The sequence below is a fragment of the Streptomyces sp. Z26 genome, from assembly GCF_003665095.1.
GTDB classification, from domain to species: Bacteria; Actinomycetota; Actinomycetes; order Streptomycetales; family Streptomycetaceae; genus Streptomyces; species Streptomyces phytohabitans.
The window spans coordinates 6,077,574-6,432,500 of sequence record NZ_RCHV01000002.1; the positions used below are offsets into that span (position 1 = coordinate 6,077,574).

Genomic DNA, 354,927 nt, shown 5'->3' on the forward strand with positions numbered 1-354,927 from the left:
GGCGCGGCCTTCGCGATGCACCTGCGGGGCGCGCACGAGGAGGCCGGGGTCATCGCGGAAGTCCTGCGGCGGCACGGCCTGCCCGTGCTGTCCACCGAGATCGGCTTCGACGCGGACGAGTTCGTCGCCGCCGTCGAGTACGCGCCGCAGACCCGCCCGGGGCGCTACACGATCCTCGAGCACCTCGACCTGTCAGCCGACCAGATCAGGGACGCGTACGCCGAATATGCACAAGCCATCGGTAGCTGAACTCCGGCCGGTCGTCCACCCCGACGGGGTGAAGGACCGCCGCAGCGGTGAGCACTGGGCCGGGCGCCTGTACATGCGGGAGATCTCGCTGCGCTGCGACCCGTACCTGGTGAACACCCGCATCACGCCCAACCAGCTGACGTACCTGATGGTCGTCGCGGGCGTCCTGGCGGGCGCGGCACTCCTGGTGCCGGGCCTGCCGGGGGCGCTGCTGGGCGCTCTGCTCATCCAGCTGTACCTGCTGCTGGACTGCGTGGACGGGGAGGTCGCCCGCTGGCGCGGCCAGACGTCGATAACCGGCGTGTACCTCGACCGCGTCGGCCACTACCTGTCCGAGGCCGCCCTGCTGGTCGGCTTCGGCGTGCGGGCGGCCGACGTCTTCCATGTCGAGGGCGACCGTACGAACTGGCTGTGGGCGTTCGTCGGAACGGTCGCCGCGCTCGGCGCGATCCTCATCAAGGCCGAGACCGACCTGGTCGACGTGGCGCGGGCGCGCAGCGGCCTCGCGGCCGTCAAGGACGAGGCGGCGACGCCCCGTTCCTCCGGGCTGGCGCTCGCGCGGCGGGCGGCGGCGGCGCTCAAGTTCCACCGGCTGGTGGGCGGCGTCGAGGCGTCGCTGCTGATCCTCTTCGTGGCCGTGCTGGACCTGGTGCGCGGCGACCTGTTCTTCACCCGGCTCGGCGTCGCGGTGCTGGCGGCCATCGCCGTCCTCCAGACGCTGCTGCACCTGGTGTCCATCCTCGCGTCGAGCAGGCTGAAGTGAGCGGCCCGGTGACGCGGCTGGGCGCGGTCGTCCTCACGATGGGCAACCGCCCCGAGGAACTCCGCGCGCTGCTCGACTCGGTGGCCAAGCAGGACGGCGACCCGGTGGAGGTCGTGGTGGTGGGTAACGGGGCGCCGTTGCCCGAGTTGCCGGAAGGTGTACGGACGGTCGAGCTTCCGGAAAATCTCGGCATCCCCGGTGGGCGCAATGTCGGGATCGAGGCGTTCGGCCCCGGTGGCACCGACGTCGACGCGCTCCTGTTCCTGGACGATGACGGGCTGCTGCCACTGAACGACACGGCGGAGCTGTGCCGTTCGGCGTTCACGGCCGACCCGGAGCTCGGCATCATCAGCTTCCGCATCGCGGACCCCGACACGGGCGAGACCCAGCGCCGCCACGTCCCCCGGCTGCGCGCCTCGGACCCGCTCCGTTCCTCCCGCGTCACCACCTTCCTGGGCGGCGCGAACGCCGTACGCACGGAGGTGCTGGCGCAGGTCGGCGGGTTGCCCGACGAGTTCTTCTACGCGCACGAGGAGACCGATCTGGCATGGCGCGCGCAGGACGCGGGCTGGGCGATCGACTACCGCGCCGACATGGTGCTGCACCATCCGACCACCGCGCCCAGCCGCCACGCGGTCTACCACCGCATGGTGGCCCGCAACCGCGTCTGGCTGGCCCGGCGCAACCTGCCGCTGCCGCTCATCCCCGCGTACCTCGGCACATGGCTGCTGCTGACGCTCCTGCGGCGGCCGTCGCGGCCCGCGCTCCGCGCGTGGCTCGGCGGCTTCCGCGAGGGCTGGAGCAGCCCGTGCGGGCCGCGCAGACCGATGAGCTGGCGGACGGTCTGGCGGCTCACCCGGCTGGGCCGCCCTCCCGTGATCTGACAAGCTCGGGTCTGAGAACATCGGGGGCTCAGTCACTGCAGAGTGAGGACGAAAGTTTCAACGTGAGCGAGACAACGCACGAGGGTGCGGTCGCCGTGAATTCCCCGCCGTCATCCGACCAGGGCCTGTCGCCGGCAGCGCTCGCGGAGAAGTACGGCCTGACCGTCAGCGGAGCGAGGCCCTCCCTGCCCGACTACGTCCGGCAGTTGTGGGAGCGGCGACATTTCATCCTCGCCTTCTCGCGGGCCAAGCTGCACGCGCAGTACAGCCAGGCGAAGCTGGGCCAGGTGTGGCAGGTGCTCACGCCCCTGCTGAACGCCGCCGTGTTCTTCTTCATCTTCGGCATCCTCATGGGCGGCCGCGGCGGAATGGAGAACGACGAGTACATCCCGTTCCTGGTGACCGGCGTCTTCGTCTGGACGTTCACGCAGCAGTCGGTGATGACGGGCGTACGGGCCATATCGGGGAACCTGGGCCTGGTACGGGCCCTGCACTTCCCCCGGGCCTCGCTCCCGATCTCCTTCTCCCTCCAGCAACTCCAGCAACTGCTCTACTCGATGACGGTGCTGGCGGCGATCCTCATCGGCTTCCAGCACTACCCGACGCGACTGTGGCCGCTGATCATCCCGGTGCTGGCGCTCCAGCTGGTCTTCAACGTCGGCCTGGCGCTGATGATGGCCCGGCTCGGCGCGCAGACCCCCGACCTGTCGCAGCTGATGCCGTTCCTGCTGCGCACCTGGATGTACGCGTCGGGCGTGATCTTCCCGCTGGAGTACATGCTGGAGAAGCACGACGACATCCCGGCGTGGGTGACCGACGTGCTGCTGGCGAACCCGATCTCGGTGTACCTGGAGCTGATGCGGTACGCGCTGATCGACGGGCCGCACCACCAGCACCTCGACGGTCACGTCTGGCTGCTCGCGGTCGGCTGGGCCGTGGTCGCCGGCATCGGCGGGTTTGTTTTCTTCTGGAAGGCGGAGGAGCGTTATGGCCGTGGCTGAGAAGTCGAGCGACGCGAAGTCCGCGGCTGCCGCGGCGCGGTCCGACGCCGACCGGTGGGTGCCCACGGTCATCGCCGAGGAGTTGCACATCGTCTACCGCGTCAACGGCGGCCCGCGCGGCAAGGGTTCCGCGACCGCCGCGCTGAGCCGCATGGTGCGGCGCGGCGGGGAGAAGGGCGTCCGCAAGGTGCACGCCGTGCGCGGCGTCACCTTCACCGCGTACCGGGGTGAGGCCATCGGCCTCATCGGCTCCAACGGCTCCGGCAAGTCCACGCTGCTGAAGGCCGTCGCGGGCCTGATCCCCGCCGAGCGCGGCAAGGTCTACACCGACGGCCAGCCGTCCCTGCTGGGTGTCAACGCGGCGCTGATGAACGACCTGACCGGCGAGCGGAACGTCATCCTCGGCGGTCTGGCGATGGGCATGAGCCGGGAACAGATCCGCGAGCGCTACCAGGGCATCGTCGACTTCTCCGGCATCAACGAGAAGGGCGACTTCATCACCCTGCCCATGCGCACGTACTCCTCCGGCATGGCCGCCCGGCTCCGCTTCTCCATCGCGGCGGCCAAGGACCACGACGTGCTGATGATCGACGAGGCGCTGGCGACGGGCGACAAGAAGTTCCAGAAGCGGTCCGAGGCCCGTATCCGCGAGCTGCGCAAGGAGGCCGGGACGGTGTTCCTGGTCAGCCACAACAACAAGTCCATCCGGGACACCTGCGACCGTGTGCTGTGGCTGGAGCACGGTGAACTGCGCCTGGACGGGCCGACGGACGAGGTGCTCAAGGAGTACGAGAAGTTCACGGGCAAGTAGCCGCCCGCCCGCCGGGGCACGTCCCCCGGCACGGTGCTCCGGCACACGCGAGGACCCCCGCGCCTTCCTTCCGCGCGGGGGTCCTCGCCGTTCCCGGTGGCCGGGGCGTCACACCCCGGCGGGCGTGCGCTCCGGCTCGGCCGCCGGTCGGGGGCCGTCCGCACCCGGGACGTCCCGGTCGTCCGCCGGGCCGCCCTCGTCGAGGCCGATCCGGGCGTGCAGCCGCTTCAGCGCGCGCGGCGCGTACCAGGCCCGCTTCCCGAGCAGCCGCATCGCCGCCGGGACGAGCACACCGCGTACGGCGACCGCGTCGATCAGGATGGCCAGCCCGCTGCCGAGGCCGAACATCTGGAGGAAGCTGACGCTGCTGGTGCCGAAGGCGAAGAAGCTCACGGCGAGCAGCGCGGCGGCCGTCGTGACGATCCGGCCGGTACGGGAGAGGCCGCGGGTGACGGCGGTGACGTTGTCGGCGCCCGCGTCGTTCAGCTCCTTGATCCGGCTGGTGACGAAGACCTCGTAGTCCATCGACAGCCCGAAGACGATGCAGAACAGCAGCACGGTCATCGAGGTGTCCATCGGCATCGGGGTGAAGCCGAGCAGGCCGGACAGGTGCCCGTCCTGGAAGATCCACACCATCACGCCGACCGACGCGGTCAGGCTGATCGCGTTGAGCACCAGGGCGCGCAGCGGCTGCACGACACTGCCGGTGAAGAGGAACAGCAGCAGGAACGTGGAGCCCACCACGATGCCCGCGGCGGCGGGGAGCCGGTCGGTGATCGACTTCTTGGAGTCGACGAGCCGCGCGTCCGCGCCGCCCACCAGCGTCTCCGTACCGCCCGGCCCGGCCGTCGCCCGTACGTCGCGGACCAGGCCCTGCGCGGCGTCGGACTTCGACTCCAGGCCGCTGGTGACGGTGACCCGCTGCGCGTCGGGGCGGCCGAGCGCGGCCTGGGCGGGGCCGGGCTCCTCGACGCCGTCGGCGGTGTACGTGCCGGTGCTGGCCTGGACCCGTACGACGCCGTCCAGCTTCGCCAACCGCTGGGCGTACGAGGCCAGTTCGCCTTCGGCGACGGGGCCGCGGGTGACGACCTGGAGGGCGTCGGCGTCGTTGCCGGGGAAGCCGTCCCGTACGGCCGTGGACACCTGGCGGCTCTGCGCGTCCTCGGGCAGCACCCGCTCGTCCGGCGTGCCGAAGGTGACGCCGAGCAGCGGGCTCGCCGCCAGCAGCAGCACCGCGAGCACGGGCAGCGCGGTGAGCGCCGGACGGCGCATCACCAGCCCGGCCAGCCGCCCCCACACGGGCGCGTCCGGCTGCCGCGCGGACCGGGCCCAGGGCAGCCGCCCGCTGTTCACGCGGTGGCCGAGCAGCGCGAGCAGGGCCGGTACGACGACCAGTGCGGCGAGCGCGGCGATGGCGACGACGCCGATCCCCGCGTAGGCGAACGAGCGCAGGAAGAACGGCGGGAACAGCAGCAGCGCGGAGAGCGCGGCCACCACGGTGGCGGCGGAGAAGGCGATGGTGCGCCCGGCGGTCCGTACGGTCGTGCGCAGCGCGTCGGGGACCTCGTCGCCCGCGCCGAGACGTTCGCGGAAGCGGCTGACCAGCAGCAGGCCGTAGTCGATGCCGATGCCGAGGCCGAGCGCGGTGGTGAGGTTGACGGCGAAGACGGACACGTCGGTGACGCTGCCGAGCACGTACAGCTCCGCGAACGTGCCGAGGATCGCGATCAGCCCGATGGCCAGCGGCAGCAGCGCGGCGACGAGGCTGCCGAAGGCGAGGACGAGCAGGACCAGGGTGAGGGGCACGGCGATCGCCTCGGCGAGCGCGAGGTCCGTGGAGACCTGCTCGGTCACGTCGTTGTCGAGCGCGACGCCGCCGCCCGCCCGTACGGTGACGGCGCCGCGGTCGCCGGTCCACGCGTCGACGACGTCCTCCGCGTGCTCGGCCCGGGTGGTGCTGTCACCCTCGACGTGGGCCATGACCAGGGCCTGGTCGCCGTCCTCGGAGGTGAGGGCGGAGCCGCCGGTGTCCCAGTAGGACACGACGTTGGTGACGTGCGGGGCGTCCTTGACGCCCGCGGTCAGCTCGCGTCCGGCGCGTTCGGCGGCGGGGGAGTCGAGGCCGTCGTCGGCCCGTACGAGCAGGACGAGGTTGGTGTCGCCGCCGAACCTGTCGTCGACGAGTTCCTGCGCGCGGCTGGAGGGTGCGTCGGGGTCCTCGAACCCGCCGCCCTGGAGGACGCCGAAGGCGCCGAAGCCGACGGCTCCCATGGCGATCACGGCGACGAGGGTGAGGAGCAGCAGCGCGCGGGCGCGGTGCAGGACCAGGTCGGCCAGTCGGTGCAGCATGGCGAATCCCCCTGTTGGATGTTCACAGCGTTAACATCCAACATAGGGAGGGGATGTTAATGCTGTCAACATCGGGCAGGATGGGGTCATGGAGGACAGCTCGGGGACCACCGCAGGCAAGGGCCGCTACCACCACGGCGACCTGCGCAACGCGCTCATCGACGCCGCCGTCGGACTCGCCCGCGCCGGCGGCCCGGACGCGGTCGTGCTGCGCGCCGCCGCCCGCCGGGTCGGGGTGTCGCCCACCGCGGCGTACCGGCACTTCGCCGGGCAGCCGGAGCTGCTGTTCGCCGTCAAGGAGGCCGGGCAGCAGCGCCTCGCCGAACGGATGGAGGCGGCCGTGCGCGCCGTCCCCGACACGCACCCCCGGGCCGTCGAGGAGCGGATGCTCGCCATGGGTCGCGGCTACATCGGCTTCGCGCTGGACGAACCCGGCCTGTTCCGCTCGGCGTTCTGCCACACCGCGGACGACGTGACCAGGCTGCCCGCCGCGCTCTCCGGTGAGGCCCCGCCCGTGCCCGGCGACGGGCCCGCCGCCGAGGGGCTGCCGGGGGCGGACGCGGACGAGGGGCAGTTCCGCTCGTTCCGGATGCTCGTCGAGATCCTCGACGGACTCGTCGACGCCGGCCGGATGTCCCCCGCGCGGCGCCCCGGCGCCGAGGTCACCGCCTGGTCGATGGTGCACGGCCTGTCGACGCTGGTCCTCGACGGCCCGTTCGCGCCCCTCACGGAGGAGCAGCGGGACGCCGCCGTCGACATCGCCCTCCGTACGCTCGTCGCCGGATTCACCGCGCCCTGACGGGAGTCGGCCGCCCCGCCCGGCCTGTCGCGTCGGGTCCGTACGCACCCCGCCGCGCGGGCCCGTACGCGCCTCGCCCCGCAGGTCAGCCGCGCGGCGTGTCCGAAATCCGGCTCCCGGGGCAAAGGTGTAGAAACAGGGACATGACGCCCACGGTTCCTGGCCGCGCGCGGTGACCGCCGAGGCGGCAGCCCACGCGCACACGGTCCTCGCCAAGGCCACCGGCGAGAACTTCCCGGTGGCCCCCCGCTTCCTCCCCCGCGCCTGGCGCGACGACCTGCTCGCCGTCTACGGCTACGCGCGGCTCGTCGACGACATCGGCGACGGCGACCTCGCCCCCGGCGGCCGCGACGCCGCGTACCTCCGGGTGGACCCCGCCCGCGCCGACGACCGGCTCGCGCTCCTCGACGCCTTCGAGGCCGACCTGCACCGCGTCTTCCGCGCCGCCGGAGGCGGCCGCCCCAGCGCCGTCCCCGGCCACCCGCTGCTCGCCCGCCTCGTGCCGACCGTACGGCGGCACGGCCTCGCCCCGGCCCCGTTCCTCGGCCTCATCGAGGCGGGCCGGCAGGACCAGAAGGTCACCCGCTACGCCGACTGGGACCAGCTCGCCGCCTACTGCGAGCTGTCCGCCAACCCCGTCGGCCGCCTCGTCCTCGCCCTCACCGGCACCGCCACCCCCGAACGCGTACGCCGCTCCGACGCCGTCTGCACCGGGCTCCAACTCGTCGAACACCTCCAGGACGTCGCGGAGGACCTCGCCCGCGACCGCGTCTACCTCCCCGCCGCCGACCTCGCGCGCTTCCGCGTCCGCGAGGCCGACCTCGCCGCGCCCACCGCGGGCGCCTCCGTACGCGCCCTCGTCGCCTTCGAGTGCGACCGCGCCCAGCGGCTCCTGGACGAGGGCGCCCCGCTCGTACGGAGCGTCCGCGGCCGCCTCCGGCTGCTGCTCGCCGGGTACGTGGGCGGCGGCCGCGCAGCCCTGCACGCCATCCGCGCCGCACGCTACGACGTGCTGCCCGGACCACCCCGGCCCACCCCGCGCGGCCTGCTGCGCGGGACGGGCACCGCACTGCGCAGAAAGGGGTGACCACGACCGTGGTCGCAACCCGGACCGAGCGGCGGCTCACCCCGCCGGTCCTCGCCGCGTACAGCTACTGCGAGACCGTCACCGGGCAGCAGGCCCGCAACTTCGCCTACGGCATCCGCCTCCTCCCACCCCCCGAGCGGCGCGCCATGTCCGCGCTCTACGCCCTCTCGCGCCGCATCGACGACATCGGGGACGGCGCGCTCGACCCGGTCGAGAAGGAGGCCCGCCTCGCGGACACCCGGGCGCTCCTCGTACGGGTACGGGAGGGCCGGGTGTGCGACGAGGACACCGACCCGGTGGCCGTCGCCCTCGACCACGCCGCGCGCACCCACCCGGTCCCGCTGGACGCCCTCGACGAGCTGATCGACGGGGTGCTGATGGACGTACGCGGCCGCCGCTACGCCACCTGGCCCGACCTGCGCGCGTACTGCCGCTGCGTGGCCGGAGCCGTCGGACGGCTCTCCCTCGGGGTCCTCGGCACCGCGCCGGGCGCGCGGGACACGGCCCGCGCCGCCGAGTACGCCGATACCCTCGGTCTGGCGCTCCAACTGACCAATATCCTGAGGGACCTACGGGAAGACGCCGGTAACGGACGCGTCTACCTGCCCGCCGACGATCTCGCCGCATTCGGCTGCACCGCCGGATTCCACCACGACACCCCGCCGTCCGGCGCCGACTTCGCCGGTCTGGTGCGCTTCGAGGTACGACGCGCCCGCGCCCTGTTCGAGGAGGGGTTCACGCTGCTGCCCATGCTGGACCGCCGCTCCGCGGCGTGCGTCGCCGCCATGGCCGGGATCTACCGGCGGCTGCTCGCCCGCATCGACCGCGACCCGTACGCCGTGCTCCGCGGCCGTGTCTCGCTGCCCGCGCGGGAGAAGGCGTACGTCGCCGCGCGCGGGCTCGCCGGGCTCGACGCCCGGCACGCCGCCCGCCGCCCCGCGCCCGACACGCCCTCGCGGGCCGCCGCGTGACGCCCGGCTCCGCGCCGCCCGTACGCGCGGCGGGGCGCTCCGGGCGTACGGCCGTCGTCGTCGGCGGCGGACTCGCCGGGACCACCGCGGCGCTCCGGCTGGCCGACGCCGGGGTCGCGGTGACCCTGCTGGAGACCCGGCCGCGGCTCGGCGGGCTCGCCTCCTCGTTCCGCCGGGACTCGCCCGTCGGACCGCTCACCGTCGACAACGGGCAGCACGTGCACCTGCGTTGCTGCACCGCGTACCAGTGGTTCCTGCACCGCGTCGGCGCCGCCGCGCGGGCGCCGCTCCAGCACCGGCTCGACGTGCCCGTGCTGGACGCCGCGACCGGCCGCCTCGGGCGGCTGCGGCGCACCGCGCTGCCCGTACCGCTGCACCTCGCCGCCGGACTCGCCGCCTACCCGCACCTGTCGCCCGCCGAACGCGCCTCCGCCGCGCGCGCGGCTCTCGCCCTGGGCCGCCTCGACCCGGACGACCCGGCCCTGGACGGCGCCGACTTCGCGAGCTGGCTGCGCCGCAACGGGCAGTCCGCGCGGGCCATCGACGCGCTGTGGGAGCTGGTCGGCGTGCCGACCCTCAACGCCCGCGCCGCCGACTCCTCCCTCGGCCTCGCCGCCCGCGTCTTCCGCACCGGCCTGCTCACCACGCCCGGCGGCGCCGACATCGGCGTGTCCCACGCCCCGCTCGGCGACCTGCACGACGGGCTCGCGCGCGCCGCGCTCGACCGGGCGGGCGTACGCACCCTGCCGCACACCCGCGTCCGCGCCGTCTCCCGCGCGCCGTACGGCGGTTGGCGCGTCGCCGCGAGCCGCCGCGCGGAGCCGGTACGCGGCCGCCCCGAGGAACTGGACGCGGACGCCGTCGTGTTGGCCGTGCCGCAGCACGAGGCGTACCGGCTGCTGCCGGACGGCGCGCTGCCCGAACCGGACCGGCTGCTGCGGATCGGGGACGCGCCGATCCTCAACGTCCACGTGGTCTACGACCGTCGGGTGCTGCGCCGCCCGTTCTTCGCCGCGCTGGGCTCGCCGGTGCAGTGGGTGTTCGACCGTACGGGCCCCTCCGGCCTCAGCGGCGGCGGGCAGTACCTCGCGCTGTCCCAGTCCGCCGCCGCCGACGAGATCGACACCCCCGTCGCGGACCTCCGCCGCCGCTACCTGCCGGAGCTGGCGCGGTTGCTGCCCGCCGCCCGTTCCGCCGCCGTCCGCGACTTCTTCGTCACCAGGGAGCGCGCCGCGACGTTCGCGCCCGCCCCCGGAGTGGGACGGCTCCGACCGCCCGCGCGCACCGCGCTGCCCGGACTCGTACTCGCCGGGGCTTGGACCGACACGGGCTGGCCCGCGACCATGGAGGGCGCCGTGCGCAGCGGCGTCGAGGCCGCCCGCGAAGCGCTGGGCGGCCACGGGCGCCCGCACGACCGACCACCGCACGGTACGGAAAGAAGGACAGCGGCGGTATGAACGCCAGCACAGAACGCACAGGAGCACCGTTGAACACTGCAAGTCCGGCGCGAACGCGCTCCACCGGCGACTTCGCGCGCGTCAACGCCCTGCTCGCGCGGGGCCGCACGCTCGCCACCCCGGTGCTGCGCGCCGCCGTGGACCGGCTCGCGCCGCCCATGGACACCGTCGCCGCCTACCACTTCGGCTGGATCGACGCCGAGGGCCGCCCCTCCGACGCGGACGGCGGCAAGGCCGTACGCCCCGCGCTCGCCCTGGTCTCCGCGGAGGCCGCCGGGGCACCGCCGGAGACGGGCGTCCCGGGAGCCGTCGCCGTGGAGCTGGTGCACAACTTCTCGCTGCTGCACGACGACCTGATGGACGGCGACGAGCAGCGGCGGCACCGCGACACCGTCTGGAAGGTGCACGGACCGGCGCAGGCCATCCTCGTCGGGGACGCCCTCTTCGCCCTCGCCGGTGAACTGCTCCTCGAACTCGGCACGGTCGACGCCGGACGGGCCACCCGGCGGCTCACCTCCGCCACGCGCAAGCTGATCGACGGGCAGGCGCAGGACATCAGTTACGAGGGCCGCGTGCACGTCAGCGTCGCCGAGTGCCTGGAGATGGAGGGCAACAAGACCGGCGCCCTCCTCGCCTGCGCCACCTCCATCGGCGCCGTGCTGGGCGGCGCGGACGACCGTACGGCCGACGCGCTGGAGGCGTACGGCTTCCACCTCGGCCTCTCCTTCCAGGCCGTCGACGACCTGCTGGGCGTGTGGGGCGACCCGGAGTCCACCGGCAAGCAGACCTGGAGCGACCTGCGGCAGCGGAAGAAGTCCCTGCCGGTCGTCGCCGCGCTCGCCGCGGGCGGTACGGCCGCCGGGCGCCTCGGGGAACTGATGGCGGCGGACGTGAAGAAGAGCCAGCGGGAGTTCGAGGACTTCGACGAGGCGGAGTTCGCCGCCCGCGCGGCCCTCATCGAGGAGGCGGGCGGCCGCGACGCCACCACCGCGATCGCCCGCGAGCAGCACCACAAGGCGCTGGAGGCGCTCGACGGCATCGACATGCCCGACCCGGTGCGCGAGGAGCTGGTGGCACTCGCGGACTTCGTCGTCGTACGGCAGAAGTGACCGCCGGTGACCCGGTGGGGTGACGTGGTGCGGGCGAACCGGCGGGGGTGACGTAACGGAAGGGGGGCCGCGGCCGTTACGGCGGTGCACCGGTCGGCCACGGCGGTGCACCGATCGCACACCGGACACCCGGAAGGGGACGCGATGACGGCCACAGCCGACGGCAGCACCGGGGCGGTTCAGCCCGGCGTACGGACCGGGGGAGGGCCCGTCGCGCCCGCCCCGACCGCCCCCGCCATCCCGGCCGCGGCCCCCGCCGGGGACTCCGCCACGACCCCCGCCGGGGACCCGCGGGTCACCGACCCGCGCGCGCTCGCGGAACGCGCCAACGCCCGTGCCGTGGCGCACCTGCTCGCCCTCCAGCACGAGGAGGGCTGGTGGAAGGGCGACCTGGAGACCAACGTCACCATGGACGCCGAGGACCTGCTGCTGCGCGAGTTCCTCGGCGTCCGGGACGCGCACACCACCGGGGCCGCCGCCCGTCACGTCCGCTCACGGCAGCGGGCGGACGGCACGTGGGGCACGTTCCACGGCGGGCCCGGCGACCTCTCCACGACCGTCGAGGCGTACGTCGCGCTCCGGCTCGCCGGGGACGCGCCGGAGGCGCCGCACATGCGGGCCGCCGCCGGGTGGGTGCGCGCCCACGGCGGCATCGCCGGGACCCGGGTCTTCACCCGCGTCTGGCTCGCGCTGTTCGGCTGGTGGCGCTGGACGGACCTGCCCGAACTGCCGCCGGAGATCATCTGGTTGCCGAAGTGGTTCCCGCTCAACCTGCACGACTTCGGCTGCTGGGCCCGGCAGACCATCGTCCCGCTCACCGTGGTCTCCGCCTACCGGCCCGTACGCCCCGCCCCGTTCGGCCTCGACGAGCTGCACCGGGACCCGGCCCGCCCGAACCCGGTACGCGCCAAGGCCCCCGCGTACACCTGGGACGGGGCGTTCCAGCGGCTCGACGGCGCCCTCCACGCGTACCGGGGCGTGGCCCTGCGCGGTCTGCGCCGCGCCGCGCTGCGCGACGCCTCCCGCTGGATCGTCGAGCGGCAGGAGAACGACGGCTGCTGGGGCGGCATCCAACCGCCCGCCGTCTACTCGCTCATCGCCCTCCGCCTCCTCGGCTACGACCTCGACCACCCCGTCCTGCGCGCCGGGCTGGAGTCCCTGGACCGCTTCGCGGTCTGGCGCGAGGAGACCGCCGACGAGCCGGGCGGGGGACCGGCCGGAGCGCCCGTACGGATGGTCGAGGCGTGCCAGTCCCCGGTCTGGGACACCTGCCTCGCCACCGTCGCCCTCACCGACGCCGGACTCCCCGCGGACCACCCGGCGTTGACGCGCGCCGCCGACTGGATGCTGGGGGAGCAGGTCGTACGCCCCGGCGACTGGGCCGTACGCAGGCCCCAACTGCCGCCGGGCGGTTGGGCGTTCGAGTTCCACAACGCCAACTACCCCGACATCGACGACACCGCTGAGGTCGTCCTCGCCCTCCACCGCGTACGGCACGCCGACCCCGAGCGGGTCGACCGCGTGGTGCGCCGGGCGGTCCGCTGGACGCTGGGCATGCAGTCCGCGAACGGCGGCTGGGGCGCGTTCGACGCCGACAACACCAGCGAGCTGCCCGACCGGCTGCCGTTCTGCGACTTCGGCGAGGTCGTCGACCCGCCCTCGGCCGACGTCACCGCGCACGTCGTGGAGATGCTGTCCCGAGCCGGCCACCGCGACCACCCGGCGAACCGGCGCGCCGTCGCCTGGCTGCTCGCCCAACAGGAGCCGGGCGGCGCCTGGTTCGGGCGCTGGGGCGTCAACTACCTGTACGGCACCGGCGCCGTGGTGCCCGCGCTCGTCGACGCCGGGCTGCCCGCGACGCACCCGGCGCTGCGGCGCGCGGTCGACTGGCTGGTGGACGTCCAGAACGAGGACGGCGGTTGGGGCGAGGACCTGCGCTCGTACCGGGACCCGGACTGGGCCGGGCGCGGCGCCTCCACCCCGTCGCAGACCGCGTGGGCGCTGCTCGCGCTGCTGGCGGCGGGGGAGCGGGACGGCGACGCCGTACGGCGTGGGGTCGCGCATCTCGCGGGCACGCAGCGCGCGGACGGCACCTGGGACGAGCCGTGGTTCACCGGCACGGGCTTCCCCTGGGACTTCTCCATCAACTACCACCTGTACCGGCTGGTGTTCCCCGTCACCGCCCTCGGCCGTTACCTGCACGGCGGCACCGGCACGAGCGACGGCACGGGCGACGGCACCACCACCGGCACCGACGAGCGGGACGGCCGGGCCCGCTGATGCCGCCGCTGCTCGTCGTCTGCGCCCTGGGCGTCGAGCGGCTGGCGCTCGCCCGCGCCACGCGCGGCCGCGCCACGCTGCTGCGCACCGGCATGGGCCCCGACGCGGCGGCGCGCGCCGTGGCGCGGGCGCTGCGCGACGAGCCCGCGCCGGGCCGTACGGCGGTCCTCGCCACCGGCTTCTGCGCGGGCCTCGTCCCCGGCATGCGCCCCGGGCACGTCGTGCTGGCGGAGACGGCGTACGAGGTGCCGGGCCCCGGTGCGGGCCCCGCCCGTACGGCCTGCACCGCCACCGGGCACCTCGCCGCCGCCCTCGCCCCGCTGGCGACCGTCCACACCGGCCCCCTCGCGGGGGTCGGCCACGTCGTACGGGGAGCGGGCCGGGCCGCGCTGCGCGCCTCCGGCGCCGTCGCCGCCGACATGGAGTCCGCCGCCGTCCTCCGCACCGCCCTGTGGGACGCCCCGGACCGCCCCGTTGCCGCCGTACGGGTGGTGGTGGACGCGCCCGGACACGAACTGGTCCGGGTCGGGACGTTCCGGGGAGGAGTATCGGCATTCCGCGTCCTGCGCGCCGTCCTGCCCGCGTTCCTCGAATGGCAACGCTCCCTGCCACCACCCCGGAGGTGACCGAGACATGGCCATGCCCCTCCGCCAGTCCGTCCGCGTCGGTACGTACCTGCTGCGACAGAAGCTGCGCAAGCGGGAGAAGTTCCCGCTGATCGTGGAGTTGGAGCCGCTCTACGCCTGCAACCTCTCCTGCGAGGGCTGCGGGAAGATCCAGCACCCCGCGGGCGTGCTCAAGCAGCGGATGCCCGTCGCCCAGGCCGTCGGGGCCGTGCTGGAGTCCGGCGCACCGATGGTGTCCGTCGCGGGCGGCGAACCGCTGATGCACCCTCAGATCGACGAGATCGTACGGCAGTTGGTCGCGCGCAGGAAGTACGTCTTCCTGTGCACCAACGCCGTACTGCTGCGCAAGCACCTCGACAGGTTCACGCCCTCGCCCTACTTCGCGTTCGCCGTCCACATCGACGGGCTGCGCGAACGGCACGACGCCTCCGTCGCGAAGGAAGGCGTCTTCGACGAGGCCGTGGCGGCGATGAAGGAGGCCAAGCGGCGCGGCTTCCGGGTCACCACCAACTCCACGTTCTTCAACACCGACACCCCGCAGACCGTCGTCGAGGTGCTCGACTACCTCAACGACGACCTGCGCGTGGACCAGATGATGATCTCGCCCGCGTACGCCTACGAGAAGGCGCCCGACCAGGACCACTTCCTCGGCGTCGAGCAGACCCGGGAGCTGTTCCGCAAGGCGTTCGCCGGCGGCAACCGCGCCCGCTGGCGGCTCAACCACAGCCCCCTCTTCCTCGACTTCCTCGAAGGCAGGGCCGACTTCCCGTGCACGGCGTGGGCGATCCCCAACTACTCGGTGTTCGGCTGGCAGCGGCCCTGCTACCTGATGAGCGACGGCTACGTCCCGACCTACCGGGAGCTGGTCGAGGACACCGACTGGGACGCGTACGGCCGGGGCAAGGACCCGCGCTGCGCCAACTGCATGGCGCACTGCGGGTACGAACCGACCGCCGTGCTGGCCACCATGGGCTCGCTGCGGGAGTCGCTGCGCGCGGCCCGCGAGACCGTGCACGGGAACCGCGGCTGAGCCGGGGAAGGAGGGCCGACACCATGCCGCCGCCTCCCGTTCCGGCACGCGCGTACGGCACGGCCGTACGGGAGGGGGTCCGGTGAGCGGCTTCGACCTGGCCGCGCTGCTGGCCGAGCGCGGCGGCGAGGCGTACGCCCTCCACGCCCGCCACCTGAACCACCAACTCCCGCGCATGCTCCGCACGATCGGCTTCGACCAGGTCTACGAGCGGGCCGAGGGCGCGTACTTCTACGACACCGAGGGACGCGAACACCTCGACATGCTCGCCGGGTTCGGGGTGATGGCCCTCGGACGCCACCACCCCGTCGTACGGAAGGCACTGCACGACGTCCTGGACGCGTCCCTGCCCGACCTCACCCGCTTCGACTGCGGACCGCTGCCGGGACTGCTCGCGGAACAACTCCTGGGCCACGCACCGGGATTGGATCGCGTGTTCTTCGGAAACAGTGGCACCGAGGCGGTCGAGACCGCGTTGAAATTCGCGCGCTACGCCACGGGAAAACCTCGAATTCTCCATTGCCCACACTCTTTTCACGGTCTCACCACAGGAGCGCTCTCCGTGAACGGGGAAGCGGCATTCCGCGACGGCTTCGCCCCGCTGCTCCCCGACACACCCGTTCCGCTCGGCGATCTCGCCGCGCTGCGAAGGGAGTTGGCGAAGGGCGACGTGGCCGCGCTCGTCGTCGAGCCGATCCAGGGCAAGGGCGTGCACGCGGCCCCGCACGGCTATCTGCGCGCCGCCCGCGAGACCCTGCACCGGCACGGCGCGCTGCTCGTGGTGGACGAGGTGCAGACGGGCCTGGGGCGTACGGGCGACTTCTTCGCGTACCAGCACGAGGACGGCGTCGACCCGGACCTGGTGTGCGTGGCGAAGGCGCTCTCGGGCGGCTACGTGCCGGTGGGGGCGACGCTCGGCAAGGAGTGGATCTTCCGCGAGGTGTACTCGTCGATGGACCGCGTCCTCGTCCACTCCGCCAGCTTCGGCGCCAACGCGCAGGCCATGGCCGCCGGTCTGGCCACCCTCCGGGTCATCGAGGACGAGGGGCTGACCGAGCGCGCCCACCGCGTCGGCGGCCTGCTGCGGGAACGTCTCGCCGCGCTGGTCGACAGGTACGAGCTGCTGCACGAGGTACGCGGCCGGGGGCTGATGGTCGGCATCGAGTTCGGGCGGCCGTCGTCGCTGCGGCTGCGCGGCAGGTGGACCATGCTCCAGGCGGCCCGCAGGGGCCTGTTCGCGCAGATGGTCGTCGTACCGCTGCTGCGCAGGCACCGGATCCTGACCCAGGTCTCCGGTGACCACCTGGAGGTCATCAAGCTGATCCCGCCGCTGATCGTGGGGGAGCGGGAGGTCGACCGGTTCGTGACCGCCTTCACCGAGGTGATGGAGGAGGCGCACCGGGGCGGCGGGCTGATGTGGGACTTCGGGCGCACGCTCATGCGGCAGGCCGTGGCACCGGCGCGCCAGGGCGGCTGAACCCCCGGGGCGTACGGGCGGTGGGGCCGGTCCGGAACGGGGGAGGCGGCGGTGCGGGGGTCAGTCGACGAGGCGGTCCCGCAGCCGTTCCCGCGTCTCCGGGGTCAGCCCCAACCCCTCGGTGAGATACGCCTCGACGCCACCCCACCGCTCGTCGATCGCGCCGAAGGCGGCGGCGAGATAGCCGGGGCGCGCGTCGAACAGCGGCGCCAGCAGCTCCAGCACCTCCGGCGAGAGGCCGCCCTCGGCGCCCTCCGCGCGGTGCACCTTGTACCTGCGGTGCGGGGAGTTCGACTCCAGGTAGTCGGCCTCGACCGCCTCGCGCCCCACCCCGGCGGCGAGCAGCGTCACCGCCACCGACAGCCCCGCCCGGTCCTTCCCGGCGGCGCAGTGCAGAAGCGCGGGCACGCTGTCCTCGGCCAGGGCGTGCAGCACGCGGCTGTGCTCGGTGGTGCGGGTGAGCACCATGGTGCGGTACGAGGTGGTCATGCGGTCCGCGGCCTGCCCGTCGGAGAGCGCCGTACGCAACTGGGCGAGGTCGCCCTTGCGCACCATCCGCCAGAAGTCCGCGCCCTCGGCGGGGTCGGTCAGCGGGATGTTGACGTTGCGGGTGCCGGGGAGTTCGGCGTCCGGGCCCTCCAGCGCCTGGTCGGCGGAGTTCCGGAAGTCGAAGACCGTGTGCAGCCCGAGCCCGCTCAGGTACGCCACGTCCTCGGGGGTCGCGTGCGCCAGGTGCCCGCTGCGGTAGAGCACGCCGTGCCGTATCCGACGGCCGTCGTTGGTGGGAAGGCCACCGACGTCGCGGAAGTTGCGCACCCCGGTCAGTGCGTGCTCGGCGGGCTGCGTGGTCACGGGCGCTCCTCTGGTCCGGGTCCGCGGGCCGTTCGTTTCCGGCCCCGAGGGGAGAGTTCCGGCGTGTTTCGCTCCGGTACCGAGGCGTTTGCCGGATGGTTTCTGCCGACCCTACGACATCGCGGGACGGGTACATCCGCCGCGGTGAGTCCTCCCGACTCGGCGCGACCGGGCCGCATATGCCCACGGCGAGATTCCGGACGGCGAGCCGCGCGGCCCGGTGGTCGTCGTCAACTCCGCGCGTACGGTCTCGTCGCGCGCATTCCGTTTCCGGTCGGTGGTGTGGCGAAAATTGGACGTGTCCGGCGTTCACTCTTGAGCGGTCCTGGTAACTTCCGGATTCCGCAAGGGAGTTATGGCCCGCGCGTTCGGTCGACCTGAGTGCCCGAGGAGTTCACCCGTTAGGAGCTGGCGAGGGGTGGCGAATATGTCATCGGTGCCCGTTCGCCGCCGTGGTCGCGGCTAGCGTGGCCACGGCGCCGCAAGCGCCCGGCGTGCCGTGAGCAGGCCCTTCAGACAGACCTCAAGTCAATCGAGGAAACCGATGCCTGAACCCCCGAGCCATTCGGCGCAGCCGGGAAGGGGAACGCCCACTCCCGCCGCGGCCGCCCCGTCCGGCCCGCACGGGCCCCGTTCCCGGCACGGCCGGAATCCGGTGCGGGAGAGCACCGGTGACGCCGTGACGCGGCGCCGCATGGTGCGGCTGGCCGTTCTCCCCGCCGCCCTCGTGGCCGTCACCGCGGGCGGCGTCGTCGCCTTCGTGATGCGGGACCGGGGCGGTGTGGACGCGGGCGGCGCCCCCGCGTCGGCCACCCTCTGGGGCGTACTCGCCGGTTCCCTGCTGATCACCTGCGCGGTGGTCGTCGGCGCCGCCCTCTTCGCCTCCTCCGAGGCCCGCACCACCGCCGAGCGCTACGGCTCGCTGCGCCGCGCCTCCGCGCGCGGTCAGTCCGACCTCCGCGCCCAGCTCCGGCGGCTGGAGCAGGGCGAACGCCCGCGCCAGCCCGGCCCGCGACCCGCCGCCGAACCGTCCGCGGACGCGCTGGAACGCCTCGGGCAGGAGCTGTCGCTCGCCCAGCACACCGCCGAGACCGCGCTGGTCGAGGCGGCGGCGCTGGTACGGGCGGGCAACAGCGGCAACGACGAGAAGGTCGAGGTCTTCGTCAACCTCGCGCGCAGGCTTCAGTCCCTGGTGCACCGCCAGATCGAGCTGCTGGACGAGCTGGAGAACGAGGTCGAGGACCCGGACCTGCTCAAGGGCCTCTTCCACGTCGACCACCTCGCCACCCGCATCCGCCGCCACGCGGAGAACCTCGCCGTCCTCGGCGGCGCCGTCTCCCGACGGCAGTGGACCCGGCCGGTGACCATGACGGAGGTGCTGCGCTCCGCGATCGCGGAGGTCGAGCAGTACTCGCGGGTCAAGCTGGTGCCGCCCATCGAGGGCACCCTGCGTGGCCACGCGGTGGCCGACGTCATCCACCTCCTCGCGGAACTGGTGGAGAACGCGACCGTGTTCTCCGCGCCGCAGACCACCGTCCTGCTGCGCGCCCAGCACGTGACCGCCGGGCTCGCCGTCGAGGTGGAGGACCGCGGCCTGGGCATGGACGCGGACGAGCAGGACCGGATGAACGCGCTGCTGGCCGACCCCGAGCAGTTCGACGTCGGGGAGCTGCTGTCGGACGGCCGCATCGGTCTGTACGTGGTCTCCGCGCTCGCCCGTCGGCACGGCATCGTCGTCCAGCTCCAGAGCAACATCTACGGCGGCATCCAGGCCGTGCTGGTGCTGCCGCGCCCGGTGCTCGGCGACGCGGGCGGCGCGGCGAAGCAGGGCGCCGGTTCGGCGCAGGCGGCCATACCGCAGGGCGCGGAGATGCCGCCGCGGGGCGGCCGCGCGCAGGCGGGGCCGCGCGCCCCGCAGGGGCCCGGCCCGCAGGGCGGGACGGAGCACCGGCGTCCCGCGACGCCGAACGGTCTGCCGCAGCGGCACGCCGCACCGGCGACCCCGCCCGCGCAGGCACCGCCCGTACAGGCACCGCCCCCGCAGACGCCCCCCGCGCAGGCGCCGCCCGTACAGGCGCCGCGCGCCCCGCGGTCCGCGCCGCCGCAGGTCCCGCACTCCGCGCCGTCCGCCCGCCACGCCCGCCGGGAGGACCCGCCCGCGCCCCCGGCGGAACGGCCGCAGGTCCGCGAGCGGCAGGAGGCGGAGCACGTACGGGCGTCCGCGCCCGAGTCCGGCGCACCGGCCGGGCGTCCGCCGCAGCCGCCGTCCGCGCGGCAGCGGCCGCCCGAGCCGTCCCGGTCGGCCGCGGGCACCGCGCCCGCGCCCGGTGAGCGGCCCCAACTGCCCAAGCGCCGCCGTCAGGAGCACCTCGTGCCGGAGCTGCGGGACGCGCCCCGGGCGCCCGTCGTCACGGACGAGCCGGACGCCGGTCACGACCCGGGCCTGATGGCCGCGTTCCGCCGGGGCACCAGCCTCGCGGACGAGTCCGACGGCACCGACGAGACACCCTTCCCCGCCCCGCGGGAAACCCCCTAGCGGGTCCCTCGCCCCTCAAGGAGAAGAACGCGATCATGGTGAGCGAAGAGCCCATCGGCCAAACCCCCGATCTGTCCTGGTTGATGACCGGGCTCGTCCAGCGCGTACCGCACTCGCGCAGCGCCCTGCTGCTGTCGTCCGACGGCCTGGTGAAGGCCGCCCACGGCCTGGACACGGACACCGCCGACCACATGGCGGCCCTCGCCTCCGGGCTGTACGCGCTGGCGCGCAGCGCCGGGGTCCGCTTCGGTGACGGCGGTGAGGTGCGGCAGGTGGTGGTCGAGTTGGACACCTCCCTGCTCTTCGTCTCGACCGCGGGGCAGGGCGCCTGCCTCGCGGTGTTGGCCGGGAGCGAGGCGGACGCCGCGGTGCTCGGCTACGAGATGGCGATGCTCGTCAAGAGCGTCCGCCCCTACCTGGCCACCCCCGCGCGGCAGCCGGCGGGGCACTGAAGGAATGACAGAACCCGTGGAGGGGCCCTGGCTCGACGGTGACGCGGGACGCCTGGTGCGCCCGTACACCGTGAGCGACGGGCGTACCAAACCCTCGACACATTTCGACCTGCTGACCCTGGTGATGGCGACGGGGAACAGACCGCACCACTACCTCGGCCCGGACCACACCCACGTGCTCGGGCTGTGCCGTGGGCCGCTCTCCGTGGCCGAGATCGCCGCGCACATACGGCAGCCCGCGGTGGTCACCAAGGTGCTGCTGTCCGACCTGGTGGACTGCGGTGCCATCACCGCACGGGCGCCCGACCGCGCGCCGCTGGGACCCCACTCGACCGACCGAGACCTGCTGGAGGCGGTGCTGGATGGGCTCCGTAAACGACTCTGATCCATTTCCGACCGCGCTGAAAGTCCTGATCGCCGGAGGCTTCGGCGTCGGGAAGACCACGATGGTCAGCGCGGTCAGTGAGATCGAGCCGCTGAGCACGGAGGAGCTCCTCACCCAGGTGAGCGCGAGCACGGACAGCCTGGAGGGGGTGGAGGACAAGTCCACCACCACCGTCGCCATGGACTTCGGGCGGATCTCGCTCGGGGGCACGCACGTGCTGTACCTCTTCGGGACGCCCGGCCAGGAACGCTTCTGGTTCCTGTGGGACGAGCTGTCCGCGGGGGCGCTGGGGGCGGTGGTCCTCGCGGACACGCGGCGGCTGGAGGACTGCTTCGCGGCCGTCGACTTCTTCGAACGGCGCGGCATCGAGTTCATCGTGGCCGTCAACGAGTTCGACGACGCGTACCGCTACGAACCGGAGGAGGTGCGTGCCGCCATAGACCTCAAACCCGAGGTGCCGGTGGTGCTCTGCGACGCGCGGGACGTCGCTTCCAGCACCAACGTCCTGGTCTCGCTGGTGCAGCACCTGATCGACACGAGGAGCCAGCATGCCGATGTCATATGACCCCGCATCCCATCTGCTTCTGACCCCCGAGGACTGCGAGGCGCCGAACCGCGTGGTCCGCCTGCGCGAGCTGGGCATCGGCAGCGTGCCCGACCCGGAGTTCGACGCCTTCGCGCGGAAGCTGTCCGAGGTGCTGGGCACCCCGTACGCGATGGTGAACTTCATCGACGAGGAGCGCCAGTTCTTCGCCGGGCTGCACGCCCAGGGGCCGGGGATCGGCCGCGAGATGGGCCGCGACCACGGCTACTGCCCGCACGTGATCGTGCGCCGCAAGGCCCTGGTGCTGGAGGACGTCTGCGACTACCCGCGCTTCGCGGGCAACCCGGTGGTCGACGAGATCGGCATCCGCTCGTACCTGGGCGCCCCGCTCATCGAGCGTACGGGGATGGCGCTCGGCACCGTCTGCGTGGTGGACCAGATGCCCCGGCAGTGGGGGCGGCAGGGCCTGGAGGCGATCAAGGGGCTCGCGGCCGAGCTGGTCGAGCTGATCCAGCGGCGCGAGCCCGAGCGCTACTGACCCCGGTGGCCCGGCCGGGCCGTCCACGGCGGTCGGAACTGTGGATTTCGGGGTCGATTTTCGGACACCCGTGAGCCGGGGGCCGCGCGGTGACCGCCGCCCTCCCCGTTCCACGCCCGCCGCACCGCGCCTCCTTCCCGCCGTACGCGCCCACGGATACGGTTACCCGCCGCGGAAACCCCTTCCGCGCGGAACGACCTGATCCGGTGCGACGACCCCGCCCACCGGGCACGACACGCAACGACGAGAGGCGGACACGTGGGCCTGCGCGAGGACCTCACCACGGGCGCGGACGGCACGCCCGTCGCCACCTGGACCTGGCTGCCGGAGGCGGCCGACGGGCCGGAGCCGGAGCGGCCCCGGCCCCGCGCGCTGGTGCAGATCGCGCACGGCGCCGCCGAACACGCCCTGCGCTACGACCGGTTCGCCCGCGCCCTCACCGCCCGCGGCTACGCCGTCGTCGCCTCCGACCACCGCGGCCACGGCGCCACCGCGCCGCACACCGGCGGCCGTGGCGCGGTGGGCGCGAACGACGGCTGGCGCGCGACGGTGGGCGACCTGCGGGTGGTGGGCGACCGCGTACGGGCCGAACTGCCCGCCGGGACGCCGTACTTCCTGCTCGGGCACAGCATGGGCTCCCAACTCGCCCGCGACTTCGCGCAGGAGCACGGCGCGGAACTGGCGGGGCTGATCCTCTCGGGGACGTTCCGCTCGCTGCCGGGCTGTGAGGTGGAGACGGCCGTACGTCGGCTGGAGGCGGAGATCGAGGCGGGCGGCCGGGACGCGGAGTCGGGCTTCGTGCCGGAGCTGTTCGGCGCGTTCAACGACCCGTACGCGCACCGCACCGGCTTCGAGTGGCTGTCGCGCGACGAGGCGGAGGTCGACCGCTACGTGGCGGACGAGCGGTGCGGCTTCGCGTTCGGCGCGGGGCTGTCACTGGACTGGGTGCGGGGCGTACGCAAGATCAACGACCCGGCGCAGCAGGCCCGGGTCCCGCGCGACCTGCCCGTGCACATCGCGGTGGGGGACCGGGACCCGTGCCACAGCGGGATGACGCTGGTGTACGAACTCCTGGAGGACTTCCGGTACTTCGGCACCCGGGACCTCACCTGGCGGGCGTACGCGGACGCGCGGCACGAGATCCTCAACGAGACCAACCGGGCCGAGGTCGAGGCCGACCTCGCGGCCTGGCTGGACGCGCGGACCGCGCCGCCACGGGGGTGACGGCGGAGGCCCGGCCGCGTCCGGTGCCCCGTCCGCCCGGATCACCGCGTGAACGCGGTGATCCGCTCCCGCAGTGACGCCGCGTCCAGGCCGTGTGCCGCCAGGTGCTCGTCCCGCGTGCCGTAACGTCGCAGCTCCGCCCGGCCCGTGCCGAGCGCCAGCAGCCGGTGCGGCACGTCGGACAGCGCCTCGGCGGCCACCGCCGACGACGTGCCCGCGAGGTACGGCTCCACCAGCACCACGTCCGTGGCGCCCGTCGCCCGCAGCCCCGCCGCGTCGAACGGGCGCGGCGTCGTCGCGTACAGCACGGTCACGTCCAGCCCCTCCGTCGCCGCGAGCACGCCGTCCAGCAGCGGCCCGACGGCGACGACGGCCGAGGCGCCCGGTGAACCGCGCCGTACGGTGGTGAGGGTGCGCCCGTCGACCGGGTGCGGCGCGGCGTTGGACTGCTCCGACAGCCGTACGTACACGCGGTCGTCGCCCGCCGCCACCGCGTGCCGCAGCAGCGTCTCGGCCTCGTCCGGGTGGCCGGGCACGTGCACGGTCCAGCCGTCGAGGGTGTCCATCAGGGCCACGTCGCCGGGCGCCATGTGCGTGAAGCCGCCCGCGGGCCAGTCGTACGAGCCGTACGCGCTCACCAGCACCCCGCCGACGCCCTGGTGCCCGAAGTCCAACTTCACCTGCTCGAAGGGGCGTTCCACGAGGAAGCTGGCGAAGGTGTGCACGATCGGGCGCAGTCCCGTGAGCGCCATCCCGGCGCCCGCGCCGACGAGGAGTTGTTCGCGGATGCCGACGTTCACCACCCGGTCCGGGTGCCGGGCGCGCGCGGTGTCGAAGCCCGCGGCGCCGATCTCGGCGAGGACGACGGCGAGGCGCGGGTCCTCGTCGAGGAGGCGGGTGGTGACGTCGGTGAAGCGGTCGCGCATGGTGTCCATGGTGTGGGTCCTCTCGGGGCGAAGTGGGCGTGTGGGCAAGGGTGTTGACGGTGCGTCAGTTCTTCGGTTCGACGTGCGCGACGACCAGGTGCGGGCGGCCCGGGTGCGGGCGCGTGTACGCGTCGTACAGCGCGTCGTGGTCCCGTCCGTCCACGGCCGCGGTCGACCATCCGGCGGCGGCGAAGCGGGCCTCGATGCCGCCCGGACTCCCGTACGTGGCGGAGGAGTTGTCGATGACGACGGCGTGCAGCCGGTCCAGTCCGTACGCGCCCGCGAAGGCGATCGCCTCGTGGTTGCTGCCCTCGTCCAGTTCGGCGTCCCCGACGAGTACCCACACCGCCGGGTCGCGCAGCCCCTGGGCCCGCAGCCCCAGCGCGCCGCCCACGGCGAGCGGCAGCCCGTGCCCCAGTGAGCCGCTGCCGATCTCCACGCCGGGCACCAGGGTGCGGTCGGGGTGGTGGCCGAGGGGCGAGTCGTACGCGCCGAAGCCGGTGAGCACGTCCGGGTCGAGGAAGCCGCGGGCGGCGAGGACGGCGTAGTAGGCCATCGGGCCGTGGCCCTTGGACAGGAGGAAGCGGTCCCGGCCGGGGTCGTCGACGGTGTCCGGGCTGACGCGCAGCACGCGGTCGTAGAGCACCCAGAGCGCGTCGAGCGTGGAGGTGGCCGCCGGGCCGTGCTTCTCCGCGCCGGTCATGCGGGCGAGCAGAGCGGGCAGGTCGGCCCAGCCGTACGTACGGGTGCCGGTGCGGGCCGCGGTGGCCGTGGCGCCCGTCGTGGTCCTGGTGGTCGTGGTCCCTGTGTCGGTCATGCCCCCAGCGTGCGACTTGAAGTGAAGTTCAAGTCAAGCGTCGCCGTGGACCCGCCGCCCGCCCCCGGCCGTCACCCCGCCTGCGCCCAGTACGCGGGGATGTCCTTCGCCGCCGAGGGCCGCGCGTAGTACCAGCCCTGGGCCGTGTCGCAGTCCAACTGCCGCAGCTGGAGCGCCTGTGCCTCCGTCTCCACGCCCTCGACGGTGACGCGCAGACCGAGCGCGTGCGCCAGCGAGATGATGCCGCCGACGAACGTCACGTCCACCGGGTCCGCCGGATGCCGTTGCAGCCCCTGCGTGAAGGACCGGTCCAGCTTGAGCGTGGTCGCGGGCAGACGGCGCAGGTTCGCCAGGTTCGAGTAGCCGGTGCCGAAGTCGTCCAGCGCGATCTCCACGCCCAGCTCCGCGAGCTGCCGCAGCGGCTTCAGCTCGTCCTCGTCCGCCCCTATCAACGCGCTCTCCGTCACCTCCAGGCACAGCGAGTCCGGCGAGACGCCCGCCGCCTCCAGCACCGCGACCGTGTCCGGCACCAGGTCCGGGTGGTGCAGCTGACGCGGTGACAGGTTGACGTTGACGCGCAGGGGCTCCGTCGGGGCCCGTTCCGTACCCGACGCCGCCAACTGCCGCTGCCACTCGCGCGCCTGCTCCACCGCCTGCTCCAGCACCCACCGGCCGAGCGGCACGATCAGCCCGGTGTGCTCCGCCATCGGGATGAAGCGGTCCGGGCCGAGCCGCCCGTGCACGGGGTGGTGCCACCGTACGAGCGCCTCGGCGCCGTCCACGCGGCCGTCGCTCATGCGGATCAGCGGCTGGTACTCCAGGAAGAACTCGTCCCGCTCCAGCGCCGCCGGCAGGTGGTTCGTCAGGCTGTGCCGGTCTATGGCGCGGGCGTCGGAGTCCGGGTCGGCCAGCTCGTAGCGGTTGCCGCCCGCGTCCTTCGCGCGGTACATGGTGATGTCCGCGCTGCGCATCACCTCCGCCGGGCCCAGCTCGCCGCTCGGCCCCTCGACGATGCCGATGCTCGCCCGTACGGACAGCTCCCGGCCGTCGATCGTGATGGGCGTCGCCAGCGCGGCCAGCGCCTGCCGGGCCAGCTCGGTGACCTCGTCGCGGCCGGACGGGTCGGTGATCAGCGCCACGAACTCGTCGCCGCCGATCCGCGCCACCAGATGGGCGGGCGACGTGGCGCACGACTGGAGCCGTTCGGCGACGGACACCAGCAGCTGGTCCCCGACGGCGTGCCCGAGGCTGTCGTTGACGGCCTTGAAACCGTCGATGTCCAGATAGCACAGGCCGAAGCGGGCCGGACCCTCCGCGGACAGCACCCGCTCCAGGCGCTCCGCGAACAGGGTGCGGTTGGGGAGCCCGGTCAGCTCGTCGTGCGTGGCCTCGTAGCGCAGCCGCAGATGCAGCAGGCGGCGTTCGGTGATGTCCTCCAACAGGGCGAGCTGGTAACGGGGTTCGCCCTCGGCGCCGCGCAGCAGCGAGATCGTCATGTTGGTCCACAGGACGGTCCCGTCGGGCCGCGGGAACGGCTTCTCCACCCGGAAGTGGTCCCGTTCGCCCCGGACCAGCTCCCGGTGCTTGCGGTAGACGTCCGTCGCGTCGCCCGGGTGCACCCAGTCGTTGACGCTGCGCCGCCGCAACTCGTCCTCGGAACGGCCGAACATCCGCGCCAGCGCCCCGTTCACGTCCCGGATGCGCCCGTCCATGTCCGCGATGCCTATGCCGATCGTGGCGTCCTCGAAGACGGCGCGAAAACGCGTCTCGCTGGTGTGCAGCGCCTCCTCCACGGCGGTCTGCGCGGCGAGCGCGGCACGCGACAGCGACTCCTGCTCGGTGCGCGTACGCTCGCGCAGCGCGCGCGAGAAGCCCGCCGCGATGGCGTGCTGGAGGCGGGAGCAGCGGGCGCGGCCCTCGTCGACGGGGAGCGGGTCGGCCTCGCTGCTGTAGAGCACCAGGTACGACTCGACCACGCCGAGGATCTGCGGCAGCGCCTCCGGGTCCGTGCAGTGCGCCGCGACCAGGGCCACGCCGACCTCGCGGCCCGCAGCCGGGGAGAACGGGTGCGAGTGCAGGGCGTCACCGAGGAGTTCGGCCAGCGGGTACAGGTGGTCCTCGAACTCCGCGCGCGTCATGGACGTCGCGGTCACCGGGTAGACCGCGCGGCTCCAGATCGTCGCGAAGCGCCGGAGCCCGTCCCTCTCGGCCCCCTTGAGGTCCTGCGGCGCGGCAGTCACCCGAGGTGTCCCGACGCCGGGACGGTGCCCACACCGGCGAACCCGCCGAACGTCACCGGGTCCTCCTGCTCGGGCGGGCTGTCGGGCCGCCAGCGCGGCATCGCGACGAGCCCCGGCTCGACCAGCTCGAAGCCGTCGAAGAACCGCAGCACCTCCTCGCGCGGGCGCAGCGACAGGGGGGAGCCGAAGTTCCGGTAGACGTCCATGAACTCCTCCGCGCGCGCGGGCCTGCGGGTCTCGCCCTCACCGGCGTGCGACAGCACCAGCAGGCTGCCGGGGGCGAGCGCGTCGCGGAACTCGGCGACCGTCTTCCACGGATCGTCCTTGTCCTCGACGAAGTGCAGCAGCGCGACCAGCAGTACGGCGACGGGCCGGTCGAAGTCCAGCAGCCGTTCGACCTCGGTGCTCAGCAACACGTCCTGCGGGGAGCGGAAGTCGGCCGACACGACGTCCGCCTGGTCGCAGTCGTGGAGCACCGCGCGGCTGTGGGCTACGGCGACGGGGTCGTTGTCCACGTAGACGACGTGCGCCGCCGGGTCGGCCTTGAGCGCGACCTCGTGCACGTTGCCGAAGGTGGGGATGCCGGAGCCGATGTCGAGGAACTGCGTCACGCCCTGCTCGGCGGCGTACCGGATGGCCCGCCGCATGAACGCCCGGTTCGCCTGCATGATCTTGGGGAGTCCCGGCCACGCCTCGGTGGCCTTCCGTCCGGCGTCGCGGTCGACCTCGAAGTTGTGCGAGCCGCCGAGGTAGTAGTCGTAGATGCGCGACACGCTCGGAACGGTCAGATCTATGCCCTGTGGGGCCCAGGCGGGACGTTCCATCAAGGTCTCCAGCTTGTTCATCGGCTTGCCGTCCGCATCCGAGATTACTGACCCCGGGACGGCAGGGGTGAGGAAACAGCGACTCAACGGCTGGATCTTGTCACGAAGTCAGGGCCTCGGAGCCCGTGTGGGGTGAAACTCCTTGCGACGCTTGTCCCTTGACTTCCGTTTTTCCCTTCCGGAGGCCCGCGCACTCGCGCGGAGGGCATCGGCGGGGCGTCCGTTTGCGTCCCGTCGCGGTCCGTCGCGGTGGTGCCGCAGGTCCGGGACGCGCCCGCCGTCGTACGGCCCGAGGCGGGGTGTGACGGTGGCACGTGCCGCCGACCCCGTACGTCCGCCGACTCCCGTACGCGGTACGGCGCGTGACCGCGACGCGCGCGGGCCCCGGTACGCGCGGGTGCGCGTGCCGGGGCCCGGTCGTGCGGTGCGTACGTGCTACTTCTGCGGCTCGCCCGGCAGCAGGTCGAGGATCTCGGCCGTGGTGCCCGTCTCGCCGAGGCGCGGGAAGATGCGCTCGACGCTGTTGCGGTGCCGCTCGGCGTCGAGGTCCGCCATCGCGTCGACGGCCAGCGTCACGTGGTAGCCGTGCTCGTGCGCGGCGCGCGCCGTCGACTCCACGCCCATGCCGGTGGCCAGACCCGTCAGCACGATCTGGGTGACGCCCCGGCGGCGGAGGTGGAGGTCGAGGTCCGTGCCGAAGAACGCGGACCAGTTGCGCTTGGTGACCCGGATGTCCTCGGGGTGCCCGGCGAGCTTGTCGACGATCTCGTCCCAGCCCTCCTCGGCGCCCGCCGTCGGGCGCGGCGCCTCGGTACGGCCGGGCGCCACGTCCGCGAGGTCCCGCGCGCGGGTGGCGTTGACGAGCACGACGGGCAGGCCGCGCGCGCGGAACGCGTCGGCCAGCAGCACGCTGCGGTCCACCACGTCGGCGGTGGAGTGGGGCACGCCGGTGTGGGCGACGGCGCTGTGCTGGAGGTCGATGACGACCAGCGCGGTCTTCGGGTCGAGCGTGGTGACGGACATGCGTGGGTCCCTTTCCGGGTGGGGTGTTGCGCGGGGTGTTACGTGGCGTCGGCGCGGGTCGCGCCGTCGGTGCCGCGCCGACGCGTCGCGGGGACGGGTCGGCCGCACACGTCAGGAGGGAGCGGGGCGCGACCGCCGCCGGGAGCCGGGCCGGGGTGCGCGGGCCGCCGGTGGTGGCCCCGTCCTCGTACCCGACGGAACCGGCGGTGGCGGCGAGGAGCACTCCGGGGAGCGCCCCGAGGTGCGGGAACGTACGCGGCGGCCCGGCCGCCGACGGCGGTCGCGAGGTGGCGGCCCGTCACGACTGCGCGACCTCGTCGAGCAGCGCCATCGCCGTGACCACGGCGCGCAACTCCTCCTCGCCGCCGTGCTCCTGGAGGGCGCGCGCCAGCCACGCCTGCCGGGCCCGCAGGTCACCGAGCCGCTGCTCGCGACCGCGCTCGGTGAGGGTGACCGGCCTGCGGCGGCCGTCGTACGGGTCGGGGTGGCGTTCGACGAGCCCGGCGGCCTCCAGCGCGGCCACGTTCTTCGCCATGGACTGCGCGCGGACGCCCTCGGCGGCGGCCAGTTCGCTGGCCGAGGCGGGGCCGTGCTGGGAGAGGCGCTTGAGGACGGCGGCCTGCGCGGGGGAGAGGTCGCCCTCGCCGTCGAGGGCCCGGAGCCTGCGCCGCAGTCGGCTGAACACGATCCACACGTCCCCGGCGGCCCGCACGGCCGTGGGGGAGAGGGGCGGGTCGCTGTCGTTCACGGCCCGAGCCTAACTCGACAGCCCGGACTGCCCACCCGGGGGTGCGCGGTCGGGACCGCCGAGGCGCGGGTACGGAGGTCGGCGTACGGCACCGGGCGTACGCGGCGGCCGTCGCGCGTACGGGACGGCCGCCGCGTACGCGCCGGTCAGAGGTTGGCGCCGCGCCCCCGCAGGTACGCGAGCGGGTCCATGTCGCTGCCGTACCCCGGCCCGGTGCGCACCTCGAAGTGCAGGTGCGGGCCGGTGCTGTTGCCCGTGGAGCCCGAACGCCCGATCCGCTGGGCGGCGTTGACGCTCTGCCCGGACCGTACGCTGATGGCCGACAGGTGGGCGTACTGGCTGTACCTGCCGTCGTCGTGCCGGAGCACGACCTCGTAGCCGTACGCGCCGGACCAACCCGCCGACACCACCGTGGCGTTGGCGACGGCCTTCACCGTGGTGCCGGTGGACACGGGGAAGTCGACCCCCGTGTGGTAGCCGGAGGACCAGCTGCCGCCCGACGCGCGGTACGGGGTGCTGGGGCTGACGCCGCTGACCGGGGCGCTGACGGAGGGGCCCTTCGCGGGCTTCGGCGCGGGCTTCGGCTTGGCGCGGTGCTGGACCACCTTCTGCTCGGCCTTGGGCTCGGGCTTCGCCTTCGGCGCGGGCTTCGGGTCCGCCTTGGGCTTCTCGGCCTTGGGCTCGGCCTTCGGCTTCGCCTCCGCCTTGGGCGCCGGGGCCTTCGGCCGGGCCTGGGCCTTCGGCTTCGCCGTGGCCTTGGCGGGCGCGCCGGTCAGACGCAACTCGTCGCCGGGGTAGATGAGATCGGGGTCGGCCACGCTGTCGCGGTTCCGCTCGTACAGCCCCTGCCAGCCGCCGTCCACGCCGTGCGCGTCGGCGATGGAGAACAGGCTGTCGCCGCTGACGACCTCGTACGACGTCTGCTGCTTCTTCCGCTCGGATCTGGCCCGTTCCGCGCGCTTCTCCCGGTCGGACACCGGCTCCGCGCGCTTCGCGTCGGACGTGTCCTTCGTCGTCTCCTTCGCCGCCGTGGCCCCGGCGGTCTGCGGACGCGGCTCGGGGTGCTCGGCGCTGCCCTTGCTGAGCCCGTTGGCGGGGCCGCAGTTGGGCCAGGCGCCGGGGCCCTGGCCGTCGAGCACCTTCTCCGCGACCGCTATCTGCTGCGCCTTCGTGGCGAGGTCGGCGCGGGGCGCGTACTCCGTGCCGCCGAACGCCTCCCAGGTGCTCTGGGTGAACTGGAGCCCGCCGTAGTACCCGTTCCCGGTGTTGACCGCCCAGTCGTTGGTGCTCTCGCACTCCGCGACCTTGTCCCAGGTGTCCTCCGGCGCGGCGTGCGCCGGGCCGACCGCCCCCATCAGGGGCAGCGCGAGGCCCGCGCCGCCCGCGGTGACGGTCAGCGAGGCGCGGGACACGGTGCTGGGCTGGTGACGGCGATGGCGCCCACGTGCAGGCATAAGGTCAGTCCTCCCCCGCGCCTCTGCGGCGCCGGTGTGCTGCGGCAACTGGTCTCCCCGGCAAGGGAGTCGGCGGAGCGGCCCAAACACTACGGGTGGTCACCACGTCACACAAGGCCCGTCCCGGCACCCGGACGACGTTCCAGGTCACACGTGATCGATCCGCTCCACACCCTGGTCACTCCAGGTCACTGGTGCCCGACCGGCGCCCCCTTCCGCCCCGTTCGCGCCCGGCCTGCGGGCCCGTACGCGCGAACTCCCCGCGCTCGTACGGGTGTTGCCCGAACCGCCCCCGCGCGTACGGCACGTGGGCGCGTCGCCCGGACCCGCACGCGCACCCGTACCCGTTCACAGGTCCAGGCCCCGGTCGCGCGCCCGGCGGCGGGCGGCCTGCTCCGCGACGGCCTCCTCCAGGTACACCTCGCAGACCAGCCGTCCGCCCCGGGTGAGGTTGTGCTCCAGCTCGTACAGGCTCACCTCGCGCCCGTCCGCGAGCAGGAACGCGTGCTCGTACACCGAGCACCACACGTGGCACGGCGTCAGGGCGGCGTGCGGCTTCGGCACGTGCGCGATCTCGTGGCCGCACGCCGTGGACAGCAGCCGCAGCGTGTCCTCGCCGGGCCGGTCGGCGTTCTCGGCGCGGCGCAGCAGGCGGCGGGCGTGGTCGGGGGAGTCGCGCTGGAGGTACGCGCGGCGGCGGGCGGCGCCGCCCGCGAAGGAGAGGAACTCCCGGAAGCCGACGCCCGAACTCCCGGCCCCGCCCGTGCCGTTCGGCTCGAAGAGGCCGTACGCGTCGAGACCGTCCGGCACGTCCGGCACGTCCGGGAGCCCTCCGTCGGAGGTCTCCGCCGGGTCCCCGCCCGCCGCGTCCATCTCCCGGCTGACCCGCTCCTGCGAACGGCGCAGCGACGTCTCGTACTCGTATATCTCGTACGACGCCCGCCCGGCCCCGTCGCCCGTCTCGTGCCGCAGCTCCCACAGGGACAGCGTGCTGCCGTCGGAGAGCAGGAACGCGTGCCGGTAGGTGCTGCAACGCCGCGACGGGGGAGGGGCGTTGCGGTGCTGCCAGCCCTGCAACTCCACCTGGCACAGCACCGCGTCCGCCAACCGCCGCAGGGCGCGGTCGGAGATGTCGAACGGGTTCTGGGCGCGGGCCAGCAGCATCTCCAGATGCCGACCGGGCACCGCGTCCGGTGTCTCGCCCATCGTTGCGGAAACCCTTCCGGCGCGCGGCCTTCGTACGGGGGAGAAAAGCGAGCACTCACCGTAGCGCCACGAACGCGGTGCGGGGGCGGATTCCGCGGAACGCACCAGGGGGCGTGGACCCGTCGCGCGGTCTCACGACCGGCGCACGCCTGCTCAACCGCCCCATCCGGCACGGGTGAACCGTCCACCGCGGGGCATCACACTGGGGGGCCGTACGGCGCGGATGGGGGCAACGGCCGCGCTGCGACGAGGAGACGAGGCCGTGACCACACTTCGTATCGGCTACGAGTCGTACTGGATGCTGTCCGCCGCCTCCGGCCCGTACCCGCCCCTGCCACCGGACAGCGTCACCGAGGTGGACGCCGTGGTGGTCGGCGGCGGTATCACCGGCCTCTCCACCGCCTGGGAACTGGCCCGCGCGGGGCGGTCCGTGGCGGTCCTGGAGGCCGACCGGATCGCCGGGGGCGTCACCGGGCACACCGCCGGGAAGCTGTCGGCGCTGCACGGCTTCGTGTACGCGCCCATCCGCGACACCCACGGCCCCGACGCCGCCCGGCTGTACGCCCGTTCGCAGCGCGACGCCGTGGAGCACGCCGCCCGGGTCGCCGAACAGCTGGGCGTGGACTGCGAGTTGGAGCGCCGACCCGCGTACACCTTCGTCGAGTCGCCGGACCACGCCGACGAGATGCGGGACGAGGCGGACGCGGCCCGCGAGGCGGGGCTCGACGCGACGTACGTGACGGGGACGGGGCTGCCGTTCGCGGTGCACGGGGCCGTGCGGCTGCCGGACCAGGTCCAGTTCCACCCCCGCAAGTACCTCCTCGCGCTCGCCGCCGACCTGCGACGGCGCGGCGGGGTCGTGTACGAACGCACCCGCGTCGTCGGCCTCGACCAGGGCGAGCCGTGCCGGGTCACCACGGAGAACGGCGCCGTGGTGGTCGCGCGGGACGTGGTCGTGGCCACCCACTACCCGGTGTTCGACCGGGCGTTGATGTTCTCCCGCCTGTCGCCCCGCCGCGAGCTGGTGATCGCCGCGACCGTGCCGGAGTCCGCCGACCCCGGCGGCATGTACCTCACGCCGGAACGGAACACCCGCTCCGTGCACACCGCCCCGTACCCGTTCCGCCCCGGGCACCGGCTGCTCGTCGTCACCGGCGAGAAGTTCGCGCCCGGCACCGACGGCATCGGCTCGGTCAACGCGCGCTACGAACGGCTGGCCGCCTGGCTGCACGAACGCTTCCCCCAGGCCCACCTCGTGCACCGCTGGGCCACGCAGGACAACGACACCACGGACCTCGTCCCGTACATCGGCCGCTTCCATCCCGCCGCGCACCACACGTACGTCGCGGCCGGGTTCGGCGGCTGGGGCATGAGCACCGGCATCCTCGCCGGGCGGCTGCTCGCCGCGCACATCACGGACGCGCGGCTGCCCGCGTGGGCCGGGCTGTACGACCCCGTACGGCTCCATCCGCGCGAGACGCCCGCGCTGCTGCGCCGCCAGACCGACGTGGCCAAGCACTTCGTCGCGGGGCGGCTCAGCCCGTCGTACGTGGACTCGCCCGACGAGATACTGCCCGGCACCGGCGCCATCGTCCGCATCGGCGGGCGGCGCTGCGCCGTCCACCGGACCGCGGAGGGGGAGATCCGGGCGCTGTCCGCGCGCTGCACGCACCTGGGCTGCCTGGTGCGGTTCAACGACGCGGAGGGCGCGTGGGAGTGCCCGTGCCACGGCTCGCGGTTCGACGTGGACGGCTCGGTGCTCCAGGGGCCCGCCACCCGTCCGCTCGAATCGCGTGATGATCTGTCCGGGTGACGCGGGCGGCCCGCCGTCGCACGGCGGCGCGGAACGGGCGGGGGAGCGGCGCACCATGCGGGAGTCGCCGTTCCGCGGAGGTGCGCCTTGTCCCGAAACCACCGGCCGTCCCGGGCCCGGTCCCCCCGTCGCCGCCCGTCCCGCACGGAGCCGGGCCGTCCGCCCGCGGCGCCCGCCCGGCTGCGCCGCGCGGCGGTCGCCGGGGCCCTGTGCACGGCGCTGACCGGCGCCGTACTGGCCGCGGACGCCGTACCGCCGCCGCTCGCGGCGGGTACGGCGCTCGCCGCGCCGCTCGCCGCCGCCGTGCCGCGCGTCGAGGTGTTCGGCGCGCTGCCGCCGGACGCGGCCCGTCCCGCGCCGGGCCCCGGCCTGAACTTCCTGCTCGTCGGCCTGGACCGGCGGGCCGGGCTGACGCCGGAGGAGAGGAAGCGGCTGCACGTGGGCGGTGAGGCGTGCGACTGCACCGACACGATGATGCTGCTGCACGTCTCCGCCGACCGACGGCGGATCAGCGTGGTGAGCATCCCGCGCGACTCGTACGTCCCCTTCCCGCGCGACACCCCGGGCGGCGCCGCGCCGTCGGGGCTGCCCCCGGCGCTACGGGGCACCGAGCCGGGACCCGTGCCCGCCGAACGACCGGCCGCCGGGAAGATCAACGCGGCGCACCGGCTCGGCGGGCCCGCCCTCACGGTACGCACCGTGGAGCAGGCGACGGGCGTACGTGTCGACCACTACCTGGAGGCGGAGTTCGACACGTTCGTCGAGGCCGTCGACGGGCTCGGCGGCGCCACCGTGTGCACCGCCACCGCGCTGCGCGACCGGAACTCCGGCCTCGACCTGCCCGCGGGCACCCGTCTGTTGGACGGGCGCGACGCGCTCCGCTACGTCCGCGCCCGGCACGTACCGCCGCTCTCCGGTGACCTGGGTCGGATGCGCAGGCAGCAGCGGTTCGTCGCGGAACTGCTCGACACGTTCCACGAACGGGGCCTCTTCCGCGACCCGGCCGCCCTCGCCGTCACCGCCCGCTCGCTGCTGCGGACCCTCCGCGCGGACGAGGAGCTGACCACGGGCCGCCTGCTGCGGCTCGGCCGTACGCTCGGCGAACTCGACTCCGGGGACGCCGAGTTCGCCACCGTGCCGCTGGACGGCTTCGACCACCGGGTGCCGGGCTGGGGCTCCACGCTCACCTGGGACCGGCCGCGCGCGGCCCGGATGTTCGCGGCGCTGCGCGCGGACCGGCCGCTGGCCACCGACGAGGCGTACCCGGTGCCCGGCCCCGGCGTGCCCGTCGCCTGGCCGCCCGCCGACGTGCCCGTACGCGTCCACGCCGGGCCGGCCCGTTCGGCCGCCGCGGACACCCTCGAACGGGGCCTGCGCGCCAGCGGCTTCGACGTACGGGAGCGCGCCGCGGGCGCGGCCGGGGCGGGCGGGGCCGCGCCCGCGCGGACCGAGATCGTCCACGACCCGGCGCGGCAGCGGGCGGCCGAGGCGCTGGCGGCGGCTCTCCCCGGCGCGCGGCTGCGTCCGACGGCGGGTCACGGGCCGGAGTTCGAGGTACGGCCGGGGCGCGGCGCCGCCGAGGTCACCCGCGTCGTCCTCGACCGCAGCAGCGTCGAGGGCGCCCCGGCGGCCGGTGACACGCTCGACTGCGACGACGCCCCGGCGGACTGACCCGCCCCCGCGTACGGAGGGGAGGCGCACGCCTCCCCTCCGTACCGCTCACGTGTGCGCCGTCGCGCTCCACACCTGCGCGATCCGCGCCGCGAGCCGCGCGTTCCCGCGTACGGCCGCGACGTGCGCCGCCAGCGCCGCGCCTTCCGTGTGCCGTACGAGGTGGTCCAGCAGGTACGGCGTCACGGCCTGCCCGGCGACCCCGTCCCGACGGCAGGCGGCGAGCGCCTCACCGAGCACCCGGTCGTGCAGCTCCGGGTCGAGCTGCTCCTCCTCCGGCACCGGGTGGGCCACCACGAGCGCCGTGTCGGGTCCGCCGAGGCGGTCCTGCGCGCGCATCGCGGCGGCGACCTCGCGCGGGTCGCGCACGGTCCAGTCGACGGGCACGCCGGAGTCGGTGAGCCAGAAGCCGGGGAAGTTCTCCGTGCCGTAGCCGAGGACGGCCACCCCGAGGGTCTCCAGCCGCTGGAGCGTCGCGGGCACGTCGAGGATCGACTTCACCCCGGCGCACACCACGGTGATCCGGGTACGGGCGAGCAGCCGCAGGTCCGCCGACTCGTCCTGCACGTGCGTCCAGTCCCGGTGCACGCCGCCCAACCCGCCCGCGGCGAAGACCCGTACGCCCGCGCGCGCCGCGAGGAACGCCGTACCCGACACGGTCGTCGCCCCGCTGACACCGGCCGCCAGCGCGGGCGCCAGGTCCCGGCTGCCGAGCTTCCGCAGCCCCTCGTCGGTGGCGACCCGTTCCAGCTGGGCCTTGTCCAGCCCGACACAGGGGCGCCCGTCGAGCACCGCGACCGTCGCGGGGACGGCGCCCGCGTCGCGTACGGTCCGCTCCAGCTCCCGTGCCGTGTCCAGGTTCCCCGGCCGGGGCAGGCCGTGCGCGACGAGTGTCGACTCCAGTGCCACCACCGGGCGGCCGTGCTCCATCGCGTCCCGTACCTCGTCGGTCAGCGCCAGGGTCATTCCCGTCTCCGTCCGTATACCGTCGGGTCATGTGCCGAAGCATCAAGACCCTCCGTCCCCCGTACGCCGAAGCCGTAACCGAGGACGACATGCGTGCCGCCGCATTGCAGTACGTGCGGAAGGTGTCCGGCTTCCGTGAGCCCGCCGCGCACAACGCCGCGGCCTTCGAACGGGCCGTCGACCAGGTCGCGGCGGCGACCGAGGAGCTGCTGGGGACGCTCGTCGTCCGTGGCGGCTGACCGTACGTCCGCGTCCGCCCGTACGGCGGCTCAGTCGCGGTCGCGGTCGCGGTCCCGGTCGCGGCTCGGCTGCACGCGCTTGGGCTCGCCCGCGACCTTCGGGTGGTCGGGCGGGTACGGCAGGTCGCCCAGGCCCTGGTCGCGCTCGTGCCGGTCGGCCAGCTCCAGTACGGCGTCCAGACGGCACGGCTCGTCGTCCATCCCGGCGTGCACGTCGCCCTCCTCGGCGTAGCGCCGCGGCATCGTCGCCAGGTCGAAGTCCTCGGGGCGCGCGTCGTCCAGCTCCTCCCAGCGCAGCGGCGCGGAGACCTGCGCGCGGGGGTGCGGGCGCACGGAGTAGGCGCCCGCGATGGTGCGGTCGCGGGCCGTCTGGTTGTAGTCGACGAAGACGCGCTCGCCGCGCTCCTCCTTCCACCACGCGGTGGTGATCCGGTCCGGCTGCCGCGCGGACAGCTCGCGGCCGATGGCGATCGCGCACCGCCGCACCTGCGTGAACGTCCACTCCGGCACGATCGGCACGTACACGTGCAGCCCGCGCCCACCGGACGTCTTCGGCCAGCCGCGCAACCCCAACCGCTCCAGCAGCGGCCGCAGCTCGCGGGCGGCGGCCACGGCGTCGGCGTAGTCCGTGCCCGGCTGCGGGTCGAGGTCGATGCGCAGCTCGTCGGGCCGGTCGGTGTCGGCGCGGCGGACCGGCCACGGGTGGAACGTGAGGCAGCCCAGATTGGCGGCCCACACCACGGCGGCGGGCTCGGTGGGGCAGATCTCGTCGGCGTACCGCCCGCTGGGGAACGCGATACGGGCCGTCGGAATCCACTCGGGCAGGTTCCGTGGGGCGCGCTTCTGGAAGAACGACTCGCCCGTCACCCCGTCCGGGTAGCGCTCCAGCGTCGTCGGCCGGTCGCGCAGGGCGCGCAGGACGCCGTCCGCGACGGACAGGTAGTACGAGGCGACGTCCAGCTTCGTGAAGCCCCGCTCCGGGAAGTAGACCTTGTCCGGGTTGGACAGCCGTACCGTCCGCTCACCCACCGTGAGCTGCCGTGCCTCTGCCATGAGGGCACGCTAGGCGCTGCCGCCCGGCTCCGCCTCCCGGCGGGCGTACGGCGCGGGGCGGCCGCACAATCGGCCCCATGGACCTTCCGGTGATGCCGCCCCTGAAGCCGATGCTCGCGAAGGCCGCGGCGAGGATCCCGCCGGGCATGCAGTACGAGGCGAAGTGGGACGGCTTCCGCGCCCTCGTCTTCCGGGACGGTGACGAGGTGGAGCTGGGCAGCCGTACGGGCAAGCCGCTCACCCGCTACTTCCCGGAGCTGCCCCCGGCCCTGCGCGCGAACGTGCCGGAGCGGTGCGTGCTGGACGGGGAGATCGTCATCGCGCGGGACGGGCGGCTGGAGTTCGAGGCGCTGCTGGAGCGCATCCACCCCGCAGACTCCCGGGTGCGGATGCTGGCGGAGACCAGCCCGGCCGCGTTCGTCGCCTTCGACCTGCTGGCGCTGGGCGACGACGACCTGACGCGCCGGTCCACCGCCGAACGCCGGGAGGCGCTGGTGGCCGCGCTGCGCGACGCCGCGTCGCCGGTGCACGTGGCGCCCGCGACGCGGGACGTGGAGCTGGCGCGGGAGTGGTTCGGGCGGTTCGAGGGCGCGGGGCTGGACGGGGTGATCGCCAAGCCGCTGAACCTCCCGTACCGGCCGGACGAGCGCGTGATGGTGAAGGTCAAGCACGAGCGCACCGCCGAGTGCGTCGTCGCGGGCTACCGCGAGCACAAGAGCGGCCCGGTGGTCGGCTCGCTGCTGCTGGGTCTGTACGACGAGGAGGGGCTGCTCCAGCACGTGGGCGTCTGCGCGTCGTTCCCGATGCGGCGGCGGCAGGAGCTGGTGGACGAACTGGCGCCGCTGCGGCTGGAGTCCGCCGACGGCCACCCCTGGGCGCGGTGGCGGGAGGAGGAGGCGCACGAGCGGAGCCGGATGCCGGGGGCGCCGAGCCGCTGGACGGGTACGAAGGACCTGTCGTGGGTGCCGCTGCGGCCGGAGCGGGTGTGCGAGGTGGCGTACGACCACATGCAGGGCGACCGTTTCCGGCACACGACGCAGTTCCGGCGGTGGCGTCCGGACCGGGAACCGGCCTCGTGCACGTACGCGCAGCTGGAGGAGCCGGTGCGGTACGACCTGCGGGAGATGCTGGGGTAACGGGCGGGGCGGGAGCCGGTCGGGGCGGCGCGCGCGGTCCGCGTGGGCCGGGGGAATAGGTGGGCGGTGGGCACTGTTCCGGGCAAGTAGTTGAAACCTCAACCACTTGGAATCGGGTGAGCACAGTGCAGTTCGGGATCTTCACCGTCGGCGACGTCACCACCGACCCCACCACGGGCCGCGCGCCCACGGAGCACGAGCGCGTCAAGGCCATGGTGACCATCGCGCGGAAGGCCGAGGAGGTCGGCCTCGACGTGTTCGCCACCGGGGAGCACCACAACCCGCCCTTCGTGCCGTCCTCACCGACGACCCTGCTCGGGTACGTCGCCGCCCGGACCGAACGGCTGCTCCTCTCCACCTCCACCACGCTCATCACGACGAACGACCCGGTGAAGATCGCGGAGGACTTCGCGATGCTCCAGCACCTCGCCGACGGCCGCGTCGACCTGATGCTGGGCCGCGGCAACACCGGCCCCGTATACCCGTGGTTCGGGAAGGACATCCGCCAGGGCATCCCGCTCGCCGTGGAGAACTACGCGCTGCTGCACCGCCTGTGGCGCGAGGAGTCCGTGGACTGGGCGGGCCGCTTTCGCACCCCGCTCCAGGGGTTCACCGCCACGCCCCGCCCGCTGGACGGCGCCCCGCCGTTCGTCTGGCACGGCTCCATCCGCAGCCCGGAGATCGCGGAGCAGGCCGCGTACTACGGCGACGGCTTCTTCGCGAACAACATCTTCTGGCCCCGCGACCACTTCGTCCGCCTCATCCGGCTCTACCGCGACCGCTACGCGCACTACGGCCACGGCGACCCGGAACAGGCCGTCGTCGGGCTCGGCGGACAGGTGTTCATGCGGCGCAACTCCCAGGACGCCGTACGGGAGTTCCGGCCGTACTTCGACAACGCGCCGGTGTACGGGCACGGGCCGTCCCTGGAGGAGTTCACCGAGCAGACGCCGCTCACCGTCGGCAGCCCGCAGGAGGTCATCGAGAAGACGCTCACCTTCCGCGAGTCCTTCGGGGACTACCAGCGGCAGCTGTTCCTCATGGACCACGCGGGGCTGCCGCTGAAGACCGTGCTGGAGCAGTTGGACCTCCTCGGCGAGGAGGTCGTGCCGGTGCTGCGCCGCGAGTTCGCCGCCGGGCGGCCCGCGCACGTGCCCGACGGGCCCGTGCATGGCGCCTCGCTCCGTACCGGCGCGCGCGCCGCAGCGACCGCCGGATGAGCGCGGGGTGGCGGGCCGGAGCCCGGCCCGCCACCCCGTCCCGCAGCGGCACACCCGTATCCACCCCCGTACGCAGAAGGAGAAGCCGCCATGGCACAGCCCCTGGACCTCGTCGTCGTCACCGCCGGACTGGGCCAGCCCTCGTCCACCCGCCTGCTCGCCGACCGGCTGGCGGCGGCCACCGCCCGCCACGCGCCCGCCGAGGTGCGGACCGTCGAACTCCGCGGCCTGGCCACGGCGGTGGCGCACCACCTGCTCACCGGCTTCCCCGGCGCGGAGCTGCGCGACGCGCTGGACGCGGTCGCGGGCGCCGACGCGCTGATCGTGGTGACGCCGGTCTTCAGCGGCTCGTACAGCGGCCTGTTCAAGTCGTTCTTCGACGTGCTCGAACCCGGCGCGCTCACCGGTACGCCCGTGCTGCTCGCCGCGACCGGCGGCACGGCACGCCACTCGCTGGTCCTGGAGCACGCGCTGCGCCCGCTGTTCGCGTACCTGCGCGCGCTCACCGCGCCGACCGCCGTGTACGCCGCCACCGAGGACTGGGGCACCGGCGCCGCCGCCGGTACGGAGGCGCTCGCGGAGCGCGTCGAACGCGCCGGGCGGGAACTCGCCGGGCTCGCGGAGGCGGTACGCGGGCGTACGCGGGCTGTTACGGGGCAGGCGTACCCCGTAAGGGCGGCGGACGGGCAGGGTGGGCCCGGAGCGCCGGGCGGCGTGCCGGACGCCGGACCGGTCGACGGACTCGTGCCGTTCGAGGAGCAGCTGGCGGCGCTGCGGGCGTGACCCCCGTACGCGGGGCGCGCGCCGGGCGTACGGGACCGGCGGGTCACCCGAACGGCTTGCCCAGGGCGAGCTGCTGCGTCCGGGGCACCAAGCTGGACGAGCACGGCGGCCATTCGCAGCCGGAACCGTTACCGGAGCCAGAGGTGACACGATGCCGACGTATTCCATGGCTCAGCCCCTGTCGATCCCGGTCCCGCAGGCGTTCGAGTACCTGTCGGACCCGCGCAACATGACCGAGTGGAACTCGGGCGTCGCGGAGGTCGAGGACCGCCGCGTCGCCCCGAGGGTGGGCGCGCGCTACCGCTACCGCTTTCCAGGGCGGCACCGCTTCCACCAGATGGAGTGCTGCGCGTTCCGCTCGCCGTCCCTGCTCGCCTTCCGCAGCGAGCGGATGTGGACGCCGCTGGGCACGCAGACCGTCGCGTACACCTTCCGGGTGCGCGGGGCGTCCCGCGGCAGGAGCACGGTCGAGGTCAGCGTCGACGTACGGGTGCAGGGCGGCATGCTGCTCCTGCTTCCCGTCATCGCGCTCGGCTGGCGCCGGGACCTCCCGGTCGACCTGGGCAAGCTCCGGGACACGCTGGACCCGGACCCCGCCGAGCGGGCCGTGCAGACGGGACGCGGGTACGTGGAGCCGGTCGCGCGGCCGCTCGCGCGGACGGACCCGCCGCCGCCCACCGAGCTGCGGCCCGCCCTGTCCCGGCTGGAACCGGAGCCGGAACCGGGCGCGGGGGAGGCGGGACCGCGGGTGTTCGGGCCGGAGGCCGCCTGAGCGGTCGGCCTTCCCCGGGTGGTCGGAGTGCCGTGCGGACGGGCGCGGGCGCGGTGCCGGACGGAGGCGGCGCCGCGTGCACGGGCGGAGCAGAATGAGGTGCGCGGGTACGGCTCGCGCGCCCGCGTGCCCGCCCGCACCCGCCGCCGCACGTCTGGAGGCGTCCGCCCCGTGAACGCGCTGATCCCGCGCCCCCGTACCCGGCCCGCGCCCGGCGCCGTGCACGTGCCGGACTGGCTGACCGCCGAGGAGCAACGGCACCTGGTCCGGGCCTGCCGCGCGTGGGCGACCGGCCCCGTGCCGATCCGGCACACGCGGCTGCCGCGCGGCGGCGTGATGTCCGTGCGCACGGTGTGCCTGGGCTGGCACTGGCAGCCGTACCGCTACTCGCGCACCGCCGACGACGTCAACGGCGGCCGCGTCGCGCCTTTCCCCGACTGGCTCGGCGACCTGGGACGGCGGGCGCTGGCCGACGCGTACGGGGACCCGGGCGCGGGGGAGGCGTACGCGCCGGACACCGCGCTGGTCAACTTCTACGACGAGCGGGCCCGCATGGGCATGCACCAGGACAAGGACGAACGCGCCGACGACCCCGTCGTCTCGCTGAGCGTCGGTGACACCTGCGTCTTCCGCTTCGGCAACACCGAGAACCGCGGGAAGCCGTACACGGACGTCGAGTTGGCCTCCGGCGACCTGTTCGTCTTCGGCGGCCCCTCCCGGTTCGCGTACCACGGCGTACCCAGGACCCTGCCGGGCACGGGCGACCCGGCGACCGGGCTGGCCGCCGGACGGCTGAACGTCACGCTGCGCGTCACCGGCCTCGGCTGACCCGGCCTCCCGGCAACCGGCCCACGACACTCCTCTCTCTGCCCTGAGCTGCATAAACAGGTTTCTTGAGCCGAGGCTTGTCAAGTTTCGTGCGGATGGGCTATATACATGGGTGTAGGGCATCGCAGCACCCGGAGGCGAAGCCTCCCTCCGGTCCGGCTGCGCGAGAGAGGAGATGACCGTGATGCTCATGCGTACCGATCCGTTCCGGGACCTCGACCGACTGGCGGACCAGGTGTTCGGTACCGCCGCTCGACCCGTCGCCATGCCGATGGACGCCTACCGCTCCGGCGAGGACGTGGTGATCCATCTCGACCTGCCGGGCGTCGACCCCGGGTCCATCGACCTGGATGTGGAGCGGAACGTGCTCACCGTCCGCGCCGAGCGCCGCACACCGGTGCCCGAGAACGCGGAGCAGATCGTCGCGGAGCGCTCGTCCGGCCGCTTCAGCCGACAGGTGTTCCTCGGTGACACCCTGAGCACCGACCGCATCAGCGCCGCGTACGACGCCGGAGTGCTCACCATCCGGATTCCGGTCGCCGAGCGGGCGAAGCCCCGCAAGATCCAGATCAGCGGCGGCAGCGACACGGCCCGACAGATCAGCGGCTGAACGGCACCCCGGCCACCGGCACGGCCCCCGGCCCGCGCCCCGGTCCACCCCGCCCGGTGACCGGGGCGTGCGGCCGGCCCGGCCACCCTCCGGGGTCCGCGCGGACCCCGGATCACCACCGATCACCTGCCGCCGCCCCGGGCGGTGGCACGACAGCAGAGGGAGAAGAGCAGCAGCCATGCGGTGGAACGACCTTGTGCGACGGGTCCGAACGCTGGGGCAGTACACCACCGACGCCGAGGCGGTACGCGTCCTGCGCGCCGTACTGCCCCTGCTCGGGAGCCAGGTGCCCGGGACGGAACGGCGTGAGCTGGCGGAGCGCCTGCCACGTGAGGCCGCCGTCCTGCTGGCCGAGGGGACGGCGGCCCGTCCGCTGACGGCACGCGAGTTCGTCGAAGCCGCCGCGGAACGTCTCGGCGGCGTCGCGCCCGCGCCCGCGCGCTGGGACGTCGGCTCCGTCCTCGCCGTCCTCGGCGAGGACACCGGTGGCGGCGGCGACGACCTCGGCGACCGGCTCCTCGCCGCCCTCCCACGCGGCTACGCGCTGCTCTTCGGCCGCGCCGAACTCACCGCCGCCGCCTGACCGCACGCCCCGAGCGCGCGCCCGCCCGCGGTCAGGCCGACCGGTCCGACCGCAGGCGGGCGAACAGCTGCCGCGCCTTCCGGTCGTCCCAACGGATGGCGCTGCCCTTGCGGGTGGGGATGCCGACCCCGGAGACCGGCACGTTGACGCGCTCGCCCTTCCCGTCGGTGACGCCCTGCACCGCGCGGACCATGGAGACCAGGTCGGGCAGGCCCATGTCCTCGTCGACGACGAGGGTGTCGAGGCCCGCGCTCAGCGCCGGGTAGAGCGTCGCCGGGTTGAGCACGGTGTCCGCGGTGGCGGCCTCGTGCGCCAGGGCCGACAGGAACCTCTGCTGGTTCAGTGTGCGGCCGAGGTCGCCCTCCTTCTCCTGGTGCCGCTGCCGTACGAACGCCAGCGCCTCCGTTCCGTCGAGCTTCTGGCAGCCCGCGCGCAGGTCCGCGCCGGACTTCTCGTCCCTGATCCGCCGGTCCAGGCACATGCCGACGCCGCCCACGGAGTCGACGATGTTGACGAACCCGGCGAAGCCGATCTCCGCGTAGTGGTCGATGCGCAGGCCGGTGTTGAACTCGACGGTGCGCGCGAGGAGTTCGGGGCCGCCCGCGGCGAAGGCCGCGTTCAGCTTGTCCTTCTCCGGACCCCGGCGCTTGCCGGTGGAGGGACGTACGTACGACGGGACCGTCACCCACGAGTCGCGCGGCAGGCTCACCATCGTCGTCCCGGAGGCGCCGGTGTGCAGCAGGATCATCGAGTCCGTACGCCGTCCCACCGCGCCGCCCGTGTGCAGGTCCTTCTGCTGCTCCGGGCTCAGCCCCGCGCGGCTGTCGGAGCCGACGACCAGATACGTGGTCCCCTCGCCGGGCGGCGGCCGGTGCCCGTACGCGCCCAGGTCCACGTCGCGGTTCAGGCGCGTGTCGGCCCAGGCGTACGTGGTCAGGGGCGTCGCGAGCAGCACGGCGAGGAGCACGAGCAGCAGCGTGCGCACGGGGTGGCGGCGGCGCAGACGGCGGTAGCCGCGCCGCCGGGGCGCGGGGCGGGGCGCGCCCGGCGCGGGGTGCGGCGCGTCGTACGACGCGTCCGCGTCGTACGGGCCGTCCGCGGCGTACGACGCGGGTCCGCCGCGCGGCTGCCCGTACCCCGTGCCGTCCGGCCACCGCTGCGACGTGTCGCGCACGCCCGACTCCCCTCGTCCCGCGTTCACTTGGACACCGCCCCGGCCGTACGCCGCTCCTCGGCGGCCTCGTTGAGGTGTTGCTCGCTGGTGCCGGTGCGCAGCATCCGGTGCCACTTCAGCCGGGTGCCGAGCAGCGCGGTGATCACGGACTGGATGACGACCAGGTAGAGCAACTGCCGGTAGACGAACAGCTGGAGCGGCAGCGTCCACAGCTCCCGCATCCGTTCCCCGTCCAGCCGCAGCGCGTACGCGGCGGTCAGCAGCTGCACGCCGAGGAAGCCGAGCCAGACCAGCAGCGCCTCGGTCGCGTCGCGGAAGAACACGCCGTACAGCGCGAACACGTCCACCACCGGGGCGATCAGCGGCAGCAGCACCTGGAACAGCGCCAGGTACGTCAGCCCGCGCCGCCCGAAGCGGCCCGCCGTGCCCATCTCCAGCAGCGCCCCGCGGTGCTTCCACATCGACTGGAGCGTGCCGTAGCACCAGCGGTAGCGCTGCCGCCACAACTGGCGGAGCGTGCTGGGCACTTCGGTCCAGGCGACGGCCGACTCCTCGTACACCACGCGCCAACCCGCCCGCCACAGCGCCATCGTCAGGTCGGTGTCCTCGGCGAGGGTGTCGTCGCTGACACCCCCGACGCCGAGCAGCGCGTCCCGCCGGAACGCGCCGATCGCGCCCGGCACCGTCGGCATGCACTCCAGCACCTCGAACATGCGCCGGTCCAGATTGAAGCCGATCACGTACTCCAGGTGCTGCCAACGCCCCAGCAGGCTCCGCCGGTTGCCGACCTTGGTGTTGCCGCTGACGGCCCCGACGCCGGGGCTGGCCAGCGGCTGCACGAGGCGGTAGAGGGCGTCGGGCTCGAAGACCGTGTCCGCGTCGACCATGACCACGAGGTGGTGACGGGCGTGCCGCAGCGCGGTGTCCAGCGCGCGCGGCTTGCCGCTGTTGGGCTGCCGTACGAGCGTCACGCGCGGGTCGTCGATCGCCTCGACGAGCGCCGCCGTACGGTCCGTCGACCCGTCGTCGACCACCACGACCTGGAGCCGGGGGTAGCGGGAGGCCAGGAGGGAGCGCACGGTGGCGACGATGCCCGCCTCCTCGTTGTGCGCGGGCACGAGTACCGACACCGGTTCGGTGACCTCGCGCTGCGGGGTCGCGCCGGAGCGGGTCCGGTCCACGCGGCGCACGTGCGCGCGGGCGTACGCGGCGAGCAGCACCAGGCGCAGGACGCCCAGCACACCGGCCGCCCCGAGCACCCAGGCCATGCCGCGCGTGAACGCGTGGCCGAGCGTCTGGGACCACAGCAGGCCCTCGCCCTTGACCCGCTCGGTGACCGTCGCCGGGGAGGTGAGGGTCGGGCGGCCCAGGCCGTCGGTGACGGTGGTGAACTTGTCGACCCGTGGATTCCCCAGCAGCGCCCGCGCCTCCCCGTAGCCGAGCGCCGTGTGGCTGTACTGCCGTACGACGCCCTCGGACGGTCTGCGCGACTTGTGGTCGGCGGCGACCAGCAGATAGCCCTGCGCGGCGGCCTGTTCGGCGGCCCGCCACTCCGCGCCGCACAGCGTGTCCGGGGTGCTGGTGTGCGGCAGCCGCAGCAGCCGGGTGTGCACGCCCGCGGCGCCCGCCAGGGCGGTCTGCGTCAGCGACAGCTCCAGCCGGGACCGTACGGCGGAGGCCGTGCCGAGGTCGCCGCCGGTGTACGTGTACGAGCCGATCTCGTGCCCCTCGGCCCTGATCCTGCGGACGATCTCCGGGTAGCGCGCGGCCCGCGACCCGTACAGCAGGAACGTCCCGCGCGCGTCGTGCGCGCGCAGCAGGTCCAGCAGGCGCGGCGTCCACACCGGGTCGGGGCCGCCGTTGAACGTGAGCGCGACCGTACGCGGCGGCATGCCCGCCGTCTGGATGCGGTCGCCGGAGATCCGCAGCACCGGGCCGCCGTGGTCCGCCGCCCGGGGGATGGGCTCGGTGCACGGGCGCTTCGCGCGCGCGGCGTCCACCTCGTGGGTGGTCCACCCCTCGAACAACAACGCGGTGGTGACCACGGGCAGGACGAGGAACAGCAGGAGCCAGTGCCCGCGGGGCGGCGGCCGGAGAGCGTGCCGGGGGCTCACCGTTCGCCTTGCGGCGCGGTGGGCGCGGCCGGTGCGGCGGACGGGCCGGTCGGGGCGCCCGTACGCGCCGGGGCGGACGCGTCGGGGCCGGGCCGCCGGTGGCCCTCGGGCGGCGGGTCGCCCCGCTGGTGATCGGTGCGGTCACCGCGGTCACCGCGCGGGGCGCGCCCGTCACCGCCGCCGTGCCCGACCTGGGTGTCGTGCCGGGCGTCACCGGTCCGCAGCGGCTCGGTGATCCGCGGCGGCGTCCGGTCGGCGGGCTGCTGGAGCGCGTGCAGGACGAGGGTGAGGAACACCAGGTAGCCGGCGCACGCGCAGCCGAGGACCGCGGCGAACGAACGGAGGAGCCGTCTGCGGCGCCCCGAACGCTCGATGAAGATCGGGTGGTCGCGGCCGAGCCGCTCGCGCGCGCTCACGCCGCGCACGGTGCGACGGCGGTGTCCCCCCTGCCGGGCCCGATACTTCGCGGGCGGCTTCCACGGGCGGCGCCACGGGCGCGTACGGGGAGGTCTATCGGGAACGGAGTCGCGCTGAACACGGGTGCTCCTGTGGGGGGAGACTGTGGGGGAGGTGGCGCACTGTGCTGGGGTGGGGCGGGGTCGGCGCGGGGTGGGGCCCTCGCCGGGGGACGTGGGGTTTCTGTGAGACGGGGGTATCGCAGAGCGACGATACGGCGCAAGTCTGACGTGATGTGATCGTTTCTGGTTCCCAGCTGTCGTCTCCAGCTCGAACTGGCCGTTCTGCACTGCGGTGTCACGTCTTCCGCCCGGCGGCACCCCGGTGTCTTCACACCCCGCCGCCGTGCCGCATGTCACACCCCCACCGCGCCCCCGGCGGCTACCGCTGCGGGGAGAACTCGACGACGGTCCGGTACCGCGCGCGGCCGTTGCGTACGTGGTCGAGTGCCTGGTCCAGCCGGTCGGCCGGGAACACCTCGACCTGGGCCCGCACGTCGTGCAGGGCGGCGAAGTCGAGCAGGCGCCCGGTGACGCCGGGGGGCCCGACGACGGCCGAGACGAGCGACTTCTCCGCCGGGAGGACGCTCATGGGGCCGATGCTGAACGGGCCCGCCGGGACGCCGACGACGCACAGCTTCCCGCGCGGGCGGAGGGCGCCGAAGTAGTCGTCCCAGGGCAGGTCCGCCCCGACCGTGTCGAGGACGAAGTCGAACCGCTCGCGCGCCCGTGGCACGTCACGGGAGGCGAGGAAGTCGTGCGCGCCGAAGCGGCGCGCGTCGTCCGCCTTGTCCGCGCTGGTCGAGACGGCCGTGACATGGCAGCCCCAGGCCGCGAGGAGTTGGAGCGCGAGGTGCCCCAGGCCGCCGACCCCGACGACCGCGACCCGGTCGGTGGGGCGGACGCCGTGCTGGACGATCGCGTTGAAGACGGTCGTGCCCGCGCACAGCAGCGGAGCCGCCTCGGCCGAGGCCAGCGCGTCCGGTATGACGGGCACGTGCCGCCAGTCGCTCGCCCGTACGCTGCTGGCGAAGGTGCCTCCCGTGCCGCGCAGGACGACGTCGTCACGCTCCGGGCACAGGTGCTGCGCCTCGGCCGCGCACCACTCGCACCGGAAGCACGAGCCGGCGATCGCGCCGACACCGACGCGCGCGCCGACCGGCAACCGCTCCGGGTCGACGGCGGACCCGACGGCCGCGACGGTGCCGACGGCCTCGTGGCCCGCGACCACGGGGAAGCGCGCCAGGCCGTAGTGGTCGTCGACCATGCCGAGGTCGGTCTGGCAGATCCCGCTGTGGGTGACGGCGACGTCGACCTCCAACGGGCCGAGCGGAGGCGGTTCGTACGTGTGCACCCGCGAGGGTCCGGCGGGGGCGTCGACGGCGTGGGCACGGACGGTCATGGTGGGTCCTCTCGACCGGTGTCGGACGGGCTGGGGCTGGCGCCGTGCGGGCGCGGGGCCCGGGAACGGCTTCGAGGGGCGGCGGAAGGCCCGGCGGTACGGGTGGGGCGCGGCCCGGCTCGTCACCCGGGGAGGTCAGCCGGGGTGCCCCCGGGTGACGAGCCGGGCCGCGACGTCCAGGGCCGCGCGCTGCTCCGCGGCGGTGCTGTCGGAGGAGGCGACCGCGGACGCCATCAGGTAGAGGTGCTCGGCCAGTTGCTCGGCCGAGAGGCCCGCGTCCTGCCAGAGTGCGGCGACTCCGGTGCGTCTCAACAGGTCCGCCACGGCGGCGGTCACGTCGTCGTGGAGCCCTTCCAGCAGCGGGCCGCCGAGGGTGGTGGCGGTCCGGAGCAGCTCGGCCAGGGTGCTGCTGCTCGCGCCCGCCGCTTCGCCGTTCAGCGCCGACACCGCGTCGGCCAGCCGCCGCTCCAGGGCGGTGTCCTCGCGGGCGAGCGCGGCGAGCGCGGCGGCGCGCACCCGCTCGACCATGCGCTCCAGGACGGCGTGGAACAGCGCCTGCTTGGTGGGGAAGTGCAGGTAGAGACCCTGGCGCGAGAGGCCCGCGGCGCGGGCGGCCTCGTCCATGGAGGTCTTGCGGTATCCGAAGCGCAGGAACACCTTCGTCGCCGCGTCCAGGATCGCCCGTTCCCGGTGCGGGGTGGCGGTGCCGCTCTCCCCGTGTGCGCCGGACTCCATCGCTCGCTCCTTCTCTCGGCCGCGCGGAACGTCGTGGACGAGCTTGACGCGATGTGCCGACTCTGTCAAGTATGTCCAGGGGTGCTCGACGGCGACCCCCGGACGCACCCGTGCCCCGGTCCGCGTGTACGCGGCCGGGGCACGTGGGCGGGGCGTGTCGCGGGTCAGTCGCCGGAGTCGTCGTCCCGGGCGGCGCCGACCAGCTCGTCGAGCACGTCCTCCATGGTGACGAAGCCGAGGACCGTGCCCTTGGCGCCCGTGACGGCCGCGAGATGCGTACCGGCGGCCCGCATCGCCGTCATCGTGTCGTCCAGCGGGGTGTCCAGGGCGACCTGGATGACCGGGTGCAGGGTGGCGCGCGGGAAGGGCCGGGTGCGCTCGGGGGCGCCGAGGGCGTCCTTGATGTGCAGGTAGCCGAGGATGGACTCGCCGGGCCCGGTGACCGGGAACCGCGAGAACCCGCTCTCCGCCGCCGCCCGTTCCAGCGTCCGCGGCGTCGTGTCGTGCCCCACGGTCACCGTCCGGCTCAGCGGTACCATCACGTCGCCGATCGGGCGGGTGCCCAACTCCAGCGCGTCCCGCAGACGTTCGCCGTCGTCCGGCGCCAGCAGGCCCGCCTTGCTGGAGTCCGCGACGAGACGGGCGAGTTCGTCGTCCGTGAAGACGGACTCCACCTCGTTCTTCGGCTCCACCCGCAGCAGCCGCAGCAGCGCGTTGGCGAACGCGTTGATGCCGAAGACGAACGGCCGCAGCGTCCGCGTCAGCGCCACCAGCGGCGGCCCCAGCAGCAGCGCCGTGGGCGCGGGCGCGGCCAGCGCGATGTTCTTCGGGATCATCTCCCCGACCAGCATGTGCGTGTACGTCGCCAGGGTGAGCGCGACGACGAACGCGATCGGGTGGATCAGCCCCTCCGGCACCCCCACGGCGTGGAACGGCGGCTCCAGCAGGTGCGCGATGGCCGGTTCCGCGACGGCGCCCAGCACCAGCGACGAGACGGTGATGCCCAGCTGCGCCGTCGCCATCACCGCCGACAGGTGCTGCACGCCCCAGAGGGTGGTCCGCGCCCGCCGGTTGCCCTTGAGCGCCGCGGGCTCGATCTGGCTGCGCCGTACGGAGATCAGGGCGAACTCGGCGCCGACGAAGAACGCGTTGGTCAGCAGCGTGAACGCGCCGATCAGAAGCTGGATCGCGGTCATCGGGCGTCCTCGCTCGTGTCGTGCGCGGCGGCCTCGGGCTTCGCCGCCGGGGCGGGAGCCGTGATGGAGACGCGGTCCGCGCGGTGGTGGTGGACGTCGAGGACGGTCAGCCGCCAGCCGTCCACGTCGGCCGTGTCACCGTCCGCCGGGATGCGTTCGAGGCGGGTGGCGACGAGCCCGGCCAGCGTCTCGTACGGGCCGTCGGGCACGGTGAAGCCGATCGACTCCTCCAGCTGGTCCAGCCGGATGCCGCCGTCGGCCTCCCACACCGGCCGGTCGCCCTCGGGCGGCGCCGCCAGCAGGTCGGGGGCCTCGCTGGGGTCGTGCTCGTCGCGTACGTCCCCGATGACCTCCTCGACGATGTCCTCGGCCGTGACGACACCCGCGGTGCCGCCGTACTCGTCGATGACCACGGCCATCGTGCGCGCCCTGCGCAGCCGGCCGAGGAGCCGGTCGACGGGCCGGGAGTGCGGCACCAGCAGCGGTTCGCGCATCAGGCCGGTGACGGGGGTGCCGTCCCGCGCGTCCTCGTCGAGCGCCAGGACGTCCCGGATGTGCACGGTGCCGACGACCTCGTCCAGGCTGTCGCGGTAGACGGGGAAGCTGGACAGGCCGGTCGCCAACGTCAGATCGGCCGCGTCCCCGGCCGTCGCGTGCACCTCCAGGGCCTGTACGTGGACCCGGGGCGTCATCACGTTCTCCGCGGTCAGCTCGCCCAGGTGCAGGGTGCGGACGAACAGCTCGGCCGAGTCGGCCTCGATCGCCCCCTCACGGGCGGAGTGCCGGACCAGCGCGACGAGTTCCTCCGGCGTACGGGCCGGGGACAGCTCCTCCTGCGGCTCCAGGCCGAAGCGGCGCAGGAGCTTGTTCGCGGTGTCGTTGAGGTGCCGGATCAGCGGCCCGAAGGCGGCGGTGAAGCCGCGCTGCGGGCCCGCCACGACCTTCGCGACGGCCAGCGGCCGGGAGATCGCCCAGTTCTTCGGGACCAGTTCACCGACGACCATCAGCACGACGGTGGAGACCGTCACGCCCAGCAGGGTGGCGGCCGTCGAGACGCCGCCGGGGGGCAGCCCGGCGGCTTCGAGCGGGCCGCGCAGCAGGGCGGCCACGGACGGTTCGGCGAGCATGCCGATCACCAGCGACGTGACGGTGATGCCCAGTTGCGCGCCGGAGAGCTGGAACGTGAGGCGCTTGACGGCCTTCAGCGCGCTCTCGGCGCCGCGTTCACCGGCGGCGGCGGAGCGTTCCAGCTCGCTCCGTTCGACGGTGGTGAGGGAGAACTCGGCCGCGACGAACACCGCGCAGGCCAGGGTGAGGGCGAAGGCGAGGGCCAGCAGCAGGAGTTCGGTCACCGTGCCACCCCCGGTTCCGCGCTGGTGTCCTGCTGGCGGGGTGTGGCACGACAGGTACTGGGAGGTTCACCCATTGCGGGTCCGCTGCTCCTTCTTGGTTCGGTCGGGCTCGGCTCGTCGGGTCCCGGCCCGGTCGGGCCTTCGATGGCGCCGGCAGCTCGTTCGGCGGGACCGGGACCGGCGTCGGCGCGCTTTTCGGCCGTTCTCCCGGGCCCGGCCGGAAAGCCGCTGCCGGGGTGAACTCCGAGCCTATGCTTCTACACGCCTGTAGAAAAGGCGAGGAATCACACAGACGCGAGGGAGTGGACGCCACGATGGTGTTCAAACGGTTGCTGGGTTCGCTGGGAGTGGGCGCGCCCAAGGTGGACACGGTGCTCGAACCGGGCGCGGTGCTGCCCGGCGGCGACCTCACCGGGCAGGTCCATCTGGAGGGCGGCGGCGCGGACTTCGCGATCGAGCAGATCACCCTGGAGCTGGTGGCCAGGGTCGAGATCGAGCACGACGAGGGCGAGTCCGACGGGGTGGCGGTTTTCGGCCGGTTCTCCGTCGGCGGCGGCTTCCGGCTGGGCGAGGGGGAGCGGCGCAGCGTGCCGTTCAGCCTGACCCTGCCCTGGGAGACGCCGGTCACCCAGCTGCACGGCCAGGACCTCGGCATCGTCCTCGGTGTGCGCACCGAGGTCGCCGTGGCGGGCGCCAAGGACAAGGGCGACCTGGACCCGCTCGCCGTACGGCCGCTGCCCGCGCAGGAGGCGGTCCTGGAGGCGCTCGGGCAGCTCGGGTTCGGCTTCAGGTCGGCCGACCTGGAGTACGGGCACATCCGCGGCACCGGCCAGCAGCTGCCCTTCTACCAGGAGGTCGAGCTGACCCCGGCCGCGCGGTACACGCACGAGGTGAACGAGATCGAGGTGACCTTCCTGGCCGGCCCCCACGAGATGGAGATCGTCCTGGAGGCCGACAAGCGCGGCGGCGCGTTCTCGCCAGGCCGCGACGTCCTCACCCGCTTCACGGTCCGCCACGACGAGGTCGCGGGCACCGACTGGAACGCCCGGGTCGAGGGCTGGCTGGGGAGCCTGGTGGAGAACCGGGCGGCGTACGGGTCGCAGGGCTCGTACGGGCACGGGCCCTACGGACAGGGCGGGTACGGGCACGACTCCGGGGCGCACCACGGCGGGCACCACGGTGACGGGCACCGCTCGGGGCCCGGCATGGGCACGGTCGTGGCGGCCGGTGCGGCGGGGCTCGCCGTCGGTGTCGTCGGCGGCATGGTCGCGGCCGAGGTCGTCGACGAGATCGGTGACGCCATGGAGGGCGACGAGGAGGACGAGGGCTGAGCCCACCCGCCGCGCCCCACCCCGTACGCCCGGTACGCGCCGGTCCACCACGGTTCGCCGCCCCCGGCGGGAACTCCCCGCCCCCGCCCGCCGACTACTGGAGCGGCCGGGCGGGGTCCGCCCGCCGGCCGCTGGGCCGTGGGAAGGGACGACATGCGTGCTCGTGTGCGGGGAGGCGCGGCGGGCGCCGCGCTGATCGGCCTGCTGGCCGCGGGCTGCGGCGGCGGGGGAGGGGACGCGCCGCCCGACGGCACCGGGACCGCCTCCGGCGGCTTCCCGGTGACCGTCGGCGGCTGCGCGGGCGCGGTCACGACGTTCGCGGCGCCAGCCCGGCGGATCGTCACCGACGACGCGGCGAGCCTGGAGCTGCTGCTCCGGCTCGGCGCCGGGGACCGGGTGATCGGCACCGGCTTCCCGGCGGGCACCCGCGCGCTGACGGGCGCCCTGGGGGAGGCGGCGCGGCGGGTCGAGGTGCTGTCCGAGGGCGGGATACCCAAGGAGCGGCTGCTCGCGTCCGGCGCCGACCTGCACGTGTCGACGTTCGGCCCGCCGGAGGGCGCCGGTTCGGGTGGTGGCGGTGGTGACGTGCCGACCGCGGCGGAGTTCGAGGCGGTCGGCATCCAGCGCGTACAGCTCCGCTCCACCGCCTGCCCCGAGGACGCCGACGGCGCCGACGGGCCGGTCACCGACCTGTCGGCCGTCGAGGCGGACGTCACCGCCCTCGGCGCGGTCACCGGCACCTCCGCGCGGGCGCGCCAACTGGTCGCCGGGATGCGGGCCGAGGTCGCCGCCGCGCGGAAGGTCGTCGCGGCCTCGGGGCGCGCGCGGCCCACGTACTTCTTCTTCGACTACGACGCCGGGACCCGGCAACCCGTCGCCGTCTGCAACCGCCAGGTCGCCCACGCCGTGATCACGCTGGCGGGCGCCCGCAACCTCTTCGCCGGGTGCGACGGCACCCACGAACGGGTCGGCTGGGAGGACGTGATCGCCGGGGACCCGGAGTGGATACAGCTCGGCGTACGGCACCGGGGCGGCGCGGCCGCCGACCGCGAGGCGTTCGACGAGGCCGAGCGGTGGCTCCGGACGAACCCCGCGACCCGCGGGCTGGCGGCCGTCGAGGAACGCCGCTTCGTCCGTGTCGGCTCCGAGGCGACCACCATCGCCGGGGTCGGGAACGCGCACACCGTCCGCAGGATCGCGGAGATCCTGCACGGGGACGGCGGCCGGGGCGCGAACGGGGGCGGACGGCCGTGACCGCGTACGCGCCGCGCCGGGCACGGGACGTACGGGCCGGGGACGTACGGGAACGGTCCCCGCGCGACGGCCGGGTGCTGCCCGTCGGCCCCCTCGCCGCCGTACTGGCCGTCGCGCTGCTGGCCGCGCTCACCGCCGCCGTCGCCCGCGGCTCCACGTCCGTCCCGCCCGCCGAGGTGTGGGGCGTGGTGTGGCGCCGGTTGTCGGCGCGGCCGCAGGCGGGTACGGACGACCTCGTCGTCTGGCAACTCCGCGTCCCGCGTGCCCTGTTGGCCGCGCTGGTCGGCGCGGGGCTCGGCCTCGCGGGGGCCGCCGTGCAGGCCCTGGTGCGCAACCCGCTGGCCGACCCGCACCTGTTGGGGGTCTCCAGCGGCGCGTCGCTGGGCGCCGTCGCCGCGCTCGTGCTCGGCGCCGGGGCGGGCGACGCCTTGGGCGTCGGCCTGTCCGGCGCGGCGTTCGCGGGGGCGCTGGCGACGTTCGCGCTGGTGTGGGCCGTGGCCGTACGCGGCGGGGGGCTCGCGCCGCTGCGGCTGGTGCTGGCGGGGGTGGCGATCGGCCAGTTCCTCGCCGGGCTCACCAGCTACCTGGTGCTCCAGGCCGGGGACGAGCAACGCACGCAGAGCGTCCTGTTCTGGCTCCTCGGCAGCCTGGGCGGCGCCAACTGGCAGCAGTTGACGCTGCCCGCGCTGGCCGTCCCGGCGGCCGGGCTGTGGCTCCAGGCCCGCGCCCGCGCGCTCAACGCGCTGCTGATGGGCGACGAGACGGCGGCCGGGCTCGGCGTCGACGCGACCCGGCTGCGGCGCGAACTGTTCACCGCGACCAGCGTGTTGACCGGCGTCCTGGTCGCGGTCTCCGGCGCCGTCGCCTTCGTCGCGCTGATGGTGCCGCACGCCTGCCGCCTGGCCGTCGGCGGCGACCACCGGCGGCTGCTGCCGGTCGCGGCGCTGTCCGGCGCGCTGCTGCTGGTCGTCGTGGACCTGGTGTGCCGTACGGCGATGGACACGCGCGAGCTGCCCCTCGGCGTGGTGACCTCGCTGCTCGGGGCCCCGACCCTGCTGTGGCTGCTGGACCGGCGTACGGGGAGCGGGAGGTGAGGATCGACGTCGAGGACCTGCGGGTCGCGTACGCGGGCCGTACGGTGCTCGCGGGCGTACGCGTCGTCGCGGAGGACGGCGAGATCGCGGGCGTCGTCGGGCCCAACGGCAGCGGCAAGTCCACGCTCCTGCGCACCGTCTACCGCCATCTGCGGCCCACCGCGGGCCGTGTCCTCCTCGACGGCGCCGACCTGCGGGCGCTGTCCGCGAGCCGCGCCGCCCGGCACGTGGCCGCGCTGCCGCAGGAACGGGGCGGCGACTTCGAGTTGACCGTGCGCGAGATCGTCGCCATGGGCCGTACGCCGTACAAGCGGGCCTTCGCCGGTGACGACGACACCGACCTGTCGGCCGTCGAACGGGCCCTGGCCGACACCGGGTTGGCCGCGCACGCCGGACGCCGTTACACCCACCTCTCCGGCGGGGAACGTCAACGGGCGCTGCTGGCGAGGGCGTTCGCCCAGGACCCCGACGTACTGGTGCTGGACGAGCCGACCAACCACCTCGACGTACGCCATCAGACGGAGCTGCTCACGCTGCTGCGCGTCCGGCGCCGTACGACGCTGGTCTCGCTGCACGACCTGAACGCGGCCGCCGCCGTCTGCGACCGGCTGCACGTCCTGCACGGCGGCGCCGTCGTCGCGTCCGGGCCGCCCCGCGAGGTGCTCACGCCCGCGCTGCTGTCCCGGGTGTTCGGCGTCCGGGTGGCCGTGACCGACCACCCCCTCACCGGGGACCCGCTGATCGCCTTCGACCACCGGGCCCCGGCGGGCGGGTGACCGCGCGCCGAGCCGCGCGCGGGGCACCGCCTACACGCCGTCCCGGGGGATGGACCAGTCCCAGTTCCGGGACCGTACGCGCCGCGACCCCTCGTACGCGTCGAGCGTCGCGTGCAGGTGGAAGTGGGTCGTGTCGGACGTCAGCGTCGTACGGGTCGTCGTCCGCGCGTCCCAGTCGCCGCGCGTGAACCCCATGTCCCAGCGGATCTCCCCGGCCACCGAACCGAAGTCGTCGCCGCACCAGGTGTAGCGCTCGTGCGCGCGGCGGGTGAGCGTCAGGTCGATGTCGTCCAGACGCGTCTCGCCGAGGTCCTTGACGACCTCCAGCGCCGACCCGTAGTCGACCAGGTCGCGGGAGACCGTCCACCGCTCCTCACCCGGGCTCACCTGGCGGCTCGGCAGTGGCGGCGCGCCCTCCGGCTCCCCGAAGTGGGGCGTCGGCAGCACGTCGGGCGCGCTGAGCGGGCGGACCGGCAGCTCCAGCGCGCTCTCCTCCGGGTGCACGGTCATCAGCACCGGTTCGGGCGGCGGCCAGGCCAGCGGCCAGTACGAGGTGGAGACCGCGACGCGCAGCCGGTGCCCGGCGGGGAAGGCGTGGGCGACGCCGTTCAGCCGTACGGCCACCGGGAAACGTTCGCCGGGGACCAGGGGTTCGGGCTCGGCGTGCCCGTTCCGGTGCGTGAGGTTGAGCAGCCCGTACGTCACCCGCGTCGCGCGCCCGTCCGGTGCCACGTCGGAGAGGCGCACGGCGATCATCGCGACCGGCCGGTCCACCTCCAGCGTCGCGTGCAGCACCGGGCCGCCGAGGATCTCGCGGCGCTCGTCCAGCGGCCCGGTCTCGAAGACCAGCGAACCGCCGTCCTCCTCCCGCTGGTCGTACGGCAGGTCGGGCGGCGCGTTGTACGAGCACCACTTCCCGGCGAACTGCCCCACCGACAGCGGCGACGACACGCTCAGCGGCGGCGAGGACGGCCGCTCGTCCGGTGCCCCGATCCGGTGGTCGCCCAGCGGGTGCCGGACGCGTTCGACGTGCGGCGACGGCCAGGACGGTTCGCCGACCCAGCGGCCGGGGCGCTCGTCGTACGCGGTGGACGGCGGCATGCTCTCCTGCATCCAGGTGGCCAGCATCGGACCGTCCATCGCGCCGTTGTCCTCGCCCTTGAGCCAGTGGTCCCACCAGCGCACCAGCTCCTGGAGGAAGCCGATCGCGGGGCCGGGCTGCCCCAGGTGCGGGTACTTGTGCGACCAGGGGCCGATCAGTCCCCGCCGGGGCACGTCGAGGTGTTCCAGCAGCCGGAACACGGCGTTGGAGTAGCCGTCGGCCCAGCCGCTGACCGCGAGCACCGGGCAGGCGATGTCCGAGTAGTCCTCGCACACGGAGCCGTGCCGCCAGTAGTCGTCGCGCCGCTGGTGCGTCAGCCAGTCGGCCAGCCACGGGCCCATCCCGTCCAGCCGCTCGTACCACGTCTCCCGCCAACGGGGGCCCACCACCTGCGGGTCGGGCGGGCACGACACGTACGCGAACATGGTCGACGCCCACGACAGGTTGTCGCTGAGCAGGCAGCCGCCCATGTAGTGCACGTCGTCCGCGTACCGGTCGTCGCTGAAGCTCAGCGCCGCGACCGCGCCGAGGCCGGGCGGGCGGCGGGCGGCGAGCTGGAGGGCGTTGAAGCCGCCCCAGGAGATGCCCATCATGCCGGTGCGGCCGTCGCACCAGGGCTGCTCGGTCATCCACCGCAGGACGTCCTCGCCGTCGCGGAACTCCTGCTCCAGGTACTCGCCGGCGAGCAGCCCGTCGGAGTCCCCGCTGCCGCGCAGGTCGACGCGGACGCAGGCGTAGCCGTGCCCGGCGACGTACGGGTGGTTGACCGAGTCGCGGACGGCCGTCAGGTCCCGTTTGCGGTACGGGATGAACTCCAGGATCGCCGGTACCGGATCGGTGTCCGACGCCACCGGCCGCCAGATCCGCCCCGCGAGACGGGTGCCGTCCCGGGTCGGGATCCAGACGTGCTCGTCCTCCTGGACGGCCTGCGGTACGGCGCTGACCTCCCTCATTCCGGGGCCTCCTCCTCGTGCTGTGCGTGTCGCTGTACGTGTGCTCGTGCGTACGCGTCGTCCGTGCCGCCTGCCCGCGCGGGCGGCGGGCTATTCGTCGAACGTGAACGGCAGCAGCTCCACGCAGCGCTCGTACTTCTCCGTCAGCTCCGCTTCGCTGTCCGCGCCGAGGTAGAGCGCCGCCAACTCGTAGCTGTAGCTGTCCTGGAGCGGCAGTTCGGACAGCCGCCTGCCCTCCTCGGCGTTGAGGTCGACGAGCGTGTCGGGCAGCTCGCCCGCGACCCGGTCGAGGTCGCGCTGCCCCGGTACGCTCCGCACGTACCCGTCGGAGAAGCGCCGCAGGAACCACTTGGCGCCGTACGCGTACGCGCCCTCCCGGTACGGGAGCCGCGGGGCGCGGCCGAGGGCGAGGCTGATCAGGCACTCGTGGTTCGGCACGCCGTCGACGTACTCGAAGAGCGGCGCGTGCGACTGGGACAGCCGCGGGTTGACCTCGACGACGTCGATCCGGTCGCGGTCCTCGTCCCAGAAGAACTCGATGTTGAACGTCGAGTGGTCCAGGCCCAGTTGGCGGATCACGCGGCACGACACGTCCGTCAGCCGCGCGGTCACCGCGTCCGGTACGGAGGACGGGTACTGGTAGCGCAGGAAGCTCGACGTCTCCGGGTAGAGGACGGAGTCGACCACCCCGTAGACGTGGGGCTCGCCGTCGTGGACGTAGCCCTCGACCGTGAGCTGGCGGCCGGAGATCTCCTCCTCGACCAGGCACGCGCCCTGCGCGCCCGCCTCCGCGACGTCCGGCGGCAGGTCCACGAGCGACAGCACCTCGTCGAACGCCGCGCCGATCCGGCCGACGCCCTCCCGTATCCGGTCCACGGCGTCGGCGAACTGCTCCGCGTCCGCGACCCGGAACGCCAGCTCCGACGAGAACGCCTTGACCGGCTTCACCCACAGCGGGTAGCTCAACTCGGGCGGCAGCTTCGGGTCGTCCAGGTCCACGAGGCCGAAGCGCGGGTGCGCGTCGCTCACCTTCCGCTGCTCCAGCCGACTCCAGTACTTGTCCTCGCACTTCACGACCGACTCCAGCGACGGCGACGGCAGGCCGTGGCGCGCGCAGAGGATCGGCACCATCGAGCTGACCGGGAAGTCCCAGTAGCCCACGAGGGCGTCGACGGTCCCGCCGAACGCCGCCAGCCGTTCCTCCGCCAGGTCCAACAGCGCCCGCAGCGAGACCTGTTCGTCCTGCGCCAGCTCCTCCTGGCTGAGCAGTTCGTGGAACCGGACGTCGCTCAGGTGGGGCAGGTCCCGGAGCAGCTCGCGGTTGCGCGCGTCGAGGCCCAGGACGAAGACGTTCTTCGGTTCACCGTTCGTTCGGTCGGCGGGGTGGTCGCCGGGTTGATCGCTCGGTTGATCCTTCATGCGGCGCGGGGTACCCACGTGCGGCCGTGCCATGTCGGCCCCCGCCGCGGCCGTTCCCCGGGGATTCCCTCCCGTCGGCCCGTACGCGCCCGCTTGGGCGCCGCCGTGCGCGGGCACCCCGGGGCGTACGGGCGCCGACGGGGCGACCCGGTCACCGGAGGTGGGGACAGCGGTTACGACAGCGGGAGCCCTGGAGGGGGACGGGCACGTGGACTCCGTACGGGCACGGGCGGGCGTACGCGCCGGGCTGGCCGACTGGGCCGCGCGGAGGCGCCGTTCGCCGCGGCAGGCGCGCGACGCGATGTGCCGCGCGTGGCGGTACTCCGGCGCGGAGCGGCAGCGGCTGCTGCTGGTGGCCAAGAGCGCGGTGGCCGCGGTGCTGGCCTGGTCGGTCGCCGCGTACGGGCTGGTCTCGCCGCAGCCCACGTACGCGCCGTTCACCGCGCTGCTGGTGGTGCAGGCGACCGTGTACCGCTCGCTCGTGCAGACCGTCCGCTACGTCGCCGCCGTCGTCCTCGGCGTGCTCGCCGCCGGGGCCGTCGGCCCGCTGCTGGGGGAGAACGCGGGGGCGTTCGCCGTGATGCTCGTGGCCACCCTCGTCGTCGGCCAGTGGCGGCGGCTCGGCAGCCAGGGGGTGCAGGTGTCGGTGGCCGGGGTGTTCGCGTACAGCGCGCTGTCCGGCGCGCACGTCTCGATGCTGGGGGAGATCGTCGCGATGGCGCTGCTCGGCGCGGGCGTCGGGCTCGCCGTCAGCCTGCTGGTGCCGCCGCTGCGCTACCGTACGGCCTCCGAGGGCATCGAGAGCGTCTCCGGATCCCTGCGGCGCCTGCTCCAGGACATGGCCGCGGGCCTGCGCGGGGGCGCCCCCGACAGCGACGCGGCGGACGACTGGCTCGCCCGCGCGCGCCGCCTCGACGGTACGGTCGGCGCGGCCCGGCAGGCCGTCGAGACGGGCGCCGAGAGCACGCGTTACAACCCGCGCCGCCTCCTCGGCAGGCGCGACCCACCCCCGTCCTTCAGCGGCTACCGAGTCTTCCTCGACTCCCTCGCGCGCGGCGCCGAACAGGTCCGCAGCATCGCGTACGGGCTCCGGCGCCTCTCCGACGCGGACGGCCCCGACGGCACGCCGCGCCCGGACGGGCGCTCCCTGCACGCGTACGGCGACCTGCTCGACGTCCTCGCCGACGCCGCCGCGCGCATCGGGGCGCTGGAGGACGGGCCGGAGGAGGGCGCCGGGGACGGTGGGGGCGCCGCCCCGGCGGACGACCCGCTGCGCCGCGCGCTGCGCGACGCGCGCGAGCGGCAGCGCGAGCTGGTGGCGTCCGTCGGGGACACCCCGGCGTGGCGCAGCCACGGAGTGCTGCTCACGGACATGGAGCGGCTGACGGAGGAGTTCGAGTACGCCCACGCGCGGGGCGCGACCCAGCCGCCGCCCGCCTGACGTGCCCCCGGCGTACGCGGTCAGGCCAGGTCGGCCAGCGGCACCCGGACGAACTCGATCCGCGCGTACGGCGACCAGTCGCCCGTCTCGTACAGCAGACCCACGGTGTCGGCGTCCACGAGCGCGGTGGCGGAGTAGGCCGCGGGCAGTCCGCTGACGCGGAGCCGCGGGTCCCAGGTGGCGCCCGCGTCGCGGCTGGTCCACAGGCCCATGGCGGCGCGCGCGTCGGGCGCGGTCGGGCCGGAGTACAGCAGCCGCCCGCCGTGGAGGGCCAGCACCTGGCCCTGGACGACGGGGGTGGCGAGAGTGGCCTGCGGCCGGTACGCCGTCTCCAGGGTCTCGCCGCCGTCGGCGGAGTACGCGTCCGCGCGGTTGCCCGGCAGGGTGTCGGAGGAGTCGGCGCGGCAGTTGAAGTAGAGCCGCCCGTCGGGGAGTTCGCAGGCGGTCGCCTCGTCCTCGTTGAGCGCGTTGTTCGGGTTGGACGAGGTGAAGCCGAGCCGCCAGCTGCGCCCGCCGTCGTCGCTGAGGAGGCTGTGCCCGCCCGCGTAGCGGCCCTCCGTACCGTCGTCGCCGCTCCCGGACGGGCCGCGGCTGTGGTTGCAGGGCGCGACGAGGCGGCCCGCGTGCGGACCGGCCGTCAGGGCGACGGCCGCGCCCGGCCCGGTGGCGTACCAGCGCATCCACGACGGCCGTGCCTGCGCGCTGATCTCGGCCGCCGCCGTCCACGTACCGCCGTCGTCCGCGCTGCGCTGCACGTACACCCGGCGGGCCGGTGCCCGCCCGGTGCGGATGTCGGCGGCGCTGTCGTCGCCGCCGTTGCGGCAGGTCAGCAGCACCACGTCGCCGGAGGCCGGGTCGACGGCCACGCACGGGTTGCCCGCGGTGTCGGCGCCGTGCGCGGTCACCACCCGCTGGTCGTCCCAGGTGGCGCCGCCGTCGGTGGACCGGCGGGCGACCACGTCGATGTCCCCGCTGTCGGCGCCGCTCGTACGCCGCCCCTCCGCGAACGCGAGCAGCGTCCCGCCGGGGGTGAGCAGCAGGGCAGGTATGCGGTAGGTGTGGTAGCCGTCGGTGCCGCCGGTGAACGGGATCGATCCGGACATCTGGCCCTCCAGGGGCGTGCGGGGGTACGGGGCGCGGGAGCGCGTACGGGTGCGGACGCGGGCGCCGTACGGTGCCGGGCGCGCGCGGCGGTACGGGGTGCGGCCCGGTGTGGGGGAGCCGGGCGGGGTGCGCGGAACGTGCGGGTGCGGTGCGGTGCGGAACGCGGTGCGCTCGCGGTGAGGGTGCGCGTGCGGCGGGGCGCCGCCGTCCGCGCGTGTCCCGGCCGACCGGCGAACAGCGGCGCGGCGGGCGGGAGTTGCGGCGGCGGACGGGCCGCTGCCCGGCAGATGCCCGCCCGCGACCCGCTCCATGCCACCCGACGGACGGCACGTTTCCGTACGGGCGGCCGGGCAACCCGGTGGCCATGCGCAACCCGCTGACGAAGATCGAAGAACTGGAACGGGCCGAGGCCCTCGACCGCTTCACGGAGCCTCTGCGGGCGGCCGTACGGGCGCTGCCGCTGGGCCCCGTACGCGACGTGCTGCACGGCACCTGGCAGGGCCACGCGCTGCACCCGACGCTGGTGCAGATCCCCGTCGGGACCTGGACCAGCGCGGCCCTGCTGGACCTGCGCGGCGGCAACGACCGCGCGGCACGCGCGCTGGTCGCCGTGGGGCTGGCCGCCGCCGCGCCGGCCGCCCTGAGCGGCGCCGTCGACTACGCCGAGCAGCTCCCCGAGCACCAGCGCGTCGGCGTCGTGCACGCCGCGGCGAACGTGACGGCCGTCGCGCTCTACACCGCGTCGTTCGTCGCCCGCCGCCGCCCCGGCCGGGGCCGCCTGCTGGGACTCGCCGGGCTGACCGTCGCGTCGGCGGGCGGCTTCCTCGGCGGGCACCTGGCGTTCCGACAGGGCGCCGGGGTCAACCACGCCGACGCGGTGCCGCACCTGCTCGACCCGGAGTGGTACGCCGTGGGCGTCCCCGCGGACTTCCCGGCGGGGGAGCCCGTACGGCGGATGGCGGGCGAGGTGCCCGTGGTGCTCGTACGGGACGCGGCGGCGGACGCCGGGAACGGGAACGGGGCCGGGGGTGCGGCCGCCGGGGGCGGCGCGCTGCACGCGCTGGCCGACCGGTGCGCCCACCTCGCGGGCCCGCTCTCCGGGGGCGAGGTGGACGACGGCTGCGTGACGTGCCCGTGGCACGGGAGCGCCTTCCGCCTCACCGACGGCGCGTGCGTGTCCGGCCCGGCCACGGCGCCGCAGCCCGCGTTCGAGGTGCGGGAGGAGTCGGGGCGGGTGGAGGTGCGGCTGCCCGCGGCGGAGGCGGCGCCGTGAGCGGGGACGTACGGACGCCGCACAAGAATGTCTGATTTTTGCGTGAACCCGTTCATTGCTTTCCGTGCGCGCTGTACGCTCCCGGCATGCCCACGAAGCTCTCCCAGGTGGCCGGATTCACCGGCGTGAGCGAGGCGACCGTACGCCGCGTGCTGAACGGCACCGGCAGCGTCGCCCCCGCGACCCGCGACCTCGTCCTCACCGCCCTCGACGTCTTCGGGCTGCCCCGCCCGGCCGCGCGCCGCACCGAACGGGCGCCCCTGGTGGGCCTCGTCGTCCCCGACCTCCAGAACCCGGTCTTCCCCGCCTTCGCCGAGGCGCTGGCCGGACGGCTCACCCGGCACGGCCTCGTCCCCGTCCTGTGCACCCGTACCGCCGACGGCGTATCCGAGGCCAACTACGTCGCGATGCTGCTCGCGCGGAACATCGGCGGCATCGTCCTCACCGGCTCCAGCCTGGCCGACGCCGGACCCGCGCAGCGCCGGGCGCTGCGCACCCGAGGAGTGCCGACGGTGCTGGTCAACGCGGCGGACGAGAACGCCGACGTGGCCCAGGTCCGGGCCGACGACGGCCACGCGGCGCGACAGGCGCTGGCGCACCTCGCCGCGCTCGGGCACGAGCGGATCGGCCTGCTGCTGGGGCCCGTCGGGCACGCGCCGTCGGCGCGCAAGCTCCTCGCGTACGCCGCGGACCGCGCCGCCGCGGGGTGGTCGCGGGAGGAGTGGCGACCGCTGGTTGCGCACGCGATGTTCTCGCTGGAGGGCGGGCTGCTCGGGCGGGGTGCGACGGCGGTGGTGTGCGCCAGCGACGCGCTGGCGCTCGGCGCCGTACGGGGTGCCCGGCGGCGGGGCCTGGACGTGCCGCGCGACCTGTCGGTCGTCGGCTTCGACGACTCGCCGTACATGGTGGCCACGGACCCGCCGCTGACCACGTCCCGGCAGCCCGTACGGGCCATGGCGGCGGCGGCCGTGACGACGCTGCTGCGGCAGCTGGACGGGCACGCGGTCGGGGAGGAACCGGTGCTGTTCGAGACCGAGTTGATCATCCGCGGGTCCACGGCGGCCCGGGGTCTTCCGAGGGTGTGAGGGTCCGCGCGCTCCGTGCAATCAGTTTCTTGTGTCTTTTCATTGACGTCTTGCGTGACTCACTTCTACGGTTTGCAGCCAGCGCTGACGGTCCCACCTCCATCCGTACGCCCCCACACCAGGAAGGCACGCCGTGAGCCGTAGAAGACTCCGCACACCGGGACGGGCCGCCGCCGCCCTCACCGCCGCCCTCGCCCTCGCCGCCGGACTGCTCGTCGGGAACGGCGCGGCCCCCGACGCCCGCGCCGCCGAACCGCCGGCCCCGGAACCGCGCGCCGCCGCACCGCGCGGCGCCGACGTCCCGTACACCACGTACGAGGCCGAGGACGCCGCCACCGACGGCACCGTCCTCGGCCCCTCCCGCACCTACCTCGAACCGGCCTCCGAGGCGTCGGGACGGCGGGCCGTGGTGCTCGCGGAGACCGGCCGGTACGTCGAGTTCACGCTGACCGCGCCCGCCGACGCGCTCAACCTCCGCTACTCCCTGCCCGACTCCGCCGACGGCACGGGTCTCGACGCCACCCTCAGCCTGCACGCCGACGGGGAGGAGCTGGAACCGCTCCAGCTGACCAGCAAGTACGCCTGGGTGTACGGCGGTTACCCGTACACGAACGACCCGTCGCAGGGCGAGGCCCACCGCTTCTTCGACGAGACGCGGACGCTGCTCGACGAGACCCTGCCCGCCGGTACGGTGCTGCGTCTCGAGAAGGGCCCGGCGGACACCGCCGCCTCGTACACCGTCGACCTCCTCGAGGCCGAGACCGCGCCCGAGCCCGCGACCGCGCCCGACACGCACGTCAGCGCCACCGACCTCGGCGTCACCCCCGACGACGGCCAGGACGACACCGCCGCGCTCAACGACGCGCTGCGCACGGCCCGCGAGCAGGGCAAGGGCCTCTGGCTGCCGCCCGGCACGTACGACGTCTCCGACCACGTCAACCTCACCGGCGACGACCTGCGCGGCGCCGGGGTCTGGCACACGGTGCTGCGCGGAAAGGGCATCAAGGGCGGCCTGTTCGGACGCGGCGGCACCAGCGGCGTGCGGGACCTGACGATCGACGGCGACACCACCGTCCGGGACGACGCGGCCGGACACGCCGCCATCGAGGGGGACTTCGGGGAGAACTCCGTCATCAGCGACGTGTGGATACGGCACACCAAGGTCGGCCTGTGGATCGACGGCCCCACCACCGGCCTGGAGGCCACCCGGCTGCGGGTGCGGGACACGTTCGCGGACGGCGTGAACCTGCACAAGGGCACCCGGGACACGGTCGTCTCCGACAGCACGTTCCGCGGTACGGGTGACGACGCGCTCGCCATGTACTCCGAGGAGCAGGCCGTCACGGACTGCGTCTTCCGCGGCAACACCGTCCAACTGCCGCTGCTCGCCAACGGCGCCGCGGTCTACGGCGGTTCGGGCAACCGGGTCGAGGACAACGACATCAGCGACACCGTCAACGCCGCCGCCGGCATCGCCGTCAGCACCCGCGACTTCGGCCCCGGCCCGCTCCCGTTCACCGGCACCACCACGGTCTCCGGCAACACCCTCACCCGCGTCGGCGGCCACGAGCCCAACTGGGACGCCGACTTCGGCGCCCTCTGGGTCTACGCGGACCGGTCCGACATCACCACCCCGGTCGTCCTCACGGACAACACCGTGCGGGACTCCACGTACAGCGGGCTGCTCGTCTCCGGTCAGCGGACGGTCGACGACCTGACGGTGGAGGACACGGAGATCGCCACCACCGGCTCGTACGGCATCGAGATCGCCGCGGCGGGCGGCGGCACCTTCTCGGGCGTCACCGTCACCGGGACCGCCGGGGACGGACTGAACCTCACCGGCGACTTCCGGCTGGCCCGCGGCGAGGGCAACTCCGGCTGGTGACGGCCGGGCACCACCCCCGTACGGGCCCGGCTCCGGCCGGGTCCGTACGCGCCCCACCCGCCTGTACGCAGCCCGCCACGGGGGCCCGGTGACCACCGTGAACGTCGACGGCGTCGCCCTCGCCACCGAGTCCTTCGGCGGCGCCGACGCCCCGCTCGTCCTCCTGGTGGGCGGGACGACGATGCTCTCCTGGCCCGACTCCCTCTGCGCGCGCCTCGCCGCCGGGGCCGCCGGGTCGTCCGCTACGACCCGCGCGACAGCGGCGGTTCCAGCACCGCCGACCCCGACGCGCCCGCGTACACGCGCAGGTCGCCGCGCTCGACCACCCCGCCGCGTTCTCGGCGCTCACCCTGGTCGGGACCCGCGCGGTGGCGCCCGGACCGGTCGACGACGACCTGCCCGACCACGACCAGGCCGTCATGGCGCGGCTGTTCGGGCACGCGATGCCCGACTGGTCGGACCGCGCGGCGGTGGCGGAGTTCGCCGTGGCGGGCGCGGAGATCCTGGGCGACGACCCGGCGGCGGCCCGTACGCGCGCGGGGCGCGTCTGGGACCGTACGCCCGGCGCCGACCCCGCCGTCCACCTCGCCAACCAGCTGGGCACGGTGTTCGCCCGGCTCGACTGCGCGCCCCGCTGGCGCGGGCGCCTGCCGGACCTCGCGGTGCCCGCGCTCGTCGTGCACGGCCGCCGCGACGCGTTCTTCCCCGTCGGCGACGCCGAGGCGCTGGCGCGCGCGATCCCCGGCGCGCGGCTGCTCGTCCTGGACGACGCCGCCACCGCCCTCCCCGACGCGGCGGCGGACCGGGTCGCGGAGGCGATGCTGGCCCTCGGCTGAGACCGGCGTCGCCGGTGGCGCTACGGGGTCAACTGGGCCTGTACGGCGGGCGCGTACCGCTCCACCACGTCGTCGATCGCGGCGTCCCGTACGTGCGGACCGCGCGCGATCCCGTACATCGCGCCGAGGCCCAGCAGCAGCGACACGGCCAGCTCGGCGCGGAGCGGGGAGTCGTCCCCGTCCAGCCGCGCCGCCAGCCGTTCCGTCACGTGGGAACGGAAGTTGGCGCGCAGGATGTCGCCCTGCTCACCGTGGAGCGGGGCGAAGACGATCCGCAGGATCGGGTCGGCGCCGTGCTCGGCCTGGCCCGTGAGGACGTGGCGCACCATGTGGCGGCCGAGGTCGGCCGTGGGGGCGTCCAGCAGCTCCGCGACGTCGGACTCGAAGCTCATGACGCCCGCCAGCAGCGCGTCCCGGCCGCCGAAGTACTTCACGACGAGCGGGGCGCTGACGCCCGCGCGCGCGGCGATCGCCTTGAGGGTGATGTCGCCGTGGGCGTGCCGGGCGAGCAGGTGGCGCGCGGCCCGCACGATCGCCGCCCTGGTGGCCGCGCCGTCCTGCCGGACCGGTGCGGGCGCGTCCGCGCCGCCGGGCGCCCCCGCCGTCGCGGCAGGGGCGGCGGGAGCGGCGGGCGCCGTACCCGTCAGGTCGGTGCTCATCCGGTCATGCTCCCTTCGTCGCGGGCTCGGGCGCCCGCGCCACGGCGGTCTCCGGCCGCGCCGCCGGAGCCGACGGCACGGCCAGCGCGACGGCCGCGCCGACCAGTGCGACCGTACCGGCGAGGGCGAACGCGATGCGGTACCCGTCCAGCGTCGCCACCTCGACCCCGCCCACCGGCGACGAGTGGTGCACCAGCACGGCGGCGACGGCGGCGCTGGACACGGCCTGCCCGATGGTCCGCATCAGGACGTTGATGCCGTTCGCGGAGGCGGTCGCGTGCGACGGCACCGCGCGCAGGATGAGCGTCGGCAGCGCCGAGTACGCGAGGGTGGTGCCCGTCGAGACGATCGCCGCGCCGACGAGGATCACCGGCAGCGAGGTGCTGTCGGCGACGCGGACGGCGTAGCCCACGGCGAGCACCAGACCGCCGAGGGCGAGCGTGACACGGGGCCCGCGCGCGGTGGAGATACGGGCGGACACCGGCGAGAACAGCAGCATGATGAAGCCGTTCGGCAGCAGACACAGGCCCGTCGCCACGATGGACAGGCCCTGCCCGTACCCGGTGGCGACGGGCGCCTGGACGAGCTGCGCGGTGACGAGCGTGTTCGCGTAGAACGCGAAACCCGTGAACAGGGCCGCGAGATGCGGCAGCCCCACGCTGCGCCCCGCCGCCAGCCGCAGGTCCACCAGGGGCCGGGCCACGGACAGCTGGTGCCACGTCCACAGCGCGAACACCACCGCCGTACCCGCGAACAGGCCCACGACCCGCGGGCTCGTCCAGCCCCACACCCCGCCCTGCGAGACGCCGAGCAGCAGGCAGACCAGCCCCGCCGCCAGCCCGAGGGCGCCGACCGCGTCGAAGCGCCCCGGCGCCCGTACGGGTGACTCGCGCACCGCCCACCAGGCGAGCGCGAGACCGGCCGCGCCGAGGGCGGACGTCATCCAGAACATGACGTGCCAGTCCGCGTACTGCACCACCAGCGCCGCCAGCGGCAGCCCCAGCGCCGCGCCGACCCCGACCGTGGAACTCATCAGGGCGACGGCGCTGCCGGTGCGGTGCGGCGGGAGTTCGTCGCGCAGGATGCTGATGGAGAGGGGTACGACGGCCGCGGCGGCGCCCTGGAGCGCGCGGGCCGCGATGAGCAGCCGGATGTCCGCGGTCAGCGCGCACACCACGGAGCCCGCCGTCATCAGCGCGAGCGCGCCCAGCAGCACCCGCCGCTTCCCGTACATGTCCCCGGCCCGGCCCAGCACGGGCGTCAGCACCGCGCCCGACAGCAGCGTCGCGGTGACCATCCAGGAGACGGTCGCGGGCGAGGCGCCGGTGAGCCGCGGCAGGTCCGGGAGCAGCGGCACCACGACGGTCTGCATGACCGCCATGAGGATGCCGCCGAAGGCCAGCACGGGCACGGTGAGGCGCTCGCGCAGGGGCCGCGGCGCGGATATCGGGGCGGGGTCCATGGGTCTCCTGCTCGGGGCGGCGGGCCGCGGAGGGCGGCCCGATGCGGCGAGGGTGAAACGTGGTTCACCCCAGGGGTGAACGGTACTTCACCCCCTCTCGTGCCGCTGCCGCACGGTCGCGGAACGAACCGGCCCGCCCGCCGCTGAGACCGGCGCATCCGGGTACTCGCCGCCCATGCGAACGAACCAGGACCACCAGCAGCGACAGCACCAGGAGCACGCGGAACACCCGCCGCGCGACGGCGGCGAGAAGGACACGGCCCGGCCGTTGACCCCCGACCTGCCGCCCACCGTGGAGACCCCGGAACCGTGGCAGGAACGCGAGAAGGAACGCGAGCGCGAGGGCCGTACGGGACAGGGCGACCGCCCCGACGACGACACCGTCGAGCCGGAGCACTCCGGCTGACCCGCGCGCCCCGGTCCCGGGGGCGCGGCCGTTTCGCCGCCGCCTCCCCGGGGACCCGGGGCCCGCACGCCGGACGCGTTCCCGCGAGGGGCACCCGCCGGAACCCGCGACAGCAGGGAGGCCCGCTCGTGACGACCACGTTCGCCCCCGCCCCGGACTGGGGCCGTATGGTGCGGCTGCCCGGCGTGTACGCGCCGCAGGCGGACAGCGCGCTGCTGGCCGGTGCCGTCGGCCGGGAACGCGCCGTGGCCGGGGGCGACGTGCTCGACGTCTGCACCGGCAGCGGCGCGCTCGCCCTGCACGCGGCGCGGCTCGGCGCCCGCGTCACCGCCGTGGACATCGGCCGCCGGGCGGTGCTGACCGCCCGGCTCAACGCCCTCCTCGCGGCGCACCGCATCGCCGTGCACCGCGGCGACCTGCTCGGCTCGCTGCTCCCCGGCAGCACCTTCGACGTGCTCATCAGCAACCCCCCGTACGTACCCGCGCCCGAGGCCGTACCGCCGCGCCACCGCGACGCCGTCGCGTGGGACGCCGGACCCGACGGCAGGCTCCTCGTGGACCGCGTCTGCGACGCCGCCGCCCCCGCGCTGCGCCCGAACGGCGTGCTGCTGATGGTGCACTCGGCCCTCAACGGCCCGGACGCCACCGTCCGCCGGCTCGCCGCCGCCGGGCTCGACGCCGAGATCACCGACCGCGTGACCGTGCCGTTCGGGCCCGTGCTGCGCGCGCGGCTGCCGTGGCTCCGGCGGAACGGGCTGCTGGCGGACCGTACCGACGACAGGGAGGAACTGGTGGTCGTCCGTGCCGAGAAGCACTGAGCGGGAGAACGCCGGACGGGACGCCGCCACGGGCCCGCGCCCGGAGCGGCCCCGCCGCCTCGCCCTGGAACCCAACGGTCCGCTGCTGGTCGAGGGCCCGGTGGAGGTCGCGCTCGACGACGGCACCGTCGTCGCCTCGGACCGCTTCACGGTCGCCGTCTGCCTCTGCCGCCGCAGCCGCACCTACCCCTGGTGCGACACCAGCCACCGCGGGCGCACACGGCGGAAGGACCGGCGGGATCGTACGGAGGAGTCGGAACCGGGCGACCGTACGCCGCCGAGGGCCGCGCCGTGACGGCCGCCACCGCGCTCCCCGCCCCCGCGCTGCCCGAGGCGCGCGGCCCGGTATCGGCGGGCGTCCTCGCGTACCTGCGCGGCGAACGTACCGACCTCGCCGGGGAACCGGAGGCCGCGGCGGCGCGCGCCGCGCCGTACGGGGACGACCTCCAGACGGCGCTGTACGTGCTCTACGAGCTGCACTACCACGGCTTCGCCCAGGTCCCCGACGCCCTGGAGTGGGACCCGCGGGCGCTCGCCCTCCGTGGGGTGCTGGAACGCCGCTACCTCGACGCCCTCCGCGCCGCGACCGTCCCCACCGACGACGTGGCCGGGCTGCTGGCCGACCTCCTCGTCGAACCCGTCGTCGACCCGGTCGCCGACGCGGACCCCGCCGGGGGCGGCTCCGGCGGCGGCGTCTCGCACCACCTCAGGGCGACGGGCGAACTGTGGCAGCTGCGCGAGTACGCCGCCGTGCGCTCCCTCTACCACCTCAAGGAGGCCGACCCCCACGTGTGGGTCGTCCCGCGCCTGCGGGGCAGGGCGAAGGCGGCGATGGTGGCGGTGGAGTTCGACGAGTTCGGCGCCGGGCGGGCCGAGGACGTGCACGCGCGACTCTTCGCGGACCTCATGGACGACCTGGACGTGGACTCCCGTTACGGCCGCCACCTCGACGCCGCCCCCGCCGAGGCGCTCGCGACGGTCAACCTGATGTCGCTGTTCGGCCTGCACCGCGCCCTGCGCGGCGCGCTGGTCGGACACTTCGCGACGGTCGAGGTGACCTCGTCGCCGGGCGCGCGGCGGCTGGCCGACGCGATGCGCCGCGCCGGGGCGGGGCCCGCCGCGCAGCGGTTCTACGACGAGCACGTCGAGGCGGACGCCGTGCACGAGCAGATCGTCCGGCGCGACGTCGTCGGCGGGCTGCTCGCCGACGAACCGTCGCTGGCCGCCGACGTCGCCTTCGGCATCCAGGCCACCGGCGTGGTCGAGGACCGGCTCGGCGACGTGCTGCTGACGGCCTGGCGGCAGGGGCGTACGGCGCTGCGCCGGCCCCTGACCGGCGACCGCGCCGTGCGCCCGGAGACGTGAGCCCGGAGACGTGAGCCCGGAGCCGGGCCCCGGAGACGTGAGCCAGGAGATGTGAGGAGGACAGCCGGATGAACGACCGCGCCGCTCCCGTACCGCCCCCCGACCCGCACGCCGCCCCCGACCCGGCCGCGTACGGGGACGACCTCGCCGCGACGCTCCGCGCCAGCGGCTCCCGCGTCGTGCCCGCCGAGGAGTTCCACCGCCGTACGGGCACGGCACCGCAGGCGTGGGCCTCGTTCGCGCGGCACTGGGAGAAGCTGGCCCCCGACCCGTACGCGGCCGCGCGCGGCACCCGCCGCCTGCGCCGATACGGCGCCTTCACCTTCGACGCCGTCACGGGGGAGGCCCGCCCCACGGCGCACACCCCGTTCGTCCAGCCCGAGGCCAGCAACCCCCTCTACGTGGACGTGCGGCGCGACTTCGAGCCGCTGACCGGCGCCTTCCTCGCGGACCCCGTGCTCCACACGGTGCTCGGCCTGCTGGGGCGCGCGGCGACCGGTCTGGAGAGCCACCGCAGGTGGCTCGCGAAGGTGCACCCGTTCCGCGTGCTGGCCTCGCCGGGCGACGCGGGGGAGCCCACCCCGGAGGGCATGCACCGGGACGGGGTCACCCTCGTGTCGTCGCTCCTCGTGGGGCGGGCGAACGCCGAGGGCGGGCAGAGCACGGTGACCCGCCTCGACGGGCGCCCGGTCCTGTCCACGACGCTGGCGGAGCCCGGCGCGCTGCTGGTGGGCGACGACCGCGGCACGCTCCACGGCGTGTCCCCGCTGCGTCCGCGCGACGTGGGGCGGCCCGCGCGCCGGGACGTCCTGGTGGCGACCTTCGCGCCCGCCTGAACGGCCTGCCCTGAGGACCCCGCCTGACCACCCGCCCCGCCTCAACGGCCGCCCCCGGCGGGCCCGTTCGCGCCCCGCTCACCGCGCCTCCCGCGCCCCGTCCGCTGTCCGCGCGACGAGGTCGTCCACGGCGCCCGCCACCCCGCCGTGCCGCGCGGCGGCGGCGCGCTGCCGCTCCGCGCCGCTGCCGCGCGCGTCCAGCCGCCGGAAGAGGGCCCGTACGCGCTCCAGGTCCCCGTACCGCCCGAGCACCGGTCCCACCCGGTCGAGCAGCCGCGCGCCCTGCGCGGCGGAGGACCGCACCCGGCCGTCCAGCGCGTCCACGCCCGCGCCCTCCCAGCCGTCGCGGGCGGCACGCCAGTACGCCGCCCGCAGCAGCTCCGCGCCCACGCGCGGGCCGGGGTCGCCCGCCCGTACGCGCTCCAGCGCGTCCACGACGAGCGCGCGCACCAGCGCCGCCAGCGCCACCGTGTCCGCCACGTCGGGCAGCACGTCCATGCAGCGGACCTCGACGGTGGGGTGGTGCGGGTTGGGGCGCACGTCCCAGAACGGCAGGCCCGCCTCCAGCACGGCCTCCGACCGGGCCATGGCCTCCGCCAGCTCGTCGTACGCGCGCGCGGACTCCGCGTACGGCGGCGGGCCCAGGCACGGGAAGCGGCCGCGGACCACGGCGCGCCAGCTCGCGTAACCCGTCGACGTGCCGTCGTGGTACGGGGAGTTGGCGGCCGTGGCGACGAGCAGCGGCAGCCAGGGGCGCAGGTGGTTGGCGGCCAGTACGGCCGCCTCGCGGTCGGGGCAGTGCGTGTGCACGTGGAGGGCGCTGATCGCGAAGTCGTCGAGCATGGCGCGGTACTGCGCCACGCCCGCCCGGTAGCGGGGGTGGTCGCCCACGCTCCCGGCGCCGTCGGCGGGCGCCCCGGCCACGGGCGCGGTGCCCGACGCGCAGAGCCGTATGCCCTCCTGCCGGGCCGCCGCGTCCGCCACCGCCCGCACCCGCCGCAGTTCCCCGTCCAGCGCCGCCGCGTCCGCCAGGGGCGGGGTGCGCACCTCGATCTGGCACCGGTCGAACTCGCCCGACACCAGCGGCCCCACCGCGGCCACGGCGCGCGCCACGACCGCGTCGCCCCGGGGGGAGGGGGCGCGCGTGCCGGGGTCGACGAGCAGGAACTCCTCCTCCACCCCCAGCGTCGGCACGCCGTCGGCGCTCACCCGTGGTCCGGACGCGGCGGCCGGTGCGGCTCCGGTGGCGCGGGCGCCGTGGCGCGCGCCTCCGCCGCGCCCCCGGCCAGGGCCGCCACGTGCGCCCACAGCTCCTCGCGCGCGGCGGGCCCGTCGGGCCCCGCCCCGAGCGCGTACGTCGCGGGGCGGACGCGCCGGTCGTGCCACAGCCGCCCGCTGACACGCACGGCCTCCGGCGCGGACGCCAGCCACACGACGGTGTCGGCGCCCTCCTCCGGGGTGCGGATGACGGGGCGGGTCAGCACGCGGAAGACGGGCAGCCAGTTCCGTACGCCCTTGGTGTCCGCCCAGCCGGGATGTACGGCGTGGACGTGCACGCCGTCCTCGCGCAGCCGGTCGGCCCACATCTGCGTGATCACCACCTGGGCGCGCTTGGTGCGGGCGTAGAACTTCTTCGGCCCGTACGCGTCCCGCGTCGACTCCGGGTCGTGCTCGGGGAGCGACGTGCCGTACTGCCCGCCGGAGGTCACGTCGAGGACCCGGGAGGGCGCCGCCCGCCGCAGCAGCGGCGAGAGCGCGTCGATGAGGAACCAGGGGGCCAGGACGTGGGTGGCGAAGGTGAGTTCCACGCCGTCGGGGCTGAACTGCCGCTCGTCGGGCATGACGCCCGCGTTGTTCACCAGGACGTCCAGCCGCTCCTCCCGCGCGAGGAAGCCCTCCGTGAACTCCCGCAGTGAGGCGAGGCTGCTCACGTCGCACACCACGGGACGTACGTCCCCCGCGCCGTCCGCGTCCGCCAGGCGCTCCCGGGTGAGGGCCGCCGCCTCCTCGGCCCGCTCCGGCGTGCGCCCCAGCACGCGCACCGAGGCGCCGAGCCGCGCGCAGCCCGCCGCGGTGGCCAGCCCGATGCCCGAACCGGCGCCCGTGACGAGGACCGTCGCGCCGTCCATCCGTTCCGGGCCCGGTGGCCAGTCCGGCAGGCGGCGGCGTACGGACAGGCCGGTTCTGCCGTAGCCCAGGACGACGGAACGGTCCAGTGCCTTGTCGATGACTCCGGGGACACCCATGCGCCTCGCGGTACCCGTACGCGGCGGGCCGACACGTACGCCGGTGCCGTCGTACGGGTCGGGTGTCACGTGCGCAGGTACGACGCCCCGTTCAGGTCCAGCACCGTGCCCGAGGCCCAGGCCGCCTCCGGGGACGCGAGGTAGCGCACGGCGGCGGCCACCTCCTCCGGCGTGCCCACCCGGCCGAACGGGCTCTCGCCCCGCACGGCGTCCCCGTCCGGCCCGGCCAGCCTGTCGCTCTGGCGCTCCGTGGCGACGAAGCCGGGCGCCACGGACGTGACCGCGACGCCGTGCGGGGCCAGCGCGACGGCCATCGACTGCCCGAACGCGTGCAGCGCGGCCTTGCTCGCGCCGTACGCCGGGAACTCCGGCTCGCCGCGGAACGCGCCGCGCGAACCGACGTTCACCACGTGCCCGGGGGCGCCGCGGTCGATCAGGTGCCGGGCGACGCACCAGGTCAGGTCGGCGGCGGAGAGCAGGTTGACGTCGAGCGTGCGGCGCCAGGCCGCGCGCCACCGGGCCAGGGAGGCCGTGGCCACCGGGTGCCGGGTGGCGGGGGAGGGGGCGACGGCGGCGTTGTTGACCAGTACGTCGACCCGCCCGAGCCCGGCCACCGCCTCGTCCGCCACGCGCACGGCGGCGTCCGGCTCGCCCAGGTCGGCCCGTACGAGGACGTGGCCGTCGCCGGGCAGCAGCCGCAGCGTCTCCGCCGCGTCCGCGTCGCGGCTGGCGTACTGCGCGGCCACCCGGTCTCCCGCCGACGCGAACGCCACCGCGACGGCCCGGCCGATACCGCGCGACGCCCCGGTGACCAGCACGCACCTTGCCTCGTGGGCGCCCGCCTCGTGGACGCCCGCCTCGTCCGTGCTCCTCACCGCGCGAACACCGCCGACTCGTCCGTGAACGACTTGAACTCCAGGGCGTTGCCCGCCGGGTCGCGCAGGAACATGGTCCACTGCTCGGCCCGTTCGCCCGCGTAGCGCAGGTACGGCTCGATGTCGAAGGGCGTCCCGGCCGCCCGCAGCCGTTCCGCCAGCTCGTGGAAGCGGGCGCGGGGCAGGAGCAGCCCGAAGTGCGGTACGGGTACGGCCGTCCCCTCCACCGTGCCGTACGCGGCCGGTACGGACGGCTGCCCCGCCAGGTGCGTCACCAGCTGGTGCCCGTCGAGGTCCCAGTCGACCCAGTGGTCCGTCGAGCGGCCCTCGGCCAGCCCCAGCACCCCGCCGTAGAAGCGGCGGGCGGCGGCCAGGTCGTCGACGGGAACGGCGAGATGCACGGCGGGGCGGTGGCGCACGGCGGGCTTCCTCTCCTCGCGGCGGCGGGCCCGGCCGAGTCTGGGACCGCACCCGGCCGATGTCAACATTCGACATCGCGCCGACGGCGGGAGCGCGGCCGGGGATTGCCCGCCGCGCCCCCCGGTGCCACCGTGTGCGGATGAACGCCGTGCCCCTCCCGAAGGCCACCCGCCGCGGACTCGCCGACGAGGCGGCCGACCTCGTACGGGACGCCCTCTTCGACGGCCGTTTCCCGCCCGGCGCGCCGCTGCGCGAGGTCGAACTCGCCGCCGGACTCGGCGTCAGCCGAGGCTCCGTCCGCGAGGCGCTGGCCCGGCTGCGCGAGGAGGGGCTGGTACGCGGTGGCTGGCACCGCAGCGCCACCGTGATCGAGGTGACCGCCGACGACGTACGGGAGGTGTACGAGCTGCGGGCCGCCCTCGACGTCCTCGCCGCCACCACCGCACGGCGCACCGCCACCGGCCCGCGACTCGACCGGCTCGACGCCCTCGTCGACGCGCTGGAGGCGAAGGCGCACGGCGGCGCCGACGACGCCGAACTGGCCGCCGCCGACCTCGACTTCCACGACCACGTCTACGACTTGGCGGGCAACGCGCGGCTCACCGCCGCCTGGCACGCCATCCGCTCGCAGATCCGCCTCTTCCACCTGCACCGCGTCACCGGCGCCGCCGACGGCTACCGCGCCCACGTCGTCGACGAGCACCGCCGGATCGCCGCACTCCTGCGCGGCGACGACGAGACGGCCCTCGCGGAGTACGTACGGGAGCACGTCGACGCGGCCCGCCGCATCCTGCTGGCCGCCACCCGGTGACGCCGTCCTGGCCGACCGCCGTACCCCTGTCGACTCCGCGGCTGCTGCTGGAACCGCTCCGCGTGGAGCACGCGCGCGAGGCGGCGCCGGTCCTCGACGACGTCCGCCTCCACACCTGGACCGGCGGCGGACCCGCCACCCCCGCGCTGCTGCGGGACCGCTACGCGCGCCTGGTCGCGGGCCGCTCGCCGGACGGTACGCGGGGCTGGCTCAACTGGATGCTGCGGCTGCGGGAGCGGGAGCCCGGGGCACACCCGCCGCCCCCGCCGTACGGGCCACTCGTCGGCACCGTCCAGGCCACGCTCCACCGCCCCGCCGACGGCGGGCTCGAAGCGGCGCTCGCCTGGGTGGTCGCCGTCGACCACCAGGGCCGCGGCTACGCGCGCGAGAGCGCCCTCGCCATGGCCGCCCGGCTGCGCGAGGAGGGGGTGACGCGGCTGACCGCGTACGTCCACCCGGACCACCACGCGTCCGCCGGGGTCGCGCGGGCGCTGGGCCTCACGGCGTCCGGCACCGTCGTGGACGGCGAGGTCCGCTGGAGCGACGGGGGGACGGAGTGACGCACGGCGGGGGCGTCCGGAGTGTGTACGGGCGGGGCGCGGCGGGGTACCCGCCCGGTCCGACGCACCCGTCCCGTACCCGCGACGGGCGTCCGACGCCCCGGTGCGCGCCGCCGGGCCACCCGGAGGAGGAACCATGCCTGTCGCCACGCTCGGCCTCGCCGTACTGGACTGCCCCGACCCCCGGGCGCTCGCCGCCTTCTACGCCGGACTGCTCGGCGGCGAGGTCGCGGACGGCCGGGACACCGACTGGGCCGACCTGTTCCTGCCCGGCGGCGCGCGGATCGCGTTCCAGCGGGCGCCGGACTTCCGGCCGCCGCCGTGGCCGTCGGACGGGCACGGCGCGCAGCAGATGCACCTCGACCTGATGGTCGACGACATCGCGACGGCGCAGGAGCGGGCGTTCGCGCTCGGCGCGAAGCCGCTGGACCTGGAGGACGACGCGGGGGCGCGCGAGTTCCGTGTGTACGCCGACCCCGTGGGCCACCCGTTCTGCCTCGTCCGGACATCGCCTCGACCCACCCGAGGAGGTACGCCGTGACCGGGAACGAGGACGCCGCGCCGCAGGGGACCGACCAGGGACGGGTCCCGGAGTCGGAGCCCGAGCCGGACCCGCGGATCGTCGAGGCGGTCGGGGTGCTGTCCGAGGCGCTGGAGACCACCGAGCGCGCCCGCGGCCTGCTCTACGGCTTCCACCAGCTGACCGGCCACGCCGACCTGCGCCTCGACGACGCCGTCGGGCTGCTCCGCGACTGCGGTCAGCACGCGCTCGCCGACGAGGTCGAACGGGAGCTGGTGGGCCGGAACGTCGTGCCGGGGAGGTGGACGTACCAGCTGGTCGAGGAGTACGACGACGGCTACTACGCCACGTTCCGGCGGCTGGAGGAGACCGTGCGCGGGCGGTTCGTCCAGGGGCGCCGCCACACCCTGGAGGCGGAGATGAAGCGGAAGCGGCGTACGCACGGCCACCCCGCGCACACGGCCGAGCCCGCGGACGGGCGCGGCTGACGGGGGCGTGGCCGGCGTGGGCGGCCCGTACCGCCCGTACGCCTGCCGCCCGACACGGGCCCGGCGCCGTAGGGGTCAGCTGTCCAGCTCGGCCAGGCACCGCGTCCAGCGTCGGCGGCGGGCGGCCTCGTCCTGCTCCCACCACGGCGTGCCCCGTTCGCCCAGCCCGACCTTCGCGGTGTGGACGCGGGCCCGCGCCGCCCGTTCGGCCTGCGCGTCCGCATCCTTCCGGGCGGCCGCCACCGCGCGGCGGGCCGCCATCAGGTGCCGCGTCAGCCGGTCCGCGGCCTCGTCGGGCAGCGCCGGGTCGGTCGCCCGCCACCGTCTCCCGTCGATGACGACGTGGTGCCCGTCGGCGGTGTGCTCCGGCTGCCGTCGCGGTCGTTCGCGCTGACGACGCCGTTCGTCGGCCGTCATGACCGGGGCCTCAGGGGGCGGGCCGTCCGACGGTCAGCACCCGGCGGGGTGCCGCTCCGCGGCCGAGTCGAGTACGTCCCGCGCCGCCGCCACCGCGTCCCCCGTCGCCTCGCGGCCGGTGGCGACGCACAGCGCGTACGCGGCCCGCTCCAGCCGCCGGGTCGTGCCCGGGGTGGCGTGCTGCTCGTGCATGATGCGGGCGTCCGCGTGCTGTGCGAGGAGAGCGCGCAGGTCGCGGGGGGAGTGGGTGAGCATGGTGGACCCCTGACGTACGTACGGACCGGTGGATCGGTGACACACGGGACGTCCGGTTGTCCGAGGTCTCCGGGGTCGTCCGAGTGCCCGGCCGTCCACGCGGCAAACGCCGCCGTTCCGGCCCCGGCGCCGCGTTCAGTCGAGTTCGCCGTGCTCGCAGAGGCGCCGGGCGACCTCGCGGAGCTTGTTGTTGTTCTCCTGCGAGTAGCGGCGCAGCACGTCGAACGCCTGCTCCTCGGGGAGCGCGCGGCTGCCCATGAGGATGCCCATGGCCTCCCCGATGGAGTGGCGCGTGGCGACGGCGTGCTCCAGCTGGGCCTGGGTGCGCGCGCCGGAGAAGGCGACGGCGGAGTGGGAGGCGAGCAGCCAGCCCGCCAGCTCGCCGTCGTCGTCGAACGCGCCGGGCGCGCGGGAGTAGAGGTTCAGCGCGCCCAGTTCCTCCTCGTCCGTGTAGAGGAGGAAGCCCATCATGCTGCCCACGCCCAGCGCGCGGGCCCCCGGCGCGTAGCCGGGCCAGCGCTGCCGCTCGGCGGTCAGGTCCGGGATACGGAAGACCCGTTCGCCGTCCGCCGTACGGGCGGCGTCGAAGCAGGGGCCCTCGCCCGAACGTTCCTGGAGACGGTCGCTCTCCAGCACCAGCGGGTCCGTGGCGGCGAGGGTCTCCACCGCCGTGCCGTGCAGGATCAGGATTCCGGCGGCGTCGCAGCCCCCGACCAGTTCCGTGGCCGAGGCGGTGATCCGCTCCAGGGTGGCGTCGACGGATTCCTGCTTCAGGAGGTCCCGCGCCAGCGCGGCCATCTGTTGCGCGAACGGTCCCCAGTCCATGTCGTCCTCCGTGCGGTGTGCCCCCGTCGGAACAGAACGCGCCCAGCCTGCCACAGGCGACGGCCCGTACGGTGAACGGCGGTGCGGCGCCCCGGAGTTCGCCCCGTACGCCCGCCCGGCCCTACCGGTGCGGGGGCCAGTCGGCCCGCCCCCCGGCGCCCAGCACGCCCGTCGACCCGTGCAGGTCGGTGGCGGCGAGGGCGCGCAGCTCACGCCGCGCGACGCGGGCGACGAGCGCGGGGAAGAGGGGCCGCAGCGGCTGGCACCAGCGCAGCCAGGGCGGCGCGTACACGTACGGGGCGCGGCGCGTGATCCCGGCGGTCAGCCACCCGGCGACCCGGGCGGGGGAGTGGACCCGCCGGGCCGGTCCGGGTTGGTGGCGGCGCAGCGCGCACAGCACGGGGTGCTCGTCGATACCGGCGACCATGTCGGTGCCGGTCCAGTGCAGGTACGCGACGCCGACGCCGATCCCGTCGGGCTCCAGCTCCCCGCGCAGCGCCTGCGCGTACGACTCGGCGCCCGCCTTCGAGGCGCAGTACGCGCTCATCATGGGCGCGGAACCGAACGCCGCGGTCGACGCGATCTGGAGGAAGTAGCCGCGCGTACGGCCGAGTTGGGGCAGGAAGGCGCGCACGGTGTTCGCCGAGCCGGTGAGGTTCACGTCGACGACGCGCTGCCACAGGTCGGGGTCGGTGTCCGCGAACGGGCCGCCCGCGGCGATCCCCGCGTTGGCGACCACGACCGACGCCGGGCCGAGCTCGCGGGTCACCCGGTCCGCGGCGTGCGCGAGGGCGGCCCGGTCGGTGACGTCCACCTCGACGCACACGTTCGGCGGCGCCAGCTCCGCGGCGACCCGGCGCAGCGACCACTCCTCCCGCCCCAGCAGGGCGACGTGCGCCCCTTCCGCCGCCAGCCGCCGCGCGAGGGCCTCCCCCACCCCGCGCGCGGCACCGGTCACCACCGCGACCCGCCCGTGGAGCGGGCTCCGTCCGTCGGCCATGACGTACTCCTCACCTCGCCCCGCCCGCCACACGCGGCGGCCGGGGCGGTCGCTCGTACGGGCGGGCCCCGCCACCCGTCCGCCGCTCGGTCGGGTGCCGCCCGCCGGGGTACGGGTGCCACGTCCGGCCCGATCGACTCCCCGGCGGGTGGGAAGGGCGGTGCCGAAAATCGGGCGCCGGATTCGGGTGTGGAATCCGCGGGAGTGGTGACCCGGCCCCCAAGCGCTTGAGACCACAGGCTCTTCGCGGGAGGCGGCTACCACGCCCCCCGAGGGGCCGTCGCGTCCTCCCGTGGCACCGACCGTTACGGGGCCAGCCTAGGAGGCGCTCACCATGGACAGCCCGACCTTCCGCCGCGCGACCGCGCGTCACCCGCACGACGACGCTCCCGACACCGACGCGGACTTCGTGCGGCTCAGCCGACTGCCCGAGGGCCCCGAACGGGAGGCGCTGCGCGCCCGGCTCGTCGAGCAGTGGCTGCCGATGGCCCACCGGCTGGCCCGCCGCTACGGCGGCCGGGGTGAGGCCTCCGAGGACCTGGCGCAGGTCGCGGCACTGGGTCTGGTCAAGGCCGTGCGGGCCTACGAGCCGGAACGGGGCGTGCCCTTCGTCTCGTACGCCATCCCCACCGTCGTCGGTGAGATCAAGCGGCACTTCCGCGACCGCACCTGGGCGGTGCACGTGCCCCGCCGGGTGCAGGAGCTGCGCAACCGGGTCCGTTCGGCCGACCGCGACATGAGCACCGGCGACGGCCGCGCGCCGACCGTGGCGGAGCTGAGCGCGGGCACCGGGCTGAGCGAGGACGACGTACGGGAGGGGCAGGGCGCGATGCAGAGCTACAGCTCCCTCTCCCTCGACGCGCCCGTCTCCGACACCGACGCGACCAACCTGCTCGCCGACACCATGGGCGGGCTCGACGGCGGGTACGAGACCGTGCTCGCCCGCGAGGCCGTCCGGCCGTACCTGGCGGAGCTGCCCGAACGCGAGCGGTACATCCTCTACCTGCGCTTCTTCCGCGAGATGACGCAGAGCGGCATAGCGGAGGAGATAGGCGTGTCGCAGATGCACGTCTCCCGTCTGCTGTCCGGGAGCTGCCGTCAGATCCGGGAGCGGGTCGAGGACGCCCGTTCCGGCGACGAGGCCGACGACGGCGCGGCCGCCGTACCCGCAGCCCTGCCCGCCGCGGCCTGACCCGTCACTTCGTCCCCGAGGAGAACCATGCTGCTCGCCCACCCCGCGGTACTGCGCGACCTCGTCGCCCAGTACGACGCCCTGCACGCGCTCCGCGCCGAACGCGGCGACGAGTCGACCCGCCAGCGTCTGGAGGACGTCGCCTACACCCTCTGCGTCTCCACCGGCACCCGCGACGTCGACGCCGCCCTGATCGCCGCCCGGCACCGGCTCTCCGGCGCGCGCACGTACGACGACTCGACGGTCGCCCCGCCCGCCGCACGGTAGCCCGCGCTCAGCCCTCCCCGGCGCCCCCGGTCACGCGGGGCGCCGGGGAGGGCTGGCCGGCGGGCCCCACGGGCGGGTCCTACGGGCGCGCGTCGAGCCCGCGCAGCAGGGTCCGCAGCGTGAACTCGAACCGCTCGTGCTCCTCCCCGGAGGTCAGCTCCCGCGCGTGGGCGACGGTGCTGGGGAACGTGTCGGCGGGCAGCAGGCGGTAGCGCTCCACGAGCGCCTCGCGGTCCAGGACCCGCTGGTCGGCCCCGGCCTCGGGGCTGTGCCGCAGCGACATCTCGAAGCAGTAGGCCGACACGTAGAGGAAGACGGCGTCGATCGCCCACGCGGCGGGCCGGGGCGCCACCCCGCCGGTCAGCAGGATCGTCAGCATGCCCTCGCTGAGGCGCAGCGCGTCCAGGCTGTCCGGGGCGGCGGCCAGCGCGACGCGGGAGATCCCGGGGTAGCGCAGGTACTCGTCGCGCAGCGAACGGCAGACGTCGAGCAGCTGCTCCTCCCACCGCGCGGCGTCCGCCTCGGGCACGGACACGCGGGCGCACACGGCGCCGAGCAGCAGCTCGTCCAGGTCGGCCTTGTCGCGTACGTGGGCGTAGAGCGACGCCGGTCCGGTGTCGAGGGCGGCGGCGACCCGGCGCATGGTCAACGCCTCGTGGCCCTCGGCCTCGACGAGCTCGAAGGCCGTGTCCATGATGCGTCGGACGGTGAGGGGCGCCTTGCCGGCACGGCCGCCCGTGCCCGGCCCGTCCGGGCCGTCCAGCGCCGCGATCCTCGCGGCCCAGTCGTCCCGCGCCGCCCCGCCCCGCCGCACTCCTCTGTCACGTGCCATGGCGCCAGCATAGCTTGACGCGAACACTGTTCGACTGTAGAACGGTGTTCGTGAAGAGAACACTGTTCGTCCGTCGTGGCTCCCGTCGTCGGCACGGCCCGTACGGCCTCCGGGAAGCGCCGCGCACGCCGTTCCGGTCGCTCCGTGAGGCGTGGGTCGCGCTGGCGGGACTCTCCGCCGTCTTCCTGTTCGAGATGATGGGCAACACCGTCCTCAACGTCGCCCTGCCCACCATCGGCCGCGAACTGGACGTGCCGTCGGCCGCCCTCCAGTGGGTGACCAACGCCTACGCCGTCGTCTTCGGCGGCCTGATGCTCGTCTTCGGCGCCCTCGCGGACCGCCTCGGCCGCCGCCGGGTGATGCTCGCCGGACTGGCCCTGCTCGCCGCCGCGAGCCTCGCCACCGCCGCCGTCACCACCCCGGGCGCGCTGGTCGCCGTCCGCGCGGTGACCGGCCTCGCGGCCGCCATGACGACGCCGGGCACCATGGCGATGGCCTTCCGGCTCTTCGACGACGAGGACCTCCGGGTACGGGCGATCACCCTCATCTCCACCGTGGGCATGGCCGGACTGGCGATCGGACCGACCGTGGGCGGCCTCGTACCCGCCGCCGCGCCCTGGCAGACGCTGCTGCTGGCGAACGTACCGATCGTGGCGCTCGCGGCCCTCGGCATCCGTACGGGCGTCCCCGCCGACGACCCCGCCGACCTGCACCGCGCGCCCGCCGACGTCGCTGGCGGGCTGCTGGGCACGGCGACGGTCGTCCTCGCGCTGCTCGTCCCCACCCTGTACGCGGAGTCGGGTACGGGCGCGTGGCAGCCGTGGGCCGCGGCGGTCGGGGCCGTCGGCGCGGCGACCGCCTTCGTCCGCCGCGAACGCTCCGTCCCGCACCCGCTGCTCGACCTCGCGGTCGTCGCCCGGCCCCGGGTCTCCGGCGGGCTCGCGTACAAGGCGGCCGCCGGGCTGGCGAACGCCGCCCTGGCCTACCTGGTGACCCTCCAACTCCAGCTGGACTGGGGCTGGTCGCCCGCCCGCGCCTCCCTCGGCATGCTGCCGCAGGTCGTCGTACTCCTCGCGGGCGGACCGTTCGTGCACCGCTTCGTCCGGCGCGTGGGCATCGACCGCGCCGCCTCGATCAGCGCCGGTTCGGTCGTGGCCGGGCTCGCCGTGTACACCCTCTGCGGGAGCCTCGGTTACCCGTGGGTGGCCGCCGCGCTGGTGCTCGTCGCCGCCGGGATGCGGGTCGTCGGCGCCGCCGCCGGGGTTAACGTACTGGACGGCCTGCCCCGCGAACGTACGTCGACCGGCGCCGCCCTCGTCGACACCGCCGCCGAGGTCAGCGCGGCGGTCGGGGTCGCCGTGGCCGGTACGGTGCTCGGCGTGCTGTGCGCCGGGGACCTCGCCGCCGGGCACTGGAGCGCCGAACGGATCGACGCCTTCCGGCGGGCGGTCACCGTCTCCGGCGCCGTGCTCACCCTCGCGTCCGCGGCCTTCGTCGGCTGGGCGACGCGCCGTACGCGCCCCGCGCCGGGGGAGGGGCGGGGCGGCGCGTCGAACGGGCTCGTGGCGAAGGGGAGTTGAACGGGCGCCGGGAGGCGTGGGGTGACCGCTAGGCGATGTCCACCTGGCGGGTGAAGCGGACCATGGCGTCGGTGTCCTCGGAGGAGGCGCGGTGCTCCCCGGCGAGCCCCGCGGTGCGCAGGAGTTCCCCGCGGTCGGCCCCGTCGAGGAAGGTCAGCGCGTGCCGCTTGCGGCCGTCGAGGAGGCGGCGCAGGGTCCGTTCGACGATGCCGGTGGTGCCCGCCTGGTGCGAGACGAGCGGTCCGTCGGGCAGTCCGGCCTCCTCGCGCTGGCGGTGCGGCTTGAAGAGGTACTTCTCGGTCAGCATGAAGTGCGAGGCGGAGACCCGGGCGTTGACCTGGAGGAGGAAGTAGCAGGCGGCCAGCGCGGGCGTACGGGCCGGATCGGCGCCGGAGTCGCGGACCGCGGCGAGCACGCGCGCCGGGAGGCTCGTACGGTCGGCGAGCGACAGCAGCGCGGCCCGCTCCTCGGCGAGCAGCGCGGGGAACTGGCGGCGGACGGCGGCGAAGTAGCCCGGGAAGTCGATGCCCAGGATCAGGTCCCGTTTGAGGTACTCCACGTCCTGCGCGCCGCTGGGGGGAATGTCGCCGGGCGACCAGTGGGTGGCGAACTGGCGCAGCACGTCCATGAAGTGGTCGGTGCGCAGCTGCTCGCGGGCGGGGAGGCGGGGGAAGTCCAGGTTGAGCCGGTGGACACCGGCCAGCAGGGCGCCCGCGGTGTGCATCCGCTCGACGGCCTCGGTGCCGAGCAGGTCGGGCCCGCGTCCCCCGTCGGCGGCGGGGTCACCGTTGCCGAAGAAGTCCAGCAGGACGGTGTTCGCGGCCAGTTCCAGCGCCTCCGCCTTCTTGAGCAGGACCAGGAACGCGGCCTCTCCGGGCTCGCCGGTGTAGGTGCGTATGGAGTCGTCGCCGAAGACGCCCGGCAGTCGGCCCAGCACCTCGCCGTCCCGGCGGACCTCGGCGGTCGGCGTGTTCCACCGGACCAGCGCGGCGTACGAGTCGCGTACGGGGTGGCCGATCTCCGGGCGGGAGGCGAGCCGTACGAAGTAGTCCGCGAAGGGCGCCGTGCCCGTGCCGACGGGGACCAGCGACAGCGGGAGGGCCGGTTGGTCGGCCGGGGCGATGCCGCGTTCCTGGTAGTGGCGCACGAGGGAGGCGCCGCTGAGGCTCAGGTGGACGAGGACGCGGCGGGCCTCCGCGGTGCTCCAGGCGTCCGGGTCGGGCAGCGCGGCCAGGGTCTCGGTGACCTCCTTGGCCATGGCCTCCGGCGGGGAACTCCCGTCGAGGACGGCGGAGTTGAGCCGCGGCAACCGTTCCAGGGTCCACCTGTCGAGGTCCGCTGCCACCGTCTCCGTCGGAACCGCCATGGTCGACCTCCCCGCGGCGCACGGGACATCCGCGGGCCGTTGTCTGGTGTGCGCGCCTGCGAGGGCAGGCCGCTTGCCGTGCGTCGAATGTTGCGGACATGACATGCATGTCAGAAGCGTGAGGCGCACGCGGGCGTGCCGCGGCCCGCGTTCCCGTGGAACGCGGCGGCCGTCGGGCCGGTGCCGTGCGTATGTTCTCAGACCCCTTCCGGCCGCATCGCGCGAGGGTGGCGACCGTCGAACTCCCCACCAGAGACACCGCGTCGGCCTGCGCGTTTCCCGAATTCGCGGCGGGGGACGGCCCGTTCGGCCCCTGCCCGCGAACGGCCCGACGCCGTACGTGTCCGGGGCGGCCCGGCGCCGTACGCGGCGCGGCATCGCCCACCGCGCGGGAGAGGGGCGGGCGCACCCCGGGGCCCCGGCGCGTCGGGGAATTCCCGCGCCCGGATCGCGGAACGGGCGCCACGCGCGAGCTCCCCGTGTGCGCCGCTTTCGCGTTCTGTGCGAGAATTCCGTGCGCCAGCGTGCGCCGGTTGCGGAAAACCGGCTCTCTCGTTGAATTGTCACGTGCTTTCCGGGTGGCGTTCACGGGAGAGTGATTGTGGTTACGCTTTCCGTGGTGCGCTTTCCGATCGGGTGAAGCCGCGCACGTCAGGCTGCCGACGCGGCTACCGTATGACTTTTCCCCAACTCGCGCCGCCCCGCGCGGAATTGGCCGGGAAATCGACGCGTACGGATATCCCCGAAACGCGCTCCATTACACCCGCGAGCCGTCGCCGTCGAGCACGCAAAACAGTGATTGCACTGGGCAAGAAAGCCTGAATAACGTGATCGCAGTGATGTTTCGCGGCCCGGTCGGGAATTCGTCGACGAATGACGCCGGAGCCGCATGGCGCCGAGGGACGTACGACGTCCCCGGAGCCGTACAGGGAAACGCACGACCTCACGCATCCGCGGTCCCGCCACAAGCCCGACCGCCTCCCTCCCCCAGGAGCGGCACAGCATGACGCACACGATGAACGCCCTGTCCGGATGGTCCCCCGAGGCCGTCGTCTTCGACTGCGACGGCACCCTCATGGACAACGAGACCCACTGGCAGGACGCACGGAACCAGGTCTTCCGGGAGTTCGGCGTCCGCCCCGCGCCCGGCTTCGCCGAACGCGCCAAGGGGGTGCACTACGTCGACTGCGGGCGACTGATGGCCCACGAGGCCGACAAGCCCCAGCTCGCATCCGAGATGACCGACGCGCTGCTGCACCACTTCATGGCGCGCGTCGCGGAGGACCCGGTCACGATGACCGGCGCCGCCGACCTCGTACGGCGGCTCTCCGGCCGCCTCCCGCTCGCCGTCGCGAGCAACTGCCCGCTGAAGGTCGTGGAGTCGAGCCTGGACCGGGCCGGACTGCTGCGCCACTTCGGGCACGTCGTCGTCCCCAGCGAGGACAGCGTCTGGCCCGGGAACGAGGAGCCGGTACGCCCGAAGCCGTGGCCGGACGTCTACGCCACCGCCGCCCGCCTCTGCGGTGTCGGGCCGCGCCACGCCCTCGCCGTCGAGGACTCGATGACCGGGGTCGAGTCGGCGCTGCGGGCCGGGCTGCGCGTGCTGGGGGTGGGCCCGCGCCCCGGGCCCGAGGACGCGGCCCGCGTCGACCTGTGGGTGCCGGACCTGCGCGCCCCGGAACTGTCGGCCTGGGTGGACTCCTGGCCGGAGGGGTCTGAGGGTTCGCAGGCGTAGGACGGGCCCGAGGCGTCGGGCGGGCCCGCGCGGAGACCGTGCGCAGGGCCGTGGGCCCGTGGGCCCGTGGGGCCGGGACGGCCGTTCAGCCCAGCCGGTCGCCCGGGTCGTCCACGACCGCCTGGGCGGACGCGAGGAGCAGCGCGACGCCCACCGCACCCGGGTCGGGGACGCCCTCGGCCCGTTCCCCGAGGTAACTGGAGCGTCCGCGCCGGGCGCGCAGACGCGCGGTCCCGCGTACGCCGGTCCACGCGGCGTCGGCGGCCAGCGCCAGCGCCCGCCCCGGCGGGGTGCCGACCGGGGCGGCCCGCAGGGCCTCGGCCGCCGGGTGCAGCGCGTCGACGAGGGTCTTGTCGCCGGGCGCGGCGTCGCCCACCCGGCGGATGGCCGCGAGCCCCTCCGCCACACCGGCGGTGAGCGCGGGCGTGGTGGCGCCCCCGGCGTCGGCCACGGCGGCGGCCAGCGACTGGAACAGCAGGCCGAACAGCGGCCCGCTGGTCCCGCCGACCTCGTCGAGGAACGCGGTGGCCGCCGCCTCCAGCGGCGCCGCCGGGTCCATCCCGGCCGCGGCACCCCCGGCGGTCGCCGCGCGCGCGGCGTCGAGGCGTCGCAGCGCGGAGTCCGCGCCGGTGCTGAGGTTGACGCCGAAGTCCCCGTCGCCCACCTCCTGGTCCAGGGCGGTCAGCCGCCCCTTGGCGGTACGGGTGGACTCCACGAAGCGGCGCATCCAGCCGTCGGTGGAGAACGCCTCGGGCGGCGTGTCGGTGGTCGTGCTCATGCGGTGCCTCCCGTGCTCAGGGCAACTCGTCCGGTCACGCGTACGGCGCCGTCCCCGCCGCCGTCTCACCAGTGCAGGGCGGCCGTCCGTACCGGAGCGTCGTACAGGCGCAGCGTCCGGTCGTCGGCGGCGAGCAGGGTGAGGGAGAAGCCGCGCATGTCGAGCGCGGTCACGTACTCCCCGACCAGGGAGCGGGCGGGCTCGACGCCGCGCCGGTCGAGGAGGGCGCACAGCTGCGCGTGGACGGCGTACAGCTCCAGGGGGGTGACGGCCCCCAGACCGTTGACCAGGACGATCACGGGGGAGCCCGGCGCGGGCGCGACCGCGTCCAGGAGCGCCGTGGCCATCCGCTCCACGAGGGGGCCCAGCGGCTCGCGCGGGACGGTCTTCGGGGCGCGTTCGCCGTGGATGCCGACGCCGTACTCCAGCTCCTCCGGGTCGAGGACGAACGCGGGACGGCCGGTCGTGGGCGCGGTGTGCGCGGCGGAGGCGACGGCGAGCGTACGGCAGCGCGCGGCGAGGCGGGTGCCCAGCTCCTGAAGCTCCGCGAGACCCAGGCCGGTGTCGGCCGCCGCGCCGAGCAGCTTCTCGACCAGAACGGTGCCGCCGGTGCCCCGCCGTCCCGCGACGATGTCCGCGGAGTCGGTCGCGAGGTCGTCGTCGACCAGGACGCGGGCGCAGGGGACGCCGCGGTGGGCGAGGCGTTCGGCGGCGATGCCGAAGTTGATGCGGTCGCCGGTGTAGTTCTTCACCACGTGCAGCACGCCTTCGGCCCGCGCCGCGGCGAGGGAGCCCTCGTACACCTGCCGGTTGTGCGGGGAGGCGAAGACGAGCCCCGGGCAGGCGGCGTCGAGCATGCCGCGTCCGACGTACCCGGAGTGCAGCGGCTCGTGCCCCGATCCGCCGCCCGACAGCAGGCCGACCCGGCGGGTGGGCGCCGGGTCGCGGGCCAGGAGGAAGCCGTGGTCGGGGTCGAGGGTGAGCAGGTCCGCGTGCGTACGGGCGAAACCCCTGAGGGCGTCCGGCACGAGCGAGCCGTCGCCGTTCTCGAAATACGCTGCCATCCAGGTCCTCCGTCGTCGGGGGCCGCGAGCGGCCGAACCGGACCCTCCCGCCGAGATGGTTAACATGCTGCGTCCCCGGCCGTCGCGCGGCAATTCACGGGACGGTCGGTCATTCATTCGTACGATCGGCACGGCCGGGGCGCGCCGCCGTGTCAGCCGCGCCCGGTGGGGCGGACGTTCCGGCTGGGGACGCTGGGGTTCGGCCGCGTGGCCGGGATCAGTCGCCGGTCGTACGTGTACGGGCGCCGTTCCGTGATCACCCGACGGGCCGGGTGGGTGTCACGTCCCCGAAGCGCCGTCCACCGTCTTCCGTGACGCGGACGGACGACTTCCCGGGCGGACGCCCACCCCGGGGTGCGCCCGCTCCGCGCCCCGCCCGTCGACACCCCGTCGACCTCCCGCCGGGGCTTGCCGGGGCCAGCCGGGCTCCGTCGAGCCGACCGTCCGCCGCGAAGGAGGCAGTGCCGATGGCGTCCCCGCGCCGCGCAGCACCACCGTCCCCACCGATTCCGTCGCCCTCACCGTCCCCGCCGTCCGCCGCGTCGCGGCACCGTCCCGCGCGCCGCGCGCCCGGCCCGGAGCCCGTCGCGGCGACCGTCGGCCACCACCGCGTGCCCGCCGCGCCACCCCGGCGCCGGTCCCACGCCGCGCACTGGTGCCTGCTCACCACCGGCCTCGGCGTGCTGCTGACCGTCGTGGTGCTGGCCACCGGCGGCGGACAGCTGCCCCTCGACGCCGGACTCCACCGTCTCGCCGTGGAACACCGCCCCGGCGCGCTCGCCACCACGCTGCGCGGGGTGACGGAGACCGCGACCGGCCTCGCCCCGTACGTGGTGGCCCTCGCCGCCGGAGCGTACGCCGCGCCCGCGCTCGACGCCGGGACCCGGCGCCGTACGCTGCAAGTCGCCCTGTGGGCCGCCCTGTTCGCCCAGTGGCTGGCGCTCGGGCGCGCCCTGCGCATCGGCCTCATGACGGCCGTCGACCGGCCGCGGCCCCCGGCGGAGGACTGGCTCGCGCACGCCTCGCGCTGGGCGTTCCCCTCCGGGCACACGACCACCGCGACCATCACCGCGGGCCTCGTCGTCCTCGCGCTCCTCGCCCGCCGCCCACCCGCGTACCGGCTGTGGGCGGCCCTCGCCGTGGCCTGGGCCGCCGCGGTCGGCGTCAGCCGCGTGGGGCTGGGCGTGCACTGGACCAGCGACGTGGTCGCCGCCTGGTGCTACGCCTCGGCCTGGACGCTCCTCGCCGCGCTGATCGCCACGCGCACGGCCGCGGTGCCCACCCGTACGCGAACCGGCCCGCGTACGCCCTCCCCGCCGTAGCCCCCGCCCGGCCCCGCACGCGACGGCTCGGGCCGGGAGCTTCCGGAACGCGCGCCGCCCCCGCCCGGCGGACCGGGCGGGGGCGGCGTTCGGAGCGGGACTCAGATGATGCTCACGCCGTAGGCGCTCAGCGCCTCGGTGACGGGCTGGAAGAACGTGGTGCCGCCGGAGGAGCAGTTGCCGCTGCCGCCGGAGGTCAGGCCGAGCGCGGTGCTGCCGGAGAAGAGGGCGCCACCGCTGTCGCCGGGCTCGGCGCAGACGGTGGTCTGGATCAGGCCGTCGACGATGCCGTCGGCACCGTAGTTGACGGAGACGTTGAGGCCGGTGACGGACCCGCCGTGCACGCCGGTGGTGCTGCCGCTGCGCGTGACGGACTGGCCGACCGAGGCGTCCGCGGCGCCGTCGATCTCCTGGTAGGTGCCGTCGTAGAGGGAGACGCGACCGTCGGCGGCGCCACCGTCGGAGTGCTGGATGATGCCGTAGTCGTTGCCGGGGAAGCTGGACCCGGCGGTGGTGCCGATGGACCAGGAGCTGCCGATGTTGGTGCAGTGACCGGCGGTCAGCGCGAACTTGGTGCCCGCGCCGTCCTGGACGTTGAAGCCGAGGGAGCACCGGGCCCCACCCGTGGTGATGGCCTCGCCACCGGCGATGAGCTTGGAGAACTTGCCCGGGGTGTGCTTCACCTCGAGAGCGTCGGCGTTCACGCCGGCCTCGCTCTTGAGCTTGGCGATCTCGGCCTTGCTGACCGTGCTGTCCACGGTGACGACGACCTTGCCCGACGCGGCGTCGACGTACCACGCGCTGCCGCCGACGTCGGCGTTGAGCACGGAGTCGGCCGTCCGGTTCAGCTCGGCGGCGCTGAACGTCTTCGGGGCGGGCTGGGCCGACGCGCTGGCGGCGGGGACGGCCATGGCCGCGGTGGCCGCGAGACCGGTGGCGACGGCGATGAGGCGTGCCCGTCTCGCGAGGGTGTGGGAGGTGGAGAGTCGCACTGTAGTCCTCCAGTTTGTGGGGAACCGGGGGGCGTTGGGTGGACGCCCCACGACAAGTCGTCAGAAATACGCCCTATCGATGGCGTGTCCCTGACATCTGCGCCAATGCTGGTCAGCACGGCGCGTCTGCGCAAGACCCCCGGACGGAACTGCCGACGAGCGACATGCGGAAGAACGGGCCGAAGCGCGGGGTGACCTGTGCTGACGGTGTTTCAGGAGAGCCGGTGCCGAGTCGGCACGAGTCCGGACGCGACCGCTCGCACCTGACCACCTGTGGCGGTCACGCGTGGCGGCCTCCTGCCTGGGGCGCTCCGGATACCGCACGAGCGCCGCGCCCGGAGTCGCGGACCCCGACTCCGCCACCCGGGGGCCGCCGCCGTCCTGTGCCTGATCTCGTGCGCGTGCCCGAGAACCCGTAGCCCGGGACACGAAACCGGTGAAGCGTCTCGACCTCGGATGCCTCGAAACGCGTTCTGGCGTTACGGAGCCGGAATTCTCGTGGATTCAGGGTGTCGAGGCATTCGGAGACCCGGATTTCCCTTGGCGGTGGGGCCTGTCGTCGGTGAAGTGGGACGGTGCCCTAGGGATTGTCGGGGAGGTCGGCGGGAGTCCTGTCGTCACCGCGATCGAGGAGTCGGCGCCGGTGACGGGCCGTACGCCGGGACGCCTGACCGGGTGCCCGTGCCGGTGGGTGTCCGTGCGCGGTGCGGGTGGCGGTGATCCTTTCCCACGGCGTTTCGCGGAACTGGAGTTCGGCGTCCGGAAGTGGGATCGAAGCGTTCCGAATTCCTTCTTCCAATGGAGGTGTGGATGTGTGCCTAGTGTGAAGCTCGCGTGTTCGTGTGATCTCCGTGTGCCGTGCAACCTGTGCCGACATGTCCGGTGATCTCCACCGCGACTGAATTCTCTCTCCCCCGTCGGGCGCGAAGGAGTTAACTTCTTCGATATGAGACAACAACGGGGGAGTAGGAATCCGGTATGGAGGCAGAAACGAGACGATGTAGGGGGCGGGGAGCTGACGGCGGCGTTACCCGGGCGTTCGGGAGCGGTCGTTCTGCTCGCCGCCTTCCCGGCGGCGCTGGGCGCGCTCGGCGTCCTGCCGCGCCCCTCGGGGCTGGAGCCGGTCGTCACGGCGTCCTTGGTGCTGTGCGTCCTGGCACTCGCGGGGCAGACGTGGGGCAGGCTCCCGCGACGGCACCCGGCGCCCGCCGGGGCCGCGGACCGGGACGTACCCGGGTTCGCCGAACGGCTCGTCTCCGCGCGGGAGGACGAGCGGCGTCGGCTCCGCGTCGACCTCCACGACAGCCTCGGCCCGTCGCTGGCCGGCATCAGGCTCCGCCTCGACGTCGCGGCCGAGCGCGTGGCCCAGCCCGCCACCCGGCAGCTCATCCTCGACGCCGCGGCCGAGACCTCCCGCACCGTCGACGACATCCGGCGGGTCATCGACGACCTCGGCCCGCCCGACCTGGAGAGCGACGGCCTGGAGGGGGCCCTGCTCCGGCTGGTGCGCCGCGCCGGTGTGGCCGGGAAGCTCGACGTCCACGCCGAACTGCCGCCCACCGGACCGGTGTCCGGCCTGTCCCTCGCCACCGAACTGGCCGCGCTCCGCATCGCCGGTGAGGCCGTGACGAACGTCGTACGGCACGCGCGCGCCAGCACCACGACCGTACGGCTGACCGAGTACGCCGACCGGATCACGCTGGAGGTGACCGACGACGGGACCGCCCCGCCCCGCGGCATGTTCCGGCGGCGCGGCCTCGGCCTCGCGTCCATGGCCCGCCGGGCCGAGGACGTGGGCGGTCGCTGCGAGGTGCTGCCCCGCCCCGACGGCGGTTCCGGGACCCTCGTGCGCGTGTCCCTGCCCCGGAGCGGAGCATGACCATCCGTGTGTTCGTGGTGGACGACCACCCACTGTTCCGGGCGGGCGTACGACTGGCGACCCAGGACGTCGAGGACATCGAGGTGGTGGGCGAGGCGGACAGCGCGGAGGAGGCCGTGCGGGCCGTCGTGCACGAACGGATCGGGGTCGACGTGGTGTTGATGGACGTGCAGATGCCGGGCGTGTCCGGTGTCTCCGCCGCCGCCGCCATCGTGGCGGCCCCGCCGCCGGGTGCCGAGGCGCCGCGCGTCCTGATGATGTCGGTGTCGGACGACGACGACCTGGTCGTCGCCGCGCTCCGGGCCGGTGCCCACGGCTATCTGGTCAAGGGCGCGCCACGGGCCGAGCTCCTCGGCGCCCTGCGTACGGTCGCCCAGCGCAGCGCCGTCTTCGGGCCGACGGTGGCGGCGCGCATGAGCGGCTACTTCTCCGCCGTCCACGAGACGTCCGGGCGGGCCGCGTTCCCACAACTCACCGAGCGCGAACGGGAGATCCTCAGCCTCATCGCCCGTGGCTACCCCAACCGCCGGATCGCCCGCGAACTGGTCCTCGCGGAGAAGACCGTGCGCAACCACGTCTCGCACGTCTTCGCCAAGCTCCAGGTGGAGGACCGGGCGAGCGCCGTGGTGCGGGCCAGGGACGCCGGTCTCGGCGTCTGACGCCCGGGTCCGGCCCGGCCGGAGCGGGACCCGAACGGGCCCTTGGCCCCGGGAGCCCGGGACGACGGGAGCCCTACGTTGGCGGGGCGAACGCCGGGCGGGCCGGTGGAGAGCAACGGCGGCCCGCCCGGACCCAACTCCGGAGGTGAAGGACGGTGAAGGACATGACCACGTACGAGGAGTACGAGACGCCCGAGCTTGTCGAGGTCGGCGAGTTCTCGGAGCTGACGCTCGGCTGGGACAACCAGTGCACCGACTGGTTCGGTGGTGGCGCCTGGGTCTGCTGACCCGGCCCCGAACGTCGCATCGCACCAGGACCGCGCGGCGGCCCGCACCACCCGGTGGCGGTGGAGGGACCCCCTCCACCGCCACCGGCGCGTCTGCCGGGACGGCCCGGACGGCGCGCGGCGTTCAGCCCCGGGGATGACATTCCCCGGCCCGATGTGCCCGGCGCGGGCCCGCGCCAGGGTGGTCGGCATGATCGAGGTACAGCAACTCACCAAGCGGTACGGGCCGACCCTGGCCGTCGACGGACTGTCGTTCACCGTCGAACCCGGCCGGGTGACCGGCTTCCTGGGGCCCAACGGCGCGGGCAAGTCCACCACGATGCGCACCATGATCGGGCTCGACCGCCCGACCTCCGGTCGCGTCCTCATCGACGGCGGACCGTACGCGCGACTGCGCCATCCGCTGCGCCAGGTCGGCGCGTTGCTGGAGGCCGGGGCGCTGCACGGCGGCCGGACGGCCCGCGCGCACCTGCTGGGTCTCGCCCGCAGCAACCGCATCCCCGTACGGCGCGTGGACGAGGTGCTGGACGTGGTCGGCCTCACCGGCGTGGCCGACCGGCGCACCCAGGGCTTCTCCCTCGGCATGACCCAGCGGCTCGGCGTCGCCTCCGCGCTCCTCGGGGACCCGCCCGTGCTGCTGATGGACGAGCCCGTCAACGGGCTCGACCCCGAGGGCATCCTGTGGATCCGCGGCCTGATGAAGCGGCTCGCGGCCGAGGGCCGCACCGTCTTCGTCTCCAGCCACCTGATGAGCGAGATGGCGCTCACCGCCGAGCACCTCATCGTCATCGGACGCGGTCGGCTGCTCGCGGACACCTCGGTCGAGCAGTTCGTCGCCCGCAACTCCCGCGCCTACGTACTGGTCCGCAGCCCCGAGCCGGAGCGGATGCGCGCCGTGCTCGCCGAGGCCGGGGTGCACACCGACGACGGCCCCGACGGCACCCTCGAGGCCGTCGGCGCCTCCACCGAGACCGTGGGCGGACTCGCCGCGCGGCACGGGGTCACCGTCTACGAGATCAGCCCACGTACCGCCTCCCTGGAGGACGCCTTCATGCAGCTCACGGCCACCGCCGCCGACCACCGCGCGGACCAGGGCGCCGACGAGGGGGTGCGTCGACCGTGACCGACACCCGCGCGGCCGTCGCGTTCGAGTGGACCAAGATCCGCAGTGTGCGCTCCTCCCTGTGGAGCCTGGCGCTGTGCCTCCTCACCAGCGTCCTGATCGCCCTCCTCTTCGGCTGGGTGCTGCGCGGCGCGTACGACGACATGAGCCCGCAGAGCAAGGCCGAATTCGACCCCGTCGGCTCCGGCTTCAACGGGCTGCGGCTCGGCATGATCTCCCTGGTCGTCTTCGGGGTGCTCGCCGTCACCGGCGAGTACAGCAGCGGCACCGTCCACAGCTCGCTGGCCGCCGTACCGAGGCGCGGCGTCCTCTACGCGGCGAAGGTGCTCACCGGCACCGCCATCGCGTTCGTGACCTCGGTCGTGGTCGTGTTCGTCACCTTCTTCGCCGCCCAGACCGCGATCGGTGACGCGCACAACGCCGCGCTCACCGACGACGGGGTGGCCCGGTCCGTCATCGGTTCGATCCTCTACATGACCCTGCTGTGCGCCTTCTCCATGGGCCTCGCCACGGTGCTGCGCAACCCCGCGCTCACCCTGGGCATCCTCGTACCGCTGTTCTTCATGGTCTCCGAGGTGCTCAACAACCTCCCCGGGGTCAAGAAGGTGGCCCAGTTCCTGCCCGACGCGGCGGGCGGCGTCATCATGCGCCGCGAACCCCAGGAGCACATGGTCCTCACCGCCTGGAGCGGGATGGCGGTGCTCGGCGTCTGGGTCGCGCTGGCGCTGCTCGGCGGCTATCTCGCGCTGACCCGCCGCGACGCCTGACCCGCCGTCACGCCTCAACGGGCGTGCGCCGCGGAGCCGGAGGGCGGCCGGGCGGAGGACGGGACGGGGACGGGACGCCGCGCCCAGGAGCCCGGGACGGCGGGCTGCCTACGTTGTGCGGGACCAGGGGCACGACCGCGGGCCGCAGCTCCGCGGCCGTACCCCAACCGTCTGAGAGAGGGAGGACGCGCATGGCCACGTACGAGGAGACCTACGAGGCGCCGGAACTCGTGGAGGTCGGCGGGTTCGCGGAGCTGACGCTCGGCGCCGGCCCCACGGACTGCGTCGACTGGTTCGGCGGAGACGCCTGGATCTGCTGAGCACCCGTGTGAGGCGGCGACGCCGCCCGGCACCGCGCGGTGGAGCGGCCACTGGCGGCCGCTCCACCGTCGTGCCGACGCCCCCGCGCTTCCCCGCGCCCCCGCGCGGTGGCGGCCGCCGTCGCGCGTGCTCCGTCCGTGCCCTGCCCGCGTCCCGCCGAAGAGACCGAAGAGGGAGACATGGAGTTCCTGATCCTTCCCGACAGCCCGCGGGCGGAGCCGGTCGCCCGCGCCGCGGCCGCCCCCGGCGCGCGGACCCTCACCCACGCCTCGGGCAGGCCCTGGCTGATCGGCCGCTGGGACGACCACGAGTGCGTCCTCGCCGACGGCGGCCGCAACAAGCTCGTCCTCCTCGGCACCACCCGCGCCGACCCGGACGCCGTCGGCCGGTCGCTCGCCCGCTCCCACGCGCCGCAGGATCTCGACGTCCTGATCCGTACGCTGCCCGGCAGCTTCCACCTCGCCGCCTCCTTCGACGGCCGCACCCGTACGCAGGGCTCCCTCTCCACCGCGCGGCACGTCTTCCACGCGCGGACCGGCGGCGTCACCGTGGCCGCCGACAGCCCGAGCGGTCTGACGGCGCTCACCGGGTCCGACCTGGACGAGGAGACGCTCGCCCTCCAACTGCTGCTCCCGGTGCCCTGGCCGCTCGCCGGGCGCCCGGTGTGGACCGGCGTCCACCCGCTCGGCGTGGGGAACTGGCTGGACGTACGGCCGGACGGCACGGCCCGCGAGGTCACCTGGTGGACCGCGCCGGACCCGGAGGTCCCCGCGACCCGGGCGCTCGGCACGCTCCGCGCGGCGTTGGCCGACTCCGTCGCCGTACGCGCCGACCACCAGGACGTCCTCAGCGCCGACCTGTCGGGCGGCCTCGACTCCACCAGCCTCTGCTTCCTCGCCGACGCGACCGGCGCCCGACTCCTCACCCACCACTGGGAACCCATGGACCGCGCCAACGCCGACACCCGGTGGGCGCGCCTCGCGGCCGGGCTGATGCCGTCCGCCCGACACCGGTCCGCGGCGCCCGAGCAGGGGCCGCTGTGGTATGAGGCGGCGCCCGACCGTGACGGGGCCCGCGACGACGCCGAGGGCCCCCTCGTGTGGACCCGCAACCGCGCCCACACCGAGACCCTCGCCCGTGCCGTACGCGCCGAGGGCGCCACCCGGCACCTCATCGGCGTCGGGGGCGACGAACTGTTCGGCGTCTCACCCCAGTTCGGCTGGTCGCTCATCCGCAGCGACCCGGCGCGGGGGATACGTACCATGCGCCGGTTCCGTTCCGTCAACCGCTGGCCGGTCGGCGCCACCCTGCGGGCACTCGCCGACCGCTCGTCCTTCGCGGACTCCCTGACCCGTGCCGCCGCCGGGATCGCGGCCCCGCAGCCCCCGCGCTTCGCGCCGCCCCGGGGCTGGGGCCGCGGCGACCCGCGCATGCCCGGGTGGGCCACCGGCGATGCCGTGGCCACCGTGCGCCGCCTGCTGACCGAGGCCGCCGCACGGCGTCCCGCGCCCCTGCACCCCGACCGGTTCCAGCACCAGACGCTGGAGGTCACCGTGCTGAGCGGACACGCGGCCCGCCAACTCAACCGTTCGCTGCGCCCGTTGGACGTCACGTTCGAGACTCCCTTCCTGGACGACCGCGTGCTGGAGGCGGCGCTCTCCGTACGGACCGCCGACCGCGTCGTGCCCGGCCGTTACAAGCCGCTGCTCACCGACGCCCTGCGCGGGGCCGTGCCCGACGCCGTGCTCGACCGGCGGGACAAGGGCGCGTTCGGCCAGGAGGCGTACGAGGGGCTGTACCGCAACCGCCGACGGCTCTCCGCGCTCTGCGACGACCTGCGCCTGGCCACGCTCGGGCTGGTCGACGCCGAGGCGTTGCGGGCCGCGCTGCACCGGCCCACGCCCGACACCCGTGCGCTCAGCCCGTTCGAGAACACCCTCGCCTGCGAGACCTGGCTGCGGTCACCGAGTGCCGTCGCCCCGCTCGCCGCACCGTCCGCCGGAGGACCCCGATGACGTACGCCCTGGACCCGGAAGTGACCACCACCGAGGTCGAGGACGGCGTCGTCCTCCTCGACCAGCGCACCGGCCGGTACTGGCAGCTCAACCGCTCCGGCGCCGCGACCCTGCGGCTGCTGCTGGACGGCGACTCGCCCGAGCGGGCCGCGCGCGCGCTCGCCGGGAGGCACCCCGACGCCGTCGACCGTGCCCGTGGGGACGTCCGTGCCCTGCTGGACTCCCTGCTCAAGGCCCGGCTGGTGGTGGACTCATGAGCATGCCCGTGGTCTCCGAGCAGGCCGGAGGCGGCAGTTGGCACCGGCGGCTCAGCGCGCGCTGCGCCGTGGGCGCCGCGCACGTCCTCGCCAAGCTGCCGCCGCGTCGGCTGCGGCGCGTCCTGCGCGCGGCCTCCCGTGGCGCCCGGCCCGCCACCGCCGCCCGTACCCTCGAAGCCCGTACGTCCGTCGTGGCGGTGAGCGCCTGGTGCGCCGGGCAGGGGTGCCTGGAGCGGTCCGTCGCCACCGCGCTGCTGTGCCGCCTGCGCGGCGTCTGGCCCGACTGGTGCACGGGGGTGCGCACCCGGCCGTTCCGCGCCCACGCCTGGGTCGAGGCGGAGGGCCGTCCGATCGGGGAGCCGGACGACACCGGGCTGTTCCGGGCCGTCATGAGCGTCCGGCACCCCGCGTCGACCCCCGCCGCCCCCGCTGGTCCCGCCGCCCCCACCGGCACCTCGTCCGGTGACGCGTCCGGTGACGCGCCCGCCCCGGAGCGGTCGCGGTGAGGGCCCGGCACGCGGTGCTCGCGGAGGGCCTGCGCAAGACCTACGGGACGCACGAGGCCGTCGTCGACCTGGACCTCGCCGTCGATCCCGGCGAGACGTACGGCTTCGTCGGGCCCAACGGCGCGGGCAAGAGCACCACCATCAACATGCTGTGCACGCTGCTGCGCCCCTCGGCCGGGCGCGCCGAGGTCGCCGGGCACGACGTCACCCGCGACCCCGACTCCGTACGGCGCGGCATCGGCCTGGTCTTCCAGGAGTCCACCCTCGACGGGGAGTTGACCGCCGAGGAGAACCTCCGCTTCCAGGCGGACCTGTTCGGGATGCCCAGGGCCCGGGCCCGCCGGGCCCTCGCGGACCTGCTCGACCTGGTGGAGCTGACCCACCGCAAGGACTCGCCCGTACGCACCTTCTCCGGCGGCATGCGGCGGCGCCTGGAGATCGCCCGCGGGCTGCTGCACATGCCGCGCGTCCTCTTCCTCGACGAGCCGACCACCGGTCTCGACCCGCAGACGCGGGTGGCCATCTGGGAGCACCTGCACCGGCTGCGCGCCGAGCAGGAGATCACCATCTTCCTCACCACGCACCACCTGGAGGAGGCCGAGAACTGCGGCCGGTTGGCGATCATGGACCAGGGTCAACTGGTCGTCGAGGGCACCCCCGCGGAGCTGAAGGGCGTGGTCGGCGCCGATCTGGTCGTGCTGCGCACCGGCGACGACGAACGGGCCGCCCACGCCGTACGGGAACGGTTCGGCCTGGAGGCCCGTACGGGACCCGACGGCGTACGGCTGCGCACCCCGGACGGCGCGGCCTTCGTGCCCCGCCTCTGCGCCGAACTCGCCGTCCCCGTCCACTCGGTGACGGTCACGCCGCCGAGCCTCGACGACGTCTTCCTGCACTACACCGGCCGCACCATCCGCGAGGCCGACGGACCCCGGCAGCCCGACTTCGGGCCCAGGAGGTAGCCATGGCTCAGCACGAGCTGCACGCCCGTACGGCCGCGCACCCCGACCCGTACGTGCCCGCCGAGCCGCCCGCGCCACCGGACGCCGACCCGGGCCGGGACGCGGACACGCGCCCGCCACCGGACGCGGACACGGACGCGGACCGCGGGCTCGGCCGCGACCTGCGCACCATGAGGGTGCTGTGGCACCGGGAGACCCTGCGCTTCGGGCGCAACAAGCTGCGCATCGCCATGGGCATGGTCACCCCGTTGATGTTCCTGCTCGTCCTCGGCACCGGGCTGAACTCCACCATGTCCGAGGACAGCCTCAGGGACTTCCGTGCCTTCCTCTTCCCCGGCGTCGTACTCATGTCGGTGCAGGCACCGGCCATCGCCGTCGGCGCGTCCATCGTGTGGGACCGGCGGTCCGGCTTCCTGCGGCAGATGCTGGTGGCCCCGGTGCGCCGCAGCGCCATCCTGGTCGGCACCTGCCTCGGCGGCGCCACCTCCGGAGTCGTGTACGGGGTGCTGGTGCTGCTCCTGGGACCCGTCGCCGACGTGCCGTACCACCCCGGGCTGCTGCTGGTGCTGCTCCAGGTCGGGCTGGTCGCCTTCGCGTTCACGGCGCTCGGCGTCGCCGCCGCCGTGTGCATCCGGCGGCCCGAGACCTTCCAGGTGGCGGTCAGTCTCTGCATGATGCCGCTGTTCTTCCTGTCCGGCGCCATGTTCCCGGCCGACGGGCTCCCCGGCTGGCTCGGCACGGTCGTACGCGTCAACCCGCTGACCTACGCGGTGGACGCGCTGCGCCGTACGATGCCCGGCGACGGAGCGGCCGTCGCGGGCGGTCCGTCCGGGCCGCGCTGGGGGAGCTGGACCCCGCCCGTGGCCGTGGAGATCGGGCTGATCGCCGTGCTGGCCGTGCTCGCCCTGGCCGTCGCGACCCGGAGGTTCTCCCGTGTCGAGGAGTGACGCGGCGGGACGCGCCACGACCGGTCTCGTTCCCGGGTCTGTCGTTCCGGAGCACGAAGCCCCGGGCGCCCGGCCGCGGTTAGGGTCACGCGATGGATCACCCCGCAACGCAGCCGCTGTTCGGCCGACGGCTGACCACCGAGCAGCTCGTCGCCCTGGACTGCCTGGCCGCCGTGGCCTACGTGGCGCTGCTGCTGGCCCTGCGGCACACGTCCGGGCCGCCCGGGGCGGCCGGTCCGGACGGCCCGTCCGGACCGGCCGCCGACATCCTGGCCGTCGCCACCGGACTGCCCGTGGCGGTCCGCCGGTTGTGGCCCCTGCCGGTACTGGCCACCACCGTCGTCACGTCACTCGTCTCGGTGGTCCTCGGTGTCGTCACGGACCCGTTCCTCGCGGTGGCGTTCGCCCTCTACCCGGTGGCGCTCGGCGGCCCGACCCCGCGTCGGCTGCCCCTCGCGGCCGGTGCGCTCATCGGCCTCGGCGGGATGGTCGCCACGGAGCCCGCGAGCCCGTACGCGTACTGGTGGCTGCGCGGCCCCGGGCTCATCGTCCTCGGCTGGGCGCTGATCGCCGGGGCGTGGGCCCTCGGCACCGCCGTACGCGAACGCCGCGCCTTCGCCGAACGGGTCGCGCGGGAACTCGCGGAGCGGGCCGTGACGGAGGAACGGATGCGCATCGCGAGGGAGTTGCACGACGTCGTCGCCCACAGCATCGGCGTCATCGCGGTCAAGGCCGCCGTCGCCAACCACGTCGTCACCACACGCCCCGAGGAGGCCGGGAACGCGCTGCGCGTCATCGAGACCACCAGTCGCGCCGCCCTCCAGGAGATGCGCCACCTGCTCGGCGTCCTGCGCGCCGAGCCCACGGGCGCCCTGCCCGACGCCGAACTCCGCCCCGTACCGGGCACCGCCGGACTCGCCGCGCTGGCCCGTACGGCCACCGGGGCCGGACTGCGCGTACGGCTGGAGGCGCCCGACCTGGACGACCTGCCGGAGGCTCTCGGGCTGACCGTCCACCGCGTCGTGCAGGAGGCGTTGACCAACGCGGTCAGGTACGCGGCGCCGGCCGACTGCCGTGCCGTGATCACCAGGGACGAACGACGGCTGACGATCGAGGTGACCGACGACGGCGGGCCCGGCCGCCCGGGCGCGCACGCCCCCGGCGGCGGGCACGGCCCGGACGGCGGCGGGCACGGCCTCATCGGCATGCGCGAGCGGATCGCCGTGTACGAGGGGGAGTTCGCGGCCGGACCGCGCCCGGAGGGCGGCTTCACCGTACGGGCCACGCTGCCCCTCGGCCCGGCCGGTGCCGAACCGGGGACGAGCCGGTGAGCCACGACGTACGGGTGCTGGTCGCCGACGACCAGGCCCTGCTGCGCGGCAGCTTCCGTGTCCTCGTCGACCACGAGCCCGGCCTGACCGTCGTCGGTGAGGCCGCCACCGGTGCCGAGGCCGTGGACATGGCGGCACGGCAACACCCCGACGTCGTGCTCATGGACGTCCGGATGCCCGAGATGGACGGCATCGAGGCCACCCGCCGGATCTGCGGCACCCCGGAGACCTCCGGGGTCCGCGTCCTCATCCTGACCATGTTCGACCTCGACACCTACGTGTACGCCGCGCTGCGCGCCGGAGCCAGCGGCTTCCTGCTGAAGGACACACCGCCCGCGGACCTGATCACCGGGCTCCGGGTCGTCGCCGCGGGGGAGGGGCTGCTGGCCCCCTCCGTGACGCGGCGCCTGATCGAGGAGTTCGCGCGCGGCCCCGAGGGCCGGCCGCGGACCCCGGCACGCGCCTTGGAACGGGCCGGGATCACCGGCCGCGAACGCGAAGTGCTCACCCTGGTCGCCAGGGGCCTGACCAACTCGGAGATCGCGGGCCGCCTGCGGCTCAGCGTCCCCACGGTCAAGACCCACGTCAGCCATCTGCTGACCAAGCTCGACAGCCGCGACCGGGCGCAACTGGTCATCGTCGCCTACGAGACGGGACTCGTGTCCACCGGCTCACGGTGACCTCCACCGGCCGTCGCGGCCACGTACCGCCGACGGCCACGGTCGAAGGGAAACCCATGCCGCACCAGCAGTCCGCCTCCCGCCCCAGTCCGTACCGTCAGCCCGGCCCCCACCGTGACCTCCCCTCCCGGCGCGCCTGCCGGGTCGCCGTCGTCGGCGCCGGGATCGGCGGCCTCGCCGTCGCCGGTGCCCTGCTGCGCGCGGGCGCGCTCGTCGACGTGCACGAACAGGAACCCGTACCGCGCGAGGCGGGCGTCGGCATGCACCTGGCGCCCAACGCCTGCCGCGTCCTGTTCGGCTGGGGCCTGGAGGAGCCGCTGCGCGCGGTCGCCGTCCGCCCGGAGGCGATGGAGGTGCGCACCGGGGACGGACGGCTCCTCGCCCGCCGTCCGATGGGCGGCACGTGGGAGCGGGAGTACGGCGCCCCTCACCTCACCCTGCTGCGCAGCGACCTGCACGCCCTGCTCGCCACCCGGGTGCCGACCGAACACCTGCGCCTCGGGGCCCGGTTGACCGGGTACGAAGCGTCCGGGGAGGGCGTACGGCTGCGGTTCGCCGACGGGCGCGAGTCCGCGGCCGACCTCCTCGTCGGCGCCGACGGCGCGCACTCCGTGGTGCGCCGCGCCGTGGTCGGGGAGCACCATCCCGTCCTGTCCGGGGCGAGCGCGCTGCGCGGGCGGGTGCCCGCGGAGCGGGTACCGGCGCTGGCACCCGACACGCTGTACGTCTGGGTCGGCCGCGACGCCCGCCTGCTGGCCGTACCGGTCGACGCCGGGCGGCAGTTCACCTACGTGGCCGTCGTCCCCGCTCCCGCCACGGCCCCCGTCGAGGAGTCCTGGACCGGCACCGGCGACCACGCGGAACTGGCCGCCGCGTTCGCCGGGTGGCACGACGACGTGGCGGAACTCGTACGGGCGGCCAGGACACCGGGCCGCTGGACCCTCCACGACCGGGAACCGCTGCCGCGTTGGGGCCACGGCCGCGTCACGCTCCTCGGGGACGCCGCGCACCCCATGCTCCCCCACCACGGCCAGGGCGCCGGGCAGGCGCTGGAGGACGCGGTGGGTCTCGCGCACTTCCTCGACGGCACGCCCGAAGGGCTGCGCCGCTACGAGGAGTTCCGCCGCCCGCACACGGCGCGCGTACAGCTCGGCGCGCGCGGCGGCGGCTCGCAGCGGATGGGGCCCGGCGCCCCCGACGGCGTGGCACGGGTGGTCGAGGACACGTCCTGGATCAGCCACTACGACGTGCGGCGGGCCCTCGCGGAGACGGCGGCCGGTGCTTCCGACGCGCGCGGCGCGGGTCTCGGCGGGCGGGCGGCGCGGGTGGGGTCCGAGGTACGGACGGGGCGTGGCGTACGTCAGGGGAGGGACGTACGGAGCGAGGTATAGACGGACGCACAGGACGACGGCAGACCGCCGTATGGCCGCTGCTCCTAGCCTCCAGTTCATCGAAGCCGCAGCCAGGAGGAGGACGGCCACGTGTCGCACCACGTCGACCGACGACAGGTCCTGAAGGTCTCGCTGGGGGTGGCGGCCGTGTCGGCCGCCGGGACGGTGGTCGCGCCACCGGCCTCGGCCGCCGCACCCCGCGACGACTTCCCGGAGGTGCCCGGCATGTCCGGGGACCGCCGCGCCAACGAGTTCTGGTACCAGCTGGACGAGACGACGCTCTACGACTCCTCGCAGGAGGTGAAGGACGCCTACGCGGCCATCGAGGCGCACGTCGGCAACATCGAGCGCGGCATGCGCGAGAAGTGGCTCGAACTGGTCGGAACGCCCGGCTACCCGGACAACTACGCCGCGTTCATGACCCCGATCAGACAGCCGCTGGAGGTGCTCTCGCGTACCCAGCTCGGCGTGATGGACCGGTACTACCGCCATCAGCACCTCCGGCTCGTCCAGGCGTTCGGCTGGTTCGGCGAGGGGGTGCTGTACGACCCGCGCGGACACGCCCCGTTCCTGGTGCACACGATGAACGGCACCCCGGACACCCCGCCGCCCGGCTACCACACCTGGTACGCGTACCTGCGCGCCATGTCGCTGCTCGACATCGACCGGCGCCGCTGGGACCGGCTGGCTCCCGCGCTGGCCTTCGCCTGGGCGGCGCAGAGCACGGCACGGCCCGCCCAGGACGCGGTGAACCCGCCGCTGCCCCCGCGCACCGTACGGCGCCTCGCCGCCACCTGGCTGGTCAAGGACGTCGACCGGCTGGACCGGGACTTCCGGTCCTTCCCGTACCCCGAGGGGATGAGCTGATGACCGCCCCGCAACCACCGCACCGGCCGCAGACGGAACGGCGACCGGAACCGCGACCGGAACGCGAACCGCGCGCGCAGGCCGGACCGGCGTACGGGCGCCCGCCCGGTCGGCGCCACGTCCTCCTGGCGTCCGGGGCGCTGGCCGCCGTGGCGGCCGTCCCGGCCGCCGCGTCGTCGGCCGCCGCGGCGCCCGTCGGCCCCGAACTGCCCGACATCCCCGGGATGTCGGGTGACCGCCGCGCCAACGAGCTGTGGTACCTCCTCGACCAGGCCACGCTCTACGAGCCCTCCCAGGAGTTCACGGACGCCTACCACGCCCTCGTCGCCCACTACGGCCCCGGCTGGGACAACATCCTGCTCGGCACCTGGCGGCGACTCGTCACCACTCCCACGTACCGGCGGGAGTTCACCGACTTCGTGGCGCCCGTACGCGGCCCGCTGGAGGTGATGTCACGGGTGCAGCTCGGTGTCTTCGACGCCGTCTACCACCCGGCCAACCCCCGACTGGTGCGCGCCTTCGCCGAGTTCGGGCAGGGCGTGCTGTACGACCCGCGCACCGGGGCGCTGCACGTCATGACCGGCACGCCGCCCGGCGGCTATCCCGTCTGGCACGTCGTCATGCGGGCCATGACGTTCCTCGACGTCGACCGACACCGCTGGGAGCGGCTGGCGCCCCTGAACGCCTTCGCCTGCGCCGTGCACCTCACGGCCGACCCGGACCTGGAGCACGTCAACCAGCCCCTGCCGCGCCGCACCGTACGGCGGCTCGCCGCCCACTGGCTGTCTCGCGACATCACGCGGCTGGACGAGGACTTCCAGTCGTTCCCGTACCCGCAGCAGCAGGACTGAGACCCTGGGAGAGGGCATGACACGTACGGGAATCTGGCTGGTGGGCGGGCGCGGCTCGGTCGCGGCGAGCACCGTCGCCGGCGCCGCGGGCCTGCGCGCGGGCGTGCTCGCGCCGGTGGGCCTGGCCGGGGAACTCGCCCCGTTCCACGGGGTGGGTCTCCCCTCCTTCGACGACCTCGTCTTCGGCGGGCACGACCCGGCGGCCGAGGGGCTCGTCAAGCGCGTGGAACGGCTCGCCGCCGACGGCGTCGTCCCGCCCGGCCTGCCCGCCCTCGTCCGCGACGACCTGCTGGCCGCCGACGCCGAGATCCGGCCCGGTCTCACCGCGTCGGTGCGCCCGGCACCCGGGACGCCCACCGGCACGGCGGACGCTGCCGTCGACGAACTCGCCGCCGACATCGCGGACTTCCGCCGCCGGACGGACGTGGACACCGTGGTCGTCGTCAACGTGTCCGCCACCGAGGCCCCCGCCCGGCCGCATCCGGCGCACGCCTCCTGGGAGTCGCTGCGCGCGGCGCTGCGGCGGCCCGGGGACGCCGACGTGCTGCCGCCGAGCGCGCTGTACGCCTGCGCCGCGTTCCGGGCCGGCTGCCCCTTCGTGGACTTCACCCCGTCGACGGGTGCCCGGCTGCCCGCGCTCGACCAACTCGCCCGCGAACGCGGCCTGCCGTACGCCGGGAGCGACGGCAAGACCGGTGAGACGCTGGTCAAGTCGGTGCTGGCGCCGATGTTCGCGCGTCGCGCCCTGACCGTACGCAGCTGGTCCGGCACCAACCTGCTGGGCGGCGGCGACGGTGCCGCCCTGGCCGATCCCCGGCGGGCGGCGGCCAAGATACGTTCCAAGGACCGGCTGCTGCCGGAGCAGTTGGGCGGGCCGGTGGAGGGCGGCGTGCACATCCACGAGGTGCCCGACCTGGGGGAGTGGAAGACCGCCTGGGACCACATCACCTTCGAGGGGTTCCTGGGCGCCCGCATGACCCTGCAGTTCGTCTGGCAGGGCTGCGACTCGGCGCTCGCCGCACCTCTCGTACTGGACCTCGCGCGGTTCACGGCCCTCGCCCACCGGGCGGGCGTCAGCGGGCCGGTGGGCGAGCTGGGCTTCTACTTCAAGGACCCCGTGGACTGTGCGGAACACGCGCTGGACCGGCAGTTCGACACCCTGGTGGCGTGGGCGCGAGACCTGAGCGGGGCGCGGCACCCGGGCGGGGCGCCGGGGTGAGCGTCCGCCGGGGTGTCCGCGCGGGCGGGCACGCCATCCGTAACGGCCCCCGGAACCCGGCGCCCCGCCCCGGCCGGGGGCACCGCGCCGGGGCCGTGACCGCGCCCGCGACCGGTGTCAGGGAACGGCCGTCGCCGTACGGTGTGCCGGTCCGTCCAGGGCCAGCCCGCCGCTGAGCACGGCGCGGTGGGTGGCGGTCAGCGCCGGGCCGGGGTCCACCCCCAGCTCCTCGGCGAGCAGCCGTCGGCCCTCCCGGTAGACGGCGAGGGCCTCCGCCTGCCGCTCGCACCGGTACAGCGCGGTCATCCACTGCGCCCGGAACCGTTCGCGCAGCGGGAACCGTGCCACCAGGCCGGTGAGTTCCGCGACCAGCTGGCGGTGCTCGCCCATGGCCAGCTCGGCGTCGAGGCGGCTCTCCAGGGCGGCCATCCGCGCCTCGTCGAGCTGCGGGGCCTCGGCGTCCCGCAACTGTTCGGTGACCCCGCCGAGCGCCGGCCCGCGCCACAGGCCCAGTGCCGCACGCAGCAGCCGGGCCGCCGCGTCATGGCGCCCCTCACGCAGCGTCGCGTGCCCCGCGCGGGACAGCCGCTGGAACTCGGCGGCGTCGAACACCGCGTCCCGTACGCCCAGCCGGTAACCGGCCGGTTCGCGCACCAGCTCCACCGGGCCGCCGAGCCGCTGCCGCAGCCGGGAGACGTACGTGTACAGCTGGGCGCTCACCGTGGTGGGCGGTCGCTGTCCCCACAGCAGCGACACGAGGCGCTCGTCGGACAGCACGTCCCCGTTCGCCAGCAGCAGCGCGGCGAGCAGGGTCCGTTGCTTGTGGCCCGGGATCGGGATCTCCCGGCCCTCGGTACGGACACGCAGTGGTCCCAGGACGCTGAACTCCACTCTTTCCCCCCGTTGTTCGTGCGGGCCGTGGTCCGTGCCGGTCGGTCGTGACGGCGACGGCCGGGCGCCCGCGAGCGCACAGCGTAGGCCGCCCTCCGTCCCGGGAGCCCGGGACCGGTGACCCGAGCCCGTCCCCGGGAGCGGAACGGGACCCCGGTCCCGGGACTTGGGGACCCCGGGATTCCTACGCTGGGCCCGTCGACGCCGCGCACCGAGAGGCAGTGAGAGGCCGCCCATGTCGCACGACCAGCGCCAGCACACGCCCCCACCGCCCACCCGCGACGACGAGGCGCGCCGCGCCCGGCTCGCCGGACTCCGCGCCCGCGACGCCCGCCGGGCCCACCGTTCCGGGCGGCTGCGCGTCGCCGCCACCGTCCTCGCCGCGGTCGTGGCGGCGGCGGTCCTCGTCGCCGTCGTCCTGAGCGTGCGGGGCGGGTCGGGCGGTGACGACGCCGACGCCTCCGGCGTCGACCCCACCAAGGCCAACGTCCGGGGCGAGAAGGTCTACGGCGACCTGGAACGCGGCCACGTCAAGGGCGACGTCGACTATCCCGCCGGACAACTGCCCCCGGTCGGCGGACGCCACGACCCGCGGTGGCAGAACGCCAACGGCGACGTCTACACCCGCCCGCTGCGCCCGGAGAACGCCGTGCACTCCCTGGAGCACGGCGCCGTCTGGGTCACGTACTCCCCGACGCTCCCGCAGCCCGAGGTGGAGAAGCTGCGCGCCGAGGTGGCGGGCGTCCCGTACCGCATGATGAGCCGCCTGCCCGGTCAGGACAGCCCGGTCCGGCTCACCGCGTGGGGCCATCAGCTGTCGCTCGAATCGGCCGACGACCCCCGTATCGGCGAGTTCTTCGACGCGTACGCGCAGGGGCCGCAGGCACCCGAGCAGGGCGCGCCGGTCACCGGCGGGAAGCCGACGCCGTGACGGGCCCGTCGTCCGCGCGGCACCCCGTACGGCTCTCCCGTGCGGGCGTGCTGGCGGCCTCCGTGATCCTGCTGTCCGCCGTGGTGCTGCTGACGGGCCTGTCCGGCAGGGCCCCGGCCGGTTCCCCGGAGCCGACCGGGGACTCGGTCGCCGTCGGCTTCAGCCGCGACATGGCCACGCACCACCAGCAGGCGGTCGAGATGTCCCTGACGGTGCTCCGCAACGGCTCCTCGGCCGACGTACGGACCCTCGCGTACGACATCGCCAACACCCAGGCGGCACAGCGCGGGATGATGCTCGGCTGGCTCCAGCTCTGGGGCCGCGACGCCACGTCCGGCGTCCACGCCATGGCGTGGATGGACATGCCGCGACCGAGCGCCGCGGACCGCCGCCGCGGGGTCCTCATGCCGGGCATGGCCGACCGCGCCGACCTGGCGCGGCTCGCCGTCGCGCACGGCAGGCGGGCGGACGTGCTCTACCTCCGCCTGATGACCGCCCACCACCTGGGCGGGGTGCACATGGCCGAGGGCGTCACGGCGGACGACACGCCCGCGCCGGTCCTGCGGCTCGCCGAGGGGATGGTCCGTGGCCAGCGGGCGGAGATCGACCTGATGCGGACCCTGCTGGAACGGCTCGACCCGGCCTGAACGGCTCGGCGCCACGAGCCCGCCCCCGCGACCCGTGCCGTGCCGTGCCGTGCCGTGCCCGAGGCGACGTCCGCCCGGTTCAGCGCGTACGGCCCCGGGGCTTCAGCGGCGTGGCGGGCATCGTGGGGGCCGGGAGCGGGGGGCCGTCGTAGCCGTGGACCGTGCCGAACGCGCCGGTGCCCGACATCCAGTCGTCGCGGGCGCGGGTGATGTCCTCCGTGCTGCGGCCGATGAAGTTCCACCACATGACGAGCTTCTCCTCGAACGGTTCGCCGCCGAGCAGCAGCAGTTCGCTGTCCCGGTCCGCGCGCAGCGGCAACTCGCGCCGCCCGCAGCCGAGATAGAGCATCGAGCCGCTGTCCAGCGGTACGCCGTCGACCTCGCTGCGGCCGGACATCGTCAGCACCGCGTACTCGAAGTCCGGGTCCACCGGCAGCCGTACGTCCGTGCCGCCCGCGAGGGACACGTCCGCGCCGACCAGCGGGGAGTACGTACGGCCGGGGGAGCGGGCGCCGTCCAGTTCGCCGAGGATGACGGTCGCGCGGAACCCCGGGTGCCGGGCCCCCGTGGCGGACCCGACCTCGGGGAGCGCCGCGTGGTGCTCGAACGCCGGGTCGGTGTGCCGGTGCGCGTCCGGCAGCGCCACCCACAGCTGGGCGCCGTGCAGCAGGCGGGCGTGTTCGCGCGGCGACTCCTCGGAGTGCGCGATGGCCCGCCCGGAGGTCATCAGGCCCAGTTCGCGCGGCCGTACGGTCTGGAGCGAGCCGAGGCTGTCGCGGTGCAGGACCTCGCCGTCGTGCAGCCAACTGACCGTCTGGAGCCCGATGTGCGGGTGCGGCGGCACCTGCATGCCCGTCTCGCCCGCGATGTCGTCCGGCCCGTAGTGGTCGACGAAGCACCACGCGCCGACCATCCTGCGGCCCAGATTGGGCAGCAGCCGCCGGACGACGGTCGACTCGCCGAGCGGCATGCTGCGCGGCTCCAGCAGCTCCCGTACCGGGCGCGCGGCGACGTCCTCGCGTCCGCCGCACTCGCTGCCCGCCGGTCGCGTGTCGAGATTGCTCACGTCGGCTCCGCCTTCCGCGCCGTTCCCCGCACGGGCCTCCGCCGTGCCGTCCCGGCCATCATCCCCCGCCGGAGCCCGTACCCGGGCACCGGCGGGGGACCCGGCGTCAGATCAGGCCCTGCGCCAGCATGGCCTCGGCGACCAGCTCGAAGCCCGCGATGTTCGCGCCGACGACGTAGTTGCCCGGCGCCCCGTAGCGCGCCGCCGTCTCGTGGGACGTGTCGTGGATGTGCCGCATGATCTCCGCGAGCCGCTCCTCGGTGTGGGCGAACGTCCACGAGTCGCGGGACGCGTTCTGCTGCATCTCCAGGGCGCTGGTCGCCACCCCGCCCGCGTTGGCGGCCTTGCCCGGGGCGAACGCGACGCCCGCCTCCTGGAAGACGCGGACGGCCTCCGGGGTGGTGGGCATGTTCGCGCCCTCGGCCACGGCCTGCACGCCGTTGCGTACGAGGACGGCGGCGTCCTCGGCGGTCAGCTCGTTCTGGGTGGCGCAGGGCAGCGCCACGTCGCACGGCACCTCCCAGGGGCCGCGTCCGGCGACGAAGTGGGCGTCGCGGCCGCGCCGTTCCGCGTAGTCCGCGACGCGCCCGCGGCCGGTCTCCTTGATCTCCTTGAGGAGGTCCAGGTCGATGCCCTTCTCGTCGACGACGTAGCCGCCGGAGTCGGAGCAGGCCACGACGGTCGCGCCGAGCTGCTGCGCCTTCTCGGTGGCGTACAGGGCGACGTTCCCGGAGCCGGAGACGACGACGCGGCGCCGGTCCAGGTCCTGGCCCCGGACGCGCAGCATCTCGTCGGTGAACATCACGCAGCCGTAGCCGGTGGCCTCCGTACGGGCCTGGGCGCCGCCCCAGCCGACGCCCTTGCCGGTGAGGACGCCGGACTCGTAACGGTTGGTGATGCGCTTGTACTGGCCGAAGAGGTAGCCGATCTCCCGCCCGCCGACGCCGATGTCGCCCGCGGGCACGTCGGTGTACTCGCCGAGGTGCCGGTGCAGCTCCGTCATGAACGACTGGCAGAAGCGCATCACCTCCGCGTCCGAGCGGCCCTTGGGGTCGAAGTCGCTGCCGCCCTTGCCGCCGCCGATGGGCATGCCCGTCAGGGCGTTCTTGAAGATCTGCTCGAAGCCGAGGAACTTCACGATGCCGAGGTTCACCGACGGGTGGAAGCGCAGGCCGCCCTTGTACGGGCCGAGGGAGCTGTTGAACTCCACGCGGAAGCCGCGGTTGACGTGGATGCCGCCCGCGTCGTCGGACCACGGCACGCGGAAGATGAGCTGCCGCTCGGGCTCGCAGACCCGCTCGACGATGCGGGCGTCGACCAGTTCGGGACGCTTCGTCAGTACGGGGCCCAGGGTTTCGAGGACCTCCCGTACGGCCTGGTGGAACTCCGTCTCGCCGACGTTGCGCCGCAGGATCTCCTGGTAGAGCGGTTCGATCAGCCGTGCGCCCGCGTCGTCGTCCCGCGTGTGCGGCGTGAGTGGTGTCGACATGTGTGGAAGCCCTCCCCGTGGGGGTGCTGTGGGCGTCGCCCCGCAGGTCCACGGGGTCAGGGCCAGAGCTTAGGCCGTGCGTCGCGGCCTGGCTCCCCGTCCGCCGCGCTCCGGCCCGCCCCGGCTCCGCACGTCCCGCGTGCCGGGGGCTCCGCACTCCGGCCGTCACGCGCGGTGGCGGTCCGGCCGCGTACGGCGCGTGCGCGCTCGGTACGGTGTGTGCGCGGCGCCCGGTGCGGTCCGGGCGGGAGAGGGGACGCGTCATGGACGACGGCGACAGCGGGCGGCGGCAGCGCCCGGCGGAGATCGACAACACCGTGCCGCACTCCGCCCGGATCTGGAACTACTGGCTGGGCGGCAAGGACAACTACCGCGTCGACCAGGAGGCGGGCGACAGGTTCGCCGAGACGTTCCCCGGCATCATCGACGCGGCACGCGGCTCCCGGCACTTCCTCGGCCGCGCCGTACGGCACCTAGCGGGGGAGGAGGGCATCCGGCAGTTCCTGGACGTCGGCACCGGGCTGCCCACCGTCGACAACACGCACGAGATCGCGCAGCGCGTCGCGCCCGACGCCCGCGTCGTGTACGTCGACAACGACCCGCTGGTCCTCTCGCACGCCCGCGCGCTGCTCACCAGCACCCCCGAGGGCGTCACCGACTACGTGGACGCGGACCTGCGCGACCCGGGCACCCTCCTCGAAGCGGCCGCCCGCACCCTGGACTTCGACCGGCCGGTGGCGTTGATGCTGCTCGGCGTCCTGGGGCACGTGCCCGACGACGCGCTGGCCGGGTCGCTCGTGGGCAGCCTGCTGGACGCGCTGCCGCCGGGCAGCTTCCTGACACTCAGTGACGGTACGGACGTCAGCGCCGCCCGCCGGAACGCGCACGACCGCTACAACAGCAGCGGCGCCGCCCCGTACCACCTGCGCAGCCCGCAGGGCGTCGAGGCGCTGTTCGGCGGCCTGGAGCTGCTCGAACCGGGCGTGGTGCCGGTGACGGAGTGGCGGCCCGACCCGTCGCCGTTCGAGCCGGTGCCGGTGACCACGTACGGCGCGGTGGCGCGCAAGCGCTGACGCGCGCCCGGGGCGGGGCAGGCCGGGGCGGCTCAGCCGGAGAACAGCTGCGACGCCTTCTGCGCCAGCTCGTACAGGCCGTAAGCCAGCGGGAGCCCGACCCACAGCCAGGCGAACGCGGTCAGTGCGGTGCGGTCGGTGCCGCTGTCGTGGTCGCTCACCGGGGGTCCTTCCGTGTGTCGTACGCGTCCCCGGGCGCGGTCGGCGCCCCGTCCGCCCCGTCCGTGGCGCCCTCGGCGTCCGCCGTGTCACCCGTGCCGCCGCCCGCGCGCTCCGGCTCGTGGTGGCGCGGGTCCACGGGCCGGATCAGCTCGTTGGCGACGAAGCCCACGGCGAGCAGCCCGATCATGATGCCCAGCGACAGCCCGTACAGCCCCGGCCCGCTGCGCCCCGCCTCCTCCTGCGAGTCGGCCACGCGGTTGACGATCAGCGGCCCGAGCACGCCCGCCGTCGACCAGGCGGTGAGGAGCCGCCCGTGGATGGCGCCGACCTGGTACGTGCCGAACAGGTCCTTGAGGTACGCCGGTACGGTCGCGAAGCCGCCGCCGTAGAACGACAGGATGACCAGCGCGCAGACGACGAACAACGGCTTGGACGAGTCACCGAGCCGCGCGATCACGAGGTACATCAGGGCGCCCGCGCCGAGGTACACGCGGTACATGTTCTTGCGCCCGATGACGTCCGAGGTGGAGGACCACAGCAGGCGGCCCGCCATGTTGGCGAGCGACAGCAGCGCCACGAAGCCCGCCGCCGCGGAGGCGGTCACCGGGGTGTCCGTACCGGCGAAGAAGTCCGTGATCATCGGCGCGGCCTTCTCCAGGATGCCGATGCCGGCGGTCACGTTCATGCACAGCACGACCCACAGGCACCAGAACTGCGGCGTGCGCACCGCGTTGCGCGCCGACACCTGCGCCGTCGTGACCAGCGCGCGCGGCGCGGCCGCCGGTGGCCCGGCCGGTGGCCGCCAGCCCTCGGGCGGTACGCGCACCAGCAGCACGCCGAGGGTCATGAACACCGCGTACGTCAGCCCGTGCACGAGGAACGCCGTCGCGATGCCGTCGCTGTCCGAGCCGAACGAGTCCAGCATCCGCGCCGACCAGGGCGACGCGATGAGCGCGCCGCCGCCGAAGCCCATGATGGCGATCCCGGTGGCCATGCCGGGCCGGTCGGGGAACCACTTGATCAGCGTCGACACGGGAGAGATGTAGCCGATGCCGAGCCCGATGCCGCCGACGAAGCCGTAGCCGAGGACGACGAGCCAGTACTGCCGGGTGGCCGCGCCGAGCGCCGCGATCAGGAAGCCGGTGGAGAAGCAGGCCAGGGACACGGCCATGGCCCAGCGCGGTCCGCGCCGCTCCACGAGGGTGCCGCCGAACGCCGCCGACAGCCCCAGCATCACGATCGCCAGCTGGAACGGGAGCGCGCTCTGCGTACCGGACAGGTCGAGGGCGGACTCCAGCGGCGGCTTGAACACGCTCCACGCGTACGCCTGCCCGATGGAGAGGTGCACGGAGAGCGCGGCGGGCGGCACCAGCCAGCGGCTCCAGCCGGGCGGCGCGACACTGCGCGAGCGGTCGAGAATCCCTGGCGTCATGTTCACGCACCCTAGGCGATGTCCAGTCGGGCGGGCCCACGGGAGTGGGTGGAGCGTCGCCGGCCCGCCACGCGGCGCCCCACGCGCCTCCCGCGTCCCCCGTCCGACCGCCGCCGGTCACCCCTGGTGCACGGCGTCGGTGTACGACGTGGTGACCGTCGGGGTGCTCAGCACCGCGTCGAACGCCTCCGCGACGGGCGTACGCAGCACCCCGCTCTGCGTACGGATGCCGTCCAGCCCCTCCGGCGGACCCGGCCGCAGGTCGGTCAGGGTGAGGGCGCCGCCGAGGCCCGCCTCCGTCAGCGCCGCCTCGACGCTGCCGGGGGCGGGCTCGTCCAGGCGTGCCTCGGCGACGGCGAAGCCCGCCGGGTGGTCGGGGTCCGGATACATCTCGGGCACGTGCCCGGCGGTGTGCGTGAGGGCGATCGCCCGGTAGTCGTCACCGAGGGCGCGGTGCAGGTGGTGGCCCATCGGCAGGCCGGTCAGCGTGTCGTCGAAGCGGACGGGCGTCTTCTGCGCGTGGTTGTTGTGCGCGGCCAGCACGAACCGCGCGCCGGGCTCCGCCCGGTCCAGGTGCCAGCGCAGCGACTCGGCCATGTACACCTCCCGTACGGACGTGTCTCCCGGTTCGCCGCGGCCCGCGAAGAGGTCCCGCATCGCGCCGAACATGTAGTCGGTGTGCGTGGCCGCCTCCAGATGCCGCAGCGCCACGTCGTACGCCGCCCGGCCGCCCCGGTCCACGTACAGCGGCTCCAGGCCGCGCAGCCGTAGCAGCAGCCGCGCCAACGAGGCGGTCAGCGCGTCCTGTTCGGCCGCCGCCAGCCGGTCCCAGCGGGGCGCGGCCACCGCGCCGGAGCTGCCGGTGACGCGGTCCGCGACGGCGAGCGCGGCGTCGACGCGGGCGACGGCGCCCGGGTCGACGGTCCGCAGGTAGTCCGCCAGCGGTTCCAGCACGGGGCGCAACTCCCCGGCCGCCGTGGGGAGATCGACGCCGACGAAGCGCAGCGGGTGGCCGCTCGCGCGGTTGTGGCGGCGGAGCCAGCGCAGGAGGTCGCCGTTGGCCCCGGAGTACGCGGTGCCGCCGATCGCCTCCAGCCCGGCGTCACCGGGCCCGTCGTCCTCACCGCGCAGCCACCGGTCCAGCGGGAACGCCTCCGCGAACCCGAACTCGAAGGCGAGGACGGTGAATCCGCAGCGTTCCGCGAGGAAACGCAGCACCCGCCGCCGGGCGTGCGTGAACTCCCGTACGAAATGGGCGCCTTCACCGACCGCGACGACGCGCGCGTCGCCCACGAGGGCGCGCAGCGGTTCGAGGTCGTCGAGGGGCGCGTCGGGGTCGAGGCCGTCCAGGGTGACGGCGTGGTCGCGGAACCAGGCGGCCAGCCGGGCGTGTTCGGGCGTGGGGGAGGGGTGCGGGGTGTGCTCAGGCATGGGTGCGCGCTCGCTTCTCGTACGGAGCCAAGTGAGGAGGGCCGGACACGGCCGGGAGGGGCGGGGGCACGGGGGCTTCACGGCCCGGGCACGGGGCCGTGCCTCGCACGGCCGGGGAGTCGTCACTCCGGCCGTCGTCCGTGCCTCACCGCCGCGAAGCGCTCAGCGGAAGAGGGTGCCTGGTGCCATGCGGCGAGCGTAGCACCGCCCGCCGCCCCGCAAACCGGCCTGGCCTGCGGGTACGTGGGGCGTGGCCGGGGTGACCCGCGTGGCCGGGGACGCGTCGGGGCGGCGGGCGGTGCTCAGGGGCGTACGTCCTTGATGTCGGTGAAGTCCTCGAAGTCGAAACCCGGGGCGACCACGCAGGTCACCAGGACCGGTTCCGTGCCCGCCGGTTCGGCGGCCTGCCAGGCGCCGGCCGGTACGAGCGACTGCGGCCGCTCGCCCGCCGCCACGTCGCCGCCGAGGAGCGTGGCCCCGCTGGCGTCCCCGGCGCCCTCCTCGTCCGGGAGGTCGCCCGTACCGCCGAGGCGCAGGCGCAGCGGGCCGCCCAGGTGCCACAGCCACAGTTCGTCGGAGCGCACCCGGTGCCACCGGGAGGACTCGCCGGGGTGCAGCAGGAAGTAGATGCCGGTGGCGTACGGGCGCGGCCCCGGGTAGCCCTCCGGCACCGCGCTCCCGCCGGTGCGCCACGTCTCGCGGAACCAGCCGCCCTCGACGTGCGGTCGCAGGTCCAGCCGTCGTACCAGCTCAGAGATCTCCGCCATGCGGTCCATCCTGGCCCAGCCCGGGCCCCGCCCGCCAACGGGGGCCCCGGGCCGGGTGGCGTCAGGGTCCGGTGTCGGGAGCGTCGAGTTCGGCCAGCGCCCCGTCGAGGACGCGGCGCACCTCCAGCGCGTCCCTCCCGAGCGCCTGCACCAGGACCGCGGGTCCGGCGAGCGGCGTCAGCGCCGCGTGGTCCCCGAGCAGCCGGGCCACCGGCGGGGTTGCGGTGAACTCCGGCCGTACCACGAGCAGTTGCCCCAGCGCGCGGTGCCCACCGAGCACGGCGGGCCCGTCCCAACCGCCGGGAGCGCCGGGTCCGCACGTCAACTCCTGCTCCAGCAGCACCTGTTCGCCCACCCGCAGCCGCAGTCCGCTCGTCAGCCGCCCCGGGGCGGCGTCGCCCGTACGGCCGAGCACCTGCTCCTCCCGCAGCACCAGCCGCGCTCCGGGCGCCACGTCGGCGCGGGTGGCGACGGCCAGGTCGCTCCCCGCGCCGACGATCAACTGCTCCGGCAGCCAGCGCAGTTCGGCGCCCGCGTCCGCGGTGAGCCGCACGTCGTACCGTGCCGCCTCGCCGGACTGGCCGGGCAGCGCGAGCGTCGCGGCGGCGCTGCCGAGGCCCAGCCGGGCGCCGGGGCGCGCGTGCGCCCGTACCGTCAGGCGGTCGCCGCCGAGCGGACCGCCCATGGCGCCCACCAGCAGGGCGCGCGCCCAACCGCCGTCCGCCCGCACCCGCCGCAGGGCCAGCGGGCCCTCGCCCGTCAGCACGGGCAGGGCGGTGCCCCCGCGCCCGTCGGGTGCGGCGGTGACGCGGGCGGTGGCGCGCACGCCCGACGGCGCGCCGCGGCCCGCCTCCGCGGTGCCGGGAGCGGTCACGGGTGGGCGACCCACGCGGCCCGCCGCGCGCCGACCCAGGCGGCGACCTCCCGCACCCCGTCGGGCGCCCGCAGCGACTGGAGGACGACGGGGAGTCCGCCGCGCCGCAGGCGGGCGTCCGCGGCCATCCGGGCGAGGTCGGCGCCGACGTACGGGGCGAGGTCCGTCTTGTTCACCACGAGCAGGTCCGCCGTGGTGATGCCGGGGCCTCCCTTGCGCGGGACGTCGTCGCCGCCCGCGACGTCGATCACGAAGATCTGGGCGTCCACGAGGCCGCGGGAGAACGTGGCGGTGAGGTTGTCCCCGCCGGACTCGACGAGGACGAGGTCGAGCGGGCCGTTCGCGTCCTCCAGGTCCTCGACGGCCTCCAGGTTGGCGGAGATGTCGTCGCGGATGGCGGTGTGCGGGCAGGCGCCGGTCTCGACGGCGCTGATCCGCTCGGGTGCCAGGACGCCCTCCCGCAGCAGGAACTCGGCGTCCTCGCGGGTGTAGATGTCGTTGGTGACGACGGCCAGGGACAGCTCGTCGCGGAGCGCCCCGCACAGCGCCGCCACGGTCGCCGTCTTCCCCGACCCGACGGGTCCGCCGAGGCCCACGCGCAGCGCGCGGCGCGTGCCGTCCGGCCGTACGGGCGGGTGTCCGCCACCGGAAGCGGCGCCGTGGTGCCCGTGCGGCTCGGTGTCGTGGTGGAGATGCATGGTGGGCCTCCTCGGGCCGTGCGGGTGGGCGGGGCGGACGGGGGTTCCGGGCGGGGCGGCGCCGCTCAGGACGCGAAGAGGCGCACCGGCCAGCCGGCGTGGGCCTCCGCGCCGATCTCCAGGAGGGGCGCGGACGCGGCGGGCAGGGCGCCGGTACCCGACTCCGGTACGCGCAGCGCGGCCCGTACGGCCTCCGCGCCGGTCCGGTCGACGGCGGGCGCGACCGCCGCGAGCACGCGGGTGGCGTCGCACGGGTCCAGGCCGAGCAGCCGCACGGCCGCCGACGCCGGGCCGCTGACGCTCTCGTACGCGGCGCAGTGCGCGGCGTCCGCGCCGTCGAGGCCCGCGGCGCGCACCACCGCACCGAGGACGACGGGCTGGTGGGCGCCGCGGGGAAAGGCGCTGGCGAGCGCGTCCAGCTCCGGGTGCGGCCAGGTGGCGCGGGCCGTGCGCAGCAGCTGCCGTCCGAGCCGCCGGGCCGTCGCGCGCAGCGCGGGGGAGGGCGTACGGGCGTCGGCGGCGCGGTCCAGGGCGACCGGGTCGGTGCCGAGGGCGGCCGCCGCCGCGAGCGCGGCCGCGACCAGGCCCGCGGTGTGCAACCGGCCCCGGCAGAACGCCTCCAGGGTCGCGCCGTCCACGACGCGGCGGGCGGCGACGGCCTCCTCGACGCCGCCGGAGTGGGCGTGCCCGCCAGCGGGGAAGCGGCCGTCGGCCAGGACGAGCAGCGCCGCACGCGGGGCCGCGGGCACCGGCCCCGGGGGCGGCCCGGGGTCGTACGCGGATGTGGTGGCGGCCATCAGAACAGGAAGTAGCGCTGGGCGAGGGGGAGTTCGGACACCGGGTCGGGCTCGACGAGCGCTCCGTCGATGGTGACGGCGAAGCTGTCGGGCGCCACCTCGACGTGCGGCAGGGCGTCGTTCTCCCGCATGTCCGCCTTGCCGAGGCCGCGTGTGGAGCGCGTCGCCACGAGGCGTCTGCCCAGTCCGAGCCGCTCCGGCAGCCGATCCTCCAGTGCGGCCGGTGCGACGAAGCCCAGCGACACGGCGGCCGGTGCCCTCCCGTACCCGCCGAACATCCGCCGGGCCAGCACCGGTTGGGGCGTCGGTACGGAGGCGTTCGCGTCGCCCAGGTGCGCGTGGGCGATCTGGCCGCCCTTCAGCACGGCGTACGGTTTCACGCCGAAGAACGCCGGCTCCCACAGCACCAGGTCGGCCAGCTTGCCCGGCTCCACGGAACCGATCTCGTGGTCGACGCCCTGCGCGACGGCCGGGTTGAGGGTGTACTTCGCGACGTACCGCCGTACGCGGTGGTTGTCGGCGCGCGTGTCGCCGGGCAGGGGACCGCGCCGCCGCTTCATCACGTGCGCGGTCTGCCAGGTCCGCAGGACCACCTCGCCCACCCGGCCCATGGCCTGGGAATCGGAGGACATCATCGAGATGGCCCCGAGGTCGTGCAGCACGTCCTCGGCGGCGATGGTCGTCGGCCGGATGCGGGACTCGGCGAACGCCAGGTCCTCCGGCACGGCCGGGTTCAGGTGGTGGCAGACCATCAGCATGTCGAGGTGCTCCTCGACGGTGTTGACGGTGTGCGGCCGGGTCGGGTTCGTGGAACCGGGCAGCACGTTCGGCATCGACACGGCCGTGATCATGTCCGGCGCGTGCCCGCCGCCCGCCCCCTCGACGTGGAAGGCGTGCAGCGTACGGCCGCCGACCGCGGCGAAGGTGTCCGCGACGAAACCGGCCTCGTTCAACGTGTCCGTGTGCACGGACAGCTGTGCGCCGGTCTCCTCGCACACGTCGAGGCACGCGTCGATCACGGCCGGGGTGGCGCCCCAGTCCTCGTGGATCTTGAACCCCAGCGCTCCCGCGCGGAGTTGGGCGTGCAGGGACGCGGCGGACATGGTGCTGCCCTTGCCGAGGAACCCGATGTTCACCGGGCTGGACTCCATCGCGTCGAACATCCGGGCGAGATGCCAGGCGCCGGGTGTCACGGTCGTCGCCCTGCTGCCCTCGGCGGGTCCCGTACCGCCGCCGATCATCGTGGTGACGCCCGAGGCGAGCGCCTCCTCGACGAGCCCCGGGGAGATGAAGTGGACGTGCGCGTCGACGGCGCCCGCGGTGAGGATCCTGCCGTTGCCCGCGACGATCTCGGTCTCCGGTCCGATGACGAGGTCGGGATGCACCCCGTCCATGGTGTCCGGGTTGCCCGCCTTGCCGAGCGCGGTGATCCGGCCGTCCAGGATGCCCACGTCGGCCTTGACCACTCCCCAGTGGTCGATCACGACGGCGCCGGTGACCACGGTGTCGGGCGCGCCCTCCGCGCGGGTGGTCCGCGACTGGCCCATGGACTCGCGGACCACCTTGCCGCCGCCGAACACCGCCTCGTCGCCGGCGCGTCCGGGCCCGCCGCAGCGGTCCTCCTCGATCTCGACCAGCAGGTCGGTGTCCGAGCCGCACCCGGTCGCCCGTGGTGGGGCCGTACAGGTCGGCGTACGCGGCGCGCGGCAGCTCAGCCATCGAGCGCGCCCCCCGTCGCGCCGCGCAGCCCGGGCACCGTGCGCAGACCGGCGAGGGGCACCAGCTCCACCTCGGCGGGGACACCCGGCTCGAACCGTACGGCCGTGCCGGCCGCGACGTTCAGCCGCAGGCCGCGGGCGGCGGCGCGGTCGAAGTCGAGTCCCGGGTTGGCCTCGGCGAAGTGGTAGTGGGAGCCGACCTGCACGGGACGGTCGGCGGTGTTGCGGACGGTGAGCCTGACCACGGGGCGGCCCTCGTTGAGGACGACGGGCGACTCCGCGTGCAGGATCTCGCCGGGGACCGGGGGAGTCGTGCGACCGTTCACGTCCCTCCTCACACGATCGGGTCGTGGACGGTGACGAGCTTGGTGCCGTCGGAGAAGGTGGCCTCGACCTGGACGTCGCGGACCATCTCCGGGATGCCGTGCATGACGTCGTCGCGGGTGAGGACCGACCGTCCCGAGGCCATCAGCTCGGTGACGGTGCGGCCGTCGCGGGCGCCCTCCAGGAGGTGGGCGGTGATGAGCGCGACCGCCTCGGGGTGGTTCAGCCGCAGGCCCCGCGCCCGGCGCCGGGCGGCGACGTCGGCCGCCACGTGGATGAGCAGGCGTTCCTGTTCGTGCGGTGTCAGTTGCACGGCTCCACCTCTCGGTCCTCTCCGTCCCGGCGCGCGCCGTCGTCCCCGTACACGGACCGGACGGGTCCCGGCGACGGGCTCGGCCTCCCGTCGCGCGGCGGGGGGCCGAGCGATGCCGGTGAACGCTACGGGCGTGGCGTTTCCGGCGGATTTCCCCGCCGTGAACCGCGGGTGCGCCGCGTACGGGAGGGGGCGCCGCCACCCGGCGGGCGCCGCCGACCATCCGTACCGGCAGCGGCGCGCCCCGCGGCGGAGGCGCGCCGACGGCCGTACGGAGCGCCGGGACGGCTCAGCGGAAGACGGCGAGCGCCGCCTTCGCCGCGTCCGCGACAAGTGCGTCGTCGTACTCCGCGTCCTTGGTGTCCTTGTCGGACAGGACCGCCAGCATCACGGGGGCGCGTCCGGGCGGCCAGATGACCGCGATGTCGTTGCGCGTGCCGTAGTCGGCGGCGCCGGTCTTGTCCCCGACGACCCAGCCCTCGGGCGCGCCCGCCCGGATGAGGGGGCCGCCGGTGGTGTTCTCGCGCAGCATGGTCGTGAGGATCTTCCGCTTCTCCACCGGCAGCGCCTTGCCCACGGTGAACGCCCGCAGGCTGTCCGCCATCGCGCGCGGCGTGCTGGTGTCGCGGGGGTCGCCGGGCGTGGTCTCGTTCAGCGCCGTCTCGATCCGGTCCGACCGCGTCGTCCTGTCCCCGATGCGGCGCAGCGCCGCCTCGAAGGCGTCCGGACCGCCGTACTCGCGGAAGAGGAGGTTCGCGGCGGTGTTGTCGCTGTAGCGCACGGCGGCGTCCATGGCGCCGCGTACGGAGATGCCCGTGTCGACGTGCTTCTCGGTGATCGGCGAGTTGGGCACCAGGTCGTCGCGGTCGTACGTGAGCCGCTTCTCCAGGTCCTTCACCGAGTCCCGCTGGAGGCCGGTGCCGGTGAGGAGCGCCTTGAAGGTGGAGGCGAAGGCGAACCGGTCGTCGGCGCGGTACGTCAGCTCGCGGCCCGTGGCGGTGTCCACCGCGTACACGCCGAGGCGCGCGTCGTACGCCCCCTCCAGCCGGTCGAACTCCTCGCGCGCCCGCGCCGTTTCCGCCGCGTCCCCCGGTCCGCCGGTCGGCTCGGACGTCGCGGCGGCCGGGGCGGCGGAGGCCGCGTCGCCGTCGCCGCTGCCGCAGCCGGCGAGGGAGGCGAGGAGCAGGGCGGCGAGCGCCGCACGGGTGGTGCGGGAGAAACGCGGATCGGACACAGGTATCCCCTTCGTCAGCGTTTGTCAGCGATCGAGGTTGTTGCGGTCCCCACCCTTCCGACGTCGCGCGATGCTGTCCAAGACAGAACCGGCCGGTTCCATGCGGGATCGGCATAGCATGAGGTCATGGACCTCATCGGTGGTTGCCGGGCGTTCGTCGGCGTGAGCGAGACCGGCAGCTTCACGCGCGGCGCGGCCGCCGCCGGGATTCCCCAGTCCGTCGCCAGCCGCCGCATCGCCGCGCTCGAACGGCACCTGGGCGACCGGCTGTTCGACCGTTCCGCCCGCCGGGCCGGGCTCACGCCGTTCGGCCGGGACATGCTGCCGTCCGCCCAGCGGCTCGTACGGCTCGCGGACGCGATGGAGCAGGACGCCAAGCGCGCCCGGCTGCGGCCGCTGCGGGTCGCCGTGCCGGAGACGTGCACCACGCGCGCACTGGCCGAGCTGGACGCGGAGGCGCGGGCGTACGACATGTTCCTGGAGTTCCGCCCCGCCGCCCCCGGCGACCGGGCGGAGCTGGTGCGCGACCACGACGTGCGCGCGGCGGTCACCGCCGTGCCCGCCGAGGACGGCACCTGGACCGTGCCGCTCGGCGTGGCCGGGGCCACGCGGCTGCACCCCGGGCCCGTGCACCTGGAGACGCTGCGCGTCGGGCGGCACGGGCGGCTGCCGCGCCGCCGCGTGTGGCTCCAGCCGGAGGACGACGTGCCGCACGTACGGGACCGGCTGATGCGCGTACGGGACGCGGTGGGGCTCCAGCCCGCGCAGGTCGCGGTGGCGGACTCGCTGACGGGTGCCGCCGCCGACGTCCTCGGCTCCGGCGACCTGCTGCTGTGCTCCACCGCGCAGGCCCGCGAACTCGGCCTGCACTGGCGCCCGTTGGGGGAGCTGCGGCTCGCGCGCGGCTACGCGGTCACGGCGGTGCTCGGCGCCGACGGCGAACGCCTCCGTACGCGCCTGTGGGACGCCGTCGCACAATGTCTGGGAGCGGAGGTCCCGGGCGACGGGCGTACGGGAGGCGGCGCGGCGGACCGTACGGAAGGCGGTGCGGCGGACGGCGCGGCCGACCGCACGGAGCACGGAGCGACGGGGAAGGCGGGACGCGGATGAACGCGGAAGGGCTGCTGCGCGGGGTCCGCGCCGAGCTGGACGAGGGCGGGCTCGTCGGCTCGATCCTCGTGCGCGACCTCCGCACCGGGGTCGAGATCGGGCTCGAACCGGACCTGGAGTTCCCGATCGCCTCGCTCGTCAAGATCCCGCTGGCCGCCGCCACCCTCGACCGCGTCCGCCGCGGCGAGCTGGACGGCGCCACGCCCGTCGAGGTCCCGCCCGGCCGCGCCACCACGCCCGGACCGACGGGCCTCAGCCGCTTCCGGCACCCGGCCCGCGTCGCCGTGGACGACCTGCTGTACCTGAGCATGTCGATCAGCGACAGCGTCGCGGCCGACGTGCTGTTCGGGCTGACGCCGCCCGCCGAGGTCACCCGACGGATGCGGGAGTGGGGGCTGCACGGCATCGCCGTACGGCACGGCCTGCGCGAGCTGGGCGAGACGCCCGCGGAGCGCTTCGAGTCCGACCAGGTGCACCTCGCCCACTCCCTGGCCATCGCCGCCGGGACCGCCGGACGCGGCCACCCGGTGCCCCAACTCGACGTCACCCGGGGCAACTCGGGCTCGGCCCGCGCGTTCGTCGACCTGCTCCAGGCCCTCTGGACGCCGTCGCGCATCGACGGCGGCGTCGCCGCGCGCGTACGCGAACTCATGGGCCTGAACCTGCTGCGGCAGCGGCTGGCACCCGACTTCAGCTCGGACGCGTCGACCTGGTCCTCGAAGACCGGCACGCTGCTCAACCTGCGGCACGAGGCGGGCGTCGTGGAGCACGCCGACGGGCGCGCGTACGCCGTCGCCGTGCTCACCGAGTCCCGTGTCCCGGCCGTCTCCCAGCCGGAGGCCGAGTCGCTGATGGCCGGTGCGGCCCGCGCCCTCCGGGACCACCTGCGGCGGTCCTGAGGGGCGGCGGGCCGCCCGTACCGGCCCCGGCGCGCGGGGCCCGTGGCACCGTCAACTCCCGGTCGCCGCACCCCCGTCGCGCTGCTCGTACGCGGCCGGGCGCAGCTGCGCCTCGCGTACGCGCGCCACGTCCAGCTTCTCGCCGCGGTCGAAGCGGTAGACGCCGTTCTGCTCCTGGAACACGTCGGTCAACTGCGTGTAGCAGTAGCCGAACATGTCCGGGTCGTCCAGCAGCACACCCGTCAGCCCGGCGAAGCGCCGCTGGAACTCCTCCTCGTCGCGCGGCCGTTCGCCGTAACCCCAGGAGACGTAGCGGTCCTCACCGGCCGCCTCCGCCTCCTCCGGGTTCCACCAGATGCCGCCGAACTCGCTGCAGAAGTACGGCTGTCCGGCGTACGGCACCGACCATGTCGCGCCCGGGTCCTCGTCCTGCGGGTTGACCATCGGGCGGTCCTTCGCGAGCCCGTCCATCAGCCGCCGGAACGCCTCCGGGTCCTGCTCGTAGCAGTGCGAGTCGTACACGTCCGTCTCCCGTACGCGGTGGGAGTAGCCGGAGGTGTCCAGCACGGGGCGCGAGGTGTCGGCCGCCTTGGTGGCGAGGAACATCGCGCGGGTCACGTCGTCCAGGTCCGTACGGCGGTCGTGCAGCAGCTGCCGGGTCTCGTTCAGCGGGCACCAGCCGATGATCGACGGGTGGGAGTAGTCCCGCTCGACGGCCTCCAGCCACTGGGCGACGTAACCGCTCGACGGCCGCTGGTTGTCCGGGCCGACCGGGCCGGTGTTGCAGCCCCAGTCCCCGAACTCGCCCCACACCAGGTAGCCCAGCCGGTCCGCGTGGTGCAGGAAGCGCTCCTCGAAGACCTTCTGGTGCAGGCGCGCGCCGTTGAAGCCCGCCGCCAGGGACAGCTCGATGTCCCGTACGAGGGCGGCGTCGTCCGGCGCGGTCATCAGCCCGTCCGGGTACCAGCCCTGGTCCAGCACCAGCCGCTGGAACACCGGCTTCCCGTTCAGCAGCAGCCGCTTCCCGTCGAGCGCCACCGAACGCAGCCCGGCGGTGCACACCGCGTGGTCCACGACGGTGCCGTCCCCGTCCACGACCTCCAGCTCGATCCCGTACAGGTGCGGGTCCTCCGGCGACCACGGGCGGCGGCTCTCCTCCGGCACGGTCAGCACCAGCCGGGGCGCCAGGTCGAGGTGGGCGTCGGACGAGGCGACGGCGAGGGCGCCCGACGCGTCGGTGAGGCGGGCCCGTACGCGGTGCCCGGCGCGGTTCCCCGACAGCGGCAGCTCCAGGTGGAAGCTGCCCGACGCGAGGTCGGGGGTGATCCGGGGGCGGCGCAGATGCGTCGCGGCCACCGGCTCCAGCCACACGGTCTGCCAGATGCCGGTGACGCGCGTGTAGTGGCAGGCGTGGTTCGCGTACTCGGCGGACTGCTTGCCGCGCGCCTGCGGCCCCCGCCCCGCGTCCCGCGCACGGACGACGACCACGGCCTCCTCCCCGGCCCGTACGACACCGCCCAGGTCGGCGCTGAAGGAGGTGAACCCGCCGCTGTGGCGGGCGACTTCGGTGCCGTTCACCCAGACCGTCGCGTCGTGGTCGACCGCGCCGAAGTGCAGTACGGGGCGGCGGTCCGCCCACTCCGCCGGTATCCGGACGGTGCGCCGGTACCAGACGGCGTGGTGGAAGTCGGTGTCACCGATGCCGGACAGCTCCGACTCCGGGCAGAAGGGAACGGTGATGCGCTCGGGCAACTCGGCGTGCGTCAGGCCCCGTTCGAGGCCGCTGTCGCCGGGGTCGCGGGCGAACTGCCAGGAACCGTTGAGGTTCAGCCAGTCCTCACGGACGAAGCCGGGGCGGGGGTACTCGGGGCGCGGCACGGACGCGTCCGACGGGCTGTGGTGGGCACGCTCATCAGGCAGTGCGGACATCAGCTCTCCTGGCTGGCTGGTTCTGGCGGGCAAAACTCATTGCAGCACAGGGTTACATCGTTGCAGAGGTCCCGTACAGAGGGACTACGGGAAGTGGCCGGACATGCGGCGCTCCGTGACGGATCGCGGGGACCGGGTGCGGTGACGCGGGGTGGTGGGGGGCGGCGGAAATCGAGTACAACGTTGCAGCGAAGGGGTCGATCTGTCGTTCGCGAGAGCGAAGTGACGGTTCCCGGTACGCACCCCCGGTCAGTCCGCGAGCACCGCGGCCGCCCCGGCGGCGATCACCGCCGCCGACGCGGCCAGCATCACCAGCCGCCCCACCCCGCCGAAGCGGGCGAGGACCAGTGCCCGGAGCACCGCGACCGCCGCGGCCAGCGCCGCCGACAGTGCGGTGGCCAGGAACGTCACGGCCGTGAAGGCCGCACCCCGCGCGGCCCTCCGGGTGGCGTCACCGCCGCGGGGTGAGCGGGTCGTGCGGGGCGCGCGGATCGTACGGAACGGATTGCCAGCGAATGCCTCCATGCCCCTCCCAACGAGGCGCGGCGGCCCGGGGCAACGCGCCCCGCGCCCCCTCTTGACGTGACCGTCAACACAGTCCGCCGGAGGGTTCGCGGCGCGCGCGCCCGCTTTCCCCCGTTCTCCGTCGGTTCGGTACGGGGGCCTGCCGCGGGTCAGCGCTGTCGCGCCGGGCGTACGACGATCTCGTTCACGTCGACCTCCGGCGGCTGGGACAGCGCGTACGACACCGCGTCCGCGATGGCCTCCGGCGGGATGGCGTGCGCGCGGTAGGCGCGCATCGCCTCGACCGTGCCCGCGTCCGTGATGGTGTCCGCCAGTTCGGAGGCGACCACCCCGGGGGAGACGGTCGTGACCCGGATCGACGGGTCGGACTCCTGCCGCAGCCCCTCGGTGATCGCCCACGCCGCGTACTTCGTGCCGCAGTAGACCGCAGCGGTCGGCACCACCTCGTGCGCGCCGATGCTGGCGACCGTCACGAAGTGCCCCGAGCCCTGCGCGGTGAAGACCGGGAGGGCGGCGGCGATGCCGTGCAGCAGGCCGCGCACGTTCACGTCGATCATCCGGTCCCACTCCGCCACGTGCAGCGCGGCGAGCGGGGAGAGCGGCATGACACCGGCGTTGGCGATCAACGCGTCGACCCGCCCGTGCCGTTCGCGGGCGGCGGCCACGAAGGCCGCCACGTCCTCCGGGTCCGTCACGTCGAGCCGTACGGGCCGGAGGCTCCCGCCGGACCGGGCCGCGGCCTCCGCCGTACGCCCGGCCAGCGCGTCCAGCCGCTCCGTACGGCGGGCGCCCGCCAGCACGTGGTGGCCCTCCGCCGCCATGCGGGCGGCGACGGCCTCACCGATGCCGCTGCTGGCGCCGGTGACGAGCACGACCTTCGCCGCGCGGTCCGTGGGGTCGACGGCCGGTACGCCGTCGCTTCGGTGGGTCTCGTTCGTCGTCATGGCCACCACGATGCGCACCCGGCGCGCGACGCGGCAGGCAGCGGTCCTCGGGGGAGCGCCACACCCAGGAAGCGCCCCGCACGGCGGTCTACGCTGCGGCCATGGCACGTACCGAACTCGGCGCCTACCTCAGCGCCCGCCGGGCCCGGGTCAGCCCGGACGAGGCGAACCTCCCCAGCACGGGGCACCGCCGCGTTCCCGGCCTGCGGCGCGAGGAGGTCGCGCTGCTGGCCGGGGTCAGCGTCGACTACTACGTCCGGCTCGAACAGGGCCGGGAGCGCACCCCGTCGGCGCAGGTCGTCGACGCGCTCGCGACGGCGCTGCGCCTCCCGGAGGACGGCAGGCAGCACCTGTTCCGGCTGGCCGGGCTCAGCCCGCGGGCCCGCGCCGGTACGGTCAGCGACCGCGTCGACCCCAGCCTGCTCCAGCTCATGGGCGCCTGGCCGGACAATCCGGCGGTGGTGTTCAACCGCGCGTACGACCTGCTGGCGTCCAACGCGATCGCCGACGCCCTCTTCGGCGGTTGGCGGCACTCCGCGAACCTGATGCACGTCGTCTTCACCGACCCCGACAGCCGTACGTTCTACCGGGACTGGCGGACCGTGGCCCGCGACGCGGTGGCCGGTTTCCGGCTCGGCCACGGGCACGCGCCCGACGACCCGCGCGTACGGCAGGTGCTGGCCGAACTCCTCGACACCAGCCCGGACTTCGCGGAGCTGTGGGCGGGCCACGACGCGCGCGGCAAGTCCCTGGAGCGGAAGCGGTTCCAGCACCGGGAGGCGGGCCCGTTGACGCTGACGATGCAGACCTTCGACGTACGGTCCAGCCCCGGCCAGGAACTCGTCGTCTACCACGCGGAACCCGGCTCCCCGTCCGCCGGGGCGCTGGCGCTCCTCGGCACGCTCGCCGCCACCGCGCGCCACGAGGGCTGAGGGCGGTGGCTCGGGGCAGGCGGTCCGGGGTGGGCGGGCCGCTCACGGGCGCGGCCAGGACCGCCCTTCGAGCCGCTCGATGTCGCTGTTGAACCGCCGCAGGTAGGCGGCGAAGACGGCGACGTCCTCCTCCGGCCAGGTGGCCATGACGCGCTCCAGCCCGCGTACGTTCCCCTCCCGCTCCTCGTCCAGCTGCCGTTCGCCCTCCTCGGTGACCCGGAACTTCCGGGCCATCCGCCCCTCCGGATCGGGGATGCGCTCGACGAGCCCGGCGCGCAGCGCGGCGGCGGTCTGCCGGTTGAGGGTGGAGGTGTCCAGGCCGAACGCCTCGCTGAGTTCACCGATGGACATCGGGCCCTGCACGCGGATGCGGCTGAGCAGGATGTACGCGCTGCGCTCCAGGTTTCCGTCGTGGCGGCGTCCTTTGTGCTTGCCGAGGTAGCCGTGCCTGCTGAGCAGCATCTGCTCGTACTCCACCTGCTCCGATGGCCTGACCATGCCGGCTCCTCCGCCCGCTGCCGTGCTGTGTGCCGTCCGCTCGCGCGTGCCGTCCGCACCGGGGTGCGCGCCGTGCGCTCCGGTGCGCGCTCCGCTGCGGTGCCTCCGTGCTTCCGGACGTGTGTACGGGGCTCGCGTCCCTGGTCAGAGGCGTACGTCGGGCCCCGTGACGCCGGAGTGCAGCCTACACGTCATATGCATGATGCTTTTCATGTGTATGGTGCACAACTGTTGCGTCCAGCTCGAACAGGAGAACCTTCCATGGCCCCACCCAGGCCGGCAGCGCCCGTTTCCAGCGCAGGCGTCGTCGCGACGCTGGCACTGGCCGGCACCGTCGCGGCGATCATGCAGACCCTCGTGACACCGCTCATCGCCGAGCTGCCCAAGATCCTCGACACCTCACCCTCCAACTCCTCCTGGGTGATCACCGCCACGCTGCTGTCGGCCGCCGTCTTCACGCCCGTCTCCGGACGCCTCGGGGACCTCCTCGGCAAGCGCCGCATGCTGCTGGCCTGCTGCGTACCGCTGATCCTCGGCTCGGTGGTGTGCGCGCTCAGCTCCTCCGTGGTGCCGATGATCGCCGGACGCGGCATGCAGGGCATGGGCATGGGGCTGCTCCCGATCGGCATCAGCCTGCTGCGCGACGTACTGCCCGCCGAGAAGCTCAGCTCCGCCATCGCCCTCGTCAGCGCCTCCATGGGCATCGGCGGCGGCCTCGGCCTGCCGATATCCGCGGCCGTCGCGGAGTACACCAGCTGGCGCGTCCTGTTCTGGGGCTCCGCCGTGCTGGCCGTGCTGATCGCCCTGATGATCGCGAAGTTCGTCCCGAACACCCCGGGTGGCGCGGCCGGACAGCGCTTCGACTTCGTCGGCGCCGTCGGCCTCGGCACCGGACTGATCTGCATGCTGCTCGCCGTCTCCAAGGGCGCCGACTGGGGCTGGACCTCGGGCACGACCCTCGGCCTGTTCGCCGCCACCGCGGTCGTGCTGCCCGTCTGGGGCTGGTGGGAACTGCGCGGTACGGAGCCGCTGGTCGACCTCCGTACCACCGCGCGCCCGCGCGTCCTGCTCACCAACGTCGCGTCGGTCCTCGTCGGCTTCGGCATGTACGCGCAGATGCTGGTGCTGCCGCAGATCTACCAGTTGCCCGAGGCCACCGGTTACGGGCTCGGCCAGTCGATGCTCGGCATGGGCCTGTGGATGGCCCCGGCCGGTCTGATCATGATGGTGATCTCGCCGCTCGGCGGGAAGCTCACCACCCGCAGCGGCCCCAAGGTGACGCTGGTCGTCGGCGCGCTGGTGATCGCCGCGGGCTACGCCGTGGCCCTGCCCCTGATGGGCAGCACCTGGGGCCTGCTGCTCACCTCCCTGGTGTGCAGCACCGGCGTCGGCTTCGCGTACGGCGCGATGCCCGCGCTCGTCATGAGCTCCGTGCCCCTGTCGGAGACGGCCGCCGCCAACAGCTTCAACACGCTGATGCGTTCGCTCGGCACCTCCTTCTCCGCCGCCGTGGTCGGTGTGGTCCTCGCCGAGATGAGCACCACCATGGGCGGCCACGCGCTGCCCTCCGAGAACGGTTTCCGCGTCGCGCTGCTCATCGGCAGCGGCGTCGCCCTGCTGGCCGCGGCCGTGGCGGCCGTGATCCCGGCGGCACCCGGTGCCGAGACCGTCGCGAAGGACGCGGAACGGGTGCCCGCGCGCGCCTGAACGCCGTAGCACGGCCGGTCGCGTAATTCCCCCTCACCGCCGCTCCGCGCCTCGTATCCTGCCTCCGGTGTCCAGCCGGGCCCGCCGGGGGGCGGGCGGGGGAGAAGGGGGCGGCAGGCCATGGAGGTACGTGACACGCGGGCGCGGCGCGCGGCGGTGCGGTACGTGGTGACGGCGGTCCTCGTCGTGACGACCGCCGCCGGGTGCGGCGGTTCCGGTGGCGGGGACGACGGTGGCGGCGAGGGCCGCGACGGGAAGGACGGCGCGGCGCCGTCCGCGTCCCGTACGGCCGACGGCGCGGCGGACCCCGCCCCCTCGGAGTCCGCGCGCCCCGGCGCCGAGCCGTCGGTGACCGCGGCCGACGGCGACGACACGGCCGCCTGCGCGGACGGCGACTGCGAGATCGCGGTGACCCGGCCGGTGACGTTCCCCTTCGAGGGACCGGCCGGGCGGGCCCGGCTCGCGCTCACGAAGGTCGGCGCGGACGAGGTGGAGTACACCGTCACCGGCGGGGGTGGCGGCACCGTCAAGGGCGGCGCCGGGGGCCCCGGTTCGGGGTGCGTGTCCGTCCTGCGCTCCGGCGGCGCGGGCACGTCGTGCGGCGGCGTCGGCGCGGTGCCGGAGGCGGAGGACGGCACCGTCGTGCTCCAGGTCGCCTCGGGCACGGACGGCACGGCCGTCGTCACCCTCGTACGGGGCTGACGGCGGCGGCAACACGCGGCGCTGCGCGGGGGGTTGAGGAGCCGCGTTGCCCGCGTTCTCCCAAGTCAGGGGAATCCATAGGGGTTTCCATGTACTTTCCCTGCGTGGTTTTGACGCCTCCCGGCGCCCGTGTCACCCTGACGCGTCGCCCGACCCGCCGTGAGGCGGGACAGAGAGTTGTCGTCCCGGGCCGGACATGCCCGCCGCACCCTGACCAGTACGGCGAGGCATACGCAGCCATTCCACGAGGTGCTTCTCCCCGATGCCCATAGCCAAGAGGTGCGGAACCGTGTTGACGGTTCTGGCACTGCTCCCGCTCACCGCGTGCTCCGACAGCGACCCGGGCGGAGGCGACAAGGACACCGTCACGCTCATCAGCCCCGCGTGGGCGAACGGCAAGGCCAACACGGCCGTCGCCGCCCTCCTGCTGGAGGAGGAGCTCGGCTACGAGGTACGGGTCCTGCGGCTCGACGAGGCGGAGGCGTGGGAGGCGCTGGCCGACGGCTCGGCGGACGCGATCCTGGAGGACTGGGGGCACCCGAAGGAGGAGCGGAAGTACGTCCAGCGGCAGAAGTCCGTGGTCCCCGCCGGTGACCTCGGGGTGACGGGCCGCATCGGCTGGTACGTGCCGCAGTACCTCGCGGACGAGCACAAGGACATCACCAACTGGAACAAGCTCAACAAGTACGCCGACCTGTTCGCCACCGACAAGACCGGCGACAAGGGCCAACTCAACGAGGGCGACCGCTCGTTCGTCACCCACGACGAGTCGCTGATCAAGAACCTCGGCCTCGACTACCAGGCGGTCTTCCTCGGCAGCGAGAACGCCCAGATGGCCGAGATGCGCGAACGGGCCGCCAAGGAGCAGCCGTTCCTCACCTACTGGTGGCGCCCGCACTGGATCGAGACCGAGGTCCCGCTCGCCGAGGTGTCGCTGCCCACGTACACCACCGGCTGCGCCGACCGCGAGGCCATGGTCAAGTGCGGCTACCCCAGCACCAAGCTCCAGAAGTACCTGAACGCCGACTTCGCGGAGGACGGCGGTGACGCCGCCCGCTTCCTCAAGAACTTCAACTGGACCGAGGACGACCAGAACACCGTCGCGAAGATGATCGTGAAGGAAAAGCTCGACGAGCGCGAGGCCGCCGAGCGCTGGGTGAAGCGGCCGCCGCAGATCTGGCGGACGTGGTTCATGGGCACCGGAGGAAACGACTGAGCGCTGCCCCCTGAGACGCCCCGCCACCGGACCACCCGGGGGCGGGGCGTCGTCGCGTTCGGCGCGGGAGGGGGCGGCCGTACCGGCGTAAGGGGGATCACGCCGGTGCGACCGGCGTGCGGAGGGGTGCGCGGCGGGTGCGCGGTGGCGGGCGCGGCGCGCGGGGGATCACCGGGGAGGGTGACGCCGTACGGTCACGGGCCCGCCGGGCAAACGCGGCGCGGGCGCGAAACGGCGCGCGAGGGGCTGCACCCGGTGCCACGAAACCATGCTGAGCTGCGCTTTCCCGACGCCCGCCGCGGTGCGGCCCGGACCCGTGCAAAAGGCTTCGGGTTTGCGATGGATAACGCCGCCGGGGGGCGCGTCCGGTCGGCGCAGTCCGCCCCCTGGGGCCGCTTGACAAGGGGTGAATCCCCACCTCACAGTGGGCGCAACGCATCACGCAATACCTTGCGTGCTCTGGGTATTCGGAAAGTCTGTTGTACCTGCCCGTCAGGCGTGCCGTCGGTTCGCCCAGGGTGCAATGCCGTGTCGTCCACAACACGCGCCGTCCGTTCGCGCAGTGACGCTGTCCGGATCGGCGGAAAACCGCTTCGCTTTCACGGGTAATTCCCGCCTCACCGGAATCCGGCATGCCCGGATTCCGGCCCTCGGGAATGCCCGAGCGCGCCGCTTTTCCCAGGGCGCGCACGCTGTCCAGCTGACCGGAAAGGGTGAGTACACGTGACGCACATCGACGTCCCCACGCCATCGCAGGTGCCGAGCCATAAGCCCTTCCTCCAGGTCACCTGGGACGACGAGGAGACCCCCGCGCGGGGCTTCGTCGTGATCGACCAGCTGGTCACGGGCATCGCGACCGGCGGCATGCGGATGCGCCCCGGCTGCACGCTCGGTGAAGTGAACGAGCTGGCACGTGAGATGACGCTCAAGATGGCCGCGTTCGGCATTCATGTCGGCGGCGCCAAGGGCGGTATCGACTTCGACCCGGCCGATCCGCGCGCCGAGGAGGTCCGCGAACGTTTCGTGCGTGCTGTCCGCCCGTTGCTGGAGCGTTACTGGGTCACGGCGGGCGATCTCGGCACCCGGCAGGAACAGCTCGACGAGACATTCGCCCGCGTCGGTCTCGGTGACTCCTCCTTTCACGCCGCCGTGGTACGCGCCGACGACGAGACGGAGGTGCGTTCACGAATCCGTCACGCTTCCCACGCACTCACCGACGGTCTGAAGCTCGCGGAACTCATCGGCGGCTACGGCGTCGCGGAAGCGGCGCTCGCCGCCCTCGACCACCGCGGCATTCCTGCTGCGAACGCCACCGCGGCACTCCAGGGATTCGGCGCGATGGGCGGCTCCACGGCCCTCTACCTGTCCCGTGCGGGCGTACGGATCACCGGCATCACCGACTCCCGCGGCCTCATCCTCAACACCGGGCGGGGCCTGGACGTCGAGAGCCTGCTCGCCGCGCGCGACGCCGCGGGCGTCATCGACCGGTCCGTGCTCCGCGAGGACGACGCGGAGGCACCGGGGGAGGACTGGCTCGGCCTGGACGTCGACGTCCTCGTGCCCGCCGCCGTCTCGTACGTGATCAATCCCGACAACTGCGACCGGGTCCGCGCCGGTCTGGTCGTCGAGGCCGCGAACGTGCCGACCACCGCCGAGGCCGAGCGGTCCCTGCACGCCCGTGGCGTCACCGTCGTCCCCGACTTCGTCGCCAACACCGGCGCCGCCGCCGGGGCCTGGTGGGTCATCCTCGGTGAGGTCGTCAGCCCGGCCGGTGCCTGTACGCGACTGTCGGCGCAGATGCGGCCGCTGGTCCGCCGTCTGATGGCGGAGGCCGGGGCGGCGGGCGTCCCGATGCGGGACGCGGCGGTCGGCTTCGCGCGGGACAACGCGCGCCGCCTGTCGGGCGAGTTCGGCTCCGTCGTGGCCTTCCGGGACCTCTACTCCAGCACCCAGCAGGAGTCCGTGCCGGAGGCCGTGCCCGTGGTCACCCTCGACGCCGCCGCGCCCGTGGGCCCGCCGAGCGGTGCCGAGCCGGATCTGGCCGAGGCGCTGGACAAGCCGGTGGCGGGCGGCCGACCGGCGGCCGAGGCCCTGCCCGCGTACAGCGCGGCCTACTGGCCGGGACCGGCCGAGGGAGACGCGCAGTCGTGACGGCCACCCGGCCCTGAGCCGTTCACCGCGCACGTCCCGTACGGGCCCGGAGCCGCGCGCTCCGGGCCCGTACGCGTGGGTGAACGCCCTTCGCGCGTACGACCGTTCGCGTACGAGACGGACGGCCGCGCTCCCGACACCTCCTGAAGCCGGCCGGTGTGGTGCGGGTGCGGCGGGTGGTGCGGACCGCCTCCGGTTCGCCACCCGTTCGCGGGGAGGGGCGGGACGGGACGCCCGACGGAAGAGCGCAAAGCGTGACGTACGGCCCCGAGTTCGATGCCTGCCGTGCGCACACCCTTGACTTCACGTTCTTATCAACGAAACTAATCCACGCGTATGAGAGCGCTCTCTTCACGCCGTAGCCGTTCACTCCTTGAAGCTCCCCCAGAGCCGCACACACTCGCCTCGTCCGCGAGGCGGGGTCCCCACGACGAGCAGACGAAACAGGAGAGTTCCCATGCGCGTACCCCCCACCGGCGACTCCGCCGACCGCGCCAAGCCGACCCGCCGCAAGGTCATCGCGACGGCCGCCGCCGCGGCCGCCGCGGGCGGTGTCCTCGCCGGTACGCAGGCGTCCGCCGTCCCGGGCGGGTCGTCCGACGGGAAGAAGGCCGCCGACCTGCCGGGCGGCGGTGACCTGGGCCCGAACGTGATCGTCTTCGACCCGTCCACCTCCGGCATCCAGGAGAAGCTGGACGAGGTCTTCAAGAAGCAGGAGTCCGCGCAGTTCGGCGAGGGCCGCTACGCGCTCCTGTTCAAGCCGGGCACGTACGACGGCCTCAACGCCCAGATCGGCTTCTACACCTCGATCATGGGCCTGGGCCTGTCGCCCGACGACACGCACTTCAACGGTGACGTGACGGTCGACGCGGGCTGGTTCGACGGCAACGCCACGCAGAACTTCTGGCGTTCGGCCGAGAACCTGTCGCTGACCCCCGTCAGCGGCACCAACCGCTTCGCCGTCTCGCAGGCCGCGCCGTTCCGCCGCATGCACGTCAAGGGCAACCTCAACCTGGCCCCCGACGGCTACGGCTGGGCCAGCGGCGGCTACATCGCGGACAGCCGTATCGACGGCGCGGTGCTGCCGTACTCGCAGCAGCAGTGGTACATCCGCGACAGCGCCATCGGCGGTTGGGAGAACGCCGTCTGGAACATGGTCTTCTCCGGCGTCGAGAACTCGCCCGAGCAGACCTTCCCGGACCCGCCGTTCACCGTGCTGGAGAAGACGCCGCTCTCCCGCGAGAAGCCGTTCCTCTACCTGGACGGCGACGCGTACAAGGTGTTCCTGCCCGCGCTGCGCACCGACTCGCGCGGCACCACCTGGGGCAACGGCACGCCGAAGGGCGAGTCCCGCCCGCTCGACGAGTTCTACGTGGTGAAGGGCGACGCCTCGGCCGCCACCATCAACGAGGCGCTGGAGCAGGGCCTCAACCTGCTGTTCACGCCCGGCATCTACCACCTCGACGCGCCCGTCGAGATCAAGCGCGAGGGCACCGTCGTCCTGGGCATCGGCTACCCGACGCTCATCCCGGACAACGGCGTCACCGCCCTGAAGGTCGCCGACGTCAACGGCGTACGGGTCGCGGGCATCCTCGTCGACGCCGGTTCGGAGAACTCGGAGACGCTGGTCGAGGTCGGCCCCGAGGGCGCCTCCGCCGACCACTCCGGCAACCCGATCTCCCTCCAGGACGTGTTCGTCCGCATCGGCGGCGCCGGGGCGGGCAAGGCCACCACCAGCATGGTGATCAACAGCCGCCACACCATCATCGACCACACCTGGGTCTGGCGCGCCGACCACGGTGAGGGCGTCGGCTGGGACGTCAACCCGTGCGACTACGGCGTCACCGTCAACGGCGACGACGTGCTGGCCACCGGCCTGTTCGTCGAGCACTTCAACAAGTACGACGTGCAGTGGAACGGCGAGCGCGGCCGCACGATCTTCTTCCAGAACGAGAAGGCGTACGACGCCCCGAACCAGGAGGCCATCCAGAACGGCGACCTCCGCGGCTACGCGGGCTACAAGGTCGCGGACTCGGTGACCGAGCACGAGGGCTGGGGCCTGGGCAGCTACTGCTTCTACAACGTCGACCCGACGATCGTCCAGGAGCACGGCTTCGCGGCGCCGAACAAGCCCGGCGTGAAGTTCCACGGCCTGCTGGTGGTGTCGCTCGGCGGCAAGGGCCAGTACGCGCACGTGATCAACGACATCGGTGACCCCACCTCGGGCGAGGACACCGTCCCGTCGAACGTCGTCTCGTTCCCGTGACGCACCCCGCCGGGCGGCGCTGACGTCCGGCGGCGGCGGGGACCGCGGCCCTTCGGGGCGGCGGTCCCCGCCGCGCGTTCCGGGGTACGGGGCGGGCGGCGCGGTGGCAGCGGACAGGTACCGGCCGCTTCCTCGGGCACGATGGCCCCATGCCGAACACCTCAGCGCGCCTGCTCGCGCTGCTCTCCCTGCTCCAGGCCCGCCGGGACTGGCCCGGGGCGCTGCTGGCCGAAAGGCTGGACGTCAGCCCGCGCACCGTACGGCGCGACGTGGACCGGCTGCGCGAACTCGGCTATCCCATCGCGGCGTTCAAGGGCCCCGACGGCGGCTACCGGCTCGACGCGGGCGCGGACCTGCCCCCGCTGCTCTTCGACGACGAGCAGGCCGTCGCGCTCGCCGTCGCCCTCCAGCTCGCCGCCGCCAGCGGCGCGGGCATCGAGGAGGCGGCGGAACGCGCGCTCGCCACGGTGCGGCAGGTCATGCCCGTACGGCTGCGGCACCGCGTCGACACCCTCCGCTTCACCGTCGTGGGGCGACCCACCGTACGGCCGGAACCGCGCGCCGACGGTGGCGTGCTGCTCGCGCTGGGGGCCGCCGTCCGCGACCGCGAGGTGCTCCGCTTCGACTACGCCGCCGCCGCGCCGCCCGACGCCGGGCGGGGGAGCGGCGACCGGCCACCGCGCCGCGCCGAGCCGCACCACCTGGTGACGTGGGGCGGGCGCTGGTACCTGGTGGCGTGGGACCTCGACCGGGGCGACTGGCGTACGTTCCGCGCGGACCGTGTCACCCCGCGCGTGCCCAACGGGCCGCGCTTCACGCCGCGCGCGCTGCCGGGCGGGGACGTGGCCGCGTTCGTCACGGCACGTTTCCGGGGCGCGGGGGTCGCGGGCGGTACCGGCGACGCGGCGGGCGCGGACGCGTCCGGGCCGGGCGGTTGGCCCTGCCGCGGCGAGGTGATCCTCGGCCTGCCCGCCGCCGAGGTGTCCCGCTTCACCCGCGACGGTGTCGTGGAGGCACTCGGCCCGGACCGCTGCCGTCTCGTCCTCGGCTCGTGGTCGTGGGCCGGTCTCGCCGCCGCCGTCGGCTCCTACGACGCGGAGGTGGAGGTCGTCGGTCCGCCCGAACTGCGCGCGGCCTTCGCCCGGTTGGCCCGCCGGTACGCCGACGCCGCCGCGCCCGACGGGAGTTGACCGGCGGCAGCGCCGGTGCCGGTGCCGGTGCTCGTGTGCGCCGGAGGGCGGCCCGCGTACCCCGCCGTCCGCCCGCCCGTCACCTCGCCGTCTCCTCGATGAGAGCGGGTGATGGAGGGTCCGGGTAGAACCTGCGTACGGCCCGTCGGACGCAGTAGGTTCGGCGGACGCGTGCGGTCGTGCCGCCGCGTGAGCCGCGGACCCAGGGGAGGTGGGGCGGTGCGTCCCGGTGACGAGGTGGCCGGCCGCTACGTCTTCAAGGAGGTGGTGGGCGCGGGGCGCAGCGGCGACGTGTGGCTGGTCCACGACACCCTGATCGACCAGTACGTCGCGGCGAAACCCGGGCGGGCGGCGAGCGCCCGCGGGTCCGGCGCGCGGCACCTGCTGGACGAGCCGCGCGCGTTGGCGAAGTTCCGCGACCACCCCCACGTCGTCACCCTCTTCGACGTGCTGCCCGCCTCGGAGGTCGCGGACGCCGCCTCCGACGGCGTCGCGGACGGGGGCGGTGCGGACGGAGGTGTCGCGGACGGGGACGGCGCGGCGGCCCGTACGGAGGGCGACGGCGGCGACCGGCCCGGGGCGCGTACGGAGACGGGCGGCGCCACCGGGGGCGGCGCGACCACGACGGGCGGCGGGACCACCGCGGACGACGGCGGCGGCGCGGGCGAGCAGGCGTACTGGTTCGTCATGGAGTACGTGTCCGGGGGCAGCCTCGACCGGCTGCCCCCGATGTCACCCCGGCAGGCGGCCCGCATAGGCGTCGAACTCGCCGACGCCCTCGCCTCGTTGCACGACAACGGAGTCGTGCACTGCGACATCAAACCCGCCAACGTCGGACTCTCCCGCCGAGGCACGGCCATGCTGCTCGACTTCGGCGCCGCCCACCGGGTGGACGGCACGGCGACCGCGGTGGCGGAGGGCCCGTTCAGCTTCACCCCCGACTACGCCGCCCCCGAACTGGCCATGGGCGACGAACCCCGCCCCGCCTCCGACGTGTTCTGCCTCGCGGCCACCCTCTACGCGCTCGTCACCGGCTCGCCCCCGCGCGGCGGCCAGACCACCGTCGGGACCGGCCGCGAGGGCGCGCGCGGACCGGGACCGGTGACCGAGCGGCTGTCGTACTGGATGGCGGAACGCGGGGTGGTCGAGATCGACGCCGACGCCGTCGGCCCGCTCCAGCCGGTGCTCGCCGCGATGCTGCGGCACGACCCGGCGCGGCGCCCCGCCGCCGCCGAGGCCGGGCGGCTCCTGGCCGCCGTGGCGGCCGGGTCCGCGCCCGCGTCCGACCGTACGGCGCCGCGCCCCGCCGAGCGGGTACGGCAGCGGCTGGCCGCGGCGCTCACGCTCGGCGCCACGGTGGCGGCCGCCGTGACGGCGGGTGTGGCGCTCCTGCCCGGCGACGGCACCGGGACCGGCGCGCGGGGCGCGGCCGGGGCGCGTGGCACGAGCAGCCCGGACAACGCCGTGGACGGGACCGCGCACCGGGGCCGTACGGGCGGTGCCGGCGCCCCCGGAGACGGCGCGCCGGACGGCACGGCCGGGTCGCCCGTCGGCGACCCGCGTACCGCCGACCTGCGCGCGCTCGTCGACCCCGCCGCCCTCGGCCCGTTCGGCGCCGCCGAACGCGCGCCGGAACTGGGGGACTTCGACCGCTGCGCGCTCCGCGTCCACACCGGCGGCGGCAGCCGTGTCGAGGTGGCCGTCCGGCTGCGGGCGGGCACACCGCCGGAGGACGGCGGGACCCGACAGGGCGACCGACTCCCCACGCGGGAGGGGGAGTTCGGCGGCGCCGCGACGCCGCACGCCGTCGCCGACCGAGCCACCGCCGGAACGCCCGCTGCGGGTCCTTCGCCCCGCCGTTCCCCCGCCGACCCCCTCACCTGCGCGCTGCTCGACGACCGTACGCTCGCGGCGGTCGCCACGCTCCGCACGCGCTGACCCCGGCCCGTACGGCACCCCGCCCGTCGCCACCACGTCGACCGGCCGGGCCGCGGCGGCCCCCGTACGCGGCCGACACCTGTGACACCCTGCTGTACGGCCGCCCCGGCACCGCGCTCCCGCGAGCCCCCGCCCGCGACCCGTCGGTACGCGTCGCAGACCGAACGTTTCGGCACGGGAGGGTCATGCGCGGGCGGAAGCTGGGTAGGGCGAGCTGGGTGGACGAGCCGGACACGACGGACCGCGGGACGGCCGCGACGCAGGCGGCCGGGAGGGCGGCAGCGGCGGGCGGCGGACGGGCCCCGAGCACGAAGGAGGACGGCAGGGTGGGCGACACCGCCGGGCCGAGGACCGAACGCGGCGACCGGACCGTTCCCGCTCCGGGGAAGGGCTGGCGCGACGCCCGTCTCCTGCGCCGCGCGCGGGCGTGCGCGAGCGTGCTGGCCGTGCTCTGCGTCGTCGTCCTGACCCTCGCGGGCACCCTGCGCGGCACGGTGCTCAGCCGCGGCTTCTACCAGAGCGTGCTGGACGACGAACGCGCCTACGACCGGCTGTACGACGAGGTGCTCGTCGACCCCGAGGCGCAGCCGGTGACCCGCAGCCTCCTCGCCCGCCTGCCGGTGCCCGAGGGCGTCGTGACGGGGAACCTGAAGACGGTGCTGCCACCCGCGACCGTACGGGAGCTGACCGACAGCCAGATCGCGGCGCTCCTCTCGTACCTGCGCGGCGACACCGACTCGCTGCACCTGTCGGTCGACCTCACGCCCGTACTGGCCAACCTCAACGACCTCGGCGAGGTCTACCTCGGGAGCCTCGTCTCCGGCTCCGGCGAGCGCAGCGAGGAGGACCTCGACGCCGCGCTGGAGGACCTGGACACCGCCCTCGACGACCTCGCCGCCGGGCGCAGGCCGGACCTGCCGCGCGTGAAGCTCAGCGACAAGGCGGTGGGGGACGCGACGCGGGTGCTGCTCTCCGGCGTGCCGGAGGACGAGCGGAACGCGCTGCGCCCCCAGGTCGAGGGCGCCCTCTCGGTCGGGGACGTGGCGACCGCGCTCGCCGCCGTCGGCCCGCACCTGCCCGGTACGGCGGCCGGGGCGGGCGGCAAGGAGGGCCGTAAGGACCTGGTGCGGATCACCGACGGCGGGCAGTGGGACGTGGTGCAGGACCTCCAGGACTCCGGCGCGGACACCGAGGCGTTGAGATCCGCGCGCGGTGTCACCGACCTGACGCTCGGGCTGGTGCAGACGCTCGCCACCGTGGCCGGGATCGGCGCCGCGGTCTTCCTCTGGTTCCTCTCGCCGGGCCGCAGGGTGTACCGCATCCGGCGGCTGAGCGAACTCCTCGCGGTGGGCGGCGCGTTGACCGCGCTCCTGTTCCTGCTGGCGCGCTGGCGGGCCGACACCTGGGTGTGGACGCCGCCCGCCTCGTGGCCGCCGACGCTCGCCTCCCTCATCTCGGACCTGGAGCGGACCGGCGCCCGCGCCTTCACCGAGGCGGGGCTGCTCGCCTCGCTGGCGCCGCTGGTCACCGGCCTGCTGCTGTTCGTCTCCTGCGCCGCGTGGGAGCGGCGCCTCTCGGGCCGGAAGCTGACGCGGCGCACCCGGCGTACGGCGATGGCGGGCGCCGGCGCCGTCGTCACCACCACCATCGTGCTGGGCCCCGCCCTCCTGCCCACGGCGGCGACCGGCTCGGAACGGGTCTACTGCAACGGCTCGGTGGAGCTGTGCGAGCTGCGCTACGACCAGGCCGCCTACCTCGCCACGCACAACTCGATGTCGTCGACCGCCGACCGGTTCATCAGCCCCCTCCAGGACGGAGACATCACCACCCAGCTGGACAACGGCGCCCGCGCGCTCCTCGTCGACACGCACACCTGGGAGCAGCGCGACGAGATCGCGGAACGTCTCCAACTCTCCGAGTACGCGCCGGACATGCGGAAGCAGATCACCGGTCTGATCGACGAGGCGAGCCCGTCGCGGCCCGGTCTCTGGCTGTGCCACGCGGTGTGCCGGGGCGGCGCCGTGCCGCTGGTCGAGACGCTGCGGGACATCGGTGACTGGCTGGACGCCCATCCCGGCGAGGTGGTCACGATGATCGTGCAGGACGGGATCAGCGGCGAGCAGACGGAGTCGGCGTTCCGGCGTGCCGGGCTGGAACGCCTGCTGTACACGCCGGACGCGGACCCCGACGCGCGGTGGCCGAAGCTGGGGGAGATGGTCGAGAAGGACCGGCGCCTCGTCGTCTTCGCCGAGCACGAGTCGGGCCCGGCGCCCTGGTACCGCAACTTCTACCGGTACGGGATGGAGACGCCGTACGCCTTCAAGTCCCCGGACGAGATGAGCTGCGTGCCCAACAGGGGTGACATGGGCAAGCAGTTGTTCCTACTCAACCACTTCATCACGCACGGCGGCGGCAGCCGCATCGACGCCGGCGAGATCAACGACCGTGACTTCGTACGCGAACGGGCCCTGCGCTGCCAGGCCGAACGCGGGCACCCGGTCAACTTCGTCGCCGTCGACTACGCCAACCTCGGCAGCGCCCAGGACGCGGTGGACGCGCTGAACGAGTCGCGCCTGCCCTGACCGCACGCCTCCCGTCGGCCCGCCGCGCGCGGTCAACTGCGCGCTGTACACTGCTCGTCACTGTCAACTTCTACACCCGTGTAGAAGCAACGAACCGCCCGGAGGATGGCTGATGGCACTGTGGGACCGGATCAAGGAATCCGCCTCGACGATGCAGACCCAGCTCGACGCGAAGAAGAACGAGCTGAAGAGCGGCGGCTTCCGTGACGCCAGCATGGCGATGTGCGCGCTCGTGGCCGCCGCCGACGGCAGCGTGGACGCGTCCGAGCGGCAGCGCGTGTCCGCGCTCCTCGTGAGCAACGACGTGCTGCGCAACTTCCCCGCCGCCGATCTCCAGCGGCTGTTCGACGAGAACTGCCAGAAGCTGGCCGCCGACTTCGAGGTCGGCAAGGTCAGCGTGATGCAGACGATCGGCAAGGTCGCGAAGAAGCCCACCGAGGCGCGCGCCGTGGTCCAGATCGGCATCGTCATCGGCGGCGCCGACGGCGACTTCGACAAGACCGAGCAGGGCGTCGTACGGGAGGTCTGCTTCGCGCTGGGCATCCCGCCGGAGGAGTTCGACCTCTGAGCGGCGGCTGAGCGCGCGCCCGGACGGCGCGCGGGGTGGTCGCGTACGAGGTGATCGCGTACGGGGCGCCGCGGCCGTACGGGCCCGGCGCGCGCGTCACAGCGGGGTGGCGGCCACCAGGGCGGCGGTGAGCGCCGCCGCGGCGATCAGCGAGGACACGGCGGACGCCGCCGTGCCCGCCGCCGCCACCCACGCGGCCAGCCGCGCCGCCGTCCCCGGCGGCGGCCAGCTGTGCGCGGGCGGCTCGGGCGCGAGGAGCGCGGCCACCCGCCGCGGCACCGGCCCCGGCTCGGCCAGCGCGGCCAGCCCGGAGGCCGCCGCCAGCCCGGACGCCGGGGCGCCGCGGGTGACGAGCGCCGCCTTCGCGACCGTACGGGCCACCGTCCGGCGGCTGCCCAGCTCGCGCGCCGCCACCTCGTCCGCCCACCGCTCCACGCTGTACGCGACCGCGTCGCGCAACGGGCCGAGCAGCGGGTTCGCCCGCGCCGCGAGGCGGACCAGCAGCAGGTGCCGGTGGTGGTGGGCGGCCAGGTGCGCCCGCTCGTGGGCGACCAGCACGCGCCGCTCATCGGCGTCGAGATGGTCCAGCATCGCGGTCGAGACCACCACGCGGCCGCGGTGGCCGAAGCCGCCGGGGAGCGCGTAGGCGTACGGGTCCGCGTCGGGCAGCACGGCCAGCTCCCCGTCCGCCGTCGCGTCCGGCGCTCCCCGCGCGGGGAGCACGGCCAGCGACCGGTGCGCGGCCCGCCGTACCCGTACGTGCTCCGCGACCGTACGGGCCCACGCGGCGAGCACCGCCAGCAGCGCGACGATCGACACCTCGCCCACGTACCTCTCGTGCGGCACCGCCGCGCGCACCTCCGGGTCGGACCAGCCGTCCGGCAGCGGGTTCCCGGGCAGCTGGGCGGTGCCGACCACCATCAGCAGCACCAGGCACAGCGTGCTGCACACCGCGAGCAGCCCGCCCACGGCGGTCAACAGCCGGGCGGCGGCGCGCGGATGGAGGTGCTGCCCGGCGAGGCGGACCATCGGGAGGACCGTCACCGGCAGCACCAGCGGCATGAAGACGAAGATGCCCATGCGGGCTATTCCCCCGGCTCCTCGACCGAGTGCCGCAGCAGTTCGCGCAGCAGCAGCTCGTCGTCCGACGACAACCCCGTCACGAAGCGGGCGAGGACCGCGCCCCGGTCCGACTCGCTGTCCAGCACCCGCCGCATGCGCAGCGCGGCCAGGCCCGCCTCGTCCGAGGTGGCGCGCCAGGCGAAGGCGCGGCCCTCGCGTTCGCGGGAGACGGCGCCCTTGGCGTGCAGCCGGGTCAGGATGGTCATCACCGTGGTGTACGCGAACTCCATGCCGAGCCGCTCCTGCACCCATCCCGCCGTGGCCGGGGCCGGTGCCTGGCGGAGGGCGGTGAGCACCAGCGCCTCCAACTCGCCCTGCGCGCGCCGGTGTCCGCGCGGCGCCGGGTCGGACGGGGTGGCGGAGGAGGCCGCGTACGGGCCGGAAGCGGGACGGCCGCCGTCCGTGTGGCCGTGCTCCCGTCGCTCCCGTGGTCCTGTCACCGCTGCACCCCCCGAGGTCTCGTCACCCGGGAGCACATCCTAGTGAGGGCGGCCCGCGTCGAACACCTCTCCGCCGGGTCCGGTCCGGGGCCCCGCCCCGTGGGGGCGCCCGGATCGAGCGCGGGGAACGTACGGTCCGCGCGTTCAGCCGAGGCGGTCCCACTCGACGACCAGCGTGCGCGGGTCCTCCGGGTCGACCCGTACGGGCAGCGCCCGCCCGGCGCGTACGGCGTCGGAACGGTCGAAGGGGACGCGTACGTGCCGGGTGACCGTACGGCCCAGCACCTCCAGGTCCAGCCGGACGACGGGCTCCGCGCCGATCGCGCTCGCCGTGCCGCCGACCGCCGTGATCGTCGCCACCGCCGGGTGGCCGGACGCGGCGACCCGGCGCAGGGCGGCCACGCCGCCGAACACGCGGTGCTGGAGCACCGTCCACACCACGCCCTGCGCCAGCGCGACGAGCGCCACGACGCCGAAGGTGAGCGCGACGACGTTCCGCGGCGTCCCGTCCAGCAGGGCGAGGGCGGCCGACGTCGCCACCAGTGCCACCGCGGCCGCCAGCAGGAACACCCGGCCCAGCCGCCCGAATCCGACGGTCATCGCCCACCCCCTCCTCCGTCAGCCGTCCCGGTCAGCCGTCGCCGGGACGTACGACCTCGGCGACGACGTCGACGCGCCCCCCGTACTCGAAGCGCAGCGTGAACGGCACGCGGTCCCCGACGCGCCAGCGCGGCGACGCGGGGACCGTCACGTCGGCGGTCAGCGGCGACATGTCGAGCGTGCCGCCCGCGGGCACCGGAAGGGAGGTGGCCTCGTCGCGGTAGGCGGCGCCCCGCTCGGTCATCCGGTGCCTGCTCAACGAGACGTCCCCGGCGACGGCCGTCGACGTCACCGCCAGCAACCGGTCGCGCGCGCCACCGGAGTTGGTGACGCGGAAGAACGCGGCCGTCTCGGGAACGCCGGGACCCGGCACGTACATCCGCGCGCCGGTGACGGTCGGCCGCGCGGGGCTGCCCGCGTGGCCGGTGGCGGCCCAGGCGCCCAGGCCGCCCAACGCGAGGAGCCAGGCGGCGAGCGGGACGGCCGCGGCGCGGGCCCCGTCCCGGAGGCGGGCGCGGGTCGGTGCCCACGGGTGCGGTGCCTCCGGTACGGGGGCCTCCGGCGGCGCGGTGTCCGGTGCGGGTGTCGGTCGGGTCATGGCGCGGGCTCCGTTCGCGGCGCCGGGCGGGCGCGGTCCGGTGACGGCTGCCAGGCGCGCAGCCGCAGGCTGTTGCCGACCACCAGCAGCGAACTGGCCGACATGGCCGCGGCGGCCAGCATCGGGTTCAGCAGCCCGGCCATGGCCAGCGGCACGGTCACGACGTTGTAGCCGAACGCCCACAGCAGGTTCGCGCGGATCGTGCCCAGCGCGCGGCGGGCCAGCCGTACGGCGTCGGGGAGCGCCTCGATGCCGCCCCGTACGAGCGTCACGTCGGCGGCGCCGATCGCCACGTCCGCGCCCGTGCCCAGGGCGATGCCGAGGTCGGCGCCCGCGAGCGCGGCCGCGTCGTTGACGCCGTCACCGACGACCGCCACCCGCCGTCCCCGCGCGCGCAGGTCGCGGACGAGCGCGGCCTTGTCCTCCGGCGAGCAGCCCGCGTGCACCTCCTCGACACGCAGGTCCGCGGCCACCGCGTGGGCGGGTGCCGCGTGGTCGCCGGTGGCCAGCACGGGGCGTACGCCGAGGCGGCGCAGCTGGTCCACGGCCCGGTAGCTGCCCGCCCGTTGGACGTCGCCCACCTCGATCAGCGCCTCGACCGCGCCGTCCACCCGGACGACGATCGGCGTACGCGCGGCGGCCGCCGTGGCCGCCAGCGCCTCAGCGAGGGGGTCGGGAAGCGCGCCGTCCGGCGCGCCGACCTCCACGAGCCGCCCCTCGACCCGGCCGCGCACGCCACGCCCCGGCAGGGCGGCGAAGTCCGTCACGGCGGGCAACTCCCGTGCGGGGGCGGCCCGTCGGGCGTACGCCGTGACGGCCCGGCCCAACGGGTGCTCCGAGCCGCGCTCGACGGCGGCCGCCAGCAGCGCCACCCGTTCCGCGCCGAGCCCGTCGGGGACGGCCGTCAGCCGTACGACGCTCATCCGGCCCGTCGTGAGCGTGCCGGTCTTGTCGAGCACCACGGTGTCGACGTGCCGCAGCGCCTCCAGCGCGCGCGGCCCGCTGACGAGCACGCCGAGCCGGGCGCCCCGGCCGGTCGCCGCCATCAGCGCCGTGGGGGTCGCGAGGCCGAGCGCGCACGGGCAGGCGACGACGAGCACCGCCACGCCGGCGGTGACCGCCGCCTGCGGCTCCGCGCCCGCCCCGAGCCAGAACCCGAGCACCGTCGCGGCCAGCGTCAGGACCACCGGCACGAACACGCCCGCGATCTCGTCGGCCACCCGCTGCGCCCGCGCCTTCCCGGCCTGCGCGTCCGTCACCAGCCGGGTAATGCGCGCCAACTGGGTGTCCGCGCCGACGGCGGTGGCCCGTATGACCAGCAGGCCGCCGGAGTTCACGGCGCCGCCCGTGACGGAGGAGCCGGGACCTACCTCCACGGGCGCGCTCTCGCCGGTGACCAGCGACAGGTCCAGCGCCGAACCGCCCTCCACGACGGTGCCGTCGGTGGCGACGCGCTCCCCGGGCCGTACGACGAACTCCTGGCCGACGCCCAACTCCCCGATGGGTACGAGGCGTTCGCCCGCCCCGTCGCGTACGGCCACCTCCTTGGCGGCCAGCCCGACCAGCGCGCGCAGGGCCCCGCCCGTACCGTGCCTGCCGCGCGCCTCCAGGAATCGGCCCGTGAGGACGAACAGCGGTACGGCGACGGCGGCTTCGAGGTAGAGGTGCGCCACGTCGCCGTCCGGGGCGGCGGGCAGCAGGCTGAACGGCATCCGCATGCCGGGCTCGCCCGCGCCGCCGAGGAAGAGGGCGTACGAGGACCACGTGAAGGAGGCCACGACACCGAGCGACACCAGCGTGTCCATGGTGGCCGCCGCGTGCCGCAGCCCGCGTGCCGCCCGCAGGTGGAACGGCCAGGCGCTCCAGGCGGCGACGGGCGCGGCGAGGGCGAAGCACAGCCACTGCCAGTTCCGGAACTGGAGCGCGGGCACCATGGAGAGGACCAGGACGGGCACCGCGAGGAGCGCCGTGACGAGCAGCCGGTCGCGTTCCCGGCGGTCGGGGGCGCCGTCCTCGGCCGCGGTGGGTGAGCCGGGTGCGTCGGTCGGGTGGGACGTGCCGGACGTGCCGCCGGGACGTTCCGGTCGCGGCGGCTCGGGGAGCGCGGCGGTGTACCCCGCTTGCTCGACGGTCGCGATCAGCCGGTCCGTCCCGGTGCCGGGCGGATGGCGCACGCGCGCCCGCCCCGTCGCCAGGTTGACGCTCGCCGTGACGCCGTCGAGCCTGGCGAGCTTCTTCTCGACCCGACGCACGCAGGCCCCGCACGTCATGCCGCCCACCGTCAGATCGGTGACCGCCGCGCCGTTCGCCGTCGGGTCGGGCGACGTCGGGCCCGTCGCCGTCGGGTCGGCCGCCGCGCGCGCGGACGCCGGAACGGCCGTCACCGGTCCGCCCCCGCCGCCCCGGAGCCACCGTCCGCGCCACCCATGTCCATGCCGTCCATCCCGCCCATGTCGTCCCCGTCGCCGTGACCACCACCGCCGCCGCCCCCGCCCGTACCGTCCCGGTGCATGCCGGGGGCGACGGGCCCGACCGACGCGCCGACCGCGTACGAGCCCGCGAACACCAGCGCCAGCAGCAGGAGGAACCCGCACAGGGCGGGCGGCGGCAGGAAGCCGCGCGGCGGCGTCGTCGCCGTACGGGAGGGGGACTGCGGGGGCTGCGCCATCTCTCGGTTCTTCCCGTCGGGTCGTACGGCGGTCGGGTCGTACGGCGGTGGCCGCACCGGACCCGCCGCACCGGTACAGGAGTCGGTGCCGCCCGTACCGGAGTTCCGACGGGGAAACGTGAGCCGCGTCACATCGCGCTCGGTGTCGGTGCCCGCCGAACGGCCGGGCCCCCTCGAAGAGTCGGGCCCGACCGCCCGTCGGTTCCCGTCCGGCGCGGTGCGGTCGGAGCGTCCGGGGGCGCCCGGCGGCACGCGCCGCCGGGGCGTGCACCCGTACGTCTCCCGCGCGCCGTGTCGTGCCGTACGCGGCGGGTATGCCACAGCCAGCCGCCGCGCGGCGCGCCCCGCGAACGGGCGCCGCGCGCCCACCCGCGTCGACATCCCACGGAGGCACGCGCCATGACCGACATCCCAGGACTCGAACCCGTGGCGGTCTTCTGCGGGAACTGCGACTGCGGTTGCCCGCAGCTGTTCGTCGACCCCGGCGCCCCCGCCGAACGCCGCGTCGTCCTCACCGACGACTTCGGGCAGCGGGTGCAGATGAGCGCCGACCAGTTCTCGTCGCTCCTCGCCGACGCCAAGGGCGGGAAGCTGGACGGCGTGGCCCTGTCCTGAACCGGGGCCCGACCCGTTCCCGTACGCGCGCCTCCTCGCGGGGGCGCGCGTACGGTCGCCTCACACCATCAGGGCGAACATCACGGCCATCCCCAGCGCCATCGCGGCATGGCACGCGTCGTCCAGCGCGGGTCCGCCGCCGTCGCCCACCGCCGCGTCACCCGCCGCTACGGGGGCGGGCGCGCGCGGGGCCGGGCGCCCGGCGCGCGCCCGGTCGAGGGCGGCGGCCAGCCGTACCACCCCGAGCGCCAGCAGCACGGCCGCCAGCAGCCCCGCCGTGAGGCTCTGCCCCGTGCCCGACAGACTCATCGTGGCGGCACCGGAGCCGCCGCCCGCGTGGTGCGCCCCGTGCGCGCCGCCGCCCCCGCCGTGCCCGTGCGCCGTACCGGAGGCCATCGCCGCCAGCATCCACACCATGGCGGCCGTCGTCAGCACGTCCGGCCAGGCCGCGAGGACCGTACGGAGCGGGGTGCGCCCCCGCGTACGGAACGGCGCCGCGACCACGAACCACAGCGCGCCCACGGAGAACAGCGCGATCTGCGGCGCCGCCGGCAGGTCCATGCCGCGCGGCCACGCCATCGCCGCCATCAGCACGCCCATCGCCGCGTGCACCGCGTGGTCCACGCGCGCGGCGGCGCGCGCGTCGGGCCGCAGGGCGCACCACAGGGCGTGGGCGGCGGGTACGGCGAACAGCAGCGTCAGTATCCAGCGCAGTCCGGTCGCGGCGATCACGGGGCCACCCGCGTCCCGCGCCGCCGTACCGCGCCCGCCGCCAGGTCCACCGCGAGGAAGGCCACCAACGGCAACCCGAACAGCGGAAGTTGGTAACCGACGAAGGCCAGCACGACCACCGTCGGGGCCAGCACCCGACCCGGCACCCGGGCCCAGGCGCCGCGCGCGGGCGCACGTCCGAGGACCGCGCCCGGGGCCCGGGTGGGACGCCGCAGCCACCACATCCGGTACCCCCAGAGGACCATCGCGGTCAGGGCGAGCGCGAGCAGCGCCAGCGCGATCTGGTTGGGCAGGCCGAACAGCAGCCCCATGTGCGCGTCGATGCCCCACGTCGTGAGCTTCGCCAGCAGCGGGTACTCGTCGAAGTCCAGCGTCGCCGTCACCTCCCCGGTGGCCGGGTCGACCGCCACCGAGTCCTGCCGCTCGGGCCAGGAACGGGTGTTCTCCGCCACGACGTACGCGGAACCGGGCCCGTCCGGCGGGGTCACCACGACCGTCCCGCGCAGGCCCGCGCCGTGCGCGGCGGCGAGCACCGCGTCGACACCCACGTCGTCCCCGGCGGTCCCGGACCCGGCGCCGCCGTGGCTCCCCTGGTGCCCGGCGTGGTCACCGTCCGCCCCGTGACCGTCGGCGCCGTCGCCGCCCGGTCGCGGGACGGCGGTCGACACGGCGGGCGTGCCCCCGTCCAGGGAGTCCTTGAGCGCGCCGATGCTCGTGCCCGCGTACGCGGACCAGCTCAGCCCGGTGGCGGACAGCCCCAACAGCCCGACGGCGGCCCACAGTCCGACCGCGCCGTGCCAGGACAGCGTCCGCCCGCGACCCTTGGCGCCGCGCCGTGGCAGCAGCACGCGGCGCAGTCGCCGCCGGTTGCGGGGGAGCCCGGCCCAGAGGGCGAGCCCGGCGAGGATCTCCACCCACAGCCAGCTGGCGGCCAGTTCGCTGTAGTGGCGGCCGAACTCGCCCAGGTGCAGTGTCCGGTGCAGCTCGTCCAGCCAGGCGCGTACGGGCAGCCACTGCCCGAACGTCTCCAGCGTGCCGAGGACCTCGGCGTCGTACGGGTCGACGAACGCGGTCGTCGTGTACCCCTCGCGCAGCCCCGGTTCGTCGAAGACGACCCGTGTCGAGTCATCCGCGCCGGGCGGGGGCGTGACCGACACGAGGGTGCCGTCGGGCACGGCCCGTTCGGCGGCGGCCACCTGCCGCGCGAGGGGTTCGCGGTCGCCCCGGGGGGTGACGGACAACTCGTGGGCGTACAGGGCGGGTTCGAGCTGCGGGGTGATCGTGTACGCCAGCCCGGTCAGCGCCGCGACGAGGAGGAAGGGGCCGATGAGGACACCGGTGTAGAAGTGCAGCCGCAGCAGCAGCGGGCGCAGCGCGCTCCACGTCCCCGGGGTACCCGGGGTCTCCGGGGCGGCGGGCGCCGGTACGGGCGCGGTGTCGCCGTCGGGTGCGGGTGCGGGTGCGGGCGCGGTCGCGGGCGGCGGATCGGCGGGCCCGGGGTCCGCGGGGCGGGTCACCTCGGCCCCCGGCCCGGCGGGCGGAGCGCGCCTCTCGGGTACGGCGTCTCGCGCATCGTGGTCCCTTCCTCCCGTGGTGCCCACACCGGCGGGGCCGCCGGTCGCCGCAGGAGTCGGCGCGGGGGTGCGGCGAGTTCCCCGCGCGGGGTGTGAGCCACGCCACGCGCGGCCGACTCCCGTACGGGGCGCGGGAGTTCCGGCCGGTGCGGCGCCCACCGGGGGGCGCCGCACCGGCCGGAACGGTGGCCGCCCGCGCGGTACGGGCCGTCAGCCGTCCTGGCCGCCCGTACCGCCCGCGCGGCGGGGACCGCTCAGGCCACGGCCGGTTCCACCGCACCGGCCGCCGCGCCGTCCGTACCGTCCGCGCCGCCCGGGGCGGACGCACCCGCCGCCCCGCAGCCGTCCGACGCCAGCTCCGCCAGCGTCAGCCGGGCGCGCGCGACCCGGGACCGGACGGTCCCCACCGGGCACCGCCCGGCCGCCGCGGCCTCCGCGTACGGCAGCCCCAGCAGCTGGGTCAGGACGAACGCCTCGCGGCGCTCGCCGGGGAGGGAGTCGACCAGCTCCATCAGGGCGACGCCCTCGTCGAAGCCGGGCAGGCCGACGGGTTGCGCGCGTTCGGCCGCGCTCTGCCAGTCGGTGGTGTCGGCGGTACGGGGTCGGCACGCGGCGCGACGCAGGCTGTCCGCGACCACCCGGCGGGCGATCGACAGCAGCCAGACGCGGGCCGAGGAACGCCCCTCGAACCGGTGCAGCGCCGTCAACGCCCGCAGGAACGTGTCCTGGGTCAGGTCGTCGGCGGCCTGCGCGTCGTCGGCGAGGTGCGCCACGTAGCGGCGGACGTCGCGTTGGAGGGCGCGTACGAAGTGGTCGACCGCTTCGTGGTCGCCGCCCGCGGCGGCGAGCGCCCAGGCGGTCACCGTCTCGTCGGTGACCGGGGGCAGGGCAGGAGTCATCGTCAGGTGGTCCTTACTCGCTCCCCGTACGGGCGGCCCGGCGGGCCCGACCGGGACGGCACGCCGCGTGGCACGCCGACGCCGCACTGGCGGCGACTGCGCGGGAGTCCGGCCGCGTGGCCGGTGGCCGCGGGGCAGCGGGTCCGGGCGCGCGACGGCGTACCGGAACGGGCGGCGGCGGGCCGCCGTACGGGGTGGGGGAGACCCGCCCGCGCGGGCGCGCGGACGGGAGCCCGCGCCGCGCGGAACGCGGGGCGGGGTACCGGCTGTCAGGCGACAGCGGTCTCCCCGGGCGGACCCCGGGAGGGGAGCGAACGGACGAGCGTCAACCGTCGCGGGCGCCGTACCGGACGCGGCGACGGGAGGAGCGCCAGCGGCGCGGGCGGCGGCCGGAGCGCGGCGAGGACGAGCCGCAGCGGGGAGAACGCGCGGTCGGCGCAGGCGCGTACGAGGGCGAACGCGGCACGTTCGCCCTGCGCCAGCCAGAGGCCGCACAGCACGGCGGCCAGCAGGTGGCAGGCGAGCATGCCCCAGGAGGCGGTGCCCGTCATGTGCCCCATGTCGTGGACACCGGGCACGGCGGCCATGCCGTGTCCCATGGCGCCCATGTCGCCCGTGCCGTGCCCGGCGGCGGCCATGTCGTGCCCCGCCGAGGCCGTGGGGGCGCCCGCGTCGACGCCGTGGTGCGCGGCGTGCGCCAGGTGCCCGCCCCCGCCGGGGCCGGTACGGGCCGCCGTCGCCGCGCCGTCGTCCCCGCCGCACAGCAGGTGCCGCGCCCAGACCCGGACGTTCCCGCCGTCGCCCGTACGCGCCGTGCCGCCCGGCGGTCCGGACTGCGCGAGGGTGAAGGCGGCGTGGAGGCAGGTCTGGACGGTGACCGCGAGGCCCGCGACCGTACGGCCGCCGCGCTCGCGCCCGCCGAGGGCCCAGCCGACCGCGCCGACGGCGACGACCGCCGACACCGGCGCCCACCAGGGCACTCCGGAGCCGGACATGAGCACGTGCCCGGCGGCGGCGAGCGCGACACAGACGGCCGCGAACACCGCAGCCCGCAGAATGCGCAGCAGCCCGCCAGCAGACATGACGCCTTATCGTGGCACCCGCCGCGCGCGCCCCGGCCCCCGGGGGTACGGGCCGACCGCGCCCGCGCCCCGCGTACGGCCGAACGTCCGGCAGCCGTACGGAAGTTGCCGCCCGACCCCGGACCGTCCCCGGCGGCCCGCCGGACTGGCGCGTTCCGCGCGCCGCGCGAGAGGCTGCACCTCCCAGAAAATCTACAGTCGTGGAGGCCACGCGCTCATGGCGATTCCCCGGACCGCGGAGCGGTGCCTGTCAGCAGGCACGTACGAGATCGACCCGGCGGCGTCGACCGTCCGCTTCGCCACTCGCGCGATGTTCGGCCTGCTCCCCGTCCGCGGCACCTTCGCGCTCGCGCGCGGTCGCGTCGTCGTGGCCGGGGCGGACGGCGCCCCCGAGCCGTCGGTGGCGGTCACGGTGGAGGCCGCGAGCTTCGACTCCGGCAACTCCAAGCGCGACGACCACGTCAGATCCGCCGACTACCTCGACGTGCAGGACCACCCCGAGATCACCTTCCGCAGCGAGGGGTTCGAGCGGTCCGGCGAGGACGTCGCGCTGCGCGGCGAGTTGACCGTACGCGGGGTGACCGGGCCCGTGGTCGTCGCCGTCGACAGCTTCACCGCCGAGGGCGGGCGGCTCACCGCCACGGGCAGCGCGACCGTCGACCGGTACGCCTTCGGCATCACCAACGGCAAGGGCATGACCGGCCGCCACCTGACGCTCACGCTGGAGGTCGTCGCGGAACGCTGACCGCACGGCACCGCACCGTGATCAGCATGGCCGGTGCGGTCAGCGGAGGGCGTCCGCGAGGCCGCGCTGCCAGTACGTCACGCGCAGCGTGTCGTCCACGTGGACACCGCCGGACGGGAGCGCCACCGCCGTCGTACCGCCGCCGCGGAGGCCGACGTCGAGCGTCGTGACCTGCGTACCCGTGCCCCCGCCACCGTCGGCCGCCGACAGGAGGACCCCGGCGTGGCCGCGCTCGCCCGGCGCCAGCGTCGGCACCGCCCGCGGCCTCGTCGACTCGACGGCGGGCGGCACGGACAGCGCGCCCGTGAACCGTACGGCGGGGTGGCCGCGGAGGTCGCAACGGGCGCGGCCGGTGTTGGCGACGGTCAACAGCAGGGTGCGGGGCGGGCGTTCCACCCGGGACGCCGTCACGCGCACGTCGTCCGCGCCGCAGGCACCGGTCCCGCTCCCGCCGGGGTGCTCCGCGGAGGTGCCCGCCGCGCCGGAGCCGTCCGTACCGTCGCCCGTACGGGACGCCGTACGCGTCGACCCCGCCGTGCCCTCGTCCCGTACGCCGTCGTCGTTCCCGCACGCGGTGAGCGAGGAGGCGGCGAGCGCGGCGGCGAGTAGCAGGCGGGTGCGCATAGTGATCCCTTTCCGTAACGGTGCCCGCCGGAGGCGGCCTGAGGGCTCGCGGGACGGACCTTCCCCGGGGACGGCGTGCTTTGATGGCCGAAGCCTGTGCGCCGCCGTGCGCCGAGTGCCAGGGAGACCGGGCAACTCGGGACGCTGGAACGTCCGTACCGGCTCTGACCAGGGGGAACACAGACGGCCTGGAACGGTCGCCTGGGATGGAGGGGAACGTTGGGGGCAACGGATTTCGCCCGGAGGCTGGGGGAGCTGAAGGAGCGGTCGGGGCTCAGCTACGGGCAGTTGGCGAAGCGGTTGCACCTGAGCACCTCGACCCTGCACCGGTACGTGAACGGGACCGCGGTGCCGGTCGAGTTCGCCGCGGTGGAGCGGCTGGCGCGGGCGTGCGGGGCGAAGCCGGACGAAGTGGTCGAGCTGCACCGGCTCTGGATACTCGCGGACGCGACGCGCGGTCGTACGGTCGCAGGGGGCCGGGACGCGGACGTGGCGGAGGACGACGCGGAGGACGGGGCCGGGGCACCGGCCGCGCCGGAGCCCGTGACGCCACTGCCCGCGAAGCCGGAACCCGTGACGACAGAGGTCACGACGACGGAGTCCGTGGGCCGGAAGCCGCACACCTCGGCGGCGGCGAGCACCGACGCCGAGGCGGACGCCGTCGGTACCGTCGTGGGCCCCGTGGCCGCGCCCGCGCCCGCCGTTCCCGTACGGCCCTCCCGCCGGCGCCTCGCGTCCCTCGCCACCGGCGCGGCCGCGGCGGTCTGCGCGGTGGCCGTCGTCGTGGGCGCCACCATGTGGGGCGGCGGGGACGACGACGGGCGGTCCGGCGCGGGACCGGAGGCCACGGCGGGCGCCGGCGGCGGCGACCGTGCGGACCCGTCCGGCGACCGCGACCGCAAGGAGGCGAAGGCCGCGCAGGGCGACGGGGCAGGGCGCCCCGACGACACCGCGCGGGACGGGGACGCGGACCCGGACCCGGGAACGGGCGAGGACGCCCCCGGCGCCGACGACCCCCCGTCCGACGGCGGTACGCCCGTCACCGCGCGCGTCCGCCCGTACGCCTACGAGAACCCCTGCGCCCAGCACTTCCTGGTGGACCGTTCGCCCTCCGAACTGCCGCAGCCGCCCGACGAGTCGGAGGCGCCCTCGTGGGTCCGCGCCTTCGGCGCCGTACCCGCCGGGGAGCAGCTGGTGGAGGTCACCCTCCAGGGCACCGGGCGGCAGACCGTCGTCCTGGAACGCGCCCGCGTACGCGTCGTCGGCACCCGGGCGCCCCTGGCCTGGAACGAGTACGCGACCGGCATCGGCTGCGGCGGCGGCGTGTCCACCAGCTCCTTCACCGTGGACCTGGACGCCGGGCAGCCGCTCGTCACGCCGAAGAACGGGCAGCGCGACTTCCCGTACAAGGTCAGCGAGTCCGACCCCGAGGTCTTCCTCATCAAGGCCGGGGTGGCGGCCAAGGACGTCACCTGGTACCTGGAGCTGGAGTGGTCCAGCGGCGGCCGCCACGGTGTGCTGCGCGTCGACGACCAGGGCAAACCGTTCCGTACGAGTGGCGCCTCGGGGCGGCCCGAGTACCGCTGGCCGCTCGGTGCGGACGGCTGGTCGGAGGCGCCTCGGGAGTGAGCCGCGGGCACGTCCGGGCGGCGGCGGCACGGTACGGCGCGGAGGGCGGTCACCTACGGGTGGCCGCCCTCCGCGCTGCCCACACACCCTCGCGTTCGGGTACCTAGCACCACCCCGGGTTTGGGTTGTGGGCCCCATGTGTGGGCGGTTGCGGCTGCGTAGGTTGTGGATGTGGCGCAGAGAGCGTCCGACGGATTGGGGTAGTGATGTTTGGTCGCAAGAGTGGGGCGGGTGCCGTCAAGAGTGCGGAGGCGCTGCGTCTTGTGAATGTCACGAAGTCGTACGGCATGTCGGAGAACGCGGTGAAGGCGTTGGACGATGTGAGCCTCAGTCTTGCGTCGGGATCGTTCACCGCGGTGATGGGTCCGTCGGGTTCGGGCAAGTCCACGCTGTTGCAGTGCGCGGCGGGGTTGGACCGGGCGGACGAGGGGATGGTCCTGGTCGACGGTGAGCGGATGTCGGGCGCCACGGAGGCGCAGTTGACGCGGTTCCGTCGGGACCGGATCGGGTTCATCTTCCAGCAGTACAACCTGCTGCCCACGTTGGACGTGGTGCAGAACACGACGTTGCCGTTGAAGTTGGCGGGTCGGCGGATCGACCGGGCGCGTGCAGAGCGCATCCTGGGGCAGGTGGGGTTGGGTGACCGGCTGCACCACCGTCCGGACACGTTGTCGGGTGGTCAGCGGCAGCGGATCGCGGTGGCGCGGGCGTTGGTGACCGACCCGAGCGTGATCTTCGCGGACGAGCCGACCGGGGCGTTGGACACCCGGAGCGCGCGGGACGTGTTGAGCCTGTTGCAGGAGACGGTGCGGTTCCACGGGGCGACGGTGGTCATGGTGACCCACGACCCGGTCGCGGCCTCGTACGCGGACTCGGTGATCTTCCTCGCGGACGGCAAGCTGGCCGGTCAGATGACCGCCCCGACCGCCGACGCCGTCGCGGAACGCCTCGCCCACCTCGGCGACCCCGACCACGACACCACCCCCCACCACACCGACCACCACGGCGTGCCGGAGTACGCCAACCCGTACGAGAGCGGCTACCGGTCCGACGAGTCCTCCACGAACGACTACCGGTTCGACGACTACAGCGTTCTGCGGATGGGTGCGTGAGGTTGATGTTGCAGCTGGCTTTCCGTTCCGTGAAGGAACGCCCGGGACGATTCGCGGCGACCCTGCTCTCCGCGTTCCTCGGCGCGGGCATCGTGATGATGTTCAACTCCCTCCACGACACCGCCGCACAAGCCGGGATCGACGCCCAGAGCGAGGAGATCCTCTCCACCACCGGAGGCGTCGTCGGCAGCTACGGCACCCTCCTGGTCTTCTTCGCCGTCGCCTCCACCCTCACCGTCAACGTCCGCCAACGCGGCGACGAGATCCACCTCCTGCGCTGCTCCGGCGCCACCCCCGCACAGATCAAACGCATGATCATGGGCGAAGCCGCCTTCGTCGCCGTCATCGCCACCACCCTCGCCGTCCTCCCCGCCATGCTCGCCGGACGCCTCCTGGTCTCCTCCTTCAAGGACTCCAACCAGGTCGCCGACAACGTCGACTACGCCTTCGGCTCCATCGCCCTGTCCACCGGCACCTCCATCACCCTGCTGTCCTCCGTCGGCGCCGCCTGGCTCGCCGTCCGCCGCGCCACCAGCGACCCCACCACCACCGCCGCCAAGGACGCCGCCCGCGCCCGCTGGCGCACCATCGGCGGCATCACCGCCCTCGTCCTCGGCGCCGGCGCAGCCGCCACCACCTTGGCCATCGACGAAACCGAACCCGCCCTCATGGCACCCGCCGCCTACGCCGCCGTCATGACCTCCATCGGCTTCGCCGTCTTCTCCCCCCACCTCCTGCGCGCCCTCCTGGCCATCTACGGACGCCCCATCCAACTCCTCGCCGGAGTCGCCGGATACCTCACCGTCCACAACATGCGCCGCCGCGCCGACCAACTCGCCGGCGTCCTCATGCCGATGATCCTCTTCACCGGCGTCGCCATCGCCACCCTCTACATGCAACTCATCGCCAGCGACGCCCTCGACGCAGGCGGCGTCCAGAAGACCGCCGACGACAAGAACCTCGAATCCCTCAACCTCGTCATCGTCGGCATCATCGTCGCCTTCGCCTGCATCATGCTCATCAACACCCTCTACGCCGCGACCTCCTACCGGAACCGCGAATTCGGCGGCCAACGCCTCGCCGGAGCCACCCCCCGCCAGGTCCAGATCATGGTCGCCGTCGAATCCCTCGTCCTCACCGCCACCGGCGTCACCTTCGGCACCCTCGCCGGACTCGTCGGGATCCTCCCCTACAACATCGTCCGCACCGACACCATCTGGCCCGAACAAGGCCCCGCCACCTGGATCACCGTCACCGCCCTCGCCGCCACCGTCACCTTCCTCACCAGCCTCGGCACCACCCGCCGCTCCCTCCAGACCCCCGCAGTCGACACCGTCACGGCGGCCGCCTGAACAGCCACCAGCCGGACACACCGGCCCACAGACAGGAGGGCAGCCCACACCCCCGGGGCTGCCCTCCACCCATCCCCCAACCCGGCAACTCCCTCCACCCCTTACGACACACACCAACACCACCCCGTCACACCCAACCCGCGACGAAGTGGTGCTACGTGCTTCCGGCCGTACGGGCGGACCGGTCAGAGGCGGCTCATCGACGCCATGGCGTACAGCAGCTCCACCACCGCGGTCTCCTCGCCCCGCTGCCCCACCGCGACCTCGCGCGGCGCGAGGTGCCCGGCCGCGAGGCGGCAGAACTCGACCTCGTCCAAAACGACATGGCTGACGCAGTTGTCCGGTCCGGCCGGTCCGCCGGGCCCGTCCAGCGGGAGGTACCAGTCGCCGCCGCTCTCGCCCTCGATGTGCAGCCGCAGGCTGCGCGCCGGGGCGCCGGGCTGGACGACCGGCAGCGGCGGCGAGGCCAGCCCGGCCTGCCGTCGGGCGGCGAGGATCGTCGGCAGCATCTCGACCGCGACGGAAATCAGCGTCCGCAGATGCTCCGGTACGGGCGGAGGGTACGGGTAGTCCACCGCGTCGGCGATGTCCGTGGCGTGGATCCAGGTCTCGAAGGCCCGGTCGAGCAGCGCGAGCCGCAGCGGCAGCACGACCCCGTCGCCGTACGGCACGTTGATGTCGGCCACGCCGTTCCCGCTGAACGAACAGGTGCGGATCAGTTCGTACGTGTGGTCCCGCCACGCGCCGTGCATCGTGCCGGTCCGCCGTCCGTCGGCGGGTCGCGCGCCCTTCTCCTGCTCCGGGCCCATCTGCTTCCACAGCGCCTCGGTGCGTTCCGTCGGGTCGGTGGTGACCTCCTCGGCGTGCGGCACCGGGTCGGGCAGGCCGAGCGTCGAGGAGACCATGCCGTCGACCGCGAGGAGGTGCCCGAGGACACCCGTGACGGATGTACCGCGGCTCGCGGCGTCGTCGCCCTCGAACCACTCCAGCTGTACGGGAGCCGTCCACTCGTCGTCGTTGAGGTCCGCCAACAGCGCGTCGAGGCGCGCGGTCTCGGCGTCGTACGGCTGCGCGTAGTCCGGTACGGCGACCTGCGGCGGGCGGATGCTCAGGCAGGTGCCGATCACCTCGGCGCGCAGGGAGGGGTCCAGGTCCGCGTACGGGTGCAGCATGCCGACCGCCGAACGGAGTTGCTCCGCCTCCGCCGCGCACTCCCCGCAGCCGACGAGGTGCGCGTCGACCTCGGCCATCTCGTCGGGAGCGCAGGAGTGCAGTGCCCACGCTCCGAGGAGCCGCTGAAGGCGAGGGTGCTCGTCGGGGTTGCTCATGACCTGCCCTCCCTGGCAGCGGCGGTCGCTTCAGCGATCAACTGGAGTCCCTGTCTCAGTCGTTGAAGGACTTCTTCCTCACTGATGCCCAGTTCCACCGCCGCGTCGCGGTAACTCCTGTTCTCAGTGTGGACGAGGCGGAGGACGGACCGCACGCGGAAACTCGCCGAGGTGAGCGCCGAGTCCGCCTCCGTGACCTCCAGGAGCCCGGCCGTGGCCGCCGGTTCACCCGTACGTGTGCCGCTCGCGGCGACGGGTCCGGCGGGGGAGTGGCCGGGGGCCGGGGCGGAGCGGGCGGCGCCCGACGTGTGCGCGGTGGCGCGCTCGTACGTCTCGGTGGCGAGCCAGGTCCGCAGCCGGTAGCGCGCGGGGTCGAACGCCTCGGGGTGCTGCCAGAGTCGGGTGAACACGGTCGCGACGACCTCGCGGGCCGCCTTGTCGTCGCCGGTGAGCCGTGCCGCCATCGCGTGGACCAGGCGCGCGTGCCGGTCGTAGATCTCGCCGAGGGCCGCGGCCTCGCCGCGGTTGAGCCGAACCTGGGCCCGTCGTTCCCACTGCGCCGCACTGCCGGGCGCATCGGTCGTAGTGCCCACCCTTCACCGTCCCTTCCGTGATCGCGCCCCCGAACTCTAAGCACAGTCCGTGGCGCGACGTGCCGGTTCGGTCGATGTGCGTGCGGACGGGGTGCCGGAGGTGCTAGGGGCACGAAGGGCCGGACGCGGGCGAGTTGACAGGCGTGGTTAATGACATTAGCTTTTGGCTAACTTCATTAGCCAAGGGGGAGCGATGACCGAACACCTCGCCGTCGACGGCGGCACGATCGCCTACGAGGTGACGGGCTCCGGCCCGCTGATCGTCCTCGCGCACGGCATGGGCGACAGCCGCGACGCCTACCGCGCCCTGGCCCCGCTGCTCGTGGCCGCCGGACACCGGGTCGCCGCCGTCGACCTGCGGGGCTGCGGCGAGTCCAGCACCGACTGGCCGGACTGGAGCCGCACGGCCGTCGCGGGCGACCTGCTCGCCGTCGTCCGCCACCTCGGCGGACCCGCCGTGCTCGTCGGCCACTCGTTCTCCGGCGGCGCCGCCACCATCGCCGCCGCGCGCGAGCCCGCGCTGGTCACCGCCGTCGTCGAGCTGGCCCCGTTCACCCGCGCGCAGACCGTACGCCCCGGCGACCTGCGGGTCGGCCGGTACCGGCGGGGCATGCTGCGGCTGGCCGGGGCGGGCGGGCTCGGCAGCGTACGGCTCTGGCGCGCGTACCTCGACGTGGCCTACCCCGGCGCGAAGCCCGCCCACTGGGGCGAGCGGCTCGCCCGCGTCGACACGCTGCTGCGTGAACCGGCCCGGATGCGGGCCCTGCGCGCGATGGGCCGCAGCGCACCGGCCGACGCCGGTGCCCAACTCGCCCACGTACGCCGCCCCGTGCTCGTCGTGATGGGCACCCTCGACCCCGACTGGGCGGACCCGCGCGCCGAGGGCGCGGCGATCGTCGCCGCGCTGCCCGACGGCCTCGGGCGGCTGGAGCTGATCGAGGGGGCGGGCCACTACCCGCACGACCAGTGCCCCGACGAGGTGGCCGCCCTGGTCCTCGCCTTCCTCCGCCCGGGCGCGGCCCGTGCCTAGGGCCGGTCTCGACCCGGCGGCCGTGGTCGCCGCCGGGGCCGCCCTCGCGGACGAGGTGGGCCACACCGGGCTCACCATGGGCCTGCTGGCGGAACGGCTCGGCGTCCGCACGCCGTCCCTCTACAAGCACGTCGGCGGCCAGGCCGACCTCAACAGGCGTATCGCCGCACTGGCGCTGGGCGAGGCGGCCGACGCGGTGGGCGGCGCGGTGCAGGGGTACGCGGGGCGCGACGCGCTGGCGGCGGCGGCGCGCGCGTTCCGTACGTACGTCGTGGCGCACCCCGGCCGGTACGCCGCCACGATCGGTGTGGAACCGACCGGCCCGGACGACCCCATGGCCGCGTCGAGCGCGCGCCTGCTGGGCGCGTTCCGGGCGGTCCTGCGCGGCTACGACCTCGCGGACTCCGACGTGGACCACGCCCTGCGCATGCTCCGCAGCCTCTGCCACGGCTTCGCGACGCTCCAGGCCGCCGACGGGTTCCAGTGGAGCGCCGACGTCGACGAGAGCTTCGAGTGGCTGATCGACTTCGCGGACCGGGGGCTGCGCGCGTCCTGAACGGGCCGCGCGGCGGGGGCCGTTCGTCGTACGGGCGTCCGCCGGGGCGCGCGGTCGGCGGGTGGTCGGCGGGTCAGTCGTCGGGGCTGTCCGGGCTGCCGGGGTCGTCGGCCGGTCGGTCGCCCGGGCGGGAGCGGAGGCCGTACAGCACGAGGTCGAGGAGGCGCGCGGTGCGGGCGGGCCAGTCGTCGGCGGTCGGGTCGAGCTGCCAGATGCCCGCCGTGGCGAGGAAGAAGTCCTCGGGCGTGAGGCCGGGACGGACCGTGCCCGCCTGCTCGTTGGCGCGGAGGAGGAGCCGTACGGCGTCCTCGACGGGGGCGTACGACGGCTTGTCCGGGGCGCCCGGCGCGCGGGTGGCGTGCCGCAGCGCCTCGGCGAGGCCCGTCTTGGTGAGGGTGAACCGGGCGAGACGGTCCAGCCACTCCCGCAGCGCCTGGTCGGGCGGGCGGGTGGCGAGGAGTTCGGTGGCGGCGCGGGCCACCTGCCGGATCTCGTGCCCGTACAGCTCCAGCACCAGCGCGTCACGGTCGGGGAAGTTGCGGTAGAACGTGGCCTGGCCGACCCCCGCCCGCCGCCGGATCACGCTCAACGGCGCGCAGGCGTCACGGGTCAGCTCGGCCAGCGCGGCCTCCAGGATCCGTTCCCGGTTGCGCCGGGCATCCGCACGCCGCACCAGCCCACCTTCCCCCGTCGCCGGAAGGGCCCTCCGCGACCTCCGGCTCCCCACGCACGTCGAACGCGCGTTCCGTTAGGGTTACCTTAGTGGATGGCCGGCGGGTCCGGCAGGCCGGGGCCGTACGGGCCCGCCCCTCGGCGCGGCTCAGTCCTGCGCCCCGTCCGCCCAGTCCCGGGCCAGCAGCCCGAGCACCACCTCGTCCAGGAAGCCGCCCAGCACCCAGGCCGACGCCCGCAGCACCCCCTCGCGTACGAAACCGTTGCGCTCGGCGGCCCGCAGCATCGCCGCGTTGTCCGTCAGCGTCTCCACCTGGAGGCGGTGGAAGCCGCGCACGGTGAAGCCGTACCGGCACAGCGCCGCGACCACGTCCGTGCCGTACCCCTGCCCCCGCGCGGCGGGCAGCAGGCCCAGCCCGAGGTGCGCGGAGCGGTGGTGGGTGTCGATGCCCCACACCGTCGCGGTGCCGATCAGGGTGCCCCCGGCCAGCTCCACGACGGAGAACCGCACGCACCTGGAGTCCGTTTCGTCCGCCACCAGTCGCGGGTCCTTCGACCCCGGGGCCATCGGCAGCCACGGACCGCCCTCCGCGCGCGCGGAGTTGACCACGTCGTCGTACAGCTCGGTCCGCAGGACGGGTACGTCCTCCTCGTGCCGGGCCCTGAGCCCGATCCTCTCGCCCTTCAGCATGCGGGTTTCCTATCCGGCCGCACCCGGCGGCGGCAACCGGATAACGACCGCGCGCGGGACCTACGCCGTCCCCGTCGGGTGCGCGGCGTCCACGGGCGGGACCGCGAGCAGCGGCCGGTAGTGACCGGCGGGATACGGCTCCCCGACCGGTTCGCCGTCCACCTGTATCCACGCGTGCGCCGCGAACGGGCTGGTGCGCACCCCCGTGCACCACGTCGGCCACACCCCCCGCGCGCGGCACAGCAGCGCGGCGGCCACCGACCGTTGGAGGCACGCCTGACCCGCGCAGCGCAGACTCACCGCCACCACGTCCCCCCGCGCGGCGAGCGCCTCCCCGGCGGTCGCGGGCGCGGCACCACGGCGTACGTGCTCCAGCACCGTCCGCAGGCGCGCCGGACTCGTACGGGCCAGCACGCGCGCGGCGGCCACCGCCAGCAGCGGCGCGAACCGCCGGTGCCACGGCAGGCGGCGGCGGCCGTCCAGGGTGACCGGGGCGCTCACGGCGCCGGTTCCAGCAGGGACGCGGCGCGCAGCCGCGCGACGACGTCCTCGACGTCGCGCAGCGCGCGTGCGCCGTCGATGCCGTGGCGGGTGGCGAGTTCCGCGGCGACGCGCGCGGGTTCGTACCCCTGGGTGAGGAGCCGCAGGACGTACGTGCCGGTGCCGTTGAGCTGCCAGTAGCGGCCGGTGCGCAGCTGGAGCAGCACGGTGCCGTCCTCGGTCTCCGCGAGGGAGACGTCAGGACGCAGACTGAGGGGCACTCTTGCCTCCCGGGAGTCGCGGGTGTCGGTGTGCGGTACGGGCCCAGGTCTCGCACCCCAGCAGCTGGTCGAGCGCGAAGTCCCGGGACAGGTCGGTCTGCGGGGTCCGCAGCGCCGTACGGAGGGCGTCGACGGAGATCAGCCCCCGTGACGCCAGCGTCGAGTCGGCGAACACGGCCTCCACAGCGGGCATGTTGCGCTTCCGCCCGACGCGCAGGTCCTCGCTGAAGTCCCCCTTGGTGTCCCGCCGCAGCACCGCCTCGGGCACGATGTCGCGCATCGCGTCGGCCAGCAGCGGCTTGTACCGCCACGGGGTGACGCGCGCGTCGAGACGTACGGACAGCGCGGCCGTCACCACCCGGTCGTCGAGGAACGGCAGGCGCAACCCGACACCGGCCCCGCCGAACAGCCGCCCCAGCTGCCGGTAGGCGGGCGCGGTCGTCCGTACGGCCGTGAGGAACTGGTGCTGCCCCCGGTCCGCCGCGAACGGCCGTACGTCCTCCGCCGCCTCCCGCAGCACCTCCCGCGCCGCGTCCACCGCCGCGTCCGTCGCCCACACCGGGGCACGCAGCGGCATGCCCCAGCCCAACGGGGGCAGCCGCCGCGCCGGAGGCGGGTCGGTGAGCTGGTCGGCCTGCGCGCGCCACCAGTCACCGACCCCGCCGCCGCGCACCAGCTCCCGTACGGTCGGCCCCAACGGCCAGCGGCCCAGGGCCCGATGGGCGCGCAGCCGGCGCACCGCACGGTACGGGTGGCGGCGCAGCAGCGGGTGCAGATAGCCGGGCAGGGCGCCGAACAGCTCGTCCGCCCCGTGCCCGGCCAGATGCGTGCGCGCACCGTGTCGCGCCAGCAATTCCGCCGTGTGCCGGACGCGGGCCAGCATGCGTGGGAAGAGGTACGGCTGCTCCGCGTCCGACGCCGCGTCCGGCTCCGCGAAGACGGTGGGGCACCCCTCCTGCGGTACGACCAGGTGCTCGGCCAGCGGCAGCCGTTCCGCGCAGTGCGCCGCGAAGAACGCGTCGTCGTTGCCCGCCTCCGCCTCCGCCCAGCGGACGGTCAGCAGGGACGGGGAGGTCCGGGCGGCCAGGAAGCACAGGGACGCGGAATCCATCCCGCCGGACAGGTCGGCACTGAGCCGCCCCACGGCGGGAGCCTGGTCCGCGACGGACGTCAGCAGCGCCTCGCGTACGGCCGACGCGCCCCGCGCCAGGGGCAGTTCGGGCGCGGGCGGGTGCCAACGGCGTACCTCCCGTACGCCCTCCGGGCCCACCAGCAGGCAGCTGTCGTGCGCAACGGTCGAGACACCGGCCCACATGCTCCGGTCGCGCAACGGCGGCGGCAGCCTGCCGCCACAGACGACCCGCGCGGCCAACAGGCGTTCGTCCACGGCCGCCCCGGTGAGCGAGGCGAGCACGTCCGGCCGGTCGGCCACCACGGTGTGCCCGCCCGACCTGGCGTGGAACACCTGCCGCAGCCCCGACACCGTGCCCTGGACGCGCTGTTCCGCGCCGACCGCGACGACCAGGTGGAAACTGCCCCGCAGCGCCCCGGCCAGGGCGTCCACGTCGGCCGACGTACGTACCCGCGCGGCCAGTCCGGTCAGGCGCGCGGTGGTGACCGGACAGAATCCGATCACCACCACCCGTACCGGGCCCGCCTCCGCGCGTACGGCCGTCCCGGGCGCCCAGTCGCCCACGACCCACGGGCGCCCCGACGGGTACGCGAACACGCGCGGCGTGTCGAACTCGTTCGCGGCGTACCCGGCGTCGGCGGTGTACTCGGCGTACTCGACGTCCGGCAGGACGACGAACCCGGTGCGCATCAGGTGCCCTGTCCTCAGCTGGTCAGCGCTGCTCGCCGAGGAAGTCGGAGTAGTCGTTGCCGAAGCCGAGGGTGTCCTCGGAGAAGTCACCGACGGCCACCAACGCCGGGGCCTCGTACGCCGATTCCTGTCCTTCGACCATGCTCTGGTTCTCCATCACTACCTCCTGAGGTGGGGGAATCGCTCACGGACGAGGGGAGAAGCTAACAGGGCGGACCGCGAAAGTCAGCGGGAGCGCGGGGGTTGTGTTCGCAACGGCTGACGGCACGTCATACACGGCCGCGCGACGGGTGGTTGACACGGTCAACGGGCCGGGAGAAGGTCACGTGCGCGCCGAGCGGGCACGGAGGGACGGAACGGCGAACCCGCTCCCCGCACGCGCGGGGATGGCCCCTGCTCGAACCGCAGCACCGGCATCGCCTGGAACCGCTGCCCGCCTCCGCGCGGAAGCCCCGCCCCGCCTCGCGGCCCGCGCCCCGGTCGCGTCACCCCGCCTCCGGCGTGTGCGGTGGCGTGGCCGGGCGCGGGGGCCAGGTGTGCGGGGCGAGGAGGCCGAGGACGTACGCGCGGGCGACGAGCGCCGGTCTGGTCGCGGCGTCGAGCAGGTCGCGGAGGCGGCTGAGGTGGTAGTCGACGGTCTGCCGGGAGAGCCTGAGCGAGGTGGCGATCTCGCTGTTGGTGCTGCCCTCCGCGAGCAGCGCCAGGATGCGCAGCTGCGCGGGCGTCAGCGGGGGATGGACGTCGTGGGCGAGGCCCTGCTGGGTGACGACCGCCCAGATCTTCGTGGCGCGCCCGGCCGTACCGCCGACGGACGTCAGGTGCAGCCGTACGCGCCGTCCGCGCCCCCGCGCGTCGACGAGCAGCGCGAAGGTCTCCGTACGTCGGACGCGGCGCGTGACGAGGCTCTTCCACGCCAGGTGCAGCGGCCCCGGGTCGTACGCGGGCGCCGGGGCGAGCAGGGTGTGCGCGCGGTGGCCCACGAGGTCGGAGAGGGGTGTGCGGAGCAGCCCGGAGACGGCCGTGCTCGCCTGCTCGATACGGCCGTTGACCGACAGCAGCGCGCAGGGCAGACCGCTGTGGTCGCGCAGGGCACGCAGGTTCTCCTCGGCCTCCCGGCGCTGGTCCATGGCGCGGGTGTGTTCGGTGATGTCGACGTAGATCCCGGCGACGCAGGTCTGGCCGTTCTCCTCGACGGAGAAGCGGTGTCCGGCGGCCTGCCCCTTGCTGCCGTCGGAACGGTGGTAGTCGAGGGTGTGGCGTACGGGTCTGCCGCGCCCCAGGATCTCCTGGTCGAGGGCGCGGAACTGCGCGGCGTCGGCGGGGGAGTCGAAGTCCTCGATGCGGGCGCCGACGACGCGTTCCGGGGTGGTGCCGTAGAGGTGGGCGTACGAGTGGTTGGCCCAGAGGTAGCGCCCGTCGCGGTCCCGGATGAAGGCCGCCGCGGGGGCGAAGTCGGCGAAGTCCGCGAAGGCGGCGAACCGGCGTACGCCCGCGGGCTGCGCGCCGACCTCCACCGCGAGGCCGCGGGTACGCGCTCCGTCCCCGCTCTCGGGCAGCGGCCAGCTCACGTCGAACGTCCGGTCGTCGAACCGGACCAGGCGGTGGCCCTCCCGGGGCGTCTCCCCGGTCTCCCCGGGGGAGAACACCTCCTCGCGCATCCGGTCGAGGAACCGTTGCGCGGTGGTCAGGTCCGCGAAGGCGCCGCCGCCGCGCTCCAGGAGGTGCCACTGGTCGTCGACCTCCCACCAGGACACGGGCAGGTGCTCCAGCAGGGCTTTCAGGCTTGCGTCGTCCACGGCGGCCTTTCCGTCCGGTCCCTCCGGGCGGCGGAGGGTGGCACGTGATGCCTGTCCACGACGGTCGTGCCCATGCCCGTACCCGTGCCCGCGCCGGGGCCGGTGATGCCGCCCGCCCCACTGTCGCCGCGCCCCGCCCGTACGCGCAACTCTGGCGTTTGCCTGAACTCCGGCGCCCTCCGGTGGTGTTTCGGGGCCCGGGGGTCTGCTTCCCTTGTGTGGGCGGCCGGTCACGCGTCGTGGTTCTACGCGAGTAGCGTCCCGCCGTCCGTTCCGCCACGGCCTCACCCGTACGTCCGCGCGCCGCGCGCGGAGCCCGTACGGGGCGCACGTCCCGCACACCGCGTACGCCGCGCACACCGCGTACGTACGACCGCGGGCGGGCCACCGGCCGGGAACGCCGCGCACGAGTCGGGAGCACGACGAGGAATGGGAGACGAACTCCAGTGAGCACGGTGCTGTTGGTGCACGCCAAGGGCGGTCCGCCGCTCGGTCACGTACTGGCACGGGCGGCCGCGAGGGCGGACCTGCACCTGCTGGCGCTCAGCGAGCTGCCGCCCGCGGTCGCCGCCTCCGCCGGAAGCCTGTGCGCCTCCGTCGTGGCGCCCGACGACGCCGAACGGCACGACCTGGTCTCGCTGATCGTCTCCCGCGCCGAGGCCGTGGGGGCCGACGCCGTGCTCACGTTCTCCGAGTACGCGGTCGTGGCCGTCGCCGAGGCGTGCGAGGCGCTGGGCCTCGCCGGGGCGGGCGGCGCCGCCGGACTCGCCCGCGACAAGCGGATGATGCGCCACACCTGGCTGCGGGCGGGGCTGGCGCAGCCGGAGTTCCGCGCCGTGGCCACGCGGGACGATCTGCGGGAGGCGGCCGCCGCCCTGCCGTACCCCATGCTGCTCAAGGCGGCCTGGAGCGCGGGCTCGACGGCGCACCAGATCATCTCCGCCCCGGAACAGGTCGACTCCGCCTGGCGGTGCTCGCGTGAGGTGATGGCCGAGTCCGCGCTGCTGGGCTACGCCGAACTCCACGTGGCCGAGGCCGACGCCCACTTCGTGGTCGAGGAGATCGTGACGGGCGCCACGGAGGAGTGGTTCGAGGACACCGGCTGGGGCGACTACGTCAGCGTCGAGGGGGTCGTCGCCGACGGCGTCTACCACCCGGTGTGCCTCAGCGGCCGCATGCCCACGGTCGAACCGTTCACCGAACGCGCCAGCATCACCCCGGCGTTGCTCCCCGACGACCTCCAGGAACGCGTCGTGGCCCTCGCCCGCGACGCCGTGGACGCCCTCGGTCTGCGCGACTGCGGTACGCACACCGAGATCAAGCTCGGCCCCGGCGGGCGCATGTGGCTGATCGAGACGGCCGCCCGCTTCGGTGGCGCGATGACCGTCCCGCAGATCGAGGAGGTCTTCCAGCTCGACCTCGTCGGCATGCTCGTGGACCACCTCCTGGGCCGTACCGTCGACTGGCCCGCCCGTGCCCTCGGCCCCGGGGACGCGCGCGGCGCGGCGGGCTCGCTCGTCGTCCTCGCCGTGGACGGCGACGGCGCCGCCTGGCGGGACCGCAGGGACTGGGACTTCGCGGTCGTACGGGACGCGGTGGCGCTCAGCGAGGGCAGCGCGCTGTCCGTGGTCCCGGAGAGTTCCCTGCCCGACGGCTCCACCGTGCCCGTCTACGAGCCCGCGGGCGGCGCGAACACCATGGCCGCGCTGTGCCTGCTGTCCGCCACCGACGCCCGTACGGTGCTCCGCGACTTCACCACCCTCGTACGCGCCCTGCCCGAGCTGCTGCCGCCCGCGACGGACGCCACCGCGCCGTCCCCGGCCCCGTCGCCCGCCTCGACGCCGACCGCCCCGGCACGGGCGCCCCGCAGCTCCGCCCCGACCCCCACCCGCCCCCGTCCGGCCGCCGAGCCCGAAGGGATCCCCGCATGAGCCCCGCCCTGCTCTCCACCGGCGCCCCGGAGGCCGCGACCGACCGCACGGTCGTCGGTGAGCACCTCTCCCTGCCGCTGTTCCACACCCTGTCCGGCGTCCTCGCCGGGCACCCGTACGTCAAGGTCGTCGTCGACCGCGCCGAGGGCGACTGGCACGTGCTGGACGCCGCCGCGCACCCCTTCCACGTCAACTACATCGCGACCCGCGTCCTCGGCATGGAACTGGCCGAACTCGACGCCGGACTCGACGCGTTCAACGCCTCCGTGTACGCCGACCCGGACCGCCGCTTCCTCCTCGGCGTGCTCTCCCTCCACTCCGGCGAGGACGCGGACGGCCGCGAACGCCCCTTCCTCGTACTGGAGACGACCGAGGCCGACACCATGCACGGCGCGCTGCTGGAGTTCTTCCACGGCTTCGTACGCGACCGCGTCGACGCCCGGCTGCCGCTCCTCCTCAAGCCCGCCAACCACGTGCAGGAGGAGGAACTCGCCGCCGTCAGCGAGCAGTCGGTGCCGCGCGTCCTCGGCCACGAACTCTTCGGCACCCGGACCCGTACCGCGCTCAACACCGGCGAGGCCGTCGGCAGGCTGCGCCGCTACGCGACGGTCGAGGAGTACGAGGCGGCCGCCGGCGGCCTCGGCTGGTCGGACATCGTGGCCATGCCCTGCCTGCCGGACGACGTGCAGCGGGTCGCCGGATTCGTCAACACCGCGCCCATCACGCCGCTTTCGCACACCAACGTCCTCGCGTCCGGCTGGGGCATCCCCAACGCGATCGTCCAGGACCTCGACCAACTGGCCGAACGGCACGGCCTCGACGGCGCCTGGGTCCGCTACCGCGTCCGCGAGGACGACATCACCCTGGAGCGCCTGGACGAGGACCCCGGGCTGCGCGCCCCCGCCTGGCACCAGCAGCGCATCCGCCTCGAACCGCCGCTGCTGGAGGACGCGCCCGTCCTCTCCCTGCACCGCCTGCGCACCGCCGACCGCGACCGCTACGGCACCAAGGCCGCCAACCTGGGCGAGCTGCACCACGTCCTCGACAGCCGTACGGCCGACCTCACCGCCTTCTACGGCCGCCCCCGCCCGCCCCGCGAGAACCTGCGCCCGCACCTCGCCGCCCGGCTCGGCCTCGCCACCCCCAGCGCCGCCGAACTCCGCGCCGCCGCCAGCTCGTTCGTGGCCGGTACGGTCGAGGCACCGGAGGGCGTGGCGCTGCCGTTCTCCCTCCAGCACCGCTTCCTCACCTCCTCCCCGGCGCTCCAACAGGGCATCGGCAAGCTGAAGATGGCGCTCGAACTCGACGCGCTCGACGTGCTCGACGCCCTCTGCCTCCAGCTCCAGCACCTCATCCGGCACGCCCCCATGCCCGACTCCGTGGCCGGTGAGATCACCCGCGCCCTCCCCGACCAACTCGCCGCGGGCGAACGCCTCGTGGTCCGTTCCTCCTCCAACGCCGAGGACCTGCCCGGCTTCTCGGCGGCCGGTGTCTACGACTCCGTCACGACCGTGCGCGGCACCGACGAACTCCTCGACGCCGTACGCCAGGTGTGGGCGTCCCTCGTCTCGCCGCGCAGCGTCCGGCTGCGCCACCAGGTCGGCATCTCGCTGGACGACACGTACATGGGCGTCATCGTGCAGGAGTACGTGCCCGCCGCGCTCGGCGGCGTCCTCGTCACCTGCAACCCCACCCGGCGCGAGGACTTCCGCAACGTCTACCTCAACTGCTCGCCCGGCTCGCCCGAACAGGTCGTCGAGGGCACCGTCCTGCCCCAGCAGTACCTCTACAACACCGTCGAGGGCGGCGGCCGCACCGTGGCCCTCGGCTCGTGGCCGGAGGGGCTGTCCGCCGGTACGCGCGCCCAGCTCGCCGACCTGTCGCTGACCGGGCGACTGCTCCAGTCCCACTTCGGCGCGCCCGAGGTGGACGCCCCGCTGGACATCGAGTGGCTGCTCACCGACCAGGGCGACTTCCGCCTGGTCCAGATCCGCCCGTACGCCCTGTGAGCCCCCGCCCGCCCCGCGCGCGCCGTCCCCGCCCCGCGGCCACGCCGCTGACGGCCACGGCCCTCCGCGTCGTACGGCTCAACTACGGCTTCCAGCTGCTGTTCAACCTGCTGTGGTGGATGCCGGTCTTCTACGCGTACCAGAAGGACGCCGGTCTCTCCGACAGCCAGATCTTCGGCATCCAGAGCATCTACTACGTGGCGTTCTGCCTGTTCGAGATCCCCACCGGCCTCATCGCGGACCGCATCGGCACCCGCAACTGCCTGCGGGCCGGAGCCGTCGTGATGACGCTGGCGAACCTCGCCCCGGTGTTCAGCGCCTCGTACACCGGCTTCCTCGTCCACTTCCTCGCCATCGCCGCGGGTCGCTCCCTGACCTCGGGCGCGGCGAGCGCGTACCTCTACGACGCGCTCCAGGCCGAACGCTGCGGCGACCACTACCTCAAGGCCGAGGGCACCGCCCGCGCGCTCGGCCTGGCCGCGAAGGTGCTGTGCTGGCCGCTCGTCGGCCCGCTGATGGCCGTCGCGCACCCCGCGCCGTACGTCCTCAGCGCCCTGAGCGCGGCGGGCTCCCTCGTGTGCGTGGTGCTGCTGCCGCGCCTGGCCCCCCAGGGGGAGCCGGGCCGTACGCCCGCACCGGAACGCGCCGGGAAGACGGACCGTAGCGCCGGGGCGGGGGCCGTACGCGCACGGCGCGGGCGCGGCACCTCGCTGCGGGAGGCGCGCGCCGCGCTGCGCTGCATCGCGTCGTCGCCGTGGCTGACGCTGGTGATGGTGCAGGGCGTGGCGGTGTTCACGCTGTCCCGGATCTGCCAGGTCAACCTCTTCCAGCCGATCCTCCTCGCGCAGGGCATCGCCGAGTCCTCACACGGCGGGGTGCTCGCCGCCATGACCGTCGCGGAGGCCGTGGGCGCGGCCCGTCCCCAGTGGCTCAGCCGTCGCTTCACGCCGGTGACCTGGGTGTCGCTGCTCAGCCTGGCGCTCGCGGCGACCCTCGCGGGCATGACGTTCGGCGGGCCCTGGGCGGTCGTCGCGCTGCTCTGCCTGTTCGCCGCCGCCACCGGTTTCGCGTACCCGGTGCAGCGCAAGCTCGTCAACGACGCCGTACCCGCCGACGCACCCCGCGCCACCGTCCTCTCGGTCGAGTCGATCGTCGACCGCGCGGTGTGCGCCCTCGCGGCGATCGGAGTCGGCGCGTACCTGTCGGCGGGCCGCCTGGACGCCCTGCTGTGGCACAGCGCGCTGGCGACGGTGCTGCTCATGGGCGCGTTCCACCTGGTCCTGCGGCGCGGCACGGAGCGGTACGGCACGGCGGCAGCCGCGGCGGAACGGGGACCGGGCGACGTACCGGGTGAGGCTCCCGAACGGTCCGGCTCCGCCGACGCGACGGCGCCGACGGACGCCGTACGCGCGGAATCGCGGGACGTACGCACGCGGGCCGGCGTCTGACACCGGGGCGCGTGCGGGGCGCGTGACCGAGGCGGGGGCGAGGCGGCGGGGGAGTGGGCCCCGCCGCCTCGACCGCTTCCACCGGTGTCCTGCGTCAGCCGCAGTCGGCCAGCTCCTCGATCTCCTCGACCGGGAGGAAGGCGGGACGCGAGGGCTGCCCGATCAGGTAGGAGACGTAGCCGAGTGCGGCGGCCGCGTCGGTCTCCTCGGCCGTCTCGGCCTCGTACACCGCCACGCAGTCGCCCGCGTCCTCCTTCGCGCGCTCCCACAGGACGGGTGCGGGCTTGCGCTCCTCCTCGGTGCGCGGGGTGAAGATCCGGTCACCGAAGTCGTCCCACGCGAACGGCTCCGCACCGGTCCAGGCGCCGTCGACCTCCTTCTTCAGGGCCTCGGCGCGCGCGGCGTCGGTGTCGCCCCACTCGGAGGGCACGTTGGTGATCAGCCCGACCTCGATGTTCCGCTCCCGCAGCTCGCGCAGGTAGTCGGCGGCACCGGCCACGTAGCTGGTGCTGTCGTCCTCGGCGGTGTGCACCAGGGTCTCGCCCAGGTCGAAGTAGACGACGGCACAACCGTCTTCGGCCGCCGCGATCCGCGACGCGGCGGGAGCGCCGTGGGAGTCCGCCGGGAGCGGCGCCGCACCGGCGGCGGTCGCGCCCAGCACGGTGAAGGCGGCTGCGGCACCGAGGGCGAGGCTCGTACGGCGGGAGCCTCGGAAGACGGATCTGGTCATGGCGTCGGCGCCTTTCTCCGGGCGCATCACGGGGATGCGCGCATGGTCGGTACATGACACGCGACCGCCGAGACGTGTCCCCACGCGTACGGCCCCCGCGCGCCCGGGAGGCACGTCCCCCCGTTCACCGCTCCTTCCGCCATACCCGCGAACGCCCGTCGTACCCCCGAAGGGACGCACGTCACGGCTAACTCTCGGGCGACCTCCCGGGGAACGCGGTGGGGACCGCCCGGTCCGAGGGCGCGAAGGGCGCGTCAGGAGGTGGGGATCACCTCGCTGTGCGGGACCTCCACACGAGTGCCGTCGTCCAGGTCGATCTCGTAGGTCTCGGTGCGTACTTCGGCGATCTGACCCTCTCGTGGCGAACCATCGGACGCGGAGGCGTCGGGGAGGGTGATACGGGTACCGGGAACGAGAATGATCATGGCACGCCCTGTCGTGTAGGTGGAGCCACGGTGACACGGTACGACCCGCCGGAGGGACAGGCGTGCGGCAGCCCGCGCCCGGCGCGCACGTCTCCCGCACGCTCCCTACGCTCGCGGCCACTCGCGTCCGTACGACGAGGATGCCCGCCGCGACCTGGGAGGTCGCGCTCGGGCCGTGCGCGCGTGAGGGTGCTGATGGCGGAACCGGACTGCTCGGACCTCTCGTTGCCCGTGCCACGGGCGTACGGAAGATACGGCCGCGCGCCGCGGACTCGCGCTCACCGACGAGGTACGGGTCGGGCCCGGCGCGCGTGACGCCCATCCGGTGAGCGACCTCTGTCAGCTCTCGGGCGACCGGTGCTCCGCCCCCGTACCGCCGTAGGCGAGGTCCACGAAGTCCCGTACGAGCCCGTCCCGTTCGCCCGCTCTCCACGCGAGCACCACGCGGCTGGGGCCGTGACCCGTCACCGGTACGAAGCTGACGCCTGGGAGCGCGTGGTGGTGGGCGGCGGCGGCCGGGAGGAGACCGGCGGCGGACTGCCACACGATCGCGTGCAGGCATTCGCCGACCGTGGTCACCACGGGTGCGTCCGCGACGTCGGGGCCGTTCGCCAGCCAGAAGTCACGCCAGAGCGGGTCGGTTCCGGGCGGCAGCCGGAAGGTGGTGCGTCCGCGCAGGGCGGCGACGTCGATCAGGTCCGTTCCCGCCAGCGGGTCGCCGGACGGCAGGGCCGCCACCACCGGTTCCTCGCGGAGGACGCGCACGTCGAGGCCCGTCGTGTCGAACGGGAGGCGGGTCACGGCCACATCGGCCTGCCCCGTACGCAGCCCCGCGCTCGGGTCGGTGAGACCGCACTCCCGCAGCCGTACGGTCGCCCGCGGGTGCCTTTGCCGGAACTCCTCCCGTACGGCGGGGTCGAGGGCCGCGCCCGCGCCCGCGACCGTACCGACGACGAGCGTGCGCTGTCCGGAGCTGCGGCGCACCTTCTCCTTCAACCTCTCGGCGCGTTCGAGGAGTTCGCGCGCCTCGTCGAGCAGGAGGGCGCCGCTGTCGGTGAGTCGCACGCCCCGGGGCGACCGTTCCAGCAACCGGCAGTCGAGTTCGGCCTCCAGTTCGCGGATGCGGCGGCTGAGCGGCGGCTGCGACATGTGCAGGCGGGCGGCGGCGCGGCCGAAGTGGAGTTCCTCGGCCACGGCGACGAAGTACCCGAGCTGCCGGAGGTCCATGACCGGCCACGATACCGAGACGTTCGGGGCGGTACGGAAACGGTCCTGGACGTACGGGTTCCGCACGCGGTGGAGTCGGTGCCGTACCGCGAGACCCGGGAGGCAACCGTGCACGTCAAGCTCCGTCCCGTCGACAGCGCGAGGGTGACGACGCTGATCGACAACGCCAGCGACGCCCTGCTGCCGGACGGGCGCCTCGTACGCAGGTGGGGGCTGGCCGGAGCGGGTACGGGCGCGCCGCTGCCCGTGGCACCCGCCGGTCTGGCCGTCGGGGGCGGCACACTCGACGTACTACGCGCCGAACACGGCTTCTCGGCCATGGTCGAGATCCGTACGGACGGCCGCGACCGACGACTGCTCTTCGACGCGGGCGCGACGACCGACGGCCTGATCGGCAACCTGGACCGTCTCGGCGTACGCCCCGACACGTTCGAGTCCATCGTCCTCAGTCACGGCCACTTCGACCACGTGACCGGCCTGCACGGGCTGATCGGCAGACTGGGGCCCCGCTCCGTACCCGTACTGCTGCACCCCGACGCCTGGCGCACCCGCCGTGTCGCGGGGCCCGGCGGCGTACTCGACCTGCCGACACCCAGCCGCGACGCCGTCGAACAGGCCGGTTTCACCGTGATCGAGGAACGGCGACCGTCCCTGCTGCTGGACGACTTCCTCCTGGTCACGGGCGAGGTGCCGCGCACCACGGACTTCGAGACGGGCATGCCGGGACACGAGGCGTGCGTCGGCGGCGCGTGGTCGCCGGACGAGGGGATAGACGACGACCAGGCGCTCGTACTGCACGTACGGGGCAAGGGCCTCGTGATCCTTACCGGCTGCGGACACGCGGGGATCATCAACCTCATCCTGCACGCACGGGCCGTCACGGGGGTGCGGCGGCTGTACGCAGTGCTGGGTGGCCTGCACCTGCGGTTCGGCCCGGTGGTCGACCGTACGATCGACGAACTGGCCGCGTACGAGCCGGAGATGGTCGTCCCCGCACACTGCACGAGCTGGGCGGCCCAGCAGTCACTGGCGAGCCGACTGCCGGACGCGTTCCTGCCGAACGCGGTGGGCAGCACGTTCCTCCTGGGCGACGAGCAGTGACCCGCTCGGAGCCGGCTTGGTCGTGTAGGCCAACTCGGCTGCGGACCATGCCCAACTGGGCGCGGACCTCGGCTCGGGGTACGTAGGCTGCACGAGGGGCGCGCAGGCTTCATCTCACCCGGAGATGAAATATCCGGTTCTCCAATAGTTGCTCAGAAGGGCTTCACCCGCCGACAAAGCCGCAGGTCAACAAGCCTGCTCCCCGCACACGCGGGGATGGACCGAGCATGGCGAGCAACACCAGCGGCGCGGAGGGCTGCTCCCCGCACACGCGGGGATGGACCCTGGCACTTCACGGTCACCGTGCGCGCCAAGCGCTGCTCCCCGCCTTCGCGGGGCTGAACCAACCGGGAGCGGGGGCAGCCGCGCGCCCGATACACCGCAGGGGTCCCCATCTGGTCCCCCACATGCGTCAGGGGTGGCACTCTCATCGAGAGTGCCACCCCTGAGCTGTGCAAACACCGTCGGGACGACAGGATTTGAACCTGCGACCCCTTGACCCCCAGTCAAGTGCGCTACCAAGCTGCGCCACGTCCCGGTGCTGTGCGACCCGGGGTTTCCCCCGCGTCCGCCTGCACGAGAACAATACCGCACTCCTCGCCGTGCTCGCTCACCCCTTTGTGCGCCGCCGCGCCCACCGCCCGGCACCGTCCCGTGCAGGTCCGGGGCCGCGCGGTCGCATCACAGGGGTCCGGCGCGGGGTCCCGGTGGCGGGTCAGCGTTCCAGGACCAGTGCCTGGCCCTGGCCGACGCCGATGCACAGGGCCGCCAGGCCCGTGCCCGACCCGGCTGCCGCGAGCTGGTGGGCGACGGCGCCCGCGATGCGGGCGCCCGAGGCGCCCAGCGGGTGGCCGATGGCGAGGGCGCCGCCGCGCGGGTTGACGAGTGCCGGGTCCAGCTCCGGCCACTCCGCGAGGCAGCCGAGCGCCTGCGCCGCGAACGCCTCGTTCAGCTCGACCGTACGCAGGTCGTCGAAGCCGCGGTCCGCCTTCGCCAGGGCGCGCCGGACGGCCTCGACGGGGCCGAGGCCGTAGAGCCGCGGTTCGACGCCGGTGACCGCGGAGGCGCGGATACGGGCGAGGGGTTCGCGGCCGGTGGCGGCGAGTCCCTCCTCGTCGGTGAGCAGGAGCGCAGCGGCGCCGTCGTTGAGAGGCGAGGAGTTGCCCGCCGTGACCGTGCCGCCGCCGTCCTTGCGGAACGCCGGTTTCAGCCGGGCGAGCGCCTCGGGTGAACTCCCGTCCCGGATGGTCTCGTCGCGCGCCAGCTCGACGCCGTCGTACGGGGCGACCTCGCCGTCGTAGAGTCCGTCGCGCCACGCCGCCGCGGCCTTCCGGTGGCTGTCGGCGGCGAAGCGGTCCTGCTCCTCGCGCGTGATCTTGTGCTTGTCCGCGACGAGTTCGGCGCCCTCACCGAGGCTGGTGGTCCACTCGGGGCGCATCCGCTCGTTGACCATGCGCCAGCCCAGGGTGGTGGAGTACATCTCGGGGGCGCCCGCGGGAAAGGCGCGCTCCGGCTTGGGTACGACCCAGGGGGCGCGGCTCATCGACTCCACGCCGCCCGCGATCACGGCGGTGGCGTCGCCGACGGCCACCGCGCGCGCGGCCTGTACGACGGCTTCGAGGCCGGACGCGCAGAGGCGGTTGGCGGTGCTGCCGGGGACGGTGAGCGGCAGGCCGGAGAGAAGGACGGCCATGCGGCCGACGTTCCGGTTCTCCTCGCCCGCGCCGTTCGCGTTGCCGAAGACCACGTCGCCGACGAGTGCCGGGTCGAGGTCGGGCGTACGGTCGAGCAGCGCGCGGACGACGTGTGCGGCCAGGTCGTCGGGGCGGACCCCGGCGAGCGCGCCGCCGTACCTGCCGACGGGGGTGCGGACGGAGTCGACGACGTACACGTCGCGGAGCCGGTAGTTGTTCATGGCACAGATCGTGGCACCGGCGGCATCGCGTGGCCAGACCTTACGGATCACTGACGTGCGGGTGCGGTGCCACGTGCGCGCGCGCCGCGGCGCCTAGCGTGAGCACATGCGCGTACTGGTCACAGGAGGGGCGGGCTTCATCGGCTCGCATGTCGTGTCCGCTCTGCGGGAGGCGGGCCACGAGCCCGTGGTGTTCGACACGGAGGCGGGGCGACGGGACCCCGTGGGCGGAGGGGGCGCGGTGGAATCCGTGCCCGGCGACGTACGGGACGCCGACGCGGTCGCCGGGGCGCTCGTCGGGGTAGACGCGGTCTGCCACCAGGCGGCGACCGTCGGCCTCAGCAGCCGCTTCGACGATGCCACCCGCTACGTCAGCAACAACGACCTCGGCACCGCCGTCCTCCTGGAGCGGATGGCGGCGGCCGGGGTCGGCGCCCTGGCGCTCGCCGGTTCGATGGTCGTCTACGGCGAGGGCCGCTACGTCTGCCCGGTGCACGGGCCCGTACGGCCGGGCCCGCGTACGGTACGGGACCTGGACGCGGGCCGCTTCGAGCCGCCGTGCCCCCACTGCGGCGCCCCGTTGGAGCCGGGGCTGGTGGCGGAGGACGCACCCGTCGACCCCCGGAACGTCTACGCGGCCACCAAGCTCATGCAGGAGCACCTGGCGGCGTCCTGGGCGCGCGCGACCGGTGGGCGGGCGATCAGCCTCCGGTACCACAACGTGTACGGCGCGGGTATGCCGCGCGACACCCCGTACGCGGGCGTCGCCTCCTTCTTCCGCTCCTCCCTGGAGCGCGGCGAGCCGCCGCAGGTGTACGAGGACGGGGCGCAGCGCCGGGACTTCGTGCACGTCACGGATGTGGCCGCGGCCAACGTCGCCGCCCTGGAGGCGCTGGCGCTGCGGGGTGAGGGACCGGCGGGGGAGCTGCGCGCGTACAACACCGGCAGCGGCGAACCGCACACCATCCTGGACATGGCGACGGCGCTGGCGGGCGCGTTCGGCGGCCCGTCGCCGGAGGTGACGGGGGGTTACCGGCTGGGGGACGTACGGCACATCACGGCGTCGTCGGAACGGCTGCGGGCCGAGCTGGGCTGGCGGGCGCGGGTCGGCTTCGGCGCGGGGATGGAGGGCTTCGCGCGGGCGCCGCTGCGGGAGACCGGACCGGAAGTGGGGACCGCGGCGGGCACCGGCCCCGGCGACCGCTGACGCCGCCTCGACAATCCGTACGGGGGACGCGATCGGCACCCCGGACGGCGCGGAGGGTTGACGGCCCCCGCTCCCTCGGTGGCAATGGGAGGGCGACAGTGCGACGGCGCACGCGTCGAGAGGAGCGCCCCCCTTGTCCCGCACCGGCTCCCCGCACACCCCGCACGACGGTTCCCGCGCCCCCGCCCCGCCCTCCCGGCGACGGGTGCTCGCCCTGGCGGGCGGCGCCGCCGCGACCCTGCCGCTCGGCGGCTGCGGCGCGGGCGCCCCGGAGGTCCGGGGCGGTGGCGGCGGGGGCGGTGCCGGGACTGTCTCCGTGTACTGGAACGCGGGCCACGACTACGCCGCGTACCGCGCGGCCGTCGCCGCCTTCGAGAAGGAGCACGGCGTCACGGTGCGGATGCAGAAGTACCAGTGGCCGGACATGCGCACCCGCATCCTCACCGACTTCGCCTCCGGCAACGTGCCCGACCTCGTCGAGGAACCGGGCGGCTGGACCCAGGAGTTCGCCCTCAGCGGCGACGTCCTGAGCCTCCAGGACCGGCTGGACGCGGACGGCGCCCGCATGGGGTACCCGGACGACTGGCAGCCCGCCGCCGTACGCCACAACGAGCACCGGGGCGAGACGTACGGCATCCAGCTGCACCAGACGTGCAGCCTGCTCCTCTACAACAAGGCGATGTTCCGCCGCGCGCGCGTCGCGCCGCCGACCACGTGGGAGGAGGTCGTACGGGTCGGCAGGAGGCTCACCACGGGCGACGTGTTCGGCATCGCCCTGAACCAGGACCAGTCGTACGCCTGGCCCTGGCTGCTCCAGAACGGCGTACGGCTCTACGACCCGGAGTCCCGCGCGCTGCTGGCGCCCCGGGCCGCGGCCGTCGAGGCGCTCCGCTTCCAGGCCGACCTGGTGCACGAGCACGAGGTGTCCGCCGTGCCGACGCCCGGCACCGACTACTCCGGGCCGCAGAAGCTGCTGTCGGCGGAGCGCACCGCGATGATCCTCTCCGGGCCCTGGGACCTGGAACCGATCCGGAAGTCCAGCCCCGACCTGGAACTCGGCGTGGCGCAGGTGCCCCGCAGGCGGCGCCGGTCCACCGTCCTCGCCGGGACCAGCGTGTTCATCCCGGCGAAGGCCCGCCACCCGGACCTGGCCTGGGACCTGGTGAAGAGGCTCACGACGCTGCGCACGGAGACCGCCGTCACGGAGAAGGAGGGAATGCTGATGCCCCGCAGATCCTGGACGAGTCAGCCGGTGGTGCGGGACGACCCGGTGACGAAGGCGTTCGCGGAGGGGCTGACGTACGCGGAAGACCCGTACCGGGGCGCCTATCTGACGGGGAGGTACGGGGAGTTGTCCGTCGACCTCTTCCGGAACCTGTACCAGGGCGTGGTGATGCAGCGGAGACCGGTGGAGGAGGCGTACGACGAGTACGTGAGTGCCGGTCGCAAGCTGATCCGGGGGTAGCGGCGCATGCCGTCGAAGACCACGGAACGCGCCCCCGCCGAGCGGCCGGGGCGCGGGCCCCACCGGCGCGGGCCGTTCGCACGCGGGCCGTTCGGGCGCGGGCCGCTCACGCTGCGGGCCAGGCGGGCGCGCACCGCGTACCTCTTCCTCGCGCCCGCGCTCCTCTTCTTCGCCGTCTTCTACTACGTGCCGATCGCCGACGTCGTCCACACCAGCCTCCACACCGGCCCCCGGGCCGACGAGTTCGACGGCCTCGGGAACTACGTCGACGCCTTCGACGACCCCGCCGCCCGCAACTCCTTCGTCGTGACGCTGCTGTTCACCGTCGGCACCACGGTCGGGGCGATCGTCCTCGGCCTCGGCCTCGCCCTGCTCGTCAACCGGCCGCTGCGCGGGCGCGCGCTGTTCCGGCTGGCGCTGCTGGTGCCGTACCTGACGTCCGTGGCCGTCGTCGGCCTGCTGTGGCGGAACATCCTCGACCCGCAACTCGGCATCCTCAACAGGATGCTGCGGGAGTTCGACCTCCCCACGCAGCAGTGGCTCAACACCGCGCCGCTGACCACCCTCGTCGTGATCACCCTGTGGCAGATCTCCGGCTACACCATGATCCTCTTCCTGGCCGGGCTCCAGGGCATCCCCGAGGTGTACTACGAGGCGGCCTACCTCGACGGCGCGGGCAGCCGGCAGCGGTTCTGGCGGATCACGCTCCCGCTGCTGGCGCCGACCACCCTCTTCGTCGCCGTCATGGCGGTGATCTCCGGCCTCCAGGCGTTCGGGCAGGCCTACATCATCACCAACGGGGGACCGGCCGACAGCACCGACCTGTACGTGTTCCACCTCTTCAACGTGGCGTTCCGCAGCCGGGACTTCGGCTACTCCTCGGCGCTGTCCGTGCTGCTGCTGATCGTCATCATGGTGTTCACCGCACTCCAGATGCGCGCCGGGCGGCGGCGGGAGGTGCGGTACTGATGGACCGGACCGTACGCGTCACCGTCTACACGCTGCTGGTCGTGGCCAGCGCCCTCACCGTCGTACCGCTGCTCTACATGGTCGCGCTGTCCCTCCAGACCGAGGGCGAGACGCTGTCCGGTGAGGCGGTGCTCCTCCCGGAGTCGCCGCAGTGGGGGAACTACGCGACGCTGTTCGAGGAGGCGCCGTTCGCGGACTTCATCGTCAACAGCCTGGTCGTCGCGGGCGGCATCACGCTCGCCCACCTCCTCTTCGACCCGCTGGTCGGCTACGTCTTCGCGAAGTTCGACTTCCCGTTCCGGAACACGCTGTTCGCCGCGATCCTCGCGACGCTGATGATTCCGCTGTTCGTGCGGATGATCCCGCTGTACGTGATGATGTCCGACCTCGGCTGGCTCGACAGCTACCAGGCGCTCGTCACGCCGTTCCTGATGGACGGCTTCGGGATCTTCCTGATGCGGCAGTTCATCCAGCCCGTCCCGGACGACCTCATCGACGCGGGACGGGTGGACGGCGCCTCCGAGTTCGCCATCTACCGGCGGATCGTCCTGCCGCAGACGAAACCCGCGCTGGCCGTGCTGGGGCTCTTCACGTTCACCTTCCAGTGGAACGAGTTCCTGTGGCCGCTCGTCGCCACCAGCAGCGAGGACATGCGGACCATCCCCGTCGGGCTGACCCTCTTCAACCAGGAGCACTTCACGCTCTGGCACCTCACCGCGGCCGGTTCGGTGCTCATGTTCGTGCCGACCGCGCTCATCCTCGTCTTCAGCCAGCGCTACTTCGTCCGCGGGATCGCCCTCACCGGCCTCAAGTGAGCCCGGTCGTGAGCCGTACGGGGGCGGCGCCGGTCAGAAGTACCCCTCGCGTTTCCGGTCTTCCATGGCGGCTTCGGAGAGTTTGTCATCCGCTCGGGTGGCGCCGCGTTCGGTGAGGCGGGAGGCGGTGATTTCGGTGATGACCTTGTCGATGGTGTCGGCGTGGGAGTCGACGGCTCCGGTGCAGGACATGTCGCCGACGGTGCGGTAGCGGACGTGGCGTGTCTGGAGGGTTTCGTGGTCGTGGGGGCCACCCCAGTCGCCGGGGGCGAGCCACATGCCGTGGCGGTGGAAGACCTGGCGGGTGTGGGCGTAGTAGATGGTGGGGAGTTCGATCTTCTCGTGGGCGATGTACTGCCAGACGTCGAGTTCGGTCCAGTTGGAGAGGGGGAAGACGCGGACGTGTTCGCCGGGGGAGTGGCGGCCGTTGTAGAGCTGCCAGAGTTCGGGGCGTTGGCGTCGGGGGTTCCAGGTGCCGAATTCGTCGCGGAGGGAGAAGACGCGTTCTTTGGCGCGGGCTTTTTCCTCGTCGCGGCGTCCGCCGCCGAAGACGGCGTCGAAGCGTTGGGTGGTGATGGTGTCGAGGAGGGGGAGGGTTTGGAGGGGGTTGCGGGTGCCGTCGGGGCGTTCGCGGAGGCGTCCGTCGTCGATGTAGTCCTGGACGTGGGCGATGTGGAGGCGGAGGTTGTGGTGGGCGGCTTGGTGGTCGCGGTGGTGGAGGACTTCGGGGAAGTTGTGTCCGGTGTCGACGTGGAGGAGGGAGAAGGGCAGGGGTGCGGGGGCGAAGGCTTTGAGGGCGAGGTGGAGCATGACGATGGAGTCCTTGCCTCCGGAGTAGAGGATCACGGGGCGTTCGAACTCGCCCGCGACCTCCCGGAAGATGTGGACCGCCTCCGACTCCAACACCTCCAGATGCGACAACCCGTACCGCTCGGCCCCCGCCTGCCCGCCCGCCCCCGAGGCGTGCCCGGAGGGGTCTCCCGCCCGCGCCGCGTCGTCCGTACGGTCGCTGCCGCTCATGCGAGTCCCCTTTCGGCGAGGAGCGCGTGGAGCGCGGACGCCGTGTCGTCGGGTGTGCGGTCGTGCGTCTCGAGGCGCAGGTCGGGGTGCTCCGGGATCTCGTACGGGTCGTCGACACCGGTCAGCCCGGTGAGGTCGCCGGTCGCCTGCCGCGCGTAGAGGCCCTTCACGTCGCGTGTGGAGCAGACGTCGACGGGAGTGGCCACGTGGATCTCCAGGTACGTGGTGCCCGTCTCGTCGTGCCGGTCGCGTACGGCCTGACGGCTGCGGGCGTACGGGGCGATGACGGGGACGAGCGTCTTGACGCCGTGGGAGGCGAGGAGTCGGGCGACGAAACCGATACGTCGCACGTTGGTGTCGCGGTCCTCGGCGGAGAAGCCGAGGCCGGCGGAGAGGAAGGTGCGGATCTCGTCGCCGTCGAGGACCTCGACCCGGTGGCCCTCCTGGGTCAACCGGTCCGCCAGTGCCCGTGCGATCGTCGTCTTCCCCGCGCTGGGCAGACCCGTCAACCACACCGTCGCACCGCGTTCGTGAGCGGGAATCGCCGTATTGTTCGTCATCGCCTCGTCATCGTTCTCGTTCGGTTCCGCCGGGGGCGGCACCCAGCAGTTCGGAGAAGAGACTCTCCCACCGCGGGTGCACCTCAGCGGGAGAGTAGTCCCGTGCCGTCCGGAGGGCGGCGGCGCCCAGCTTCTCGCGCAGCGCGCGGTCGCCCATCAAGCGGCTCATGGCACCGGCGAGGGCCTCCACGTCCTCCGGCGGTACCAGAATCCCCTCCCTCCCGTCCGTCAGCACGTCCGACGGCCCGGTCGGGCAGTCGAAGCCGACCACGGGCAGTCCGTGCGCCATCGCCTCGATCATGACCATCGGCAGCCCCTCGAAACGCGAGCTGAGCACGTACAGCGACGCCTTCGCCAGCTCGTCGTCCAGCCGGGACGTGTGCCCCATGAGGAACACGTGGTTGTAGAGGTGCAATTCCTCGATCAGTGCCCGGAGTTCCCCCTTCCGCTCCCCGACGCCGAAGATCCGCAGCTGCCAGTCGGGATGCCGTTCGACGACCTGCCGGAACGCCGGGAGCAGCAGGTCGAAGCCCTTCTGCGGGTAGAGCCGCCCCGCCGCGACGGCGATCCGGGAGCCGTGGTCGGCGGGCTGCTGGTCCAACGAGTGCACGGCGTTGGGGATCCGTACGACGCGGGTGCGCGGCAGCAGCGCGGCGTACTCCGCCCGGTCCCGTTCGGTCAGCACCGCGACCGCGTCGAACGCCGGGTAGTGCGCCGCGATGGCCTTCCGCACGTCCGCGCGGTGCACGGAGAGGTTCATGTGCTCCTGCGCGACCCGGACCATGCTCCGCGGCGCGTACCGCGCGGCGAGGACGTTCAGCGCGGGACGGGTGGACACCAGCACGTCGCCGGTGGTCTGGCGCAGGTGGCGGGCCACGGTCCGCTCCACGTACCGGTTGAAGTACCGGGCGCCGAACTCGCCCGCCGGGACCAGCTCCGGGCGCGACCGGGCCAGCGCCGCGTCCCGGCGCGCGCCCAGCGCCGCCCGCCAACCCTCCGCCGGGGGCGCGCCGCCCCCGGCGTGCGGGCCCGCGTCGTCCGCGCCGTCCGCCGTGCCGCGCTCGTCGATCAGGCTGGTGACGCGTACCCGCGGGTCCAGCGGGAAGCGGACCTCGTCGCGGTGCCGCAGCACGCTCACCAGCTCGACGTCGTGGCCGCGCGCGACGAGGGCGTTGGCCTGGTTCATGACCGTACGGATGGTGCCGCCGGTGCCGTACGCGTGCAGCAGCAGGTAGCGGATCCTCATCAGTCGACCCACTCCGGGTTCTCGACCTCCCAGTAGTGCGGCGGCACTTCCCCCGAGGCGCACTCGACCGAGAGGTTGTCGCTCACCGTGTAGAACGGCCGGACCACCGTGCCGTACTCGTCGGTCGTCACCGACTGCGCGGGGAACACCATGATCTTCTTCTTGCCGCGGATGTCGTCCAGATGCCGCCCCGCCCGCAACCGCAGCTCACCCGGGCCGGGACCGGACGACAGGTACAGGTCCCAGACGGCCGAGGGCGGCCCGTCCAGCGCCAGGTCGTCCACCGGCAGCGACGCGTCGAAGCGGGCGCCGTCCAGGGGAGCGTCGTAGCGCAGCCGCTCGTCGCCGTGGTCCCGGCGTACGAGCAGCAGCTGCCACGACTCCGCCGCGCCGCCCGGCGTGTGGCCGTGCAGCGCGCCCACGAGCCGGATGCGGCCGTCGCGCGGCCACACCCGTTCGATCTCCGCGTGCGGGCTCATTCGCTGCGGGCGCCCGCCCGGTCGGCGTCGTAGCCCCAGGCGGCGCAGATCTCCCGCAGGTTCTCCGGGACGTCGGCGGCGTCGGGCAGGTCCCGGCCCGGCTGCACGCTGCCGGAACGGATCTTCTCCCGCCAGTCGCCCAGGCCGCGCTGGAGGTCCTGCTTCGGGCGCTTGCCGTACTCCAGCAGGCCCGGCTCCCACTCGATGTCGAGGAAGTCGCAGATGCCCTTCACCGTGGCCGCCGGGTCGTCCGTCAGCTGCTCGTACCGCACGGTGTGCCCGGACAGGCCGCCGCGGGCCCGCTCGACGGCCTTCATGTAGCGCAGGGCGTCCTCCGTGGCGACGTCCAACGGGCGCTTCTCCGGGTCCGACTCGTGCCAGGAGCGGGCGATGGAGGCGGGGTGCCGCAGCAGGAAGACGTAGCGCGCGTCCGGCCAGCAGGCGGCGATGCGCTTCCAGACGAACGCGTTGCTGGGGGTCTTGTCGACGATGAACTCCTTGCCGCTCTTGGCCACTTCACGGTGCAGCACGCGGTCCCAGAGCAGGTGCTCCAGGTCGGGGGTGTCCAGGTCGAGGACGTCCATCGACCGTTTGGCGAGGGACGTCTGGTAGCCCACGGTCAGCCGCCGGATGTGCAGTTCGTGCGGGGCGTGCAGCCGCGAGTGCCCGTCGAGGAGCACCCGGAGGAGTGTCGATCCCGAACGTACGGCGGACATGATGAACACCGGTTTCCGCAGCAGCCGGTCGAGTTCGGGATCGGCCGTCGGCCGGAAGTCGGCCGGTTTGGGGGCCGCGGGTTTCGGCGCGGCCGACGGAGCGCCCGGCTTGGCCACCCTCCGCAGCTCCATGCCGGTGGTCCTGCGCAGGGTCGAGTTCACGGTCCGTCGGAAGTTCATCGTCGAAGGCTAGGCATCGGGCAAAAACCCGGTCAAGCCGGGAACCCTGAGGAAACCATGAACATCAGGCCCGCGGCAGCGTGACCTCGAAGCGGCAGCCGCCGGGCACGTTCCGTACGGTCGCCCGGCCCGCGTGCGCCTCCACGATCCCCCGCACGATCGCCAGCCCCAGCCCCGCCCCGCCGGGCGGCGTACGGGCGTCGGTGCCGCGCCAGCCGGTGTCGAAGACGCGCGGCAGGTCGGCCGCCGGGATGCCGCCGCAGCCGTCCGTGACCGCCAGCACCACGGCGTCGTCCGCCCGGCGGGCCGAGACGGCGACGGTGCCGTCGGCGGGCGTCCGGTGGATGGCGTTGACGAGGAGGTTGGCCAGTACGCGGGTCAGCTCCTTGCCGTCCGCCTCCAGGGGTACGGCCTCCACCCCGTCGTCGGCCAGCCGTACGCCGCGCTCCGCGGCGAGCGGCCCGGCGCCCGCGATCGCGTCGCTCACCAGGTCGTACGCGGAGACGCGGGTGGGGTTGAGGGTCAGTGAACCCGCCTGGATGCGGGAGAGTTCGAAGAGGTCGTTCACCATGGACGTCAGCCGTTCGACCTCGCCGCGTATCTGCCGGTGGTAGCGGCCGGGGTCGTCCGCGACGCCGTCCTCCAGGGCCTCGGCCATCGCCCGCAGCCCGGCCAGCGGGGACCGCAGGTCGTGGGAGATCCAGGCGACCAGCTCGCGCCGCGACGCCTCCAGGGCGCGTTCCCGTTCGTGCGAGACCGCCAGCTTGGTGCTGGCGTCGTCCAACTGGCTTGCCAGCGAGGTGAGTTCGGCGGGCATCGGCGTGGCGGGGCGGGCGAAGCCGCCCCCTTCGCCGAGGGTGTGCGCGGCCCGCTCCAGGTCGCGGTGGCCGCCGATCACCCAGCGGCCGAGCAGCAGCGCCGTCAGCGTCGAGGCGACCGCGGCCACCGCGCACACCGTCGTCACCACGGTCAGGTCGTGCGACGACAGGAACATCGCCCACGCCACCGACAGCGTCCCCGCCAGCATCGACCCCACCGCCACGGTGGTCAGCAGGGCCAGCGACACCGCCATCGAACGGCGGCGCAGCACGCGCAGCGCCACGGCGCCCGCCAGGCCCACGGCGGCGGCGCCCGCCGCCGCGTACAGCGCGATCAGCAGCAGGTCACGCACGGGCGCCGCCCTCCGTACGGGGATCGGGCGCGCCGTGGGGACCGGTGTCCGCGTCCGTGGCGTCACCAGCGTCCGTACCCGCGCCCGTACCGTCGCCGGTGACGGCGTCGAAGCGGTAGCCGACGCCCCACACCGTGCTGATCAGCCGGGGTCGGGCGGGGTCGGCCTCCACCTTGTGCCGCAGCCGCCGCACGTGCACCGTCACCGTGGACAGGTCCCCGAACTCCCAGCCCCAGACGGCCGACATCAGCTCCTCCCGGCTGAACGCGCGCCCCGGATGGCGCAGGAAGTGCGCCAGCAGGTCGAACTCGCGCAGCGTGAGGGCGAGCGGCCCGCGCGCGTCGGACACCGTACGGGCGCCCGGGTCCAACGTGATGCCGCCGCCGTGGAGCCGCGGCCCGTCCGGGTCGGCGGCGCCCGCGCGGCGCAGTACGGCGTCCACGCGCAGGACCAGCTCGCGCGGGCTGAACGGTTTGGTCACGTAGTCGTCCGCGCCGACCTCCAGGCCGAGGACGCGGTCCTCCTCGTCCCCCCGCGCGGTGAGCATCACCACCGGCACCGGTCCGCGTTCCCGCAGCAGTCGGCAGACCCGGAGGCCGTCCAGGCCCGGCAACATCAGGTCGAGCACGACGAGGTCGGGCGGCGCCGCCTCGGCGCGGCGCAGTGCTTCCGGGCCGTCCGCGGCGCGGTCGACGGTGAAACCCGCCCGGTCGAGGTAACCGGCGACGACCTCCGTGACGGTCGGGTCGTCGTCGACCACCAGGACGCGGCGGGGAGGCGAATGCTGCATACGGCCGAGTTTCGCAGGTACCCGGACACCGGCGGCGTCCCCGGGCGCGCGGAGCGGGCGATGTCCGTGTTTCGTAAGGAGGCAGAGTCCGATTGGTCCGAATTGCACTCGTAGGGTGAGGGAGATGACCGACATCCAGCCTCCGTACGGGGACCTCGTGCTCCCCTGCCTCGACGAGGCCGACGCCCTGCCGTGGGTACTCGCCCGCATCCCGGAGGGCTGGCGCCCTCTCGTCGTCGACAACGGCTCCACCGACGGCTCCGCCGACATCGCCCGCGCCCACGGCGCCACCGTGGTGCACGAGCCGCGCCGCGGGTTCGGCGCCGCCTGCCACGCCGGGTTGGAGGCGGCCACGGCGGAACTGGTCGCCTTCTGCGACTGCGACGCCAGCCTCGACCCCGGCGAACTGCCGCGGGTGGCCGCGCCCGTACGCGACGGCGCCGCCGACCTCGTACTGGCCCGCCGCAGGCCCGTCACCCGCGCCGCCTGGCCGCTGCACGCGCGCGCGGGCAACCGGGCGCTGTCCCGCATGGTGCTCGGCCGCACCGGCGTACGCCTGCACGACCTCGGGCCGATGCGCGTCGCGCGCCGCCGCCCGCTGCTCGACCTGGCGCTCACCGACCGGCGCAGCGGCTACCCGCTGCAGACGGTGGTGCGCGCCGCCGACGCGGGATGGCGCATTCAGGAGACGGAGGTCCCGTACCTGCCGCGCACCGGCGTCTCGAAGGTGACCGGCACCTGGCGCGGCACCTTCCAGGCCGTACGCGACATGCGGGCGGTGCTGCGATGACCGGCGGCGTACGGCGTGACAGCGGCGGGCCGGACGACGGCGCGGCGGCCCGCACCGGGCCGGAGGGGCCGACGACGCTGCTCGTACTCGCCAAGGAGCCCGTACCCGGCCGGGTGAAGACCCGGCTCACCCCGCCGTACACACCGGAGCAGGGCGCCGCGCTCGCCGCCGCCGCGCTCGCCGACACCCTCGCGCTGGCCGCCGTCGTACCCGCGCGCCGCAGAGTGCTCGTCCTGGACGGCGCACCGGGCCCGTGGCTGCCCGCGGACGCCGGATTCGAGGTCGTACCGCAGGCGGACGGCGGCCTCGACGCGCGCATCGCCGCCGCCTTCGCGGGGTGCGACGGGCCCGCCCTGCTCCTCGGCATGGACACCCCGCAGCTCACCCCCGGGCTGCTGCGGCCGGTGACCGCGCCGGACGCCTGGGACGGGTGCGACGCGTGGTTCGGCCCGGCGGCGGACGGCGGCTTCTGGGCGCTGGGGCTCGCCGAGCCCGACCCCGCCCTGATCCGGGGCGTGCCGATGTCCGTCGCCCGTACCGGCGCCGTGCAGCGCCGCCGCCTGGTGGACGCCGGGCTGTCCGTACGCGACCTGCCGGTGCTCCGCGACGTGGACACCGCCCGTGACGCGGCGGAGGTCGCGGGGCAGTGCGCCGCCCCGCGCGCGGACGGTGGAACGTACGGCGCGGTGGACGACGGCCACGCGTACGGGGGCGGTACGCGGTTCGCCGCCGCGTACGCGGAACTGCGCCCGGCGGTGGCCCGTTGAGCGCGCCCTCCGGGCCGCAGGCCACGGCCGCGCTCCCCACGGCCGCCGCGCGCGCGGTGCCGCCGGTGCCGCCCGCGCCGTCGGGGGTGCCGTGGCGCGCCGACCCGTACGCGCGGGCCCTGCGGTCCGGGCACGGGCCGCTGTTCCTGCGCCGTCCGGACGGCTGGCTGCTGCCCCTCGACGTGGAACGGTGGTGCGCCCGCGCGGACGCCGCCGACCTCACCGTGCTGCGGCACTGCGCGGGCGCGGTGCTGGACATCGGCTGCGGCCCCGGCCGCATGGTCGCCGCGCTGGCCCGCTGGGGCAGCCCCGTGCTGGGCATCGACACCTCGCCCGCGGCCGTCGCCCGTACGCGCCGCCACGGCGTGGACGCCCTGTGCCGCTCCGTCTTCGAGACGCTGCCGGCCGAAGGACGGTGGGGGAGCGCGCTGCTCGTCGACGGGAACATCGGCATCGGCGGCGACCCCGCCGCGCTGCTGGCCCGGGTCGGTGAACTCCTCACCCCCGGCGGCCTGTTGCTCGCCGAGGCGATGCCCGGGGACGCGTCGCTCGCCGACGTGGACGAACGGGTGGAGGTACGCCTCGACGACGGTACGGGCGGCCACGGACCGGCGTTCCCGTGGGCGCGGATCGGCGGCGCCGCGCTCAAGCGCCGCGCGGAGTCGGCGGGTTGGACGGTCGGCGCGCAGTGGTCGGCGCACGGCCGTACGTTCCTGGCACTGCGACGCTGAACGCGCTCCGCGCGCGCGGTGGGTACGGAATCACCGCGCGCGCGGAGCGCGACCTCATCCGCGCGGTCGCCGGGGACGGCGTCGCACCCGCCGCCGGGCGCGCCCCGGGAGCGTGCCCAGCGCGTGGCCGAGGGCGGCCAGCCGCGCCCGGTACGCGGGGGCCCGCAGGGCGGACAGCGCCACGGTGACGGCGAGGGTGAGGGCCAGCAGCAGAAGCCAGTTGGCCGTGTAGTCCAGCGGCAGCACCGTCGGATTGCGGCTCTCCCCCTGGCGCAGCATCATCGGCACGGCCACCAACGTCAGGCACCCGCCCACGAGCAGCCCGCCGCGCACCACACCGTACGAGCCACCGCCGTACGGTGCGGTGCCGCCCGTACCGACGCCCGTACGGGCTCCGGGTCCCCGGCGCCCGTACGCCCACCGCAGCACCGCCCCCGCCAGCAGCACCAGCGGCGCCAGCACGCCGTCGTGCGCCACCAGCGCGCCCACCATCCACCGCAGCAGGTCCGGCACCGTGCCCGCGCGGGTCTCCGCCACCAGCAGCCACCCGCCGAAGCCCAGCAGCGCCACCCCTGCCGTCCCCGTCACCCAGCGCAGCGCGCTCATCCCAGCACCTCGATCCGTTCGACCCACTTCGTCTGGAGCACGCCCGGCCGGTTCGGCGCGATGATCCGCGCCGGATAGCCGTGGTCGGCGCTCAGCACACGGCCGTTGAGCCGCAGCGCGAGCAGCGTCAGCGGGTCGCGCGCGTACGACGCGCCCATCTCCGTCACCCCGTACGCGCCCGCCCGCTGGAGCGACACGATGCGCAGCCGCGCGTCGTGCGGCGCGCCCGCGCGGTCCAGCAGGTCGCTCAGGCGCACGCCCTCCCAGTCGGCGGACGCGCTCCAGCCCTCGACGCAGGCGATCGGCAGCCGTACCGACCGCTGCGGCAGCCGGGCCAGTTCGGGGCGGGAGAGGGTGTACGGGCGCGGGCCCGCCACCCGGAGCCGCCAGTCGCGTACGGCGGCGGGCGAGACGCGGGCCTGCGCGGCGGTGCGGTTCACCGGGAGGCCCTGCGTGCCGTGGTCGGGGTGGCGCGGCGCGAGGAGGTCCAGCGGGCGCAGCGGGGTGAACGTCTGCCCGGCGGTGACGGCCGTGACCGCGCCGACGGCGGCGCCGACGCCGAGCAGCAGGGACCGGCGGTCTGGCGCGTCCTCGGCGGGCAGCTCCCGGGTGCCGGGCGACCGCCGGCTCCAGTGCGCGGCGATCTCGGGCGCCTTGACGGCCAGATGCAGCAGCAGCGCGCCCAGCAGCACCCACGCCAGCGCCCAGTGCACCTGCCGGAAGGAGAACGGCCACGGGTACCACTGCACGGTGTTGAGCAGCCCGAGGAACAGCTGGAGCAGCGCCGAGGACACCAGCACCGCCACCGACAGCCGCTCCAGGGCGTGCCGGACACCGCGTACGGGCGGCACGGTGAACAGCCGCGGGTACACCGTCCAGAGCTTCGCCAGCAGCAGCGGCACCGCCGCGATGCCGGTGGCGACGTGCAGGCCCTGGTTGAGGCGGTAGCCCCACACCGGCCGGGTGGGGAGCCGGTTCGCGAGGCCGCCCGGCGGTTCCTGGAGGACGTGGCTGAGCACCCCGGTGACGAAGCAGACCAGTACGGCGGCGCCGAGCCACCGTCCGACGGCGGTGGCGGTACGGGGGTCGTGCAGCCGTCCGCGGAACCGCGGGGGCTTCAACCGTGTGAGCGTCGCGGGGAGCCGCGACGGAGGGACGTGTCTCATCCCTCCATCCCACCCCCTACCGGGGCCGGAACCGAGGTGCGGCGTGCTTACGGAACGCGGACATCCCTCCGCGCGTGGACGCGGAAGGGCAGCGCGACGGGCCGTCGACAGGCGCGACGGGAAGTGCCCCTCCGCGCGCGCGGACGCGGCCCGCACGCCGCGGTCCGTATGCCACCGCCCGTAGGCCACAGCCGTACGCCGCCGTCCGTACGCTCACCAGCCCGTGACCAGCAGGTGGTTGATCGTCAGCGCGCCCACCGCCTGCGCGGCCAGCCAGTAGCGGCTGCCGCGCTCCGGCAGCAGCGCCGCCGCCGGGATCAGCCACAGCGTGAACGGCAGCCAGATCCGTTCCGTCTCCGCCTTGCTCATGCCGGACAGGTCCGCCGCCAGCACGGCGCACACCGCGCCCGCGACCAGCAGGGCCAGCGCCGCGTCCCCCCGCGCGGGCTCCCTCCGCAGCCCGCGTACGGCGCCGGGCAGTGCCACTCCCGCGTGCCGCAGGGCGGCCGCCGTGGCGACGCCGACGACGGCGACGTTGGCGGCCAGGTTCGCCCAGACGAAGTACCCGTACGGGCGCACTCCCGCGGCCCCTTCGTAGTACCGCCCGACGAGCACCGAGTACCCCTCCGGCCACCAGAAGCCCGCCGCCGTGAACGTGGCCACCCACGGCACCATCCCCAGCAGCACGTACGGCACCGGGCGGAGCGTACGGGCGGCGGCCAGCACGCCGAGACAGACCGGTGCCATCAGCAGCAGCCCGTACGACAGGTAGCAGGCGCCGCCGAGCAGCAGCCCGGCACCCAGCGCGGCGGCACGCGGCGACCGGGTGCGCCCGGTGGCCGCGAGCGCCAGCAGCGCGACGGCCCACGCGGTGACGCCGGTGAACCAGCCGTCGGCCGAGACGGCCTGCCACACGGCCGCCGGTGCCAGCACCGTGAACGGCGCCGCCCGCCGCGCCGTCTCCTCCCCGCACAGCGCGCGGAGCGTCACCAGCACGGCGACGGCCGCCGTCGACGCCGCCGTGACGCACCAGGCGGCGGCCCACGCGCCACCGCCCAGCCCGATCCGGTCCAGGCCGACGAACGTCAGCAGCGCGCCCGGCGGATGGCCCGCCACATGGGCGGGCCAGTTGTCCGGCCCGTACGGGATGCGGTCGGTGAACGTCCGCAGCGCGGCACCCACGTCGTCCACGCCGCCGACGGCCTGGAGGTACTCGTACTTCGTCGTCAGCCGCTCCGCCACGCCCCGCTGCCAGCCGTCCACGAGGGCCAGCGACCACAGCCACGCGCTCGACCCGGCCCACCCCGCGAGCAGCAGTCGGCGCCAGCGCAGCCGACGGGCGAGCACCGGACCGTACGCCACCGTCAGCACCGCGAAGGCCAGCGCGGCGGGCGTACCGGGGCCCACGTGCGGCAGCCAGTACGCGTACAGGGGCGGCCAGCGCAGGCGCAGTGAACCCTCCGCGTCCTCGATGTGCCGCCCCACGAGCAGGGCGGCGGCGAACAGCAGGACGGCTGCGGAGGCGGCGTACAGATCCCGCCGGGTCGTTCTCACCGGGCCACCGTAGGGCGCGGAACCGCCCGCCCGGCGCCGCCGCCGCGAGACGTCACCGTGCCGTCAGATCCGCGCCCCGGGGCGGCGGCCCATCCCGGCGCCCGACAGCGCCCGGCGGCGGCCGGGACCGGAGCGCGGCGGACCGTACGAGCCGCCGGGGAGGACGCCGACATGGACACGGGGCGGGGCGCGTTGCATGATCAAACAGCTCAGCAGCCGACCAGGTGCAGCGCACCACGCGCACGGGGGTCATACGTACCACCGCGCGCCGGGACCGAAAGGGAACACATGCCGCTCCTCGACCTGCCGTGGGAAGCACTGCGCAGCTACCGGCCGGACGTGACCCCGCCGGAGGACTTCGACCGCTTCTGGGAGGAGACGCTCGCGGAGGCGCGCACGGCGGGCGAGACCGCCCCGCCCGCCGAGTACCGGCCGCTGGCCGACTCGCCGCTGCGCACCGTCGAGGCGTACGACGTGCGCTTCCCCGGCTGGGACGGCCAGCCGGTCGCGGCGTGGCTGCTGCTGCCGCGCGGCGAGCCCGCGCCGCTGCCCGCGGTCGTCACGTACATCGGCTACAGCGGCGGCCGGGGACTGCACACGGAGCACCTGCTGTGGAGCGCCGCCGGGTACGCGCACCTCGTCGTCGACAGCCGTGGCCAGGGCCACGACACCCCCGACCCCGACCCGGTGCCCAGCCCGCAGTACGTCGGCGGGTTCATGACCCGCGGCATCGAGGACCCCCGGCACCACTACTACCGGCGGCTGATGGCCGACTGCGTACGCGCGGTGGACGCCCTCCGCGTGCACCCCGCCGTCGACCCCGAGCGGATCGTCGTCCAGGGCGCGAGCCAGGGCGGGGGACTCGCCCTCGCCGTCGCCGGACTCGCCGGGGAGGAGGTCGCGGCGGCGCTGGTCGACGTGCCGTTCCTCAGCCACATGCGGCGCGGCACGGAGCTGGCCACCGCCGGACCGTACCCGGAGATCGTGCACTACCTCGGCGTGCACCGGCGCGTCGACCCGGAGCCGGTGTTCCGCACCCTCTCCTACTTCGACGGCCTGCACTTCGCGCCGCGAGCGGCGGCACCGGCGCTGTTCAGCGTGGGCCTGATGGACCCCAGCTGCCCGCCGTCCACCGTCTTCGCGGCGTACAACCGCTACGCGGGGGAGCGGAAGGACATCACCGTATGGGAGTTCGGCGACCACGGCGGCGGTCGCGGCTCGCAGCCCGAGGAGCAGCTGCGGTGGCTGCACGAGGCGGGCCTGGGCGCCGGGCCCGGCGCGGACTGACCGGGCGGACCGACCCGGCGGCGGCCGAGGCGCCTGGACCGGGCGCACGTGGTCCGGGTGTACGTGGCCCGGGCGTACGCGTGCCGGTGGTCCGACGCGGGGCTCAGGCGCCGCCGTTGAGGAGCCGCGTGATCTCCTCCGACGCCCTACGGGCGGCGGTGCGCACGTCCGCGCCGCGCAGTACGGCGGTCTGGTACGTCTTCAGCGGGTTGTCCGCCTCCAGGTCACCCCAGTGCGGCGACGCCGGGGTGGCGTGGCCGTTCTCCGCGGCCTCCGCCATCGCGGCGGTGCCCGGTTCCCGCTCCAACGCCTCGGTCAGGCGGGCCTTGTTGGGGACGAAGCTCATGGTGTTCGCCATGCGCTGCTGCCAGCCGTCCGAGGCGAGGAGGCGGATGAAGTCGTAGCCCTCCTCCCGCGCGTCGCTCCTCTCCGGCATGATCAGCACCGAACCGCCGGTGAACACGCTGCCCGGCGTCCCCGCCCGCTTGCCGGGCACGGGGAAGAAGCCGAGCTTGCCCGCGAGTTCCGGATTGGCGTCGGTGATGAGCTTCGCGGAACCCGGCACGGCGACCAGTTGCGCGACGTCCTTCCGCGCGAAGACCTCCAGTTCGTCGGGGTGGGCCTCGTCGGCCGCCGCGTCGGCGTCGCCGTACCCCTGGAGGCGGGCGTAGAACTCCATCCCGCGCACCGCCTCGGGCGAGTCCACGTCGCCCGCCCACCTGCCGCTGCGCTCCACGGCCAGTTCGCCGCCCTCGTCCCAGACGAAGCCCGCGAGCACGTACCAGTTGCGGCCCGGCAGGTAGATCCCCTGCTGCCCCTCCGGCTCGTCCAGGCGCTCGGTCGCCTCCAGCCACTCCTCGCGGTCGCGGGGCGGCGCGTCGACGCCCGCCTTCTCGAAGAGGTCCTTGCGGTAGATCACGACGCGGTTGGCGGCGTAGAAGGGCACCCCGAACTGGTAGCCGTCGACCTGCCCGGACGACGCCATCGCGTCGATCCAGTCGTCGCCGCCGAGTTCGGCGAACTCCGTGGTGAAGTTCCGTACGCCGCCCGCCTCCACGTACTCGGCGACCTGCGTGTTGCCGACCTCGATGACGTCCGGGCCGTCGTCCGAACGGAGCGCCCGGTGCACCTTCTTGTCGATCCCCGGCCACTCGTGCACCGTCACGTGCGCCTTCGCGCCGGGGTTGCGCGACTCGAAGTCACGGACGAAGTCGTCTGTGAACTCCTCGGTCAGGCTGCCCTTCATGAGCCACACCTCGACGGTCCGCGTCCCACCGCCCGGATCGGACAGCGTGCCGCAGCCCGCGAGGAGCAGCAGCGCCAGCGCGCATAAGAGGGAACGCCGGACCGTCGGCGCGCTGCGCGTGCGGAGGCGCGGACCGGACCGGTGCGGCATGCGGGCACCCCTTCGGGAGGTCCTGCGGGAGACCTGAGGCGTACGGCCATGCGTGGGTTTTCGGGACCCCGAAGCTCGCACGGACCCGTGCGACGGTCAAGGGGGTGCGCCCCGCGAATCGCCCGCCGTCCGCGGCGGGTTCCCTCCGCCTGCGGCAAGTCCGCGCTCCGCGCGCGCGGAGCGCGGAGAACACGTACGGAGGGACACGTTCCGCGCACGGAGCCGCAGCGGGTCGGCCCCCTGCGTCTCACGCCGAACCGGGCAGCCTCTCCGCCGCCGTGCCGACCGTGACGCCGAGGACGAGCAGCACACCGCTGACGTAGACCTCGTAACCGTCCAGGAAACCGATCCGATGGGTGAGCGCCCACAGGTCGAACGCCCCGTCGGTGAACGTGTGCAGCAGGCCGCCGACGCCCTGGCAGACCAGGACGAACGACAGGGCGCCGAGGAGACTCTTCATGCCGCGAGGCTAGGAGCCTCCCGCCCGCGCCCGGTATCGGTCGGCGGCAGCGGCACGTCCGACGAAAGTCGCGCCCGGCGGGGGGCGTTGTCATCCCTCCGTACAGAGTCGCGTACGGACGTGTGCGGCACGGGGCGCGTCCCCCCGCGCGGAACGTAGATTCGCCCGTGTGCGCCGTACACCCCGCGAGTGGTTCGCCGACATCAGCCTGTGCCTGTGCGCCGCGGGCTTCTCCGTCCTCACCTTCGACTCCGTCGTCCCGCACGGGCAGTCACCCGCCGTCCTCCTCCTCGACCAGCTGGCGGGCGGCCTCGCCTGCGCGGCGCTGTTCCTGCGCCGCCGCTGGCCGGTGCACCTCGCGGTGGCGCTGCTGGTGGCGGGGACCGTGTCGCACTTCATCACCGGCCCCGCCCTCGTCGCCCTGTTCACCGTGGCGACCTGCCGCCCGCCGCGCGTCACCGCCCGGCTGGCGGTGCTGGCGTTCGCGCCGTTCCCGGTGTTCCTCGCGCAGGGCCCCGACCTGGGGCGGCCCGCGACGGCCTCCGCCATCACGTACTTCGCGCTGGTGGCCGCGACGTTCGGCTGGGGGCTGTACGTGCGCTCCCGTCGCGAGCTGGTCCGGTCGCTGCACGCGCGCGCGGAGCAGGCGGCGGACGAGGCGCGGCGCCAGGCGCGCGAGGACATCGCCCGCGAGATGCACGACGTGCTCGCGCACCGGCTGTCGCTGCTGAGCGTCCACGCGGGGGCTCTGGAGTTCAACCCGGGCGCCCCCGAGGCGGAGGTGCGCCGCGCGGCCGGGGTCATCCGCGACAGCGCGCACCAGGCGTTGGAGGACATGCGGGAGATCATCGGGGTGCTGCGCGGCGAGGGCGACGGTGGCCGCCCGCAGCCCGTGCTCGCGGACCTGACGCGGCTCGCCGACGAGTCCCGCGCGGCGGGCGCCCGCGTCACCCTGGACCAGCGCGTCGCGCGTCCCGAGGACGTCCCGGCGCTCACCGGCCGTACGGCGTACCGCGTCGCGCAGGAGGGGCTGACGAACGCCCGCAAGCACGCGCCGGACGCGGAGGTGACCGTCACCGTCAGCGGCGGACCCCACCAGGGCCTCACGGTCGAGCTGCGGAACGCCGCGCCGCCCGCCCCGGCCGCCGCCCGCGACACCGACGCCGAATCCGGTCTGCCGGGCGGCATCCCGGGCGGCGGGCAGGGGCTGATCGGGCTCGCCGAACGCACCCGGCTGGTCGGCGGCGAGCTGGAACACGGCCGTACCGGCGCCGACTTCACGCTCCGCGCCTGGCTACCGTGGCGCGCATGACCATCAGCGTCCTCCTCGTCGACGACGACCCCCTGGTACGCGCCGGGCTCAGGCTCATGCTCGGCGGCGTCCCCGACATCGAGATCACGGGGGAGGCCGCGGACGGCTCCGAGGTGCCGCACCTCGTGGACCGGCTCGCGCCCGACGTGGTCCTCATGGACATCCGCATGCCGGACGTGGACGGGCTCACCGCCACCGAGGCGCTCCGTGCCCGCCCCGACCCGCCGGAGATCGTCGTCCTCACCACCTTCGACGCCGACGCGCACGTGCTGCGCGCGCTGCGTGCCGGAGCGGCGGGTTTCCTTCTCAAGGACACCCCGCCCGCCGACATCGTCGCCGCCGTGCGCAAGGTCGCCGCGGGCGACCCGGCGCTGTCACCGGCCGTCACCCGGCAGTTGATCCGGCACGTGGCCGGTTCCGGCCGGGACACCCGCCGCTCCCGCGCGGCGACCGCGCTGGGCTCCCTCGGCGCGCGGGAACGGGAGGTGGCGCTCGCCGTCGGGCGCGGCGGGTCGAACGCGGAGATCGCGCGCGGACTCCACATGAGCCTCCCCACCGTCAAGACGCACGTGTCCCGCATCCTCGCCAAGCTGGGCCTGAACAACAGGGTCCAGATCGCGCTGCTCGTGCACGACGCCGGGCTCCTGGAGAACGGCGCGTAACGGCGGAGGGCCGGGGAGTCCGTACGCGGGAATCCGCGGCGGGTACGAGCGCGTTGACGGGCGCATGGACCCCCAGCCCACGCCGTCGCCCACCCCGCACCCGTACACCCCGCGCGCCACCCGCTACTCCGTCCTCGACCGCTCCCTCGTCCGCGAGGGCGACCGGCCGGACGTGGTGCTGCGCGAGACCGTACGCTTCGCGCGGCAGGTGGAGGAGCTGGGCTACCACCGGTTCTGGGTGTCCGAGCACCACGGCGTGCCCGGCGTGGCCGGTTCCGCGCCGACCGTGCTGGCCGCCGCCGTGGCCTCCGCGACCGACCGGATCAGGGTCGGTACGGGCGGGGTGATGCTGCCCAACCACCGGCCGCTGGTCGTGGCGGAGCAGTTCGGGGTGCTGGAGTCGCTGTTCCCCGGGCGCGTCGACATGGGCCTCGGCCGCAGTGTCGGCTTCACCGGAGGCGTACGGCGTGCCCTGGGCGCGGAGAAGGAGGCGGCCGACCGCTTCGGGGAGCAACTCACCGAACTGCTCGGCTACTTCCACGGCACCGGCGACGTCACCGCGCTGCCCGCCGACGGCCTGCGGGTCCCCGCATTCGTCCTGGCCACCGGGGCGGGCGCGGACGTCGCCGCCGCGCACGGCCTGCCGCTGGTGATCGGCGGCCCCGCGCGCGACACGGAGCGGACGCGTGCCGCGATCGACCGCTACCGCGCCGCGTTCCGCGCCCCCGACGACGACGCTCCCGGTGCCGCCGCCCGCCGCCCGTACGTGGTCGTCGCCGTCAACGCGGCCGTCGCGGCCACCCGCGCCCGCGCCGAACCGCTCCAGATACCCGAGGCGTGGTCGACGGCCGTCTCCCGTACGCGCGGCGTCTTCGCGCCCCTCGCCACCGCCGCGCGGGTCCTCGCGCACGACATGACCGCGCGGGAGCGGCGCTTCTTCGAGGAGGCCCGCGCGGGCCAGCTGTACGGGACCGCCGACGAGGTGGTCGGGGAACTGGAGCGCGTCGTACGGGAGACGGGCGCGGACGAGGTGCTGCTCGCCCTCAACACGCACGACCCGGCGGACCGGCTCGACTCCTACCGGCGCCTGTCCGCCCGCCTGGGGCTCGGCGGCGTCCCGTACGGGGCCGGGGCGTACGGCGGCGCGGCGTCCCGTACGCCCGTCCCCGGCGCGCTCGGCGCCCCCGTCAGCGCGGCCTGATGCCGCGCGCCACCCCCAGCTCCACCAGGTCCTGCGGGCGCAGCCGGAGCTGGTCGGCCGTCGTACGGACGTCGTCCGCGCCGCGCTTGAGGATGGCGGCGGCGGACTCGGGGGCGATCACCGAGAAGTAGCTGTCCGGCGTGACCCAGGTACGGCCGGGCGCCGCCAGCGCCAGCGCGCCGCCCGAACCGCCCTCGCCGACGACGAGCGTGGTGACCGGCACGGGGCTGGTCGCCACCGCGTCGAAGCACTCCGCGATGGCGGCCCCGGCACCGGCCCGTTCGGCCTCCGCGTCGTTCGCGGCGCCCGGCGTGTCCACGAGCGTGAGCACCGGGACGCCCAGCCGCCCCGCCAGCCGGATCAGCCGCGCCGCCGTACGGAACCCGGCCGGGCGGGTCGGGGTGCCGCACTGGGCGGCGTACGCGACGGTCGTACCGTCCGGCAGGCGCCCGAAGCCGCAGCGCACCCCGTCGTCGGTGCCGCCGCAACGGTCCCCGCCGAGGTCCTCGCGGAGCGTGAAGTGCGCGTCGAGGTACGCGTCCGCGCGCGGTCGTCGCGGCGCCCGCGCGCGCGTCACCGCGTCCCAGCCCGACGCGGGCAGGTCCGCGTCGTCGCCGAGCGCACGCGGCGGCTCGGCGGCCGCACACCCCGCACCACCCCCGCCCGCACCGCCCCCGAGCAGCCCCAGCCAGCGCCCCAGCGCGCCGCGCAGCTCCCCGTACGGCACGATCCGGTCGATGTGGCCAGCCGCCAGCTGGCTCTCCGCCGTGTACGCGTACGGGTCGGCGTCCGGCGGCCGTACGCGCGACCCCGCGAAGCCCACCTGCGCCTCCGGCAGCGCCAAGACGACGTCGGCGCCCGTGCCGAGTGTGGCCCAGCCGCCGCCGGTCGCCGGGTCGCGCAGCACCGCCGTCTGCGGCAGCCCGGCGGCCCGCGTCAGCGCGGACTGCCGTGCCACACGCTGGAGTTGGGTGAGGGCGAGCATGCCCTCCTGCATCCGGCTGCCGCCCGTGGCGATGAGCGACACCACCGGCAGCCGCCGCGCGCGGGCCGCCGCGTGGGCGGCCTCGATTCGGTCGCCGGTCCGCTCCCCGAGGGAGCCGCCCAGGAAGCCGAACTCGAAGGCCAGCAGCACCGCCTCGGTCCCGCCGACCCGCGCGGTGCCGCACACCACCGACTCGGACTCGCCGGTACGGGCGGCCGCGCGCGCCCGCGCCTCGCCGTAGCCCGCCCAGCCCAGCGGCCCGTCCCCGGCGTCCCCGGCGGGGAGTCCCGCCGCCGGGTCCGGCAGTTCGACGAAGTCGTCGCTGAGGGCGGCGACGACCGCGCGCGCGGACGGCCGCTCAGGCACGGAGGGCCCGTTTCAGCACCTTGCCCATGTCGTTGCGTGGCAGTTCGTCGCGGAAGCGGACGGTGCGCGGCCGCTTGTGCGGGGCGAGTTGGGCGGCCACGTGGTCGGCGAGCGCCTCCGGTTCCGGAGGGCTTCCGGTGTCGGCGGGCACGACCCAGGCGACCACCCGTTCACCGAGGTCCGGGTCCGGCTCGCCGGTCACGGCCACCTCGGCCACCTGCGGGTGTTCGAGGAGGACGTTCTCGATCTCACCGGCGCCGATCTTGTAGCCGCCGCTCTTGATCAGGTCCGTGGCCTTCCGTCCGACGATGCGCACCGCGCCGTGCGCGTCCCGTGTCGCCATGTCGCCCGTACGGAACCAGCCGCCGTCCGCGAACGCCTCACGCGTCGCGTCCGGCCGGTTCAGGTACTCGGTGAAGAGGTTCGCGCCGCGCACCTGGATCTCGCCCACGCTCTCCCCGTCCGCCGGAACGGTGTCCGCGCCGGCCTCGTCGACCAGGCGCAGCTCGACGCCTGGCATGGGCACGCCCACGCTGCCGGTGGGGCTGTCGCCGTCCACGCGCACGCTGGTGTTCATCAGCGTCTCGGTCATCCCGTAGCGCTCGACGATCCGCTGCCCGGTGGCGTCCGTCAGCCGCTGGTGGTCGCTCAGCGGCAGCGCCGCCGAGCCCGACACCAGCAGCCGCGCGCCGGAGAGCGCGGCGGCGAGCGCCGGGTCGTCGCCCACGGCCTCCGCCAGCCGGTGGTACATCGTGGGCACGCCGAAGAACATCGTGCCGTCACCCGCCAGTTCGGCCGCGACGGCCTCCGTCCCGAACCGGCCCAGGTGGTGCACGGCGCCGCCGCGCCGCAGCGGCCCCAGCACGCCGAGGACGAGCCCGTGCACGTGGAACAGCGGCAGCGCGTGCACCAGCACGTCCCGTTCCGTCCACCGCCAGGTGTCCGCGAGCCCGTCCAGGGTGTGCGCGAGGGCGCGGCGCGGCAGGACGACGCCCTTGGGCGGGCCGGTGGTGCCGGAGGTGTAGATGATCAGCGCGGTGGCCTCGCCGTCCGGCTCCGGCGGCAGCTCCACCGGGCGGGTGGCGCCCGTACCGGTGGCGGGCGGCGTGCCGGTGACGTCCGTACGGGGCAGCGCCGCCAGCTCGGCGGGCAGCTCCGCGTCGGGGGCGGCGAGCACGGTCGCGGGCGCGCTGTCGGCCACGATGTGCGCCAGTTCCCGCCCGCCGGTACGGGGGTTGACGGGCACGGCGGGGACGCCCGCCAGCAGCGCGGCGACGACGCCGACGGCGGTCTCCAGGGTGGGCGTCGCCCAGACGGCGACACGGCCCGCGGTACGGATGCGGTCCGCCAACGGGGCCGCCGCACCGGCCAGTTCGGCGTAGGTCAGCGCGCGTTCGCCGAAGCGGAGCGCCGTGTGCGGCGCGGCCTCGCGGACCGCGGGGAAGAGCGGGGTCACCCGTGCTCCTTCGCTCTCTGGCATCCGGGCGGCCCGGTGGCTGCCCACGTCGGGTCAGCATCTCACCCGGCGCGCGCCCGGCGGGTGCGGGGCGGTCCGCGGGGGAGCGGGGGCGGGGCGTGCGCCCGTAAAGTAAGGAAACTTTCCTGTCACTCTTGACGGAGGCGGGAAACCTCCCTAGCTTTCACGCCACCCCTCCGCACCAACGGGCCGTCGCACCACACCACTTCCCCCGAGCCCCGCGATGCCGCGGACACCCCGTCCACGGTGCGGAGACGGCGCCACCCGGTCGCTTCGACACACCCGGCCCGTACGACACCACCGTCCCCCCACAGCACGTCCTTCCCCACAGAGGAGGCACCACCGATGCACCAACGCGTACTCCGCCGACGGAGCCTGCCGTGGCTCGCGCTCGCGGCAGTCCTCTCGCTCGGCCTCGTCCTCACCCTCCAGGGCCGCTTCCAGGCCAGCGCCGGCACCGACGGCGTCAGCGGCCCGGACCGCACCGGCGCCCGCGCCGCCGCGCCCGCCGGCTCGGCCGTGGCCGAGAACGGCGCGCTCAGCGTCTGCGGCGAGAAGCTGTGCAACGAGCAGGGGCAGGCCGTCCAGCTCCGGGGCATGAGCACGCACGGCACGCAGTGGTACGCGAACTGCGTCACCGACGGTTCCCTCGACGTCCTCGCGAACGACTGGGGCGCGGACGTCCTGCGCGTCTCCACGTACGTCCAGGAGGGCGGCTACGAGACGGACCCGGAGGGCTTCACCCGACTCGCCCAGGAGATCGTCGACAAGGCGATCGACCGGGGCATGTACGCGGTCATCGACTGGCACCAGCTGACCCCGGGCGACCCGAACGCCAACACCGAGCTGGCGAAGCGCTTCCTGACCGACATGGCGACCCGCTACGCGGACCAGCCCAACGTGTTCTACGAGATCGCCAACGAGCCCAACGGCGTCGGCTGGGAGTCCGTCAAGTCGTACGCCGAGGAGGTCATCCCGGTCGTCCGCGAGCACGACCCGGACGGCGTCGTGCTCGTCGGCACCCGCGCCTGGTCCTCGCTCGGCGTGTCCGACGGCGCGGACGAGTCGGAGATCGTGAACAACCCGGTGAACGCGGACAACATCATGTACACGTTCCACTTCTACGCGGCGTCCCACGACGACGAGTACCTGGACACCCTGTCCCGCGCGGCCGACAGCCTGCCGATGTTCGTCACCGAGTTCGGCACGCAGGACTCCGCGGGCGAGGGCGGCAACGACTTCGACATGGCGCAGCGCTACCTCGACCTGATGACCGAGAAGAACATCTCCTGGACCAACTGGAACTTCTCGGACGACGAGCGCTCCGGCGCCGTCTTCAACCCCGGCAGCTGCGACTCCGGCGACTACGGCGACCTCAAGGAAGCCGGCAGCTGGATCCGCGACCGCATCCGCGGCTGACCCTCCCGCCCCGGCCGCCGTGCCGGGGACACCCACGCGGCGGATCGCGCACACGCGCGGTCCGCCGCGCGTGTGCGCGGTGGCCGCTGCCCGCGGGGCCGATGGCCTCCCTCCGCGGTCTCGGTGCCCTCCGCGCGCGCGGAGGGCGCCAAGCGTGCGGAAGGAGGGCACTTCCGCCCCTCCCGTACGGTCACACCCGCGCGGCCGTCCTGCGTACGCCCTCCGGGCCCCGGCCCGGCCCGTGCGCCAGCGGGTCGTCCAGCACGGCCCGCACCACGGAGTGCGCCGCGCCCAGCAGCGGCCCCTCCTCACCCGCCGCGGAGACCGTCAGCTCCGGAATGGCGTCGGGGGCCGCCGTACGTGCCGTCAACTCCCGTTCCAGCGACGGCAGCAGCCACGGCGCCAGCCGGGCCAGCGCGCCGCCCAGCACCACCGCGCGCGGGTCCAGCAGGTTCACCGCGCCCGCCAGCGCGACGCCCAGCGCCGTACCCGCGTCGCGCAGCGCGCGCAGGGTGGCGGTGTCGCCCGCGGCCGCCCGGTCGGCGAGCCGGGTGATCCGCGCGCCCGTGTCCTCGCCGTACGGCAGCCCCGCCGCGCGCAGCACCGCCTCCTCGCCCGCGTACTGCTCCAGGCAGCCCCGGCCGCCGCACGCGCACCGGCGGCCCTCGGGACGTACCGGCACATGGCCCAGCTCGCCCGCGAACCCCCTTGCGCCGCGCAGCAGTTCGCCGTCCAGGACGACCGCCCCGCCGATGCCGATCTCGGCCGACACGTGCACGAAGTCGCGCGGCCCGTCGGACGCGCCGAGCCACAGCTCCGCCAGCGCGCCGAAGTTCGCCTCGTTGTCGACGGTCAGCGGCAGCCCGGCGGGCAGCAGCGGTGCCAGGTCGACGCCCCGCCAGCCGAGGTTGGGCGCGCGCACCACGGTCGCCGTGCCGCGCGCCACGAGGCCGGGCACCGCCACCGCCAGCCCGGCGGGCCGCAGCCCGGCCTCCGCCGCCTCCGCGGCCACCCGCGCCACCAGGCGGCCGAGCCGGGCGGCCACCGCGGCCGGGTCGCCGCCGCGGTTCGCGCACGCGGCTGACGCGCGGGCGCGCACCTCGCCGCGCAGGTCGACCGCGCACACCGTCAGCCGGTCCACGCCGATCTCCGCGCCGATCCCGCACGGCCCCTGCCCGGTCAGCGCCAGCGCGCTGCCCGGCCGCCCCACCCCGCCCGGCCGCCCCGGGCCCAGCTCCACCAGCAGTTCCGCGCGCAGCAGTTCGTCCACCAGGGTGGACACCGCCGCCCGCGTGAGGCCGATGCGGGCGGCGACCGAGGCGCGGGAGGCGGGCCCGCCCTCCGCCACGGCGTGCAGGACGCGCGTGAGGTTGCGCCGCCGCATCTCCTGCTGCGAGTTGGGCACGGGGGCTGCCATGTGGGTTCTCCGTAGGGCCGGTCGGGCCGGTGCGGCCGATGGGTCGGTCGGGGCGGACGGTCGGGCGGCCGACGGGCCGTGACCGGTGGGCGGCTGACGGGTCGTCGGCGCGCCCTACGGGCCGCCCAGCAGCGTGTCGGCGCCGGACAGGGTGGCCTCCAGCCGGGCCAGCGCCTCGTCGTCGCGCGGCACCGCCTCGTACGCCGTGCCCTCCGCCGTGTTCCAGCGCCGGGCCACCGCCCCCGCGTCCTCGCCCAGCAGCAGCGCCGCCGCCTGCGCTGCGGCGCCCAGCGCCACCAGCTCCTGCGCGCGCGGCACCCGCACCGGGCGCCCCGACAGCCGCCGTACCGTCTCCCGCCAGGCGACGCCCTTCGCGCCGCCGCCGATCAGCAGCAGCGGCTGCGCGTCGGCCCCGCCGACGGCGGCGCCCGTGCCGTCGTCCAGCACCTTGTCCAGCGCCTGGAGCAGCGCGAACACCGCGCCGTCGTACGCCGCCTGGAGCACGTGCCCGCCGCTGCTGTCGTGCCGTAGCCCGTGCAGCAGGCCGGAGGCGTACGGGAGCGGGGGTGTGCGCTCGCCGTCGAGGAACGGCAGCATCGTCACCGCGCCGCCCGCCTCCACCGCTTCCCGGTTCAGCCCGAGGAGGGCGGCGACGCGGTCGACGGCCAGCGTGCAGTTGAGCGTGCAGGCCAGCGGCAGCCAGTCGGTGCGGGCGTCCGCGAAGCCCGACACGGTGCCGGTGGGGTCGGCCGGGCGGTGCGGCGACACGGCGTACACCGTGCCCGACGTCCCCAGGCTGAGTACCGGCTGTCCCGGGCGCAGCCCGAGGCCCAGTGCGGCGGCCATGTTGTCGCCGGTGCCGGTCGCGACCAGCGTGCCCGCGGGCAGCGGCAGCCCCTCCCGTACGGTGCCCGCGGCCTCGCCGTGGCCGAGGACGCGCGGCAGCAGGTCGGGGGAGAGGCCGACGTGTTCGAGCACCCGCTCGTCGTACGCCTCGGTGCGCGACGACCACCAGCCGGTGCCGGAGGCGTCGCCCCGGTCGGTGGTGCCGACGCCCGTCAGCCGCTGCGTCAGGTAGTCGTGCGGCAGCCGTACGGCCGCGGTCGCGGCGGCGGACTCGGGCTCGTTCTCGCGGAGCCAGGCCCACTTGGTGACGGTGAACGCGGGCGGCGGCACGCTGCCGATCCGTTCCGCCCACTCGCCGGGGCCGCCCAACTCCTCGACGAGGCGGTCGCGTTGAGGCGCGGACCGGACGTCGTTCCAGAGCAGCGCGGGACGTACCGGCCGCCCGTCCGCGTCGAGCGTCACGAGGCCGTGCTGCTGGCCGCCGACGGAGACGGCCGCCGCCCGCCGCGCGGCGTCGCCGCACTGCGCGAGCGCGGCGCGCAGCGCCTCCCACCACTGCTCCGGGTCGGACTCGTGGCCCGGTCCGGGCGTGACCTTGTGCGGTGCCTGTCCCCGTGCGACCACTTCTCCGGTGGCGGCGTCGACGACCAGGGCCTTCGTGGACTGCGTGGAGCTGTCCACGCCTACGACGAACGGTCCCTCGGGTGCGGCCACGGCCTTCACGCCCCTCTTCCCTCTCGCGGATGTTGCCCGCATACTAGTTTGTCAAGCCACATGACGAATGGAGGACGGCGGATGAGTTACCGACCGGTGCCCGGTGACAGGTTCAGCTTCGGTCTGTGGACGGTGGGCTGGCAGGGGCGCGACCCCTTCGGCGACGCCACCAGGGCCGTGCTCGACCCCGCCGAGTCGGTACGACGGCTCGCCGGACTCGGCGCGTACGGCGTCACGTTCCACGACGACGACCTCATCCCGTTCGGCGCCACCGACGCGGAGCGCGAGAGCCACGTCAAGCGCTTCCGGCAGGCCCTCGACGACACCGGTCTCGCCGTCCCCATGGTCACCACCAACCTCTTCACCCACCCCGTCTTCAAGGACGGCGCGTTCACCGCCAACGACCGCGACGTCCGCCGCTTCGCCCTCCGCAAGACCCTCCGCAACATCGACCTCGCCGTCGAACTCGGCGCCCGCACCTACGTCTGCTGGGGTGGGCGCGAAGGCGCCGAGTCCGGTGCCGCCAAGGACGTCGGTGACGCCCTCGACCGCCTCCGGGAGGCGTTCGACCTGCTGGGCGCGTACGTCACCGAGCAGGGCTACGACCTCCGCTTCGCCGTCGAACCCAAGCCGAACGAGCCGCGCGGCGACATCCTGCTGCCCACCGTCGGTCACGCCCTCGCGTTCATCGAACGGCTGGAACGCCCGCAGCTGTTCGGCGTCAACCCGGAGGTCGGCCACGAACAGATGGCCGGGCTGAACGTGCAGCACGGCATCGCGCAGGCACTGTGGGCGGGCAAGCTGTTCCACATCGACCTCAACGGCCAGAACGGCATCAAGTACGACCAGGACCTCCGCTTCGGCGCCGGTGACCTGCGGCAGGCGTTCTGGCTCGTCGACCTGCTGGAGAACGCGGGCTACGACGGGCCCCGCCACTTCGACTTCAAGCCGCCCCGTACGGAGGACGCGGAGGGGGTCTGGGACTCCGCCGCGGGCTGCATGCGCAACTACCTGATCCTCCGCGAGCGGGCCGCCGCCTTCCGCGCCGACCCCGAGGTCCGGGAGGCGCTGAGCGCCTCCCGGCTCGACGAACTCGCCCGACCCACGCTGGAACCGGGCGAGACGCCCGCCGCGCTCCTCGCGGACCGCGCCGCGTACGAGGACTTCGACGCGGACGCCGCGGCCCGCCGCGGCATGGCCTTCGAACGGCTCGACCAGCTCGCCATGGACCACCTGCTGGCCGCCCGCGGCTGACCGGCCGCCCGGGACCGACCCGTACGCCGCCCCGCCCCGGCACACCCGCCGGGGCGGAACGGCGTCACCCGGACCTCGCCTACCCCGGCAGCCGCGCCGCCGCCGGGTCGAGCACCCGCGCCAGGAACTCCCGCGTCCGCGCGTGCTGCGGGTCACCCACCACCCGCGCGGCGGTGCCCTCCTCCACGACCGCCCCGCCGTCCATGAACACCACCCGGTCCGCGACCTCACGGGCGAAGCTCATCTCGTGCGTCACCACGAGCATCGTCATGCCCTCGCCCGCCAGGGCGCGCATGACCGCCAGCACGTCCCCGACCAGCTCCGGGTCGAGCGCGGACGTCGGCTCGTCGAACAGCATCAGCTGCGGCTCCATCGACAGCGCGCGGGCGATGGCCACGCGCTGCTGCTGGCCGCCGGAGAGCTTCGACGGGTACGCCGACTCCTTGTCGGTCAGCCCGACCCGTTCCAGGTTGCGGCGCGCCGTACGCTCCGCGCTGTCCCGGTCGCGGCCGAGCACGCGCCGCTGGGCGATGGTGAGGTTCTCCAGCACCGTCAGGTGCGGGAAGAGGTTGAACGACTGGAACACCATGCCGATGCCGCGCCGCACCTCGTCGATGTCCACGTCCGGGTCGGTCACCTCGTTCCCGGCGACCGTCACCGTGCCGGAGGTCGGCTCCTCCAGCAGGTTCACGCAGCGCAGCAGCGTCGACTTGCCGGAGCCGGACGGGCCGATCACGCACACGACCTCGCCGCGCCGCACGCTCAGGTCGATGCCCCGCAGCACCTCCAGGTCACCGAAGGACTTGTGCAGCCCCTCGATGCGGATGGCCTCGTCCCCGGCGGCACGGCCCTTCTCCGGGTCCGTTTTCGCCAGGTCCGCCTTCTCGGCGTCCGCCCTGCCCTCGTCCGCCGGGCTCTTCTCCACGACGGGCTCCTCGGAACGTTCCTCGGACATGCGCCACCTCACCTGGCCTTCGCCGTACGGGCCTCCAGCCGACGGACCAGATGGCCCAGCGGGAGGGTGATGACCAGATACAGCAGCCCCGCGATGAGGATCGGCGTCAGGCTGCGGTGCTCGTTCAGCGCGTCCCGGCCGAACTTCGCCAGCTCGTACTGGCCGAGCGACAGCCCCAGCAGATAGACCAGCGACGAGTCCTTCGTCAGCAGGATCAGCTCGTTCGTCAGCGGCGGCAGGACGATGCGGAACGCCTGCGGGATGACGATCGAGACCATCGCCCGCTGCTGCGACATCCCCAGCGAACGGGCCGCCTCCAGCTGCCCCTTGGGCACCGCCTGGATACCGGCCCGGATGGTCTCCGCCATGTACGCGGCGCCGACGAGGCCCAGGGCCAGCATCACCGTCACGTACTGGTTGATCGCCACCTGGAACGCGAGCGGCACACCGAAGCCCAGCGCGATGAAGACCAGCAGGGCCGGGACCCCGCGGAAGAACTCGATGTAGCCGATCGCCAGCCAGCGGTACGGCGGGACCTGCGACAGCCGCATCAGCGCCAGCACCAGGCCCAGGGTCAGCCCGAAGACGAAGCCGAGCACCGTGTAGATGACGGTGTTGACCAGCGCCGTCGACACGATCTCCGGGAACTGCTCCTTGGCGACGTCGACGTCGAAGAACGCCCGCCGGATCTCGCCCCAGTCCGCGGCCAGCACCAGCACCAGCAGCGCCACGACCAGCACGCCGTACTGGACGGCGCGGACCACGCGTGCGCGCTGGCGGCGCGTGAGCCGCCGCGTCACTTGTCCTGTCCCTCGGGCGCCTTGCCGAACCACTTCTTGTAGATCCGGTCGTACGACCCGTCCGACTTCGCCTTGTCCAGCGCCGCGTCGATCTCCTTGCGCAGCGCGTCGTTGCCGGTCTTGACGCCGATCCCGTACTGCTCGCCGGTGTCGAACTCGGCCGTCACCTCGGTGTCCGGATTGCCCTTGACGTAGTCGTAGAGCACGCCGTTGTCGTTGATGCCCGCGTCGACCTGGCCGGTCTTCACGGCCGTCAGCAGCAGCGCCAGGTCCTCGAACTGGACCGTCTCCACGCCCTTGCCCTGCTCCTTGGCGTACTCCGCGCCCGTGGTGCCCTGTTGGACGCCGAGCTTCTTGCCCTTGAGGTCGGCGAGCGTCTTGTAGCCCTTGCCCTTCTTGGTGAGCAGCGCCTGCGTCGCCTCGAAGTACGGCTTGCTGAAGTCGAGGTTCTCGTCCCGGACGTCGGTGATCGTCATCCCGGCCGCCGCCACGTCGCACTTCCCGGCGTTGAGGTCCTCGCCGGTCTGGATGCCCTCGAACGGGGTGTCCACGATCTCCTGCTTCACGTCCAGCTTCTTCGCGACCAGGTCGACGACGTCCACGTCGAAGCCGACGACCTCGCCGCCCTTCTTCACCTGGAACGGCTCGTACGGCAGGTGCGTGCACGTGGTCAGTTTGTCCGACTTGACCAGTGAGATCTCGGAACCGTCCCCGCTGGACTTCGTACTGGTGCAGGCGGTCGCGGCCAGCAGTACGGCTGACGCGGCGGCCAGCGCGGAGAGGGTCCGGTGTGGTGTCCGATGGGCTGACACGGTGTCTCCAGAGGGTGGGTGCCCCGGCTGACCGGCCCGGCGCGGCCGGTGGGTCCCGGCAAGATCGGCAAGTTCTGCCGCATCCTGCCATCGACCGGGGCCGTTGTCGCGCCCCGCGCGTTGCGACCGCGTAACGCCTCGTACGGGCGCGGGTGCCGGTCACGTACGGGTGACCGCGCGTGCGCGCAGCGCGTCCCCCACGGGTGCGTGACCCGCGGATCAGCCGGTGGGGGAGGTCCTCACGACACCGTGCGGACGCACGGCAGCTCCGCCCAGACGGCGTGGCCGTGGGCGCGGTCGTCGGGCCGTATGCCCCACTCGTCGGCCAACACGCTCACCAGGAGCAACCCGCGGCCGCTCTCGCCGTCGGTGTCCACGTCCGGCTTCGGCTGCGGGCCCAGCGGGCGGCCGCCGCCCTCGTCGGTCACCTCCAGGCGCAGGCGCACGCCGATGACCCACAGTTCGCAGCTGACCTTCTCGCTGTCCGTGTGCCGCACGGCATTCGTGAACAACTCGGACACCAGCAGCTCGGCGTCGCCGCACGAGTCCTCGGTGACTCCCCACTCGCGCAGCCGCTCCAGCACGCGGCGGCGCGCCTCCGCCACGGAGGTGTCGAGGGCCGGGAGATGGAACGCGTCCCTGAGGGGCCGCACGGCGGTGCTGCCGGTGCGGTTCTCGAGGGGAAGTGCCTCATGGGGGGAAGCCACCGGTCCACTATGCGGTCCGTCGGCTGCGGATGGCAAGGAACAGGCTGCAAATTACAGAATCGTTCCGACCGCCTGTCGTCGCACACCTCGTCCATGTCAAACTGCGTTTCCATGACGGCAGTTGGAGGCGGACGATAGTGGCGGACTCGCGTGCGGGCGGCGGTGCACCCACCGTCCTGCGGGTGGTTCTGGGCAAGCGGCTCCAGCAGTTGAGGGAGAAGGCGGGCCTCAGCTACGAGGAGGCGGGCCGGGCCCTCGATGTGACGCATGCCACCGTCCGGAGGATGGAGAAGGCCGAGGTCGGCCTCCGCATCCCGTACGTCGAGAAGCTCCTGCGCACGTACGGCGTGACGCAGCAGGAGGAGATCGACGGCTTCGTCGCCCTCGCCCGGGAGGCCAACCAGCCCGGCTGGTGGCACCGTTACCGGGACGTGCTGCCCGAGTGGTTCAGCGCGTTCGTCAGCCTGGAGAGCGAATCGCACCTCATCCGGGCGTACGAGCCGCACTACGTACCCGGACTCCTCCAGACGCCCGCCTACGCGCGGGCCGTCCTGCGCGCGGGCATGGCACACGCGTCGGACGAGGAGATCGAACGGCAGGTCGCGCTCCGCGTCGAGCGGCAGGCCATCCTCACCCGCGACGAACCGCCGCTGCTCTGGGCGGTGCTGGACGAGACCGTGCTGCGCCGGACCATCGGTGGCCCGGACGTGATGGCCGAGCAGATCGACCATCTCCTCGAAGCCATCGCGACGCCGCAGGTCAGACTTCAGATCATGCAGTTCAGTGCCGGTACCCACCCGGCCATGTACGGCCCCTTCCACCTGTTCCGCTTTCCGATCGACGAACTCCCCGACGTCGTGTGCACGGAAAGCCTGGTCGGTGCCGTGTACTTCGACCAACGCGACGACGTGTCGGCGTTCCTGGAGGCTCTGGACCGGATGTGCGGCCAGGCCGCACCCGTTCACCGGACCGAGGCTCTCCTGAGTGCCCTGCGCAAGGAGATCTGACCGATGGACCCGATCTACAACGGCATGCCCGCCGGGGAGCTGGGCCGCGAGGGCTGGCGCAAACCCTGGAGCGGCGGCAACGGCGGCAGCTGCGTCGAGGCGCTGCGCCTCCAGGACGGCCGGGTGGCGCTGCGCCAGTCCCAGGACCCGGACGGCCCCGCCCTGATCTACCCGCACGACGAGATCGAGAACTTCATCCGCGGCGCCAAGGCGGGGGAGGCCGACTTCCTGCTCGCCTGAGCCGGGAAGCCGACCGTTCCGCCCCGGCGTTCCGGCCCTGGGCCGGACACGGCCTAGCCCTCGTCGCCCGCCACGGCGGAGAAGGTGAAGCCGAACCGCGCCGTGGACACCATCAGTTTGTGCCGTTGGAGCACGCCCGGCCCGCAGGACGCGGAGCCGATGCCGTGCTGCCCGTGGTCCAGGTTCACGTACACCCGGTCGTCCGGCACCAGGTCGGTGGTGTGCGCGGCCGCGTCCAGGTGCTCGCTGGTCCAGCGGCGGGCGGTCAGCCAGAAGTACGCCGTCCCGGCCGCCACGCGCAGCCCGCCGCCCGCCGCGTCGGTCAGCCGCGCCCACCGCACGTCCGCCCGCGCGCCGTTCTCCTGCGGTCGCACGTACGGCGTCTGGAGGCCGTCCACGCTCTCCTCCCAGCGCCCCACCAGGGACGCCGCCCGCGTGTCCGGGTACGCCTCGCCCGGCCCGCCGCCGAACCAGCGCACGCGGTCGTACGCGCCCGGCAGCGCCAGCCGTACGCCCAGCCGCGGCAGCGGGACCTCCCACGTGCCCTCCGGGTCCACCGACACGTCCAGGCGCAGGAGTTCGTCCGTGGCCGTCCAGCGGTAGACCGCGCGTAGCGCGAGGTCGCTGGCGGCGGGCGCGACGCGCGTACGGACCGTCAGGCCCGCGTCGTCGCACTCCACCGCGTCCACCCGGTGGCGCATCCGGTGCAGGCCCAGCCGCCGCCAGGCCGTCCCCGGGCCCGAGCCCGGCTTCCAGGGCGCGCCCTCGTCGTTGTCGGTGGGCGCCCGCCACACGTCCAGCCGCAGTCCCTCGACCGGCACCGCGCCCAGCCGCGTCAGCGCGCCCGTCACCGCGTCGAACGACGCCGGTCCGAGCGTCAGTGACGACCCGTCACGGCGCGGCGTCACCTGCGCCCCTGACGCGGGGGCGGTGGTCGGCGCCGCGGGGACGGCGGGCAGCTGCGCCCACGCCACGCAGTGGCCCTCCGGCGCCCACGCCGTGTCCCCGGCGAGGACCGCCCGCACCGTCCACTGCGCCTCCCCGGCGACGTCCGTGCGCGGGGGCGCCGGGAGTTCGAGGTCGGCGTGACCGCCCGCGGGCACGTGCGGCAGGGGCAGCCGCCCGCCGCCCAGCGGCTCGCCCTCGACCTCGTAGCTCCACTCCAGGGCCAGCGCGGACAGGTCCGCGAAGTCGTGCAGGTTGCGCACGCGCACCGTACGGGCGGTGCCGTCACCGGTGATCCGTACGGGCTCGACGACCTTCTTGTACTCCACCAGCCCGGGGGAGGGCGTCCGGTCGGGGAAGACGAGACCGTCGCAGACGAAGTTCCCGTCGTGCACCGGCTCCCCGAAGTCACCGCCGTACGCGAAGAAGTCGCGGCCGTCGGCGGTGCGACGCGGCAACCCGTGGTCGGTCCACTCCCAGACGAAACCGCCCTGGCAGTGCTCGTACTTCTCGAACAGCCGCTGGTACTCGGTGAGTCCGCCCGGACCGTTGCCCATGGCGTGCGCGTACTCGCACAGGATGAACGGCTTCCGCGTCGCCCCCGCGCGGCCGATCTCGTCGACCTTCGACTGCCGGGCGTACATCATGCTGTGCAGGTCGGAGTCCGGGTAGTCGGGGTCGTTCTCGTAGTGCAGCGGACGCGACGGGTCGCGGTCGCGGATCCAACGGGCCATCTCGCCCAGGCCCTTGCCGCTGCCGCACTCGTTGCCGAGGGACCACACGACGATCGACGGGTGGTTCTTGTCCCGCTCCACCATCCGCCGCGCCCGGTCCACCAGCGCGGGCGTCCACCGCTCGTCGTCGACGGGGTTGCCGCGCCAGTCGACGTGCGTGAACCCGTGCGTCTCCAGGTCGCACTCGTCGATCACCCACAGGCCCAACTCGTCGCACAGGTCGAGGAACGCGGGGTGCGGCGGGTAGTGGCTGGTGCGGACGGCGTTGATGTTGTGCCGCTTCATCAGCACCAGGTCGCGGCGCATCGTCTCCGCGTCCACGGTGCGGCCCGTCTCCGGGTGGAACTCGTGCCGGTTGACCCCGCGGAAGAGCACGCGCCCGCCGTTCACCCGCAGCACGCCGTCCTCGACGGTCACCGTACGGAAGCCGATCCGCAGCGACACCGCCTCGCTCCCCGTGCTCAGCACGGCGTCGTACAGGCGCGGCGTCTCCGCCGTCCACGGCTCGACCGGCAGCCGCAGGTCCTCACCCGAGGCGAGGTCCACACCCAGCTCCGGTACGGTCAGTCGCGCGCGTTGCGGGCAGTCCACACGCAGCAGGCCGCTGCCGTCGGTGTGGTCGTAACCGGCGTGCACCCAGAAGTCGTCGAGCGCCCCCTCCGGGCGGTGTTGCAGCGTCACCTCGCGGAAGATGCCCGGCAGCCACCACATGTCCTGGTCCTCCAGGTAGCTGCCCGCGGACCACTGGTGCACCCGTACGGCGAGCACGTTCCCGTGGGGCCGCAGCAGCCCACCGACGGCGAACTCGTGCGGCAGCCTGCTGCCTTGGAAGTCGCCCAGCACCCGCCCGTTGAGCCAGACCCGGGCGCAGGACTCGACGCCCTCGAAGCGGAGCACCACCTCCCCGCCCCCCGGCCAGTCCGCGGGCAGGTCGAACACGTGCCGGTGGTCGCCGGTCGGGTTCTCGTCGGGTACGCGCGGGGGGTCGACGGGGAACGGGTAACGGGTGTTGGTGTACGCGGGTTCGCCGTGGCCCTGGAGCACCCAGTGCCCCGGCACGCGTACCGACCGCCAGCCCGGCGCCGCCGCCGGGTCGAAACCGTCCTCCGTGAACGCCTCGTCGTCCGGCCGCGCGGTCGGCGACAGACGGAAGTCCCACTCGCCGCTGAGATCCAGCCGCCGGGCGTCGGAACCGGCGGTCCAGGAACGGGGCTGGAGCGTGCCGTGGCCGGGCGAGACGTCCTCGTAGTAGACGGGGTTGCGCATAGTTCTCCTCAACGTCGATCGGCCGGGCCGGACCGGGTGGCGGGCCCGGGTCACCGGGACGGCAGGACGTGGGGGAGGTGCCCCGTACGGGCGCGTACGCCCGCCTCCCTCCCCACCGCCTCCCCGGTCACCGTTCCACAACTACCCGCCGCAGGACGGCAACGGCTCCCCTGGACGCGGTGATCGGAGGGCGTCCGCGCCCGGAGGAGCCGTCGCCGTACTCCGCGCGCGGTCGACGGGACGCGGAGCGGGGGAAGTTGTGCGGTGTTCGCGGATGAGGCGTGTGCGAACCGGGGAGATCGGAGGCGCGTGCGCCGGGCGGTCGAAGAAAGCTCTTGCCGCAAAACTTTGACCAGGCGTCACAAAGGTCCGCACATGTCTCTGTTCCTCCTGGCCACACCGAGTGAAATCCTTGTTGGGGCACTTCCTCTAGCCCTCAACGCGCTGCTACTACTCGGTACCGCAAGAAGTTCCCTCCCTCCATGCCCCACACAGGAGGCTCCATTGAAGCTGCGCAGATGGGCGGCCACGGCCACCGCCGTGTCCGTCTTCCTCGGACTGACCACCCTCACCAGCGGAGTCGCCAACGCCGACCAGGCAGAGGCGGCTCCCTCCTACGTGGCCCTGGGTGACTCCTACTCCTCGGGCGTCGGAGCCGGCGACTACGAGGACGACACCTGCAAGCGGAGCGCCAACGCCTACCCGCACCTCTGGGCGAACGCCAACTCCCCCGCGTCGTTCGACTTCACGGCCTGCTCGGGCGCGGTGACGGACGACGTCATCAACAACCAGCTCGGCCCGCTCACCGAGTCGACCGGTCTCGTCAGCATCAGCATCGGGGGCAACGACGCCGGCTTCGCCGACGCCATGACCACCTGCGTGCTCCAGGGCGAGAGCGCCTGCATGACCCGTATGGAGGAGGCCCGTTCGTACGTCACGGGCACCCTGCCGGGCAAGCTCGACGGCGTCTACGACGCGATCAGCGGCAAGTCGCCCTCGGCCGAGGTCGTCGTTCTCGGCTACCCGCGTCTCTACAAGCTCCAGGGCGAGTGCTCCGTCGGCCTCAGCGAGAAGTCCCGCGAGGCCATCAACTCCGTCGCGGACGAGATCAACGACGTCACCGCGAAGCGTGCCGCCGACCACGGCTTCACCTTCGCCGACGTGCGTGACGCCTTCACGGGTCACGAGATCTGCTCCTCCGACGAGTGGCTCCACAGCGTCACGTTCCCGATCGGGGACTCGTACCACCCCACCGCCGCAGGACAGTCGGGTGGCTACTACCCGGCCATGGACAGCGCGGTCTGACGGTCCCGGAGCGCCGGCCGTCCGCAGCCCCCACGGGACAGCGGACGGCCGGGGCTCCGGAACACCTCCCGAACCTCCCGTCCGGCGCTCACCGCGCCGTCTCAGGCGCCGAGCACCGCCGCCAGCGCCGCGCCCGGGTCCGGCTCCGCCGGGCCCGCGGGCCACCACCGGCCCCGCTCCCTCCGGTACGGCCACCAGCGCCCGTCCCGCGCGTACCTCAGCTGCGCCTCCCCGGCCTCCTCCGCCGCCGCGACCGTCCACCGGTTCCGCTCCGCGCGCAGCACCGGCCGCGTCTCCTCGTCCGGCCACACGGCCGCCAGCTGCCCCCGCGCCCGCGCCAGTGTCTCCGCGCCCGGCGTCCACGCCTCCTCCAGCACGGCCAGGGCGGCCGCGCCCCCGAACTCCCAGGCCCGTACGGCCGCTTCCAGTTCCACCGCCGTACGTCCACCGTGTGCCACCAGCCGTACCGCGACCGGCGGCGCGGGCCGCGCGGCGGCCAACCGTACGACGTCCCGCGCCACGTCCAGCGGCTCCGCCGGGGCGTCGGCGCCGTGCCCCGGGGCGAGGGCCGCCAGCAGCGTGCGGTGCGCGTACGCGGCCGCCGCGGACGCGAGGAACACCAGCGCCGCCACGTCCACCCCCTCCGGGGGCGTGCCGCCGGTGTCCAGCGCGGGCGGCGCACCCGGGACGGCGGGGGGCACCGGGGGCGACGGGAGGGGAGGCAGCAGCACGGCGGCGGACGCGTACGCCTCCCGCGCGGGCACCCCCTCGTCGCGCGCCCCGGCCGCACCGCCCTCGCCACCGGCCGAACCGTCCCCGGCGGCACGGGCCGCGCCGCGCAGCTGCACCTCGTCCAGCAGCGACCGTCCGGCCCGGCCGCGCACCAGCAGCAGCACGAACGGGTCCTGGTCCAGCAGACGGGCCAACTGGTAGCAGAGCGCCGCCGTGTGCGGACAGTGGTCCCAGGCGCCGCAGTCGCACTCCGGCTCCAGGTCACCGATGCCCGGGAGGAGTTCCACCCCGGCGTCCGCCGCGTCCTCCACCAGCCGGGGCGGGATGTCCCCGTCCAGCAGCGCCGCGAGATACCCGGCCTCGCCCGCGACGACGTCCAGCAGCCGGTCCCAGTCCGCCACGGGCAGCCGGTGCAGCAGCACGTCCGCGCGGTGCGGGGTGCCGTCCCGGTCCCGTACGACCGCCGTGACCCGGCCCGGACGCACCGACACGGCGCCCACCGCGCCCTGGCGTGCGATCTGCCGCCCCCGGCGCAGCTGTCCCGCGTCCAACGCGGTGTCCTCCAGCGCCTTCAGCCAGGTCCGTCCCCACCACGTGGTGGCGAAACCTCGGCCCCGCGCGGGGGGAAGCGCCTCGAAGACGCGCTCCTCGTCACCGTTCACCTGTCGGTCCCCCTCAGCTCGACGAGTTCGGCCAGCTCGGCGTCGGACAGTTCGGTGAACGCCGCCTCACCCGCGCCCAGTACGGCGTCCGCCAACGCCTGTTTGCGTGCCAGCATCTCCGCGATCCGGTCCTCGACGGTCCCCTCCGCGATCAGCCGGTGCACCTGCACCGCGCGGGTCTGCCCGATGCGGTGGGCGCGGTCGGTGGCCTGCGCCTCGACCGCCGGGTTCCACCAGCGGTCGAAGTGCACCACGTGGTCGGCGCGCGTCAGGTTCAGCCCGGTGCCCGCGGCCTTCAACGACAGCAGGAACACGGGCACCCCGCCGTCCTGGAAGCGGCGCACCATCTCCTCGCGCCGGGCGACGGGCGTACCGCCGTGCAGGAACTCCGTACCCACGCCCCGTTCGGCCAGGTGCCGCTCCAACAGCCGGGCCAGCGCCACGTACTGCGTGAAGACGAGCACCCGCGCGTCCTCCGCGAGGAGGGTGTCGAGCAGCTCGTCCAGCAGCTCCAGCTTCCCGGAACGGCCGTGGAGCACCGCGTCGGTCTCCTTGAGGTACTGCGCCGGGTGGTTGCAGATCTGCTTGAGCGCGGTGAACAGCTTCACCACCAGACCGCGCCGGGCGAGACCGTCGGCCGACGCGATGTCGGCCAACGACTCGCGCACCACCGCCTCGTACAGCCCCGCCTGTTCCCTGGTGAGCGCCACCGCCCGGTCGGTCTCCGTCTTCGCGGGCAGCTCCGGGGCGATCCCCGGGTCGGACTTCCGCCGGCGCAGCAGGAACGGGCGCACCAGCCGCGTCAGCCGTTCCGTCGCGGCCGGGTCGGCGCCGCCCTCGACGGCGGCGGCGTGGTCGCGACGGAAGGCGGTCAGCCCGCCCAGCAGGCCGGGGGTGGTCCAGTCGAGGATCGCCCACAGCTCGGACAGGTTGTTCTCCACCGGCGTGCCCGTGAGCGCCACGCGCGCGCGGGCGGGGACGGTGCGCAGCTGCTTCGCCGTGGCGGAGAACGGGTTCTTGACGTGCTGCGCCTCGTCCGCGACCACGAGACCCCAGACCCGTCCGCCCGTCGGCCGCGGTGCCGCGCCGTCCTGCCCCGTGGAGCCCTCTTTGGTGGCGTCCCGGCCGGTGCCGCCCTGTGCCGTGCCGCCCGGGTCGGCGAGCCGCCGCGCGTCCAGGCGCATCGTGCCGTACGTGGTGAGCACGAACTCCCCGTCGACCACCCCCTCCAGGCTGCGCGCGGCGCCGTGGAAGCGGCGTACGGGAGTGCCCGGCGCGAACCTCTCCACCTCCCGCTGCCAGTTGCCCATCAGGGACGCGGGACAGACCACCAGCGTCGGCCCCGCCGTCTCCGGCGACCGCTGCCGGTGCAGGTGCAGCGCGATCAGGGTGATGGTCTTGCCCAGGCCCATGTCGTCGGCGAGACAGCCGCCGAGGCCGAGCGACGTCATGCGGTGCAGCCAGTTCAGCCCGCGCAGCTGGTAGTCGCGCAGGGTGGCGGCGAGCGCGGGCGGCTGCGCCACCGGGTCCGGATCGCGGTCCGCCCGCTCCGGGTCCGACAGGCGCTCGCGCAGCGCCTCCAGCCAGCCGGTGGCCGCCACCTCGAACCGTTCGCCGCCGTCCCCCTCGGTGCTTCCCGCGAGTGCCGCCCCGAGCGCCTCGACGGTGCCGACCTGCCGGTCCCGGCGGTCCCGCGCCCGGCGTACGGCCTCCGGGTCGACCAGCACCCACTGGTCGCGGAGGCGCACGAGAGGCCGGTTCGCCTCGGCCAGCCGGTCCAGCTCCGCCCGGCTGAGCTGCTGGTCACCGACGGCGAAGCGCCAGCTGAAGCCGAGCAGCGCGGACGCGGACAGCGTCGACGGCGACCCGTCCGGCGCCTGCGTCCCGGCCCGCGCGTCGGGGCCGACCACCGCGCGCGCGGTGAGCCGCCGTGCCAGCTCCTTCGGCCAGTGCACCCGGACGCCCGCCGCCTCCAGGGCGCCGCTCACGGGGGCGCCCAGCAGCTCGGCCACCTCCTCGTCCGCCAGCTCCACGGAACCGGGCACGGCCGCCGACAGCAGCGGCCGCAGCGGCTCCCACGCGGACGCCGCCCGGCGCAGCGTCAGCAGCACGTCCGCACGCGCGCGCGGCCCGAATCCCGCCGCGACGTGCGACGTGCCCGCCCACACCTCCGCGGCGTCCGCGACCAGCGCGGCGTCGGTCACCCCGTGCAGCTGGAGCACGGCGGTGAACCGCGCCGCTCCGGGTGTGCCGGAGGGCGTGTCCGCCGCCGTACGGGCCCCGGCGAGCCCGGTCACCTCGATCCGCAGCGACAGCCGTACGCCCGCGTCGTACCCGGCGGCGACATCGTCCGCCCAGCCCCGCAACGCGGGTACGCGCTGCGGCGCCCGCGCCGCGAACGCGGGCCCGCCCGCGGCGAGCCCGGCGGCGGGACTGCGCGGCAGGCCGTCCGCCACGGCGTCCAGGAACGCGCGCAGCAGCCGTTCCGGCTCGGGCAGCCGCGGCGGGTCGCTCTCCGGCAGCGGGACGGCGTGCGCCAGCGGGGGCATCGCGGCGGCGAGGTCACGCAGCCGCGCCACGTCGTCGGGGTCGAGGGGGCCGAGCCGCCACGCGTCGTACGCGCCGGTGCTGAGGCCCGGCAGCAGCCGCCCGCGCGCCGCGAGCTGGAGCGAGGCGAGCGCGGCCGCGCCCCAGAAGGCGCCCGCCGCGCGCGGGTCGAGCGGGTCGGGGGGACCGTCCGGGCCGCCGGTGGGGGAGCGCCGTACGGGTGCGGTGCGTACGGCCGCGCGGGCGCGGGTGAGGACGGGCAGCGCGTCCCGTACGGGGAGCGTGTACGCGGGCACGTGGCGCACCTCGACCCCGCCGGCGCCGTCCGGGAGGGCGACGGCCAGCTCGGTCTCCTCGGCGCCGCCCTCAGGGTCCTCCCCGGCGGTCGTCTCGGCGGTCCGGTCGGTGGTCTCGTCGGGCGCGGACGGCAGCGGCGGAGTGCCGTCGGGACGCCAGAAGGCGACCCGGCCGAGCCGGGGCGGGTCGGCGGGCAGGAAGACGGCGGCGCACGCCGCCAGTTCGGCGGTGGTCCGGGCGGACGGTGCGGGGGACGGGGCCACGTCGCTGGATCATTCCTCAAATTTGACTAGTGGGAGCAGCGGCCGAGGGTACCCCAACCGGGGAGACCGGCGGAAAGAATCCCGTACCGCACGTGAGGAACGCCTTCCGCGTCCAGGGCGTTCAATGGAGTGAGCGGGGGCAGCCGTCACCGCGGAGGAGGCATGGAGATGGACAACAGAGCAAAGGTCGCCGCGGGGGGCGTGGCTGTGGGCCTGCTCCTGTGGTGGCTCACATCGTTCTGGATCGCGGTGCTGGTGATCGTCGGCGTGCCTGCGGTCGCCTATCTGGCACTCGACTCCTCCCAGCGCTCCCGGCTCCGCCGCGTGAGCCGCAGGGAGCTGGGCCGCTAGGGCCCGTCCACTTCCTCCCGCCCGGCTCAGGCTCCGTCCGCCGGGCGGGCCGCGATGGCGTCCAAGCCAGCCAGCAGCCCCGGCAGTTCGGGACCGCGGCCCACCGGCGTCACCTCGCCCGGCTCGTCGTCCAGCAGCAGGAACGCGATGTCGTCCGTGCGGGCCACCATGCTCCAGCCGGGACCGTCCGCGCGCAGAACGCGCGCCTCGCCCGATGCGAACGCCGAACGGACCCGCCCCGGCGGAGGCGGCTCCTCCAGATACCCGGCCAGCTCGCGCAGCACCCGCCGTACGGGCGTTTCCCCGCCGTCCCCGCCGCCCGGCCCGGAGGGCGCCGACGGCTCCACCTCCACCTGCCCGCGCCAGGCCGACCACTGCGCGGCGATCTCGTCCGCGCCCAACCGGCGCTGCGCCGGTCCCCACGCCTCCGTGTCCGGCGGGACGAGCACCCTGGCCCACCCCGTTCCGTCCTTCGCTTCGGGCGGCGGATCGTGCGGCGACGGCACCCCCGGCGCGGAGACGGCCAGCGTCAGTGGCCAGCCGGGCAGCGCCGCCGCCACCGTACGGTCGTCGGGTGAGAGGTCGTACTCCATGCCGCAGTCCCACGCGGCGATCGCGCACGCCACCAGCGTCACGTCGTCGGTGGCGACCGTCCAGCGCGCGCCGTCGCCGTCCTGCCCGAACACCAGCCCGTAGCCCTCCGCGTACGGCTCCAGTCCGAGCGCCGCGCACGCCTCGGGATAGTCGTCCCCCAGCACGGCGGGAAACCGGGCCGGTGTCAGCAGGACAGCCGTCAGCACGTAGAGCGCGTCGTCCTCGTCGGCGCCCACGAGGCCCCCTCTCGATCAGCTCCGGGGCACCCTAGCCCCGTACTCCGGATGGTGACAGGGCACCGCCACACGTCCGCAGCGGGCACCGGCGGAGACGCCCGCCGGTCCTGGAGGTTGCCTGTGGTGCCGTCGTGGGTAAGGGTGGCACGGCAGCTGCCACGGTGAAGGGGAGGCGGATGGCGCTCAATACGGGTCTCGACTGGCTACTGGACGATCTCACACGGCGCATATCGTTCATTCGGAACGCCCTTGTGCTCTCCAACGACGGTTTGGTGACGGCGAAGAACGAGGAGTTGGACCGGGCCGACGCGGAACATCTGGCCGCCGTCGCGTCCGGGCTGCACAGCCTGGCGAAGGGCTCCGGCGAGCACTTCGGGGCGGGGCGGGTGCGGCAGACGATGATCGAGTTCGACGAGGGCGTGCTCTTCGTGACGGCGGCGGGCGACGGCAGTTGCCTCTGCGTCCTCGCGAACGGCGACGCCGACATCGGGCAGATCGCGTACGAGATGACCCTTCTGGTCAACCGCGTCGGCGAACACCTCGGAGTGGGCACGCGGAACCCTTGACCTACCTGACCTGCGACGGGGCGGAGTTTTCCACAGGCCCGGCAGGTTTCTCCGCCCCGCGTTAGCCTCGTCACCGAGAGTGATCGGGTGTGACGAGAGGCGGGGGAGGCGACCGACGTGTCGGAGTACGTCGTAGCGGGCCGGGCGGCCCGGGAACTGGGCCTGGGGGCCCGCGAGTTCGAGCTGGCGGTGCAGATCGGCGCGGTGCCCACCGTGCCGGGCCCGGAGCGCTGGGAGCGCCGCGTGCCGCGCGCGGTGCTCGACACCCTGAGGGCGGCGGGAGACTCCCCGGGCGGCCTCCGGGAGCGGCTGCGGACCGTGAGCGCGCAGGAGGCCGCACGGCTGCTGGGCATCAGCCAGGGCCGTTTCGTACGACTGGCGCGGGCCGGGTGCCTCACCCCGGTCCGCTTCCGGATCAACCGCTACCGCGCGGTGGTCTGGCTCTACCTGGTCGACGAGCTGAGCCGGTTCGGGGAGGACAGGCCGGACCTGCTCAGCGGACGGCTCCCGGCCGCGTTGCGGACCACGGTGGACGAGGGCGCCGACTTCCGGCCCCGGCACTGGCGCACCCGGCGCGTCGCGCAGCTCACCGGCCAGGCGCGGGGGCCGTGGGAGCGGGCGGCGGCACGCGCCGCCGTGCTCGCGGCGGAGGTGCGGGCGGAAGCCGTCCCCGACCCCGCCGAGCGGACGCTTCTCGCGGCGCTGGCACCGGAGTTGACGACCTCGCGGTCGGAGTCGGCGGCGACCGCCGAGGTCGTGCGGACGGTCTGCACGGCGTCCGACGAGGACGAGGTGCTGTGGCACCGGCTGCTGCTCGCCGCGGAGCTTGAGGAGGCACGCGGGCACGTCGCCACCGGGCCGGTCCCGGCACGACAGCGGCCGGACGCGGCGCGGGCGGCGGCCGACGCGGCGGCGCGGAGCCGGGCCGAACCCCGGCCCCTCGTACGGTCCGGGGAGTCCGTCCGGAGGGCCACGAGGCTGCGCCGGATACTGGCACGCGCCTCCGCGGCCGGTCGACGCGGGCCGGTCAGTCCTCCAGCTTCCTGAACAGGCCCTCCTGCATCACGGAGACCAGGAGGTTGCCCTCGCGGTCGTAGATCTGACCGCGGGCCAGCCCCCGGGCGCCCGTGGCGATGGGCGACTCCTGCTGGTAGAGGAACCACTCGTCGGCGCGGAAGCCGCGGTGGAACCACATGGCGTGGTCGAGCGAGGCCATGTCGAAACCGCGCCGTCCCCAGAGCGGTTCGACCGGGATGCGCACGGCGTCGAGCAGCGTCATGTCACTGGCGTAGGTCACGGCACAGGTGTGCACGAGAGGGTCGTCGCCGAGCGAGCCGATCGCCCGCATCCACACGCCGCTGCGGGGCTCGGCGTCGACCAGGTCCTTCATGTCCCAGCGCAGGCGCTCCACGTAGCGGATGTCGAAGGCCTGTCTGCGGGCCATCCGTTCGAGCCGCTCCGGCAGGTGTCCCATGTGTGCGCGGATCTCGTCGGCCAGCTTCGGCAGGCTCTCGGGGTCCGGCACCCGCGGCATCGGCAGCTGGTGCTCGATGCCCGACTCGGGCTGATGGAAGGAGGCGGTGAGGTTGAAGATCGTGCGGCCCTGCTGGACGGCGACCACGCGGCGCGTGGTGAACGAACGGCCGTCCCGCACCCGGTCCACCTGGTACACGATGGGCACACCCGGTCGACCCGGCCGGAGGAAGTACGCGTGCAGGGAGTGCACCGGCCGCTCCCCGTCCGTGGTGCGTCCGGCGGCGACCAGCGCCTGCCCGGCAACCTGCCCGCCGAACACCCGCTGGAGGGACTCGTCGGGGCTCTCCCCACGGAAGATGTTGTGGTCGATCCGCTCCAGCGCGAGGAGATCGACGAGGCGTTCGGCGGGACTGGGCGCGGTCACGGGAGGACCCTCTCTGTCTCGGGCCGCGGACGGTGCTCCGCGGTCGTGCGGTGCCGCTCCCGCGCGGCCCCCGGGGCGGGCGTTCCGGGAGCGCCGACGAGGGCGGGAACCGTGGCTCCACCGGGTACGACGCGGGAGCGCGTGGCGGAAGTGCGGGCGGTGGCGCGGTCGTCGGTCACAGCTGCCCGACCGAGCCGACCTGGACGACCGCGCGGCCCTCCTCGTCGGAGGCCGTCAGGTCGACCTCGGCGGAGATGCCCCAGTCGTGGTGGCCCTCGGGATCGGAGAAGGTCTGGCGGACCCGCCACAACCCGTCCTCCGGCACCTCCTCGATGTGGAGCAACCGCGGGCCGCGCGCGTCGGGGCCCGTGCCCAGGTCGTCGTACTCGTCCCAGTACCCGTCCATCGCCTCGGCCCAGGCGTTCGCGTCCCAGCCCGACTCGGCGTCCATCTCGCCGAGTTCGGCGAACTTGTCCAGGGCCGCCAGCTCCACCCGGCGGAACATCGCGTTGCGCACCAGTACACGGAAGGCACGCGCGTTGGCGGTCACCGGCTTCACCTGGTCGGCGCGCGCCTGGGCCTCCTCCGGGGTCTCGTCCGCCGGGTTGGCCAGCTGCTCCCACTCGTCCAGCAGACTGGAGTCGACCTGCCGCACCATCTCGCCCAGCCACTCGATGATGTCCTGGAAGTCCTCCGACTTCAGGTCGTCCGGGACGGTGTGCTGCAACGCCTTGTAGGCGCTCGCCAGGTAGCGCAGGACGATGCCCTCGGTACGGGCCAGCTCGTAGAACGAGACGAACTCCCCGAACGCCATGGCCCGTTCGTACATGTCCCGGATCACGGACTTCGGGGACAGCGGATGGTCACCCACCCACGGGTGGGACTTGCGGTAGAGGCCGTAGGCGTGGAAGAGCAGCTCCTCCAGCGGCTGCGGATAGCTGATGTCCATCAGCCGTTCCATCCGCTCCTCGTACTCGATCCCGTCCGCCTTCATCTCGGCCACCGCCTCGCCCTTGGCCTTGTTGGTCTGGGCGGCGAGGATCTGGCGGGGGTCGTCGAGGGTCGACTCGACGACGGAGACCATGTCGAGCGCGTACGACGGCGACTCGGGGTCCAGCAGCTCGAACGCGGCGAGCGCGAAGGTCGACAGCGGCTGGTTGAGCGCGAAGTCCTGCTGGAGGTCGACGGTCAGCCGGATGCGCCGCCCGTCCGCGTCGGCCTGGTCGGCGTCCAGTTGCTCCACGACGCCGCCGTCCAACAGCGAGCGGTAGATGGCGATGGCCCGCCGGATGTGCCGCAGCTGCGCGCGCCGGTCCTCGTGGTTGTCCTCCAAGAGCTTGCGCATGGCCTGGAACGGGTCGCCGGGACGGGCGATGACCGCCAGCAGCATCGCGTGGGTGACCCGGAAGCGCGAGTTCAGCGGCTCCGGTTCGGCGGCGATGAGCTTCTCGAAGGTCTGCTCGCTCCAGCTGACGAAGCCCTCCGGGGCCTTCTTGCGGACGACCTTGCGGCGCTTCTTCGGGTCGTCGCCCGCCTTCGTGAGCGCCTTCTCGTTCTCCACGACGTGCTCGGGTGCCTGCGCCACGACGAACCCGGAGGTGTCGAACCCGGCCCGTCCCGCCCGGCCCGCGATCTGGTGGAACTCGCGCGCCCGCAGCGTCCGTACCCGGGTCCCGTCGTACTTGGTGAGGGCCGTGAAGAGGACCGTGCGGATGGGCACGTTGACGCCGACGCCGAGCGTGTCGGTGCCGCAGATGACCTTCAACAGACCGGCCTGCGCCAGCCGTTCCACCAGCCGCCGGTACTTGGGGAGCATCCCGGCGTGGTGCACGCCGATGCCGTGCCGCACGTAACGGGACAGGTTCCGGCCGAACTTGGTGGTGAAGCGGAAGTTGCCGATGAGCGCCGCGATCTCGTCCTTCTCGGCGCGCGTGCACATGTTGATGCTCATCAGCGCCTGCGCCCGCTCCACCGCCTGCGCCTGCGTGAAGTGCACGATGTAGACCGGCGCCTGCCGGGTCTCCAGCAGCTCGGTGAGGGTCTCGGTGAGGCTCGTCGTCCGGTACTCGTAGGACAGCGGCACCGGCCGCGTCGCGGACCGTACGACGGCGGTGCTCCGGCCCGTCCGCCGCGCCAGGTCCCCCTCGAACCGGGTGACGTCACCCAGTGTGGCCGACATCAGGATGAACTGCGCCTGCGGCAGCTCCAGCAGCGGGATCTGCCAGGCCCAGCCGCGGTCCGGCTCGGCGTAGAAGTGGAACTCGTCCATCACGACCTGGCCGATGTCGGCCTTCTCGCCGTCGCGCAGCGCGATGGAGGCCAGCACCTCGGCGGTGCAGCAGATGACGGGCGCGTCGGCGTTGACCGAGGCGTCACCGGTCAGCATGCCGACGTTCTCGGTGCCGAACAGCTTGCACAGGTCGAAGAACTTCTCCGACACGAGCGCCTTGATCGGCGCGGTGTAGAAGGTGACCTGGTCCCGTGCGAGCGCCGCGTAGTGGGCGCCCGCCGCCACGAGGCTCTTGCCGGACCCGGTGGGGGTGGACAGGATGACGTTCGCCCCCGAGACCACCTCGATCAGGGCCTCTTCCTGAGCGGGATAGAGCGTGATGCCCCGCTCCTCGGCCCAGTTCGAGAACGTCTCGAAGAGGGCGTCCGGGTCGGCGTCGTTCGGCATCTGATCGATAAGGGTGGCTGTCACGCACCCCATCTTGCCCTTCCACGGCCCGAATCCGGGAACCGGTGGAGGGTCGGTGATCACCGGGCGCTACGCTGTGTCGCCGGCCGGTCGGCAGCGCGCACGCCTGCCCGGAAACCGGCACACGTGAGCGACGCAGCCGTACGCGGGGCGCCGTACGGCACTGGGGTGGGGATCGACGATGATGGGACCGGCGCACTCGCTGTCGGGAGCGGCGGCGTGGCTGGGGGCGGGCGCCGTGGCCAACGCGCTGGACCACCGTATGCCCTGGCCGGTGCTGGTGGTGGGCACGTTGATCTGCGCGGGTGCCGCACTGGCACCGGACCTCGACCAGAAGTCGGCGACGATATCCCGGGCCTTCGGGCCGCTGTCCAAAGCGCTCTGCGGACTGATCGACAAACTGTCCCAGGCGGTGTTCAACGCCACGCGGGGCCGGGGCGAACGGCGTCGGTCCGGCGGCCACCGCACCCTCACCCACACCTGGGTATGGGCGGTGCTGATCGGCATCGGCTTCTCCGCCGCCGCGGTGGCCGGCGGGCGGTGGGCGGTCCTGACGATCCTCTTCATCCACGTCGTGCTCGCCGTCGAGGGACTGCTGTGGCGCATGGCCAGGGTCTCCAGCGACGTCCTGGTCTGGCTGCTCGGTGCGGCCTCGGCGTGGATCCTCGCCGGAGTGCTGGACCAGCCGGGGAACGGTGCGGACTGGCTGTTCCACGGGGACGGTCAGGAGTACATGTGGCTCGGACTGCCCGTCGTGCTCGGCTCGTTGGTGCACAGCATCGGAGACGCGCTGACCATCTCCGGCTGCCCCATCCTGTGGCCGATACCGATAGCGGGCAAGCGCTGGTACCCACTGGGCACACCCCACTTCATGCGCTTCCGCGCCGGTGCCTGGGTGGAGGTGAAGGTCCTGATGCCGCTGTTCATGGTGCTCGGGGGCTTCGGGGCGCTGAGCGCCCTCGGCGTCCTCTGACGCGTCGTCCGACGCCGGGCCACCGCGCGCCCCTGCGGCGGGGCCCGCTCGGGAAGGGCCCGCGCCTCCGGCGACGGCGCCGGACAGCACCGTCCGTGAGGCACCCCGAGGCCCGGCGCCGTACGCGTGGCGCGCCCGACTCCGGCCCGCCCACCCATGATTTTGCGTACGTGCCCGGCCCCCGAGGTCAGCCGTGCCAGGAACGCCACAGCGCGGCGTACGCCCCGTCGTTCCCCACCAGCGCGTCGTGGCTGCCGAGTTCGCTGATCCGGCCGTCCTCGATCACCGCGATCACGTCGGCGTCGTGCGCCGTGTGCAACCGGTGCGCGATCGCCACCACGGTGCGCCCCTCCAGCACCTGCGCGAGCGAGCGCTCCAGGTGCCGCGCCGCACGCGGGTCGAGAAGGGACGTCGCCTCGTCCAGCACCAGCGTGTGGGGGTCGGCGAGCACCAGCCGGGCCAACGCGATCTGCTGCGCCTGCGCGGGCGTGACCTGGTGCCCGCCGGACCCCACCTCGCTGTCGAGCCCGTCGTCCAGCGCCCTCGCCCAGCCGTCCGCGCCGACCGCGCCGAGCGCGGCCCACAGCTCGGTGTCACCCGCGTCCGTACGGGCCAGCAGCAGGTTGTCGCGGAGCGAACCGACGAAGACGTGGTGCTCCTGGTTGACCAGCGCGACATGGGCCCGTACGCGTTCGGCGGGCATCCGGGACAACTCGGCGCCGCCGAGGGTGACTTCGCCGGTCCGGGGCCCGTAGATCCCCGCGAGCAGCCGACCGAGCGTCGACTTGCCGGCGCCGGAGGGGCCGACCAGCGCCAGCCGGGTGCCCGGCGGCACGTCCAGGGAGACGCCGTGCAGGACGTCGGCCCCTTCGTGGTAGCCGAACCGCACCCGGTCGGCGCGCATGTCGCGGCCGTCGGGAGCGAGGGCGTGCTCCCCGGCGTCGGGTTCGATCTCGCGTACGCCCACCAGTCGGGCCAACGAGACCTGCGCGACCTGGAGTTCGTCGTACCAGCGCAGGATCAGTCCCACCGGCTCGAACAGCATCTGGGCCAGCAGCGCCCCCGTGGTGAGCTGCCCGACGGTGATCCAGTCCTGGAGGACGAAGACACCGCCGAGGATCAGCACGGAGCCGACGATCAGCATGTTGCTGATGTTGACGGTGGGGAAGAGGATGGTGCGCAGCCAGAGGGTGTAGCGCTCCCACGCCGTCCATTCGCGGACACGCCGCTCGGAGAGCGCCACGCGTCGCGCGCCCAGCCCGTGCGCCTCGACCGTCCGCCCCGCGTCCACGGTCTCGGCGAGCGCGGCGGCGACGGCGGCGTACCCGGCGGCCTCCGAACGGTAGGCGCGCGGGGCCCGCCGGTAGTACCAGCGGCAGCCGGTCAGCAGCACCGGGAGCGCCACGAGCACGGCGAGCGCCAGCGGCGGCGCCGTGACCCCGAGCGCGCCGAGCAGCAGCGCCGCCCACACCACGCCGATGGAGAGCTGCGGCACGGCCTCCCGCATGGCGTTCGCCAGCCGGTCGATGTCGGTGGTGATACGGGACAACAGGTCGCCGGTGCCCGCGCGTTCGAGGACGCCGGGCGGCAGCCGTACGGACCGTACGAGGAAGTCCTCGCGCAGGTCCGCCAGCATCTGCTCGCCCAGCATCGCGCCCCGCAGCCGGACGAGGCGCACGAAGAACGTCTGCACGGCCAGCGCCACGGTGAACAGCGCGACCGTGCGTCCCAGCGGGATGTCGTCCGCGCCCTCGGAGAGGTCCTGGATGACGGTGCCCAGCAGGTACGGGCCGACCATGGAGGCGGTCACGCCGATCGCGTTCACCACCATCAGCACGGCGAACGGGCGCCGGTGCCGCCGTACCAGCTCGCGCACGTACGCGCGGACTGTCGCCGGGGAGCCGACCGGCAGCGTGGTGGCGGACTCGGGCGCGGCCGGGTCGTACGCGGGAGGAGCGACGCCGATCATGCGTGAGTGGTCCCTTCGGCGAGTTCGTCGTCGGTCTCGCGGGTGACGACGGCGCGGTAACGCGGGTCCGCGCCGAGTAGTTCGCGGTGGCTGCCGGACGCGGCGACGCGCCCGTCCCGTACGAGGACGACGTGGTCCGCGTGGTCGAGCAGCAGCGGGCTGGAGGTCAGGACGACCGTCGTGCGTCCGGCACGGACGCGGCGCAGCGCGTCCGCGATCCGCGCCTCGGTGTGCGAGTCGACGGCGCTCGTCGGCTCGTCCAGGACCAGTACGGGCGGGTCGGTGACGAGGGAGCGGGCGAGCGCGAGCCGTTGGCGCTGCCCGCCGGAGAGCGACCGGCCGCGTTCGGTGACACGTGCCTCCAGCGGGTCGCCGTCGAGCCCGGGTGTGCCCTGCCGCAGCGCGTCCAGCACGTCGCCGCACTGCGCGGCGGCCAGCGCCTCGTGCGCCGGGACGCGGCCGGACGCGGGCACGTCGAGCAGTTCCCGGAGGGTGCCGGAGAGCAGGACCGGGTCCTTGTCCTGGACGAGGACGGCCGCGCGCGCCCGCGCCAGCGTGACATCGTCCAGCGGGACGCCGCCCAACAGGACGGACGGCGGGGCGGGTCGGGCCGTATCCGGGGCGTCGGTGCCCCCGCGCCCCGCGCGGCCCGTGCCGGCGCCGGAGCCCCGTACGACCGCCGCGCCATCACCGCCCCCGCCACCGTTCCCGCCACCACCGTCCCCGTCTCCGCTGCTCTCGCCGTCCTCGACACCCGCGTCGTGCCCGCCGAGTCGGGCCGCCAGCCGCCCCGCCTCGTCCGGGTCGCCGCACACCACCGCGGTCAGCCGCCCCGCCGGGGCCAGCAGTCCCGCGACGGGGTCGTGCAGGTCACCCGCCACCGGGTCGACGAGTGCGGCGCCCCTGTCGCCGCGCCCCTCCACGGCTCGGCGCAGCCCCAGCACCCGGGCGGCTCGGGCGGCCGAGGGCCGGGAGAACGAGTACGCCATCGCGAACTCCTGCACCAGCCGCAGCGGGAACAGCAGGAAGGTCACCGCGCCGTACACGGTGGTCAGTTCACCGACCGAGATGCGCCCGTCCATCGCCAGCCCGGTGCCGTGCCACACCACCGCGATCAGCAGCAGCCCCGGCAGCGCCACCTGCACGGCCTCGATCAACGCCCACATCCGGGCCGTACGCACCGCCGCCCGCCGTACCTCCTGCGACGCGCCGCGGTACCGCTCCAGGAACAGCTCCTCGCCGCCGATGCCCCGCAGCACCCGCAGCCCGGCCACCGTGTCCGCCGCCAGCTCCGTCGCGCGCCCCGCCTTCTCCCGCTGGAGGTCGGCGCGACGCGTGGCACGCGGCAGCATCGGGAGCACCACCGCGATCAGCAGGAGCAGTCCGGCGGCGACCAGAAGGCCCAACTCGGGTTCGTACGCGATCAGGCCCGCGCACACGCAGAGCGCGACCAGCACCCCCGCGCTGAACCGGGACACCGACTCGACGCACCAGCCGATCTTCTCGATGTCGCCGGTGGAGACCGCGACGACCTCGCCTGCGGCGACCCGTTGGGTGAGGGTGGCGCCCAGTGCGGACGTACGGCGGGCCAGCAGCTGCTGTACGCGGGCGGCGGCGGTGATCCAGTTGCTGACGGCAGTACGGTGCAGCATGGTGTCGCCCACCGTGGCGCCGACGCCGATCAGCGCGAGCAGCGTGGCCGCCAGCGCGAGCCGTTCGCCGGAGCGGTCCACGACGGCCTGCACGGCCAGCCCGACGGCCACGGGGATGCTCGCCACCGACGCCATGTGCAGCGTGCCCCACGCCAGCGACTTCGCCTGGCCGCGCAGTTGGCGTCGGCCGAGCCAGAGCAGCAGGCGCGGGCCGGAACGTACGTCGGGGACGCCCGGGTCGGCATACGGAAGATCGCGAATCAGCATGACGTCCCGGTGCGTGTCGGCGGGGTGGGGGATGAGGGGCCAGCTTGTCCAGCGCGGGCACCGGATATCAACCAGTTTTCCCCGGCCCGTCGTCACGCCGCGCGGGGTGCGACGATGAGGGAATGGAGACAACGGGTGTGGGGCGGGCGCGCGGCAGGACGACGGCGACCCTTGCGGTGGCGACGGTGGCGGTGGCCGCGCTGCTCGGCGGTTGCGGCGACGACGGCGGGGACGACGGGGGAGGCGGGAAGGCGGCCGCGGAGTCGGGCGGTTCCGCGAAGAAGGGGTCCGCCGAGAAGGCCGATCCGACGCGCCTTCCCGGTGTCGGTGACCGGCTCCACGCGAAGATCCCGGCCCGCTCCGAGCAGGTCGTCGCGGTCCACGGTGAGGGCGCGGACTCGGCCGACGCCACCGTGGAGCTGTACACGAAGGAGGGCGGGCGCTGGTCCCGTGACAAGAGCTGGCCCGCGCACAACGGCAAGCGTGGTTGGACGCCCCGGCACCACGAGGGCGACAAGCGCAGCCCCGTGGGCGTCTTCGGCCTGTCCGACGCGGGCGGCGTACTGCCCGACCCGGGCGCGAAGCTGCCGTACACGCACACCGCGGCCTTCACCCCGCCCTCGTACTGGGCCAAGTCCACCCGGCACGACTTCGACCGCGTCATCGCCATCGACTACAACCGGGTCGAAGGCACCTCGCCGCTCGACCCGACCCGGCCGGAGGGCCAGTCCAGGGGCGGCAGCATCTGGCTGCACATGGACCACGGCAGCGGTACGTCGGGCTGCGTCAGCCTGTCCCGTTCGGGGATGGAGTACCTGCTGCGCACGCTCGACCCGGAGCGGCACCCCGTCGTGGTCATGGGGGACAAGGCGTCGCTGGCGAAGTGAGCCGACCGGGCCGGGGCGGCGGTGTACCGGCCCGGACCGGGGCGCAATACCTTGCAGCAAGAACGCGGAAATCCTTGCGCAGCGTCTTGACGTGTGCACGGTGCGGCGGCAGGCTCGCCGCACTACCCCCACGGTGGCCTGGCGCGTGGCTGCCTTCGGGGCACCCCCGTGCCCCCACGTCGAAGGAGCCGCAGGATGAGACAACGTCTGTTCGGTGGAGTGCTGGCGGGAGTGCTCGCCACGGGCGGGCTGTACGCCGTCGGGCCGTGGCAGTCCCAGGCGGCGCCGCCCGGGGAGAAGACCGTCACCGCGACGCTGTTCGAGACACCGTTCGCCACCGTCGGCAAGGCGTGCGCAGACACGCTCGGCCCGGCCGGTTACGGCTACGTCGAGGTGTCACCCGCCAGCGAGCACATCGCCGGGGACCAGTGGTGGACCTCGTACCAGCCCGTCAGTTACGAGATCGCGGGCCGACTCGGGGACGCCGACGCGTTCCGGAGCATGGCCGACGCCTGCCACGACGCCGGGGTGAAGGTGATCGCGGACGCCGTCGTCAACCACATGTCCGCGGGCTCCGGCACCGGGACCGGCGGCACGCAGTACGCGAAGTACGACTACCCCGGGCTCTACCAGGACGGCGACTTCCACGGCTGCCGCAGGGACATCGCCGACTACACCAACCGCGACGAGGTCCAGACCTGCGAACTCGTCGGGTTGGCGGACCTCGACACCGGCAGCGACGTCGTCCGTACGAAGATCGCCGCGTACCTCGACAGCCTGCGCGAGCTGGGCGCCGACGGCTTCCGCGTCGACGGTGCCAAGCACATGTCCGCCACCGACCTGGAGGCCGTCAAGGGGAAGATGGCCGACCCCGGCTTCTGGGTCTCCGAGGTCATCCACGGCGAGGGCGAACCGGTCCAGCCGGACGAGTACACCGGGATCGGCGACGTCGACGAGTTCCGCTACGGCACCCACCTCAAGAGCGCCTTCCAGAGCGGCGACCTGACCGGCCTCGGCGGCATCGGGGACGGCAAGCTGGACAGTGCCGCCGCCCGCACCTTCGTGGACAACTGGGACACCGAGCGGAACGGTTCGACGCTCACGTACAAGGACGGCGAACTGCACGCGCTCGCCAGCACCTTCATGCTCGCCCACCCGTACGGCTCGCCCAACGTCTTCTCCGGCTACGAGTGGACCGACAAGGACGCGGGCCCGCCCGGTGGCGGCGAGGGCTGGACCGGGATGCACGCGCGGCCGGGCATCACCGGCATGGTCGGCTTCCGGAACGCGGTCGGCGACGCCGAGTTGACGGACTGGTGGGCCGAGGGCGGCGCGCTCGCCTTCAGCCGGGGCGACCGCGGCTTCGTCGCCCTCAACGCGGGCGACGGGGAACTCCGGCGTACGTTCACCACCTCGCTGCCCAGCGGCACGTACTGCAACGTCGCCAAGGCCGCGCCCGGCGACTGCGGGGGCGACACCGTGACCGTCGCGGACGACGGGACGGTCGAGGCCGCGGTGCCCGCCAAGGGCGCCCTCGCGCTGCACGTGGACGCGCGGGAGTAGCGGAGACGGTTCGTGTGGGCCCCGGCCCTCCGTACGGTGGTTCGCCGTGCGGGGTGCCGGGGCCTCCGTCGTGTCCGGTCGCCCCCGGGTGCGATGTGCGGCCCACGTGCGCGGGAGGAGTGCCGGGAGGGGCCGTCAGCGGTGACCGGCGCCCTCGGCGCCGAGCAGCGCCAGCAGGGCGCTGAGCTGCGTCCGCTGCTCCGGCGAGAGCGGCGCGAGGATGCCCTCCGCCGCCGAACGCCGCGCCCTGCGCAGCTCCTTGAGCGCCGCCACCCCGTCCTCCGTCACCTCCAGCCGTACGACCCGGCGTGAGGCGGGGTCCGGTACGCGGCGCACCAGGTGCCGTTCCTCCAGGGCGTCGACGAGGGTGGTCACCGCGCGGGGTACCACGCCGAGCCGTTCCGCGACGTCCGCCATGCGCGGCGGCCCGTCGCTGCGCGCGACCGTGCGCAGCAGCCGCGACTGCGCGGGCGTGACGCCCAGCGGTGCGAGGTCGCGCTTGTACGCGTGCTGGAGCCGCCGGGTCAGTCCGAGCAACTGGTCGGCCAGGTCACCGGCGCTCGCGCCCGTCGCGTCCGCGGCCTCCGTCCGCGCGCGCAGCGGTCCCCCCGGTGTCGACCGCGGCGGGGACGGGTCGGCGGACGGCGGCGCGGAGCGGGCAGGCGGACGCGGGTTCGAATGCGGGGGCATGGGGCGCAGCGTAGCAGGACGAAACTCACTATGAGCTTAGGTAACAATGAACTATGCTCGCCGTCGTGCCCGGTGACCGCACCCTCCGCGGAGTCACCCGTACGCACACCGCACGTCCCATCCACCACACCGAGGAGCCCATTGCCCAGCCCCGACCCCGGACCCGTACCGCAGCCGTCCCCTCACCCGACCGAGCAACCCCCGTCGACCCCGACCACCCCACCCGCCCACATCCGCCGCATCCTGCGCCTCTTCCGCCCCTACCGCGCGCGCCTCGCCCTCGTCGGCCTGCTCGTCTGCGCGTCATCGCTCGTCTCCGTCGCCTCGCCGTTCCTGCTGCGCGAGATCCTCGACGTCGCGATCCCCGAACAGCGCACCGGGCTGCTCACGCTGCTCGCCCTCGGCATGATCCTCACCGCGGTCGTCACCAGTGTCTTCAGCGTCCTCCAGACGCTCATCAGCACCACCGTCGGGCAGCGCGTCATGCACGACCTGCGCACGGAGGTGTACGCGCGGCTCCAGAGCATGCCCCTGGCGTTCTTCACGCGCACCCGCACCGGCGAGGTCCAGTCCCGTATCGCCAACGACATCGGCGGCATGCAGGCCACCGTGACCTCCACCGCCACCTCCCTCGTCTCGAACCTCACCAGCGTCATCGCGACCATCGCAGCGATGCTCGCGCTGGACTGGCGGCTGACGCTGGTGTCCCTGGCGCTGCTGCCCTGCTTCGTCTGGATCAGCCGGAGGGTCGGCAACGAGCGCAAGCGGATCACCACCCAGCGGCAGAAGCAGATGGCGGCCATGTCCGCCGTCGTCATGGAGTCGCTGTCGGTCAGCGGCATCCTGCTCGGCCGCACCATGGGCCGCGCCGACTCCCTCACGCGCGACTTCGCGCAGGAGTCGGAACGCCTCGTGGACCTGGAGGTCCGCTCCAGCATGGCCGGGCGCTGGCGGATGGCGACGATCGGCATGATCATGGCGGCCGTCCCCGCGCTCCTCTACTGGTCCGCGGGTGTCCTCCTCCAGTTCGGCGGCCCGGTCTTCTCCCTCGGCACCCTGGTCGCGTTCGTCACCCTCCAGCAGGGCCTGCTGCGTCCCGCCGTCTCGCTGCTCTCCACGGGCGTCGACATGCAGGCGTCGCTGGCGCTGTTCCAGCGCATCTTCGAGTACCTCGACCTGCGCTCGGACATCGCCGAACCCGCCCGTCCCGTACGTCTCGCCCACGCGCGCGGCGACGTCCGCTTCGAGGACGTGACGTTCGCGTACGACGCCGACGCCCCCGAACCGACCCTGGACCGGATCGACCTGACCGTGCCCGCCGGGAGCAGCCTCGCCGTCGTCGGCCCGACCGGCTCCGGCAAGAGCACGCTGAGCTATCTGGTGCCGCGCCTGTACGACGTCACCTCGGGGCGCGTCACCCTCGACGGGACCGACGTACGCGACCTGGACTTCGCCTCGCTGTCCCGCGCGGTCGGCGTCGTCTCCCAGGAGACGTACCTCTTCCACGCCTCCGTCGCGGACAACCTCCGTTTCGCGAAGCCCGACGCGACCGACGACGAGCTTCGCGCCGCCGCGCGCGCGGCGCAGATCCACGACCACATCGCGGGCCTCCCGGACGGGTACGACACCCTCGTCGGTGAGCGCGGCTACCGCTTCTCCGGCGGTGAGAAGCAGCGCCTCGCCCTCGCCCGCACGATCCTTCGCGACCCGCCGGTGCTCATCCTGGACGAGGCGACGAGCGCGCTCGACACCCGTACCGAACGGGACGTGCAGGACGCCATCGACGCCCTGTCCGCGGGCCGCACCACGCTCACCATCGCGCACCGCCTGTCCACCGTGCGGGACGCCGACCAGATCGTCGTCCTCGACGCCGGGAGCGTCGTCGAACGCGGCACCCACGACGAACTCCTCGCGCTGGACGGCCGCTACGCCGCCCTCGTACGCCGCGACAGCACCGACGCCGTCGCGCCCACCTGACGGTCGGCCCTCCCCGGGCCACCCGAACCGGTCCGCACCATTCCGGTCCGCGCCATCGCGGTCCGTTCAGTCCAGGCCGTACGCGGGCAGCCCGTGCGCGGCGCCTCCCGCCAGCAGCCGCCGCGGCCCGGAGCCGACGCGTACGGCGAGTCGGCAGGGCGTGCCGCCGTCCGGTACGGGCTCCGGTTCGAAGGTGACGTACGCGAACCCGGCGTCCGGACCGCTCGCCCGCGCCAGCCGCTCCAACTCCGCCTCCGCCCGCGCCCACTCCCCGCGCGGCACGTACTGCCGCATGATCGAGTGCCAGACGACCGTCACCGTGCCCGGCTCGAGCGTGATCCCGGCGAGGAACTCGGTGACGCCCAGCCGCTCGACCCGCGCCGGTACCTCCGCGGCCAGCCGGAGCGCGCCCGCCAGCCGCGCCGCGCGCTCCCGCTGGTCGGGCCACAGGTACGCGCGCAACGCCAGCGCGCCGTCCGCCGACAGCGGGTCGACGGGGTGGAGGTCGCACCCGGCGCGTCCGACGACGTCCAGCGCGGGGTGCCGCCGGGCCGCGTCGGCCAGCCACGCCGGTACGGGGCCGCGCCAGGCGTCCACGGGCAGCCGTACGGGCGAGTCCGCCGGGCCCCAGGCGAGGCCCGGCGCCGCCTGGTGGAACCGGTCCGCGCGGAGGTTGAGGCCGCCGCTCGCCCCCAGCTCGAACAGCCGCACCGGGAGCGCCCCAGCGTCCCCCGCCGCGCCGCCCGCCCGTTCCGTCGACAGCCGCGCCACGGCGTACAGCGCGCCGGGCAGCAGCAGGTTCGCGCGCCCGGTCTCGTTCGTCTGCGGCGGGCGCGTCATCCAGTCGCGCACCCACGCGGTCGCGCCGTCGACGGTGCCGCGGAAGGTGTCCCAGACGGCCCGCGACCGGTCCGGTCCGGGCGCGCCGGGCGGGGCGTCCGCGTACAGGGCGGCCAGCTCGGGGGCCCCGCCGGTGAGTGCCAGCGCGTGGACGCCGCCCAGGAGCCGCAACGCGACGGCGTCCGGGCCGGGCGCGTCCTCGTACCCGGCGAGCACCCGCGCGCACACACCCCCGGCACGGACGTCGTGCGCCACGTACGGCAGCAGCGCCGCGTACAGCGGCGAGCCCAACTCGGCGCAGGAGCGGGCTTGCCAGTCGATCGATCGGGCGAGACGTTCGCGGGACATGGCTCCCCCTTCTACGCGGCACGCGCGCGGACGAGCCGCCACCGGTGAGCGGGGAGGCGCTACGCAGCGTGGCACGATGATCGCATGACGGAACTCACCCTTGTACGGGGCGACATCACGGAGCAGGCCGTCGACGCCGTGGTGAACGCCGCCAACTCGTCACTGCTGGGCGGCGGCGGTGTCGACGGCGCGATCCACCGCAGAGGCGGCCCGGAGATCCTCGCCGAGTGCCGTCGGCTGCGCGCGGGCCGCTACGGCGGCGGCCTGCCCACCGGCCACGCCGTGGCCACGACAGCCGGACGGCTCCCCGCGCAATGGGTGATCCACACGGTGGGGCCGGTCTGGGCCGCGGGCGACGACCGCTCGGCCCTCCTCGGGTCCTGCTACGCCGAGTCGCTGCGGGTCGCCGCCGAACTCGGCGCCCGTACGGTCGCGTTCCCCGCCGTCTCCACTGGTGTCTACGGCTGGCCCCTCGACGACGGCGCGCGCGTCGCCGTCCGTACGGTGCGCGAGGGCGTCGACAGTCCCCCCGGACGCTTCGACGAGGTGCGCTTCGTCGTCTTCGGCGAGTCCGCGGAGCGCGCCTTCACCACCGCGCTGGAGACGCTGTTCTGACCCGCGGAACCGACCTGCGCGGCCTCTGCTCCGTACGGGACCGCCCCGCGCGTCGGCCCGTACCGCCTCCCCGCGCGGTCAGGTCCGCAGCTCCAGCGGGTCGTGCTCGGTGAGGAGCTTGTCGACCCGCGCCTGCTCGACGCGGTGGGAGATCTCCTGCGTCTCCTGCCGGTCGCGCACGCACTTGGCGAGGGTGAAGGAGGAGCTGATCAGGAACAGCACGCCGAGCCCGAGGAAGCCGCGCTCCCACGGCCCGAGCGGCAGGTACACGACGCCCACGCCGACAGCGGCGAGGGACACACCGAAGGAGATCGTGGCCTGGGCCTGGAAAGCCGCCGTCGTCGGCCGCTGGATCTGTGTCGTCATGCGCTCATCGTGGCCGCGCGCCGACATGCGGTCATGAGTACGGGTACTCACTCAGCGGTAGAGCAGATGCCTGCGGCGCTTCCGCGTGAACTCCCGTACCTCGCCCGCCCACGCGGCGGCGATCTCGTCCGGCTCCCGGCCGTCGTCGACCATCTCGCGCAGCCGCGGCGAGCCGGACAGCTTGTCGATCCAGAACGGGCGCTCGGTGTCCGCGTCCTCGCGCCAGGCGAAGTCGTCGTAGCGGCGCGCCTCCACCAGCATCGCGACCGCCGTCAGTACCGGGCGGTAGCGCGCCGGGTCCGTGACGAAGACCTGCACGCCCCCGCACGTCTCGCCCTCGTGCTTGCTGAAGGTGGGCACGAAGTAGCCCTCGCGGAACCGCACGCCCGGCAGCCCGCGCGCGTTCAGCCGGTCGCTCAGGTGGTGGTCCAGGTACGGTGCGCCGATCAACTCGAAGGGGCGGGTCGTGCCGCGTCCCTCGGAGAGGTTCGTGCCCTCGAACCAGCCGGTACCGGGGTAGACGACGGCCGTGTCCGCCGTCGGCATGTTCGGTGACGGCGGCACCCACGGCAGCCCCTCGGTCGCGCCCACGTGCGACGGCCGCCAGCCGCGCATCTCCACGACCTCCAGCTCGACCCGGCCGCCGTCGCCCTCGTCGGGCAGCAGCTCGCCGTTGAAGTAGCGGGCCAGCTCACCGACGGTCATCCCGTGCTGCTGGATGATCGGCTTCAGGCCCACCCCGGAGGTGTACCCGTCCGTCATCATCGGGCCGTCCGCGCGGCGGCCCACCGGGTTCGGGCGGTCGAGCACGACGAACCGCGCACCGATGGAGCGGGCGGCGACCATCGCGTGGTACATCGTCCAGATGTACGTGTAGAAGCGGACGCCGACGTCCTGGATGTCGAACACGAGGGTGTCCGCGCCCGCCTTGGTGAACAGCTCCCGCATCTTCGCCGCGTCCGCGCCGTACGCGTCGTACACCGTCAGGCCCGTACGCGGGTCTTCGAACTCCGGCTCCGACTCGCCCGCCTGCGCGCTGCCGCGGAAGCCGTGCTCGGGGCCGAAGACGCCGACGACGTCGAGGTCGTCGCGGGCGGCCATGGAGTCGACGATGTGGCTGGTGTCGCGCAGGACGCCCGTCGGGTTGCTGATCACGCCCGTACGCCGACCGCGCAGCAGGGACCAGCCACGGGCGGCGGACAGCTCGGCGCCGGTGGTCACCCCGCGGGAGTGCGCGGCGGACGCGTCGGGCGCGGCGGCGCGCGCCTGCCCGGAGGTGAGCAGGGGAGTGGTCAGGGCGGCGGTGCCACCGGTGAGGAGTGAGCGGCGGGTAGGCATGCGGGGAAGCTATCCGTGCTCTCCCGGAGCGACAAGGGGCCGCACCCGACGACAAAGGTCCAGAGCAATGTCGTACGGGGGCGGCCCGTCCGTACGCCGCCCCCGTACGTCGCTCCCGTCCTACGCGGTGGTCGCGGTCGCCAGCCCCCGTACGTCCGTGCCCCCGTCCGGGGCGGGCGCCGCGTCCAGCAGCCGCCGTACGTCGCGGGCCGCCGCGCGCCCCGCCCGGTTGGCGCCGATGGTGCTCGCCGACGGCCCGTATCCCACGAGGTGCACCCTCGGGTCGCGGACCGCCCGGGTACCGTCCAGCCGTACGCCGCCGCCCGGTTCGCGCAGCCGGAGCGGCGCGAGGTGTGCGATGACCGGCCGGAAACCGGTGGCCCACAGGAGGGTGTCGGCCGCCGCCGTACGCCCGTCCGCCCACTCCACGCCGTCGGGCGTGACGCGCGCGAACATCGGCAGCCGCTCCAGCAGCCCGCTCGCTCGCGCGTCGCGTACCGCCTCCGACAGCGGCAGGCCCGTCACGGACACGACGCTGCGCGGCGGCAGCCCCACCCGTACGCGCTCCTCGACGCTCGCCACCGCCGCCCGGCCCTCGTACTCGCCGAACGGCCCCTCCCGGAACACCGGCGGTCGCCGCGTCACCCACGTCGTGGCCGCCGCCACCGGGCCGATCTCCAGCAGGTGCTGCACCGCGGACGTACCGCCGCCCACCACGACCACCCGCTTCCCGGTGAACACGTCCGAGTCGGGCCCCGGATAGCGGGACGTGTGCAACTGCCGCCCCCGGAACGTCTCCTGGCCCGGCACGCGCGGCCAGAACGGGCGATCCCAGGTGCCCGTCGCGCTGATCACGGCCCGCGTCGACCACGTCCCCGACCCGGTCTCGACGCGCAGCCGCCCGGGGCCGTCCTCCGGCGCGTCGCGTACGGCCGTCACGTCGACCGGGCGGCGTACGGCCAGGTCGAAGGCGCGCTCGTACGCGGCGAAGTAGCCGCCGACCACCTCGGCGGACGGCCGGGCCGGGTCGGCCCCGGTCAGCTCCATGCCGGGCAGCGCGTGCATGCCGTGCACCCTGCCGTACGTCAGCGTCGGCCACCGGAACTGCCAGGCGCCGCCGGGCGCGGGGGAGTGGTCCAGGACGACGAAGTCGCGGCCGGGCTCCATGCCGAGGCGGCGCAGGTGGTACGCGCTGGACAGGCCCGCCTGCCCGGCGCCGACGACCACCGCGTCCACGAACGTCATGTCCTCGTCCGTACGGGTGCCTTTCATGTCTCTGCCAACCACCGGAACCGCCCACGGCTTCCCGCGGAACGTCCCCCCCGGCGGACGTCGTTTCGGTCATCCGCCCACCGTCCGACGACACGTGCGGAGGGGCGGCACGGCAGGATGGGGCCATGACCGACGCACTGCGGACCCACGTCCTCGACCTCACCACCGGTGCGGACGAGACCGTCACCGACCTGACGCGCGACTGCGCGAAGTTCCTCGACCGGGTCGCGCGCGGCCGCGACGGGCTGCTCAACGTCTTCGTGCCGCACGCCACCGCGGGCGTCGCCGTCCTGGAGACCGGCGCGGGCGGCGACGACGACCTGCTCGCCGCCCTCCGCGACCTGCTGCCCGCCGACGACCGCTGGCGGCACCGGCACGGCAGCCCCGGCCACGGCCGCGACCACGTGCTGCCCGCGCTCGTACCGCCGCACGCCACCCTGCCGGTGCTCGCCGGGCGCCTGGAACTGGGCACCTGGCAGTCCGTCTGCCTCGTCGACACCAACCGCGACAACCCCCGACGGCAGGTGCGCCTCAGCTTCCTGGGCTGAGGGGCCGCCCGGAGGCGCGCGGGGCGTGACCGGAACCGTACGGTCCGGGAGGTGAGCCCGGCGGGTTGCCGGGTAGGCGGCAGGTCCCGGAACACCGGGCCCCCACGGGGACGAGCCCCGTACGGGAGCGAGTGGAGGAGCGGCAGTTGACTACCCGCGAGAAGAGAGGGTCCGACGCGGTGCGGTGGATTCCGCACGCCCGCCGCGTCGGCGCCTGGGACCACGGCCTGTTCGACCGTGTGGCCGCGCGCCACTGGCCGGGCGGCGACCGGGTGCTGCCCAGCCTGAGCCGCGCGGCCAACCACGGCGTGCTGTGGTTCGCCGCCGCCGCGGGGATGGCGGCGGTCGGCACGCCCCGGGGGCGGCGGGCCGCCGTACGCGGCGTCGCGTCGCTCGCGGTCGCCTCCGGCACCGTCAACACCCTCGGCAAGGGCGCCGTACGGCGTGCCCGCCCGCTCGTCGACACCGTGCCGGTGATACGCCGCCTGAGCCGCCAGCCGGTCACCACGTCCTTCCCGTCCGGGCACGCCGCGTCGGCCGCGGCGTTCGCCACGGGGGTGGCGCTGGAGTCGCCGCGCTGGGGCGCGGTGGTCGCGCCGGTGGCGGCGGCGGTGGCGTTCTCCCGCGTCTACACCGGCGTGCACTACCCCAGCGACGTGCTCGCGGGCGCGCTCCTCGGCGTGGGCGCGGCGTACGCCGTGCGCGGCGTCTCGCCCACGCGCGCCCAACTGCCCGCCCCGGCGCGTCCCGTGGCGGACGCGCCCCCGCTGCGCGACGGCGCGGGGCTGGTGCTGGTCGCGAACGTCTCCGCCGGGCAGCGCACGGCGGACCCGGCGTCCGACGGGGACGGCAACGGCGATGCGGACGGGGCGCCGGAGGGGGCGGACCGGATGGTCACGGACGGCGGCGCGGCCGGGCCCCGTACGGCCGACGGCGACCGTACGGCGACCGGGGGCGGCGCCGTCGCTGCGGGTGACGCCGTCGCCGCGAACGCCGCGCTGTCGACGGTCCGTTCGGCCCTCCCCGAGGCCGAGATCGTCGTCTGCGACCCGGCGTCCGGCTCCGTCACCGACGCCATGGAGAAGGCGGCGGCCCGCGCGTCGGATCAGAGCGGCGCGCTCGGCGTACTCGGCGGCGACGGCACCATCAACGCCGCCGCCACCGCCGCCCTGAGGTACGGGGTGCCGCTCGCGGTGCTGCCCGGCGGCACCCGCAACCACTTCGCCTACGACCTCGGCATCGAGACCGTCGCGGACGCCTGCCGCGCCGTGGCCGCGGGGGAGGCGGCGGGCGTCGACGTCGCCCGTTTCACGCCGGGGCCGGGGCGGGCGGAGGGGGACGGTGACGGCGGCGCTTCCGGCTACTTCCTCAACACGTTCAGCCTCGGCTCGTACCCCGAACTCGTACGCATCCGCGAACGTTGGGCCCCACGCATCGGTGCCTGGCCCGCCGGTGTCGTCGCCGGTGTGCACGTGCTGCGCACCTCGGGGCAGGTGGAGGCCGGACTGGGCGGCAGGCAGCGGCTGTTGTGGCAGCTGTTCGTCGGGAACTGCGCGTACAAGGGCATCGGCCTGGCGCCCGTACGACGCCGGGACCTGGCGGACGGGCTGCTCGACGTACGGGTGGTGCGCGGCGGCCGGTGGGCCCGCGCCCGACTGTTCGCGGCGGCGCTCACCAGTGTCGTTAACCGTTCGCCGTTGCACAGCACCGCACGACTTCGGCGGCTGCGGATCAACGACATCCCCTCCGGCACGCTGCTCGCGTACGACGGGGAGGTCGCGGAGGCACCCGCCGAACTGCTCGTCGACAAGCTCCACGAGGCCCTGACGGTCTACCGGCCGCTGCCCGCCTGACGCACCCAGTCGTACGCCCGCCCCGGGTCGAACTCCACCTGCCCGCCCGGGAAGACCAGCCCCGCGGAGGCGAACGCCGCGTCCCCGGCCGCGCCGTGCGCGTACGGCACCGCGACGCATCGCATCCCCGCCCGGCGCGCCGCCTCCACGCCGGGCGGCGCGTCCTCCACCACCACGCAGTCCGCGGGCGCGGCGCCCACCAGGCGGGCCGCCTCCAGGAACACGTCCGGCGCCGGTTTCCCCCGCCCGACGTCCTCCGCCGAGACGCGCACCGGCAGCAGCCGGTCGAGCGCGGTGTCCGACAGCACGGCGTCGATGGCCGTACGGGACGAACCCGACGCGACCGCCAGCGGATGGCCGCCCGCGTGCAGCCGTTCCACCAGCTGCTGCATCGGGGCGTAGACCTGGGCGGAGGAGCGGGCCAACGCCAGGTAGGCGGTGTTCTTCTCCGCCAGCAACGCGTCCACCGGGGCGGAGATCCCGTACCGCGCGCGCAGGGTCTCCACCGTCTCCCGGGTGCCGATGCCGATGAAGCGCTCGTGCTCCTCCCAGGTGAAGCCCGGTACGCCGTGCGCGGCCAGGACGGTGTGTGCCGCCGCGAAGTAGTGCGGCTCGCTGTCGACGAGGGTGCCGTCCAGGTCGAAGATCACCGGGACGGGGAGGGATGGGCTCATGGCGCCAGCTTGCCAACTATCCGGCGCGGTGGGCCGACAGGGGCTACCCGAACGAGTTCTGCCGGTCCTCACCCGTTGTCCACCAGACCCCGAGCCGCTGCCGCGTCAGCCGCCAACCGCCGTTGTTCTGGCCCCCGTCCGCGGCGCCGTCGTCGCGGCGGAACTCCCAGTCGTACGGGCCGCCCATCGCGTACGGCGCCGTGTCGAGCCCGGGAGCGGTGACGGCGACGAACCACATGTAGCCGGTGCCCGTCGCCCGTCCGTGTTCGGCGTCCACGTCGAAGTCCAGGTTGAGGAGATGGTGCTGCATGCTCGGGTACGCCGACTCCGCCTCCTCCACCCTGGCCCGGATCGCGTCCCTGCCGCGCACCTCCTCCCACGGTCCGAACTCCAGCACCGCGTCCTCGGCCCAGCAGCCGATCCACGTACCCCAGTCCCTGCGGTCCAGCGCCCACCAACCGCGGTGCAGCAGGGAGCGCAGCGCCTCCCGGTCCTCCAGCAGCCGGAGCCTGCGCTCCAGGGCGCAGTGTCCGGGCCGTGCGGCCGGTGTGTCCTGTCCGGTCGTGGTGCGGGGCATGTCGGGTCCTTCCCAGGGGAGTGTCGAGGGGCGCGGCGGGCGTACGCGGTGACGCGTACGCCCCGCCGGGCACCCATGCTCCGGCGGGGGACGGGGGAGTGGCCAGGGCGGGACGTTCCTGGGGGCGGCGCACCCGGGCGGGCGGGCGGCGCGGGCACTCGCCGACGGCCCTACCGCGCGCGAGCCGGGGCGGGAGCGTCCGGCGCCGTCAGGTGTCCGGCGTCTCCTCGGGCACCGTCGTCGCCAGGGCGCGCAGGCCGTCGCGCAGCACGTCCTCACCGATCCCCCCGAAGAGCGCCTGCTGCACGATGAAGCCCTGGGCGAGGGACATCAGGGTGCGTACGACGTGCTCGGTGGGGACGTCGGTACGCAGGCGCCCGGCCCGCTGGTACGCGTGGACCAGGGCGTTCCACACGAGGCGCATGTCCTCGTAGCCGTCGTCGAGGGCCATGGCCAGCCGCTCGTCCCGCAGGGTCTCGCCCCAGACCTGGAGTATCAGCCCGGCGAACGTGCCGATGTCGGTGCCCGCCCGCCGCGCCTGCTCCGTCAGCGCGTGGGTGAGCACGCCGCTGACGACGTCCTCGAACGGGCGGGCGGGCGCCTCGCGGGCGGCGTCCCGGAAGCTCTCCCGCATGTACGTGAACGCCTCGGCGGCCACCGCCTTGATCAGCTCGTCCTTGCTGCGGAAGTAGCGGTAGACCGCTCCGGACGACAGCTCGGTCTCCTGGAACACGTCCTGCATGGAGGTGGCGTGGAAGCCGTTGCGGGCGAAGCAGCGCCGCGCGCCGTCGATGATCTGCTGCCGTCGGGCGTCGAGGTGTGCCTGGGAAACGCGTGCCATGCGTCTCAGGCTAAAACGAACGTTCTTTCTTGAAAAGTGGCCCTCAGGGGTTCACAGTGAACTCGTAAAACGAACGATCCTTCTACGAGCAGGGGTTTCCATGTCACAGGTCCGCAGCATGATCGTGGTCGTCCTCGTGGTGCCGGCCGTGATCGCGTTCTCCCTGTGGGCGTTCCTCTGGCCCAGCGCCCGCCTCGCCCCACGGGACCTGCCCCTGGGAGTCGCCGGGGCCACCGCGGCCGTCGCACCGGTCAAGGCCCAACTGGAGAAGCGCGAGGGCGCGTTCGAGGTGCACGGCTACCCCGACGCGGCCGCCGCGCGCACGGCCATCAAGGAGCGGGAGGTGTACGGCGCCGTCGTCGTCACCGACCGGGGCCCCCGCCTCCTCGTCGCCTCCGCGGCCGCCCCGACCGTCGCGCAGCTGCTCACCGAGTCCCTCGGCGAGCGCGACGGACGTACGGTGCCCACCGAGGACGTCGTCCCCCTCCCGGAGAACGACCCGCGCGGCACGGCGCTCAACTCCAGCGCCCTGCCCATGGCGTTGGCGGGCATCGCCATGGGCGCCGCCGTCAGCACCCTCGGCCTGCGCGGTCTCCGGGCCCTGGTGACCGTACTGGCGGCCGCCACCGTCATCGGACTCGTCGCCGCGGCCGTCACGGACAGCTGGCTCGGCGCCCTCGCCGGCGACTGGTGGGCCGAGGCGGGCGCCTTCGCGCTGGCCGCCCTCGCGGGCGGTGCCACGGTCGCGGGCTTCGCCGCACTGCTCGGCCCGGCCGGGATCGGGCTCGGCGCGCTGGTCATCATGCTGCTCGGCAACCCCTTCTCCGGCGTCACCAGCGCGCCCCAGCTGCTGCCCGAACCGGTCGGCACGCTCGGCCAGTTGCTCCCGCCCGGCGCGGGCGGCAGCCTGCTGCGCTCCGTGGCGTACTTCGACGGGCACGGCGTCGCCGGTCCCCTCGCCACCCTCGGTGTCTGGACCGTGCTCGGGCTCGCGCTGGTCCTCCTGGGCCCCGTACTCCGTGCCCGCCGTACGGCCGACGCCTCCGCCGCCGCCGGGGCACCCGCGTAGGAGGCGCCCGCCGCACCCCGGTGACCTGCCGCTAAGGTGCCCATGCCGGGGCGCGCCGGGCCGGGGCGCCGTACAGCTTGGAGGCCGGAATGACGTCGTCGCCCGTACACCCTCTCGACCTGCTCGCCGTCGACGGACTGCTGACCGACGAGGAACGCGAGATCCGCAGCACCGTACGGACCTTCGGAGCGCGCGAGCTGCGGCCCCACGTGGCCGACTGGTTCGAGGAGGGCGAGATCCCCGCCCGCGAACTGGCCCGCCGCCTCGGCGAGCTCGGCGTCCTGGGCATGCACCTGGAGGGGTACGGCTGCGCGGGCACCAACACCGTCGCGTACGGCCTCGCCTGCCACGAACTGGAGGCCGTCGACTCCGGGCTGCGCAGCCTGGTGTCGGTGCAGGGCTCGCTCGCCATGTACGCGATCTGGAAGTACGGCACGGAGGAGCAGAAGCAGCAGTGGCTGCCTGGGATGGCGGCGGGTGAGAAGATCGGCTGCTTCGGCCTCACCGAACCCGACGCGGGCTCCGACCCGGCCTCGATGCGCACCCACGCCCGTCGCGACGGCGCCGACTGGGTGCTGAACGGCACCAAGATGTGGATCACGAACGGCTCCGTGGCGGACGTCGCCGTCGTCTGGGCCCGCGCGGACGACGGCATCCGCGGCTTCCTCGTCCCGGCGGGCACCCCCGGCTTCAGCGCCCCCGCCATCAAGAAGAAGCTGTCCCTGCGCGCGAGCGTGACCGCCGAACTGGTCCTGGAGGACGTACGGTTGCCCGCCGACGCCGTGCTGCCCCACGTACGCGGCCTCTCCGGGCCCCTCGGCTGCCTCACCGAGGCGCGCTTCGGCATCATCTTCGGCGCGCTCGGTGCCGCCCGCGACTGCCTGGAGACGGCGCTGTCGTACGCGGCAGAGCGCACCGTCTTCGACCGCTCCCTCGCCTCGTACCAGCTCACCCAGCAGAAACTGGCCGACATGGCCGTGGAGCTGGGCAAGGGCATGCTGCTCGCCGTGCACCTCGGGCGGCTCAAGGACTCGGGAAAGCTGACACCCGAGCAGATCAGCGTGGGCAAGCTGAACAACGTGCGCGAGGCCATCGCCATCGCCCGCGAGTGCCGCACCATCCTCGGCGCCAACGGCATCACGCTGGAGTACCCGGTGCTGCGCCACGCCAACAACCTGGAGTCGGTGCTGACCTACGAGGGCACCAGCGAGGTGCACACCCTCGTCATCGGCAAGGCGCTGACGGGCGAGGCCGCCTTCCGCTGAGGCCGCCCACCATCCCGGTCACGCAGGTGTACGAGGGGCCCGCGCCGACGGTCGCGGGCCCCTCCCGTCGGTGCGGCACCGGGCCCTGACCTGCCCGCACCGGCTGCTACGGTCCTCCCGATCATCGTCACCGACGGAAGGCCCAGCAGTGACCACCGACAGCCCGGCGGGGTCCTCCGCGCCGTCCTCGCCGGCGGACCGCGCCTACATCGGCTCGTTCACCTCGGCCGGAGGCCGCGGCGTCACCACGGCCGTCGTCGCACCCGACGGCGGGCTCCACCCCATGCACCACACGGACCGGGCGCTGCCCGACCCCTCGTACCTCGCGATCCGCCCCGGTCTGCTCTACGCCGTCTGCGAGACCGAGTCCGGTACGGCCGCGGCGCTGTCACTGGCCGACCGCGACCGCCCGGAGCCGCTGGGCGAACCGGTGCCCGTACGGGGCGCCGGGCCGACGCATCTGGTGCTCGCGGGCGGCCGGTTGTTCACCGCCAACTACACCTCCGGCAGCGTCAGCGCGCTGCCCCTGCGCGCGGACGGCACCCTCGGCGGCCAGCCCTCCGTACACCCGCACCGGGGCTCCGGACCCGACACGGGACGGCAGCGCGGACCGCACGCGCACGCGGTGGTGCCCGCGCCCTCCGGACGCTGGCTGCTCGCGGCGGACCTCGGTACGGACTCCGTGTGGATCTACGACCTCGAAACGGACGCGGACGCGGGCGGTGGCGCCGTGCGACCGTACGGCGAGGTACGGCTGCGGCCGGGCAGCGGGCCGCGCCAGATCGCGTTCCACCCCGGAGGGCGCCACGCGTACGTGACCTGCGAACTCGACGCCACCGTCACCGTCTGCCATTGGGACGACGCGGCGGGAACGCTGGTACCCGTCGCCGAGACGCCGCTCGTAGGTCCGGAGGCGACCGGCGAGAGCTACCCGTCCGAGCTGGTGGTGCGGGCCGACGGGCGCTTCGCCTGGGCCGCCGTACGCGGCCAGGACCACATCGCCGTACTGGCGCTCGGCGGGGACGGGGGCACAGCGGAACTCGTCGACACCGTCCCCTGCGGCGGGCACTGGCCCCGGGGTCTGGCACTGCACCCCTCGGAGCGGTGGCTGTACGCGGCCAACGAGCGTTCCGGGGACGTCACCTGGTTCGTGCCCGACGCCCGTACGGGGACACCGCGCCGGGCCGGATCGGTGGAGGCGCCCGCCGCCTCGTGCGTGGTCTTCGGCTGACGTCGGCGCCCCCGGCAGCTCTCGACGCGCACCCGCCCGGTGCTCCTCCGTACCGGGCGGGCGTGTCCCGAGAACTGCGTATCCGGTGCGCGTCAGCGCATCGGCATGCCCATGCCCTGCGGCTGCTGCGGCAGCCCGAGCTTCGCGGCGTACGCGGAAGCGACGAGCTTGCCCAGCGACGGGTAGGCGCCCAGCGGCTCGGCCGTCGGGCACTCCGCCTCCTCCGCCGCCGCGGCGAGCAGGCCCTCAGGGACCTCGGGGCCGATCAGGCAGGGCGCGACGGCCAGCTGCTGCGAACCGGACTCCCGCAGCTGACCGGCGATCCGCGCCACCGCGCCGTCGTCGTCCAGCCCCGCGGCCAGCACCGGGACCGCGAGCCGGGCCGCGAGCAGCATCCCCGTGATGCCCGCTGCCTGCACGGCCTCCTCGCCACCGATGGTGGCCAGGATGATGCCGTCCGCCGCCGTTGCGACCGTGAACAGGCGCGCCCGGTCGGCGCGTGCGAGACCCGCCTCCGAGAGCTTCACGTGGACGGCCTCCGCGAGGAGCGGGTGCGGGCCGAGCACGTCGGTCAGCTCCGAGCCGGAGCCGCTGCTGAGCACCGCCTGCCGTATCTGCCGCATCTGGCTCGCGTCCGGACCCGCCAGCAGCGGCACCACGACGGCGGCGGGCGCCTCGGGGCCACCCTCGGCGGACGACTCCTCCCCCTGCTCTTCCGCCGTGGCGCGCTCCTCCGCGGCCTGCGTGAGAACCGCGTCGAGTGCGGGGAACTCCTCGCCGCCGCCGTCCACGTAGCCCACCCGGGCGTCCAGACCGGGCAGCTCGGAGCGCGCGATGCTCACGATCTCGGAGGCCAGGCCCCGCGTCGCCGTGGACGGCTCGCCGGGGACGGCGAGCACCAGAGCCGGGGCGTTCTCCGGCGCCACCACGGGCTCAGGCCGGCGGTGCCGTCCGGACTGGCGAGGGCGCGGCATTCGTACGGGCAGGCCGTTGTCCGGCCCAGTGGGGGAGCTCATGTCGCCGCATGTTAATGCCTTGGTGGTACCGACTGTCGAGGCGGGGGAGGACGGTCCGGTTATGCACCTTTTGTGGCGCGTGTCGTCGTGCACTCCAAGGGGTGTGCCCTCAGCTGACGGTGAGCAGCGGCGAGCCTGTGGGCAGCCGCAACGCGTTCACGCTCAAACGGGTCGCGACCAGCAGCGCTCCGTCCAGCGGGTCGCCCGCGGCGGTCACCGCGCGCGCGTGCGGGAGGCGTACGGCGAGCTGCTCCCGTACCGGTTCCAGCAGGGCCGTGCCGGAGCGGAACAGCCCGCCCGTGAGCGCCACCCGCGGGTGCGCGTCCGACACCGCCCCGGCGCCGTCCGGTCCCGTGTCCTCAGCCCCGGCGCGGTCCGTCGTCGCGTCGTTCGCCGTGGGGTCCGCCGTGGGTTCCGTCGTCGTGCGGTCCGGGCGCGCGTCCTCCGCGGGCGGGCACACGGCGGCGGCGGTGGCGGCGATCTCCTCGGCCGCCCGGCGGACGATCCCCGCCGCGACCGGGTCGACGCCCCCACCGTCCACACCGGACGCGCAGCGCAGTACCTCCGGCGCGAACGACGCCAGCACCGCGGGGCGATCCGTACGCGGATACAGCACTGCGGGCAGGCCGTCGACACGGCAGTCGAACAGCAGCTCCGCGCGCTTCCGCAACGCGGCCGAGCCGCCCGCCCGGCCGTCGAACGCCCGGAGCGCGGCGTCCAGACCCGCCTGCCCGATCCAGGCACCGCCACCGCGGTCACCGAGGAGGTGCCCCCAGCCGTCCGCCCGCCGCCAGCCGCGAAGGTCCGTTCCGAGCGCGATCATTCCCGTGCCCGCCGCCACCACCGCTCCGGGCTCCTCGCCGAGGGCCCCCGCGTACGCGGTCACCGCGTCGGCGGCCAGCGCCAGTCGGCACACGCCGAGCGCCTCGGCCAGGGCCGCGGGCAGGGTCGCGCGCAACCCCGCGCCGAGCGTCGCCATACCGGCCGCGCCCACGCAGACCGTGTCGACGCGTCCACCGCCCGCCTCCGCCAGCAGGGAACGGGCGGCGGGCAGCAACTGCTCCAGCAGGTGCGTGGCGTCGATCCCGGCCGCGCCCGTACGCACGGGCTCGGCCGACACCGTACGGCCCACCGCTCCCGGCACCCCCTGCGCGCCTGCGGCGGATGTGGCGGCCGACGTCTCCGTACCCGCGGGGGCGAGTGCCGTACGCAGGCCGGAGCCGCCCGAGTCGACTCCGAGCACCCAGCGCGCGGTCACGGCAGGCGCCAGTCCACGGGGGGCGCGTCCTGCTGGGCCAGCAGGTCGTTGACGCGGCTGAACGGGCGGGAGCCGAAGAAACCGCGGTCGGCCGACATGGGCGACGGATGCGAGGACTCGACGGCGGGGAGGCCGCCGAGGAGGGGCCGCAGATTGCGGGCGTCCCGGCCCCACAGCACCGACACCAGCGGTCGGCCGCGGGCGACCAGCGCCCGGATGGCCTGCTCCGTGACCTCTTCCCAGCCCTTGCCGCGGTGGGCGGCGGGCTTGCGGGGCGCGGTCGTCAGCGCCCTGTTGAGGAGGAGGACGCCCTGCTCCGTCCACGGGGTGAGGTCCCCGTTGGACGGGCGGGGGAGACCCAGGTCGCTGTGCAGCTCCCGGAAGATGTTCTCCAGGCTGCCCGGCAGGGGGCTGACCTCGGGCGCCACCGAGAAGCTGAGCCCCACCGCGTGACCGGGCGTCGGATACGGGTCCTGCCCGACGACGAGCACACGCACCTCGTCGAACGGCTGCTGGAAGGCCCGCAGGACATTCGCCCCCGCCGGGAGGTACGTCCTGCCCGCGGCGATCTCCGCGCGCAGGAAGTCACCCATGGCGGCGACCCGTTCGGCCACCGGTTCCAGCGCCTTCGCCCAGCCCGGTTCAACGATCTCATTCAACGCTCGTGCAGCCACGAGCGGTCACTCTAGTGCGTCGAGGGTGGTGCCCCGGCCAATTCGGTCACTCTTCCCGGCCTCCTGTAACCGCCTGCCCCGTACGGGAGTTCACGCCCGGGCACGTCGAGGGGGCACGCCGGTCAGGCGATCACCGCCGCCCGCACGCACAGCACGTCGGGCAGGTGCCCGGCCAACTGCTGCCAGCTGTCGCCGTCGTCGGCGCTGGCGAAGACCTCGCCGTTGCGGTTCCCGAAGTAGACGCCCGCGGGGTCGGCGTCGTCCACGCACATCGCGTCGCGCAGCACCGGGCCGTAGTGCGCGGACTCCGGGAGCCCGGTGGTCAGTTCCTCCCAGCTCTCCCCGGAGTCCTCCGTCCGGTGCACCCGGCAGCGGCGCTCGGCGGGCACCCGGTCCGAGTCGGCGTTCAGCGGGAAGACGTAGGCCACGCCGCCGCGCCGGGGATGGGTGGCGACGGGGAAGCCGAAGTCGGACGGCAGGCTGTCACCGATCGACGTCCAGCTCGACCCGCGGTCGTCGCTGCGGTAGACGCCCCAGTGGTTCTGGAGGTAGAGCCGGTCGGGGTCCACCGCGTCCCGCGCGACCTTGTGCACGCACTGGCCGTACGCCGGGAACCGCTGGCTCTCGGGCAGGAAGGTCGCCTGCACACCCTGGTTGCACGGCTCCCAGCTGCGGCCGCCGTCATCCGTGCGGTAGGCGCCGCCGGTGGAGACCGCCACGGTGACCGCGTCCTCGTCGCGCGGGTCCACCAGGATCGTGTGCAGACCCAGACCACCGCCCCCGGGCACCCAGCTCTCCCGGGTGGGGTGGTCCCACAGCGGGCGGACCAGGGCGAAGCTCGCGCCCCCGTCGTCCGAACGGAACAGCGCGGCGGGCTCCGTGCCCGCGTAGACCACGCCGGGAGCGGTGGGGCCCGCGGGCTGGAGCTGCCAGACACGTTCCAGCGAGGTGCCGGTGTCCTCCGGGAAGCGCACCGCGGGCCGCTCCGGCTCCACCCACGTCGCGCCGAGGTCGTCGGAGTGGAACACCGACGGGCCCCAGTGCGCGCTGTCACCGCCGACGAGGAGCCGGGGCCCGGAAGCGGGTCGGGTGTCGATGCCGACCGAGTAGACGGCCTGCGCGTTGAAGTGCGGGCCGTCGAACTCCCAGCCCGGCGCGCCGCGCGCGCCCACCGGTCTCCGGGCCAGGAACAACCCCTTGCGCGTGCCTACCGCGAGCAGTACGTCCGCCATGCCGGAACACTCCTCCGTGACGTCGGTGTCTGAGGTACTCGGCAGTCTGCACCGTGGTACTGACAATCGGCCCGCTGGAGCGCGTCGGCCCAGTTCAAAGGCGTGTGGACGGCGCGTGGGTCGGCGTTCTCGCCGGGTCAGGCCCCGCGTGCGTACTGCGGGGGCACCTCGGGGTCACGGCCCAGCTCCCGCGCCGCGCGCCGTGTCCAGTACGGGTCGCGGAGCAGCGCGCGGCCCAGCAGCACCGCGTCCGCCTCGCCGTTGGCGAGGATCTTCTCCGCCTGCTCCGTCTCGGTGATCATGCCGACCGCGGCCACGGGGAGTCCCGTCTCGGCGCGGACCCGCGCCGCGAACGGCACCTGGTAACCCGGCCCGGTCGGTATGCGGACCCCCGGGGCGTTGCCGCCGCTGGAGACGTCGAGCAGGTCGACGCCGTGCGCCCGCAGCTCCGCCGCGAACCGCACCGTGTCCGAGGCGGTCCAGCCTCCGGCTTCCAGCCAGTCCGTGGCCGAGACGCGGAAGAACAGCGGCAGCTCCGACGGCCACACCTCGCGGACGGCGTCGACCACCTCCAGGGCGAAGCGGGTGCGGTTCTCGAAGGAGCCGCCGTACGCGTCCTCGCGGTGGTTGCTGTGGGGGGACAGGAACTCGCCGATCAGATAGCCGTGCGCGCCATGGATCTCCGCCACCTCGAAACCGGCGTCCAGGGCTCTGCGCGCCGCGTCGGCGAACTGCCGCGTGACCGCCGCCATCGCGTCGGGTGACAGCTCGTCCGGGACCGGATGTCCCTCGTCGAACGGCAGCGGGCTCGGCGCCGACGTGCGCCAGCCGCCCTCGTCGGCACCGAGCGGCGCGCCGCCCCGCCAGGGCAGGCCGGTCGACGCCTTGCGGCCCGCGTGGGCGAGCTGCACGGCCGGGACCGCTCCGTGGGCCTTCACGAACTCCGTGACGCGGCGCAGGGCCGTGGTCTGCGTGTCGTTCCAGATTCCCAGGTCGGCGGGGCTGATACGGCCCTCGGGGCTGACGGCGGTGGCCTCGACCATCACCAGTCCCGCCCCACCGACGGCGCGTGCCGCGTAGTGGGCGAAGTGCCAGTCGTTCGCGGCGCCCGTGTCCGGGCCGGACTCCGCCGCCGAGTACTGGCACATCGGGGACATCCAGACGCGGTTGGGGATCGTCAGCGACCGGAGGGTGTACGGCTCGAAAAGTGCGCTCACGGCGGGATCTCTCCTGATCTCGGCACGGGGCCGGAGTGGGACGACTGCGAGTACGATAGACATCGTAGTACGGGATATGTCAAACTACGAGAGTTCTCGTACAACGAGTTCGTGATAGCCCGAGCGACCCGATGTGAGGCCAGGACCATGACGGAGCAGTCCGTGCAGGAGGAGCAGGCGCGGCGGAGCGCCGCGCCGGAGACGCGGGCCGACGCCCGCCGGTTGCCGCACCCGACCCGCCTGGAGATCCGGCTGGAGGGGGTGCTGCAAGCCCTCGCCGACCCGGTGCGGCTCCAGGTGGTGCGGGAGCTGGCGGCCGACACGGAGGAGTTGCCCTGCTCGTTCTTCGACCTGCCGGTCAGCAAGTCGACCACCACGTACCACTTCCGGGTGTTGAGGGAGAGCGGTGTGATCCGGCAGACCTACCAGGGCACGGCGAAGCTGAACGCCCTGCGGGAGGAGGACCTGGAGGCGCTGTTCCCCGGGCTGCTCGGCTGCGTCCTCGCGGCCGACAAGAGACAGGGCGGAACCGACGACGCGTAGCTGGGGCGGTCACCTGCCCGACGGTTGGCGCCCTTGGCCGGAGGGCCCGAACGGCCTGCCGTCGGCGGCCGGTTCAGTCCGTGCGCCGCGCCGCCGCGAGCAGGCCCGCCCAGTCCGCGATCTTCACCGGGCGGCGGTCCAGGCTCCGCCCCAGCTCCGCCTCCGCCGCCTCGATCCCCTGCCAGCCCCGCCATTCGACGGGCTCACACCCCGCCGCACGCAGCCACTCCACCGGGTCGCGCTCCCGGGGCCCGGACCCGCGCAGCAATCCGGGCGCGTCCGCCGTGAGGGAGGCCACGGTCTCCTTCGCGCACGGACGGTTGCTGCCGATCACGCCTGTCGGACCGCGCTTGATCCAGCCCGCGACGTACTCACCCGGCGACACCACGCCGTCCCGTAGCACCCGCCCGGCGGCGTTCGGCACCGTGCCCGTCACCTCGTCGAACGGCAGCCCGGAAAGCGGCACTCCCCGGTAGCCCACGGAACGGAGCACCAGTTGCGCCTCGATCTCCTCGTAGCGTCCCGTCCCCGCCACCCCGCCCGACCCGTCCGGCGCGGTCCGCTCGAAGCGCACCGCCCGCACCGCGCCCGTGCCGTCGTCCAGCAGCTCCACCGGGCGGAGGAAGAAGCGCAGTTCGACCGTGCGCGCGTGGCCGCTCCCGCCACGCGCCGCCCAGCCGCGCAGTACGTCCAGGTTGCGGCGCGCGGCTGGAGGGAGGCCCGACGGGTCGTCGTACGCGGGATCGAGCACCAGCTCCGAGCGGCGTACGCGCGCGTCCGCGTGTGGCAGCGCGCCCAGCTCGCGCAGCTCCTTGGTGGTGAACTTCGCCTGGCCCGGCCCCCGTCTGCCCACCACCGAGACGTGCCGGACGCCGCTCCCCGCGATGCCGTCGAGCGCGGCGCCGGGCATGTCCGTACGGCGCAGCTCCTCCGCCCGACGGGCCAGCACGCGGGCCACGTCCACCGCGACGTTCCCGACACCGATCACGACGGCCGTACGCGCCTCCAGCGGGAAGTCGGGCGCGGCGTCCGGATGCGCGCTGTACCAGGACACGAAGTCCGTCGCCGAACGGCTCCCGCGCAGGTCCTCCCCGGGGATGCCGAGACGCCGGTCGACGGCGGCCCCCACGCAGTACACCACCGCGTGGTACACGCCGAGCAGGTCCGCGGGCCGCAGTCGTCGCCCGTCCACCGCCACGTTGCCGAGGAACCGGACGCCGGGCCGCTCCAGCACGGAACGGAGGTTCTGCTGAAGGGACTTGATCTTCTCGTGGTCGGGCGCCACCCCGTAGCGCACCAGGCCGTACGGTGCGGGCAGCCGGTCGAGGACGTCGACCGCGATCCGGGGCCCGCCGCCCTCGGCGGGGGCGAGGCCCTGCGCGGCGTACACCCCGCTGGGGCCCGAGCCGACGATCGCCACGCGCATCAGATCCGACACCGCAGCATCCTTCCGCCGGGGCCTCCAGCATCCCACCGGGAGACCGCCGACGGGAGTACGTCGTCGGCCGAAGCCCCGGCCCGTACGCGCCCCGGCGCGGAGGTCGCGCATGTGCCGTCCGCGTGCCCGCACCGGCGCGTACCGCTCGTACGCGTCGTATCACCGCTGCGCCGGGAGCTGCCCCCGCCCCGCGTACTTCTCGATCGTCGGCTGCGTCCGCTCGCCCTCCGGCGGGTTGCCCAGCTCCCATTCCAGGCCGTACCGGGTGAAGATCTCCGCGCGCAGCCGCCCCAGCGGCAGGGGCGCCCCAGGCAGCAGCAGCGCGACCACCGAGCCCATCAACAGCGCGCGCAGCAACGGGTAGTCGGCTTCCGGGTCCGGCGTGCCGTAGGCGGTGAGGGCGCCGCGCAGCGCGGTCGCCAGCTGCTGCTGTTCGTCGCAGCGGACGAAGCCCTCCTGCTGGAGGATGCCGGCCATGTGCGCGCGCATCAGCACGGGGCGTTCGTCGGCCAGTCCGAGGATGGCGTCGATGGCGCGGGCCAGTGCCTCGTGTCCCGCGCGGGGGCCGTCCGGCCGGGGTGGCCGTTCCACCGCCTCGGTCACCGTCAGATGCATGAGGCGGTGCACGGCGGACTGGAAGAGGTAGCGCTTCCCGGGGAAGTAGTACGAGATCAGTCCGCGCGCGGAACCCGCGTGGTCGGCGATGTCACCGAGGGTCGTCGCCTCGTAGCCGCGGCTGCCGACGAGGTCGACGGTCGCCTGGAGCAGTCGCTCGCGCGAACGTCGGCGCAACTCTTCATTGACCGATGCGCTCCGAGGGGACATCCTGTAACTCCTGCGTTGACTGGCTGCGAGCCAGTATACTCGCGGGGCAGCCGGGTTCCGGCCTGTCACGGGTGGGAATCCGGGCAGCCGTCGGTATCGGGGCGACGCGGGGGATCGCCTCGGTATCGGCTCGGCCGCCCGGCCCCGGCCGCGCAACGGGGGGCCGCGGCACCGGACTTCCGGTGCCGCGCCCGCGCAGCCGGGCCGGTCGCTCAGCCGATCCGGTCGAGGAGCGGCACCAGCCCGCCCGGGCGCAGCTCCACCGGCAGATGGTCCACGAAGTGCACCGCGCAGCCGATGTCCGCGGCGCCACCGTCCGCCTCACGGTCGTCACCGACCATCAGCACGTCCTCCGGCGCCAGCCCGAGCGCCTCGCACCCGGCGCGGAAGAGACCCGGTTCCGGTTTCTGCACGCCGTGCTCGTACGACAGGACGTACTCCCGCACGTACGGCGCCAGTTCGTGTGCGCGGAACACCGGCCGCAGATCCCAGCCGATGTTGCTCACCACCGCCACCGGCACACCGCGTTCCCGCAGGGCGGCGAGCACGTCCCGGGTGTCCGCGTACGGCCGCCACGCCTCCGGCCTCATGTGCCGGTCGTACAGCGCGTCGTACAGCTCCTCGCGGGGCAGCGGCACCGTACGGGCCACCGCCGTGTACGCGGCGCGGTGCAGCTCGGGGGTGCGGTCGCGCTCGCGCCACACCGCCTCAAGGCCCGGCGGCAGTGCGCGCGGTGACGGCCCGCCCGGCAGCGCGCCCGCCTCCTCCAACAGCCGGGCGCACCGCCCGAACTCGTCCTCCGGCACGCGTACTTCGGCCTCGTCCAGCACCGCGCGCAGCCAGTCCGCGACCGGCTCGACGCGCAGCAACGTGCCGGAGAAGTCGAACAGCACACCCTTGACCGTCATGCCGTGATCCTTTCCGGCCGCGGTTCCCGCCGCCAGCTCGCGTGCGCCGCCGCCCAGGCCGCGACGGCGCCGCCGAGCAGGCAGCCCGCGACCACGTCCGTCAGCCAGTGCACCCCCAGATAGATCCGGGTGACCGACACCCCGGCCGAGGAGACGACCGCAAGCGCCGCCGCGCCCCACCACAGCGGGCCGCGCGAGCCCAGTTGCCACGCCGCCCACAGCAGCAGCCCGCAGGTCATCGCCGTCGTCATCGCGTGTCCCGAAGGCATCGCGGCGAAGTGCGCGGTGTCGACGGGCCGTTCCCACTCGGGCCGTTCGCGCCCCAGCACCGCCTTGAGGACCTGCTGCGCCAAGGCGCCGGACACCGCGGCGACCGCGATGCGGACGGCCAGCGTCCGTTCCGCGCGGGACCAGAGCCACAGCACGGCGGCGGCCGTCAGCGCCCGCATCGTCCACGGGTCCCACACCCAGTCGGTCAGGACGCGCGCCGTCCGCGTCCAGGTCGGCCGCTCCAGCGCCGAGGAGTGCAGCGCGCGGGCGATCCGCCCGTCCAGGTCGAGCAGCGGCTGCCAGCCCGCGGCGACGAGCACCATCAGCAGCGCCGCGGTCGCGCTGAGCGCGAGGGCCACGCCGTACGGACCGCGAACGGGAGGGAAGCGGGAGGCGCGTGGGGTCTGCGGGGGATCGGACATGCGCCGATCCTCACGTACGGGTGCCCACGCGCGCTAGCGCAGGGCCGCCAGCCCCGGTACGAAGGCGACGAGCAGCGGCACCACCGGCACCAACGACGCCACCGCGCCCGTGCGCACGCGGCGCCCCCACGGCAGCCGGGGCGCCGGTGCCAGCAGCCGCTGGACGCGCTGCGGTACGAAGGCGCGCGCGGGTCCGCCGCTGGCGTCGGGGGTGAACACCCCACGGTCCTCGTTGAGTTCGACGAGGGCGAGGGCGATGGTCATACGGCCGTAGCGGCGGGACGCGACGTCGTCCGCGGCCAGTTCGACGAGCCGGTGCACCTGGTCACGGAAGGCGCCGAACACCGGCACCCGGGGAAAGCCGGTGGCCAGCGCGTCCGCGCAGTGCAGCAGCCAGTCGTGCCGCGCCCGCGCGTGCCCCTGCTCGTGCGCCAGTACGGCGTCCAACTGCCGCCCGCGCAGCCGCCGCAGCGCCGCCGTCGTGATCACCAGCTGCGGTGTGGCGCCGGGCAGCCACCAGGCGTCGGGGCGTTCGCCCTCCAGCACCACGAGCCGCCCGCCCGCGTCGGGTTCCTCGCCGGGCAGCCGAGGTGCGCGCGTGCGCAGCTCCGCGCGCCGCATGCGCAGCCGCAACCGCGCGTCGCGGATCTCGCGCAGCAGCATGGCGCCCGTCCAGGCGCCGCCGCAGGCCAGCAGTACGGCCAGGGGCGCGGCCCAGGTGCCGTACGCGCCGAGCCGGTACGCCTCCTCCACCCCGTGTGGCGCGGTCGCGAACACGTGCTCCCGTACGGCCTGCCAGGCGGCCGCCGCGGACAGCGCCATGGCCAGAACGCAGCACATGAGGACGGCGGCGACGACGCACTGCCACACCCACAGCGCGAGCACCGGTTCGCGGTCCGGCCAGGACGAACGGGTCAGCACACGCGGTGCGAGGGCGGCGGCGACGGCGCCCATGGCCAGCAGTGCGAGCGGGACCAACATGGACGACAGCGTATGTTCCGCCGCGCGTACGGCGGCTGCCCCGGCCCACCGAAGTGACGCATGCCTCACCCGCCGGGCCGCGTACGGGCGTTGGCCCCGGTCCGCAGGCGACCCCGCACCCGCACACCCGCGTCGGTGCCCGTGCGCGCCCGGCCCGTGCTTCGCCCGGTTCCTGCTGCCCGTGCTCCGGCTCAGAGCGTGACCAGCATCGCGAAGCTGCCCATCGCGAGGTTCAGCCCGCAGGCGTCCGACGCTCCCGGCGCACACCCGCCCCCGCCGCCAGCCCACCCACCGGCCGAGCCCCCGCCCGGCACCGCGACCAGGCGCGTACCGGCCCGCAGCGCGTACGCCGCGAAGTACGCGAGGAGGACCGCCGTCAGCAGCGGCACCCCCACGGACCCCACCGGCCCGGCGCGCTCGGCGTGGCCCGCGTGCGCGGCGTGCCCGCCGGGCGCCGCGCTCCGCATGGCGAGCGCCATGTAGACCATCGCGGACGCCTCCAGCGCGTGGTGGAGGCAGTGCGTCCCGCTCCGCCGCAGCCCGTACAGCGCCCACACGGCCGTCCCGCCGAACAGCGCCGCGAAGACCGGCGCCGGTACCCGCTGCGTCCCCAGGGGCAGTGCCATCACGGCCATGCCGAGCCCCATCGCGGCCTCGACCCCGGCGGTGTGCCGTGCCCCCGGCGGCACCCGGCCCCGGCACCGCGCCAGGCGGTACGCGCCCGTCGCCCCGCACACCGCCACCAGCAGCCAGCTCACCACAGCGGGTCCGTGCATGGCGCACCTCCCCGGTCCGTCCCGTGGAGGCTGCCCGGCCCCGTGCCGTACGGCGGCCCGCGCGGGGAGCGCACCGGTGCGGGCGGGGGCGCGGCCGGTGCGGGCGGCGGGCCCGCGTACGAGCCGGGGGACGTACGGCGAGGGCGTGCGCCGGTTCAGCAGCCGGAGACGCCCAGGGTCGGGGAGCGCCCGCCCACCCCTCGTACGTCCCCTCCGTAAGCCCTGGTTCAGACGCCGGGCCGGTGGCGCATCGGGTGGTCGGCCGGGACCTCGACCACGCAGATCCGGACGCCGTCCGGATCGCTGATCCACATCTCCACCAGCCCCCACGGCTCCCGCACGGGTGCCCGCAGCACCTCGACGCCCCGTTCCACCAGCTCCGCGTGGGCCGCCGCGACGTCCGCGACCTGGAGCCACAGCATCATGCCCGGCGCGGGCGGAGTCTCCGCGCGCCCGGCGACCTCCAGGTGACCGCCGCCGAGGAAGTACACAGTGCCGCGCTCCGGCCCCGTCCCGAACTCGCGGAAGACCGCGAGCCCGAGCGCCCCGCCGTAGAAAGCCCGCGACCGCTCCGGGTCCGTCGGCCGCAGCAGCACCCGCCCGCTCAGTACGTGCACCATGCGCGGCACCCTACGGGAGTCCCGTCCGCCGTACGGTCGCCCGCGACGGGATCCGGCGGGCAGGCCCTAGGATCGCCCGTCATGGACGCCACGACGAACGGCGACGCCACCGACGTCGCCCCGCAGAACGGTCAGCGGCTCACCTTCCGCCCCGCGACCAGGGACGACGTGCCCGCGCTCGTGGTGCTCGTCGAGTCCGCGTACCGCGGCGACAGCAGCCGTACGGGCTGGACCACCGAGGCGGACCTGCTGGAGGGTCAGCGCACGGACCCCGAGGGGGTCGCCGAGGTGATCGACACCCCCGGCGGCACCGTGCTCACCGTCCACCGCGCCGGTGACCTGGTCGCCTGCTGCCAGCTGGAGAAGCGCGACGGGCACGCCTACTTCGGGATGTTCGCCGTCAGCCCCGGTCGGCAGGGCGGCGGTCTGGGCAGGGCGGTGCTCGCGGAGGCCGAGCGGATCGCCGGCGAGGAGTGGGGCGTCGACGCGATGCACATGACGGTGATCACGCAACGCGACGACCTGATCGCCTGGTACGAGCGGCGCGGCTACGTGCGTACGGGAGAGCTGACCCCGTTCCCGTACGGCGACGAGCGGTTCGGCCTGCCGCGCCGCCCCGACCTGGCCTTCGAGCTGCTGGTCAAGCGGCTCCGCTGACGGCGCGGAAGATCTCCGGGCGGTCCGTGACGACGCCGTCCAGCCCCAGCTCGTGGGCGCGCGCCAGGTCCTCGTCGGTGTTGACGGTCCAGCTGATGACCTGGATGCCCGCCGCGTGGCAGCGTTCCACCGTGTCCGCGTCCAGCCAGCGCAGGTCCAGCGACACCATGTGCGCGCCCAGCTCCCGGGCCCGTTCGGGGGCGGTGGGGGAGCTGCGCCCGGCGACCAGCACGATCGGCATCGACGGCAGCCGCTCCCGCGTCTCGCGCAGCGCGGCGTCGTGGAACGAGATGACGGTGACCCGGTCGTGCAGGTCGAGTTCGGTGATGGCGGCGGCGAGTACGCGGGCCGCCGCCCGGTCCTTGATCTCGGCCTGGATCGGCGCCCGTACGGCCCGTACGACCTCCTCGAAGACGGGGACGCGCTCGCCCTGACCGGCGTCCAGCTCGCGCAGCTCCGCGAGGGTGAAGTCCGCGATGGCGCCCGTCCCGTCGGTGGTGCGGGTGACGTCCGCGTCGTGCATCACCACCAGCGCGCCGTCCTTGCTGAGGTGGAGGTCCAGCTCGATGACGTCGAGGCCCTCGCGGTCGGCCCGTAGGAAGGAGCGGAGCGTGTTCTCGGGCTCCACGCCCATCAGCCCGCGATGTCCGACGGTGAGCAGTGGCACGGCGCGCTCTCGCTTTCGTCCGGTGGCCCGGCTGGTGGCCCGGAGGGGGTGCCCGCCCGGGGTGCGCGCCCCTCTCGCGGCGGGTCCCGTACGGGGAGTCCGGCGCGGTCCGGCGCGTACGGTCGGTCAGCCTAGCGGCCGGTGCCCCTGACAGGGCACGGACGGAGAACGTCCGGTGGCAGGCCGGGTGTGCAGCAGGATTTCCGGGGGCCCACTGTGCAGCGGACACTTTTCCCGTTACCGTTCTCGTACGCGAGTTCTTCCTGTGGAGGGGTGGTCATGACGGAAATTCTTTCGCCGGCAGGCGTGGACAGCGGCGCCCCGGCCGAGGACCGGGTGGTCGACCACCCCGCCTGGCCGGTCCTCAAGGACGCCGTGGAGGCGATACGCCCGGCGCAGTCCGCCGACGGCTCCATCGACTTCGCCGCCGATGACGCGCCCGCCCGCGCGACCGTCGAGGGACAGCTGGAACGCGTCGTCGACGCCGTACGGGAGCTGGCCCCGCTGCTGCCGCACGACGAGGCGTACCTCACGGCGCTCGTCACGGACCTGCGCCGCTGGGCCGACGGCGGCTTCGGCGTCCCCGACTTCCTGGACTCCCTGCTCGCCTTCCAGCCCGCCCGCAACCGCGTGGACGGCCTCCAGCACCTCGTGCTCTTCGCCATGTACACCCAGAACGGCAACCCGGACCGCAACCTGGAAGCCGTCGTCCTGCGCATGGTCTGGCCGGACTGGCTCGCCGAGCTGGAGCGCACCCGCTACGACAACCCGCTGTTCTGCGGCATCACCTTCGAGGACTTCACGGCGGGCTACGACACCAACTCCGCCGTCCTCTTCCCCGAGACCATCGCGGTGCGCGAGGCCCCCGAGCGGTTCTCCTGGGGCGGCATCTTCTGCGACCGTGAGGCCGCCCGCTTCCGCCGCGTCGTCGACGCCGCCTGCTCCGTCACCAGCCTCGAACTCCCCGACGACGCCCGCGGTCTGATCACCGACCAGCAGCGCTGCCAGGAGGCGTTCGTCCTCTGGGACATGGTCCACGACCGCACGCACAGCCACGGCGACCTGCCGTTCGACCCGTTCATGATCAAGCAGCGTCAGCCGTTCTGGATGTACGGGCTGGAGGAGCTGCGCTGCGACCTCACCGCCTTCCACGAGGCCGTGAAGCTGGAGGCCGACGGCGTCGCGCAGGGCCGCGACGTGCAGTACACGATGCTGCTCGACCGGCTGTTCCGCTTCCCCGTGACGGGCGCGCGCAACCGCAACTACGACGGCCTCGGCGGCCAGTTGCTCTTCGCCTACCTGCACCGGCACGGCGCCCTGCGCTGGACCGACAACAAGCTCACCGTCGACTGGGAGCTGGCCCGCGAGGTCACCGTACGGCTCCGCGAGGAGATCGAGACCCTCTACCGGGAGGGCATCGACCGGCCCAAGCTCGTCCACTGGTTCAAGGCGTACGACCTGGTCTCCGGCTACCTCGCGCCGCACCCGGGCTCCACCTGGGCCAAGGGCCCCGACGCCCTGGACCTGAGCCTGCCGCCGCGCAAGCTCGTCGACGACGTGCTGCCCGATGAGTTTCCCCTCAGCATGTTCTACGAGGCACTCGCGAAGAAGCTGCGCGGTGTGATCACCTCGACCGAGGGCATCACGGCGGAGTCCGCGGCACTCGCCGCGTGAACGCCACACACCACGTACGCGCGGCGACCGTCGCGCGTACGGCCGCCCGCGTGCGTACGGCACCCGGCGCGGCCACGTCCGCGGACACGCCGGGTACAGGGAGGCGAAGGCCATGACGAGCACACAGGGGACGGGCGGGGGCGGCGGGCTCGAAGGGGCCGTCGTCGCCGTCGCCGGAGCGGCGGGACCCGCCGGGCAGGCCACGCTGCTGCGCCTCGCGGAGGCTGGGGCGACGGTCCTCGCGGCCGACGCCGACGCCGAACGGCTGGCCACGGCGGTGGACGCGGCACAGTCCGCGCACGGCGGGGCGACCGTCGTCGGTGACACCGTCGACCTGCTGGACCTGGGCGCGACCCGGGAGTGGGCCGCGCGGGCGGAGAAGGAGTTCGGCCGCGTCGACGGGCTGATCCACCTGGTCGGCGGCTGGCGCGGCTCGGCGGCCTTCGCGGAGACCGACCTGGCCGACTGGGACGTGCTGCACGACCTGCTCGTACGCACCGTTCAGCACACCTCCCTCGCCTTCGAGGGCGGCCTGCGGCGCAGCGGCAACGGCCGCTTCCTGCTCGTCAGCGCCGCCGGAGCGAGCAGGCCGACCGCGGGCAACGCCGCGTACGCCGCCTCCAAGGCCGCCGCCGAAGCCTGGACCCTGGCCCTCGGTGACGCCTTCCGCAAGGCGGGCGGCGAGGGCGCGCCGCCCGCGGCGGCGGCGATCCTGGTGGTCAAGGCGCTCGTCAACGAGCAGATGCGGGCCGACCGTCCGAAGGCGAAGTTCGCGGGCTTCACGGACGTCGAGGACCTGGCCGCCGCCCTCACCAGGACGTGGAGCAAGCCGACCGAGGAAGTGAACGGACACCGCCTGTGGCTCACACCCCAGCCGTAGAGACCCAAGCCAAGCGGCGCCACGACCCGGAGGTGCGCGGCTTCGCCAGCGACAACTACGCGGGCGCGCACCCCGAGGTGCTGGCCGCGATCGCCCTCGCCAACGGCGGTCACCAGACCGCGTACGGCGGCGACGACTACACCGGCCACCTCCAGCAGGTCGTACGCAGCCACTTCGGCCCGTACGCCCAGGCGTTCCCGGTGTTCAACGGCACCGGCGCCAACGTCGTCGCGCTCCAGGCGGTCACCGACCGCTGGGGCGCCGTCATCACCGCCGACAGCGCGCACGTGCACGTCGACGAGTGCGGGGCGCCGGAGCGTGTCGGCGGGCTCAAGCTGCTCACCGTGCCCACCCCGGACGGCAAACTGACGCCGGACCTGATCGACCGGGAGGCGTACGGCTGGGACGACGAGCACCGCGCCATGCCGCAGGTCGTCTCGATCGCGCAGAACACCGAACTGGGCACCGTCTACACCCCCGACGAGATCCGGGCGATCTGCGACCACGCGCACGAGCGCGGCATGCGCGTCCACGTCGACGGAGCCCGCCTCGCCAACGCGGCGGCGACGCTCGACGTGCCGATGCGGGCGTTCACGTACGCGGCGGGCGTCGACATCCTGTCGTTCGGCGGGACGAAGAACGGCATGCTGTTCGGCGAGGCCGTGGTCGTGCTGAACCCGGACGCCGTACGCGCGATGGCGCACCTGCGCAAGCTGTCGATGCAGCTCGCCTCCAAGATGCGCTTCATATCGGTGCAGTTGGAGGCGCTGCTCGCGCGCGACCTGTGGCTGCGCAACGCGCGGCACGCCAACGCCATGGCACAGCGGCTCGCGGCGGGCGTGCGTACGGTCGACGGCGTGGAGATCCTGCACGCGGTGCAGGCCAACGCGGTGTTCGCGCGGCTCCCGCACGACGTGAGCGAACGGCTCCAGAAGCGCCACCGCTTCTACTTCTGGGACGAGGCGGCCGGGGACGTGCGCTGGATGTGCTCGTTCGACACGACCGCGGACGACGTGGACGCGTTCGTCGCCGCGCTGCGCGAGGAGATGGGCCGCACGCCCTGACCCTCCCGGCGGCGCCCGCGCACCGACGGCCCGGTACCGGTCTCCACCGGTGCCGGGGCGTCAGGACGCGGTCACGGGCCCGCCGTTCAGAGCGACTTGGCCTGCTTCGGGGTCGGCGCGCTGCCGCCGAGGTGCGCCGGCTGCCACCAGCCGTCCTCCGGCCCGGAGGGCGTGTCCGGGTACGCCTGCTGGGCCGCCTCCAGGAGTTCCTGGATACGACCGCGCATCCGCTCCGTGACGGCCGCCGTCGGCTCCTCCGGGTCGACCTTCATCGGTTCGCCGACGTGGATGCCGAGCGGCAGGTGGTTGCGGCCGAAGTCCCGCTTGCGGCCCTTCGTCCACAGCCGTTGCGTGCCCCACAGGGCGACCGGCAGGATCGGTACGCCCGCCTCCTGGGCCATCCGTGCCGCGCCCGACTTGAAGTTCTTCAGCGTGAACGACTGGGAGATCGTCGCCTCGGGGAAGACCCCGACCACCTCGCCGGAGCGCAGCGCGTCCAGGGCGTGCCGGTAGGCGTGCTCGCCCTGGCGCCGGTCGACCGGGATGTGCTTCATGCCGCGCATCAGCGGGCCCGACACCTTGTGCTTGAAGACGGAGTCCTTGGCCATGAACCGGACCAGCCGCCCCGAGGGACGCGCGGCCAGGCCCGCGAAGACGAAGTCGAGGTAGCTGATGTGGTTGCTGGCCAGCACCAGGCCGCCCTCGCGCGGGACGTTCTCCGTGCCCTGCATGTCGAAGCGGAGGTCGAGCGCCTTGAACAGGACGCGTGCGGCGCCGACGACGGGGGGATAGACGAGCTCTGCCATGCGGGGGACCCTTCTGGCCGCTGGGCGGGGACTCCCGGCGGGCGCTGGTCGGACGGAAAACCTACGGTGTCGTAACCTACCGGCCCCGAAGATGGTGCCCGAAAGCCGGAGCGCGGACCACAGCGGGGTCCGGGTGGAGCCGCGAGATCCTCGTCACGTGCGTGCTCTCGTCAGGTGCATGCTGGAGCCATGACCGAACGACTCTCCGCCGAGGCGCTCGGCGCCCGGCGGCTCGGGGAACGGGCCACGCTGGTCCACTTCTCCAGCGCCTTCTGCCAGCCCTGCCGCGCCACCCGCCGCGTACTGCGGGAGGTCGGCGGCATGGTCCCCGGCGTCGAGCACGTCGAGGTGGACGCGGAGGCCCGGCTGGACCTCGTACGGCTCCTGGGTGTCGGGCGGACGCCGACCGTGCTGGTGCTGGACGCGGACGGCCGCGTCGTCCGGCACGCGGAGGGGCAGCCGCGCCGGGCCGACGTGATCGCGGCGCTGGGGCGGGCCCTCGGGTGAGCCCGCCGCGGGCCCGGGGGTGGGGCCCGCGCGGTGGGAGCCGGGTCGGCCGGGCGGGTCGGCGGACGGCCCGCGTATCGTTGGCAACGTCACAGCTCCGCGGCCTTGATAACAAGGGTCGAGTCGGATGGACTGCCGGGTGTACTGGCGGGTAACAAGCCCGACGAGCAGTGTGCGGACCGGTCTCACCGGCCGGGAAGAGTAAGAGACGATGCGGGTAGGAGAGCCGGCGTGAGCCTGAGGATCGTTGTCTGTGTGAAGTACGTGCCCGACGCCACCGGCGACCGGCGGTTCGCCGAGGACCTGACGACCGACCGCGAATCGGTGGACGGACTGCTCTCCGAGCTCGACGAGTACGCCGTCGAGCAGGCGCTCCAGATCTCCGACGACGCGGACGACGCCGAGGTCACCGTGCTGACCGTCGGCCCCGAGGACGCCAACGACGCGCTGCGCAAGGCGCTTTCGATGGGTGCCGACAAGGCCGTCCACGTGGAGGACGACGACCTGCACGGCACCGACGCCCTCGGCACCTCGCTGGTGCTGGCGAAGGCGATCGAGAAGACCGGGTACGACCTCGTGCTGTGCGGTATGGCCTCGACGGACGGCACGATGGGCGTGCTCCCGGCCATGCTCGCCGAGCGCCTCGGCGTACCGCAGGTCACCCTGCTGTCCCAGGTGTCCGTGGCCGACGGCAAGGTCACCGGCCGCCGCGACGGCGACGCCGCGAGCGAGCAGCTGGAGGCCGCGCTGCCCGCGGTGGTCTCGGTGACCGACCAGTCCGGCGAGGCCCGTTACCCGTCCTTCAAGGGCATCATGGCGGCGAAGAAGAAGCCCGTGGAGTCCCTCGACCTCGACGACCTGGACATCGATGCCGAGGAGGTCGGCCTCGACGGCGCGTGGACGAAGGTCGACGACGCGACCGAGCGTCCCGCCCGTACGGCCGGCACCGTCGTCAAGGACGAGGGCGAGGGCGGCAAGCAGCTCGCCGCGTACCTCGCGGAGCAGAAGTTCATCTGACGTCCGCCCGCGTGCCCCGCGCCCGCGGCACGTCCGTCCTCCGCACGCCCCGAACACTCCGCAGGAGAACATCCCATGGCTGAAGTCCTCATCTACGTCGACCACGTGGACGGCGCCGTCCGCAAGCCCACGCTCGAACTGCTCACGCTGGCCCGCCGCATCGGTGACCCCGTCGCCGTCCACCTCGGCCCCGGCGCCGAGGAGGCCGCGAAGGTGCTCGGCGAGCACGGCGCGGTGAAGGTGCTGGCGGCGGACGCCGCCGAGTTCGCGGACTACCTCGTCGTCCCGAAGGTCGACGCGCTCCAGGCGGCGTACGACGCCGTGTCGCCCGCCGCCGTACTGGTGCCGTCCTCCGCCGAGGGCAAGGAGATCGCGGCGCGGCTCGCGGTCCGCATCGGCTCCGGCATCATCACCGACGCCGTCGACCTGGAGGCCGGTGACGAGGGCCCCGTGGCGACGCAGTCGGTGTTCGCCGCCGGGTACACCACGCGCTCCCGGATCACCCGGGGTACGCCGGTGATCACCGTGAAGCCCAACTCGGCCACCCCGGAGGCCGCCCCGGCCGCGGGCGCCGTCGAGCAGCTGTCGGTCTCGTTCGGGGAGCACGCCACCGGTACGAAGGTCACCGCGCGCACCCCGCGCGAGTCGACCGGCCGCCCCGAGCTGACGGAGGCGGCGATCGTCGTCTCCGGCGGCCGCGGGGTGAACGGCGCCGAGAACTTCCACGTGATCGAGTCCCTCGCGGACTCGCTCGGCGCGGCCGTCGGCGCCTCGCGCGCCGCCGTGGACGCGGGCTGGTACCCGCACTCCAACCAGGTCGGCCAGACCGGCAAGTCCGTCTCCCCGCAGCTCTACGTCGCGGCCGGGATCTCGGGTGCCATCCAGCACCGCGCGGGCATGCAGACCTCGAAGACCATCGTCGCCGTCAACAAGGACGCCGAGGCCCCGATCTTCGACCTCGTCGACTACGGCGTCGTCGGCGACCTGTTCCAGGTCGTGCCGCAGCTGACCGAGGAGGTCAAGACCCGCAAGGGCTGACGCGCCACGGCGGCCCGGCGAGCACCGGGGCACCGCCCGCCGCACCCGTCACGGGGCCCCCGCGCACGCCTTGGGTTCTAACGGTCCTCGCAACACCTGCGATCTGTGGGAGTTGCGAGGACCGTGGCTGTTGGGCGTGATGATCTTGCAGGGTTGAGGGAGCGTTTCCTTGCGCGGCTGGATGTCGTGGGGAATGTGACCGTGGTGGCGCGTGAGCTGGGGGTGAACCGGAACACGGCTTTCGGTTGGGCTCGGAAGGCCGGACGGATTTCGGTGCGTCTGCCGCGCCGGCATCCCGGGCGTGACGAGTACGAGCGGCTTCGGGCCGCTGGTGTCGCACGGCGGGTGGCGGCCCGGCAGGTTGGTGTGAACGAGCGCACGGCCAAGGACTGGGACTGGGGCGTCAAGAAGACCAGTTCTTCGCGCACTTATGCCGACGGGCGCCGTGTCGACTACGCCACCGGGACCGTCACGATGTGCGGTGTGACCACAGCACCGGTGGGCCTGACGGCCCTGGACAAGCAGCTCGACCCGCGGTTTCTGACACTGGCCGAGCGTGAACGGATCCGCGATCTGCGCGCGACAGGCACGTCGCTGCGGGCGATCGGACGCGCCCTGGGACGGTCGGCGAGCACCGTCAAGCGGGAGATCGACGCGAACTCGGGCAGCGAGGGCTACCAGCCCTACGCGGCCCACCGGGCGGCCGCCTCGCGCAGGCCCCGGCCCAAGGACCGCAAGCTGCTGCGCGAGGGACGGCTGCGACGCTTCGTGAAGGACGGACTGCGCAGGCGGTGGTCACCGGAACAGATCTGCCACGCTCTACGCAGGGAACATCCCGACGACGAGAGCATGCGGGTGAGCGTGGAAACGATCTACCAGGCGCTGTATTTCCAGGCTCGCGGCGGCCTGAAGCGGGAAGTACAGGCAGCCATCCGCTCCGGCCGGACCCGCCGCAAACCACGCCGGGACCCCCAGCGGCGCACACCGCGGTTCAACGACCCGATGATCATGATCAGCGACCGGCCCGCCGACGTCGAGGACCGGGCCGTGCCCGGTCACTGGGAAGGCGACCTGATCATCGGCGCAAACGGCCGTTCCGCGATCGCCACCCTGGTCGAGCGCAGCACCCGCTACACCATGCTGGTCCACCTGCCGGGCGGAGCCCACGACGCCGAGACCGTCCGCGACGGCCTCGTCACCACGGTCCAGACCCTGCCCGCCCACCTGCGCGGCTCCCTCACCTGGGACCAGGGCAGCGAGATGGCACGCCACAAGCAGTTCAGCACGGCCACCGACATGCCCGTCTACTTCTGCGCCCCGGCATCCCCCTGGCAACGCGGCTCCAACGAGAACACCAACGGACTGCTCCGCCAGTACTTCCCCAAGGGCACCGATCTGAGCGCGCACAGCCCCGAAGACCTCGAACACGTCGCCCAGGAACTCAACGGACGCCCACGCAAGACGCTCGGCTGGGATACCCCAGCCGAGCGTCTACGTGATCTACTCACCACCTAAAACCAAGTGGTGTTGCAACGACCCCTCGAACCCAAGCGCCGCGGGGGCCCCGTACGCGTGCGCCGAGGTGTTGACGGGCAGGGTGGCCGTGACTAGCGTCCGCAGGGGAGTTCAACGTTTTGTTGATTCCCGGTCCGTGGCCTCCGTGCAGAGGGAGCAGTGCAGATGCCGGCGAACGAGCCCGTGGCGACCACCTTCACCGCGTCCGTACGGGAGAGCGTGGCCGCCTCGCTCGCCGACGTCGACGCCGACCTCGCCCGCCGCTACCCGGGCGCCCCCGGCACCCGCCAGCCCGTGCACACCGTCTACGTACCCGCCGACGCCGCCGCCGGGGACACCGCGCTGTCCTGGGGCGAGGACGCCCTCGCGCTCCTCGACGAACACGCCCCGGACGCCGCCGCGTTCGCCGCCGTCCTCGGCCTCCCCGACGGGCTCGCCGGGCCGGTGTACGAGCGGGTGCGGGCGAAGCTCGCCACCGAACCCGTCGAGGACCTCCGCATCGACTTCGAGGACGGCTACGGCCCCCGCCCCGACGCCGAGGAGGACGCCGCCGCCGTACGCGCCGCCGAGCTGGTCGCCGCGGCGCTCGCGCCCGACGCGCTCCGGCCCGCGCCGGCCTGGGCCGGTATCCGTACGAAGTGCCTGGAGGCGCCCGTACGCGACCGCGGCATCCGTACCCTCGACGTCTTCCTCACCGCGCTCACCGCGCGCGGCGGCATCCCCGACGGGCTGGTGCTCACGCTGCCCAAGGTGAGCTACCCGGAGCAGGTGCGCGTGATGGTGCGGCTGTGCGCGGAGTTCGAGCGGGCGCACGGACTGCCGGACGGGCGGCTCCGGTTCGAGTTGCAGATCGAGACCACGCAGGCCGTGCTCGGCGCCGACGGGCGCGCCACCGTCGCGCGGATGATCGACGCCGCCGACGGCCGCGTCACGTCGCTGCACTACGGCACGTTCGACTACAGCGCCGCCTGCGGCGTCGACGCCGCCCACCAGTCGCTCGACCACCCCGCCGCCGACCACGCCAAGGCGGTCATGCAGACCGCCGCCGCGGGCACCGGCGTACGCCTCTCCGACGGCTCCACCAACGTGATCCCCACCGGCCCGACCGAGCGCGTGCACGACGCGTGGCGCCTGCATCATCGGCTCGTACGCCGCTCCCTCGCTCGCGCCTACCACCAGGGCTGGGACATGCACCCCGGCCACCTGCCCACCCGCTACGCCGCCGTCTACGCCTACTACCGCGAGGGATTGGACGAGGCGGGCGCGCGGCTCGCGGCGTACGTCGCGAGCGTCGGCGGCGACGTCATGGACGAGCCCGCCACCGCCCGCGCCCTCAGCGGCTACCTGCTGCGCGGCCTCGACTGCGGCGCCCTCGACACCGGAGAAGTGGCCCGGCGTACGGGGCTGACCCGCGCGGACCTGGACGGGCTCGCGGGGCGGTCGAGCCGTACGGCGTAGGGCGTTCGGGCACCCCGCCGCGGGCGGCGGAACGTGCCGTGGTCACCCCTTAGGCTGTCGTCCTGACGACGTGTGACGGGGGGACGGGATCAGTGGACGCACCGGGGGAGCACTCCACGCACGGCTCCGGCAGGCTGCTCGCCGGACGCTACCGGGTGCGGGAACAGCTCGGCCGCGGCGGCATGGGCGTGGTGTGCCGCGCCGTGGACGAGGTGCTCGGGCGCGAGGTCGCGGTCAAGGAGCTGCGCGCCTTCTCGGACGCCGGACCCTCCGAACTGGCCGATCTGCGGCGGCGGATGCAGCGCGAGGCGCGCGCCGCCGCACGCGTACGGCACCCCGGTGTGATCGCGGTGCACGACATCGCCGAGCACGAGGGACGGCCCGTCATCGTGATGGAGCTGGTCCACGGACCGTCCCTGGACGACGTACTGCGCGACAGCGGCACGCTGCCGCCGCGACGCGTCGCGGGCATCGGCGCCGCCGTACTCGACGCGCTCGCCGCCGCGCACCGCGCCGGGGTGCTGCACCGCGACGTCAAGCCCGCCAACATCCTGCTGGAGGACGGCGGCCGCGTCGTCCTCACCGACTTCGGCATCGCCGCGGTCGAGGACCCCGGCGACGGCGCCGCCACCAGGCTCACCGGCAGCGGCGAACTCGTCGGCTCCCTCGACTACCTGGCGCCCGAACGCGCACGTGGCGAGCAGCCCGGCCCCGCCTCGGACCTGTGGTCGCTGGGCGCGACGCTGTACGCCGCGCTGGAGGGGGCCTCCCCGTTCCGCCGCACCTCCACCTGGTCGACGCTCACCGCCATCGTCGCGGAACCCCTTCCGGAACCGCGCGACGCGGGCCCGCTCGGACCCGTGCTCGCCGAACTCCTGGACAAGGACCCGGCCCGGCGGGCCGACGCGGCGCGCGCGGCGCGCCTGCTCACGGCGGTCGCCCAGGACGACCCGCCGCCGTACGACGCCACGCTGCGACTCGGGCGCGACCGGACGGCGGACGGGGGCGTACCGCCCGTGGGCGGCGGGGAGTTCGGCGAGCCGACCGCGGCGCCCGCGGCCGTCGGCGCCGCGCCGCCGCGGGACGCGCGCGCGGACACCGCCCCCGGCGGGGCGCCCTCCGGCGCCGCCGCGCGGCGCGGGCGGCGGCGTGCCGTGGCGGCGTCCGTGGCCGCGGTGCTGCTCGCGGGCGCCGGGGTGACGTACGCGTTCGTCGCCGCGGGGGACGGCGATGACGGCCGGCCCGCCGCCGCGCCCACGCGGGAACGGGACAAGGACGGCGGGACGACCGCACGCGCCCCGGACCGGGCGGGGAAGGACACCGACGACGGCCGGGACGGCGGCAGCGCCGCGCCGGAGAGCCCGGACGGTGGCGGGAGGAGCGAGAAGCCCGACGCGACGGGCGGCCCGTCCGGGAGCGCGGAGGGCGAGGGTGACGGCGAGGACCCCGCGCCGAAGCCGGGCGGGGACGGAAACGGAACGTCAAGCGGAAGCGACGGTACGGGCGGTGGCGACCAGAGCTGCCAGCCCTCGGGCGGCGGCAGGTACGACTGCCGGGTCTGGAGGACCGCCACGTCCTACGACGACGGCCACCAGCCCGTCGGCGAACTGAAGGCGGGCACCAACTACTTCCTGTGCCAGAAGCGGCTCGCGCACCGCGAGACCTCCGGCAGGTGGACGAACGTCTGGTGGGCCAGGACGGACGACGACAGCGGCAACACGGGCGTCTACGTCAGCGTCGTCTACGTCGCGGGCGGCGCCAACGACCAGCCCGTGCCCGGTCTCCCCACCTGCTGAGCCCGCCGACCCGGTCGGTGCGCCCGCCCCCGGCGCGCGGCTCGCGGCACGGCCCGCGCCCGCCCCGGGGACACCGCGACCGCGCGGTCCGGGGCGTGCGACCGGGCCGTACGGCCCGTGGCGCTCAGCCCTTGGCCCAGTCGCGCAGCGCGTCCTTGCTGGAGAAGTCCGCGACGTTCTTGTCGAGGGGGTCGTCCGTGTACTGGTGGATGCGCCACTTCGCCTCGATGCGCGGCTTGCCCTGCGAGACGTAGTCCGCGATCCACAGGCCGTCGCCCGCGTACGACGTGGTGTCGCGGTTCAGCCAGAAGTCGCGGTTGCAGTACAGCAGGACGCGGTGCGACGGGCGCAGCCGCTTCACCTCGCGGATGAACTCGTCCTTCTGCGCGTTGCTCGCGTACGTCCCCTCGCTCGTGCGCTCCCAGTCCACGGCGAGCAGGTCGCCCGCCTTCTCCGGCGCCTTCGACACGAAGTACGCGGCCTGCGCCTTGATGTTGCCCGGCCACAGGAAGTGGTAGAAGCCGACGACGCAGCCCGCGTCGCGCGCCCGGCTCACCTGTGCCGACAGGCGCGGGTTCACGTACGAACGGCCCTCGGTCGCCTTGATGATGACGAACGAGACGCCCTTGGTGCTGAAGTCCGACTGGTACGAACTCACGTCTATGCCCTGAAGCATGCGCGGCCTCCGTTGGATGGTGATCGATGTGCCGTCATTGTTCCCGGTCACCGTGTGCTTACGCCGTCGGCCCCGCCGACCGCCAAGTGTTCACACTTCCGGGGGTAGTTCGCCCGAGCCGCGGGCGATCAGGCGGGTGGGGAGCGCGAGTTGGCGCGGCGGTTCCTCCACGCCGTCCAGCCTGCGGAAAAGCAGTTCGGCGGCGGTGCGCCCGAGTTGGGCGGGGTCCTGTGCGACCACGGTGACGGGGGGCGACAGGAGGTCCGCCAGCTCGAAGTCGTCGAAGCCGACGAGCGCGACCCTGCGTGTCCGCCCGGCGAGCACGCGTACGGCGGTGACGGTCACGCGGTTGTTGCCCGCGAACAGCGCCGTGACGGGTTCCGCCCCGGACAGCAGCCGCGCGGTCTCGGTGGTGACGCGCTCCGGGTTGGTGGGGCCGAGGGAGACCCACGAGGGGTCGACGGGGAGCCCGGCGTCGGACATCGCCGTACGGTAGCCGCGCAGCCGTTCGGCGGCGGTCTGGATCTGCGGCTGGTCACCGACGAAGCCGATCCGGCGGTGGCCGTGCGCGATCAGGTGGGCGGTGCCCTCCCGCGCGCCCTCGAAGCTGTTGGACAGCACGACGTCGGCGTCGATCATGCCGGGCGCCCGGTCGACGAACGTGATGGCGACCCCGGCCTCTATCTCCGGCGTCAGATAGCGGTGGTCGTCGCCCGCCGGGATGATCACGAGTCCGTCCACCCGGCGTGCGCAGAGGGCCAGTACCAACTCCCGTTCCCGTTCGGGGTCCTCGGTGCTGGAGCCGTTGATCAGCAGCGCCCCGTGGGCGCGGGCGACCTCCTCGACGGCGCGGCTGAGCGGCGCGTAGAAGGGGTCGGCGAGATCCTCCAGGACGAGCCCGATGCTGGCGGTACGACCCTTGCGGAGGGTGCGCGCGCTGTCGTTGCGGCGGAAGCCGAGGGCGGTGATGGCCTCGCGTACGCGGTGCTCGGTGTCGGCGGAGACGCCCTCCTCGCCGTTGACCACCCGTGAGACGGTCTTCAGCCCGACGCCCGCGCGCGCGGCGACGTCCTTCATGGTGGGACGGTTGCCGTACCGCGGCGCCGAGGCGCGGGCGGAGGGTCGTACGGTGTCGGCCACGGGGTCCTGTCCTTCTCGTCGTGCGCGGCAAGACACTCATCATGGTCCACCGTGGGCGGGGAACAGCACCGGGCGAGGTGATTCCGGTCTGGACAACGTTGTCAGAAACGGTGACACTTGCTGCGGCCCGCGACCGACCCGGGGAGCGGGCAGGCCCTCTCCAGGAGATACGGACGCCGATGCAGACCGACCTCGTCGCCGCGCTCGACATCGGCGGTACCAAGATCGCGGGTGCCCTCGTCGACAGCACCGGCGCGCTGCTCACCGGCGCCCGCCGCCCCACCCCGCAGCAGGCCGACGGCGGACGCGTCATGGGCGCCGTGCACGAGGTGCTGGCCGAGCTTTCCGCCGCGCCCGAGTGGTCCCGGGTCCGCGCGGTCGGCATCGGCAGCGCGGGCCCGGTCGACGCGCAGGCGGGCACCGTCAGCCCGGTGAACATCCCGGGCTGGCGCGACCACCCGCTGGTGGACGGCGTACGCGAGCGGACCGGCGCCCTCCCCGTGACCCTCGTCGGCGACGGCGTCGCGATGGCCGCCGCCGAGCACTGGCGCGGGGCCGCGCGCGGGTACACCGGCGCGCTCTGCATGGTCGTCTCCACGGGCGTGGGCGGTGGCCTCGTCCTCGACGGCCGACTCCACGCCGGACCCACCGGCAACGCCGGACACATCGGGCACATCAGCGTCGACCTGGACGGCGACCCCTGCCCGTGCGGGGCGCGCGGCTGCGTCGAACGCATCGCCAGCGGGCCCAACATCGCCCGCCGCGCCCTCGACGCGGGCTGGCGCCCCGGCCCCGGCGGCGACACCAGCGCCGCCGCCGTCGCCGAGGCGGCGCGCGCGGGCGACCCGGTCGCCGTCGCCTCCTTCGAGCGGGCGGCGCGCGCGCTGGCCGCGGGCATCGCCGCCACGGCCGCCCTGGTGGAGGTCGAGATCGCCGTCGTAGGTGGCGGGGTGGCCCGCGCGGGAGAGGTGCTGTTCGCGCCGCTGCGGCGGGCGCTGGGCGAGTTCGCCACGCTGTCGTACGTACGGGGGCTGCGCGTCGTCCCCGCGCAGATGGGCACCGACGCGGGCCTGGTCGGCGCGGCGGCGGCCTGCTGCGGCCTGCCGGCGGCCGAGCCCGCTTCGTAGGCCCGCCCCCGGGAGCCACCGCTTCACCTGCCAGGTCGACTTCGGCGGGCGGGAGACCGACGGGACCGCACCGGCGGCCGGATGGCGCGGGAGGCGGGACCGAGCGGCGACCCCGCGACGTACGTGCACCTGATCCCCCTCGACGGCACCACTGACGAACGCACCCGTGCCCGGCGTGGCGATTGCCCGGAGCGCTGAGCCGCCCGTACGCGCCACGGCCGTACGGGCGCCTCCGTACGGCCGCGGGCTCGCCCGCACCGTACGGGTCGGATTCCGGCTGGCTTCGGCGGCCCCGTGACCTCGGGTTCTCCGCGCGGGCGCCGTGGGCGCGGAGCCCGTCCCCGTACGGACGCCCACCTCCCCAGTGGCACTTCGCCGTCCTGCGGGCCACCCGGCGTGAACGGGCACGGACCAGCGCTCGGTGGCGCGTATCGCACGCGGGCGGAGCCCCGGCGCGTTTCCGTTGCGGGGTGCAGTGGGCAACTGAACGAAGGGGCGAGGGAAGAGGGGGAAGTGTGATCGTCTGGCTGAACGGTGCCTTCGGCGCGGGCAAGACCACCACGGCGCGCGAGCTGCTGGACCTGCTGCCGGGCAGCGTCCTCTACGACCCGGAGCTGCTCGGCACGGGTCTGCGGGTGATGCTGCCCGAGCGACGGACGGGGGAGGTGGACGACTTCCACGAGCTGCGCTCCTGGCGGCGGTTGGTCGCGGACGCCGCCGTGGCGCTGCTGGCGGAGGTGCCCGGTCCGCTGATAGCGCCCGTGGCGCTGCTGCGGCAGGACCACCGGGACGAGATCTTCGGCGCGCTCGCCGCCCGCCGCGTCCCGGTCTGCCACTTCCTGCTGCACGCCGATGAAACGATCCTCCGCGACCGCATCACGCAGCGGTCCCTCGCGGGCGGCGCCCCGGCACGCGACTGGTGCCTGGACCGGCTGCCCGCCTACCACAAGGCGCTGCCCTGGCTCACCGCCGACGCCCACACCGTGGACACCACCGGGCTGAGCCCGCGTGGCACCGCGGAGCGCGTCGCGGCGGTCGTACGGGAGGGTGGCGGCGCCCTGGACATCGTGCAGACGCCGGAACCGACGGCGGAGACCGTGGCGGCGGGCGTGCTCCTCTTCGACGAGCACGACCGGGTGCTCCTGGTGGACCCGACGTACAAGCCCGGCTGGGAGTTCCCCGGCGGGGTCGTCGAACGGGGCGAGCCGCCCGCCCGCGCCGGGATGCGGGAGGTCGCGGAGGAGGTCGGGCTCGAACTGGCCGACGTGCCGCGACTGCTGGTGGTGGACTGGGAGCCGCCGTGCGCGTCGGCCTTCGGCGGGCTCCGGCTGCTCTTCGACGGCGGCCTGCTGGAGTCGGCGCGCGCCGACGAACTGCTGCTGCCGGGCGCCGAGTTGCGCGACTGGCGCTTCGCCAGCGAGTCCGAGGCGGCGGGCCTGCTGCCGCCCGAACGGTACCGGCGGCTGCGCTGGGCCCTGCGCGCCCGCGAGCGCGGCACGACCCTCAACCTGGAGGCGGGCGCCCCCGTGGGCGGCTGAATCCGGCACGCGCGCCCGCGCGTACGGGGCGCGAGCGGTCGACGCCCGCGCCCCGTACGACGGTCGGCCGACGCGTCACCGTACGGGCGCGGGCCCGTACGGCACCGGCCGGTCAGCCCGCCGCCGTCGCCCCGCTCGCCCCACCCGCCGCGTACCCGCGCAGGAACAGCGCCTCCGCCACCGACAGCCGCTCCAACTCCCGTGGCGACACGCTCTCGTCGACCGCGTGGATCTGGGCGTCCGGCTCGCTCAGCCCGATCAGCAGGATCTCCGCCTCCGGGTAGAGCGCGGCGAGGGTGTTGCACAGGGGGATGGAACCGCCCTGCCCGGCGGTCGCCATATCGGCCCCGTCGTACGCCTCGCGCATCGCCTCGGCCATCGCCGCGTACGCGGGGCTGGCGGTGTCGGCGCGGAACGGCTGGCCCTGGCCGCCCCCTTCGACCGTGACCCGCGCGCCCCACGGCACATGCGCCTCCAGGTGCGCGGTCAGCAGCTCGGTGGCGCGTACGGCGTCCTCGCCCGGCGGCACCCGCAGGCTGACCAGCGCCCGCGCGCTCGCCTGCACGGACGGCGTCGCGCCGACCACCGGCGGGCAGTCGATGCCCAGCACCGTCGTGGACGGCCGGGCCCAGATCCGGTCGGCGACGGTGCCGTCGCCGGTCAGCCGTACGCCGTCGAGCACCTTCGCGTCCTTCCGGAAGTCCTCCTCCGGATACTGGAGGCCGTCCCAGCGCGCGTCGGCGGCCAGCCCGTCGACGGCCGTGCCGCCGTCCTCGTCGCGCAGCGAGTCCAGCGTCCGGATGAGCGCGGCCAGCGCGTCGGGGGCGGCGCCGCCGAACTGCCCGGAGTGCAGGTTCCCCTCGAGGGTGTCCACCCGGACCCGTACGACGGTCATGCCGCGCAGCGTCGCCGTGACGGTCGGCAGGCCGACGCGGAAGTTGCCGGTGTCACCGATCACGATCGCGTCGGCGGCCAGCAGCTCCGGGTGCTCCTCGGCGTACCGCTCCAGGCCGCCCGTGCCCTGCTCCTCCGAGCCCTCCACGATCACCTTCACCGACACCGGCACACCGCCGTGCGCGCGCAGCGCGCGGAGCGCCAGCAGGTGCATGAGGACGCCGCCCTTGCAGTCGGCGGCACCCCGCCCGTACCAGCGGCCGTCCGCCCGCTCCGTCAGCTCGAACGGCGGGGTCCGCCAGGCGTCCTCGTCCAGCGGGGGCTGCACGTCGTAGTGCGCGTAGAGCAGCACCGTGGGGGCGCCCTCGGGACCGGGCAGGTGGCCGTAGACGGACTGCGTGCCGTCCGGGGTGTCCAGCAGCGCCACGTCCTGGAAGTCCTCGGCGCGCAGCGCGTCGGCGATCCAACGGGCCGCCCCCTCGCACTCGCTGCGGGGGAACTGCTCGGGGTCCGCGACCGAGGCGAAGGCCACCAGCTCGGCCAGCTCGGTCCTGGCCCGCGGCATCAGGGAGGAAACGGTGGCCGCGAGCGGGCTCTGCGTCATGGGAACGCTCCTTGTGGGCGCGACGTTGGGCACGACGTACGCACACGCGTACGTACAGGGGTGTGGCCGATCCTCCCACAGCGCGATCCGACGAGCGGGGCCCGTAGGATGCGGCCTTGCCACCCCGGAGTCGGCCATCGAACGGAGCAGAAGCACATCGTGAGCAGCGAGAACGCAGCCGAGGACGCCGAGCCGGACCGGGCGGGGACGCCCCTGGAGCCGGAGGGTCCCGGCCCCGCAGTGTGGGATGTCGTCGTGGTGGGCGCGGGCCCCGCGGGAGCCTCTGCGGCGTACGCGGCGGCCGTGGCGGGACGCCGCGTGCTGCTGCTGGAGAAGGCGGAGCTGCCGAGGTACAAGACGTGCGGCGGCGGCATCATCGGCCTCTCCCGCGACGCGCTGCCGCCCGGCTTCGAGCTGCCCCTGCGGGACCGTGTGCACGCGGTGACGTTCTCGCTCAACGGCAGGCTGAGTCGTACGCGCCGCTCGCGGCGGATGCTGTTCGGGCTGGTCGACAGGCCGGAGTTCGACCACGCGCTGGTCCGGTCCGCGGAGCGGGCCGGGGCCGTGGTGCGTACGGGCGTCACCGTCTCCCGCGTCGAGCAGCACGGGCCGGGCGTGCCCGACCGGCGGACGGTCGCCGTGGTGCTCTCCGGCGAGGAGCAGCCGGTGCTGACCCGCGCGGTGGTCGGCGCGGACGGCAGCGCGAGCCGGATAGGCGCGCACGTCGGCGTGAAGCTCGACCAGGTCGACCTCGGGCTGGAGGTCGAGATCCCGGTGCCCGAGAGCGTCGCCGAGGACTGGGCGGGCCGCGTGCTCGTGGACTGGGGCCCGCTGCCCGGCAGTTACGGCTGGGTCTTCCCGAAGGGGGACACCCTCACCGTCGGCGTGATCTCCGCGCGCGGCGAGGGCGCCGCCACCCGGCGCTACCTGGACGACTTCGTCGCCCGGCTCGGCCTGTCCGGTTTCACGCCCAGCATCTCGTCCGGGCACCTCACCCGCTGCCGTACGGACGACTCGCCGCTCTCCCGCGGCCGGGTGCTGGTCTGCGGCGACGCGGCGGGGCTGCTGGAGCCGTGCACGCGCGAGGGCATCTCGTACGCGCTGCGCTCCGGACGGCTGGCGGGGGAGTGGGCGGTCCGGGTGGCGGAGGCGCACGACGCGGTGGACGCGCGGCGGCAGGCGCTGAACTACGCGTTCGCGGTGAAGGCCGGGCTGGGTGTCGAAATGGGCGTCGGGCGGCGGCTGTTCACGGCGCTGGCCCGCCGTCCCGGGCTGCTGCACGCCGCGCTCACCGGCTTCCGGCCCGCGTGGAACGCGTTCACGCGGATCACCCGGGGCACCACCTCGATGGCCGAGATCGTGCGCACGCACCCGGTGGCGCGCCGCGCGCTGGACACGGTGGACCGGCAGACGGCGGGCAGCCGTACGGGATAGCCGTACGCGGCGGTTCGGCTCCCGGCCGGGCGCGGTGGCCGGGGCCCGACGGGGGACCGTACCGCGCGGGGAGTAGGCGGACGCACCTCCCCGGGCCGACGCCGGGTCGGGCCCGGCCGCTCTAGCGTGGCGGGCATGAACAGAGCCTCCCCGCGCGCCGGTCCGCCCGGCCCGCCGCCGTGGCTGCGCTGGGTGGAGCGGCCACCGGCGGCGGCCCGGCTGCCGTGGCCGTCGACGCTCGCGCTGACCCTCTTCACGCTCGTCGGCTCCGCGTACGCCGCGACCGGCCAGCCGGAACGGGAGCCGCTCGACGCCCTCGCCCGCGTGCTGCTGGTGCTCGGCCCGGCGCAGCTGCTGCTGCGCCGCCGCCACCCGGCGGCCGTGGCGCTCGGCACCTCCGCGACCTGCGGGCTCTACCTGGCACTCGGCCACCCGTTCGGCCCGGTCTACCTCTGCGTCGTCGTCGCCGCCTTCTCCGCCGTCGTCGCGGGTCACCGCCGGGCCGCCTGGTCGGCGCTGCTGCTGCTGTGGGCCGGCCAACTGCTCGTCGGCGGCTGGCTGTACCGCTGGCTCCCGCCCTCGGGCGACGGCCCGTACGACTGGGGGTACGGCCTCGCGCCCGCCGCCTGGATGATCGCCGTCGCCGCCGCGGCGGAGGTCGCGCGGGTGCGCCGGGAGCAGTGGGCGCGCGAGCGCGCGGAGCGGGAGGCGGCGGAGCGCCGGAAGGCCGACGAGGAGCGGCTGCGCATCGCGCGCGAGCTGCACGACGTACTGGCGCACAGCATCTCCGTGATCAACGTGCAGGCGGGCGTCGGGCTGGCGCTCCTCGACTCCGACCCGGAGCAGGCCCGTACGGCGCTCACCACCATCAAGTCCGCCAGCAAGGAGGCGCTGGGCGAGGTGCGGCACGTCCTCGACACGCTGCGCGCCCCCGGCGCCGCCCCCCGCGCCCCCGCGCCCGGCCTGGAGCGGCTGCCGGAGCTGGCCGAGCAGGCGGCGGGCGCGGGGCTGCGCGTCGCCACCGAGACGGCCGGGCGGCCGGTGCCGCTGCCGCCCGGGGCGGACCTGGCGGCGTTCCGCATCGTGCAGGAGGCGCTGACGAACGTGATGCGGCACTCGGCGTCCCGCGAGGCGCGCGTACTGCTGGACTACGGCCCGGACGCGCTGCGCGTCCGCGTCGACGACGACGGGCCCGCCTCGGGGAACGCCCCCGGCGGCGGGGGCAACGGGCTCGTCGGCATGCGCGAACGGGCCGCCGTCCTCGGCGGCTCGGTGACGGCGGGGCCGCGCCCCGACGGCGGTTTCCGGGTGCTGGCCCGCCTGCCGCTGGCCGCCCCCGCTACGGTGACGACGCCCGCCGGGGCGGACGGGGACGACGAGAGGGAGACGCCGTGATCCGCGTACTGCTCGCTGACGACCAGGTGCTCGTCCGCGCGGGCTTCCGCGCGCTGCTCGACGCGCAGCCCGACATCGAGGTCGCGGGCGAGGCGGCGGACGGAGCGGAGGCGCTCGCCCTGGCGCGTTCCCTCTCGCCCGACCTCGTCCTGATGGACATCCGGATGCCGGTCCTCGACGGGCTCGCCGCGACCCGCCGGATCAGCGAGGACCCGGAGCTGGAGCCGGTACGGGTGGTGATGCTGACGACGTTCGAGCTGGACGAGTACGTCTTCGAGGCCATCCGCTCGGGCGCCTCCGGCTTCCTGGTGAAGGACACCGAGCCCGACGAACTGGTGCGTGCCGTACGGGCGGTGGTCCAGGGCGACGCGCTGCTCTCGCCGGGGGTGACGCGGCGGCTCATCGCGGAGTTCGCGGCCCGCTCTAAGGAGCCCGCGGCGGGCGGGACGCTGGCGGCGCTGACGGAGCGCGAGCGGGAGGTGATGGCGCTGGTGGGGATCGGCCTGTCGAACGAGGAGATCGCCTGGCGGCTCGTCGTCTCGCCCCTCACGGCGAAGACCCACGTCAGCCGCACCATGGTCAAGCTGGGGGCGCGGGACCGTGCCCAACTGGTCGTGCTGGCCTACGAGTCGGGGCTCGTCCGGCCCGGCTGGCTGGGCTGACGCCAGTCCCGTTCACGCCACCGCCAGGTGAGCAGCACCCACAGCACGCGGCCGATGAAGACGGTGCTGCCGACCCACTGGGCGTGCTGCATCCACACGGGCGAGCCGTGCCAGAGCAGCGCGGGGCTGGCGAGCGCGAAGAACGCGCACCCGGCCAGCACGCCGGCGCTGACCAGGGCGAAGGCGATCTCCAGCGTGACGGCGTCCCGTTCGGCCTGGGTCCGTCCACTTCCCATGGTCACCTCCGTGGTGCGGGGCGGTCGCGGTCCGGGTCCACGATCCGATTCTGTCACCTTCGGGTGAACGGGCCGCAAGCCGCGTTCCGGACACCGCGCACCCCTCGCGCGCCGGTCGTACGCCCGTCGCTCAACGTCCGCCCGCCATCGGGGACTTGCGGCGTACGTACAGCTGCTTGCGCACCCGCGCCACCACCGTCCCGTCGGCGGCCGTCACCACGGACTCGAACCAGGGGAGCGCCTTCCCGCCGTCCGCGGTGGCCTCCCGGATCTCCGCCAGCCGCTCCTCGGGCAGCGCGAACTCGGCGAACACGTCGCCGCGGCCCGGCGTCACGTACTCGATCTCGCCCGCCTTGTCCCACACCACGTACTCCTTGCCCAACCGGTTCACGGCCAGCAGCGCCCAGAAGGGGTCGCTCATCGAGTACAGGGAGCCGCCGAACTGGGTGCCGAAGTAGTTCCGGTTGAAGCGGCCGAGGCGCAGCCGTACACGGGCGCTGCTCCAGTCGCCCGCGATGTCGAGCACCTTGATCCCGGCGAAGCGGTACGGGGGCCACCAGGACAGCACGCGGCGCAGGCCGTGCGGGGTGGACAGCGTCTTTCGCATGCGCGGACGCTACCACGCGAGTTACCGGTCGGTAATGGCGCCCAGTCCCCGGCGTACGACCCGGCCGCGCGCACCCGTACGCCCCCGTCAGATCGCGTCCCGCGTCACGTACGCGATCACCGCCGCCGCCCCCGCCAGCAGCGCGACCGTCGTCAGCGCGACCGACAGCGAGAACCACTCGGCGAGGAAACCGATGGCGACCGGGCCCAGCAGCATGCCGCCGTACCCGAGCGTCGACGCGGTGGCCACGCCGCCCGGGCCCGCGAGCGCCCCGGCCCGGCCGATCGCGATCGGGAAGATGTTCGCGAGACCCAGGCCCGTCACGACGAACCCGGCCAGGGCCACCCACACCGACGGCGCGAGCGAACCGACCAGCATGCCGACCGCGGCCATGGCGCCGCCCACGACCAGCACCCGCTGCTCGCCCGCGCGGCGCAGCACCCAGGTGCCGCTGAGCCGCCCCACGGTCATGGCGAACGCGAACACCGAGTAGCCCGCCGCCGCGAGCCCGGCGCCCGCGTCCAGGTCCTCGGTCAGATGCAGCGCGCTCCAGTCCGCGAGCGCGCCCTCCCCGTACGCCGTGCACAGCGCGACGAGCCCGAGCACGGCGACCAGCGCACCCGTACGGCGCGGGCGCGCGCCCCCGCTGCCCGCCGTCCGGTCCACCGCGTCCGCCGGGGCACGGCCGCCACCGTCCGCGCCGGGCCCGCCCGCCACCAGGTCGTACGCGAGCAGGGGCCGCGCCGCGAGCGCCGTCACCAGCAGGCCGCACGCGGCGAGCAGCAGCAGGTGCCGGGTCGGGCTCAACTCCCCGGCGACCAGCCCGCCCAGACCCGCCCCGACCATCCCGCCGAGGCTGAACGCCGCGTGGAACGCGGGCATCACCGGCCGCCGCAGGGTGGCGATCAGATCGACGGCGACGCTGTTCATGGCGACGTTGATCGCCCCGTACGCGGCGCCGAAGACCAGCAGGACGAGGCCCAGCGCGAGCGCGGAACGGGTCAGCGGTGGCAGGGCGATGCCGAGTGACAGCAGCACCGCCGAGGCGACGGTGACCCGTCTGCCGCCGAAGCGGCGGCAGAGGCCGCCGGTGAGGGTCATGGTGGCGACGCCGCCCGCCGAGACCCCGAGGAGGGCGAGGCCCAGATCGCTGGCGGACGCGCCCGTCTGGTGTTTGATTGCCGGGATGCGCACGACCCAGCCCGCGAACAGCAGCCCGTCGAGGGCGAAGAACGCGGTGAGTGCCACGCGCAGGCGCCGCAGCCCGGGGTCCGCGCCCGGCTCGCCGGGGGCCACGTGGCGCTTTCCGTGGCCGGGAAGTGCGGTCCGTAGTTTGTTTATCGACGGCACAAAGCAAGAATAGGTGTGTGACCCTGACTCGTACAACAAAGCTGGAGCGGGGACGCGGCGTCCTCGGTCCGGCGCTCGCCCTCGTCCACACCGGACGCGCGCCCACCCGGGCCGTGCTCACCGCCGAACTCGGCGTGACCCGGGCAACGGCGGGCGCCGTCGCCGCCGAACTCGTGGCGCTCGGCCTGATCACCGTCGACTCACGCCCCGGCGCCGCCTTCGGCGCCCAGGGCAGGCCCTCCCACCGGCTCGCCGTCGACCCCGACGGCCCCGTCGTACTCGCCGCCCAGGTCCACGCCGACGGCTTCCGCGCCGCCCTCGTCGGACTCGGCGGGCGGATCGTCGCCACCGCCCCCGGTTGCACCGCCGTCCACGCCGACCCCGCGCAGGTCCTCGGCGAGGTCGTCGAGGCGGGCGCCACGCTGCTCCGCGACAGCGGGCGGCGCTGCGTCGGCGCCGGTCTCGCCGTGCCGTCCGCCGTCGCGGAACCGGACGGTACCGCCCTCAACCCGCTGCACCTCGCCTGGGAGGCGGGCGCCGCCGTACGGGACATCTTCACCCGCTGCCTCGCCGACGCCGCGGTGCCCGGCCCCGCCCCGGACACCCCCGCCACCGGCTACACCGCCAACGACCTCAACCTCGCCGCCCTCGCCGAGCACCGGCACGGCGCGGGCCGCGGCGCCCAGCACCTGCTCGTCGTGGGCACCGGCCACCGGGGCGTGGGCGGCGCGCTGGTGCTGGACGGGCGGCTGCACACCGGCAGTTCGGGCCTGGCCCTGGAGGTCGGCCACCTCACCGTGGACCCCGACGGGCGCCCCTGCCACTGCGGCAGCCGCGGCTGCCTGGACGTCGAGACCGACCCGCTCGCCTTCCTGGAGGCGGCGGGCCGCGAACCCGGCCCAGCAGTCTCGCTGCTGGAGCAGTCGTGGGAACTGATCCGCACGGAGTACGACACCGACCCCCGGGTCCGTACGGCCGTCGAGACGCTCATCGACCGGCTCGGGCTCGGACTGGCCGGGCTGGTCAACATCCTCAACCCGGACCGGATCGTCCTCGCCGGACTGCACCGCGCGCTCGTCGAGCGGGACGGCGAACGGCTGCGCGCCGTCATCGCCGACCGCAGCCTGTGGGGCCGCAGCGGCGGCGTGCCCGTAGTGCCCTGCACCCTCGACCACAACAGCCTGGTCGGCGCGGCCGAACTCGCCTGGCAGCCGCTGCTGGACGACCCGCTGCTGCTGGGGGGATGACGGGCGTGCGCTTCCGGGCGGCACGCGCCGCGGAGTGGGAGACGTTGCGGGACATCGAACGGTCGGCGGGCCGCTGGTTCCGCGACATCGACATGGACGCGGTCGCGGACGACGAGCCGCGGCCGCTGGAGGAGCTGCGCGCGCTCGGGCGCGCCGGACGGCTGCGGGTCGCCGCCGAGGACGGCGAACTCCCCGTGGCGTACGCCGTGTTGCTGCCCGTCGACGGCTGCGTCCACGTCGAGCAGCTCTCCGTGCACGCGGACAGCGCCCGGCGCGGTGTCGGACGGGCGCTGCTGGAGGACGTGGCCGTACGCGAACGGGCCGCGGGCGTACCGGCGTTGACCCTCACCACGTTCGCGCACGTGCCGTGGAACGCCCCGTACTACGCCCGCTGCGGCTTCCGTACCCTCGACGACGCCGAACTGACGCCGGGGCTGCGTGAGATCCGGGCCCACGAGGCCGCGGCGGGCCTCGACCGCTGGCCGCGCGTCTGCATGCGCCGGGAGCTGTGACACGGGCCGGCCCGTACGCTCCCGGGCGCACCACCCCCGCGCCCCCACCGCGCGCTGCCGTACGCTCGGGCCCATGGTGCCGCCCGCGATCGCCCCGTCCGCGTACGTCCTCCTCACCACCCACCGCCGTGACGGCACCCCCGTGCCCACGCCCGTGTGGGCCGTCGAGGACGCCGGGGAACTGCTCGTCTGGACACGCTCCGACGCCGGGAAGGTGAAGCGGTTGCGCAACGACTCCCGCGTCACCGTCACCCCCTGCGACGTGCGCGGCCGTACGGCCGAGGGCGCCGAAGCCGTCGAGGCCACCGCGCTGCTGCTGCCCGACGACCCCGGGCTGGGGCGGGTACGGAAGGCCATGCGCGGCAAGTACGGCTGGCGCTTCCGGATGGTCGACGACGGCGGGGCGCTGCTGCGCCTCGGCAAGCGGCCGCACACGGCCATCGCCGTCACGTTCTGAGCGCGCCGCTCCTCCCGGCGCGCGGGGTAGCGGCGGGCGCGGGGCCGCGGCCCGTCCCGCTGTTCTGGACGGCCGCCGTCGTCGCCGTGGCCGCGTGACCGGCGCGCGCGTACGGCGTCAGGCGTGCGGCGCGGGCTGCCGCCGTCCCACGGGGGCGGCGGCGGTGACGGGCGGTGCGGCGGCGTGCGCTGAGGCGGTCGGCGGTGCGACGGCCGGGGGAGGAGCGGCCACCGGCCGGGCGTCCGTACGGGCCCGGGTGAACGGCGCGTCCAACGTGAACCACACCAGCTTCCCCCCGCCGTCCTCCCGCGCGTGCACCCCCCAGCTCGCGCTGACCGCGGCGACCAGCGCCAGCCCGCGCCCACCGGTGGCGAGCACCCCGGCGGGGCGCAACGTCGGCAGCGACGGGTCCCGGTCCCGTACGGACACCGTCAACCGGTCCCACAGGAACACCAGCTCCACGGTGCAGTGCTTGTCGGGCCCGGCGTGCTCGTGGACGTTCGCCAGCAGCTCGGTCAGCCCCAGCGCGACCGGGTCGACGAGCGGGTCGAGGCGCCAGTACCGCAGCTGCGCCGACATGATGCGGCGGACCTGCGCGATCCGCCAGGGCAGCGCCTGGAACTCCACCGCGCAGTGCCTGCTGGGGGTGCTCGTTCGACTGATCACGGCGGCGACTCCCAGGGAAGGGCCCGGCGGGCGGAGTGCGGATCGCGTGTGATGCGCGTCACTTCACTCAGGGTGCGGTCGCCCGCACACCCCCGCAACTCGGCCGGAGCCCCGACCCCGCCCCGTTCCCGCCTCGCCCCGCCGCCTCAGCGGCCCAACAGCCCCCGCTCGGCCTCCGCCTTCGCGCGGGCCGTACGCACCGTGCTGAGCAGGTCCTCCCGCCGCTCGCCCCCCATGCGGAGCAGGTAGCGCGTGCCGTCGAGCGTCGCCACGGCCCGCTCCCGCGCCCCGTACCAGCCGCTGACCCGCACCTTCTCCAGCGGGGCGCTGTCGATCTCCCGCCCGTAGCTGGTCAACAGCTCCAACCGGCCGTCCCGGACCAGGACCCGCCCACCCCGGGTGAGTGACCGCAGCCACCTCTCGATACGCACGCCACCGGCGTCGAACTCGGTGTCCGCCATGCCGCACCGCCCTCCGCGTGAATCCGTCGCGGTCGGCGCGCCCCGGCCGGGCGCGCCAGACCCCCTGTGCGCAGTGTGCCGCGCATCCGCCGTCGCCACCAGAGCGGCTTTATCATCGCGGGGTGAGCAGTGCCACCCCCTTTCGCGATGTCGACCGCAGCGACCAGGCCCACCGCGACTGGCTCAAGGAAGCCGTACGCAAGGTGCAGGCCGACGCCCAACGCAGTGCCGACACCCACCTGTTGAGCTTCCCCCTCCCCGAACGGTGGGGCATCGACCTGTACCTCAAGGACGAGTCGACGCACCCCACCGGCAGTCTCAAGCACCGACTGGCGCGCTCGCTGTTCCTCTACGGCCTGTGCAACGGCTGGATCCGCCGGGACCGGCCCGTCATCGAGGCGTCCAGCGGCTCGACGGCCGTGTCCGAGGCGTATTTCGCGAAGCTGATCGGCGTGCCCTTCATCGCGGTGATGCCCCGCACGACCAGCAGCGAGAAGACCCGACTGATCGAGTTCCATGGCGGCCGGTGCCATCTGGTGGACGACCCGCGCACCGTGTACGAGGTGTCGGCCGCACTCGCGGCGGAGACCGGCGGCCACTACATGGACCAGTTCACCTACGCCGAGCGCGCCACCGACTGGCGCGGCAACAACAACATCGCCGAGTCGATCTACCACCAGCTGCGCCTCGAACGCCATCCGGAACCCGCCTGGATCGTGGCCACCGCGGGCACCGGCGGCACCTCCGCGACCCTCGCCCGCTACGTCCACTACATGCAGTACGACACCGGCATCTGCGTCGCGGACCCCGAGAACTCCTGCTTCTTCGACGGCTGGGTCGACGGCGACCCCGACGCCTCCAGCGACCGCGGCTCCCGGATCGAGGGCATCGGACGGCCCCGCATGGAGCCGAGCTTCCTGCCCGGCGCCGTCGACCGCATGATGCGCGTCCCCGACGCGGCGACCGTGGCGGCCGTACGCGCGCTGGAGCACGCCATCGGGCGGAAGGCGGGCGGCTCCACCGGGACGGGCCTGTGGGGCGCGCTGCGGATCGTGGCGGAGATGGTCGCCGCCGGGCGTACGGGCTCGGTCGTCACGCTGCTGTGCGACCCCGGCGAGCGCTACCTCGACAAGTACTACTCCGACTCCTGGCTGGAGGAACAGGGCCTGGACATCGCCCCGTACGCGGCGACCCTGGAGACGTTCCTCACGGACGGCACCTGGCCGGACTGACGGGCGCGCGGAGCAACCCGTGCGCCGTCGCTACGCGCCGGGCGCCGCCGCGATCCGCTCGTCCAGCGACCGCACCGCCGCCCGGAACGTACGCCCCAGCCCCGGCCCGAGCAGCCGCACCACCGCGCGGCACACCGGGTGGCCGTCGACCGCCATCGTGTACGTGACGAGCGTGCCGTCGCCGTCCGGCTCCAGGCGCCAGTCCTCCCACATGGCGCGCACGCCGGGGACGTTGGTCTCGTCGATGCGGTACGCGTACCGCGCGGGGGGCTCCGTGACCACCGTCTCCAGGAAGCGCGCCCCGCCCCGCAGACCGATCACCCGCCGCTCCCCGCCCGCCAGCGGCCGCGCCTCGGACACCCCGCCGAACCACTCGGGCCACGAGGGGACGTCGGACAGCTGCGCGAACAGCGCCTCCGGCGCGGACCCCGCCCGGCGGCTGAACACCAGCCGGACCGGTGCGGTCTCCACGAACTCCAGCCCCACGGAACGCAGTCGCTTCGGCATCGGCTCAACTCCCTGACGGCGACGGCTGGTCGGCGGCAGCGTACGGCGGGCGGCTCACTCCGCCGCCACCGGGGCCGCGTGCGGGTCCTCCCCGCCGTCCTCCGCGTCGCCCTCCCGGCCGTCGGCGCCCGGCTCGCCCGCGACGACCAGTCCGGGCAGCCGCTCGGAGATCTCCGCGCGCGCGGCGGCCGACAGCCCGCCGTCCGTCACGAACGTGTCGACCTGTTCCAGCGACGCGAACGAACTCAGCCCCACCGTCCCCCACTTGGTGTGGTCCGCGACCACCACCACCCGCCGGGCGGCGCCCACGAAACGCCGGTTCGTCTCCGCCTCCGCGAGGTTCGGCGTCGACAGCCCCGCCTCGACCGATATCCCGTGCACGCCCAGGAAGAGCACGTCGAAGTGGAGGGAGCGGATCGCCGCGTCCGCCACCGGCCCCACCAGCGAGTCCGACGGCGTCCGCACCCCGCCGGTGAGCACCACCGTGGCCGCCCCCGGACGCGCCGCGCGCCCGTCACCCGCGGCACGCCGCGCGGCGTGGAACACGTCCGCCACCCGCACCGAGTTGGTGACCACAGTCAGGTCCGGTACGTCGAGCAGATGGCGCGCCAGCGCGTACGTCGTCGTGCCCCCCGACAGCGCGAGGGCGCTGCCCGGCACGGCCATCGCCGCCGCCGCCCGCGCGATGTCCTCCTTGGCCGTCAGCTCCAGCTCCGACTTCACCTCGAAACCGGGCTCGTGCGTACTCGCCTCCGCGACCGGCACCGCGCCGCCGTGCACCTTCTCCAGCGCGCCCTGCCGGGCCAGCGCGTCGAGATCGCGCCGGATCGTCATGTCGGACACCATCAGCCGCCGGGTCAGCTCGTTGACACGCACCCCGCCGCGGCGCCTCACCTCGTCCAGGATCAGCGCCCGCCGCTGCTCCGCCAGGAGGTTCTGGTTGTCGCCCACCGTGCGGTCCGTCCCTTCGTACCCTGCCCGCGCACCCCGACCCGACCGGCCGTACGCCCGCCGTCATCCTCCCATGAGCGGGTGTCAGTCGCCCGGGTGAAGATTCCGGGGGCCTTCTTGGCGGAGGCGCACTGTCCCGGGCACAGTGCGAGGGGGATGCTGGTGCGGACCCGGAGACGAATCTCCGGCGCGGCGGGGGGAGTTGCATGCGCGCGGTGGGTACGGAAGCGGCGGACGGAACGGCGGGCGCCGACGGCGCCGGGACGGCGGAGCCCGTACGGGACCGGCCCGGCGGCCTCGCCCTGGAACTGCTCGTGCACGGGGTCGGCGGCACCACGCCGCAGGAGATGCTGAACGACCCGCGGACCGAGCGCGTCAGCGGCGACGGCACCGCCGCCGTGCACCGACGGGCCGACGACGTGGACGCCGAGGAGCGGCCCGCGGACTACGCGGAGCAGCCGATACCGGAGGCGTACTGCTGGTCCAACCTCACCTCCGGCAACAGCGCCCGCGCCCTCTGGCTGCTCCTGCTGCCGTTCATGGTCGCCAACCTCGCGCACTGGGCCCGCCCCTCCGCCGACCCCCGCGGCCGCGCCGTCCGCGCCCACGGCGTCCTCGTCCGGCTCCTCTCGCTCAGCCTCACCGTCCTGCTGGTCGCCGCCGCGTGCCAGGTGGCGCTCGACCTCTTCGCCTGGCAGTGCGCGGGCACCCCCGACTGCTCCACCGGACGCGACTGGCTCGGCTTCCTGGCCGTCGACGCCGACGGCACCGGCGGCTGGTGGAGCCAGCCGGGACGGCGGCTCGTCGTCGCCGCGCTCGTGCCCACCGCGCTGACCGTGCTCCTGTGGTGGCTCTCGCACCGCACCTGGAGCGCGTACGAGTCGCAGCCGCCGCTGCGCCGCCCCGTCGCCGAGGACGCCCCGGAGGGCGCCGCCCGCCCCGCGCTGTGCCTGCCCGGCTTCTGGTACGGGCGGCGGCTCGTCGCCCGCCTCCGCGCCGCGCACACCGCCGCCGGGCTGCTGACCGTCGCCGCCGCGCTCACCGCGGCCACCGCCCGCTTCGACGGCGGCTCCGGCGGTACGGGCGCCCTCGACGCGACCGGCCTCGCGCTCGCCGCGCTGATCGCGGCCGGCGCCGCCTGGGCCACGTACGCCGTCTGCCGCCGGGGCCGCAAGGAGCGGCAGCCGGACGACACCCTCGACCGCGTGACCGTACGGCTGCTGCCCGCCGCCGCCGGGGCCGTCCTCGCGCTCGCCGCGGCGCACGCGTTCTGGTCGCGGCCCGGGTGGCGCAGCACGGGGCAGCTGCCCGGCGACGAGACGTTCGCGGTGCTCGCCGTCGTCCAGGGCACGCTGATCGTGGCGCTCGCCGCACTCGGCGTACGGCTGCACCGCGCCTCCCGTGTCCCCCGTACGGCGCTCGCCGGGCTCGCCCCCGCGGCCGTCGCGATGCTCGCCTGCGGGCTGGGCGGGCTGATGTCCGGCGGGGTGACGCAGTGGGTCTCCGACCGGCTCGACGGCTCGATCCCCGGACCGCCGACCCTGCTGACGTGGCAGGCGTCCGCGATCCCCGTGCTGCTCGGGATCGTCCTGGTGGTCCTCCTCGGCCTGCTCGTACGGGTGCGGCGGAGCGGCTCGCGACTGGTGCCGCACCTCCACGAGGGGTACGCCGCCGAGGACGCCGACCGCGACGAGTCCCGCTCCCGCCGTATCGCCGGTGCCATCGCGCGCGCGGGCGTCACCGACACGGCGCCACCGCTCGTCGGCCTGGTCGCCGCCGTCGCGCTCGCCCTCGGCGCCGCCGCCGTCCTCGGCACGTGGCTGACCGGCGACGTGCCCGGTACGGCCGCCGACGGCGCCCCGGACGTCGTCGACGGGCTCGCCGACTCCGTGCAGGCGCTCGGCTCGTGGCTCGTCGGCTTCGGCTTCCTGCTGCTGCTCACCACCGGCCGCCGCGCCTACCGCGACGCCTCCGCGCGCCGCACCATCGGCATCCTCTGGGACGTCGGCACCTTCTGGCCGCGCGCCGCCCACCCCTTCGCCCCGCCCTGCTACGCCGAACGCGCCGTGCCCGACCTGGTGTGGCGCATGGCGACCTGGACGCACGAGCGGCCCGACGGCCGCGTCGTCATCTCCGGCCACTCGCAGGGCAGCGTCCTCGCCGCCGCGGCCGTGTGGCAACTCGACCCGGACACCCGCCGCCACGTCGCCCTCCTCACGTACGGATCGCCGCTGGAACGGCTCTACGGACGCTGGTTCCCCGCCTACTTCGGCCCCGACGAACTCGCCTCCCTGCACCGCGAGGTGGACTGCTGGCGCAACCTGTGGCGGCTCACCGACCCCATCGGCGGGCCCGTACGCCTCCCCGGCGACACCGCCCCCGACGTGGACCGCGGGCCGCTGCTGGACCCGCTCGCGTACGGGCGGACCGTACGGCAGCCGCTGCCCGCGCCGATCCTCGGGCACAGCGACTACCAGGCCGACCCCGCGTTCGAGGAGGAGCGCTCCGGGCTGCTGGCCCGGCTGCGCCGGGGGCGGCGGGTGCCCGCGCAGCAGGGCGCGGCCACGGCGGGCGCGGGACCGGGCACGGCGGGGGCGGAGGCGCCCGGCGTGGCCCGTCCGCGCCCCGAGCCCCCGGCCGGATGACCGGCCGGACGGCGGGTCAGGCCGGGCCGGGCAGGTCCTCGCCGTAGAGGAGCGTCAGCTCGTCGGTGCTCGGGTCGGCGAGCTGCGACACCCGGCCCGCGTGCCGCTCGACCATCGCCTCGAAGGTCTGCCGCGCGGTGCGCCCGTTGCCGAACGTCGGCCCCTTCGGCAGCATCGTGAAGTGCTTCAGCAGGGCCTCCTGCGCGCCCTCCCCGAGCTGGTACTCGTGCTCCTCCGCCTGCTGCTCCACGATGCTCAGCAGCTCCTCCGGGGAGTAGTCCCCGAAGGTGATGGTGCGGGAGAAGCGGGACGCCACACCGGGGTTGGCGGCGAGGAAGCGCTCCATCTCCACCGTGTAACCGGCGGCGATCACCACGACCTCGTCGCGGTGGTCCTCCATCAGCTTCACCAGCGTGTCGATCGCCTCGCGGCCGAAGTCGCGCCCCGAGTCCTCCGGCGCCAGCGCGTACGCCTCGTCGATGAACAGCACACCGCCGCGCGCCCGGTCGAACGCCTCCTGCGTACGGATCGCCGTCGAGCCGATGTGCTCGCCCACCAGGTCCACCCGGGAGACCTCGACCAGGTGACCGCGTTCGAGCACGTCCAGGGAGTGCAGGATCTCGCCGTACAGCCGGGCGACCGTCGTCTTGCCCGTGCCGGGGGAGCCCGTGAACACCAGATGGCGGCGGACCGAGGCCGCCTTCAGGCCCGCCTGGAGGCGGCGCTTGCCGACCTCGATCATGTTGGTGAGGTTCCGCACCTCGCGCTTCACGCTGTCCAGGCCGACCAGGTCGTCGAGTTCGCCCAGCACGTCCTTCGCCGGTCGCGCCGCCGGACTCCCCGGCTCCGGCGCCCCGGCCGCGCCCGGCGCGACCGCCGCCGCCTCCGCGACACCCCCCGTGCGCCGCGGCGCACCGCCCGAAGCGGCGGGCAGCACCCCGCCGTCGGCCGCGTCGCCGCCCTTGCGGGCGGCCGCTGCCGGGGCGGATATCGAGGCGCTCTCGTCGCTCGTGCAGTCCTCGACGACCGGCCCCTCCTCCGCGAACTCGAACCCGCCCCGCGCGCACCGCTCCGTACGGCAGCGGCGCAGCGTCGTACGGCAGCCGTCGATGACGTGGAAGCCGTACCCGCGCGACCCGGTGACCCGGCAGGCGTGGAACGTGCCGCGGCCCTCCGCCGACACGTACACCCCCGCCTCCTCCGGCGACGTCACCGTGCACCGCTCGACGGTCGGGTCGGCGCCCTTCGTCACGATCAGACCGGTGGCGACGGTGTCGATGGTGCAGTTCGCGAGGGTGCCGCCGCTGCCGTGGTCGCGGAACCACGCGCCCGTACCGCTCTCGCGTATCCGGCAGTCGTCGAGCTGCACCGTCGCGCCGTCGCTCACCGACACCGCCGTGCCCCGCACCTGCGACAGGTCGCTGTCCAGCACGTCCGCCCGGGAACCTCGGTCCAGCACGAACAGCGCGTCCGGTACGGAGTGGACGCGGCAGGAGTCCAGGACGGCCGTGGCGCCGTCGCTGATCCACACGGCCGGGTAGTCGCCGGTGCTCTCGTGGATCTCGCAGCTGTTCGCGTCCACGCGCGTGCCCGGGTCCCACACCGACAGCCCGTTCCGGCCGAACCGGCGGACCTTCGTACGGGTCAGCGTCAGCACCGAACGGGACCGCAGGTCGATCGCGTTCTCCGGGATGTCGTGGACCTCGCAGTCCGCGAGCGTCAGCACGGCGTCCGTGTCCAGGGTCAGCCCGTCCGCGGACGTACGGTGCACGCGGCAGCCCGTCAGATGCCCGTTCGCGCGGGAGGCGACCAGCACGCCCGTGCCCTTGATCTCGTACACCTCGCAGTCCACCGCCTCGACCGCGCTGCCCTCGCCGTGCACCGACAGGCCCGCTCCCGAGGCGTGGTGGACGCGGCAGCGCTCCAGCCGAGGGCTCGCGCCGTCCCGCACCGAGACGCCCGCCTGGCCCGCGGCGACCACCTCGCACTCCTCGTACACGCCGCCCGCGCCGCCGCACACGTTGAGCCCTATGCCCGCCGGGTTGTCGACCGTGCAGCGGCGGACGATCGGACGGGCGCCGGAACGCACCTCCAGGCCCGAAGCGGAACGCGTCATCACCCGCAGCGCCGTCAGCTCCGGCGCGGAGTCCTCGACGAGCAGCGCGGGCGCCGCCGCGTCCTGCCCCTCGATCTGGAGGTCCGCCAGCACGGCAGCCGCCCGCACGGTCACCGCGACGCCCTCCGGCGGCGCGATCCGCACCGACCCGCTGCCCGCGCGCTCCGGACCCCGTACGGTGACGGCCCGTTCGATCGTCAGATTCTCCCGGTACGTGCCCGGCGCCACCGTGAGCACGTCGCCGTCCACCGCGGCTTCGAGCGCGGCGGACAGCGTGGCGTACTCGCCCGTGCGGCGCCGCCAGCGTGCCGTGCCGGTGTGCGTGACCTGGACCGGGGCCTGTCCCATGGACTGCTGCGTCCTCACTTCGTGCGATCTGGGCTGCGCCGCCGCGGGTGCGGGCAGCTCCACCGTAGCGTGCGCGCGACGTCTCGGATGACCGTCCACGGATGCTCAGTTGCTGCTGCCCGTACGCCCCCAGTCGGGGCCGATCCGGTCCCACTCGGCGTCCCACTCCGCGTACCTCCGGCAGAGCAACTGCCGTACGGTCAGCCGCCGTACGGTCTCCACCAGGGCCGCCGCGACGGCCGCCGACACCAGCCCGGCGAGCAGCGCCTGGGACGAGGCGGTGGCCTCGGACAGGGGCGGGCCGGTGATCCGGCCGCGCTCGTCCGTCCAGATCCGGAACCGCTCGCCGGGCCGCAACGGGCGCCCGGCGTCCGCGACCCCGGTGTGCACGGCGCCGTCCCGGCCCGTCCAGTACGCCACGACGCGGTGCCGCGCGACGTCGCCGTCCGCGTCGTCGGGGTCGGCGTCGAGGCCGGGCCGCGGCACGACCAGCTGCTGCACGGTGGCACGCGCCGGATGGCGCTCCGACCGCTGCTCGCGGGCGGCGCCCAGCATCTCCTCGTGCGCCAGCACACCGCCGGTCAACCCGACGAGGGGCGCGCCGAAGAGGATGAGCAGCGCGGCGCACAGCGAGGCCAACGCCTCGTGACGGTCGCTGCTGCGGCACAGCGGATTGCGGCGCCACCGCCACAACCCGACGATGCTGCGCACGGCATCACCCCCAACTCCCCAGTGGCACGACCTTACTCGGACGACCACGTGCCGTGGGCCCGTACCACCCGGACGGGACCGGGGGCGCATCGCTGGAACGGCGCGGTCACGGCTGACGTACGCGCCCCCGGCGCACGCCGACCGGGTGCGGCGGCGGGGCGTACGGACGCGGATCGGCCGCACGGGAAGGGGCGTTGGGCGGTCGCGCAGCCGTGTACGGACGCGTGCGTTACCCGCGCCGACCCGTCGGCATTCCTCGCTCCGGCCGCTCTTTCGAGCGATTGCCGCTGCTCTGCGACGGCGGTTAGCTTCATGGCGCAGCGCGCTGAATTCGCATAGCCAGCAAGCAGATTGGCGGTCCTCCCTTCCATGACCACTTCCGTGGAAACACATTCCGGCAGCGACGGCGCGGACGAGCAGGCGAATCTCAGCCTCGGCACCGCCGCCGCGAGGAATCTGGCGACCACCACGAAGACGCCCCCGCAGATGCAGGGCATCTCGTCCCGGTGGCTGCTCCGCGTGCTGCCGTGGGTGGAGGTGACCGGTGGCACGTTCCGCGTCAACCGGCGGCTCACCCACACCCTCGGTGACGGCCGCGTCGAGTTCGTCTCCACCGGAGCCGAGGTCCGCGTGATCCCGCGCGAGCTGACCGAACTGCCGCTGCTGCGCGGCTACGGCGACGAGGACACGCTGGCGGAGCTGGCGGGCCGCTGCGAGCAGCGGGACTTCGGCCCCGGCGAGACCCTCGTCGAGGCCGGGCAGCCCGCCGACCGCGTGGTGCTCCTCGCACACGGCAAGCTGGAGCGGCTGGGCCCCGGCAAGTACGACCGGGAGACCTCGCAGGGCGTCCTCGCGGACGGCGACTTCGTGGGCGACGACCGGCTGGCCGCCGAGCCGGGGGAGTGGGACCTCACGCTCAGGTCGCTGACGGGCGGCACCGTGCTGACGCTCTCCAGGGCCGCGTTCGAGGAGGTCGCGGGCCGCTCCGAGAGCCTCCGCGCGCACCTGGAGAACGGCCGTGCCGAGCTGCCCGGTCAGCGCACCCCGGAGGGCGAGTCCGCCATCTCGCTCTCCTCCGGGCACTCCGGCGAACCGTCGCTCCCCGGCACGTTCGTCGACTACGAACTGGCGCCGCGCGAGTACGAGTTGAGCGTCGCGCAGACCGTGCTCCGCGTGCACAGCAGGGTGGCCGACCTCTACAACCACCCGATGAACCAGGTCGAGGAGCAGCTGCGGCTGACCGTCGAGGCCCTGCGCGAGCGCCAGGAGCACGAGCTGGTCAACAACCGCGAGATCGGCCTCCTGCACAACGCCGACCTCAAGCAGCGGCTGCCCACCCGCAGTGGCCCGCCCACCCCCGACGACCTCGACGAACTCCTCGCCACGGTGTGGAAGGACCCCAGCGTCATCCTCGCCCACCCCAAGGCCATCGCGGCCATCGGCCGGGAGTCCACGAGCCGCGGCATCCTCCTCGGCAGCGTCGACTTCGAGGGGCACTCGGTGCCCGCGTGGCGCGGCGTCCCGATCCTCCCCTGCAACAAGATCCCCGTCAGCGACGCGGGCACCACGTCGGTGCTGGCGATGCGTACGGGCGAGAAGGCGCAGGGCGTCGTCGGGCTGCACCAGACCGGAATTCCCGACGAGTTCCAGCCGGGCCTGTCCGTGCGTTTCATGGGAATCAGCGAGAAGGCGATCATCTCGTATCTCGTGAGCGCCTACTATTCGGCGGCCGTACTGGTCCCGGACGCCCTGGGAATTCTTGAGGACGTGGAAGTCGGCCGATGACGGAGCACGGAAATCCCACCGCCGAGCCCGCCCAGCCCACCGGGCCGGACACCGCACCGCGCCCACCGGTCCCGCCCGCACGGAAGGCGCCGCACTCGCCGATGACCACGCATCCCGGCACGATCCCGCCCGCCAGCCTGTCCACGGCTGCCGCGCGCCAGCTGACGACCACCACCAAGACCCGCCCGCAGATGCAGGCGATCTCCCCGCGCTGGCTCCTGCGGGTGCTGCCCTGGACCGAGACCAAGGGCGGCAGCTACCGCGTCAACCGGCGGCTCACCCACACCCTCGGCGACGGCCGCGTCGAGTTCGTCTCCACCGGCACCGACGTCCAGGTCATCCCCGCCGAGCTGCGGGAGATCCCGCACCTGCGGGCCTTCGACGACCCCGACACGCTGCGCGCCCTCGCGGACCGCTGCGAGCAGCACGAGTACGTCGCCGGGGACACCGTGGCCGCCGCCGGCACCCCCGTCGAGCAGCTGATCCTCCTCGCCCACGGCAAGGTGCGGCGCACGGGCACCGGCCCCTACGGCGACGAGCACCGGCTCGGCACCCTCACCGACGGCGACCACGACGGCGACCAGGTCCTCACCCCCGAGCCCGGCAGCTGGCCGTACTCCCTGACGGCGGTCACCCGCTGCACGGTGCTGACCCTGCCGCTGGCGGCCGTACGGGAGGTCGCCGAGCGCTCCGGGACCCTCCGCGCGCACCTGGACGACGTCGCGTCCCGCCCCGTCCCGCCGAGCAACCGGCGCGGGGAGGCCGACATCGCGCTCAGCTCCGGCCACACCGGGGAGTTCGCGCTCCCCGGCACCTTCGCGGACTACGAGCTGTCGCCCCGCGAGTACGAACTGACCGTCGCGCAGACCGTGCTGCGCGTGCACACCCGCGTCGCGGACATCCACAACGACCCGATGGACCAGACCGGCGAGCAGCTGCGGCTGACGATCGAGGCCCTGCGGGAGCGGCAGGAGCACGACCTCGTCAACGACCCGGGCTTCGGGCTGCTGCACAACGCCGACCTCAAGCAGCGGCTGCCCACCCGCGACGGGCCGCCCACCCCGGACGACCTGGACGACCTGATCTCCCGCCGCCGCAAGACGCGCTGCCTGCTGGCGCACCCCCGCGCCATCGCCGCCATCGGCCGCGAGTGCACCCGGCGCGGCATCATCCCGCCGGAGCGCGAGTTCCACGGTTCGCGGGTGCGCACCTGGCGGGGCGTCCCGCTGCTGCCGTGCGACAAGATCCCGGTCACCGACGGCGTCACCAGCGTCCTCGCGATGCGCACCGGCGAGGAGGACCACGGTGTCGTGGGCCTGCACCAGACGGGCATCCCCGACGAGTACGAACCGGGGCTGAACGTCCGCTTCATGGGCATCGACGACCGCGCGCTCGTCTCGTACCTGGTGAGCACGTACTACTCGGCGGCGGTCCTCGTCCCCGACGCCCTCGGCATCCTGGAGGACGTCGAGGTCTGACACCGGTCTCCGCCCGTACGTGGGGCGGCAGGGGCGTCCGCGCCGCTGCCGCCCCTTACCACGTCCGGTCCGGCGCCGCGCGGAACGTTGCCTGCCACCGCGGTGTGCAGGACGATGACGGTGTGCGAAATCCATGGCTGGCGCTGGAGACGGGAGCGGACCCGGCCGAGCGGGTCGGGCTGCTGCGCCGGGCGCACGAGGAGTTCCTGAGCGGCGCGCCCATCGCCGACCCCGTACGCGGCGTGGTGGCCGACTCGTGGCGCCGCTGCGCCGGGGCGCTGGTGCGCCCCGAGACGGTCGCCCACGTCGACCTCGCGGGCCCCGCGCTCACCGCCCACCGCGCCGCCCACCCGCTGGCCCGCGTGATGCCCCTCATCCGCGAGCTGCTCGGCACCGTCGCGGACGACGGCGCCCATCTGCTGTCCGTCTGCGACGCGTCGGGCCGGATGCTGTGGGTCGAGGGCCACGCGCAGGTACGGCGCCGCGCCGAGGCGATGAACTTCGTCCCCGGCGCCCGCTGGGCCGAGCCCGCCATGGGCACGAACGCGCCCGGCACAGCCCTCGCCGTCGACCACGCGGTGCAGATCTTCGCCGCCGAGCACTACTCCCGCGTCGTACAGCCCTGGACCTGCGCCGCCGCGCCCGTCCACGACCCGCGCACCGGCCGCCTCCTCGGCGCCGTGGACATCACCGGCGGCGACCACCTCGCCGCCCCGCAGAGCCTGGCCCTCGTCCAGGCCACCGCCCGCGCCGCCGAGTCGCAGCTCGCCGGTGAGGACGGCGGCGCCCGCGGGCCGCAGCTCCTCCAGGTGCTCGGCCGCGACGAGGCCCTGCTGCGCGGCGGGCCCGCGCCCGTGCGGCTCGGCCGCCGCCACAGCGAGATCCTGCTGCTGCTCGCCGCGCACCCCGAGGGGCTCACCGGCGACCGGCTCAGCCTGGAGCTGTACGGCGAGCGGGACGTCAACCCGGTCACCCTGCGCGCCGAACTCTCCCGCCTGCGGCAGCTGTTGGGCCCGGTCCTCGCCTCCCGCCCGTACCGGCTGCGCGACCCCCTGGACACCGACCTCGCCGTCGTCACCGAGGCACTCGACGCCGCCGACCCCGGCGCGGCCCTCGCCGCCTACCGCGGCCCGCTGCTGCCGCTCTCCGAGGCCCCCGGCATCGTCCGGCTGCGCCGCGCCCTGGAGGACCGCCTCCGCCACCGGCTGCTGTCCGCGCCGCGCGCCGACCTGCTGGAGACGTGGGTGCACAGCGTGTGGGGTGAGGACGACCTGGAGGTGTGGGAGGCGCTGCTCGCCACTCGCCCCGGGCACGACCCGCTGCGTGCCCCCACCGTGGCGCGCGTACGGGCGCTGCGCCGCGCGTACGGCCTGGACGGCGCGGGCCCGCGGGGTGCGTACGGGACATAGGGCGCGGCCCGCGCGGGTGACGTGAAACGTACGCAACGTATACGCAACGTCCCCGCGTCTAACGTCCCCGTCAGCCGCGCGTTCCCGCACCGGGGCGCGGCGACGACCCGTCAGGGAGGCCAGGGACATGAGCCGCTACGCCGCACCCGGAACCGAAGGCGCCATCGTCGACTACCAGGCACGCTACGACCACTGGATCGGCGGCAACTACGTCCCGCCCAAGCTCGGCGGCTACTTCGAGAACCCCAGCCCCGTCACCGGCGCCCCGTTCACCGAGATCGCCCGCGGCACCGCCGAGGACGTGGAGAGCGCCCTCGACGCCGCGCACGCCGCCGCCGGGGCGTGGGGCCGTACGCCCGCCGCCGAACGCGCCCTCGTGCTCAACCGCATCGCGGACCGCATGGAGGAGAACCTGGAGCGCCTCGCGGTCGCCGAGACCTGGGAGAACGGCAAGCCCGTACGGGAGACGCTGGCCGCCGACATCCCGCTGGCCATCGACCACTTCCGCTACTTCGCGGGCGCCCTGCGCGCCCAGGAGGGGTCGCTGTCCCAGATCGACGAGGACACCGTCGCCTACCACTTCCACGAGCCGCTGGGCGTCGTCGCGCAGATCATCCCCTGGAACTTCCCGATCCTGATGGCCACCTGGAAGCTGGCGCCCGCGCTCGCCGCGGGCAACGCCGTGGTCCTCAAGCCCGCCGAGCAGACGCCCGCCTCGATCCACGTCTGGCTCGGCCTCGTCGCGGACCTGCTGCCGCCGGGCGTCGTGAACGTCGTGAACGGCTTCGGCGCCGAGGCGGGCAAGCCGCTCGCCAGCAGCCCCCGCGTCGCCAAGGTCGCGTTCACCGGGGAGACGACGACGGGGCGGCTGATCATGCAGTACGCCTCGGAGAACCTGAAGCCGGTCACCCTCGAACTCGGCGGCAAGAGCCCGAACATCTTCTTCGACGACGTCTCGGCGGGCGACGACGACTTCCTCGACAAGGCGCTGGAGGGCTTCACCATGTTCGCCCTCAACCAGGGCGAGGTCTGCACCTGTCCGTCGCGCGCCCTCATCCAGCGCGGCCACTACGGCGACTTCCTCGCGGCTGCCGTCGCCCGCACCGAACGGATCGTGCAGGGCCACCCGCTGGACACGGAGACGATGGTCGGCGCGCAGGCGTCCAACGACCAGCTGGAGAAGATCCTCTCGTACCTGGAGATCGGTGACCGCGAGGGCGCCCGCGTCCTCACCGGCGGCGCCCGCGCCGACCTCGGCGGCGAGCTGGCGGGCGGCTACTACGTGCAGCCCACCATCCTGGAGGGCGGCAACCACATGCGCGTCTTCCAGGAGGAGATCTTCGGGCCCGTCGTCTCGGTCACCGGCTTCGCGGACTTCGACGACGCGATCGAGATCGCCAACGACACGCTGTACGGCCTCGGCGCGGGCGTCTGGACCCGCGACGGCAGCACCGCGTACCGCGCCGGACGCGCCATCCAGGCGGGCCGCGTGTGGACGAACTGCTACCACGCCTACCCCGCGCACGCCGCCTTCGGCGGCTACAAGCAGTCGGGCATCGGCCGCGAGAACCACCGCATGATGCTCGACCACTACCAGCAGACGAAGAACCTCCTCGTCAGCTACACGCCGAAGAAGCTCGGGTTCTTCTGATGCCCCGCGTCGCGCTGACCCCCGCGGCCGCCGCGCTGATCCGGCAGCTCAGCGGCCGCCACGGGCCGCTGATGTTCCACCAGTCCGGCGGCTGCTGCGACGGGAGCGCGCCGATGTGCTTCCCGCTCGGCGAGTTCCGTACGGGCGCCTCCGACGTGCTGCTGGAACGGCTGGAGGTGGCGGACGTCGACGAACCCGTGCCGTTCTGGATGTCCGCCGACCAGTACGCGTACTGGAGCCACACGCACCTCACGGTCGACGTGGTGCCGGGGCGCGGTGCCGGGTTCTCGCTGGAGGCACCCGAAGGGGTGCGCTTCCTCATCCGCTCGCGGCTGCTGGAGGAGTCCGACCTCCCCGCCGGGGCGCCGCCCCTCGGGGAAGCCCCCTGACCGGCGACCCGACCCGCCCGTCCGGCCGCTGAGCCGCGGCGGGTGACCGACCACCGCCGTGCCCGTGGACGGCGCGGGCACGGCGGTACCCCACGTCCCACGTCGACAGCCGCGCGGGCGTGGCCGCACGGCTGCGGGCGCGCGTACGCGAGTGGCCGGTGGGGAGGCGGATGGCTGACCCCCGCAGTCGTGCTCCGCCCCCGTCGGCCGCGCCCGCGGCGCGCACCCGTGTCCCGTCGTCGCCGTCCCTGGCGGGGGACCCGCCCCTCAGTACCCTCTGCCGGGATACGGGCGGCCGTACGGATCGTCGTACGCGCCGGGCATCTGCCGCGGCGCCGCCGGACGCGGCGGCTGCACCGGACGCATCTGCGGCTGGCGCTGCGGCTGTTGCTGGGGCGCCTGCTGGCCCATGCCCGGGTGACCCGGGTAGCCCGGCTGACCGCCCTGCGGCCCGCGCGGGGGCTGCTGCTGCGGTACGTAGGGCATCGGCGCCTGTTGCAGGGGCATCGGCTGAGGTGCCGGGGGCCCGGCCGCCGGATAACCGTGCGGCGGGGTCTGCGACTGCTGGCCGTAGCCGGAGCCCGAAGGAAGGGCCGGGAGGGCGGCGGGCAGCGCGGGCAGATAGTTGCTGGCCTCGTACTGGGCCGGCACCCGGATGGGAGCGATCTGCGGAGTGCCCCGCTCAGCGACGAGCATGTCGTAGATCGGGGTGTCAGGGAAGGGTGGCGCAGCGTAGTAACCGCCGCCGTAGGTGCCGCGGGGGGAGGTCATAGCCCATAAGTTAAGCCCAAAAGTGCTAGTTGGGGAGCCCGGCAGGTGTGTCATTTTGCGTGCGCGGAGTGGTCGCTTGATTACAACACCTATGAATCAGTGGAAAACGGACGTTCGGTTGTGTTCAGATCTTGTAACAAGGCCGCTCCTCGCCTGTGTTGACCGGGTGCAATAGGTTGGCGGAGGCGTCACGCCGCCGTCGCGCGCGGCCGACACGAGCACGACGACACGAGCACGAGGGGATCACCATGACCATGGCCAAGGGCACCAACGTTCCCGTACCGGCCGCGGCCGTACGGGTCGAGCTGGGCTGGCGTGCCGGCCCCGGGGTGCCGGACGTCGACGCCTCCGCGCTGCTCCTCGTCTCCGGAAAGGTGCGCTCCGACGCCGACTTCGTCTTCTACAACCAGCCCCAGCACGCGTCCGGCGCCGTCCGGCACGAGGGCAAGCGCCCCGAGGGCGGCGCCGTGACCGACACGCTGTCCGTCGCCCTGGAGCGCGTCGAACCGGCCGTCGAGACGGTCGTCGTCGCCGCCTCGGCCGACGGCGGCACGTTCGGCCAGGTCCCCGGCCTGTACGTACGGGTGTTGGACGCGGCGAACGGCGCCGAGCTGGCGCGGTTCGACAGCGCCGACGCGGCGAGCGAGACGGCGTTCGTGCTGGGCGAGCTGTACCGCAGGCAGGGCGCCTGGAAGTTCCGCGCGGTCGGCCAGGGCTACGACTCCGGACTGGGCGGACTGGCCACGGACTTCGGCATCAGCGTGGACGAGCCGCAGGCACCGGCCGCGCCCCCGGCGCCCGCCGCGCCGCGGGCACCCGCGGCCCCGCAGGCGCCGTACGCGCCGCAGACGCCCGCCACGCCGACCGCCCCGCCGTCCCACTCGGCGCCGACGCTGCCGTCCTTCCCGTCCCCGCAGGTCCCGCCGCCGCAGGCACCCCAGGCCCCGTACGCGCCCCAAGCTCCGTACGCGCCCCAGGCCCCGCAGCCCCCGCAGGCACCCCCGGCCCCCGCCGCGCCCGCCCCGCAGACCGGCGGCGGGCCCGTACGGCTGACGAAGGTGACGCTCACCAAGGCGTCCCCGACGGTCTCGCTCAGCAAGCAGGGCGGCACCTCCGGCATGCTGCGCGTCAACCTCAACTGGGAGGTGCGCAAGCAGTTCTCCGGCTGGGGCGCCAAGCTGGGCCGGGCCATGGCGATGCACTCCGACCTCGACCTGGACCTGTGCGCCCTGTACGAGCTGGCCGACGGCCGGAAGGGTGTCGTGCAGGCCCTCGGCAACGCCTTCGGCGCGATCCACCAGCCGCCGTACGTGCACCTCGACGGCGACGACCGCACCGGCGCCGTCGAGTCCGGCGAGAACCTCACCGTCAACCTCGACCACGTCAACGACCTGCGCCGCCTCCTGCTGTTCGTCACCGTCTACGAGGGCGCGCGCAGCTTCGCGAACCTCAACGCCACCGTGACGCTCCAGCCGCAGCACGGCGCCCCCGTCGAGTTCCACCTCGACGAGTGCACCGTCCCGTCGACCGTGTGCGCCCTCGCCCTGCTCACCAACCAGGGCGGCGAACTCGTCGTGCAGCGCGAGGCCCGCTACCTCGTCCCCGACCGGGGCGTCAGCCCGCAGCGGACCGTCGACCACGCGTACGGCTGGGGCATGCAGTGGACGCCCGGTCGCAAGTGACCGTCCCCGTACGGTTCCTGACGCGCCGTCAGGGGTAGGTGCGGCCCTTCCAGGCCGCGCCGCGCCCCCGGTGGTGGCGTACGGCGGAGTCGACCGTCATCAGCAGGTAGAGGGCCGCCGTCAGCGGCAGCGTGAGCGCCCGCCAGGGCGACAGCCCGTAAAGGCGCAGCATCGGCAGGTACGTCCCGGCCATCACCGCCCACGCCGCCGCACCGGCCGCCGCGCACGCCGCGTCGCCCGTCACCGCGCCGAGGCACGCGGCGGCGGGCGGCACCAGGTAGACCAGCGCCAGGCCCGCGACCGTGGCGGCCAACACGGCCGGGCTGTGACGGAGTTGGGCGTACGCGCTGCGCGCCACCATGTCCCACGGCTCGCGCAGCCCGACGTACGGGCGCACGCTCACCACCCCGTCGGCCAGCCCGAGCCAGACGCGGCCGCTGCCGCCGCGCTTGACGGCGCGGGCCAGCGTCACGTCGTCGATCACCGCGCCCCGGATGCTGTCCGGCAGCCGCTCCCGTACGGCGACGTCCGCGCGGAGCAGCACGCAGCCGCCCGCGGCGGCGGCCGTGCGCGCCGACGGCCGGTTGACCCGGCGGAACGGGAAGAGCTGCCCGAAGAAGTACACGAACGCGGGCACCAGCAGCCGCTCCCAGCCGCCGTCCGTCCGCAACCGGGCCATCAGCGACACCAGTTCGAGGTCGGCGGAGCGCGCGGCCGACACCAACTCCCGCAGCGAGTCCGGGTGGTGGGCGATGTCCGCGTCGGTCAGCAGCAGGTACGCGGGGTCCGTACGGGCGCGGGCCAGCGCCGTCCCGTGCCGTACGGCCCACAGCTTGCCCGTCCAGCCCGGCGGCGGCGGGCCGGGGGAGTCCACCGTCAGCGGCAGGCCGCCCGGCTCCCCGTCGGCCAGGGCGCGCGCGACGGCGCCGGTGCCGTCGGTGCTGCCGTCGTCGACGAGGAACACCTCGGCGCGGCCCGGGTACTTCTGCGCCAGCAGCGACGGCAGGCTGTGCGGCAGCACCCCCGCCTCGTCCCGCGCGGGCACCACCACGGCGACCGGCGGCCACCGTACGGGCCCGGCACGGTCGCCGCCCGAGGTCCCGCCGCCCGGTGGCACGCCGTCCGGCGGCGGCGGGAGACGGACGTCGGTGCGCCAGAAGAAGCCGTGCCCCAGCAGCAGCCAGGTCCAGGCGCCGAATGCGGCCAGCGCCGCCCAGGTCGGTACGCTCACCGGCGCAGTCTGCCGGAGCGGCGCCCGTACGGGCGGGCACCGCGCGGTGACGGCCGCCGTCCGGGCACGCCGTACGCTGGGGCCCGTGAGAATCGCGCTCCTCGACTCCGGCCTCGGACTGCTCGCCGCGGCCTCCGCGGTGCGCCGGCTCCGGCCGGACGCCGACCTCGTGCTCTCCTCCGACCCCGACAGCATGCCGTGGGGCCCGCGCACGGCGGCCGACATCGCCGAACGGGCCCTCGCCTGCGCGCGCGCCGCCGCCGCGTACGCCCCGGACGCGCTGATCGTCGCCTGCAACACCGCCTCCGTGCACGCCCTGCCGGTGCTCCGCGCCGAACTGGAGCCGGACATCCCGGTCGTCGGCACCGTGCCCGCGATCAAGCCCGCCGCGGCGGCGGGCGGACCGGTCGCCGTGTGGGCGACGCCCGCGACGACCGGCAGCCCGTACCAGCGGCGGCTCATCGAGGACTTCGGGAACGGCGCCCGCGTCGCCGAGGTGCCCTGCCACGGGCTGGCCGACGCCGTCGAGAGCGGCGACGAGCCCGCGATCGACGCGGCCGTCACCGCCGCCGCCCGACTCACCCCGTCCGGCGTGCGCACCGTCGTCCTCGGCTGCACCCACTACGAGCTGGTCGCCACCCGCATCCGCGCCGCCACCACCCCGACCGCGCCGCCCCCCGCCGACCTGCGCGGCTCGGCGGCGGCCGTCGCCGAGCAGGCGCTGCGCCGCGCGGGCGCGCGCCCCGACCCGGACGCCGCGCCCACCGGCGCCGTGACCGTGCTGCGCGCGGGCAGGCCCGGCGCGCTGCCCCCGGCGGCGCTCCGCTACGCCGAGGGACGGCTGCTCGCGGGCGCCCCAGCGACGCCCTGACCCGGGCGCCCACCGGCCCGTACGAGGGCGGGAGCGCGGGTTCGTCGAGGGGACGCGGGCGGCGCGCCCACGACACGTAGGGTCGGGCCCATGGGTACCCCCGACTTCATCCGCGAGCTGCGCGTCACCGCCGGGCGGCAGTTGCTGTTCCTGCCCGGTGTGAGCGCCGTCGTCCTCGACGACGCGGACCGTGTGCTGCTGGCCCGCCGCGCCGACACCGGCCGCTGGTCGATCATCGGCGGCATCGCGGAACCGGGCGAGCAGCCCGCCGTCACGGCGGTGCGCGAGGTGTACGAGGAGACGGCTGTACGGTGCGTGCCGGAGCGGGTGGTCGTCGTACAGGGCATGGAGCCCGTGGAGTACCCGAACGGCGACCGCTGCCAGTTCATGGACATCTCGTTCCGCTGCCGGGCCGTCGGCGGCGAGGCGCGGGTGAACGACGAGGAGTCGCTGGACGTCGGCTGGTTCGCGCGGGACGCCCTTCCTCCGCTGGAGGACTTCGCGCTGCTGCGGATCAAGCAGGCGGCGGGCGACGGGCCCACCTGGTTCTCCGCCGCCGACCCGTGGGCCGTGACCGGGTGACGGCGCCCGCGCGGCCGCGGGACCGGGCGCCGCGCCCGGCCCCGCGTGCCCGCTCAGACCTTGCGGTAGTCGTACGCCTCGCGGGCCGCCGCCGCGACCTCCGCGCGGCCCGCGCCGCCCGACGCCGTGACCAGCGCCGCGACCGCGCCCTCCACGAACGGCGCGTCCAACAGCTCGGCGCCCGGCGGCAGTTCGTCCTCCGCGAGCAGCACCTTCACCGTCAGCACGGCGCTGCCCAGGTCGGTCAGCAGCAGCACGCCCGCGCCCTCGTCCGCCTCCCGCGCCGCCGCCGCGACGGCGTCGGCGTCCGTGCCGAATCCGCCGTCCGGGGTGCCGCCCGCGGCCCGTACGGGGGCGAGTTCGGTGCCCCCGGCGAGGGCGACGGCCAGCCGGGCGACCGACGCGGCGACCTCGGCGCTGTGCGAGACCAGCACGAGCCCCACGCGCGCCCCGGCACCGCCGTCCCGCGCCGCGTCCACCGCCCGGCCCTCCGTACCGCCCGTCGCGCCGTCCTCCGTGCCGGACACCGGTCACACCCCCCAGCGCAGGCCGGGCGTACGGACCGGGGCGTCCCACAGCCGCAGCAGCTCCTCGTCGGCGCGGCACAGCGTGACGGAGGCGCCCGCCATGTCGAGGGACGTCACGTAGTTGCCGACGAGGGTGCGGGTGACGGGCACGCCCCGCTCCCCGAGCACCCGGTGCACCTCGGCGCCGAAGCCGTACAGCTCCAGCAGCGGCGTCCCGCCCATCCCGTTGACCAGCGCCAGCACGGGCCCGTCGGGACGGAGGTCCTCCAGTACGGCGTCCACGGCGAAGTCCGCGATCTCGCCGGACGTCATCATGGCGCGGCGCTCCCGGCCCGGCTCGCCGTGGATGCCGATGCCCAGCTCCAGCTCGCCGGACGGCAGGTCGAACGTGGGGCTGCCCTTCGCGGGCGTCGTGCACGCGTCGAGCGCCACCCCGAAGCTGCGGGCCGATCCGGCGACCTGCCGGGCGATCGCCTCCACCCGCTCCAGGGGGGCGCCCTCCTGCGCGGCGGCCCCCGCGATCTTCTCCACGAACAGCGTGGCGCCCGTGCCGCGCCGACCCGCGGTGAACGTGCTGTCGGTGACGGCCACGTCGTCCTCCACGAGGACCTTCGCGACGGTCACCCCCTCGTCCTCGGCGAGTTCGGCGGCCATCTCGAAGTTCAGCACGTCGCCCGTGTAGTTCTTCACGACGAACAGCACGCCCGCCCCGCTGTCCACGGCCGCCGCGGCCCGCACCATCTGGTCGGGCACGGGCGAGGTGAAGACCTCACCGGCGCAGGCCGCGTCCAGCATCCCGTGGCCCACGAAGCCGCCGTGCAGCGGCTCGTGCCCGGACCCGCCGCCGGAGACCAGCGCCACCTTGTCCCGTACCGGGGCGTCGCCCCGTACGACCAGCCGGTTCTCCACGTCGACCGTCAGCTCCGGGTGCGCGGCGGCCATCCCGCGCAACGCGTCGGCCACCACGGTCTCCGGAACGTTGATCAGCTGCTTCATCACGGGCCTCCCAGTACAGCGCCGTCACGGACGGGACCACTCAAGCAGTACACCCGCGTCCGGTGGAACGACCACGGCGGACGCACTTGCGGAGCGGCGCCCGTACGGGCGGGTCGACCGCCCGGCTTACACATACGAAACGCGGGAAGTCATACTGATCCGCGAGGGCACGAGCGACGACAGGGGCGACTGCTGCGATGGCGGAGACCACGCTGATCCAGGGCCGTTACCGACTGCTCGAACTCATCGGGCGCGGGGGCATGGGCGAGGTGTGGCGGGCCGAGGACGAGTCCTTGGGCCGCGCCGTCGCCGTGAAATGCCTGAAACCGACGGGGGAGCACGGCGACAGGTCCTTCCTCCCGGTGCTGCGCGAGCGCTTCCGGCGCGAGGCGCGCGTCGCCGCCGGGCTCCAGCACCGCGGTGTGACGGTGGTGCACGACTTCGGCGAGCACAAGGGCGTCCTGTACCTGGTGATGGAGCTGCTCGACGGGCTCAACCTCAGCCAGCTGCTCAGCGCCAACGGCCACCACCCGCTGCCCGTGCTCCAGGTCGCGGACATCGCCAGCCAGGTCGCGGACGCCCTCGCGTACACCCACGCCCAGGGCATCGTGCACCGCGACCTGAAGCCCGCCAACGTGATGCGGACCGCCGACGGCACCGTGAAGATCTGCGACTTCGGCATCGCGCGGCTCGGCCAGGACATCGGCTTCACCTCGCGGCTCACCGGCGGCGGCATCGCCATGGGCACCCCGCACTACATGTCGCCCGAGCAGATCGCCGGTGTCGCCGTCGACCACCGCAGCGACCTCTACTCGCTGGGCTGCGTGCTGTACGAACTCGCCACCGGCGTCCCGCCGTTCGACAGCGACGACGCGTGGGCCGTCCTCGTCAGCCACCGCGACACCCCGCCCGTACCGCCGCGCGCCCGCCGCGCCGACATCCCCGAGCCGCTCGACGCCGCCATCATGTCGCTGCTCGCGAAGCAGCCGGGGGAGCGGCCCGGCGACGCGGCCGAGATCGTACGGCGGCTCACCGGCGTCCTGCGGACCGACCAGCCGCAGGAGTCCGACCCGCCGCGCCAGGAGCAGTCGTTCGGCATGCCGGGCTGGACGCACGGCATCGGCACCGGCTCGCGGGCGACGACCGGCGGCCAGGTGCGGATGGTGCCGCCCGTCGGCGAGGTGGCCGGGCTGACCGGCCGGTGGACGGGCCCGATGCAGCCGCCGCTCGTCCTCACCCCCGGCCCGCCGCCCGCCGCGCCGTCCGGGCCGCCCGCCGTCCCGGCGGCGCCACCCGTCGTCGGCCCCGGTCCGGCCGCGTACGGCGGCCGCGCCGCCCCGCACCCCGCGCAGAACGGCGGCCCCCGCCCGTCCGGGCCGGTCCCGGCGCCGGAGCGGCTGGCGTGGCTCGCGGAGCGGCACGGCGCGGCCCTGGACCTGGGCCGCGTGGGCCGCTGGGCGGAGTCGGAGGAGACGCACCGGATGGTCGCCGCCGAACGCGAACGCGCCCTCGGCCCGGACCACCCGGACACCCTCGCCAGCCGGTACGAGCTGGGGTTCGCGCTGTGCCGCCTCGGCCGGTACGCGGACGCGATGCGCGCCTACGACGACGTCGTCGCCTGGCGGGAGCGGGTCCTCGGCCCCGACCACGCCGAGACGCTGGCCGCGCGGCAGGAGTCCGCGTACGTGCTGGGCAGACTGGGGCGGCACGCGGAGGCGCACACCGTGTACTCCGAGGTGCTGGCCGCGCGCCAGCGCACGGTGGGCATGGAACACCCGGACACGCTCCGCTGCCGCCACAACCTCGCGTACAACCTGAGCCGTCTCGGACGGCTGGAGGACTCGTACGCCATGGCGCGCGAGGTCGCGGACGCCCGGGCGCGGGTGCTCGGCGCCGACCACCGGGACACCCTCGTCACGCGTTACGAGGTGGCGTACGCGCTGGGCCGTCTCGACCGCTGGGAGGAGGCGTTGCGCACCTACCTGGAGGTGGCCGACGCGCGGGCCCGCACCCTCGGCCCGGAGGACCCGGACACGCTCGCCGCCCGCTACGAGGCGGGCATCAGCCTGGGGCGGCTGGGCCGCTCGGAGGAGGCCCTGGAGCTGTACCGCGACCTGGCCGCGATCCGCACCCGCACGCTCGGCCCCGTCGACCCCGAGACGCTGCGGGCCCGGCACGGGCTCGGCGTCAACCTCGGCCGCCTCGGCCGCTGGGACGAGGCGCTGGCGCTCGCCCAGGACGTGAGCGCGCTACGGGACCGGGTGCTGGGCGCCGACCACCCCGACACCCTGGTGAGCCGACGCGAACTGGGCGTCGCCATGAGCCAGTTGGGCCGCTGGTCGGAGGCGCTGGCGGTCTACCAGCAGGTGGCCGGGGCCCGGCAGCGGGTGCTGGGCGGGCAGCACCCCGACACCCTCAACAGCCGCATCGACGAGGCCCACTGCCTGGACCGGCTCGGACGCGGCGGTGAGGCCGCCGAGCTGTACCAGCGGGTGGCGGCCGTGCGCGGCTGGCAGGACCGGGGTACGCCGGGGCGCTGACGCCCGTACGGTGCGGGGACGCGTACCGGCGGTCCCCGCCATCGAGGCGTGCTGGCGGCGGCGCCGGGCCCGTGCTACCCAGGAGCCATGCCCGACACCCCCTCCCGGCCCGCCCGGTCCGCGTACGACGCCGTGATCGTCGGCGGCGGCCACAACGGCCTGGTGGCCGCCGCCTACCTGGCCCGCGCCGGACTCGCCGTCCTGGTGCTGGAACGCGCCCCGCGCACCGGCGGCGCCGCCGTCTCCACCCGCCCGTTCCGCGGCGTGGACGCCCGGCTCTCCGCGTACTCCTACCTGGTCAGCCTGCTGCCGCGGCGGATCGTCGACGACCTGGGGCTGCGCTTCGCCGTACGCAGGCGGGCCGTCTCCTCGTACACCCCCGTCGTACGCGGCGGGACCCCCACGGGGCTGCTGGTGGGCGGCGGGGAGGCGCGGACGCGGGAGGCGTTCGCGCGGTTCACCGGCTCGGAACGGGAGTACGCCGCGTGGCAGCGGTTCTACGCCATGACGGAACGGGTCGCCGCCCGCGTCTTCCCCACCCTCACCGAGCCCCTCCCGAGCCGGTCGGCGCTGCGCGCCCGCGTCGACGACGGCGCGGCCTGGGAGGCGCTGTTCGAACGGCCGGTGGGCGAGGCCGTCGAGGAGCACTTCGCGGACGACACCGTGCGGGGCGTCGTCCTCACCGACGCGCTGATCGGCACGTTCAGCCACGCCCACGACCCGTCGCTGCTCCAGAACCGCTGCCTGCTCTACCACGTCATCGGCGGCGGCACCGGCGACTGGGACGTGCCCGTCGGCGGCATGGGCGCCCTCACCGACGCCCTCGCGGACGCCGCGCGCGGCGCCGGGGCGGAGATCCGCACCGGGCACGAGGCGTACGCGATCGAGACCGACGGACACTCCGCCGCCGTCGTACGCCACCGCGACGAGGCGGGGGAGGAGGACGCCGTCACCGCGCGCGACGTGCTCGTCGGCGCCTCCCCGGACACGCTCGCCGCGCTGCTCGGCGAGCCCGGACCGCAGCCGCCCACCAGCGGGTCGCAGCTGAAGGTCAACATGCTGCTGCGCCGCCTGCCCCGGCTGCGCGACGAGGCGGTGGACCCGCGAGAGGCGTTCGCGGGCACGTTCCACGTCGCCGAGGGGTACGCGCAGCTGGCCGAAGCCCACCGGCAGGCCGGCGCCGGGGAGCTGCCGACGGCGCCGCCCTCGGAGATCTACTGCCACTCGCTGACCGACCCCACGATCCTCGGCCCCGACCTCGCCGCACGCGGCTGGCAGACCATGACCCTCTTCGGGCTGCTCACCCCCGCGGAGCTGTTCACGGGCGACGCGGACGACCCGGGCGCCGCCGACGCGCGCCGCGACGCGCTGCTCGCCGCAACCCTCGCGCAGCTCGACGCGCACCTGGCCGAGCCGCTCGCGGACTGCCTCGCCACCGACGCCGACGGACGGCCGTGCGTCGAGGCGAAGTCACCCGTCGACCTGGAGCGCGAACTCCGGCTGCCGGGCGGCCACATCTTCCACGGCGACCTGTCGTTCCCGTACGCCAACGACACGCCCGCGACCGGTGACGACACCACCGCGGACACGGCCGCCGCGCGCTGGGGCGTCGCCACCCGGCACGCGAACGTGCTGCTGTGCGGCGCGGGCGCCGTACGCGGCGGCGGCGTCAGCGGCGTCGCCGGGCAGAACGCGGCGATGGCCGTCCTGGAGGCGCGGGGCGCCGGACCCGGGTGACCTGCAGGGGTGACCGGCGCGCGTCAGGCGGAGCCGGTCGGGCGCTCGTCCAGCACCCGGTTGAACTTCCCCGCCGACCGTTCCAGCGTCCCCGGCTCGGCCAGCTCCACCTCGACGGACACCCCGATCCCGTCCCGTACGGCCCCCGCGATCCGCTCCGCCGCCGCCTCCCGCTGCTCCGGCGCCGCGCCGGGCCGCGCCTCCGCCCGAACGGTCAGCCGGTCCAGCCGTCCCTCGCGGGTCAGCCGCAGCCGGAAGTGGGGCGCGACGCCGGGGGTGCGCAGGACGATCTCCTCGACCTGGGACGGGAAGAGGTTCACACCGCGCAGGATGATCATGTCGTCGGTGCGTCCCGTGACCCGCTCCATCCGCCGGAACGCCGGGCGGGCGGTGCCCGGCAGCAGCCGCGTCAGGTCACGCGTGCGGTAGCGCACGACGGGCGTCGCCTCCCGCGTCAGCGACGTGAACACCAGCTCGCCCGGCTCCCCTTCGGGCAGCACCGCGCCGGTCACCGGGTCGACGACCTCCGGGTAGAAGTGGTCCTCCCACACGTGCAGCCCGTCCTTGGTCTCCACGCACTCCTGCGCGACCCCCGGGCCGATCACCTCCGACAGCCCGTAGATGTCCACGGCGTCGATCGCGAGGCGCTCCTCGATCTCGCGCCGCATCGCCTCCGTCCACGGCTCGGCGCCGAACAGGCCGACGCGCAGCGACGTCGTGCGCGGGTCCACGCCCTGCCGCTCGAACTCGTCGAGGAGCGTCAGCAGGTACGAGGGCGTGACCATGATGACCCGCGGCGCGAAGTCCTGGATCAGCCGCACCTGCCGGGCCGTCACCCCGCCGGACGCGGGGATCACCGTGCAGCCGAGCCGTTCCGCGCCGTAGTGCGCGCCGAGCCCGCCGGTGAACAGCCCGTAGCCGTACGCCACGTGGACCCGGTCCCCGGGCCGCCCGCCCGCCGCGCGGATGCTGCGCGCGACGACGTCCGCCCAGGTGTCCAGGTCGCGCCGCGTGTAGCCGACGACGGTCGGGGTGCCGGTCGTGCCGCTGGAGGCGTGCAGCCGCCGCACCCGCTCCTGGGGGACGGCGAACATGCCGAACGGGTAGTTCTCCCGCAGCGTCTCCTTCGTGGTGAACGGGAACGCCGCCAGGTCCGCCAGCGTGCGGCAGTCCTCGGGGTGGACCCCGGCGGCGTCGAACGCGTGGCGGTACGCGGCCACGTGGTCGTACGCGTGACGCAGCGAGGCGCGCAGCCGCTCCAGCTGGAGGGCGCGCAGCTCGTCACGCGTGAGCCGTTCCGCGGCGTCCGGCTGCTGCATATGGCACCTCCACGGGGCGGCGGCGGGCCGCCCGGGGACGTCCGGACGGGTCCGGTGGGCGGCTCCAGTAAGCAGCGTCGCCGTCGACCGGTCAAGACGTCGCGCCCGCGCGGGGGTGCGGGGACCCGCCCGGTACGGGCACCGGCCGGGGGAGCGGCCCGCGGACCGGCACGTACGATGACCCCATGTCGTTCCTCCGCCGCCGCAACGCCGCAGTGCCCGCCGGGCCGGACTTCGATGTCCTCGCCATGGACCCGTCCGACTGGCCGGGCAACCTCGGCGCGGGCCTGCTCCCGGCGCCGGACGGCACCTGCCAGGGCGTGTTCCTGCGCTACGACCTGTTCGGCGGCCGCGGCCCCGCGATGATCATCGGGAACCTCCCGGAGGGCGCGCCCGCGCGCGAGGTCGCCGACGGCGAGGTGCCCTTCGAGGTGGCGCAGCTGCTGGTCGCGCTGGAGAACGACGAGCCGGTGCACGTCACCGGCACCGACGAGGACCCGGTGATGCACGACGGCAACCTGCTGATCGTCCGCCGCGTCAAGTGCTCCGAGAGCCGCGTCTCCTGCGTGCAGTTCGACCGCAGCGACGGCGTGCTGGTGACCATCGCCAGCTGGGACCGGCCGATCACCGGCGACCTGTACGCGCTGCTGAAGCCGCTGCCCGCGGAGCTGTTCCAGCAGTAACGGCGGCCCCGCCCGCGCGTACGGGAGCGGCGCACCCCCGGTGCCCCGCTCCCGCGTCCTCCGCGCGCTCGCCCGCCTTCCCGCGCGCGTCAGCGCGTGCCGACGGCCGCCCGCACCGCCCGGCGGGCCTGCCCGCAGTCGTCGTGCAGCCGCCGCAGCAGCAGCCGCTGCTCCTCGCCGTACGCCATGCCGCCACCCGCCCGGTCCTGGCCGCGCGGCGGGAGGACGGGCGGCGGCTCGCGCATCGCGCGCTGCACGGCCGTCTCGTACGTACGGATCTCCCGCGTCAGCACGAGCATCAGGTTCACCAGGAACGCGTCGCGGGCCGCGGGGCCGCCCGCGTGCGCGAGTTGACTGATCTGGCGGCGCGCGCCGGGCGCCTCGCTGAGGACCGTCCACAAGGTGGCGAGGTCGAAGCCCGGCAGGTACCAGCCGGTGTGCTCCCAGTCGACGAGCACCGGCCCGGCCGGTGACAGCAGCATGTTGGACAGCAGCGCGTCACCGTGGCAGAACTGCCACTGCGTCTGCTGCCTGCCGCCCGCGTGCGCGATGCCGTGCAGCAGCTTCCCGAGGTCGCCGAGGTCGCGGTCGGTCAGCAGCCCCAGCTCGTGGTAGCGGCCGAGTCGCGCCGGGTAGTCCAGGGGCCGGTCGAAGGAACCGCCCGGGGGGCGCCACGTGTTGACGCGGCACACCGCGCCCAGCACGGTCCGTACGTCCGCCCGGGGCACCGCCTCGAAGGGGTGCCGTTGCAGCGCGCCGGGGCGCCCCTGCATCCGCTCGGTGACGAGCGTGCCCGCCTCCGGGTCCGCGGCGACCAGCCGGGGCACCCGTACCGGCGGCCGGTGGCGTACGAACGTGCGGTACGCCGCTATCTCGTGCTGGAACCGCTCCACCCACTCCGGGGAGCGGTCGAGTAAGCACTTCGCGACGACGGGCATTCTGCCGACCGTGCCCGCCAGCAGCACGGAACGGCCGCTGCGCCGCAGCAACTGGACCGGCTGGAAGTCGGGACAGACCTTGAGGACGGAGGTGACGACGGCACGCAGCTGCGCGCCCTGCGGGCCGGACAGGTCCAGCCTCCCGCTGGGCGTGGGGGCGGCGCCGCCCCGCGTACCGTGCGCCAGCCGCGGTCCTCCGTACGACTGCGTGTGCCGCGGCCGGGGAGGTGCGGACACGGGGGACGTTGCTGGATACATGGGCGAGCATGCTCCCTTCGCGCGCCGACGGTTGACTGCGCGCCCGGCCCGGGGCGGGCACGGACGGACCGTGCACCCTGGGGAATGCGGGTCGTGCGGGCCGCTTCCGGGCCGGGGTGGCGCGTTCCTACGGCACACCAGAGCGCGGGTGGCACACCATCTGGCGGACCCTGGCGAACCCTGGCGAATGCTCGTGGCGCCCCGTCCCGGCGGTTACTGTCAACTCAGCCGAGAACCTGGGGGCTTGACGTGACAAAGGGACCCAACACCCGCCTCGCGGACCTGTTCGGCCTCGCCGGATGGTCCAAGGGCGAACTCGCGAGACTGGTGAACCGGCAGGCGGCGGCCATGGGCCACCCCCAACTGGCCACCGACACCTCGCGGGTACGGCGCTGGATCGAGGTGGGGGAGACCCCGCGCGATCCCGTGCCGAAGGTGCTGGCGACCCTCTTCACCGAGCGACTCGGTCGTGTCGTGACCATCGAGGATCTCGGTTTCCGCACACCAGGGCGCACGGCGCGACGGCAGTCCGTGGACGGGCTTCCCTGGGCGGCAGTACGGACGGCCGAGGTCCTCACCGAATTCACGGGAATGGACCTCATGCTCAACCGACGCGGCTTGGTGGGCGCGGGCACCGCGCTCGCCGCAGGATCGGCACTCAGCAGTGCCCTGCACGACTGGCTCAGGACGGACCCGGCGGTGGTCGGCGCGCGCTTCGGACCCGCCGTCGACGCCGTCGACGTCCGCGACTACCGCTTCCCGCACTCCGACCCGTACGAGGCGATGCCCGTCGGCGCGCAGGAGATCGACGCGCTGGAGCGCTCGGTCGAGGTGTTCCGCGCCTGGGACGCCGCGCGTGGCGGTGGCCTCCAACGCAAGGCGGTCGTCGGGCAGTTGAACGAGGTGGGCGGCATGCTCACGTACAACCACCCGGAGCCGCTCCAGAAACGCCTGTGGGGCGTCGCGGCCAACCTGGCCGTGCTGGCGGGCTGGATGTCGCACGACGTGGGCCTGGAGCCCACCGCGCAGAAGTACTTCGTCATCGCCGCCCACTCCGCCCGCGAGGGCGGCGACCGGCCGCGCGCGGGCGAGGCGCTGTCCCGCGCGGCGCGGCAGATGGTGCACCTGGGTCGGCCGGACGACGCCCTCGACCTGATGCAGCTCGCCAAGTCCGGCTCGGGCGCCTCGACCCTGCCCCGTACGCGGGCGATGCTCTGCACCGTCGAGGCGTGGGCGCAGGCGTCGATGGGGCGCGGCCAGCAGATGCGCCGGACGCTCGGGGAGGCCGAGGACCTGTTCGCGTCCGACCGGGCCGACGTGCCACCGCCGAGCTGGATGCAGATCTTCAAGGAGGAGGACCTGTACGGCATGCAGGCCCTCGCGTACCGCACCCTGGCCGAGCACGACCCGGCCGCCGCGGGCACCGCCCAGCGCTACGCGGAGAAGGCCCTCCAGCTGCGGGTGGACGGCCGCCAGCGGTCGAAGATCTTCGACTACCTGACGATGGCCTCCGCCTGCTTCCTCGGCGACGACCCCGAACAGGCCGACCGGTACGCGCGGTTGGCGCTGCTGACCATCGGCCAGACCTCGTCCCACCGCACCTGGGACCGGCTCCGCGAGATGTACCGGCTCACCGGCGCGTACGCCGGACACCCCAAGGTGGATGAGCTGCGGCACGAGGTGCGGGCGGCGCTGCCCAAGGCGCCCCGGGACCGGAAGGGGGTCGTGGGCCGGGGCACGGCGGTGTGACGCCCGGGAGCGGGCACACGGGGGCGGACGGGAGCGCGGGCCGGTACGGGCGCGGGCGGGCGTGCGTACGGCGTGCGCGGGCCGCCCCGGGCGCGCAGGTCCGCCGTGGTGTGCGGGGCGGCCCCGACGGTCGGGGCGGCCGTCAGTCGCCGACGCGCGCGACCAGCACGCAGGCGTCGTCCTCGCGCTCCCGGTCGCCGAACTCCTCGACGACCGCGCGCACGCACTCCTGCGCGGTGTGCGCCGCCGCGAAGCGGGGCGCGAGCGCCAGCAGCCGGTCCGTGCTCGTCCGCGCCCCGCCCGCCGGTCCGGCGTCGAACTCCGCGCTGCGCGGGGCCAGTCCGTCGGTGTGCAGCACCAGCAGGTCGCCGGGGAGCAGGTCGTCCACGCGCTGCCCGTACCCGGCACCGGAGGTGGCGCCCAGCAGCACCCCGTCGGGCCGCGGCAGCGCGCGGCCCTGCCCGCCGCGGAACAGCAGCGGCGCCGGGTGCCCGGCCTGGGACCAGGTGAGCGTGCGGGTGCGGGGCGAGTACAGGCAGCAGACGGCGCTGCCCAGCGAGGGCTGCGCGGCCGAGTCCAGCAGCTGGTTGAGGTGGCCCATCAGCGGGCCCGGCTCCACCCCGGCGACGGCCATCCCGCGCACCGCGCCGAGCAGCGTCGCCATCCCCGACGTCGCCGCCACCCCGTGCCCGGTCAGGTCGCCCGCCGTGAGCAGCGTGGCGCCGCCCGCCAGCTCCAGCGCGTCGTACCAGTCGCCGCCGACCAGGGCGCCCGTCGCCGACGGGAGGTAGTGCGCGGCCAGTTCGAGCGCGCCGGGCTGCCCGCCGGAGGCGTGCGGCAACCGCAGCGAACCGCGCCACGGCGGCAGCACGGACTCCTGGAACTCCACCGCCAGCCGCCGCTCCGTCCGCGCCAGGTGCCGCTCGTGCTGCAACGACGCGCGGCTCTCCCGTACGGCCAGCTCGCTGCGGCGCAGCGCGCTCACGTCCCGCAGCACGGCCCACATGGAGGCCGTGCCGCCGTCCGCGTCGAGCAGCGGCTCACCCATCATGTGCACCGTCCGCACGGAGCCGTCCGGGCGCACGATGCGGAACTCGCCGTCCACCGGCTTGCCGTCCACCAGGCAGTCGGTGACCGCGGCCATCAGCGCGGGCTGGTCCTCGCTCCACACCCAGGACGGCAGTTCGTCCAGGGAGAGGGGGCCGTCGGCGGTGGTGCGGCCGAAGATCCGGAACAGCTCGTCGGACCAGGTCACCTCGTCCGTCAGCAGGTTCCAGTCCGCGCTGCCCACCCGGCCGGCGAGGGTGCCGACGGCCTGCGGGGCACCGGGTGCCGCGGGATGCTCGTCCCCGTAGGCCGCGGCGGAGCCGTACGCGCCCTGCTCGGGGAACGCGCTCCGCCCGTGCGGCCCGGGGGGCGCCGCCCCCTCGGTGTCCTCGACGCCCTCGCGCAGCTGCGCGAGCTGCCCGCCGAGGTCGTCGAGCTGGTGCACCGCCAGCTCGCACAGGGCCCGCTGCCAGCGCCGCCGGGCGTCCGACGACGTGTCCTCCTCCTCGTCCAGGGCGTCACGGCGTACCGCGTCGATCCCGCCGCGCAGCTTGCGGGTCTGGGTGATGAGAGCGTCCAGCGTGCCGCGGGGAGGCTGCACCGGCGGACGGTCCGCATCGAGGTGGGAGGACATCACGGGTCTCCGATACGGGGTGAGGGCCGGTGACGACTCTCGCACACGCCGCGACCGTGCGTAAGGGATTCGGCCGTTCCCGATTCGGTGGTGCTTCCGGCATATGTCAAGGGCTTCCCGTTCCGTCCCCGTGGGGCCGTTCGCCGGTGTGGCGGAATACGCAGTTCCAGGTAGGCTGCGGCCGCTGGACGGCGCCCCGCCGATCAGGAGTAGAACCGCCGCGAACGGCAAGACTGCCGGTCAGCGGAAATCCCGTTGCCAGTCGAATACCCCGCACCGGATGCTGACTCTTATGTTCGTCGATTCAGTCGATTCAGACATAGCGCCCAGCGGCACCCTGCTCGGCCTCCTCCAGCGGGGCCGCGGCGACGGGACGCTGCACGCCCTCGCGGCGCCGCGCGCCGAAGCGCTCGCCGCGCTGCGGCACTGCGTGCTGCGCGACCCCCGGCGCGACTGGCAGATCGAGCACCGGTCCCTCTACTACGCCCGGCTCCACACGGAGCTGGAGGCGGGACTCGACGACATCGAGGCGCACCTCTTCCACCCCGACGACCTCGTCCTCACCGAGGGCGCCGAGGAACGCACCGGACTGGCCCTCTCCGTCCTCGGCCACCTCGTCTCGTACGGCGACGACGACGCCCTCCGGCTCCTCCGCCGGTACGCGGTGGCCGGCGCCAACTGGCAGTGGGCCCTCGACGAGTTGGCCGTCCGCGACGACGACGACGGCCTGCGTGCGCTCGGCCCGTCCCTCCTCGCCCGCTTCGCCCCGACTCCCGAGGGCGACGCCGCGCTCGGCGAGGCCGCCCGCGACGCCTTCGAACCGCGCCCGTGGCGGCTGTGGGCCGAGGACCCCGCCCACCCCGAACAGGCCGAACGGCTCCGCCTCCTCCAGGAACGCGGCAACTTCGACCGCTGGCAGCGCCAACTGCACACCCAGGGCCCCCGCCCCGGCTGGAGCGTCCGCGAGGTACTGGCCTGGGCGGAGGAGGACACCGCGCGGCCCGCCGGACCGCACCGCGAGGCCGCCGCCGCCCGCTGCCTCGCCGCCGTCGCCGGACCCGACGACCGGCCCGAACTCCTCGCCGCCGCGCGCGGCGGCCCCGACGCCTGCCGCGCCGCCGCCCTGCGGCACCTCGCCGAGCGCGACGACCCCGACGTGCTCGACCTCCTCCAGGCCGCCGCCACCCACCCCGGCTCCGGGTACGACGGCGCCCCGCTGCCGCCGCTCGCCGCGTCCGCGCTCGCGTCGTTCGCCCGCATGCGCGGCGCCGCCGCGCTGGACCGCGCGCGCCGGTGGGCGGCGCACCGCGAGGACGCGCTCGGCCTCGTCGCCGCGCAACTGCTCGCCACCCGCGGCGGGCCGTGCGACGCGGACGCCGTACTCGCCGCCCTCCGCCGTACCGTGCGGGAGCAGGGTCCCGACGGCGACGACCTGTGGCCGCTCGTCGACGGCGTCGGACGGCTCGCCGTCCAGTGCGCGGCCCCCGTCCTGCGCCACGTCTACCGCGAGACGGCCTCGTCGCAGCTGCGCGGCCGTACGGCACGGGCACTGGCCGCGACGGACCCCGCGTTCCCGGCCGGGTTCGCCGTCGAGTGCCTCTGGGACTGCGAGGAGAGCACCCGCGAACTCGCCGCCGAACACGCCACGACGGGCGACGCCCGCGTCGTCGAACGCCTCCGGCGGCTCGCCGTCGACCCGGCCGAACAGGCCGGTGTGCAGAGCGCGGTGCGCGGCAGGCTCAGCCCGGACGCGGGCACACCCGGCTGACGGGCCCGGTACCGTACGGGCGCGGCGCGGGCGGCCGTGCCGTTTCGGCCGATGTCGGTGGCAGCGCTTAGTGTTGCCGACGTGAACGAGCACGTCGTGACCCGTCCCCCGGTGCGGCCGACACCGGCCCCCGGCCCCGCCGCCGACGAGGGGCTGGCCCGTCGGCTGCGCGCCCTCGCCTGCACCGCGCCGCTGCACGACCTGGACGTGCGCAAGGCCAACCTGGCGGGGGAGTACGGCACTTACGCGATGGCCGAGGTGGCGCTCGCCGCCATCGACCTGGTGACGCTGCACATGGACTTCGACACCGGCGCCGACCACGAGGAGATAGTGGCCAGGCTGCTGCCCCGGGTCGCCGCGCAGGCACCGGACCGTACGGCGGCGGAGCACGAGCGCGTCGCCCGCTGGGTCCTGGAGAACCTGATCAACGTCGGCAGCGTCGACCGCGGGTTCCGCGCCGTCTACGGCACGTTCGGGCCCGACGGGGCGTACGTCCGCCGGGACTACGACTTCAAGCTCGTCGAGGAGGTCCCCGGCCCCGGCGGCGGGGTGTACCTCCGCACCACGGACGAGGCGGTCAACGTCCTGGTCGGCGCCCTCGACACGGACGTCACCAGCGCGCAGATCGCCGCCGAGGTCAAGCTGGAGGTGCTGATCAGCCGCGGCCGTCTGGCCGACGCCCAACTCGCCGCGGAGCAGGCGCGTTACCGCACGGTGCAGTACGCCGAGACCCTGCGCCGCACGCTCGACGCCACCCGCCGCGACGTGCGCGCCGTCGACTGGCTGAGCACCGTCCCCGACATGATCACCGAGGCGCTGGACCACGTCGCCGACCGGTACCGCCACGAGAACGCGATCCTCACCAACATCCGCAAGGCCCGCGACGAGGCCGCCGCCGAGCGCGGCCCCGACCACAAGCGGCGCGCGGCCGAGCTGGTCGACATCGTCAAGGACTGCATCCGCCGCCACACCCAGCTCCAGTCCCGACTCCTGGAGGCCGGGCCGCTGTTCCGCGCGGAGCAGGACCGGCAGGCGTTCGCGACTCCCGCCGCCCGCGCGGGGGTCGACCTGTACGGGCAGCTGGTGGCGCCGCTGCTGCCGCTGCCGCTGGAGGACGCCGTCCGCGTCACCGACGCGTTCTTCGCGCACGGCGCCGGCCTGCGCACCCCCGGCGCGGTACGGGTGGCCGACCTCGTCGAGGTGCTGCTCACCCCGCCCGCGCCCCGCGAGCACCTGGGCGCCGAGATGCCCGCCCCCGACCTGGTCGTCACCCCGGACGACAGCCGGTTCAGCGGCGAGCAGTTCGACGCCGCGGCGGAGCTGCTGGAGCTGCCGCCGGACGCGCCCCGGCGACTGTCCGGGCTGCTCGCGGACGCCCGCGCCCGCCACCCGGACGACCCCGAACTGCCCTATCTGATCGCGCTGTTGGCCGTGCACGCCGCCAGCCCGTCCGTCGGCACCGCGTACCGGCAGGGGGAGCAGCGGCTGCTGTTCGCCGCCGACGACGGCACCGAGCTGGACGACCCGGAATTCGGCGGCGCCGACCTCGTCGTCGGCACCGCCCTGCTCGACGCGGCGGGCATGGCCGCGGACCGTACGGAGGCGGCATGACCGACCACGGCACCGACCCGGACCCCACCGACCTGCTGGGCACCGGCCCGCGTGGCGACGGCGCCACCGCCGTGGCGGAGGCGCCCGTCACGCCCGCCGACGCGGCGGACGCGGCGCGCCTCGTCTCGTTCGGCCTGCACCCGAAGCTGCTCCCGGCGCGGGACGCGGAGTACGCGGGGCTCCTCCGCCGGTACCGCGAGGAACCGCCGTTCGCCCGGCTCGCCGACGCCGTCGCCACCGGCCTCGGCCTGGTCGTCCTGGAGGTCTCGGCACGCGCGGGCATGGCCGTGACGGCGTCGGAGGACTCGGTCTTCGCCGTCCGCATGGGCGACTACGCCCGGCGCGCCACCGCCGACTCCGCCGACCGCTTCCTGCACGGCCTGGCCCATCTCGCCGTCGCCGCCCTGGCGTTCCCCCGCCCGCAGGACCTCGCGGACGACGGGTACATCGGGCGGATCACCGTCAACGGCGTCGACGGCTTCGTACGGCAGGCGTGCCGCCGCCTGGAGGAGCGCGCCGAGGAGCGGGGCGAGAACACCGACCCGGCCAGCGGCGCGCCCGGCCTGGAGTCGGCCTGGCGGGTGTACGCGCGGCGCAGCGCGACCGGGGCGACCAAGGACGCGCGGCGGCTGGCGGGTTCGACGACCGGCATCATCGCGAAGGCCGTCACGTTCCTCGTCGACTCCGGCTTCCTCCAGCGCACCGGCGACGAGGGCGGCGGCACGTACCGCACCACCGCGAGATACCAGCTCCAGGTGCGCGACACCGCGGGCAGCGCCGCCATGGCCGAGCTGCTGGAGCTGGGCGTCGTGCCCGTCGGGGACGGCAGCGCCACGCTCCTGCCGCCCACCGAGGGCGACGCCGAGCTGGTGGCCGACGCGGGCCTGCCCTTCCACGAGCGGTAGCGCGACCGGCCCGCCGCGCGGCGGACCCGTACGCCACCACCCGCGCGCGGCACGTACGGGCGCCGCCGCCCGTACGAGGCACCCGCCCCGCCGCCCCGACCCGCCCCGAACCCCTGCCCCCGGAACCGTTCCCGACCGCACGTCTACGAGAGTCCGCCGCCATGTACGAGCTGTCCCGCATCCGCCTCTACTCCATCGGACCCGCCGGCGCGCGCTACGCCGACACCGTCCTGGACCTGCGCGGAGTGGGCGAGCCGGTGCCCGACCCGGCCCCCGCCCAGGCGGACTTCTTCGAGGACGAGCCGACCGGCCCGCCCCGCCGCCCCGCCCCCGCCGGGGTGCTCTTCCTGGAGAACGGCGGCGGCAAGTCCGTCCTGCTCAAGCTGATCTTCTCGGTCATGCTGCCCGGCCACCGCAACACCCTCGGCGGCGCCAGCTCCGGCGTCCTCCGCAAGTTCCTCCTCGCGGACGACTGCGGGCACGTCGCGCTGGAGTGGCAGCACACCCGTACCGGCGAGACCGTCGTCGTCGGCAAGGTCAGCGAGTGGCGCGGGCGCCAGGTGTCGGGCGACCCGCGGAAGTTCGCGGAGGCGTGGTACGCGTTCCGACCCGGCCCCGGGATGAGCCTCGACTCGCTGCCCGTCGCGGAGTCCGCGGCGATGCGGCCCGCCGCCGAGGGCGCCTCGTCGGCGCGCGGCAGGCGCCGCACCATGAAGGGCTTCCGCGACGTCCTCACCGAGACCGGCAAGGCGTACCCGAACCTGGACGTCGTCTGGGAGGAGGTCCACGAACGCTGGAACGAGCACCTCACCGGCCTCGGCCTCGACCCCGAACTCTTCCGCTACCAACGGGAGATGAACGCCGACGAGGGCGAGGCCGCCGGTCTCTTCGCGGTGAAGAACGACTCCGACTTCACCGACCTGCTGCTCCGCGCCGTCACCGACACCCGCGACACCGACGGCCTGGCCGACCTGGTGCACGGCTTCGCCCACAAGCTCGGCCGCCGCGCCGAACTCACCGCCGAACGCGACTTCACCGCCGGCTCCCTCGACCTCCTCACCCGCATCGCGGACGCCGCCGAGGCACGCTCCCGTACCCGCGACGTCCACGCGGGCGCCGAACGCCGCACCCGTACGCTCGCCCGCAGGCTGTCCGCCCGCGCCGTCCGCGAGCGCGAGCGCGCCGCCGAGCTTGCCCAGGGCCTCGACACGGCGGGCCGGGCCGTCACCGCCGCCGAGGACGCCCGCGCGCGGGCCGACCGTACGGCCGCCGAACTGGCCTACCGGCACGCCTCCCTGGCCCTCGCCGCCGGGGAGAAGGCCGCCGCCGCCCAGCGCCGCGAACTGCTCGACGCCCGTACGCTCCACTCCGCCTGGCAGGCCGCCGAGACGGTGCTCCAGCACCGCGCCGCCGCCGACCGCGCGGAGCGCGTCGCCGCCGCCATCCGCGAGGCCGAACGGGACGCCGCCCCCGCGCTCGCCGCCCGCGGCCGGGCCGCAGCCGAGCTGGTACGGGCCCTGCACCACGCCGCCGAGGAGGGCGAGCGCGTCGCCACCGAGCAGGAGGAGCGCTCCGCGCTGCTCCAGACCCGGGGCGAGGACGCGCACCGCGACGCCACCGCCGCCGCCACCGAGGCGGAGCGCGCCCGCAGCGAGGGCGACCACCTGCGGCAGCGCCTCGCGGAGGTCGAGCGGGAGACCGCGGAGGCCGTACGGGCCGGCTGGCTCGACGACACCGCAGCGGACGCCGACCCGGCCCGCGCCGCGCTCGCCGCCAGCGACGCCGAGAAGGAGGCCGTCGCCGCAGCCGACGCGGCCCGCGAGACCGCCGCCCGCGCCACCGACCGGGCCCGCGAGGCCGGGGCCGAACTGGCCCGCGCCGAGCTGGGCGCCGCCCGCGCGGTGGACGCGGCGGACGCCGCCCGCGCCGCGCACGGCGCCGAGCACGCCGCCGCGCAGGCCCTCGGCGCGGAGCCGCGCCTCTCCGAACTCCTCGGCGCCGACGCCCCGTTCACCCCCGAGGAGCTGGACGGGAACGCGGAGTCGCTGCGCGACCTGCTCGACACCTCCGTGGCCGCCACCGAGCGGCAGCTGTTCACGCTGCGCACGGACGCCGCCGAGGACTCCCGGGTGCTCGGAGCCCTCGGTGACGGCGGCCTGCTGCCGCCCGGCCCCGACGTGCTGGCCACCGTCGACCACCTCGGTGAGCACGGCATCCCCGCCCTCCCCGGCTGGCGCTACCTCGCCCAGGCCGTCGACCCCGCCGACCACGCCGCCGTGCTCGCCGCCCGGCCGGAGCTGGTCGACGGCGTCGTCATCACCGACCCGGACAGCCACACCCGCGCCCGCGAGGTGCTGGCCGGGGCGGCCCTGCTGCCGCGTTCCGCCGTCGCCGTCGGCACGGCCGCCGCCCTCCTCGCGCCGACGCCCCCGCCGGACGGGAGCGACGGCGGCGTGTTCCTCGTCCCGCCGAACCCGGCGATGCACGACGAGCGCGCCGCCGACGACGAGCGCACCCAGCTGCGGGAACGGGCGGTCGCCCGCGACGAGGAGATCCGTACGCTCGCCGCCCGCCTCTCCGCCGACCGGCAGCTCGCCGCCCGCCTCGCGTCCTGGCGCGCGGGCTGCCCCGAGGGCCGCCTGCCGGAGCTGGCCGGGGCCGCCGACGCGGCGGGCACGGCCGCCGAGGAGGCCGCGCACCGGCTCACCGAGGCCCGTACGGTACGGGAGGAGGCGGACGAGACGGCCGCCGAGGCCGCCCGCGTACGCGAGGAACGGCAGGAGCGGGCGCAGCGTGCGCGGCGCAGCGCCGACGCGCTGGCGGGGCTCGCGTTCCGGCTGCGGGAGCGCGCCAAGTGGCAGGCGCGGCTACGGGAGTTGGCCGACGACGCCGCCGAACCGGAGGCACGCGCCGCCGCCTGCCTGGAACGGGCCCGCGCCGCCGACGAGGACCGCCGCGCCGCCCAGCGCGCCGCCGACGACGCCCGCCGCACCGCCCGCGCGCTGCGCGCCGAACGCGCGGAGATCGCGGGCGTCCCCGACGGCGCCGAGCAGCGGCCCGCGGACGGCGACTCGCCGCGACCGTCGCTGCCCGCGCTGCGCGAGGCGTACCGCTCGGCGTCGCAGCTCTACGAGAAGGTCGGCGTCGGCACCGACCTCCGCGCCGAACAGGCCCGCGCCGAGAGCGACGAGAGCGCGGCACTGGCCACCCTCGACCGGCTCACCAACAAGGTCCGCACCCGCGCCGCCCAGCTCCTCGACGGCTCGGAGGGCGCCGACGGCCCGTCCCGGCAGGCCGCCGCCGCCCGCGCCGAGTCGCTGGTGCAGGTCCTGGAGTCCCGCTCCTCCGAGGCCAGCGAACGCCTGGGCCGACTGCGCGGCGAGGCCGAACGGCTCGCGCCCGCCGACGGCGGCGCCCACACCGAGCTGCCCGAGCACCTGGTGCCCGCCGACGCCGAACAGGCCCGCACGCTGCTGCGCGCCGCCCACACCGAACTCGCCGCCCGCGACGACGAGTCGGCGTCCGCCACCGCCGCCCTCGACGAGCTGCGGCACACCCACCGCGCCGCCGAGGACGCCGCGGGCGGCTTCGACGAGACCGCCGCCATGCTCCGCGACCTGCTGCGCGAGCCCCACTCCGGCGCGGACGAGCAGGACGAGGAGCCCGACCCGTACCCGGGCACCCTGCCCGAGGCACGGCAGTCCGCCGCCGAGTCCCGCCGCTCCCTGCGCGGCTGCGCGGCCGACCTGTCCGCCGCCGAGCAGGCCGTACGGGAGGCGGGCGACGTCCTCGTACGGCACGCCAACTCCACGCGCTACGAGCAGGTCCGCACCCCCGCCCGGCAGCAGATCCGCGAACTGCCCGCCGCCGCCCTGCCGGAGCACGCGGCGGCGTGGGCCGCCGCGTTCGCGCCGCGCCTGCGGGTCCTCTCCGACGAGCTGGAGCAGCTGGAACGCAACCGCGACAGCATCGTCGACCGGCTGCGCGGGCTCGTCGAGTCGTCGGTGGCGACGCTCCGTTCGGCGCAGCGCCTGTCGCGGCTGCCGGAGGGGCTGGGGGAGTGGTCGGGGCAGGAGTTCCTGCGCGTCCGCTTCGACGACCCCGACCAGGCCACCCTCACCGAACGGCTCGGCGAGGTCATCGACGAGGCGACCCGGGCCGCCGTCCGCAAGAACTCCGACCTCCGCCGCGACGGCATGTCCCTGCTGCTGCGTGGCGTGCACGCCGCGCTCCAGCCGCGCGGCGTGTCCGTGGAGATCCTCAAGCCGGACGCGGTGCTGCGGGCGGAACGCGTCCCGGTCGGGCAGATGGGCGACGTGTTCTCCGGCGGGCAGCTGCTCACCGCCGCCATCGCGCTGTACTGCACGATGGCGGCGCTCCGCAGCAACGACCGGGGCCGCGACCGGCACCGGCACGCGGGCACCCTCTTCCTCGACAACCCCATCGGCCGCGCCAACGCCACGTACCTGCTGGAGCTCCAGCGCGCCGTCGCGGACGCGCTCGGGGTGCAACTCCTCTACACCACCGGGCTGTTCGACACGACGGCGCTCGCGGAGTTCCCCCTCGTGATCCGCCTGCGGAACGACGCGGACCTCCGCGCCGGGCTGAAGTACATCAGCGTCGAGGAGCACCTGCGGCCCGGCCTGCCGCGCGACCACGCGGAGGGCGAGCCGGGCGACGGCGAGACCGTGCACGGCGAGATCACCGCGACGCGGATGTACCGCCGCCCCGAGTAGCCCCCGACCGCACGGCGCCCCCGTTCCGCGCCGTGTCCCCGTTCCGCGCCTGCGCCCCCCGCGGCGGGCCGTCCTTCCCCGGGGCGGCCCGCCGCCCCGCCAGCGGCCGTCGCCGCGCCACGCTGCTCGGCTCCGAGACGACGCCGTACCGCTGGACCCACACCTGCCGGGTCACCCACACGTCGAGCACCCCCCACGTCGCCACCACGGTGCCCGCCACCGTCGCCAGCACCATCGGGAACGCCAGCCACACGCCCGCGTACGAGCACAGCACCGCCACCATCAGCAGCACCAGGGTCAGCGCCACGATGAGCACCGCCCGTACCGCCGCGGACCGCACGGGGTCCGGCAACCGGGGCTTCGCGTACATGTTCTCTCCACTCCCCCTTCACACCGCCGGTCGCGCGGGCCTCCCCGACCGCCCGTCCCGCGCCGGCGCACAACCGATACCGCCTCAGGGCATCGACGGACAACTCAGGATGAGGCACCCTGGACGACCGGTCGAACCTGGGGCCTTCCCTACGGCTCGGCCGGTGCGCAGTAGTAGGCTCGCGCCGTCTGCTGTTGGAGCACGCCCCGGGCGGCGGGGTAGACGGAGGGGAGGCCATGAGCTTTCGCGGTAAGCCGATCCGCCGGAAGATCGTGGCGCTGCTTCTGGTGCCGCTCGTGTCCCTCGTGTCCATCTGGGCCTTCGCGACCTATCTGACGAGTCGCGAGGCGGCGGACCTCATGGCGTCCACGGACGCCCTCGACCGGGTCGACCGGCCGGTGCACGACGTCACCCACGCCCTTCAGCGCGAACGCCGCCAGACCCTCGTCCACCTCGCGGACCCGCGCCGTTCCGACGCGCTGACCCGCCTGGACCGCCAGCAGCGGGAGACGGACCGGGCCGTCGCCACCGTACGGGAACGGGTCGACGGGGAGTTGCGCGACGACCTCGACGACCGGGCCGAGTCCGAACTGGACACCATGCTCCAGGTGCTCTCCAGCCTCCGGGACCTGCGCCACCGCACGGACGCCAGCACCCTCAGCCGCGGCGGCGCGTTCCAGGCGTACAACGACGTGGTCGACCCGTGCTTCGGCTTCCTCGACTCGCTGCACGGGCTGGACCGCACGGAGCTGGAGAAGTACGGGCGGGCCCTGGTCGGGGTCGCGCAGGCCCGCGAGTTCCTGTCCCGCGAGGACGCCCTGATGGCCGCCGCGCTCGCCGCGGGCGAGGTCACCAAGGGCGACCAGCGCGCCTTCTCCGACCGCATCGCCGAACGCAACCTCGCCTACGGCGCCAGCCTCCGGCAGATGCCCGCCGAGGAGCGCGACCCGTTCGAGAACTACTGGCGCGGCACCAACGGCCGTACCCTCGCCAGCTACGAGGACGCCCTCACCGCCTCCGCCACCCGCGACGCCGAGCGCGTCGTCGGCGTGGACCGCTGGGAGGAGACCACCTCCGCCGTCCTCGACGACACCCAGCGGCTCGGCTTCGACGCCCACGAACGCTTCGAGGCCCGGATCGAGAGCGAGGCCGACGAGGTCACGCTGCGCGCGGGCGTCGCCATCGTCCTCGGCTGCCTCGCCGTCGTCGCGTCGATCGTCGTCTCCGTACGCGTGGGCCGCAGCCTGATCCGCGACCTGAGCACGCTCCGCAAGGAGGCCAACGAGTCGGCGGGCGTACGGCTGCCCAGCGTGATGCGCCGCCTCGCCGCGGGCGAGCAGGTCGACGTGGAGACCGAGGCGCCGCGCCTCGACTACCCGCAGGACGAGACCGGGCAGGTCGGGCAGGCGCTCAACACCCTCCAGCGCGCCGCCGTCGAGGCCGCCGTCAAACAGGCCGACATGCGCCGCGGCGTCTCCGAGGTCTTCGTCAACCTCGCCCGCCGCAACCAGGTCCTGCTGCACCGCCAGCTGACCCTCCTCGACACGATGGAACGCCGCACCGAGGACGCCGACGAACTCGCTGACCTCTTCCGCCTCGACCACCTCACGACCCGCATGCGGCGGCACGCGGAGGGCCTCGTCATCCTCTCCGGTGTCGCGCCCTCGCGGCAGTGGCGCAAGCCGGTGCAGCTGATGGACGTCGTACGGGCCGCCGTCGCGGAGGTCGAGGACTACGAGCGGATCGAGGTGCGGCGGCTGCCGAAGCTCGCCGTCGACGGCAGCGCCGTCGCGGACCTCACCCACCTCGTCGCGGAGCTGCTGGAGAACGCGACGGTGTTCTCGCCGCCGCACACCGCGGTCCAGGTGCACGGCGAACGCGTCGCCAACGGCTTCACCCTGGAGATCCACGACCGCGGCCTCGGCATGAACGCCGACGCGCTCCTCGACGCCAACCTCCGGCTCGCCGAGACCCCCGAGTTCGAGCTGTCCGACACCGACCGGCTCGGCCTGTTCGTGGTCTCGCGGCTCGCGCAGCGCCAGGGCGTACGGGTCTCGCTCCAGCCGTCGCCGTACGGCGGGACCACCGCCGTGGTGCTCATACCCGGCGCGGTCCTCACCGAGACCGACGACCGCGACGAGCAGCGGCGCGACGAGCGCCGTGCCGTCACCCGCGGCGACGGCGCCGCCGGGGACGACCGTTTCGCGGCCCTCGCCCAGGTGCCCGTACCGCTGCTGGAACGGGGCACGGTGCCCGCCGCGCTGGACGGCCCCGTGGAGCTGGAGCCGCCGCTCGACCCGGACGAGGGCGACGACGCGGACGGTGCGGGCGGCCTCTTCCGCCCCCGTCCGAAGCTCCCCGCCCGGCGGCGCGCCGACCGCCTCCGGGAGCCCGACGACGACCGCGACGCGGCCGCGGACCCCGCCGCGAACGGCCGCCCCGCACGGGCACGCGAACCCGAGGGCCCGGCCCGCGCCGCCGACGGACCGGCGCCGCTGCCGAGCCGCCGCCGCGGCGCCCCCGTACTCGTCTCCGACCACGGCCGCCCCGTCGACGACCGGCGGCGGCCCCTGGACCGGCGGCCCCCCGAGCAGCGGCGCGACCCGGACGCCGACGGCGGCGGCCCGGCGCCCGTACCCGACCCCGCCCCGGGGCCCGGAACCGACGCCGTGCCGGACGACGCCCCCAGCGGCGGCGGCCCGGGTGGCGGCGGCGGATCGGCCGCCCTCGGCGGCCTCCCGCGCCGCGTACGGCAGGCCAGCATCGCCCCGCAGCTGCGCGCCGAGGCCCCGTCCCCCGCACCGGGCGACGGCGCCACGGCGGACGACGCCGGGGACGCCCGCACCGACGCGGACGACGAACGCGACGCCCGGAAGGTCCGCAGCCGGATGGCGTCGATGCAACGCGGCTGGCAGCGGGGACGCCGTGAGAGCGGCGACCCGCTGCGGAACGCCGCGGCGGAACCACGAACAGGCACCACACCGGAGGGGGAAGACCGATGACCGGTCCCATGGGGGGCTCGTACGGCGGCACGGGCGGCGGGGACGACCTCAACTGGCTGCTGGACGAGCTGGTCCAGCGCGTCACCAGCATCCGCAAGGCACTCGTCCTCTCCGGCGACGGCCTCGCCCGCGGCAGCTCGGAGGGGCTCACCCGCGAGGACGGCGAGCATTTGGCCGCGGTCGCGTCCGGCTTCCACAGCCTGGCCAAGGGCGTCGGGCGGCACTTCGAGGCGGGCGACGTCCGCCAGACGGTGGTGGAGCTGGAGGACGCGTTCCTCTTCGTCACCGCCGCCGGGGACGGCAGCTGCCTGGCCGTCCTCGCCGACTCCGAGTCCGACGTCGGCCAGGTCGCGTACGAGATGACGCTCCTGGTCAAGCGCGTCGGCGTCCATCTGCGGACGGCTCCCCGCTCCGGTCCGCCGGGCAGAGGCTGACAGGCAGTCGGCGGGCGGGGGGCTCCCATGACGGACCGCTGGTTCGACGACGCGGCAGGGCCGGTGGTACGGCCGTACGCCATGACGCGTGGTCGCACCCGGAGCGGCGCTTCCGACGCGCGGCTCGACCTGATCGCGCTCGTCCTCGCGGAGAGCGCGGGCGACGGCTCGGCCGCATGGGAGGCCGGTGACGACATCGACGACCACACGCTCGCCCCGGAGCACGTCGACATCGTCACGCGGGTCCGCCGCACCCCGCAGTCGGTCGCCGAACTGGCCGCGGAACTCGATCTCCCGGTGGGCGTCGTACGCGTCCTCATCGGTGATCTCATCGACGCGGAGTTGGTCCGCGTCACCCGCCCCGTCCCCCCGGCCGAGCTGCCGGACGAGGACATACTGCGCGAGGTGATCAATGGTCTTCGGGCGCTCTGAGCGCAGCCGGGCGAAGGAGGCGGAAGCCGCCGTGAACGAGCCCGTCACCCTGAAGGTGCTGGTGGCAGGAGGCTTCGGCGTCGGCAAGACGACGTTCGTGGGCTCCGTCAGCGAGATCAGACCGCTGCGTACGGAGGAGGCGCTGACGGAGGCGGGCCGCGCCCTCGACGACACGAGCGGTGTCGAGGCCAAGGCGACGACCACCGTCGCGATGGACTTCGGCCGCATCACGATCAACGAGAAGGTGCTGCTCTACCTCTTCGGCACCCCCGGCCAGAGCCGGTTCTGGTTCCTGTGGGACGAGCTGGCGCAGGGCGCGCTGGGCGCCGTCGTCCTCGCCGACACCCGGCGCCTGGAGGACTGCTTCGCCGCGATCGACTACTTCGAGCGGCGCGGCATCCCCTTCGCGATCGGCGTCAACTGCTTCGAGGGCGCCGACCGTTACCCCGTGGAGACCGTACGGCGGGCGCTCGACCTCGCGGAGAGCGTGCCGGTGATGCTGTGCGACGCGCGGGAGCGCGACTCGGCGCGCGACGTGCTGCTGATGGTCGTGGAGCACGCCATGCGCACGGCGGTGGCACGGAACCAGCCCGCGCCCGCCCCCTGACCGTACGGGGGACGGGCGCGGGCCGGGTCCCGGCGGGCGGCCACGCGCCGCCGGCCGCGCCTCACTCCTCCTGCCAGCCGAAGCTGCGTTCCACGGCCCGGCGCCAGTTCGCGTACTCCCGCTCGCGCTCCCCGGCGTCCATCCGCGGGGTCCACTCCGCGTCGCGCCTCCAGTGCGCCCGCAGCTCGTCGAGGTCCGACCACACGCCGGTCGCCAGCCCCGCCGCGTACGCCGCGCCCAGGCACGTGGTCTCGGCGACCACCGGCCGGGTCACCGGTACGCCGAGGACGTCCGACTGGTGCTGCATCAGCAGGCCGTTGGCGGTCATGCCGCCGTCGACGCGGAGGGTGGTGATCCGCACGCCCGAGTCCTCGTACATGGCGTCGACCACCTCCCGCGTCTGCCAGCTCGTCGCCTCCAGCACGGCCCGCGCCAGGTGCGCCTTCGTGACGTAGCGGGTGAGGCCGGTGACGACGCCGCGCGCGTCCGCGCGCCAGTAGGGCGCGAAGAGGCCGGAGAAGGCCGGGACGATGTACGCGCCACCGTTGTCGTCGACGCTCGCCGCGAGCGGCTCGATCTCCTCCGCCGACGAGATGATCCCCAACTGGTCCCGGAACCACTGCACCAGCGCCCCGGTGATCGCGATGGACCCCTCCAGGCAGTACACGGGCTGCTCGCCGCCGAGCTGGTAGCCCATCGTCGTCAGCAGCCCGTTCCGCGACGCGACCGGCCGGGTGCCGGTGTTGAGCAGCAGGAACGAGCCGGTGCCGTACGTGTTCTTCGCCTCGCCCACGCCGTAGCAGGTCTGCCCGAAGACCGCCGCCTGCTGGTCGCCGAGCGCCGACGCCACCGGCACGCCCGCGAGGACGCCCACGGCCGTGCCGTACACCTCGGCGGACGGACGGATCTCCGGGAGGACCGACTCGGGCACGTTCATCGCCGCGAGGATCGACGGGTCCCACTGGAGGGTCTCCAGGTCCATCAGCATCGTGCGGCCCGCGTTGGTCACGTCGGTCACGTGGACGCCGCCGTCGGTGCCGCCGGTGAGGTTCCAGATCAGCCAGGAGTCCATCGTGCCGAACGCGATGCCGCCCGCCTCCGCGCGCTTCCGCAGCCCCGGCACGTGGTCCAGCAGCCAGGCGATCTTCGGCCCGGAGAAGTAGCTGGCGAGCGGCAGCCCGGTCCGCTCCCGAAAGCGGTCCTGGCCCTCCTCGCCGCCCAGTTCCGCGCAGAGCGCCGACGTACGGGTGTCCTGCCAGACGACGGCGTTGTGCACGGGCTCGCCGGTCGCCCGGTCCCACAGGAGCGTGGTCTCCCGCTGGTTGGTGATGCCGAGGGCGGACAGCTGGTCGGCCCGCAGGCCCGCCCGCGCCAACGCCCCGGCGACGACCTCCTGGGTCTTCGTCCAGATCTCGGCGGCGTCGTGCTCGACCCAGCCGGGCTTCGGGAAGATCTGCCGGTGCTCCTGCTGGTCGACGGCGACGAGGGCGCCGCCCCGGTCGAAGATGATGCAGCGGCTGGAGGTCGTGCCCTGGTCGATCGCCGCGACGTAACTGTCCGTCATGGGGTGCGTCCCTTGCTCAGAAGGCGAGTCGGAAGATGCCGGCGGCGAGCGCCGCCCCGATCAGTGGGCCCGCCACGGGGACCCAGGCGTAGCCCCAGTCGGAGGTGCCCTTGTGCGGGATGGGCAGCACCGCGTGCGCGAGGCGGGGGCCCAGGTCGCGGGCGGGGTTGATGGCGTAGCCCGTCGGCCCGCCGAGGGACAGGCCGATGCCGACGACGACGAACGCCACCATCAGCACCGCCGTACCGGACTCGCCCAGCCCCTTCGTCAGCCCGAACGCGAGCAGCGGCAGCACGAGCGCGACGGTCGCGACGACCTCGGTCAGCAGGTTCGCCACCGGGTTCCGGATCTCCGGGATGGTGGAGAAGATGCCGAGCGTCGGCTGCGCGTGCTTCGTGTCGGAGTTGGCGGCGAACTGCGCGAAGTAGACCACCCAGGTCAGTACGGCCCCGATGAACGCGCCGACCAGCTGCCCCGCGACGTACACCGGCACCTTGCCCCACCCGCCGCCGTCCATCGCGATGCCCAGCGTCACCGCCGGGTTGAGGTGCCCGCCGGACAGCGGCGCGGCGGTGTACGCACCGGCTAGGACGCCGAAGCCCCAGCCGAACGCGATGACGATCCAGCCTGAGTCCTTCGCCTTCGAGTGCCGGAGGGTGACGGCGGCGCAGACGCCCGCGCCGAAGAGGATCAGGATCGCGGTGCCGATGACCTCCCCCGCGAAGATGTCCCCGTTCGAGAATTGCTCCATAGCGGCTCCCTAGTGCCCTCGCCCGGGGTGGCGGCCCCGGACGTCCCTGAAGGGTGATTGCGCGCGTGGTCGCGGAACGGCCGCGGGCGGGGACGCCGGTGTCCGCCGTCCCCGCCCGGCCGCCGCGTCGAGCGTGGACGCAGTGTTCATCCCGTCTGACGGGCCGTCAAGACACCGGGCGGGCCCGGCCCGGCGCGGCCGGCGCGGCCGTCGCGGACGGAAGTCGGCCCGAGCACGAACCGGCGCCGGGAAACCGGCGTCCCTTGTAGGTGACGGCGGCGCCGGGGCCGACGGGGGTGGTTCCGGCGCCGCCGTCGTACGCGTGGGGGAGGCGGTACGGGAGGACCCGCGCGACCCCCGCCGTCAGCGCCCGCCCAGGGAGCGGCGCGAGACCGGGAAGTCGAAGTACGTGTCGGGGAACGTCTCCGGCGTGAACGTGTAGTGCCACCACTCGGCCGCGTAGTTCTCGAAGCCCACCGCCTCCAGCCCGCGCTTGAGCAGCAGCCGGTTGGCGCGCTGCTCGCCCCTGATCCGGGGGTCGAGGGTGTGCGACAGGGTGTCGAAGCAGTCGTAACCGGTGCCCATGTCCAGGGAGTTGTCCGGGAAACGCAGCTCCCGCGGCGCGTAGCACGGCGTCAGCGGCTCCCCGGGCACGTACGGGCGGGTGGGCAGTCCCGGGAGCCGTACGAGCGTCAGGTCGACGGTGCTGCCGCGGCTGTGCCCCGACCGCTCCGCGATGTAACCGTCCTCGAACAGCCGGGACTTGTCGACGCGCGGGTAGAACTCGCCCTTCATCCGCTGGTCGTCCAGGTCCTCCGCCCAGCGCACGAAGTGGTCGACGGCGCGCTGCGGGCGGTAGCAGTCGTACACCTTCAACGTGTAGCCCTGCCGCAGGAACTGCCGCTGCGCCGTGCGCAGGGCGCGGGCCGCGTCCCGGGTGAGGAGGCACAGCGGCTGGCGGTAGCCGTCGACGCGTTCGCCGACGAAGTCGTGGCGGGTGAAGTAGCGGATCTCCTGGCGGACCGTCGGGGCCACGTCGCGCAGCGCCACGAACTCCCGGGGCGCCCGCGGCTCCCCGGCACGGCTCGTACCACCCGCCCCGTCCCGGGCGGTCGACGCCGTGGCGGCGCCCGCCGGAGCGGGGGTGAGGGACGCGAGCAGGGCGGCGGCGGTCGCGCCGAGCGCGAGACGGCGCAGCACACGGGCGACGGACGGGACGGCGGAGGCGGCGGGGGAGCGGCCCGCGAGGGGCAGGGGACGAGGCATCCCCACTGCCTACCGCAGCCGCCCCCCGCGCGGAAGAGGCACGACGTACGCACCCCCGCCGCCGCCCCGTACGTACGTCAGCCGCGCACCCGCAGCGGGTAGTCCACCCGGCGGCCGTCCTCCCGCGTCACCACCGGCGCGCCGTCGTCCGCCACCCGCACGGTCAGCCGTTCGGCCTCGGGCACCTCCCAGCCGTCCCCCGCGTCCCGTATCAGCAGACCCGTGCCGCTGCGCCCCCGCGCCGGGGTCCACACCTCCAGCTCGATCCCGCCGTCCGCCCCCACCACCGGGATCGCCGCCCCCGCGCGCGCCAGCACCGGCACCCGCCCCAGCGGCGCGTCCAGCTCCACGCGCGCGGGCCCCTCGTACGCCCGCCCCGTCGCCGTGTCGTACCAGCGCCCGCGCGGCAGCCGTACGGAACGCCGCCGCGCCCCCTTCTCCAGCACCGGCGCCACCAGCAGCGCGTCCCCCAGCAGGAACGCGTCGTCGCAGTCGCGCAGCGCCCGGTCCCGGGAGTGCTGCCACCACAGCGGACGCACGTACGGGGCGCCCGTACGGTGCGCGAGATGCGCCAGCGTCACGAAGTACGGCAGCAGCTCCTCCCGGCGGGCGAGCGCGGCCCGCGCGCCCTCCAGCACCTCCGGGCCGAACTCCCACGGCTCGCGCCGCCCCGCCAGCTTCGCCGCGTGCGTACGGAACAGCGGCAGATAAGCGCCGAGTTGGAACCAGCGCAGGTACAGCTCCGGCGACGGCGTCCCCGTGAAGCCCCCCACGTCCGGCCCCGAGTACGGCACGCCGCACAACCCCAGCCCGAGCGCCAGCGACAGCGACGCCCGCAACCCCGACCAGCCCGTCGTCACATCCCCCGAACAGGCGCCGCCGTACCGCTGCATGCCCGCCCAGCCGGACCGCGAGAAGAGGAACGGGCGCTGCTCCGGACGCAGTTCGAGCAGCCCGTGGTACGCCGCCTCCGCCATCGCCAGCCCGTACACGTTGTGCGCCTCCCGGTGGTCGCCACCGCGCCCCTCCAGCGCGTGCCGGGACGAACGCGGCAGCGTCGGTTCGCCGAACGCGGCGAACGACGTGGGCTCGTTCAGGTCGTGCCACACCCCGGCGAAGCCCTGCGCCAGCCGCTCCGCGTACAGCTGCCCCCACCACTTGCGCACCTTCGGGTCCGTGAAGTCGGGGAACGCCGTACGGCCCGGCCACGTCACGCCGTGCACCTCACGGCCCCGCCCGTCGCGCACGAAGGCGTCCACGGCGGTCCCCGCGTCGTACACCGCGTCGCCCGGCTCGGCCTTCACCGCCGGGTCGACGATCGACACCAACCGCGTGCCCCGCCCGCGCAGTTCGGACGCCAGCCCCGGCAGGTCCGGGAAGCGCCGCCGGTCGACGGTGAACACGCGGTGCCCGTCGAGGTGGTCGATGTCCAGGTGCAGCGCCCGCAGCGGCAGCCCCCGCTCCCGGTACCCGGCGGCGATCCGGCGTACCTCCCGTTCCGTGCCGAAGCCCCACCGCGCGTGCTGGTGCCCCAGCGCCCAGTGCGGGGGGAGCGCGGGAGCGCCGGTCAGCGCCGTCCAGCCGCGCAGGACACGCGCGGGCGCCCCGGCCACCACCCAGTACCGCAGCGGGCCGCCACTCATCCGCAGCTCGCACCGGCCCGGCCGGTCGTGGCCCGAACCGGCGCCGACGTCACCCTGGCGCAACTGCACCCGGCCGTCCCAGCTGTTGTCGTGGAACACCAGATGACTGCCCGCGTCCGCGACGACGAACTGCACCGGCATCGTGATGTACAGCGGGTCGTCACCCCGCTCGAACGGGCCCGGCCCCGTGTTCCACAGCCGGTACGTGCCGTCCGGCAGCCGCGGCCCCGCCGTACGGCCGCCGAGCCCGAAGAACCGCGCGTCCGGCGCCACCCGCGAACGCTGCACCCAGCGCGTCACCGAGGACCCGTCCTCCGGCCCCCACCAGCACGGCGGCAGATCGCTGCGCAGCACCGCGCCACCCGGCGTACGCAGCTCCACCGCCCCGAACCGCGACACCGTCACCATGACCCGCTCGGACACCACCCGCCAGCCGCCGTCCATGTCCGGCTCCAGCCCGGCCCGCGGATCGGGCTCCGGGCAGCCGCCCGCCAGCGCGTACGACGGCTCCGGCCCGGCCCCGTCCCAGCCGCAGAACACCGCGCCGCCCACGGCCACCCGCACCCGCAGCGACGACCGCGCGAAGTGGATCACCCCGCCCCCGGGGCGCGGCTCCGCGCCCCGCGCGGGACCCGGCACGCGGGCACGTTCGGGGCGGGTACGGGGGAGACCGTCCGCGTCCGTACGGCTGCGGCGCCACGCGGACCGGAGGGCACGTACGCCCTGAGCCGCGCCCACCACTCTTGCCGACCGCACCAGGCCACGCGCATCCATGCTGCTCAGCCTGCCATTCGCGACGATCCGGTGGAGCATCGTTCAACGTGCGTTCACCCACGTCTCGCCTGGGCGCCGCTTTCCGGCCGAGGTGTCCGCCTGCCCAGTGGCAAATCTCCAGAACTCCGAGGCCCCGCACGGTACTTCGGGCCGGGCGCCCACCCGGCACCCCGCCCCCGTACGGCAACGTGCCCCGCCACCGCGCCGTACACACCCCCCGGCGACCGGCTTCGCCACTGGTGCCCGCCACGGTCACATGGCATCGTCCTGCCTACCGCCGGGCACGCGCACACCCCAGCACGTGCGCGGAAGCCGACGCACACGACGCGTACCAGCCGGGAGCCGCCATGACCGCAGCGCACCACACCCCGTCCCCCGAGGAAGCCGCGACAGGCACGACAGGCACGACTGCCGCGGACACCGGGGGCGCCGCCCCCACGGAGGGCACGGCCCCGGAGCCGCTCTGGCGCCCCGGACCGGAACGGGTGGACGGCGCGCGGATCACCGCCTTCCACGCCTGGGCCGCCCGACAGCACGGCGCCCCCGCCCCCGTACCCGGCGACCCGGAGGCCGACTACGCGGCGCTGCACGCCTGGTCCGTACGCGAGCTGCCCGCGTTCTGGCAGGCCGTCACCGAATGGTTCGACGTACGCTTCGGCAGCCCGTACGAGACGGTGCTCGCCGACCGCGCCATGCCCGGCGCCCGCTGGTTCCCCGGCGCCACCCTCAACTACGCCGAACACGCCCTGCGCGCCGCCGAGGACCCCGCGCGCGCCGACGAGCCCGCGCTCCTGCACGTCGACGAACGCCACCGGCCCGAACCCGTCACCTGGGCCGAACTGCGCCGCCAGGTCGGCTCCCTCGCCGCCGAACTGCGCCGCCTCGGCGTACGCCCCGGCGACCGCGTCAGCGGCTACCTGCCCAACATCCCGCAGGCCGCCGTCGCCTTCCTCGCCACCGCCGCCGTGGGCGCCGTCTGGACCTCCTGCGCGCCCGACTTCGGCGCGCGCAGCGTCCTCGACCGCTTCCAGCAGGTCGAACCCACCGTCCTGTTCACCGTCGACGGCTACCGCTACGGCGGCAAGGAGCACGACCGCACCGCCACCGTCGCCGAACTGCGCCGCGAACTCCCCGGCCTCCGCGCGGTCGTCCACGTCCCGCTGCTCGGCACCCCCGCCCCCGACGGCGCCCTGGAATGGTCCGCGCTGACCGCCGCCGACACCGAACCGGAGTTCACCCGCGTCCCCTTCGACCACCCCCTCTGGGTCCTCTACTCCTCCGGCACCACCGGCCTCCCCAAGGCCATCGTCCAGTCCCAGGGCGGCATCCTCGTCGAACACCTCAAGCAGCTCGGCCTGCACTGCGACCTCGGCCCCGGCGACCGGTTCTTCTGGTACACCTCCACCGGCTGGATGATGTGGAACTTCCTCGTCTCCGGCCTCCTCGCCGGCTGCACCGTCGTCCTCTACGACGGCAGCCCCGGCCACCCCGACACCGGCGCCCAGTGGCGCGTCGCGGAACTCACCGGCGCCACCGTCTACGGCACCTCCGCCGCGTACGTCATGGCCTGCCGCAAGGCGGGCGTCCAACCGCGCCGCGACCACGACCTGTCCCGCCTCAAGTGCGTCGCCACCACCGGCTCACCGCTGCCCCCCGACGGCTTCCGCTGGCTGCACGACGCCGTCTCCGACGACCTGTGGACCGCCTCCGTCAGCGGCGGCACCGACGTGTGCTCCTGCTTCGCCGGAGCCGTGCCCACGCTCCCCGTCCACACCGGCGAACTCCAGGCGCCCTGCCTCGGCACTGACCTCCGCTCCTGGGACCCCGCCGGGAACGACCTCACGGACGAGGTCGGGGAGCTGGTCGTCGTCAACCCCATGCCGTCCATGCCGATCCGCTTCTGGAACGACCCCGACGGCGAGCGCTACCGCGAGAGCTACTTCGACACCTACCCCGGCGTCTGGAGGCACGGCGACTGGACGACCCTGACCTCCCGCAACACCGTGGTCATCCACGGCCGTTCGGACTCCACCCTGAACCGCCAGGGCGTCCGCATGGGCTCCGCCGACATCTACGAGGCCGTCGAACGCCTCCCCGAGATCCGCGAGTCCCTCGTCATCGGCGTCGAACAGCGCGACGGCGGCTACTGGATGCCCCTCTTCGTCCACCTCGCCCCCGGCGCGACCCTCGACGACACCCTCCGCGACCGCATCCGGACCACCATCCGGCAGTCCCTCTCACCCCGCCACGTACCGGACGAGGTCATCGAGGTCCCCGCCGTCCCGCACACCCTCACCGGCAAGCGGCTGGAGGTCCCCGTCAAGCGCCTCCTCCAGGGCACACGCCTGGAGAAGGCCGTCAACCCCGGCTCCGTGGACGACGTCGAACTCCTCCGCTTCTACGCCGACCTGGCCGCCGGACGCCCCGCCTGAGCCCGGCCGTACGACGGGAGGAACCGGTTGTCAGACCCCTCGGCTACGTTGAGTGAGTGCCGTGAGCCGTACGTGACGAGGGGGAGCCGTGACCCACACCAGGAGCCGCAGGCGGAGCCAGTTCCGCGCGCTGCGCCGCGAAGCACCCAGCACCGTGGCGGTGCTGGCGGCACCCGCCGACTTCGCGGCCATGCGCGCGTACAGGTCCTTCACCTTCCGTGACCACCGGGCGTACCTGCGCCGTACGGAGACGCTGCTGCGCGCCCTCGCGCGCCAGGGCGTCACCACCCGCGTCACCTGCTTCGACCCAGCGGACTACGCGCTGTTCTGCGACGGCGCCCGCCTCGACCCGGACTCCCCGGAGAGCCGCAGCCGGTACGTGGCGGAGATCGCCGCCACCGGCACCACCGTCCCCTACGCCGGACAGCGCATCGACGACCTGGTGCCGCTGCTCACCGGCACCCAGGCGGGCAGGCGCACCTGGCAGGACGTGGCGGAGCTGCTGGCGTGCGCGGACACCGACGACCGCCCGTCCACCGGACCGCCAACCGCGCGCGGGCACGCCGCGTTCCGCCGCGCGGCCGACGCGCTCAACGCACTGCTGGAGTACGCCGGGACCGGCCGGCACCACCTGGTGTGCAGCGTCCACGTCACCGGCGGTGGGCCGCTCTCCGCCGCGCTCACCGTCGTCCGCACCCACGACGGCCTGCTCCGCATGACCGACACGGACGCCCTGCTGCTGTGCGGCGTCCTGGCCGCGGGCCTGGCGACCGGCAGCCCCGGCGGGATCGTGCTCCGCACCGGCCGCGTCCCGCCGTCCGGACCCCCGGGCGCCGGGACCGTACGCGGCTGGAGCGTCCGGGACGGATGGCTGCGGCCGCTCACCGAGGCCGAGGTGTTCGCGGCGTACTGCACGGACGCCGACACCGGCGAGCCGGTGCCACCCGAGCCGGACGTCGAGTACGCGCCCGGATACGCCCTGCCCCGCCCCCGACCGGGCGGGGGCGGACACCGCTGACGGCGCCCGCCCCGTGGCCGCCGTGGCGCGAACGCCCGGCGGCCCGCGCTCACTTCGCGGCGAGCACCGCCTGAGCGGCCGTCCGCGCGTCCTCCGCGCTGTCGGCGGCGCGGGCGGCGGCCGCCGCCCGCTCGCAGTCCGCCAGCGAGTGCGCGGCCAGAGCGGCGCGCACGTACGGGATGGAGGAGGCGCCCATCGACAGGCTGGTGACACCGAGCCCCGTCAACACGCACGCCAGCAGCGGGTCCGCCGCCGCCTCGCCGCACACGCCGCAGCTCTTGCCCTCCGCCTTCGCCGCGTCCGCCGACAGCGCCACCAGGTCCAGCAGCGCGGGCTGCCACGGGTCCTGGAGCCGGGACACGGCACCGACCTGCCGGTCGGCGGCGAAGGTGTACTGGGCGAGGTCGTTCGTCCCCAGCGACAGGAACTCGACCTCCTGGAGCACCGAACGCGCCCGCAGCGCCGCCGACGGGATCTCCACCATCGCGCCGTACTTCGCCCGCAGCCCCGCGGCCCGGCACGCGTCCGCGAACGCGCGGGCGTCCTGCCGGTCGGCCACCATCGGGGCCATGACCTCCAGGTACACCGGCAGCCCCTCCGCCGCCCTGGCGAGCGCGGCCAGCTGCGTGGCGAGCACCTCGGGGTGGTCCAGCAGCGTCCGCAGCCCACGTACGCCGAGCGCCGGGTTGGGCTCGTCCGCCGGGGTCAGGAAGTCCAGCGGCTTGTCCGCACCCGCGTCCAGCACGCGTACGACGACACGCCCCTCCGGGAACGCCTCCAGCACCTCCCGGTACGCCGCCACCTGCTTGTCCTCCGACGGCGCCTTCGCGCTGTCGTCCAGGAACAGGAACTCCGTACGGAACAGGCCCACACCCTCCGCCCCGGCCTCCAGCGCGGCGGGCAGGTCCGAGGGACCGCCGATGTTCGCCAGCAGCGGCACCTTGTGCCCGTCCGACGTCACCCCCGGACCGGTGGACGCCGCCAGCGCCGCCCTCCGCTCGGCCGCGGCACGCTCCAGCGCGGCCCGCTGCTCGTCGTCCGGGTCCACGGTGACGTGCCCGGTGGCGCCGTCCACCGCGACGACGGTGCCCTCCGGCAGTGCCGCGCACGCCCCAGGCAGCGCGACCACGGCGGGCACACCCAGCGCACGCGCCAGGATCGCGCTGTGACTCGTCGGACCGCCCTCCTCCGTGACGAAACCGAGCACCAGGGACGGGTCCAGGAGGGCCGTGTCCGCCGGGGCCAGGTCACGCGCGATGAGCACGTACGGCTCGTCGCTGTCCGGCACGCCCGGCATCGGCACGCCCAGCAGCCGCGCCACGATGCGGTTGCGCACGTCGTCCAGGTCCGCGACCCGGCCCGCGAGGTACTCGCCCGCGTTCGCGAGCAGCTCGCGGTACGCGGCGAACGCGTCGTACACCCCGCGCTCCGCCGTGCTCCCCGCCGTGATCCGCCGCTCCACGTCGGCCTGCAACTCGGGGTCCTGCGCCATCATCGCCTGGGCCTCCAGCACGCCCTGCGCCTCGCCCCCCGCGAGCTGGCCGCGGGCGACCAGGTCGGCGGCCACGGCGTCCACCGCCCGCCGGGCACGCTCCTGCTCCCGCTCGGCGTCCTCGGGCGCGACCTGCCCGGCGGGCGGTTCCAGCACCGCGGTGCCCATGTGCCGCGCCTCACCGATCGCGACCCCGTGACTCACACCTACGCCTTGAAGCGTTGCGTCCATCTCACCCGTCTCCGGTCTGAAGCGACGGCCCGGCCGCCGCGGTTCCTGCTGTCCTCGCCCCGCGACGGGGCGCGGCGGTCACGCCCAGCTGAAGAGGGCCCCGCCCGCCGCGACGTCGCCGTCGTCGGCCACGTCGGTGAGCGCGTCGGCGGCGGCTTCGAGCGCCACGACGGGGGAGATGGGGGACTTGCCCGCCTGCTCCACCGTGGCCGGGTTCCAGCGGACGACGGGGTCGCCACGCTTCACCGTGTCGCCCTTGGAGGCGAGGAGTTCGAAACCCTCACCGTTCAGCTGCACCGTGTCGATGCCGAGGTGGGTGAGGACACCGTGCCCCTCGGCGTCGACGACGACGAACGCGTGCGGGTGGAGCGACACGACGATGCCGTCGACCGGGGCGACCGCCTCGGTGGGCTCGCGTACGGGATCGATCGCGGTGCCGGGGCCCACCATCGCCCCCGAGAACACCGGGTCGGGGACTGCGGCGAGTCCGATGGCATGTCCGGCGAGCGGGGACGTCACGGTGGTCATGGGAAGCCTCCCAGTGGCGGGGTCCGGTCAACGGCCGTCTCTGCCTCTCCGGGACGGCGCACCGAGGGAAGCCTAAGTCATAGGAAGATCTGAAACCCCTTGGGACAGCGGGCGGAACGGCACCCTCACCGGACCCCGGGACCCACCCCCGATCCGGGCCCCACGCACCCGATTTGCTGCGCCCCTGCCCGGCCTGTACTGTCGTACCCCTGCCCGGCGCTGAGCCGCGGGGCAGCACTCCGAAGAAACCAACTCCCGCAAAACCAACACTGGTTCGGCATGTTCGCATCCGAACGGGTGGCGGAACAGGGGAAATTGATCTGGTAGATTCGGAAACGCGAAACACCGAAGGGAACACCCGGAGGGGCCAGGGATGGTTCTGATGGAAGTGTCCGTTCTTTGAGAACTCAACAGCGTGCCAAAAGTCAACGCCAGATATGTTGATACCCCGGCCTTCCCACTGCGTGTGGGGTGGTTTGGGTTCCTTTAGAGATTGATACGCAGCGAGGATGCTGAGGTTGCCCTGGATTATTCCTTCGGGGTGCCCGGC

General features: G+C 74.6%; 320 protein-coding genes, 1 tRNA gene and 3 pseudogenes (1 of these 324 cut by a window edge). 168 read left to right on the forward strand and 156 right to left on the reverse strand.

Features of this window, described 5'->3' with window-relative positions; all coding sequences use genetic code 11:
- The 5 genes from D7M15_RS26260 to D7M15_RS26280 form a co-directional block, all read left to right on the forward strand.
- Window positions 1–249 carry the end of an iron-containing alcohol dehydrogenase family protein gene (locus D7M15_RS26260; RefSeq protein WP_121519760.1) on the forward strand. 816 nt of this gene lie to the left of the window's left edge, so 249 of the gene's 1,065 nt are visible here — the last part of the coding sequence; the start codon falls outside the window, past its left edge; the stop codon is at window positions 247–249.
- The gene (locus D7M15_RS26265; RefSeq protein ID WP_206337426.1) at window positions 227–1,012 is read left to right on the forward strand and encodes a CDP-alcohol phosphatidyltransferase family protein; all 786 of its coding nucleotides are present in this window, start codon (window positions 227–229) and stop codon (window positions 1,010–1,012) included. The genes D7M15_RS26260 and D7M15_RS26265 overlap by 23 nt, the downstream gene beginning before the upstream one ends.
- A gap of 38 nt (window positions 1,013–1,050) precedes the next feature.
- Window positions 1,051–1,896 (forward strand): glycosyltransferase, encoded by an 846-nt coding sequence (locus tag D7M15_RS26270; RefSeq protein WP_121521441.1) that lies wholly within the window; start codon window positions 1,051–1,053, stop codon window positions 1,894–1,896.
- A gap of 62 nt (window positions 1,897–1,958) precedes the next feature.
- The gene (locus tag D7M15_RS26275) at window positions 1,959–2,897 is read left to right on the forward strand and encodes an ABC transporter permease (RefSeq protein ID WP_121519761.1); all 939 of its coding nucleotides are present in this window, start codon (window positions 1,959–1,961) and stop codon (window positions 2,895–2,897) included.
- On the forward strand, window positions 2,884–3,708 hold the full coding sequence (locus tag D7M15_RS26280; protein ID WP_240649502.1) for an ABC transporter ATP-binding protein: 825 nt from the start codon (window positions 2,884–2,886) through the stop codon (window positions 3,706–3,708). The genes D7M15_RS26275 and D7M15_RS26280 overlap by 14 nt, the downstream gene beginning before the upstream one ends.
- Window positions 3,709–3,816: 108 nt before the next feature.
- On the opposite strand, the gene D7M15_RS26285 is transcribed toward D7M15_RS26280, so the two are convergent.
- A complete protein-coding gene (locus D7M15_RS26285; RefSeq protein WP_121519762.1) occupies window positions 3,817–6,057 on the reverse strand; it encodes an MMPL family transporter in 2,241 nt (746 codons plus the stop codon).
- A gap of 88 nt (window positions 6,058–6,145) precedes the next feature.
- Between D7M15_RS26285 and D7M15_RS26290 the strand changes: the two genes are divergently transcribed.
- The 9 genes from D7M15_RS26290 to D7M15_RS26330 all read left to right on the forward strand — a co-directional run bounded on the left by D7M15_RS26290 (window position 6,146) and on the right by D7M15_RS26330 (window position 16,893).
- Window positions 6,146–6,856, forward strand: coding sequence for a TetR/AcrR family transcriptional regulator (locus D7M15_RS26290; RefSeq protein WP_121519763.1), 711 nt, complete (start codon window positions 6,146–6,148; stop codon window positions 6,854–6,856).
- Between the two features lie 172 nt (window positions 6,857–7,028).
- Window positions 7,029–7,943 carry a squalene synthase HpnC gene (hpnC, locus tag D7M15_RS26295; protein WP_121519764.1) on the forward strand — a complete coding sequence of 305 codons (915 nt, stop codon included), beginning with the start codon at window positions 7,029–7,031 and terminating at the stop codon, window positions 7,941–7,943.
- Window positions 7,944–7,951: 8 nt separating this feature from the next.
- Window positions 7,952–8,914 (forward strand): presqualene diphosphate synthase HpnD, encoded by a 963-nt coding sequence (hpnD, locus tag D7M15_RS26300; RefSeq protein ID WP_121521445.1) that lies wholly within the window; start codon window positions 7,952–7,954, stop codon window positions 8,912–8,914.
- Complete coding sequence (gene hpnE / locus D7M15_RS26305) at window positions 8,911–10,371, forward strand: hydroxysqualene dehydroxylase HpnE (protein ID WP_121519765.1); 1,461 nt, start codon at window positions 8,911–8,913, stop codon at window positions 10,369–10,371. The genes hpnD and hpnE overlap by 4 nt, the downstream gene beginning before the upstream one ends.
- Entirely contained in the window at window positions 10,368–11,480 is a 1,113-nt protein-coding gene (locus D7M15_RS26310; RefSeq protein ID WP_121519766.1) for a polyprenyl synthetase family protein, read from the forward strand. The genes hpnE and D7M15_RS26310 overlap by 4 nt, the downstream gene beginning before the upstream one ends.
- A gap of 144 nt (window positions 11,481–11,624) precedes the next feature.
- Entirely contained in the window at window positions 11,625–13,760 is a 2,136-nt protein-coding gene (gene shc, locus D7M15_RS26315) for a squalene--hopene cyclase (RefSeq protein ID WP_121519767.1), read from the forward strand.
- Window positions 13,760–14,386, forward strand: coding sequence for a 1-hydroxy-2-methyl-2-butenyl 4-diphosphate reductase (locus D7M15_RS26320; RefSeq protein ID WP_121519768.1), 627 nt, complete (start codon window positions 13,760–13,762; stop codon window positions 14,384–14,386). The genes shc and D7M15_RS26320 overlap by 1 nt, the downstream gene beginning before the upstream one ends.
- A gap of 7 nt (window positions 14,387–14,393) precedes the next feature.
- Window positions 14,394–15,416: an adenosyl-hopene transferase HpnH gene (gene hpnH, locus D7M15_RS26325; protein ID WP_121519769.1), complete on the forward strand. Its 1,023-nt coding sequence runs from the start codon at window positions 14,394–14,396 to the stop codon at window positions 15,414–15,416.
- An 82-nt stretch (window positions 15,417–15,498) separates the two neighbouring features.
- Window positions 15,499–16,893, forward strand: coding sequence for an aspartate aminotransferase family protein (locus tag D7M15_RS26330; RefSeq protein ID WP_121519770.1), 1,395 nt, complete (start codon window positions 15,499–15,501; stop codon window positions 16,891–16,893).
- A 60-nt stretch (window positions 16,894–16,953) separates the two neighbouring features.
- Here D7M15_RS26330 and D7M15_RS26335 read toward each other — a convergent pair whose 3' ends face one another.
- Window positions 16,954–17,745 (reverse strand): tyrosine-protein phosphatase, encoded by a 792-nt coding sequence (locus tag D7M15_RS26335; protein ID WP_121519771.1) that lies wholly within the window; start codon window positions 17,743–17,745, stop codon window positions 16,954–16,956.
- A gap of 655 nt (window positions 17,746–18,400) precedes the next feature.
- Between D7M15_RS26335 and D7M15_RS26340 the strand changes: the two genes are divergently transcribed.
- From D7M15_RS26340 to D7M15_RS26365, 6 genes are all read left to right on the forward strand, one after another.
- Complete coding sequence (locus D7M15_RS26340; RefSeq protein WP_165906333.1) at window positions 18,401–20,281, forward strand: ATP-binding protein; 1,881 nt, start codon at window positions 18,401–18,403, stop codon at window positions 20,279–20,281.
- Window positions 20,282–20,316: 35 nt separating this feature from the next.
- Window positions 20,317–20,733 carry a roadblock/LC7 domain-containing protein gene (locus tag D7M15_RS26345; RefSeq protein WP_121519772.1) on the forward strand — a complete coding sequence of 139 codons (417 nt, stop codon included), beginning with the start codon at window positions 20,317–20,319 and terminating at the stop codon, window positions 20,731–20,733.
- A 4-nt stretch (window positions 20,734–20,737) separates the two neighbouring features.
- A complete protein-coding gene (locus tag D7M15_RS26350) occupies window positions 20,738–21,118 on the forward strand; it encodes a DUF742 domain-containing protein (RefSeq protein ID WP_121521449.1) in 381 nt (126 codons plus the stop codon).
- On the forward strand, window positions 21,096–21,683 hold the full coding sequence (locus tag D7M15_RS26355; protein WP_121519773.1) for an ATP/GTP-binding protein: 588 nt from the start codon (window positions 21,096–21,098) through the stop codon (window positions 21,681–21,683). Before D7M15_RS26350 ends, D7M15_RS26355 begins: the two co-directional genes overlap by 23 nt.
- A complete protein-coding gene (locus D7M15_RS26360) occupies window positions 21,673–22,200 on the forward strand; it encodes a GAF domain-containing protein (RefSeq protein WP_121521451.1) in 528 nt (175 codons plus the stop codon). Before D7M15_RS26355 ends, D7M15_RS26360 begins: the two co-directional genes overlap by 11 nt.
- Before the next feature lie 264 nt (window positions 22,201–22,464).
- Entirely contained in the window at window positions 22,465–23,424 is a 960-nt protein-coding gene (locus D7M15_RS26365; RefSeq protein WP_121521453.1) for an alpha/beta hydrolase, read from the forward strand.
- A gap of 41 nt (window positions 23,425–23,465) precedes the next feature.
- Here the strand turns inward: D7M15_RS26365 and D7M15_RS26370 are convergent, their stop codons facing one another.
- The 8 genes from D7M15_RS26370 to D7M15_RS26405 form a co-directional block, all read right to left on the reverse strand.
- On the reverse strand, window positions 23,466–24,359 hold the full coding sequence (locus D7M15_RS26370) for a transketolase (protein WP_121519774.1): 894 nt from the start codon (window positions 24,357–24,359) through the stop codon (window positions 23,466–23,468).
- Between the two features lie 55 nt (window positions 24,360–24,414).
- A complete protein-coding gene (locus D7M15_RS26375; protein ID WP_240649744.1) occupies window positions 24,415–25,053 on the reverse strand; it encodes a transketolase in 639 nt (212 codons plus the stop codon).
- Window positions 25,054–25,238: 185 nt separating this feature from the next.
- Window positions 25,239–27,407 (reverse strand): EAL domain-containing protein, encoded by a 2,169-nt coding sequence (locus tag D7M15_RS26380; protein ID WP_121519776.1) that lies wholly within the window; start codon window positions 27,405–27,407, stop codon window positions 25,239–25,241.
- Window positions 27,404–28,231: an SAM-dependent methyltransferase gene (locus tag D7M15_RS26385; RefSeq protein WP_121521455.1), complete on the reverse strand. Its 828-nt coding sequence runs from the start codon at window positions 28,229–28,231 to the stop codon at window positions 27,404–27,406. Before D7M15_RS26385 ends, D7M15_RS26380 begins: the two co-directional genes overlap by 4 nt.
- Window positions 28,232–28,666: 435 nt before the next feature.
- The gene (locus D7M15_RS26390; RefSeq protein ID WP_121519777.1) at window positions 28,667–29,254 is read right to left on the reverse strand and encodes an isochorismatase family protein; all 588 of its coding nucleotides are present in this window, start codon (window positions 29,252–29,254) and stop codon (window positions 28,667–28,669) included.
- A gap of 298 nt (window positions 29,255–29,552) precedes the next feature.
- Window positions 29,553–30,002 (reverse strand): MarR family winged helix-turn-helix transcriptional regulator, encoded by a 450-nt coding sequence (locus D7M15_RS26395; protein WP_121519778.1) that lies wholly within the window; start codon window positions 30,000–30,002, stop codon window positions 29,553–29,555.
- Between the two features lie 146 nt (window positions 30,003–30,148).
- Entirely contained in the window at window positions 30,149–31,456 is a 1,308-nt protein-coding gene (locus tag D7M15_RS26400; protein ID WP_121519779.1) for a transglycosylase family protein, read from the reverse strand.
- Between the two features lie 348 nt (window positions 31,457–31,804).
- Window positions 31,805–32,662, reverse strand: a complete 858-nt coding sequence (locus D7M15_RS26405; protein ID WP_121519780.1) for a DUF6227 family protein — start codon at window positions 32,660–32,662, stop codon at window positions 31,805–31,807.
- Between the two features lie 262 nt (window positions 32,663–32,924).
- Between D7M15_RS26405 and D7M15_RS26410 the strand changes: the two genes are divergently transcribed.
- Window positions 32,925–34,475 (forward strand): FAD-dependent oxidoreductase, encoded by a 1,551-nt coding sequence (locus D7M15_RS26410; protein WP_121519781.1) that lies wholly within the window; start codon window positions 32,925–32,927, stop codon window positions 34,473–34,475.
- 87 nt (window positions 34,476–34,562) lie between these two features.
- Window positions 34,563–36,146, forward strand: coding sequence for an LCP family protein (locus tag D7M15_RS26415; protein WP_121519782.1), 1,584 nt, complete (start codon window positions 34,563–34,565; stop codon window positions 36,144–36,146).
- A 48-nt stretch (window positions 36,147–36,194) separates the two neighbouring features.
- Here the strand turns inward: D7M15_RS26415 and D7M15_RS26420 are convergent, their stop codons facing one another.
- Entirely contained in the window at window positions 36,195–37,112 is a 918-nt protein-coding gene (locus tag D7M15_RS26420; RefSeq protein ID WP_121519783.1) for a pseudouridine-5'-phosphate glycosidase, read from the reverse strand.
- A gap of 29 nt (window positions 37,113–37,141) precedes the next feature.
- Between D7M15_RS26420 and D7M15_RS26425 the strand changes: the two genes are divergently transcribed.
- On the forward strand, window positions 37,142–37,351 hold the full coding sequence (locus D7M15_RS26425; RefSeq protein WP_121519784.1) for a DUF2277 domain-containing protein: 210 nt from the start codon (window positions 37,142–37,144) through the stop codon (window positions 37,349–37,351).
- Between the two features lie 30 nt (window positions 37,352–37,381).
- On the opposite strand, the gene ligD is transcribed toward D7M15_RS26425, so the two are convergent.
- Window positions 37,382–38,404: a non-homologous end-joining DNA ligase gene (ligD, locus tag D7M15_RS26430; RefSeq protein WP_121519785.1), complete on the reverse strand. Its 1,023-nt coding sequence runs from the start codon at window positions 38,402–38,404 to the stop codon at window positions 37,382–37,384.
- Between the two features lie 77 nt (window positions 38,405–38,481).
- Between ligD and D7M15_RS26435 the strand changes: the two genes are divergently transcribed.
- The 7 genes from D7M15_RS26435 (at window position 38,482) to D7M15_RS26465 (ending at window position 44,336) form a co-directional block, all read left to right on the forward strand.
- Window positions 38,482–39,540, forward strand: a complete 1,059-nt coding sequence (locus D7M15_RS26435) for an ATP-dependent DNA ligase (RefSeq protein ID WP_121519786.1) — start codon at window positions 38,482–38,484, stop codon at window positions 39,538–39,540.
- A gap of 125 nt (window positions 39,541–39,665) precedes the next feature.
- Complete coding sequence (locus D7M15_RS26440; protein WP_121519787.1) at window positions 39,666–40,760, forward strand: LLM class flavin-dependent oxidoreductase; 1,095 nt, start codon at window positions 39,666–39,668, stop codon at window positions 40,758–40,760.
- Between the two features lie 90 nt (window positions 40,761–40,850).
- The gene (locus D7M15_RS26445; RefSeq protein WP_121519788.1) at window positions 40,851–41,543 is read left to right on the forward strand and encodes a CE1759 family FMN reductase; all 693 of its coding nucleotides are present in this window, start codon (window positions 40,851–40,853) and stop codon (window positions 41,541–41,543) included.
- 166 nt (window positions 41,544–41,709) lie between these two features.
- Window positions 41,710–42,315: an SRPBCC family protein gene (locus D7M15_RS29460; protein WP_165906334.1), complete on the forward strand. Its 606-nt coding sequence runs from the start codon at window positions 41,710–41,712 to the stop codon at window positions 42,313–42,315.
- Between the two features lie 171 nt (window positions 42,316–42,486).
- Window positions 42,487–43,143 (forward strand): alpha-ketoglutarate-dependent dioxygenase AlkB, encoded by a 657-nt coding sequence (locus D7M15_RS26455; protein ID WP_121519790.1) that lies wholly within the window; start codon window positions 42,487–42,489, stop codon window positions 43,141–43,143.
- 184 nt (window positions 43,144–43,327) lie between these two features.
- Window positions 43,328–43,753: an Hsp20/alpha crystallin family protein gene (locus tag D7M15_RS26460; protein ID WP_121521457.1), complete on the forward strand. Its 426-nt coding sequence runs from the start codon at window positions 43,328–43,330 to the stop codon at window positions 43,751–43,753.
- A 196-nt stretch (window positions 43,754–43,949) separates the two neighbouring features.
- The gene (locus tag D7M15_RS26465) at window positions 43,950–44,336 is read left to right on the forward strand and encodes a DUF2267 domain-containing protein (RefSeq protein ID WP_240649503.1); all 387 of its coding nucleotides are present in this window, start codon (window positions 43,950–43,952) and stop codon (window positions 44,334–44,336) included.
- Window positions 44,337–44,367: 31 nt separating this feature from the next.
- Here the strand turns inward: D7M15_RS26465 and D7M15_RS26470 are convergent, their stop codons facing one another.
- The 7 genes from D7M15_RS26470 to D7M15_RS26500 form a co-directional block, all read right to left on the reverse strand.
- Window positions 44,368–45,510, reverse strand: a complete 1,143-nt coding sequence (locus D7M15_RS26470) for an LCP family protein (RefSeq protein WP_121519792.1) — start codon at window positions 45,508–45,510, stop codon at window positions 44,368–44,370.
- Between the two features lie 23 nt (window positions 45,511–45,533).
- The gene (locus D7M15_RS26475) at window positions 45,534–47,624 is read right to left on the reverse strand and encodes a bifunctional polysaccharide deacetylase/glycosyltransferase family 2 protein (RefSeq protein ID WP_121519793.1); all 2,091 of its coding nucleotides are present in this window, start codon (window positions 47,622–47,624) and stop codon (window positions 45,534–45,536) included.
- Window positions 47,621–48,040, reverse strand: coding sequence for a hypothetical protein (locus tag D7M15_RS26480; protein ID WP_127201790.1), 420 nt, complete (start codon window positions 48,038–48,040; stop codon window positions 47,621–47,623). The genes D7M15_RS26475 and D7M15_RS26480 overlap by 4 nt, the downstream gene beginning before the upstream one ends.
- 421 nt (window positions 48,041–48,461) lie before the next feature.
- Window positions 48,462–49,481, reverse strand: a complete 1,020-nt coding sequence (locus D7M15_RS26485; protein ID WP_121519795.1) for an NAD(P)-dependent alcohol dehydrogenase — start codon at window positions 49,479–49,481, stop codon at window positions 48,462–48,464.
- A 135-nt stretch (window positions 49,482–49,616) separates the two neighbouring features.
- Window positions 49,617–50,216 carry a TetR/AcrR family transcriptional regulator gene (locus tag D7M15_RS26490; RefSeq protein WP_121519796.1) on the reverse strand — a complete coding sequence of 200 codons (600 nt, stop codon included), beginning with the start codon at window positions 50,214–50,216 and terminating at the stop codon, window positions 49,617–49,619.
- Between the two features lie 164 nt (window positions 50,217–50,380).
- On the reverse strand, window positions 50,381–51,412 hold the full coding sequence (locus D7M15_RS26495) for a hemolysin family protein (protein ID WP_121519797.1): 1,032 nt from the start codon (window positions 51,410–51,412) through the stop codon (window positions 50,381–50,383).
- The gene (locus tag D7M15_RS26500) at window positions 51,409–52,764 is read right to left on the reverse strand and encodes a hemolysin family protein (protein ID WP_121519798.1); all 1,356 of its coding nucleotides are present in this window, start codon (window positions 52,762–52,764) and stop codon (window positions 51,409–51,411) included. Before D7M15_RS26500 ends, D7M15_RS26495 begins: the two co-directional genes overlap by 4 nt.
- Window positions 52,765–53,078: 314 nt before the next feature.
- Between D7M15_RS26500 and D7M15_RS26505 the strand changes: the two genes are divergently transcribed.
- From D7M15_RS26505 to D7M15_RS26520, 4 genes are all read left to right on the forward strand, one after another.
- Window positions 53,079–54,095 carry a sporulation protein gene (locus D7M15_RS26505; protein WP_121521459.1) on the forward strand — a complete coding sequence of 339 codons (1,017 nt, stop codon included), beginning with the start codon at window positions 53,079–53,081 and terminating at the stop codon, window positions 54,093–54,095.
- Between the two features lie 153 nt (window positions 54,096–54,248).
- Window positions 54,249–55,349: an ABC transporter substrate-binding protein gene (locus D7M15_RS26510; RefSeq protein ID WP_206337429.1), complete on the forward strand. Its 1,101-nt coding sequence runs from the start codon at window positions 54,249–54,251 to the stop codon at window positions 55,347–55,349.
- A gap of 74 nt (window positions 55,350–55,423) precedes the next feature.
- Window positions 55,424–56,443: an iron ABC transporter permease gene (locus D7M15_RS26515; RefSeq protein WP_240649745.1), complete on the forward strand. Its 1,020-nt coding sequence runs from the start codon at window positions 55,424–55,426 to the stop codon at window positions 56,441–56,443.
- Window positions 56,440–57,219 carry an ABC transporter ATP-binding protein gene (locus tag D7M15_RS26520; RefSeq protein WP_121519800.1) on the forward strand — a complete coding sequence of 260 codons (780 nt, stop codon included), beginning with the start codon at window positions 56,440–56,442 and terminating at the stop codon, window positions 57,217–57,219. The genes D7M15_RS26515 and D7M15_RS26520 overlap by 4 nt, the downstream gene beginning before the upstream one ends.
- A 30-nt stretch (window positions 57,220–57,249) precedes the next feature.
- Here the strand turns inward: D7M15_RS26520 and D7M15_RS26525 are convergent, their stop codons facing one another.
- Both D7M15_RS26525 and D7M15_RS26530 read right to left on the reverse strand, forming a co-directional pair.
- Window positions 57,250–59,274, reverse strand: a complete 2,025-nt coding sequence (locus D7M15_RS26525) for a CocE/NonD family hydrolase (RefSeq protein WP_121519801.1) — start codon at window positions 59,272–59,274, stop codon at window positions 57,250–57,252.
- A 90-nt stretch (window positions 59,275–59,364) separates the two neighbouring features.
- Window positions 59,365–60,693 (reverse strand): ATP-grasp domain-containing protein, encoded by a 1,329-nt coding sequence (locus D7M15_RS26530; RefSeq protein WP_121521463.1) that lies wholly within the window; start codon window positions 60,691–60,693, stop codon window positions 59,365–59,367.
- Window positions 60,694–60,901: 208 nt separating this feature from the next.
- Between D7M15_RS26530 and D7M15_RS26535 the strand changes: the two genes are divergently transcribed.
- Window positions 60,902–62,134: an aromatic acid exporter family protein gene (locus tag D7M15_RS26535; protein ID WP_165906335.1), complete on the forward strand. Its 1,233-nt coding sequence runs from the start codon at window positions 60,902–60,904 to the stop codon at window positions 62,132–62,134.
- A gap of 20 nt (window positions 62,135–62,154) precedes the next feature.
- On the opposite strand, the gene D7M15_RS26540 is transcribed toward D7M15_RS26535, so the two are convergent.
- Window positions 62,155–63,237 carry a sialidase family protein gene (locus tag D7M15_RS26540; protein WP_121521465.1) on the reverse strand — a complete coding sequence of 361 codons (1,083 nt, stop codon included), beginning with the start codon at window positions 63,235–63,237 and terminating at the stop codon, window positions 62,155–62,157.
- Between the two features lie 365 nt (window positions 63,238–63,602).
- Here D7M15_RS26540 and D7M15_RS26545 point away from each other — a divergent pair, with 365 nt between their 5' ends.
- The 4 genes from D7M15_RS26545 to D7M15_RS29270 all read left to right on the forward strand — a co-directional run bounded on the left by D7M15_RS26545 (window position 63,603) and on the right by D7M15_RS29270 (window position 68,317).
- Window positions 63,603–64,511 (forward strand): Rieske (2Fe-2S) protein, encoded by a 909-nt coding sequence (locus tag D7M15_RS26545; protein WP_121521467.1) that lies wholly within the window; start codon window positions 63,603–63,605, stop codon window positions 64,509–64,511.
- 86 nt (window positions 64,512–64,597) lie between these two features.
- The gene (locus tag D7M15_RS26550; RefSeq protein ID WP_121519803.1) at window positions 64,598–65,596 is read left to right on the forward strand and encodes a LacI family DNA-binding transcriptional regulator; all 999 of its coding nucleotides are present in this window, start codon (window positions 64,598–64,600) and stop codon (window positions 65,594–65,596) included.
- 133 nt (window positions 65,597–65,729) lie between these two features.
- Window positions 65,730–67,481, forward strand: a complete 1,752-nt coding sequence (locus tag D7M15_RS26555; protein ID WP_121519804.1) for a right-handed parallel beta-helix repeat-containing protein — start codon at window positions 65,730–65,732, stop codon at window positions 67,479–67,481.
- 350 nt (window positions 67,482–67,831) lie between these two features.
- Entirely contained in the window at window positions 67,832–68,317 is a 486-nt protein-coding gene (locus D7M15_RS29270) for an alpha/beta hydrolase (RefSeq protein ID WP_346428838.1), read from the forward strand.
- A gap of 20 nt (window positions 68,318–68,337) precedes the next feature.
- Here the strand turns inward: D7M15_RS29270 and D7M15_RS26565 are convergent, their stop codons facing one another.
- Together D7M15_RS26565 and D7M15_RS26570 are read right to left on the reverse strand one after the other, a co-directional pair.
- Window positions 68,338–68,976 (reverse strand): TetR family transcriptional regulator, encoded by a 639-nt coding sequence (locus D7M15_RS26565; protein WP_121519805.1) that lies wholly within the window; start codon window positions 68,974–68,976, stop codon window positions 68,338–68,340.
- A 4-nt stretch (window positions 68,977–68,980) separates the two neighbouring features.
- Window positions 68,981–70,438 (reverse strand): MFS transporter, encoded by a 1,458-nt coding sequence (locus tag D7M15_RS26570; RefSeq protein WP_121519806.1) that lies wholly within the window; start codon window positions 70,436–70,438, stop codon window positions 68,981–68,983.
- Window positions 70,439–70,613: 175 nt separating this feature from the next.
- Here D7M15_RS26570 and D7M15_RS26575 point away from each other — a divergent pair, with 175 nt between their 5' ends.
- The 5 genes from D7M15_RS26575 (at window position 70,614) to D7M15_RS26595 (ending at window position 73,863) form a co-directional block, all read left to right on the forward strand.
- Window positions 70,614–70,844 carry a hypothetical protein gene (locus D7M15_RS26575; protein ID WP_121519807.1) on the forward strand — a complete coding sequence of 77 codons (231 nt, stop codon included), beginning with the start codon at window positions 70,614–70,616 and terminating at the stop codon, window positions 70,842–70,844.
- 167 nt (window positions 70,845–71,011) lie between these two features.
- On the forward strand, window positions 71,012–71,662 hold the full coding sequence (locus tag D7M15_RS26580) for a HemK2/MTQ2 family protein methyltransferase (RefSeq protein ID WP_121521469.1): 651 nt from the start codon (window positions 71,012–71,014) through the stop codon (window positions 71,660–71,662).
- On the forward strand, window positions 71,646–71,957 hold the full coding sequence (locus D7M15_RS26585; RefSeq protein ID WP_121519808.1) for a CDGSH iron-sulfur domain-containing protein: 312 nt from the start codon (window positions 71,646–71,648) through the stop codon (window positions 71,955–71,957). Before D7M15_RS26580 ends, D7M15_RS26585 begins: the two co-directional genes overlap by 17 nt.
- A complete protein-coding gene (locus tag D7M15_RS26590) occupies window positions 71,954–73,027 on the forward strand; it encodes an iron-containing redox enzyme family protein (protein ID WP_121519809.1) in 1,074 nt (357 codons plus the stop codon). The genes D7M15_RS26585 and D7M15_RS26590 overlap by 4 nt, the downstream gene beginning before the upstream one ends.
- Window positions 73,028–73,095: 68 nt before the next feature.
- On the forward strand, window positions 73,096–73,863 hold the full coding sequence (locus D7M15_RS26595; RefSeq protein WP_121519810.1) for a 2OG-Fe dioxygenase family protein: 768 nt from the start codon (window positions 73,096–73,098) through the stop codon (window positions 73,861–73,863).
- A gap of 78 nt (window positions 73,864–73,941) precedes the next feature.
- Here the strand turns inward: D7M15_RS26595 and D7M15_RS26600 are convergent, their stop codons facing one another.
- The 4 genes from D7M15_RS26600 to D7M15_RS26615 all read right to left on the reverse strand — a co-directional run bounded on the left by D7M15_RS26600 (window position 73,942) and on the right by D7M15_RS26615 (window position 77,403).
- A complete protein-coding gene (locus D7M15_RS26600; protein ID WP_206337430.1) occupies window positions 73,942–75,072 on the reverse strand; it encodes a glutamate--cysteine ligase in 1,131 nt (376 codons plus the stop codon).
- Window positions 75,069–76,109 (reverse strand): SDR family NAD(P)-dependent oxidoreductase, encoded by a 1,041-nt coding sequence (locus D7M15_RS26605; protein WP_127201791.1) that lies wholly within the window; start codon window positions 76,107–76,109, stop codon window positions 75,069–75,071. Before D7M15_RS26605 ends, D7M15_RS26600 begins: the two co-directional genes overlap by 4 nt.
- Window positions 76,110–76,174: 65 nt before the next feature.
- Complete coding sequence (locus D7M15_RS26610; protein ID WP_206337431.1) at window positions 76,175–76,984, reverse strand: SDR family oxidoreductase; 810 nt, start codon at window positions 76,982–76,984, stop codon at window positions 76,175–76,177.
- Window positions 76,981–77,403 carry a VOC family protein gene (locus tag D7M15_RS26615; protein ID WP_240649506.1) on the reverse strand — a complete coding sequence of 141 codons (423 nt, stop codon included), beginning with the start codon at window positions 77,401–77,403 and terminating at the stop codon, window positions 76,981–76,983. The genes D7M15_RS26610 and D7M15_RS26615 overlap by 4 nt, the downstream gene beginning before the upstream one ends.
- Before the next feature lie 140 nt (window positions 77,404–77,543).
- Between D7M15_RS26615 and D7M15_RS26620 the strand changes: the two genes are divergently transcribed.
- The 4 genes from D7M15_RS26620 to D7M15_RS26635 all read left to right on the forward strand — a co-directional run bounded on the left by D7M15_RS26620 (window position 77,544) and on the right by D7M15_RS26635 (window position 79,783).
- A complete protein-coding gene (locus D7M15_RS26620; protein ID WP_121519813.1) occupies window positions 77,544–78,215 on the forward strand; it encodes a GntR family transcriptional regulator in 672 nt (223 codons plus the stop codon).
- Window positions 78,212–78,775: a GNAT family N-acetyltransferase gene (locus tag D7M15_RS26625; RefSeq protein ID WP_240649508.1), complete on the forward strand. Its 564-nt coding sequence runs from the start codon at window positions 78,212–78,214 to the stop codon at window positions 78,773–78,775. The genes D7M15_RS26620 and D7M15_RS26625 overlap by 4 nt, the downstream gene beginning before the upstream one ends.
- A 136-nt stretch (window positions 78,776–78,911) precedes the next feature.
- Window positions 78,912–79,316, forward strand: a complete 405-nt coding sequence (locus D7M15_RS26630) for a VOC family protein (protein ID WP_121519814.1) — start codon at window positions 78,912–78,914, stop codon at window positions 79,314–79,316.
- A 77-nt stretch (window positions 79,317–79,393) separates the two neighbouring features.
- Window positions 79,394–79,783, forward strand: coding sequence for a hypothetical protein (locus D7M15_RS26635; protein ID WP_121521477.1), 390 nt, complete (start codon window positions 79,394–79,396; stop codon window positions 79,781–79,783).
- A gap of 75 nt (window positions 79,784–79,858) precedes the next feature.
- Here the strand turns inward: D7M15_RS26635 and D7M15_RS26640 are convergent, their stop codons facing one another.
- From D7M15_RS26640 to D7M15_RS26655, 4 genes are all read right to left on the reverse strand, one after another.
- Window positions 79,859–80,200, reverse strand: a complete 342-nt coding sequence (locus D7M15_RS26640; protein ID WP_121519815.1) for a hypothetical protein — start codon at window positions 80,198–80,200, stop codon at window positions 79,859–79,861.
- Window positions 80,201–80,233: 33 nt separating this feature from the next.
- On the reverse strand, window positions 80,234–80,455 hold the full coding sequence (locus D7M15_RS26645; RefSeq protein WP_121519816.1) for a DUF5133 domain-containing protein: 222 nt from the start codon (window positions 80,453–80,455) through the stop codon (window positions 80,234–80,236).
- A gap of 135 nt (window positions 80,456–80,590) precedes the next feature.
- Complete coding sequence (locus tag D7M15_RS26650) at window positions 80,591–81,280, reverse strand: GAF and ANTAR domain-containing protein (protein WP_121519817.1); 690 nt, start codon at window positions 81,278–81,280, stop codon at window positions 80,591–80,593.
- Window positions 81,281–81,401: 121 nt separating this feature from the next.
- Complete coding sequence (locus D7M15_RS26655) at window positions 81,402–82,280, reverse strand: SDR family oxidoreductase (protein ID WP_121521479.1); 879 nt, start codon at window positions 82,278–82,280, stop codon at window positions 81,402–81,404.
- A gap of 334 nt (window positions 82,281–82,614) precedes the next feature.
- Here D7M15_RS26655 and D7M15_RS26660 point away from each other — a divergent pair, with 334 nt between their 5' ends.
- Both D7M15_RS26660 and D7M15_RS26665 read left to right on the forward strand, forming a co-directional pair.
- Window positions 82,615–83,472, forward strand: a complete 858-nt coding sequence (locus D7M15_RS26660; RefSeq protein ID WP_121519818.1) for a SigB/SigF/SigG family RNA polymerase sigma factor — start codon at window positions 82,615–82,617, stop codon at window positions 83,470–83,472.
- Window positions 83,473–83,499: 27 nt separating this feature from the next.
- A complete protein-coding gene (locus D7M15_RS26665) occupies window positions 83,500–83,739 on the forward strand; it encodes a DUF5133 domain-containing protein (RefSeq protein ID WP_121519819.1) in 240 nt (79 codons plus the stop codon).
- A 79-nt stretch (window positions 83,740–83,818) separates the two neighbouring features.
- Here the strand turns inward: D7M15_RS26665 and D7M15_RS26670 are convergent, their stop codons facing one another.
- Window positions 83,819–84,571, reverse strand: coding sequence for a TetR/AcrR family transcriptional regulator (locus D7M15_RS26670; protein ID WP_121519820.1), 753 nt, complete (start codon window positions 84,569–84,571; stop codon window positions 83,819–83,821).
- 50 nt (window positions 84,572–84,621) lie between these two features.
- Here D7M15_RS26670 and D7M15_RS26675 point away from each other — a divergent pair, with 50 nt between their 5' ends.
- Window positions 84,622–86,151, forward strand: coding sequence for an MFS transporter (locus D7M15_RS26675; protein WP_240649510.1), 1,530 nt, complete (start codon window positions 84,622–84,624; stop codon window positions 86,149–86,151).
- Window positions 86,152–86,179: 28 nt separating this feature from the next.
- Here the strand turns inward: D7M15_RS26675 and D7M15_RS26680 are convergent, their stop codons facing one another.
- Window positions 86,180–87,517 carry a hypothetical protein gene (locus tag D7M15_RS26680; protein ID WP_121519821.1) on the reverse strand — a complete coding sequence of 446 codons (1,338 nt, stop codon included), beginning with the start codon at window positions 87,515–87,517 and terminating at the stop codon, window positions 86,180–86,182.
- A gap of 1,003 nt (window positions 87,518–88,520) precedes the next feature.
- On the opposite strand from D7M15_RS26680, the gene D7M15_RS26685 reads away from it, so the two are divergent.
- Window positions 88,521–89,252 carry an HAD family phosphatase gene (locus tag D7M15_RS26685; RefSeq protein ID WP_121519822.1) on the forward strand — a complete coding sequence of 244 codons (732 nt, stop codon included), beginning with the start codon at window positions 88,521–88,523 and terminating at the stop codon, window positions 89,250–89,252.
- 85 nt (window positions 89,253–89,337) lie between these two features.
- On the opposite strand, the gene D7M15_RS26690 is transcribed toward D7M15_RS26685, so the two are convergent.
- Window positions 89,338–90,030: a DAK2 domain-containing protein gene (locus D7M15_RS26690; RefSeq protein ID WP_121519823.1), complete on the reverse strand. Its 693-nt coding sequence runs from the start codon at window positions 90,028–90,030 to the stop codon at window positions 89,338–89,340.
- Between the two features lie 65 nt (window positions 90,031–90,095).
- Entirely contained in the window at window positions 90,096–91,094 is a 999-nt protein-coding gene (locus D7M15_RS26695; RefSeq protein WP_121519824.1) for a dihydroxyacetone kinase subunit DhaK, read from the reverse strand.
- Window positions 91,095–91,705: 611 nt separating this feature from the next.
- Here D7M15_RS26695 and D7M15_RS26700 point away from each other — a divergent pair.
- Window positions 91,706–92,416 carry a phosphatase PAP2 family protein gene (locus tag D7M15_RS26700; protein WP_165906336.1) on the forward strand — a complete coding sequence of 237 codons (711 nt, stop codon included), beginning with the start codon at window positions 91,706–91,708 and terminating at the stop codon, window positions 92,414–92,416.
- A gap of 101 nt (window positions 92,417–92,517) precedes the next feature.
- Here D7M15_RS26700 and D7M15_RS26705 read toward each other — a convergent pair whose 3' ends face one another.
- Window positions 92,518–93,408: a S1 family peptidase gene (locus tag D7M15_RS26705; RefSeq protein WP_121519826.1), complete on the reverse strand. Its 891-nt coding sequence runs from the start codon at window positions 93,406–93,408 to the stop codon at window positions 92,518–92,520.
- A 946-nt stretch (window positions 93,409–94,354) separates the two neighbouring features.
- On the opposite strand from D7M15_RS26705, the gene D7M15_RS26710 reads away from it, so the two are divergent.
- The 17 genes from D7M15_RS26710 (at window position 94,355) to D7M15_RS26790 (ending at window position 109,470) form a co-directional block, all read left to right on the forward strand.
- Window positions 94,355–95,287 (forward strand): ATP-binding protein, encoded by a 933-nt coding sequence (locus tag D7M15_RS26710; RefSeq protein ID WP_121519827.1) that lies wholly within the window; start codon window positions 94,355–94,357, stop codon window positions 95,285–95,287.
- Complete coding sequence (locus D7M15_RS26715; RefSeq protein WP_121519828.1) at window positions 95,284–95,946, forward strand: response regulator transcription factor; 663 nt, start codon at window positions 95,284–95,286, stop codon at window positions 95,944–95,946. The genes D7M15_RS26710 and D7M15_RS26715 overlap by 4 nt, the downstream gene beginning before the upstream one ends.
- A 164-nt stretch (window positions 95,947–96,110) precedes the next feature.
- On the forward strand, window positions 96,111–96,233 hold the full coding sequence (locus tag D7M15_RS26720) for a lasso RiPP family leader peptide-containing protein (protein ID WP_121521483.1): 123 nt from the start codon (window positions 96,111–96,113) through the stop codon (window positions 96,231–96,233).
- Window positions 96,234–96,423: 190 nt separating this feature from the next.
- Entirely contained in the window at window positions 96,424–97,356 is a 933-nt protein-coding gene (locus D7M15_RS26725; protein ID WP_121521485.1) for an ATP-binding cassette domain-containing protein, read from the forward strand.
- Complete coding sequence (locus tag D7M15_RS26730; RefSeq protein ID WP_121519829.1) at window positions 97,353–98,123, forward strand: ABC transporter permease subunit; 771 nt, start codon at window positions 97,353–97,355, stop codon at window positions 98,121–98,123. The genes D7M15_RS26725 and D7M15_RS26730 overlap by 4 nt, the downstream gene beginning before the upstream one ends.
- A 191-nt stretch (window positions 98,124–98,314) precedes the next feature.
- On the forward strand, window positions 98,315–98,443 hold the full coding sequence (locus tag D7M15_RS26735) for a lasso RiPP family leader peptide-containing protein (RefSeq protein WP_121519830.1): 129 nt from the start codon (window positions 98,315–98,317) through the stop codon (window positions 98,441–98,443).
- Window positions 98,444–98,623: 180 nt separating this feature from the next.
- Window positions 98,624–100,459: an asparagine synthase-related protein gene (locus D7M15_RS26740; RefSeq protein ID WP_121519831.1), complete on the forward strand. Its 1,836-nt coding sequence runs from the start codon at window positions 98,624–98,626 to the stop codon at window positions 100,457–100,459.
- Complete coding sequence (locus tag D7M15_RS26745) at window positions 100,456–100,716, forward strand: lasso peptide biosynthesis PqqD family chaperone (protein WP_121519832.1); 261 nt, start codon at window positions 100,456–100,458, stop codon at window positions 100,714–100,716. The genes D7M15_RS26740 and D7M15_RS26745 overlap by 4 nt, the downstream gene beginning before the upstream one ends.
- Entirely contained in the window at window positions 100,713–101,222 is a 510-nt protein-coding gene (locus D7M15_RS26750; RefSeq protein ID WP_121519833.1) for a lasso peptide biosynthesis B2 protein, read from the forward strand. Before D7M15_RS26745 ends, D7M15_RS26750 begins: the two co-directional genes overlap by 4 nt.
- Window positions 101,219–102,184 (forward strand): ATP-binding cassette domain-containing protein, encoded by a 966-nt coding sequence (locus D7M15_RS26755; protein ID WP_121519834.1) that lies wholly within the window; start codon window positions 101,219–101,221, stop codon window positions 102,182–102,184. The genes D7M15_RS26750 and D7M15_RS26755 overlap by 4 nt, the downstream gene beginning before the upstream one ends.
- Before the next feature lie 2 nt (window positions 102,185–102,186).
- The gene (locus D7M15_RS26760; RefSeq protein ID WP_121519835.1) at window positions 102,187–103,131 is read left to right on the forward strand and encodes an ABC transporter permease; all 945 of its coding nucleotides are present in this window, start codon (window positions 102,187–102,189) and stop codon (window positions 103,129–103,131) included.
- Window positions 103,132–103,223: 92 nt separating this feature from the next.
- Window positions 103,224–104,462, forward strand: a complete 1,239-nt coding sequence (locus D7M15_RS26765; RefSeq protein WP_121519836.1) for a histidine kinase — start codon at window positions 103,224–103,226, stop codon at window positions 104,460–104,462.
- A complete protein-coding gene (locus D7M15_RS26770) occupies window positions 104,459–105,142 on the forward strand; it encodes a response regulator transcription factor (RefSeq protein ID WP_121519837.1) in 684 nt (227 codons plus the stop codon). Before D7M15_RS26765 ends, D7M15_RS26770 begins: the two co-directional genes overlap by 4 nt.
- A gap of 56 nt (window positions 105,143–105,198) precedes the next feature.
- Window positions 105,199–106,533, forward strand: coding sequence for an FAD-dependent monooxygenase (locus D7M15_RS26775; protein ID WP_121519838.1), 1,335 nt, complete (start codon window positions 105,199–105,201; stop codon window positions 106,531–106,533).
- 90 nt (window positions 106,534–106,623) lie between these two features.
- A complete protein-coding gene (locus D7M15_RS26780; protein WP_121519839.1) occupies window positions 106,624–107,400 on the forward strand; it encodes a hypothetical protein in 777 nt (258 codons plus the stop codon).
- Window positions 107,400–108,251, forward strand: coding sequence for a hypothetical protein (locus tag D7M15_RS26785; protein WP_240649511.1), 852 nt, complete (start codon window positions 107,400–107,402; stop codon window positions 108,249–108,251). The genes D7M15_RS26780 and D7M15_RS26785 overlap by 1 nt, the downstream gene beginning before the upstream one ends.
- Before the next feature lie 16 nt (window positions 108,252–108,267).
- Window positions 108,268–109,470, forward strand: a complete 1,203-nt coding sequence (locus tag D7M15_RS26790; RefSeq protein ID WP_121519840.1) for an inositol-3-phosphate synthase — start codon at window positions 108,268–108,270, stop codon at window positions 109,468–109,470.
- A 117-nt stretch (window positions 109,471–109,587) separates the two neighbouring features.
- On the opposite strand, the gene D7M15_RS26795 is transcribed toward D7M15_RS26790, so the two are convergent.
- Window positions 109,588–110,361 (reverse strand): AfsR/SARP family transcriptional regulator, encoded by a 774-nt coding sequence (locus D7M15_RS26795; RefSeq protein ID WP_121519841.1) that lies wholly within the window; start codon window positions 110,359–110,361, stop codon window positions 109,588–109,590.
- Window positions 110,362–110,596: 235 nt separating this feature from the next.
- Between D7M15_RS26795 and D7M15_RS26800 the strand changes: the two genes are divergently transcribed.
- Both D7M15_RS26800 and D7M15_RS26805 read left to right on the forward strand, forming a co-directional pair.
- The gene (locus tag D7M15_RS26800; RefSeq protein WP_121519842.1) at window positions 110,597–111,292 is read left to right on the forward strand and encodes a DUF3105 domain-containing protein; all 696 of its coding nucleotides are present in this window, start codon (window positions 110,597–110,599) and stop codon (window positions 111,290–111,292) included.
- Complete coding sequence (locus D7M15_RS26805) at window positions 111,289–111,939, forward strand: DUF305 domain-containing protein (RefSeq protein WP_121519843.1); 651 nt, start codon at window positions 111,289–111,291, stop codon at window positions 111,937–111,939. The genes D7M15_RS26800 and D7M15_RS26805 overlap by 4 nt, the downstream gene beginning before the upstream one ends.
- Before the next feature lie 79 nt (window positions 111,940–112,018).
- Here D7M15_RS26805 and D7M15_RS26810 read toward each other — a convergent pair whose 3' ends face one another.
- A complete protein-coding gene (locus D7M15_RS26810) occupies window positions 112,019–113,005 on the reverse strand; it encodes a pirin family protein (RefSeq protein ID WP_121519844.1) in 987 nt (328 codons plus the stop codon).
- A gap of 106 nt (window positions 113,006–113,111) precedes the next feature.
- Window positions 113,112–114,494, reverse strand: coding sequence for an NADP-specific glutamate dehydrogenase (gdhA, locus tag D7M15_RS26815; protein ID WP_121519845.1), 1,383 nt, complete (start codon window positions 114,492–114,494; stop codon window positions 113,112–113,114).
- Window positions 114,495–114,757: 263 nt separating this feature from the next.
- Here gdhA and D7M15_RS26820 point away from each other — a divergent pair, with 263 nt between their 5' ends.
- Entirely contained in the window at window positions 114,758–115,567 is an 810-nt protein-coding gene (locus tag D7M15_RS26820) for an SAM-dependent methyltransferase (RefSeq protein WP_121519846.1), read from the forward strand.
- 32 nt (window positions 115,568–115,599) lie between these two features.
- On the opposite strand, the gene D7M15_RS29465 is transcribed toward D7M15_RS26820, so the two are convergent.
- From D7M15_RS29465 to bla, 11 genes and pseudogenes are all read right to left on the reverse strand, one after another.
- Window positions 115,600–115,728 (reverse strand): hypothetical protein, encoded by a 129-nt coding sequence (locus tag D7M15_RS29465; protein ID WP_276314478.1) that lies wholly within the window; start codon window positions 115,726–115,728, stop codon window positions 115,600–115,602.
- Window positions 115,725–117,161: an OFA family MFS transporter gene (locus D7M15_RS26825; RefSeq protein ID WP_121521488.1), complete on the reverse strand. Its 1,437-nt coding sequence runs from the start codon at window positions 117,159–117,161 to the stop codon at window positions 115,725–115,727. The genes D7M15_RS29465 and D7M15_RS26825 overlap by 4 nt, the downstream gene beginning before the upstream one ends.
- Window positions 117,162–117,278: 117 nt before the next feature.
- Entirely contained in the window at window positions 117,279–118,592 is a 1,314-nt protein-coding gene (locus D7M15_RS26830) for an erythromycin esterase family protein (RefSeq protein ID WP_121519847.1), read from the reverse strand.
- Window positions 118,593–118,894: 302 nt separating this feature from the next.
- Entirely contained in the window at window positions 118,895–119,359 is a 465-nt protein-coding gene (locus tag D7M15_RS26835) for a cupin domain-containing protein (RefSeq protein ID WP_121519848.1), read from the reverse strand.
- A gap of 61 nt (window positions 119,360–119,420) precedes the next feature.
- A complete protein-coding gene (locus tag D7M15_RS26840) occupies window positions 119,421–120,233 on the reverse strand; it encodes an urease accessory protein UreD (RefSeq protein WP_121519849.1) in 813 nt (270 codons plus the stop codon).
- Window positions 120,230–120,931 (reverse strand): urease accessory protein UreG, encoded by a 702-nt coding sequence (ureG, locus tag D7M15_RS26845; RefSeq protein WP_121519850.1) that lies wholly within the window; start codon window positions 120,929–120,931, stop codon window positions 120,230–120,232. Before ureG ends, D7M15_RS26840 begins: the two co-directional genes overlap by 4 nt.
- A 65-nt stretch (window positions 120,932–120,996) precedes the next feature.
- Entirely contained in the window at window positions 120,997–121,728 is a 732-nt protein-coding gene (locus tag D7M15_RS26850) for an urease accessory UreF family protein (RefSeq protein WP_121519851.1), read from the reverse strand.
- Window positions 121,728–123,447, reverse strand: a pseudogene (locus D7M15_RS26855) (urease subunit alpha). The gene D7M15_RS26850 and the pseudogene D7M15_RS26855 overlap by 1 nt, the downstream one beginning before the upstream one ends.
- A complete protein-coding gene (locus D7M15_RS26860; RefSeq protein WP_121519852.1) occupies window positions 123,440–123,772 on the reverse strand; it encodes an urease subunit beta in 333 nt (110 codons plus the stop codon). Before D7M15_RS26860 ends, D7M15_RS26855 begins: the two are co-directional and overlap by 8 nt.
- Window positions 123,773–123,780: 8 nt before the next feature.
- The gene (locus tag D7M15_RS26865) at window positions 123,781–124,083 is read right to left on the reverse strand and encodes an urease subunit gamma (RefSeq protein ID WP_121519853.1); all 303 of its coding nucleotides are present in this window, start codon (window positions 124,081–124,083) and stop codon (window positions 123,781–123,783) included.
- 289 nt (window positions 124,084–124,372) lie between these two features.
- The gene (gene bla / locus D7M15_RS26870; RefSeq protein ID WP_240649512.1) at window positions 124,373–125,317 is read right to left on the reverse strand and encodes a class A beta-lactamase; all 945 of its coding nucleotides are present in this window, start codon (window positions 125,315–125,317) and stop codon (window positions 124,373–124,375) included.
- Between the two features lie 126 nt (window positions 125,318–125,443).
- Here bla and D7M15_RS26875 point away from each other — a divergent pair, with 126 nt between their 5' ends.
- Together D7M15_RS26875 and D7M15_RS26880 are read left to right on the forward strand one after the other, a co-directional pair.
- Window positions 125,444–126,427, forward strand: a complete 984-nt coding sequence (locus D7M15_RS26875; protein WP_121519854.1) for a LysR family transcriptional regulator — start codon at window positions 125,444–125,446, stop codon at window positions 126,425–126,427.
- Window positions 126,424–127,326 carry a serine hydrolase gene (locus tag D7M15_RS26880; RefSeq protein ID WP_121519855.1) on the forward strand — a complete coding sequence of 301 codons (903 nt, stop codon included), beginning with the start codon at window positions 126,424–126,426 and terminating at the stop codon, window positions 127,324–127,326. Before D7M15_RS26875 ends, D7M15_RS26880 begins: the two co-directional genes overlap by 4 nt.
- Window positions 127,327–127,377: 51 nt before the next feature.
- Here the strand turns inward: D7M15_RS26880 and D7M15_RS26885 are convergent, their stop codons facing one another.
- From D7M15_RS26885 to D7M15_RS26895, 3 genes are all read right to left on the reverse strand, one after another.
- Window positions 127,378–129,255 carry a sugar-binding domain-containing protein gene (locus D7M15_RS26885; RefSeq protein ID WP_121519856.1) on the reverse strand — a complete coding sequence of 626 codons (1,878 nt, stop codon included), beginning with the start codon at window positions 129,253–129,255 and terminating at the stop codon, window positions 127,378–127,380.
- Window positions 129,256–129,504: 249 nt separating this feature from the next.
- Window positions 129,505–129,780: a hypothetical protein gene (locus tag D7M15_RS26890; protein ID WP_121519857.1), complete on the reverse strand. Its 276-nt coding sequence runs from the start codon at window positions 129,778–129,780 to the stop codon at window positions 129,505–129,507.
- Window positions 129,781–129,929: 149 nt separating this feature from the next.
- On the reverse strand, window positions 129,930–130,724 hold the full coding sequence (locus D7M15_RS26895; protein WP_121521491.1) for an SDR family oxidoreductase: 795 nt from the start codon (window positions 130,722–130,724) through the stop codon (window positions 129,930–129,932).
- Window positions 130,725–130,825: 101 nt separating this feature from the next.
- Here D7M15_RS26895 and D7M15_RS26900 point away from each other — a divergent pair, with 101 nt between their 5' ends.
- Window positions 130,826–131,656 (forward strand): helix-turn-helix transcriptional regulator, encoded by an 831-nt coding sequence (locus D7M15_RS26900; protein ID WP_121519858.1) that lies wholly within the window; start codon window positions 130,826–130,828, stop codon window positions 131,654–131,656.
- A 42-nt stretch (window positions 131,657–131,698) separates the two neighbouring features.
- Here D7M15_RS26900 and D7M15_RS26905 read toward each other — a convergent pair whose 3' ends face one another.
- On the reverse strand, window positions 131,699–132,154 hold the full coding sequence (locus tag D7M15_RS26905) for a MarR family transcriptional regulator (RefSeq protein ID WP_121519859.1): 456 nt from the start codon (window positions 132,152–132,154) through the stop codon (window positions 131,699–131,701).
- 261 nt (window positions 132,155–132,415) lie between these two features.
- Between D7M15_RS26905 and D7M15_RS26910 the strand changes: the two genes are divergently transcribed.
- From D7M15_RS26910 to D7M15_RS26950, 9 genes are all read left to right on the forward strand, one after another.
- Window positions 132,416–133,861, forward strand: a complete 1,446-nt coding sequence (locus D7M15_RS26910) for an MFS transporter (protein WP_121519860.1) — start codon at window positions 132,416–132,418, stop codon at window positions 133,859–133,861.
- Between the two features lie 120 nt (window positions 133,862–133,981).
- Window positions 133,982–134,563, forward strand: a complete 582-nt coding sequence (locus tag D7M15_RS26915; protein ID WP_121519861.1) for a hypothetical protein — start codon at window positions 133,982–133,984, stop codon at window positions 134,561–134,563.
- A gap of 289 nt (window positions 134,564–134,852) precedes the next feature.
- Window positions 134,853–135,779, forward strand: coding sequence for a glycine betaine ABC transporter substrate-binding protein (locus D7M15_RS26920; RefSeq protein ID WP_240649513.1), 927 nt, complete (start codon window positions 134,853–134,855; stop codon window positions 135,777–135,779).
- A gap of 723 nt (window positions 135,780–136,502) precedes the next feature.
- Window positions 136,503–137,930, forward strand: coding sequence for a Glu/Leu/Phe/Val dehydrogenase dimerization domain-containing protein (locus D7M15_RS26925; RefSeq protein WP_121519863.1), 1,428 nt, complete (start codon window positions 136,503–136,505; stop codon window positions 137,928–137,930).
- Between the two features lie 457 nt (window positions 137,931–138,387).
- Window positions 138,388–140,196, forward strand: a complete 1,809-nt coding sequence (locus D7M15_RS26930; RefSeq protein ID WP_121519864.1) for a coagulation factor 5/8 type domain-containing protein — start codon at window positions 138,388–138,390, stop codon at window positions 140,194–140,196.
- Between the two features lie 149 nt (window positions 140,197–140,345).
- Complete coding sequence (locus tag D7M15_RS26935; RefSeq protein ID WP_121519865.1) at window positions 140,346–141,386, forward strand: WYL domain-containing protein; 1,041 nt, start codon at window positions 140,346–140,348, stop codon at window positions 141,384–141,386.
- A 219-nt stretch (window positions 141,387–141,605) separates the two neighbouring features.
- Window positions 141,606–143,324: a serine/threonine-protein kinase gene (locus D7M15_RS26940; RefSeq protein WP_240649515.1), complete on the forward strand. Its 1,719-nt coding sequence runs from the start codon at window positions 141,606–141,608 to the stop codon at window positions 143,322–143,324.
- Between the two features lie 326 nt (window positions 143,325–143,650).
- Window positions 143,651–145,906, forward strand: a complete 2,256-nt coding sequence (locus tag D7M15_RS26945; protein ID WP_127201792.1) for a PI-PLC domain-containing protein — start codon at window positions 143,651–143,653, stop codon at window positions 145,904–145,906.
- Window positions 145,907–146,018: 112 nt separating this feature from the next.
- A complete protein-coding gene (locus tag D7M15_RS26950; protein ID WP_121519868.1) occupies window positions 146,019–146,474 on the forward strand; it encodes a TerB family tellurite resistance protein in 456 nt (151 codons plus the stop codon).
- A gap of 96 nt (window positions 146,475–146,570) precedes the next feature.
- Here D7M15_RS26950 and D7M15_RS26955 read toward each other — a convergent pair whose 3' ends face one another.
- The 6 genes from D7M15_RS26955 to D7M15_RS26980 all read right to left on the reverse strand — a co-directional run bounded on the left by D7M15_RS26955 (window position 146,571) and on the right by D7M15_RS26980 (window position 151,902).
- Window positions 146,571–147,554 carry a M48 family metalloprotease gene (locus tag D7M15_RS26955; protein ID WP_121519869.1) on the reverse strand — a complete coding sequence of 328 codons (984 nt, stop codon included), beginning with the start codon at window positions 147,552–147,554 and terminating at the stop codon, window positions 146,571–146,573.
- A 5-nt stretch (window positions 147,555–147,559) separates the two neighbouring features.
- On the reverse strand, window positions 147,560–147,904 hold the full coding sequence (locus D7M15_RS26960; RefSeq protein ID WP_240649747.1) for a BlaI/MecI/CopY family transcriptional regulator: 345 nt from the start codon (window positions 147,902–147,904) through the stop codon (window positions 147,560–147,562).
- Window positions 147,905–148,180: 276 nt separating this feature from the next.
- The gene (locus D7M15_RS26965; protein WP_121519870.1) at window positions 148,181–148,636 is read right to left on the reverse strand and encodes a hypothetical protein; all 456 of its coding nucleotides are present in this window, start codon (window positions 148,634–148,636) and stop codon (window positions 148,181–148,183) included.
- Window positions 148,637–148,667: 31 nt separating this feature from the next.
- The gene (locus D7M15_RS26970; protein ID WP_121519871.1) at window positions 148,668–149,234 is read right to left on the reverse strand and encodes a copper chaperone PCu(A)C; all 567 of its coding nucleotides are present in this window, start codon (window positions 149,232–149,234) and stop codon (window positions 148,668–148,670) included.
- Window positions 149,231–151,513, reverse strand: coding sequence for a heavy metal translocating P-type ATPase (locus D7M15_RS26975; protein WP_346428839.1), 2,283 nt, complete (start codon window positions 151,511–151,513; stop codon window positions 149,231–149,233). The genes D7M15_RS26970 and D7M15_RS26975 overlap by 4 nt, the downstream gene beginning before the upstream one ends.
- 101 nt (window positions 151,514–151,614) lie before the next feature.
- Window positions 151,615–151,902, reverse strand: coding sequence for a hypothetical protein (locus D7M15_RS26980; protein WP_121521497.1), 288 nt, complete (start codon window positions 151,900–151,902; stop codon window positions 151,615–151,617).
- 399 nt (window positions 151,903–152,301) lie between these two features.
- On the opposite strand from D7M15_RS26980, the gene D7M15_RS26985 reads away from it, so the two are divergent.
- Window positions 152,302–152,517: a hypothetical protein gene (locus D7M15_RS26985; RefSeq protein ID WP_121519872.1), complete on the forward strand. Its 216-nt coding sequence runs from the start codon at window positions 152,302–152,304 to the stop codon at window positions 152,515–152,517.
- Window positions 152,518–152,577: 60 nt separating this feature from the next.
- On the opposite strand, the gene D7M15_RS26990 is transcribed toward D7M15_RS26985, so the two are convergent.
- From D7M15_RS26990 to D7M15_RS27005, 4 genes are all read right to left on the reverse strand, one after another.
- Window positions 152,578–153,249 (reverse strand): DUF5134 domain-containing protein, encoded by a 672-nt coding sequence (locus D7M15_RS26990; protein WP_121519873.1) that lies wholly within the window; start codon window positions 153,247–153,249, stop codon window positions 152,578–152,580.
- Entirely contained in the window at window positions 153,246–154,766 is a 1,521-nt protein-coding gene (locus D7M15_RS26995; RefSeq protein ID WP_121519874.1) for a PepSY domain-containing protein, read from the reverse strand. Before D7M15_RS26995 ends, D7M15_RS26990 begins: the two co-directional genes overlap by 4 nt.
- 311 nt (window positions 154,767–155,077) lie before the next feature.
- Complete coding sequence (locus D7M15_RS27000) at window positions 155,078–155,722, reverse strand: sigma-70 family RNA polymerase sigma factor (protein ID WP_121519875.1); 645 nt, start codon at window positions 155,720–155,722, stop codon at window positions 155,078–155,080.
- A 269-nt stretch (window positions 155,723–155,991) separates the two neighbouring features.
- Complete coding sequence (locus D7M15_RS27005) at window positions 155,992–156,804, reverse strand: hypothetical protein (protein WP_121519876.1); 813 nt, start codon at window positions 156,802–156,804, stop codon at window positions 155,992–155,994.
- Between the two features lie 217 nt (window positions 156,805–157,021).
- Here D7M15_RS27005 and D7M15_RS27010 point away from each other — a divergent pair, with 217 nt between their 5' ends.
- Window positions 157,022–157,549 (forward strand): YceI family protein, encoded by a 528-nt coding sequence (locus D7M15_RS27010; RefSeq protein WP_121519877.1) that lies wholly within the window; start codon window positions 157,022–157,024, stop codon window positions 157,547–157,549.
- A 39-nt stretch (window positions 157,550–157,588) separates the two neighbouring features.
- Here D7M15_RS27010 and D7M15_RS27015 read toward each other — a convergent pair whose 3' ends face one another.
- Entirely contained in the window at window positions 157,589–158,173 is a 585-nt protein-coding gene (locus tag D7M15_RS27015) for a DUF4232 domain-containing protein (RefSeq protein WP_121519878.1), read from the reverse strand.
- 219 nt (window positions 158,174–158,392) lie between these two features.
- Between D7M15_RS27015 and D7M15_RS27020 the strand changes: the two genes are divergently transcribed.
- The 3 genes and pseudogenes from D7M15_RS27020 (at window position 158,393) to D7M15_RS27030 (ending at window position 162,266) form a co-directional block, all read left to right on the forward strand.
- Window positions 158,393–159,802, forward strand: a complete 1,410-nt coding sequence (locus tag D7M15_RS27020) for a helix-turn-helix transcriptional regulator (protein ID WP_121519879.1) — start codon at window positions 158,393–158,395, stop codon at window positions 159,800–159,802.
- Between the two features lie 206 nt (window positions 159,803–160,008).
- A pseudogene (locus D7M15_RS27025) lies at window positions 160,009–160,767 on the forward strand (ABC transporter ATP-binding protein); the annotation flags it as partial.
- A gap of 152 nt (window positions 160,768–160,919) precedes the next feature.
- Window positions 160,920–162,266: an ABC transporter permease gene (locus D7M15_RS27030; protein ID WP_121519880.1), complete on the forward strand. Its 1,347-nt coding sequence runs from the start codon at window positions 160,920–160,922 to the stop codon at window positions 162,264–162,266.
- A gap of 185 nt (window positions 162,267–162,451) precedes the next feature.
- Here the strand turns inward: D7M15_RS27030 and D7M15_RS27035 are convergent, their stop codons facing one another.
- Both D7M15_RS27035 and D7M15_RS27040 read right to left on the reverse strand, forming a co-directional pair.
- A complete protein-coding gene (locus D7M15_RS27035; RefSeq protein WP_121519881.1) occupies window positions 162,452–163,594 on the reverse strand; it encodes a zf-HC2 domain-containing protein in 1,143 nt (380 codons plus the stop codon).
- On the reverse strand, window positions 163,591–164,187 hold the full coding sequence (locus D7M15_RS27040) for a sigma factor (RefSeq protein WP_121519882.1): 597 nt from the start codon (window positions 164,185–164,187) through the stop codon (window positions 163,591–163,593). Before D7M15_RS27040 ends, D7M15_RS27035 begins: the two co-directional genes overlap by 4 nt.
- A gap of 193 nt (window positions 164,188–164,380) precedes the next feature.
- On the opposite strand from D7M15_RS27040, the gene D7M15_RS27045 reads away from it, so the two are divergent.
- Window positions 164,381–165,217 (forward strand): alpha/beta hydrolase, encoded by an 837-nt coding sequence (locus tag D7M15_RS27045; protein WP_121519883.1) that lies wholly within the window; start codon window positions 164,381–164,383, stop codon window positions 165,215–165,217.
- A gap of 22 nt (window positions 165,218–165,239) precedes the next feature.
- Window positions 165,240–165,773, forward strand: a complete 534-nt coding sequence (locus tag D7M15_RS27050) for a TetR-like C-terminal domain-containing protein (RefSeq protein ID WP_121519884.1) — start codon at window positions 165,240–165,242, stop codon at window positions 165,771–165,773.
- A 73-nt stretch (window positions 165,774–165,846) separates the two neighbouring features.
- On the opposite strand, the gene D7M15_RS27055 is transcribed toward D7M15_RS27050, so the two are convergent.
- The 7 genes from D7M15_RS27055 to D7M15_RS27085 form a co-directional block, all read right to left on the reverse strand.
- Entirely contained in the window at window positions 165,847–166,446 is a 600-nt protein-coding gene (locus D7M15_RS27055; protein WP_240649517.1) for a TetR/AcrR family transcriptional regulator, read from the reverse strand.
- A gap of 147 nt (window positions 166,447–166,593) precedes the next feature.
- Window positions 166,594–167,136: a GNAT family protein gene (locus D7M15_RS27060; RefSeq protein WP_121519885.1), complete on the reverse strand. Its 543-nt coding sequence runs from the start codon at window positions 167,134–167,136 to the stop codon at window positions 166,594–166,596.
- Window positions 167,137–167,196: 60 nt separating this feature from the next.
- A complete protein-coding gene (locus D7M15_RS27065; RefSeq protein WP_121519886.1) occupies window positions 167,197–167,637 on the reverse strand; it encodes a lasso peptide biosynthesis B2 protein in 441 nt (146 codons plus the stop codon).
- Entirely contained in the window at window positions 167,634–167,897 is a 264-nt protein-coding gene (locus D7M15_RS27070) for a lasso peptide biosynthesis PqqD family chaperone (RefSeq protein WP_121519887.1), read from the reverse strand. Before D7M15_RS27070 ends, D7M15_RS27065 begins: the two co-directional genes overlap by 4 nt.
- Window positions 167,875–169,719: an asparagine synthase-related protein gene (locus tag D7M15_RS27075; RefSeq protein ID WP_121519888.1), complete on the reverse strand. Its 1,845-nt coding sequence runs from the start codon at window positions 169,717–169,719 to the stop codon at window positions 167,875–167,877. Before D7M15_RS27075 ends, D7M15_RS27070 begins: the two co-directional genes overlap by 23 nt.
- A 22-nt stretch (window positions 169,720–169,741) precedes the next feature.
- Window positions 169,742–169,876: a lasso RiPP family leader peptide-containing protein gene (locus D7M15_RS27080; RefSeq protein ID WP_121519889.1), complete on the reverse strand. Its 135-nt coding sequence runs from the start codon at window positions 169,874–169,876 to the stop codon at window positions 169,742–169,744.
- Between the two features lie 328 nt (window positions 169,877–170,204).
- Window positions 170,205–171,515 carry a PAS domain-containing protein gene (locus D7M15_RS27085; RefSeq protein ID WP_121519890.1) on the reverse strand — a complete coding sequence of 437 codons (1,311 nt, stop codon included), beginning with the start codon at window positions 171,513–171,515 and terminating at the stop codon, window positions 170,205–170,207.
- A gap of 446 nt (window positions 171,516–171,961) precedes the next feature.
- Between D7M15_RS27085 and D7M15_RS27090 the strand changes: the two genes are divergently transcribed.
- The 3 genes from D7M15_RS27090 to D7M15_RS27100 are packed head-to-tail and all read left to right on the forward strand — an operon-like array spanning window position 171,962 to window position 176,903.
- Window positions 171,962–173,446 carry an ATP-grasp domain-containing protein gene (locus D7M15_RS27090; protein ID WP_121519891.1) on the forward strand — a complete coding sequence of 495 codons (1,485 nt, stop codon included), beginning with the start codon at window positions 171,962–171,964 and terminating at the stop codon, window positions 173,444–173,446.
- Entirely contained in the window at window positions 173,443–175,455 is a 2,013-nt protein-coding gene (locus D7M15_RS27095) for a PEP/pyruvate-binding domain-containing protein (RefSeq protein WP_121519892.1), read from the forward strand. The genes D7M15_RS27090 and D7M15_RS27095 overlap by 4 nt, the downstream gene beginning before the upstream one ends.
- Window positions 175,452–176,903 carry an MFS transporter gene (locus D7M15_RS27100; protein WP_121519893.1) on the forward strand — a complete coding sequence of 484 codons (1,452 nt, stop codon included), beginning with the start codon at window positions 175,452–175,454 and terminating at the stop codon, window positions 176,901–176,903. The genes D7M15_RS27095 and D7M15_RS27100 overlap by 4 nt, the downstream gene beginning before the upstream one ends.
- A gap of 94 nt (window positions 176,904–176,997) precedes the next feature.
- On the opposite strand, the gene D7M15_RS27105 is transcribed toward D7M15_RS27100, so the two are convergent.
- The 3 genes from D7M15_RS27105 to D7M15_RS27110 form a co-directional block, all read right to left on the reverse strand.
- The gene (locus tag D7M15_RS27105) at window positions 176,998–177,633 is read right to left on the reverse strand and encodes an HAD family hydrolase (protein WP_121519894.1); all 636 of its coding nucleotides are present in this window, start codon (window positions 177,631–177,633) and stop codon (window positions 176,998–177,000) included.
- Between the two features lie 254 nt (window positions 177,634–177,887).
- Window positions 177,888–178,058, reverse strand: coding sequence for a hypothetical protein (locus tag D7M15_RS28635; protein ID WP_165906337.1), 171 nt, complete (start codon window positions 178,056–178,058; stop codon window positions 177,888–177,890).
- 339 nt (window positions 178,059–178,397) lie between these two features.
- A complete protein-coding gene (locus tag D7M15_RS27110; RefSeq protein ID WP_121521503.1) occupies window positions 178,398–179,285 on the reverse strand; it encodes a LysR substrate-binding domain-containing protein in 888 nt (295 codons plus the stop codon).
- Between the two features lie 108 nt (window positions 179,286–179,393).
- Here D7M15_RS27110 and D7M15_RS27115 point away from each other — a divergent pair, with 108 nt between their 5' ends.
- On the forward strand, window positions 179,394–180,386 hold the full coding sequence (locus D7M15_RS27115) for an MBL fold metallo-hydrolase (protein ID WP_121521505.1): 993 nt from the start codon (window positions 179,394–179,396) through the stop codon (window positions 180,384–180,386).
- Between the two features lie 464 nt (window positions 180,387–180,850).
- On the opposite strand, the gene D7M15_RS27125 is transcribed toward D7M15_RS27115, so the two are convergent.
- Window positions 180,851–180,924: transfer RNA gene (locus tag D7M15_RS27125), tRNA-Pro, on the reverse strand.
- Between the two features lie 177 nt (window positions 180,925–181,101).
- Entirely contained in the window at window positions 181,102–182,301 is a 1,200-nt protein-coding gene (locus D7M15_RS27130) for a thiolase family protein (protein ID WP_121519896.1), read from the reverse strand.
- Between the two features lie 106 nt (window positions 182,302–182,407).
- Here D7M15_RS27130 and D7M15_RS27135 point away from each other — a divergent pair, with 106 nt between their 5' ends.
- From D7M15_RS27135 to D7M15_RS27150, 4 genes are all read left to right on the forward strand, one after another.
- Complete coding sequence (locus D7M15_RS27135) at window positions 182,408–183,508, forward strand: NAD-dependent epimerase/dehydratase family protein (RefSeq protein ID WP_121519897.1); 1,101 nt, start codon at window positions 182,408–182,410, stop codon at window positions 183,506–183,508.
- A 133-nt stretch (window positions 183,509–183,641) separates the two neighbouring features.
- Window positions 183,642–184,973: a sugar ABC transporter substrate-binding protein gene (locus D7M15_RS27140; RefSeq protein WP_240649519.1), complete on the forward strand. Its 1,332-nt coding sequence runs from the start codon at window positions 183,642–183,644 to the stop codon at window positions 184,971–184,973.
- 6 nt (window positions 184,974–184,979) lie between these two features.
- Window positions 184,980–185,942: a sugar ABC transporter permease gene (locus tag D7M15_RS27145; RefSeq protein WP_206337432.1), complete on the forward strand. Its 963-nt coding sequence runs from the start codon at window positions 184,980–184,982 to the stop codon at window positions 185,940–185,942.
- The gene (locus D7M15_RS27150; protein ID WP_121519898.1) at window positions 185,942–186,757 is read left to right on the forward strand and encodes a carbohydrate ABC transporter permease; all 816 of its coding nucleotides are present in this window, start codon (window positions 185,942–185,944) and stop codon (window positions 186,755–186,757) included. Before D7M15_RS27145 ends, D7M15_RS27150 begins: the two co-directional genes overlap by 1 nt.
- 33 nt (window positions 186,758–186,790) lie before the next feature.
- On the opposite strand, the gene cysD is transcribed toward D7M15_RS27150, so the two are convergent.
- From cysD to D7M15_RS27180, 7 genes are all read right to left on the reverse strand, one after another.
- Window positions 186,791–187,777: a sulfate adenylyltransferase subunit CysD gene (gene cysD / locus D7M15_RS27155; protein ID WP_121519899.1), complete on the reverse strand. Its 987-nt coding sequence runs from the start codon at window positions 187,775–187,777 to the stop codon at window positions 186,791–186,793.
- Complete coding sequence (cysC, locus tag D7M15_RS27160; protein ID WP_121521511.1) at window positions 187,774–188,337, reverse strand: adenylyl-sulfate kinase; 564 nt, start codon at window positions 188,335–188,337, stop codon at window positions 187,774–187,776. Before cysC ends, cysD begins: the two co-directional genes overlap by 4 nt.
- A 7-nt stretch (window positions 188,338–188,344) precedes the next feature.
- Window positions 188,345–189,583 (reverse strand): glycosyltransferase family 4 protein, encoded by a 1,239-nt coding sequence (locus tag D7M15_RS27165; RefSeq protein WP_121519900.1) that lies wholly within the window; start codon window positions 189,581–189,583, stop codon window positions 188,345–188,347.
- The gene (locus D7M15_RS29275) at window positions 189,583–190,062 is read right to left on the reverse strand and encodes a hypothetical protein (protein ID WP_165906338.1); all 480 of its coding nucleotides are present in this window, start codon (window positions 190,060–190,062) and stop codon (window positions 189,583–189,585) included. Before D7M15_RS29275 ends, D7M15_RS27165 begins: the two co-directional genes overlap by 1 nt.
- Complete coding sequence (locus D7M15_RS27170) at window positions 190,059–190,958, reverse strand: sulfotransferase (protein ID WP_165906339.1); 900 nt, start codon at window positions 190,956–190,958, stop codon at window positions 190,059–190,061. The genes D7M15_RS29275 and D7M15_RS27170 overlap by 4 nt, the downstream gene beginning before the upstream one ends.
- 64 nt (window positions 190,959–191,022) lie before the next feature.
- Entirely contained in the window at window positions 191,023–192,129 is a 1,107-nt protein-coding gene (locus D7M15_RS27175) for a HAMP domain-containing sensor histidine kinase (RefSeq protein WP_121519901.1), read from the reverse strand.
- On the reverse strand, window positions 192,122–192,919 hold the full coding sequence (locus D7M15_RS27180; protein ID WP_121519902.1) for a response regulator transcription factor: 798 nt from the start codon (window positions 192,917–192,919) through the stop codon (window positions 192,122–192,124). The genes D7M15_RS27175 and D7M15_RS27180 overlap by 8 nt, the downstream gene beginning before the upstream one ends.
- Window positions 192,920–193,043: 124 nt before the next feature.
- On the opposite strand from D7M15_RS27180, the gene D7M15_RS27185 reads away from it, so the two are divergent.
- The 3 genes and pseudogenes from D7M15_RS27185 to D7M15_RS27195 form a co-directional block, all read left to right on the forward strand.
- On the forward strand, window positions 193,044–193,709 hold the full coding sequence (locus tag D7M15_RS27185) for a glycosyltransferase family 2 protein (protein WP_121519903.1): 666 nt from the start codon (window positions 193,044–193,046) through the stop codon (window positions 193,707–193,709).
- On the forward strand, window positions 193,706–194,476 hold the full coding sequence (locus D7M15_RS27190) for a DUF2064 domain-containing protein (protein ID WP_121519904.1): 771 nt from the start codon (window positions 193,706–193,708) through the stop codon (window positions 194,474–194,476). The genes D7M15_RS27185 and D7M15_RS27190 overlap by 4 nt, the downstream gene beginning before the upstream one ends.
- 56 nt (window positions 194,477–194,532) lie before the next feature.
- Window positions 194,533–195,204 (forward strand): annotated as a pseudogene (locus D7M15_RS27195) (class I SAM-dependent methyltransferase); the annotation flags it as partial.
- A gap of 57 nt (window positions 195,205–195,261) precedes the next feature.
- Here D7M15_RS27195 and D7M15_RS27200 read toward each other — a convergent pair.
- The 3 genes from D7M15_RS27200 to D7M15_RS27210 all read right to left on the reverse strand — a co-directional run bounded on the left by D7M15_RS27200 (window position 195,262) and on the right by D7M15_RS27210 (window position 198,533).
- Window positions 195,262–195,813, reverse strand: a complete 552-nt coding sequence (locus tag D7M15_RS27200) for a hypothetical protein (protein WP_121519906.1) — start codon at window positions 195,811–195,813, stop codon at window positions 195,262–195,264.
- Window positions 195,810–196,979, reverse strand: a complete 1,170-nt coding sequence (locus D7M15_RS27205) for a molybdopterin-dependent oxidoreductase (RefSeq protein ID WP_121519907.1) — start codon at window positions 196,977–196,979, stop codon at window positions 195,810–195,812. The genes D7M15_RS27200 and D7M15_RS27205 overlap by 4 nt, the downstream gene beginning before the upstream one ends.
- A 213-nt stretch (window positions 196,980–197,192) precedes the next feature.
- Complete coding sequence (locus D7M15_RS27210; protein WP_121519908.1) at window positions 197,193–198,533, reverse strand: hypothetical protein; 1,341 nt, start codon at window positions 198,531–198,533, stop codon at window positions 197,193–197,195.
- A gap of 288 nt (window positions 198,534–198,821) precedes the next feature.
- Between D7M15_RS27210 and D7M15_RS27215 the strand changes: the two genes are divergently transcribed.
- Window positions 198,822–199,820, forward strand: a complete 999-nt coding sequence (locus tag D7M15_RS27215; RefSeq protein ID WP_121519909.1) for an alpha/beta fold hydrolase — start codon at window positions 198,822–198,824, stop codon at window positions 199,818–199,820.
- Between the two features lie 103 nt (window positions 199,821–199,923).
- Here D7M15_RS27215 and D7M15_RS27220 read toward each other — a convergent pair whose 3' ends face one another.
- Window positions 199,924–201,216, reverse strand: a complete 1,293-nt coding sequence (locus tag D7M15_RS27220; protein WP_121519910.1) for an extracellular solute-binding protein — start codon at window positions 201,214–201,216, stop codon at window positions 199,924–199,926.
- 247 nt (window positions 201,217–201,463) lie between these two features.
- Window positions 201,464–201,676, reverse strand: coding sequence for a hypothetical protein (locus D7M15_RS27225; protein ID WP_121519911.1), 213 nt, complete (start codon window positions 201,674–201,676; stop codon window positions 201,464–201,466).
- A 169-nt stretch (window positions 201,677–201,845) separates the two neighbouring features.
- On the opposite strand from D7M15_RS27225, the gene D7M15_RS27230 reads away from it, so the two are divergent.
- The 3 genes from D7M15_RS27230 to D7M15_RS27240 all read left to right on the forward strand — a co-directional run bounded on the left by D7M15_RS27230 (window position 201,846) and on the right by D7M15_RS27240 (window position 204,851).
- The gene (locus D7M15_RS27230) at window positions 201,846–202,988 is read left to right on the forward strand and encodes a histidine kinase (RefSeq protein WP_121519912.1); all 1,143 of its coding nucleotides are present in this window, start codon (window positions 201,846–201,848) and stop codon (window positions 202,986–202,988) included.
- The gene (locus D7M15_RS27235; RefSeq protein ID WP_121521513.1) at window positions 202,985–203,650 is read left to right on the forward strand and encodes a response regulator transcription factor; all 666 of its coding nucleotides are present in this window, start codon (window positions 202,985–202,987) and stop codon (window positions 203,648–203,650) included. The genes D7M15_RS27230 and D7M15_RS27235 overlap by 4 nt, the downstream gene beginning before the upstream one ends.
- Before the next feature lie 64 nt (window positions 203,651–203,714).
- A complete protein-coding gene (locus D7M15_RS27240) occupies window positions 203,715–204,851 on the forward strand; it encodes an MsnO8 family LLM class oxidoreductase (RefSeq protein ID WP_121519913.1) in 1,137 nt (378 codons plus the stop codon).
- On the opposite strand, the gene D7M15_RS27245 is transcribed toward D7M15_RS27240, so the two are convergent.
- Together D7M15_RS27245 and D7M15_RS27250 are read right to left on the reverse strand one after the other, a co-directional pair.
- Window positions 204,838–206,202 carry a carboxyl transferase domain-containing protein gene (locus D7M15_RS27245; RefSeq protein ID WP_121519914.1) on the reverse strand — a complete coding sequence of 455 codons (1,365 nt, stop codon included), beginning with the start codon at window positions 206,200–206,202 and terminating at the stop codon, window positions 204,838–204,840. The two genes, D7M15_RS27240 and D7M15_RS27245, sit on opposite strands and share 14 nt — an antisense overlap.
- Window positions 206,195–207,658, reverse strand: a complete 1,464-nt coding sequence (locus D7M15_RS27250) for an acyl-CoA synthetase (RefSeq protein ID WP_121519915.1) — start codon at window positions 207,656–207,658, stop codon at window positions 206,195–206,197. The genes D7M15_RS27245 and D7M15_RS27250 overlap by 8 nt, the downstream gene beginning before the upstream one ends.
- 366 nt (window positions 207,659–208,024) lie before the next feature.
- On the opposite strand from D7M15_RS27250, the gene D7M15_RS27255 reads away from it, so the two are divergent.
- Entirely contained in the window at window positions 208,025–209,098 is a 1,074-nt protein-coding gene (locus tag D7M15_RS27255) for a glycoside hydrolase family 5 protein (RefSeq protein WP_121519916.1), read from the forward strand.
- A 190-nt stretch (window positions 209,099–209,288) separates the two neighbouring features.
- Here the strand turns inward: D7M15_RS27255 and D7M15_RS27260 are convergent, their stop codons facing one another.
- Together D7M15_RS27260 and xylB are read right to left on the reverse strand one after the other, a co-directional pair.
- Window positions 209,289–210,515, reverse strand: coding sequence for an ROK family transcriptional regulator (locus D7M15_RS27260; RefSeq protein WP_165906340.1), 1,227 nt, complete (start codon window positions 210,513–210,515; stop codon window positions 209,289–209,291).
- Between the two features lie 114 nt (window positions 210,516–210,629).
- A complete protein-coding gene (gene xylB / locus D7M15_RS27265) occupies window positions 210,630–212,075 on the reverse strand; it encodes a xylulokinase (RefSeq protein WP_206337433.1) in 1,446 nt (481 codons plus the stop codon).
- A gap of 81 nt (window positions 212,076–212,156) precedes the next feature.
- Here xylB and xylA point away from each other — a divergent pair, with 81 nt between their 5' ends.
- Window positions 212,157–213,329, forward strand: coding sequence for a xylose isomerase (gene xylA, locus D7M15_RS27270; protein WP_121519918.1), 1,173 nt, complete (start codon window positions 212,157–212,159; stop codon window positions 213,327–213,329).
- Between the two features lie 79 nt (window positions 213,330–213,408).
- Here the strand turns inward: xylA and D7M15_RS27275 are convergent, their stop codons facing one another.
- The 4 genes from D7M15_RS27275 to D7M15_RS27290 form a co-directional block, all read right to left on the reverse strand.
- A complete protein-coding gene (locus tag D7M15_RS27275; RefSeq protein ID WP_121519919.1) occupies window positions 213,409–214,284 on the reverse strand; it encodes an amino acid ABC transporter ATP-binding protein in 876 nt (291 codons plus the stop codon).
- 8 nt (window positions 214,285–214,292) lie between these two features.
- Window positions 214,293–215,084, reverse strand: coding sequence for an amino acid ABC transporter permease (locus D7M15_RS27280; protein ID WP_121519920.1), 792 nt, complete (start codon window positions 215,082–215,084; stop codon window positions 214,293–214,295).
- Window positions 215,081–215,896 carry an ABC transporter substrate-binding protein gene (locus D7M15_RS27285; RefSeq protein WP_206337434.1) on the reverse strand — a complete coding sequence of 272 codons (816 nt, stop codon included), beginning with the start codon at window positions 215,894–215,896 and terminating at the stop codon, window positions 215,081–215,083. Before D7M15_RS27285 ends, D7M15_RS27280 begins: the two co-directional genes overlap by 4 nt.
- Before the next feature lie 239 nt (window positions 215,897–216,135).
- A complete protein-coding gene (locus D7M15_RS27290) occupies window positions 216,136–216,603 on the reverse strand; it encodes an ATP-binding protein (RefSeq protein WP_121519921.1) in 468 nt (155 codons plus the stop codon).
- A gap of 137 nt (window positions 216,604–216,740) precedes the next feature.
- Here D7M15_RS27290 and D7M15_RS27295 point away from each other — a divergent pair, with 137 nt between their 5' ends.
- Both D7M15_RS27295 and D7M15_RS27300 read left to right on the forward strand, forming a co-directional pair.
- A complete protein-coding gene (locus D7M15_RS27295; protein WP_121519922.1) occupies window positions 216,741–217,610 on the forward strand; it encodes a helix-turn-helix transcriptional regulator in 870 nt (289 codons plus the stop codon).
- A gap of 3 nt (window positions 217,611–217,613) precedes the next feature.
- Window positions 217,614–217,850 carry a DUF397 domain-containing protein gene (locus D7M15_RS27300; RefSeq protein WP_121519923.1) on the forward strand — a complete coding sequence of 79 codons (237 nt, stop codon included), beginning with the start codon at window positions 217,614–217,616 and terminating at the stop codon, window positions 217,848–217,850.
- A gap of 53 nt (window positions 217,851–217,903) precedes the next feature.
- Here D7M15_RS27300 and D7M15_RS27305 read toward each other — a convergent pair whose 3' ends face one another.
- Entirely contained in the window at window positions 217,904–220,795 is a 2,892-nt protein-coding gene (locus D7M15_RS27305) for a glycoside hydrolase family 2 TIM barrel-domain containing protein (RefSeq protein ID WP_121519924.1), read from the reverse strand.
- A 558-nt stretch (window positions 220,796–221,353) separates the two neighbouring features.
- Here D7M15_RS27305 and D7M15_RS27310 point away from each other — a divergent pair.
- A complete protein-coding gene (locus tag D7M15_RS27310) occupies window positions 221,354–222,100 on the forward strand; it encodes an SGNH/GDSL hydrolase family protein (protein ID WP_240649749.1) in 747 nt (248 codons plus the stop codon).
- 101 nt (window positions 222,101–222,201) lie between these two features.
- On the opposite strand, the gene D7M15_RS27315 is transcribed toward D7M15_RS27310, so the two are convergent.
- Both D7M15_RS27315 and D7M15_RS27320 read right to left on the reverse strand, forming a co-directional pair.
- Window positions 222,202–223,494 (reverse strand): SWF or SNF family helicase, encoded by a 1,293-nt coding sequence (locus tag D7M15_RS27315; RefSeq protein WP_121519926.1) that lies wholly within the window; start codon window positions 223,492–223,494, stop codon window positions 222,202–222,204.
- Window positions 223,491–226,601: a DEAD/DEAH box helicase gene (locus tag D7M15_RS27320; protein ID WP_121519927.1), complete on the reverse strand. Its 3,111-nt coding sequence runs from the start codon at window positions 226,599–226,601 to the stop codon at window positions 223,491–223,493. The genes D7M15_RS27315 and D7M15_RS27320 overlap by 4 nt, the downstream gene beginning before the upstream one ends.
- Window positions 226,602–226,769: 168 nt before the next feature.
- On the opposite strand from D7M15_RS27320, the gene D7M15_RS27325 reads away from it, so the two are divergent.
- Complete coding sequence (locus D7M15_RS27325; RefSeq protein ID WP_121521517.1) at window positions 226,770–226,952, forward strand: hypothetical protein; 183 nt, start codon at window positions 226,770–226,772, stop codon at window positions 226,950–226,952.
- A gap of 26 nt (window positions 226,953–226,978) precedes the next feature.
- Here D7M15_RS27325 and D7M15_RS27330 read toward each other — a convergent pair whose 3' ends face one another.
- Complete coding sequence (locus D7M15_RS27330; RefSeq protein WP_121519928.1) at window positions 226,979–227,782, reverse strand: hypothetical protein; 804 nt, start codon at window positions 227,780–227,782, stop codon at window positions 226,979–226,981.
- Window positions 227,783–227,958: 176 nt separating this feature from the next.
- On the opposite strand from D7M15_RS27330, the gene D7M15_RS27335 reads away from it, so the two are divergent.
- Together D7M15_RS27335 and D7M15_RS27340 are read left to right on the forward strand one after the other, a co-directional pair.
- The gene (locus D7M15_RS27335) at window positions 227,959–228,348 is read left to right on the forward strand and encodes a roadblock/LC7 domain-containing protein (protein WP_121519929.1); all 390 of its coding nucleotides are present in this window, start codon (window positions 227,959–227,961) and stop codon (window positions 228,346–228,348) included.
- A 117-nt stretch (window positions 228,349–228,465) separates the two neighbouring features.
- On the forward strand, window positions 228,466–229,395 hold the full coding sequence (locus D7M15_RS27340) for a DUF6397 family protein (protein WP_121519930.1): 930 nt from the start codon (window positions 228,466–228,468) through the stop codon (window positions 229,393–229,395).
- Here D7M15_RS27340 and D7M15_RS27345 read toward each other — a convergent pair.
- Together D7M15_RS27345 and D7M15_RS27350 are read right to left on the reverse strand one after the other, a co-directional pair.
- On the reverse strand, window positions 229,376–230,248 hold the full coding sequence (locus D7M15_RS27345) for an acyl-CoA thioesterase II (RefSeq protein ID WP_121519931.1): 873 nt from the start codon (window positions 230,246–230,248) through the stop codon (window positions 229,376–229,378). The two genes, D7M15_RS27340 and D7M15_RS27345, sit on opposite strands and share 20 nt — an antisense overlap.
- Before the next feature lie 175 nt (window positions 230,249–230,423).
- The gene (locus D7M15_RS27350) at window positions 230,424–232,958 is read right to left on the reverse strand and encodes a DEAD/DEAH box helicase (protein WP_121519932.1); all 2,535 of its coding nucleotides are present in this window, start codon (window positions 232,956–232,958) and stop codon (window positions 230,424–230,426) included.
- Between the two features lie 169 nt (window positions 232,959–233,127).
- Here D7M15_RS27350 and D7M15_RS27355 point away from each other — a divergent pair, with 169 nt between their 5' ends.
- Complete coding sequence (locus D7M15_RS27355) at window positions 233,128–233,919, forward strand: metal-dependent hydrolase (protein ID WP_121519933.1); 792 nt, start codon at window positions 233,128–233,130, stop codon at window positions 233,917–233,919.
- Window positions 233,920–234,106: 187 nt separating this feature from the next.
- On the opposite strand, the gene D7M15_RS27360 is transcribed toward D7M15_RS27355, so the two are convergent.
- Together D7M15_RS27360 and D7M15_RS27365 are read right to left on the reverse strand one after the other, a co-directional pair.
- Entirely contained in the window at window positions 234,107–235,888 is a 1,782-nt protein-coding gene (locus D7M15_RS27360) for an ABC transporter ATP-binding protein (protein WP_121519934.1), read from the reverse strand.
- Window positions 235,885–237,807, reverse strand: coding sequence for an ABC transporter ATP-binding protein (locus D7M15_RS27365; protein ID WP_121519935.1), 1,923 nt, complete (start codon window positions 237,805–237,807; stop codon window positions 235,885–235,887). Before D7M15_RS27365 ends, D7M15_RS27360 begins: the two co-directional genes overlap by 4 nt.
- Before the next feature lie 122 nt (window positions 237,808–237,929).
- Here D7M15_RS27365 and D7M15_RS27370 point away from each other — a divergent pair, with 122 nt between their 5' ends.
- Complete coding sequence (locus D7M15_RS27370) at window positions 237,930–238,694, forward strand: L,D-transpeptidase family protein (RefSeq protein ID WP_240649521.1); 765 nt, start codon at window positions 237,930–237,932, stop codon at window positions 238,692–238,694.
- Window positions 238,695–238,889: 195 nt separating this feature from the next.
- The gene (locus D7M15_RS27375) at window positions 238,890–240,257 is read left to right on the forward strand and encodes an alpha-amylase family protein (RefSeq protein WP_121519936.1); all 1,368 of its coding nucleotides are present in this window, start codon (window positions 238,890–238,892) and stop codon (window positions 240,255–240,257) included.
- Between the two features lie 135 nt (window positions 240,258–240,392).
- On the opposite strand, the gene D7M15_RS27380 is transcribed toward D7M15_RS27375, so the two are convergent.
- A complete protein-coding gene (locus D7M15_RS27380; RefSeq protein WP_121519937.1) occupies window positions 240,393–240,947 on the reverse strand; it encodes a MarR family transcriptional regulator in 555 nt (184 codons plus the stop codon).
- A gap of 231 nt (window positions 240,948–241,178) precedes the next feature.
- Here D7M15_RS27380 and D7M15_RS27385 point away from each other — a divergent pair, with 231 nt between their 5' ends.
- Window positions 241,179–242,924 (forward strand): ABC transporter ATP-binding protein, encoded by a 1,746-nt coding sequence (locus D7M15_RS27385; RefSeq protein ID WP_276314496.1) that lies wholly within the window; start codon window positions 241,179–241,181, stop codon window positions 242,922–242,924.
- Between the two features lie 66 nt (window positions 242,925–242,990).
- Here D7M15_RS27385 and D7M15_RS27390 read toward each other — a convergent pair whose 3' ends face one another.
- Window positions 242,991–244,112 carry a DUF2332 domain-containing protein gene (locus D7M15_RS27390; RefSeq protein ID WP_121519939.1) on the reverse strand — a complete coding sequence of 374 codons (1,122 nt, stop codon included), beginning with the start codon at window positions 244,110–244,112 and terminating at the stop codon, window positions 242,991–242,993.
- A gap of 84 nt (window positions 244,113–244,196) precedes the next feature.
- Here D7M15_RS27390 and D7M15_RS27395 point away from each other — a divergent pair, with 84 nt between their 5' ends.
- Window positions 244,197–244,727, forward strand: coding sequence for an O-acetyl-ADP-ribose deacetylase (locus tag D7M15_RS27395; RefSeq protein ID WP_121519940.1), 531 nt, complete (start codon window positions 244,197–244,199; stop codon window positions 244,725–244,727).
- A gap of 78 nt (window positions 244,728–244,805) precedes the next feature.
- Here D7M15_RS27395 and D7M15_RS27400 read toward each other — a convergent pair whose 3' ends face one another.
- From D7M15_RS27400 to D7M15_RS27410, 3 genes are all read right to left on the reverse strand, one after another.
- The gene (locus D7M15_RS27400) at window positions 244,806–245,093 is read right to left on the reverse strand and encodes a YiaA/YiaB family inner membrane protein (RefSeq protein ID WP_121521520.1); all 288 of its coding nucleotides are present in this window, start codon (window positions 245,091–245,093) and stop codon (window positions 244,806–244,808) included.
- A gap of 51 nt (window positions 245,094–245,144) precedes the next feature.
- Window positions 245,145–246,431: a DUF1343 domain-containing protein gene (locus tag D7M15_RS27405; RefSeq protein ID WP_121519941.1), complete on the reverse strand. Its 1,287-nt coding sequence runs from the start codon at window positions 246,429–246,431 to the stop codon at window positions 245,145–245,147.
- 120 nt (window positions 246,432–246,551) lie between these two features.
- A complete protein-coding gene (locus tag D7M15_RS27410; protein ID WP_240649523.1) occupies window positions 246,552–247,703 on the reverse strand; it encodes an NAD(P)-binding domain-containing protein in 1,152 nt (383 codons plus the stop codon).
- Between the two features lie 125 nt (window positions 247,704–247,828).
- Between D7M15_RS27410 and D7M15_RS27415 the strand changes: the two genes are divergently transcribed.
- Window positions 247,829–248,251, forward strand: a complete 423-nt coding sequence (locus D7M15_RS27415) for a YjbQ family protein (RefSeq protein ID WP_121519942.1) — start codon at window positions 247,829–247,831, stop codon at window positions 248,249–248,251.
- Window positions 248,252–248,430: 179 nt separating this feature from the next.
- Window positions 248,431–250,104: a bifunctional phosphatase PAP2/diacylglycerol kinase family protein gene (locus D7M15_RS27420; protein WP_240649750.1), complete on the forward strand. Its 1,674-nt coding sequence runs from the start codon at window positions 248,431–248,433 to the stop codon at window positions 250,102–250,104.
- Here D7M15_RS27420 and D7M15_RS27425 read toward each other — a convergent pair.
- From D7M15_RS27425 to D7M15_RS27435, 3 genes are all read right to left on the reverse strand, one after another.
- Complete coding sequence (locus tag D7M15_RS27425; protein ID WP_121519943.1) at window positions 250,083–250,778, reverse strand: HAD family phosphatase; 696 nt, start codon at window positions 250,776–250,778, stop codon at window positions 250,083–250,085. The two genes, D7M15_RS27420 and D7M15_RS27425, sit on opposite strands and share 22 nt — an antisense overlap.
- A gap of 43 nt (window positions 250,779–250,821) precedes the next feature.
- Complete coding sequence (locus D7M15_RS27430) at window positions 250,822–251,355, reverse strand: nuclear transport factor 2 family protein (RefSeq protein WP_121519944.1); 534 nt, start codon at window positions 251,353–251,355, stop codon at window positions 250,822–250,824.
- A 208-nt stretch (window positions 251,356–251,563) separates the two neighbouring features.
- A complete protein-coding gene (locus D7M15_RS27435) occupies window positions 251,564–252,196 on the reverse strand; it encodes a TetR/AcrR family transcriptional regulator (RefSeq protein WP_121519945.1) in 633 nt (210 codons plus the stop codon).
- A 100-nt stretch (window positions 252,197–252,296) separates the two neighbouring features.
- Here D7M15_RS27435 and D7M15_RS27440 point away from each other — a divergent pair, with 100 nt between their 5' ends.
- The 3 genes from D7M15_RS27440 (at window position 252,297) to D7M15_RS27450 (ending at window position 255,761) form a co-directional block, all read left to right on the forward strand.
- Window positions 252,297–253,265, forward strand: coding sequence for an ABC transporter permease (locus D7M15_RS27440; protein WP_121519946.1), 969 nt, complete (start codon window positions 252,297–252,299; stop codon window positions 253,263–253,265).
- A gap of 89 nt (window positions 253,266–253,354) precedes the next feature.
- Window positions 253,355–254,530 carry an acyl-CoA dehydrogenase family protein gene (locus D7M15_RS27445; protein WP_121519947.1) on the forward strand — a complete coding sequence of 392 codons (1,176 nt, stop codon included), beginning with the start codon at window positions 253,355–253,357 and terminating at the stop codon, window positions 254,528–254,530.
- A gap of 148 nt (window positions 254,531–254,678) precedes the next feature.
- Window positions 254,679–255,761: a lactonase family protein gene (locus D7M15_RS27450; protein ID WP_121519948.1), complete on the forward strand. Its 1,083-nt coding sequence runs from the start codon at window positions 254,679–254,681 to the stop codon at window positions 255,759–255,761.
- Between the two features lie 92 nt (window positions 255,762–255,853).
- Here D7M15_RS27450 and D7M15_RS27455 read toward each other — a convergent pair whose 3' ends face one another.
- From D7M15_RS27455 to D7M15_RS27475, 5 genes are all read right to left on the reverse strand, one after another.
- A complete protein-coding gene (locus D7M15_RS27455) occupies window positions 255,854–256,777 on the reverse strand; it encodes a hypothetical protein (RefSeq protein ID WP_206337436.1) in 924 nt (307 codons plus the stop codon).
- A gap of 109 nt (window positions 256,778–256,886) precedes the next feature.
- Window positions 256,887–258,035, reverse strand: a complete 1,149-nt coding sequence (locus D7M15_RS27460) for a BadF/BadG/BcrA/BcrD ATPase family protein (RefSeq protein WP_121519950.1) — start codon at window positions 258,033–258,035, stop codon at window positions 256,887–256,889.
- Window positions 258,032–258,709, reverse strand: a complete 678-nt coding sequence (locus D7M15_RS27465) for a uracil-DNA glycosylase (RefSeq protein WP_121519951.1) — start codon at window positions 258,707–258,709, stop codon at window positions 258,032–258,034. Before D7M15_RS27465 ends, D7M15_RS27460 begins: the two co-directional genes overlap by 4 nt.
- A gap of 122 nt (window positions 258,710–258,831) precedes the next feature.
- A complete protein-coding gene (locus D7M15_RS27470; RefSeq protein WP_121519952.1) occupies window positions 258,832–259,941 on the reverse strand; it encodes an exo-alpha-sialidase in 1,110 nt (369 codons plus the stop codon).
- A gap of 137 nt (window positions 259,942–260,078) precedes the next feature.
- Window positions 260,079–261,158, reverse strand: a complete 1,080-nt coding sequence (locus D7M15_RS27475) for an NADH:flavin oxidoreductase/NADH oxidase (RefSeq protein WP_121519953.1) — start codon at window positions 261,156–261,158, stop codon at window positions 260,079–260,081.
- A 147-nt stretch (window positions 261,159–261,305) separates the two neighbouring features.
- Here D7M15_RS27475 and D7M15_RS27480 point away from each other — a divergent pair, with 147 nt between their 5' ends.
- Window positions 261,306–261,701 (forward strand): helix-turn-helix transcriptional regulator, encoded by a 396-nt coding sequence (locus D7M15_RS27480; protein WP_121519954.1) that lies wholly within the window; start codon window positions 261,306–261,308, stop codon window positions 261,699–261,701.
- 73 nt (window positions 261,702–261,774) lie between these two features.
- On the opposite strand, the gene D7M15_RS27485 is transcribed toward D7M15_RS27480, so the two are convergent.
- From D7M15_RS27485 to D7M15_RS27515, 7 genes are all read right to left on the reverse strand, one after another.
- Window positions 261,775–263,130, reverse strand: coding sequence for an FAD-dependent oxidoreductase (locus tag D7M15_RS27485; protein WP_121521526.1), 1,356 nt, complete (start codon window positions 263,128–263,130; stop codon window positions 261,775–261,777).
- A 168-nt stretch (window positions 263,131–263,298) separates the two neighbouring features.
- Window positions 263,299–263,964, reverse strand: coding sequence for a TetR/AcrR family transcriptional regulator (locus D7M15_RS27490; RefSeq protein WP_121519955.1), 666 nt, complete (start codon window positions 263,962–263,964; stop codon window positions 263,299–263,301).
- A gap of 212 nt (window positions 263,965–264,176) precedes the next feature.
- Complete coding sequence (locus tag D7M15_RS27495; RefSeq protein ID WP_121519956.1) at window positions 264,177–264,872, reverse strand: HAD-IA family hydrolase; 696 nt, start codon at window positions 264,870–264,872, stop codon at window positions 264,177–264,179.
- Window positions 264,869–265,564 (reverse strand): phosphatase PAP2 family protein, encoded by a 696-nt coding sequence (locus tag D7M15_RS27500; protein WP_121519957.1) that lies wholly within the window; start codon window positions 265,562–265,564, stop codon window positions 264,869–264,871. Before D7M15_RS27500 ends, D7M15_RS27495 begins: the two co-directional genes overlap by 4 nt.
- A 33-nt stretch (window positions 265,565–265,597) precedes the next feature.
- A complete protein-coding gene (locus tag D7M15_RS27505; RefSeq protein WP_121519958.1) occupies window positions 265,598–266,545 on the reverse strand; it encodes a M56 family metallopeptidase in 948 nt (315 codons plus the stop codon).
- Between the two features lie 191 nt (window positions 266,546–266,736).
- Window positions 266,737–267,321: a DUF5134 domain-containing protein gene (locus D7M15_RS27510; protein ID WP_121519959.1), complete on the reverse strand. Its 585-nt coding sequence runs from the start codon at window positions 267,319–267,321 to the stop codon at window positions 266,737–266,739.
- 227 nt (window positions 267,322–267,548) lie between these two features.
- Window positions 267,549–267,941: a VOC family protein gene (locus tag D7M15_RS27515; RefSeq protein WP_121519960.1), complete on the reverse strand. Its 393-nt coding sequence runs from the start codon at window positions 267,939–267,941 to the stop codon at window positions 267,549–267,551.
- 81 nt (window positions 267,942–268,022) lie between these two features.
- On the opposite strand from D7M15_RS27515, the gene D7M15_RS27520 reads away from it, so the two are divergent.
- Entirely contained in the window at window positions 268,023–268,598 is a 576-nt protein-coding gene (locus D7M15_RS27520; RefSeq protein ID WP_121519961.1) for an N-acetyltransferase, read from the forward strand.
- Here D7M15_RS27520 and D7M15_RS27525 read toward each other — a convergent pair.
- Complete coding sequence (locus tag D7M15_RS27525) at window positions 268,582–269,265, reverse strand: glycerophosphodiester phosphodiesterase family protein (RefSeq protein WP_121519962.1); 684 nt, start codon at window positions 269,263–269,265, stop codon at window positions 268,582–268,584. The genes D7M15_RS27520 and D7M15_RS27525 overlap by 17 nt on opposite strands.
- Window positions 269,266–269,544: 279 nt before the next feature.
- Here D7M15_RS27525 and D7M15_RS27530 point away from each other — a divergent pair, with 279 nt between their 5' ends.
- The 3 genes from D7M15_RS27530 to D7M15_RS27540 all read left to right on the forward strand — a co-directional run bounded on the left by D7M15_RS27530 (window position 269,545) and on the right by D7M15_RS27540 (window position 272,883).
- Window positions 269,545–270,939, forward strand: a complete 1,395-nt coding sequence (locus D7M15_RS27530; RefSeq protein ID WP_121519963.1) for a DUF6421 family protein — start codon at window positions 269,545–269,547, stop codon at window positions 270,937–270,939.
- 112 nt (window positions 270,940–271,051) lie between these two features.
- Window positions 271,052–271,819 carry an SDR family NAD(P)-dependent oxidoreductase gene (locus D7M15_RS27535; RefSeq protein WP_121519964.1) on the forward strand — a complete coding sequence of 256 codons (768 nt, stop codon included), beginning with the start codon at window positions 271,052–271,054 and terminating at the stop codon, window positions 271,817–271,819.
- Window positions 271,798–272,883, forward strand: coding sequence for a low specificity L-threonine aldolase (locus D7M15_RS27540; RefSeq protein ID WP_121519965.1), 1,086 nt, complete (start codon window positions 271,798–271,800; stop codon window positions 272,881–272,883). Before D7M15_RS27535 ends, D7M15_RS27540 begins: the two co-directional genes overlap by 22 nt.
- A gap of 86 nt (window positions 272,884–272,969) precedes the next feature.
- On the opposite strand, the gene D7M15_RS27545 is transcribed toward D7M15_RS27540, so the two are convergent.
- On the reverse strand, window positions 272,970–273,689 hold the full coding sequence (locus D7M15_RS27545) for a lysophospholipid acyltransferase family protein (RefSeq protein WP_121519966.1): 720 nt from the start codon (window positions 273,687–273,689) through the stop codon (window positions 272,970–272,972).
- Window positions 273,690–273,878: 189 nt separating this feature from the next.
- Here D7M15_RS27545 and D7M15_RS27550 point away from each other — a divergent pair, with 189 nt between their 5' ends.
- From D7M15_RS27550 to D7M15_RS27575, 6 genes are all read left to right on the forward strand, one after another.
- Window positions 273,879–274,196 carry a thioredoxin family protein gene (locus D7M15_RS27550; RefSeq protein ID WP_121519967.1) on the forward strand — a complete coding sequence of 106 codons (318 nt, stop codon included), beginning with the start codon at window positions 273,879–273,881 and terminating at the stop codon, window positions 274,194–274,196.
- Window positions 274,197–274,427: 231 nt separating this feature from the next.
- Window positions 274,428–275,213, forward strand: coding sequence for an electron transfer flavoprotein subunit beta/FixA family protein (locus tag D7M15_RS27555; RefSeq protein ID WP_121519968.1), 786 nt, complete (start codon window positions 274,428–274,430; stop codon window positions 275,211–275,213).
- A gap of 75 nt (window positions 275,214–275,288) precedes the next feature.
- Window positions 275,289–276,251: an electron transfer flavoprotein subunit alpha/FixB family protein gene (locus tag D7M15_RS27560; RefSeq protein WP_121519969.1), complete on the forward strand. Its 963-nt coding sequence runs from the start codon at window positions 275,289–275,291 to the stop codon at window positions 276,249–276,251.
- A gap of 474 nt (window positions 276,252–276,725) precedes the next feature.
- Window positions 276,726–277,766 carry an IS30 family transposase gene (locus tag D7M15_RS27565; RefSeq protein ID WP_165906359.1) on the forward strand — a complete coding sequence of 347 codons (1,041 nt, stop codon included), beginning with the start codon at window positions 276,726–276,728 and terminating at the stop codon, window positions 277,764–277,766.
- Between the two features lie 165 nt (window positions 277,767–277,931).
- On the forward strand, window positions 277,932–279,224 hold the full coding sequence (locus D7M15_RS27570) for an aldolase/citrate lyase family protein (protein ID WP_121519970.1): 1,293 nt from the start codon (window positions 277,932–277,934) through the stop codon (window positions 279,222–279,224).
- Window positions 279,225–279,316: 92 nt separating this feature from the next.
- Window positions 279,317–281,020, forward strand: a complete 1,704-nt coding sequence (locus D7M15_RS27575) for a serine/threonine-protein kinase (protein WP_240649524.1) — start codon at window positions 279,317–279,319, stop codon at window positions 281,018–281,020.
- A 124-nt stretch (window positions 281,021–281,144) separates the two neighbouring features.
- On the opposite strand, the gene D7M15_RS27580 is transcribed toward D7M15_RS27575, so the two are convergent.
- Together D7M15_RS27580 and D7M15_RS27585 are read right to left on the reverse strand one after the other, a co-directional pair.
- On the reverse strand, window positions 281,145–281,696 hold the full coding sequence (locus D7M15_RS27580; RefSeq protein ID WP_121519971.1) for a glycoside hydrolase family 25 protein: 552 nt from the start codon (window positions 281,694–281,696) through the stop codon (window positions 281,145–281,147).
- A gap of 90 nt (window positions 281,697–281,786) precedes the next feature.
- Window positions 281,787–282,773, reverse strand: coding sequence for a LacI family DNA-binding transcriptional regulator (locus D7M15_RS27585; protein ID WP_121521530.1), 987 nt, complete (start codon window positions 282,771–282,773; stop codon window positions 281,787–281,789).
- Between the two features lie 242 nt (window positions 282,774–283,015).
- Between D7M15_RS27585 and D7M15_RS27590 the strand changes: the two genes are divergently transcribed.
- Entirely contained in the window at window positions 283,016–283,963 is a 948-nt protein-coding gene (locus tag D7M15_RS27590; protein ID WP_121519972.1) for an ROK family protein, read from the forward strand.
- Window positions 283,964–284,478: 515 nt separating this feature from the next.
- Entirely contained in the window at window positions 284,479–285,501 is a 1,023-nt protein-coding gene (locus tag D7M15_RS27595; RefSeq protein WP_121519973.1) for an NUDIX hydrolase, read from the forward strand.
- A gap of 112 nt (window positions 285,502–285,613) precedes the next feature.
- Here D7M15_RS27595 and D7M15_RS27600 read toward each other — a convergent pair whose 3' ends face one another.
- A complete protein-coding gene (locus D7M15_RS27600) occupies window positions 285,614–286,999 on the reverse strand; it encodes a dipeptidase (RefSeq protein WP_121519974.1) in 1,386 nt (461 codons plus the stop codon).
- Window positions 287,000–287,107: 108 nt separating this feature from the next.
- Between D7M15_RS27600 and D7M15_RS27605 the strand changes: the two genes are divergently transcribed.
- The 3 genes from D7M15_RS27605 (at window position 287,108) to D7M15_RS27615 (ending at window position 290,490) form a co-directional block, all read left to right on the forward strand.
- Window positions 287,108–288,433 carry a geranylgeranyl reductase family protein gene (locus D7M15_RS27605; protein WP_121519975.1) on the forward strand — a complete coding sequence of 442 codons (1,326 nt, stop codon included), beginning with the start codon at window positions 287,108–287,110 and terminating at the stop codon, window positions 288,431–288,433.
- Between the two features lie 135 nt (window positions 288,434–288,568).
- A complete protein-coding gene (locus D7M15_RS27610) occupies window positions 288,569–289,828 on the forward strand; it encodes a sensor histidine kinase (protein WP_121519976.1) in 1,260 nt (419 codons plus the stop codon).
- On the forward strand, window positions 289,825–290,490 hold the full coding sequence (locus D7M15_RS27615; RefSeq protein ID WP_121519977.1) for a response regulator transcription factor: 666 nt from the start codon (window positions 289,825–289,827) through the stop codon (window positions 290,488–290,490). Before D7M15_RS27610 ends, D7M15_RS27615 begins: the two co-directional genes overlap by 4 nt.
- Here the strand turns inward: D7M15_RS27615 and D7M15_RS27620 are convergent.
- From D7M15_RS27620 to D7M15_RS27630, 3 genes are all read right to left on the reverse strand, one after another.
- Window positions 290,451–290,726, reverse strand: a complete 276-nt coding sequence (locus D7M15_RS27620; RefSeq protein ID WP_121519978.1) for a DUF6332 family protein — start codon at window positions 290,724–290,726, stop codon at window positions 290,451–290,453. The genes D7M15_RS27615 and D7M15_RS27620 overlap by 40 nt on opposite strands.
- 130 nt (window positions 290,727–290,856) lie before the next feature.
- Window positions 290,857–291,333, reverse strand: coding sequence for a DUF4442 domain-containing protein (locus tag D7M15_RS27625; protein WP_121519979.1), 477 nt, complete (start codon window positions 291,331–291,333; stop codon window positions 290,857–290,859).
- 87 nt (window positions 291,334–291,420) lie between these two features.
- A complete protein-coding gene (locus D7M15_RS27630) occupies window positions 291,421–292,629 on the reverse strand; it encodes an MFS transporter (RefSeq protein WP_240649525.1) in 1,209 nt (402 codons plus the stop codon).
- 71 nt (window positions 292,630–292,700) lie between these two features.
- On the opposite strand from D7M15_RS27630, the gene D7M15_RS27635 reads away from it, so the two are divergent.
- The 3 genes from D7M15_RS27635 to D7M15_RS27645 all read left to right on the forward strand — a co-directional run bounded on the left by D7M15_RS27635 (window position 292,701) and on the right by D7M15_RS27645 (window position 294,899).
- Complete coding sequence (locus tag D7M15_RS27635) at window positions 292,701–293,930, forward strand: ROK family protein (protein WP_121519981.1); 1,230 nt, start codon at window positions 292,701–292,703, stop codon at window positions 293,928–293,930.
- On the forward strand, window positions 293,927–294,442 hold the full coding sequence (locus tag D7M15_RS27640; RefSeq protein ID WP_121519982.1) for a GNAT family N-acetyltransferase: 516 nt from the start codon (window positions 293,927–293,929) through the stop codon (window positions 294,440–294,442). Before D7M15_RS27635 ends, D7M15_RS27640 begins: the two co-directional genes overlap by 4 nt.
- Before the next feature lie 73 nt (window positions 294,443–294,515).
- Window positions 294,516–294,899, forward strand: a complete 384-nt coding sequence (locus D7M15_RS27645; RefSeq protein ID WP_121519983.1) for a PPOX class F420-dependent oxidoreductase — start codon at window positions 294,516–294,518, stop codon at window positions 294,897–294,899.
- 117 nt (window positions 294,900–295,016) lie between these two features.
- Here the strand turns inward: D7M15_RS27645 and D7M15_RS27650 are convergent, their stop codons facing one another.
- Window positions 295,017–295,565: an ATP-binding protein gene (locus D7M15_RS27650; protein WP_240649526.1), complete on the reverse strand. Its 549-nt coding sequence runs from the start codon at window positions 295,563–295,565 to the stop codon at window positions 295,017–295,019.
- 146 nt (window positions 295,566–295,711) lie between these two features.
- Window positions 295,712–296,026, reverse strand: coding sequence for a hypothetical protein (locus D7M15_RS27655; protein ID WP_121519985.1), 315 nt, complete (start codon window positions 296,024–296,026; stop codon window positions 295,712–295,714).
- Between the two features lie 122 nt (window positions 296,027–296,148).
- On the opposite strand from D7M15_RS27655, the gene D7M15_RS27660 reads away from it, so the two are divergent.
- On the forward strand, window positions 296,149–297,258 hold the full coding sequence (locus D7M15_RS27660) for a PLP-dependent cysteine synthase family protein (protein ID WP_121519986.1): 1,110 nt from the start codon (window positions 296,149–296,151) through the stop codon (window positions 297,256–297,258).
- Between the two features lie 30 nt (window positions 297,259–297,288).
- Here D7M15_RS27660 and D7M15_RS27665 read toward each other — a convergent pair whose 3' ends face one another.
- Together D7M15_RS27665 and D7M15_RS27670 are read right to left on the reverse strand one after the other, a co-directional pair.
- Window positions 297,289–297,765, reverse strand: coding sequence for an SRPBCC family protein (locus D7M15_RS27665; protein ID WP_121519987.1), 477 nt, complete (start codon window positions 297,763–297,765; stop codon window positions 297,289–297,291).
- A gap of 54 nt (window positions 297,766–297,819) precedes the next feature.
- Complete coding sequence (locus D7M15_RS27670) at window positions 297,820–298,716, reverse strand: DeoR/GlpR family DNA-binding transcription regulator (RefSeq protein ID WP_121519988.1); 897 nt, start codon at window positions 298,714–298,716, stop codon at window positions 297,820–297,822.
- A gap of 206 nt (window positions 298,717–298,922) precedes the next feature.
- On the opposite strand from D7M15_RS27670, the gene D7M15_RS27675 reads away from it, so the two are divergent.
- Window positions 298,923–301,361: a hypothetical protein gene (locus D7M15_RS27675; protein ID WP_206337437.1), complete on the forward strand. Its 2,439-nt coding sequence runs from the start codon at window positions 298,923–298,925 to the stop codon at window positions 301,359–301,361.
- Between the two features lie 16 nt (window positions 301,362–301,377).
- Here the strand turns inward: D7M15_RS27675 and D7M15_RS27680 are convergent, their stop codons facing one another.
- A complete protein-coding gene (locus tag D7M15_RS27680) occupies window positions 301,378–303,825 on the reverse strand; it encodes a right-handed parallel beta-helix repeat-containing protein (RefSeq protein ID WP_121519989.1) in 2,448 nt (815 codons plus the stop codon).
- Between the two features lie 105 nt (window positions 303,826–303,930).
- On the reverse strand, window positions 303,931–304,536 hold the full coding sequence (locus tag D7M15_RS27685; protein WP_121519990.1) for a hypothetical protein: 606 nt from the start codon (window positions 304,534–304,536) through the stop codon (window positions 303,931–303,933).
- Window positions 304,537–304,905: 369 nt separating this feature from the next.
- On the opposite strand from D7M15_RS27685, the gene D7M15_RS27690 reads away from it, so the two are divergent.
- The 5 genes from D7M15_RS27690 to D7M15_RS27710 all read left to right on the forward strand — a co-directional run bounded on the left by D7M15_RS27690 (window position 304,906) and on the right by D7M15_RS27710 (window position 311,248).
- Window positions 304,906–306,321: a family 2B encapsulin nanocompartment shell protein gene (locus tag D7M15_RS27690; RefSeq protein ID WP_121519991.1), complete on the forward strand. Its 1,416-nt coding sequence runs from the start codon at window positions 304,906–304,908 to the stop codon at window positions 306,319–306,321.
- Window positions 306,322–306,422: 101 nt separating this feature from the next.
- Window positions 306,423–307,799, forward strand: a complete 1,377-nt coding sequence (locus D7M15_RS27695; protein WP_121519992.1) for a family 2B encapsulin nanocompartment shell protein — start codon at window positions 306,423–306,425, stop codon at window positions 307,797–307,799.
- 122 nt (window positions 307,800–307,921) lie between these two features.
- Window positions 307,922–309,208 carry a helix-turn-helix domain-containing protein gene (locus D7M15_RS27700; RefSeq protein ID WP_206337438.1) on the forward strand — a complete coding sequence of 429 codons (1,287 nt, stop codon included), beginning with the start codon at window positions 307,922–307,924 and terminating at the stop codon, window positions 309,206–309,208.
- Window positions 309,209–309,335: 127 nt separating this feature from the next.
- Window positions 309,336–310,859 carry an aldehyde dehydrogenase gene (adh, locus tag D7M15_RS27705; RefSeq protein ID WP_121519993.1) on the forward strand — a complete coding sequence of 508 codons (1,524 nt, stop codon included), beginning with the start codon at window positions 309,336–309,338 and terminating at the stop codon, window positions 310,857–310,859.
- A complete protein-coding gene (locus tag D7M15_RS27710; protein ID WP_121519994.1) occupies window positions 310,859–311,248 on the forward strand; it encodes a DUF779 domain-containing protein in 390 nt (129 codons plus the stop codon). The genes adh and D7M15_RS27710 overlap by 1 nt, the downstream gene beginning before the upstream one ends.
- Before the next feature lie 267 nt (window positions 311,249–311,515).
- Here the strand turns inward: D7M15_RS27710 and D7M15_RS27715 are convergent, their stop codons facing one another.
- Window positions 311,516–312,019 carry a DUF6643 family protein gene (locus tag D7M15_RS27715; protein WP_121519995.1) on the reverse strand — a complete coding sequence of 168 codons (504 nt, stop codon included), beginning with the start codon at window positions 312,017–312,019 and terminating at the stop codon, window positions 311,516–311,518.
- A 254-nt stretch (window positions 312,020–312,273) separates the two neighbouring features.
- Between D7M15_RS27715 and D7M15_RS27720 the strand changes: the two genes are divergently transcribed.
- Entirely contained in the window at window positions 312,274–313,701 is a 1,428-nt protein-coding gene (locus D7M15_RS27720; RefSeq protein WP_121521534.1) for a TerD family protein, read from the forward strand.
- A gap of 28 nt (window positions 313,702–313,729) precedes the next feature.
- On the opposite strand, the gene D7M15_RS27725 is transcribed toward D7M15_RS27720, so the two are convergent.
- The gene (locus tag D7M15_RS27725; protein WP_240649527.1) at window positions 313,730–314,932 is read right to left on the reverse strand and encodes a glycosyltransferase; all 1,203 of its coding nucleotides are present in this window, start codon (window positions 314,930–314,932) and stop codon (window positions 313,730–313,732) included.
- A gap of 85 nt (window positions 314,933–315,017) precedes the next feature.
- Here D7M15_RS27725 and D7M15_RS27730 point away from each other — a divergent pair, with 85 nt between their 5' ends.
- Both D7M15_RS27730 and D7M15_RS27735 read left to right on the forward strand, forming a co-directional pair.
- Window positions 315,018–315,803, forward strand: a complete 786-nt coding sequence (locus D7M15_RS27730; RefSeq protein ID WP_206337439.1) for an aspartate/glutamate racemase family protein — start codon at window positions 315,018–315,020, stop codon at window positions 315,801–315,803.
- A 90-nt stretch (window positions 315,804–315,893) separates the two neighbouring features.
- Window positions 315,894–316,385 (forward strand): NUDIX domain-containing protein, encoded by a 492-nt coding sequence (locus tag D7M15_RS27735; RefSeq protein ID WP_121519997.1) that lies wholly within the window; start codon window positions 315,894–315,896, stop codon window positions 316,383–316,385.
- Between the two features lie 53 nt (window positions 316,386–316,438).
- Here the strand turns inward: D7M15_RS27735 and D7M15_RS27740 are convergent, their stop codons facing one another.
- Window positions 316,439–316,864, reverse strand: a complete 426-nt coding sequence (locus D7M15_RS27740; RefSeq protein WP_206337524.1) for a PTS fructose transporter subunit IIA — start codon at window positions 316,862–316,864, stop codon at window positions 316,439–316,441.
- Window positions 316,865–316,915: 51 nt separating this feature from the next.
- A complete protein-coding gene (gene dhaK / locus D7M15_RS27745; protein ID WP_121519998.1) occupies window positions 316,916–317,908 on the reverse strand; it encodes a dihydroxyacetone kinase subunit DhaK in 993 nt (330 codons plus the stop codon).
- 197 nt (window positions 317,909–318,105) lie between these two features.
- Here dhaK and D7M15_RS27750 point away from each other — a divergent pair, with 197 nt between their 5' ends.
- Both D7M15_RS27750 and D7M15_RS27755 read left to right on the forward strand, forming a co-directional pair.
- The gene (locus tag D7M15_RS27750) at window positions 318,106–320,448 is read left to right on the forward strand and encodes a serine/threonine-protein kinase (RefSeq protein ID WP_121519999.1); all 2,343 of its coding nucleotides are present in this window, start codon (window positions 318,106–318,108) and stop codon (window positions 320,446–320,448) included.
- 87 nt (window positions 320,449–320,535) lie between these two features.
- Window positions 320,536–322,185, forward strand: coding sequence for an NAD(P)/FAD-dependent oxidoreductase (locus tag D7M15_RS27755; protein WP_121520000.1), 1,650 nt, complete (start codon window positions 320,536–320,538; stop codon window positions 322,183–322,185).
- 23 nt (window positions 322,186–322,208) lie between these two features.
- Here D7M15_RS27755 and paaK read toward each other — a convergent pair whose 3' ends face one another.
- Window positions 322,209–323,504, reverse strand: coding sequence for a phenylacetate--CoA ligase PaaK (paaK, locus tag D7M15_RS27760; protein WP_121520001.1), 1,296 nt, complete (start codon window positions 323,502–323,504; stop codon window positions 322,209–322,211).
- A 185-nt stretch (window positions 323,505–323,689) separates the two neighbouring features.
- Here paaK and D7M15_RS27765 point away from each other — a divergent pair, with 185 nt between their 5' ends.
- Window positions 323,690–324,187 carry a hypothetical protein gene (locus D7M15_RS27765; RefSeq protein WP_121520002.1) on the forward strand — a complete coding sequence of 166 codons (498 nt, stop codon included), beginning with the start codon at window positions 323,690–323,692 and terminating at the stop codon, window positions 324,185–324,187.
- Between the two features lie 89 nt (window positions 324,188–324,276).
- On the opposite strand, the gene D7M15_RS27770 is transcribed toward D7M15_RS27765, so the two are convergent.
- The gene (locus D7M15_RS27770; protein ID WP_121520003.1) at window positions 324,277–325,383 is read right to left on the reverse strand and encodes an aminoglycoside phosphotransferase family protein; all 1,107 of its coding nucleotides are present in this window, start codon (window positions 325,381–325,383) and stop codon (window positions 324,277–324,279) included.
- 249 nt (window positions 325,384–325,632) lie between these two features.
- Here D7M15_RS27770 and D7M15_RS27775 point away from each other — a divergent pair, with 249 nt between their 5' ends.
- Entirely contained in the window at window positions 325,633–327,132 is a 1,500-nt protein-coding gene (locus D7M15_RS27775; RefSeq protein WP_121520004.1) for a hypothetical protein, read from the forward strand.
- A gap of 142 nt (window positions 327,133–327,274) precedes the next feature.
- Here D7M15_RS27775 and D7M15_RS27780 read toward each other — a convergent pair whose 3' ends face one another.
- A complete protein-coding gene (locus D7M15_RS27780; protein WP_121520005.1) occupies window positions 327,275–328,813 on the reverse strand; it encodes a SpoIIE family protein phosphatase in 1,539 nt (512 codons plus the stop codon).
- Window positions 328,814–329,105: 292 nt separating this feature from the next.
- On the opposite strand from D7M15_RS27780, the gene D7M15_RS27785 reads away from it, so the two are divergent.
- The 4 genes from D7M15_RS27785 (at window position 329,106) to D7M15_RS27800 (ending at window position 337,833) form a co-directional block, all read left to right on the forward strand.
- Window positions 329,106–330,581, forward strand: a complete 1,476-nt coding sequence (locus tag D7M15_RS27785) for a HEAT repeat domain-containing protein (protein WP_121520006.1) — start codon at window positions 329,106–329,108, stop codon at window positions 330,579–330,581.
- A gap of 51 nt (window positions 330,582–330,632) precedes the next feature.
- Entirely contained in the window at window positions 330,633–332,192 is a 1,560-nt protein-coding gene (locus tag D7M15_RS27790; RefSeq protein WP_240649529.1) for a hypothetical protein, read from the forward strand.
- A complete protein-coding gene (locus D7M15_RS27795; protein WP_240649530.1) occupies window positions 332,189–333,097 on the forward strand; it encodes a hypothetical protein in 909 nt (302 codons plus the stop codon). The genes D7M15_RS27790 and D7M15_RS27795 overlap by 4 nt, the downstream gene beginning before the upstream one ends.
- Before the next feature lie 161 nt (window positions 333,098–333,258).
- Window positions 333,259–337,833 (forward strand): hypothetical protein, encoded by a 4,575-nt coding sequence (locus D7M15_RS27800; RefSeq protein WP_121520008.1) that lies wholly within the window; start codon window positions 333,259–333,261, stop codon window positions 337,831–337,833.
- Here the strand turns inward: D7M15_RS27800 and D7M15_RS29280 are convergent.
- Entirely contained in the window at window positions 337,799–338,203 is a 405-nt protein-coding gene (locus D7M15_RS29280; protein ID WP_240649532.1) for a hypothetical protein, read from the reverse strand. The two genes, D7M15_RS27800 and D7M15_RS29280, sit on opposite strands and share 35 nt — an antisense overlap.
- Before the next feature lie 236 nt (window positions 338,204–338,439).
- Between D7M15_RS29280 and D7M15_RS27810 the strand changes: the two genes are divergently transcribed.
- The 4 genes from D7M15_RS27810 to D7M15_RS27825 are packed head-to-tail and all read left to right on the forward strand — an operon-like array spanning window position 338,440 to window position 342,678.
- Window positions 338,440–341,205: a nitrate- and nitrite sensing domain-containing protein gene (locus D7M15_RS27810; protein WP_121520009.1), complete on the forward strand. Its 2,766-nt coding sequence runs from the start codon at window positions 338,440–338,442 to the stop codon at window positions 341,203–341,205.
- Window positions 341,202–341,639, forward strand: a complete 438-nt coding sequence (locus D7M15_RS27815; RefSeq protein WP_121520010.1) for a roadblock/LC7 domain-containing protein — start codon at window positions 341,202–341,204, stop codon at window positions 341,637–341,639. The genes D7M15_RS27810 and D7M15_RS27815 overlap by 4 nt, the downstream gene beginning before the upstream one ends.
- Before the next feature lie 27 nt (window positions 341,640–341,666).
- Window positions 341,667–342,071, forward strand: a complete 405-nt coding sequence (locus D7M15_RS27820; protein WP_121520011.1) for a DUF742 domain-containing protein — start codon at window positions 341,667–341,669, stop codon at window positions 342,069–342,071.
- A complete protein-coding gene (locus D7M15_RS27825; protein ID WP_121520012.1) occupies window positions 342,052–342,678 on the forward strand; it encodes an ATP/GTP-binding protein in 627 nt (208 codons plus the stop codon). Before D7M15_RS27820 ends, D7M15_RS27825 begins: the two co-directional genes overlap by 20 nt.
- A gap of 61 nt (window positions 342,679–342,739) precedes the next feature.
- On the opposite strand, the gene glpK is transcribed toward D7M15_RS27825, so the two are convergent.
- The 4 genes from glpK to D7M15_RS27845 all read right to left on the reverse strand — a co-directional run bounded on the left by glpK (window position 342,740) and on the right by D7M15_RS27845 (window position 348,676).
- Window positions 342,740–344,242: a glycerol kinase GlpK gene (gene glpK, locus D7M15_RS27830; RefSeq protein ID WP_121520013.1), complete on the reverse strand. Its 1,503-nt coding sequence runs from the start codon at window positions 344,240–344,242 to the stop codon at window positions 342,740–342,742.
- Between the two features lie 16 nt (window positions 344,243–344,258).
- The gene (locus D7M15_RS27835; RefSeq protein ID WP_121520014.1) at window positions 344,259–344,993 is read right to left on the reverse strand and encodes an MIP/aquaporin family protein; all 735 of its coding nucleotides are present in this window, start codon (window positions 344,991–344,993) and stop codon (window positions 344,259–344,261) included.
- Window positions 344,994–345,356: 363 nt separating this feature from the next.
- On the reverse strand, window positions 345,357–346,259 hold the full coding sequence (locus D7M15_RS27840; protein WP_121520015.1) for a M15 family metallopeptidase: 903 nt from the start codon (window positions 346,257–346,259) through the stop codon (window positions 345,357–345,359).
- 77 nt (window positions 346,260–346,336) lie between these two features.
- Entirely contained in the window at window positions 346,337–348,676 is a 2,340-nt protein-coding gene (locus D7M15_RS27845) for a glycoside hydrolase family 31 protein (RefSeq protein WP_121521540.1), read from the reverse strand.
- Window positions 348,677–349,023: 347 nt separating this feature from the next.
- Here D7M15_RS27845 and D7M15_RS27850 point away from each other — a divergent pair, with 347 nt between their 5' ends.
- A complete protein-coding gene (locus D7M15_RS27850; RefSeq protein ID WP_121520016.1) occupies window positions 349,024–351,108 on the forward strand; it encodes an acetoacetate--CoA ligase in 2,085 nt (694 codons plus the stop codon).
- An 88-nt stretch (window positions 351,109–351,196) separates the two neighbouring features.
- Entirely contained in the window at window positions 351,197–352,126 is a 930-nt protein-coding gene (locus tag D7M15_RS27855) for a hypothetical protein (protein ID WP_121520017.1), read from the forward strand.
- A 49-nt stretch (window positions 352,127–352,175) separates the two neighbouring features.
- On the opposite strand, the gene ptsP is transcribed toward D7M15_RS27855, so the two are convergent.
- Window positions 352,176–353,849 (reverse strand): phosphoenolpyruvate--protein phosphotransferase, encoded by a 1,674-nt coding sequence (gene ptsP / locus D7M15_RS27860; RefSeq protein ID WP_121520018.1) that lies wholly within the window; start codon window positions 353,847–353,849, stop codon window positions 352,176–352,178.
- Between the two features lie 78 nt (window positions 353,850–353,927).
- Window positions 353,928–354,377 carry a PTS glucose transporter subunit IIA gene (locus D7M15_RS27865; RefSeq protein WP_121520019.1) on the reverse strand — a complete coding sequence of 150 codons (450 nt, stop codon included), beginning with the start codon at window positions 354,375–354,377 and terminating at the stop codon, window positions 353,928–353,930.
- Between the last annotated feature and the right edge of the window lie 550 nt (window positions 354,378–354,927).

What these genes read in the sequence shown, in the direction of transcription:
- D7M15_RS26265 (WP_206337426.1), top strand. Translation starts at nt 227, where the DNA reads ATGCACAAGCCATCGGTAGCTGAACTCCGGCCGGTCGTCCACCCCGAC.
- D7M15_RS26270 (WP_121521441.1), top strand. Translation starts at nt 1,051, where the DNA reads ATGGGCAACCGCCCCGAGGAACTCCGCGCGCTGCTCGACTCGGTGGCC.
- D7M15_RS26280 (WP_240649502.1), top strand. Translation starts at nt 2,884, where the DNA reads ATGGCCGTGGCTGAGAAGTCGAGCGACGCGAAGTCCGCGGCTGCCGCG.
- D7M15_RS26285 (WP_121519762.1), bottom strand. Translation starts at nt 6,057, where the DNA reads ATGCTGCACCGACTGGCCGACCTGGTCCTGCACCGCGCCCGCGCGCTG.
- D7M15_RS26290 (WP_121519763.1), top strand. Translation starts at nt 6,146, where the DNA reads ATGGAGGACAGCTCGGGGACCACCGCAGGCAAGGGCCGCTACCACCAC.
- D7M15_RS26310 (WP_121519766.1), top strand. Translation starts at nt 10,368, where the DNA reads ATGAACGCCAGCACAGAACGCACAGGAGCACCGTTGAACACTGCAAGT.
- shc (WP_121519767.1), top strand. Translation starts at nt 11,625, where the DNA reads ATGACGGCCACAGCCGACGGCAGCACCGGGGCGGTTCAGCCCGGCGTA.
- D7M15_RS26320 (WP_121519768.1), top strand. Translation starts at nt 13,760, where the DNA reads ATGCCGCCGCTGCTCGTCGTCTGCGCCCTGGGCGTCGAGCGGCTGGCG.
- hpnH (WP_121519769.1), top strand. Translation starts at nt 14,394, where the DNA reads ATGGCCATGCCCCTCCGCCAGTCCGTCCGCGTCGGTACGTACCTGCTG.
- D7M15_RS26345 (WP_121519772.1), top strand. Translation starts at nt 20,317, where the DNA reads ATGGTGAGCGAAGAGCCCATCGGCCAAACCCCCGATCTGTCCTGGTTG.
- D7M15_RS26350 (WP_121521449.1), top strand. Translation starts at nt 20,738, where the DNA reads ATGACAGAACCCGTGGAGGGGCCCTGGCTCGACGGTGACGCGGGACGC.
- D7M15_RS26355 (WP_121519773.1), top strand. Translation starts at nt 21,096, where the DNA reads ATGGGCTCCGTAAACGACTCTGATCCATTTCCGACCGCGCTGAAAGTC.
- D7M15_RS26360 (WP_121521451.1), top strand. Translation starts at nt 21,673, where the DNA reads ATGTCATATGACCCCGCATCCCATCTGCTTCTGACCCCCGAGGACTGC.
- D7M15_RS26370 (WP_121519774.1), bottom strand. Translation starts at nt 24,359, where the DNA reads ATGGACACCATGCGCGACCGCTTCACCGACGTCACCACCCGCCTCCTC.
- D7M15_RS26375 (WP_240649744.1), bottom strand. Translation starts at nt 25,053, where the DNA reads ATGACCGGCGCGGAGAAGCACGGCCCGGCGGCCACCTCCACGCTCGAC.
- D7M15_RS26385 (WP_121521455.1), bottom strand. Translation starts at nt 28,231, where the DNA reads ATGGAACGTCCCGCCTGGGCCCCACAGGGCATAGATCTGACCGTTCCG.
- D7M15_RS26390 (WP_121519777.1), bottom strand. Translation starts at nt 29,254, where the DNA reads ATGTCCGTCACCACGCTCGACCCGAAGACCGCGCTGGTCGTCATCGAC.
- D7M15_RS26400 (WP_121519779.1), bottom strand. Translation starts at nt 31,456, where the DNA reads ATGCCTGCACGTGGGCGCCATCGCCGTCACCAGCCCAGCACCGTGTCC.
- D7M15_RS26405 (WP_121519780.1), bottom strand. Translation starts at nt 32,662, where the DNA reads ATGGGCGAGACACCGGACGCGGTGCCCGGTCGGCATCTGGAGATGCTG.
- D7M15_RS26420 (WP_121519783.1), bottom strand. Translation starts at nt 37,112, where the DNA reads ATGACCCTGGCGCTGACCGACGAGGTACGGGACGCGATGGAGCACGGC.
- D7M15_RS26425 (WP_121519784.1), top strand. Translation starts at nt 37,142, where the DNA reads ATGTGCCGAAGCATCAAGACCCTCCGTCCCCCGTACGCCGAAGCCGTA.
- ligD (WP_121519785.1), bottom strand. Translation starts at nt 38,404, where the DNA reads ATGGCAGAGGCACGGCAGCTCACGGTGGGTGAGCGGACGGTACGGCTG.
- D7M15_RS26435 (WP_121519786.1), top strand. Translation starts at nt 38,482, where the DNA reads ATGGACCTTCCGGTGATGCCGCCCCTGAAGCCGATGCTCGCGAAGGCC.
- D7M15_RS26445 (WP_121519788.1), top strand. Translation starts at nt 40,851, where the DNA reads ATGGCACAGCCCCTGGACCTCGTCGTCGTCACCGCCGGACTGGGCCAG.
- D7M15_RS29460 (WP_165906334.1), top strand. Translation starts at nt 41,710, where the DNA reads ATGGCTCAGCCCCTGTCGATCCCGGTCCCGCAGGCGTTCGAGTACCTG.
- D7M15_RS26460 (WP_121521457.1), top strand. Translation starts at nt 43,328, where the DNA reads ATGCTCATGCGTACCGATCCGTTCCGGGACCTCGACCGACTGGCGGAC.
- D7M15_RS26485 (WP_121519795.1), bottom strand. Translation starts at nt 49,481, where the DNA reads ATGACCGTCCGTGCCCACGCCGTCGACGCCCCCGCCGGACCCTCGCGG.
- D7M15_RS26490 (WP_121519796.1), bottom strand. Translation starts at nt 50,216, where the DNA reads ATGGAGTCCGGCGCACACGGGGAGAGCGGCACCGCCACCCCGCACCGG.
- D7M15_RS26495 (WP_121519797.1), bottom strand. Translation starts at nt 51,412, where the DNA reads ATGACCGCGATCCAGCTTCTGATCGGCGCGTTCACGCTGCTGACCAAC.
- D7M15_RS26505 (WP_121521459.1), top strand. Translation starts at nt 53,079, where the DNA reads ATGGTGTTCAAACGGTTGCTGGGTTCGCTGGGAGTGGGCGCGCCCAAG.
- D7M15_RS26510 (WP_206337429.1), top strand. Translation starts at nt 54,249, where the DNA reads ATGCGTGCTCGTGTGCGGGGAGGCGCGGCGGGCGCCGCGCTGATCGGC.
- D7M15_RS26525 (WP_121519801.1), bottom strand. Translation starts at nt 59,274, where the DNA reads ATGAGGGAGGTCAGCGCCGTACCGCAGGCCGTCCAGGAGGACGAGCAC.
- D7M15_RS26530 (WP_121521463.1), bottom strand. Translation starts at nt 60,693, where the DNA reads ATGAAGGATCAACCGAGCGATCAACCCGGCGACCACCCCGCCGACCGA.
- D7M15_RS26540 (WP_121521465.1), bottom strand. Translation starts at nt 63,237, where the DNA reads ATGTCCGGATCGATCCCGTTCACCGGCGGCACCGACGGCTACCACACC.
- D7M15_RS26545 (WP_121521467.1), top strand. Translation starts at nt 63,603, where the DNA reads ATGCGCAACCCGCTGACGAAGATCGAAGAACTGGAACGGGCCGAGGCC.
- D7M15_RS26550 (WP_121519803.1), top strand. Translation starts at nt 64,598, where the DNA reads ATGCCCACGAAGCTCTCCCAGGTGGCCGGATTCACCGGCGTGAGCGAG.
- D7M15_RS26565 (WP_121519805.1), bottom strand. Translation starts at nt 68,976, where the DNA reads ATGAGCACCGACCTGACGGGTACGGCGCCCGCCGCTCCCGCCGCCCCT.
- D7M15_RS26570 (WP_121519806.1), bottom strand. Translation starts at nt 70,438, where the DNA reads ATGGACCCCGCCCCGATATCCGCGCCGCGGCCCCTGCGCGAGCGCCTC.
- D7M15_RS26575 (WP_121519807.1), top strand. Translation starts at nt 70,614, where the DNA reads ATGCGAACGAACCAGGACCACCAGCAGCGACAGCACCAGGAGCACGCG.
- D7M15_RS26580 (WP_121521469.1), top strand. Translation starts at nt 71,012, where the DNA reads ATGGTGCGGCTGCCCGGCGTGTACGCGCCGCAGGCGGACAGCGCGCTG.
- D7M15_RS26595 (WP_121519810.1), top strand. Translation starts at nt 73,096, where the DNA reads ATGAACGACCGCGCCGCTCCCGTACCGCCCCCCGACCCGCACGCCGCC.
- D7M15_RS26605 (WP_127201791.1), bottom strand. Translation starts at nt 76,109, where the DNA reads ATGGGTGTCCCCGGAGTCATCGACAAGGCACTGGACCGTTCCGTCGTC.
- D7M15_RS26620 (WP_121519813.1), top strand. Translation starts at nt 77,544, where the DNA reads ATGAACGCCGTGCCCCTCCCGAAGGCCACCCGCCGCGGACTCGCCGAC.
- D7M15_RS26630 (WP_121519814.1), top strand. Translation starts at nt 78,912, where the DNA reads ATGCCTGTCGCCACGCTCGGCCTCGCCGTACTGGACTGCCCCGACCCC.
- D7M15_RS26640 (WP_121519815.1), bottom strand. Translation starts at nt 80,200, where the DNA reads ATGACGGCCGACGAACGGCGTCGTCAGCGCGAACGACCGCGACGGCAG.
- D7M15_RS26645 (WP_121519816.1), bottom strand. Translation starts at nt 80,455, where the DNA reads ATGCTCACCCACTCCCCCCGCGACCTGCGCGCTCTCCTCGCACAGCAC.
- D7M15_RS26650 (WP_121519817.1), bottom strand. Translation starts at nt 81,280, where the DNA reads ATGGACTGGGGACCGTTCGCGCAACAGATGGCCGCGCTGGCGCGGGAC.
- D7M15_RS26655 (WP_121521479.1), bottom strand. Translation starts at nt 82,280, where the DNA reads ATGGCCGACGGACGGAGCCCGCTCCACGGGCGGGTCGCGGTGGTGACC.
- D7M15_RS26660 (WP_121519818.1), top strand. Translation starts at nt 82,615, where the DNA reads ATGGACAGCCCGACCTTCCGCCGCGCGACCGCGCGTCACCCGCACGAC.
- D7M15_RS26665 (WP_121519819.1), top strand. Translation starts at nt 83,500, where the DNA reads ATGCTGCTCGCCCACCCCGCGGTACTGCGCGACCTCGTCGCCCAGTAC.
- D7M15_RS26670 (WP_121519820.1), bottom strand. Translation starts at nt 84,571, where the DNA reads ATGGCACGTGACAGAGGAGTGCGGCGGGGCGGGGCGGCGCGGGACGAC.
- D7M15_RS26680 (WP_121519821.1), bottom strand. Translation starts at nt 87,517, where the DNA reads ATGGCGGTTCCGACGGAGACGGTGGCAGCGGACCTCGACAGGTGGACC.
- D7M15_RS26685 (WP_121519822.1), top strand. Translation starts at nt 88,521, where the DNA reads ATGACGCACACGATGAACGCCCTGTCCGGATGGTCCCCCGAGGCCGTC.
- D7M15_RS26690 (WP_121519823.1), bottom strand. Translation starts at nt 90,030, where the DNA reads ATGAGCACGACCACCGACACGCCGCCCGAGGCGTTCTCCACCGACGGC.
- D7M15_RS26695 (WP_121519824.1), bottom strand. Translation starts at nt 91,094, where the DNA reads ATGGCAGCGTATTTCGAGAACGGCGACGGCTCGCTCGTGCCGGACGCC.
- D7M15_RS26710 (WP_121519827.1), top strand. Translation starts at nt 94,355, where the DNA reads ATGAGACAACAACGGGGGAGTAGGAATCCGGTATGGAGGCAGAAACGA.
- D7M15_RS26715 (WP_121519828.1), top strand. Translation starts at nt 95,284, where the DNA reads ATGACCATCCGTGTGTTCGTGGTGGACGACCACCCACTGTTCCGGGCG.
- D7M15_RS26720 (WP_121521483.1), top strand. Translation starts at nt 96,111, where the DNA reads ATGACCACGTACGAGGAGTACGAGACGCCCGAGCTTGTCGAGGTCGGC.
- D7M15_RS26725 (WP_121521485.1), top strand. Translation starts at nt 96,424, where the DNA reads ATGATCGAGGTACAGCAACTCACCAAGCGGTACGGGCCGACCCTGGCC.
- D7M15_RS26735 (WP_121519830.1), top strand. Translation starts at nt 98,315, where the DNA reads ATGGCCACGTACGAGGAGACCTACGAGGCGCCGGAACTCGTGGAGGTC.
- D7M15_RS26740 (WP_121519831.1), top strand. Translation starts at nt 98,624, where the DNA reads ATGGAGTTCCTGATCCTTCCCGACAGCCCGCGGGCGGAGCCGGTCGCC.
- D7M15_RS26745 (WP_121519832.1), top strand. Translation starts at nt 100,456, where the DNA reads ATGACGTACGCCCTGGACCCGGAAGTGACCACCACCGAGGTCGAGGAC.
- D7M15_RS26750 (WP_121519833.1), top strand. Translation starts at nt 100,713, where the DNA reads ATGAGCATGCCCGTGGTCTCCGAGCAGGCCGGAGGCGGCAGTTGGCAC.
- D7M15_RS26760 (WP_121519835.1), top strand. Translation starts at nt 102,187, where the DNA reads ATGGCTCAGCACGAGCTGCACGCCCGTACGGCCGCGCACCCCGACCCG.
- D7M15_RS26765 (WP_121519836.1), top strand. Translation starts at nt 103,224, where the DNA reads ATGGATCACCCCGCAACGCAGCCGCTGTTCGGCCGACGGCTGACCACC.
- D7M15_RS26775 (WP_121519838.1), top strand. Translation starts at nt 105,199, where the DNA reads ATGCCGCACCAGCAGTCCGCCTCCCGCCCCAGTCCGTACCGTCAGCCC.
- D7M15_RS26785 (WP_240649511.1), top strand. Translation starts at nt 107,400, where the DNA reads ATGACCGCCCCGCAACCACCGCACCGGCCGCAGACGGAACGGCGACCG.
- D7M15_RS26790 (WP_121519840.1), top strand. Translation starts at nt 108,268, where the DNA reads ATGACACGTACGGGAATCTGGCTGGTGGGCGGGCGCGGCTCGGTCGCG.
- D7M15_RS26800 (WP_121519842.1), top strand. Translation starts at nt 110,597, where the DNA reads ATGTCGCACGACCAGCGCCAGCACACGCCCCCACCGCCCACCCGCGAC.
- gdhA (WP_121519845.1), bottom strand. Translation starts at nt 114,494, where the DNA reads ATGTCGACACCACTCACGCCGCACACGCGGGACGACGACGCGGGCGCA.
- D7M15_RS26820 (WP_121519846.1), top strand. Translation starts at nt 114,758, where the DNA reads ATGGACGACGGCGACAGCGGGCGGCGGCAGCGCCCGGCGGAGATCGAC.
- D7M15_RS26825 (WP_121521488.1), bottom strand. Translation starts at nt 117,161, where the DNA reads ATGACGCCAGGGATTCTCGACCGCTCGCGCAGTGTCGCGCCGCCCGGC.
- D7M15_RS26830 (WP_121519847.1), bottom strand. Translation starts at nt 118,592, where the DNA reads ATGCCTGAGCACACCCCGCACCCCTCCCCCACGCCCGAACACGCCCGG.
- D7M15_RS26835 (WP_121519848.1), bottom strand. Translation starts at nt 119,359, where the DNA reads ATGGCGGAGATCTCTGAGCTGGTACGACGGCTGGACCTGCGACCGCAC.
- ureG (WP_121519850.1), bottom strand. Translation starts at nt 120,931, where the DNA reads ATGCATCTCCACCACGACACCGAGCCGCACGGGCACCACGGCGCCGCT.
- D7M15_RS26850 (WP_121519851.1), bottom strand. Translation starts at nt 121,728, where the DNA reads ATGGCCGCCACCACATCCGCGTACGACCCCGGGCCGCCCCCGGGGCCG.
- D7M15_RS26875 (WP_121519854.1), top strand. Translation starts at nt 125,444, where the DNA reads ATGGACCTCATCGGTGGTTGCCGGGCGTTCGTCGGCGTGAGCGAGACC.
- D7M15_RS26880 (WP_121519855.1), top strand. Translation starts at nt 126,424, where the DNA reads ATGAACGCGGAAGGGCTGCTGCGCGGGGTCCGCGCCGAGCTGGACGAG.
- D7M15_RS26885 (WP_121519856.1), bottom strand. Translation starts at nt 129,255, where the DNA reads ATGTCCGCACTGCCTGATGAGCGTGCCCACCACAGCCCGTCGGACGCG.
- D7M15_RS26890 (WP_121519857.1), bottom strand. Translation starts at nt 129,780, where the DNA reads ATGGAGGCATTCGCTGGCAATCCGTTCCGTACGATCCGCGCGCCCCGC.
- D7M15_RS26895 (WP_121521491.1), bottom strand. Translation starts at nt 130,724, where the DNA reads ATGACGACGAACGAGACCCACCGAAGCGACGGCGTACCGGCCGTCGAC.
- D7M15_RS26900 (WP_121519858.1), top strand. Translation starts at nt 130,826, where the DNA reads ATGGCACGTACCGAACTCGGCGCCTACCTCAGCGCCCGCCGGGCCCGG.
- D7M15_RS26905 (WP_121519859.1), bottom strand. Translation starts at nt 132,154, where the DNA reads ATGGTCAGGCCATCGGAGCAGGTGGAGTACGAGCAGATGCTGCTCAGC.
- D7M15_RS26910 (WP_121519860.1), top strand. Translation starts at nt 132,416, where the DNA reads ATGGCCCCACCCAGGCCGGCAGCGCCCGTTTCCAGCGCAGGCGTCGTC.
- D7M15_RS26915 (WP_121519861.1), top strand. Translation starts at nt 133,982, where the DNA reads ATGGAGGTACGTGACACGCGGGCGCGGCGCGCGGCGGTGCGGTACGTG.
- D7M15_RS26930 (WP_121519864.1), top strand. Translation starts at nt 138,388, where the DNA reads ATGCGCGTACCCCCCACCGGCGACTCCGCCGACCGCGCCAAGCCGACC.
- D7M15_RS26935 (WP_121519865.1), top strand. Translation starts at nt 140,346, where the DNA reads ATGCCGAACACCTCAGCGCGCCTGCTCGCGCTGCTCTCCCTGCTCCAG.
- D7M15_RS26950 (WP_121519868.1), top strand. Translation starts at nt 146,019, where the DNA reads ATGGCACTGTGGGACCGGATCAAGGAATCCGCCTCGACGATGCAGACC.
- D7M15_RS26955 (WP_121519869.1), bottom strand. Translation starts at nt 147,554, where the DNA reads ATGGGCATCTTCGTCTTCATGCCGCTGGTGCTGCCGGTGACGGTCCTC.
- D7M15_RS26965 (WP_121519870.1), bottom strand. Translation starts at nt 148,636, where the DNA reads ATGACCGTCGGATTCGGGCGGCTGGGCCGGGTGTTCCTGCTGGCGGCC.
- D7M15_RS26970 (WP_121519871.1), bottom strand. Translation starts at nt 149,234, where the DNA reads ATGACCCGACCGACACCCGCACCGGACACCGCGCCGCCGGAGGCCCCC.
- D7M15_RS26980 (WP_121521497.1), bottom strand. Translation starts at nt 151,902, where the DNA reads ATGGCGCAGCCCCCGCAGTCCCCCTCCCGTACGGCGACGACGCCGCCG.
- D7M15_RS26985 (WP_121519872.1), top strand. Translation starts at nt 152,302, where the DNA reads ATGACCGACATCCCAGGACTCGAACCCGTGGCGGTCTTCTGCGGGAAC.
- D7M15_RS27000 (WP_121519875.1), bottom strand. Translation starts at nt 155,722, where the DNA reads ATGACTCCTGCCCTGCCCCCGGTCACCGACGAGACGGTGACCGCCTGG.
- D7M15_RS27005 (WP_121519876.1), bottom strand. Translation starts at nt 156,804, where the DNA reads ATGTCTGCTGGCGGGCTGCTGCGCATTCTGCGGGCTGCGGTGTTCGCG.
- D7M15_RS27010 (WP_121519877.1), top strand. Translation starts at nt 157,022, where the DNA reads ATGGCGATTCCCCGGACCGCGGAGCGGTGCCTGTCAGCAGGCACGTAC.
- D7M15_RS27015 (WP_121519878.1), bottom strand. Translation starts at nt 158,173, where the DNA reads ATGCGCACCCGCCTGCTACTCGCCGCCGCGCTCGCCGCCTCCTCGCTC.
- D7M15_RS27030 (WP_121519880.1), top strand. Translation starts at nt 160,920, where the DNA reads ATGTTGCAGCTGGCTTTCCGTTCCGTGAAGGAACGCCCGGGACGATTC.
- D7M15_RS27035 (WP_121519881.1), bottom strand. Translation starts at nt 163,594, where the DNA reads ATGAGCAACCCCGACGAGCACCCTCGCCTTCAGCGGCTCCTCGGAGCG.
- D7M15_RS27045 (WP_121519883.1), top strand. Translation starts at nt 164,381, where the DNA reads ATGACCGAACACCTCGCCGTCGACGGCGGCACGATCGCCTACGAGGTG.
- D7M15_RS27060 (WP_121519885.1), bottom strand. Translation starts at nt 167,136, where the DNA reads ATGCTGAAGGGCGAGAGGATCGGGCTCAGGGCCCGGCACGAGGAGGAC.
- D7M15_RS27075 (WP_121519888.1), bottom strand. Translation starts at nt 169,719, where the DNA reads ATGCGCACCGGGTTCGTCGTCCTGCCGGACGTCGAGTACGCCGAGTAC.
- D7M15_RS27080 (WP_121519889.1), bottom strand. Translation starts at nt 169,876, where the DNA reads ATGGAGAACCAGAGCATGGTCGAAGGACAGGAATCGGCGTACGAGGCC.
- D7M15_RS27095 (WP_121519892.1), top strand. Translation starts at nt 173,443, where the DNA reads ATGAGCCCCGCCCTGCTCTCCACCGGCGCCCCGGAGGCCGCGACCGAC.
- D7M15_RS27105 (WP_121519894.1), bottom strand. Translation starts at nt 177,633, where the DNA reads ATGACCAGATCCGTCTTCCGAGGCTCCCGCCGTACGAGCCTCGCCCTC.
- D7M15_RS28635 (WP_165906337.1), bottom strand. Translation starts at nt 178,058, where the DNA reads ATGATCATTCTCGTTCCCGGTACCCGTATCACCCTCCCCGACGCCTCC.
- D7M15_RS27110 (WP_121521503.1), bottom strand. Translation starts at nt 179,285, where the DNA reads ATGGACCTCCGGCAGCTCGGGTACTTCGTCGCCGTGGCCGAGGAACTC.
- D7M15_RS27130 (WP_121519896.1), bottom strand. Translation starts at nt 182,301, where the DNA reads ATGAACAACTACCGGCTCCGCGACGTGTACGTCGTCGACTCCGTCCGC.
- D7M15_RS27135 (WP_121519897.1), top strand. Translation starts at nt 182,408, where the DNA reads ATGCGCGTACTGGTCACAGGAGGGGCGGGCTTCATCGGCTCGCATGTC.
- D7M15_RS27145 (WP_206337432.1), top strand. Translation starts at nt 184,980, where the DNA reads ATGCCGTCGAAGACCACGGAACGCGCCCCCGCCGAGCGGCCGGGGCGC.
- D7M15_RS27150 (WP_121519898.1), top strand. Translation starts at nt 185,942, where the DNA reads ATGGACCGGACCGTACGCGTCACCGTCTACACGCTGCTGGTCGTGGCC.
- cysD (WP_121519899.1), bottom strand. Translation starts at nt 187,777, where the DNA reads ATGAGCGGCAGCGACCGTACGGACGACGCGGCGCGGGCGGGAGACCCC.
- cysC (WP_121521511.1), bottom strand. Translation starts at nt 188,337, where the DNA reads ATGACGAACAATACGGCGATTCCCGCTCACGAACGCGGTGCGACGGTG.
- D7M15_RS27165 (WP_121519900.1), bottom strand. Translation starts at nt 189,583, where the DNA reads ATGAGGATCCGCTACCTGCTGCTGCACGCGTACGGCACCGGCGGCACC.
- D7M15_RS29275 (WP_165906338.1), bottom strand. Translation starts at nt 190,062, where the DNA reads ATGAGCCCGCACGCGGAGATCGAACGGGTGTGGCCGCGCGACGGCCGC.
- D7M15_RS27170 (WP_165906339.1), bottom strand. Translation starts at nt 190,958, where the DNA reads ATGAACTTCCGACGGACCGTGAACTCGACCCTGCGCAGGACCACCGGC.
- D7M15_RS27180 (WP_121519902.1), bottom strand. Translation starts at nt 192,919, where the DNA reads ATGCAGCATTCGCCTCCCCGCCGCGTCCTGGTGGTCGACGACGACCCG.
- D7M15_RS27185 (WP_121519903.1), top strand. Translation starts at nt 193,044, where the DNA reads ATGACCGACATCCAGCCTCCGTACGGGGACCTCGTGCTCCCCTGCCTC.
- D7M15_RS27190 (WP_121519904.1), top strand. Translation starts at nt 193,706, where the DNA reads ATGACCGGCGGCGTACGGCGTGACAGCGGCGGGCCGGACGACGGCGCG.
- D7M15_RS27200 (WP_121519906.1), bottom strand. Translation starts at nt 195,813, where the DNA reads ATGAGCGCGCTGCGCTGGGTGACGGGGACGGCAGGGGTGGCGCTGCTG.
- D7M15_RS27205 (WP_121519907.1), bottom strand. Translation starts at nt 196,979, where the DNA reads ATGAGACACGTCCCTCCGTCGCGGCTCCCCGCGACGCTCACACGGTTG.
- D7M15_RS27215 (WP_121519909.1), top strand. Translation starts at nt 198,822, where the DNA reads ATGCCGCTCCTCGACCTGCCGTGGGAAGCACTGCGCAGCTACCGGCCG.
- D7M15_RS27220 (WP_121519910.1), bottom strand. Translation starts at nt 201,216, where the DNA reads ATGCCGCACCGGTCCGGTCCGCGCCTCCGCACGCGCAGCGCGCCGACG.
- D7M15_RS27225 (WP_121519911.1), bottom strand. Translation starts at nt 201,676, where the DNA reads ATGAAGAGTCTCCTCGGCGCCCTGTCGTTCGTCCTGGTCTGCCAGGGC.
- D7M15_RS27235 (WP_121521513.1), top strand. Translation starts at nt 202,985, where the DNA reads ATGACCATCAGCGTCCTCCTCGTCGACGACGACCCCCTGGTACGCGCC.
- D7M15_RS27240 (WP_121519913.1), top strand. Translation starts at nt 203,715, where the DNA reads ATGGACCCCCAGCCCACGCCGTCGCCCACCCCGCACCCGTACACCCCG.
- D7M15_RS27255 (WP_121519916.1), top strand. Translation starts at nt 208,025, where the DNA reads ATGCACCAACGCGTACTCCGCCGACGGAGCCTGCCGTGGCTCGCGCTC.
- D7M15_RS27260 (WP_165906340.1), bottom strand. Translation starts at nt 210,515, where the DNA reads ATGGCAGCCCCCGTGCCCAACTCGCAGCAGGAGATGCGGCGGCGCAAC.
- xylA (WP_121519918.1), top strand. Translation starts at nt 212,157, where the DNA reads ATGAGTTACCGACCGGTGCCCGGTGACAGGTTCAGCTTCGGTCTGTGG.
- D7M15_RS27275 (WP_121519919.1), bottom strand. Translation starts at nt 214,284, where the DNA reads ATGTCCGAGGAACGTTCCGAGGAGCCCGTCGTGGAGAAGAGCCCGGCG.
- D7M15_RS27300 (WP_121519923.1), top strand. Translation starts at nt 217,614, where the DNA reads ATGGACCCGATCTACAACGGCATGCCCGCCGGGGAGCTGGGCCGCGAG.
- D7M15_RS27305 (WP_121519924.1), bottom strand. Translation starts at nt 220,795, where the DNA reads ATGCGCAACCCCGTCTACTACGAGGACGTCTCGCCCGGCCACGGCACG.
- D7M15_RS27325 (WP_121521517.1), top strand. Translation starts at nt 226,770, where the DNA reads ATGGACAACAGAGCAAAGGTCGCCGCGGGGGGCGTGGCTGTGGGCCTG.
- D7M15_RS27335 (WP_121519929.1), top strand. Translation starts at nt 227,959, where the DNA reads ATGGCGCTCAATACGGGTCTCGACTGGCTACTGGACGATCTCACACGG.
- D7M15_RS27350 (WP_121519932.1), bottom strand. Translation starts at nt 232,958, where the DNA reads ATGGGGTGCGTGACAGCCACCCTTATCGATCAGATGCCGAACGACGCC.
- D7M15_RS27355 (WP_121519933.1), top strand. Translation starts at nt 233,128, where the DNA reads ATGATGGGACCGGCGCACTCGCTGTCGGGAGCGGCGGCGTGGCTGGGG.
- D7M15_RS27360 (WP_121519934.1), bottom strand. Translation starts at nt 235,888, where the DNA reads ATGATCGGCGTCGCTCCTCCCGCGTACGACCCGGCCGCGCCCGAGTCC.
- D7M15_RS27365 (WP_121519935.1), bottom strand. Translation starts at nt 237,807, where the DNA reads ATGCTGATTCGCGATCTTCCGTATGCCGACCCGGGCGTCCCCGACGTA.
- D7M15_RS27370 (WP_240649521.1), top strand. Translation starts at nt 237,930, where the DNA reads ATGGAGACAACGGGTGTGGGGCGGGCGCGCGGCAGGACGACGGCGACC.
- D7M15_RS27375 (WP_121519936.1), top strand. Translation starts at nt 238,890, where the DNA reads ATGAGACAACGTCTGTTCGGTGGAGTGCTGGCGGGAGTGCTCGCCACG.
- D7M15_RS27380 (WP_121519937.1), bottom strand. Translation starts at nt 240,947, where the DNA reads ATGCCCCCGCATTCGAACCCGCGTCCGCCTGCCCGCTCCGCGCCGCCG.
- D7M15_RS27390 (WP_121519939.1), bottom strand. Translation starts at nt 244,112, where the DNA reads ATGTCCCGCGAACGTCTCGCCCGATCGATCGACTGGCAAGCCCGCTCC.
- D7M15_RS27395 (WP_121519940.1), top strand. Translation starts at nt 244,197, where the DNA reads ATGACGGAACTCACCCTTGTACGGGGCGACATCACGGAGCAGGCCGTC.
- D7M15_RS27400 (WP_121521520.1), bottom strand. Translation starts at nt 245,093, where the DNA reads ATGACGACACAGATCCAGCGGCCGACGACGGCGGCTTTCCAGGCCCAG.
- D7M15_RS27405 (WP_121519941.1), bottom strand. Translation starts at nt 246,431, where the DNA reads ATGCCTACCCGCCGCTCACTCCTCACCGGTGGCACCGCCGCCCTGACC.
- D7M15_RS27410 (WP_240649523.1), bottom strand. Translation starts at nt 247,703, where the DNA reads ATGAAAGGCACCCGTACGGACGAGGACATGACGTTCGTGGACGCGGTG.
- D7M15_RS27415 (WP_121519942.1), top strand. Translation starts at nt 247,829, where the DNA reads ATGACCGACGCACTGCGGACCCACGTCCTCGACCTCACCACCGGTGCG.
- D7M15_RS27425 (WP_121519943.1), bottom strand. Translation starts at nt 250,778, where the DNA reads ATGAGCCCATCCCTCCCCGTCCCGGTGATCTTCGACCTGGACGGCACC.
- D7M15_RS27430 (WP_121519944.1), bottom strand. Translation starts at nt 251,355, where the DNA reads ATGCCCCGCACCACGACCGGACAGGACACACCGGCCGCACGGCCCGGA.
- D7M15_RS27435 (WP_121519945.1), bottom strand. Translation starts at nt 252,196, where the DNA reads ATGGCACGCGTTTCCCAGGCACACCTCGACGCCCGACGGCAGCAGATC.
- D7M15_RS27440 (WP_121519946.1), top strand. Translation starts at nt 252,297, where the DNA reads ATGTCACAGGTCCGCAGCATGATCGTGGTCGTCCTCGTGGTGCCGGCC.
- D7M15_RS27445 (WP_121519947.1), top strand. Translation starts at nt 253,355, where the DNA reads ATGACGTCGTCGCCCGTACACCCTCTCGACCTGCTCGCCGTCGACGGA.
- D7M15_RS27455 (WP_206337436.1), bottom strand. Translation starts at nt 256,777, where the DNA reads ATGAGCTCCCCCACTGGGCCGGACAACGGCCTGCCCGTACGAATGCCG.
- D7M15_RS27470 (WP_121519952.1), bottom strand. Translation starts at nt 259,941, where the DNA reads ATGGCGGACGTACTGCTCGCGGTAGGCACGCGCAAGGGGTTGTTCCTG.
- D7M15_RS27480 (WP_121519954.1), top strand. Translation starts at nt 261,306, where the DNA reads ATGACGGAGCAGTCCGTGCAGGAGGAGCAGGCGCGGCGGAGCGCCGCG.
- D7M15_RS27490 (WP_121519955.1), bottom strand. Translation starts at nt 263,964, where the DNA reads ATGTCCCCTCGGAGCGCATCGGTCAATGAAGAGTTGCGCCGACGTTCG.
- D7M15_RS27495 (WP_121519956.1), bottom strand. Translation starts at nt 264,872, where the DNA reads ATGACGGTCAAGGGTGTGCTGTTCGACTTCTCCGGCACGTTGCTGCGC.
- D7M15_RS27500 (WP_121519957.1), bottom strand. Translation starts at nt 265,564, where the DNA reads ATGTCCGATCCCCCGCAGACCCCACGCGCCTCCCGCTTCCCTCCCGTT.
- D7M15_RS27505 (WP_121519958.1), bottom strand. Translation starts at nt 266,545, where the DNA reads ATGTTGGTCCCGCTCGCACTGCTGGCCATGGGCGCCGTCGCCGCCGCC.
- D7M15_RS27510 (WP_121519959.1), bottom strand. Translation starts at nt 267,321, where the DNA reads ATGCACGGACCCGCTGTGGTGAGCTGGCTGCTGGTGGCGGTGTGCGGG.
- D7M15_RS27515 (WP_121519960.1), bottom strand. Translation starts at nt 267,941, where the DNA reads ATGGTGCACGTACTGAGCGGGCGGGTGCTGCTGCGGCCGACGGACCCG.
- D7M15_RS27520 (WP_121519961.1), top strand. Translation starts at nt 268,023, where the DNA reads ATGGACGCCACGACGAACGGCGACGCCACCGACGTCGCCCCGCAGAAC.
- D7M15_RS27530 (WP_121519963.1), top strand. Translation starts at nt 269,545, where the DNA reads ATGACGGAAATTCTTTCGCCGGCAGGCGTGGACAGCGGCGCCCCGGCC.
- D7M15_RS27535 (WP_121519964.1), top strand. Translation starts at nt 271,052, where the DNA reads ATGACGAGCACACAGGGGACGGGCGGGGGCGGCGGGCTCGAAGGGGCC.
- D7M15_RS27545 (WP_121519966.1), bottom strand. Translation starts at nt 273,689, where the DNA reads ATGGCAGAGCTCGTCTATCCCCCCGTCGTCGGCGCCGCACGCGTCCTG.
- D7M15_RS27550 (WP_121519967.1), top strand. Translation starts at nt 273,879, where the DNA reads ATGACCGAACGACTCTCCGCCGAGGCGCTCGGCGCCCGGCGGCTCGGG.
- D7M15_RS27560 (WP_121519969.1), top strand. Translation starts at nt 275,289, where the DNA reads ATGGCTGAAGTCCTCATCTACGTCGACCACGTGGACGGCGCCGTCCGC.
- D7M15_RS27565 (WP_165906359.1), top strand. Translation starts at nt 276,726, where the DNA reads ATGTGCGGTGTGACCACAGCACCGGTGGGCCTGACGGCCCTGGACAAG.
- D7M15_RS27570 (WP_121519970.1), top strand. Translation starts at nt 277,932, where the DNA reads ATGCCGGCGAACGAGCCCGTGGCGACCACCTTCACCGCGTCCGTACGG.
- D7M15_RS27580 (WP_121519971.1), bottom strand. Translation starts at nt 281,696, where the DNA reads ATGCTTCAGGGCATAGACGTGAGTTCGTACCAGTCGGACTTCAGCACC.
- D7M15_RS27585 (WP_121521530.1), bottom strand. Translation starts at nt 282,773, where the DNA reads ATGAAGGACGTCGCCGCGCGCGCGGGCGTCGGGCTGAAGACCGTCTCA.
- D7M15_RS27590 (WP_121519972.1), top strand. Translation starts at nt 283,016, where the DNA reads ATGCAGACCGACCTCGTCGCCGCGCTCGACATCGGCGGTACCAAGATC.
- D7M15_RS27600 (WP_121519974.1), bottom strand. Translation starts at nt 286,999, where the DNA reads ATGACGCAGAGCCCGCTCGCGGCCACCGTTTCCTCCCTGATGCCGCGG.
- D7M15_RS27605 (WP_121519975.1), top strand. Translation starts at nt 287,108, where the DNA reads ATGCGGCCTTGCCACCCCGGAGTCGGCCATCGAACGGAGCAGAAGCAC.
- D7M15_RS27610 (WP_121519976.1), top strand. Translation starts at nt 288,569, where the DNA reads ATGAACAGAGCCTCCCCGCGCGCCGGTCCGCCCGGCCCGCCGCCGTGG.
- D7M15_RS27620 (WP_121519978.1), bottom strand. Translation starts at nt 290,726, where the DNA reads ATGGGAAGTGGACGGACCCAGGCCGAACGGGACGCCGTCACGCTGGAG.
- D7M15_RS27625 (WP_121519979.1), bottom strand. Translation starts at nt 291,333, where the DNA reads ATGCGAAAGACGCTGTCCACCCCGCACGGCCTGCGCCGCGTGCTGTCC.
- D7M15_RS27640 (WP_121519982.1), top strand. Translation starts at nt 293,927, where the DNA reads ATGACGGGCGTGCGCTTCCGGGCGGCACGCGCCGCGGAGTGGGAGACG.
- D7M15_RS27645 (WP_121519983.1), top strand. Translation starts at nt 294,516, where the DNA reads ATGGTGCCGCCCGCGATCGCCCCGTCCGCGTACGTCCTCCTCACCACC.
- D7M15_RS27655 (WP_121519985.1), bottom strand. Translation starts at nt 296,026, where the DNA reads ATGGCGGACACCGAGTTCGACGCCGGTGGCGTGCGTATCGAGAGGTGG.
- D7M15_RS27665 (WP_121519987.1), bottom strand. Translation starts at nt 297,765, where the DNA reads ATGCCGAAGCGACTGCGTTCCGTGGGGCTGGAGTTCGTGGAGACCGCA.
- D7M15_RS27675 (WP_206337437.1), top strand. Translation starts at nt 298,923, where the DNA reads ATGCGCGCGGTGGGTACGGAAGCGGCGGACGGAACGGCGGGCGCCGAC.
- D7M15_RS27680 (WP_121519989.1), bottom strand. Translation starts at nt 303,825, where the DNA reads ATGGGACAGGCCCCGGTCCAGGTCACGCACACCGGCACGGCACGCTGG.
- D7M15_RS27690 (WP_121519991.1), top strand. Translation starts at nt 304,906, where the DNA reads ATGACCACTTCCGTGGAAACACATTCCGGCAGCGACGGCGCGGACGAG.
- D7M15_RS27695 (WP_121519992.1), top strand. Translation starts at nt 306,423, where the DNA reads ATGACCACGCATCCCGGCACGATCCCGCCCGCCAGCCTGTCCACGGCT.
- adh (WP_121519993.1), top strand. Translation starts at nt 309,336, where the DNA reads ATGAGCCGCTACGCCGCACCCGGAACCGAAGGCGCCATCGTCGACTAC.
- D7M15_RS27710 (WP_121519994.1), top strand. Translation starts at nt 310,859, where the DNA reads ATGCCCCGCGTCGCGCTGACCCCCGCGGCCGCCGCGCTGATCCGGCAG.
- D7M15_RS27715 (WP_121519995.1), bottom strand. Translation starts at nt 312,019, where the DNA reads ATGACCTCCCCCCGCGGCACCTACGGCGGCGGTTACTACGCTGCGCCA.
- D7M15_RS27720 (WP_121521534.1), top strand. Translation starts at nt 312,274, where the DNA reads ATGGCCAAGGGCACCAACGTTCCCGTACCGGCCGCGGCCGTACGGGTC.
- D7M15_RS27735 (WP_121519997.1), top strand. Translation starts at nt 315,894, where the DNA reads ATGGGTACCCCCGACTTCATCCGCGAGCTGCGCGTCACCGCCGGGCGG.
- dhaK (WP_121519998.1), bottom strand. Translation starts at nt 317,908, where the DNA reads ATGAAGCAGCTGATCAACGTTCCGGAGACCGTGGTGGCCGACGCGTTG.
- D7M15_RS27750 (WP_121519999.1), top strand. Translation starts at nt 318,106, where the DNA reads ATGGCGGAGACCACGCTGATCCAGGGCCGTTACCGACTGCTCGAACTC.
- D7M15_RS27755 (WP_121520000.1), top strand. Translation starts at nt 320,536, where the DNA reads ATGCCCGACACCCCCTCCCGGCCCGCCCGGTCCGCGTACGACGCCGTG.
- paaK (WP_121520001.1), bottom strand. Translation starts at nt 323,504, where the DNA reads ATGCAGCAGCCGGACGCCGCGGAACGGCTCACGCGTGACGAGCTGCGC.
- D7M15_RS27765 (WP_121520002.1), top strand. Translation starts at nt 323,690, where the DNA reads ATGTCGTTCCTCCGCCGCCGCAACGCCGCAGTGCCCGCCGGGCCGGAC.
- D7M15_RS27770 (WP_121520003.1), bottom strand. Translation starts at nt 325,383, where the DNA reads ATGTATCCAGCAACGTCCCCCGTGTCCGCACCTCCCCGGCCGCGGCAC.
- D7M15_RS27780 (WP_121520005.1), bottom strand. Translation starts at nt 328,813, where the DNA reads ATGTCCTCCCACCTCGATGCGGACCGTCCGCCGGTGCAGCCTCCCCGC.
- D7M15_RS27785 (WP_121520006.1), top strand. Translation starts at nt 329,106, where the DNA reads ATGTTCGTCGATTCAGTCGATTCAGACATAGCGCCCAGCGGCACCCTG.
- D7M15_RS27790 (WP_240649529.1), top strand. Translation starts at nt 330,633, where the DNA reads ATGTCGGTGGCAGCGCTTAGTGTTGCCGACGTGAACGAGCACGTCGTG.
- D7M15_RS27795 (WP_240649530.1), top strand. Translation starts at nt 332,189, where the DNA reads ATGACCGACCACGGCACCGACCCGGACCCCACCGACCTGCTGGGCACC.
- D7M15_RS27800 (WP_121520008.1), top strand. Translation starts at nt 333,259, where the DNA reads ATGTACGAGCTGTCCCGCATCCGCCTCTACTCCATCGGACCCGCCGGC.
- D7M15_RS29280 (WP_240649532.1), bottom strand. Translation starts at nt 338,203, where the DNA reads ATGTACGCGAAGCCCCGGTTGCCGGACCCCGTGCGGTCCGCGGCGGTA.
- D7M15_RS27810 (WP_121520009.1), top strand. Translation starts at nt 338,440, where the DNA reads ATGAGCTTTCGCGGTAAGCCGATCCGCCGGAAGATCGTGGCGCTGCTT.
- D7M15_RS27815 (WP_121520010.1), top strand. Translation starts at nt 341,202, where the DNA reads ATGACCGGTCCCATGGGGGGCTCGTACGGCGGCACGGGCGGCGGGGAC.
- D7M15_RS27820 (WP_121520011.1), top strand. Translation starts at nt 341,667, where the DNA reads ATGACGGACCGCTGGTTCGACGACGCGGCAGGGCCGGTGGTACGGCCG.
- D7M15_RS27825 (WP_121520012.1), top strand. Translation starts at nt 342,052, where the DNA reads ATGGTCTTCGGGCGCTCTGAGCGCAGCCGGGCGAAGGAGGCGGAAGCC.
- glpK (WP_121520013.1), bottom strand. Translation starts at nt 344,242, where the DNA reads ATGACGGACAGTTACGTCGCGGCGATCGACCAGGGCACGACCTCCAGC.
- D7M15_RS27835 (WP_121520014.1), bottom strand. Translation starts at nt 344,993, where the DNA reads ATGGAGCAATTCTCGAACGGGGACATCTTCGCGGGGGAGGTCATCGGC.
- D7M15_RS27840 (WP_121520015.1), bottom strand. Translation starts at nt 346,259, where the DNA reads ATGCCTCGTCCCCTGCCCCTCGCGGGCCGCTCCCCCGCCGCCTCCGCC.
- D7M15_RS27845 (WP_121521540.1), bottom strand. Translation starts at nt 348,676, where the DNA reads ATGGATGCGCGTGGCCTGGTGCGGTCGGCAAGAGTGGTGGGCGCGGCT.
- D7M15_RS27850 (WP_121520016.1), top strand. Translation starts at nt 349,024, where the DNA reads ATGACCGCAGCGCACCACACCCCGTCCCCCGAGGAAGCCGCGACAGGC.
- ptsP (WP_121520018.1), bottom strand. Translation starts at nt 353,849, where the DNA reads ATGGACGCAACGCTTCAAGGCGTAGGTGTGAGTCACGGGGTCGCGATC.
- D7M15_RS27865 (WP_121520019.1), bottom strand. Translation starts at nt 354,377, where the DNA reads ATGACCACCGTGACGTCCCCGCTCGCCGGACATGCCATCGGACTCGCC.